The organism is Pseudomonas sp. 8AS (assembly GCF_902506505.1).
Classification (GTDB): Bacteria; Pseudomonadota; Gammaproteobacteria; order Pseudomonadales; family Pseudomonadaceae; genus Aquipseudomonas.
Genome location: NZ_LR733406.1, coordinates 2158581 through 2619953, shown reverse-complemented (window position 1 = coordinate 2619953; position 461373 = coordinate 2158581). Strand labels below are relative to the sequence as shown.

The following is a 461373-nucleotide window of genomic DNA, read 5'->3' as shown; positions in this document are numbered from 1 at the left end:
CAGAAGACCACTGATACGGCACTGCGTAGCGCTGGGCATTTTCAAAGGAAACCAGAGCAGCGAGCAGCTTGCTGTCCAGATTTGCGTAATTGGCCAGGCGACTCTTGTCGAGAATCTGGATACGACCTTCGCGAATCAGCCGTGGCAACTGGAAATGCGAGGGAACCAATACATCCCAGCCACTGCTGTCGAACAGGGCGGCGTCACGTTCTGCTGCGGTGGTGAAAGTCTGGTACTCGACTTTCACTCCACTCTCACGCTCAAATCCACGCAGGGTCTGCGGGTCGATGTACTGCGCCCAGTTATAGACCCGCAGCGTTTCTGCCGCCTGAACGTGGCTGCATAGCGCCAGAGACAGTAAAAGAGCCCTCAACATGCCAATGCTTCCTTGTTTGCTCTGCACGGGGCGTCTGTCGCCTCAGTGCAGGCTATGCGAGAAAAGATTCATCACCAACACGCCCGCCACGATCAGACCGATACCCGCCAGGGCCGCAGTGTCCAGACGCTGACCGAAGAACCACCAGGCTGAGAGCGTGATCAGCACCACGCCCAGCCCGGACCAGACGGCATAGGCAATGCCGACGGGGATCGAACGCAGCGTCAGTGACAGGCAGTAGAAGGCGATCGTGAAGCCGAGCACCATCAGCAGCGTCGGCCAGGGCCGGGTGAAGCCGTTGCTGGCCTTGAGCAGCGAAGTGGCAATGACCTCGGCGACGATGGCCAGCAGCAGAAAGCCCCAGTTGCTCATATGCGGCCCCCAATGCGCTCATGGCTGTGGCGCAGCATGTCCTGGATCTCCAGGGTGGCATCGCGGGTACGCCTGGCCAGTTGCTTGACCTCGTCGGCGACCACCGAGAACCCTCTCCCCTGCTCGCCGGCCCGCGCAGCCTCAATGGCCGCGTTCAGGGCCAGCAGGTTGGTCTGGTCGGCGATGCTCTTGATCACCCCGACCAGTTGGGCGATCTCACCGTAGGTCGACTGGATCGATTGCTGCTCGCGCTCACGCGCCGCCTCGGCCTGCTTCTCGTCAGCAATGCTGCGCACCGCGCCGACCACCCGCAACAGGGTGCCGCGCTCGTCGCGCAGGCATCGCGCCTGCTCGCGAAACCAGGTTTCACCCTGGGTCTTGTGGAACATACGGTACTCCACCACGTAGGAGGCATCCGCATCGCTGCTGCCGACCAGACCATGGAAGCGTTGCATGACGCTTGGCATGTCCTCCGGATGAGTGACCCTAGCGTAGCTCTCCCAGCCATCGGGCAACTCCCGGCGGCTGTAGCCGAGCAAGGTGCAGAACTGGTCGGACCAGCGCATTTCATTGCGCGGATGCTGCGGGTCACCATTGACCACCACCAGTTCCCAGCTGCCCTCGGTCAGGGTCGCCAGCATCGTGTCCCAGACCTGCTGGCTGAGCTGCCAGGCCGCCAGTTGCCGTTGCTGCTCGGCCGTCTGTAGCGCCAGCTCATGACAGTGCCGCTGCAACTCGACCACCTGCTGCTCGCAGGCAGACAGCTGCTCCGCCAGCTGCGGATCATTGTGCTCCACGACCTGCGTCGCAGCGGGCAACTCCTGCCCCGGCCAGTGCCCGGCCAACTTCCTGAGGCTCTCCAGCAACTGCGGATGGCGCGCCAGGCGTGCCGAGGCCGTGGGCTCACCACGCCCTCCCGCCAACAGCCCGACAATCCATTGGCTGACCTCCAGCCCCAGGTGATGTGCCTCTCGTTTGAACCACATAGCCATACCCCGCTAAACAACCGGGAGGCACTTGGCCTCCCGGAGATACTCAGAACGAGGTGCTGACGCCGACCACCACGGTGGCCGAGCAGACATCATCGAAGCCCATGTAGTTGGCGCACTCGACCTCGGACAGGTCGGTATCGACGTAGCTCAGCGACCAGTTCAGCGAGAACATCTCCTTGCTCAGCTTGGCCTCCCACTCGTCATAGCTGTCGCGGCTGTGGCCACTGGCGGAGATCCACAACGGGTCCTTGTAGTCGGCCTGGCCGTAGCGAAGGTCGAAAGCCACGTCGAATGGCAAGGCGAAGCCATAGCCGACGTAGCTGTAGAGCATGCTCTGGTCGCCACCGAGGTCGTCCGAGTAATAGCTCCCCACGCGTGCGCCATAGGCGCTCAGCTCGGCGTAGTACTCGCTGTAGTTGAGGCCGTTCTGGCGCGGGTAGGTGTAGTCGAAGTAGCCAACATCCAGGGCGATGTCGTCGTTGATCTGCCAGTAGTAACCGGCGAAGTAATCCAGCTCCTGGCGGGTATTGCTGCCATAACCGAAGTCGACATTGGAGCTCCACACGCCGGCATAGGCACCACTGCTGTGCAGCAGCGTGACCGAGCCCTGCAGCGCAGGGTCGCCCTGGGTCTGGGAGATGCCCCGCGAGCGGTAGTCGCTGAGCGCTGCGGCCTCCACGGCCAGGCTGAAATCGTCGTTGAGGGTAATGGCCTGAGCCAGGCTCCAGGGAGCCAGGACGGCGCTGACCAGGGTCAGGTTGAGCAACTGCTTCATTCGCTATCTCCGTTGTTATTGTGATGCTGGCTTGCACGTAAGGCGGCAGTAGCGGACTACCCACCGCAGGTCTCCTAGGGGAGCAGGGCTGACGCAGGCGCAACTGCGCCCAACCACCGGCACAGGCCGGCAGTGCGTCATAGAAAACAGGGTGAATCGGCGGGATCAGGGCGGCGCGGCCGCTCGCGCGTACTGCGTGTTCATAGCCAGCGCCCATCCCGGGTAAAGGCGATGGCCAGCCAACGGTTCGGCCCTTCGCGGCCAATCGCTGCGGCAATCTCGCTGCGCACGCCATCCAGTGCGCTCACCGACCAGTGATCCATCGTCGCCGGCAGCAGGATGTGCAACTCGACGAACAGGCCGCGACCGTTATGCACCGCACAGTGGGAAAAACGCTCGAAACCATAGCGCTGGGACATGCGTTGCATCAGTCCGACGATCTCCTCGTCCAACGCACCGGGCGTCATGCGCAGCACCTGGCGAATCGCCCGCACCACAGTGCGACACGGCAGCGGCATGAGCAGCAGGCTCAGCAGCGCCAGAACCAGCGGGTCGATATAGGGCGCCCACTGGGCGTGCTCACTGCCCTGCATCCACCAGCCGACAGTGAATGCCAGCAAAAGAGCCAGGCTGATGCTGCTGGACATCAACCAGCTGTGCAGGTCGAGCTGGATCAGGTCGGAGTCAATGCGCCGGTTGCAGCGCCGCAGGTAGGCGTAACTGACCATCGACACCAGGCCGCTGAGCAGCGCATAGACAATCGCACCATCGAACGCCAGCGCCCTGCCCCCGTGCATCAGACCCGCCAGCGAGTCGACCAGGGCGTAGGCGCAGAGCATCACCAATACGCTGCCGTAGAGCGCCAGCACCAGAGGTTCGATATGCCAGTAGCCCTGCTGAAATCGCCGTCCCGGCTGGCGCACCACCAACCTGGCGACCAACAGCGCCAACGCCGCCATGCTTGCATCGATGGCGTTGAACAGGCCGTCGAAGACAATCGACTGCGAGCCGGCGTACAGGCCGAAGCCGATACCCGCGCCGGCCAGCAACAAGGTGAGCAAGATCGACAGCTTGAGCAGCCGTTGCTCACTACCCGACCGTTGCGCCAGTGTCTGTGCGCTGCTGATGTTCACGCCAGGCTCCTTACAGATCCAGAGTCAGAGTTGGCGTGAGCGCGCGCGACACGCAGAGCATCATCACATTGCCCTTGGCCCGCTCGCTTTCGGTGAGCAACGAGTCGCGGTGATCCGGCACGCCGTCGAGCACCCGCGTCTCGCACATGCCGCAGACACCCTGCTCGCACGACGAGGCCACCGCATGCCCGGCCGCGCGCAGGGCGGCCATGATGGTGCAGCCGGGTAGCACCTCGACCTCGCCGCCGCTGCGCGCCAGGATCACCCGCAGGCTGTCGCCCGCAGCGCCTGCGACGGGCGCCGCCGGGGCAAAACGCTCCAGATGCAAGCGCTCGTCCAATCCCGCCTCGCTGAAGCGCGCCGTCAGGGCATCGAGCAGTGGCGCCGGGCCACAGCTGTACACCTGCTTGCCGGCAGCGGCAGACGCGACAACGGCATCGAGGTCGAGCAGACCGACTTCGTCGGCCGGCAGGATCTCCACGCGCCCGCCGCCAAGCGCCTGCAACTCGTCGATGAAAGCCATGGAACGGCGCGAACGGCCGCCATACAGCAGCGTCCACTCGGCACCCCGACGGCTGGCTTCGCGGGCCATGGCCATGATCGGCGTGATGCCGATGCCGCCAGCGACGAACAGGTAAGGCCCTTCCGCCCCCAGTGCAAAGGCATTGCGCGGCCCACGGATACTCAGTGTCTGCCCCAGGCGCAGCGCCCCATGCACCTCGCGCGAGCCACCACGGCCATTGGCCTCCAGCAGCACGCCGATACGAAGGCGGCGACGATCCTCGGGATCGCCGCACAGCGAATACTGGCGCACCAGACCGGATGGCAACAGCAGGTCGATGTGTGCGCCGGCCGTCCAGGCCGGCAGTGGTTGGCGGTCGGGAGCCTGCAGCTCCAAGCTGATCACCCCTTCGGCTTCCAGCCGCAGGCCAGTGATCTGTACCTCGAACGCTTCAGCCAGGGCGCTCACGGCATCGTCCTCGGCTCATCGACCAGGCGCACCGGCTGTACCTGTCCGCGCTCAATGAACTCGCGGAAGGCGCGACGGTAGTTCAGGGTGTAGAGGTCGGCGGCGGTCGAGTGCTCGACGAAGGTGCCATCCCAGTCGATCTCCGGCGGGGTGATGGTGGCGGCCACCGGCAGGTCTTCGAGGTACAGCAACTCTTCCAGGCGCAGGCATTCCTGCAGGTTCTCGCCCTTGTACTCACGGTCGTTGGCGACGCCCCAGAAGATCTTCACGTGCTCGTAGGACTCCGGGCAGGGGAAGCCGGCGACGATGCGCTTGCCGAGGCGCTCGTAGTCGTAGGTGATGGCCACCAGGCCCGGGGCGACGATGTGGTAGTTCATCATGCAATCGCCGTCGTTGGCCCATTCGCCCTCGCAGGACTGCAGCGGCCGATCCATCCACACATCGAGGCCTTCACGGCGCACGTTGAGCGGTTCGATCTGCGGATTGGTTTTGCCCATCATGCCGCGGTGGATATAGGCGAAGTGCGCCACGTCGCCGAAGTTCTCGATGGCTACGGCCACGCCGGTGGGCGAGTCGAGCGGCTCGGCGGCGGCCCATTCGAGGTCCAGTTCGCGCCATTCTTCCAAGTCGTAGAGGTCGAACAGCGGCTCTTCCAGCGCGGTCCAGACGTGGCCATAGCGCTCCTGGCAGACGTGGGTACGGATCGCCGCGCCCGGTGGGATCTTGCACTGATCCTCAAGCGCCGGAATGTGGCTGCACTTGCCGCTGTCACCGGCGAACTGCCAGCCGTGATAGGGGCAGGCAATGTTCTCGCCATGCACCTCGCCGAGCGACAGGTCGGCGCCACGGTGCGGACAGCGCGCGGCCTGCACCACGGCCTGGCCAGACTCGGTGCGGTACACCACCAGTTTCTCGCCGAGCAGAGTGGCGGATTGCGGCTTGTCCAGGTCGATCGAACGGGCCACCGGGAACCACTGGCGGCGCATGGCCTGCTCGGCACGTTGGCGCTGACTGATTGGAGTCGTCATTGGAATTACCTCTCAGGTTGTCTTTCTTGTTGTCTGTTCAGATGCCGACCAGCAGCGCCCCGCCGTTGACGGGAATCGCCTGACCGGCAATGAAGGCGGCTTCGTCGGAGGCCAGGAAGGCCACGGCGGCGGCGATTTCCTCGGGGTGTACCAGGCGGCCGAGGGGGATGTTGGCCTTCTCCGGCTCGATATATTCGTCAGGCACCATGCGCGTGAGAATCGCGCCCGGGGTGATGGCGTTGACCAGAATCCCCTCGCTGACGAACTCCTTGGCCATGGTCTTCATCAGGCCCAGCTGGCCGGCCTTGGAGACCATGTAGGCGTAGGAATGACCGTCCGGCACCTGGCCCCACTGCGAGTTGATGAAGATCACCCGTGGTGCGCGGCTCTTGCGCAACCAGGGCAGTGCCGCTCGGGAGAGGAACAGCGGCGCATGGATGTTGATCGCCAGCAGGCGGTCGAAGTTGGCGTCGTCGGTATCTTCCAGGCCGGTCATCGAGTAGATCAGCCCGGCGTTGTGCACCAGGATGTCGAGCCCGCCGAGGCATTCGGCGACCTCGGCCACGCAACGCTCGGCGAGGTCGCGGCGGGTGATGTCGCAAGCGATGGCGATGGCACGGCCACCGGCGGCCTCGATTTCCGCCGCTGTGGCCTGGGCCACGTCGGCGTCGATATCGACGATGGCTACGGCCGCGCCACGCGCGGCCAGCAGGCGCGCATGGGCGCGTCCGGCGCCGCGACCGGCGCCGGTGATCAGCGCGACACGGCCAGCCAGGCGGTTGGCGTCCGGCGCCAGGGCGAGCACCGCCTCGGGCGCCTGGGTGGCCAGGGTCCCTTGGGTTACAGCAGTCATGGGAGTTCTCCGGTTACGGTCGGATCAGACGGTCTTGTGCGGTTCGGTGACGTAGAACATGTTGCCGTCCGGGTCAAACATTGGGCGGTAGCGGTAGTGGGTCCCGTTCGGGTGCTGCCATTCGATGGGTTCGGCGGTGACCCACTCGACCTTGCCGTCCAGGTAGGCGATGGCCTCGTCGAGGATTTCCACCTCGAAGGCGAAGGAGTCGAAGCCCGGCTTGTCTTCCAGGTTCACCGCGGTGCGGCGCTCGACCGGGGCCGGGTTGGTGGTGTGGAAGATGTACAGGGTGACGTTCCCCATTTCGATGGCTGCCCACTTCTCTTCGGCCACATAGGGCAGGAAGAAGCCGAGGCCGAGGGTGCCGTGGTAGAAGTCGACCAGACGCTGCACGTCGTTGGTCAAGATGTCCATGTTGTCGAGGCGTTTGAGCTTGAGCATGGAATTGGCTCCGTTCTTGTTGGTGGTGGATTAGAGGTGACGGCAGGGGCCGCCAGGCAGCGCCCGCAGCGTGCAGCCCGGTACGTCGAGGAGAATGGTTGCCAGCGTCGCGTACTGCCCCGCTTCGGGCAGGTCCGCTGCGGGGTGGCAGCACAGCGCGCCTGTGCTACCCAGGTGGCTGTTCAGCGCACAGAGCAGGTCCATCGCCTTCAGCCCGGTGCGCCCAGTCAGGCGGCGGCGCAGCAGGTCGTAGCGCACCAGGGTGTCCGGGTAGGCAGCCGGTTCGGTGTCGAATGGGCGCACCGCCTCGGCCAGAAAATGGTTGGTGTGCACCAGCAGGCCGTTGTCGTCCGGGAACACCAGCGCAGGTCCACCCGGATGCAGCTCCACCGACACCGCCGCACTGGCACCGTCAACGGCGGCAACCAGGGTCAGTACGCTGGAGGCTGATACCGGGGCGCGGTGGCATAGTTGAATGGCCTGGTTGATGTCGCTGCAGCTATCGAGGAGCCAGCGCGCCAACACATGCACCGGTACGCCAATGCGCTGACCGTCGTGCTGGTGATGGAGGATGTTGAAGTGAGTGGCCAGCCCGCGGTTATTAACCCCTGGCTTGCCGACGATGCCGTACTCAGTAACGGTGGTGGTCAGGCGCCCATCGGCATGCGGAATTTCCCAGGTCAGCCAGGTGTCGGCGAACTCGGCATACCAGTCCCAGGTCTGCGCCGTGACCGGTGCCCCGAATGGGTTGGCCTGGACCAGCGTGGAACATTCGCCCCGCAGCTGCGCACCGAGGTAGGCGAGGATTTCCGTGCGCGCATTGATCGCGCCAATGTACTCGGGCTCGATACCAGCGCCTTCGGCAATGCCGAGAATTTCCTCATGCAATGGCGCGGCAAAGTCGGCAATGCTGCATAGCGCCTCGGCGCCGAGGGCTTTCAGATCGAAGGGCCGTGTCGCGACACGATCAAACAGCGCCCGGTAGTTTTCCACCGTGGTTTGGATCTGCCGTGCGTGCACGCCACCAAACTCTCGCCCACGCGCATGAGGCTCACAGACCGAGGAGCGAAATACCTTGCTCATGCCTTCACCTGCAACTGCGGAGCGACCTGAGCGGCCACGGCATCCAGACGGGAAAACCAAACATCGCCATCGCTGACCATGCGCTCGACCAGGCGCTCCAGCTGCTCGAAGCGCGCGGCTCGCCCGATCACCTCCGGGTGCATGGTGAAGCTGGTATGGCGACCGTCACGACGTGCCGACTCGTACTCGGCCAGCCAGCTGTCAAACAGCACGCGCGGCGCGGTGTAGTTGCCACCGTTGTCGATGCTCCAGCCGAACATCGGCCAGTCATCCAGCGACCAGTGCACCGGAATTTCCAGGATCGACTCGCCATTCCACTGTTCGAAGTAAGGACGGTCGTCGCCCATGCAGCTGGAGTCGTAAGTGAAGCCGTTGCTGTGCACCAGCTTGAAAGTCTCCGGAGTCAGCTCCCAGGACGACGAGCGATAACCCGCGGGCTTCGGCGCTCCGGCCTTGGCCAGCGCCTCAAGACCCAGCTGCATCTCGTCGATCTGTTGCTGAGCACTGACCTTATCGCTGCGCAGGTGCATATGGCCGTGATGACCAATCTCATGCCCCTCCTTGAGCAGCATCTCGATCAGATGCGGATGCTGCTCGGCGGTGTATCCCGGCACGAAGAAGGTGGCGGGAATGTGGTGGCGGCGCAGCAGTTCGAGAATGCGCGGCACACCTCGGGTGACGCCGAAACGCCCCTCGGACAGGCTGGTCAGGCGCCGGGCAAAGGTCGGGCTGTCGCCGAGCAGGCCGGCCTCGGCATCGACATCGAAGGTCAGGGAAATGGCGACCGGAGCCTTGTTCGGCCACAGCAGCCGGGTGTTGGTCTCTGCACGCATCAGACGGATTCCTCTTCGGGATTTGTTGTTGGCTTAAGGGGCTTTGTGCAGCGGGCCGGCCGCAGCAGTGCTGCGATCCTGCAGGCGGCGCAGCCAGTAGAGAGCCTGCGAAATCGCCAGTACCGCGACGGCAATCAGTACCTCCTTAAGGCCGCCATAGCCGGTGATAGCCGCGCTGGTCATGCCGACAATCAGGATCAGCGCATCGAACAGGGCCAGAGCTATCGCGATGCCGATCCAGGAGCGCGCCAGGCGAATCGGGCGCGGTGCATCCGGGCGGTCCCAGCGCAGTGCCACGTAGCCGGACACCGCCAGCAGATGGGCGAGAACGTAGCCGACGTTGCCGGCGACGATCACCGCCAGCGGATTACCGACGAATAGCACCAGCAGCACGTTGATCAATAGCTGCACGGTCACCGCACGAGCGGGTACACCGGCACGATTGAGAGTGCCGAACTGGCGCACGGTGAGGCCGTCCAGCGAGCTCTGGTACAGCGCCCGGCCGGCATCGGCGGTGCCCATCACCGAAAGAACTAGGATGCCGGCGATCAGCACCAGAGTGATCAGCGTGGCACCGCCGCCCAGCAGCACGTCGGCAGCCGCCTGGAGGAAGCCATAAGGCTTGTCGGACAGTACTTGCTCACCGAGCAGGCCGGCCAGGCCCAGCGGGGTCAGGGTGAACACCAGCAACAGAATCAGCGCAGAGATACGCAACGCCTTGCGGGTATCGCCCACCGTGTCGCGGAACTCAGGAATAAAGGAAGCGGCCGCCTCCACTGCGTAGGCCGACCAGGCCATGATGAACAGCCAGGCGATGATGGTGCGCAGCCCCGTGACGCCCTCACCGGTGCGCCAGGTGAAGCTAGCGCTGGTCCAGGCCTCAGCACTGATGAAGCTGGTGCCAAAGATCAGCACCGGCACCATCAGCAGAACGCCAGCGACAGTCAGGATGACCATGGTGAAGCGCAGCTGGATCATGCTCAGCGCCCAGGACAGCAACGCCACGCCAAGAGCGATGAACTGCGGCAGGCCAAGCTGCACGAACCCGAGGTCGTAGCTGAAGGCAACATCCGGCCAGAACTGCTCGGAAAGAATCTGCGCTACCGCCAACCCCCAGATCGCCGGAGCAGTGGCCCAGGCAAACCAGTAGGCGTAGGTCGCCAGTGGGCCGAGACTGGGGCAACGCTTGCTCCATGCCTCACTGGCGTACAGCGCGATGCCGCCGGACTTCTCGGCAAACATCGCCCCCATCTCCGAGTACAGCCAGTTGTGCAGCACCGCCACGGCGGCGATCACGGCCCACAGAACAATGGCGGCCCAGGCGCCGATGGCACCGATCGAATAACCGAGCCCAACGAACAGTGCAGCTGGCAGGCTCAGGGTGATGGCCACCCCATCCCACCAACGAATGGTCTTTGCGAGTACTGCGTGCGGCTCTGCGCCGGAGGAAGCCTGGTGCATCTTCATCGCCCTCATCTTTTGGTTTGTTATGGGTTTCGATGAGCAAATCCTAAGGCAGTTTTTTGCGCATGTGTGAATTTTTATTTTCTATTGATGCGCATTGCGCAATCTAAAAGACATAAAAATACGCAAAGATCGAATATGGTGCGAGCACTGCACCAAACCAGCCACACCCCTGCGAGCCAACTATCGTGCGGCCTCGTGGACATTTCCCACGTTCAGCAAGGCGACGGAAATCCCACGAACGCCCCTTCATGGAACGCAATGCGCAATATGAAAATATTTTTTATGCGCATTGCGCAAAAATCCCTACCGAATGGCAGGGCGCCTGAGGATGTGAACCGGGGGGGGTACTGCGGGAGGGGGATCAGGCGCTGATCAGTCGTCGGTTTCGAGCGGCGGGATGGTGAAGCGGATCTTGTGCACTTTCACTTCTTGCAGGGTACGCACGTCGCGGATACCCGGCAGGCTACGGACGCGCTGCTGCAGGCTCCACAGCGTCTCGTCGTCCCGGCAAAGCACCTGCACGCATATATCGGCGGTCCCCATGGTCGTGGACAGGTAACTGACCTCTGGCCAGCGCCCAAGGGTATCGACAGTGCGGTCATGGTCCTGCGGCGCCACATTGACGAACAGCAGAGCCAGCTTGGCGTGCCCCAGCTTGGACGGGTTGGTGAAGGCCAGAATCTGCAGAATGCCTTGATCCTGCAGACGCTTGACCCGAGTGCGCACGGTCGCTTCCGGCACAGACAGGTTGCGCGCGACCTCGCGAAAGGCGCGACGCCCGTCCTCCTGGAGCTCGCGAACGATTTCAAAATCCAGAGGATCAAGTGTCGAAATGGACATGCTAATGGCTTCCATGAAGTAACTCGGGTCTTGTCGGCCCGACGAGAAGTGCCTCGGCAAAACAGCCCGCAGGCTAACAGATTGCCCCATCTTTCAGGGGGCTTCAGGCGGGCGACAGTAGAGCACAGATACCGACCATTGCTGGATACGCAGCCACTTCGGTACAGCCCTGAAGAACCACCCCACCCGCCAACAAATACATTGCGCAGATATTTTAGTCATAAATTGTTGATTGCGCAGAAATACAGCCCTATATTTTGCGCAAACAACAATCAAGCCAGCACATGAACACCAGCCACCACCACCATCGCCCCGCACTTGCAGCGCCTTTACGAGCGCCGCTACGTGCCGCCTGGCAGCAACACCTGCCCGCTATACAACAGGCATTCTGGGCGTTGTGGCACTGTCGTCACGCCCGCCCTCCCCACGCTCAGTCCTACTGATCCCAGCCCCCTATTCAGCTCTCAGGCCGACCATGCCACCTGAGGGCTGGTCAACGCTCGCCCTGAAGAAACAGGGCCGAAGAGATCTGTATGCCTTTCGCTAGCCCAACCGAAGCCCAGGAATTCCTGGCCAATAACCCCGATATCGAAGCCATCGAGCTATTCATTCTCGACGCCAACGGCGTGCCACGCGGCAAACTTCTGCACCGTGACGAACTGCTCAGCCTCCACCAGCACGGACGACCGCTCCCCAGCACCATTCTTGGCCTGACGCTGCGCGGCGAGGATGTAGAGAACTCCGGACTGGTGTGGGATGTGGGCGACGTAGACTGCACGGCCTACCCACTGGCCGGAAGCCTGACCCGCCTGCCCTGGCGCAAACACCCAACCGCCGCCGTGCAGGTCAGTATGCATCCGCAGTCGGGCATGCCCGCTGCCGTGGCCGACCCCCGTCACCTGCTGAGCCGGATCATCGCCGCGCTGCAGGCTGACGGTTTCCATCCGGTGATGGCCTGCGAGCTGGAGTTCTACCTGCTGGATGCCAGGCGCGATGCGCTCGGTCGCCCGCAGCCGGCGCTGGACGCCGATGGCGGCCGACCGCACAGCACGCAGGTCTATGGCCTGCGTGAACTGGAGCAGCTCGAACCCTTTCTTGCCGACCTCTACGCCGCCTGCAAGGCGCAGGGCATTCCGGCCCGCACAGCCATCTCCGAATATGCTCCGGGCCAGGTGGAGATCACCCTCGAACATGGTGAGGCGCTGACGGCCATGGATCAGGCCGTGCGCTACAAGCGCCTGGTCAAGGGCGTAGCCCATGCTCACGGCATGCAGGCCTGCTTCATGGCTAAACCCTTTGCCGAGCATGCCGGCACCGGCATGCACATGCACGTCAGCCTGGCCGACGATACCGGCCGCAATCTGTTCGCCAGCGCCGACCCGGCGGGGACGCCGCTGCTGCGTCAGGCCGTCGGCGGCATGCTGGCCTGCCTGCTCGACTCGCTGTTGCTGTTCTGCCCCAACGCCAACTCCTACCGGCGCTTCCGCGCCAACAGCTACGCCCCGCTGGCGCGTATCTGGGGCGTGGATAACCGCACGGTCTCGCTGCGCGTGCCTGGCGGGCCGGCCAGCAGCCGCCACATCGAACACCGCATCTGCGGCTCCGACGCCAACCCCTATCTGGCCGCCGCCGCAATGCTGGCAGCCATCCACCACGGCATCCGTGAACAGATTGATCCTGGCGTTCCTGTGCAAGGCAACGGTTATTCCCAGGTCAAGGACTTCATTCCCACCGACTGGCTGAGTGCCCTCAACGCCCTGGAGCAATCCACTTGGGCGCATCAGGCCTTCGGCGCGGATTTCATCCGCGTCTACTTGGCCATCAAGCAAGCCGAATACCGCCAGTTCATGGGCGAGGTCGGCGAACAGGACTGGCGCTGGTACCTAAGTAATGCCTGATGCCGCCCCCCACACCTCCCACTACAGGAAACCGACAATGCCCCTACAACTGCATGACTGGATCAGCCGCAGCGCAGCTCTGCAACCTGAGACCCGCGCCTTCATCGGCGGCCGCTACCGCGACGCCCTGTCCGGAGCCACCAGCGAACGCATCAGCCCCCTCGATGGCCGCCTGCTCGGCCTGGTCGCCAGCTGCGACGCCAGTGACGCGGAGGTCGCAGTCACAGCCGCGCGCCGCGCTTTCGAGTCCGGTTGCTGGTCACGCCGAGCACCGGTGGAGCGCAAGCAAGTCATGCTCAGATTCGCCGAGCTGATCGAGCAGCACCGCGAAGAACTGGCCCTGCTGGAAACCCTGGATATGGGCAAGCCCATCGGCGACTCACTGAGCGTCGACGTGCCTGGCGCCGCCCGCGCCATTCGCTGGAACGGCGAGGCCATCGACAAGATCTACGACGAGATTGCCAACACTGCCCATGACGAACTAGGCCTGATCACCCGCGAGCCAATCGGCGTGGTCGCCGCCATCGTGCCGTGGAACTTCCCACTGATCATGAGCTGCTGGAAGCTCGGCCCAGCCCTGGCCAGCGGCAACTCGGTGATTCTCAAACCGTCGGACAAGTCGCCGCTGAGCGCCATCCGCCTGGCCCAACTGGCCTTCGAGGCGGGCATCCCAGCCGGCGTGTTCAACGTCCTGCCAGGCCGCGGCCAGGTGGTCGGCAAAGCTCTGGCCACTCACATGGACATCGACGCGCTGGTATTCACCGGCTCGACTGGCGTGGCCAAACAGCTGATGGTGTTTGCCGGCGAGTCGAACATGAAGCGTGTCTGGCTCGAAGCGGGTGGCAAGAGCCCGAACATTGTGTTTGCCGATGCGCCGGACCTGGAAGTCGCCGCGCAGGCAGCCGCCAGCGCCATCGCCTTCAACCAGGGCGAAGTCTGCACCGCCGGCTCGCGGCTGCTGGTGGAGGAATCGATCAAGGAACGTTTTCTGCAGCTGGTCGTGGACGCCCTGCAGCAGTGGCAGCCCGGCAACCCGCTGGATCCACAGACCAAGGTGGGCGCGCTGGTCGACACCCAGCACATGCGCAGCGTGCTCAACTACATCCACATCGCCCAGCACGAAGGCGCCCGCCTGGTCTGCGGCGGCCGACAGGTGCTGGAAGAAACCGGTGGCTGCTTCGTCGAACCCACGGTGTTCGCCGAGGTGAGCAACGATATGCGCATCGCCCAGGAGGAAGTGTTCGGCCCGGTGCTGGCGGTGATCGGTTTCAAGGACGCCGAAGAAGCCATACACATCGCCAATGACACGCCCTACGGTCTGGCGGCCGGCATCTGGACCCGCGACATCTCCAAGGCCCATCTCACCGCCAAGGCGCTGCGCGCCGGCAGCGTCTGGGTCAACCAGTACGACGGTGGCGATATGACCGCGCCCTTCGGCGGCTTCAAGCAGTCCGGCAATGGCCGCGACAAGTCCCTACACGCCTTCGACAAATACACCGAACTCAAATCAACCTGGATCAAACTCTGATCCACCCGAGGTACATGCAGCATGAAACGCATCAAGGACATCGTCGACCTTAGCCAAGACGTGCCGGCGCACAGCTACCTGCCCAAGCCGGAGCGCATCATCAACGGCCATCCACAACAATCGATCCGCAACCACTTCTCCAGTGCCCACGGCGACTTCAGCGTCGGGCTCTGGGAAGGCGCGCCTGGTCGCTGGCACGTGGTCTACACGGAGGATGAGTACTGCGAGATTCTCAGCGGCGAGTCGCTGATCTATGACGCCAGTGGCAATGTCAAAGTGGTCGGCACCGGCGACCGTTTCGTGATCCCGGCGGGCTTCAATGGAATCTGGGAGGTCGTTGCAGACTGCAAGAAGGTCTACGTCACCTTCCAAGCCTAAACAGAAGGCTCTTCGGCCGTGCAGTGACTACAGCAGTTCAGTCACGACCGGAGGCCTCCAATCCAACCATGTTATGAGCAGCGGGGTATTGCGAAGTTATTGCTACTCCGTAGTAACGACTGCTATTGGCCGATTCTGTTGAACAAGTGGCTGCTTCCCCATGCCTTCGGCAGAATTGCCCTGTCAGCGAGCGCGGGGCGAACAGCATGATGGGGCAGTTACCGGGAGGACAGCAGCGCCTGTTCTACTCGTTCAATCTGGAAGATCACGTCCCGGCCCACCACCTCCTGCGCAGCATCGACCAGTGCTTGGATCTCCGTGATCTGCGCGCCTACCTGGCAGATTTCTATAGCCCCATCGGGCGCCCCTCGATTTATCCGGAGTTAATGGTGCGCATGCTGGTCGTCGGCTACTGCTATGGCATCCGTTCCGAGCGGCGATTGTGCGAAGAGGTGCACCTAAACCTGGCCTATCGCTGGTTCTGCCGACTGGGCCTGGAGGATGAAGTACCCAATCACTCGACCTTCTCAAAGAATCGCCACGGCCGTTTCCGTGACAGCGATCTGTTCCGCTGGTTGTTCAATGAGGTACTGCGGCGCTGCATGGCGGCCGGCCTGGTAAAGGGGGCAGGTTTCGCTGTCGACGCCAGCATCATCAAGGCTGATGCCAGCCGACAACGTGGAGTGGCTGGAGATGAAGTCGATTGGCGTGATCCTGCGCTGAGCAGCCGCGCCGTACGCGAGTACCTCGAAGCCCTTGATGAGGAGGCGTTGGCTGAAACCCTCCCCAAGAAGATTTCACTCACCGATCCGCTGTCTCGTTGGACAGCAGCGCCAGGCGGCCCGGCTTACTTTGCCTACTCCACCAACTACCTGATCGACACCGAGCACGGCGTGATCATGGATGGCCAAGCTGCTGCCTCACGGGCCACCGCTCACGGGATAGGTGCGCCTGCGGCGAGCAGAAACCCTCGAATTAACCCTCAGACCTGGGCAAGGAAGCTCAGTGAAACGCCGGAAGGAAACTTGAAGTGGATTGCAGCCACTTCGACACCAGGCACATCCGACCGACCGGCCGGCTGCCGCTGAACCTACTTTTTCAACAGAATCGGCCGGTTCCTGCCTGATGCGACAGGCTCAAAGCGGTCAGAAGCGGACGTTTCCCTAGGCTCGATTTTGAGATTTTTGAGGCCTCTACGAAACCCGGGGCGATTCAGACCTGAACGAGATAAGCACTTCAAACCTGCAGAGTCGCATCCAGGCAACCCGCATCCTCAGCGAAGAGGCAGCTGCCCTCTACACGGGGCCTGGTAAGCGCTGCAGAGCGAGCACCACTAGCCTTGCGCAAAAGGAGCACGCATCAGTCGCCTGCTCCTTTTGACGATGCCAGCTCCGTTTCAAATCGTTGCACAAACTCAATAAGGCCAATGTTCAATGCCAGGCAGATATCACGCAGTTGAACGAGATCCAGGCGACGTAGACCGCGCTCAATATCGCTAGCAAAAGACTGCGGGCGATCCAATGCCTGGGCGAATTGCGTCTGTGTCAGGCCCGCCTCGACACGGCACTGCTTTAGCAGCCTCAGCAGAATCAGATTCTCATCTCGATAGACCGACTTTTCCACGTAACGCACCTGACTCCTTGACAAGCCACAAAGGTATATCTAATCTTCGGTTATCCGATTTACAGATATTCGGATATTTGATTTACAGGAGCCTGCTATGAAAAGCCCAAATCACCCCTCTCCGCCCGGCAAAGATCTGCAGTTCCAACTGGACCTGGAGACACAGGAAGTACTGATTGAACTGAACGCCCTACTGCGCTCGTTTGGCTTACCTCCCGCCCAAGGCCAGACAGCCATCGCCATGTGGGAGGGCAAAATTCTGATCGAAGAAAATCCTGACACCAAGCTCCCGCTCCACTACCTGCCCGTTTCACTGATTCCCACGTTCATTGATCAAATCCTTGATCAGTTGAGCGCTGAAAGCAGGGTTCAAGCAATCCAGTTTAGGGACGGAAGTCACGCCATGGCGCTAGTAGTCAGCCTCGCGGCCATGCTGAAGCTATCCAAGAAGCATGGAGATGGCGGTATTGACCCAAGCCACGTGCTTCATAACGTCGTCGCCCTAAAGCCTTCGCATGGAATTGCTTCTGCCCACACCACTCAGGGAGCCATGTAGTTCAATGCGCACGTCTAAAATCAAAGTCCAGGCGATGACTATTCCTTTTCTGACAGACAGTAACGGGGAGCGCTACTGGCCTATGCGCCCACTGTGCGAAGCCATCGAACTAAACTGGCACAGCCAGGCTGCAAAGCTACATCCCCCTCGATATGCTCCTTGCGAGCACGATGTGTGTTTGCCAGGTCAGCCCCCGATGAAGCGGGCACTTTGTTTGTCGCAGGCAGAATTCGAGTTCTGGCTCAAAGGACTGAACTCGCGCAAAGTGAATCACACTGCCCGGCTGCGCGTGGATCAGTTGCGCGCATATTTCTTCGGAGATGCTTCAGCCGATAAGGAACATCAATTAGGGCAGACAGCTGCTGCGCCTAAGATTCTGAGCCGCATTCTGAAGTGGCGCCTGCAGCAAACAGAGCCCTCTGACCGCCCGGGCTTGTCCAAGCAGATCACTGGCCAGTTTCGCGAAAAAAACGGTTTTGAAATCCGCGATGCCCAGGAGCATCAGTTGCGCGGAGCCGTTGCGTCACTGAGCACGATCATCTATCAGCATGATCGAGCGAAGACACCAAGTCATACGCCGGTATCGCAGCGTGTCGATACGATTATCAAATCCATCGTCGATGCTCGGCCTCAACGCATCCACTTGCTCGAATCGGACTTCGCAGCCTTGTTGTGCGGCATTGAGCTTGAAGAGCAGTACCACCTTGCCGCTCAGCACCAACCGCCTAGCCTATGACGACACTTAGGGAAGTGATGGACGTTCTGTACTCGACAGGGGAGCCCATGTCCGGCAGTGGCATGGGCGACGATGAAGCCCTGGCCTACGCCAAGCAGTATTTTCCTGACCGGAATTACTGCCTGGTGCGGGACTGGCGTTGGCTTGATCTGGAGGTCACTGAAAGGCAGCGTTTACAGCTGGCACAGACCGGACGACAACCTGCCCTGATCTATGCACACACGGTCATCTATGACAGCGAGAGAAGGTGGGACGTAGGGGATTTCGTACGCACCTCCCTCTTGCACCAGCATGAGGGTTTCCACTTCAAGACGCTCAACAGCGTCTATCTGCTGCTAGGCCCAGGCACGCGCATCCAAACCAGCTCAGATGTCGTTGCGAGCATTTTCTGATCGAACCACACATTTGTCGGCATAGCTATGTATACACATCCCATCTTGCAGAAGCTGCTTGAGCAGGTCGACGACCTCCCCTTTAGCAGACCTGTCACTGGATTCCTTACTGATGCCTATGTTCGTGGCTCTAGCGGTTTCGGGATCACTTACCGGCATGTGAAATCAGACCGTTTTAGCGACGGTGATTTCATTCATACATCAGCCATCACCGACATCCAGAGGGAGGGACCATTTTGGGTTTTACATACCTTGAGCGGCAGCTTCTACGTGATCCTCAGCTTCAACATTTTGAGGGGGACACAATCGCTGGATGACTACCTGCAACGGCTGCTGACTATGTCTCACCCAGAATCATGGCAGCTGCACTGAACAGTGATGTGATCACCCGGCTGCGACAGAGCATGTGTATCGCAGAAAGCGCTACGACACTCAGTGAGTGTCGCGGAACCACCTTTACTATACAGGCGGGCTGTCGCACACGTCTGCTGCGACACACCAGTCATATCGCTGCGATACACCGCGCATGTCGCACCACGGCTCTGCGACACCCGAATCGTGCCGCTAGCGGCAGTTTGAGTGTCCAAAACGGCGCTGAAAGAAGCCAGAACCGACACCGAACCTGCCACTTGTGGCACTGATGGCGCCCAAACTGGCACTGCTTTTTTCGGTTATAAAATCACGTAAGTCATTGAAATATATGAAATCAATAGCTTTTTCCATAACCAAATCGTCGCCTCATGGCTAGCATTTTTGAATGTACCAATTTCAGCGTGCTAGCTATACGCCGCATCGTACCACCGAGCTCGCCCCTTCGGCGCCCTGGCGCTGGCTACGTTTTGATTTTGATGACAAAAGGCTTGCGCGCGCTTTTGCTCACAGCGCACGCTGAATTTAGATGAAGCAGTGTCGCGTGAGTGAGAGCGCGCACCTCTTACTCGCGGCGCGAGTAAGAGGGCGTTGTGGCAGTTCGGACGGAATGAGAAAAAACGAAGCGAAGGCGTAGTGCATTTCAGTGTAGGCCGGACTGCCCCAACGCCATTCGCGAAGCGGCTTAGCTTTGTCATCAAAACAACAAGAAGAGAGGTGACAGCGATGCAACCCACAACCTTGAAGCGGTATCAGACCAGAGCACAAAATTTTTATCGGACTCACTGCAGTGAGGACGATCCTTCTTCGGCGCAGATCTGCGCGGCTTTGCAGACCTGCGCCAGCGAGTACCGCCCCAACTCGTTCAGCACGCTCAAAAATTCGCTGATGAACGATCAGCTCGCTCGTGGCAACAGCAGCACAGCGGCTGCAATCAGAAAGCTGATCAATCCGGTCACAGCGCCTGATAGCAAGATGACCAGAAAACCCAAGCTGAATCAGATTCGTAAAGTCCCCTTCGAGGACTTCAAAGCGCTGTACAAGCACCTTCATGCCGGGGGTAATCTCGATGAAGCAGCTTCGCTTGTCCTGGCGAACTGCATAGGCGTACGTCCTTGTGAGATGCGCACGATCTCTGTCACAGGGAACCTTGTGCAAATCATCGGTGGCAAAAAATCCGCCGAGTTGCATCGCGGAGCTGACCGAACCCTGGTGATCGACAAACCCAACATTCTGAAATTGATTGAATGGGCTGCAGATCGGATGTCGAAGTGCCCGCGCACCAGCACGGCTATTCGAGATCGATTTCGCCGGGAGTCACGAGCTCTATGGTCGAGGCGCAAACAGGTTCCGACACTGAAGAGCTTCCGGCATCAGATGGGCTCAATCCTTAAGGCTTCTGGCGAAAGTCCAGAAACCCAGGCGTACGTCATGGGGCATCAGTGCATCAGTTCCCTGAGCGTTTACGGGGATAGCCGACTGGGAACAGGCATGAAGGCTCACATTCGCCCCGCCGATAGTGCTGACCTGACGAGCATTCGCCAGCCACAGAAGCCCCCTAGATACGGGCAAGGACGCAGTCTGGGGATGATCGAATCTCCTGCCGCGACCAGGGGGCACTGGTATACCGAGATGAAAAGTCGACGTGACGAAAGGACCCAACGTACGCCGTAGCCTCATCGTGGAGATAGGTTTAGCGGCGAAGGATGAACCACTGGCCTCCTCCCTAATCTAGGTAAGCAAGATGACCAATAGCTTCACCCCTAGAAGCTCAAGCAGGTCTCAAAACTTCATCCAGCTATTGGATGCGTAATTGAGCCGTGAGATTTTGCTGCATAAAGTCCAGAAATCTGCGCTGGAACAGCATCGTGTGCTCATGAGCAGCGCGCTCTGCAGTGTCGGCATCGCGCGATGCAATTGCCTCTACTATTTCCTCGTGATCGCGTCCTAGCCCGGTGGAGCTGGCAGCACTCATGATGAAGTCGAAGTGCAGATGAAGTAGGCGCTGTCCCTCGCCCAGTAGCCTCTCGTAGAAGCTCGTCAGGTAAGGGTTCTTGCCGGCCCTGGCAATTTCCAGATGAAGCACCTTGTTCAGCTCGGTCATGGCCTGAAAGTCGCCCTTGGAAATGGATGCCATGTAAGCATCTTCCGCAGCACGGATTCGTAGCATCTCTTCGTCAGTACGTTGCAGCGCCGCAAGCCGGGTGACAGCACGCTGAATCAGGTCCAGCGCTGCCACATAGTTGGGGAACTCTTCGATCTCGAAAGGTGTAACCAGTGTGGTCCGGTTCGGTAACATGGTCACCAGCCCTTCAGTTATCAGGCGAGCCAGTGCATCACGCACAGGTGAGCGGGATAGTCCGAACTGGGCAGCCAGCGACACTTCATCCAACGGAGAGCCTGGCTTGAGTTTAAGGGTGAGTATCTGCTTGCGCAGTTCTTCATAGATGTAACGTCCGCCATGTCGACGGCCGCTGCTTTCCGGCTCTGCTGTATCGTTAGTCATCAGCCAATCTCTGCATATAGCCCAATCCCAGCTGCGGGCCAGGTTTATGCTGGCAAGAGTAACTCAGCACCTGTAAGAGCACCCCATAGAACTGGGTTACAGATCCGCAGGCGGCTCACTCCTCGCGACGATAGGCCAGCATCACGATAGCGGCGACCACTATTGCAGCTCCGGCGAGCTGCAAAGGGCCGAGTTGCTGATCAAGGATCAGCCAACCGAATAACAATCCCGCAACCGGTTCGATGTTCATCACCGGCGCATTGCGTGTGAGATCCAGTCTTGGCATGCAGATGAACAGGATGGAAAAAGCCGTCCCGTAGAGCAAAACCAATATGGCCAGGGCGATCCAACCAACCATCGCCCCAGGCATCAAAAGGCCACCCGGCATGACCCCACTGGCACCTGCAAGCGAGGCGCCCAGGAAGACTATTGCCACCGTCAGCATGCTGCGAACGGCTCCGGCCATCTGGGCCAGACGGCGGTCAGAAACCCACATCGCTACGGCAAATACGCCGGCGGCAACCAAGCTGTACAACACGCCCTCAAACCAGAGGTCATCCGGTGCGCCCTGATCAACGAGAAGGGTTGGGATATCCAGCACGACCAACAGACCGAACAGGATAAGCCCCATAAGCATCGCAGCTCGGCGAGTGGGCGCTGGCCCGCCAAGAGCCCAGCTCAGCAAGGCCAACAAAACGGGGGCCAGGTTGACCAGCAACAGCGTAAGTCCAACGGGTATGCGGGCAACTGCCGAGTAGATGCAAAAGCTTTGCACGCCAATCAATAGCCCCACCAACACTTGCCAGCCCCAAACGCCAGAACCCAGCCGCAGTGACTCACGCCGCCAAAACACAACGGCCGCCAGTGCCACCAGGGTGACGCCAGACCGACACAAGATCGCGAGGAGCAGCCCTGCCCCGCCGTCAAAAGCGATGCGTGCCGCGATATGGTTACCCGCGAATGAGCACGCAAGGCCAGCCAGGATCAGAACTGAGAGTTGCCTTGAAAAGTGGCTGACTTGCATCGCCGAGACGCAACCTCACTAGCGGTACTTGGCACGGCTCATCAGTACCAGTACAGGCCGGCACATAACGACTCTCAGCCATCGTTTATCGAGAAAAAGTTTTAGCAACGCACCGAATAGGCGGGCCGATCCAGCCGCCGCCCTTGGCTACAGGATCGAAATATTCTTCGTCAGGTTCTGCTGCATAAACTCCAGGAAGCGGTCACGGAACAAGATGGTGTGCTCATGGGAGGCCTTCTCGGCCGCATCGGCCTGACGATTGAAGATGGTCTCGATAATCTCGTCGTGATCCTGCTCAGGGCTGGTCAAGCGCTCAGAGCTGACAATGAAGTCAAAGTGCAGGTGCAGTAGGCGCTGTCCCTCACCCAGCAGTTTTTCGTAGTAACTTATCAGGTAGGGATTCTTCCCGGCCCTGGCGATTTCCATATGAAATGCCTTGTTGCACTCGGACATTTCCTGGAAGTCATCACTCCTGATTGCAGCGATGTAGGCCGTATTGGCCTGGCGAATGCGTTCGAGGTCCTGCTCGCTGCGGTTGATCGCGGCGAGTCGCGTCACGGCGCGCTGAGTCAGATCCAAGGCCGCGATGTAATTGGGAAACTCCTCGATCTCGAACGGGGTCACCAGCATGGTGCGGTTGGGCAGGATGGTCACCAGCCCTTGGCTGATCAGCCGCGCCAGAGCATCGCGCACCGGTGAACGGGAAACACCGAACTGCCCCGCCAGGGACACCTCGTCCAGTTGCGCGCCGGGCTTGAGCTTCAGCGTCAGGATCTGCTTGCGCAGCTCCTCGTAGATGAAGCGACCACCATGTCGCCGCACGTTGCTTTGCGCTTCGATTGTCACTACGTCCATGGCCCTGATCTCGCTAGTTAGGGCGGGCCGACAGGTCCGCCCTGGTTTGCCACGTTCACTGGGGGAAAGCCGGTCCCCAGGTGTCGCTCAACATGAAGCCCGCTGCCAGTGGGTCGTCCGGATCTACACCCAGTTGTTGGATGCCATAGATCCAGGCACGTCCGGTTACTCGCGGCAACACGGCAGGCCGGCCCGCGACTTCGCTGCGCCCCAGCAACTGAATCTGGAACTCGCCGCCTATGGTGGAGCGGGACACCAGCTGGTCGCCAACCTCCACCAAGCCACGCGCCGCCAGGGTGGCCAGGTTAGCCGAGCTGCCGGTGCCACAGGGCGAGCGATCGACCCGCCCCGGCGGCAACGTGGTGCAGGTCTGGTAAGTGCTGCCGTCCAGGCGATTGCGGAACATCACATAGGCGACGTCGTTGAGCGCCTCGAACAGCGGGTGCTGGACGCTGACCTGGTGGTTGATCACCTCCTTCAGCGCCACGCCCGCAGCGGCCAGCTCACGGGCATTCTCCGGTGCAATGCTCAGCCCAACCTGGTCCACATCCACCAGGGCGTAGTACACGCCGCCAAAGGCGATGTCGGCCTTGATGGTGCCAAACGCCTCGGTGTCGATGACCACGTCCAGGTGTTCGACGAAAGACGGCACCATGTCCAGCGACACGCTCAGGCAACGGCCATCCTCGCAGCGTGCCCGGGCAGTCACCAGACCAGCCGGGGTATCCAGCACCACGGTAGTTTCCGGCTCCTGCATCGGTAGCATGCCCAACTCCAGCAGCGCGGTGACCACACAGATGCAGTTGCTGCCGGACATTGGGTGCGCCTTGTCGGCCTGCAGCACGATAAAGCCGGCCTGGGCCTCCGGCCGGGTCGGCGGCAACAGCAGGTTTACCGACATCTGCAGGCAACCTCGCGGTTCCAGCATCACCAGGCGGCGTAGGCTGTCGTCCACCTCGTTGATGTGGTTCATCTTGTCCAGCATGGTGTCGCCGGGGATGCCAAGCACCCCGCCGGTAATGACCTTGCCGATCTCACCCTCGCAGTGCACGTCCACCAGTTGCAGCGTTTTCTTCCAGCGCATGGCGGTTACCTCACTTGATGTACCAGCCCCAAGGCTGTTCGCTGTCGTAGCGGGTGATCTGCTTGGTTTCCAAATAGTTATTCAGGCCCCATTCGCCCAGCTCTCGACCGATGCCACTCTGCTTGTAGCCACCCCAGGGCGCTTCGGTGAAGGTCGGCTGCGAGCAGTTGATCCAGACGATACCGGCGCGCAGCTTGCGGGCAATCCGTTCGGCGCGTGGCAGATCCTTGGACATCACCGCGGCAGCCAGGCCGAAGCGCGAGTTGTTGGCCGAACGCAGCGCCTCAGCTTCGTCATCGAAAGGGCGGATGCACACAACCGGGCCGAAGATCTCTTCGTTCCAGATCCAGCTGTCTTCCGGTACGTCGGCAAAGATTGTCGGCTGCAGGTAAAAGCCCTTGTCGAAACCGGCAGGGCGCTCGCCGCCGTAGACCCGCTTGGCGCCCTCCTTGCTACCGCGCGCGATGGCTTCGCGCACCTTGTCGTACTGACCCTGGCTGACCAGCGGGCCGAGCAGAACGCCCTCCTCCAGGCCATTGCCAATGCTGATCTTCTCGGCTTCCTGCTTCAGGCGCTGAATCAGCGGCTCGTACAGATCGCGCTGAACCAGCACACGGGAGGTGGCGGAGCAAACCTGACCTTGGTTCCAGAAGATTCCGAACATGATCCACTCAACAGCAGCCTCGACATCGCTGTCGGCGAAGACGATGAACGGCGACTTGCCGCCCAGCTCCAGGCTGATGTTTTTGATGTCCTTGGCGGCGGCCTGCATGATCCGGCTACCGGTCGGCACGCTGCCGGTGAATGCCAGCTTATCGATACCGGGATGCTCGGCCAGCGGCGCGCCGGCATCCGGGCCAAGCCCGGTGACCACGTTGAGCACGCCAGCGGGCAACCCAGCCTTGTCGGCAATGCGTGCCAGCTCTAGGGCGGTGAGCGGAGTCAACTCAGACGGCTTGAGCACCATGCAGCAGCCGGCGGCCAATGCCGGAGCGACCTTCCAGGCAGCCATCAGCATGGGGAAGTTCCACGGAATGATGGCACCGGCAACGCCCACCGGCTCTTTGCGCGCCACCGAGCTGAAGCGCTCGTCGGCCAGAGCTACGGGCTGCTCGCTATGGCCGTCTAGGTCTTCGGCAAGGTCGGCGTAGAAGTCGAAACAACCGGCGGTATCACCGATATCCCACAACGCTTCGGGCAATGGCTTGCCGTTGTCGCGGACCTCAAGTTCAGCCAGCTCCTGCTGACGATCACGGATGCCCTGTGCGATCCGACGCAGCACCACGGCGCGCGCCGCACCGCTCATCAGCGGCCAGGGGCCGTCATCAAAAGCCTGACGAGCAGCCTTTACCGCCAAGTCGACATCCTCAGCCGTGGCGGCAGCGACCGGAGCCAGCAGCTCTTCGCTGCTTGGATCGAGTGTCTCGAAGATGCCGCCTTTTACCGGCGCCACCCACTGGCCGTTAATATACAGCTGGTCGTACGTGTTCATGCGAATCCTCCAGTAAGGGCGAAGCGTTTTGCGCTAAAAGGGGTCAGGTCCTGAGCGGTGAAGCGTCTCGCCGCCAGGTCGGCAATCAGCCGCCCGGTAGTGGCGCCCAGGGTCAGGCCCAGCTGGCCGTGACCGAAGGCCATCAATACGTTGGGCAGGCGAGCCGAGCGGTCGATAACCGGCTTGGTATCCGGCAGGAACGGGCGATAACCCACACCGTATTCAAGGTTGGCGGTTTGTAGCTGCGGCAGGATGCGCTTGGCCTTTTCCAGGATGATCTCGGCCCGCTTGAAGTTAGGCTCGGCGTTCGGCCCAGCGAACTCGATGGTGCCGCCGATCTGCAAGCCACGCGTCATCGGGCTGAAGCAGAAGCCGCCGTCGGCATAGATCACCGAGTGACGAATTTCTACGCCGGGATTAGGCAGCACCACCTGATAACCGGCGATACCGGCCAGTGGAATGTCCACACCCAGCTGCGCAAAAAACTCCCGCGAGCCGGTGCCGGCGGCGACCACCACATGTTGTGCTGCAAGACGACTGCCCCCCCTGAGGGTCACACCCGTAGCCAACCCTTCCATTTCGTCGATGCGTTTGACCTGATCACGGACGCGCACACCGCCCTGGTCAATAAAGCTCTGGGTCAGGGCGGCGATAAAGCCTTCCGTATCGCTGACCGCACGCCAGTCAGGGAACAGCAAGCCATGCTTGAACTTGCCGGCCAGGCTTGGCTCCAGATCCGCGATATCCGCTTCATTCAGTTCCTCGGAGGCAAAACCTAAGGACTTGCGCAGCTCCAAGTGCGGCCGCTCGTGGATCATGCCAGCCGGCGAATCAAACACCTCAACGATGGGGCGCTGGCCCAGCAGGGACTTGTCCGCACAGGCATCGAGCAACGGCGCATAGTCCTCGTAGACCTTCTCGGTCAGGGTAGTCATGGCCTCGGCGATCTCGACGATCTTCGAGTGACGGGCGTTGGCCACAAAACGCAGGAACCACGGCAAAATCCCCGGCAGCGCACTCGGACGCAGCGCCAAGGGCCCCTTCTGATCCAGCAGCCAGGACGGAATTTTTTTCAGGATGCCGGGTTTGGACAGCGGAATGACTTCGCTGATGGCCATCTGCCCGCAGCTCCACTTGGCCGTACTGTCGCCAGGCGCGGCCGGGTCGACCAGGGTCACCTGATAACCTTCGCGCTGCAGATACAACGCGCAACAAACGCCGACAATACCGCCACCGATGACTACAGCCTGTTCCGGGGTTGAAGCGGTTAAAGAATTCATATGACGCTCACTTGATGTAGTCGATTGGTGACGAATTCATCGAGGGTAAACCGTTCTAACTGAGTCGTTTATCTTCAAACGCCTGCCAACCCCGAAGGGCTGGCAGACTTGTACCTCAGCGTTGCGATGCCTCGAATACCTTGCGGAATTCGGCCTTTTCGTCGTCGGTCAGCGGCAGCAACGGCGCGCGCGCGTTGCCGGCCTGGAAGCCCGCCAGCTCAGTGCCGTACTTCACTTTCTGTACGAACTTACCGCTTTCCAGGTTGGCCATGATCGGGAACAAATTACGCATGACATTCTGGGCCCCGGCCAGGTCACCTGCGCTGAACTTGTTATAGAAGTCGACTACCTTCTCCGGGAAGATATTGGCCGGGCCACAAATCCAGCTAGTGGCACCCCAGATAAAGAAATCCAATGCTTGGTCGTCTGAGCCGCAAGACAGTTGGATCTTGCCCTTGTAGTTCTCGCCGATCTCGATGGCACGCAGCAGATTGCCGCTGCTTTCCTTGATACCGATAACCTGAGGATGATCCTTGAGCGCCTCAATCACACCCATGCCAACTTCAACGTTAGTGCGCACCGGGTAGTTGTAGAGCACCACATTGATCTGCGGAAAGGCGTCGAGGATGGCGTGATAGTGGCTGAGCAGCTCTTCCTGGGACGGCAGCGCATAGTACGGCGGAGCGATCAGCAGGTTGGTATAACCGGCGTCGACCGTCTGCTGCACCTGCTCCAGCACCTCACGGGTGCAGGAGCCGTTGGCGCCGGCGATCAGGGTGCCGCGGTCGCCGACCACTTCCTTGACGGTCGCCAGCACCTGACGGCGTTCTTCGTTGGTCAGCGCGTAGTATTCGCCGGTCGAGCCCAGCGGAACGAAGCCGCTGACACCGGCCTTGAGCTGGTGTTCGATAATGGAAGCCAACATTGCATGATCTACAGCGCCTGACTTATCGAAGGGCGTGACGAGGGCTGGCAGGATGCCTTTCAGTTGCATGGGGATATCTCCACTTAGAGCTTGGGGGTTAGTAGGCGTAGCGCCGTAGCATCCGGGCTTCGACCACACCGACTAGACGAGTCAGCGGGAAAGCCACGAGGAAGTAGATGACGGCGACGGCAGTGAGAAACTCGACCGGCCTGGCCGTGCTGTTGGAAATGCTCTGGCCGACGAACATCAGATCAGCGATGCCCACCGAGGAGATCAGTGCGCTCTCCTTGAACAGGCTGACCACGTTCGACAACAGCGGTGGCGTGGCTCGCAGCAACGCCTGCGGAAAGATCACGTAAAGCACCTTGACCCTGGAGGTCAGGCCGAGCGCCGTGCAGGCGTCATGCTGCTCGCTGGCGATAGACTTGAGCGCGCCACGGAAGGTCTCGCTGGTGATAGCGGCCATGTACATGGTGAGTGCCAGCATCACCGATATGTAAGGCGAGATAGACAGGCCGAACACCACCGGAAAGCAGAAGAACACCCAGAACAGCTGGATCAACAAAGGTGTGCCGCGGAAAAACTCGACATATAGCGTGGTCGGCAGTTTGATCAGCGGGTTGCGTACGCCGCGCAGCAGGCTGATCAGGAAGCCGACCAGGCTGCCCACCAGCGCACAAACCAGGGTGATGGCAATCGTCAGTGCCAAGCCCTTGAGCAGAATGTGCCAGAAGGGGAAAACGACGGAAAAATCGATGGTCATAACGTTCTCCTCAGCGCGTGCCCGTAGCTTCCTGACGCCGCTCGAAGTACTGCACCAGCTGCGCAATCGGCAGCGACAGGGCGAAGTAGATCAGGGCGATCAGGGTGTAGGTTTCCAGAGGGCGGTAGGCCTCGGTGGCCAGGCTCTTGCCCACATACATCAGGTCGGCAACCGCGACGATGGCCACCAGTGCACTCTGCTGCAGGCTGCCTATGCCGTTGGTCATCAGCACTGGCAGGGCACTGCGCACGGCCTGCGGCAACACCACATAAAAGGTACGCTGCCAGGAGCGCAGTCCAAGAGCGATGGAGGCGTCCAGGTGCTCCCTCGGCACTGCCTGCACACCGGCGCGATAGGCTTCAGAGTTGAATGCCGCCAGATTCAAACCCAGCGCCAGAAAGCCCATCGCCACGGGGTCGATAAAGACGTTGAACAGCATGGGAACGCAGTAGAAGAACCAGACGATCTGCAGCAGTGCCGGGGTGCAGCGGAAGAACTCGATAAATAGCTGAGCCGGCCAGCGCAGGAAGAACCAGCGACTCAGGGTTAGCAGGCAAAGACCGAAACCGAGTACCAAACCAATAAGGTTGGAAACCAGCGCCAGCTCAAGGGTTACTTTCAAGCCATCCCAAAGTGCACCAAAGCTGCCACTCAAGAAGTGAAAATCAAATTCATAGCTCATGGCATCAGCCCTCAGTCCAGGTGCAGGACTTTTTCAAGGAACTCGCGGGTACGGGCTTCTTTCGGCTGAGTGAATATCTGCTCCGGCGGGCCCTGTTCGACCACCTTGCCGTTGGCGCAGAACACCACGCGAGTCGCGATATGCCGGGCGAAATGCATGTCGTGGGTAACAATGATCATGGCCATCTTCTGCTCGGCCAGTTGCATCATCACGTTCTGCACCTCGATGACCATTTCCGGATCAAGCGCTGAGGTCACTTCATCAAACAGCATCAGCTTGGGCTCAAGCATCAGCGCACGAGCAATGGCCACGCGCTGTTTCTGGCCACCGGAAAGCTGGCTGGGGTATGCATTAAGCTTGCTCTCCAGGCCGAGGCGGGCGAGATAGGTTCGAGCTTTCTCGGTGGCCTCTGCTTTGGACAGGCCATGTACCTTGACTGGCGCCAGAATCAGGTTGCCCAGTACCGAGAGGTGCGGGAACAGGGTGTAGTGCTGGAACACCATGCCGATCTGAGTGCGCAGGGACTCATCAAGCGGCTTGCCGCACCCCTTACCACCAGCGATGTAAGGCTTGCCCTGAAAACTGATGGTGCCACCCTGAGTACCCTCCAGCCCCATCAGCACCCGCAGCAGGGAACTCTTGCCACTGCCGCTCGGGCCGATGATCACCAGTCGGTCGTCGGCACGCATATCAAGACTGAGGTCGTCCATCACCACCAGTTGCTCGCCATACGACTTGCAGACGCCGCGCAACTGGATGAAATCGCCACCTGACACCGAACCGGAGGCGTGCACGGACTGTGGCTTGGCAGCCACCAAACGAGGAGTATTCATGGAAGGTTCTCCGGGAGACCTACCCACTACAGGTAGGCCTCGGGCCTATGCGGTGGTTACTGGGCGGGTTTTGCGGCGGCGTTGACTTCGGCAGAAGCCTTGTCGACGAGCGCTTCAATCTCGCCAGTCTCGCGGCGCTGGGTCAGGTAGATATTCAGTACCTCAAGGTCAGCGGCAGAGATATCGCGGCGCAGACCGAAAGAGACGCCCTGCTTGGCCAGGGCTGGCTCGGGCAGAACTTCTTTGGTCCAATCGGGGTTGGCCAGGGCGAACAGGTGGTTGGTGTCGTTGGCGTCTACCAGTACGTCGGCACGGCGCGACATGACCGCCAAGCGAGTCTCATCCATGCCAGGCAGACGCATGATCTTGCCGTTCTTCACCGCTGCAGAAATCAATTTATCCCCAGCAGTACCGGACATCACGGCAAAGGTCACACCCTCCTTGTCATAATCAGCGACGCTGTTACCGGCACCGGCAAATTTGGGGTTGTCCTTGTTGACCAACAGGGAGACCTGGTAGTCGGTGGCTGGCACCGAGAAAGCTACTGCCAGCGCGCGCTCTGGGGTCTGATTGAGGGCCATGGCCAGATCCCACTTGCTGCTCTGCAGGCCGGCGACGAGGTTATCCCAGCTGGTGTCAACGAAGTCGACCTTGACCTTCAGCACCTTCTCGCCGAAGTCGCGGCAGAGATCCACGAAGTAACCACTGTATTGACCGCTAGCTGCGTCACGCATGACGTAGGGAGCCGCCACCGCTGCGCCGCAGCGCAGTACGCCAGCCGCTTGAATATCTTTCCAGACTTGTGTCTCGGCCGCCTGAACTGGGGCCTGAGCGAGCAATGCGCCGACTGCAGCAGCGCTGGCGATCACATTGCGGATGGAGCGTGGGAAAAACCGAGCCATGTTGCACCTCACCGATAACGTTGTTTTTGTTGGCAGAAGTAAGAGCGAACGATTTAGCGCTGTTTCTGTGTACCGATCTGAATGCCATAATGTGTGCAGCGCTGCATGCAGATTAGGGCTGGCCAAAACTCGCTGTCAACACGGCGCATAGTTTTTTTTCAAATTAATGACCAACAAGTCGAGCCGAAATGGAATCAGCTCAACTTGCAGAATGAGGGGGATTTAGGGGTGGGCAGGGTTTAGCGGGTGAGTTCAAGCGCCGCAAGAAAGCGCTCTAGAATGATGTTTTGACGGCGCCCCTTGCGGACTGCGACAGCCAACTTGGAATCAAAGAACAGACGATCTGGGTTCAAAGGGGCCATCAGCCCTTTCTCCACCCAAGACGCTGCGTAGTGGTCCGGCAGAAAGCCAATGTAGCTGCCAGTCAGGATGAGAAAGGCGATTCCCTCTCGGTCGGTGGCGGTAGCGGCGAAATTGAGGGACTGGTGAAGACCAATGGCCTCCGCGCCCATCCGGTAACTCGGCACCACAGCGTCCGCACTTCTCAGATCTTCATGGCTAACCTCGGCCGCACGCGGGAAGAGCGGGTGCTCATGACTGCAGTAGAGGTTCGAGCGCTCCTCGTAGAGCAGGCTGTACTCAAGACCCGAGAGCGGCGTGATCAGCGGCACAGCGCCCACGTGTAAGCGCCCATCAAGAAGGCCGCGCTCAATCTCGCCGGGGGTACTCATGCTGAGGTTGATTTTGACTCCAGGGCCCTGAGCACGCACGGCCTTGAGAGCCCGAGTGATGCGCATCTTGGGCTGGGTCACCAGGTTATTGACGATGCCGACATTGAGGTCGCCGCGCAGCTGCTGATGCATCTGATTGACCTCACTGCGAAAGCCTTCGATAGCTACCAGCACGGCCTCGCCAGCACGTAGTACCTCCCGCCCTTCGTCAGTCAACGCAAACCCTGCACGCCCACGCTGGCAGAGGCGCATACCCAAGCGTTTTTCCAGATCGCTCATGTGCAGGCTGATAGCCGAGCGACTGATACCCAGTGCTCCTTCGGCCGCGGCAAAGCTGCCGCATTCGGCCACCGTTTTGAAAAGCCTGAGCAAGCGCAGCTCGAAATCGCTGACTTGGCTCAAGGGGGATTTCTTGGGCATAGGTGAGTTTTCCAAAATATAAGCATCAACAAATATAGATTTAACTCACCTATTAATTCGATACAAGCTGATTGCACCAACCACTCTCAGGATGCGCACCATGAATCAGGCCCTGCAGATTCCCTCCCCACTGGCCAGCCAGCTGAAGCTGGATGCCCACTGGATGCCGTTTTCCGCCAACCGCAACTTCAAGCGTGACCCGCGCCTGATCGTCGGTGCCGACGGCAACTACTTCATCGACGACAAGGGCCGCCGCGTGTTCGACAGCCTGTCCGGCCTGTGGACCTGTGGCGCCGGGCACAACCGTAAGGAAATCCAGGAAGCCGTGGCCAAGCAGCTCGGCACCCTCGACTACGCCCCGGGCTTCCAGTACGGCCACCCGCTGTCCTACCAGCTGGCCGAGAAGATCACCGAGCTGACCCCGGCCGGCCTCGACCACGTGTTCTACACCGACTCTGGCTCCGAGTGCGCCGACACTGCGGTGAAGATGGCCCGTGCCTACTGGCGCCTGAAAGGCCAGCCGAGCAAGACCAAGTTCATCGGCCGTGCCCGTGGCTACCACGGCGTCAACATCGCCGGTACCAGCCTCGGCGGCATCGGTGGCAACCGCAAGATGTTCGGCCAGATGATGGACGCCGACCACCTGCCGCACACCCTGCAGTCGCACCTGGCCTTCACCAAAGGCATGGCCGCCACCGGCGGCGTGGAGCTGGCCAACGAGCTGCTCAAGCTGATCGAACTGCACGACGCCTCGAACATCGCCGCGGTGATCGTCGAGCCGATGTCCGGTTCCGCCGGCGTCATCGTGCCGCCCACCGGCTACCTGCAGCGCCTGCGCGAGATCTGCACCCAGCACAACATCCTGCTGATCTTCGACGAAGTGATCACCGCCTACGGCCGCATGGGCAAGTGGACCGGCTCCGAGTACTTCGGCGTGGTGCCGGACATCATGAACACCGCCAAGCAGGTCACCAACGGTGCCATCCCGCTGGGCGCGGTGATCGCCTCCAGCGAGATCTACAACACCTTCATGCAGCAGGCGATTCCCGAGCACCTGGTCGAGTTCGGCCACGGCTACACCTACTCCGGCCACCCGGTAGCCTGCGCCGCCGGCCTGGCGACCCTGGAGCTGCTGCAGCGCGACCACCTGATCGAGCAGTCGGCCGCCCTGGCGCCGGTATTCGAAGAGAAGCTGCATGGCCTCAAGGGCAGCAAGAATGTTATCGACATCCGCAACTGCGGCCTGGCCGGCGCGATCCAGATCGCCCCGCGTGACGGCGACGGCGTGATTCGCCCGTTCGAGGCCGGCATCAAGCTGTGGAACGCCGGTTTCTACGTGCGCTTCGGTGGCGACACCCTGCAGTTCGGGCCGACCTTCAACACCCAACCCGAGCAGCTGGACACCCTGTTCAACGCCGTCGGCGATGTACTGAACAGCCTGGATTGATGCGCGCGCCCTCTCCTGTTCCCGGGAGAGGAGAGCCTCTTAAGCGGATACGAAACCTTGTGAACCAGCCCAAGCTCGTTCACCCAACGAACGACCAACGAGGAACACTCCATGACCATCGTTAACCACCTGATCCATGGCGAACTGACTCCCGGCACTGGCCGCAGCGCCGATGTATTCAACCCGTCCACCGGCGCCATCACCAAGAAAGTCGCCCTAGCTGACCGCGCAACCATGCAGCTGGCCATCGACTCCGCCAAGAGCGCCTTCCCGACCTGGCGCAACACCCCGCCGGCCAAGCGCGCCCAGGTAATGTTTCGCTTCAAGCAACTACTGGAGCAGCACGAAGCGACCATCGCCAAGCTGATCAGCGAAGAACACGGCAAGACACTGGAAGACGCCGCCGGTGAACTCAAGCGCGGTATCGAAAACGTCGAGTTCGCCTGTGCCGCCCCGGAAATCCTCAAGGGCGAATACAGTCGTAATGCCGGTCCGAGTATCGACGCGTGGAGCGACATGCAACCTATCGGCGTGGTTGCCGGTATTACTCCATTTAACTTCCCAGCCATGGTGCCGCTGTGGATGTATCCGCTGGCAATCGTCTGCGGCAACTGCTTCATTTTGAAGCCGTCCGAGCGTGACCCAAGCTCTACTCTTTATATCGCCCAACTGCTGCAAGAAGCTGGTCTGCCTAAGGGCGTGCTGAACGTGGTGCACGGTGACAAAGTCGCGGTGGATGCGCTGATCGAAGCGCCGGAAGTCAAAGCCCTGAGCTTTGTCGGCTCCACGCCGATTGCCGAGTACATCTACAGCGAAGGCACCAAGCGCGGTAAGCGCGTACAGGCCCTGGGCGGCGCAAAGAACCACGCGGTGCTGATGCCCGACGCCGACTTGGACAACGCCGTCAGCGCACTGATGGGCGCAGCCTACGGCTCCTGCGGCGAGCGCTGCATGGCCATCTCGGTAGCCGTGTGCGTGGGTGATCAGATCGCCGATGCGCTGGTCGAGAAAATCGTGCCGCAAATCAAGGCGCTGAAAATCGGCGCCGGCACCAATTGTGGTCTGGACATGGGCCCACTGGTTACCGCGGCTGCGCGTGACAAGGTCAAAGGCTATATCGATGCCGGTGTCGCCCAAGGCGCCAGCCTGGTGGTCGACGGACGTGACCTGGTCGTAGCAGGCCATGAGAATGGCTACTTCGTCGGCGGCACCCTGTTCGACAAGGTGACCCCGGAGATGACCATCTACACCGACGAAATCTTCGGCCCAGTGCTGTGCATCGTCCGCGTCGGCAGCCTGGAAGAAGCCATGCAACTGATCAACGACCACGAGTACGGCAACGGCACCTGCATCTTCACCCGCGACGGTGAAGCGGCGCGCCTGTTCTGCGACGAGATCGAAGTCGGCATGGTCGGCGTCAACGTACCGCTGCCGGTGCCGGTGGCCTACCACAGCTTCGGCGGCTGGAAGCGCTCGCTGTTCGGCGACCTGCACGCCTACGGCCCAGACGGTGTGCGCTTCTACACCCGCAAAAAAGCCATCACCCAGCGCTGGCCCAAGCGTGCTTCTCATGAAGCCGCGCAGTTCGCCTTCCCCAGCAATGGCTAAGCCTCAGCCGCAAATCTGAGTAACGAGTACGAGCATCAGCGAGACAAATTGTGTCGGGCTTTTTAGTTTCGTTGCCGCTCGCACCCACAGGGCCACTTCGGTGGCCCTGTGGCTTCTTAAAGTGAAGACAGACCGCCCCGATACGATTACGAAGCAAAGACCGTTCAATCGGTGGCAGAGCCGTTGATCTGATGGTTATTTCTGCAACGACCGAACGCGATAACGCTACGTTGGCCTCCGCTACCCTGAAAGAAACGGCCACCAGGACACCACGACGTGGACCCCATCATTGGCTGGTAGTTGAGATGACAGCCGCCTGTTCCTTGTATGGTCCTGTCGAGCAAAACGAAAAAACAAATATAAGAGGCGTATGAAATGGAAGAAGTGGTAGGCAGGCTTAATGGCTATGTCTGGAGTTCCGCGCTGGTTTATTCCTTCCTCGGGCTTGGCTTGCTTTACTCCGCGGTGACGCGCTTTGTACAAGTCCGGTTGTTCAAGGACATGGTGAAACTGGCTTTCCAAGGTGGCGACTCCCGGGCCGGTGTCAGCTCATTTGCGGCATTCTCCATGTCCCTAGGTAGCCGTGTCGGCACCGGCAATGTAGCGGGGGTGGCCACCGCTATCGCACTGGGCGGCCCTGGCGCAGTGTTCTGGATGTGGGTAGCCGCGTTCCTCGGCAGTGCAACTTCATTTATTGAAATCACCCTGACCCAGACCTACAAAACCAAAGTCAACGGCCAATACCGTGGCGGTACGCCGTACTACATTGCCAAAGGCTTGAAGATGAAGTGGCTGGCGATAATTTCCGCCGCCCTGACTCTTGTCGTCATGAGTTGTCTGTGGCCTGGCGTGCAGGCCAACACTGTCGCGCTGTCAGTGGAGAAAGCCTTCGGTATCGAACCTTCTGTTACGGGCATTGCTATCGCCTGCCTGCTCGCGCTGATCATACTTGGCGGCACCAAGCGAATCGCCAAAGCCGCCGAGATCATGGTTCCGTTTATGGCCATCGGCTATATCCTGGCCTGCGTCTTTATCCTGGTTTTCAACCTTGGTCAGGTGCCGGAAGCTTTCTCACTTATCTTCAGCAGCGCCTTCGGCCTGGACGCCACATTCGGCGGCCTGATTGGCTCAGCCATTGCGATGGGGGTACAGCGCGGCGTCTACTCCAATGGTGCGGGTATCGGCAGCGAAACGTTCGAGTCCGGTGCGGCCGAGGTCTCCCACCCCGTAAAACAAGGCCTGGTGCAGGCATTCTCGGTCTACATCGACACCCTGCTGATCTGCACGGCCACAGCCTTGATGATCCTGGTGACCGGCATGTATGACGTGAAGCCGGTCGGCATGGCACCGATCATCGAAAACATTGGCACGCAGCCCTCGCTTTACACGCAGATGGCGATTGAGTCTGCACTGCCGGGACTTGGCGAGATCTTCCTGGCCGCCGCCTTGTTTTTCTTCTGTTTCACCACGCTGCTCTCCTACTACTACAAAGCCGAAACCTGCCTGGCGTTTCTGGTGGGCAACTCACGCACGACCTATCTGCTGGCCAGCAGTGCATTAAAGCTGTTCCTGCTGCTTGCCATCGTCCATGGCAGCATCAAGACAGCCGCAGCGGTATGGGCCCTCGGTGACCTTGGCATGGGCTTGATGGCCTGGGTCAACCTGACGGTCATCTTCTTCCTGACCCGTCCGGCACTCAAAGCCCTGAAGGATTATGAGCAACAGAAAAAAGCCGGCAAGAACCCGACCTTCACCCCCAACAGCATTGGCCTGAAAGGCGCAGACTTCTGGGAGCATGAGTACCAGAGCAATGACAGCGCCCCCCTGCAGCGCTGCTGAGCGCACGCGCAATGGGCAACAGATGAAAATTACTGCAAACAAAGGACGGTAACCCGCTGCCCTATTGGTAACGGCTATGCGCTCCATACCCGTTACCGCCATACCACTCGGACAACCCTTCAGATCAGGAGAACTCCAAATGCCAGCAGACAAAGTCGCCATTATCACTGCCGGTGGCAGTGGAATGGGTGCTGCCGCCGCCCGCAAACTTGCAGAGGACGGCTGTCGCGTGGCGATTCTGTCGTCATCGGGCAAGGGCGAAGCACTTGCCAAAGAGCTGGGTGGCATCGGCGTGACAGGCTCGAACCAATCCAACGAGGACCTCAAGCATCTGGTCGATCAAGTAGTCGAGCAATGGGGGCGCATCGATGTGCTGGTCAATAGCGCTGGCCATGGCCCGCGCGGGCCGATCCTTGAGATATCTGATGAGGACTGGATACGCGGCATGGACACCTACCTGATGAACGTTATTCGCCCCACCCGGCTGGTTGCGCCCATCATGCAGCAGCAGAAAAACGGCGTGATTATCAACATCTCAACCGCCTGGGCGTTCGAGCCGAGCGAGATGTTCCCGACCTCGGCAGTTTTCCGCGCTGGCCTGGCCTCGTTCACCAAGATTTTTGCCGACACCTATGCAGCAGACAATGTGCGCATGAACAACGTGCTGCCAGGCTGGATCGACAGCCTGCCCGAAACTGAGGTGCGAAGAGAAAGCGTGCCTATGAAGCGCTATGGAAGCAGCGAGGAAATCGCCGCTACCATAAGTTTTTTGGCTTCTGCCGGAGCTGGCTATATCACAGGGCAAAATCTCCGCGTGGATGGCGGCCTGACCCGCGCCGTCTGATATCCGCCTGCAGCGCATCGCGGCGCACCAGTATCGACAGAGGCAATTTCGAACATGGCGCAGCTAAACTCGCTGCGCCATGGTTCAGGCTCAACGCCCCTGCAGCCACACCAGTTGCCGCGCCAGCACCGACTGGGCCGACTCGCCCACCAGCGCGCGATAGACGCCCGGCGCAGTAGCACCTTCGGTGTTGATAACCAGGATGCGAGATCCGCTATTCAACCCTACCTGCTCTGCCAGCTGTGGATCGTTGTCCAGGCCGATCAGCCCCGCGAGCCCGGCCACGCCCGACTCACCAGATACAACCGGAATATCGCTGGCGCTGCCGACGGCGATGCGGCGCATGGCGCTGACCGCCTGTTCATCCTCGATGGTCATAAAAAAATCGACGCAGGGCTGCAGGAACTTCCATGCCAGCGGCGAGGTTTCACCACAGGCCAAGCCCGCCATCACCGAATCCACGGAGCCGGTGGCCTTGGCTGCCTGGCCTGCTATGGCACTCTGGTACAAGCAGTCGGCCTGCACCGGTTCGACCACGACGAAGGTCGGCCGTTCGGCGCCATATAGCTCCCAAAGGTAGCTTGCGATACCTGCCGCCATGCCGCCGACGCCACCCTGCAGGAACACATGAGTAATGCGTTGGGACAACACCTCGACGATCTCGGCCGAGATGGTGCCGTAGCCCTGCATCACGTCACGAGGAATTTCCTCGTAACCGTCGTAAGAAGTGTCGGAAACCACCAGCCAGTCGTTCTTAACGGCAAGCGCGGCCGCCTCTTCCACCGACTCATCGTAGTTGCCGCTGATGCGCACGATCTCAGCGCCGTAGGTGGCAATCGCCTCCTCACGTTCGATGCTGACATTCGCATGCAGCACAATCACGCACCGGCAACCGACGCTCTGCGCGGCGGCGGCCAGGGCGCGACCGTGGTTGCCGTCGGTAGCGCTGATCACGGTGAAGTCGGCCAGCGCGTCGCGGTACTCACCCGCCAGCAGGCCCCGGGCCTCGTAGCGCTGCTCGGGGAACTGGCGCAGAATCAGGCGCACCAGGGCAATTGGCGCACCTAGAGCCTTGAAGCTGCCCAATACCGAGCGTTCCGACTCGTCCTTGACCAGGATGTCGGCCACGCCCAGCTCGGCGGCCATATCGGGTAACGAGTAGAGCGGCGTGCCGCCGCTGTTGAGCCGCGACCAGTCGGCCAGCCAGGCGCGGCTTTCGTTGGCCTTGCGGATACTCATGATGTTCTGCAGCGCTTTAGGGTAGCTTTCCTGGGTTGCATTGGGATTGACGATCAGCATGGGGGACTCCATCGACAGGCAAGACTTGTCCCGTACCGCCAGCGATTGCGGGCGGTTTCGGGTACTGGCGTATGGGCTCAGGTGCGGTTCAGACGTTGCAGGACTACGTCCAGCAGCACCTCGGCACCCTTGAGCAGTTGCTCCTCGTCCGTATGTTCACGAGGGTTGTGGCTGATACCGCCGCGGCTGGGCACGAAGATCATGGCCGCCGGAGCGATGCGCGCGATCATCTGCGCGTCGTGCCCAGCACCGGAGGTCATACGTCTGTGACTGAAACCGAAGCGTTTGGCCGAAGCCTCGATCTCTTCGGCCAGCCCGACATCGAAGGTCACCGGCTGGAACCGCACCAAAAGCTCGGTGCCGATCTGCACCCCCTCCTCCTTGGCGATAGTCGCGAGGAACTGGCTTAGGCGCTGTTCCGCCGCCACCAGCCGCGCCTCGTCGGGGTCGCGCAGATCCACGGTGAAAGTGGCCCGACGCGCGATCACGTTGATCAAATTAGGCTCGAAGCTCATGCAGCCGGCAGTGGCCAACGTGGTGCCGCCGGATTCGCGGGCGATGGCGCGCAACTCGGCGACCACCGCGCCGGCGACGTAACCGGCGTCATGACGCAAACGGGTCGGGGTAGTGCCCGCATGGTTGGCGTTACCCTGCACCACCACCTGTTGCCAGGAAATGCCCTGCAGGTTTTCGACCACGCCGATCAGGGTGTCTTCCGCCTCAAGGATCGGCCCCTGCTCGATATGTAGCTCCAGGTATTCGTGGGGAATCACGGCACCCGGTTGAAGGTCGCCCGCGAAGCCGATACGCCTCAGCTCCTCACCCAGACGCGTGCCATCGGTGCCGACGGTGGCAAGAGCCTCCTCAACACTAAGCCCACCGGCATACACCAGCGAACCCATCATGTCCGGCTGATAGCGCACACCTTCTTCATTGGTAAAGGCACCAACGGTTATGGAGCGCGCAGGCAACATACCGGCATCGCGAAAGGCCCGCAGCACGGCGAGCCCGGCGAGCACGCCATAACAGCCATCCAGGGCGCCGGCATTGGTCACCGTGTCGATATGCGAGCCCATCATCAAGGGCGCCTGATCGCCCTGATTGGAAGCCGAGCGCAGCGTGCCGAAGATATTGCCGATGCGGTCGATACATACGTCCAGATCGAGCTCATGCATCCAGGCCACCAGTTGGTCGCGCCCGGCCTTCTCTGCGTCGGTCAGAGCGATACGCGTGCGGCCACCGTTGACCGAGTCAGCGCCGATCTCACCAAGGACGCGGATTTGCTCAAGTAGAAGTACACCATTCAGACGCGGTGCAGCACTCTTGTTCATTGGACTCTCCGACGGCAAGGGATGGGGCTCGGTCGATGAGTTAATACTATTCGCCTACGGAGAACTTAATTCTTGATTTACGGGCAATAGATGAACTTTTATTACGCCTTTGCGGCGATTTGCACGATTACATTCGGAGGCACTGCGGATTCCACGCTGACTCGGACACCCATTCCACGCACATCCGGACAGTGATTCCACGCTGATCCGGACACTCATTCCACGAGCATCCGGACACCGATTCCACGGCCATCCGGACACTTTCCAGGCACGCCGGGCACCTCAGACTAACAATGCCACTCCTGCGTCGCTGCGCTCCGACTGCCTGTCCGAATGATCGTGGAACAGGTGTCCGGATCAGCGTGGGCTGAGTGTCCGAATGGCGTGGAATCCGCACTGCAGGGGAATGTCGCGAAGGTCCCCCGTGAAACCCCGGAACATTTCCGCACGCCGAACCTGTCGTTCGATCCGCGCAGAACTCAGCGCCTCGACCAACGTATTCCAATCGGCATCCTCCGCATAGAGCCTCGCCAATGAGCGGTCTACGTCATCCACACCAGTGTTGGCGATTACTGTTGCATCGCCGAGCCTCGGATCCTGTCGCGTGAACCGACCCACGAACTGAATAGTGACCGCAACGCTTTTATGTGGGTCGTGCAGGCCGGCGATCTTGAGCTCCGGCAAATCGAAACCCTCTCCCAGCATGTCAACGCACACGATAATCCGGCTGTCGAAACGACGCAGCGCCGCAAGGCTTGCACGCCTTTCCCGTGCGGACTGGTTGCTGTGAACCAGGGCAGGATTATGTTGTGGGAACCGCCGGCTATAGAGCTGATGAAGCTCCTTGGCGCGCTCAATTGTGGAGCACCGCGCCATAGCCAAGTGGTTCAGACCAAGGCTGAGATCGTCTTGCAGAATCTCACCGAGCTTTTCGGCAATCGCGTCATCGGCCTCGGATTGATCCAGGCCAAAGATCGCCTCAAAGCGGATCGGCTTGAAGTAGCCTTCTACCTGCGCTTTCTTGAGCGGATAGGTATAGATGAACTCGCCATCGACTCGTCGCCCATCTTCTCGAAACGGAGTGGCAGTGAATTGGAAAATAGGTAATGGCAGTTCACGATCGACGAAGAGGCTGCGGAATCGCGCCCAGGTCGGAGCCGCAATGTGGTGGGCCTCATCGATGAAGAGAGCGGATGCGTGATCAGCCATACGCTCCTGGATCTGGGCGTCGGCGCGACCAGCAATCTGCATGGTCGTCACCACCACATTGGCGCTGCCGAAGATCTGATCCACTTCACCCACCGCGGTGGGAATGTGGCAAAGGCGCATTACTACTGGGTAGTCAGCTCTTGAACTGAGGCACTCCTGACGCCTGAGCACACCAAAGGTTTCAAACTTCCCGGCGATTTGCTCACGTAACGCGTCGTTCGGTACTACAACCAACAATCGCTCGAAACGCTGGTGAGCATTCAGAGCGAGCATAGTTTCCGTCTTGCCGGTACCTGTTGGCATGACAATAGTGGCAGGTGAACCTGATCGCGTGAGGTGGGCGAGCGAGGCATGCAGCGCTCCAATTTGGGGGCGGCGTAACCCTGCTGTAGCGGGCCTGTCCCCCTTAGCTGGGCGGCTTTCACGGAGTTGGAAGGCGTCGTCCCAAGAGGCCGTAATTGCTTCGAGTCTTGATTTCCGAGCAGCTGCATCGAGTGTGCTTAAGTCGATCGTGGTGTTGCCAACCCAACGGCCTTCACCTCGCTCAAGTGCCAGAGAAATTTCTGCAGGATCTGAAGCCCCAGCCACCAATAGAACCAAATCTGCATTGAGTTGAGTTGCAGTCTTAGCGCTGATAATCCTCAGAATCTCGCCGGTTTGTAAGGTCGCTTCATAGCCCGCAATTTGACGAACTGAGAACGGCCGTAACCGGCAGAGCTCACGCTTTTCTGGACTTTCAAGTTGTCGAACGGGGTTATCGAGTACCTTGCAGTTGATTGCAAAGCGCTCTGGAAGCAACAGCGATACCTCCTCGTGGAAGAGATCATCCTGAGTAGAGATAAGGGGGGCATGCGCTGTCATTAACAGTCTCCGTAATCAACTCAGGGCACGATCCCTGGCCCTATAACGCAGGCTGTGGCACGCCACAGAGCCTTGGAACAACAATCTCCCAGCGCTCGCACCTCTGCAGAGACCGATACTGCTCTTCGCTGTCCTCCAGGAAGCGGACCACGACACCAGCAACCTCACATCGCTCGACCTCAAGGTCCAGCTTAAAGGACTGAGAAGTCCGCCCGACAACTCGCCCCTGACCGTCCCGTACCAGGTAGCGCTCGCCTCGCTGTTCAAGCTTCAACTCCGCTCCAGGCTCCAAGCACCTCAGTGCTTCATGGATTGGGTCTGTTACAGGACTACGTCCAGCAAAGCCAATGTCGATGTCCTTCAAACTGAGCTGCAGATAACGCCGCTCCAAAGCTGGGTTGTAATCGCCGGTGAAGGTCTGCTGCACGATGTCAGCCGACAGACTCCCACTGAAAGGATTCGCTGCACTGAACTCACACAGAGTCAGCGTCTGCTCTGCGCGCGTCATGCCCACGTAGTACAACCGGCGCTCATCGTTAAGTCCCTCAGTCTGTACATTCCATCCACCATCAAGCAGAACGACATGCCTGAACTCTAGGCCTTTCGCTGAATGCACAGTACCTAGATACAGGCCACTCTTGGACTGCTGGCGCATCTCCCGAGCGTAGTCATAGAGCCAGTCCACGATTGCAGCACTGTTGAGCTGGCACTCACCCAGATCGAGCTGCAATTGGGTGAAAGCCTCCTGGAAAAAACTACGCCAGCTCTCACCCACCCCCGCAGACACCTGCTGCCATGCCATAGCAGCCGACAGCGCCTCATTGGTTTCTCGAAGCCGATCAACAACCGCCACGAAATCACGCTGCCGAGTGATGGGCAGCGCACTATCTTTATCCGAGGCCAGAAAGTAGGGAACTCCGGCAAGCTCGCAAAGCGCTTGAACTGGCCAGAGGTACTGATGAGTACGGGCAAGAATGGCGCATCCACTCCAGCTACCCTCTTCCAGTGCCAGCATTCGCTTGAGTTCGCCTATAGCAGCCTGCGCCTGAAGGTTGCCAACAGCTCTATCGCTGGGATCAATTGCCAATCGTGCAACCCGTCCAGAGCGACCTGGATCAAGCGCCTGCCACTGTCCCCCGAGAGGATCTGACTGGCGCTCGCGGTTGATTCGGATCGGATAGGACGCTTTCAAGCGCCCGGGGCTGTTGCCCACCAGGTGATTTGCAGCCGCAATGATGCTCTGAGTCGAACGATAGTTCTCGACGAGGTAACTGGTAGCAGCAGAGTAATCCTCGCGAAAGCGCTCGATGTAGCGGTTGTTGGTATCGCGCCAGGCGTAGATGTTCTGATCATCATCGCCTACCGCCAGAATGCACAAACGCCCTTCCTCACTGGACTGCCTACCGGCAAGCGCACTCACCAAACGGTATTGCAGAGCATCGATGTCTTGGTATTCATCAACCAGGATGTAGCGGTAGCCACGCAACAACTGCTCTCGCAGGTCGTCCTCTCCATCGGCTGTTCCCTTGCCCTCCAACAGCTCAACAGCGTCCTCCAGTACCTGTTTAAGAGCCCCCTCGTCGACAACATCCCTACGCTCAAAACGAGTGCCGGTCAGCCGCATGGCCATGCTGTGGTAAGTCATGACGCTGACGCCGTAGGCATCAGCTCCAACCAGGCTCAAGAGGCGCCTTCGTATTTCATTGGCCGCATGCCGATTGAAGGTCAACGCCACAATTGCATTGGCAGGAACCCGTCGAACACGCAGCAGGTACGCAATACGGTGAACGATTACGCGAGTTTTGCCAGACCCTGGCCCTGCCAACACCAAGCGATTAACGTCGTCGTCATCGACCACAATGAGTCGCTGTTGAGTACTCAGATCCTCAACGATGGATCTCCAGGACTCTTCACTGGTGGCATGCTTAAGCACCTCTTCGCGACCAGCGAAATAGCGCTGCAAGAAGGCATCTTTTGAGTCTGTGAAATAGTGCAGCACCAGCTCCAGCGCACTCGCCATAGCGCCGAGCGCGACCTCGGCATACTCACGCATCACATGGACCTGGATACGCTTTTCGCTGTAATGCTCATCGAGACGCAGGTAATCGTCTTTGAGGTAGCTGCCCTTCTTGTCTGCGTTTACCTCAATGGTCATTGCTCGACGCATCACAGTCATCCCGTGGTTGAGCGTCAGCACCTCCTGCTTGTGCAGGTACAACAGCACATGCTCAATTGCTCGCTGACGCTGGTTGGGGGGGATGACCTGTGAGAGCTCCAGATCCGACTCGATCACACCCACTAGCTCACCAAAGGTGGACTGCACCATCAGATCTTTGCCCTTGGAGGCCGGAGCCAGCTTTCCGATCAAGAATTGAAGTAGCTTGCTGGCAATGACTCGGCGCTTTTCACCAAAACGTTCTATCTGCGACCAGCTGTACTTACCTTGAACTTTCAGTTTGATGTAGTCGTGATTGACCTGCTTTAGCTCAAAACTGCTGCGCGGCTGACTGTTGCTTTCACGATCTTGAGAGAGGCTGCGCAGCAGGCGAAGCACTTGCAACGGGATGACATCCTCGTGTTCTAGTCTGGCTTTGAGCCCCGCCGTCAGTGCCGCGAGATTGAGATCCTGCCAACTACCATCCTCAGCATCTGGCGCCAGCTCGCTGAGTACCTCGAATAGCGTTCCCTCTAATGCCAGGGTCTGCTCCAGGCGCTGAATGGAGGCGTCCACCACCCCGTGACGCAGCAATACGGTCAGTTGGGTGTCGTTGACGAGTAGGCCCAGCTCCTCCATCTGCTTGAGGGTGCTAACAACTTCCTCAGAAGTCAGGCTGGTGAGCGACATCAGGTTGTCCGTATTCACCCGCTCATCGGCGTCGGCCTGGTAGAGGTATTTCAGAATTGCGCCGAACTCTTCACGGCGCCGCTCCGACAGATTGGCCTTGAGCAAACGCTGCTCGGCGTCCGCTTCGCTCAGACTCAGGCGCGCCGGAAAAATCTGTGTACTGTTTTCCTCTCGCTTGAGGTATTGCCCCCGCTCCAGCCAGGCAACCGCGGTTACCACTTTGGTTTCAGCATCACTGTCGTCAGCGTCGAACGAGGTCTCGACGGTCTCATCCATGAGAATCTCGCCGGCGGTGATGACCAGCTCGCCGCCCTTACGCCTGGCATACTCGAAGCGCAGCTTGCGGAGAATTTGTTGGATGTCACGGAGGCTGAGCTTGGAGCGCTCGCACAATCCAAATTGGGTCTCAATATCCTGCGAGTCATAAAGCAGCACACAGCGTGCTGCATCCTGGTCACGCCCTGCCCTGCCGGCCTCTTGAAGGTAGTTCTCCAGCGAACCAGGAATGTCTGCGTGAACTACCAGGCGGATATCGGACTTGTCGACGCCCATGCCAAAGGCATTGGTGGCGACGATGATGCGGAGCCGCCCAGCCTTGAAGTCGTCCTGGATATCCTTCTTGTCATTGGGTTCAATCCCAGCGTGGAAATGGCGGCACGGCCATCCCTGCCGGACTAGAAACTCTGAAAGCTCTTCAGCGCCCTTGCGACTTGCAACGAAAACGACCGCACCACCGTCATGGCTGCCGAGGTGATCCTCAAGCAATTGATGGGTTCTTGGCCATTTCTCGCCTCGACTACAGGGCAGCACTTCAAAGCTAAGATTCGTCCGCTCATGAGTCCCCAGGAACTGATCAAACTCAATCCCGAGACCTTCCTTGAAATGCGCACGGATATCAGCCAACACATCCGGCTTAGCCGTTGCAGTGAAGCAGCCAATGGGGGCCAGGGGTTGATTGCCTGTGTGCTCGCGAATGAAGCGCGAGGCGTACATGTAATCCGGACGGAAATCGTTGCCCCACTTCGACAAGCAGTGGGCCTCATCGAAAATCCAAGCGCCGATCTGGCGCTGGCGTATCGCACGCCGGAAAGCCTTGTTTCGGAACTGCTCAGGAGATACCAGCATAATGCCGACATCGCCCATCTGGACCTTCTCCAGCACATCCGCACGCTCAGGCATGGTCAGCAGGCCATTGAGCGTCGCAGCACACTGCACATTTCGCTCAAGAAGCCCGTCAACCTGATCCTTCATCAGCGACTGCAGAGGCGAAATGATGATGGTCAGGCTGCCGTTGCGATGAAAACGATTCAGCGCCGGCAGTTGGTAACACAGCGATTTACCACCACCGGTTGCCAGGATCGCGAGCACATGTCTGCCCTGCATGCCTGCGAGAACCACATCGTGTTGCAGGCTTTGGCCGGGGCGTTCGTAGCGGAAATCAGCAAAGCCGAAGTAGCGCTTCAGCTCATGGCGCGGGTCGTGGGTCGTGCAGCAGTAGCGGCAGTCTGAACGGCCGCAGGGAACGTCCCGGAGCTCAGTAATCAATCGCCCAACAGCAGGGAACTGATGCCGCACCCAAGGCGCAAGGACAGAGTTGCCCCCCGACACTCTCAACCACGCAAGGGCATAGGCCAAGGGCAGATGCAAATCCGTATGCTCAAGGTCCTCAGCCAGGAGAGCTTCCAGTCGAGCTCTACATACCTTCAGATCACGATCCAATGATGGATCGGTTTCCGCCAACAGACTCGGAATGAGCCGCTGCAGATCCGAAATCGGAACTGCAGTCTGCCCAGTTAGCGAAGCAAAGAATGATCCCAGATCGCTTTTTATGCTTGGGGCAAGCAATGCCTGATAGCAGAGCAGCTCAGCACGATTGGTCTCATTTAACTGCGCAAATGCATCCCGCTGATCTCTAAACAGAATCAGCGTTGAACGACAGTCTGCAAGCGGCGAGTTGAGGCTGTCCCGGATGAGTTTGTAATCCTTGACCAGCCGGTGATACGGGTTCTGCGGAAAGGCCAGGGGGGATAGTCTTAAGGTATCGATGACTGGCAGAGAATGTAGAGCAAGCGCAGGTGCCTGCTGCTTGAGGATGGGCAAGTCATGTTCGATGACGTTATGCCCCAGAAGAAAGCCAGCACCATCGGACAGCGCATCGACTTCAGCAAGAGTCTCGGGGAGATTTTTCGAGACCTTACGATCAAGCTCGACACCGAGGTCAGGCCGCGCTGCCCCGACCTTAAAGATACGATCTGGATACCCCTCCTTTCCGGGAGCGACCTCCAGATCGATGACCAAGCTCTTGGGTTGGGGAACTGATGACATCCCTGACGCGATCCCTGCTACTGCAAATGCTTGGTTGCACTTTACAACAAAAGCATGGCACGGCGTTCACAAAGCGCGGCAGTCACTGACAGCAAAGAGCGGACCATCAACACCACTACAAATTCCTGCCCAGATCTGCCAAGCCGCCCAAGTACCTTGGCTTATTCTCAAAGCTGTACTCATCAAGAACAGACCTAACTAGCCCCTCAATACTCCTCACGCGAGCTGGGTCTTCAGTAATAAATCCAAACGGAATTGGTACAGGGTAACGGTCAGGCACCACAAGATGATAGATAACAACTGCAAAACAGCCGCTCAGCATAAAGACCTCTAGAGGCGCCAAGGTTTCAGACTCGACAAAACCGTGCAAATACTCTTTCGCTTCTGCGCAATCGTTATTTGCAGCCTTTTTCGACTGCCAATCCTTGCTAGACGACAGTGGAATCAGAATCTCTGCCTCAAAAGCATGCCGGTCATTTCGTTTGCTCTTTAAACCCGCATACTCAACGAACTTACTTAAAGCTTGACCATGGCGAGAGCTTTTACCCCACAATCCATGGGAGCACGGAGCGAGCCAGGTAAGTCTGGTAGCAACTTCACGCTCAGAATCAGAAATTTTATCATGGTGCTTTTTCAATAACGAACACACCTGATCCCAATTTCTATTCAGCTGTAGGGATCCATAAATTCTTACGTCACCACGGCGATCATCTAAGCCAAACGACAAAGCACGTTGAGCAACTCCTCTGAAATCCATCACTCCACTCGAAAGAGCATCAATCGTTTCTGGATCGCCTAACTTATCTGCCAGTCGAACAACATCATCGAAATTTTCATGTCCATTTAGGCTATGCAGCATAGATGCACGACGACCAATATATTCCTCCTCCTCGGCTATTCCTTTTTTCACCTCGAAACTCAAATCGAGACTATCAACATCAAGGCACAACGCTTCCTCAACAAGAAAGCACACGTCTGAGCTTTTCCTCACGTCGCTTATTTTGTACAACTCCGGAACAGAGTCTTGCTGATCCTTCCCTGTCAAATCCCCGCGACGAAATATCTCATGCAAATTATTCTGAAATGCACCGACCGCCCTTTGCTGTGAAACAGCCCTAACTTCAACACCGGCATCTAGAAGAACTGCTCGCCTTGTACTTGCCGATGGAATTTTCCCCCCAAGATAGGAGAACGTTAGCAAGTCAAAAGTGAATGATCGCCGATAGTCCTGCCTAGACCTGACACTGGGAGAGTCTTCATTTCCTGAAAAGAGTCGAAGTCCTTTTTCTGAAAGACTAATCCGCCCATCTGGCTGGACAGAAACCTCTCCCTTCTGGAAAAAGGGTGTCAGTGCCGCACTCAACTCTTTCGAAGTGAAACCGAAGTATCTAGCTATATCAGCCGACATCAAAGGGGAGACTTTCAACAAACGCAGCAAGAACTCAGAAACGAATGGAAGCCCCCCCTTCTCAATCAGAGAATACTCAATTCTGAACTGCTGCGCTGGCACACAGACATCAACTTCAAACAAAACCAAAGCTTCACCAGCCATCATGCAGCTCCTTTTGCATTTACTACCGACGTAATCCTGTAGCGCTCACCATCCTGACGCTCTTGAATATAAGTGGCAACTTTACCCAACGGCAGATCCGCGTTCCGTCCTGCCCACATACTCATGTCACCGACAATAACCAAACGATCCATGGCTCGGGACATTGCCACATTTATTCGATTCGGCAACCGCAAGAAGCCTGGAGAAAGGTCTGCAGAGGATCGCGTCAGAGAAACAATGACAATGCGGTTTTCTTTTCCTTGGTAACTATCAACAGTGTCAATCTTGACCAATTTCTTGAAATCTTCCGACCATGTTTTCTCGGCAAACTTTTTACGAACCAACTTCTTCTGCTCAGAATACATGCAGATGATCCCAATAGGAGGCTCCATGGTTTCCGTCATTTCCTCAACTAATGCCGAGCTGAATTCCATGTCACTTTCAATATCTTTGAGCATCCTAATAATTGAGTTTGCCTCAGCATGGTTTACCAAGCTGGTACTACCTTGCTGCTCCAAGTGATTAGCTTGTTTCCCGAGAACGCCCGTATCCAACCAAGTTACGATTGAACCGATAACATCTGGGGCATTCGAAAAGCATTCCGGCACAGGCCGCGCACCAGTCATTAGTTCACCACCGTAGAAAACCTCCGAAACCAGATCCCCGATCGGTGGCTGCATACGGTACTGAACCTTAAGTGTGGCACTGACACCTCGGCCATAAGCAGACTCAAAAGCGCGCTCGAAATCGCTCCGCATGATCCGCCGAAACTCGTCTGACTGACTATGCAGTCCCAAATCACGGGCGATGGCCTTGAGATGCTCGTCTGCATAGGTTGGAGGAAGCTGCCGATGATCCCCTACCAACAGAATTCGGCTTCCCACCTGCATGGCAATCGCCAGCTCGCTAGGTGAAGAACGTGCAGCCTCATCGATAATGACCCAGTCAAACCGGTTTTCAGCAAGTTTCAAGTGCGGTAGACCGACGCCTACACAGGTACCGCAGACCAGTGTTCTGGCGCGCATCAGAAACTCATCGTAATTAGCGCCATCAGTGGCAATACGTTGCAGCAACTCCTCAGACAGCTTGATCAGATCCATGCAACGCTTAAATTCATGCGGCCTGACACCGTGGCTGGCGGTAACACTGGCATAGGCCTGCTCAAGCATATTCCGAGCAGTAGACTCTGGGGCTGCAGAGATACCATAGTCATTGGCAAGCGCCTCAAGCAGATCCTCTTGCATTCGACTCAGGCTTGCGGTCAATTTTTTAGACTCGAGAGTGCCCTCACCAGCATCTTGCAGATCCTTATCCAGGCGCTCAATGCTTTTGACCAGTCCATGAATCCTCGACTCAAGCTCAACCAGGCTCGCGATAAACCCGGCGCTAACCCCAAGCGAGGGGGCCATCAGAGACAAACGCCTTTTTAGTTCAGCGCTAAAGCTCGATTGTTGCTGGGTGACAATCGACTTGGAATAGACATCCTGCAACTCATCTGAGACTACCTGTTCGCGATTGCTGAAACGCACAACATCGAGATCGGTATTCAATCTGCGGCAGTGGGCACGAATGCGCTCTGCCGCAGTATTTACAGCCTCATGCGACTGGCTAACAAGAAGGATATTCCTAGCACCCTCTTCACTTATCAGGTAGTGGCAGAATGCGGCAATAAACTCAGTCTTACCGGTACCGGGTGGCCCCTGCAAAAAACCCACTGGCCCGTTTGTTATCAACTTTGAAAAAGCATCCTTCTGTGCATCGTTGAGACCAATAGTCTGCCCGCTTGAAGTCTCTCGCTGGTAGACTGCGAAACCTTCCTCAGTTGGCGGCACAGAAAATCGCTCAGGAACTATACTGCAGCCTTCGTCAAAATAATCAACCAGCCCTGTTACAACTGATTGGCGACCCAATATACGCTCTATCGCGCGCTTACGACGGGTCAGCGAGGACCTGTTCTTATTGCTTTGAAGATAGAGCACATCATCAGCTTTAATAACAGCTCTGGTTTTTCCTGAGTACACCAAACACAGAGCAGACTTTGTACTCTTACGAAGATCTATCTCACCAAGATTGATTTGCTTTTCACCATCCTTCTTAATGAGATTAATTTTATCATCAGTCTCGAACGACTCTAAAATCTCACCACTGGCTGTATATGGAATCATGAGCCCAGTTTTGTCTTTATTAAAGACAGGCTCACCCGACACCTCTAGCGTTGGCAGCCCCTCGACTTCTGTATCCATAATAGCCTTCCAGACTTTACTTGTCTGAATAGACCTCGTTTTTATCTCTGGGACATGCTCTTCATTGATATCATTGTCAGCAGCCAAATCGGTGGAGTTATGCGCACATCCGGCCTCCTGGTTTACTGAGGAAGCACAGACAGCATCCATAATACTGGCAACAAGCTCGTCGAACGCCAGATTATTCCCCATAAAGTCCGACAGCTCTTTGAGGTTACTAATATTTGCAATAACAACATTAATTTCGACATCAATTTCAAAATCTGCATTACGCTCAACCCAGTGCGGAACAGCCTCCTGCTGACTGGGCTTGAATCCCCTCACAAAGGTTTTCGAGGACTTCTCATATGCAGCTGAAAAGCTTCCGCCCACACCGCTGAACGTAACGACAGCCTGATGGGCATCCTTTACATCTGGCTTGATGCTGACAAAAAGGCGTCCATTGTCAGGATAAATTGCGAAATCTAGAGAGTCATTTCCGCGCACGGTGACTGTAATAACTTTTCTAGCTTGCTTCGGACGAAATTCACGATTAAGAGCATCACTAAATCGGTCTAGCGCAACGAAGCCTGAATCGCTCTGTAATTCCTCATTAATTGCCTTACGCAGCTCAGTCAGATCATGTTCATCTGGCTGATCCCAGTCCATTCCGAGCAACTCTACAGCCATACGCATGACAGCAAAGTTATCACGCTCGAAAGGTGTGCAGCTTTCGGCTAGAGGGCTATATCGATTATTGAAAGGTTCGCTTCCTGAAACTGTAAGGTCCGGAAGATCTAGCAGGTAAAGCTGTACGGACTGCCCGTCATCAACTGGCACTACGACTTTGATATTTCCAGGATGGAGATCTCCGTGAGTCAACTGCTGCTCATGCATACACTCAACTGCAGAAATCAAATTACGAATCAGCTCTTCGGCTCGTCGCGAGCTCAGCTGTGATAATTCGCGCCAGTGTTGGCCATCGATAAATTGTTGAACTAAAAAAGGAGTACCGCTCCTGTCATACCCAAACTGATCAATCCTAGGCAAAAATTCATAGCCACTTTTATTCAGCAGTTCTATTTTTTCAAAAAAGCTGAGCAACAACGGACCTTGCCCTGCCTGCGGAGCATCTGCATGGATCGTAGGCCATAGTTTTACAATGCAGTCACCCGACCGATAGACCTCTTTCTCAGGGGTATCAATGATTTCCTCATCCACCGGGTAAATTTTGTAAATTCTAGCGCTTGAAGCGGAAAAACGTTCAAGTTGTGACTGATCGAAAGCAAACTGCGCTGTATCTTCTGGCGTTACCTGGTTCAACTCGTCCAGCAACTCACCGGCGTTGGCGTAGCGAGAGCTTGGATTGTGCTCCACCGCCTTGGCGAGAACGCCTGAGTACCATGTATCCGAATCCAGGATGTCATCCCGAACGCTATCGATGTAATCGGCATTCAGCTTGAGAGGTAAAGACTTGGCTTGAGCCAAGTGCCAGCAAAGGAGTCCAAGCGCGAAAACGTCGCGGTGGAACGGCGTACCACCGTGACCTTCATCAGTACGATCTTCTGGAAGAGCAATAGAGCCAATACTCAGCTGATCACGACGTGGGCCAACCGTACCTGCTGGCTGATGATAGGCTGCAATGAAGTTGGACAAAGCAATGGCGCTAGATGGCGAGAACCATACGCTATGGTCCCCCAAATCACGGTGAGCGACCTTAAATCCGTGCATGGCGGCGAACTGCGCGACCAAGATCTTGGCCAACTTTACCCGTTCACTCTCCTCATAGTTCTGCGCATATCGATTGATGAATTCGTTGAGCCGGTAGTGACTTGCCGGAAGCTCGCACAGCTCAGAATATTCTTGAGTAACGGACTGCACGGAGGGGTTTCTGATAGGACGCAGACAACGTTTTGCCAACTCATGATCCCGCTGTCCCAGATAAACCAGAACATCCCGCTCCCTGGAAAGAATCTTGAAGCGCCCCTCTGGGGTTTTAGCATCTACATCATCGAGCTTATTGAAGTCCCACAATCGTAAAAGAGCACGATCGGACTTGTTATTCTCGTTTGCAGCCTCATACTCAACATAAACCTCGCCGGGATGCTTGAAAATCGGCTCCCCCTGCGCTCGGAACCCATCAACCATGAGTTCCTTCGGTTTGACACTTCCCTGATTGAGCAGCTGATCAAACACATCAAAATACTGATTCAGACCTGCCGCCTCGGGATGCGGGCGAAACCTATTATTAAATTGACGCTCGTTGGCCAGCTTCAAGAAGTCATCGAGATGCATTACATGCTCGCGCTCATTGTCGGGTAGCTGATCAAACGTACACTTACCGCTCAAGACCACGCAAAATTTGATATTTGGCACAATGCCCTTCGGGAATTGCTGCCTAACTGCATTGAGCTTTTTCTTTAGTAGAAAGACTTTATTCTGAGTAACCGATATTGGTGAGCGATCACGCTCATCACCATTCTGGTACCACTTGCCACCATGACTGGTGATAACACCATTCCAATGCTTCAGCTCGACTATGATGACGTTCTTATGGGTTACAATGACAAGATCGAACTCGCCTTCTTTACCGCGCGAGTCTGCAAAACGAAACCCTGCATACCCCTTCCAAGGCCACATACCAGAAGGTTGATCTGCCCCCTTGCCTTTCAGAGACAGATTACTGAGCTGCTGAGCTAGAGACTTACCAGCCGTTGGCGAGGCTGCATCTGATTTTTCAGGTTGAGACACATCCTTGAATGCCTTACGCATGCTCTCGATAGCTTCGACCTCATGCCGCAGCAGGCCTCCCTCCCAGTAACGTACTTCCATTTCTAATCTCCATAACTGCCCCACCGCAGCTCATTTGGGCAGAGCAAAACTTCTGTGTAGAGCGCAGCTCTCGGATATAAAAAGACGGGACTCAGCTCGAAGGGTAAAACAATCTATCGCAAGATCGCCGCTGGCTGAATGCTAACGGCAAAATGCAAACGACCTCGCCAGCATCCAGTTACCGACGGGAATTAAGCTCTCGCAGGGCAATCCTGCCTTTGATCCACTCCTGAACCTCGGCCTCTATCCAACCGACGCGGCGGCCCACTAATGGGACAGGCTTTGGAAATTCACCCGAGCCAATCAACTTATAAATTGTGGATCTAGCGAGCCCCGTAGCCTCAATAACCGCACCTAACCGCATGATTTTCAAAGTGCGCTCCCTTCGCTATAGACAAGACAAAGAAGCATACAGAGTTAGCTTCTTCGCCATGTGGATCACCAGTCTGTTGAGCAGACTCACCTCTCAGTGCGCTAGGCATTCAAAAACTCAAATCAGAAATCGAATACCACTCTGTGGATTTTGCCAGTCTCGCAAGAAGCGCACCGGCACAAAGGATGATTACTTCGTCGTCCGTGGCCGCTACAAGGCGTATAGCAGAGTTTCCCTCGAACCTATAAGGGCGTCGGGGGTCGCCGGTTGTTGTAAAAATGGTTATAGAGAATGGATGCATGAGCCCGACTCCTCGATTCAGTTATTTACTCAGCTCTTTTGCGATCCATAGGCTTGAATTTCAGGATCGCGGAGAAGTGCCAATACTTCCTTTATTACCGAAAATTCGTCGGGCCCTGAAATTTTTTTCCTGAACCCTGGAATCACTTCACGAGATATCCCTAGGATCGTATGAACCTCAACTTCACAGGGCCTATCTAGATCATAACGAAGTGTGAAATCGATACCTTTCGGCACAAGTCTGGTAAGCGAGCGCATAAGCAAATAATTGGCGGCATCGTCTAGATAGGGCTGCCAAGGGATTACGCTGCTACGCTTCAGCTCTAAGAATATAACTCCGCTTGGCGCTGTAACTAAGACATCCACGTCATTGATGCTGAATTGCCAAGAAACAAGACTTCTCGTAAATATCTGAAAAACATCATTAAATGACTTATTGATGGCTTTCCGCTCTTCGGGCTCATCTTCTAACCTGCCTGCCCGTAATCTATTTATTTGATTCGCAAAATCCGATGGACTCTGCAGTTCTGAAAAATTATTCGGAGAGGTGGTATGGAAGGCTCCCGTTAGATTCAGATTATCTCTGCTATAGGCGACAAGATAGGTGGGTAGACCAAGAATGTAGCTCAAGTAATCTCGGATTTTCAGCACAGAAGAAGGATTAAAGGAGTCCACAGCATCCTGGCGCTCCATTTCACAGGTCAATATTACAAATGGAATTTTGTAATGCGAGGGCAACCACATCCTTCGTTCTGCCGGATCGTTTGGTGGTGTTTCATTGATCGGATGATGTCCAAATATTCGCAGCGTTAACTGACCAGTCGCACCTATTCTTTTTGAGAAGGCATCAGATCCACTCACGAAAACTTTGTCTTCCGCAGATAGCCCTTCGGTTAACCAATCTTTTCTTTTTGTTGTTGTTGATTCGCGCATTAATAGTTTCCTTTGCTGATTGACTGCTGGACCTAAAAGCAGAAGAAAGCGTCGAAGCTAGTCGACGCACGACTTTGCATTGAGGCGTTGGGGGCTACTTGACCAGCTCCATCAGCCGTCCGAAACTATTTACAACGTCATATCTAACGTTCTCCTGCGCAAAACGACGATTTATTGCGTCGAAGAACTTGCGGGCGCATTTGATCTTCGTTTTCTCTATCTCGCGCAGATCCATCGAGGACATCGATCCCTTTGTCTCTGCGACGAAGTAGATATGCTTTACTACGCCTTCCTTGAACGAGATGGCCCAGTCCGGGTTGTAATCGCCGACCGGTGTCGGGATCAGAAAACCGCGCGGCAACTTGGCGTATACAACGACTTCAGAGCTGGCCTCCAATGCTTCAGCAAAATCGCGCTCCGGTTTCGATCCGGAGTCAGGCAGCACGAAGTCATAGATGTGGTGTTTGGGCGTCTTGACTGCATTGCTGAAGTCCTGCCTGGTCTGCCCGGCAGTGAAGATGTCCAGATCGAACTTGTCCTCGACGGGGTCATAGGCCAAGTGTTCGATAATGACAGTGGCTTTCTGCTCGTTGATAAGGCGTATCGTCTCGGCAATGAAGCTCTCCGGGTTGATCTTGAACTGCGCGAATACAACGGCATTGAGCCCTTTGAGGATCTCGGTCACAGTGCGCCGTGTCAGCTGGGTGCCTTCGGCAAGCTTACCGATCAGGTCATATTTAACCGCCGAATGGATCGAGGTGCGGTTAGTTTCCGTCTCCGTAGCCTTCAACTCGAACGCATTGCCGCCCTTGATTCCTTCGTAAGTCACGGCGGCTGCTTGTTCGCCTTGCTGGATGGTGTACTGCAACGGAGTCACACGAAGCCCGGTATCTTTGTCGTTGAGAATCTTGACCGCTTTCTGCACCAGTTCGTCGGAGTCGAAGTCGACGCTGTATGCCGCCTTGCGATTGATCCGATTCCAGAGCTCCTTGAACTCCTGCTTCTCGAAGTTGGCGTTGAGAGGGTTCTTCTTGGGCTTGCGGTCGTCGCCAATTTCGGGCAACTGGCTCTCGCTGAAAACGCTGTCGATGAGCTTGAAGACCTGCTCGGCGTGCTGTGCCAACTCAGAGGGTAACGCAGCCAGCGAACCGTCTTTCTTGGCCTCGTGGTAGGCACTGGTGATGCGATCAGCGCCGTCGGTGTAGTCGTGCTTGAGCAGGTATTTGTAAATCTGCTTGGCGAGCAGCGGAGTGATCTCAACATCGCCAGACTCAGTTTTCAGCACCTTGCCGGTGAAGTAGGCCTCGTCTGCCAAGCGCGGACGCGCCGACAGCGACTCGCTGATGTCCTTCTGCAGCGCTGCAACAAAGTCCTTGTAGCTCTCGCTGGCTACCACAGTCAGTACGTTCACATCGTGTACCGTGGCTGGGTGATCCATCCGGTCACCGCTTTGGTTGACGGATAGCCGCAAGCCACGTCCCACCTCCTGACGGCGAGATATCGTGTTATCACTGTGCTTAAGAGCGCAGATCACGAACACGTTCGGGTTGTCCCAACCCTCTCGCAGAGCCGAATGGGAGAAGATGAAGCGCACCGGCTCGGCGAACGACAGCAGCCGCTCCTTGTCCTTCAGGATCAGGTCGTAGGCGTCCACGTCGTCGGAGAGCCCCGCGTTCTCGCCACGCGCCGCGACAGCGGGGTCGGCCAGCCGTTTGCTCTTCTTGTCGATGGAGAAATAGCCACTGTGAGTCTTTTCGGCAGAAATGCCTTTTAGGTACTTGATGTACGGCGTCTCATCCAGATCCAGCACCTCGTTGATGTAAAGCTGGTACTCCTCTTCGAATATACGGGCGTACTCACCTTTCTCGTCTGGTGCGCTGTAGTCGCGGTACTTAACCACTTCGTCGATGAAATAGAGCGTGAGCACCTTCACGCCCTGTTGGAACAGCGCCTGTTCCTTGTCGAAGTGCGCCTTGATGGCCTCTCGGATTTGGATACGGCGCAGAGCGGCTTCAGTGACATCACCGGCCGCATCCCCAACGGTTAGCTCAACGCCATTCGTGAAGCTCAGGGTGTCGGAGTTGGCGTTGATATCGGCCACGACAAAGCCATCTCGATACTGATCGAGCTCGTTCGAAAGATCGAACACGTTGTCGCCTTTGGAGAGCTTCCTGACCACACGCTTAATACTTCCGCTCGCCAGTTTCTGCTCGAACTCAACACGGGCCACAGGCGCCTTGCTCGAAATCTCGATGGACTGCAGGTACAGATAGGCATTGGTTCCCGCCAGCCCCTTCACCGCGATGCCGCGCACGGCAATCTTCTTCACCAACTTCTGGTTGTAGGCATCCAGCGCGTCTAGTCGGTGGACCTTGTTGTGCGTTGTCTTATGGGTGGCCGAGTAGCGCAGCACCATCAGCGCCTTGAATTCCTCCAAGGACTTCAGCGTCGCTGCACCTTCCATCTTCTGCGGCTCGTCCAGGATCAGGATCGGCCGGTTGGCGCTGATCACATCAATCGGTCGGCGAGACTGGAAGTCGTCCAACACGTCATAGATGCGCCGGTTATCTGCGCCACGGGCAGCAAACGCCTGCACGTTGATCACCATCACGTTGATGCCCGCGTCCGACGAGAAACTCTCCAGATGATGCAACTGCTTAGAGTTGTAGATGAAGAAGCGCGCCTTCTTGTGGTACGTCTCCAGAAAGTGCTCGGCGGTGATCTCCAGCGACTTGGCCACGCCTTCACGGATGGCAATGCTGGGCACCACGATGATGAACTTGCTCCAGCCATACTGCTTGTTAAGTTCAAAGATCGTCTTGATGTAGCAATACGTCTTGCCTGTGCCGGTTTCCATCTCGATATCGAGATTGAGCCGGCTGACCTTGGTCTTCACCAGTTCGGTCGACTGTGGCAAATTCTGTTGAAGCTGAACCTCAGTGATGTTCTCCAGCAGCGCAATATCGTTCAGCTTCAGGTCGGCGTTCTTGAACCCGCTGTCGGCAAACAGATCTTCGACGCCTTTTTTGGCCTTACCCGGATCTATGCGATAGCTGATGGCTTCCGCCGTTGCGGGCGGTTGTCCTTTGAAGCAGTCGATCACGGCTTGCACCGCCGCTGTCTGATAAGCCTGCGTTTTGAATTTGAGTTTCATCACGCGCCCCTCAGATGCATTTCACTTCGGTGGTGGGCGACAAGAGCTTGAAAATCTGCTCGACGTTAATCTTTACCGAGCTGTCTTTGTAGCCTGCGTCGCGGAACACCACACGCAGCGGTTGATGCTTGGCCAGCTCCTTCACGAAGGCTTCGTCGATGCTACCACTGGCGTCGAAACATGCCGCCAGCGCATTGCTATCGACGAAGAACACGTCCTTGCCTTGAATAGACTGCTTGCTAATGGGCAGTGCCAGGTCGACCCCCCAATCCAGCATCACCTGAAACAGCAGATCCTCAGGCGTGCGGTCGGGTTTGATGTTGTCGACGAACAGGTCGAGCTTGGCCTTATCGAGCGCATCAGGCACGTAGTAAACGTCGGCCATATTCGAAGTGTCGATCTTGAGAACGCGGAAACCAATATCCTTCTTCCACTCCTCGTGTGAGTCTTCCTTCAATGTGACTTCGCCGGCCCTACGAATGCGCTCTTTTGTTACCTCCGAGAGCAACAACGGGCGAGTATTTTTTTTAAGGAGATTGATTGCTGCCTGAACGGTCTTCTTCGCTGTGCCTGTTGTTGATGCCAGGGCGTCTTCAAGGCTTTCCGGCAGTTGCACGAGAATGAAACGGTGATTAGTTCCATAGACAGCATTAGCCTTCATCACTGCTTCTGCGGTAGTTCCCGAGCCTGCGAAGAAATCCATAATGATGGCTTCGCGGTCGCGCGGCGTCACATATTCAATCAGACGAGCAAGCTCGTCATGATCTTTAGGGTTGCTGAATACTTTTGCCCCCATTAGCTTACGCAGGTACTTCACGGCCACCTGGGACTGCTTGTAGAAATACGAACCGCGCACTTGCGTCGCGAGCTCCGCATCGGCCTCTTCATCGCCGCTTTCATCATCGCCATCAACTTGATCTTCAACCGCCGCATCAGGAATCGGGCGAATGTGCGCCTTACGAAATGGCGGCTCTGTGTGATCCTTTCGAAACTCGACAAGCCCTAGCTTTATCTGGCGTTGCATCTCATCAGAAGATGAATATCTCCAGCCGGCCTCAGGCACAACACACGGTTGCTTGGTTTCTGGGTGAATAACGTCATACCGCGGGCCATCTCCACCCGGCCAGGAAATGTCACGGTCACGCCACGGGCCGTTCTTATCCACGCGCTTATAACGCGCCCATTTCTTTGACGGGTGGCCTTTGGGCAGGTCCGAATACCACTTACTTATTGCTGCTTCCATCGCGACATAGTCTTCGCCATGAATGCTCTGCAGTCGCAGGAATTCAGCCCAAATTTCCCGCGCGCCAGGCTTTTCTTCCCGCCAGACCTCACCTCGCTCACGCAGAAACACCAAGTCCTTGGCGTAGATGAGCATGTATTCATGCCCAACGGAAAAATACTTTGCGTCGTTTTTTCGACCCTTTTCCCACACAAGCTGGGAAACAAAGTTCTGCTCGCCGAATACCTGATCGCAGACGCGGCGCAATGACGCCTGCTCAGCGTCATCAATGCTGATCAGAATAAGCCCATCGTCGCTTAACAGCCGCTTGGCCAGCGTCAAGCGCGGATAGATCATATTCAGCCAGTCAGTATGAAACCGACCACGTGTTTCCGGGTTGCTGACGAGTCGACCACCTTCTTCGTTACGCTCGCCGCTAAATATCTCAAACGCTTCTTTGGATGCCGTAAAGTTGTCGCGGTAGATAAAGTCTTTCCCTGTGTTGTAGGGAGGGTCGATGTAGATCAGTTTGACTTGCCCGAGGTAGTTTTCCTGCAGCAACTTTAACGCTTCAAGGTTATCGCCTTCGATGAACAGGTTTTTCGTGATGTCGAAGTCCACGCTTTCGTTACGACAGGGGCGCAGCGTCTTAGCTATTGGTGCGTTCGCCGTCAGCAATGCCTCGCGCTTGCCCGGCCAGTTCAGGTGGTAGCGTTCCTGCGGTCCTTCGACAATTGATTCAGCCAACTCTTGCCGCAGCTGGTCGAAATCCACCGCCAGCTTCACACTGCCGTCCTCGCCCTTGGCTTCGGTGACGCAACCCGGGAACAGATCACGAATACGGGCGATGTTGTCCTGTGTGAGATTGGGTGAATGCATTTTTAGTTTTTCCATCGTGTGTTCCCTTGGCGCAAGGTGCTTTACGCGCGAGTGGTTCTATTAGGTGGCTGCAAGAGGCTGCTTGCCTTATTCGACGTCAGGCTTGCCTTGATGCCTGAGCTCGGCAAATTTAGCTGCCATCGTCGGATTACTCCGCGTCAGCTTCTTAACCGTGAGGTCCTCAGCCTTATCGTTGGCGAGTCGCAGATTGTTGGCCGACTTATGCAGCGCGTCTTTCGTTTTTTCTAGGTCTTTGATGGCTTCGTCGATGCGCTTGACTGCTTCCTCGAAGCCTTCAGAGGCGAGGCGCCAGTTACGCCCGAATGCGCTCTTGAAGTCGTCGAGCTGGGTCTCGAAGTTGGTGATGTCGATATTTTGCGCCTTCACCAACGCCAGTTCTGATTTGTACTGGAGAGACTTCATCGCCGCATTGCGCAGCAGGGTGATGATGGGGATGAAGAACTGCGGGCGCACAACATACATTTTCGGGTAGCGATGGAATACGTCAACGATTCCTCCGTTGTAGAGCTCGTTCTCTGGCTCAAGTAGGGAGACCAACACAGCGTATTCGCAGCCCTTTTCGGTACGGTCCTTGTCGAGCTCTTTGAGAAAATCCTCATTCTTCTTCTTGGTGGCGGTTTCGTCACTCTCGTTCTTCATCTCGAACATGATCGAGACGATTTCAGTGCCTGCTTCATCCAGGTCGCGGAAGATGTAGTCACCCTTGCTACCGCTCCGCGCGTCGTTGTCCTTCTCGAAGTAGGCCCTCGGAAATGCAGTGGCACGGAGGCGGTTGAACTCGATTTCGCAATGCTGTTCAAGGGACTCACCAATCATCTTGGTTGATAGACGCACCTTCATGTCCCGCAGGCGCTCAATGGCCTCATCGCGATCCTTGAGCTGAGTTTCGTATTTGTCCTTCAATGCCGTTTCAGCAAGCTGCTTCTCGAGCGAGGCCCGGTCAAGTCCAACTTTCAGCTCGTCGCGCTCCCTCTCAACCACACCGAGGGCCTCAGCGAGTGCAAGCCTTTGTTCCAGGGCACCCGCGTCAAGCTTGGCCTGCAGGCTCAGAATCTCCGCATCCTTGATGGCAACAGCTTTCTGCAAGTCGCTCAGGCGCTTAGCCTCGGCAAGCTTGGATGCAGTTTCCTGCTCGTACTTTGCCTGTTCCAGAGCATTCGCTAGAGCATCACGATCCTTTTCCACAGCACTCAGCGCCTCGCTTACGGCGAGTTTCTGCGCTACCTCAACGGCGTCGAGCTTAGCCTTCAACTGCTGAATCTCAGCTTCCTTAGCTGAAGCAGTCCTCTGCAGCTCACTCGCAGCCTTGGCTTGAGCGAGTTCGACGGCATTGCGCTTTTCCTGTTCAGCCAGCTCCAGCCGCTCATGCAACTGAGCTTCGAATTCACTGTCACGGACTTGTTTTAAGATGTCCGCATACCCGGCCTCGTCGACCTTAAATGCCTTTTTACAGTGCGGACAGATGATCTCATTCATGATTACACCTCCGCGGCCTTGACCAGAATTTGCTTAAGCATCTCAGGCACAGCTCCCTCCGCTTCGATCGTGGCAGTTCGGTAGGCATACTGGTTTTTAGCGAGATCGATTCCAGCGAAAGCCTCTATTTTCGCGCACGACATGCCCCACTCAGGCCAATTGACCTCAAGATAACTTTCAAGGTGGTCACTCAATGTGGCAACTCGACCACCAATTTTTTCCGCAGGGAAGTCAAGCTCTTGCTCGCCAAAGTATTTCAACAATCGGCGGTTCTCAGTAGAGAATTTTGTCCGCTCGGCATCAATAACAGACTGCTTCTTGCCTACAGCCAGAGCACGTGCCTCAAATCCGCTATCAGCATCAAAGAGCGTATAAGTTGGGATCCCCAAGCAGCTGAGGATCGCATGAGCCAACGGAATGCCCCCCTTGCCACCAGCAGAAACGATTGACAATCCTTTCGACTCCAGATGCCCTACTGCATCCCGATCACCAACCCCATAAAACACTGCAACCTCTGTATCCCCTTCGACCAAAAGCACACGAGATGCGAATAACGCAACTGAGAGCCGGCCTGTTACGATGCCATCGAGTTGACGCTCAATCTGGCCAGCATCTACGGTGCCTTCTAGCAGCGCCTGCACATCCTCGACTTTGGCAAAGTGGACGGTCACAACCGGAGCCTCATCCGAAGACCTCGTTAGCCTCCTGATTTGGTCGAAATACCGTGCTTCAAGAAAGTAAGGACTGTGCGTCGCATAGGTCACTTGAATGCGCTTACCTGCATCTTCGGCGAGAGACCTGAGCACCTTTGCAAAGGCTTGCGCTTGGATGGGGTGCTGAAAGAGCTCTGGCTCCTCGATCGCTAAACAAATGACTCCTTCGGCTGAAGCGGCACCCGACTGCGCCAAAAGCTGGAGCGCCGAAATTAGAATTGTGCGCTGGAAGCCATGCCCCTGGCGCTCTACAGCGGTCTCAGTTGCCCCATCCTTAACTGCAACGTCAAACGTTGTCCGAGGTGCTTTGAGCTCTACCTCTGCCGGGAAAACAGTGACCATCCGACCTGGCGCATAGGACGCAACAACATCGTTAAGCTGCGCAGTTATTGAGTCCAATTGCCCCTTAAACTTCTCTTCGTAGATCGCCTGCTGTTTTGCACGTGCATCCTCGACAATTTTCGCGATTTCCTCGTCTGCCGCGGCGCGATCAACTGAACGCTCAAGGATTCGGCCAATGATGCTCGACTTACCGTCGATCGACTCCTCGCTTGCGCGAAGGTCAGCAGTCACCAGAACGAAGTCGAAGAGGCCGCTCATCTTGCCGCCACTGTTGAAGCCGAAAAAATTAGTCTGCAGCGACTCTGGAGATTCAATCAGAAGATCTGAATGGGACGCCTCCCAAGTAGTCATTGCCTGCTCTATGGCTGTACCCGTGCTTGCCGCCGGGAGCTCGAGATCTTGTCGGCTACCCCTTAGGTTGGCGTAAAGCTCTTTTTTTGCCGCGACTCCACTAGCTGCCTTAATTGGGTTGAACTCTGGAAAACCCTTCGCATTGGCAGATAGCACTTCAGCACCGTCAGGTGTACGAAGCTTCCAGGCAGTGAAGGTCGAAACGCCTTCTGGCGCGTACTTACCAAGCGCCTCCCGATCCCTAGCGGTCAGATCAGAGAAAGTAACCTGTACTTCGATGCTCTCGTCGATTGCACCAAAAGAACAGTCCTTCTCAGTGAGTGATCCCGGCTTGCCGTTAAAGAACCAATCGAGCGCTCGCAGCACAGTCGACTTGCCTGCTCCATTGGGCCCGATGAAGGTTGTAATGGAATCGAAGGGGATCGATACATCTTTGAGCGCCCTAAAGTTCTTAATGCGAACGGATTGAATCTTCATCTTAGCTCCTCCCTGACCCTATGCTGTCTATCCAAATTTGAGCTCGTCCAGCTCAGTTTTCAGCTTCCGTAGTTCCGCATTGAGCTCCACCTTGCGGTTAAATTGCTTTTCTTTCGCTAGTTTGCTGGCAGCCTTCTCGACCTCACGCTGCTTGGCCGATACCGACTCGACACGGGCGACAAAATCGGTGAGGGTTTCTTGCGGGCGCGCGGGCATAGGAATCAGGCGCTGAAGTACCTGTTCGTACAAACCACCTAAGTCGAGCACCATGGGCATCGCCGCGCGCTCGATGTCGCTCGGCAGCCATGCCGACGCAAAGTAATTACTCAACACCCAACGACTGGCGTCTGACTCGTTCGGGCGCTTGTAGGCGGCAATCACCTGAGTTCGGCCATCAAAGCTCAGCTCGAAGATGATTGGAAACTGCACCGCGCCATCGATGCAACGCAAAACGTCCAGATGCAGCTCCGACGTCTTGAGCTGGATTGAGAAAATCTGAAGCTCTGGCACTCCCGGCTTGGCGGGCAGGTTGATCGTTTCCGGTGCCAACTTGTATTGCCAGACGATCTGCTCCACCTGCTCAACGAACAAGTCCTTCAACCTTGTGTTGGCACCGCTGTGTTCGTAGATTTTGCTCTTTGGCAGGGTGCGGCCAAAGGCGGCCTGCTTCGGGTAGTTGATGAACGCGGCATTCGACTCGAATCGGGTAGGCAGACTCATACGGCCTCCTGAATCACGAGGAAGGTGATCAATTCGAAGTCGTCCAGCCCCGCGATGGTATTGACCAGCGCGGAGGTCTTGCCACCGCTGAACAGGCTGTCCAGGTCCTTCTCTTCTTTCACCTCGATCATGGAGCGTATGGTCTGGCCAAGCAGGTCCGAATACACCTGCATCTTGCGACCATCGGCCGTTTCCTTATTGAACAGGCGGCAGGCATCCTGAATAGGTTGGGCTTGCCCCTTGCAGCAACTGCGCACCAGATCCAGCAAACGCTTGACCTCGGTATGGTCGTGAATGACTTCACCCTCGCGGTTGATATAGACGAGGTAGTAAGGGTGTAGCCGGTTGTGCTGGCTAACATTGACGCTCGGATTGCGGTTGCGCAGCGTGAAGATTACACCAGGGCGCAGGCCCATCTCCGGCTTGGCAGGCACCACCGCGTGCATCCCGCTTGGCACCTTGCTCATTTCACCATTGGCCTTAACGTAGTTGAGCAAGTCCATGCGGAAGTCATTGAGCCCGAGGTCGGTAATCGACACGCCAGTCTTCAGGTCTTCCAGCTCGATCACTTCTTCTTGCAGACGACGCAGTTGTTCCTTGCGATAAGACACGTCGTTGGCTTGGGCGCTCAGCACGTTGTCGTCACCGGTGGCCGTGACGTCGGCAATCATCATCCGGCTCTCAACCCGCTCCTTGAGGTTGATGTACTCGTCGAGCGAGATATCTGGCCAGTAATTGACCAGCTGGATACTGCTGTTGGGCGAGCCGATGCGATCCACACGGCCAAAGCGCTGGATGATGCGCACGGGGTTCCAGTGGATGTCGTAGTTGATGAGGTAGTCGCAGTCCTGCAGGTTCTGGCCTTCAGAGATGCAATCAGTCCCGATCAGCAAGTCAATCTCTGCTGGTTCGTTCGGCAGCACGATGACTTTCTCCTTCGAACGCGGCGAGAAGAGGGTGAGCAGTTCCTGGAAGTCGTAGCTCTTCTTGAGCGTGGACTTCGGCGCACCTTTGCCGGTGACTTTCGCGCTGTGCAGGGTCTGTGTGGCTAGCAACTCCGGAGCCAAATTGGCATACAGATAGTCAGCGGTGTCGGCGAAGGCGGTGAAGATCAGCACCTTCTTATTGCCGGGATTGATCGGTGCTGCAATTTTCTCCAGCACCAGTGCCTTCAGGTGCTGCAGCTTGGCGTCATCGTCAGGCGTGATCTTGTTCATCGACGCCAGCAAGGCATCAATGATTTCCAGATCGACCTTTAGCTCGTGCTCCCAAGAAGGCAAGTCCATATCGGCGAGGCTGATCTTGACCTTGCCGCCGATCTCGCTGTCCCCAATGGCGGGCAGGTCGTCGTCGTCCGCGTCGAGATTTTCCAGCTGGTCGGTCAGGTCATCAATGCTGGCGACGTTGCCGGTCTGATTGAACGTGCTGATCTTGGCCAGCGTATTCGTGTGGTTCGCACGCAGGGACTGGAGCGTCAAGCGGAAAGACTCAATCGAGCTTTCGAGGCGTTTGAGCAGATTGGTCGTCATCAACGCCTGCAGGCTCTTTTCGCGATCGACCTGTCTGAGTTTTCCTTTGCCGCCGGCTACCTGTGTATCGTACATCTCCTCGTACTTCTTGAGCCGACTCGGCAGGATGTAGCTGATCGGGGCGTACACGGCGAGTTTGAGCAGGGACAGTTGTTCAAATATCTCGTTGAAGCTCATCACGTCCGCACGTTGCGTAAGCGGGCAATGGAAGGACAAGGGTTTACGGCGCTCGGGGAAATGGCCGATATCCTTGGTGTCGTAGAAGGTCTGGATGTGCTTGCGCGAGCGTGCGATGGTGACGCTGTCGAGCAATTCAAAGAAGTCGAAGTCCAACGAGTCCAGGATGGCCCGCGCGGTGCGCTCTTCCGGTGGAAGCTTTGCCCATGCATTGAAGCTGGCCTGCGCACCTCGGAAAATGTCTTCTACCGTCTTGCCGGTGCGCAGCTTCTTGCTGAGGTTCTCGGAGTCGCCCTCGTAGGCCAGTGCCAGTTGGTTGCGCAGGTCATTGAAGCGGTTGTTCACCGGGGTGGCTGAAAGCATCAGCACCTTGGTTTTCACGCCCTCCTTGATGACCTTGTTCATCAGCTTCTGGTAGCGGGTTTCCTTGTCCTTGTAGGCGTCGTTGTTGCGGAAGTTGTGCGACTCGTCGATGACGACGAGGTCGTAATTGCCCCAGTTGATGCGGTTCAGGGGGGTACCAAACGACTCGCCGCTGGTACGGCTGAGGTCGGTATGACAAAGCACGTCGTAGTTAAACCGGTCGCGGGCAAAGATGTTGGTCTTGAGGTTGCGATTGTAGTTCAGCCAGTTGTCCGCCAGCTTCTTGGGGCACAACACCAGGACTGACTTGTTACGCAGCTCGTAATACTTTACGACCGCCAGGGCCGTGAAGGTTTTGCCCAAGCCAACGCTGTCAGCCAGGATGCAGCCGCTGTAGGTTTCCAGCTTATTGATGAGGCCAGTGGCCGCATCTTTCTGGTAGTTGAAGAGCTTGTTCCAGATGAGCGTGTCTTGGTATCCCGTGCGGTCGTTTGGTAGGACATCCTCGTTGATGTCGTCCAGGAACTCATTGAAGATGTTGTAGAGCATCAGGAAATAGATGCTCTCGGGCGAATTTTCCTGGTAAACGGACGCAATGTGGTCGCAAATCTGCGCAGTCACATCTTCCAGCTTCTCGGGGTCTTGCCAGATCTGGTTAAACAGACTGAGGTAGGTCGCCGTAAAGGTCGACTCGTCCATCTTGTTGACGAGGTTGGAGACAGCATTGCCCTGCTGGTAGCCTAGGTCGACGGCGGTAAAACCGTGCAATGGCATGTAGGCAGTCTCTGTGGCGGCAGCCTGAACGCAGGCAAACTGCTGCATGGGGGCCTTGCTGCGATTGGACTTGAACGTCGCCTTGCGCCGCATCCAGTCCGCGCACTCTTTTGCAATCGCGCGCTGGGTCAGTTTGTTGCGCAGCTGAATCTCGAACTCACTTCCATACAGACTTCGCTCGCGGTCAACCTTCGGGATGTGGAATTCTTTGCGTTCCTTGCGAATCTTGTCGGCGACCTCATTGGCGGTGAACGTCGGCGAGGTAAAGATGAATTGAAGCTCGTCGATTTTTTCCAGTTCTGCTTTGAGCGCTTCAAACGCGTACATCGAAAAGCAGGAGGCCGCGATCTTCAGGCGGGCACCTGGTTTGAGCGTCTGCTTGAGATCATCGCCGAGCAGGTGATTGATGTTGTCGATCAGTTCCATGATGCCGTCGCCCCTAATAAGGTAGTCAGAGCCGACATCCGCCCTCCCCCTAGGCTCGCGAATACCACTCCGTTGTCAGGGTTGATCCTAATCTCCCCAGGACTGAGAAGCCAATCTCAATTGGCAACCAATTGGCAACCAGAACAGCCAAAGTCCTATTAGCAACGAAAAACTGCGCCCATAAAAAAATCCAGCCACCGTTAAGTGGCTGGATTTTCTAGGGTTTTTTGGTCGGGACGGAGTGATTCGAACACTCGACCCCTTGCACCCCATGCAAGTGCGCTACCGGGCTGCGCTACGCCCCGACGATGCTTCCGTGTTAGCGAAAGCGAGGTGGACTTTACAATAAGCTGCTGAATTGTGGAAGTTTTTTTTGCTACTGCTAGGTTATTTTCGCAGCACTAGCAGAACATCCTCAAGTTCGGCAATCATCTGCCGGATCAGCTGCTTGTACTGGGTCGTATCATCCTTGGCTTCATCGCCCGACAGACGCTGGCGCGCCCCGCCGATGGTAAAGCCTTGGTCGTACAGAAGCGCTCGAATCTGGCGGATCATCAGCACATCCTGGCGCTGATAGTAGCGGCGATTGCCTCGCCGTTTCACCGGATTAAGCTGGGGAAACTCCTGCTCCCAGTAACGTAAAACATGAGGCTTGACGGCACAGAGGTCACTCACTTCACCGATGGTGAAGTAGCGCTTGCCAGGGATAGGCGGCAGCTCGTCGTTATGACTTGGTTCCAGCATATGCCTCTACTCTGGCCTTCAATTTCTGGCCCGGACGAAAGGTGACAACACGGCGAGCCGTGATTGGGATTTCTTCGCCTGTTTTCGGATTACGACCCGGACGCTGGCGCTTGTCGCGCAGGTCAAAGTTGCCGAAACCGGACAGCTTGACCTGCTCGTTATCCTCCAGCGCGTGGCGGATCTCTTCAAAAAACAGTTCGACCAGTTCCTTGGCTTCCCGTTTATTCAGGCCAAGCTCTTCATACAGACGTTCCGCCATCTCAGCTTTCGTCAGAGCCCCCATACGCTACTTCCTTAACGTGGCGTTGAACCTTTCTTCCAGCGAGGTGAGGATATTTTGCGTTGTGGTATTCACCTCATCGTCATTAAGAGTGCGCGATGGATGCTGCCAGGTCAAGCCGACGGCCAGGCTTTTTCTATGCGGATCAATACCTTTACCGTGATACACGTCAAACAGCCTGAGATCCGTCAGGTACTCGCCTGCCGCCTCACGAATGCACGCCAGTACCGACTCGGCCGGTAGCTCACGATCGGCCAGCAAAGCCAGGTCACGACGCACCTCTGGGAAGCGCGACAGTTCGCTGAACTTCGGCATGCGCCCCTGGGCCACTTCGGCCAATACCAATTCGAACAGGTAGACCGGTTGATCGATACCCAAGGTCTTGGCCAGCTCCGGATGCAGCGCACCAATGAAGCCGACCAGGCGACCATCGCGCTCGATACGCGCGGTTTGCCCTGGATGCAGTGCAGCATGCTCGCCAGGAGCGAAGCTGAACTCCAGGGACGAACCTGCGGAACCCAGCTGCGCCTCGACATCGGCCTTCAGATCATAGAAATCGACATCGTCACGACCATGCGCCCAACCTTCCGGCAAGCGGCTGCCGGTGAGTACACCAGCCAGCATGGCCTCTTGCTTCAGGCCCTCAAGCTGACCGACGAAGCGCAAACCGCTTTCAAACAGCCGCACGCGCGATTGCTGACGATTGAGGTTGTGCTGCAGCACCTTGACCAGGCCCGGCCACAGCGAGGAACGCATCGCTGCCATATCTGCGGAGATAGGATTGGCCAGCTGTAGCGGCTCGACACCAGGGTTGAACAGGGCGAACAGCTTGGGATCGATGAAGCTGTAAGTGATCGCTTCCTGATAACCGCGTGCCACCAGCAGACGACGCAGGGTCGCCAGCTCGGCACGCGCTTCGCTCTTGGCCTGCGGCGCCAGGCGTGCTTGCGGGTAGCGCACTGGCAGACGGTTGTAGCCATACAGGCGACCCAGCTCTTCGATCAGGTCGACTTCCAGGCTGATATCGAAGCGATGGCTCGGCACACCGACCTGCCAGACGCCAGCGCCTTGCGCCGATACGCTCAGCCCCAGAGCAGTAAGCAGGCGCTCCACTTCCGCGGCATCCATCTGCATGCCCAGCATCTGGTCGATGCGCTCGGCACGCAGGGTGATTGGCGCGATCTGTGGCAGATCGGTCTGGCTCACGGCTTCGATGACCGGACCGGCTTCGCCGCCAACGATCTCCAGCAACAGCGCCGTAGCGCGCTCCATGGCCTGACGCGCCAGCTGCGAATCCACGCCACGCTCGAAGCGGTGCGAGGAGTCGGTGTGCAGGCCATAGGAACGGGCCTTGCCGGCCAGGGCGATGGTGTCGAAGAACGCGCTTTCGAGGAACAGATCGCGGGTCTTGCTGCTCACGCCGCTGTGCTCGCCACCCATCACGCCAGCAATAGCCAGGGCGCGCTGATGGTCGGCGATCACCAGGGTGTCGGTACGCAGGCTGACTTCCTGGCCATCCAGCAGAACCAGCTTCTCGCCCTCTTCCGCCATGCGTACGCGGATGCCGCCGCTGATCTCGGCAAGATCGAAGGCATGCATGGGCTGGCCGAGCTCGAGCATCACGTAGTTGGTGATGTCGACGGCCGCATCGATGCTGCGGATGTCGGAACGGCGCAAACGCTCGACCATCCACAGCGGGGTCGGCTTGGACAGGTCGACATTGCGAATGACGCGGCCCAGGTAACGCGGGCAGGCCTTGGACGCCAGCACTTCGACCGGACGCACTTCGTCATGCACCGGAGCAACCGGGGCAATCGCTAGCGGAGTGACCTGAGCGGCGTAGATGGCACCCACTTCACGGGCCAGACCGGCCAGGGACAGGCAGTCGCCACGGTTGGGAGTCAGACCCAGTTCGATGCTGGCATCATCCAGACCGAGATAGTCACGGATATTGCCGCCCACCGGCGCATCGGCTGCCAGCTCCATCAGGCCGCTGTTGTCGTCACTGATCTGCAGCTCGGAAGCCGAGCAGAGCATGCCGTTGGACTCGACGCCACGCAGCTTGGCCTTCTTGATCTTGAAGTCGCCCGGCAGTTCGGCACCGATCATGGCGAATGGAATCTTGATGCCCGGGCGCGCATTCGGCGCGCCGCAGACCACCTGGAAGCTCTCGCTGCCATTGCTGACCTGGCACACGCGCAGCTTGTCGGCATCCGGATGCTGTTCGGCACTGAGGATCTCGCCGATCACGATGCCGCTGAACTCGCCGGCAGCCGGAGTAACGCTGTCTACTTCGAGGCCAACCATGGACAGGCGGGCCACCAGCTCGTCACGCGAGACCGGCGGATTGACCCAGCTGCGCAGCCACTGTTCACTGAATTTCATACTGTCTGTTCTCCTAAACGCATTCGATACGGGTCATGTGGCCTAGCGGAATTGCGCCAGGAACCTCAGGTCGTTATCGAAGAACAGGCGCAAATCATTGACGCCGTAACGCAACATGGCCAGGCGCTCGACACCCATGCCGAAGGCGAAACCCTGGTACTTCTCCGGGTCGATGCCGGACATGCGCAGCACGTTCGGATGCACCATGCCGCAACCCATGACTTCCAGCCAGCCGGTCTGCTTGCACACGCGGCAACCGTTGCCGCTGCACATCACGCACTGCATGTCGACCTCGGCCGACGGCTCGGTGAACGGGAAGAAGGACGGGCGGAAACGCACACCCAGCGGCTTCTCGAAGAACACCCGGAGGAACTCCTCGATGGTGCCCTTGAGGTCGGCGAAGCTGATGCCCTCGTCGATCAACAGGCCTTCGACCTGATGGAACATCGGCGAGTGGGTGATATCGGAGTCGCAGCGATAGACGCGGCCGGGGCAAACGATGCGGATCGGCGGTTGCTGCGATTCCATGGTGCGCACCTGAACCGGAGAGGTGTGAGTGCGCAGCAGCATGTTCGCGTTGAAATAGAAGGTGTCATGCATCGCCCGCGCCGGGTGGTGGCCAGGGATGTTGAGCGCTTCGAAGTTGTGGTAGTCGTCTTCGACTTCCGGCCCCTCAGCCACGTTGTAGCCGATATGGGTGAAGAACTGTTCGACACGCTCCAGCGTGCGAGTCACCGGATGCAGGCCGCCAGAAGCTTGACCACGGCCCGGCAGGGTCACGTCGATGCGCTCGGACGCCAGTTTCTCGGCGAGCATAGCCTGCTCAAGCACGGATTTGCGGGCGTTGAGGGCGTCCTGAACCTGGTTCTTGGCGGCATTGATCAGAGCACCGGCCTGTGGACGCTCTTCGGCGGAAAGCTTGCCGAGGGTCTGCATCAGGGCGGTCAGCTCGCCTTTCTTGCCAAGATAGTGAACCCGGAGCTGCTCCAGGGCGTTGACGTCTTCGGTGTGTTGCACGGCCTCAAGCGCTTGCGAGACCAATGCATCCAGGTTTTCCATGTACGGACTCCAGATACAAAATAGGGGAAGAGCTTTAAGGCTCTTCCCCTATTGGTGACGTTGGCACCGGGCGAACCCGGTGATTGTCGGGGACTTAAGCCAGAACGGCCTTAGCTTTCTCGACAATCGCAGCAAACGCCGCTTTTTCGTTCACTGCCAGATCGGCCAGAACCTTGCGGTCGATCTCGATGGACGCTTTTTTCAGGCCAGCGATGAAACGGCTGTAGGACAGACCGTTAACACGAGCACCGGCGTTGATACGAGCGATCCACAGAGCGCGGAACTGACGCTTGCGCTGACGGCGGTCGCGGTAGGCGTATTGGCCTGCCTTGATCACAGCCTGCTTGGCAACACGGAACACGCGCGAACGAGCGCCGTAGTAGCCTTTAGCGAGTTTCAGGATTTTTTTGTGACGAGCACGAGCGATAACGCCACGCTTAACACGAGCCATGAGTAATTTCCTCTATCTTGACCGATTAACGAACGCGCAGCATGCGCGCCACTTTTGCAACGTCGGACGGATGCACCATGGTGCTACCGCGCAGGTGACGCTTACGCTTAGTGGACATCTTGGTCAGGATGTGACTCTTGAAAGCGTGCTTGTGCTTGAAGCCAGTAGCGGTTTTGAGAAAACGCTTGGCTGCACCACTTTTGGTTTTCATCTTTGGCATGTTCGGATACTCCGCATTCAGTTGATAAACATAACCGCAAGGCCTGCCGTGCCCTGGTGGTTACTTCTTCTTTTTGGGGGCGATGACCATGATCAGTTGGCGTCCTTCCATCTTTGGATGCTGCTCAACGGCGCCGTATTCAAGCAGGTCATTTTCAACCCGCTTCAACAGCTCCATGCCCAGCTCCTGGTGGGCCATCTCTCGGCCGCGGAATCGAAGCGATACCTTGGCCTTATCCCCATCACTAAGGAAACGTACCAGGTTGCGTAGTTTTACCTGGTAATCCCCTTCCTCCGTCCCTGGACGAAACTTGATTTCTTTAACCTGAATCTGCTTCTGGTTTTTCTTCGCCGCGGCAATCTGCTTCTTCTTCTCGAAGATCGACTTGCCGTAGTCCATCACTCGGCAAACCGGCGGAACCGCGTCGGCAGAAATTTCAACCAGATCGAGCTTGGCCTCGTCGGCCACTCGCAACGCTTCATCAATCGAGACGATGCCAATCTGCTCGCCATCAGCACCAATTAACCGAACCTCGCGGGCCGAGATATTCTCGTTGATCGGTGCTTTAGGTGCAGCTCGTTTATCTTGTCTCATTTCACGCTTAATAATGATTACTCCGAATCTTGGCGACCACGCCGGGAAACCGCTTGCTTGAGCTGATCGGCGAACTGCTCGAGGGGCATGGAGCCCAGATCGACGCCTTCGCGGGTGCGCACAGCAACGGATCGTGTCTCAACCTCCCGGTCTCCAATAACCAGGAGATAGGGAACCTTGAGCAAAGTATGCTCGCGGATTTTAAAGCCGATCTTCTCGTTTCTCAAGTCGGACTTGGCACGAAATCCGCTTTGATTGAGCGTTTTTTCGACTTCGAGGGCAAAATCGGCCTGCTTGTCGGTGATATTCATCACCACTGCCTGGGCCGGCGCCAACCAGGCCGGGAAGGCACCGGCATAATGCTCGATCAGCATGCCGACGAAGCGCTCGAAGGAGCCGAGGATCGCGCGATGCAGCATCACCGGACGCTTGCGGTTGTTATCTTCGGCGATATAGCTGGCATCCAGGCGCTCCGGCAGGTTCGGATCGTACTGCAGGGTACCGCACTGCCAGTTACGACCGAGGCAATCCTTGAGGGTGAACTCGATCTTCGGACCATAGAAAGCCCCCTCACCCGGCTGGTATTCCCACGCCAGGCCGGATTCGTTCAGCGCATCGGCCAACGCAGTTTCGGCGCGATCCCACAGCTCGTCGGAACCTACGCGCTTGGCCGGGCGAGTCGACAGCTTCATGGCGATATCGGAGAAGCCGAAGTCGGCATAGACCTGCAGGGTCAGTTTGATGAAGTCGGCTGCCTCCTTCTTCACCTGATCTTCGGTGCAGAAGATGTGCGCGTCGTCCTGGGTGAAGCCACGTACGCGCATGATGCCGTGCAGCGCGCCGGACGGCTCGTTGCGGTGGCAGGCACCGAACTCGGCCAGGCGCAGCGGCAGGTCGCGGTAGGACTTCAGGCCCTGGTTGAAGATTTGCACGTGGCACGGGCAGTTCATCGGTTTAACCGCGTAATCGCGGTTTTCCGAGTTGGTGGTGAACATGTTCTCGGCGTAGTTGGACCAGTGGCCCGAACGCTCCCAGAGAATGCGATCGACTACCTGCGGCGTGCGCACCTCGACGTAGCCGTGTTCGCGCTGCACCTGGCGCATGTACTGCTCCAGCACCTGGTACAGGGTCCAGCCGTTCGGGTGCCAGAACACCATGCCCGGCGCCTCTTCCTGCAGGTGGAACAGGTCCAGCTGCTTGCCGATGCGGCGGTGGTCGCGTTTCTCGGCTTCCTCGATGCGCTGGATGTAGGCCGCCAGCTGCTTCTTGTCCGCCCAGGCCGTGCCATACACACGCTGCAGCTGCTCGTTCTTCGAGTCGCCGCGCCAGTAGGCGCCGGAAATCTTGGTCAGTTTGAAGGACTTGAGGAAGCGCGTGTTCGGCACGTGCGGGCCGCGGCACATGTCGACGTATTCTTCGTGGAAGTACAGGCCCATGGCCTGCTCATCCGGCATGTCGTCGATCAGGCGCAGCTTGTATTCCTCGCCACGGGCCTGGAACAGCTCGATGACTTCGGCGCGCGGGGTCATCTTCTTGATGACGTCGTAGTCCTTGTCGATCAGCTCGGCCATGCGCTTCTCGATCGCCGCCATGTCTTCCGGCGTGAAAGGCCGACCGATGGCGATGTCGTAATAGAAGCCTTCTTCAATGACCGGCCCGATGACCATCTTGGCCTCCGGGTACAACTGCTTGACCGCGTGGCCGACCAGGTGCGCACAGGAGTGGCGGATGATCTCCAGCCCCTCTTCGTCTTTGGGCGTGATGATTTGCAGGGTTGCATCGCTGTCGATCACATCACAGGCATCCACCTGCTTGCCATTGACCTTGCCGGCCAGGGTGGCCTTGGCCAGGCCTGCACCGATGGACTGAGCGACCTCAAGCACGGACACGGGATGATCGAATGAACGCTGACTGCCGTCGGGAAGAGTAATGATGGGCATGGCGCCTCCTCTCCTAGTGGTGACCCCTACCAAAGGTCACGTGGGTTGGGATGAGCCAGGAAGCGATCCGGCGGTATACCTGCCTAACAGTGGCAGGAGCCTTGCGGGCCAACCTGAACCGAACCAGAGTCACTGGAAGTAAGAACGCGGATGCTTTCAGAAAGCCGGAGCTCTGACAAGCAAGCAATTCAGCCGCCGCGCGCGCTCAGGAGCGCACAAGATGCATCTAAGCCACTGATAAACAAGGACAAACCATAAGCCTCACCGATCAAGGCGGGCGAAGTCTAGCATGAATAATCAGTTACTTAGCGCTGTACTTCGGCAAGAACCGCACTCCCTGGCGGGTCCCGCAGGCAATCGAGGAGACAAAGGCTGCGAGGCTGACGCAGCAGACCGCAACAGGCCTGAACAACATGATCCGGCTGCGGAACCGCCGCACCAGACGCACCCTGCGGATGCGGCATGGTGCGTCGCAAGAGCCTCAGGCGCGCAGGAAATCCAGCACGCGACGGCCGAACCGCTCACCGGCCTCGACATTGGACAGGTGCGCGGCGTGAAACTCGACCAGCTCGGCGCCGCGAATGCACTCCTGCAGGAAACGACCATGCTCCGGGGTGGTCACCGCATCGGCCGTGCCGCAGACGATCAGGGTCGGCGCCGTGATCGCGGCGACCTGCTCGCGGAAATCGCCATCGCGCACTGCCGCGCAGTTGGCGGCATAGCCCTGGGGCGAGGTGGCGGCCAGCATGCCGACCACCGGCTCCACCCGCGCCGGCTCGGCCGCAGCGAACTCCGGAGTGAACCAGCGGGCGATGGAGGCATCACGCAGCGCCTGCATGGCCGCCTGGCCATCACGCAGCACGGTGTCGATGCGCGGGTTCCATACTTCCGGACTGCCGATCTTCGCCGCGGTGTTGCACAGCACCAGGCGCTGGATGCGCTGCGGTGCGTTGATCGCCAGCCACTGGCCGATCAGCCCGCCCATGGACAGACCACAGAAGCTGAACGCCTGGATATTCAGGGCATCGGTCAGGGCCAGCACATCGCGGCCCAGCTGTTCGATGCTGTAGGGGCCGTTCGTGACCAGCGAGCCGCCATGGCCGCGAGTGTCGTAGCGCAGCACGCGCAAGTGTTGGCTCCACAGCGGGATCTGCGCATCCCACATATGCAGGTCGGTGCCCAGGGAGTTGGACAGCACCAGCACCGGCGCATCCGCCGGGCCATCCAGGCGGTAGTTCAGGTCGCCGTCGGCGAGAGCAATCACAGGCACAGCGGTTTCCTCTTCAAACACGTTGAATGGCCAGGGCCAGGCCCTGGCCGACGCCGACGCACATGGTCGCCAGGCCCAGACGGCCGCCGGACTTCTCCAGCTGATGCAAGGCAGTCTGCACCAGGCGCGCGCCGCTGGCACCCAGCGGGTGACCGAGGGCGATGGCGCCGCCATTCGGATTGACCCGGGCATCATCGTCGGCCAGGCCCAGTTCGCGGGTGACGGCCAGGCCCTGGGCGGCGAAGGCTTCGTTGAGTTCGATCACGTCGAAGTCATGGATGCCGATCTTCAAGCGCTCGAGCAGCTTGCGCACCGCCGGCACCGGGCCGATGCCCATCACCCGCGGCGCCACGCCGGCGCTGGCCATGCCCAGCACCTTGGCGCGGGCGGTCAGGCCATATTTCTGTACCGCCTCGCGCGAGGCCAGGATCAGCGCCACGGCGCCGTCGTTGACGCCCGAGGCATTGCCGGCGGTGACAGTCTTGCCCTCGCCATTGATCGGCTTGAGCCTGGCCAGCGCCTCGGCGGTGGTGTCCGGACGCAAATGTTCGTCCGCCTCGATCAGCGTATCGCCCTTCTTGCCCTTGATCCGCACCGGGACGATTTCCTCGGCGAAGAAGCCCTCGGCCTGGGCGCGCCCGGCACGCTGCTGGCTGCGCAGGGCGAAGGCGTCCTGGTCGGCGCGCGACACCGCGTAATCATCGGCCACGTTGTCGGCGGTCTGCGGCATGGCGTCCACGCCGTACTGTTCTTTCATCAGCGGGTTGATGAAGCGCCAGCCGATGGTGGTGTCTTCAATTTTTTGCCCACGAGCGAAGGCACTATCGGCCTTGCCCATTACATAGGGCGCGCGGGACATCGACTCGACGCCACCGGCCAGGGCCAGTTCCATTTCGCCACTGGCGATGGCGCGGAAGGCGGTGCCCACCGCATCCATGCCCGAGGCGCACAGGCGATTGAGGGTCACCCCCGGGATAGTCTCCGGCAGACCGGCCAGCAACAGGGCCATGCGCGCCACGTTGCGGTTGTCCTCGCCGGCCTGGTTGGCGCAGCCCATGAAGACTTCGTCGATGGCCGCCGGGTCGAGCTGCGGATTACGCTCGAGCAGAGCCCTGAGCGGAATGGCTGCCAGGTCGTCGGCGCGCACCGCTGCCAGGCCACCGCCGAAGCGGCCGATCGGCGTGCGGATGGCGTCGCAGATGAATACGTCGCGGCTCATTCCTCACCCCCGGCCTGGCCGTGGGCCGCGGCGGTGCGAGCTTCCAGGGCGCGCAGGGCTTCCAGTTCATGAGCCTCGGGCGCCGCAGTTTCGGCCACCTGCTCGGCGAAACGGATCGGCCAGCCGGTGGCGGCGATGATCTGCTCGCGGCTCACGCCCGGATGGATCGAGGTGACCACGAACTCCTTGCTGCCGGCCTCCGGCTCCATGATGCACAGGTCGGTGATGATCGCCACCGGGCCGGCGCCGGGCAGGCCCAGCTGCTGGCGATGCTCGCCGCCCTCGCCGTGGCCGACCGAGGTGATAAAGGCCAGCTTGTCGACGAAGGTGCGGTGACCCTGCTTGAGGATGATGAACACCTTCTTCGCCGAACCGGCGATCTCCGGCGCGCCGCCGGCACCCGGCAGGCGCACTTTCGGCTTGTGGTAGTCGCCGATCACGGTGGTGTTGATGTTGCCGAACCTGTCGACCTGGGCCGCACCGAGGAAGCCGACGTCGATGCGCCCGCCCTGCAGCCAGTAGCGGAAGATCTCGCCGGTGGGCACCACAGTGTCGGCGGTCTCGGCCAGTTCGCCGTCGCCGATGGACAGCGGCAGCACGCTGGGCTTGGCGCCGATCGGGCCGGATTCGTAGATCAGGGTCACGTCCGGGGCGTGGGTCAGGCGCGCCAGGTTGGCGGCCTTGGACGGCAGGCCGATACCGACGAAGGTCACATCGCTGTTGCCGAGGCGGCGCGAGGCGGCCACGGTCATCATTTCATTGGTGCTGTAGGCGCTCATTAGTTGGCCTCCTGAAGCTTGGCCTGATAGGCGGCGAAATCGGCGGTGCCGCGGATGTAGGTGTCGATCCAGGCGGTGAAGGTTTCGCGGTCGCGGGCGATCGGGTCCCAGGCCTGGTAGAAACGGTTGTCGCGCTCGTAGTAGCCGTGGGCGTAGGACGGATGGGCGCCGCCCGGCACCAGGCACACGGCAGTCAGCGCCCAGCCCGGCAGCACGCAGGCGTTCATCGGCGCCTGCAAGTCGTCGACGATTTCCTCGACTGTGACGATGCAGCGCTTGGCGGCCAGGGCCGCTTCCTTCTGCACGCCGAGGATGCCCTGGATCAGCACGTTGCCCTTGCGGTCGGCCTTCTGCGCGTGGATCACGGTGACGTCCGGGCGCACGCTGGGCACGGCGGCCAGCACTTCGCCGGTGAACGGGCAGGTGACGCTCTTGATCAGCGGGTTGACCTTGGGCAGGTCGGAGCCGGCGTAGGCGCGCAGCACCGCGAACGGCAGGCCGGAGGCGCCGGCCACGTAGGAGTTGGCCAGGTCGGCGTGGCTGTGTTCCTCGATCTCCAGGGCCTGCGGCCAGCCCTTCTCCACCGCGTCGCGCAGACGGTGCAGCGAGCCCACGCCGGGGTTGCCGCCCCAGGAGAAGATCAGCTTCTTGGCGCAACCGGCACCGATCAGCAGGTCGTAGACCAGGTCCGGAGTCATGCGGATCAGGGTCAGGTCCTTGCGCCCCTGGCGGATGATTTCATGGGCCGCGGCGGTCGGGATCAGGTGGGTGAAGCCTTCGAGGGCGATGCTGTCGCCGTCGTGGACGAAGCGCTGGATGGCTTCGCGCAGGGAGAGGATTTCAGCCATGGGGGTTCTCGTCTGGTTTTCCGTGGCGCACGGTAGTCGCCGGTGAACAGACGTTAGCGCCAGCCTTCTGGCCAAACAATCCGATAATCGACTATAGGTGCGATTATCGAACACAGTCTTGAGCGACATTCCTCAGAAACGACAGCGCCCCGGCACTGGCCGGGGCGTTACCCAGCTAGCTCTCAGCACTGTTGGGCGACAGGTTGGACGCCGAGGGTGCGCCGTGTGCACCGGAATGCTCGCATGGGGTCGCGGTGCGCACGGCGCACCCCACGGGAAATTGCCGGCAGACTCTCAGTGAAACAGGCGCGTACTCAGCTCGCGGCTGGCCTCCAGCAGCACCGGCAGGTAGCGCGACTCCAGCTCCTGGCGCGATACGCGGCTGACATGGGTGCCGACGTTGAGGGCGGCCAGCACCTGGCCGGCGGAATCCTTCAGCGGCACGGCGACCGAGCGCAGGCCGATCTCCAGCTCCTGGTCGATGATCACCCAGCCCTGCCGGCGGATCTCCTCGATATTGGCGCGCAGGCCTTCGACCGTATGGATGGTGCGGCTGGTCTTCACCTGTAGATCGGCGTGTTCCAGGTAATCGTCCAGAGCCTGGTCATCCAGACCGGCGAGGAGGATGCGGCCCATGGACGTGCAGTAGGCCGGCAGCCGGCTGCCGACGCTGAGGTCGACCGAAATCAGGCGCTGCGGGGTGGCCGAACGGGCGATGTAGAGAATCTCGTCACCCTCCAGGGTGGCCATGGAGCAGGCCTCGTGCAGCTGCTCGCTGAGGCGGTCGAGGATCGGCTGGGCGGTGACCGCCAGTGGCGTCGACGACAGGTAGGCATGGCCGAGGGTGAGCACCTTGGGCAGCAGCGAATAGGTACGCCCGTCGGTGGTGGCATAGCCCAGCTTCATCAGGGTATGCAGGCAACGGCGCACGGCGGCGCGGGGAATCTCGGTGCGGTGGCTGATCTGGGCAATGGTCAGGTGGCGCTTGCGCTCCTGGAAGGCGTGGATCACCGCCAGGCCACGGGCCAGCGAGGTCATGAAGTTGGGGTCGCCGGTCAGCGCCTCGATGCGCTTGGCCGGCGAGGCGACTATGGGCGGTGCCAGGGTCGGCAGCGGCAGACGGGATTCTTCGCTCATGGGTGTCGTCCTGTGCGTGGGGCGCGGAGTTTGCGCGATTATCGAACCATGGTTCGATAATCGCAATCGGTCGCCTCAGGCCGTACGCCCAGCGCCACCCTGCCCGCCCTGCTCCGTCCCTGGGGCCAGGCTCCCTACAGCACCCCGATATTCAGCGGCCCGCCAGCTCGTTCTCCCGGATGAGCTTCTTGTTGATCTTGCCGACGCTGGTCTTGGGGATGTCGGCGACGAACTTGATCTGCTTGGGGATCGCCCACTTGTTGATCTGCCCGCTGTCGACGAACTGCAGCAGGTGCTGCTCCAGCGCTGCCTGGTCGAGCGCGGCGCCGGGAGCGCAGACCACCATCGCCATGGGTCGCTCGCCCCACTGGTCATCGGGAATTCCGACCACAGCGACCGATGTGACCGCCGGGTGCTCGCTGATCATGCTCTCCAGATCCAGGGAGCTGATCCACTCGCCACCGGTCTTGATCACGTCCTTGATCCGGTCCTTGATTTCCAGGCCGCCGCGCTCATCGATGGAGCCGATGTCGCCGGTATGCAGCCAGCCGCCTTCCCACAGCTCGGCGCCCTTTTCCGGCTCGTGCAGGTAGCCCTGGGTCAGCCACGGCGCGCGCACCACGATCTCGCCCACTGCCTCGCCGTCGTGCGGCACGTCCTGGCCATTGGCATCGATGATCCGCATGTCAACCATGGCGACCGGCACCCCGGCCTTGATCCGCAGGGGCAGTTGCGCATCCATCGGCTGCGCCAGTTCGGCGGCGCGCAGGTAGGTGGTGCACAGCAGCGGGCAGGTTTCCGACATGCCGTAGCCGGCGTGTACCAGCATGCCGCGATTGGCGGCCTGGCTGGCGATGCCGAGGGCCAGGGCGCTGCCGCCGATGAGGATCTTCCAGCCGCTGAAGTCGGTCTGCGCCGCTTCCGGGCAGCTGAGGAGCATCTGCAGGATGGTCGGCACGCAATGGGAGAAGCTGACCTTTTCCTCACGGAACAGGCGAACCAGGGTGTTGGGCTCGTAACGGCCCGGATAGACCTGCTTGATGCCCATCAGGGTGGCCACGTAGGGCACCCCCCAGGCATGCACGTGGAACATCGGCGTGATGGGCATGTACACGTCATCGGAGCGCAGCAGCGGCAGGCCGCGATAGGCGCCCAGGGTGCCGACGGCATTGAGGGTATGCAGCACCAGTTGACGGTGGCTGAAGTACACCCCTTTCGGGTTGCCGGTGGTGCCGGTGGTGTAGAAGGTGGTGGCCACCGAATTCTCGTCGAAATCGGGGAAGTCATACTGCTTCGAGGCGTCGGCCAGCAGGGCCTCGTACTCGCCCCACACCGGCAGGCTGGTGGCCTTGGCGCAGTCGTCGGTGAGCTGGACATAGCCCTTGACGGTGGTCAGCTCGTCCTGGATCTGCTCCAGTAGCGGCAGGAAGTCGTCATGTACCAGGACCAGATCGTCCTCGGCATGGTTCATGGTGTAAAGCACCTGCTCCGGCGACATGCGGATGTTCACCGTGTGCAGCACGGCGCCGATCATCGGCACGGCGAAGAAGCATTCCAGGTAGCGGTGGCTGTCCCAGTCCAGCACGGCCACCGTATCGCCGGCCTTGACCCCGGCCGCGGTCAGGGCGTTGGCCAGCTGGCGGATGCGCTCGTTGAGGGTGCGATAGTTGTAACGCAGCTTGTCGGCGTAGACGATCTCCTGCTCGGCTTCGTAGCGCTGCCCCGAGAGCAGCAGGCTCTTGATCAGCAAGGGGTAGCTGTAGGCGCCTTGTGCGCAGGGCATTATTTTTGTTTTGAGCATGGTGCAGCTCCCAAGGGGTTGCATTGAATTGCATCTAGGGTTCGATCGGCGCGGGGGCACCGATCTGCAATGACCGTGCCCCGGCGGCGCTTGCCGGCCAGGGCGCGGAGCGATCAGAACTGCGCGGCGTCGAGCAGGTACAGCGATTCGCTGCCGGCCTTGACCGCAGCGATCAGCGAGTGGATACGCGGCAGCAGGCGGGCGAAGTAGAAGCGCGCGGTGCCCAGTTTGCTGGCGTAGAACTCGTCGTCACCCTCCTTGCCCAGGGCGGCGCGCGCCATCAACGCCCACATGTAGGCGTAGGCGGTGTAGCCGAACACCTGCAGGTACTCGACGGAGGCGGCGCCCACTTCGTTGGGATTGGCCTTGGCCTGCTCGATGACCCACAGGGTCAGGGCGTCGAGGTTCTCCACGGCGGCCTTGAGCGGGCCGGTGAACTCGGCCAGCGAGGCATCGGCGCTGCCGATAAAGGCTTTCACTTCATCGCTGAAGTGCTGGTAGAAGCTGCCGCCATTGCCGACCACCTTGCGCGCCATCAGGTCGAGCGACTGGATGCCGTTGGTACCTTCGTAGATCTGGGTGATGCGGCAGTCGCGGATCAGCTGCTCCTGGCCCCACTCCCGCACGTAACCGTGGCCGCCAAAGACCTGCTGGCCGTGGATGGTGGTTTCCAGGCCCATGTCGGTAAGGAAAGCCTTGGCCACCGGAGTCAGCAGGGCCACCAGCTCTTCGGCGCGCTTGCGGGTGTCCGGATCGATGCTGTACTTGGCGGTGTCCAGCTGCATGGCGACGTAGCTGGAGAAGGTACGACCGCCTTCGTTCAGCGCCTTCATGGTCAGCAGCATGCGGCGCACGTCCGGATGCACGATGATCGGGTCGGCAGCCTTGTCCTTGGCCTGCGGGCCGCTCGGTGCGCGGCTCTGGATGCGGTCACGGGCGTACTCGACGGCGCTCTGGTAGGAACGCTCGCCCAGGGCCAGACCCTGGATGCCGACACCCAGGCGCTCGTAGTTCATCATGGTGAACATGGCGTTGAGACCCTTGTTCGGCGCATCGACTATCCAGCCGGTGGCGCCGTCGAAGTTCATCACGCAGGTAGCGGAGGCCTTGATGCCCATCTTGTGCTCGATGGAGCCGCAGTTCACTGCATTGCGCTCGCCCAGGGAGCCGTCGGCACCCACCATCACCTTGGGCACCAGGAACAGCGAGATGCCTTTCGGCCCGGCCGGGGCGTCCGGCAGCTTGGCCAGCACCAGGTGGACGATGTTCTCGGAGAGATCCTGCTCGCCGCCGGTGATGAAGATCTTGGTGCCGGTGATTTTGTAGCTGCCGTCGGCCTGGGGCTCGGCGCGGGTTCTGATGATGCCCAGGTCGGTGCCCGCATGCGGCTCGGTCAGGCACATGGAACCGGCCCAGCGGCCTTCGTACATCGGCGGCAGGTACTGCTGCTTCAGCTCCTCGCTGGCGTGGTTGAGGATCGACAGGCAGGCGCCGGCGGTCAGCATCGGGTACAGGCCGAACGACAGGTTGGCCGAGTTGACCATCTCCTCGACCTGGGCGCCGATCACCTTGGGCATGCCCATGCCGCCGAACTCCGGCGCGCCGACCACTCCGACCCAGCCGCCTTCGGCATAGGTGCGCCAGGCCTCGGGGAAGCCGGCCGGGGTTGTCACCACGCCGCCTTCCCAGGAGCAGCCTTCCTCGTCGCCGCTGCGGTTCAGCGGGGCGATCACCCCGGCACTGACCTTGCCGGCTTCTTCGAGGATGGCGGCGGCGGTGTCTTCATCCACCACCTCGGCCAGGCCCGGCAACTGGGCCCAGAGTTTGGACACCTCGAAGACTTCATTGAGCACGAAGCGCATGTCGCGCAGGGGAGCTTTGTAGTCAGCCATGCTGGAATTACCCACAACAGAGTGCCGGGGCGACGAATCGCCCCCGGCCATATAAGGAAGGCGCTGGCGCAGCGCCTGTAAGAGTCAAGGCCGCGAGTGCGGGTCAGACGCGCTCGAAAATGGCGGCAATGCCCTGGCCGCCGCCGATGCACATGGTCACCAGGGCATAGCGGCCCTGGATGCGCTGCAGCTCGTGAATGGCCTTGGTAACGATTATCGCCCCGGTCGCACCGACCGGATGACCGAGGGAAATGCCCGAACCGTTGGGGTTGAGCTTGGCCGGGTCGAAGTCCAGCTCGCGGGCCACGGCACAGGCCTGGGCGGCAAAGGCTTCGTTGGACTCGATCACATCCAGATCGGCCACCGAGAGGCCGGCGCGCTGCAGCGCCAGGCGGGTGGCCGGGATCGGCCCCAGCCCCATCAGGTGCGGCTCGACGCCGGCATGGGCATAGCTGACCAGGCGGGCCAGCGGACGCAGGTTGTCGCTCTTGACCGCCGCGCCGCTGGCCATCAGCACGGCCGCCGCGCCGTCGTTGAGACCCGAGGCGTTGCCGGCGGTGACCGTGCCGCCCTGCTTGAAGGCGGTCTTCATCGCCGCCAGCTGCTCCAGGGACACATCGCCGCGCACATGCTCATCGACCTCGAACAGCTGCACGCCCTTGCGGGTCTTCAGCTCGACCGGGACGATCTGCCCGGCGAAGCGCCCTTCGGCAATCGCCCGGGCCGCGCGGCGCTGGCTCTCCAGGGCCAGCTCATCCTGCGCCTCGCGGCTGATGCCCTGCTGCTCGGCCACATTCTCGGCGGTGATGCCCATGTGGATGCGCTGGAAGGGGTCGTGCAGGATACCGAGCATGTAGTCCTGGGCCTGCATGTCGCCAAGGCGGCCACCCCAGCGCGCGCCGGGCAGCAGGTAGGCACCGCGGCTCATGGATTCGGCACCGCCGGCAATCGCCACCTCGGTTTCGCCGAGCAGCAGGCCCTGCGCCGCCGAGATGATGGCCTGCAGGCCGGAACCGCACAGGCGGTTGACGTTGAATGCCGGGGTTTCCTTTGGAATGCCGGCGTCCATCGCCGCCACCCGCGACAGGTAGGCGTCACGGGCCTCGGTCGGAATGACGTTGCCCAGCACCACATGGCCCACCCGCTCGGCCGCACAACCGCTGCGCTGCAGGGCCGCGCTCACCGCCGTGGTGGCCAGTTGCGCCAGCGGCGTGTCCTTGAGCGCACCACCGAAGGAGCCAATTGCAGTTCGTGCGGCGCTGACGATAAACACTTCCGGGGTAGACATGGGGGAGCTCCGTTTAGATTCAGTTGCAGCGCCCGGTCCGGTGAGATTCCCGCAACCGATTGCGCAAAACGGCCTCAATCTAGGGGCATCCCGCTCCAACGTCTTTTCATTTAATGACAAACATCAGCCATTTCATGACACGCAGGCTTCGACCACAGGCTTTAGGCGCCTACAGCTCCATAAATCACCACAACGCCCGCCCCGAGAGCGCGCGGGCAGCGACAAATTGTCGACAATACCGCCAGCCACCTTGCGCGCCCCATGCGCGCCATCCACCAACCCAACCAGCAATGCCCGCCAGCCGCAGTGCTCACGCGGCTCGCAGGACCTGCAACCGTAGCTGGCTGGCAGGCGGCCGCATGCCGCCCATCAACATTGTCGACAATTTTCAACATTTCCATTGACCAACCGGTTCTGGCTGGGTACTTTTCGAGCAAATCCAAGAATGTGTCGACACGACGCCGTGGGCGCCGGGTCTTCAACAACAGACAACCGAACCCAGAGGTGAGTCATGAGCTTGAACACTCCCGGCCAGCGCTTTCGCGATGCGGTCGCCAGCGAACATCCCCTGCAAGTGATCGGCGCGATCAACGCCAACCATGCCCTGCTGGCCAAGCGCGCCGGCTTCAAGGCCATCTACCTGTCCGGCGGCGGAGTGGCCGCCGGCTCCCTGGGCCTGCCGGACCTGGGCATCACCGGCCTGGATGACGTGCTCACCGACGTGCGCCGCATTACCGACGTGTGCGACCTGCCGCTGCTGGTGGATGTCGACACCGGCTTCGGCGCCTCGGCGTTCAACGTGGCGCGCACCGTCAAGTCGATGATCAAGTTCGGCGCCGCCGCCATCCATATCGAGGACCAGGTCGGCGCCAAGCGCTGCGGCCACCGTCCGAACAAGGAAATCGTCTCCCAGCAGGAGATGGTCGACCGCATCAAGGCAGCCGTGGATGCCCGTACCGACGACAGCTTCGTGATCATGGCGCGCACCGACGCCCTAGCCGTGGAAGGCCTGAACTCGGCGCTGGACCGTGCGGCCGCCTGCATCGAGGCCGGCGCCGACATGATCTTCCCGGAGGCGATCACCGAGCTGGCGATGTACAAGACCTTCGCCGACCGGGTGAAGGCGCCGATCCTGGCCAACATCACCGAATTCGGCGCCACGCCGCTGTACACCACCGAGGAACTGGCCGCGGTCGACGTGTCCCTGGTGCTGTACCCGCTGTCGGCCTTCCGCGCCATGAACAAGGCGGCGGAGAACGTCTACATGGCCGTGCGCCGCGACGGCACCCAGAAGAACGTGGTCGACACCATGCAGACCCGCATGGAGCTGTACGAGCGCATCAACTACCACGCCTTCGAGCAGAGCCTCGACGCGCTGTTCGCCGCCAAGAAGTAACTGCCCGCCGCTCTCCCTTCCGAGAGCGGGTTAGGGTGGATCACTGTCTCGGAAAGGCGGCCCCTCCCCAGCCCTCTCTCTGAAGGGAGAGCAGCACCGAGCGCCCGGCACACCCAGCCGGCGCGCCGACTCATCGACCGGCCCCGAGAACTCACCACAGGGGCCTTCCGACCCGAGGAACCACACCGTGCTTGAAGCCTATCGCAACCATGTAGCCGAGCGCGCCGCGCTGGGCCTGCCGCCCCTGGCGCTGAGCGCCGAACAGACCGCCGCCCTGGTCGAGCTGCTGCAAAATCCAACGGCTGGCGAAGAAGCCACCCTGCTCGACCTGATCAGCAACCGCGTCCCCGCCGGCGTGGACGAAGCCGCCTACGTCAAGGCCGGTTTCCTCTCCGCCCTGGCCAAGGGCGAAGCCAGCTCGCCGCTGCTGTCCAAGAGCCGCGCCGTCGAGCTGCTGGGCACCATGCAGGGCGGCTACAACATCACCACCCTGGTCGAGCTGCTGGACGACGCCGAGCTGGCCGATGTGGCTGCCGAACAGCTCAAGCACACCCTGCTGATGTTCGACGCCTTCCACGACGTCGCCGAACGCGCCAAGCAGGGCAACGCCGCGGCCAAGGCCGTGCTGGCCTCCTGGGCCGAGGGCGAGTGGTTCCAGAACCGCCCGCTGCTGGCCGAGAAGATCACCCTGACCGTATTCAAGGTGCCCGGCGAAACCAACACCGACGACCTGTCGCCGGCCACCGAAGCCTGGTCGCGCCCGGATATCCCGCAGCACGCCCTGGCCATGCTGAAGATGGCCCGCGACGGCATCGAGCCGCAGCAACCCGGCGCCATCGGCCCGCTGGCGCAGATCGCCGCGGTCAAGGCCAAGGGCTACCCGGTGGCCTATGTCGGCGACGTGGTCGGCACCGGCTCCTCGCGCAAGTCCGCCACCAACTCGGTGCAGTGGTTCTTCGGCGACGACATCCCCAACGTGCCTAACAAGCGCGCCGGCGGCTTCTGCTTCGGCAACAAGATCGCGCCGATCTTCTACAACACCATGGAAGACGCCGGCGCCCTGCCGATCGAGTTCGACGTGGCCAACCTGCACATGGGCGACGTGATCGACCTCTACCCCTACGCCGGCAAGGTCTGCAAGCATGGCAGCGAAGAACTGCTGGCCAGCTTCGAACTGAAAACCGAGGTCTTGCTCGACGAAGTGCGCGCCGGCGGCCGCATTCCGCTGATCATCGGCCGCGGCCTGACCGAGAAGGCCCGCGCCGAGCTGGGCCTGGCGCCGTCCACCCTGTTCAAGAAGCCGCAAGCCCCGGCCGACAGCGGCAAGGGCTTCACCCTGGCGCAGAAGATGGTCGGCCGCGCCTGCGGCGTCGAAGGCATCCGCCCCGGCACCTACTGCGAACCGAAGATGACCACCGTCGGCTCGCAGGACACCACCGGCCCGATGACCCGCGACGAGCTGAAGGACCTGGCGTGCCTGGGCTTCTCCGCCGACCTGGTGATGCAGTCCTTCTGCCACACCGCCGCCTACCCCAAGCCGGTGGATGTGAAGACCCACCACAGCCTGCCCGACTTCATGCGCAATCGCGGCGGCGTCTCCCTCAAGCCCGGCGACGGCATCATCCACAGCTGGCTGAACCGCATGCTGCTGCCGGATACCGTCGGTACCGGTGGCGACTCGCACACCCGCTTCCCGCTGGGTATCTCCTTCCCGGCCGGTTCCGGCCTGGTCGCCTTCGCCGCCGCCACCGGCGTCATGCCGCTGGACATGCCGGAGTCGGTGCTGGTGCGTTTCAAGGGCAAGCTGCAGCCGGGCATCACCCTGCGTGACCTGGTACACGCCATCCCTTACTACGCGATCAAGCAGGGCCTGCTGACCGTCGAGAAGAAGGGCAAGATCAACGCCTTCTCCGGCCGCATCCTGGAGATCGAAGGTCTGGACGAGCTGACCGTCGAGCAGGCTTTCGAGCTGTCCGACGCCTCCGCCGAACGTTCCGCCGCCGGTTGCACCATCAAGCTGCCGGAAAAGGCCATCGCCGAGTACCTGCGCTCCAACATCACCATGCTGCGCTGGATGATCGGCGAAGGCTACGGCGATGCCCGCACCCTGGAGCGTCGCGCCCAGGCCATGGAAGCCTGGCTGGCCAACCCGCAACTGCTGGAAGCCGACAAGGATGCCGAATACGCCGAGATCATCGAGATCGACCTGGCCGAGGTCAAAGAGCCGGTACTCTGCGCGCCGAACGACCCGGACGACGCCCGCCTGCTGTCCAGCGTGGCCGGGCAGAAGATCGACGAAGTGTTCATCGGTTCGTGCATGACCAACATCGGTCACTTCCGCGCTGCCGGTAAGCTGCTGGACAAGGTCAAGGGCGGCATTCCGACCCGTCTGTGGCTGGCGCCGCCGACCAAGATGGACGTCCACCAGCTGACCGAGGAAGGCTACTACGGCATCTTCGGCCGCTCCGGCGCGCGCCTGGAAATGCCGGGCTGCTCGCTGTGCATGGGTAACCAGGCGCGGGTACAGACCGGTTCGACCGTGGTCTCCACCTCGACCCGTAACTTCCCGAACCGTCTGGGCGACGCCACCAACGTGTACCTGGCCTCTGCCGAACTGGCAGCGGTCGCCTCGATCACCGGTAAGCTGCCGACCGTCGAGGAGTACATGGAGTACGCGAAAGACATCGACAGCATGGCTGCCGACGTTTACCGCTACCTCTCCTTCGACCAGATCGCCGAGTTCCGCGAAGCCGCGGCCAACGCCAAGATCCCTGCCGTTCAGGTCTAAGCGTTAGCTGCAATGCAGAAGCCCCGCCTGGTGCGGGGCTTTTGCATTTTCATGTGGCGCTTGCCGCGCTTTCGTGGGCGGGACTTTAGCGTCGCAGATTGGGTTGAGGCGCAGCGCGACGAAGCCCAAAGACCCTGCCCCGGTTGTTGGGCTTCGTTGCGCTCAACGCCAACCTACCCATGCGCGCCGCGAAATACCGGGCAAACCATGCTCGCCGTTGTTCAGCGCGGACGATGAACCCCTGGTGACGGCGGGCCGTTCATGGGTAGCGCGGCAGCGATATCGTTCCAGATGGCTTCGACGGTCTGGCTGTGGCTCTCGTACACCTGCCGGCCCACGGCCAGGTAGATGGCTCCTTCGGCCAGGGGGGCCGGCAGGACCTCCAGGCGACCGCGAAACTCCGGCATGGCGAGCAGCCGCTCGACCTGGTGCTCATGGTCGATCGCCAGGCTGCCACGCTCCTTCTGCAGCATGAGCGCCAGCTGTCTGGAGTTGCGCGCGGTATCGACCGTGGGGACAGCCATGCCCTCCAGCAGCACCTTGAGCGTCGTGCGTCCGGAGAGATACAGCAGCGGCTTGTCGAGCCCGCGAAATCGCCGGCCATTCCAGTCGGCATGGCTGCCGCGGGTGCGAAATACCACGATCCGCGTCGTACCCAGCGCGCGCCGCGGATCCGGCTCCCCGGCCAGCAGCGGAAAAGCCATGAACTGCCGATATTCCGTGGTGGCGGCCGCGCCAGCCACGGCGCTGTACAGATCGCGCCGCACCCCGGCCAGGCAGCGCCGCCAGGGCTGGGCGACGAAGGTCACCCGCAGACCCTGGCGTTCGGCTGCCCGCCTGATCAGCTGCTGGCTCTGGCTTTCGTGGCGCGGATGGGTGAAGGGTGGAAATTCCTCGTCGCTGACGCAGACCGAGAAATCCGCCGCCAGGGCCGAACCGCCCAGGCACAACAGCAACCCGGCAAGCCAGGGCAGGCCAAGCCGGCCAGGCAGGCGGCCGGCCTGGTGCAGTTCGGCGAGGGGCATGGACAGGTTCAGCACAGGCACGCTCACAGGCGCAGGGCGTGGTGCCAGGAAAGCGCCCGCAGGGGGCGCTCACCCGGTTGACTCACGCCTTGCTCTTGAGCAGGAAGTGCGACAGCGCCGGGATCAGGATCAGCGCACCGAGCATGTTCCACAGGAACATGAAGGTCAGCAGGATGCCCATGTCGGCCTGGAACTTGATCGGCGACCAGGCCCAGCACACCACGCCGGCGGCCAGGGTGATGCCGACCAGGCCGACCACCCGGCCGGTGAAGGCGATGGCGTTCTGGTAGGCGTCGGACAGCGACATGCCCTGGCGCTGGTAGTGCAGCTGCACGCTGAGCAGGTACAGCGCATAGTCCACACCGATACCCACGCCCAGGGCGATCACCGGCAGGGTGGCGACCTTCACGCCGATGCCCATCCACACCATCAGCGCCTCGCAGAGGATCGAGGTCAGCACCAGCGGCAGCAGCGCCACCAGCATGGCGCGCCAGCTGCGGAAGGTGAACAGGCAGAACAGCGCCACCGCCAGGTACACGTACAGCAGCATGGTGCGGTTGGCCTCGCGCACCACGATGTTGGTCGCCGCCTCGATCCCGGCGCTACCGGCAGCCAGCAGGAACTGGCGCTCCGGCGTGCTGTTGTCGCGGGCGAACTGGTCGGCGATGGCCACCACCTGGTCGAGGGTCTCGGCCTTGTGGTCCTTGAGGTAGGCGATCACCGGCATCAGCGAGCAGTCGGTGTTGAACAGCTCGGGGGCGTTGACCGAGGCCTGCTGCGCCGCGTAGTTGAGCATGTCCTGGTTGCGCTGGATGCTGGCCATCTTCGGGTTGCCCTCGAAGGAGCCGGCGGTGATCTGGCGCACCGCGTTGACCAGCGACACCGTGGTCTGCACCCCCGGATGCTGCTGCAGCTCCCAGGCCAGGCGGTCGGCCAGGATCAGGGTGTCGTAGTTCAGGCAGCCTTCGGGAGCGGTCTTGATCATCACCGCGAACAGATCGCTGGACAGCGCGTAGTGGCTGGTGATGTAGGCGTTGTCGCGGTTGTAGCGCGAGTCGGCGCGCAGCTCCGGAGCGCCGCTGTCCAGATCGCCGATCTTCAGCTGCAGGCTGACCATGAAGCCGCCGATGCCCATCAGCAGGCCGATCAGCACCGCGCCGGTGGCCCACTTGCGGGTGGTGAAGCGGTCGAGCAGGTCCCACAGCTTGCCGAAGCCGCGATGCTGGGCGGCGCGGTTGTCGATCTTCAGCGCCCGCTCGGCGGCCTTGCGGCCGACACCGACGTAGGACAGCGCCACCGGCATCATCAGCAGCGAGGTGAAGATCAGTACGGCCACGCCGATGCTGGCGGTGATGGCCAGGTCCTGGATCACCGGGATGTCGATCAGCATCAGCACGGCGAAGCCCACGGCGTCGGCCAGCAGCGCGGTGACCCCGGCGATGAACAGGCGGCGGAAGGTGTAGCGCGCCGCCACCAGCTTGTGGGTGCCGCGGCCGATGTCCTGCATGATGCCGTTCATCTTCTGCGCCGCGTGGGACACGCCGATGGCGAAGATCAGGAAGGGCACCAGGATCGAGTAGGGGTCGATGGCGTAGCCCAGCCAGGCGACCAGGCCCAGCTGCCAGACCACCGCCATCAGCGAGCAGCCGATCACCAGCAGGGTGCTGCGGATGCAGCGGGTGTAGAGGTAGATGATGGCGATCGAGGTGACCACCGCCAGGGCGAAAAACAGCATCACCTGGATCAGGCCGTCGATCAGGTCGCCGACCAGCTTGGCGAAGCCGATCACGCGGATCTTGTACTTGCCGCCGCCCTCCTCGCCCGAGGCCCGCGCATCGCTGTCGCCGGCGAACTCGACCTGGTCACGCAGCTGCTCCTCGAGCATGCGCGAGAACTGGTGGTAGTCGATGCCCTTGCCGGTGGCGGTGTCGCGGTCCAGCAGCGGCACGATCAGCATGGTCGACTTGAAATCGCTGGCCACCAGGCTGCCGACTATGCCGGCGCGGGTGATGTTCTGCCGCAGCTGCTCGATGTCCTCGGGCTTGCCACTGTAGCTGTCGGGCATCACCGGGCCGCCCTGGAAGCCTTCCTCGGTGACCTCGGTCCAGCGCACCGCAGGCGTCCACAGCGACTTCATCCAGGCGCGGTCCACGCCCGGGGCGAGGAACAGCTTGTCGTTGACCTGTTTGAGGGTCTCCAGGTACTCGGGGTCGAAGATGTCGCCCTGGGTGTTCTCCACCACCACCCGCACCGAGTTGCCCAGGCCGCGCAGCGAGGCGCGGTTGTCCAGGTAGTTGCGGATGTAGGGCTGGCTCTGCGGGATCATCTTCTCGAAGCTGGGACGCAGCTCCAGACGGGTCGCGGCCATATAGCCCAGCACCAGGGTGGTCAGCACCATGAGCAGGACGAACAGCCCGCGGTGGTTGAACACCAGGCGCTCGAGACGGTTGCCGCTGCGCGTATCGAAATCGCGCAGATCGCGGATCACCGGCCAGGTGTCTTGTTGGATTTTGCCCATGACGGGTACTCGCTCCGATTCTTGTCGTTATTCGCCAGGCAGGCTGCGTACACCGCGACCGCCCACCAGCACCAGCTCGCCCTTGGCCGACAGCGCGGCGCCGGCAACCGGCGCCTGGCCCTGCTGCGGCATCAGGCGCAGGCTGAGATCGTCTTCCACCTGCAGGCGGTGGCCGGCCTGGGTGAACAGCTGGTAGCGCCCGCCACGGTCCTTGGTGGCGGCAGTGATGCTGACCTGCAGGCCGCTATCGAGCTGCTGCCAGTTCTGCCCGCCGTCGCGGCTGTGGAACACATGGCCGCGCAGGCCGTAGACCAGCACCTCGCCGGGTTTGCCGACGACGCCGAAGTAGCTGCCCTCGTAGGGGCTGGGTACGGCGGCGAAGCGCTTGGCCTCGCTGTCCCAGCGGCGCAGCAGGCCCTGCTCGCCGACCAGGTAGAGCGCATCGCCGGTGCTGTTGAGTGCGGTCAGGTGCAGGCCCATGGGGTTGTCGGTGCGGTCCTGCAGCGGGTCCCAGGTCTGGCCGCCGTCGCGGGTGGCCAGGATCAGGTTGAACACGCCCACGGCAAAGCCGGTCTGGGCATCGGCGAACCACACATCGAGGAACGGCTTGTCGGCGCCCTCGGTCTTCAGCCGCTCGCCCTCGGCGGCCAGCAGGGCCCACTGTTCGTTGTCCGGCTCCAGCTGGGCCAGGGCGCTGTAGTGCTCGATCAGCAGGGTGCCGATCTGCCGGCCGTCCAGCTGCTTGCGCCAGTGGCGGCCACCATCGTCGCTGTGCAGGATCACCCCGTCGTTGCCCACCGCCCAGCCCAGGCTGGGATTGGCGAAGTGCACCGCGTTGAGATCGACGCTGACCGGTACTTCGGCCTGCTGCCAGCTCTGCCCGGCGTCGTCGGAATAGACAATGTGACCACGCTGGCCGACCGCCACCAGGCGGTTACCGGCCAGGTCCAGGTCCAGCAGCGGGCTGCGCACGGCCAGCGCGCTGGGTTTGGCCGGCAGGTCCAGCACATCGACATAGCCATTGGCCCAGGCACCACCTGCCAGCAGCGCCAACAAGGCACCCAGAGCGAGCCGCACGTACCCTCGCAAAGCACACATACCGCGTCCTCATCTGAAAAAAAAGCCCCGCACGGGTGTTGCGCCGGTCACGCACCGGCAACCTACGTGCAGGGTCAGGAAAACCTTCCCGCGCCATCGGGCGGCGGGTATCCGGCGCCGGGCGAACCCGGCGCCGGTGGCACTCAGCGGATGCCGGCGCCGGCCAGGGCCTCGGGCGACCACTGGGCCTTGGACAGCGGCTCGATGTACTTGATGCCGCCGTACGGGCCGACCACGCCGTTGATGTTGTAGCTGCCACCCACCAGATCATAGATCACGTGCGGAGCGGTGTTGGGGGTGTCCACGTCGTAGCTCTGGGTCAGGAAGCTGTAGGAGCCGCGGTACAGCTTGCCGCCGGCGTCATACTGGTCCGAGGCCAGGGCGTTCCAGGTGTCCTCGTCGAGGTAGAAGCGACGCTTGGCATACACGTGGCGCATGCCGGACTTCAGGCTGCCTTCCACTACCCACACGCGGTGCTTCTCCCAGCGCACGAATTCCGGCGCCAGGTGGTTCGGCGTGGTCAGCGGCTTGGGATCCTTGATGTAGGTGAGCTTGTAGGTGTTGTAGGGCACGAACACTTCCTGCTTGCCGACCAGTTTCCAGTCGTAGCGATCCAGCGCGCCGTTGAACACGTAGATGTCGTCGTAGGTGCCGGAGCCTGCGGTGCCCGGGTTCGGGGTGTCGTAGGCCAGGTTCGGCGCCAGCTTCACCCGACGCACGCCAGGCAGGTACTGCCAGGCGCGGCGCGGCTGCGTCAGCGGGTTGGCGGCGTCCTTGAGCATCAGCGACTCGCCGGCACGGCGGGCCGGGCCGCTGTAGTACAGCTTGGTCTGGAAGTAGATGTCCTTGGCGTCGATCACCTTGTTGGCGTCTTCATAGATCGGGAAGGCGTTGAACGCGGTGCCGGTGGTGGCCAGGGTGGCGACGCCGGCGGAGTCGACGTTCCAGGAATCGTACTTGGTGGTGTAGCCGGCACCCTGGAAGCGCAGCAGGTGGTTCCACATGGCCTCGGCGCCGGACTGCGGGATCGGGAAGGGAATGCCCGGCAGCACGTTCTCGATGGCGTTGCCGCCTTCCAGCGACTTGGCGCCGGTGGCGTTCTTCAGGGTGTTGTCCAGCAGCGCCTGGGGCATGGTGGCGGTGCGGTGGGTCGGGTAGACGTCGACGCGAAAGCTGGGGAAACGCTTGGCCAGCTCGTAGGTCACGGCGGTCAGCTGGTCCTTGTGCTGGTCGGCATTCTTGCCGTCGATCACCAGCAGCGGCTGCTCGCCGGCGAAGGGATCGGGACGCACGGTGTCACCGGCCTTGAAGTCGGCCGGGGCGGTCTTCAGGCCGCCGCTGAAGGCCGGGATGGAGCCATCGGCGCTGGCGGCCATCTCGGCGCCGACCGGAGTCAGCGACTGACCTAGCTTGGCCGCCTCGCTGGCGGATACGGCGGCCTGGGCCTGGGCTGCGGCCAGGGCAAGGGATGCAGCCAGTAGGGTTTGCACGAATTTCATCTTGTTGTTCTCCTGCTCAGAGGCTAGCAATTCGTGGATCAGAAAGTGGTTTTGAAGGTCAGGTACATGGCGCCGCGGTCCTCGGTGGCACCGGAGCCCGAGAAGGACGAGTAGCCGCCTGGATAGCATGTGTAGCGCTCACCAACATCCAGAGCCGTAGGGGTCGCTCCATCGGCGAGACCGTTATCGCACTTGGTCGCTTCACCGAAGGCATCCACATACTTGAGGTCGACGTAGTACTGGTTGTAGATGGCCGCGCCGACACCCACGGAATAGGTGCCAGTGTCTTCCGCGCCACCGCCCTGCACCGGCGAGTTGCCATCGATGCCCAGGTTGACCGACATTGGGGCGGTGAAGTCCACGCCCGGGAACACCTGGTACCAGGTCGGGGTAAAGTTGACGGCGATGCCCCAGTTGTCGCGAGTGGCCTTATCCGCACCACGATAAGTATCCTTGCCCTTGTACAGCGCTTCGTTCTTGCTATCGAGGCTCAGCAGGTTGCTGTAGTACAGCTCGCCCAGCAGGCTGGCGGAGTCGAAGAAGGGCGTCTCGGCAATAGCTACCAGACCGTTGATGGTCCAGTGCAGGGTATCGCCGGTAGCGGCCATACTGTCGCCGTCCTCCGGCGCGTAATTAACAACGCCTGTACCTCCGCTACGTGGCCTACCAGCAAACGCGCCAGCAAAGCCCGTTCCCGCAGCCAAGGCCGGGCTGTAAATGGCAGGAATACTGGCAAGCGGCATGTTCTTGCGGATGTTCAGATCGCTACCGACGCTGACGCCACCGAAATCCTTGGACAGGCTGAGACCATAGATATCGATCTCATCGCCATATGCGAATTTATAATCGAGAGTAGCGACAGTGGCGCCACCAACGAAACTACGTGCATCCACCACAGCCTGCGGCAACACATCGGAAGTATTGCGGTAGTAGAGGCCCAGAGTGCCATCGAGCCACTCCGGAGACCACTTGGCCATAACGCCCCAGTCACCACGATCATCCGGGGTGTAATCTTCACCACGACGCACTGTATTCAGGGCGGTAGGGCCAACAAATGTTCCCCCTGCATAGCCATTACCCAGCAGGAAGCTTTGCGCACCTACGCCCACCAGATCCGAGCCACCGTAATAGGTGCCTGCCTCGGACAGTCGAGCCGGATCCCACTTGAAGAAGTACTGGGCACCCAAGGTCAGTTCGGAGTTGACGGTAAAGCTAGTAGAAATCTGGTTGCGCGGCAGGAACAGCTCCTTGGCCTCGGTACCCGGAGAGGCGGCGGCCTTGGCCAGGTCCAGACCTGCTTGACCGTAACTCAGCGAGTGCACCGCGCTGAGCACGGTCTCTCCCCAGAACACGTTGTGCTGGCCGGCCTTGACGCTGAACATTGACTCATCACCGACCTCGGTGCTGTAGAACAGGAAGGCATCGAGAATCTCGCCGGACGGACCACTGTAGTAGCGCTGGGCATAGCGGCTCAGATGCGGGCTGCCAAAGGGGGTATACAAGGGAGATGTAGGACTGGTAGGCCCTGTAGCCGCGTCATTGCCATTGACCAACGGATTGGAGTTCGACCCGGTATTGTCATAGGCCTTGTCGTACCAGGAAGCCGCGCTGACGCGAAAGCCCATGCTGTTCTGGTAGACCACATCCAACTCTGTCAGCAGGTCGACGCGGTTGGTGATGTTGGTACCGGCCTTGCGGAAGTTGTAGTCGCCGTCGTTGTTGTTCGGCGTGGCCAGCATGCGCTTGTCGGCGCTCTCGGTGCGCACACCGTAGTTGTACTTGACGGTGTTGTCGAAGCGGACGTTCCAGTCCTCGCTGCCGGTTTCCAGTTCCAGCGCCTGGGCTGTGCCGAGGCCGAGGCCCATCAGGATGGCCGAGGCCAGCAGGCTCTTTGGCAGGCAGGCAAGGTGATGCTTGTTGTTATTGTGCATCTAGCTTTCTCCACGCTTGGACGGTGGTGGTTGGTGAGACTGCAGCCCGCGTCGACTACCGGATTCCTCCGGCGCCCGGCGCGGGCGGCAAAGGTATTCAGTTGTCGAGCCGGCGGATCAGTTCCTCGGCCTGCGGCCACTCGCCGAAGCCGGCGGCCGGGTTCAGGTGGCCGACCTCCCCCAGGTTCAGCAGCTCGCTGCCCCAGGTGTCGGCCATGGCGGCTGCGGCCTCGATGCTGGCCAGGTAATCGTTGGTGCTGGCAGCCAGGATACTGGGAAAGGGTAGACGACTCTGGGGCAGTGGCTCCCAGCCGTTGGCACGCAGGGCGTCAGGAGTCGGGTAGTTGTCCGGCCAGGTGGCGGCCATGTCCGGCGGCGCGGCCAGCAGCGCGCCCTTGATCGGGCGGGCGTAGCGGGCAGCCCAATGCACCACCATCAGCACACCGGCGCTGTGAGCGACCAGGATCACCGGGCCGTCGATCTGCTCCAACTCGTGCTGGATGGCCTCGACGCGTGCATCCAGGCTCAGCTTGTTCTCTTCCAGCGGCGGCACCGAGCGCACCTTGCCCAGCTTGGCCTCGAGCAGGGTTTGCCAGTGTTGCGGCACATGCTCGCGCAGGCCGGGAACGATCAGCACAGTGGCATGGGTTTGCAGCTTATCCACATCGACACCTTTTCGGTTGGGGCCGGCCCTGCGGGCAGCCGGAAAGTCGTTGAGAACAACAGTAAGGTTCTCCCCCCTTAGCCCGCTTCACATTTCACGTCAGCCATTTTTCATTTGGTGACACGCGACCAATACGACCAGCACACCCATTAGTGTCACGCGACGGCACGTCACTACGCCCGCCATTCAAAGCCTGCGGACAGCACACAGCGGCTGCGATTTCGTTCGGCAGCCGCACGACTACCAGCCCTGTTGCAGCCACGGCCTCCCCAGCAATGCTTGCCGAAACAGCTTAGTTCGGAGTTTGCGCCGCCAGCCTGACCAGCAGCAGCGCCCGCAATTGCTTGAGCGGCATCGGCCTGGCCAGCCAGTAGCCCTGACCATGGTCGCAGCCATTGGCACGCAGGCAGGCAAGCTGCTCCGGAGTTTCGATACCCTCGGCCACTACCGTGATGCCCAGGCTGGCAGCCACCTGCACGGCGGCACAGACAATGGCCTGGTCGACGGCATCCGCTGGCAGACCGGCGATGAAGCTGCGATCGATCTTCAAGCGGTCGAAGGGCAGTTGCTTGAGCGCCCCGAGTGACGAATAGCCGGTACCGAAGTCATCCATGCTCACCACCACGCCACTGGCGCGCAGGCTGTTGATGATCTGCAGCGCCTCCTCGATATTGCTTACCGCCACCCGCTCGGTGATCTCCAGCTCCAGGCGCTCGCTGGGCAGGCCGGTACGCGCCAGGCACTCGCCAATCAGGGCGAGGAAGTCCTCGCGCAGGAAGGTCGAGCCACAGATGTTCACGGCCACCGGCACATCGAGCAGGCCGCTGCGAATCAGCGCCAGGTTGTCGCGACAGGCACGTTCCAGCACCCAGTGGGTGATGGCGCCAATCAGCCCGTACTCCTCGGCCAGGCCAATGAATTCTGCCGGCGGCACCTGGCCATACTCGGCATCGTGCCAGCGCAGCAGGGCTTCGATGCCCACCGGGCGCGGCGGCTCCTCGAGGCTGTACTGCAGCTGGTAATGCAGCTGCAGGCGCTCCTCCTTCAAGGCCTCGCGCAGGCGATCGAGCATCTGCAGGCGCGCCTCCGTACGGCTGCGCAACTCGCGCCGGAACATGCGCAGGCAATTGCCTCCCGCTGCCTTGGCCTGGTACATGGCCAGGTCGGCATCGTTGAGCAACTGGTCGACGCCCTGGCTGTCGCCGGGATAGAGGCTGATGCCCAGGCTCGCACCCACGCTCAGGCTGAGACCATTGACTCGAAAGCGCGGCAGCATGCACTCAATCAGGCGTTCGCCCAGGCGCAGCGGCTCATTGTGCTGCACGCCCATCGGCGCAATCACCACAAACTCGTCGCCGCCGACCCGCGCCAGCTGGTCACCCTGGCGCAGGGCGCCGCGCAGGCGCTGGGCGACATCGGCGAGCAGGCGGTCACCGACCTGGTGATCGTGGCGGTCGTTGATCTGCTTGAAGCCGTCGAGGTCGATAAACAGCACGGCCAGGCTGCGCCCGCTCTCGTCACTGGCATTCATCGCCTGCTGCAGGCACTCGCGCAGCTGGTGGCGATTGAGGCAGCCGGTCAGCACATCGTAGTTGGCCAGATGGGTCAGGCGCTCATGCAGGGCACGCCGCTCGCTGATGTCATGGCAGATGCCGACAAACAGGCGCTGCCCACCCAGCTCCAGCTCGCCGACGCTCAGGTGCAGGGGAAAGCAGCTGCCATCCTTGCGCCGCCCCATGACTTCGCGGCCCTTGCCGATGATCCTGGGCCGGCCGCTGTGCTGGTAGTTGGCCAGATAGCTATCGTGCTGGCTGTGATAGGGCTCGGGCATCAGCACATTGATATTCAGCCCGAGCAGCTCCTCACGGGCATAGCCGAAGGTGCGCACCGCGGCCGGATTGAGCTCGCGCACCCGGCCGCGCGCATCGATCACGACCATGCTATCGACCGCCGTATCGAACACCGCACTGGCCAGCTCACCCAGACCGAAACCCGCCTCTTCGTGGCTCACTCGCATATCCATGTTCGCCATCCACTCAGGTATTGAAGCGCGCAACCAGGGCATGCAGGGAATGCGCGGTGGCCTCCAGCTCGCCGCCCAGCTGGGCGGAACGCGCGGTGACTTCGGCATTCTGTTCGGCGGCCATGGAGATGGTACTGATCTGCCGCGAAACGTCCTCGGCCACCAGGTTCTGCTGCTCCGCTGCGCTGGCCATCTGCTCGGCCATTTGGTGGATGCGCTCGACCGCGGCGGTGATGCCATCGAGCGCCTGCTCGGTCTCGACCACCCGCGCCACCCCGGCACGCGCCTCTTCGCTGCCCTGACGGGCGATCTGCACCGCCTGACCGGCCACAGCCTGCAGACTGGCGATGATGCCCTGGATGGCCTCGGTGGACTCCTGGGTCTTCGAAGCCAGGGCGCGCACCTCGTCGGCCACTACGGCGAACCCACGACCCTGCTCGCCGGCCCGGGCCGCCTCGATGGCGGCATTCAGCGCCAGCAGATTGGTCTGCTCGGCAATCGCGCGAATCATGTTGGCCGCCTGCTGGATCGACTGCGCCTCGCTGGCCAGCCCCGCCACCGAGGCGCTGATGCCATCCACCGTGCGTGCCAGTTTCTCCACCACCGCGCGGCTTTGCTGGGCCTGGCGGCTGCCGTCGAGCGACAGCTGATTGACCTGGCGCGCCTCCTCGGCCGTCTGCTGCACATGCACGGCGACCTGGCTGATCGAGGCGGCCATCTGGTTCATCGCGGTGGCCGCCATGTCGGCCTCGATACGCTGCGCCTGCAACGCCTGTTCGGCCTGCTGCACCAGCTGGCCATTTTGTGAGGCCTGGCTGGCGGTGCGCGTGGCATAGTCGCCGAGTATGCCGAGGGCGGTGCGAATCCGCGTACCCTCGCTGATCAGCACCAACTGCAGGCGCGCCACGGCGCCGGTGTCGTCGGTATAGGTGTGCGCCACCAGCTCGCTGTCGAAGGCCTTGGGCGCGGTCTGGGCCACCCGCAGCAGGGCACGCTTGACGAAGCCCATGGTGGCGATGGTCTGCCCCAGCGACGCCAGCACCAACAGCGCAATACCGAGGCCGCCATGGCCGGCCATGAACAGCCATGGCCCCAGCGCCGCGCCAAGCAGCGGCAGCAACAGGAAGCGCGCCGCCACCCCCAGACGCTCGCCCAGCGAAGCCGCCGCACGACCCTGGTTCAGGCGCGCATACAGGGCACTGGCGCGGCGTACCTGATCGGCATCGGGCTTGACCCGCACCGACTCGTAGCCCACCACCCGGCCCTGTTCGAGAATGGGCGTGACATAGGCATTGACCCAGTAGTGATCACCGTTGCTGCAGCGGTTCTTGACGATGCCCATCCAGCTCTTGCCGGCCTTGAGGTACTCCCACATCTGCTGGAATACCCGGGACGGCATTTCCGGGTGACGCACCAGGTTGTGCGGGCTGCCGATCAGCTGCTCGCGGCTGAAGCCACTAACGGCGACGAACTCGTCATTGCAGTAGGTGATCCGGCCCTGGGTATCGGTGACGGAAATCAGACGTTGGTCGGCCGGGTAGGTACATTCACGACCACTGAGCGGCATGTTGATTCGCATCGTTACTCCTGCGCGTGATACCGCGCGACTGCCAACCGGGATCGCACTCCGCCGCCACGCTCACGCAGTGGATGCGCGAAGGCAGAGACAGGCGCTCGCTTACGCCCCGCAGCCGTGGGCCTAGGGGAAGTTGCCATGCCGGGTGGATTAACCCAGCCGAGGGGTCAGGATTGTAGAAACGCGGCGTGCCGGTCGCTTAGCTTTAGCTGCCAGGCACTTTTCATTTCATGACTAAAGTCTTGTAAGCTATCGGCCTGCCAAGCCACGCGGCCAACCAAGAGCCGCCCCGAGAGCGAGCCCCACCATGACTGCCCAAGCCCGTTCCGCCGTATTGACCAACTACCTGGAAGTTGCCCGCCAGTACGGTCTGAACAGCCACACCCTGATGTCCAACGCCGGTCTGAGCCAGTCCGTGCTCAACGACCCCGAGCAGCGCATCCCGGTGGAGGCGGCCATCCGCCTGATGGAAGAATCGGCCCGCGAGAGCGGCTGCGAGACCTTCGGTCTGCGCATGGCCGAACTGCGCCAGCTTTCCGACTTCGGCGAGGTCAGCCTGCTGCTCAGCCACCAGCGTAGCCTGCGCGATGCCTTGCAGGTGATCGTGCAATATCGCCACCTGATGAATGACTCGCTGGCGATCTATATCGAGGAAGCCGGCAAGACGGTGATCATTCGCGAGGAAGTGGTCAGCCACTACCCCACCCACAGCCGCCAGGCCATCGAGCTGGCCATCGGCGTGATGTACCGCTTCTGCGCCGCCCTGCTCGGCGCGCACTGGCACCCGATCAGCGTCAACTTCACCCACGAGGCCCCGGCCGATCTTTCGGTGCATCGGCGCATGTTTGCCTGCCCGCTGGAGTTCGGCAGCGAGTTCAACGGCATCGTCTGCCCCTCGGCCAACCTGGATACCGCCAACCCGCTGGCCAATGCCGCCATGGCACGCCACGCCCAGCGCTATCTGGACTCCCTGCAGAATGCCGGCGAACACTCCCTGGCGCTGGACGTGCGCAAGGCCATCTACCTGCTGTTGCCGATGGGCCGGGCCACCATCGAGCAGATCGCCCAGGCCCAGGGCATGAACGTGCGCACCCTGCAGCGACGCCTGGAGGATGAAGGCGGCACCACCTTCAGCGAGCTGATCAACAGCGTGCGTCGCGACCTGGTGATTCGCTACATGGAAAACCCCGGCTACTCCCTGGCACGCATCGCCGACATGCTCGGCTACTCGCTGCCCAGCTCCTTCACCCGCTGGTTCATCTCCCAGTTCGGCATGCCGCCGGCCGCCTGGCGCAGCGAGCACAACATCGTCCCGCGCAAGAACAGCTGAGCCGACTCAGGCCGGCCGCCTGAGGGCCAGGCGAGTGGCCAGCAGGCGATCGAGCAGGCGAGTCGGCAAGCAGCGCGCCAGGTACCACATCGGGTGTAGCGGATAGCGGGCTCGCGGCCGCCTGGCCTGCAGCGCACGCAGCACCGCCTGGCTGACCCGCCCGACCGGCGCGCCCTGCTCGGCGTTGCGCGCCACCAGGGCCTGCAGGGCGTCCATGGCCTGCGCATAGTCGCCGGCGGCGTAGCGCGGATCGGGCTGGGCCTTGCTCCAGATCGGCGTGCGCACGGGCCCCGGCTCGATCAGCACCACCTCGATGCCCTGGGCACTCAGCTCGACGCGCAGCGCATCGCTGACCGCCTCCAGGGCATGCTTGGTCGCCGCGTAGCAGCCGGTCATGGGGGTTGCCACGCGGCCCGATACCGAGCCGATATTGATCACCCGCGCGGCCCGCCCGGGACCTGCCCCCAGCAGCGGGGCAAAGGCCTGGGTCAAGGCCAGCAGGCCAAACAGGTTGACCTCGAACATGCCGCGCATCTCCTCCAGCGGCTGCAGCAGCAGCGGACCGTTGGGCGAGGCAATGCCGGCATTGTTGATCAGCGCGAAGAGCGGCTCATCGCCCAGCCAGTGGCGCACCCGCGCGACCGCTGCCGGTAGCGCGGCCTGGTCGGTGACATCCAGCAGCAACGGCACAAAGGCCGGGCCGAAGGTCAGGCGCAGGCGCTCGGCCTCCTCCATCCGGCGCAGGGTGCCGATCACCCGGTACCCCCTGTCGATCAACAGCTGAGCACAATCCAGGCCGATACCGGAGGAAACCCCGGTGATCAGTACGGTATCCGTCATCTCGAACTCCTTGGCAGACATGTATTCAGAGCTGGCTGGCGGCCAGTTCGTCCAGGTCCAGCACCGCCCGGCTCAGGTAGAACTCGGCGCCGCCCCCGGCGCTCTGGCTGGCGCTGTGCAGCTGCTTGCGCACGAACTGGTAATGGCGGCGGATCGCCTTGAGGGCATCAGCCTGCTCCGGCTGCGCCTGTTCCAGCTGGATGAAACGCTGGCCGATGGCCTGGTCGAGCTGCTCGCGCTGCTCGACCGCCAGCAGGTCGGCACGGGGCTGCGGCCAGTGGTAGTGGCGCATCTGGTAGTCGAGCAGCAGCTCAGCCAGATCGCGGCTCTGCAGCTGCAGCGGATGGCTGCCCTGCCCCGCTGCGGCTGCTTCGGCCGCCGCCTGCAGCTGGCGTTGCTGGCTCAGCAACTGGTCGAGCAACTCGGGATAGCGTTGCCGCTCGGCGGGCGGCAACCGGTCGAGGCGGCTAAAGGTTGCCTTCAGCGCCGTCAGCGGCGCCTGCAGTGCCGCCGGCTGGCCCAGCTGCACAACCAGGGTGTCCAAAGTGTTGAGGTGGTAATAAACGGCGGTCAGGCCGCGCGGATCGAGGTTGCGCTGCAGCGGATCGAAGTACAGCAGCGCGCTGGCGCACAGCAGCCGGCTGCGGCTGATCAGCTCGCTCAACTGCTGGTTGCTGCGCGCATCGGCTAGCACTGCGGGGGACGACAGGCAGATCAGGCTCAACAGTACATAGAGGGTGAAACGGCGCATCGGATTCTCCTTGTTCTTGTTGTGATGGAACTCCGTCAGGCGCTGCTGGCCAGGCGCTGTCGGGCTCGCCCCGCCAGCGCCAGGGTGAAGGCCAGCAGGCCGAGCAGCTGCAACCCGGCCATGCCAAGCGCCAGGTGCAGGGTGCTGCCCAGCAGCAGGGGCACCAGCAGCGCAGCGGACAGCGCATTGCCGAACTGCTGCAGGGTGACGAATGCGCTGGAAGCCAGGCCGCGGCGCTGCGGGAAGCAGTCCATGGCCAGCACCTGCAGGCCCGGCTGGGTCAGCATCAGCCCCACGCCGAACAGCGGCAGGGCCAGCACCGCCCAGGGCAGCGCCACCGGCAGCCAGAGGGCCAGGGCTATATTGAGCAAGCCGGCGATCAACATCACGCCATGCCCCAGCAGCACCCCGCTGTTGGTTGCCAACCGCCCGACCAGGCGGTGCGCGGCCAGCGCGCCGATCAGCAGCCCGGCCACCAGCGGCAGGAACAGCCAGGCGAAGGACTGCTCACCCAGGCCCAGGTGACGCACGACGAATACCGGCGCACTCAGCACATAGAGGTAGATGGCCACGTTGACCCCGGCATTGGCCAGGCAGATCAGCAGGAAGCGACCATCGCGCAGCAACTCGGCATAACCGCCGATGAGCGCGCGCGGGCGCAGTGATTGGCGGCGCTCCTGCGGCAGGGTCTCCGCCAGGTGGCGCCAGCTGCCAAACAGCAACGCGGCGCCCAGCAGCGCGAGAAAGACGAACACCCCGCGCCAGCCCGCCAGCGGCAACAGCCAGCCGCCGCACAGGGGGGCCAGCGCCGGCGCCAGGCAGAACAGGATGGCCACCAGCGCCAGCTGACGCTGGGCCTGTACGCCGTCAAAACGGTCGCGCAACATGGCCCGCCCGACCACCAGGCCGATGCCGGCAGCCAGCCCCTGGATCGCCCGCCCCAGGTAGAGCCCGTGGATGTTCTGCGCCAGGGCGCACAGCAGCGAGCCGAGCACGAACAGCGCCAGCCCCAGCAGCACATAGCGGCGCCGGCCAAAGGCATCGGCAATGGCGCCGTGGCCCAGCAGCGCCAGGGCAAAAGGCAGCAGGTAGGCAGTCAGGCTCTGCTGCACCTGCACGGCAGTCGCGCCGAGATCGGCGGCAATGGCGGCAAAGGCCGGCAGATAAGTGGCGATGGCGAACTGGCCGAGAGACACCAGGCAAGCCACCAGCGCCACGAAGCGGGTCGACTCAGCCATGGCTGCCGGCGACCGCGCGAGGAATAAAAAGCGGCAGGCTGCCTGGGCAGCCGCCGAAAGCGAACCGATAGCGCGGGGACGCTAGCGGCCCAGATTGGGCCCCGCCATGGAGTAAGCGAGGCCGTCCGTTCATCGCAGGATGGCGCAACCGGTGGCCGCCTGCAGGCTGTCGAAGTCCACGCCCGGGGCCATCTCCACCAGGCGCAGGCCCTGCTCGGTGATGTCCAGCACGGCCAGGTCGGTGATGATGCGGTCGACCACGCCGACGCCGGTCAGCGGCAGGTCGCAGCGTTCGAGGATCTTGTGCGCGCCGCCCTTGGCGGTGTGCTCCATGATCACCACCACGCGCTTGACGCCGGCCACCAGGTCCATGGCGCCGCCCATACCCTTGACCATCTTGCCGGGGATCATCCAGTTGGCCAGGTCGCCGTTCTCGGCCACCTGCATGGCGCCGAGCAGGGCCAGGTTGATGTGGCCGCCACGGATCATGGCGAAGCTCTCGGCGCTGTCGAAGAAGCTGCTGCCGGGCAGCGTGGTGATGGTCTGCTTGCCGGCGTTGATCAGGTCGGCGTCGATCTCGTCCTCGCCGGGGAAGGGGCCGATGCCGAGCAGGCCGTTCTCGCTCTGCAGCCAGACGTCCATGCCGTCGGGAATGTAGTTGGCCACCAGGGTCGGCAGGCCGATGCCGAGGTTGACGTAGAAGCCGTCCTGCAGCTCAAGGGCGGCGCGCTGCGCCATTTCTTCGCGGGTCCAGGCCATGATCAGTTCCTCACCGTGCGGACTTCGATACGTTTTTCCGGGCTGCGATTGAGCACCAGGCGCTGCACATAGATGCCCGGCAGGTGGATCTCGTCCGGGTCCAGCTCGCCGATCTCGACGATTTCCTCCACCTCGGCCACGCACACCCGGCCGGCCTTGGCCGCCAGCGGATTGAAGTTGCGCGCGGTCTTGTTGAACATCAGGTTGCCGGCCTTGTCGGCCTTGGCGCCCTTGATCAGCGCCACGTCGGCGGTAAGGGACGGCTCCATCACGTACCAGTGACCGTCGAACTGGCGGGTCTCCTTGCCTTCGGCGATCAGCGTGCCGTAGCCGGTGCGGGTGTAGAACGCCGGAATGCCGGCACCGCCAGCGCGCAGCTTCTCGGCCAGGGTGCCCTGGGGGGTGAATTCCAGCTCCAGCTCGCCGGCCAGGTACTGGCGCTCGAACTCCTTGTTGCCGCCCACGTAGGAGGAAATCATCTTCTTGATCTGGCGGCTGTAGAGCAGCGGGCCGAGGCCGAAGTCGTCGACCCCGCAGTTGTTGCTGATGATGGTGAAGCCGGTCTTGCCGGTTTCGCCCAGCGCCTCGATCAGCGCCTCGGGAATGCCGCACAGGCCAAAACCGCCGGAGGCGATGGTGATGCCGTCGTGGACGATATCGGCCAGCGCGGCGTGGGCATCGGGATAGATCTTGTTCATGGATGACCTCGGGGTTGGGGGCTACTGTCTCAGCGTTCCAGTACGTAGGTGCCGGGCGCGGCGCACAGCGTCGGGTATTTCTTCGAACCGAGCGATTTAGGGGCGCTACGGCTGGCGCCGGAGCGCTCGCCGATCCACTGCCGCCAGTGCGGCCACCAGCTGCCTTCCTGGCGCTCGCCGGCGGACTTGAGCCAGTCCTCGGCATCGGCCTGGGCGGCCGGGGCGGCATGGAAATGGGCCTTGGGGTTGCCCGGCGGGTTGACCAGGCTCTGCAGGTGGCCGGCATTGGACAGGACGAAGGTGCTGTCCTCGCCGAACAGCCGGGCGGTGCCGTAGCAGCCCTGCCAGGGGGTGATGTGGTCGGTGGTGCCGCCGATCACGTAGGCGCCGACCTTGACCTGGCTCATGTCGATCGGCAGGCCGCGCACCCACAGCTTGTTCGGGTTGCTGAAGGGGTTGTGCTGGATCAGGTCCAGGTAGTCGGCGTGCAACTGGGCAGGCAGGCGCGTGGTGTCGCTGTTCCAGGCCAGGATGTCGAACGCCGGCGGCTTGTTGCCCAGCAGGTAGTTGTTGACCCAGTAGTTCCAGATCAGGTCGTTGGGCCGCAGCCAGGCGAACATGCGCGCCATTTCCTGACCGCTGAGCACGCCCTTGCGCCGCGAGCTGGCCTTGGCCGCGGCCAGGGCCGCCGGGGTGGCGATCAGGCCGATGCTGGTGTCGTCCATCACCGCGGGCATGTCCAGTACGCACACCGCCCAGCAGGTGTTGGCCACCTTGGCGCTCTCGCCCACGGCCGCCAGCCAGCCCAGGTAGGCGGCCAGGGTGATGCCGCCGGAACAGGAGCCCCACATGTTCACGTCCGCGCTGCCGGTGATCTGCCGCGCCACGTCCACCGCCTGGTCCAGGCACTGCACGTAGTCGGAAAGGCCCCAGTCGCGCTGCTTGGCGGTGGGGTTGCGCCAGCTGATGACGAACAGCTGCACGCCGCTGTCCTGCGCCCACTTGATCAGGCTCTTTTCCGGCGACAGGTCCACCGCGTAGTACTTGTTGATCTGCGGCGGCGACATCACCAGCGGCCGCTCGAACACGCTCGGGGTGGTCGGCGCGTACTGCAGCAGCTCGAACATCTTGTTGCGAAACACCACTTCGCCCTTGGCGGTGGCGATGTTCTCGCCAAGCTTGAACGGCTCGCTGTCGACCTGGCTCGGCATGCCGCGGTTGTGCAACAGGTCGCTGCTCAGCTGGCGGGCGCCCTGCAGCAGACTGCGCCCGCCAGTATCGACCACCTTGCGCAGCGCCGTGGGATTGGTCAGCAGCAGGTTGCTGGGCGCCATGGCATCGACCAGCAACGAGGCGACGAAACGGGCGCGGCCCTTGTCGGCGCCTTCCAGATCAGCAGCCTCGATGAAGGCGTTGAGCTCGCGCTCGCCGGCCAGGTAGCTCTGTACCAGGGCGCGCAGGAAGGCGTTGCTCTGCCAGGCCGGATCGGCGAAGCGCTTGTCCTTCGGTGCCGGCGCCAGCTCCGAGGCGCCGGTGGCGATGCGGTACAGCTCGCGCAGGTAATTGCCGCTGTGCATGCCAGCCTTGAACGGGGTGCGGGCCACGGCCTTGAGCAAGCTGCCGGCGGCACCCAGCACGTCGCGCGGGCGCACGCCGATCAGCGGGGTCACCGCCAGGGTGTGGCGCTCGGCGGCAGCGGCCAGCTCGGGCGCCGGCACTTCGGCGACAGGCTTGGCGGCCTTGATCACGGCTTTTTTCGCCGGCGCCTTGGCGGGCGCTTTCCCAGCCGGTACGCCACGGCTGGCGGTGCTCTTGGCTCCCTCCCCTGCGCTCTTGGCGCGCGGGGTACGCGGCTTGCGCTTTGCCACGCTGGTCACGGGCGCAGCGGGCTGGTCGGCGGCGCTATCGGTCGACGGCAATTCGGGATTCTGGCTCATAACGGTTCTCGGAAAAATAAACTTGCAAGCCGTGGTTTTGCGGCCTTACCAGAACCAGCGCAGCAACAGCAGCACCAGCAACACCAGAAAGACGGTTTCACCGACCATCAGCAGGATCGGCTTGATCCCCACCGAGGCCAGTTCCTTGAGCTGTGTCTTCATGCCCAGGGCACTGATGGCCACCACCAGACACCAGCGCGACAGTTCGTTGACCCCGCCCTGCACCACCTGCGGCACCCAGCCGGTGCTGTTGACGCAGGCCAGCACCAGGAAGCCGACGGCGAACATGGGCAGCAACGGCGGGCGCTTGCCGGTCGGGTCGGCGCCCTGCATGCGGGTGATCATGGCCGCGGCGACGATCACCGGCAGCAGCATGGCCACGCGCATCAGCTTGACCACGGTGGCGGTATCGCCGGTCTCGGTGGACATGCTGTAGCCGGCACCGACCACCTGGGCCACGTCATGGATGGTGGCGCCGAGGAACACCCCGGCCAGCTGCGGCGACAGTTCGGCCCAGTTGGCAATCATCGGGTAGAGGATCATCGCCAGGGTGGACAAGGCCGACACGCCGATCACGGTAAACAGGGTGGCGCGTTCCTTCTGCGGATGGTTGGGCAGCGCGGCGGCCAGCGCCAGCGCCGCCGAGGCGCCACAGATGGCGGTGGCGCCGCCGGTGAGCATGCCGAACAGGCGCTGGAAGCCCAGGGCCTTGGCCGCCACCACCGAGACCAGGATGGTCACCACCACCAGGGTCACCACCAGCGCCACCGGTTTCCAGCCGAGCCCGGCGATCTGCTCCAGGGTGATGCGCATGCCCAGCAGGGCCACGCCGATGCGCAGCACGCTGCGCGCGGTGAACTCGATGCCGGCCTTGCACTGGCCGTCGGCCGCCAGGAAATTCAGCGACATGCCCAGCAGCAGGGCAAACAGCATCACCGGCGCGCCGTAATGCTCGGACAAAAAGGTGGCCGCGGCGGCGACGATCAGGCTGACGACGAAGCCCGGCGCCAGTTCACGCACGCGACTCTGGATGTTGGCAAGCGCAAGGCTGCTCATGGCCGGGACTCCTCGGGAACAATAACGATGAACGCCTGGCCATCGACCCACTCGACCGGATAGGTGACCACCTTGAGCCGGGTCGAGTTGAGCAGGTAACCGCTGGCCAGGTCGAAGCGCAGGCCATGGGCGCAGCACTGGATCGCCCGACCTTGCAGCTGGCCGCCGCACAGCGAGGCGCCCTGGTGCGGGCAACTGTCGTCGATGGCATACAGCTGGCCGTCGACGTTGAACAGCGCCAGGCTGTAGTCGGTAAATTCGAACAGGGCACGCTGGCCCGGTTCAGGCAGTTTTTCCGCCGGCACCGCGACACGGTGAGTCATGCCGATTGCCCTTGGACGGCGCTATGGGCCAGAGCCTCATGCATCGCCGCGAGCAACACCTCGGCCGGCTGCGCACCGGACACCGCCTTGCGTCGGTCGAAAATGAAGTGCGGCACCCCACCTGCCGCCGCGTTGACCGCGCCGACGAAGGGGCTGCCATCGCCACGCAGGCAGTCGGCCACGGCCGCGGCGTCAAGGCCGCAGGACTGGGCGATGGCCAGCAGCGTCGCGCGGTCGCCGAGGTCTTCGCCATTGTGGAAATAGGCGGCAAACAGACGCTCCAGCAGGACATCGCGCTGGGCGGGATCGCTCACCGCAGTGGCGCGTTGCAGCAGACGGTGGGCATCGGCGGTATTGGGCATGCTGGCGATGCTGGCCAGGCTGATCTCCAGCCCGGCAGCCGCAGCGGCCTGCTGCACCTGGGCCTGGCGCATGCGCACGGCCTCGGCGCTGCCCAGACGGTTGAGGTAGAACGCGGCGAAGGGTTCGCCCTGGGCCGGGATCTGCGGCAGCAGCTGCACGCCATGCCAGGCCAGTTCGACCTCGACCTGCGGATCACTGGCGCGCAGCTGCGCCAGGGCGCGCTCCAGCTGGCGCTTGCCGATCAGGCACCAGGGGCAGATGAAATCGAAGAACACATCGATGCGCAGGGAACGACTCACGACTGGACCTCCAGCGCCGCCTCGACGGACTTCTCCTCGACGCCCTGGCCTTTCAGGCGGGCCATGTCGTTGTGGTAATGACGCTTGGCGTAGAAGAACACCGCCGCCGCCGCGATACTGACCAGCGGCACCAGCTGGAAGGCGTTGTCCAGGCCGATCAGGTCCGACACCTTGCCGGTCAGCAGCGGCCCGGTGGCCAGGCCGAGCAGGTTGTTGGCCAGGGTCAGGGTGGCGAAGGCAGTGCCATGCACGCTGTAGTGGGTCAGGTTGGCGACCATGGCGCCAGCCGGTCCCGAGGTGCCGGCGGCGATCAGCATGCCCAGGCAGATCATCACCAGCTGCGGCATGCCAAACGGCAGGGCGAAGGCCAGCGACAGCAGCAGGCAGCTACCCAGGCAGTAACCGATGCACAGCAGGATCTTGCGATCCGGGCGGTTGCGGCACAGGCGGTCGCTGAGCATGCCGCAGAGGATCATCCCGGCGCCGCTGCACAGGACGATGATCGCCGCCACCGCACCGGCCTTGTCGGTGGTCATGCCGTAGAAGCGATTGAGGTAGCTGGGCATCCAGACGATCACGGTGCCGCCGACGAACAGCTGCAGGCCACTGCCGACGTAGGCGCTGATCACCGAACGACTGGAATACAGGGTGCGCAGCGGCCGGCTGATCTTGTCCGCCGCCTTGCGCGCTGCGTCGGCCGCAGCCTGCGGGGCGATACGCGAGGTCCTGACAATGATCGGATAGAGCACGGCCAGCAGCAGGCCGAACAGCGCCATGCCGGCAAAGGCCCAGCGCCAGCCGAAGTGCTGGGCCATCACCCCGCCGGCCGCCATGCCCAGCACCGAGCCGAACATGCCGCCGGAAATGAAGGCGCCGGAGAGCGTGGCGCGCATCTCGCGGGGGAACACCGAGACCACCACGGCGATGCCGACGCTGCCGTAGGCGGCCTCACCGACGCCGACCAGGAAGCGCGCGACGAACATCTGCTCATAGTTTTCCGCCAAGGCACAACCCAGGGTCGCCAGGCTCCACAGCACGGCCATGATGGTCAGGCTCTTGATCCGGCCGAAACGGTCGGCCAGGAGCGACAGCGGAAAAGTCAGCAGGCCGACCATCAGCGCGACGATGCCGCTGAGCAGGCCCAGCTGGCTGTCGGACAGCGCCCACTCGCTCTTCAGCAGCGGGAACACGGCATTGAGTACCTGCCGCGACATGTAGTCGGAGATCAGCAGGCCGAAAGTCAGGGCGAAGACGATCCAGGCATAGGTGCGCGGGATGCCGAGCGACGTATCGATACCGTCGTCGCTGATGTGATGTGCGGCCATGCTGCCTCCTGGGAGCTTGTTGTTGTAGTGCCTGGAACCAGTTGTGCAAAAGCTTCTGCTGGCCCTTCGTGGGAGCCGGCGCCCGGTGCGTAAGCTGGCCAATGTAATGGCAAGCAGGCAGCACCGATCTGACAGAAGCCTTTGCACAATCGGATCGAGGTCGGTCGAACACGGGCGGCCAGGCCTCCCGTGTCCTTCGCGGCCCCTGTGCCGCGGTGCAAGCCCGCGACTCAGTATCCGCCCCCTGACCTGACCAGCAGGGGACTGATTACCTGCCGCAGCGGCGCTGCGGCAAAACTGCAGGGTGGTTCAGGCACCAGGCCATAACCACCCCACCCTATTCCCGCGGACCGATCACTTGCGCAGGAAGCCCTGCTGACCGCCCTTGGGGTTCGGGGCAAAGCCGTTGGCGGCCAGGGTTTCTTCGACTGTGTTGTAGAACACGCCGATCTTGAGGATCTCGCGGGCTTCCTTGCCGTTGGCGACCGGACGGCCGATCTCTTTGGCGATGCGCACCAACTGCTCGATCTGCTCGACGGAGGTCATCTTGCGCGAACGGTCCTGGGTCCAGATGTTGTCCTCGATACCGCAGCGCACGTGCAGGCCCATCGCCATGCCCATCAGGTTGACCGGCAGGGTGTTGAGCATGGTGCTTTCCACCGTCAGCATGGTGCCGTCGGGGATGGCGCGCAGGAAGTTGGCCATGCTGTAGATATGCGGCTGGTCCATGCCACCGCCAATCGCCACCCAGTTGCACACCAGCGGGCCCTTGTAGACGCCGCGACGGATCAGGCGCTCCACCGACTCGTAGCTGTTAATGTTGTAGAACTGGAAGGCGCTCTGGATGCCAGCTTCGCTCAGGCGGCGCACATGCTCCTCGATAAAGCCGGGGCCGGACGGCACGATCATCTCGCGGTAGGCTTCGTAGGTATCGCTGCCCATGGAGGTGCCGGCATAGTCGCGCGCATCCATCTGCTCGATGACGTTCATCTGCGTGGTGTTGACCGTCACCGTGACCTGGTCGGGCTTGGGATCGAGCTCGGCGAGCATGTGGCGGGTGTCGTCATGCAGCCACTTCGCCGCCGCGCCGTCTTCCGGGGGCGCGAAGGAGATGGAGCCGCCGACCTGGATAACCATGTCCGGCACGGCCTTGCGCACGCCGGCAATCAGTTCGTTGAACTTGGACAGGCGCTTGGAGCCCTTGCCGTCTAGCTCGCGCACGTGCAGGTGCAATACGGAGGCGCCGGCCTCGTAGCAGTCGACGGCCTTCTGAATCTGCTCTTCCATGGTCACCGGAATATCTTCCGGATAGTCCGAGGGGAACCATTCGGGGCCATAAGGAGCCGCGGTGATGACGAGCTTGTCCTGGTTTTCAGGAAAGAGAGAACCGTCAAGGAAGTTCATGGATCTGTTGCCTCAAAAAATTGAAAGTGAGTGGCGCATCTGGGGTGTTCGACTCAGAAGGTCTTGTCGCCGATGATCCCGGCGCGCTCCATCTTGCGATGGCAGGGCGGGTAGTCCATGACGGCGTAATGCTGGGTGCTGCGGTTATCCCAGATCGCCACGCTGTTGGGCTTCCAGCGCCAGCGCACCTGGTACTCGGGGATGTAGGCCTGGCTGATCAGGTAGCGCAGCAGGTCGGATGCGCCGGGGTTGGCGTCCTGGCCGAAGCGCACGTTGGCCGGGGTGTGGTAGTTGCTGAAGTGGGTGGTGAAGGCGTTGACGAACAGCACCTTCTCGCCGGTTTCCGGATGGGTGCGCACCACCGGGTGCTCGGCGTCCGGGTACTGGGCCTTGAGCGCCAGGCGCTTCTCGATCGGCATCGCCGCGCCGAAGCTGGCCTCGATGCTGTGGCGGGCGCGCAGGCCCTCGATCTTCGCTTTCACCTCGGCCGGCAGGTTCTCGTAGGCCAGGGCCATGTTCGCCCACATGGTGTCGCCGCCGACCGGCGGGCACTCGATGCAGCGCAGCACGCAGCCCAGCGGCGGCGCCTCGCGCCAGGTGGCGTCGGTGTGCCAGGCGTTCTCGTAGCGGTCCATCGGCTGGTCCGGGCGCTTGTAGATCTGCACCAGGCCCGGATGCTCCGGATCGCTGCCGGCCACCGGGTGGTCTTCCAGCTCGCCGAAGCGGCGGGCGAAGGCCACGTGCTCGGCGCGGCTGAAGTTCTGCTCACGCAGGAACAGCACGCGGTGCTTGAGCAGCTGGGCGCGGATCTCGGCGAACAGACCGTCGTCGTGGATGGCGTCGGCCAGGTTCACGCCGACCAGTTCGGCGCCGATGCTGCAGGTCAGTTGTTCGACTTGCATGACAGCCTCCTTAGATGACGAAGATCGACGAGCCGGTGGTCTTGCGCGACTCCAGGTCGTGGTGGGCCTGCACCGCATCCTGCAGGGCGTAGTGCTGATTGATCTCGATCTTGATCCGGCCGCTGCCGACGTGGTCGAACAGCTCGCCGGCCAGTTCGGCCTTCTCGGCCGGGTCGGCGATGTAGTCGGCCAGGGCCGGGCGGGTGATGTAGAGCGAGCCTTTCATGGCCAGCAGCACCGGGTCGAACGGCGGGATCGGGCCGGAGGCGGTGCCCACGCAGACCAGCAGGCCGCGACGCTTGAGCGAGTCGAGCGAGGCGTTGAAGGTGTTCTTGCCGACGCTGTCGAACACCACGTTGACGCCGACGCCGTCGGTCAGCTCGCGCACGCGCTTGGCGACGTCTTCATGGCTGTAGTTGATCACGTGGTCGCAGCCGTGGGCGCGGGCCACTTCGGCCTTGGCGTCGCTGGAGACGGTGCCGATCACGTTGAGGCCCAGCAGCTTGGCCCACTGCGAGACGATCAGGCCGACGCCACCGGCGGCGGCGTGCAGCAGGATGGTGTCGCCAGCCTTGAAGTCGTGGATGCGACGCATCAGGTAGGCCGAGGTCAGGCCGCGCATGGTCATGGCCGCGGCAGTCTCGAAGGCGATGGTGTCGGGCAGCTTGATCAGCGGCGCGGCAGAAATCAGGCGCTCGGTGCTGTACGCGCCGAGGGTGTTGAGGAAGCCGGTGTAGGTGACTCGGTCGCCGACCGCCACGTTGCTCACGCCCTCGCCCACCGCCTGGACCACGCCGGCGGCTTCCACGCCCATGCCGTTGGGCAGGGGAATCGGGTAGGTGCCGTTGCGGAAATAAGTGTCGGCGTAGTTCAGGCCGACCGCGACATGGCGCAGCAGTACCTGACCCGGGCCGGGCTCGCCGACCTCGACCTCTTCAAAGCGAAGAACTTCGGGACCACCGGTTTCGTAGAAGCGAACGGCCTGTGCCATGCCTGGAATCTCCAATCTGCCGTGGGGACGCAATGCGTCGAAGGATGATGATTGGACTCTAGGCGCAGGACTGTCGTGCTGCTTCTCATCAGACGACAGGTACTTCTCATTTCATGACACAGGCGAAATTGCCTGTCAGGGACAAACGCCGACAGGGCGCGACGGCAGGGCCGCCGCGCCCTGTCGGCGCAGGTTTGAAGGCAGATTCAGGCGTGCTGGGTGAAGCCCACCTGCCCCGGCTTGCGATTCGGCGCGAAGCCATTCTTGGCCAGGGTCTCGTCGGCGTTCTCGTAGAAGGTGCCGACCTTGTAGATCTCGCGCGCCTCCTGGCCGTTGGCCACCTCGCGGCCGAACTCGCGGGAGATGCGCACCAGCTGCTCGATCTGCTCGATGCTGGTCATCTTGCCGGTCTGGCGCTGGTTCCAGATGTTGTCCTCGATGCCGCAACGCACGTGCAGGCCCAGGGCAATGGCCATCATGTTCAGCGGCAGTACGTTGCGCATGCTGGTTTCCAGGGTCAGCACCGAACCGTCCGGGCAGGCGCGCACGAAGTTGGCCAGGTCGTAGGGATTCGGCGAGTCGAAGCCGCCACCGATGGCCACCCAGGTGAGGATCAACGGCACATTGCACACACCGCGGCGCATCATGCGCTCGACGGTGTTGAGCTGGGTGATGTTGGCCAGCTGGAAGTGGGTCTGGATCTTGTTGGCGGACAGGCGGCGGATATGCTCCTCGACCCAGGCCGGCCCGGCCGGGATGGTCATTTCCTGGTAGGCGGCCAGCATCGCCGGATCGGCCAGCGAAGTGCCGCGGATGTCGGCGGCGGTCATCTGCTCGCAGACGTTCATCTGGTTGGTGTTGATGGCGATGGTCACCTGATCCGGGGTCGGCTTGAGCTCGGCCAGCATGTGGCGGGTGTCGTCGCTCAGCCACTTGGCGGTGTCGCCGTCGTTCTCGGGGGCGAAGGAGATGGAGCCGCCGACCTGCAGGATCATGCCCGGGCAGGCCTCGCGGATGCCGGCCAGCAGTTCGTTGAACTTGGACAGGCGCTTGGAGCCCTTGCCGTCCTCTTCACGCACATGCACGTGGAGTACGGTGGCGCCGGCGTTGTAGCAGTCGACCGCCTTCTGGATCTGCGCCTGCATGCTCACCGGGATGTCTTCGGGGAAGTCCGACGGCATCCACTCCGGGCCGTAGGGGGCGGCGGTGATGACCAGTTTCTGCATGTTTTCGACAAACAGGGAACCATCGATAAAGTTCATGGGGCAATCCTCACAAGTGACGTTGTTGTGTGCTGACAGTTCGGTGGATCAGAAGGGCTTGTCGCCGATGATGGCCGCGCGCTCCATCTTGCGATGGCAGGCCGGGTAGTCCATGACGGCGTAGTGCTGGGTACTGCGGTTGTCCCAGATGGCGATGCTGTTGGGCTGCCAGCGCCAGCGCACCTGGTACTCGGGAACGAAGGCCTGGCTCACCAGGTAGCGCAGCAGGTCGTTGGCGCCGGGGTTGGCGTCCTGGCCGAAGCGCACGCGGCCCGGGGTGTGGTAGTCGGTGAAATGGGTGGTGAAGGCGTTGACGTAGAGGATCTTCTCGCCGGTGACCGGGTGGGTACGCACCACCGGGTGCTCGGCGTCCGGGTACTGCGCCTTCATCGCCAGGCGCTTGTCGAGCGGCATGGCGGCGGCGAAGGACGACTCGAAGCTGTGGTTGGCGTGCAGCCCCTCGATCCGCTGCTTGATCTCGCGCGGCAGGTTCTCGTAGGCCAGCACCATGTTCGCCCACATGGTGTCGCCACCGACCGGCGGGCACTCCACGCAGCGCAGCACGCAGCCCATGGCCGGCGTCTCGCGCCAGGAGCCGTCGCTGTGCCAGGCGTTTTCGTAGCGGTCGATCGGCTGGTCGGGGCGCTTGTAGATCTGCACCAGCCCCGGCGCGTCCGGGTGGGTCGGCGCCATCGGATGATCCTCCAGCTCGCCGAGACGGCGGGCAAAGGCCACGTGGTCCGGGCGCGAGATGTCCTGGTCGCGCAGGAACAGCACCTTGTGCTGCAGCAGCAGGTCCTTGATCTCGCCGAACAGGCCGTCGTCGCGAACGGCATCGGCCAGGTTCACGCCGACCAGCTCGGCGCCGATACTGCAGGTGAGTTGTTCTACGCGCATCTTCTTATCCTCAGGGGGGTACGTAGTTCGTCGAACGGGGTATTGCGGCGACTACGCGAAGCGAGCCGGAGCGGGCTCCGCGAGACAGGCCGTGAGGGAGGAATTTAGGAGGGAGGGACCGCGCCGACCTTTCATTTGGCGACAGCCATTTCTCTTTTCATGACTAAATCGCCCGTTTGCCGAGCGATCACATCAGTCATTGATCCAGGTCAGTTTTTCCGCACGCACTGGCGACGCGTCCGGCAGGAACCAGAAGGCCATAGTGGCAGCGGATCTGCCTGCGGCAGGAGTTGGCATCCGGAATAGAGCGAGCACTCAACCGGACCCGAGCGGGGCTGAAGCCTTGAAGCGGGGCCCGGCCAGGGAAAGCCTGAAAACAAAAAAGGCGATCCTTGCGGATCGCCTTCCGAGTGCCGTACTGGACGGGTTTGGCATGGATTCCTCCCCTACAGAAATCAGGAGTATCTAAGCCAGCTAAAGGATCCATTTCAGGAATGCCCATTGCGTCCGGGCGGGTCGTGTTTTACAGAAAACCCTGCCGACACAACCGCTGGATGGCAGCGGCAACGCACTCCACCAGCATCAGACAATGGTGAGAATCTCCGGCAATGGCTTGCGTGGTTTCTGTGGCCAGTTGCCGCTCGCCGGATAGCCGACCGTCACAATGACAACGGGAATCTCGGCGCTATCGAAATGAAACGCCCGACTCACACCTTCGGCATCGAAGCCGGCCATGGCGCATGAGCCCAGCGCCATGCCCTGGGCGGCAAGCATCAATGTCATCGCCGCCAGTGATGCCGAACGAATGGCTTCATCGCGCTGCAAAACAGGATCGCCCTCATGCGCTGCACTGGCCAGCGCCACCCAGCCATCGACCATCTGCTGCTCCATGATGCCCGCGCTCACACTGGGCTGAAGCGCGGCGGCCAGTTGCGCATGTGCGGCAAGCCTGCCGCAGACGATGAAGGCGACCGATGCATCCACCACCTTCTGCTGGTCATAGGCGAGCGACCTCAGGCGGGCCTTGGCCTCGACCGAGCGCACGGCGACAAACCGCCAGTTCTGCATGTTGAAGGCAGAAGGCGCGCGCGTGGCCTGGGCGACCAGCGAAGCGATGATGTCGTCGGACAGGCTGCGGCCGGGTTGAAAATGATTGGTGGAAACACGGGACTCGATCGCGTGCTGAATCGGGTTTGTCACGGAGATACCTGCTGAAAGAGAAATGGTTGAATTAGAGGGGCTGGCGCCATCAGGTTCGTGCAGCACGACAGGTATTCGGCGCAGCCTTGCAATCAGGCCGCAGCGGCCCGCTGGCCCGGTCGAAAACCATGCACCCTGGCTGACCAGACCACCGCCAGCCCCAGCAGCGCCAGCGCCGCCAGTGCCCACGGCAATGCGGCTGGCCCGCCGTGCTGCAACAGGATCGCGCCCAGCACGCCGCCGCCGGCCACGGCCAGGTTGAAGACCGTCACCAGCATGGATTGCGCGACATCGGCCGCATCATTTGCCATATCCGCCAGCGCGGTTTGCAGCAGCGTCGGCGCGCCACCAAAGGTGAGCCCCCAGGTTGCGACTCCCAGCAGCACCAGGATGCCCGAACCACCCGCGAAGCCCAGCAACAGCGCCGCCGCAGCAAACACGCCCAGGCTGAGCAGGGTCAGCGTGCGCAGCCAGCGATCCACCAGCAGGCCGGTGATCCAGATCCCCGCGATGGCGGCCACACCGAACAACAGCAGCACGGCATCCAGGCAATGGCCCAGGCCCACCGATGCCAGGAACGGCGCGATGTAGGTGTAGAGAATGTTGTGCGCCAGTATCCAGGCGAACAGCGCCAGCAGCACCGGGCGGATGCCCGGCAGCAGGCAGATGCGTCGGATCGGCAGGCGCTGTCTGGCCGACTGCCCCGCGAAATCCGGCACCGCCAGACGCACCCAGACGAACAGCAGCAGCGACAGCAGCGACATGCTCCAGAACACACCGCGCCAATCGAACAGAGTGCCCAGCCAGGCTCCCAGGGGCACGCCGATGGCCAGCGCAATGGGTTGGCCGGCACCGGCCAGCGCCAGCGCGCGCCCCTGCAAACGCTGCGGCACCATGCGCCGCACATAGCCGGCCAGCAGGCCCCATACCACCCCGGCCGCCATACCCGCGGCGAAGCGAGCGGCGAGAATCAGCCCGTAATGGCTGGACAAGGCGGTGATGCTGTTGAACAGCAACAGACCGCCGATCGCCAGCAGAAACAGCGGCCGGCGGCGCCAACTGCGCGTGGCGGCAATGAGCGGAATGGCGGCCAGCACCGACCCAAGCGCATAGAGTGTTACCAACTGGCCGGCCAGGGCTGCAGAGATGCCCAGGCTCTGGCCGATCTGCGGCAACAGAGCGGCCGGCAGGGTCTCGGTCATGATGGCGAGAAAGCCCGCCAGGGTGAACGCCAGCAGCCTCCAGAGCGGCAGCCCTTCGGCATCTTTCGCCGGCGCGGCAGCGACCTTTCCATAATCGTGGTTGCTCATACGACAATCGCTCCAGTCAGCTCAGGCGAGGTAGGACGCCGCCATGTCCTTGTCCGCGTGCCCCGCCTCCAGCGCACGCTCGAAGCGGTGCAGGCCAGCCTGCGCCGCATCCACCTGCACACCGGCCTGGGCGGCGGCCTCGACCACCAGGCGGGCGTCCTTCAGCGCATTGGCGATGGAAAAACTGGCGCTGTAATTGTCGGCCAGAATGGCGGCGGCCTTGGCCTGGAAGTAGCCACTGTCCATCGGACCGGCCGTGACCACGTCCACCACCAGCGCCGGGTCGATACCCAGGCCCCTGGCCAGTGCCAGGCTCTCGGCCAGGCCATGGGTCAGCGCAAAGGCCCAGCTATTGAGCGCGAGCTTCAGGCGACTGCCGCTGCCCGGCTGTTCGCCGAGCCACAAGGTACGCTTGCCAATGGCATCAAAGATGGGCTGCACCAGCGCCTGCTGCACGACCGGGCCGGACGCCAGGATGACCAGCTGCGCCAGCTCGGCCGGCTGGCGGGAGCCCTGCACCGGGGCGTCATAGAACACCAGCCCAAGCTGTTCGGCCAGCGCCTCCAGGGTGGCAATGCCCTCGATGCCGACCGTGCCCAGTTGCAGCCAGATCGCCCCCTTGTTCAGCGCCGGTGTCGCAGCCTGTATGGCTGCCTGAGTGCTGGGGCCGTCCTTGAGCACGGTCAGGATGATGTCGCAATCGCGCACTGCATCGGCCGGGCTGTCGCATGCCTGGATGCCGGCTGCGGCCAGCGCTTGGGCCTTGGCGGCGGTGCGATTCCAGGCCCGCACGCGAAACCCGCGCGCGGCCAGATTGCGTGCAATGGGTGCACCGATCAGGCCTGTACCGAGGACTGCGACTATGGGCCTTGTAGCAATGTTCATGGGAACCCCTTGGTGTGTGGTGAAACAAGCATTAACGGAACGATCGTTCCCGATAAAGGCAAATAAAAACCCGTCATTCCGGCGCACAGCGCGCGCCAAGACGGCGGGTGGTTACAGCACTTCGAGCGCCACGTCGATCACGTCCAACAGACACTGACGACGCAGCTTGGGTGGGCTGCCTTTGCCCAGCACGCGCAGCCCCTGCATGGTGTTGACGAAGAAGCGGGCCAGCGCCCGCGGGTTCTTTCCGGCCGCCACCTCGCCCGATTGCTGCCCGCGCTCGATCAACCGCTCCAATGCCTGCTGCAGCCGCCGAAAGTTATGTGCTACCAACTCAGCTACCGCCTCGTCGTGGCCTGCCAGCTCCAGCGTGGCATTGGCGACCAGGCAGCCGCGTCGCTGTGGGTCATCCAGCTCATCCTCGGCGATGCGCAACAGCAGTTGCCGGATCAGCTCCTTGGGCGAACCCGGACCGGCCAGCAACTGCACATTGACCGTTGTCACCGCCTGGTAGCAGCGCAGTGCTTGCTGAAAGAGCCCCTGCTTGCTCGCGAAGGTGCCGTAGAGGCTACTGCGCGACAGCCCGGTGCCTTCGACCAGATCCTGAATCGAAGTCGCGGCATAACCGCGCTGCCAGAACACGCGCATGGCGGCAGCGGCAATCGCGTCAGGCTCGAATTCTTTTCTACGCATGGCAACCAAACAAATAGGAATGATCGTTCCAGAACTTACAGAGCAACCTCTGCTGCGTCAAGTGCAGCACAACCAGATCAGCCAATCTTTGATGAAATCAGGGCATCAGGTGCATGGCTGTACGAGCAGCAAGTCTACCCGCCGAAATATATCCGAACGCTGCTGGGCTACGACGTGAGGATGACCGAACACTATCAGGCCGGCCTGGGGAAGAACTCGTGGAATTGATACGGAGTGCCGACCTGGATGCGTGGGCCGCCACTTCGTTTTCCCAAATCACTCCCAAACAAAAAAGGCGATCCTCTCGGATCGCCTTCTAAGTACCGTGCTAGACGGATTTGTTTGGTAGGCACAATTGGACTCGAACCAACGACCCCACCATGTAACTGTGACGGCAAAATACGCCTAAGCCATTGATATAAAATAAGAAAACGTGACTCTTCAGCACCCAAAAAGCACGTATTTCACTACAAACGAATCAATATCTTAGTGCTGTATTTTCATACAGAAACCCCTTACTCCGCTGCCAATTTACAAACTGATCCATCCCGATCGGATCAGGAGCCGCTGTTCCAGCGGCATGCGTTATGGCCAAGGATTCAGCGGGGGAGAAAAGCAGCTATACACGGTGCAATAAGCGTGCGTGGCAACAGGATAGGGAGGTGCTTTCAGCAGCAGGCCGATGGACAGAAAGAACACGGCAAAAACGCAGGCTATCAGCAGCAATGTTGTTGTTTTCATGGCGATCCTCTCTGGCGACGGATGCGGAGAATGCTGGTGGAAATCAGGCTATTCCGGAGCGGCAGCCATTGCCTCGTCCATTCGGACTACCCCCGTCCAACGGCTATTGCGCATTGCGCGAGGAACAGCGCTGCCAGTGCCCGGGACTCGTTGAGCTCGCCCTTGGCCACCAGCCTCGGCAGCTCGCCCCAGGCAACCGGAACCAACTCAATCGGCTCGGGCTCGTCACCCAGGGCTAGGCAAGGCCTCAGCTGCTCGGCCAGTACAACCTGGCACTGGTGACAGAGATGCCCGGGAGCCAGGCTGAGCTGGCCGAGATCAGTGAGACGCTCGGCGCGCAAACCGACCTCTTCGGATAATTCGCGGTTGGCCGCCTGCAGGGCTGTTTCACCAAACTCGACACCGCCCTTGGGCAGACCGAGCACATGCTCCTCTACCCCCACGGCATACTCGCGCACCAGCAGGATGTGCTCGGGATCCGGCATGGCCACAATCAGCACCGACTGATAGTCGGAACCACGCAGGCGTTCGTAGATGCGCTGCTGGCCATTGCCGAAACACAGATGCAATTGCTCGATCTGGAAATAACGGCTGGCGGCGAGCAGTTCGGTCTTCAGGATGGTCGGGCGTGTACGCATGGGACAGGCCTCCCGGCGGGAGTGGGAGACCTGATGATGCGGCCGCCAGGGGCCAGCGGAATCGTCCGCTCGGACTAACCCCCGACTTCAGCCGAGGGTAGCGACGCTACGCAGGATCAGCCGCACCAGCATGGTCTGGCGGGTTACCCCGGTCTTGGAGAAGGTCGAGCGCAAGTGTGCGCGCGCGGTGTTGCGACTGATCCCCAACTCCTCCGAAGCCTCATCGAGGGTCAGGCCATTGGCCAGGAGCAGCGCCAGTTGGGTTTCCGCCGGAGTCAGGTCGAACAGCGCCCGGACAACCTCCTGGGGCGCACTGGACTCCTGCTCCGGATCGCTGATGAAGATGGCCACCGCGGGAAACTGTTTGCCCTCGCTCCACTCGCCAGGCGGTACCGAGCGTACCACCACGCCGAGATCGGCTCGCCCCGACGGACGCTGTACGCGCATGGCCTCGACCACCGAGGGATTGCCGCTCTTTTGTGACAGCAGGGCCTGCTTGACCAGCTGGCGGAACTGCTGACTATCGCGCGGGGTACCAACCTGCAGCCCCTCATTGACCAGGCGCACGCCGTCCTTTTCCTGCACCAGTTGCTCGGCTACCCGGTTCATCTGCAGCACCTTGCCATCGCTGTCGAGCAGGATGGTGCCCACCGCCATCTGATCGACTGCGCCGGCGTAGAGGTTGCGTTCGCTCTCCATGCGATTGAGGCGCATATGCAGGATCACCGCGCGCTCCAGATGTGGCAGGAACAGGGTCAGCAGGTCCTTTTCATCCTGGCTGAAGGGTGGATCGCTGCGACCACGACTGATGCGGATACGGCACTGGGCACCATCCTGGGTATTGATGTCTGCACCCAGCACATGGAACACGTCGGACGGTTCCATGAAGTTCTTGTAGAACTCCGAACTCAGCCAATCGTTAACGGAAACGAATTCGGTGAGGGATACCACCTGACGATTGGGCAGGTCGACAAAGGGATCCAGGCGGTAAAAGTGCTGGTGGTAAGAAGCGGTGACCTCCTGCGAAGAGCCGGCAGTGGAAATGGTCAAGCCATCCACGAGATGGCTCGGCGGGCGCAGGATGAAGGTCGCGTATTTGGAGGCCAGCAGGTCCTTCAGGCCATCGAGAAAGGTATTCCAAGGCACGGACTCAATCGGCCCCTGGTAGAGATGACCAAGAATTTCGCTGTAGTGTTCGAGCGTCAGTGAAACTGCCATGACTTGTGGGCTTTTATCATTGTTATGGACGAGTCTAAGCATAGTAAGGACTTTCACTAGGTGGGCAATGGCCATACAGGCCAAGAGATGGACGGCGCCGCAAGCGCCGTCCCTCAGGCGTCTCAGACGGGCTCGCGCGACAGCACGGTGTAGCTGCGTGGCTCGCGCAACTCCTGCCCCAGGCCGGCGACATCGGTGTAGAACTGCTCGTACCACTTGCGCAGCTGATAGACCGGACCGTCGCCGTCGCACAGCAGCGGGTTGTCCACCCGCACCTTGCTGTGCCAGATCGCCACGTCCTCGAAGAAGGCCGCTTGGGCCTGCGCCACATAGGCCTTGGCGATCGCCTGGTTGTCCTCGGCGGACAGCCCCGGCACCTTCCTCACCAGCACGCCATAGCGCAGGGTGAAGCTGTCGAGGTCGATCGGCACATGGCAATTGAGCAGGATCGATTCGATCGGCTGGCCGTTCATGGCGCCGGTCATCTCGGTGATCTGGTAGGCCGGGCCGAAATAGGTGGCCACCGTGCGCAGCTCGCTGTCGCCGGACAGCCGCGCGCTGCGCCCACGCATGTGCTGGATGGCGATATGACGATCGAAGACGTTGCTGAAGTGATCCAGCTCGGTGCCGTGCACCGTATCGAAGTGCGCCATGTCGGCGATGTTGTCGATCAGTTCGCGGCAGTTGGTCTCGATCTTCAGCTCGGCCACTTCCCAGTCCGACCACTGGCCATCGAAGCAGGCATCGATCCTCGGGATGCGCTGTTCCTCGATGGGCGGATTGCCCTCCGGGTCGTTCCAGACGAACAGCAGGTTGTTCTCCAGCAGGGTCGGCCAGCTCTTGATCCTGGCCCGGGGCGGAATGCGCTTGGCATAGGGGATGTCGTCGCAGACGCCGTCGGCGCCCCAGCGCCAGGCATGGAACGGGCAGCGCACGGCATTGCCCTCCACGCAGCCACCGCTGAGATCGGCCCCCATGTGCGGGCAGTAGCCGTCGAGGACATGCAGCCCGCCGTCCTCGCCCTGGAAGGCGACCAGGCGGGTGCCGAAGACATCCAGGGCGTGCGCCTTGCCGTCCTGGTACTGGGCGACCGGCCCCAGGCAGTGCCAGCCACGGGCGTAGCGGGGTTCGAGGATACGGGCTTCGATGCGGTGGAGTGTGCTCATTATTATTCTCCGGTAGCTGCAATGACCGCGGCGGGGATCAGGCATCGCCGCGGTGATACCCGCACGGATTCTCCTAGGCTGAGCCTGGCCGGCATCGTCTGAATGGACGACCCCCGGTAAAAACTGCGCGTTAGTCCGCTCGGACGATGCCCCGCTACGCCCCTCCTGAAATAACGACAGCCATTGGTCAGCACAGCGAGGAGCGCAGAACCATGACGGAACAACAACAGCAGGTTGCGGTGATCACCGGCGCCGCCAGCGGTATCGGCCGCGGCCTGGCCGAGCGGGCCGCCGCGCGGGGCTATGCCCTGGTGCTTGCCGACCGCGACAGTGCAGCCCTTGAGCGCCTGGCAGCGCAGTTGCGCACGGAGGGCGCAGCCGTGCTGGCCCAGGTCACTGATGTCGCCGAGCCGGGGCAATTGGAGGAGCTGCGCGATGCGGCGCTGGATCGTTTCGGCGCGGTCGACCTGCTGTTCAACAATGCCGGCGTGATGCAGACCGGCAGCTGCTGGGAGATTAGTGAGGCACAGTGGCAGCGCGCTCTGGCGGTCAACCTGGGAGGGGTGATCAACGGCGTGCGCGCCTTTCTGCCATTGCTGCTGGCCCAGGGCCGGCCGGCCCACGTGGTCAATACCGCCTCCCTCGCCGGCCTGCTCAACAGCCCATTCATGGCCGCCTACAACGTCAGCAAGCAGGCGGTAGTGGCCCTCTCCGAAAGCCTGCACTACGAGATGGCGGCCCTCAACCAGCCGATCGGCATCTCGGTGCTGTGCCCGGGCCCGGTGGTCAGCGAAATCATGACCTCCGACCAGGGCCAGGGTGCAGACAGCGAGTTCAACCGCCTGCTCGACGACCATATCCGCCAGGGCATGAGCCCGCCCGACGTGGCCGAGCTGGTGTTCGAAGCGATCGCCGAGAAACGCTTCTGGATCCTGCCGCACAAGGGCTTCAAGCCCGCCCTGCGCACCCGCCTGGAATCGGTGCTGAGTGAAAGCAACCCGCAGTTCACCCCCTTCGACCCGCAAGGAGACGCCCATGTCGCTTGACCCGCAGATCGCCGCCCTGCTGCAGCCAATGAACGCCCAGCCGGCGCCCGACTACTCCCGCATGGATGCCGCCAGCATGCGCCTGGCCTACACCATGCCGCCGCTCTGCCCGCCGACGCCGATGGCCGAAGTCCGCGAGATCAGCGTGAATGGCGCCGCCGGGCTGCTCGCCGCGCGGCTGTACCGGCCGCAAGCGCAGGATGGACTGCCGCTGTTGGTGTTCTTCCACGGCGGTGGCTTCGTGTTCGGTGACCTCGACAGCCACGACGAACTGTGCCGCCGCCTGGCCCTGCAGAGTAACGCCGTGGTGGTGTCCGTGGACTACCGTCGCGCTCCCGAGGCACGCTACCCGGCTGCCGCCCTGGACGCCTTTCATGCCCTGAGAGACCTGGCCGCCCGCGGCGCCGAACTGCAGGTCGACAGCCACCGCCTGGCCGTAGCCGGCGACAGCGCCGGCGCCAACCTGGCCATCGCCGCCTGCCGCCAGGCCCTGCGCCAGGGTGGTCCGCGCATCGCCTACCAGTGTCTGTTCTACCCGGTCACCGACTTGCGCTGCGCCAGCCCCTCGTATGAGGCCTTCGCCGACGGCTACCTGCTCAGCCGCACGATGATGCTCTGGTGCCGTGACCAGTATCTGAAAAACCTGGATCAGAGCCATGAGGCGCTGGCCTCGCCACTGCTTTCCAACGACCTCGAGGGCCTGCCGCCAACGACCCTGATCAGCGCCGAGTACGACCCGCTGCGCGACGAGGGCGAGGCCTTCGCCGAGCGCCTGCGCGACGCCGGCGTGGCGGTGCGACTGCAGCGCGCGACCGGCATGATCCATGGCTTCGTCAGTTTCGCGCCGCTGGTCGAGGGCGCCGCCACCGCGCTAGAACAGGCCGCCAGCGATCTGCGCCACGCACTCGCCTAGGAGCCCGCCATGCAACTGGACAGCATTCCCGAGCTGATCGCGGCCCTGGGCCGCGGCGAAATGGTCGTGCTCGGCGACGACGACAACCTCGCCGAAGGCAGCCTGCTGATGGCCGCCGAGCGGGTCGACGACCACGCCATCGCCTTCATGGCCGTACAGGCACGTGGGCTGATCTGCCTGGCGCTGACCGAAGAACGCTGCCGCCACCTCGGCCTGCCCCCATGGTCGCAGCGCAGAGCGCACAGAGTCAGCGATTCACCCTCTCGATCGAGGCCACGAGCGGGGTCAGTACCGGTATTTCCGCCGCCGACCGCGCACGCACCGTGCAGGTCGCGGTGGATCTGGCCAGCACTGCCGCCGACCTGGTGCAGCCGGGGCATATCTTCCCTATCCAGGCGCAGCCCGGCGGCGTACTCAACAGCGCCGGCGCCGCCGAGGCCGCCTGCGACCTAAGCCGCCTGGCCGGCCTGCAGCCGGCCGGCTGCCTGGTAACCATCCTCGACGAGAGCGGCGAACCAGCCCGCGGCGAGACCCTGCGCCAATTCGCCAGCCAGCACGGTTTGAAGATCGGCAGCATCGCCGAACTGATTCACTACCGCCTGCTGCACGAAGGCTGCCTGCAGCGCAGCGCCGAATACTCGCTGCAGACCCGCCACGGCCGCTTCCGCACCCTGGCTTACAGCGACCACTACCGCGGCCAGCTGCACCTGGCCCTGGTACGGGGCGAGATCAGCACCGCACAACCGACCCTGGTACGGGTGCAGGCCGCGGAGACCCTGCGCGATCTGCTCGACTGCCAGCCCAGCGAGGGCCCCCTGCAGTGGAACCTCGACCGCGCCCTCGCCCGCGTCGCTAGCGAGGGTTGCGGCGTGGTGGTACTACTGGCCCACCAGGAGACCCCACAACAGCTGTTGAACCAGTTGCAGCAGGGCGACTACCGGCCACGGCCACCGCAATTCCCTCAGCGTACACTGGGCATAGGTGCACAGATCCTGCACGACCTCAACGTAAGGCAGATGCGTCTGCTCAGCCAGCCGGTGGCCTACAAGGCGGTCTCGGGTTTCGACCTGGAAGTCTGCGAATTCGTCGTCTACCAAGCCCCAGACGCCCCGACACCCTCCAACCTCCCAGCGGAACCCCTCACATGAGCCCCGAGTTGCAGAAAGTCCTCTCCCCCACCCGCCTGGCCGGCCTCGAACTGCGCAACCGGGTGATCAAGACCGCCACCTTCGAAGGCATGTGCCCGGGCGGCATGCCCAGCGACGACCTGATCCGCCACCACGCCGGCATCGCCCGCGGCGGCGCCGGCCTGACCACGGTCGCCTACTGCGGAGTCTCGCCCGACGGCCTGACCTTTCCCGACCAGATGTGGCTGCATGAGGGCGTGCGTAACCAACTCGAACGCCTGAGCGCGGCGGTGCATGCCGAGGGCGGCGCACTCAGCGCCCAGCTCGCCCACTGCGGCGGCTTCAGCCGCAACCGGCCACGCCACATTCCGCGTCCGCGCGGCCCCAGCGTCGCCGTCAACCAGTACGGCCTGCTCAGCGGCATCCCCCTGACCGGTGCCATGGGCCCCGCCGACCTGCGCAAGACGGTGGCCGAATATGCCGCTGCTGCGACCTTCGCCAAGGAGGTCGGCTTCGATGCCCTGGAAATCCACATGGGCCACGGCTACCTGCTCAGCCAGTTCATCTCGCCGCTGATCAACCAGCGTCGCGACGACTATGGCGGCTCGCTGGAAAACCGCATGCGCCTGCCCCTGGAAGTGCTGGCGGCCGTGCGCCAGGCAGTCGGCAAGGACATGCCGATCCTGGCCAAGCTCAACCTCAGCGATGGTTGCGCCGGTGGCCTGGAAATCGGCGAGGCCTGCCAGGCCGCGCAGCTGCTCGAACGCGCCGGCCTCGACGCCATCGTCATGAGCGGCGGGCTGGTCAGCCGCAGCACCATGTTCCTGTTCCGTGGCGACAGCCCGCTGCCCTACATGCTGCCGCTGGAGAAAAACCCGCTGCAGCGCACCGCCATGAAGCTGTTCGGCCCGGCGACCATGCCGTCGCTGCCCTACCGCGAGCTGTACTTCCTCGAACTGGCCCGGCAGATGCGCCAGGCGGTCAAGCTGCCGCTGGTCTACCTGGGCGGTGTCAGCAGCGCCCAGGGCATGGCCCAGGCCATGGGCGAAGGCTTCGACTTCGTCGCCATGGGCCGCGCCCTGCTCAACGACAGCGCACTGCTGCAACGAGTCGCCGAACAGGGTGAGGCCTGGCAAAGCCCTTGCACCCACTGCAACCAGTGCGTGGCCAGCATGAACCTGCCCGGCGGCGTGCGCTGCACCCTGAACCAGCCCGACGCCTTCGCCCGCGTGGTGCACTAAACCCGCAACCCGTAGCCCGGCTGCAATGGGAGCGGCTTGGCCCCCAGGGGAGGTCGTGGATTACATCCGGGCTACAGACACTGCGCATAAAGCAGCACAAGCCAACAGGTCGGCAGGATCGCTGGGCTTATCGCGTGACAGCGACATAAAAAACCCCGGAACCATAGGTGCCGGGGTTTCTACTATTGCGCCTGAATCAGGGCGTCAGACCATCATCAGGGTGTCAGCCCCTCGAGCATCTGCTGGGTTTGCTTGTGCAGCGCAGCAGGGGCGGTCAGATTGCCGTCAATCACAGTGATCACCGCCTTGCCGGCAAACAACTGGTAAGCGTCAGCGCGCTGTTGCTCGGCAGTCGGTGTCGCCGGCGCCACCAGGTTGACCCGCACTACCCCATCGCCACCGCGCTGGGCCTGGAAGCCGACCATGCCCCAGTCGCCGATCGGTGCATAGCTGACGCCCGTCACCTCAGCCGCTTCGCGGGCCGGGTAGTTGATGTTCAGCCCCGTGGTACCAGGCAGCCCCAGCACGTTCAGCTCGCAGAACGGCTGCGACTTGTTCTGACTTCTGCTGCACTGCTGCTTGGCGGTGGCGCCTGCGGCGCTGGCCTTCTCGATCACCTTGGCGGTGAAATTGGCCGTGTCGTCCAGCGCATTGAGGGTCTTCAGATGACCGGCCTGCTGATCGCGCATGATCAGCTCGAGGTCGATGGCGGTGGACACCGCAATCGCCGGAATGCCCTTGAACATGGCACGTACGGCGGCATTCACCGTGCCGGACATCTGCGTCAATGGGCCGACGTTGTCGCCGAAGTTGCTGCCGGAAACCACCAGGTCCGGCGGGTTGTCCTTGAGCACCACATCAAGACCCACGTTGACCGCATCCACCGGGGTGCCGATGGCCATGTTCTTACCGGTCGGGGTGGTGAAGCCGGCGGGAGCGCCAACGCAGTATTTGCCGGCAGCCAGCTCGGTCATGGCCAGGGCCTGGCCGGGGCTGACCACGCTGGCTGCGCCGATGCCACTGTTGTCCTTGTCTGGCGCGACCAGGGTGACCTGGTGGCCGGCGCCTACCAGTGCCTGGTACAGCGCAGCGATGCCCGGGGCGCGGCAACCGTCGTCGTTGGTCAGCAGGATGTTCAAGGCATGAGCCGGTTGCGCCAGGGCCACGGCGGCCAGGGTCAGGGAAGTGGCAAGCAGATTTCTCATTGTTATTGTCTCCACGAGGTTTAGCCGAAGGGTAAGAAGGCCCACCAGGCTATCGAGCGGTATGACAGACGCAGGATCACCTTGGGCCCGGGTTGAATAACCAGCGCCTGTGCACAACCAGGCGCTGGCCGCTCAATTACGGATCTGTGGCTGGATGAGGGATGCGGCTAAGCCACTGCCTGGTCGCCCAGACGCAGACCACCGGTGCCATGCAAGTAGTGGTCAAGCCACTTGAGGTTGGTCTTGGCGAGGCAACCGGCGCGATCGCAGGCGTTGGCATTGGCGCCGCTGCTCATGGCCCTGTCGCGGGAGGCCAGCCCCAGGGGGCACAGGGCTAGGCCCGGGCGAGGGGCGGTGCGCAAGGCGAGTGAGGCGAGTCTTATTTCTATCATGTCGTCCTCTTACCTGGCCGGAGTCATCCTGACCGTCAGGGGGAATGGGAGGTACGGACGTGACTATGTGGTCATGCCTTGAGTGCCACATCGTCCAAGCGGACTAAGTGAAAAAATACCCATCGGGATGGCGGCAGCAGATCGGCCTCAGGGCGCCGCAAACAAGACAGCCTGTCAGGGTTGCCCCTGACAGGCTGTGCGGTGACACTCAGATTGCCCCCCTGTACTAGGAGAGAGCTCCGCTTCTTAGCGGATCAGCGACCCCAGCGAGCCGCCGCCTCGGCGCTGAACATGGCCGGCGTCCAGTTTTCCTTGGTCTCCAGAGTCGGCGCACCGATCTCGTTGGCGATGTTGTCCACCAGGTAGGCGCCGGAGATCAGGTCATGATGCGCGGCGATGCCCCAGTAGGGTGTCTGCGACTCGTAGGCCCACATCCAGTTGCCCAGCACGGTGCGCCACAGCTGGCCGCGGCCGTCGTACTGGTCGGACAGTGCCGAGCCCCAGGTGTCTTCCTGGATATAGAACACGCGCTTGGCGTACTGGTGACGGAAGCCGGGCTTGAGGGTCGCCTCCAGCACCCAGACGCGCTGCAGCTCGAAGCGCATGAGCTCGGTGTTGACATGGCCCTTGTGCTTGATCAGGTCGGCGATCTTCACGTCAGCCTGGTTGGTGCGGAAGGCGTTCCAGGGAATGTAGATTTCGCGCTTGCCGACGATCTTCCAGTCGTAACGCTCGGGCGAGCCGTTGAACATATGGTGCTCGTCGACGGTGCGGAAACCACCGGCACCCTGCGGCATGTCGAAGCCGAACGACGGCGCCTGGCGCACGCGGCGAGTACCGGGGTTGTAGATGTACACGTCACGCGGCAAGGTCTTGTAGTTGAAGGTCTCCCGCGTTGAATACACCGTGCCCTTGTCGCGCAGCGGCAGGTGGGTCTTCTGGATGGTCAGCGACTGGATACCGCCGTAAGGCGGGGTGAAGTCGGCGGTGTCGCGCAGCGCCCCCGGCTCGGAACGCACACCGAGGTACCTGTTCTCTATCTTGCCCCAGGCCTGGTTGCCGTCCGGGTAGACCACCACGTCCTGGGTGGTCAGCTCGGTCTTGTGCGGCTGCGGGCCAGTGTTGTTGATGTTCCACAGCAGCTCCAGGCCGGTCTGCGGAAGCGGGAACGGGTTGGAGCCGGTCACCGCCTTGAGGCCGAGGCCGTCGTCGACCAGCTCGGCGCTGGTGGCGTTCTTCTTGAAGGCCTCGCAGACCCAGTCCGGGAAACGGAAGTCGCGGTGGCTGGTGTACACCGGCATCTTGAAGGTATCCGGGTACTTCTTGAACAGCGCCTTCTGCCCCTCGCTGAGCTTGTCGGCGTACTGTTCCATGTTCTGCGCGGTGATGGTGAACAGCGGCTTCTCGCCGGCATAGGGGTCCGGCCAGAACTGGCCGGTGCCCTCATGCTTGATGTGCTCAGGGGCGCCCAGCCACTTGCCGGAGAACGCCGGGATGCTGCCGTCGGCATTACCCGCCTGCTCGGCGCCGGAGCAGGTCAGGTCCTGGCCCAGGCGGGCAGCCTCTTCGGGGGAAACCTTGGCCGATACGGCCTGGCTGAATGCGCAAAGGATGCCTGCACTGAGCAGGCTGGCACGGAAAAGAGTCGTCTTCATTTCTGTTGCTCCCGCTCTTACAGGTTGTACTTGAAGTTGATGGAAACGAAGTCACGATCGGCCAGCGGGCGCTCCAGCTGGTCGGCCGAACCGAGGTAGGCGTTATAGGTGGTACCCACTTCGAAGTTGTTCAGGTATTTGAACTTGGCGCCGAGGCTGGCGCGGGCGTCGCCATCGCCGCCGAAGCCGAAGGTGCCGACGGAGGACTGGTTGAAGGCATGGCCGTAGCTGAACGGCACGTCCAGGTCCCAGCCGTTGAACACGTTCGGGTAGGTCAGGGTCACCAGGAACTGGCCGAACTGGGCATTGCGGTCATTGGCGAGGGCGTCGACGCCGCCGTCGTCCACATCGTTGATGTGCAGGGCGCCAAATTCGCCGGCGAAGGAGGCCTGCGGCGCGATCCAGCTGTCGCCCCAGGTCTTCAGCAGCGACACCTGCGCCTGGGTCGCCTCGCCGCGCGACACGCCGGTCTTGGTATACAGCGACAGGCCGTCCTTGTAGCTGACCTCGCCGGACACCTGCCAGTCACCGATCCGGGTGGAGAGGCTGGCGCCGGTCAGGTCGACATCCTCGAAGTACTTGAGGCTGTAGGTACCCGTGAAGGTGGCAGGATCGAAGTTGGCCAGCAGGCTCGGCGTACGCTCGTGATAGCGCAACCGGTAGGCCCCCACCTCGGTATAGGCGGTGAGCTTGTAGCGTGCGCCGACGCCCCACTCGCCGCCGTCGCGGGCATTGTCGGTCTCGGTGCGGGTGAAGGCTGCACCCGGAATCCAAACCGGGGCGCCTGGGGCCAGAGGCCCTTCGCTGATGCGCAGGTACTGGCCACCCGGGCCGATCATGTCGGCGTAGGAGAAGTACTCGCCGGCCGGCGACAGCTCGTAGGGGTGGTTCTTGAACTGGTAGTAGCCGAGCAGAGTCCAGTCGCTGAACGAGAAGCGACCGGAAGCCTGCAGTTCGGGAAGGAGGATTTCCTTGATCTCGGTGCCGGGGATGTTGGCCTTGGTCGCGTCGACCGGCCCCTGCACCCCGGAAATGCCGGAGATGAACAGGCTCTCGCCCCAGGCGACGACCTGGTTGCCGAGACGCATATCGAGGAAACCACTGTCGCCAATGGTGGTGCCGCCATATGCATAGGCATCCAGCAGGCGGGTGCGGCTGCCAACGCGGTCTTCGGCCTCGGAGCTGAACTCGTTGACATCACCGAGTTTGTTGATGCTGTCCGGTGAGTGGTTGTCGTTCTTGCGGTTGTAGGCGAAGTCGTAGAACGAAGAACCACGCAACATCAGGCCATAGTCGCCCTTGTGAATGTCCATTTCCGCGAGGAGGCTGGCGCGGTTGTTGAAGAAGCTGCCGCGATCGAAGTTGCGGTTGCCGTCATCGCCGTTGATGTTGCTCAGCAGTTCATGCGATTGCTTTTCGGCACGCATGTTCAGGCCGTAGTTGAAGGTGGTGAGATAGTCGACTTCGATGCCGTCGCCGAACTCGAAGGAGCCGGCCTGGGCACCCGGCATCGCCAGCACGCTCACGGCGCAGCCCAGCAGGCTCAGTTTGAAATGATGCGGCAAGCAGGACACGCCACGTTTCTTGTATTTGTAATTCATCAGTTCAACCCCTCGGGGAGGATCTTGGTTGTTGTTGTCTGATACGCCATTTGCATCTCGGCAGACCGGTCTCTTGCAAGGCGCACGGTCGTTGGCTGCAGTCTCGACAAGCGCACGCTCAGGTCGAGTAACTGCATGATTACCTGCCCAAAAAACGCTCACATACCTAGTTCGGACTAGGCAGATCGAGCGCTTTACGCTTGAGCAAGAGCACCTTTTGCGCGCACGAAATCCCCCTCTGCGCCTCGTACTGGCGCGGACTCGGAGTGATTGGAAATGCCGAGGGCTGCCCGCCATGGGCAGCCCGGGCGGCACTCAGGCGGATGGCAGTACGGTGGGCAGCTTGCTCGCGTGGCGCTCGCCACCCACGTTCAGCCAACAGGCCAGGGCCGGCAGCAGCAGCACGGCGCCGAACACATTCACCAGGAACATGAAGGCCAGCAGGATGCCCATGTCGGCCTGGAACTTCAGCGGCGAGAATGCCCAGGTGGCCACCCCGATCGACATGGTCACCGCGGTGAATATCGCCGCCGTGCCGCGCTGGCGCATGGCCTCGTAGAACGCCATGCGCAGGTCCTGGCCCTCGTGCTCGATCTGGTGCTTGACCCGCTCGAACAGGTAGATGCCGTAGTCGACCCCCACCCCGACCCCCAGGGCCACCACCGGCAGGGTCGCCACCTTGAGACCGATGCCCAGCATGGCCATCAGCGCGTTGCACAGCACCGACACCACCGCCAGCGGCGCGATGATGCACAGCACGGCCTTCCAGGAGCGGAACATCAGGAAGCACATCAGGGTGATGGCGCCGAAGATCGCCACCAGCATCTCCACCTCGGCCTGCTCCACCGCCTCGTTGGTCGCCGCCATCACCCCGGCGTTGCCGCCGGCCAGGCGGAAGGCGTCCGCCACCTGGAACTCGACGGCGCGGCCGGCCTCATCGGTCTTCGGCTGCTCGGCGATGAAGCGCTTGATCTCCTCGGTCAGGTGATGGAGGGTCGCGCCTTCGTGGTCCTTGGTATAGATCAGCACCTGCATCGCCGTGCAGCCCTGGGTATTCATGCCCAAGTCCGGGTTGTAGGCCTCTGCGCCCTGCTGCAGGGCCTGGCTGCTGCGCGGCAGCGCCGCCCAGCGCGGGTTGCCTTCGTTGTTGGCGCTGATGCCCACCTTGGCGATGTCCGGCACGCTGACCACCGACTGTACCCCCTGCACGCCGCGCATGAAGGTGGCGAAGCGGTCGACCGCATTCATCACCGAGTAATGCAGGCAGGCGTCGCCTTCGAAGCCCTTGGCCTCGACCACCACGCTGAGCACGTCCACACCGATGGCGTAGCTGCCGACGATGCTGGCGTTATCCCGGTTGTAGCGCGAATCCTCGCGAAACTCGGGCGCGCCGCTGCCGATATCGCCGACCACCAGCTTGCGCGACTCGACAACCCCTACGCCGAGCAGGCCCAGACAGACCGCGGCAACCAGGAGCGCAGTGCCCGGCCGGGTCACGGCCGACAGCCGCCACCAGAAGGGGTTGCGCTTGCCGGCCAGGGTGCCGGTACGGTATGCGGAGCGCTCCAGGCGCATCCCGGATAGCAGGATCGGCAGCATCATCTTATTGGTGATGATCATCAGCAGAACGCCAAGGCAGGCGGTGATGCCCAGCTCGCGCACGCTGTCGATCTGGATGCGCATGATCACCGCAAAGCCCAGCGCGTTGGCCAACAGCGCCAGGGCACCCGGGACGAAGATGCGGCGGAACGAGCTGTGCGCCGCGGCCAGCGAGTCCGCCCCCTCCAGCACCTCCAGCTTCCAGGCGTTGGTCATCTGTACCGCATGGGAGACGCCGATGGAGAAGATCAGGAAGGGCACCAGAATCGACATCGGATCGATGCCGTAGCCCAAGAGAGGCAGCAGGCCGAGCAGCCAGATCACCGGCAGTACGGCCACCACCAGGGCCAGCAGGGTCATGCGCAGCGAGCGACAGTAGGCGAACAACAGCGCCGCCGTGATGGCGAAAGCCAGCAGGAAGAACACGAACACCCCGGACAGGCCGCTGACGACATCGCCGATCAGCACCGGAAAGCCGATGATGTTGACCTCGATCTGCTCGCTGGCGTACTTGGTGCGCACCGCTTCGAGCGCCTTGGCGATTTCCACGTAGTCGACCTTCGCGCCGGTCTCGGGGTTGATTTCCTGCAGGTCGGCGCGGATCAGCGCGCCACGCAGGTCACCCTGCACCAGGCGGCCGATGACCCCGGCACGCGCCACGTTGCGGCGCACCAGCGCCAGGTCCTGTGGCGTACCGGCGAAGCGCGCCGGCACCACCACGTCGCCGTAGAATCCCTGCTCGGTGACCTCGATGAAGCGGGTATCGGGGGTGAACAGGGAGGACACGCGGGTGCGATCGACACCGGGAATGAAGAAGACCTCGTCGGTCGCCTCGCGCAGGGCCTTGAGGAATTCGAGGTTGTAGATGTCGCCCTCGCCCTTCCAGCGCAGGTTTACCAGCACGCGGTTGGCCCCGGGGAAGGCCTTCTGGTATTCGGTGAAGGTCTGCATATACGGGTGCTGCAGTGGGATCATCTTGTAGAAGCCGGGGTCCAGCTTGATGCGCGTGGCAGTCGTGGCGAATACCCCGGTCAACAGGATGAACAGAAGCAGCAACCAGCGGCGATTAGCCATGAGCAGGTCGGCGCAGCGGTCAACCAACTGGACATTCTTGTTGTTCATGATCGAGTCCGCTCGTGTCAGTGGGTCTGGGGTTCGGCCGGTGCACCGGCCAGGCTGATGCCGGCCTGCCCGGTGAAGATCAGCCGGCCATCGGCCAGCTCGGCGACGCTGGAGAGGCTGCTGCCGCCCCCGTCGTTCAGGCGCTTGAAGGTCCGGCCCGCATCCCGGGACTCGGTGACCACGCCCCCTTCCCCGACCAGCACCACCCGGCCATCCTGGGTACGAGTGCCGCCGTACAGCGACAGGGCGGTATCGGCATCGACCTCGTGCCAGGTTGCACCGAAGTCCTGGGTCCGGAACGCCTTGCCGCGCATGCCGTACACCAACCAGTCACTGGCCGACAGCGCGATCAGCCCGAAGAAGCTGCCGTTGTAGAAGTCGGGGAGACGTTCCCAGCTCTTGCCGCCATCGGCGGAGCGGGCAACCAGGCCGGTCTCCCCCACCACCATCAGGCGCTGCCCGCCATCGCCGGCGATACCGTAGAGATGACGGTCGCCCAGGCCGGTGTCGAATTGCTGCCAGGTCTTGCCCTGGTCGCTCGACACCAGGAAGCGCCCGAAACTGCCGGTCGCGAACAGCGGGCCTTGCGCACGACCCCACACACTCATCAGTGCATCGCCGGTGTCTGCGTCGAAGTTGACCTCCTGCCAGCTCTGTCCGGCGTCTTCGCTGCGCAGGATCCAGCCGTCATGACCGACCGCCAGGCCCAGCGTTTGGCTCGCGAAAAACACCTGGGTCAGACTCGAACCGCGCTGGGGAGACACCGCCGCCTCACGCCACGGCTGCCCGGGGCTCTTGCTGGAGAACAGGTGCCCCAGCTCGCCGACGGCGATCAGGCGCTGGCCATCGAGTTGCGCCACACCATTGATCAGCATGAGTTGCGGCTGGGCGGTACTGGGCGAAAACGCCGGACTGGGGCGAGGCAGGAACGAAGTGACCGTGCCCATCGCCACCAATCCGACGATGAATAGCCCGAACCAGGTGCGCGAACGACTGGGCGAGTGCCGGACGTCGACCTTCACGGGCGCTGGCATGTGCAAGGTCGATTTTTTTTTGATTGTTGTGGCTGGCTGCATAATTCCTCCTCATCGACCCAGTCCCGCCCGTTCAGAGCGAACGGCGGCACCGGGGTTAGGTGGACTCTGACGAGGCGAAAGGGGGCGCACATCGTCCGATCAGACAAGGCCGGCATCACTCATCCATCGCCGGGACGCTGCCGGCGACAGGGGCAGGCGCAGCGCGGCCTTCTCGGGGCATCGAACCCGGTCCCTCGTGCATAGGGAGCAGCAGGAACGGCCTGCCTCGGGCCCCAAAAAACCGCCAGGACGCGGCGCCAGCGCTAGTCCCAACGGACGATGCCACCCCCCGTGCGCCCACCAACAATCGCTCGCATACCCCGGAGCGAGTCAGCTCGCCCGGTCCCTGACAGTTGCGTGAAGTCCACGAGGAGATGGCCCTTGAACGAATCCCCGAAGGTTGGCGAGGCAAGATGTGACGTACTGGTGGTCGGCTCCGGAGCGGGCGCCCTGTGCGCCGCGCTGCGGGCCCGCGACCACGGCCTGGACGTGCTGGTGATCGAGAAGAGCGAGCAGTACGGCGGCACCTCGGCGGTTTCCGGCGGCGGCATCTGGATTCCCAACAACCACCGCATCGCCACCCTCGGCGGTGAGGACAGCCCCGAGGACGCCCTGCGCTACCTGCGCAACGTGGTCGGCGCGGACTTCGACGAGCAGCGCCTGCGCGCCTATGTCGAGAACGGCCGGCGGATGGTCGAGTACCTGGCGCATAACACCCGCGTGCAGTTCGAAGCCCAGGCGCAGTACGCCGACTACTACCCGGAAACCGACGGCGGCAAACCCGGCTACCGCTCCATGGACCCCCTGCCCTTCGATGCCCGCGAGCTGGGTGAAGAGTTCCTGCGCATGCGCGCGCCCACCCCGGCCACGCTGATGATGGGGCGCATGTCGATGACCATGAAGGAGGCCAGGGTCATGCTCTGCCGCGGCCCCGGCTGGATCGGCATGACCGCCAAGGTGATGTGGCGCTACTGGAGCGACTGGCGCGGCCGCCGGCTGTCGCGCCGCGACCGCTTCCTGACCCTGGGCAATGCCCTGATCGGCGCCCTGCGCCGCTCGCTGATGGATCGCGACGTACCGCTGTGGCTGAACTGCGCGCTGGAAGAGCTGCTGGTGGAAGGTGATCGCGTGGTCGGCGTGCTGGCCAGTCGCGACGGCCAGAGCCTGCGCATCCGCGCGCGTCACGGGGTGATCCTGGCGGCCGGCGGCTTCGAGCGTGACCCGGCGATGCGCGCGCAGTACCTGCCCAAGCCGAGCCAGTGCGACTGGAGCGCCACCCCACCGCACAACAACACCGGCGACGCCATCCGCGCCGGCCAGGGCGTCGGCGCGGCCACCGCGCTGATGGCGCATGGCTGGTGGGCGCCGACCACCCGTGTCGAGGGCGAGGATCGCCAGCGCCCGATCTTCGTCGAGCGCGCCCTGCCCGGCTGCATCCTGGTGGATGCCGCCGGCCGGCGTTTCGTCAACGAGGCCGCACCCTACACCGACATCGTCTACGCCATGTACGGCAACGATGCTCCGGCCCACCGCAGCGTGCCCTGCTGGATGCTGTTCGACGCCGACTTCCGCCACAAGTACCCCTGCGGCGGCCTGTTGCCGGGCTACGCCATGCCCGATAGTCGCCTGTCCGAGAACCTGCGCCGCTCCATGCACAAGGCCGACAGCCTGGCCGAACTGGCCGGCTTGATCGGCGTCGATGGCGCCGGCCTGCAAGCCACGGTGGCGCGCTTCAACCCCATGGCCGAGGCCGGCGACGACCAGGACTTTGGCAAGGGCAAGTCGGCCTTCGACCGCTACTACGGCGACCCGGGCGTACTGCCCAACCCGTGCCTGGCGCCGCTGCACAAGGCGCCCTTCTATGCCATCCGCATCGATGCCGGCGATATCGGCACCAAGGGCGGCCTGTGCACCGATGCCCATGCCCGCGTGCTGCGCGCGGACGGCAGCGCCATCGCCGGGCTGTATGCCATCGGCAACTGCGCCGCCTCGCCGATGGGCAAAACCTATCCCGGCGCCGGCGCCACCCTGGGCCCGGCCATGGTGTTCGGCTACCAGGCCGCCAACCACCTGCACCAGGCCAGCCTGCAACCCACCGGCGCGCCTGCGCTGGCCAATGACTGAAGCGCGCACCAGGAGAATGCCCCAATGAATCCAACACAACCCCAGATCGCCCTGATCACCGGCGCCAGCCGTGGCGTCGGCAAGGGCATCGCCATCGCCCTCGGCGCTGCCGGCATGACGGTTTACCTGAGCGGCCGCTCGGCCGAGCGCAGCAACAGCCGGCTGCGCGGGCAGATCCTGCCCGGCAGCCTGGCGGAAACCGCCGAGGCGGTGACCCGCGCCGGCGGCCAGGGCATCGCCGTGCCCTGCGACCATGGCGACGACGAGCAGGTGCGCGCGCTGTTCGCGCGCATCGAGGCCGAGCAGGGCCGCCTCGACCTGCTGGTCAACAACGCCGCCTTTATCCACGAGAACCTGATCGACCCCGGTCCGTTCTGGGAGAAGTCGCTGCAGATGGTCGACATCCTCGATATCGGCCTGCGCTCGGCCTATGTGGCCAGCTATCACGCCGCGCCGCTACTGCTGCGCAACGGCCGCGGGCTGATCGCCTTCGTCTCTTCCTATGGCGCCGGCTGCTACATGCACGGCCCGGCCTATGGCGCGCAGAAGGCGGGAGTCGACAAGTTCGCCGCCGATATGGCGGTGGATCTGGAAGGCAGCAGCGTGAGCACCGCCTCGCTGTGGCTCGGCCCGCAGCGCACCGAGCGCACCGCCATCGCCGGCGCCGAACGGGCCGACCAGTACGAGGCGTTTCTGGCCAACGCCGAGACACCGGAGTTCAACGGCCGGGTGATCCACGCCCTGCTCAACGACCCCGAGCGCATGAGCCTGTCCGGGCAGACCCTGATCACCGCCGAGCTGGCGCTGCGTTATGGCATCAGCGAAGCCGAGGGGCGCCAGCCGCCGTCCTACCGCGAGATGCTCGGCGCGCCGCGCCAGCAGCATCCGGCGCGGGTGATCTGAACCCGCGCGCCGTCGCCTGCGGGCGACGGCGCACGAACTTCAGCCCCAGTAGGCCTGGCCGCCATCGAGTGGCAGGGTGGCGCCGGTCAGGTAGCCCGCCTGCTCGCCGACCAGGAAGACCACGGCCCGGCCGATGTCCTGCTCGCAGTCGCCGACCCGGCGCAGCGGGATGCTGGCGCAGAAGTCCCGGGCCTCCTCCGGGTTGTCCTCCATCCAGCCGCGCAAGCCCGGCGACAGCGCATGCGGGGCGATCACATTGACCCGGATGCCATCCACGCCCCACTCGCAGGCGGCGGCGCGGCTGAGGGCGCGAATCGCCTCCTTGGTCGCTGCGTAATGGCCGTAGCCGCTGGCATCCCAGCGCACCGCCGCCGAGGAGGCCAGGTTGACCACCGCACCGTCGCCCTTCAGATAGGGGTAGCAGGCGCGCATCAGGCGCAGCGTGGCCAGCGGCCCGGAGTCGAGGCCCTGCCTGAAGGCCTCGTCACTGACCTCCAGGATGCGCCCGAGCGGGACTATCTGCGCGTTGTTGACCAGGATCTGCAGGCTGCCATAGGCCGCCACCACCTTATCGACGCAGTGCAGGATGGCCGCACCGTCCGTCACGTCGCACGGCACCACCAGGGCCTCGCCGCCGCGCGCCTGGATCTGCGCCCGGGTGCCTTCCAGGGACGCGCGGGTACGGCCAACCAGCGCCACCCGGGCGCCGGCCTCGGCCAGCGCCAGGGCAATGCCCTGGCCGACCCCCTGACCGGCGCCGGTGACCAGCGCCGTCTTGCCATTGAGCAGGTTCTGCATGTTTCACTCCTTCTGTGGACACCGCATGACTATCCGCCCGCCCTTGGTCCGCAGCGTGCCGTCCACCAGCAGCAGGTCGAGGCGGCGCTGCATCCCGTAGGCATGCTGCAAGGCCAGGCGCAGCTGCGCAGGCTCGCGCGCATCGCCGACGCAGCACTCGACCCTCCCCGCAGGCGCCGCGGCGAGCAGTTCGGCGCGCAGCTGCTGCAATGCCGGTGCGCGCTGGCCCATCAGCAACAGGCTGGCGCCGCCCTGCAGCAGGCGCAGGGTGCAGGCACGCGAGCGGCTGGCGGTGGCATCGACGACCAGCACGGTGCGCCCGCGCAGGCGCGAGAAAGGCGAAGGAGAAAAGTCGCTGACAGAGGCTACTGCGTGGGACATGCTGCACTCGACGAAGGGCTAGGTAACGCCTGCAGACTCGCAGGCGCCACCTATCCCGCCATCGTCCACCCGGACGAGCCCTGCGCTCAGTCGACCAGCGGCGCCGCCAACCGGTACTGACTGGTCTGCAACACGTCGATCTTGTCGAAGTCGATAAAGCGCCGGCAGCTTTCCATCATCTGCGCCAGGTGGCGCTGGAACCTGCTCTCGTCGCCACGGGCATTGAAGAACGCCTGCGGGTCGCGCATGGCATCGGCCGGGAAACCTTCCTCGACTATCGCGTCGAGGCGCGGTGCGCCATGGGTCAGCGCCAGCACCACCAGGTTCTGCACATAGAGGAAGTTGTCCTGGGTGTCGATCGCCACCGCCGTGTGCTGGTTGCGCCAGATGTCCAGCCAGGCCTCGCGGGTCAGCCGCGGCGGGCAACTGAGCAGGGCCAGCTGGGCGAAGCCGGGGGTACGTTCGCCCGGCGCCACCGGAAATCGGCGGTTGCGGATCGGCACCGACTCGCACACCAGATAGGCCGCCAGGCGGCCGACGGCGGCAGCGATGACCTCATCGTAGGGTTTGCGACTGGCCGCATTGGCACTGTCCAGCCAGAGCGACAGGCTGGCGTCGGGCAACGGCCGGCTGTTTTCCTGGCGCAGGCCGGCGGCCGGTTCGACCTCGGCATCCACCAGATTCAGCTGCAGGCCGTGCACGCCGAGCGCCTGCAAGCGCGGAGCGATGTCCGCGCGCAGGCGGCGGTTGAAGGCATCCTGGCCAGTCTGGGCGTCGCGCCACAGCAGATAGATGATCTTTTCCATGCAACAACCCTCGCATATCAATGACAGGAGAAAGTGCGGCCCTAGACGCCCGCTTCCAGGCTACGACCAAGCACCGTGCAATGACCGCGAAAGCGCGTCTCGACTATGCGCCAGTGGCCGTCGATACAGCGGTAGCGGTCCTCGTAGCAGCCGCCGAGCTGGCGGGTGGCGCCGCTCACGGCGTCGAGGTTGAAGTAGTACAGCGCCCAGCGCCCCTCGGCCTGATCCGCCCCGCACAACTCGATCTCCGGGTTGGCGCCGTGGTGCAGGTCGATCACCCGTTCGTTGCAGGCCAGTTGCTGGTACAGCGCGACAAAGCTGTCACGCTCGCGGAAGCAGCCCAGCGGGCCGTAGTCGATAAGGATCTCGCCCTCGGCGAAGCAGGCGCGGATCGCCTCCACCTGCTTCAGGTCACAGGCGTTGAGGTAACGATGCTTGAGCTGGCGAATGGCCTCCAGCGCCTCCAGCCGGGCGACTCGCTCGGCCAGGCTCATGACGCGTCCCGGGCCACCAGGTTGGCCTCGCCCCAGTAGGCCTTCATCGATGTGATCAGGCCCTGCTCGTCGAACTCCATCAAGTCGATCACCTGGATCGAACTGGGCCGCCCGTCCAGCAGCAGGTCGACGCAGAAGGGCACGGCGCCGCTACCGGCATGGCTGGCCGACACCGGGCCGGTCTGCCGGGCACGGGCCTGGGCGCGGCCCAGGCCCTCGCGGTAGAAACGCTCGATGGCGGCGCGGCCGACATGCGGCGGCGTGCCTATGGGGTCCTCGACCCGGGCATCCTCGGCATACAACGCGACTATGCCGTCGATATCGCCGGCATCGACCAGCTCGATGTAGCGCGCCATGGTGGCCTGGATCTGTTGCGGACTGATCATGAGGCTCTCCTTAGGCCACTTCGAACAGAGCAGCGGCACCCATGCCACCGCCAATGCACATGCTCACCACCACGTAACGCACGCCGCGGCGCTTGCCCTCGATCAGCGCGTGGCCGACCATGCGCGCGCCAGACATGCCGAAGGGGTGGCCGATGGCGATGGCGCCGCCGTTGACGTTGAGGCGCTCGTCCGGGATGCCGAGCAGGTCGCGGCAATACAGCACCTGGCAGGCGAAGGCCTCGTTGAGCTCCCACAGGCCGATGTCGTCGACCTTCAGGCCGTGGCGCTTGAGCAGCTTGGGAATCGCATAGACCGGGCCGATGCCCATCTCGTCGGCGTTGCAACCGGCCACGGCCAGGCCGCGGTAGATCCCCAGCGGGGCGAGGCCGCGCTGCTCGGCCAGTTTGGCGCTCATCAGCAGGCTGGCACTGGCGCCGTCGGACAGCTGCGAGGCGTTGCCGGCGGTGATGAAGCGGCCCGGGCCGGTCCACTGCCCGCCCTGCCAAACCGGCTCCAGGGCCTGCAGGCTTTCCAGGGTGGTGGACGAGCGATTGCACTCATCCTGGCGCAGGGTCACTTCCTGATAACGGGTCTCGCCGCTGGCCTTGTCGAGGATCGCCTGGCGGCTGGCCAGCGGCGCCAGCTCAAGGTCGAACAGCCCGGCGCTCTGCGCCTGGGCGGTGCGCATCTGGCTCTGGTAGCTGTACGCGTCCTGCACCGCGCGGCTGATGCCGTAGCGCTCGGCGACTATCTCGGCGGTCTCGATCATCGGGATATAGGCCGTCGGGTCCAGTTCCAGCACCACCTGCGACTGGTTGCGGTAGGCGTTCTTGTGCTTGTTCTGCACCAGCGAGATGGACTCCAGGCCACCGGCCACGGCGATATCCAGCTCGTCGCAGATGATGCTCTTGGCGGCGATGGCGATGCTCATCAGGCCGGAGGAGCACTGGCGTTCCACCGCCATGCCCGGCACGCTGGCCGGCAGGCCGCCGGCCACCGCGCACAGGCGGCCGAGGTTGTAGGCCTGGGTGCCCTGCTGGGCGGCGGCGCCCATGATCACGTCCTCCACCTCGTGGGCCTCGACGCCGGCGCGGCGCACCGCCTCGCGTACCACATGGCCGCCCAGCGCGGGCGCCTCGGTGTCGTTGAAGGCGCCACGGAAAGCCTTGCCGATCGGCGTGCGGGCGGTGGATACGATTACGGCTTCTTTCATCTGGGATTCCTCAAGAGCTTGTGCTCGGTAGCCCGGATGCAATCCGGGGCACTCCCGACCTGACAACAAATCTTCCCCGGATCACATCCGGGCTACGGGACTGGCGCTCAGGCCGGGTAGTAGCGGCTGATGGTGTCCACCACGCAGCCCGGGCGCTGCTCACCCTCGATCTCGACCGTGACGCGGATGGTCGCCTGCACCCCGCCCTTCACTTCCTCGGCGGCCACCAGGCTGGCGCTGCCGCGCACCCGGCTGCCGACCCTGACCACATTGGGGAAGCGCACCTTGTCGCAGCCGTAGTTGACGCCCATGGCGATGCCACGCACCTCGACGATCTGCGGCAGGAACAGGTTGACCAGGGCCAGGCTCAGGTAGCCGTGGGCGATGCAGGCGCCGAACGGGCCGCTGGCGGCGCGCACGGGGTCGACATGGATCCACTGGTGGTCGCCGGTGGCCTCGGCGAACTGATCGATGCGCGCCTGCTCGATGACGATCCACTCGCTATGGCCCAGCTCGGCGCCGACGCTGCCCAGCAGCTCGGCGGGATGACTGAAAATCATCGCCATGCTCAGGCCCTCTGGCTGGAGACCGACAGCACTTCGCCGGTCATATAGGAGCTGTAGTCGCTGGCCAGGAACATCATCACGTTGGCCACCTCCCAGACTTCCGCAGCGCGGCCGAAGGCCTCGTTCGCCGCGAGCTTTTCCAGCACCTCCTGGGGTGCGGATTTGCGCAGGAAATCGTGCAGGGCGATGCTCGGGCTCACCGCGTTGATGCGGATGCCGTGCTCGGCCGCCTCCACCGCCGCGCAGCGGGTCAGTGCCATCACCCCGGCCTTGGCTGCGGCGTAGTGGCTCTGCTCCTTCTGCGCGCGCCAGCCGAGCACCGAGGCGTTGTTGACGATCACCCCGGCGCGGCGCTCGATCATGTGCGGCAGCATGGCGCGGGTCATGCGCATGGTGCCGGTCAGGGTCACGTCCAGCACCCGGTTCCACTCCTCGTCGGCCATCTCCACCAGCAGGCGCGAACCGCCCAGGCCGGCGTTGTTGATCAGCACGTCGACGCCACCCAGTTCGCGCTCGGCGGCAGCCACCAGGGCCTGCACCTGCTCTTCATTGGTGACGTTGCACACCTGGGTGAAGACCTGCGCCAGGCCCGTGGCCTCGCGGATCTTCGCTGCTGCCTCATTCAGGCGACCCTCGTGGATATCGCTGATCAGCAGGGCGCGACAGCCTTCCTCGGCGGCGCGCAGGGCGGCGGAGTAACCGATGCCGGCGCCGGCGGCGGCGGTGATCAGCACCGATTTGCCGCGCAGCAGGCCGTGGCCGGGTACGTAGTTAGGGATGTTCATGGCAAATCTCCGGTCAGGCGCGCACGCGCGGCTCGCGGGGCAGGCCCAGGGCGCGTTCGGCGATGATGTTGCGTTGGATTTCGTTGGTGCCGCCGTAGATGGTGTCGGAGCGGCTGAACAGGAACATCGCCTGCAGGCGGCCCAGTTCGTAGGGCGCGCCTTGCAGCAGTTCGGCGTCCGGGCCGAGCACGTCCATCGCCAGCTTGCCCAGCTCGACGTGCCAGTTGGCCCAGCACAGCTTGTAGATCATCGCCTCGCGGCGCAGCGTGCCGTCCTGGGCGCCGGAGAGCATGCGCAGCGAGTTGTAACGCAGGATGCGCAGCCCGCCCCAGGCCTGGGCGATGCGCTGGCGCAGCAGCGGGTCGCGGGCCGCACCGTTGCTCTTGGCGATACGGATGATTTCTTCCAGCTCATTGTGGAACAGCATCTGCTGGCCGAGGGTGGACACCCCGCGCTCGAAACCGAGCAGAGCCATGGCGATCTTCCAGCCGTCACCGGGGGCGCCGAGAATATTCGTCGCATCGGTCAGTGCGTCGTCGAAGAACACCTCGTTGAACTCGCTGGTGCCGGTCAGCTGCTCGATCGGGCGCACCGTGATGCCCGCCTGGTGCATCGGCACCAGCAGGAACGACAGGCCCTGGTGGCCGACGCTGCCGGGCTCGGTGCGGGCGATCACGAAGCACCACTCGGATTCATGGGCCAGCGAGGTCCACACCTTCTGCCCGGTGATCCGCCACTGGCCGTCCTGCAGCACCGCGCGGGTCTTGACGTTGGCCAGGTCGGAACCTGCGCCCGGCTCGGAATAGCCCTGGCACCAGAACTCGCGGCCGGCGACTATACCCGGCAGCAGGCGGCGCTTCTGCTCCTCCGTGCCGAAGGCGGCGATGGTCGGCCCGGCCAGGCCTTCGCCGATATGGCCCATGCGCCCGGGCCCGCCGGCACGGGCGTATTCCTCGTGGAAGATCACCTGCTGGGTGATCGACAGGCCACGCCCGCCATGCTCCGGCGCCCAGCCCACGCAGGTCCAGCCGCCCTCGGCCAGCTTGCGCTCCCAGGCCTTGCGCTCCTCGGGGAAGCTGTGTTCGTCGCCGGGACCACCGCGAAAACGCAGCGGCTCGAATTCGCCACACAGGTTGGCGACCATCCAGGCGGCCACTTCGGCGCGGAAGGCTTCGTCCGCGTCGCTGAAACTGATCTTCATGCCAGGTCTCCGAGAAGCGTGCAGGCGATGCGTTCGCGGTGCAGGGACGGCGCGCCGAGGAAGGCCTCGCCGGCTCGCGCGCGCTTGAAGTAGAGGTGCGGGTCGTACTCCCAGGTGAAGCCGACCCCGCCGTGCAACTGGATGGACTCGGCGGCGCAGTGGAAGAACGCCTCCGAGCAGCGCGCCTTGGCCAGCGCGGCGGCCTGCGGCAGCTCGGCGGCGATCTGCGCGTCGCCGCCCAGGGCCAGCGCCTCCTCGGCCACGCAGGCGGCGTAGTAGGCCGCCGAACGCGCGCACTCGACCTCCAGCATCATGTCCGCCATGCGGTGCTTGAGCGCCTGGAAGCTGCCGATAGGCCGGCCGAACTGCTGGCGCTCGCGGCTGTAGTCCAGGGTCAGGTCCAGGGCCTGCTGGGCGCCACCGGTCTGCTCGGCGGCCAGCGCCACGCAGGCCAGCTGCAGCACCCGCTCGAGCAGCGCAGCGCCCTGCCCGAACGTGCCGAGCAGGGCCTCGCCATCGAGGTACAGATGATTCAAGCGGACATCGGCCAGCCGCCGCGTCTGGTCCAGGGTCGGCACCGCCTCGCATTGCAGGCCGGCGCTGGCGGCCGGCACGGCGAACAGGCTGATGCCCTCCTCGCCCCCACTGCCGGGGGTGCGCGCAGCAACTATCAGCAGACCGGCGCTATGGCCGTCGACCACCTGGCGCAGCACGCCGTCGAGCACGAAGCCCTCGCCCTCGGCGCGCACCGTGGCGCCGAGGCTATCCAGGGCCCAGCCGCGGCCATCGCTGTAGGCCAGGGTCGCGCTCAGGCTGCCCGCGGCCAACTGCGGCAGCCAGCGCTGTTTCTGCGCCTCGTTGCCGGCCAGCAGCAGCGCCGGGGTAGCCAGGCAGGCCGTGGCGAAGAACGGCGAGCAGAACAGCCGCCGGCCCATCTGTTCGAGCAGGATGGCCAGCTCGACGAAGCCCAGGCCCAGGCCGCCGTATTGCTCGGGAATATGGATGGCCGGCCAGACCATTTCCTCGCACAGGCGGCGCCACACCGCCGGATCGTGGCCGAGGGCATCGGCCATGGCCGCGCGCACCGCGGCGGAATCGGAAACCTCGGCGAGGAAACCCTCGGCGGAGGTGCGGATCATCTCCTGCTCATCGCTGAACGCGAATTCCATAGCTGCGTATTCTCTCGCTGACAACGGGGCGGGCAGAAAGCCGCCCGGGATGGCGCAGAGTCTGGCGCCAGACCCTTCGCAAGGAATCGTCGGCAGCGCCTAGTCCGGGTGGACGACGCGCCACCTCATCACTGCGGCGCAGGGCCACGCCCCTGCAAGGCAATCGGCAACAGCGCCGCGGCGGCCAGGCCGGCACACAGCAACAGGGCCAGGGTATAGGTATGGGTAAGGTCGACCAGGTAGCCGACGATTTCCGGACTGAAGGCCGAGCCCAGGCCGGCGATCAGGTTGCCGATGCCGAGCAGGCTGGCGAAGTTGCGCGCGCCCGTGGCCTCCATCAGCAGCAAGGGGGCGAACTGGTTGACCAGGGTGAAGGTGCTGCCCCAGCCCAGGATGAAGAGCACGACGGCGGCCAGCCCCAGCCGCGGGTCGCCGGCGGCCAGCAGGCAGAGGATGCCCAGGGCGCAGACCAGCGTACTGCTCATCAGGATGGACTTGGCCGCCCAGCGCTGGCTGCACAGGCCGAAGACAAAGTTGCCGACCAGGGCCGCCGCCGCACTGGCGGCGAGCAGGCCGGCGGCCTGCTGCGCCGAATAGCCCACGGAGATCAGGTAGGGCACCAGGGCGATGAAGATGCCGAGGCTGCTCAGGGTCAGCAGCAGCTGCATGCCGATCCACAGCCAGTAGCGTGGCAGGCGCAGGGCCTGGCCGATGCCATGGCCGCTGGTCGTTTCCATCACCGGCTGGCCGGCCTGTTCCTGGCTGGATGGCTGGCGTGCCGTCCACAGCAGCAGGGGCACGCAGAACAGCAGGATCGCCCCGGCAATCCCCTGCATGGCGCCGCGCCAGCCGATGGCGGCAATCACCTCGGTGAGTAACACGGGGAAGATGATCGCACCTATGGAGCCCCCGGCCAGCAACAGGCCGAAGGCCAGCCCCTGGCGCTCGTAGGGAATCCAGCGGGTGACCAGGGTGATGGCCGGCACATAGGTGCAGGCGCCGACACCCAGGCCACTCAGGGCCACGGCCAGGGCGAGCTGATCGATGTCGGCACTCCAGCCGGCAAGCAGGTAACCCAGCGCGGTGATAAGTGCCCCGCCGGTCATCACCGGGCGCGGCGCAATGCGATCGAGCAGCCAGCCCGCCAGGGGCATGGCCAGGGTCATGCTGATCAGGAAGGCCGTGGCCACCCGCGCCACCTGTTCGTTGCTGCAGCGCAAGGCGCTGGTGATCGGTTGGGTGAACACGCTGAGCGAGTTGAGCGTGGTGCCGAAGATGATGCACAACACCACCGCCAGCCCCAGGGCGATGGCCCAGCCCTGACGTTGTTGTGCACCGGCCGAATGGCTCAGGCCCTGCGCCGCGACGACGGCAGCGCCTTGCCCTGCGCCCGTGTTCTGCATGGGTGGCATAGCGAAGCTCTCATCTGGTTCGCAGCTGATGACGGTAGCTCCGCCCCAGCCCTGGTGGGTTCACAGCCCTTGAGCACGCCGGGCATCACCCGCAAGTGATGCCCGGCGCAGCCCTCAGGAAGACGCGTCGACAGTGACTCGCTGCACCCGACCGTGGCGCGCATCGTCTTCGGCAATCGCGCAGCCATGCCCGGTTCCGGACCGCGCGGACGTCGCCCCCACCCCCAGCCAGACGGCCAGGGCCGGCAGCAGGAAGATCGCTCCCAGCACGTTGACCAGGAACATGAAGGCCAGCAGCACGCCCATGTCGGCCTGGAACTTGAGCGCGGAGAAGGCCCAGGTGCCGACGCCGATGGACATGGTCAGGGCGGTGAACACCGCGGCCGTGCCGCGCTGGCGCATGGCCTGGTAGAAGGCCTCGCGCAGGCCACGGCCGTGGCGCATCTCGTGTTGCAGGTGCTCGTAGAGGTAGACCCCGTAATCCACCCCTACCCCCACGCCGAGGGCGATCACCGGCAGGGTGGCGACCTTCAGGCCGATACCCAGCTGCGCCATCAGGGCGTTGCACAGGATGGTCACCAGCATCAGCGGCACCATCACGCAGAGCACCCCGCGCCAGGAGCGGAAGGTCAGCCAGCAGAGCAGACCGATGGCGATGAACAGCGCACCGATCATCTGCACCTCGGCCTGTTCCACCGCCTCATTGGTGGCGGCGGCCACCCCCGCATTGCCACCGGCCAGGCGGAAGCGGATGCCCGGGGTGTGCTCGCCGGCGATGAACTTCTCCACCTCGCGGGTGACATGGTTGAGGGTGGCACCCTGGTGATCATCCAGGTAGACCAGCAGGTTGAGCACCCGGCAACCCTCGCTGTTCAGGCCCAGCTCCGGGTTGGCCGCGCCGCCACCGATGCGCAGCGCAGACGGCGCGCGCTGCAGCGCCGCCCAGCGCGGATTGGCCTCGTTGTTGGCGGCGGTGTACAGCTTGATGCCGCCGGCCACGGTGCTCACCGACTGCACCCCGGCGATGCCGCGCACATACAGGTCGAAGCGCTCCACCGCGCTCATCAGCGGCCAGTCTAGGCAGGCCTCCTCCCCCGCCTCGGTCTCGGCGTAGACCGAGAGCACATCCATGCTAATCGAGTAGCTGGAGACGATGGCCGCGTTGTCGCGGTTGTAGCGCGAGTCGGCATGCAGTTCCGGGGCGCCGGCGCCGACATCGCCGGTCAGCAGAAAACGCGCCTGGTAGGTGCCGGCGACCAGCAACAGCAGCATCAACGCCAGGCTGGCCAGGGCCGGGCGCGGCAATGCCAGGGCCGACAGCCGCCACCACAGGCCGGCACGCTCCGGGCGCTTGCCACTCGGGCGGGCGGAGGCCTCCAGCTGCAGGTGCGACAGGATGATCGGCAGGCACAGCTTGTTAGTGGCGATCATCAGGGCCACGCCGAGGCAGGCGGTCACCCCCAGTTCATGCACGATCGGGATGTCGATCAGCATGATCACCAGAAAGCCCAGGGCATTGGCCAGCAGCGCCACGCTGCCCGGCACGGCGAGGGCGCGGAAAGCGCTCGCGGCGGCGCTGCTGGAGTCCTCGCCGGCCAGTACCGCGTGCTTCCAGGCATTGGTCATCTGTACCGCATGGGACACGCCGATGGAGAAGATCAGGAAGGGCACCAGCACCGACATGGGGTCGATCCCCAGGCCGAGCAACGGCAGCAGCCCCAGCAGCCAGACCACCGGCAGCAGGGCCACCAGCAGAGCCAGCACGGTCAGCTTGAGCGAGCGGCAGTACAGCCACAGCAACGCGGCGGTGATGACGAAGGCCACCGCGAAGAAGGCGATAACCCCGAACAGGCCATCCATCACCTCGCCCATGATCTTGGCGAAGCCGACGATCTGGATATCGATCAGCTCGCTGTTGTGCTTGGCGCGGATCGCCTCCAGGGCGCGGGCCACGGCGGCGTAGTCGAGCTTCTGCCCGGTCTGCGGATTGACCTCCAGCAGGTCGGCCTGAACCATCGCCGAACGCAGGTCATTGGCCAGCAACTGGCCGATCTCGCCGGACTTGGCCACGTTGGAGCGGATCTGCGCCAGGCCGTCGGCATCGGTGACGAAGCGCGAAGGCACCACCACGTCGCCGGTGAAGCCGGACTCGGTCACCTCGATGTAGCGCACGTTGGGGGTGAACAGCGAGCGCACCCGGCTGCGGTTGACCCCCGGGGTGAAGAACACCTCTTCGGTGACCTGGCGCAGGGCCTCGAGGAACTGCGGGTTGTACAGGTCGCCCTCACCCTTCCAGTGCAGGCTGACGAGAATTCGGTTGGCCCCGGAGAAGCTGTCGCCGTGCTCGCGGAAGGCGGCCATGTAGGGATGGCTGAGTGGAATCAGCTTGTTGAAACCGGGATCCAGGCGGGTGGCAAGGGCCGAATAGCCCAAGCCCAGGGTGAGCAACACGAATACAAGACCCAGCCAGCGCCGACTGGCGATCAGGCGACGCGCCAGGACATCGATCAGGGCTTCCAGGCGGGTCGCGGAATGCACGGCGTTCATTGGACAACCTCGTTGGGAATGGGCGCAGTGAAGCTGCGCAAACCGGCATCACTGGCCAGCAGCAAGGGGCCCTGGGCCGGCAACAGCAGGTCGGTGATGCTTTCCTGCCCCTCGCGCAGCAGGCTGAAGCTGTCCCCCTCATCCTGGCTCAACAGCAGTACGCCGCCCTGCCCGGCCAGCAGCAGCTGGCCCGCGGCGGTCAATTCGGCGCGATAGATCGAGAACTTCCCGGGCAGGCTCAGTGCCTGCCAGGTCTCGCCGTCGTCCAGGCTGCGGAACACCCGACCACGCATGCCGTAGGCCAGCCAGCGGCCCTCGCCCAGGCTCAGGGCGCCATACAGCGAACCATCGTAGAAGGCCGGCAATGCCTGCCAGCTGTTGCCGCCATCGCGCGAACGCAGCAGGCTGCCAGCCTCGCCGACGATCAGCCAGCGCTGGCCATCGGCCGAGCCGGCGATGCCATTGAGGTGCCAATCGCTCAGCCCCTCGATGGCCTCGTTTTTCCAGCTCTGGCCGCCATCGCGCGAGCGTAGGACGCGGCCGAAGGCGCCGACCACCAGCCAGTCGCCGGACGGCAGGCGCGCGGCATCCAGCAGCGGATCGCCGTCGCCCTCGCTGAACGCGCGCTCCTGCCAGCGCCGCCCGCCGTCGTTACTGAGCAGGATCAACCCCTCGTGACCGAGCGCCAGCCCCTGCTGCGGGTCGGCGAACACCACCCGGGTCAGCATGGCATGGCGCTGCGGCTGCACATCGGCGGCGTGCCAGCTCTGCCCGCCATCGGCGGACAGGCGGATATGGCCCAGCTCGCCGGCCACCAGCAGGCCGGCACTGGTCTGGCTGATGCCAAACAACTGCATGCGCGCCACCGGCACTGTGCTTTCCGGCTGTGGCGGCGTGCCACGCGGAGCGAAGGCCAGTACGCCGGCCAGCGCCACCGCAACCGAGACCGTCAGACCTAGCAGTCCACGCATGCATACCTCCCGCCGGCCACTCGGGCCGGCTCAGGCAAATCGAACATGACCCAGTCCTCAGAAGCTGTACTTGGCGCTGACCGACAGATAGTCGCGGTCGGCCAGCGGCCGCTCGGCCAGGTCGGCATCACCGAGGAAGGCGTTGTAGGTCATCCCCAGCTCCAGGTTGTTCAGGTACTTGGCGGTCAGCCCAAGGCTGGCGCGACGGTCACCCTCACCGATCAGGCCGCCGAAGGCGCCGGCCACCGCGGCGGTACCCTGCAGCTGCTGGGCGTAGGACATCGGCATGCTCAGGTCCCAGCCGTCGACCACGTTGTTCCACGAGGGCGTGACCATCAGCTGGTAGGCCCAGGCGCTGCGGTCGACGCTGAGGTCGTCGTAGGCCGAGCCGTCTGAGGTGTGGAAGTCATCGACCGAGTTGACCCGCAGGTAGGCCACCTCGCCGACGAAGGTGGTCTGGTCCGAGTACCAGCGCGGGCCGAGGATATAGAGGGTGGAAAGCTGCGCCTGGGTGGCCTTGGCGCGGGTCGCCGACGGGCCGACCACGGGGCCGTCGACCAGCACCGGCACGCCATCCTTGTAGCTGACCTCGCCGGCCACGTTGAAGTCGCCCAGGCGGGTGGAGAAGCTGGCGCCGGTCAACTCGATATCGTCGAAGTAGATCACCCGGTACTGGCTGAAGTCCTCGCTGAGCGCCACGTTGGGGTTCTTGTCGTGGTAGCGCAGATGGTAGAGGCCCAGCTCGGTATCCCCACCCACGGTGAAGCGTGCGCTCAGGCCCCACTGGCCACTGTCACGCGGCTTGTCGTCCTCCCCCTCGGGGATGGTGAAACCCGGGAAGGCATGGATGAACTCGGCACCCGGGCCGATCATGTCGGCGTAGGAGAAATAGCTGCCGACCGGGTCCAGCTCGGTGGCCTTGTACTCGTACTGGTAGTAGGCAGACAGGCCGAAGTTCTGGTTCAGCTGCCACTGACCGAAGACCTGGCCGACCGGCAGCAGGATGTCCTTGACCTCGACGCCCGGCACGTTGGCCTTGGTGGCATCGGCCGGCGACTGGGCCCCGGCGATGTTGGGGAAGAACAGGCTCTCGCCCCACTGCACCACCTGACGCCCCGCGCGCAGGTTGAGCATGGACTGCTCGCCGGTCTGGAAGCTGCCGTACAGATAGGCATCCAGGAAGCGGCTGCGGCTGCCGGCCACCTCACGTGCATCGCGGGTGAACTCGTTGGCCGGCCCGCTCTTGTTCACCGTGTCCGGCGAATCGTTGTCGTTGCGATGCTGCCAGACATCGTCGTAGAAGCTCGAGGCGCGGACGAAGGCGCCATAGTTGCGGTACTTCAGGTCGAGTTCGGCGAGCACCGACAGGCGATTGTTGATCAGGCTGCCGCGCTCGAAGTTGCGGTTGCCGTCGTCGCTGTTGACCGTGGTCGGCAGAAAAGTGGCCGGATCCATGGGCCCGTCGATCAGGGCATCGTCCTGATCCTCGGTACGCATGGCCGCGCCATAGGACAGGTTGACCAGGTAGTCGGCGCGGATTTCCTCGCCCAGCTCGAAGCTGCCGGCCAGGGCCGACGGGGCCAGCGGCAGGGCCAGCAGGCCCAGCAGCAGACGTGTCTGATGGCTTACCTCGATGTTCTTTTTATTGTGCATCTCGGATCTCTCCTGTTCGCCGCGGCCTTTTCAGGCACGCGGCTGTCCTGTGCGCCGGCGCTGGCCGGCACACGCAAGGGTGACTGGGGTTGGTGCTATCGGCGGGTTAACGGCCGCTCTGGCGCAGCATCTCGGTGGTGTACATGTAGGGCTGCAGGCGGTCGCCGTTGAGCCGTGGAGCGTCGATCTCCTGGGTCAGGCGGTCGGCCAGATAGGCGCCGGAAACCAGGTCGTGGTAGACGGTGACACCGGCATGGAAGATCTTGGCGCCGTAGGCGTAGAAGCTGTTCAGGAAGTTGGTGCGCCACAGCTGGCCATGGGCGTCGTAGTTGTCCGCCATCACCGCCTGCCAGCTGTCCTCGTCGATATACAGCACGCGCTTGGCGTACTGGTGGCGATAGCCCGGCTTCAGCGTGGCCTCCAGCACCCAGACACGGTGTGCCTCATAGCGCATCACGCCGGGATCGATGCTGCCGGTCTTGAGCAGGTTGGCGTACTTGATGCCCTCGGCCTCCAGGCGATAGCCGTTATAGGGGATGTACAGCTCGCGCTTGCCCACCAGTTTCCAGTCGTAGCGCTCGGGCGAGCCGTTGAACAGGCGGTCGTCGTCGATGGTGCGGAAGCCGCCGACACCCAGCGGCATGTCGAAGCCGAAGCCCGGCGACTGGCGCACCCGGCGCGTACCCGGGTTGTAGATCCAGGCGGTCTGCGGATTCTTCGCCTCGTTGAAGTAGGTGTGCGCCAGCATCACCTCGCCCTTCTGCCGCTCGGGCTTGAGGATGGTGGTCAGCGAGTAGGCGAAGATGCCGTGGGTCGGCCTGCCGATATCCTTCTCGCCGCTGGTCTGGTCGAGAATCTCCATGCGCAGCTGGCCCCAGGCGATCTGGCCGTCCGGATAGACCACGGCCTGGTCGTAGACCGCATCTTCCTCATGGGCGTAGCCCGGCAGCAGCATGTTGCGCAGCAGCTCGTCGCCGTTCTTTGGCAGCGGGAAAGGCGTACCGGCCTTGTAGGCGCGCACGCCCATGTTGCCGTCTTCCAGCTCGGCGAAGCCGACATTCTTGCGGGTCTGCTCGCAGCGATAATCCTCAAGGCGGAAATCGCGGTGGCTCGGGTACACCGGAATGCTGTAGCTGTCCGGGTACTTCTTCAGCAGCGCCTGCTGACCATCGGACAGGCGTGCCACATGCTCCTGCATGTTCTGCGCGGTAATGGTGAACAGCGGCTTCTCGCCGGCATAGGGATCGGCATGGCGGCTGCCCACGCCGCCGAACTGGACGCCCGGCGGGGTACCCAGCCAGGCCCCGCTGAAGGGCGGGATGGAGCCGTCGGCATTGCCGGCCTTCTCGGCGCCGATACAGGTCAGTTCGTTGCCGAGCTTGGCCTGTTCACTGGCGATTTCGCTCTCGCTCAGGTTGGCCCAGGTGCTCTGGGAAGCCAGCAGCAGCGCCGTGGCCAGGGGAAGTGTGCGACGTAAGGACAAGTGCATGATTTCCTCTTTTTATTGTGTCGAGGCCGCGCTGGCGACCTCTTGTTGAAAGGTCGGGATCAGGCGTGCAAGCCATCCTGCACGGTGGTTTCACTGGCGATGAATTGCGCGCCGGTCTCGCGCGAGAAGGCACGCACATAGGCCTCTGCCTCCAGGCACTGCTCCGGTGCAAGCAGGCCCTGGCCCTGGACGCGGCCTTCCAGCCAGGCCTCGATGGCCAGACGCGCACAGGTCGGGGTCGGGTCGGCGGTGCTGTCCTCGCTTTCCTCGACGGGCAACTGCAGGTGCTGTTCGAGCACACTGCACACCTGCGCGCCGCCGCGCAGGCCACGTACCTCGACGCGCATGGCCACCGCCCAGGGCTCATCGGACAGATCGATCTTCAGGCTCTCGCGCCCGGCCGGGCTGGACAGATGCTGGGTGAGGAACTTCAGCGGCGAGATGCCCAGGCTCTCGATGGTCTCGCCACGCCCCAGGCCCAGGTCGATCATCGCTTGCCAGAGCTTGGAGCCGGCCTCGGGGAAGAAGCCCAGGCGGTTGCTCACCTGCTTCAGGCCGGGGATGCAGTGCGGCAGGGTGACGGTCTCGCCATGGCCGATGAAGAACGCCGGGTAGTGCTTGAACGGCGCCGTGTAAGGCACTTCCAGACGACCACCCCAACCTTGCAGCTTGCGGTACTCGCCGTCGACGAACTGCACCACGTCGCCGCAGGTGATGTGCATCATGTGGTCGACCACGGCCGGCGACAGCAGGTCGGGGACGAAGGGCACGGCGGTGGCCAGGTGGATTTCCTCGACGCTGTCCAGACGATCGGCCAGCATCCGCGCGATGACGTTGGTCAGGCCCGGGGTGGAGCCGCAGCCGATGATCAGGCGCACGCCCGCCTCGAGCGCGCGCTGCTGCCAGCTGGGATCGAGGAACAGGGTCTCGGCCACGTCGTGGTCGTCGTTGATGTCCAGGTAGTCGACGCCCATGCGCAGGGCCGCCTCGATCACCGGCACGGCGCTGCGGTAGAACGGGCCGACGGCGTTGAACACCAGATCCGCACCGTCGAGCAGCGCGTCCAGGCAGGCGGCATCCAGCACATCGGCACGCACCGCGCTGACCCGCCCACCCAGCTTGGCGGCAAGCTTCTCGGCGGCGGCCAGGTTGAGGTCGCCGAGCACCAGGTCCAGCTCGGGATGACGAGCAGCCAGTTGGCGGGCGACGTTGGCACCCACGTTGCCGCAACCCAGTAACAGAATTCTCATGCGTTCCTCTTTAATCATTGTTGTTGGGAAAGAAGCGGTATCGCTAAACCAGGCCCAGTCGGTCGGCCAGCCTGGCGGCGGGAATCAGCACGCGGCGAATCTTGGTTTCGAATAGCCCGGCGCAGCGCACCGCGCGCGGCTCGCGCAGCGGCAGCAGGAGTTGGTCGGGGCGGTCGGCGAGCAGCACCTCGGCCAGGTGCAGCCCCAGCAGCGGGCCCATGACGTTGCCCCAGGAACCCAGGTTGAGCAGGGCCAGTACGCCCTCGTCGACCCGGTAGAACTGCGGGTAGGCGGCCTCGTAGGCCGACGAGGAATTGGCCGTCATGCCGGTCCAGTAGGACTCCAGTTCGATCGGCACCCCGGCCAGCGCCGGGAAGGTGCGCCGCAGGTAGCGCAGGAAATAGGCGAAGTAGCGCTGCGCGTCCTGGGCCTGGCCGCTGCCCGGGATGGTCGCGGTGATCAGCCGACCGCGGCCGTCGATCACCAGCGGGTAGAGCCCGGCCGGGTACTGCATCAGCGCGACCCGCGCCGGGTTGATCTGCGCCATCACTTCGGCCGGCAGTGGCCGGGTGGCCAGGCCGCAGGCCAACAGGGGGAACTGGGTGCGCGCCAGTTCCGGGAAGAACGGATTGCCGACATGACCATTGGTGCACAGCACCACCCGCGCCGCGCGCACGCTGCCGGTGGCGGTGCGCAGGCGCCACTGCGCGCCCTCGCGCTCGCAGGCCAGCACGCAGGAGTTGCCATGCACCCGCGCGCCCAGCCGGGTGGCGGCGGCCACCATGCCCTGGGTGAACAGGTAGGGATTGACCCGCCCGCCCTCCTGCCAGTGCAGGCCATAGTCATAGGCCGAGGTGCCGAGCAGCTCCTGCAGACGGGCGCCGCCGACCTCCTCCACCGCGTAGCCCAGGCCTTGCCACAGGCGTGCCTTGCGCCCCAGAGCGGCGTGCTTGCGATTGGCCGCATCAACCAGGCCGCAGCGTTCGGTGTCGGCCGCCAGGTCGTACTTCTGGTTGATGTCGAAGACGATATTGCGCCGCTCGACGAAGTAATCGATGAAGTCGCGGCCCTGGTTGGGCAGGTCCTGCAGCGCTTCGAGCGAACCCAGATAGGGCTGCACGTGACCAGCATTACGCCCGGAGGCGCCGCTGGCCGGCTGGTCGGCTTCGAGCAGCACCACGCTCACCCCGCGCTCGGCCAGGTGCAGGGTCAGCGAAGCACCGGCCAAGCCCGCGCCCACCACCACCACCACGTCGGCCTCGCAGTCGCCGCTCAACGCGGCGTAAACCGGGGCCGGAGCCGGCTGTGGCCAGCCACTGAAACGGATCGGCACCACCCCGGCCTCATAGGCATCCGCCGCCGGGTATACCGCCACCTGTCCTTGCTGCTGACTCGCGCTCACTGCCAATTCCTCATCGTGGGTTCGGCTCGCATCGCCGCAAAGCGGCGAACGACCAACCAGTCATTTCGATGCTAGGGACTGTCCCTCAAGGCGCTCCAGTACCAACTGGTACTGCGCCAGCGGATAAGTTCAGTGTCCTTCGCGGCGCAGCAGCACGCTGCTGCGGCACAGCATGCGCACCAGATCGGTCTGCCCCTTGAGACCGAGCTTGGCGTAGATGTTTTTGCTGTAGTTGCGCGCCGCCGTCACGGCGATGCCCATCTGCACCGCCGCCTCGCTGATGCTCTGCCCGTCGGCCAGGCAGGCGACCAGGCGCGCCTCCTGGCGGGTCAGGGCGAACAGCTGGGCAATCAGCTCCGGCGGATAGCCACTGCCCCGCCCCCCGGCGCCGTCCGGCTCGGACAACTCGACCAGGTAGAGACTCAGGCTGGGCACCTGGCGCCCCTGGAAATAATCCTGCCGCGGGGTTGGCACAACCAGCAGGCCAAGCAATGCACCGTTCGACGCCGGCACCCTGAGCAATTCGCCCAGCCCCCCTCCTGCGGGCTTCTGGCGCTGCACCAGGGCGCGGGAAATGGCCTGTTCGAACTGCCGCTGCAGGCTCTTGTCCCTGAGCTGCAAGCGCCCGTTGAGCAGCTCGACCCCGCCATGCCGGGCCAGCAGCGCCTCGGCCGTGCGATTGAGGGCCAGGCTGCGCGCCTCGCCATCGAGTAGCAGGCAGCCCAGCTGCAGGTGCTCCAGGCTGCCGGCATAGACCGCACGTTCGGCCTCCTGGCGCTGCAGACGTGCGTACAGGCCCAGGGCGTGAGCCAGGTGCGGGGCGAGGCTGTGCAACAAAGCCACCTCTTCCTCACCGAAGCGCGGCGACGGGCTATGGGGCCCGCGCAGCACATCGAGCCAGCAGCGCATGCCGCCAGGCTCGGCAAAGCAGCTGCGCAGGCACTGGCCCAGACCCAGCGCGGCGAAGAACTCGGCACAGGCCGGTTCGACATCCGCCGGACCGAACTCCACCACCTGCCCCGGCGCCACGGCCTCGGGTTGCAACTGCTCGATATGGGCGAAGCGTTCGCGCCAGATGCGCTCGGCCAGCTCCCAGTCGATCTCGTCACCGACCTCCTGGGACACCACATGGATGTCGCCATGCTGCTGTGCACGGTGCAGCAGGGTGATGACCACGTTGCGCGCGCCGAGCAGATGGCGCAGGCGCTCGGCCAGGGCAAACCAGGGCTGCGCCTCGCTGGCGCCCTGATAGGCCAGGCCGATGAGCTCGGGCAATATCTCGACGCCCCGCCAGGCCGGCGCCGGCCGCCATGGCAGCAGCGCTGCGCCGGCACCGCCGCGCTGCCGGGCCAGGGGCTCAGCTGCCATAGACCCTCTGCGCCGGCACAGCCTCGGCGATCAGTTGCTCGACCACCGCGCCCAGCTCCTCGGCCTGCCAGCGCCCGCCCTTGTCACGTTCGGGGCCGCGGCGCCAACCGTCGGCGATCGACAGCTTGCCACCCTCCACCTCGAACAACCTGCCGGTCACTTCCCGCGCCTGCTCGGAGCCGAGCCAGACCAGCAGCGGCGCGACGTTTTCCGGGGCGAAGTAGTCGAAGCCGTCCTCCGGCTTCCTCATGGTGTCGGCGAACACCTGCTCGGTCATGCCGGTGCGCGCGGCCGGGGCCAGGGCGTTGGCGGTGATGCCGTAACGCGCCAGCTCGGCGGCCTGGACCAGGGTCAGGGCGGCGATGCCGCCCTTGGCCGCGGCGTAGTTGGACTGGCCGATGGAACCCTGCAGGCCGGCGCCGGAGCTGGTGTTGATGATCCGCGCGTTGACCGTCATGCCGCCCTTGGCCTGCTCGCGCCAGTATTTGACCGCGTGGCTGGCCAGGCAGAAATGGCCCTTGAGGTGCACCGCCATCACCGCGTCCCAGTCGGCCTCGCTCAGGCTGGCGAACATGCGGTCGCGACAGATGCCGGCATTGTTGACCAGCACATGCAGGTCGCCGAAGGCTTCCAGCGCACGGCGGACGATCTCGCCGGCCGCGGCATAGTCGGTGATATCGCCACAGTCGGCCTGAGCCTGGCCACCGGCGGCGCGGATCTGGCCGACCACCGCCTCGGCAGCCGGCAGGTTGATGTCGTTGACCAGCACCTTGGCGCCAGCCTCGGCGAAGGCCAGGGCATAGGCGCGACCGAGGCCGCCGCCGGCTCCGGTGATAATGACGACGCGGTCTTGGCAGATGGGCATTGCTGTTCTCCTATAGCTATGGGCGGGCCTATCTGCCCTACCCGGCCCCTCTCCCACACGTGGGAAAGGGGCTGAAAACGTCCCTTACAGGCGCTCGATGATGGTCACGTTGGCCTGGCCGCCGCCTTCGCACATGGTCTGCAGGCCGTAGCGGCCGCCGCTGCGTTCCAGCTCATGCAGCAAGGTGCACATCAGGCGGGTGCCGGTGGCGCCCAGCGGGTGGCCGAGGGCGATGGCGCCGCCGTTGACGTTGGTGCGCTCGTGCGGGTAGCCGGTCTCCTTGAGCCAGGCCAGGGCCACCGAGGCGAAGGCCTCGTTGATCTCCACCCGGTCGATGTCGGCTAGGCGCATGCCGGCCTTTTTCAGCGCATAAGCGGTGGCCGGGATCGGCGCGGTAAGCATCCAGATCGGGTCGTCGGCACGCACGCTGAGGTGATGGATGCGCGCCCGCGGGGTCAGGTTGTAGCGCTTGAGCGCCCGTTCCGAGACGATCAGCATGGCGCTGGCGGCGTCGCAAGTCTGGCTGGACACCGCGGCGGTGACCCGGTCGCAGCCGAACAGGGCATCCAGCTCGGCCATCTGCGCCAGGCTGGTGTGGCGCGGCGTTTCGTCATGCAGCACACCCGCCAGCGGTACTATCTCGCGGGCGAAGCGGCCCTGCTCGATGGCCTGCAGGGCACGCCGGTGGGATTCCAGGGCATAGGCCTCGAGGTCCTCGCGCGACAGGCCCCACTTCTCGGCGATCATCTGCGCCGACTTGAACTGGGTCGGCGGCTGCTTGCCGTAACGCAACACCCAGCCGTCGGAGCCGCTGAACGGGTCCGTGAAACCCAGCGGTTCGGCGGCGGTCATGGCCGAGGAAATCGGGATTTGCGTCATGGTCTGCACGCCGCCGGCGATCACCACATCCTGGGTGCCGCTCATCACCGCCTGGGCGGCGAAGTGCACGGCCTGCTGCGAGGAGCCGCACTGGCGATCCACCGTGGTGCCGGGCACCGCCTGGTGCAGGCCGGCTGCCAGCCAGCAGGTACGGGCGATATCGCCGGCCAGCGGGCCGATGGTGTCGACGCAACCGAAGATGACGTCGTCGTAGTCCTCTTCGGGAATCGGATTGCGCTGCACCAGCTCGTGCAGCACATGGGCGCCGAGATCGGCGGCGTGGACCTTGGCCAGGCCGCCCTTGCGCCGCCCGGTGGGGGTGCGCAGGGCGTCGACTATGTAGGCTTCGGGCATGGAATACCTCGGATAACGGAAATCGGTTGATGGAGACGGGGCCCCGCCCCTCAGAAGGTCTGCCCGGCGCCCACCGGCAGGCCCTGCTCGAACAGCGCGGAGGCCAGGCGCGCCTTGTGCAGCGCGCGGTCGCCCCAGACCTTGTCCAGCGCCCAGGCGCGCTTCATGTACAGCTGCAGGTCGACCTCCCAGGTGTACCCCATGGCGCCGTGCGCCTGCATGGCGTGGCGCGCGGACAGCAATGCCGCCTCGGCGCAGGCCAGCTTGGCGTGGGAGACATGCAGGGCGCGCTGCGGGTGCCCGCTGTCCAGCGACTGGGCGGCGCGGTACAGCGGGCCCTTGGCGAACTCGATGAGCACCGCGCAGTCGGCCATCTGGTGCTTGACCGCCTGGAAGGAACCGACCGGCACGCCGAACTGCTTGCGCTCGAAGCTGTAGTCCACCGCCAGGTCGACCATGCGCTTGGCCAGGCCGAGCAACTGCGCCGCCGTGACCAGGGCGCCACGCTCGAAGGCCATGGCCCACAGCGCTCGACCTTCGGCGCCAGCGGCCAGGCAGGTGGCCGCGCTCGGCGTCCAGCTGACCTGGAACAGCTGGCGGCCGGGGTCTACCGACTCGTTGCGGGTCAGCTGCACGGCCGCGCGCGGCACGCCGTGCAGCTCATCGCCGTGGGCCAGCAGCAGCAGGTCGGCGACATGGGCGTCGGCCACCAGCAGGTTATGCGGATGACCCACCGCCAGGCGCGCAGCGCCGCTGGCCACGCGTTCCAGCCAATGCGCCTTGAACTCGGCATGACGCGGGTCCAGGCCGACCAGCAGTGGCACGCCGACCAGCACGGTATCCAGCAGCGGCTCGGGCAGCGCGGCATAGCCGCATTCCTGGGCCGGCAGCACGCAGTCGAGCATGCCCAGCTCCAGGCCACCCTGGGCCTCGGGCACGCTGAGGGCGGTCAGGCCGAGTTCGGCCAGTTGCGCCCAGAGCGCGTCGCTGCGCCCGGTCGGGCTGTTCCACAGCTCGCGCAGGCGCTCCGGCGGTACCTCGTTGATCAGAAAGGCGCGCACGCTGTCCTGAAACTGCAGTTGCTCGTCACTGAAGGTGAAGTCCATGGCGCGCTCCTCAAGCCCGGGGCATGCCGAGCATGCGCTCGGCGATGATGTTGCGTTGGATCTCGTTGGTGCCGGCATAAATCGGCCCGGCCTGGGCGAACAGGAAGCCGTCCAGCCAGCGGCCGACCTCGCCCGCCGCCGGCGCGTGGGCCAGCAACTCGGCGCGCGCGCCGAGGATGGAAAGCGCGGTGGCGTGCAGGCGCAGATCCAGCTCGGACCAGAAGATCTTGTTGGTCGACGACTCGGCGCCGATCTTGCCGCCGCCGATCAGTCGCGAGGCGGTCATGTAGGTGTTCAGGCAATAGGCCTCGGCATCCAGCCAGGCGCGCATCACCGCCTCGCCCACGCTCGGGTCGCGGTCGGCGCTTTCGCGGTTGGCCAGGTACAGCTGCACCAGGCGCCGCGCGGCTTCCTGGAAGCGCGCCGGCGAGCGCAGCATCAGGCCGCGCTCGAAGCCGGCGGTGGACATGGCCACCTGCCAGCCCTGGCCGATGCCGCCGAGGATGTTGTCCACCGGCACCCGCACGTCGTCGAAGAACACTTCGGCGAAGCCCGGCAGGCCGTCGAGCTGGGGGATCGGCCGCACGGTGATGCCCGGCGCGTCGAGCGGCACCAGGATGAAGGTCAGGCCGTGATGGCGGCTCGACTGCGGATCGGTGCGGAACATGCCGAATAGCCAGTCGGCCCACACGGCGCGGGTCGACCAGGTCTTCTGGCCATTGATCACGAACTCATCGCCCTCGCGCACCGCCTTGCAGCGGATCGCCGCCATGTCGGAACCGGCGCCCGGCTCGGACCAGCCCTGGGCCCAGACCTCTTCGCCGGTGGCCATCTTCGGCAGAAAGCGTGCCTGCTGCGCCGGCGTGCCGTACTCCATCAGGGTCGGGCCGAGCAGGAAGATGCCGTTCTGGTTGACCCGTGCCGGCGCTCCCGAGCGGTAGTACTCCTCCTCGAAGATCAGCCACTCGATCAGGTCGCAGCCGCGCCCGCCGAGCTCCTGCGGCCAGGTCACCATGCCCCAGCGGCCCTGGTTGAGCTTGGCTTCCCAGGCACGGTGCTGGGCGAAGCCCTGCTCGGTGTCGAACGAGGCCAGCGGCTCGGCCGGCACGTTGGCCTGCAGCCAGGCGCGCACCTCGGCGCGGAAGGCCTGTTGCTTGTCGCTGTAATTCAGGTCCATGACGGCACTCCTCAGCCGGCGAATTGCGCGGAACGCTTCTCGACGAAGGCGTCGCGCGCCTCCTGCGAATCCAGCGCGCGGTAGGCCTGCAGGGTGAAACCCTGCTCCCAGCGGTATTTGTCTTCCAGGTTGCCGTCCTCGATGCCGGTCAGCGCCTCCTTGGCCAGGGCGATCATCTCCGGGCTCTTGGCGGCGATGCGGCGGGCGATCTCCAGGGCCGCCTCGCGCAGCTCGCTGCGCAGCACCACGCGCTCCACCGCGCCCAGGCGATAGGCCTCCTCGGCGTCGATCATCTCGCCGGTGAAGTACATGTGGCGCACCTTCTGCACCGGGAACAGACGCTGCAGGTGGGCGCCGCCGCCCATGGCGCCGCGGTCCACCTCGGGCACGCCGAAGCGCGCACAGGTGCTGGCCACCAGGATGTCGGCGGCGCCGCACAGGCCGATGCCGCCACCGAGGACGAAGCCGTGCACGGCGACTATCACCGGCTTGGGATTGCGGTGTACGGCGCGGAAGCTGTCGTAGTTGCCCTTGTTCACCGTGACGATCAGATCCGGATTGGCTGCCAGCTCCTTGATGTCCACGCCGGCGCAGAAGCCGCGGCCCTCGGCGCGCAGGACGATGACCCGCACTTCGGGGTCGGCGCCGAGCTGGTCGAGGGCGGTGGCGATGGCCGTCCAGCCATTGCTGTCAAAGGCATTGACCGGCGGATGGTCGAGAACCAGTTCGGCGATGCCCTGGTCGATGTCGATACGAAATGGCTGCATGGTGTCCCCCTCAGGATGCCCGGCGGGCGAGTTCGGCGAGGCGCAGTTGCGCGTCGTCGGCGATGCGTTGAATAAGTTCGGCGCAGCTCGGCAGGTCGTCGATCAGCGCGGCGATTTGCCCGGACGGCAGCACGCCGCGCTCCGGATGGCCCTCGACCATGGCCTGCTGGATGATCATCGGTGCGTTGGCCGCCATCAGCGTCTGTGCGGCGCTCAGCTCGCCGGCGCTGCGCAGCTTGAATGCGGTGGCGAGCATCTGGCCCAGGCCCATGCCGCTGTGGCGGCGGTAGGCCAGCCCGTTCTTCAGCGCCAGCCACAGGCGGCGCGGCGCGCCGGCCTGCTCGAGATGAACCAGCAACTCGTTGTCGATCATCCGCTGCGGCATGCCGTCGATGGCGCGGCTGACGCGGATGGCGTCCGGCTCGCGGACCTGTAGGTAGCGCTGCAGGGTGGCCTGCGGCACCGGGCTCTCGCGCGTCATCAGGAAGCGCGTGCCCATGGCGATGCCGGCCGCGCCCATGGCCAGCGCGGCGGCCAGGCCACGACCGTCCTTGAAGCCGCCGGCGGCGATCACCGGCACCTGCACGCTGTCGAGCACCTGGCCGAGTAGCAGCGCGGTGGGCACGCTGCCGGTGTGGCCGCCGCCCTCGCCGCCCTGCACGGTGACCATGTCGGCGCCCATCTGCACCGCCTTGACCGCGTGCTTGAGCGCGCCGACCGTGGGCATGCAGACCACCCCGGCGTCCTTCAGGCGAGTGATCATCTGTTTGCCCGGCGAGCGGCTGTAGCTGACCGCACGCACGCCATGCCTGAGCACCAGCTCGACTATGTGTTCGGCGTTGGGCTGGTACATGTGGAAGTTGACCCCGAACGGCCGGTCGCTGAGGCGCTTGACCTCGACGATGGCCTCCTCCATGCGCGCCGGCTCGATGGTCGCCCCGGCGAGGAAGCCGAAACCGCCGGCATTGCCGGTGGCGGCCACCAGGCGCGGCTCGGCGACCCAGCCCATGGCAGTCTGCACGATGGGGTAGCGGCAGCCGAGGCGCTCGGTCAGCGCGGTGCCCAGATCGATCGCCATCTCAGGCCTCCGTCTTGCGCTGGGCGCCGGCCATGGCCTTGGCGTCGTAGCCGCCGAGCTTGTCGCCGGAGACCAGTTCGTTGTGCACATGGGCGAAGTGGTGCAGGCCGAACACCATGTCCATGGTGGCGCGCTTGCCCATCAGGTCCTCGGCGTTGTTCAGCGCCTGCTTGGTCAGGGCCAGACCCATGCGCGGCATCTGCGCGATGCGCCGGGCCATGTCCAGGGTCACGTCCTCCAGCACGTCGCGCGGCACCACCTTGTTGACCATGCCCATCTGCCAGGCGCGCTCGGCGCTCATGCGCTCGCCGAGGAAGAGGAATTCCTTGGCGATGCGCGGGTTGAGCTCATGGGCGTGGGCGAAGTACTCGACGCCGGGAATGCCCATGCGCACCACCGGGTCGGAGAAGAAGGCGTCGTCGCTGGCCACGATCAGGTCGCAGACCCAGGCCAGCATCAGGCCGCCGGCGATGCAGGCGCCCTGGACCATGGCGATGGTCGGCTTGGGAATCTCGCGCCAGCGCCGGCACATGCCCAGGTAGACCTCCTGCTCGCGGACGAACTGGAACTCGCCACCGGGCTTGCCGACATGGTCGGGCCACAGGCCGACGCGCTCGAAGCTCTGGTCCACGTCGCGCCCGGGGCTGCCGATGTCGTGGCCGGCGGAGAAGTGCTTGCCGGCACCGCGCAGGACTATGACCTTGACCGCATCGTCATCCACCGCCCGACGCAGGGCGGCGTCCAGCGCATAGGTCATCTGCGAGTTCTGCGCATTGTGGTATTCGGGGCGATGCAGGGTGATCAGGGCCAGTGGCCCTTGCACCTCGTACAGCACCACATCCTGGCTGGCGGCAGTCATGCGGGCGTCCTCGCATCCTGGGCGCGCACGCCTGGCGGGTTGTCCTTGAGCTGACTGGCGCGCAGCTGGTGCGGGTCGAGACGGCGGATCAGCGCCAGCTGCTCGGCCGTGGGCAGGGCGGTGACGGCAATCTGCTGCGGCAGGTGCAGGTTGAAGCCGGTGTTGTCCTGCACTTCGGCCAGGCTCACGCCCGGATGCAGCGAACGCAGGCGCATCTGCTTGCCCGGGCCCTGGAAGTCGAGCACGGCCAGGTCGCTGACGATCAGGCGGATGTCGATCTCGTCCAGCGACCAGCCACGCGCCAGGCGTGCCGGGTTGTAGCCCACCGAGCAGACCATATCGACTTCGTCCTCGACGAACACCCGGCGGTTGTGGCTGGGCACGAAGAAGGAGTTGGCGTGGCTGATCGAGTTGCCGGGGAAGCCGCGCACGCCGAGCATCTGCACCTTGGGCTGGCGGTAGTCGCCGCCGACGCAGGAGATGTTGGCCTGGCCGAAGCGGTCGATCTGGGTCGGCCCGACCAGCGCGTGGCGGCGCCCGCCCCAGACGTTGTCGAAGATGCGCGCGAAGCCCATCCAGCTGTCGAACTGCGCCACGTAATCGCCACGGGCGCCCAGCGGCACCGGTTCGGCGACCATAAAGGCCTCGGAGTCGGTCATCAGCAGGTCGCGGTTGCTGCTCAGCATGGCCAGCGATGCGGCCAGGCGCGGGATCACGCCGATGCCGGTGGCCAGCACTTCGCCGTCGTCGCGCCAGCACTCGCTGGCGGCGCAGATCAGCAACTCGGCCAGGCTGAAATCAGGAGTTTGTTCGGTCATCAAGGCTCTCCTCAGAACACCGGCAGGGGCAGGCGGTGGATCGCCTCGAGCCCGCCGACCTTCTTCAGGTAGGCGGCTTCGCCGGGGCGGACATAGGCATCGAAGTAGGCCTGCCAGCCATCCGGCTGATGGGCCGACTGGCAGTACAGGTCGAAGTGTTTCTTGTCGAAGCCATAGCTCGGCGCGCAGGAGCTGGGGTGGGCTCCACCCGGGGCATGGATCACCCCGTGGGTACGGTTGCGCTCCCAGAACACCAGGCGCGCGCCCGCCGGATCGGCATGCAGCTGCGCCGGCTCGACCAGCTCGTCGCAGCTGACGTAGGTCTTGTGCGCGGCGCGGGCGAACAGGTCGTCCATGTAGTGGTCGGGGCCGAGGATCTGGCACACCCCGCGCGCATCGGCGCGGTCGACGTGCAGCAGCGCGGCGTCGAGCTTGAGTGCCGGCATCGCCAGCCAGTCCTTGCCGTCGGCATAGGGCGAGGCGACCAGCTTGATCTCGGGGTTATGGGTCAGCACATCGGTGCCCAGACCCACGGCGGTGGGGATGAAGGGCACGCCCATGGCCGCGGCGCGCAGGCCGAGCAGCAGCATGCCCTCGTCGATCTCCATCACCTCGATGGCACCGTTCTGCCGGGCCTTGCGAAAGTGCGGCTCGAGCGGAATGAAATCCAGGGAGACGAAGGCGAACACCAGCTTCTTCACCTTGCCGGCGGCGCACAGCATGCCGACATCGGCGCCGCCATAGGCGACCACGGTGAGGTCCTTGAGGTCGGAACGCAGGATCTCGCGGATCAGCGCCATCGGCTTGCGCCGCGGGCCCCAGCCACCAATACCGATGGTCATGCCGTCGCGCAGCTCGGCGACCATCTCGGCACTCGTCATACGCTTGTCCATCACTGTCTCCCCACGCTGAAATCGTGGCCCCACTGGCTGACCACCGTGCTCTCGAAAGGCGTGTGGCGGCTCCAGTCGACCTGCTTGCCGTGGCAGCCGTACTCCAGGTCGAAACCGCCCGGGGTCTGCATGTAGAAGGACACCATCTCGTCGTTCAGATGCTGGCCAAGGGTCGCCGACAGCTTCACGCCATTGGCATGCATGCGGTCGAGGGCGCGGCCGACGTCGTCGAGGCGGGTCACCTCGACCATCAGGTGCACGCAGCCGGACGGCACCGGACACTCGAACAGCGCCAGCGAGTGGTGGCGGGCGTTGTTGCAATGGAGGAAGTGAATGCGCTTTTCCGGCTCGGCCGGATCACTGGTGAAGCGCACCTTCATCAGGTCGGACAGGCGCAGGCCCATGACCTCCTCGTAGAAGGCGCGGCAACGGTCGAAGCTGGGCGCCGGCAGCACGGCGTGGCCCATGCCCAGTTCGCCGGTGACGAAGCCCTGCACGCCGACCGGCGAGACGAAACGGGCGAAGTCCTGGCGCGGGCCCCAGAACAGCTCGTGGCGATTGCCGTCCGGGTCCTGGAAGCGTGCCAGCGCCTGCACCTGACGTGCCGCCGCCTCGGCAGTAGTGCCGCGCTGCACCGGCACATCGGTCTGCTCCAGCTCGGCCAGGGCCTGCTCGAAGGCCTCGACGCCGGCCAGCTCCCAACCGCAGGCGCCGAAGCCGTCGCGGTCGGCCTGCTCGATGCACAGACGGTAGGGACGCTCGTCCATCTTCAGCAGCAGGGCATCGCCTGCGGCCACCTCGACCACCATCATGCCCAGCACTTCGCCGGCATAGCGGCGCCACTGCTGCAGATCGCGCGATTGCACGGTCACGTAACCCAGGCCGCGGATATCCACGAATCTTCTCCTCATCTGTTTCGGACTGCGGTCCGCCCTGGCGGGCGAACCCTGGATGAGGCCGATTAAGCGCTGCCGGCGCGAGCCCAGCATCGTCCAATGGGACTAGCGCAACAGGGCGGGCGCGGGGCTCTGCGATGGGCAGGCGACGGGGTGCGCCTGGAGCCTGGGGCAGGCTCGGCTTACTCCTGAGAGGAAGATGCGGTTGATACCGGACTGGCAAGGTTGTGTTCTTGATTCAGTGTCCAGCCGCTTTCGGTGCAGGCTGATGGTTTTGGTTTCGCCCTCCTGGGCGAGTCACTTTCTCTTGTCTGGCCAAGAGAAAGTAACCAAAGAGAAGGCCACCCCGACATCCGGCCCCGCCTGCGGCGGGGTTCCCTCTTTCCGGTGCCGCTCCGGGGGCCGTCACGAAGGGACGTCCCTGTCCCTTCGTTCCTCGCTCGGCGTCCTGCCTCGCGTCCCCCTGCGCGGCACCTCCACTCGGCCTCCTGACGGGGATCCGGCTCCGAGTTGCCTGAATGTCATTCCCCTTTTCCTCGGTTCTTGGGCTCTTCTGTTTCACCCGCACGGACTTGCAGGCAACACCAAATCCCCTTGAGGAGGGCGAACGGAATCGTTGCGTAGAGGGACGAGCCGCAGGGATGCGGCGAGAGGCGTAAAGGTCCAGGGATGGACCTTGTACGCCGGCCCTCGGAGCGACGATGGAGTGAGCGAACCCTGCGCGAAGCGCAGGGCCGGATGAAGGGGTGTGTTTCTTTGCTTACTTTCTTTGCACAAGCAAAGAAAGTGAGTCGCCCGGGAAGGGCGAAACCAGAACCGTCAGCCTGATCAGAAGTCGGCTGAACACAGAACCGGGAACGCGCAATCTGGCCAGTCCGGTATCCCCACCCACAAACCCGCAACAGCGCCGCCCGAGCCAGCCCGGGCGGCACAAGGCCGGACTAGGCCGTGGCGCGCAGCGCGGCCTTGGTCACCTTGCCCGAGGCGGTCAGCGGCAGCTCACTGACGAACTCGACGCTACGCGGCACCTTGTAGTTGGCCATCTGCTCTCGGCACCAGGCGATCAGCTGCGCCTGCGCAAGCTCGGCGCCGGGACGCAGGATCACATAGGCCTTGCCCACCTCGCCGAGACGCTCGTCGGGCATGCCGACCACCGCCACCTGGGCGATGGCCGGGTGTTCCATCAGCAGGCGTTCAACCTCGGCCGGATAGCAGTTGAAGCCACCGACTATGTACATGTCCTTGAGCCGGTCGGTGACCCGCAGGTAGCCCTGCTCATCGAGCACGCCGATATCGCCGGTATGCAGCCAGCCGTCGCCGTCCAGGGCCTCGGCTGTGGCCTCCGGGTCGTCGAGGTAGCCGCGCATCAGGTTGTAGCCGCGGATCAGCACCTCGCCGGGCTCCCCACAAGGCACCTCGCGACCCTCGCCATCGACGCAGCGCAGCTCGATGCCGTCCAGCGCCCGCCCACTGGTGGTGGCGACCCGCTGCAGGTCGTCACCGGGACGGCAGATAGTGGCCAGGCCGCAGCATTCGGTGAGGCCATAGGCGGTCACCACATGGGCAAAGCCCAGCTCGTCCTGCATGCGCTGCACCAGCACCGGCGGCACCGAGGCAGCGCCGGTCACCGCCACCCGCAGCGAGGACAGATCAAAACGCTGCCGTCCCGGGTGGTCGAGCATCGAGGCGTAGAGCGCCGGCGGCCCGGGCAGGAAGTTCACCCGGTCATGCTCGATCCGCGCCAGCACCGCCTCGGCCTCGAAGGTGCGCTGCGGCAGGATGGTCGCGCCACGGAGCAGCGCCGCCAGCCAGCCGGCCTTGAAGCCGAAGGTGTGAAAGAACGGGTTGACGATCAGGTAGCGGTCGCCGGCTTCGAGACCGACTATCTGCCCCCAGTTGTCGAACAGCCGCACATTCTGCCCGTGGGCGCAGAGCACGCCCTTGGGATAGCCGGTGGTGCCCGAGGTGAAGATCAGGTCGCACAGGCTGTCGCCATCCAGGGCGGCGCTGCGTTGCTCCAGCTGCTGCGCGTTCACCTCGGCGGCGCAGACCAGGAAGCCTTCCCAGTCGGAATCGCCGGGACGCGCCTGCTCCAGCACCACGCATTGCTCAAGCTGCGGCAGCTCGTGTCCCTCGAGCAGCGCCGGGTAGTAGCTGCCGAGGAATTCGCCGACGCTGAACAGCAGGCGCGCGCCGCTGCGACGCAGGATATCGGCGGCCTCGGCGCCCTTCAGGCGGGTGCTCAGCGGCACCAGCACGGCGCCGGCCAGCAGGCAGCCGAGGGCCGCGACTATCCAGCGCTGGCCGTTGGGGGCCCAGATCGCCACCCGCTCGCCCGGCTGCACACCAAGGGCCAGCAGGGCGCACCCGGTCTCGCGGGCACGCTGCTGCAGCTCGGCATAGGTCAGCTGCAGACCGTCGTCGTCGATGGCGATGCGCTCGCCATAACGGCGCACGGACTCGGCCAGGGCGGCGGGAATGGTCTGCGCCATGGAAGGGATGACACTCATGACAGATCAACCTGCGGCTGGGCCTGGCGCAGCGGATAGTCGCTGTAGCCGCGCGGGCCGGTGGTGTAGAGGGTGGCGCGGTCGAACTGGGCCAGCTCGCTGTGCTCGCGCAGGCGCTCGACCAGATCGGGGTTGGCGATGTAGTGGCGGGCGAAAGACACCGCATCGCCCTGCCCTGCGGCCAGCGCCTGCTCGGCGCTGGGGCCGTCGAAGCCGTCGTTGATGATCACCCCACCACGAAAGTGCTGGCGCACCAGGGCAAAGGCATCCAGCCCGGCCTGCGGCGAGCGGCTGACCTGGACATAGGCCAGGCCGAGCGGATTCACCGCATCGAGCAGACCGCCATAAGTGGCGATCGGGTCGTCGTCCTGCATGTCGTTGAACGGGTTGCCGGGGATGATGCGCAGTCCCACCCGGCCGGCGCCTATGGCACCGGCCATGGCTTCCAGGCATTCCACGGCAAAGCGCCGGCGCCGGCTCAGGCTGCCGCCATAGCCGTCCTGGCGCTGGTTGCTGCCGGCAAGCAGGAACTGCATCGGCAGGTAGCCGCTGGAGCAATGCAGCTCCACCCCGTCGAAGCCGGCCGCGCGGGCGTTCAGCGCCGCCTGGCGGTAGGCCTCGATGGTCGCATCGATCTGCGCCAGGCTCATTTCTTGGGGCACTTCCAGCGGCGCCATGCCGTGGCTGTCGGTGAACAGGCTGCCACGCGCTGCGATCGCCGAAGGCGCCAGGGTCAGGGCCGTGACCGCCTTGTTGTGGCGGCTGGCCACCCGGCCGACGTGCATCAGCTGCAGCACCTGGCTGGCGCCGCCGTTGGCGCGCACGGCCGTGGTGACCGCACGCCAGGCCTCGATCTGACGCGGCGTGGCGATGCCCGGCGTGCGGCAGTAGCCCTTGCCGTCGGCGCAGGGATAGGTGCCCTCGGCGATGATCAGCCCGGCGCTGGCGCGCTGCCCGTAGTAGGCGACGTGCAGGGCATCGGGGGCGTCATCGGCGTCGGCGCGGCTGCGCGTCATCGGTGCCATGACGATGCGGTTGCTCAACTGCAGCTCGCCGAGCTGCAGCGGTTCAAACAGACGGGACACGGCAGCCATCAGCGCACCCTCACCCGCGGCGCGGCCGAGCCACGGCGCATGGTTTCCAGGAAGGCATCCAGCGGTGCCGGTTCGGCCACCTCGGGCAGCGCATCGTCCGGCTTGCTGGCCCAGAACGTCTGCCAGCTGGGCCAAAGCTGGTTCCAGCCGCCGTCGTACGGCTCGCGACCCGGCCAGCGCATCTTCTTGTCACCAATCGGCGGCTTGTTCAGGTCGGCCGCGTACATGTAGCACGGCAGGCGACGGCGGAAGTACCAGCGCCCGTCGATGCGCTGGTAGTCGTCCCAGTAGAGCATCTGCATGATCACCCACTCGGGGCCGGTCTCATGCTCGTTCTTCGAATAGACCACGCCACAGGCGTTGTCGGCATCCTTGAACTCGATGATATGGCCGCCGATATGGTGGCTGGTGGTGGTGAACTGGTTGCGCAGGGTGCTGTCGATCCAGCGCTTGAGATGGGCGCGACCAACCTGATCCTTGCCGACCTTGATGTCCTCGGGGAACAGCCCGACCCAGGCATCCAGGTCGCGCATGTCCAGGGCCAGGGCGTACTTGGCCGGCAGCATGCGGATCTGTTCCAGCGATTCCAGGCGATCCAGGCGGGCCTGCAGGCTCTGCTCGTTCATGGGCACTCCGCTTAGCGTTGCGAGGAGATATTGCCGCCGTCGACGACTATCTCGGCGGCGTTGATGTAGCTGGCCTCGTCCGACAGCAGGAAGCGCACCACCCGGCCCAGTTCTTCCGGCTGGCCGAGGCGGCCGAGCAGGATGCGTCGCTCGAACATGCCCGGATGGGCCGCGGCGATGGGCGCCACCATCGGCGTGAGGATCTGCCCCGGCGACACCGAGTTGACCCGGATGCCGTCGGCGCCGAGGGCGTCGGCCATGGAGCGCACCATCGACAGCATGCCGCCCTTGGAGGCGCTGTAGGACGGGATCAGGCCGTTACCCAGGGTGGCGTTGATCGAGGCGATGCCGACCACCGAGGAACCGGGGTTGGCGCGCAGGTCCGGCAGCATGGCCTGCACCAGCAGGGCCATGGCGCGCAGATTGACGTTCAGCACGGCGTCCCAGCGCTGCGCGGTGAGGCCCTCCAGGCCGCTCTGGTCGACCACCCCGGCGGCGTGCACCAGGCCGCCCGGGGCGCCCAGTTCGGCGCGGGTACGCGCCAGCGCCGGGGCTATGGCCTCGGCGTCGCACAGGTCGATGCCGATGCCCAGGCAGGCCACACCATACTGCTCGGCCAGGCGCGCGGCCACGGCCTGGGCCTTGTCTTCCTGCAGGTCCCAGATGATCACCGGGCGACCGACCGCGGCCAGAGCCTCGGCGCAGGCGGCGCCGATGCCGGATACGCCGCCGGTGACCAGCACCGGGCTGGCGGGAGTGTTCAGTAGACTTTGCATGGATTTATTCCCCTCTGAATTCGCTGGATGTCTGCGAGGTGTAGTCGGTGGCGCCGACGTTCAGCTCGCAGGTCTTGCCGCCGTCGACCACCAGGCTCTGGCCGGTGATATAGGACGATTCGTTACTGGCCAGGAACAGGATGGCATTGGCCACCTCTTCCGGCTCGCCGATACGACCCAACGGCACGGCGCGGGCGGTGGCCTTGATCATCTGCTCACTGCGCATGGCCTCTCGGGTGCCCTCGCTCCAGACGATGCCGGGGATCACCACGTTGACGCGGATCTTCTGCGGCGCGCCTTCCAGGGCCACGGCCCGGCTGAAGTTAAGCACCCCGGCCTTAGCCGCGCCGTAGGCGGACAGCCCCGGGCTGCCGAGCAGGCCGGCCACCGACCCCATGTTGATGATCGAGCCGCCACCGCCCTGCATGGCGCGAAACGCCGCGCGGGTGCCGAAGAAGGCCACGTCGAGGCTGCCGCGCAGGCTCTTGTGCCAGTCCTCCGTGCTGAGCTGGGCCAGCGGGCCCCAGGTGTAGTTGACGGCGTTGTTGACCATCACATTGAGCTGGCCGAAGCGCTCCAGGGTCTGCCCGACCGCGTGTTCTATGGATTGCTCGTCGGTGACGTCGGCCTGCACCCAGTCCGCCGTGCCGCCCTGCTGACGGATCAGCTTGACCATGTTCTCGATCGGCTCGCGGCGGCGGCCGCAGAGCATCACCCGGGCGCCCTCGGCGGCGAACAGTTGCGCCACCGCCGCACCGATGCCGGTGCCGGCGCCACTGACCAGCGCCACCTTGCCTTGCAGTCTTGCACTCATAAGTCGTTTCCTTTCAAAGCATCAACATGCCGCCACTGGCGGATAGGGTCTGGCCGGTAAAGGCACTGGATTCATCGCTGGCGAGAAACAGGCAGGTCTGGGCGATTTCCTCGGGCTCCAGCAGGTGGCCGAGCGGGATCGCCCGCTCCAACGCCTGCTGCCATTCGGCGGAGATTGACTGCATCAGTGGCGTGCGGGTCGGCCCCGGACACACCGAGTTGACCCGGATGCCGCGTGGGCCCAGGTCGCGCGCCAGGCACTTGGTCATGCCGAGCATGGCCGCCTTGGTCGCGCAGTAGGCCAGCGGGCCTTCGCCGCTGAGCGCCGAGAGGCTGGCGATATTGACGATCGAGCCGCGGCTGCCACAGGCGATCATCAGGCGCACGGCGGCGCGGCTGCAGTAGAAGGCACCATCCAGGTTGATCGCCAGCAGGCGGCGCCAGCCGGCGTCGGTCAGGTCGACGATCATGTCGGTGAACACCTCGGGTACCTGCCCGGCGGCCAGTTGCGCGCCGCGCTCGGCCAGACGCTGCTGGTAGTGCTCGAAGCCGTCGCCGGGCACCTGGCCCAGCCCCGCGTTGTTGACCAGCACATCGAGCCGGCCATAGCGCTGTTCGACGGCGGCGAACAGGCGCTCGACCGCGGCGCCATCGGCGATATCGCAACCGAGCGCCAGGCATTCGGCTGCATTCGGCAAGCCGTCCAGCACGCGCCCCGCCGCCGCTTCGTTAATATCCGCCAGCACCACGCGAGCGCCCTCGGCGGCGAACAGCTCGGCGGTGGCGCGACCGATGCCCGAGCCGGCGCCGGTGACCAGGGCCACCTTGTCAGCGAGTCTCATGGGTGACTCCTCAGATCAGGTGCAGCTGGCTGCGGGCCAGCTCGGGCACCGCGTCGAGGCTGCGCCAGCTGCCATCCTGGCTGCGCTCGAAGACCTTGAGGGTCGGCGCGGCCAGCTTGGCCACGTCGGTGTAGAACTGCTCGTACCACTCGCGCAGCTGGTACACCGGGCCATCGCCCTCGCACAGCACCGGCTTGTCGACGCGGATCTTGTTGTGCCAGATCTCCACGTCCTGGAAGAACGACTTGTGCGCCTGCTCGGCATAGCCCTCGGCGATCGCCTGGTTCTCCGCCTCGGACAGGCCCGGCACCCGACGTACCTTGATCGCGTAGCGCAGCTCGAAGCTGCTCTGGTCGATCGGCACATGGCAGTTGAGCAGGATGGTGTCGACCACCTGCCCGCCCGCCTCGGCGCGCATGCGGGTGATGTGGTAGGCCGGGCCGAAGTAGGCGCTGTCGGCGACCAGGCCCTGGCCGAGCAGCTCGCTGTCCTCGCCACGGAACATCTGGTAGCCGATATGGCCGTCGAAGGTGTTGCTGAAGTAGCTGGCCGGCGAGCCGTGCACCGGGCCGAAGTGGGCGAAGTCCGCCAGGTTGTCCACCAGCTCGCGGCAGTTGGTGTTGATCACCATCTTGCGCAGCATCCAGTCGGTCCACTCCTCGGAGAAGCAGGCCTCGATGCGCGGAATTTCCACCTCGGGGTCCGGCGCGTTGCCCTCGGGGTCGTGCCAGACGAACAGCAGCTTGTTCTGCTCCAGGGTCGGCCAGGCCTTGACCTTGGCACGCGGTGGAATGCGCTTGCAGTAGGGAATATCGACGCACTTGCCGTCCGGGCCGAAGCTCCAGTGGTGGAAGGGGCAGCGCAGGTCGTTGCCGCGCACCTCGCCCTGGCTCAGGTCGGCCCCCATGTGCGGGCAGTAGCTGTCGAGGATGCGCAGCACGCCATCCTCACCCTGGTAGACCGCCAGACGGGTACCGAACAGGTTGAGCTGATGGGGCTTGCCGTCGCGGTAGTCGGCCGCCAGGCCAAGGCAGTGCCAGCCACGGGCGAAGCGCGGCGCGATGACATCCGAGGCGATGAGTTGCGAACCTTGCATGGGAGGGACCTCTTGTTGGGGAGTATGGGTCTGCAGCTCGACTGTGCCGCCGCCGCGCCCGGCAAACATCGTCCGATGGGACTAACGGCGGCGGATTAGCAATCCGCCGCCCGCCGGGCAGGCGCGCAGCCGCCAGCGCCCCGCGCCCGCTTGAGCAGGACAGGTATCAGGGGTGGAAGGTTTTTCCGTAGGGTGCGCCGTGCGCACCAGCAACCCAGCACAGGTCCCTGGTGCGCGCGGCGCACCCTACGCAGGAGTCGCAGCTAGAGCTGGGGCGGAGCGAAACGGCGGCCGGCGGAGAAGCCGCCATCGACGCCGATCATCTGCCCGCTGACGAAGGACGCCTCGTCGCTGGCGAGGAACAGCGCGACATTGGCCACCTCCTCCGGCTGGCCGCTGCGGCAGAGCATGTGCTGGGAGACGAAGAAATCGTGGAAGGCCTGATTGTCACGCACCATGTGCGACATAGGCGTCTCGATCAGCCCCGGACACAGGCCGTTAACGCGAATGTTGGCATGGCCGTAGTCGATGGCCATGGAGCGGGTCAGCTGGCTGATGGCGCCCTTGGACACGTTGTAGGCGACGTTGTCGCCGCAGCCCTGCTCGCCGAAGATCGAGCCGAAATTGATGATCGAGCCACCACGCTGTTCCAGCATGGCCGGCAGTGCATATTTGCTGGTGAGCATGCTGCCGGTCAGGTTGATTTCCAGCACCCGCCGCCATTCCTCGGTGCTGGTGGCGGTGATGCTGCCCTGGCTGGCCACCCCGGCGGCATTCACCAGTACATCGATGCGCCCATGGCACTCGCGCACCTCGGCCATGCAGCGCTGCACCGCCGCCTCGTCGCGCACGTCGAGGGCGAAGAAGCTCGGCATCGGCCGCAGCGCCGCCAGCTCTTCGAGCAGCGCCGTTGGCGGCACACCGACATCCAGACCTATCACCTGGGCGCCCTCGGCGGCGAAGCGCCTGACGCAGGCCAGACCGATACCCGAAGCGGCGCCGGTGACCACCGCGACCTTGTTGTGCAGACGAGCCATGTTGCGACCTCTCTTGTTCTGGTTGGAAAGCGTCCTGGCAGTCTAGTCAGGGGCAGGCAGCGCTTGATCGTCCGTTGGGACTAGCCCCTGCCTGCAGGCAAAAAAAACCCGGCCGAAGCCGGGAAAAATGACAACCACAAGCAAGCAACAATTCAGTCGGGAAACTTCAGGCGCAGCCGCGCGCTCTGCGGCCGGCCCTGGCAGGCCAGGGTCCAGCCCTCGGCCAGCTCGGCGGGAGTGAGCACATCGTTGCGCAGCAGGCGCACCTCGCCCTCCTCCACCTTGCACATGCAGGCGCCGCAGAAACCCTCTTCGCAGGAAAAAGGCGCCTCCAGGCCGGCGGCCAGGCAGCTCTGCAGCAGAGTATCGCCGGGGCGATAGGTCAGGTTGTGCTGCTGGCCATCGAGCTGCACCTGCAGTTCGACCTGCTGCGGCGCATCCGCCGCTGCGCCCTCCCCTTCAGGCTCGACCGGGGCATCGGCCGGCGAAACGAAGCGCTCCAGATGGATGCGCCGTGGGTCCTCGCCGACGCCCAACAACGTCTTCTCCACCGTATCCATGAAGGGGCCCGGGCCGCAGATGAAGAACTCGGCGCCGCCATGGCCACGCACCAGCTGACGCACTTCGCCCTCGCTGAGAAAGCCCTGCAGCGAGTCGAGTACATGGATCACCTGCAGACGCTCGCTATGGGCCTTGGCCAGCCCGCGCAGCTCGTCGCGGAAGATCACCGAGGCCTCGTCGCGATTGGCGTAGATCAGGGTGATGCGCCGCGCACTGGTGAGCAGCGCCGACTTGAGGATGGAGAACACCGGCGTGATCCCCGAGCCGCCGCCAAACAGCACCAGCTCGTGCTCGCCGGGGCGCAGGTGGAACTGACCGGCCGGCGGCAGCACCTCCAGCCAGTCGCCCACCCGCACCTGTTCGTTGAACCAGTTGGACACCCGCCCGCCCGCCACCCGCTTGACCGTCACGCGCGGCTGCGCATCGCAATCGGGCGAGCTGGACATGGAGTAGCAGCGGGTCAGGCGCTGCCCGTCGAGGTTCACGCGAAAACCGAGGAACTGCCCAGGCAGGTAGGCAAAACGCGCCTCAAGCTCGGCCGGCACATCGAGCACCACGGAGCGGCTGTCGGCAGTTTCCTCGATCAGCGCCGCCACCTGCAGGCGGAAGGCGCCGCCCTGAGCCGGTGTGGCGGCCATCGTCAGCTGTTCTGCACTACCCATGATCGCCACGCCTCAGAGCAGGCCGCTGACCAGCTGGGCGTTGTCCACCCGCAGCTCGGCGCCATTGATGAAACGCGACTCGTCGCTGGCCAGGAACAGCACCAGGTTGGCGATATCGCGCGGATCGCACATGCGGTTCTTCGGGTTGCGCTCCAGCTCTTCCTGGGCGATCGGCGCGCCGCCGGCCAGGGCCTGGGTCATGGGCGTGTTGATGCCGTCCGGATGGATCGAGTTGCAGCGGATGCGGTAGCCCTGCTCGCGGCAGTGCACGGCGATCGAGCGGGTCATGGCGGTCACCGCGCCCTTCGACGAGGAATAGGCGCAGAACGCCGGCATGCCGCCCAGGGAGGAAATCGACGACATGTTGACGATGCTGCCGCCGCCGCTGTCCTTCATCGCCGCCACGGCGTACTTACAGCCGAGGAAGTAGCCGTCGCTGTTGATCCGCTGCACTTTCTGCCACAGCTCCAGGCTGGTGTCCTCGATGCTGCCGACGGCGAGGATGGCGGCGTTGTTGACCAGCACGTCGAGGCGGCCGAAGCGCTCCAGAGTCTGCTTGATCACGTTCTGCCAGTCCGCCTCGCTGGCGATGTCCTGGCGCACGAACAGCGCCTGCTCGCCGATCTCGGCGGCGACCTGGCGGCCGAGCTCCTCGTTGAGGTCGGTGAGCACCACCTTCGCGCCCTCGCGGGCCAGCAGCAGGGCATCCTCGCGGCCTACGCCACTGGCCGCTCCGGTGACGATGCAGACCTTGCCTTCGACTCGTTTCATCATGCTTCTCCTCGGGTGGCCTGTACGGCATTGACGAGACCTGCCACATGGGCACCGACGCGGCGTCCGGAATAGACGCAGTCGGCGATGGACAGGCCGGATACATAAAGGTTGGAGGCAACGCCCACGGCGTTGCGCCCGGCGCTGTAGAGCCCGGCGATCGGCCGCCCGGCGCTGTCCAGCACGCGGCCGCTGGCCTCGTCCAGGCGCAGGCCGCCGAGGGTGATGGTTGCGCAGGGGAACAGCGGGCTGTCGAACGACAGGTCCATGGCGTACCAGGGGCCCTGCTCCAGCGAGGCGAGGAAGGCCGGCGACTTGCCCAACGCATCGGCGCACTCGCCACGCGCCGCGGCGCTGTATTGGGCCAGGGTCTGTTCCAGGGCGGCGGCCGGCAGACCGCAGCGCTCGGCCAGCTCCGCCGGGGTTTTGCCGCGTTTGCAGTTGAACAGCATGCTGAGCAGCGCCGGTAGGCGCTGGAAGTTCCATACCTTGCCCGGGCCGATCTGGGCGAAAGCCTGGCGCATCAGCTGGCGGTTAAGAATCAGGATGGCCCGCCCGCCATTTTCCTCGACCATGGCGTGGCCCAGGGTGGCGCCGTACACCTCCTCGTTGCAGTAGCGCCGGCCGGCGGCGTTGACCACCACGCCACGGGCCCAGGCCAGCGGCGGATTGATAAAGCGCCAGGCGCTGACCTTGTCCATGCGTGCCGGCACCGCGCCGACGCTGCAACCCAGGCGGATGCCACTGCCGTCGCAGCCACCGGTACCCAGCGGCATGCCGGCCAGGTAATGGGGCGCGTGCTCGGCCAGCATCGCGCGGTTGAACACGAAGCCGCCGGTGCTCAGCTGCACGCCGTGGCGGGCGCGGATCAGGCGGCGCTCGCCATGGTTCAGTTCCAATTCGCGCAAACGACGGCGCAGGGCATTGGCCAGAGCCGGCAGATAGGGCTGCAGATCATCCGCCCAGCGCGCCAGGCGGGCATGTCGGCGAGCCTCGCGACTGCCTTCCGGCAGGCGCCAGGCCTCGACGCCCAGCACCCGGCCGCAGGCGTCCTGCACCAGGCGGCGCACCTCGCACTGCGTATGCAGGCGCACGCCCTGGCGCAGCGCGCTGGCCCTGAGCGCGGCGAACAGCACCCGCCCGGACTGCCCGGAGCTGACCGTGCGATGCCCGCGCGGTGCCGGCGGCGCAGCACCGGCATAGGCCGCCACCGCCTCGTTACCGGAGTAATAGAGGTAGTACTGGTCGCTCGGATAGGAGGTCTTCACCGGCGGCACGCTGCCTTCGTAGCGCGCGCCCTGGTGTTCCAGCCACTGGATCTGCTCGGCGCTGCGCTGACAGAAATCGCGCAGGGTCGACTCCGACACCGCATCGCCCACTTCGTGGCGCAGGTAGTCGAACATCGCCTCGGGCGTGTCCTGATAGCCGGCCGCCTGCTGTTGCGCGGTGCCGCCGCCGGCATACACCACGCCGCCGCTGCGCGCGGTGGCGCCGCCACCGGCGAAACGGTCCAGGGCCAGTACATCGAGGCCATGACCGCGCGCTTCGAGGGCGGCACAGGCACCGGCGCCACCGAAGCCGACCACCAACAGGTCGGCCTCGTCGTCCCAGCGCAGGCATTCACCATCGGCGACCCGTATGGGCGCCAGCGGATCGAGTTGCATCGCGGTCATGGCCGGCCCTCAGCTCGCCGCCGCCAACTGGGCGGTGGTGGTGTAGGCGCCATCCAGGTAGACCAGCGGGCTGATGCTGTCGCCGTTGTGGATCTGCTCGATGCGCCCGATGAAGATGGTATGGGTGCCGTAGTTGAACTTGCCGTCCTGGCGGCAGAGGATCGCCGACTGGGCGTCGCCCAGGTAGGGAATGCCGCCTGCGCTGGTCAACCAGTTGCCCTGCTGGAAGCGCGCTTCACCCTTGATCGGGCCGCTGCACAGGTGCGACAGATACTCCTGCTCCAGGCCGAGGATGTTCACACAGAAGTCCGCGCCGGCATCCAGCACCGCGTGCAACGAGGCGGTCTGGTTGACGCAAATCAGCAGCGACGGCGGTTCGGTAGACAGCGAGTCGACCGCGGTGGCCGACATGGCAAAACGCTCGCTGCCGTTACTGGTGGTGATGATGGTCACCGACTTGGCCAGGCGACGCATCGCCTGGAGCATCATGGATTTCAGATCGGTCTGGCTCATGGCATGGCCCTCTTGTTGAGCTGGAACCGATTCTTGCCGCGCCGCGCAATGCCAACATCGTCCAAGGGGACTAGGCCCTGTAGGCACCCGGGCGCGGCCTTGCGCGCGCAGCGGCATATGGTCCGTTTGAGGGATGTCGCGCCTGCCGGCGCCTGCTGCAATCGCCGGCGATGGCCTGCCAAAGCCCCGCACCGGGGCGCCCAGAGGAGAACCACAGATGCTTGATAAAGAGCTGATCCGCCAGCGTCTACTGCAACGCGCCCGCGAACTGGTGCCGGTGCTGCGCGAACGCGCGCCACAGGCCGCCCGCGCCGGACGCCTGGCCGAGGAGACCCTGCGCGACTTCCACGACGCCGGTTTCTTCCGCATCCTCCAGCCGGCCCGCTGGGACGGTTATGAACTGGAGCCACAGGACTTCTTCGAGGTGCAGATGACCCTCGCCGAAGGCTGCATGTCCTCGGCCTGGGTACTGGGCGTTGTGGCCATCCACAACTGGCAGCTGGCGCTGTTCGACGACCGCGCCGCCCAGGACGTGTGGGGCGAGGACTCCAGCGTGCTGATCTCCTCCTCCTATATGCCGGTGGGCAAGGTCACCCGCGTCGAAGACGGCTTCCGCCTGTCCGGGCGCTGGGGTTTCTCCTCCGGCAGCCAGCACTGCCAGTGGGCCTTCCTCGGCGCCATGGTACCGCCGGCCGAGCCGGGCGGCGCGCCGGACTACCGCACCTTCCTGGTGCCGCGCCACGACTACAGCGTGCTCGCCAACTGGGATGTGATGGGCCTGGAGGCCACCGGCTCGCATGACGTGCTGGTGGAGGACGCCTTTGTTCCCGAGTACCGCACGCACAGATCCATTGATGGTTTCATGCAGAACAGCCCGGGCAACGCGGTGAATACCGCGCCGCTGTTCCGCATCCCATTCGGGCAGATCTTCGTGCGCGCCGTGTCGTCCTCGACCATCGGTGCCCTGCAGGGCGCCATCGACCTGTTCGGCGAGGTCAACCGCCAGCGCGTGGGGGTCAACGACGGGCGCAAGATCGTCCAGGATCCGGGCGCGCAGACCGCCCTGGCCAACGCCATGGTCACGGTGGACGAATGCAAGACGGTGCTGCTGCGCAACTTCGCCCTGATGATGCAGCGCGCCCGCGACGGCCAGCCACTGACCATGGCCGAACGGGTGAAGATGCGCTACGACTCGGCGATAGTGCCGGACAAATGCGCCCAGGCGGTCGCCGCGCTGATGTACAACAGCGGCGCCGCCAGCATTTTCCGCGAGCACGGGCTGAACCGCGCCTTCCGCGACATCCACACCGGCCGTGCGCACGTGGCCAACTGCCCGGGCAAGTACGCACTCAACCTGGGCGCGGTGAGCATGGGCCAGGACAGCAGCGACTTCTTCCTCTAACGCTCACGCCAACGAGCTCATGCCTTGCAACCTGCCACGACGCCCGCCAATGCGGGCGTCGTGCTTTGTGCAGCACCGATCCGAGGTGGATAAGGCTCCTCTTATCCACCACCGGCAACCATCGCTGCCCGGCCGCAGCACCGAGCCGAGTAGTCTGTTTGGGGGATTCCGCCACGCCCTGCATCCCCGACCATGCGTTCAAGGCTGCGGCTTTGCCGGCCTGGATCCATAACCCAGAACAACAAGGGCTAGCGCATGAAATTCTCCCTGATCTATGAAGCACAGACTCTCGACAGCTCCCGCGAGGGCGACCGCCGCGTGTTCGACGAAACCGTCGAGCAGGCCGTGCTGGCCGACAAGCTCGGCTTCGATACCTTCTGGTGTGTGGAACACACCGCCCTGACCAACTACTCGCACATGTCCGCGCCGGAAACCATGCTGGCCTTCGTTGCCGGCAAGACCGAGCGCATCGGTATCGGTCACGGCGTGGTCTGCCTGCCGCCGGCGATGAACCATCCGGTCAAGGTGGCCGAGCGCATCGCCACCCTCGACCTGCTATCCAAGGGCCGCGTGCACTTCGGCGTGGGCAAGGGCGGCACCCAGCAGGAGGCCGGCACCTTCGGCTACGACCTGGCCACCCTGCAGCCGCAGATCGACGAAGCCATGTACCTGATCCCGAAGATGTTCGTGCAGGACGAGATCGAGCACCACGGCGACTTCGTGCAGATCCCCAAGCGCCCGATTCACCCCAAGCCCTACCAGGACCCGCACCCGCCGATGTACCTGGCCTGCACCAACACCGAATCGCTGAAGAACGCTGGCGGCCGCGGCATGGGCGCGCTGGTGCTGGGCTTCGGCGGCCCCGAGGAAATCGCCAAGAAGGTGGCCGTCTACCACGAGGCCTGGGACAACCGTAACGAGAAGAACCAGGTGGGCTTCCGCCCCAACCGCCACATCGCCGCGCTGTGCCCGGCCATCGTCCTCGACGATAACGAGAAAGCCCGCCACATCGGCATCCGTGGCCAGCGCTACTTCATGGAATCGCTGGCCTACTGGTACGCCGGCGGCGAACGTCCGGATCCGGAACAGTGGAAGGACGACACATTCGTCGATGGCAACGGCCAGGCGGTGATCAAGTCGCGCTTCGCCTCCGAAGAGGTGACCGTGGACTTCTCCGACCCGACCCAGGCGATGATGAACCCCAACCACGCCTATGGCACCGTGGCGGACTGCATCGGCTATGTGCAGCGCCTGATCGACGCCGGCGCCGACGAGATCCTGTTCATCTGCCAGATGGGCACCGTGCCGCAGTGGGCGCAACTGGAAACCCTGAAGAACATCGGCGAGAAGGTCATTCCCTACTTCCGCGAGCAGCAAGCCAAGGCCTGAAGCCAGCGCGATTGAACAACGGGCCTACGGGCCCGTTGTTCATTCTGTACTGGTACTGGGTGATGACCTCCGTTCGGCAAGCCACATGCGCCGCTCGGCGACGGCCTCGGCATCCTGCCCCGGCAGCAACCAGGCCGCAGTCTGGCCCTGGGTCAGCACGCCACCGACAGGCCCCGGCAGCAGGCAAGCCTGACGCCGCCGCAGTGGCGCAGACTGGATCTGCCCACTGCGGCACAAGGCTGCCAGACGCAGAGCCATACGCCGGACCCGCAAAGCCAGCAGCGGGCCGAGCAGGCACAGGCCGAGACGGCCCATGCGCGGGCGGAATAGCAGGGACAGTTGCAGGCGGCAGCCGCCAGCCTGGTCGCTCAGGCTGCAGCTCAGCCAGGCCGCGGGCAACAGCAGGCTGGGCGCCAGACGCAGGAGGTAGCCCTGCCCGGGCAGCCAGGCCTCCACTTGCTCGTCGCACCAACTGCCGCTACGCAGAAACAGCCGACGGCGAGTGCCGACACCTTCGCCGCCAGCGGGTAACACCAAGCAGCCAGTCAGTCCCGGCCGGCAGTGGGCACTGCGTTCGAGGTCGCGCAGATGTGTCCAGGCCTGCGCACGCGGCAAGCCCAGGGCCAATTCGTAGATGACTGCGGCGAGTGGCTGCGGGCCGGCCTCAGCCGGTTTGAGCGGCATCGAGAAAGGCCGGCCGCTCGCCACCGCCATGCACGCACAGCTCGGCGCCGCTGACATAGGAGGCCGCCGGTGAGGCGAGGAACACGCAGGCATCGCCGATGTCCTGCGGCTCGGCCATGCGCTGCAGCGGGATGCTGGCAGCGACCCGGGCCAGGCCCTGCTCATCGCCATAGTGCAGGTGCGACTGCTCGGTGCGTATCAGGCCGGCGACCAGTGCGTTGACCCGCACCTTGGGCGCCCACTCCACCGCCAGCGAGCGGCCCAGGTTGAGCAGTCCGGCCTTGGCCGCGCCGTAGGCGGCGGTGCCCGGCGACGGACGCTGGGCGCTGACGCTGCAGATGTTGAGGATCACCCCGCCCTCGTCCTGCGCCTGCATCACCCGGTTGGCCAGCTGGCTGAGGTTGAGCGGCGCCAGCAGGTTGAGGCGGATGATGGCCTCGGAGAAACGCGGCGAGGCGGTTGCCGCTTCGACATGGGGCGCGCCGCCGGCGTTGTTGACCAGCACATCGAGGCGCCCATGACGCTCGACCACGGCGTCGATCAGGCGCTGGCACTGCTCCAGTTCGCGCACGTCACACGGCACAAGCCAGGCCTGGCGGCCAGCGGCCTCGGGCAGCTCGGCGGGTGCCTCGCGGCCGCAGATGACCACCTCGGCACCCTGTTCGAGGAAACGCCGGCTGATGCCGCGGCCAACGCCCTTGCCGCCGCCGGTGACCAGCACCACGCGGCCTGTGAAATTCAGCGGATCGCCCATGGCGCCCTCCTGCGGTTGTCGATGCCGCCACCTTAGCCGGTGGCGCCGGCGCCGCGCGTAGTCCTGTTGGACGATGTTGCGCTCTGGGGGCCGCCGAATAATCCGGGCACCCCAATCCGCCAAGGAGAGTCCCATGGACACGCTACCGCAAGGGCACTTCGTGACCCTGCCCGATGGCTTGCGCCTGCACTACCGCGAGGCCGGCAGCGGGCTGCCGGTGGTGTTCATTCACGGCAGCGGCCCCGGCGCCAGCGGCCACAGCAACTTCAAGCAGAACTACCCGCAGTTCGCCGCCGCCGGCTACCGGGTGATAGTCCCCGACCTTCCCGGCTACGGCGCTTCCGACAAACCGGAAACCACCTACACGCTGGACTTCTTCGTCGGCGCCCTGCGTGACCTGCTGGATGCCCTGGATATCCAGCGCTGCGTGCTGGTGGGCAACTCCCTCGGCGGCGCCATCGCCCTGCAGATGGCCCTCGAGCAGCCACAGCGGGTATCCCGCCTGATCCTGATGGCGCCCGGCGCGCTGATGCCCAAGGAAGCCTACTACCAGCGCATGGAAGGCATCCAGCGGATGGGCGCGGCCTTCGCCGCCGGTGAACTCAACGACGCCGCCGGCATGCGCCGCCTGCTCACGCTGCAGCTGTTCGACGCCAGCCAGATCGACGACGAAACCATCCGCGAACGGGTCGCGGTGGTCGCCGAGCAGCCACGTTGCGTGCTGACCAGCATGCAGGTGCCGGACCTCAGCGCACGCCTGGGCGAGATCGCCTGCCCGGTACTGGCCTTCTGGGGCGCCGACGACAAGTTCTGCCCGGTGGACGGCGCGCTGACCCTGATGCAGGGCTGCCGTGATATCCGCTGCCTGCTGCTGAGCCGCTGCGGCCACTGGGTGATGGTCGAGCATCGCGAACGCTTCAACCAGGAATGCCTGGCCTTCCTCGCGGAGGCCGCCGCATGAGCCAGGAATTGCGTATCCGCCACGCCGACGAGCTGTACCAGGCACTGTGCCAGGGCCACACCCTGGCCCCACTGACCGAGCGCTGGCCGGGCATCGAGATCGACGACGCCTACCACATCTCCCTCGGCATCCTGCAGCGCCGCCTGGCCGCCGGCGATCGCCTGGTGGGCAAGAAGATCGGGGTCACCTCGGCCGCCGTGCAACGCATGCTCGACGTGCACCAGCCGGACTTCGGCTTCATCACCCAGCAGATGTGGTTCGCCAACGGCGCCGAGATCTCCCTGTCGGCCAACAAGTTGATCCAGCCACGCGCCGAGGGCGAGATCGCCTTCCGCCTCAAGCACGACCTGAGCGGCCCCGGGGTGACCGAGGGCGACGTGCTGGAAGCCACCGAATGCGTGCTGCCGTGCTTCGAGATCGTCGACTCGCGCATCCACGACTGGCGCATCCGCATCCAGGACACGGTGGCCGACAACGCCTCCTGCGGGGTGTTCGTGCTCGGCGGCGAGGAACGCGACCCGCGCGAGCTGGATCTGCCCAACCTGCGCATGCGGGTGAGCAAGAACGGCGCGCCGCTGAGCGAAGGCCTGGGCTCGGCGGTGCAGGGCAACCCGCTCACCGCCGTGGCCTGGCTGGCCAACACCCTGGGCCGTTACGACATCCCGTTCAAGGCCGGCGAGATCATCCTCTCCGGCTCCCTGGTACCGCTGGAGCCGGCACGCGCCGGTGACCGTTTCGAACTGAGCATCGATGGCCTGGGCAGCACCCGGGTGTCGTTCAAGGAGTAAGCATGAGCAAGAAACTTAGAGCCGCCATCATCGGACCAGGCAACATCGGTACCGACCTGCTGATGAAGATGTGCCGTTCGGACTGGATCGAACCGGTGTGGATGGTCGGCGTCGACCCCGAGTCGGATGGCCTCAAGCGCGCCCGCGAGCTGGGCCTGAAGACCACTGCCGAAGGTGTCGACGGCCTGCTGCCGCATGTGCTGGACGACGATATCCGCGTCGCCTTCGACGCCACCTCGGCCTATGTGCATGCCGAGAACAGCCGCAAGCTTAACGAGCTGGGCGTGCTGATGATCGACCTCACCCCGGCAGCGATCGGCCCCTTCTGCGTGCCGCCGGTCAACCTCAAGCAGCACGCCGCCAGCCTGGCGCTGAACGTCAATATGGTTACCTGCGGCGGCCAGGCCACCATTCCCATGGTCGCCGCCGTGTCGCGCGTGCAGCCGGTCGATTATGCCGAGATCGTCGCCACCGTATCCTCGCGCTCGGTCGGCCCCGGCACGCGCAAGAACATCGACGAATTCACCCGCACCACCGCCGGCGCCATCGAGCAGGTCGGCGGCGCCAGGCAGGGCAAGGCGATCATCGTGATCAACCCGGCCGAGCCGCCACTGATGATGCGCGACACCATCCACTGCCTGACCGCGGGCGAACCGGACCAGGCCGAGATCCGCGCCTCGGTCTTGCACATGGTCAAGGAAGTGCAGCGCTACGTGCCCGGCTACAAGCTGATCAACGGCCCGGTGTTCGACGGCAACCGCGTGTCCATCTTCGTCGAGGTCGAGGGCCTGGGCGACTACCTGCCGAAATCAGCCGGCAACCTCGACATCATGACCGCCGCCGCCCTGCGCACCGCGGAAATGTTCGCTGAACAGGCCCAGCTGGGCCACCTGACCCTGCCCGTCCGCTAAGGAGCAACAGCATGAATCTGCAAGGCAAACACGTCACCCTGCACGACATGAGCCTGCGCGACGGCATGCATGCCAAGCGCCATCAAATCAGCCTGGAGCAGATGGTCGCAGTGGCCAGCGGCCTCGACGCGGCCGGCGTGCCGCTGATCGAGATCACCCACGGCGACGGCCTGGGCGGCGCCTCGGTCAACTACGGCTTCCCCACCCACAGCGACGCCGAATACTTCGCCGCGGTAATCCCCAAGCTCAAGCAGGCCAAGGTTTCCGCCCTGCTGCTGCCGGGCATCGGCACGGTCGAGCACCTGCGCATGGCGGTCGACTGCGGCGTGTCCACCATCCGCGTGGCCACCCACTGCACCGAGGCCGATGTGTCGGAACAGCACATCGGCATGGCGGCGAAGATGGGCGTGGATACCGTCGGCTTCCTGATGATGGCGCACATGGTCAGCGCCGAGAAACTGCTGGAGCAGGCGCGCCTGATGCAGAGCTACGGCGCCAACTGCATCTACTGCACCGACTCGGCCGGCTACATGCTGCCCGACGAAGTCAGCCAGAAGATCGGCCTGCTGCGCGCCGAGCTGGACCCGCAGGTGCAGGTCGGCTTCCACGGCCACCACAACATGGGCATGGCCATCGCCAACTCGCTGGCGGCCATCGAGGCCGGCGCCGCGCGCATCGACGGCTCGGTGGCAGGCCTCGGTGCCGGCGCCGGCAACACCCCGCTGGAAGTGTTCGTCGCCGTGCTCAAGCGCATGGGCGTGGAAACCGGCATCGACCTGTACAAGATCATGGACGTCGCCGAGGACCTGGTGGTGCCCATGATGGACCATCCGATCCGCCTCGACCGCGATGCCCTGACCCTGGGCTATGCCGGCGTGTACAGCTCCTTCCTGCTATTCGCCAAGCGTGCCGAGCAGAAGTACGGTATCCCTGCCCGCGATCTGCTGGTCGAACTGGGTCGCCGTGGCACTGTGGGTGGTCAGGAAGACATGATCGAAGACCTGGCGCTGACGCTGGCCAGCCGCAAGGGGCCGCTGCCGACCTGATCGCCCCCCTAAGCGCCCTGTCCGTGGCGCTTAGGGGCTTCTGGTTTTGTATTCCTATGCACTTGGCGCCTGGCGCCAGGTGTATCGCCCCCATGACGATCTGCTCTTTCTCCATCTGCCGGCCAAAAGGAATGAATCATGCTGAGCACTCTTTCTCGCCAGTGTGCCGACCTGTCTGTTGCCAAAAAGCTGGCTGCAGGTTTCGCGACAGTGCTGGTCTTGACCATTGCGGTGGCCATAACCGGCTTTTATGCGATTAACTCGGTGATGAGCTTTCACAGCCAGACGGATCTGCTTTCGCAGATCAACAGCCACATTCAGCAAGCCCGTCAGGCCGAAAAAGAGCTGGAGCTAAAGGGCATTACACAGGCTGCGCAAGAAGTCCGTACGCAGCTGGGTCAGGTGTTGGAAAAGCTCGACCGGATGAGGACTACCACCCCTCTCGACGAGCAAGCACCCGTGCAGGCCATGGCGCAAGCCGCCACTGATTACCTACAGCAATTCGAAGACTTCACCCGGCAACAGGATAAGGCCCGCGTTGCTCGAACCACCATGAACGAAGCCGCGAGCCTGGCCACGGCGCAATTCGGCGATATCGAGATGGACATCTACAACGCCGCCCGCGACCCCGGCCTGGCGGCCAGGGTGTTGCGGGGTGGCGATCCGCTGGTCATCGCGCAGAGCATCTCGGGGGTGAGTAAACGCATGCTCGAACTGCGCGCCATCGAGCACAGTCCGCAGCTCTGGAACGGGGTTCATGAGGAGCTCAATACAGAGGCGCGGAATCTGCTGCACTGGCTGGACGAGTCCCTCAAGCAGGATGTGACCATGGCGCTGCAGGCGCTGGACCAGTATCAGCAGGCGTTTGCCCATTACCTGCAGGCCGGCGAAGCCAGCCAGGCCAGCGAGTCAGCCATGCTTGTGCATGCGGATCGGGCCGTGGAGCTGGCCAGCGAGGGCCAACAGCGTTCTGAGCTCGCCATGCTGCAAATCAGTGGGCGAGTGGTCACGGTGCTTGGCGTTACCAGCCTCATCGCCATTGCCGCAGGTATCGGTGCAGCGCTGCTGATTTCGCGCCTTATCGTTGGGCCATTGCGGCAAACCGTGTCTTTTGCGCAGCGCGTTGCCGCTGGAGATCTGAGCGAATCTACACAACTGGAACGGCATGACGAACTGGGCCAGCTGCTGAACTCCATGCACAGTATGCGGCTGAGCCTCAGTCAACTGGTCGGGCAAATCGGCAGCGGTGTCCGGCAAATTGCCAGCTCGGCCGAAGAGCTCAGCGCGATTACCGCCAGTACCTGTGCGGGCGTGCAAACCCAGCGCCTGCAAACCGAACAGGCCGCCTGCGCGATGCAGCAAATGAGCGCCACGGTGCAGGAGGTCGAGCGCAATGCGCAGCAGGCTTCAAGCGCGGCGCAACAAGCCGATCAACAGGCTCGCCAGGGTGACTCGATCGTGCGCCAGGCCGTGACGCAGATTGGCGGCCTGGCGAGCGAAGTGGAGCATTGCGCCAGCATCATCCAGCAGGTGGACCAGGACAGCAGTCATATCGGCAGCGTGCTGGAGGTCATTCGCAGCGTGGCCAATCAGACCAACCTGCTCGCCCTGAATGCGGCGATAGAAGCGGCGCGCGCCGGCGATCAGGGGCGCGGTTTTGCCGTGGTGGCCGACGAGGTGCGGGCGTTGGCCATGCGCACCGATGACTCCACCCAGGAAATCGAAACCCTGATCAGCAACCTGCAGCGTGGCGTGCAGCAGGCCGTGGCACAGATGAACAACAGCCGTGCCCTCACTCAGACGACCGTTGGCCTGGCCGAACAGGCCAGCGCCTCTCTGTCACGTATAACCCAAGCGGTGTCGACCATCGAACAGATGAATCAACAGATCGCCAGCGCGACCACCCAGCAGAGCCTAGTGGCTCAGACCATAGGCGAGAGCATCAGCCAGATCCGCGACATCGCCGAGCAAAGCGCCACCGCCAGTGAGCAAACCACGCTGTCCAGCGCCAACCTGGCGCGCCTGGGTGTCGCGCTGCAGGAACTTACCGGCCAGTTCCGTACCTGATACGCCGCTCTACTGATGCGAGCGGTGAAGACCGAAGAGCAGAAGAAGCGCCTGCGACACAGCAAGGAAGGTCTTGACGCCATCCTGAGTTATGAAGGAACGCCGGAGTGGCTTCGCCGGGCGATCCGTCTGACATTGGTCAGCCTGCAGCGACGCGAGGATATCGTGACGTGGGAAAAGAGCTCTGTAGACCTGGAGGCAAACACCATAAAAGTATCGCCAGGTAAAACCCAGAGCTACGACAAGCCGGTCCACCTAGAAATCGCGATGGGCAGCGCTCTCCATGAAGTGGTGAAAGAATGTTTGCCCTCGCCGGTCATCTGCCCATTCCTGATCGACTACACGCCGAAGGCCCGCAAACGCGAGCAACTGGAGGCCAAGCTGCACTGGTCGGCGGTGACGGACGACTACCTGACCAAGGAGTTCCGCAAGGCCCGCGACCTGGCCAAGGCCTATGACCACATCGAGAACCCCAAGGCCCGGCCGACCATCCACAAACTGCGCGCCTTGGGTTCCTGGCTGTATGAGCAGCAGGGTTTCTCGACCGAGTATGTGCAGGCGCTGATGGGGCATGCGACCCCGGAAATGACCGCCTATTATCAGGAAGGGCATGAGCAGAAGGAGGTGGTCTACCAGCACGTTGAGCCGGGGCTGAAGCTGTAGGCTGGTAGCGAGTTTTGCAAAAGTATTGAAAAAGTTTTGCAAAAACAAAAAAGGCGATCCTCTAGGATCGCCTTCTAAGTACCGTGCTAGACGGATTTGTTTGGTAGGCACAATTGGACTCGAACCAACGACCCCCACCATGTCAAGGTGGTGCTCTAACCAACTGAGCTATGTGCCTGCTATGGCCGCGCATTTTACGGATACGCGCGGAGCTGTCAACACCTATTTTCCCTAAGCCTCTGAAAAAGTGGAATTTTTGCCAAATGCACGCAAGCGTTAAAAATTTCGCACAGAGGCTAGCCGGGCATAAGCAACTCAAGTAGCATCGGCTGGTCCGTAAAAAATAAAGAACATAGGTTCCAAAATGACGCACACACCCTACCCTCAATCCTATTACGCCGCCTCCGCCAACCCGGTGCCTGCCCGCCCTGAGCTGCAAGGCGAGTGCGAGACCGATGTGTGCATCATCGGCGCCGGCTACACCGGATTGTCCACCGCCCTGTTCCTGCTGGAGAACGGTTTCAAGGTCACCGTGCTGGAAGCGGCCAAGGTCGGCTTCGGCGCCTCCGGGCGTAACGGCGGGCAGATCGTCAACAGTTACAGCCGCGACATCGACGTGATCGAGCGCAGCGTCGGCCCCAAGCAGGCACAGCTGCTCGGGCAGATGGCCTTCGAGGGCGGTCGCATCATTCGTGAGCGCATCGCCACCTACAACATCCAGTGCGACCTGAAGGACGGTGGCGTATTCGCCGCCAACACCCACAAGCACATGAAGCACCTGGAGTCGCAGAAGAAGCTGTGGGAGCGCTACGGCCACACCCAGCTGGAACTGATGGACGCCAAGCGCATCCGCGAAGTGGTCGCCAGCGACGCTTATGTGGGCGGCATGCTCGACATGAGCGGCGGCCATATCCACCCGCTCAACCTGGCCCTCGGCGAAGCGGCGGCGGTCGAGTCGCTGGGCGGCGTGATCCACGAGCAATCGCCGGCCATCCGCGTCGAGCGCGGCGCCAACCCGGTGGTGCACACCCCGAACGGCCGGGTCAAAGCCAAGTTCGTGGTGGTGGCCGGTAACGCCTACCTGGGCAACCTGCTGCCGGAACTGTCGGCCAAGTCGATGCCGTGCGGCACCCAGGTGATCACCACCGAGGTACTGTCCGACGAGCTGGCCAAGAGCCTGCTGCCGCAGGACTACTGCGTCGAGGACTGCAACTACCTGCTCGACTACTATCGCCTGTCCGGCGACAAGCGCCTGATCTTCGGTGGCGGCGTGGTCTACGGTGCCCGTGACCCGGCCAACATCGAGGCGATCATCCGGCCGAAGATGCTCAAGGCCTTCCCGCAGCTCAAGGACGTGAAGATCGACTACGCCTGGACCGGCAACTTCCTGCTGACCCTGTCGCGCCTGCCGCAGGTCGGCCGGATCGGCGACAACATCTACTACTCGCAGGGTTGCAGCGGTCACGGCGTGACCTACACCCACCTGGCCGGCAAGGTGCTGGCCGAGGCCCTGCGTGGCCAGGCCGAGCGCTTCGACGCCTTTGCCGACCTGCCGCACTACCCGTTCCCGGGTGGCCGCCTGTTCCAGGTGCCGTTCAGCGCCCTGGGCGCCTGGTACTACACCCTGCGCGACAAGCTCGGCGTCTGATAATCGCTGTGATCACGGCCCGAAACACCCTGTTTCGGGCCAGTTGCAGGGTGCGCCGTGCGCACCGCGAGCCCGCACAGGGCCTGCGGTACGCACGGCGCACCAAGCCCTGACCTCCCTTTCCCCTACCCCGCCAGCATCTGGCTGAGCACCGCGCGCAGCTTGCCCGGGCGCACCGGCTTGTTCAGCAGTGGCACCTTCAGCGCCTGCAAGTGCAGGCGGCATTCGTCCGAACGCTCCGCGGTGATCATCACCGCCGGGATATCGCGGGCGAAATGCGCACGCAGCGCCTGCACTACCTCGCTCCCGGTCACGCCCAGATCCAGGTGATAGTCGACCAGCAACAGGTCCGGCGCCCGCTCGTCCAGCACCTCCAGCGCCTGCACCTGATCCAGCGCGGTCAGCACCTCGCAGCCCCAGCCACCGAGCAGCTCGGCCATGCTGTGCAGGATGCTCGGTTCGTTATCCAGCACCAGCAGGCGCTTGCCCGGCAGCGGGTTGCCCACCTGTGCCTGCGCCGCCGGCCGGCTGCTTGGCAACGGCGCCTGAGCGGCCACCAGCGGCAACTGGATGCTGAAGCAGGAGCCGCGCCCCGGCCGCGAACGCACCTCGATCGGGTAGCCGAGCATGCGCGCGATGCGCTCGACGATGGCCAGGCCCAGGCCGACGCCCTTGCGTTCCATGGAGCGGCCGACATCCAGCTGGTGGAATTCGCGGAACACCGCCTGCAACTGGTCGGCGGGAATGCCGCGACCGCTGTCCCACACCTCGATGCGCAGCTGCTCGCCGCGCTTGCGCACACCCAGCAGCACGCCGCCATGTTCGGTATAGCGGCAGGCATTGCTGAGGAAGTTGCGCAGGATGCGGTTGAGCAGGCGCGCGTCGGTGCGCACGGTGCAGGCCGGAATCCGCGCGCGCAGGCGCAGCCCGGCCTGGGTCGCCAGCGGTTCGAACTCCGAGGCCAGCGGCGCCAGCAGCTCGTCCAGGCGGTAGACATCCAGGTCCGGCTTGATCGCCGCCTGGTCCAGCTTGGCGATGTCCAGCAGGTCGGAGAGCAGGTCCTCGGCGCCTTCCAGGGCCTGGTGCGCGCGCTCCACCAGGTTGTGCGCCGCCTCGCCCAGCTCGCGCTCGCGCAGGGTGGAGATCAGCAGGCGCGCCGCATTCAGCGGCTGCAACAGGTCATGGCTGGCCGCGGCCAGGTACTTGTCCTTGCTGCGGTTGGCCTCCTCGGCGGCATCGCGGGCCTTGCGCAGCTCCTGCTCGACCCGCACCCGCTCGCCGATCTGCTCGTGCAGGCTCTGGTTGGCGCCGAGCAGCGCGGTGGTGCGCTGCGCCACGCGCTGCTCCAGCTCCTCGTTGAGTTGCTGCAGGCGCTGCTGGGCCTGCTTGCGCTCGCTGATATCGGCGACGAAGCCCTCAAACAGCCCCGGCTCGTCGGGCTTGAGCAGGATGTTCATGAGCACGTCGATGACCCGGCCGTCCTTGCGCCGCAGGCGGGTCTCGTAGCCATACAGGCCCGGCTGGCTGGCCAGCACCTCGCGGATCGCCACCAGTTCGGCCTGGCCGCCGACGAACAGGTGCTCGGCCAGGTCGGTCAGCGACCACAGCACCTGCTGCGGGTTGTCGTAGCCGAGCATGCGCGCCAGGGCCGGGTTGGCCGCGCGCAGGCCCTCGTGCAGGCTGGCCTGGAAGATGCCGTGCACGGCGTTCTCGAACAGCCACTTGTAGCGATTGCGCTCGGTCTCCAGCTCTTCCAGGCGCGTCACCAGCTCGGCGTAATGGCTCTTGCGCGCCGACTGGCTGCCCAGGCCGAGCAGCCCGGCCAGGGCCTGTTGCTGTTGCTCAGAGCGCTTCTGCATAGACCACTTCGACGTCGCGCTGGCTCGACTCGCGCGGGTTGGTGAGGATGCACGGGTCGTGCATGGCGTGGCGCGAGAGGAACGGAATGTCCGAGCTGCTCACGCCATGCAGGCTGAGGGTTTCGTGGAAGCCCACGGCGCGCTTGAACTCGACCAGGTGCTCGATCAGGCGCTGGCGGATCTGCACATGGGTCATGCCGCGGCAGTCGATGCCCAGGGTTTCGGCGACCAGGCGAAAGCGATCCGGCGCGGCGTTGTAGTTGAACGCCACCACGTGCTCGACCAGCGCCGCGTTGCACAGCCCGTGCGGCAGGTCGAGGAAGCCGCCGAGGCTGTGGCTCATGGCGTGCACGGCGCCGAGGATCGCATTGGAGAAGGCCAGGCCGGCCTGCATGCTGCCGAGCATGATCTTCTCGCGCAGGGCGATGTCCTGAGGGGTGGCGATCATCTGCACCAGGTTGCCGCCGATCAGGCGCATGGCCTCCAGGGCGTGGGTGTCGGTGAGCGGGCCGCTGCCGGTGGAGACGAAGGCCTCGATGGCATGCACCAGGGCGTCGATGCCGGTACAGGCGGAGAGGAACGGGTCCATGCTCAGGGTGGTTTCCGGGTCGATCAGCGACACGTCCGGCACCACCGCCTTGCTGACGATGGAGAACTTCATGCGTTCCAGCGGGTTGGAGATGATCACGAACTGCGACACGTCGGCCGAGGTGCCGGCGGTGGTCGGGATCAGGATCAGCGGCGGGCTGGGCACGCGGATGGTGTCCACGCCCTCGAATTCGAGGATGCTGCGGCCGTGGGCGACCACGATGCCGATGCCCTTGGCGCAGTCCATCGGGCTGCCGCCGCCGACCGCCACTATCACGTTGCAGGCGTGCTCGCGGTACAGCTCGGCGCCGCGCATCACCTCCTCCACCCGCGGGTTGGGCGAGACCTCGGTGTACAGCACGTAGTCGATGCCCTGGCCCTGCAGGCTGGCCTCGACATCCGCCACCCAGCCGGCGGCGACCACGCCGGGGTCGGACACCAGCAGCACGCGGCGCGCGCCGAAGGTCATGGCGAAGTTGGCGACGTTGTGCCGGCAGCCGGCACCGAAGACGATTTCCGGGGAGACGAACTTGCGCAGCAGGCTCAGATTCTGGGTCATGGATGAGGCTGTTTCTTGTTATTGGAACGAAGAAATTCAGCCTACTGGAATCCTCGGGCATTGCAATCCAACCAAGGCCGCAGGCGATGAACGCTCTAGCGCAGGAGTTCCACATAGAAGGCCAGCTCGCGCTCCAGCACCTCGGCCAGGTGCGCGGCCTGGCGAAAGCCGTGGCGCTCGTCCGGGTACAGCCGGTATTCAACCGCCAGCCCATTGCGGCGCAGGGCGGCGACCATCGACTCGGTCTGCGCCGGCACCACCACCGCATCCAGCCCGCCCTGGAAGAAGATCACCGGCACGCGGATGCGCGCCGCCTGCAGCAGCGGCGTGCGCTCGCGGTAGCGCGCGGCGTCGCGCTCGGGGTCGCCGATCAGCCAGTCGAGGTAATCGGCCTCGAACTTGTGGGTGGCCCGGCGCAGCGCCAGCGGGTCGCTGACCCCGTACAGGCTGGCGCCGCCGCGCAGGCCGCTGGCGCAGGCCAGGGCACACAGGGCGCTGTAGCCGCCGGCGCTGGCGCCACGGACGAACACCCGCGTGGCGTCGACCAGGCCCTGGGCGGCCAGGTGCGCGGCGGCGGCCTGGATATCCTCGACCTCGATGCGCCCCCACTCGCCCTGCAGGCGCTGCCGGTAGGCGCGGCCGTAGCCGCTGCTGCCGCGGTAGTTGAGGTCGGCCACGGCAAAACCGCGCTGGGTCCAGAACGGGATGCGCGGGTCGAACACCGGGTAGCAAGCCGACGTCGGCCCGCCGTGCAGGAAGATCAGCAGCGGCGGCAGCGCCTCGCCGCCCTGGGCGGCATGGAAGAAGCCATGGGCGCGCTCGCCAGCGCCAGTTTCGTAGTCGAAGGCCTGCGGCCGGGAGATGGCGGCGGCCGGCAAGGGCTGCTCGCCGCCGGCCAGCAGCTGCACGGCGCCCGTCTGCCGCTCGATCGCCAGCACGGCCGGCAGTCGCGTCGGCGAGCCGGCGATGCAGTAGAAGTGCGTGGCATCCGCCGCCAGGCCGCGAAAGCGGCTGAACTCGCCGGCCAGGCGCCGCTCGCCGCCGGCAGCGCCCTGCTCGATCAGCACGCCGAAACCCTGCTCGAAACGGCTCAGCAACAGGCCGCCGCCCGCCAGCGGCAGATAAGTGCAGCCACCCAGCTGCCAGGGCGCCGGCGCATGGTCGTAGGGGGCGCCGTGCACAGCGGGGCCGGCATCCAGGCATAAGGGCTGCCACCAACCTTCGCCATCACTCAACACCCAGAGCCGGCCATCGGCGGCGAAGCGCGGCTGCTGCAGCGACTGGTCAGCGCCCGCCCCGGCCAGCACCTGCTCCGCGCCGTCGCCCCTGCGCCGGCACAGGCGCGTGGCAGTCCAGGGCTGCTGCGGGCGGTCCCATTCGATCCAGGCCAGCTGCGCGCCATCGCTGCTGGCCTGCGGCCCGGCATAGAAGTCGGCGCCCTCGACCAGCACCCGGCGCGCGCCATCCAGGCCGATGCGCACCAGGCGGTGGATCACCCCGGCCGGTTCGTGGCTTTCCTCGACGGCCAGCAGCGCCTGCCAGGCGGCGACATAGTGGAGGTCGCCGTAGCGGCAGTGCGGGCGCGCGGTCAGCGCCCGCGGGGCATCATCAACGTCGGGCCCGTAGGGTGCGCCATGCGCACCATTGACCGCGCACGCCGTCTCGGTGCGCACGGCGCACCCTACGAGGTAGAGCTGCTGGTCGGTTTCGTTGACGAAGGCGGCGCCGTCAGGAGTGGCGCAGCAGGCGCCGCCGCCGTATTCGTAGACCCGACTGCGCACCGAGAACGCCGGTGGGGTCAGCTCGCGCCGCACGCCGTCGCGCTGGAAGAACAGGCCGCAGCGTGCCTGTTGCGGATCGAATTCCACCCACAACAGGCCGCCGTGGGCCGCGTGCAGTTCAGCGAAATCCCGCGAGGCGGCCGCCGCCTGCGTTGCCGACCACAAGCCGGAGGGTGCGCCGTGCGCACCGGGGGCCACCGCGTCGCCCATGGTGCGCACGGCGCACCCTACAGGATCGTTCGTAGCGGTTACGGCCGCTTCAGACCTTGCAGATAAGCTTGGAGGCTTTTTCATTGCGGTAGGTCAGCTGTTCCAGGCCCAGCGGCGCGTGTTCGGCCTCCTCGCGGGCGGCGAGGATGATGCCGTGGTGCGCCGACTTGCTGCACACCGGGTCGGCGTTGTCTGCATCGCCGGTGAGCATGAAGGCCTGGCAGCGGCAGCCGCCGAAGTCGCGGTCCTTCTCGTCGCAGCTGCGGCACGGCTCGGGCATCCAGGCGTCGCCGCGGTAGCGGTTGAAGCCGAACGACTCGAACCAGATGTGCTGCAGGCTGTGCTCGCGCACGTTGGGGAACTGCACCGGCAGCTGCCGCGCGCTGTGGCACGGCAACGCGGTGCCGTCCGGGGTTATGTCGAGGAACAGCTTGCCCCAGCCGCTCATGCAGGCCTTCGGCCGCTCCTCGTAGTAGTCCGGGGTGACGAAGATCAGCTTGCACGGGTGGTTCTGCGCCGCCAGTTTCTCCCGCCACTCGTTGGTGATGCGCTCGGCGCGCTGCAGCTGCTCGCGGGTCGGCAGCAGGCCGACGCGGTTCAGCTCGGCCCAGCCGTAGAACTGGCAGGTGGCCAGCTCGACGTAGTCGGCCTCCAGCTCGATGCACAGCTCGATGATGCGGTCGATGCGGTCGATGTTGTGCCGGTGGGTGACGAAGTTGAGCACCATCGGGTAGCCGTGGGCCTTGACCGCGCGAGCCATCGCCAGCTTGTGGGCGAAGGCCTTGCTGGAGCCGGCCAGCAGGTTGTTCACCTCCTCGTCGGCGGCCTGGAAGCTGACCTGGATATGATCCAGTCCGGCCGCGCTGAACTCGGCGATGCGCTGCTCGGTGAGGCCGATGCCCGAGGTGATCAGGTTGGTGTAGAAGCCCAGGTCACGGGCGGCCTTGATCAGCTCGGCGAGATCCTGGCGCACCAGCGGCTCGCCGCCGGAAAAGCCCAGCTGCGCCGCGCCCAGTTCACGGGCCTGGCGGAACACGTCGATCCACTGTTCGGTGCTCAGCTCGCTGCCGTGCTTGGCGAAATCCAGCGGGTTGGAGCAGTACGGGCACTGCAGCGGGCAGCGGTAGGTCAGCTCGGCCAGCAGCCACAGCGGCGGGCCGACCTGCGGCTGCGCCGGGCTAGGCGAATTCGATCCAGAACTGGGCATGGGCCACCTCGATAAACGCCAGGATGTCTTCATCGATACCCGGCACGCCGGGGAACTGTTCGAGCAGCGAAGCGATGATGGTCGCCACATCACGGCAGCCATCGACGCACTGGAGAATCTGCGCGGCGCTGTCGTTGAGCTTGATCATGCCTTCCGGGTAGAGCAGCACATGGCACTGCTGCACCGGCTCGTACTGCAGACGGAAACCACGGCGGATGCGCGGCACGCAGGAGTGGATGGATTGGTTCACGCGGGATACTCCGTCGTAGGGTGCGCCGTACCGGGTCGCACCTGGGCTGTGCGCTGCATGGGGTGCGCCGTGCGCACCGGCAAGCGCCTGCGGGTCATGGGTGCGCGCGGCGCACCCTACGTCGCTCGAATCGGTGCTGTTCATAGCGCGATCCCCCGGTGCCAGACGCGTTCACTCGTCACCGTGTGATACGGCGGGCGCTCCAGCTCGTAGGCCATGCTCATGGCATCGAGCATGCTCCACAGCACGTCGAGCTTGAACTGCAGGATCTCCAGCATGCGCTGCTGGGCCGCGAAGGTGGTGTAGTGGCCGAGGGTGATGCGCAGGCCGTGCTCGACATCGCGGCGCGCCTCCTTCAGGCGCTTGCGGAAGTAGTCGTAGCCGCCGGCGTCGATCCACGGGTAGTGCTGCGGCCAGCTGTCCAGGCGCGACTGGTGGATCTGCGGGGCGAACAGCTCGGTCAGCGAGCTGCTGGCCGCCTCCTGCCAGCCGGCGCGGCGGGCGAAGTTGACGTAGGCATCCACGGCGAAACGCACGCCGGGCAGCACCAGCTCGGTGGACAGCACCTGCTCGCGGTCCAGGCCGACCGCCTCGGCCAGGCGCAGCCAGGCCTCGATGCCGCCCGGATCCCCTGGCGCGCCGTCGTGGTCGAGGATGCGCTGCACCCACTCGCGGCGCGTCTCGCGATCCGGGCAGTTGGCCATGATCGCGGCATCCTTGAGCGGGATGCACAGCTGGTAGTAGAAGCGGTTGGCCACCCAGCCCTGGATCTGCTCGCGGCTGGAGCGGCCTTCGTACATGGCCACCTGGAACGGGTGGTGGATGTGGTAATAGGCGCCCTTGGCGCGCAGCGCCTGCTCGAATTCGGCAGGGCTCATGGCTGGCTGACTCATCGCTGCTCCTTCTTGTTGTCGTGGGGTGCGCCGTGCGCCCGCGTTTTGTTTTCGTAGGGTGCGCCGTGCGCACCAGAGGCCAGTGCGGGGCTCGCGGTGCGCACGGCGCACCCTACGGGCCGCGCGGCGCCTCTCAGAGTTCGATACTCATGCCGTCCCAGGCCACTTCGATGGCGTGGGCGCTGAGGATGGCGCGCTCGGCCGAGTCGATGTCGAGGATCGGGTTGGTGTTGTTGATGTGGATCAGCACCTTGCGCGGCGCGTCCAGGCCGTCGAGCACTTCGATCATGCCACCGGGGCCGCTTTGCTGCAGGTGGCCCATCTCGCTGCCGAGCTTGGTGCCGACTTCGCACTGCAGCATCTCGTCGTCGCGCCACAGCGTGCCGTCGACCAGCAGGCAGTCGGCGCGGCGCATCCAGGCCAGCAGTTGCTCGTCGACCTGGCCCAGGCCCGGGGCGTAGAACAGCGTGCCGCCGGTGCGCAGGTCCTCGACGAACAGGCCGATGTTGTCGCCCGGATGCGGGTTGCCACGGTGCGGCGAATAGGGTGGCGCGCTGCTGCGCAGGGCGATGGCGGTGAAGCGCAGATCGGCGCAGGCCGGGATCACGAACGGCACGCCGTCCAAAGCGATCGGGTTCCACTGCAGGCCGCCGTTCCAGTGCTCGAGCATGTTGAACAGGGGAAAGCCGCTGGTGAGGTCCTGGTGGACCATCTCGGTGCACCAGACCTGGTGCGGGCAGCCCTCGCGCAGGGTCAGCAGGCCGGTGGTGTGGTCGATCTGGCTGTCCAGCAGGATGATGCCGTTGATCGCCGTATCGCGCAGGCGCCGCGCCGGCTGCAGGGCCGGAAAGTTTTCGATCTGCGCGCGGATATCCGGCGAGGCGTTGCACAGCACCCAGTGCACGCCATCGTCGCTCAGGGCGATGGACGACTGGGTACGCGGCTGGGCGCGCAGGCGACCGCTGCGGATACCGCTGCAATTGCGGCAGTTGCAGTTCCACTGGGGGAAACCGCCACCGGCTGCCGAGCCGAGAATCTGGATATGCATGAGGTCTGCCTTGGGACTGGAAGCCCCGGCGTACCGGGGCTCGGGTGATCAGCGGTTGGCGAAGTACAGGGTGACTTCGAAACCAAGGCGCATATCGGTGAAGTTGGGTTTAGTCCACATGGGTCGATCCTCTTGTTATCAACCGGAGGGTTCCGGCAGATGTAGTTATGCCCCCGGACGGCCAACGGCAGAATGGTACTTTGGGAGTAGATCGGGCTGACCTTGGTAGGGCCGCCTCAGTCATGGCCGCCTGGCGCGCAGGCATAAAAAAACGCGGCCTGGGCCGCGCATCGATAGGGATCTGCCACACCTGGGAGTAGGTAAGCAGTACGGGCAGAACGCACTCGCAAGCGCATCGATAAAACGGCGGGGGCGTACGCAGCACCACCCACCAAGACACACCAGCTGCCGACGGCGGAGCGTCCGCCGGCAGGTCACACTCACACGTAGGGTGCGCCGTGCGCACCACAGGCCCGCGCGGGGCACGCGGTGCGCACGGCGCACCCTACGAAGCCCCGGCAGCCCGGGGCTGGTTGCTTAGAAGAAGCCCAGCGGATTGATGTCATAGCTCACCAGCAGGTTCTTGGTCTGCTGGTAGTGGTCGAGCATCATCTTGTGGGTTTCGCGGCCGACGCCGGACTTCTTGTAGCCACCGAACGCGGCGTGCGCCGGGTACAGGTGGTAGCAGTTGGTCCATACGCGACCGGCCTTGATGCCGCGGCCCATGCGGTAGGCACGGTTGATGTCGCGGGTCCACAGGCCGGCGCCGAGGCCGAACTCGGTGTCGTTGGCAATCGCCAGGGCTTCGGCTTCGTCCTTGAAGGTGGTGACGCTGACCACCGGGCCGAAGATCTCTTCCTGGAACACGCGCATCTTGTTGTGGCCCTTGAGCAGGGTCGGCTGGATGTAATAGCCGGTGGCCAGGTTGCCTTCCAGGCGCTCGGCGCCGCCGCCGGTGAGGATCTGCGCGCCTTCCTGCTGGGCGATGTCCATGTAGCTCAAGATCTTGTCGAACTGCTGCTGCGAGGCCTGGGCGCCGACCATGGTCTCGGTGTCCAGCGGGTTGCCGCGCTTGATCTGCTTGATCTTCTTCATCACCTCGACCATGAAGGCGTCGTAGATCGACTCTTGCACCAGGGCGCGCGACGGGCAGGTGCACACCTCGCCCTGGTTGAAGAAGGCCAGCACCAGGCCTTCGGCGGCCTTCTCGATGAAGGACGGCTCGGCCTGCATGATGTCTTCGAAGAAGATGTTCGGGCTCTTGCCGCCCAGTTCCACGGTGCTCGGGATGATGTTCTCGGCGGCGCACTTGAGGATGTGCGAGCCGACCGGGGTCGAGCCGGTGAAGGCGATCTTGGCGATGCGCTTGCTGGTGGCCAGGGCCTCGCCGGCTTCGCGGCCGAAGCCTTGCACCACGTTGAGCACGCCCGGCGGCAGCAGGTCGCCGATGACTTCCAGCAGCACGGTGATCGACAGCGGGGTCTGCTCGGCCGGCTTGAGCACGATGCAGTTGCCGGCGGCCAGGGCCGGGGCCAGCTTCCAGGCGCCCATCAGCAGCGGGAAGTTCCACGGGATGATCTGCCCGACCACGCCCAGCGGCTCGTGGAAGTGGTAGGCAGCGGTGTGTTCGTTGATCTCGGCGGTGCTGCCTTCCTGGGCGCGGATGCAGCCGGCGTAGTAGCGGAAGTGGTCGGCGGACAGCGGCACGTCGGCGTTCAGGGTTTCGCGTACGGCCTTGCCGTTGTCCCAGGTTTCGGCGACGGCGAGCAGCTCCAGGTTGGCCTCGATGCGGTCGGCGATCTTCAGCAGGATCAGGGCACGGTCCTGCACCGAGGTCTTGCCCCAGGCGTCGGCGGCGGCATGGGCGGCGTCCAGGGCGCGCTCGATGTCTTCGGCACCGGAACGGGGGAACTCGGCGATCACTTCACCGGTGACCGGCGAGGTGTTGGTGAAATACTCGCCCTTGACCGGCGCCACGAACTCGCCGCCGATGTAATTACCGTAACGCGGCTTGAAGGTAACGATGGAGCCAGCGGAGCCAGGGTTTGCGTAGATCATGATCGAGGCCTCTGTTTTTGTCAGCGCCTGCGCCGGGACGTGGTGCAGGACATGGAATGATCATAGACACCCTGCGCAAACCCACGGTATGCGCCCATGGCATAGATGGGCTAGTTCCTTGGTAGTAGATGCAGCGCGAGGCTCTGGCATGGGCGCAAGGGGGCCATGCAGCGGAGCAATGGCGTGGGAGCGGCTTTAGCCGCGAAGACAGGCGGCACCGAGCGACCCCAAGGGCGTCGCGGCCAAGGCCCCTCCTACACCGGTATGTGCCAGCCCGGGCCATGCAGCGGCAGGCAAGCTCTTGTGGGAGGGGCTTTGGCCGCGAAGGCAGGCGACACCGCGCCGCCCCAGAAGCATCGCGGCCAAGGCCCCTGCCCCAGCAGCCCTCAGCGCCGCGCCGCCTCCGGCCGATAGCCCAGGCGCAAACCGCCCCAATGCCGGCCGCGGATCTGGATCGGCACCGACAGGTCGTGCATCAGCTCGCCGGTGTCGCGGGTGTAGGTCTGCAGCAGCAGCGGCTGCTGGTGGCTGCCGCAGCGGCGGCCGGTGCGGTCGTTGAACAGGCGCTTGCTGCGGCAATGCAGGCGGTCGTGCTGCGGGTCGCCGGTGGGCGCCTGGCTGAACGCCTGGTTGTGGGTCGGCACGTAGCCTTCCGGGGTGCAGGCGATGGCAAACACCAGGCCCTCGTGCTGGCTCAGCAGCGGTTCCTGGATGCCCGGCAGCACGCTGTCGGCATAGCGGTCGAAGGCCGTGCTGTAGCGCTGCGGGTCGCTGCCCGGCTGCGGCTTGTAGTGACGGTCGAACAGCGCGCCTTCGCTGATCTGGCCGTTGGCCAGGTCCGCCTCGAAGCGCTCGGCGATGCGTTGCGCACCTTCGCGGGCCAGGTTGTAGACGCGCTGGTGGTAATCATCCAGGCCGACCTCGGCCAGCCGCTCGCTGATCGCCTCGGCCTGGCCTTCCAGGGCGGTGGCCGCCACGCTCAGGCGCTCGGTCTGCTCGTCGCTGGCGGCCAGGTCCTCGCGCATCTGCTCGACGGCGTGGAACAGCTCGTCCAGCGCCAGGCGGTTGTCGCGCGCGCCGCTGGCGATGGTCTGCATCTGCCCTTCCACGCCCAGCGCCAGGCTGGCGATGCCGTCCAGCTGCTCGCCGGCCTGCACCACCAGCTGCACGCCGCCAGCGAGGTCGGCGGACAGCTGGCGGATCTGCTCGACCGCGGCCGAGGTGTCCTGCTGGATGTCGCGCACCATCAGGCCGACTTCCTCGGTGGCGCTGGCGGTACGCGCGGCCAGGCCGCGCACCTCGTCGGCGACCACGGCAAAGCCGCGGCCGTGCTCGCCGGCGCGCGCCGCCTCGATGGCGGCGTTGAGCGCCAGCAGGTTGGTCTGGCTGGCGATGGACTGGATCACCTGGGTGACCCGCTGGATTTCCTCGCTGCGCTGGTTGAGCCGCTCGATCAGCTCGCGGCTGGTGCTGGCGCGCTGGCTCAACTGGTGCATGCAGGCGATGGCCTGCTGCAGGCCGGCCCGCCCGCTGTCGCTGCTCTGGCGTACGGTGCTGGAAGCTTCCAGGCCCTGCTGGCTGAGTTCGGCGGTGGCGTTCTCGGTGACGATCATCTGCTCGGCGCTGCTGACGATGCGCGCGGCGGCATCCAGCATCGACTCCAGCTTCTGCGCCAGGCGCTGCACGGCAAAGCTGACCCCGGCGGCGGACAGCGCATTGTGGCTGGTGGCCTGGGACAGGTCGCGGGTCAGCCCGGCCAGGTCGGCCGGTTCGGCGACCGGCTCGGCCAGCGGCGCGCGGCGCAACAGCGGCAGCCAGAACAGCAGGCAGAGCAGCCCGAGCGCCAGCCACAGTGGCCAGCTGAACCACGCCCCCAGCAGCAGGGCGGCGCTCTGCAACAAGGGAATCAACCAGGGGCGAAACGACCGTGCGTGCATACCTGACCTCGTACTGACTGCAGACTGGAAGGAGGCACCGCAGTGGCTTTGCGACGCGCCCCGTCACTAGATGGCGAGACCTGCATTGGTGCACGGCAGCGGGCCGGGCACCATAGAACCTTGGTGGTAGAAGCTCGCCGGGCGGATTGGCCATTGGGAGGAGTACTCCAACAAGCGACGCCACTCTCCTCGTAGGAGGGGCCTTGGCCGCGATAGCAGGCAGCTCCGCGCCGCCCGCCAGGAGCATCGCGGCCAAGGCCCCTCCTACAGAGCCCCGGGCTGGCTGGCAGCCATCCGGCAGCACCACTGCTCCCACACTTGCCCCCACAACGCAAAAACCCGGAGCCGACACTGTCAGCTCCGGGTTGTGCTGTACCGCTTAACCCTCGCCCTGGCGGGTTCGGGTCAACTGCCGCGGCTTACTTCTTGGCGACCAGGTCCTTGGGCAGCTTGAAGGTCCAGATCATGCCGCCCTGGTCGAGGTTCTTGATGCGCTTGGCCACTTCGCCACCCCACAGCGGCACCGCACCACCCCAGCCGGACAGCACGGTGACGTACTGCTCGCCGTCCATTTCCCAGGTGATCGGCGAGGCGATCACGCCGGAACCGGTGTTGAACTCATAGAGTTTCTTGCCGGTCTTGGCGTCGAAGGCCATCAGGTAGCCTTCCGGGTTGCCGGTGAACACCAGGTTGCCCTTGGTCGCCAGCACACCGCCCCACAGCGGCGCGTAGTTCTTGTAGCGCCAGACTTCCTTGCCGGTCTTCGGGTCGATGGCGCGCAGCACGCCGATGTAGTCCTCGTTCAGCGGCTTGATGGTGAAGCCGGCGCCCAGGTAGGCCGCGCCCTTCTTGTAGGACACGCCCTCGTTCCACATGTCCATGCCCCACTCGTTGGATGGCACGTAGAACAGCCCGGTGTCCTGGCTGTAGGCCATCGGCATCCAGTTCTTGCCGCCGAGGAAGGACGGGGCGACGAACACCGAGCTGCCCTTCTTCGCGTCACCCGGCGCGCCCGGACGGTGGCTCTCGTCGTAGATCGGCCGGCCGGTCTTGTCCAGGCCCTTGGCCCAGGTGATCTTGTCGACGAACGGGAAGCCGCGGATGAAGTCGCCGTTGGTGCGGTCCAGCACGTAGAAGAAGCCGTTACGGTCGGCGGTAGCCGCCGCCTTCACGGTCTTGCCGCCGGCCTGGTAGTCGAACGACACCAGTTCGTTGACGCCGTCGTAGTCCCAGCCGTCGTGCGGGGTGGTCTGGAAGTGCCACTTGATCGAGCCGTCTTCCGGGTTCAGCGCCAGGCGCGAGGAGGAGAACAGGTTGTCGCCCGGGCGCAGGTGCGAGTTCCACGGCGACGGGTTGCCGGTGCCGAAGAACAGCGAGTCGGTGGTCGGGTCGTAGAAGCCGCCCAGCCACGGGGCCGCGCCGCCGGTCTTCCACAGGTCGCCCGGCCAGGTCTTGCCCGGCGCGCCGCCGGAGATGCCGTTCTCCACCGGCTTGCCGTCCTTGTAGACGAAGCCCATGTGGCCTTCCACGGTCGGCCGGGTCCACAGCAGCTCGCCGTTGCTCGGGTCGTAGGCCTCGATCTTGCCGACCACGCCGAACTCGCCACCGGCCACGCCGGTGATCAGCTTGCCCTTGGCGATCAGCGGCGCCGCGGAGATGGAGTAACCGGCCTTGTAGTCGGCCACGGTCTTCTTCCACACCACCTTGCCGGTGTCCTTGTTCAGGGCGACCAGCTTGGCGTCGAGGGTGCCGAAGATCACCAGGTCGCCGTACAGGGCCACACCGCGGTTGATCACGTCGCAGCACGGCATGATGCCGTCCGGCAGGCGCGCGTCGTATTGCCAGAGCTTCTTGCCGGTGCGCGCGTCGGCGGCGAACACCCGCGAGTAGGAGGCGGTGACGTACATCACGCCGTCCTTGATCAGCGGCTGGGCCTGCTGGCCGCGCTGCTTCTCGCCGCCGAAGGACAACGCCCAGACCGGCCGCAGTTCCTTGACGTTGTTGCTGTTCAAGGTATCCAGGGTGCTGTAGCGCTGGCCCTGCTGGTTGATGCCGTTGACCACCACCTGGTCGTTACGCTTGCCACTGGCGCTGATGTCTTCATCAGTCACGCCGGCCTGCGCCGTCAGGCTGGCCAGGGTGACCGCGGCAAACAGCGCCGTGCGGACGAAGGGTTGGGTGAGACCGTTGTGCTTCATTGCGGCTACCTCTGCGGGCTTGTTGTTGTGTCCGGGAAAGTTTCCCGGTCTGCGACGAATTCTTGGTTTGCCGCGCCTGCCCAACAATTGACCGCAGTGCCGAATTCCCTAGTTCCTTGGTAGCAATACCCGCCCGCACAAACCCCGTGGGAACGGCTTTAGCCGCGATCAACCAGCAACGTCGCGCCCGCCCCAAAACATCGCGCTCAAGCCCCCTGTAGGAGGGGCCTTGGCCGCGACCCCGGGCAACACCGCACGCCCCGGCAACGCATCGCGGCTAAAGCCTCTCCCACAAAAGCTCATCCCACCAAAGCCCATCCCATACGGCTCACCGCACACAGCCTGCCGCAGACAAGCGCACTGCCAGCAAACCCGCCCCCAACCTAAGTCGCACGCGCATGGGCACAAGGGCGCATGGCCGCGCCGCCGCCGGCGCCGTACAACAGCCGCTCCTGCCCACAAGGAGTGCCGCCATGCACCGCCTGCTCACCGGCCTGCTGCTCGCCGGCCTGTTCACCCTGCCCGCCTACGCTGCCGACAGCGTGAAGATCGGCCTCAACTACCCGCGCACCGGCAACTACAAGGACGAAGGCCTGGAACTGCGTCGCGGCGCCCTGCTCGCCGTCGACGCCATCAACCGCGAAGGCGGCGTGCTCGGCCGCCCACTGGAGCTGCTCAGCGAAAACACCGCCTCGCGCGCCGAACAGGCCCGCGCCAATGTCGACCGCTTCGCCAGCCAGGGCGCGCGCATGGTATTTGGCGGCGCCACCAGCGAAGAAGCCATCGCCGCCGGCCAGCGCGCCCGCGAGCACGGCCTGCTGTACTTCGCCACCCTGAGCTACGCCAACGAAGTCACCGGCCAGGCCGGCCACCGCTACCTGTTCCGCGAATCCAACAGCGCCCTGATGAGCGCCCGCGTGCTCGGTGAATACCTGTCCTGGCACATGCCGCGCCGCCGCTACCACTACGTGATCCTCGACGACGCCTGGGGCCGCAGCATGGAAAGCGCCCTGCGCCAGGCCACCGGCAGCACCGACCGCGCCCGCCACGGCCGTACCGCCCTGCCCACCGGCCTGGTGCGCCGCGAGCAATACCGTGATGCCCTGGCCAAGGCCGCCAAGAGCGAGGCCGACGTGCTGGTACTGGTGCTGCTCGGGGAAAACCTGCAGCGCAGCATGCGCCTGGTACACAACATGGGCCTGAAGAAACGCATGCAGGTGATAGTGCCCAACCTGACCAAGAGCGTGGTGCAACAGGCCGGCCCGCTGGTGATGGAAGACGTGATCGGCACCGAAGCCTGGACCTGGGACCTGCCCAAGCAGGACAACAACCCGCAAGGCCAGGCCTTCGTCGAACGCTACATCGCCGAATACCAGGAGTACCCCGGCAGCACCACCGCCTCCGCCTACTCCATCGTCCGCCAGTGGGCCGACGCAGTGCGGCGCAGCAACAGCCTGGACAGCGAAACCCTGATCAAGGCCCTCGAAGATCACCACTACAGCCTGCTCAAGGACCCGCAGCAATGGCGCGCCTTCGACCACCAGAACGTGCAGAGCATCCTCGCCGTGCGCGTGCGCAGCCGCGCCGACGTGATGGCCGACCCGTTCAAGCAGGACTACTTCGAAATCATCCACCGCATGGCCGGCGACCAGGCCGCTCCCAGCCTGGACGACTGGCAACAGGAACGCGGCGACAGCCTCACCCTGCAATAACCCCCGCCTCCCCGGCGCGGCCCACCACCGCGCCGCCGTAGGGTGCGCCGCGCGCACCACCACCCCCACCGAGCCGCCCCGGTGCGCACGGTGCACCCTACGCAAAGCCAGAGCGCCTGGGTCTGGACAGGCTGCTGGCAACTGGCTAGCGTGCGGCTCAACGCACTGTTCTCTTGTGCAAAGGGACTTGCCGTTATTGCTGTCGCCTAACGTCCTGTGTGCTGTCGCGTTTGTTGTGACAGCACCCTGGCAGGACAAGGGATTCGCAGACGACAAGGAAGATTATTCGACATAAATGGCGCAGACAATTACGTCATCTATGTCGCCTACTTATAGTTAGGCGTAAGTGCAATATTGGTTTCAGCACCGAGCCAGGAAACACAATCACCGCATCGTCGCGGTGCTCCTGGGTCGAATGGTCGCCTAGCAGTAGAGGCCGTTATTTGTGGCCAGCAAAGGAGTTGCTTTCAAAAAATGTGCACATCACAAATAACTTTCCGGGCCAAAACCGATACGCCGTGCGCCCCGCCGGTTAAGCTCAGCGCTGGCAGCAAGTCCTTCGTCCGGCTCGAAGTCCGCTGCCTAACAACTGGTATATGGACTCTCCCCACAAGCAGTGAGGAAAGCTTTTTTCGATCCTGTCGTCAGCGCGGTTGCATTCGTATATCCGGCCTTGTCACGGGCAGTGCCCTGGCCATTCTGTAGTTCGCGCAGCGGGGNGCCTCCATTACCCACTCGACAGGCTCCGATTGCTCCTGTACATATCGCCCGAATGCCTCCGGATCAAGCCGCCTGCGACGATCCACACGGCCGACATGGACACTCTCGGCAACCTGGTAAACGGACTTGGCCAAATCAATTGCTATGCGTTTCATCGAAGCTCTCCCAGCGAACAGGCACCTCGGTCTTATAGAAGAAACGTGGTGCAGGGAGAGTCCATTACAGCCTTGCACTCAAGCGTTATACACCTTTGCCATCCAGCACCGGCGTTGCCCATGAAAGTCATTTATAAGATCACGTACCCAAATGGCAAAATTTACGTCGGCAAAGACCTGACCGGAACGCTAAATTATTTTGGCAGCGCCAACAGCAAACTAATTGAGCGTGACTTTACCACTGAACAAATGCGTGACTTTACAGTTCGCAAGCAAATCCTCTGGGAGTCAGAAACGGCAACCGACAAGGAAGTAAATCTGAAAGAGGTGGAGCTTATCAAAGAGCTAGAGGCAAACGACCCAAGCATCGGTTATAACCAATGGCCAAAATTCAAGGCCACCGTGCAGGCAGGCGTATAACATATGGGGCAAGTCGCTCGCTTCGCTCACTCGGGACCGGCTAAAGCCGCCCCCTTAACCAAACGTTAGCCATGACAATAGACATCAGCGTCCGTACACAACAACTTGAAGAATTACAGAAGGCTCTCATGCCGCTGTGCGAACTTCTTCGACTAGACAAGCCAACTTACTGGCTGGCCCATTTTGAGCATTGCTTGCAAACCACCGATCAATTTTTGGCCCATGGTTTTGATCAAACCTCACTTAATGAGCTCTCTATATCAGTACGAAACGTTTTTGGCGGCATGGGGAGTTTTAATGATTACGTGCCACCTATGAAAACCAAAGAGTCCTCTGCCTGGTACCAGAAATATGACAACCCAGAAAATATAATTGGCCTTGTCTATAGCAATGCTTTAAATCTAATGGTTGTAGGTGTGTGTCACGGCTAACAATGCGTATATGGACTCTCCCCACAAGCAGTGAGGAAAGCTTTTTTTGATCCTGTCGTCAGCGCGGTTGCATTCGTATATCCGGCCTTGCAGTGGGCAGTGCCCTGGCCATTCTGTAGTTCGCGCAGCGGGGGCCAAGCGTTCAAGCGATCACACGGATCATGATTGTTATCGGCGAGGAGCAGCACGACGAAGCGCAACGATCTCCCCGGTTGTTGGGCTTCGCTGCGCTCAACGCCAACCTACCCGCGCGCCGCGAAATACAGGGCAATCCACGTTCGCTACCCCATACAACACAGCATTGATCAACCCGCTCGCCGTCAGGCGGGCGGCATGCTTTGCCGGTGGCCGCTGCAGCGTCGCGGGTGACGGCACACGGCCCAGCAAATCCTCGCCAGCTTGCTGGCCAACGCCGCCTAGTTGCTGCCGCGGGGCGCCAACGCGCTGCGGATAGCGCTGCGTTTCCCTCTCGCCTGGGCCGCAGCTACTGCTGCATCTGCAGCAACGGCGCGACCTTGACCCGCGCGTGCATCTGTTCGCCGCCACCGCCGCGGCGCATGCCGCGCACCGGGCAGGCATCCAGGTAGTCGAGACCCACGGCCAGCTTGAGGTGGCGCTCGGGGCGGGCCAGCTGGTTGGTCACATCGAAGCTGTACCAGGCGTCGTCCAGCCAGGCTTCGGCCCAGGCGTGGCTGGCCAGGTGGCCGCTGTCTTCGGTGAACAGATAGCCGGACACGTAGCGCGCCGGCACGCCCAGGCTGCGCGCGCAGGCGAGGAAGGCGTGGGTGTGGTCCTGGCAGACCCCGGCGCGGCCGGCGAAGGCCTCGGCGGCGGTGCTGTCGACCCGGGTGGCGCCCGGGGTGTAGGGCATCTGCGCGTGCAGGCCGTGCATCAGTTCGATGAGCCCGTCGCGGTCGCGGCGCCCGGCGCTGCCGAGCCGGGCGAACTCGCGCAGCGCCTCGTCGGGCTGGGTCAGACGGGTGAAGCGCAGGTAGGGCAAGGCCGAGCCGCTGCCGCTTTCCGACTCGCACTGCTCGTCGATCTCGACCTGGCCGCGGGCGCCGATCACCAGTGCCTCGTGGGGTTCGTCGAGGGTCAGCACATGCAGGATATTGCCGAACGGGTCGCGCTGGGCACGCACCTGGCGCGGCAGGTCGAGCTGCCAGCTGAGCACGTGCTGGCGCGCGCTTTCCTGCGGGGTCAGGCGCAGGTACTGGATGCTGGCGCGCACCTGGTCATCGTAGTTGTAGGTAGTGTCGTGACGGATCGAGAGTCTCATACGACCTCCAGATAGGACGTGTGGATGGCGCTGCCCAACTGCCGGACGAGCAGGATGAAATCGGTGAGCCAGACATGCAGCCCCTCGCCCAGCACCTCGTCGATGCTGGTGTAGCGCAGGCGCGCGTCCAGTTCGGCGGCCAGGCGCTGGGCCGGGCGGCCGTTGTCGCCGGGCAGGCCGGAGAGCATCAGGTTGAGCTCCTCCATGCACGAGCGCAGCGAGCGCGGCACCTCGGGGCGCAGCAGCAGCAGTTCGGCGATCTTGTAGGTGCGCGGCGAGCCGCGGTAGATCTCGGTGAAGGCCTCGAACGAGGACAGGGCGCGCAGCAGCGCGCTCCACTGGTAGTAGCCGCGCGCCGAGGTGTCGCTGACCGTGTCGGCCTCCTCGCCGAGCATCTCATAGCGCGCATCGAGCAGGCGCAGGGTGTTGTCGGCGCGTTCGATGAAGGTGCCCAGGCGGATGAAGCGGTAGGCCTCGCCGCGCATGATGGTGCCGAAGGTGGCGCCGCGGAACAGGTGCGAGCGCTCCTTGACCCATTCGCAGAAGCGGCTGATGCCGTAGCGCCCGAGGCCCTCGGCGGCGATGCCGCGCATCTCCAGCCAGGTGGCGTTGATGTTCTCCCACATGTCCGCGGTGATGCGCCCGCGCACCGCATGGGCATTGCTGCGCGCGGCCTGCAGGCAGCAGTAGATGCTCGCCGGGTTGTCCGCATCGAGGGCGAAGAAGTGCAGCATGCGCTCGGCGTGCATCTGCCCGTGGCGTTCCAGGTATTGGTCCAGGGTGCCGGTGATCAGCAGCGGCATGGCCAGTTCGTCGAGACCGTCGCCGCGGCCGTCCTGCGGCATCAGCGACAGCGAATAGCTGACGTCGAGCATGCGCGCGAGGTTCTCGGCGCGCTCCAGGTAGCGCGACATCCAGTACAGATCGGAGGCAGTTCTGCTCAGCATGATGCGGTTTCCTTAATCCTCGACCACCCAGGTGTCCTTGGTCCCGCCGCCCTGCGACGAGTTGACCACCAGCGAGCCCTCGCGCAGCGCCACGCGGGTCAGGCCGCCGGGCACCAGGCGGGTTTCGCGGCCGGACAGGACGAACGGGCGCAGGTCGATATGGCGCGGAGCGATACCGCTCTCGACGAAGGTCGGGCAGGTCGACAGGCACAGGGTGGGCTGGGCGATGTAGGCCGCCGGGTTGGCCTTGAGGCGGGTGCGGAAGGCCTCGATCTCGGCCTTGCTCGCCGCCGGGCCGACCAACATGCCGTAGCCGCCAGAGCCCTGGGTTTCCTTGACCACCAGCTCAGGCAAGTTGGCCAGCACGTGGGACAGGTCCTCAGGCTTGCGGCACTGCCAGGTCGGCACGTTTTTCAGGATCGGCTCCTCGTCCAGGTAGAAGCGGATCATGTCGGTGACATAGGGGTAGATCGACTTGTCGTCCGCCACCCCGGTGCCCACTGCGTTGGCCAGCACCACGTTGCCGCTGCGGTAGGACGAGAGCAGGCCGGGCACGCCGAGCATGGAGTCGGGGTTGAAGGCCAGCGGATCGAGGAAGGCGTCGTCCAGGCGCCGGTAGATCACGTCCACCGCCTGCGGGCCGGCCGTGGTGCGCATGAATACCTTGTCGTCACGGACGAACAGGTCGGCGCCCTCCACCAGCTCCACGCCCATCTCGCGGGCGAGGAACGCGTGCTCGAAGTAGGCGCTGTTGAAGCGTCCGGGCGTCAGTACCACCACGCTGGGGTTGTCCAAGGGGCTCGCGCTTTTCAGGGTGTCGAGCAGCAGGCTCGGGTAGTGGTCGATGGGGGCCACCCGCTGCATGGCGAACAGCTCGGGGAACAGGCGCATCATCATCTTGCGGTCTTCGAGCATGTAGCTGACGCCGCTGGGGGTGCGCAGGTTGTCTTCCAGTACGTAGTAGGTGCCGTCGCCATCGCGCACCAGGTCGACCCCGGCAATGTGCGCGTAGAGGTCGCGGTGCAGGTCGAGGCCCTGCATGGCCAGCTGGTAGCCCTCGTTGGCCAGCACCTGTTCGGCGGGGATGATGCCGGCCTTGATGATGCGTTGCTCGTGGTAGAGGTCGGCGAGGAACAGGTTCAGCGCCTGCACGCGCTGGATGCAGCCGGCCTCGACGATGCGCCATTCGCTGGCGGGGATGCTGCGCGGGATGATGTCGAAGGGGATCAGGCGCTCGGTGCCCTGCTCGTCGCCGTAGAGGGTGAAGGTGATGCCGGCGCGGTGGAACAGCAGGTCGGCTTCACGCCGGCGCTGGGCCAGCAGCTCTTGCGGGGTGTCGGCCAGCCAGCGGGCAAATTCCCGGTAGTGCGGGCGGACGCTGCCGCTCGCGTCGTACATCTCGTTAAAAAAGGTGCGGACCATGCCGTACTCCTTGCCACCTGGTCGTCAGTACCATCGCAAGGCCCGTGCCACAGAACTTTATTGTTTATTTTCAATGACTTGAATATTAGACCGGGCGGTCACGCACCAGTTGAGGGCGCTAATCCAGGCGCCAAAACGGGTCACGCCCCAATCGGTGGCAGGTGTTGGCTGGCCATGCCGGGCGCCGCGGGGCGGCAATGCGCTGGCGGCAGGTGGAGCTCGGCGCAAGAGCGGCTTTAGCCGCGATGGGAGGCTCGGCGCTGCTGGAAGGCATCGCGGCTGAAGCCGCTCCGGCAGGAAGCCAAGGGGGATTTATCGCAGGCAAAAAAAACCGGCCCACGCCGGGAGACGTGGGCCGGAAAGCACTATCGGGTCGTGCGTGGTGCCCCGCCGCAGGCACTGGGCCTGTGGCGGAGCTAAGGCAGCGGCTGGACGACCGGCCAGCCGCGCCTGGGGGTATCAGATGTGGGCGTCCTGGTATTCCTTCTCGGCTTCGTCGAAGCGCTTGAGCATGGTTTTCGACGGGCCGTTGCCGATGCGGCTGAACACCAGGATGGCCAGGGTGGCGAGGATGAAGCCCGGGATGATTTCGTACAGGCCCATGCCGATCCAGTTCTTCCACACCACCACGGTCACCGCACCGACCACCATGCCGGCCAGGGCGCCGTTGCGGGTCATGCCTTTCCACAGCAGCGAGAGGATCACCACCGGGCCGAAGGCGGCACCGAAGCCGGCCCAGGCGTAGGACACCAGGCCCAGTACGCGGTTATCCGGGTTGGAGGCCAGGACGATGGCGATCAGCGCCACCAGCAGCACCATGGCGCGGCCGACCCAGACCAGCTCGACCTGGCTGGCGTTCTTGCGCAGGAAGGCCTTGTAGAAGTCCTCGGTCAGGGCGCTGGAGCAGACCAGCAGCTGGCAGCTCAGGGTGGACATCACCGCGGCCAGGATGGCGGACAGCAGCACGCCGGCAACCCAGGGGTTGAACAGGATCTTGGCCAGCTCGATGAACACCCGCTCCGGGTTCTCGGTCACGGCGCCGGCCATGTCCGGATGCGCGGAGAAGTAGGCGATGCCGAAGAAGCCCACGGCCACGGCGCCGCCCAGGCAGAGGATCATCCAGGTCATGGAGATGCGACGGGCAGCCGGGATCGACTTGACCGAATCGGCGGCCATGAAGCGCGCCAGGATGTGCGGCTGGCCGAAGTAGCCCAGGCCCCAGGCCATCAGCGAGATCACGCCGACGAAGGTGGCGCCCTTGAGCATGTCGAAGTTGGTCGCGTCCTGCAGCTCGATGGCAGCGAAGGTGCTGTCCATGCCGCCGGTGGCCACCATCACCATCACCGGAGCGAGGATCAGGGCGAAGATCATCAGGGTGGCCTGCACGGTGTCGGTCCAGCTCACCGCCAGGAAGCCACCGATGAAGGTGTAGGCGATGGTTGCCGCGGCACCGGCCCACAGGGCGGTTTCGTAGCTCATGCCGAAGGTGCTTTCGAACAGGCGCGCACCGGCCACCACGCCCGAGGCGCAGTAGATGGTGAAGAACACCAGGATCACCAGGGCGGAGAAGATGCGCAGGATGCGGCTGCTGTCTTCGAAGCGGTTGGTGAAGTAGTCCGGCAGGGTCAGGGCGTTGCCGTTGTGCTCGGTCTGCACGCGCAGACGGCCGGCGACGAACAGCCAGTTGAGGTAGGCGCCGACGATCAGGCCGATGGCGATCCAGCCTTCGGACAGGCCGGACATGTACACCGCGCCCGGCAGGCCCATGAGCAGCCAGCCGCTCATGTCGGAGGCGCCGGCGGACAGCGCGGTGACGAAGCTGCCGAGGCTGCGGCCACCGAGGATGTAGTCGGAAAGGTTCTTGGTACGCAAGTAGGCGAAGAGGCCGATAAAGACCATCGCGGCGATGTACACCACGAAGGTGATCAGCATCGGAGTGCTAGCTGTCATGGGAGGAATACCCTCTGGATTGTTTTTATGACGCCGCGGCGGTTACTCCGCAGCGGGGTTGGCAAATCCGCCCGCTTGTGGCGGGCGTTGCAATGGCCGCCGCCACCACGGGCGACGGACCAAAAACATGGTTGGCCTGATCCACTTGCCTGCACGCCGCCTCCCTCCCGGAGACGGTTGGCTGCGGGTTGCTCCGCAGCACGACGCCGGCCCTTGTGGGGCCGGCGCCTGGTCCTGCCTGGTTACTCGGCGTCGCCCAGCGACAGCAGCGAGGCGTTGCCGCCCACCGCGGTGGTGTTGACCGAGGTGGTGCGTTCATTGGCGAAGCGCAGCAGGTAGCTCGGGCCACCGGCTTTCGGCCCGGTGCCGGACAGGCCGCAGCCGCCGAACGGCTGCACGCCGACCACCGCGCCGATCTGGTTGCGGTTGACGTACAGGTTGCCGACACGAGCCTGGGCCTCGATGCGCTTGGCGGTTTCCTCGTTGCGGCTGTGCACGCCGAGGGTCAGGCCGTAGCCGGTGGCGTTGATCGCCGCGACCACCTGATCCAGCTCGTTGGCCTGGAAGCGCACCACGTGCAGGATCGGACCGAAGTGTTCCTTGCTCAGCTCGTGGATGCCGCCGATCTCGAACGCCACCGGGGCGATGAAGTGGCCGTTCAGGCCGGCCGGCAGCTTGGCTTCGGCAATCAGCTTGCCGGCGTCCTTGAGCTGCTTGATGTGGGCCTCCAGACCGGCCTTGGCTTCGCCGTCGATCACCGGGCCGACGTCGCTGACGCGCAGGTGGGTCGGGCCGACGGTCAGTTCGGCCATGGCGCCCTTGAGCAGGTCGAGCACGCGCTCGGCGATATCGGCCTGCACGTACAGCACGCGCAGGGCCGAGCAACGCTGGCCGGCGCTGGTGAAGGCGGACTGCACGGCATCCTTGACCACCTGCTCGGGCAGCGCGGTGGAGTCGACGATCATCGCGTTCTGCCCGCCGGTTTCGGCGATCAGCGCGGCGATCGGGCCCGGCTTGTCGGCCAGCTGGCGGTTGATGATGCGCGCGGTGTCGGTGGAGCCGGTGAAGCACACGCCGGCTACGCGGGCATCGCGGCAGAACACGCCGCCCAGGGTGGCGCCGTCGCCCGGCAACAGGGCGAACACGTCCTTGGGCAGGCCGGCCTCGAACATCAGCTCGGTGGCGCGGGCGGCGATCAGGCTGGTCTGCTCGGCCGGCTTGGCCAGCACGCAGTTGCCGGCGACCAGCGCGGCGCTGATCTGGCCCAGGTAGATGGCCAGCGGGAAGTTCCACGGGCTGACGCAGGCGAACACGCCGCGGCCTTCGTGGAACAGCTCGTTGCGCTCGCCGGTCGGGCCCTGCAGCTCTTCGCGGCCCAGGCGCAGGCGGGCCTGCTGGGCGTAGTAGCGGCAGAAGTCGACCGCTTCGCGGACTTCGTCGATGCCGTCCTGCAGCGATTTGCCGGCTTCCAGGGTGCACAGCGCCATCAGTTCGGCGCGGTTGGCTTCCAGCAGGTCGGCCAGGCGGTCCAGCACGGCGGCGCGTTCGTCCACCGGGGTGGCGTTCCAGCGCGGCCAGGCGCCGCTGAGCACGTCGAGGGCCTTGGCGGCCTGCTCGGCGCTGGCCCACTGGGCCGTGCCGACCAGCTTGTTCAGGTCGTAGGGGCAGCGTACTTCCTGGGCGGTGCCGGCGAGTTTCTCGCCGTTGATCACCGGCGTGGCTTGCCAGGTCTTGTTCAGGTTGGCGTTGAAATCGGCCTCGAGGCCGGCCCACTGGCTCTGGATATTCATGTTGATGCCCTGCGAGTTTTTCCGCGCCGCGCCAAACAGCGCCAGCGGGTGGGGGATTCTGTCGTTACCGGGGGTTTTGAACTTGCGCAGTTGCGTCACCGGGTGATCGATCAGCGACTCGACCGGCACGCTGGGGTCGACCAGCTGGTGGACGAACGAGGAGTTGGCGCCGTTTTCCAGCAGGCGCCGCACCAGGTACGGCAGCAGGTCCTTGTGCGCGCCGACCGGGGCGTAGATGCGCACGTTCTTGCGGTGCTTCTCCAGCACCGTGTCGTACAGCGCATCGCCCATGCCGTGCAGGCGCTGGAACTCGAACTCGCGATCGCCGGCCATGGCCAGGATGCAGGTCACGGTGTGCGCGTTGTGGCTGGCGAACTGCGGGTAGATCACCCCGCGGGTGTGCTCGCTCAGCAGGTAGCGGGCGCAGGCCAGGTAGGAGGTGTCGGTGCCTTCCTTGCGGGTGAACACCGGGTAGCCGCTGGCACCCTGCACCTGGCACTGCTTGATCTCGCTGTCCCAGTAGGCGCCCTTGACCAGGCGCAGCGGCATCCTGGCGCCGAGTTCCTTGCCCAGCAGGGTCAGCCACACCAGCACCGGCAGGCAGCGCTTGGAGTAGGCCTGGACCACCAGGCCGAACTCGCCCCAGCCGGCAATGGCCGGGTCGCGCATCAGCTTCTCGTACAGCTCCAGGGACAGTTCGAGGCGGTCGGCCTCCTCCGCGTCCACGGAAATGCCGACATTCAGCTTGCGCGCGCGGATGGCCAGTTCGCGCACATTGGCGAACAGCTCGCTGAGCACGCGCTCGCGCTGCGCCACTTCATAGCGCGGATGCAGGGCGGACAGCTTGATCGAGATCGACGGGCGCGGGCCCGGACCGACCTGCGGCTCGGCGCCGACGGTGTCGATCGCCTTGCGGTAGTCGGCCATGTACTTCTCGGCGTCGTCGGCGGTCAGCGCCGCTTCACCGAGCATGTCGAAGGAATAGGTGTAGCCCTGTTCGCGGCACGGCCGGCCGTTCTTCAGCGCTTCGCTGATGCTGCGGCCGAGGACGAACTGCTTGCCCATCATCTTCATGGCCTGGTTCATCGCGGCGCGGATCACCGGCTCGCCGGAACGCTGGATCAGCTTGCCGAGTACGCTCTTCGGGCGGCCATCGGCGGTTTGCGGGTCGACCACCTTGCCGGTCATGACCAGGCCCCAGGCGGCGAAGTTGACCAGCACGCTGTCGCTCTGGCCGAGGTGGCGTTCCCACTCGGCGGCGTTGAGCTTGTCGCGGATCAGCGCGTCGGCGGTGGCGGCGTCCGGCACGCGCAGCAGCGCCTCGGCCAGGCACATGAGCATCAGCCCTTCCTGGGTGTCGAGGCTGTACTGGCGCAGGAGTGCGTCGAGGGTGTCGACGGCGTTGTCGCGGCTGCGCACGTCGTCGATCAGCCGGCGCGCGTTGCCGCGGATCAGGTCGATGCCCGGCTCGCCGGGATCGGCCAGCTGCAGCAGTTCCTGCAGGTAAGCGGCCTCGTCGACAGCGTAGTTGGCGCTGATGACGGGGAAGAATTCGGCGGCGGTCTTGTTGAGCGCATCGCCCTGCAAGACGTGACTGGCTTTGAACATCACGCCCCTCCTCTGTTGGAGACTGTTATTTTCGGTCTAGCCCATTGCCGCGACCGCACAGGAACGAATCGTTCTATGCGACCAATCTGGCGGGATGCAGGACTCTAGTGACAGGGGGGTGACAGCTTCTTGCAGAAAGCTCTGGAGTTTTTGCGGAAAACTCCGGCACCGGGAACTTTCTCGAAACGCTCGTTTGAATCCAGCCGCTCCGCCGCCGGCCGCCGCATCTGCGGCGGCTCAGGAGCTGTCCAGCCGGGGCAACGCCAGCGGCTGGCGCAGCCACTGCTCGAATGCCGCAGCCGCCAGCGGCGGGCTGATCAGGTCGCCCTGCACGCTGTCGCAGTGCCACAAGCGCAGCAGGTCCAGGACGGACGGGGACTCGATGCCCTCGGCCACCACCTTGAGGCCGAGGCTGTGGCACATGTCGATGGTCGAGCGGACGATCACCGCGTCGTCGCCATGCTCGCTCAGCTCGCGAATGAACGACTGGTCGATCTTCAGTTCCTGCACCGGCATGCGCTTGAGCTGGGCCAGCGAGGAATAGCCGGTGCCGAAGTCGTCCACCGCCAGGCGGATGCCGCAGGTGCGCAGGCGTTGCAACACGTCGAGGGCCCGCTCGGGGTTGTCCAGCATGGCGCTCTCGGTGATCTCGAACAGCAGCTGCCCGGCGTCCACCGCATGCCGCTCCAGCAGCGCCGCGACCCGCTCGGCCAGCGCCAGGCTGCGCAGATCCTCGGCGCAGATGTTCAGCGCGACCTGCAGGTGCAAGGCGCGCCCGTTCCACTCCTGCAGCTGGCGCAGCACCTCCGCGATCACCCAGGCGGTGAGGCTCTGGATGCTGCCGGTGCGCTCGGCCAGGGGGATGAACTCGCCCGGCGCCACCAGGCCGAACTGCGGATGGTTCCAGCGCAGCAGGGCCTCGGCCGCACTCACCCGGCCCTGGCGCAGATCCAGCTTGGGCTGGTAGTGCAGCAGCAGCTCGCCCCTTTCTGCGGCGTGCTGCAGGTCGCGCACCAGGCCGACCTGGCGCTGGTGCGCGGCATCGCGACCCTGCTGGTAGACCTGCAGGCGCTCCGGCTGCCGCGCGGCGTCCTGCATGGCGATGGCGGCCCGGCGCAGCAGATCGTCCGGGGTCAGGCCGTCGGCCGGGAAGGAGGCGATGCCGATGGCGCAATCCAGGCTGATTCGCTGCCTGCCGATATGCATCGGCTTGAGCAGCAGCTGCTGCAGGCGGTCCGCCGCGGCGACGGCGCTGTCGTTGTCGCAGTGCTCCAGCAACAGCAGCATCTCGTCGGAGACCAGCCGCGCCAGGCTGTCGCCGGGCCGCAGGGTCGCCTGCAGGCGCCGCGCCAGCTGCTGCAGGAGCAGGTCGATGGCCGCCGCGCCGAGGTTTTCGAGCAGGCTGCGCAAGTTGGCGATGCCCAGGTAGAGCAAGGCGGTCGGCCGCCCGGCGGTGATCGCGCTGCCCAGCCGCTCCAGGGCCAGGGCCCGGTTGGGCAGGCCGGTCAGCGGGTCGTGCAGGGCGTTGTGCACCAGTTGCCGCTCCCGTTCGGCGATGCCTGCCTGCATGCCCTGGAGGGCCTGCGCCAGCGGCCCCAGCGCGGCGCCGCGGAGACTGGCGATCGGCGTCTGGTAGTCGCCCTGACCGATGCGCTCGGCCACCCGCACCAGCTCACGCAGCGGCCGCGCCAGACTGCGCGCCAGCAGCAGCGCGCCGAGCAGTGCGACGCCCAGGGCCGCCAGGGCGATCAGCAGGAAGTTGCGGGTCAGGGGGGCGAAGGCCGCCTCGGCCGGTGCCAGCGGCTTGTGCAGCAGGGCCAGCACCTGATAGTCCGGCCCACTGGCCAGGCTGCGCCAGGTGCCGAGGTAACGCTGGCCGCCCTGCTCCAGCCAGCGGCTGCCACTGGCGAAATCGGCCGCCATGATGACACCGTGCAAGGCGCCGTGCAGGGCGCTCGGCAGGCTGCTGACCCAGCCATTCGGCGTGCCCTGCTCGACCGCCACCAGGGTCAGCTCCAGGTCGGTCAGTGCGCGCACCTGGCTGACGAAGGCGGCGTCGACGGCAAGCCCCGTCACCACCCAGGCGATCGGCTGCGGCGCCTTGGCCGGCGCCGCCGCCAGCAGGAACAGCTCGCCGTCGAGCGGCAGCAGCAGCCACGAGTCACCACTCGCCCGGCCCTGCAGCTGCCCGGCCAGGCGCGCGAGCGCCGCCTCGCCCATGCCCGGCAGGGTGCCGGCCAGCAGGTGGCCGTCGAGGCCCAGCAGCAGCACCTCGGCGTTGCTCCCCGCGCCGCGCCCGGCCAGCGGCAGGTGCAGGCTCGTGCGGTCGCCGCTGGCCAGCGCCGCCTGCACGCCGAAGTCGGCCGCCAGTTCCTGCGCCGCATCGTGCAGGCCGCGGCCGCGCGCATCGAGCAACTGCTCGACTACCCGAGCGCCGACGCCCAGCTCACGCTGCAACTGGTTCTGCACGGCGCCGCCGATGGCCACTTCGACCATCCCATACAGGGCAGCAAGCAGCGCCACCAGCAGCAGGAGCACCGGGCCGGCGATGCGCGCCTGCAAACTAGGAACGAAGTTCACGCCCGGCCTGCCTGGCTACGGGGCCCAAGGCGCCCGGGACGACGAGGAACGGCTTGATCATGTGCGCGCCCATGCCCCGAAGCGGATTCGGGGCGACAAGGAGGATGCCTGCCGTCCCTGACTGCCTTGAATCGCCATCCCTGCAGATTAGTCGAGGCACTGGCGAAGATCACGGGCAACACCGCTGGCCGCCAGGCATGGCGCCCCTCGACCTGCCGGGCGCCATGCGCTCTACCCTGCACTTTGCGCGCGGATCAACGTAAGCTTCGCCAGCGGCAGCAGCCTGACCGGCGACATTCCCGGGATCGAGCCCAAGAACTTCCACCTGAAACCTGTTTTTCGCGTCCGCGACGCCCAGTGAGGACTTTGAAATGAGCAACCGCCAAGCCGAAATCGCCGCCGCCCTCGCCGTGGTGCCGCCCTTCGCCGACGAGGCGGCACTGGTCGCGCAGATCGACAAGCGCAAGGCCTTCATCAAGCAGTGCCTGCGCAATTCCGGCCTCAAGGTGCTGGTGCTGGGCATCAGCGGCGGCGTCGATTCGACCACCGCCGGGCGCCTGGCGCAGCTGACGGTGGAAGAACTGCGCGCCGAGACCGGTGATTCGGCCTATCGCTTCATCGCCGTGCGCCTACCCCATGACACCCAGCACGACGAGGAAGACGCCCAGGCCTCGCTGCGCTTCATCCGCGCCGACGAGGAAGACACGGTGAACATCGCCGACAGCGTGCGCGGCCTCGGCGAGCAGGTCACCCACCTGCAAAAACTGACCGATGCCCGCCGCGACTTCGTGGTCGGCAACGTCAAGGCGCGCATCCGCATGGTCGCCCAGTTCGCCATCGCCAACGCCAACAACGGCCTGGTGATCGGCACCGACCACGCGGCCGAGGCGGTGATGGGCTTCTTCACCAAGTTCGGCGACGGCGCCTGCGACCTCGCACCGCTGTCCGGCCTGGTCAAGGGCCAGGTACGGGCCATCGCCCAGTACCTCGGCGCCCCGCACAGCCTGGTGTTCAAGGTGCCCACCGCCGACCTGGAGGAACTGCGCCCGGGCAAACCGGACGAGGAAGCCCACGGTGTCAGCTATGCGGAAATCGACGCCTTCCTGCATGGCCAGCCGGTCAGCGAGCACGCCTACGCCACCATCGTGCGCACCTACGACAACACCCGGCACAAGCGCGAACTGCCGCTGGTGCCCTGAGCGGGACGCTGGTGGCCGGGAGCGGCTATGCGCGATAGCCAGGCCACTCGGAGTAGGCCCTGAGCGCGAATGAATTCGCTCCCACGAAGAGCCGGCGCCAGCACCCAGGGACGAATTTGGCCGCGATCGCACAGGACAGCGCTGCGCAGCAGGGGATCAGAGCCAGAAAAAAAGCAGCGCCCGGCAGCCATTGCCTCGGTTTTCCCTGTGCGACAGGCTACTCTTTTTGGAAGTAACAGCCCGGTCGTTCAAGCCGGGTTGGCTTAAGAATCTGCTTGCGCTACAGGCCAGTGGCAACTGCGCCAGGAAACAGGTTCGGCCCCAGTCACTTCAGCAAAGGAAAGCCTTATGTCGCGCACCGCCCCTCCCGGAAGACAGCTGACTCGCACACTGCTCGACACCCTGATCCGCGCCGGCCTGATCGCCGCCCTGGTGATTGCCTGTTACGAGGTATTCAGCCCCTTCCTCAGCCTGATGATCTGGGCCCTGATCCTGGCCGTCACCCTCTACCCGCTGCACAACCTGCTCAAGGCGCGCACCGGCCACAGCGACAGCCGCGCCGCCACCTTGCTGATACTGCTCGCCATTGCCGTCCTGCTGATCCCCATCTACCTGCTCGGCACCTCGCTGACCGAGTCGGTGCAAGGGGTGATCGCCACGGTCAAGGAAGGCGGCGTGCATATCCCGCCGCCACCGGACGCGGTTGCCCAGTGGCCGCTGATCGGCAAGCCACTGCACGGCTTCTGGGCGCAGGTCGCGTCCGATCTGACCGGGGTGTTGCAGCGCCTGGCACCGCAGCTCAAGGAGATCACCCTGGACCTGCTCGGCAAGGCCGCCGGGATAGGCATCGGCATGCTGGTGTTCATCGCCGCGCTGATGATTGCCGGGATCATCATGGCCTTCGGCGAAACCGGCCATCAAAGCGCCCGGCGCATCGCGGCCCGGGTAATTGAAGCCGAACGTGGCGATCAACTGGTCGAGCTGTGCACCGCCACTATCCGCGCCGTGGCCCAGGGCGTGATCGGCATCGCCTTCATCCAGATGCTGCTGATCGGCGCCGGTTTCGTCTTCATGGGCATCCCCGGCGCCGGCCTGCTGGCCCTGGCCGTCTTGCTGCTGGGGATCATGCAGCTGCCGGCCACCCTGATCACCCTGCCGGTGATCGCCTTCGTGTTCTTCACCGAGGGCGCCTCGCTGGCCACCATCATCTTCTCCATCTATGTCTTCGTCGCCGGCCTGGCCGACAACGTGCTCAAGCCACTGCTGCTCGGCCGCGGCGTGGACGTGCCGATGCCGGTGGTGCTGATCGGTGCCCTGGGCGGCATGGTCACCGGCGGCATCATCGGCCTGTTCATCGGCCCGGTGCTGCTGGCGGTGGGCTACAAGCTGTTCTGGGAGTGGGTCGAAACCCCGCCGACCGGCCACCTGCCTGGCCCGCAGGATGGCGAATAAGCCAGGGCGCGCCTGGGCTTTGCTGGCCGCAGCCACCCTGGGTGGCTGCGTGCGCCTGGGCCCGGACTTCCAGTCGCCGCGCCAGGACTGGATCGACCACTGGGACAGCAGTGCCCTGGCCGCGGCCGGCCAGCAGCGCCCGCAGGCGGACTCACGGCAGTGGTGGGCACAGTTCGACGACCCGCTGCTCGAGCGCCTGATCGGCATTGCCGACGCGCAGAACCCCAATCTGCGCATCGCCGCCCTGCGCATCCTCGAAGCCCGCGCCCAGCTCGGCATCGCCCGCAGCGGGCGCTACCCGCAGGTGCAGCAGGCCAGCGCCGACGCCTTCTACCTGGACCGCAACCAGTACGACGGCGCCCCCGAGCTGGACAGCAGTGCCTGGCAGTACGGCGCCGGTTTCGACATCGGCTGGGAACTGGACTTCTGGGGCCGCTACAGCCGCGCCATCGAGTCCGCCGATGCCAGCTACTTCGCCGCCCAGGCCAACTACGAGGATGCCCTGGTGCTGCTGCGCGCCCAGGTGGCGCAGACCTACTTCACCCTGCGCACCGCCGAGGCGCGCCTGCGCATCGCCCGCGACAACGCCAGGCTGCAGCAGCGCAGCCTGGCCATCACCGAACGCCTGTTCCGCAGCGGCAACAGCGACGAACTCGACCTGCAACAGGCCAAGACCCAGTACCTGGGCACCCTCAGCACCGTGCCCGAACTGGAGGCCCAGGTGGCGCAGACGCGCAACGCCCTGGCGGTACTGATCGGCCAGCCACCCGGCAGCCTGCCCGAACTGGCCGCCGAAACCGGGCTGGTACCGCTGGTCGACCAGGCCCTGCTCGACGATGTGCCGGCCAACCTGCTGCTGCGCCGCCCGGACGTACGCGCCGCCGAATGGCAGGTGGCCGCCCAGAGCGCGCTGATCGGCGTGGCCGAGACCGACCTGTATCCCTCGATCAGCCTACTCGGCACTATCGGCTGGTCGGCCAGCAGCCTGGACGGCAGCCCGCAGACGGCCAGCCTCGGCGCCGGCCCCAGCCTGACCTGGAACCTGTTCGACCATGGCCGCCTGCGCAACAACGTGCGCGTGCAGGACGCCCGCCTGCAGCAGCTGATCGAGGCCTACCGCGACCGCGTGCGCCAGGCCGCGCGCGAGGCCGACGACGCCGCCACCGGCCTGAGCAAGGCCCTGGAGCGCGAACGCATCCTGCGCGAGGCGGCGTTTTCCGCGAAGCGCTCGCTGACCCTGGCCAGCGCCCAGTACCGCGAGGGGTATTCCGACTTCCAACGGGTGCTGGACGCCCAGCGCGCCCTGTTCGCCCAGCAGGACGGCTACCTGCTGGCACGCAGCGCCGCGCTGAGCAGCCTGATCGACCTCTACCGCGCCCTAGGTGGTGGCTGGTACAGCAGCCAGCCGCTGCTCGATGACGCCACCCGCGAACAGATGAGTCAACGTACCGACTGGGGCGAGCTGCTCAACGAGCCGCCCACCCAGGCCAACACACCCATGACCGAGCAGCCCGCGAATACCCCGGCAGCAGCCCAGGCAGAGACGCCATGACCGACAGCCCCGCGAACACCGCCAAGCCCGCCGCCAAACCCGCCGCCAAGGAACAGGACCCCAGCCGCCGCGGCGTGCGCATCGTCCTGGCCCTGATCGGCCTGACCCTGCTCTGGTACCTGCTGGCCGACCGCTTCACCCCCTACACCCAGCAGGCGCGGGTGCAGGCCTATGTGGTGGCGGTGGCGCCGGAAGTAGCCGGGCGCATCAAGCAGGTGCTGGTCGGCAACAACCAGATGGTCGAGGCCGGCCAGGTGCTGTTCGAGATCAACCCCGAGCCCTACCAGATCGCCCTGGCCAAGGCCCGCGCCGAGCTGGAGAACATGCGCGGCCAGGTTGGCGCCAGCACCGCCGCCATCGACGCGGCCCTGGCCTCGCAGCGCGCCGCCGAAGCCGGCGAGCTGGAGGCCCGCCAGGACCGCGAGCGCCTGGAGCGCCTGTATCGCGAAGACCCGGGGACCATCTCCCTGCGCCGCCTGGAAATCTCCCGGGCCAACCTGCAGCAGGCCAGCAGCCAGGTGGCGGCGGCCCGCGCCGAAGTGCAGCGCGCCCGCGAAACCGAGGGCGGCAGCGGCGCTGACAACGCCCGCCTGCGCAGCGCCACCGCGGCGGTGGAGCAGGCCGAGCTGGACCTGAGCAAGACCCGGGTGAAGGCCGCCTCCACCGGGCTGATCACCGACCTGCGCAGCGAGGTGGGCCAGTACGCCGCGGCCGGCAGCCCGCAGATGACCCTGATCGGCCTCAACGACCTGTGGATCAGCGCCGAGATGAGCGAGAACAACCTCGGCCACCTGCATCCCGGCACGCCGGTGGCCATCGTCCTCGACGCCCGCCCCGGGCACGTCTATCGCGGCCGCGTGCGCAGCATCGGCTACGGCGTCAGCGTCGGCCAGAGCAGCGCACCGGGCAGCCTGCCGACGGTGGAGAACAGCCGCGACTGGCTGCGCGCGGCGCAGCGCTTCCCGGTGATCGTCGAGTTCGAGGCCGGCGAGCTGGGCGACTACCATGGCCTGCGCGTCGGCGGCCAGGCCGAAGTGATGGCCTTCCCCAGCGAAGGCAACCCGCTGAACCTGCTCGGCCGCGCCTTTGTGCGGCTGATGAGCTGGCTGTCGTTCGCCTACTGATGCCCGCGCCCATGGCCGATCCCCGCCCGCAACGCGCCCTGCGCCTGGCCTGCGGCGTGGCCCTGGGCACCGCCCTGGGTTTCGGCCTGGCGCTGCCGTTGCCCTTTCTCACCCCGCTGCTGGTGTTGGTGTTGCTGGCGCTGAGCAACCAGCCGCTGGGGCTCCAGGGCGGCCTGCGCCTGCTCCTGGTGGTCGCCCTGACCTGTGGCAGCGGCCTGCTGCTCAGCCCGCTGCTGCGCCATTCGCCGGTCAGCGGCGTGCTGCTGGGGGCGCTCGGCCTGTTCTTCAGCTTCCGCTTCGCCCTGCGCGGCGGCAGCGGCCTGCTCTCGAACCTGCTGGTGATCGGCCTGACCATGGTTTCCGCTGCCGGCACCACGTCCCTGGCCCTCGGCCAGGAGGTGGTCGCGGCACTGTGCAAGGCGGTGCTGCTGACCACCCTGTGCGTGGCCGTCAGCCACTGGCTGTTTCCCGAGCCCGCAGGCCTGGCGCCAGCCGCCAAAGCCGCGGCCATGGGCCACGCCCGCGCCAGCTGGATCGCCCTGCGCGCCATGCTGGTGGTGCTGCCGGCCTGGCTGCTGGCCCTGATCGACCCGGCCAGCTACATGCCGCTGGTGATGAAATCGGCCAACCTCGGCCAGCAGGTGTGCGGCACCAGCGCCCGCGATGCCGGCCGCGAGCTGCTCGGCTCGACCCTGCTGGGTGGTGCGCTGGCCATCGCCTTCTGGGCGCTGCTGAGCATCCTGCCGCACCTGTGGCTGTTCTTCCTGCTGATGCTGCTGTTCGCCCTGCTGCTGGCGCGGCGGCTCTACCAGCTGGTGGCCAACCGGCTGAGCCCGGGCTTCTGGCTCAACACCTGCGTCACCCTGATCATCCTGCTCGGCCAGTCGGTGCAGGACAGCGCCTCCGGCAAGGATGTCTACACCGCCTTCGCCATCCGCATGGGCCTGTTCATCCTGGTCACCCTGTACGCCTGCGCCGCGGTCTACCTGATCGACCTGCGCGCCAACACCTCCAACGAGGAAAGCCCATGCTGAACAATCTGCTGATCGGTCTGCCCATGACCCTGCTGTGCCTGCTGCTGCAGGCCGTGGCGGTCGGTTACAGCCTGCGCCACTACGTGAACTATCGGCACCGCCTGGACAGGCCCTCGGCCGGCAGCACCATCCTGATCCTGAGCCTGGTGATGCTGCTGATGCTGCTCGGCAATCTCCTGCAGATGGCCATCTGGGCCTGGCTGTTCGTCGCACTCGGCGAATTCGAGAGCTTTGCCCGGGCCCTGTACTTCTCCGGGGTGACGTTCGCCACCCTGGGCTACGGCGACCTGGTGCTCTCCCCGCCGCGGCAACTGCTCAGCGCCCTGGAGGCGGCCAACGGCATCCTCATGTTCGGCGTGTCCACCGCTGTGATGACCGCCGCGCTCGGCGACGTGCTCAAACACTACGCCCAGCAGCTCAAAGCAGCGAAATCGAACTGAAGCGCCGCACAGGCTGACCAGGATCAGCCCGCTGCTCATCGCCTGCTGCAGGTGACCGGGTGAAAACGAAAAAGCCGAGCAATGGCTCGGCTTTTTCAGCAGCGGCGCTGATCAGGTCTTCGGCAGGGTCACGCCGGTCTGGCCCTGGTACTTGCCGCCGCGGTCGGCGTAGGACACTTCGCAGGCCTCGTCGGACTGCAGGAACAGCATCTGCGCCACGCCCTCGTTGGCGTAGATCTTCGCCGGCAGGGTGGTGGTGTTGGAGAATTCCAGGGTCACGTGGCCTTCCCACTCGGGTTCCAGCGGGGTGACGTTGACGATGATGCCGCAGCGCGCGTAGGTGCTCTTGCCCAGGCAGATGGTCAGCACGTCGCGCGGGATGCGGAAGTACTCGACGGTGCGGGCCAGGGCGAAGGAGTTCGGCGGGATGATGCACACCGGGCCTTTGACATCGACGAAGCTCTTCTCATCGAAGTTCTTCGGGTCGACGGTGGCCGAGTGGATGTTGGTGAACACCTTGAACTCGTCGGCGCAGCGCACGTCGTAGCCGTAGCTGGAAACCCCGTAGGAAATCAGGCGCTCGGCGCCTTCGGTGCGCACCTGGCGCTCGACGAAGGGTTCGATCATCCCGTGTTCCTGGGCCATGCGGCGAATCCACTTGTCCGATTTGATGCTCATGGCGGGCGTCCTGACTCAAGGTGTGGTGAAAAACTGAGCGCGCATCTTACCGGGAGGCAAGGCCCGGTTCAAAGGCCCCTCGTCCGTAGGAGCCAGCTTGCTGGCGATCAGTGCTCGGTAAGCCCTGAAATCGCCAGCAAGCTGGCTCCTACAAGAGCGGCATTAATCGTCGCTGATTTCGATATTGGGCATGACACTGGCACCCAAGCCGCTCTGGGCGATGCGCGCGCCGACACAACGGGCCATTTCCTGATAGATCATGGCGATCTGGCTTTCCGGGTCGGCGATGGTGGTCGGCTTGCCGCCGTCCGACTGCAGGCGGATGGCCATCGACAGCGGCAGCGAAGCCAGCAGGTCGACGCCGTACTGGCTGGCCAGCTTCTCGCCGCCGCCTTCGCCGAACAGGTGCTCGGCATGGCCGCAGTTGGAGCAGATGTGCACGGCCATGTTTTCCACCACGCCGAGTACCGGGATGTTGACCTTGCGGAACATCTCCACGCCCTTGCGCGCATCCAGCAGGGCCAGGTCCTGCGGGGTGGTGACGATCACCGCGCCGGCCACCGGCACCTTCTGCGCCAGGGTCAGCTGGATGTCGCCGGTGCCCGGCGGCATGTCTACCACCAGGTAGTCGAGGTTGTCCCAGGCGGTCTGGGTGATCAGCTGCAGCAGCGCGCCGGAAACCATCGGCCCGCGCCACACCACCGGGGTGCTGTCGTCGGTGAGGAAGGCCATCGACATGACCTGCACGCCATGGGCCTCCAGCGGCACGAAGAACTTCTCGTCGCGCACTTTCGGCCGGGTGCCTTCGGCGATGCCGAACATGATGCCCTGGCTGGGGCCGTAGATGTCCGCATCGAGAATGCCGACCCGCGCGCCTTCGCGGGCCAGGGCCAGGGCCAGGTTGGCCGCGGTGGTGGACTTGCCCACGCCGCCCTTGCCGGAAGCCACGGCGATGATGTTCTTCACGTTGGCCAGCGCCGGCACCTGGGCCTGGGCCTTGTGCGCCTCGATCACGCAATCGACCTCGACCTTGGCGCTGTCGATGCCGTCGACCCCTTCCAGGGCCATCTGCAGCATCTGCGCCCAGCCGTTCTTGAACAGCCCGGCGGCGTAGCCCAGCTGCAGGCGCACGCGAACCTTGCCGCCGTCGATAGCGACTTCACGCAGGCAGCCGGCGGACACGGGGTCCTGGTTGAGGTTGGGATCGGTGAACTGGCGCAGGGTCGCTTCGACCACTTGGCGGGTAACGGCGCTCATGGGGCAACTCCGAAAGGCTGAGCAAAACAGGCAGGCATCTTACCCCAGCAAGACTGTTGTAGGAGCCAGCTTGCTGGCGATGCTTCTGCACTGCCTGTGCTCGTCCCTACCGCTGACAGCCGCCACGGGTGAAAAAAAACCGCCGCGCCTATATAGTTGCCGGCTTCCCTCGTAACACCAGTGCAGCCGATCATCATGTCCGAAGCCCGCAAGATTCTCGTTACCAGCGCCCTGCCCTACGCCAACGGCTCGATTCACCTTGGCCACATGCTCGAATACATCCAGACCGACATGTGGGTGCGCTTCCAGAAGCTGCGCGGCAACCAGTGCATCTACGTCTGCGCCGACGATGCCCACGGCTCGGCGATCATGCTGCGCGCGGAAAAGGAAGGCATCACCCCGGAACAGCTGATCGCCAACGTGCAGGCCGAGCACAGCGCCGACTTCGCCGACTTTCTGGTCGACTTCGACAACTTCCACTCGACCCACGCCGAGGAAAACCGCGAGCTGGCCACCGGCATCTACCTCAAGCTGCGTGATGCCGGGCATATCGCCACCCGTTCGGTGACCCAGTACTTCGACCCCGAGAAGGGCATGTTCCTCGCCGACCGCTTCATCAAGGGCACCTGCCCGAAGTGCGCGGCCGAAGACCAGTACGGCGACAACTGCGAGAAATGCGGCGCCACCTACGAGCCCACCGAGCTGAAGAACCCGCGTTCGGCCATCTCCGGCGCCGTGCCGGTGCTGCGCGACTCCAAGCACTTCTTCTTCAAGCTGCCCGACTTCGAGGCCATGCTGAAGACCTGGACCCGCAGCGGCACGCTACAGGACGCCGTGGCCAACAAGATCGCCGAGTGGCTGGATGGCGGCCTGCAGGAGTGGGACATTTCCCGCGACGCGCCGTACTTCGGCTTCGAGATTCCCGACGAGCCGGGCAAGTACTTCTACGTCTGGCTGGACGCGCCGATCGGCTACATGGCCAGCTTCAAGAACCTGTGTTCGCGGCGCCCGGAGCTGGACTTCGACGCCTTCTGGAACAAGGATTCGAGCGCCGAGCTGTACCACTTCATCGGCAAGGACATCGTCAACTTCCACGCCCTGTTCTGGCCGGCCATGCTCGAAGGCGCCGGCTACCGCAAGCCGACCGGCGTCAACGTGCACGGCTACCTGACGGTGAACGGGCAGAAGATGTCCAAGTCGCGCGGCACCTTTATCAAGGCCAGGACTTATCTCGATCACCTGAACCCCGAGTACCTGCGCTACTACTACGCCAGCAAGCTGGGCCGCGGCGTGGATGATCTGGACCTGAACCTCGAGGACTTCGTGCAGAAGGTCAACTCGGATCTGGTCGGCAAGGTGGTCAACATCGCCAGCCGCTGCGCCGGTTTTATCCACAAGGGCAACAATGGGGTTCTTGTAGACGCCAACCCCGAGCCGGAACTGTGGGCCGCCTTCCAGGCCGCCGCGCCGAGCATCGCCGAGGCCTATGAAGCCCGCGACTTCTCCCGTGCCATGCGCGAAACCATGGCCCTGGCCGACCGCGCCAACGCCTGGATCGCCGACAAGGCGCCGTGGGCGCTGAACAAGGTCGAAGGCAAGCAGGCCGAGGTGCAGGAAATCTGTGCCCTGGGCGTCAACCTGTTCCGCCAGCTGGTGATCCTGCTCAAGCCGGTGCTGCCGAAACTGGCCGCCGACGCCGAGGCCTTCCTCAATGTCGCCCCGCTGAGCTGGACCGACCTGGCCACGCCGCTGGCCAACCACCAGCTGAACCCGTTCAACCCGCTGCTGACCCGCATCGAGCCGGCGAAGATCGAGGCCATGACTGCAGCCTCCAAGGAAGACCTGGCCGCCACCGACGCGCCGGCCGCCCCGGCTGGCAACGGCGAGCTGGTGAAAGACCCATTGGCCGCCGAGATCGCCTTCGACGCCTTCGCCGCCGTGGACCTGCGCATCGCCCTGATCGAGAAGTGCGAGTTCGTCGAGGGCGCCGACAAGCTGCTGCGCCTGACCCTGGATATCGGCGACGAGAAGCGCAACGTGTTCAGCGGCATCAAGAGCGCCTACCCGGACCCGAGCAAGCTGGAAGGCCGCCTGACCCTGTACGTGGCCAACCTGGCCGCGCGCAAGATGAAGTTCGGCGTATCCGAAGGCATGGTCCTGGCCGCCGGCCCCGGCGGCGAGGAAATCTACCTGCTCAGCCCGGACAGCGGCGCCAAGCCAGGGCAGCGGGTCAAGTAAGAGGGCAATCCCCCGCTCCACGGAGCGGGGTCATTGCATGGAAGGAATCAGCTGCTGACGCAGGTAGAGGTATTGGTCTTGCTGACCGAAGGTCGCCCGGTAGCACTTACTTCGATCACCCGCTCCTGGCTGCCGACGCTCGGTGTTGCCCGACACAGTTTGAAGGTGGCCACCGTCGCGCCCGTCCCACTGGGCTGGAAAGACACGCTGGCCACCGTCGCGATATTCAGATAACCGCTCGGCATCCCCGCGTGCCGTGAGATCACCTCATTGCCAGCACTAAGCACAATCCAACCGTTGCCCCAGGAGGTCGCTGTGCTGGCACAGGCAGCACCGTCATCCGAGGCACACAAGCGCACCACCTGATTGCGCTTGATCGCCTCGCTACGCGCCAGCACCACGCCCGCCGTCAGGGCATTGGCGTGCGCGCGCAACCTGCTGCTCAGCGTCATTTCCGAGAAGGCAGGGATGGCGATGGCAGCTAAGACCGCCAGAATCGCCAGGGCGACCATCAGCTCGACCAGGGTAAAGCCTCGTCCGCCGGCACCGTTCGAGACGCACTGCCCCCGCCGCCTCATTGCTCGATATTCCAGAAGACCCGGGCCTTGGGCTGTACGGCCGATGGCGGCAGGGGCGGCTCGGAACCTTCCAGCGGGCGGTCGCTGCAGCCGATGCAGAACGGTACCGTGGTGCCATCGTCGAGCGTCACCAGGCCGCCCACCGCGGAAGGCGGCAGACCATCACCGACCACATCGGTAAAGCGCTGGCCGTCATTGCCCTCGGCATTACGGAAGTTGACGCTATAAACCCGGGTTTCACCCAGCTTGGCCGAACAACTGCCAGTCAACAGTCCAGTGTCAGGCTGGTGAGTGCTGAAGTTGACCTGACCAAAGAAGGTCAGCGCCGAGGTCACCACCTGTTCGGTTGGCTCCAACTGCAGGTACCAGCCCTTCTTGGCCGCCAGCGACGTCGAGGTCGGCGTGGCATCGGTGATTGGCAGCAACGAGTCCAGACACAACACCGAAGCGCCAACGCAGTTGGTGGTGGCTTCCTCGGACAGCCAGCTGCTGTTGAGCGGCTGATCCCTCAGCGCGAAGAAGTAATTCTGCACGAGCGCGGCATTCGGGTAATCGCTAACCGGCTTCTCGCGATCACCGGAACCCAGCAGCAGGTAGTACCCAGAGGCGTCGGCGACCACATCCGGGCCGAACATAAACTTGCGGGCACTGGCACCCGTTCCGCCCAGGCTGGCGATTTTAGTGATGATCCAGGAGGCTGGCGCCACGCTACCTATCGGGGCATTTTCAGCACCGGAGATGCGATAGACGTTGCCGCGGGTATCGGCCGCATAGGCGAACTGCAGCAGGCCGGTGCTGTCCTTGACCGCCGAGATGTCGCCGATCACCGAACCATCGGTGGCCAGGGTGTTCAGGCGCGTACCTGTCTCGGCATCCAGCACATAGACCGCATGGCCCTTGCTGTCCGCCGTGCAGGTCGCCGGATCGGCATCCTCGCAGCGGTCATAGCCGCCCCCCATGAGCAGCAGAGGCTTGAGGGTCGAGCCTGTCAGGTGGCCGGCGGCCTTGACGACTTCCGGCACGCCCCAGGTCTGGCCGATGCCCTCGAGGCCCGCGGTGCAACCGGTATCGTTGTCCTGGTTCGGGCAACCGATCCGCCACTTCAAGCTCGGGTTCTGCGGCGAGGCGCTGGGCACGTCGAAGGCATAAAGCATGCGCCCGCCCCGGCGCATGGTGGCGAATACCCAGGCCGAGCTGGTGGCCTTGTAGGCGGTGATAGGCCCGTCGAAGCCATAGTCCTTGGGCGTGGCCGTGGCCGCCGTGACGTTGCTGAACTTGATGATCGGAGCATTGGCCTTAAGGCGCGTGAACAGGCCATAGGACTCCGGCGCAACGAAAGACCACAGCTCCTCGCCGGGGTTTTTGCCGCCAACCACCGCGCCATCTTCACGGTTGCCGTTTACCGCGCGCAACATGCCATCGTTGGCGCCGTAGAAGACCACCACCTTAGGCGGATCGCTGTCCGTGGCAGCGAAGTTGATCGCTACCGGGCGGGAGTGCACCACATCGCCGTGGGACGACGGTCGCATCTTGAGCTTGGCATCGGCCGTGGTCAGCGTACCGATCTGCTCACCGTCGCTGTTCAGGCCCCGCGCCCAGTCGATCAGGGTAACGCGCTCGGCGTCGGTCATCGCGGCATTGCCGAGTGCCGCCTTGCTGATACCCGCATTGCCACTGTTGAAGTCGGCCAGCGTTGTCGTGCAGGTGCTGCCGCAGGTCAGCACGTTGCGGGAGCTGGGCGTGAGTGCCCGCAGCTTGTAGCCCTGCCCGCCCTTTTCCACCATGTTGCCATCGGGTGTCTCGGCGGCGGCAGGAAACGCTGGGGGGCAGTTGGCCTCGGTCAGGCTGGTCCAGTACAGGTGGCTGCTGGCGTCGGCTTTCGCCGGCGTCCAGAAGCTGCGCCCGCATTCGGCGAGAAAGCCACTCTCGCCACTGGAGATTGCCGAAGCACCATCGGCATCGAGCAGTTTCAGCGAGCCATCGAGAAAGCCGAGCTTGTACTGCTTGAGATTGCCGTGCCAGCGCGGATTGCCCCCACCATCGGGGCGGAACATCCCGACGAAGACCTGGTTGAGGTAGGTACCCTGGGTATTGACGCTGACCGGCAGGCTGACCGAGGCGAATACGCTGTTGACCGACTGGATCTCGCTCAGGGCAGTGTTGAAGGCCGTCACCAGGGTGGAGAAGTCGGTGGTGGGGAAGTATTTGCCGCCGCCGTTCTTCTCGTCACCCATGCTTTTCATCAGGGCTTCGTATTCCTTCTTGCAGGCGTTGCTCAGCAGGCCGATGGAATAGGTGACGATATTCTGCGAATGCATGTAGCGCACCCATTCATCGGCATACCAGCCTTTGTTTTCCTGGTTGCTGCCACTGAAGGTGAAGGAGCCGCCGCCTTCGCAACTCACCGGCAACGGCCCGGTGAGGGTGGTTTTCTGCACCGTGGTGGCCGCGGGGAAGGCATTCATCGCCGCCGAGCTACCGCTCAGGATCCCTTCCAGCGCGGATTTCGGGCTGACATTGCCGCCCTCGCCCGGATTGCCCGAGTTGTTGTAGGAGTTGCCGACGAAGATCACATAGTTCTTGCCGCACGAGCCTTCGGGCCTCGACTCCGTGTAGTCGCGCCCCGACAGCCCCATACGCCCGGCAAACAGCGCCCAGGCCTCCTGCATCACCGCACCGTTCTTGTTGTTGTTGGATTTGATGTTGAGCGTGGTGGCGTCGGTGCTGCCGGAAGTCTTCCAGCTCTTGATCCAGGCCAGCATGGCGGTCTTGTTGGTCTCGGTCATCTCGGTGATCGGATAGACCAGGCAGCCACCGTCATCGCCCGGGCAATTGGCAAACATGCCGTTGGCGTTGAACACCATGACCCCCAGCTTGACCTTGCCGGCCTCAAGCCCCTCGACCACCTTGTACAGTGCGCATTGCTCGATGCCGCCGGTGGTATTGGCCATGGCCTCCATGCCCGTGACGCCCGGGCACGAGGGAAAGGTGGCGCTGGCGGAAAAATTCGCCCCGTTATCCAGCACCAGCAACACATTCGGTGCCTCGGTGGCACTGGCCGGATTGTCAACAAACAGGTCGATGTCTTCTGCGTGGGCCACGGCCCCGACCATGGTCAGCCAGGCGCCCAGCAAGGTGCTCAGGATGTTGCGTTTCATGTTGTCGAACTCCTCGAGCGAACCATCAATCATCGCAGTAAGTTTTCTTTTCGGCGTCAGTCAACAGCACCCGCACACCCGAACGCACCGTTACTCGCGTCTCACCGGCCGTATCGGTCGCGCGGCCTTCCAGCTGCCAAACGGTGTGCCAGGTGTCGCTCGACAAGGCCCCGAGCTTCTGGCTGCTCGGGTCTACCGCATCCGCGATGGCCACCCGCAGGCACACGGGTGTCGGCACCTCGACGTTGTAGTCGGGCGTGTCGTCATTGTTGATATCCACCGGAAAGCTTTGGCTGCCAGTACCCACGAAATCGGTACTGAGCACATCCTCGATTGTGCGGTTGGCCGCAGCCAGAGCACCCTCGCGCACCTCCATGTTGCCGACGGCCTTGAGGTTGAGAGTGCTCAGGCCGAAGGAGCCGGAGAGGATCAGGGTGAACAACAGCAACATGATCAGCGCCACAATCAGCGCTGCGCCGCCTTGCCTGATTTTCATGGCGTTTCCCTCCGCGCCGAGACGTTGTTCAAGCGCACCGCGGTGGTATAGGCATGACGCTTGATGCTGTCATTGAACGGCCCTAGCGCGACGGCACCGAGATTGTATGTTTTGCTGTCGGTGTAGCCCGGGCTGGGCTTGGTGGCCCGCACCAGGACGTGCAGTTTGGCGGCCACCACGTTGATCAACTGGTCGGCGCTACAACCGGCCGCCGGGCAACGCACGAAGCCGCCATCCGGCGCACCATCGCCGCGATTGGTTGGCGACACCTTGTTCAAGGGGTCGGCCCAGGTAATGGCGCTGGCGTAGTTCACCTCTGCACCGGAATCGCTGAGGTGATCGATGCCAAGCTCAACGACCAGCCCCTCGACCCCATCGACCAGCGGCTGCACATTCCACTCGCTAGCACCGCCGACGTATTCGGCGCGCATCAGGGTGTTGTCATTGCGCAGGTAGTAGATGTTCGCCACGTAGCGGCGCGTGGCCGCCGCGGTGCTGCAGTCGCGCCGGGTCATGCTGAACCCCTCCTTCGCCAGCACGTAGTCGTAGGTCGAGGCGGTATTGCAGTAGGACACCTGCAGGTAGACCTTGCTGCCATCCGGCGTGGCCGTCACCGCCGTATCGGCATGGCGGACGACCAAGATGTCGCTGTTGGCCTTGTGATCCTGGATCACCCCGGTGCAGCCGCTCGGTACGGCGGCGAAGCTCTGCACCGGCATGCGCAGCAGGTTGTCCCTGTACTGGGCCGTCCAGGATGCATAGGCCAGGCAGGGGTCCGGCGCAAGGAAGCTGGCGGGATAGCCAGTGGGGATATCCTTGGAAGCCAAGTCGTCATACTCCGGCACGTAGCCGTCCCAGAAACCAGCGTGTAGCAGACCCTGGCCTATGGCCTGGAAAGTGAAGCGGCCACTCTCGATCTGCGCATTGGTGCGTTCCATATCGTCATTGGTGCGCGTCACGTCGAGGAACAGTTGAAGGATGGCACCCATCATGAGCAGGGCAATGGCCATCGCCACCATCAGCTCGATCAGGCTCAGACCGGCCTGCCGCCGACCGCCATGCGACGGGGAAATCGTCAATGAGTGCTTCATAGATCGGCCACCCGCACTACAGTGGTCACCACCCGCCGGCAACGATCCGCCTGGCACTGGGCACCCGAGTCATAGCTATTGGCGCCACAAGACACCCCGGCGGGCGGCGGACTGAGCGGCACCAGGCCCTGCCAGGCCACGGTGATGAGATAACTGCCGTCCTCCAGAAGCTCAACGCAACCGCGACCACCAAGCATCGCTCCGACCTTGCTGCCCGAGGAGGTTTCACCGGCGCCTTGCAGCGCATCACACCATTCCTTGCGGTCGCGTTGCGTCTCGGTGGCACAGGTCATTCCTGTGCCCAGGCTGGAACCGTCGGTCAGGAAGGTGGCGGCCGTATTGCGGTTGGCGGCCAGCCGATTGGCCATATCATTGAGCAGCAGCAGCGCCTGGGAGCGCTGGTAAGCTTCCATTTCCGACTGTTGCAAGCGCGATTGCAGGCCGGCCATGCCAAGCAGGCCGACCATCAGGATCAGCACGGTGATAAGTACTTCGATGAGCGAAAGGCCGCTCTGTCTATCAGGAAGAGAGAATGTATCCATGTCGGATCACCACTTGCCTGCCGGGGTCTTGTCGCCCTGGTTGTTCAGGGTCAAGTCACCGTCGCTGGTCTGTGCACCCTTGGCGGCGAAGGTGATGGTGAAGGCCGGCGCGGGCGTACCGTCGGCGGCATTGTTGTCCACCGTGATGCTGTAGTCATAACGGGCGGCCAGATCGCTCGACAACGAGTAACCGGAACTTTCGATGTCGGTCTTGCTGGCATAAGCGCGGTTGGCCAGGAGGAACTGCTGCTGCCGGTTGGCCAGGTCCATCATTTGTGCCTGGGCCGCGGCCCGGTTGCTGCGCAGGATGTACTGCTGGTAACTGGGAATGGCGATGGCTGCCAGGATGCCGATGATGGCGACAACCGTCACCAACTCGATCAGGGTAAAGCCGCGCGACTGCTGTGCTTGCAATGTAGGTCACTCCTGCGAACTTCAAATGCGCAAGCGCATTAGCTGGAGACCTTCCTTGGCGGTGTTTTTTTGTACAGCTCGGCATTCCGTTGAGTTCGAGCTTAGTTATATCAACCGGGGCTGCACATTAACACGCAGACAAATGGTGCACTAATTAGAGGAGCGGACATTTTTCACGCCTGAGCGGTAGTTCTCGCCGCGCATTGCAGGCGCAGAGGCTCTTCCCGATAATAAGCGCCCTTTTCCTCCGGCCTTTCTGTCCACAACGGTAACCCGATGACCGAACTCGCCTTGATCATGGTCAGTGCCATCCTGGTCAACAACTTCGTGCTGGTGCAGTTCCTCGGCCTGTGTCCGTTCATGGGCGTGTCGAAGAAGATCGAGACCGCCATCGGCCTGTCGCTGGCCACCACCTTCGTCCTCACCCTGGCCGCCATGTGCAGCTATCTGGTGCAGGAATACGTGCTGCAACCGCTGGGCCTGGAGTTCTTGCGCACCATCAGCTTCATTCTGGTGATTGCCGTGGTGGTGCAGTTCACCGAGATGGTGGTGAACAAGACCAGCCCCCTGCTCTACCGCGTGCTGGGCATCTTCCTGCCGCTGATCACCACCAACTGCATCGTCCTCGGCGTGGCCCTGCTCAACGCCAACAAGGCCGAGTTCACCTTTATTACCGCCACCGCCAACGGTTTTGCCGCCGGCCTGGGGTTTTCCCTGGTGCTGGTGCTGTTCGCCGCCATGCGTGAGCGCATCGCCATCGCCGATGTGCCGCAGTCCTTCCAGGGCGCGGCCATCGGCCTGATCACCGCCGGGCTGATGTCGCTGGCGTTCATGGGCTTTGCCGGGCTGATCAAGCTATGAGCCTGGTACTGATTGCCGTCCTCGCCCTCCTCGCCCTGTGCCTACTGGCCGGCGCCATCCTCGGTTACGCAGCGGTACGTTTCCGGGTCGAAGGCGATCCGATCGCCGAGCAGATCAACGCCCTGCTCCCGCAGACCCAGTGCGGCCAGTGCGGCTACCCCGGCTGCAAGCCATACGCCGAGGCAATAGCCGGTGGCGACAAGATCAACAAGTGCCCACCCGGCGGCGAGGCGACTATCCAGGCCTTGGCCGACCTGCTGGATGTCGAGCCCGAGCCGTTGGACGCCGTCGAAGGCGAGAAGCCGCAGATGGTCGCCTATATCCGCGAAGCCGAGTGCATCGGTTGCACCAAGTGCATCCAGGCCTGCCCGGTGGATGCCATCGTCGGCGCCGCCAAGCAGATGCACACGGTGATCGTCAGCGAATGCACCGGCTGCGACCTGTGCGTCGAGCCCTGCCCGGTCGACTGCATCGACATGATCCCGCTCGACAGCACCGTGCAGACCTGGAAATGGCAGCTGCCGCTGGCCCCCGGCCAATTGATCGCCAGCGACCGGGAGCAGGCCGCATGACCGCGTTGATCGACCACGCCCAGCAGATCTGGGACATCCCCGGCGGCATCCACCCGGCGGAGCAGAAGACCCTCTCCAACCGCACGCCGATCCAGCCGGCGCCGCTGCCCAAGCGCCTGATCCTGCCGCTGGGCCAGCATATCGGCGCCGCCGCCGAGCCTTGCGTGGCGGTGGGCGACTATGTGCGCAAGGGCCAGAAGATTGCCGAGGCCAACGGCTTCGTCAGCGCGCCCGTGCACGCACCGACCTCCGGCACCATCAGCTTTATCGGCCCGCAGCCCTACCCCCATGTGTCCGGTATGCCGGCACCCGCCATCGTCATCGACAGCGACGGCCTGGAGCAGTGGACCGACCTGCAGCCGTGCCCGGACTATCGGCACATGGAGGCCGCCGAGCTGCTGGAGAAGATCCGCCAGGCCGGCATCAACGGCCTGGGTGGTGCCGGTTTCCCCACGGCGGTCAAGCTCACCGCGCGGCCGACGCAGAAGATCCATACGCTGATCATCAACGGTACCGAGTGCGAGCCGTACATCACCGCCGACGATATGCTGATGCGCGAACGCGCCGCCGAGCTGATCTCCGGCATCGACATCCTGGTGCAGCTGATCCAGCCGGAGCAGGTGCTGATCGGCATCGAGGACAACAAGCCCGAGGCCATCGCCGCCATGCGCGCCGCCCTGGTAGAGCGCAGCTATACCCTCAAGGTGTTCCCCACCAAGTACCCGTCCGGTGGCGAGAAGCAGCTGATCCAGATCCTCACCGGCGTGGAAGTACCCAGCGGCGGCCTGCCGGCCGATATCGGCATGCTCTGCCAGAACGTCGGCACCTGCGTGGCCATCCATGACGCCATCGTGCTGGGCAAGCCACTGATCTCGCGCATCACCACCCTGACCGGCGAAGCCCTGAGCCGCCCCGGCAACGTCGAAGCACTGATCGGCACACCCGTGGGCGAGCTGCTCGACTTCGCCGGGCTGGACACGGCCAAGCTCAATCGCCTGGTGATGGGCGGGCCGATGATGGGTTTCAGCCTGCCCGACCTCGGCGTGCCGCTGATCAAGACCAGTAACTGCCTGCTGGCATCGACTGCTGCAGAGCTGCCTGCCCCGCCGCCGGCCATGCCCTGCATCCGCTGTGGCGAGTGCGCCGAAGCCTGCCCGGCCAGCCTGCTGCCGCAACAGCTGCACTTCTTCGCCCTCGGCCAGCAGCACGAACAGCTCAAGGCGCACAACCTGTTCGACTGCATCGAGTGCGGCGCCTGCGCCTATGTCTGCCCGTCGAGCATCCCGCTGGTGCAGTACTACCGCGCCGCCAAGGCCGAGATCCGCGACCTGGAACAGAAGCAACAGAAAGCCGAGCACTCCAAGCAACGCTTCGAGCTGCGCCAAGAGCGCCTGCGCCGCGAGGAAGAACGCAAGGAAGCCGAGCGCCTGGCCCGTGCCGAGCGCGCCGCCAAGGCCAAGGCGGCCCAAGCCGAAGCCGCCAGCGCGGCGCCGGCTGCCGCCGCACCTGCCGCCGACGACCAGCTCAAGCGCCTGAAAATCGAAGCCAGCATGGCCCAGGTCGCCCTGAAGAAGGCCGAGAAGCAGCTGGCCAGCCACGACACTCCAGAACTGCAGGCCCAGGTCAGCAGCCTGCGTGCCGCCGCCGATGCCGCGCAGAAAACCCTGGAAGCCGTCCAGGCCAGCGCCCCGCCAGTGACCGCCACGCCACCGGCTGACGAAGCCCTGAAAAAAGCCAAGATCGAAGCCGCCATGCTCAAGGCCCAGCTGCGCAAGCTGGAGAAGCTGGAAAAACCGACTGCCGAGCAGCAGAGCGAGCTGGCACAGGCCCGCCAGCAGTTGGCCGCCGCCGAGCGGACCCTGGAAAGCCTGCAGAGCGCAGCGCCGGCTGCCGCCGCCAAACCGGCCGGCGACGAGGCGCTGAAGAAGGCCAAGATCGAAGCCGCCATGCTCAAGGCCCAGCTGCGCAAACTGGAGAAGCTGGAAAGCCCGACTGCCGAGCAGCAGACCGAGCTGGCACAGACCCGCCAGCAGCTGGCCGCCGCCGAGCAAGCCCTGGAAAGCCTGCAGAGCGCAGCGCCGGCTGCCGCCGCCAAGCCGGCCGGCGACGAAGCCCTGAAAAAAGCCAAGATCGAACTGGCGATGAAACGCGCCGAACTGAAAAAGGCGGAAAAGGCCGCAGCCGGCGAAGCCGAGCTGGCACCCCTGCGCGCGGCCCTGGCCGCCGCCGAACAGGCCCTGCATGCCGCCGAGGGGGCCTCGAACAAACCAGCCCCCGAGCTGGTACGTACCGACAAGGGCCCGGTGGATGAAGCCTTGCGTGCCCTGAAAACCGAACTCGCCTTCGCTCGCGCCGACCTGCGCAAGCTGGAACGCGATGAGCAGGCCGCCAGCGAGGCGCTGGATATCGCCCGAGCTCGTCTGGCCGCTGCCGAACAAGCCCTGGCCGCCCATCAAGGCTGACCCCCGGAGACCGCATGGCCCTGCCCCGCATCACCTCGCCCCACGCCAAGGGCAGCAATCGCACCCAGCGCGTCATGCTGCTGGTAGCCGCCGCCTGCGCGCCTGGCGCCCTGGCCCTGACCTGGCTGTTCGGCATCGGCACCCTGGTCAACCTGGTCTGGGCCGGCGTCGTCGCCCTGGCCGTGGAAGCGGCGATCCTTGGCGCGCGCCAGCGCCCGATCGCCTTCTTCCTCAAGGATGGCAGCGCCCTGGTCACCGCCGTGCTGCTGGCCCTGGCCCTGCCGCCCTACGCGCCCTGGTGGCTGACCCTGGTCGCGGTCGGCTTCGCCATCGTGTTCGGCAAGCAGCTGTATGGCGGCCTCGGGCAAAACCCGTTCAACCCGGCGATGGTCGGCTACGTGGTGGTGCTGATTTCCTTCCCGATCGAGATGACCAGCTGGCCCAAGCCGCACACAGTCGGCGCCTGGGACGGCATCCAGCAGATCTTCGGCCTCGCCGCCCTGCCCGACGGCTGGAGCCAGGCCACCGCCCTGGACAGCCTGAAAGTCAACAAGAGCCTGACCATGGACGAGCTGTGGGCGCAGAACCCGGCCTTCGGCGAGTTCGGCGGCAAGGCGGTGGAATGGGTCAACCTGGCCTTCCTGCTCGGCGGCCTGTTCCTCATCTACAAAAAGGTGATCAGCTGGCATGCGCCGCTGGGCATGCTCGGTGCACTATTCATCATCAGCCTGCTGTGCTGGAACGGTTCCGGCTCGGACTCCAACGGCTCGCCGCTGTTCCACCTGCTTACCGGCGCGACCATGCTCGGCGCCTTCTTCATCGTCACCGACCCGGTGTCCGGCGCCACCAGCAACCTGGGGCGAATCCTCTTCGGCGCAGGCGTCGGTGTGCTGGTCTATATCATCCGCACCTGGGGCGGCTACCCGGATGGCGTGGCCTTCGCCGTGCTGCTGATGAACCTGTGCGCCCCGACCATCGACTACTACACCCGCCCGCGCACCTACGGCCATCGCAAGCCGGAGCGCGGCTTCAAACTGGGGGAATGACATGGCCCTGCCGGAAATTTCCCGCTCGATGCTGAAGAACAGCCTGGTTCTCGGCCTGTTCGCCGTGGTCACCGTCGGCGTGGTGGCCATCACCCAGCAAGGCACCGCCACGCGCATCGCCGCTGCCGAGCGCGAAGCCAAGGCCCAGGCGCTGGCGCAGATCCTCCCCGCCGGCAGCTACGACAACCACCTGCTGGACCACCCACGCCAGGTATTCGACCCGCTGCTCGGCAACAAGACGCCCAGTCCCGCCTACCTGGCCACGCTCCAGGGCGAACCGGCGGCAGTGATCCTCCAGGCCACCGCGCCGGATGGCTACAGCGGCAGCATCTTCCTGTTGGTGGGCATCCATGCCGATGGCCGCCTGGCGGGCGTGCGCGTGGTCGGGCACAAGGAAACCCCCGGCCTGGGCGACAAGATCGAGCTGGCCAAGAGCCCGTGGATCAACAGCTTCGTCGGCCTGTCGCTGCAATCGCCGGATACCGCCGGCTGGGCGGTGAAGAAGGACGGCGGCCAGTTCGACCAGTTCGCCGGCGCCACCATCACCCCGCGCGCGGTGGTCAAGGCGGTGCACAAGGCGCTGCAATACTTCGACAAGCATCGGGACGAACTGCTGGCACCCGTGGAGAGCGACAATGGCTAGTTACCGCGAAATCGCCGTCAACGGCCTGTGGAAGAACAACCCGGGCCTGGTTCAGCTGCTCGGCCTGTGCCCGCTGCTGGGGGTCAGCAACTCGGTGGTCAACGCCCTCGGCATGGCCATCGCCACTGCCCTGGTGCTGGCCTGCTCGAACGCTGCGGTGGCCCTGATCCGCCGCCAGGTCACCGACGCCGTGCGCCTGCCGGCCTTCGTCATGATCATCGCCGCGCTGACCACCTGCATCGAACTGCTGATGCAGGCCTTCACCTACGAGCTGTACCAGATCCTCGGCATCTTCATCCCGCTGATCACCACCAACTGCATCATCCTCGGCCGCGCCGAAGCCTTTGCGGCGAAGAACAGCGTGGCCCACGCCAGCTTCGACGGCCTGATGATGGGCACCGGCTTTGGCCTGGTGCTGCTGGCCATCGGCGCGGTGCGCGAACTGCTCGGCACCGGCGCGCTGCTGGCCAACATGCACCTGCTGTTCGGCCCGCTGGCCGCCAACTGGCAGCTGGTGCTGTTCCCCGACTACCAGGGCTTCCTGCTGGCCATCCTGCCGCCGGGTGCGTTCCTCGTCCTCGGCCTGCTGATCGCCCTGAAGAACCGCATCGATGCCGTGGTCGCCGAGCGTGCCAAGGCTGCTCAGCCGGAAGCGGCGCCCGCCGCCAGCCGCCGCGTACGGGTCACTGGGGTGATCGAGTGAACGCGGCCAAGCGCTACGAGATCTTCCGCCGGCTGCACGAGGACAACCCCGAGCCGAAGACCGAGCTGGCCTACAGCACGCCCTTCGAGCTGCTGATTGCGGTGATTCTCTCCGCCCAGGCCACCGACGTCGGGGTGAACAAGGCCACGGCCAGGCTCTATCCGGTGGCCAATACCCCGGAAGCCATCTACGCCCTGGGCTATGACGGCCTGTGCGAGTACATCAAGACCATCGGCCTGTACCCGAGCAAGGCGAAGAACGTCATCGAGACCTGCCGCATCCTGGTGGAAAAGCACAACAGCCAGGTACCGGATAACCGTGAAGACCTCGAAGCCCTGCCCGGAGTCGGCCGCAAGACCGCCAACGTGGTGCTCAACACCGCCTTCCGCCAGCTGACCATGGCCGTGGACACGCACATCTTCCGCGTCAGCAACCGCACCGGAATCGCCCCGGGCAAGACCGTGCTGGAAGTGGAAAAGAAGCTGCTCAAGTTCGTGCCCACGGAATTCCTCCTCGATTCGCACCACTGGCTGATTCTGCACGGCCGCTACGTTTGCCAGGCGCGCAAGCCGCGCTGTGGCAGTTGCCGCATCGAGGACCTGTGCGAATACAAGGCGAAGACCTCTGACGATTGAGCGCTTATTGATTGAGCCAATAGCTCGATTGAAAAAATCTTTTTTACCCTCTCCCGCTTTGCCGCTATAAGGTCGCCAACATCGCCCCGTAAGTTGGAGTGAAGCTGATGAGCACTGACAAAGAAGAACTCGTACTCGACGATGACTTTGTCGCCGAAGAGGCCGAGGACCCCCCCGAGCGTCCGGTGGTGGAAGTTGCCAAGACCAACCTGGCCAAACGTCGGGTCATCGACAACTACCTGGAAGAGCGTCGCCTGCAGAAACAGCTCGGCGACTACGACTTCGACCTCTGAGGTCTTACAGATATGGAAAAGCCCCGCAACCGTCGGGGCTTTTTGTTGCACGCAGGTCTGGAAAGGCGCCCGCAGGTTGGCGTTGAGCGTAGCGAAGCCCAACAATGGGCATGCACCGTTGGGCTTCGTCGCGCTGCCCCTCAACCCAACCTGCGGCCTCTCAGCACTTAGCCATGCGCCAACGGGTCAGTCATTGCGACCCGACGACAGCAGCTCGATCTTGTAGCCGTCCGGGTCCTCGACGAAGGCCAGGATGCTGCTGCCGTGCTTCATCGGCCCCGGCTCGCGGGTGATCTTGCCGCCACGGGCGCGGATGTCCTCGCAGGCCTTGTACACATCGGCCACTTCCAGGGCGATATGGCCATAGCCGGTGCCCAGCTCGTAGCTGTCCACGCCCCAGTTGTAGGTCAGCTCGATCACGCTGTTGTGCGCCTCCTCGCCATAGCCGACGAAGGCCAGGGTGAACTGGCCGTCCGGGTAGTCCTTGCGGCGCAACAGGGTCATGCCCAGCACTTCGGTATAGAAGGCGATGGACTTGTCCAGGTCGCCGACGCGCAGCATGGTATGCAGCAGTCTCATCAGGTTTTCCTCTTCTAGAAAAGCAGAACCCCGGCTCGTGGCCGGGGTTCGTCTGGCACAAGGCATTCAGCTTATCAGAACAGCTTGCGACCCTTGCCGGCGGCGATGCGCATGCGCAGGGCGTTGAGCTTGATGAAGCCGGCCGCGTCGGCCTGGTTGTAGGCGCCGGCATCGTCCTCGAAGGTGGCGATGTTGGCGTCGAACAGCGAGTCGCCAAGAAAAAGGCTATGTACCCGTTAATTGTTGAAAGGCTAGTCTGTCAGTAGGCATCCCCTGTAGAGGTGTGCGATGGACACCCAAGCCTTTCAGCGCTGGCTGACCCAACTGAACCAGTTAACGCCCCGCCAAAGAAGCACGCCTCGTAACGCCCTTCTGGCGCCGGAGTCGCCTAGCCTACCTGCACTACGCCAATGCCCGCATTGCCAGGCGGCGGCAAGTCGGTTGGCCCCTTGGGGTTGGAGTCGCGGATTGCGTCGCTACCGCTGCCGGGAGCGCCTGCACACCTGCAACGCGCTGACGGGCACGGGTTTGGCCCGCTTGCGCAAGGCGGATCACTGGTCGAATTACTGTGACGCGTTGATCGAAGGACTGACCGTGCGTCGCGCGGCGAAAGCCTGTGGCCTCAGCAAGAACACGGCATTTCGTTGGCGACATCGCTTTCTGGCGCTGGCCGCAGGCCATGTAGCCCAGCACGAAAGCGGCATCATCGAAGCCGACGAAACGTTCTTTCTGGAGTCCTTCAAAGGTCAGCGACAGCTACCCCGGGTGCCCCGTCAACGAGGCGGGGTCAGCGTGACACGCGGCACGGGACCGGATCAGATACCGGTGTTGGTGGTGCGGGGTCGCAGTGGTCAGACGGCCGACTTCCAGCTGGATAAACTGGATGCCGCTCATGTGCAGAGGGCTCTGGGTCCTCTGATTGATACCGAAGCGGTGCTGTGTACGGATGGTGCGGCGGTCTATGCGGCATTTGCCAGAAGCACAGGTGTCACGCATCAGGTGGTTCAGGCACGCCCTGGGCGCAGGGTGCGCGAGGGGGCGTTTCACATCCAGAACGTCAATGCCTATCACAGCCGACTGAAGAGCTGGATGACTCGCTTTCATGGCGTGGCCACCCGTTATCTGCCGAATTACCTAGGCTGGCGCCGCATGTTGGAACGTTATCAGCAGGGGATTCGACCAGATCATTGCATCCAGGAGGCAGTCGGCCGCGCCATGCAACACGCTATTGGGACATAGCCAAGAAAAAGCCCCGCCTGTGGGTTTTTTCGTTCCGCCCGACGCCACCTGCTATCAGTCGGCACGCTTGCACGAGAGCAGTCAACCTGCACGGTGTTGGCGCTGATCATGCAATGCTACAATCGCGACCGAAAAATCGAACAAAAGCTATTGCTTGTGGAAGCCTGCCCCCCAATAGATAGCGTCAGCTCTGGACGGGCTTTGTCACGACCGAATCGCGTTCACACACCTACGGCGTTGCAACTCAGCAAAGGCCAACACTATGGCTATGAGCCTTCTACCTGGATGATCGTTTCTTGCTCCCACTAGTAATTGACCTCGACGGAACCTTGATCAATTCCGACATGCTGCACGAGTCGACGGTAGGCATGCTACGCCAGCAGCCGCTGGCAATACTGAAGATCCCTCTGTGGTTGGTTGCCGGCAAGGCCGCCCTCAAGCGCCAGCTATCACAACGCAGCGGTTTCGACGCGGCCACTCTACCCTACAACGAAAAGTTGATCTCCTGGTTGCGCCAACAGCACGCCGAGGGCCGGCGTCTGATTCTGTGTACTGCCTCCGATCAGACCGTGGCCGATGCCATTGCCCTGCACCTAGGCCTGTTTGACGAAGTGATTGCCAGTGACGGTAAGACCAATCTCGCCGGCAAGAAGAAGGCCGATGCACTGACAACGCGCTTTGGTGAAAAGGGGTTCGATTACGCGGGCAACTCGGTGGAGGACCTTGCAGTCTGGGAAAAGGCTCGGCGCGCCATCGTTGTCAACGCTTCACCAGCCTTGCAAAGCGAAGCGGAGGCCTTTGTCAAAATCGAGGAAATCTTCGAACCGCCGGTCAAGGGGCTGGGCATCTGGCGCAAGGCGCTGCGGGTGCATCAATGGATGAAAAACCTGTTGCTGTTCGTACCGCTGTTCGCGGCGCATCGCATGAGCGAAGCAGGAGCTTGGTTCGAGCTGGGTCTGGCCTTCGTGGCCTTCAGCCTATGCGCATCAGCCGTGTATGTGGCCAATGACCTACTCGACCTCGAAAGCGACCGCAAGCACCCACGCAAATCCACACGCCCCTTTGCCGCAGGCAGGTTACCCATCTGGCAAGGCGTTCTGGTTACACCTTTTTTATTGTTATCCAGCCTGGGGCTGGCGTCCCTGGTCACCGGTCACTTCCTGATATGGTTGCTGGGCTACTTCTTCCTGACCTGCCTGTACTCCTTCAAGTTGAAGCAGGTAGTACTGGTGGACTGTCTGATGCTGGCGGTGCTTTACACACTGCGCATCGTGGCCGGCGCCGCAGCAATGGAGATGACCCTGTCGTTCTGGCTGCTGGCCTTCTCCGGCTTCATCTTTCTCTCGCTGGCCTTCGTCAAACGCTTTGCCGAGCTGCAGGTGCAGCTGCTGCACGGCAAGCACAAGGCCCATGGCCGCGGCTACTTCACCGACGATGCACCGCTGATCCAGATACTGGGGGTGGTTGCCGGTTATTCGGCAGCGCTGGTACTGGCCTTGTACCTGAACAGTTCGGATGTGTTGCGCCTGTATACCGCGCCAGCATGGATATGGGGCTGCGTGCCGGTGATGCTGTTCTGGATCAGCTGGGTCTGGCTGCAGGCCCATCGCGGGCAAATGCACGATGACCCCCTGGTGTTTGCCTTCAAGGACAAGGCCAGCTTGCTGGCGGGCGCCGCCTTCGCGCTGTTCCTGATTCTGGGCACCGTGGGTTGGCTGCAGTGATCATGCAGTCCTGGGGGCGCCTGCTAGGGGCCGAGCAACAGGTCATTGCCCTGGATAGCCAGACCGCGGCGCTGCCGGCTTTCGACGCCCAGCGCAGGGGCCTCGCCCATGGTAACGGCCGTAGCTACGGCGATGTGTGCTTGAATCCCGGCGGCGGTCTATGGAGCACTCAACGCCTGGATCACCTCATCGCCTTCGACCCACAGAGCGGCATCATCGAATGCGAGGCAGGCGTGCTGCTGCGCGATATCCAGCGACTGATGACTCCCCGGGGCTGGATGCTGCCGGTGACGCCAGGCACGCAACTGGTGACCATCGGTGGCGCCATCGCCAACGACGTGCACGGCAAGAATCATCACCGCGTCGGCTCATTTGGTGATCATGTGCTGCGCCTGAGCCTGCTGCGTACCAGCGGCGAAACCATCCACTGCGGGCCCGCAGAAAATCCCCAGTGGTTTTCCGCCACCGTCGGCGGACTCGGCCTGACCGGGGTGATCATGCGGGCCAGCGTGCAACTGCGCCGAGTCCCCGGCCCCTGGCTGGATACCCGCACCCAGCCGTATCGGACAGCCGATGAGTTCTTTGCCCTGGCCGACCAGGCCGAGGTTGATTGGGAGCACACGGTGTCGTGGCTCGACTGCATCAACAGCAGTGGTCGCGGGGTGTTCATGTGCGCCAACCACGTGGTGCATGACGCCGAGCCGCCAGCGGTCGGCAAGGCACTAGCCGTCCCCTTCGTACCGCCGCTGTCGCTGGTCAATGCGCTCTCACTGCGGCCGTTCAACATGGCCTATTACCAACTGCAGGCAGCCAAGGCCGAGCGCCAGCTCGTCCACTACGAGAAGTACTCCTATCCGCTGGACAGCCTGCTGGACTGGAACCGTATCTACGGCCCCAAGGGTTTCTACCAATACCAAAGCGTGGTCCCCAAGGTGGTCGGCGGCGATGCGATACGCGCCATGCTGAAAGAAATAGCCCGCACGGGGGATGGCTCCTTTTTGTCGGTACTGAAGACCTTCGGCAATCGCCAGGCCGTCGGCATGCTCAGTTTCCCGACCCCTGGAGTGACCCTGGCGCTCGACTTCCCCAACCAGGGCGCGCGCACTCTGGCGTTGTTCGAGCGCCTGGATGCAATTGTGCGCGAGGCCGGCGGCCGACTTTATCCGGCCAAGGACGCGCGCATGCCACGTGATCTGTTCGAGTCGGGTTATCCACGCCTTGATGAATTCTTGCAATACCGCGATCCGGGCATCAGCTCAGCGATGTCTCGACGCCTAATGGGAAGTTAACCGTGCCAGCCAGACTGAAACGAATTGTGATCATCGGGGCGACCTCCGCCATTGCGGAACATTGCGCCCGTCTGTGGCTGGCAAACGCGCCAGCCGACATCACCCTGGTGGGACGTAACCGCGCCAGGACCGAGCGCGTTGCAACCGATTTGCGGGTACGCAGCAGCGACTCGTTGCTGCGTGTGCTCACAGCAGACTTCAACGACCCGCAAGCGATTCGCCAACTGGTCGACGGCATCGTCGCCGAGCAGACGGTGGACACCGTCCTGATCGCCCACGGCTCGCTGCCGGACCAGCAGAACTGCCAAAGCGACCTGCAAGCCTGCACCGAAGCCCTGATGGTGAACGGGGTCTCGCCGGTGCTGTTCGCCGAAGCCTTTGCCGGGCACATGGAGCAGGCCAACCACGGCACCCTGGCCATTATCGGCTCGGTCGCCGGAGACCGCGGCCGCAAGTCGAACTACGCCTATGGCGCGGCCAAAGGCCTGATCACGCGCTACGCCGAGGGGCTGCAGCATCGCCTGGTGAAAACCGCAGTCAAGGTGGTGCTGATCAAGCCCGGGCCGACCGACACGCCGATGACCGCTCACCTCAAGCAACAGGGCGGCAAGTTTTCCGATGTCGCCGATGTCGCCCGGGTCATTGTCGATGGCATCGCCAAAAACAAGGCGCTTGTCTACGCCCCGGGCAAATGGGCATTGATCATGCTCGTTATTCGGAGTCTACCGAACTTCGTATTTAACAAAATGGATATCTGAAGCCATGCAACGCGCACAAATAGACTCTGTCAGTCTTCTGTTTTTCATATTTGCGGCGGTGTTTGTAGGCTTCGCAATATCCGGCGGCTACCACGGTTACTCGCCCGTTCCATTCATGGATGAATGGGGTGGCTCGCTCGATTTCTATATCCGCAGCAGTTCGGGAGACCCGGCCATCTGGTGGGCTCAGCACAACGAGCACCGTGTGGTTCTATCGCGCCTGTTGTTCTGGATGGACTTCGCCTGGTTTGGCGGTAGTGTCTGGCTGCTGCTCGCCATCAACTATCTGCTGGTGGCACTTGGCTGTGTGGTTTTCTGGAACATCTGGCGCGAGCGGGAAATCCCTGGTTTTCGATTCGTTGGATTCTTTCTGGTCGCCTGGCTGTTTTCCTGGTCACAGAAAGAAAATCTGGTGTGGGCCTTCCAGAGCCAATTCATCCTGGCGCAGCTGTTGCCGCTGGTAGCTTTCTATTACCTGCACAAGTGTGTGGCAGAGGAGAGCAAAGCCAACAGATACTTTGCCCTGGCGATCCTGTTCGGCGTGTTGTCCGTTGGCAGCATGACCAACGGAGTGCTGGCTCTGCCCCTGATGGCGGTACTCGCAGCCCTGATGGGCCTAGGCTGGCGCCGCAGCGGTTTTCTACTGCTGTTGGCGGTATTGGCTGCCGGCGCCTACTTCTACGACTTTGTACGGCCGCCGAATCATGGCTCGCTGGCCAAAACCCTCAGTGAAGATCCATTGGGTCTGATCCAATACGTGCTGGTTTACGTGGGCGGACCGTTCTACCCCATCGCCAAGAAACTGGTTGGTCACGGCCTGGTGGCGCTGCATGCGACCCAGACAGCCGGATTGTTCCTAGTCTTGAGCGCACTGGCATTCCTCGTACAAGAGTTGCGTAAGCGCGAGCGCTCGACGCTGCAACTCGCCTTGTTGACGTTCATTCTGTATATCGGCGGGACCGCGCTAGGCACTGGTGGGGGGCGTCTGCTTTTTGGTATCAATCAGGCGCTTTCCAGCCGTTACATGACCCCGGCCCTGATGGCCTGGGCCGCACTCTTCATGCTGTACGCCCCGTTGCTATTGAAGAAGACCGAAGGCAAACGCTGGAAGCTATGGATTCCGGCCTTCGTGCTACTGGCAATGCTGGTTTCGAACCAGAAGAAGGGCTTGGAAAACAAGGACGAGGAATTGTTCGAGCGCCAGGTGGCGGCCTTGGCCATGGAGCTGAGGGTTAGAGACACGATGCTGCTTCCCCGGCTTTACCCGAATGCCGATGATGCCTTGATGTTTTCGGCGATCCCCGTCGAACGGGATCTTTCCGTATTTGGCCTGGCTCCGATTCGTAACGCACGCGAACACATCGGCACCCAACTAGCGAGCAGCACGCCTACCCTCGAATGCCAGGGCGAGCTGGAAGAGATCGATGAAATTGAAGGTAGCCAGACCGGCTACTTGCGCGTGCAAGGCTGGGTGTTCGACCCTTCTACCCAATCGGTTCCGGACAGCCTGAGCATCGTCGATACCCAGACGGCAAAAGTGATCGGCTTCGTTATTACCGGGCAGCCTCAAGATGCCAATTTGAAGGCAGCGCGTACTTCCGGCTTCAAAGGTTACCTGCAGGGTCAGCTGCTGACCGGCGCTCCAGATAGGAAAATAACCTTGGTCAACCAGGCCTCCGGCTGCCAGTTTTCCACGACGCTGTCCATGGCTGATTGAACATCAGTGAAACGCTCAATTTGTATGCCAGTGCCAACGAAGGAAAAACCGTGTCCCTAACGAAGTCGGAAAAAATCGTCCTGCCCGGTGGCGCAGGCCTGGTCGGGCAGAATCTGATCGCCCGCCTGAAGGCCAAGGGTTATCAGCACATCGTGGTGCTCGACAAGCATCGCGCCAATCTGGTGGTGCTCAAGCAGGTGCAGCCGGACATCACGGTCGAGTACGCCGACCTGGCCGAGCCCGGCGAGTGGCAGCGACATTTTCACCAGGCGGCGGTGGTGGTGATGCTGCAGGCGCAGATCGGCGGCAACCACTATGAAGAATTCGTCCGCAACAACCTGGACTCCACCCGCCTGATCCTCGAGGCGATCAAGGCCAATGACGTGCCTTGCCTCGTGCACATCAGTTCGTCGGTGGTCGAGTCGGTGGCTGACGATTTCTATACCCGGACCAAGACGGAACAGGAGCGAATGGTGCTGGAAAGCGGGATCAGATGCCCGATCCTGCGGCCGACTCTGATGTTCGGCTGGTTCGATCGCAAGCACCTGGGCTGGCTTTCGCGCTTCATGGCCAAGGTCCCGGTGTTCCCTATTCCGGGGCACGGCCGCTACATGCGCCAACCGCTGTATGTGGGCGACTTCTGCAACGTCATCATCAGCTGTATCGAAAAGCAGATCGCCGAGGGTATCTTCAATATCTCCGGCCATGAAAAGGTCGATTACATCGACATCATCCGCGAGATCAAGAAAGCGACAGGGGCCCGGGCGCTAATCACGCGGATTCCCTATGGTCTGTTCTACGCACTGCTGTGGACCTGGGCGCTGTTCGACAGGAACCCGCCCTTCACCACTCAGCAACTGGCGGCGCTGAGCGCCAAGGATGAATTCGAGGTGATCGACTGGCCCGGCATCTTCGGTGTGCCTTATACGCCGTTCTCCCGGGCGGTCGATGAAACCTTCAACGATCCCACCTACAGCAACGTGGTATTGGAGTTCTGATGCAGGGACAACGCATTGCCGTTCTCGGCGCCGGCCCCATGGGCCTGGCAGTGGCCTATCAGCTGGCACGCGATGGGCACCGGCCGGTGGTGTTCGAGGCCGATGATCGGGTCGGCGGCATGACCGCCACCTTTGACTTCTCGGGCCTGACCATCGAGCGCTATTACCATTTCCATTGCACCTCCGATCACGCCTTTCTCAGGGTGCTGGACGAGCTGGGCCTGGCCGGAAAAATGCGCTGGGTCGAGACCAAGATGGGCTACTGGTTCGAGCAGCGCCTGCAACCCTGGGGCAACCCGATCGCCCTGCTGAAGTTCAAGGGCCTCAGCCTGGTGGCCAAGTTCCGCTACGGCCTGCATGCCTTCCTGTCCACCAAGCGCAATGACTGGAAGCCACTGGACAATGTGGAGGCGGTCAGCTGGATCAAACGCTGGGTCGGCAACGAAGCCTACGAGGCACTGTGGCGTCGACTGTTCGACTACAAGTTCTACGACTACAGCAACAACCTTTCCGCCGCCTGGATCTGGAGCCGCATCCGCCGCATCGGTCGCTCACGCTACAGCCTGTTACGCGAAAAGCTGGGGTATCTGGAAGGAGGTTCGGACACCTTGCTGCAGGCCCTGAAGGCGGACATCGAAGCCCATGGCGGGGAAGTACGCCTGACGGCGCCGGTGAGCAAGGTAGTCATCGATGACGGGCGGGCCACCGGGGTGACAGTGAATGGCAGCCTCGAGCCCTTCGACAAGGTCATCAGCACCATCCCGCTGCCCTATGTGCCCCAGCTGATGCCCGATCTGCCCGCCGACGTGCTGCAGCGGTTCGACGCTATCGACAACATCGCCGTGGTCTGCGTCATCGCCAAACTGCGCAAGCCCCTCACGGAGAACTTCTGGCTCAACGTCAACGACCCGCAGATGGATATCCCGGGGTTGGTCGAATACAGCAACCTGCGACCGCTGGACCAGCATGTGGTTTACGTCCCGTTCTACATGCCGGGCGAGCACCCCAAGTTCGCCGAGCCCGACCAAGCCTTTCTCGACAAAGTGCGGGGCTACCTGAAGACCATCAATCCCGCGCTGAGCGATGACGACTTCATCGCCCTGCATGCCAGCCGTTACCGGCATGCCCAGCCGATCTGCCCGCCCGGCTATCTGGCGGACCTGCCGCCGGTGGCACTGCCGGTCAAAGGGCTGTGGGTGGCTGACACCTCCTACTACTACCCAGAGGACCGTGGCATCTCCGAAAGCATCGGCTTCGGTAGGAAACTGGCGACGACGGCAGCGGTGACAGATTGAACTGGCGCCAGCTGCTGTCTTCCGAGTTCCTGCGCTTCCTGTTCGCTGGCGGGATCGCCGCTGCAGCTAACTATGGTTCGAGATTCTTCTTCAGCCTGTTTTTCGAGTATAGCCTGGCGATTATCTGCGCCTACCTGGTGGGCATGCTGGTGGCGTTTCTGCTGATGCGAAGGCATGTGTTCGACGCAAAATCGGGCAGCCTGCTGCCCCAGGCGCTGAAGTTCATCGCGGTCAACCTGCTGGCGGCCCTGCAGACACTGGTGATCAGCCTGCTCCTGGCCCGCTGGGCATTGCCGTCGATGGACGTGGTCGAGCACAGCGAAGCGATCGCCCACTTGGTGGGCGTACTGGTTCCGGTGCTAACCAGCTACTTTGGCCACAAACACCTGACCTTTCACTGAACTCTGGCAGCTCGCTAGGCACTACTGGAAACCTGACGCAGCAGCCCGACCAAGCGCAACGCCCGACAAAAATCTGCCAAATCTCTCAACCACGACGCTCACAAATTGCAGACAGCAGGCCGGGCGGTAAGGTACGCTCCCCCCTCGCGTGGCGTCCGGCAAGCGGTTGCTCGCTCAGGAGAACAACCGCCAAAAGAAGGTCAAGGCTTGAGCTCATCGAACAGGGTCTGGGTCAACTGGCGGATGCGCTGGGCGGTCGTCGAAGTCGAGCGCGTCGGCCTGCACCAGGCGCATGAGCAGCATAGAGCTTCTGTGCGAATCCATCCGGCGTCATCCCGATTAATCCCCCTTCTTCCGACTTGAACCCACCTCTTTCCGAAAGAAATCTATCCGCTCATTCCGGATTAATTCCACCTATCCCACCAGTTGTAGGTCAGCTTGATCACGCTGTTGTGCGCCTCCTCGCCATAGCCGACGAAGGCCAGGGTGAACTGGCCGTCCGGGTAGTCCTTGCGGCGCAACAGGGTCATGCCCAGCACTTCGGTATAGAAGGCGATGGACTTGTCCAGGTCGCCGACGCGCAGCATGGTATGCAGCAGTCTCATCAGGTTTTCCTCTTCTAGAAAAGCAGAACCCCGGCTCGTGGCCGGGGTTCGTCTGGCACAAGGCATTCAGCTTATCAGAACAGCTTGCGACCCTTGCCGGCGGCGATGCGCATGCGCAGCGCGTTGAGCTTGATGAAGCCGGCCGCGTCGGCCTGGTTGTAGGCGCCGGCATCGTCCTCGAAGGTGGCGATGTTGGCGTCGAACAGCGAGTCGTCGGACTTGCGACCGGTGACGATGACGTTGCCCTTGTACAGCTTCAGGCGCACCACGCCGTTCACGTTGGCCTGCGAGGCATCGATCATCTGCTGCAGCATCAGACGCTCCGGGCTCCACCAGTAGCCGGTGTAGATCAGGCTGGCGTACTTGGGCATCAGTTCGTCTTTCAGGTGGGCCACTTCGCGGTCCAGGGTGATCGACTCGATGGCGCGGTGGGCGCGCAGCATGATGGTGCCGCCGGGGGTCTCGTAGCAGCCGCGGGACTTCATGCCGACGTAGCGGTTCTCGACGATGTCCAGGCGACCGATGCCGTTCGCGCCGCCGATGCGGTTCAGCTCGGCCAGCACCTGCGCCGGGGTCATTTCCTTGCCGTCGATGGCAACGATGTCGCCCTTACGGTAGGTCAGCTCGATATAGGTCGGAGCATCCGGGGCCTTCTCCGGGGAGACGGTCCATTTCCACATATCTTCTTCGTGCTCGGTCCAGGTGTCTTCCAGCACGCCGCCCTCATAGGAGATGTGCAGCAGGTTGGCGTCCATGGAGTACGGCGACTTCTTCTTGCCGTGGCGCTCGATCGGGATGGCATGCTTCTCGGCGTAGTCCATCAGCTTCTCGCGCGACAGCAGGTCCCACTCGCGCCACGGGGCGATGACCTTCACGCCCGGCTTCAGCGCATAGGCGCCCAGTTCGAAACGCACCTGGTCGTTGCCCTTGCCGGTGGCGCCGTGGGAGATGGCGTCGGCGCCGGTCTCGTTGGCGATCTCGATCAGGCGCTTGGCGATCAGCGGACGGGCGATGGAGGTACCCAGCAGGTACTCGCCTTCGTAGACGGTGTTGGCGCGGAACATCGGGTAGACGAAGTCGCGGACGAATTCTTCGCGCAGGTCGTCGATGTAGATTTCCTTGACGCCCATGGCCTGAGCCTTGGCGCGGGCCGGCTCGACTTCTTCGCCCTGGCCGAGGTCAGCGGTGAAGGTCACCACTTCGCATTCATAGGTGTCCTGCAGCCACTTGAGGATTACCGAGGTGTCCAGGCCACCGGAATAAGCCAGAACTACCTTCTTTACGTCCGCCATGCCAATCAACTCCACGGGGTTGTACGGAAAACCCGTGATTCTACCGGCCGCGCCGGGCGATTTACAGGGGCGCGACCGGCGCTGGCGACAAAGCGACAGATTTATTTATCCGAGCGACCTCAGGAGGTAGCTGCGGGATCGGCTGGCGACGTGGGCGCCGCCGGAGTCGGAGCCGCATCCTCGGCCGGCTCGACCAGCGGCTCGCGGGACAGGGTCATGGTCACCCGGCGGTTCTGCGCCCGACTGGCTTCGCCCTTGTTCGGCACCAGGGGGTAACGCTCGCCGTGGAAGCGCACGACAATCTGTTCGGCCGGCACGCCGTTGGCCTTGAGGTACTCCTCCACGGCGATCGCCCGGCGCCGCGACAGGTCGCGATTGCTCAGGCGGTTGCCACTGTTGTCGGAGTGGCCATCGAGCTCGATGCGGTTGACGCTCGGATCGGCCTTGAGGAAGGCCAGAATGATGTCCAGCTTGGCGCGGCCCACGTCATCCAGCACCACGCCGCTGGGAAAGCCGATCTGCGCCTTGCGAATCTGGTCGAAGTTGACCGGCAGCAGCCCGGCCGTGCATTTCAGGTAATCGTTGTAGGCCTGGGTGAACTTGATCGGCAGCAGGCGCACATCGAGGCTGTCGCCTCCCGTACTGGTGCGGTGCCGAACCAGCGGGCTGCGCCCCTCGAGCAGGCCGGTGAGCAGGCGCCCGGCCTGTTCCTGGGAACTGTTGAAGGGCACTTCGCCGGCCACCACGGTAACCGGGCCGAGGTTGATGTCACCGCGCCCCGGCTGCCAGGGCGCCGCCGCTGCCAGTAGGGTCGCCGAACCCGCACCCAGCCAGCGTTCGCGGGCCTTGAGACGGAAAGTCGCCTGCTCGCCGGCGCGGCGGACGAACTCGCCACTGCCGAAATCCGCCACCGGCTGCGTCAGGCGGCACTCGAACTGGTCGCCTTCGACCTTCCATTCGATCTTTTCCATGCGGGTCTGGAAGCTGATAGCCGCGACCTGGGCACTCAGGCACAGGCCGACAAACAAGCTGGACAGGGCGAAGTAAGGTTGGCGCACGACAGGCTCCACGGGGAGTAACGGCATTCCCTCGGGGTATCGGTCGCAGTCGGCAAAACTTGATAGCCCGTGCCGGCAAAGGCCAATTCCGGTAGCATGCGAGCACGTTTTACCCGCCTGGAACTCTCCATGTCAGACCGCATTACCCTGCTGCGCCCAGACGACTGGCACATCCACCTGCGCGACGGCGCCGTGCTGCCGCATACCGTGGCCGACGTGGCACGTACCTTCGCCCGCGCCATCATCATGCCCAACCTGGTGCCGCCGGTGCGCAACGCCGCCGAGGCCGACGGCTACCGCCAGCGCATCCTCGCCGCCCGCCCGGCCGGTAGCCAGTTCCAGCCGCTGATGGTGCTGTATCTCACCGACAACACTTCGGCCGAGGACGTGCGCACGGCCAAGGCCAGTGGCTTCGTGCATGCGGCCAAGCTCTACCCGGCCGGCGCCACCACCAACTCCGATTCCGGCGTGACCAGCATCGACAAGATCTTCCCGGCATTGGAAGCCATGGCCGAAGTCGGCCTGCCGCTGCTGGTGCACGGCGAAGTGACCCGCGCCGAAGTCGACGTATTCGACCGCGAGAAGCGCTTCATCGACGAACAGCTGAGCCGCGTGGTTGAGCGCTTCCCCAGCCTGAAAGTGGTGTTCGAGCACATCACCACCAGCGACGCCGTGCAGTTCGTCAACGCCGCGTCGAGCAACGTCGGTGCGACCATCACCGTCCACCACCTGCTGTACAACCGCAACCACATGCTGGTCGGCGGCATTCGCCCGCACTTCTATTGCCTGCCGATCCTCAAGCGCAACACCCACCAGGAAGCCCTGCTGGATGCGGCCACCAGCGGCAGCGCCAAGTTCTTCCTCGGCACCGACTCGGCGCCGCACGCCCAGCATGCCAAGGAAGCCGCCTGCGGTTGTGCCGGCTGCTACACCGCCTATGCCGCCATCGAGCTGTATGCCGAGGCCTTCGAGCAGCGCAACGCACTGGACAAGCTGGAAGCTTTCGCCAGCCACTTCGGCCCCGACTTCTACAGCCTGCCGCGCAACACCGACCGCATCACCCTGGTGCGCGAAGAGTGGACCGCCCCGGCCAGCCTGCCGCTGGGCGAGCACACCGTAATCCCCCTGCGCGCCGGTGAGAACCTGCGCTGGCGCCTGCTGGAGAACCCCGCGTGAGCGAAGAACATTTCGACGACGAACTCGACGGCAGCCTGCCCTCAGGCCCGCGCCACCCGATGGCCGCGCGCTTTCGCGGCTACCTGCCGGTGGTGGTGGATGTCGAGACCGGCGGCTTCAACTGCGCCACCGACGCCCTGCTGGAGATCGCCGCGACCACCATCGCCATGGACGAGGACGGCTTCGTCTACCCGGACCACACCCACTTCTTCCGCATCGAGCCGTTCGCCGGCGCCAATATCGAGCAGGCGGCGCTGGAGTTCACCGGGATCAAGCTGGATCACCCGCTGCGCATGGCGGTCAGCGAAGCGCACGCGCTGGGGGAAATCTTCAAGGGCCTGCGTAAGTCGATCAAGGCCAATGGCTGCAAGCGCGCCATCCTGGTCGGCCACAACAGCAGCTTCGACCTCGGCTTCCTGAATGCCGCCGTGGCCCGCTGCGACATCAAGCGCAACCCCTTCCACCCCTTCTCCAGCTTCGACACCGCCACCCTGGCCGGCCTCGCCTACGGCCAGACCGTGCTGGCCAAGGCCTGCCAGACCGCCGGCATCGCCTTCGACGGCAAGGAAGCGCACTCCGCGCGCTACGACACCGAGAAGACCGCCGAGCTGTTCTGCGGCATCGTCAACCGCTGGAAGGAAATGGGCGGCTGGGACGAGTTCGACCACTGAGTCGAGCCCACGCAACATTAAAAGCCCGGTACGAGACCGGGCGTCGAGGGGCCGGCAGGCCGGGAAACTAGGCGGCGGGGCGCTGCTGGCGCTGGTAGAGGAACTCCAGCACCGCCGTGCGGTACTCGTGGTACTGGCTGTCGTTGGCCAGGGCCAGGCGGTTGCGTGGGCGTTCCAGCTGCACTTTGACGATATCGCCGATGGTCGCCGCCGGGCCGTTGGTCATCATCACGATGCGGTCCGAGAGCAGCACGGCTTCGTCGACGTCATGGGTGACCATCACCACGGTGCTGTGGGTCTCGCCGACGATGCGCAGCAGCTCGTCCTGCAGGTGGGCGCGGGTCAGGGCGTCCAGCGCACCGAACGGCTCGTCCATCAGCAGTACCTTGGGTTCCATGGCCAGGGCGCGGGCGATGCCGACGCGCTGTTTCATGCCGCCGGAGATCTCGTTGGGGTGCTTGTGGCTGGCGTGGCTCAGGCCGACCATATGCAGCGCCGCTTCGGTGCGCGCCTTCAGCTGGACCTTGCTTTCCTTGCCGCCGAAGACCTTTTCCACCGCCAGATGGACGTTGCCGAAGCAGGTCATCCAGGGCAGCAGGCTGTGGTTCTGGAACACTACGGCGCGCTCCGGGCCGGGGCCGTCGATCTCGCGGCCGTTGCAGATCAGCCCGCCTTCGCTGGCCTCGAGCAGGCCGGCGATCAGGTTGAGCACGGTGGATTTGCCGCAGCCGGAGTGGCCGATCAGCGAAACGAACTCGCCCTTGGCGATGCTCAGGTTGACGTCACTGAGCGCCTGGAAGCGGCCTTTCTTGGTATCGAAGTGTTTGCTGACGTGGGTCAGCTCGACGAACTTGTCCATCGATATTCTCCTGTCTGGTGTAGGAGCCAGCTGGCTGGCGATCATTGGCTACTCGCTGCCGTGATGGATCGCCAGCAAGCTGGCTCCTACAGAAAAATGCTTAGCTGGCGTAATCGAAGCGCTTGGCCAGCAGGAGCAGGGCTTGCTCCAGGGCCAGGCCGACCAGGCCGACGATGATGATGGCGATGAGGATGTGTTCGACGTTGAGGTTGTTCCACTCGTCCCACACCCAGAAGCCCAGGCCGGTGCCACCGGTGAGCATTTCCGCGGCGACGATCACCAGCCAGGCCACGCCGATGGCCAGGCGGATGCCGGTCATCAGGTGCGGCAGCACGGCGGGGAAGAGGATGCGGGTGAGCACCTTGAACTCCGACAGCTTGAGCACGCGCGCCACGTTCAAATAGTCCTGCGGCACGCTGGCGACGCCGGCGGCCGTGTTGAGAATGATCGGCCAGATCGAGCTGATGAAGATCACCCAGATCGAGGCAGGTCCTGCCGCCTCGAACACCAGCAGGCCGATCGGCAGCCAGGCCAGCGGCGAAACCGGACGCAGCAGGCTGATGATTGGCGAGAGCATGTTGGCGAGGAAGGCGAAGCGGCCGATGGCGAAACCGAGCGGAATACCGATCAGCGCTGCCAGGCCGAAGCCCAGACCGACACGGCCAAGGGAATGCAGGATATTCCAGCCGATGCCCATGTCGTTCGGGCCGTTGTCATAGAACGGATCGGCGAACAGCTCCAGTGCCGAATACCAGGTCGACAAGGGGCCCGGCAGACCTTCGCTGCGGGTTGCGATCAGGGCCCAGACGCCGATGAACAGGGCAATGCCGAGCAGCGGCGGAATGACTGCCTTGATCAGGTTGGTGATGGCCTCCGCGCCGGGCAGGACCCGGCGCGGAGTGCTGCTGGGGGCAACCGGGGTGGCCATTGTCAGTGGTGTTTTCACTGGAGCGTTCATCTAGGTGCCTCCGAAAATCAGGCTTTAATCGCGAAGGAGTTGGCGTAGGCGGCCGGGTTGGAACCGTCCCACACCTTGCCGTCGATCAGGGTGCTGGAGCGCATCACACTGCTCGGCACGACCAGGCCCAGGGCGCTGGCGGCTTCGCTGTAGAGCTTGGTCTGGTTGATCTGCGCAGCCACGGCGGCGTAGTCCGGGTCGTCCTTGATCAGCCCCCAGCGCTTGAACTGGGTGAGGAACCACATGCCGTCGGAGTGGTAGGGGAAGTTCACGCTGCCTTCCTTGCAGAAGACCATCGGGTTCTTGTCCTGCCAGCTGTTGCCCAGGCCGTCCTCGTAGTTGCCAATAAAGCGCTGTTCGATGACTTCGGTCGGCGCGTTGACATAGGCCTTGCCGGAGATGAGCTTGGCGGTGGCCTTCTTGTTCGCCTCGCTGGCATCGATGAAGCGGCTGGCCTCCAGCAGGGCCATGACCAGGGCGCGGGCGGTGTTGGGGTTCTGCTCGACGAACTCGCGGGAGCAGCCGAGGACTTTCTCCGGGTGGTCGGCCCAGATCTGCTGGGTGGTGGCGGCGGTGAAGCCGATCTTGTCGAACACCGCACGGGCGCCCCAGGGCTCGCCGACGCAGAAACCATCCATGTTGCCGACGCGCATGTTGGCGACCATCTGCGGTGGCGGCACGGTGATGGTTTTCACGTCGGTGAAGGGGTTGATGCCGTAGTTGGCCAGCCAGTAGTACAGCCACATGGCGTGGGTGCCGGTGGGGAAGGTCTGGGCGAAGGTCAGCGGGTTGCCGCCTTTCTTGATGTGTGCGGCCAGTTGCTCGCCGGTGGTGACGCCGGCTTCCTTGAGCTGCTTGGACAGGGTGATGCCTTGGCCATTCTGGTTCAGGCCCATGAGCACGGCCATGTCCTTCTGCGGCCCGGCGACGCCCAGCTGCGAGCCGTACATCATGCCGTACAGCACGTGGGAGGCATCCAGCTCGCCGGTGTTCAGCTTGTCGCGCACGCCGGCCCAGGAGGCTTCCTTGCTCGGGTTGATGGTCAGGCCGTATTTGGCTGCGAAGCCCTGGGTGGCGGCGACCACCACCGAGGCGCAGTCGGTCAGCGGGATGAAGCCGATATTCAGCACGGCCTTTTCCGGTGCATCGGAGCCGGCGGCATAGGCCGCGCTGCGCAGGAAACCGGGGGCGGACAGGCCGAGGGCGGCAACCCCGCCGATGGTGCCGGCGACGGCGATGGAGTGCTTGAGGAAATTGCGGCGGCTGTTGTTAACCGGGTCTTTGGAATCACGATCACTCATGGAGTTTTCCTTTTTCATGGGCAAATAAAAACGGCGTACGCCAGAGGAGCCCGATGGGAGAGGGTGCTCTGGCGGACGCCGTTGTCCGTGATCCGCGGCCCACCGCCGTTGGTGTGCTGCGCAGGAATCTATTGAGGGTATTGCAAGGGGCTTGCCAGTTTTTATTCGATGCCCAGGCGGCAACGCCGCCAAGCGCTTCAGCAGGCGCGGAAGGTTCTTGAATAGTGCTGCTTAATCAAGCGGTTAGCTGTGCGGCGGGGATGTGCGAGAAGCTGTGAGTGGCGTGTCGGTAGATGGCTGTTGCGGGTGATTTTCGAGTCACGGCGGTGCTGCGGTGCGCTGTCGTGTGCGTTTTTGGTTCGGTGGGCGGGCTAGCTGCGCAAGGTCAGCAGTGGCTGGCTGGCGAGCGCTTCGACGTAATCGCGCAGCCAGCGCAGCACCTCCACCGCTTCCCAGCGCGCCGGATCGAACAGGGCATAGGCCTGGCCCTGGTAGCCGACCACATCCAGCTGGCGGTGATAGCCGGCGCGCTGCAACAAGGCCTCGATCTCGGCGAAGCAGGTGTTGAAGTGCACGCGCTGAAATGGCGTCTTGCTACCGGTCACCAGGCCTTCCAGATGCAGTTCCTCGACCATGGCGCGGACACTTTCCAGCGGCATCCGGTTCACTTTGTTCTTCAGCTGCAGTACGTCCTGCATGGTGGTGATCCTCTGCTATGCACCTGGACGCGGTGCTGGTTGTGCGGGTGGCGACAGGGTAATAGAAAGCACTGTACAAATAAACAGTATTGGATAATAGTTGGCTCACGCACTACCGATCAGCCCCGCAGGGGATCAACCGAGAGAGGAGCCGCTTATATGCACCACAAGCTGATGACACTTCTGCTATTGGCCCTGCTGGGTGGCTGCGCGCAGCCACAACTGGAACAGCCCAAGGCCAATGGCGCCTATCTGGTTATCGAGGACGGCGCCGCCTGGGCGGTGCTGGTATCCGATGGCAAGCGAGTCGAGGAAGCGGGGCGGGTGCTGGATGTGGTCAAGCTGCCTGGGCAGCACTCCAGCATTGCCGCCAGCTATGTGATCGAGACAGCCAACTGCGGCAAGTTGCAGTGGCTCACCGAGCGTGACGAGTTCGGCGAGATTACCCGCCTGGCGCCGAGCGGCAATCAGCAACTGGCACGCCCTGACTGCGTGATCGGCAATGGCCTCAGCCGCGCCTGGACCGCCCTGGATTACTCCAGCTGAAATGACAAGCCCCCGGCAGATGCGCTCTGTCGGGGGCTTGGTGTTTCTGGCTGCCGTAGGGTGCGCCGTGCGCACCAAGTAGCCCGTGCAAGGCTTCGGTGCGCGCGGCGCACCCTACGGTATAAGCGTCAGTCGGCGGCTTTACGCGACTTGGCCGCTGGCGCCTGCACCAGCCCATCGGCGCGGAACATCGCCTTGATCCCGCGAATCGCCTGGCGGGTACGGTCCTGGTTTTCGATCAGGGCAAAGCGCACATGGTCATCGCCGTAGTCGCCGAAGCCGATACCGGGTGAAACGCAGACCTTGGCTTCCAGCAGCAGCTTCTTGGCGAACTCCAGCGAGCCGAGGTGGGCATAGGGCTCGGGAATCTTGGCCCAGATGTACATAGAGGCCTTGGGCTTCTCCACCATCCAGCCGGCTTCATGCAGGCCCTTGACCAGCATGTTGCGGCGCTGGCGGTACTGCTCGGCGATATCGCGCACGCACTGCTGGTCGCCCTCCAGCGCGGCGATGGCGGCTACCTGCAGCGGGGTGAAGGTGCCGTAGTCATGGTAGCTCTTGATCCGCGCCAGGGCACTGACCAGTTCCGGGTTGCCGACCATGAAGCCGATGCGCCAGCCGGCCATGTTGTAGCTCTTGGACAGGGTGAAGAACTCGACGGCGATGTCCTTGGCGCCTTCCACCTGCATGATCGACGGGGCTTTCCAGCCGTCGTAGACGATGTCGGCATAGGCCAGGTCGTGGATCACCAGCACGTCGTACTGCTTGGCCAGGGCCACCACGCGCTCGAAGAAGTCCAGCTCCACGCACTGGGCGGTGGGGTTGGAGGGGAAGCCGAGGATCATCATCTTCGGCTTGGGGATCGACTCGCGAATCGCCCGCTCCAGCTCGGCGAAGAAATCCACGCCAGGCACCAGCGGCACCGAGCGCACCTGGGCACCGGCGATTACCGCGCCGTAGATGTGGATCGGGTAGCTGGGGTTGGGCACCAGCACGGTGTCGCCGTGATCCAGGGTGGCCAGCATCAGGTGCGCCAGGCCTTCCTTGGAGCCGATGGTGACGATGGCTTCGCTTTCCGGGTCGATCTCGACGTCGTAGCGATCCTTGTACCAGCGCGAGATGGCGCGGCGCAGGCGTGGAATGCCGCGCGAGGTGGAGTAGCCGTGGGTGTCGTCGCGCTGGGCGACCTGCACCAGCTTTTCGACTATGTGCGGCGGCGTGGCGCCATCGGGGTTGCCCATGCTGAAGTCGATGATGTCCTCGCCACGGCGGCGGGCGGCCATCTTCAGTTCGGCGGTGATGTTGAAAACGTAGGGGGGGAGACGATCGATGCGCGCAAAACGGCGCTTAGCTTGTTCAGCCATGCTTTCCTCGAGGTACGTAAGCGCCCGGAACCGTCCGAGCGACGTTGGCCAGTGTGCTGGCCAGGCGGCGAAGATAAGCGTTGGCAGTGGGGTTTGTCGAGCGGGGCGCGCGGCGCCCCGTGCCTTCTTCAGTTACCCAGCATGTCGTGCATGGCGATGATCTGCTCGGCCACCTGGATCAGCTTCTGCTGGCGGCTCATGGCCTGCCGGCGCATCAGAGTGTAGGCGTCCTCCTCGTTGCAGCTCTTCATCTTCATCAGCAGACCCTTGGCCAGCTCGATGCGCTTACGTTCAGCCAGCTGCTCGTCGCGTGCCTGCAACTGGGCACGCAGGGCCTGGTCGCTCTCGAAGCGGGCCATGGCCACGTCGAGGATCGGTTGCAGGCGCTGGGCATGAATGCCTTCGACTATGTAGGCGCTGACCCCGGACTGGATCGCCTGACGCATCACGCTGGGGTCGTGTTCGTCGGTGAACATGACGATCGGCCGTGGCTGGTCACGGGTCACCAGCACCACCTGCTCCATCACGTCGCGGCCCGGCGACTCGGTATCGATCAGGATCACGTCGGGGCGCACGGCCTCGACGCGCTCGGGCAGGTCGATGGTCAGCCCCGACTCGTCGATGACCTCGAAGCCCGCCTCGATCAGCGCGTTCTTCAGGCGTCCGACCTTCTTCGGGGTGTCGTTGATCAGCAGAATTCGTAGCATGTTGGCGTTCGTCTCGCAGTGTTACAGGGCGATGGGCGCGGCCAGGCCGCTGCGCGCATGAATGGCAAAACTGTTGGCGTAGAGCGCCGGGTCCTGGCCGTTCCAGACGGTGCCGTCGAGCAGGGTGCTGCTGCGCATGGGCGTGTCCGGCACGCTGATGCCCAGGGCTTCGGCGGCCTGCTGGTAGAGGTCGAGCTGGTGGATCTGCCGGGCGATAGCCAGGTAGTCCGGGTCGTCCTTGAGCAAGCCCCAGCGGCGGAACTGGGTCATGAACCAGATGCCGTCCGACAGCCAGGGCATGGTCACCTGGCCGTCGGCGAAGAAGCGCAGCGGATGGGCGTCCAGCCAAGCGTGACCGAGACCGTCTTGGTACTGGCCGAGGAAACGCGGCTCGATGCTCGATAGTGGTGCATCGACATACTCGCGACCGCTGATCAGTTGGGCCGTGCTGCGCTTGTTCTCTTCATTTTCGTCGATGAAGCGGCTGGCTTCCAGCACGGCCATGGTCAGGGCGCGCGCGGTGTTGGGGTACTGCTCGACGAACTCGCGGGTGACGCCTAGGACCTTTTCCGGGTGGTCGGCCCAGATCATCTGACTGGTGGCCAGAGTGAAGCCCTGATGCTCCTCGACCGCCAGCGCGCCCCAGGGGCCACCGGCGCAGAAGCCGTCGATGCGCGCGGCCTTGAGGTGGGCAACCATCTGCGAGGGCGGCACCACCACGGTATTGACGTCTTCCAGCGGATGGATGCCCTGGGCGGCCAGCCAGTAGTACAACCACATGGCGTGGGTGCCGGTGGGGAAAGTCTGGGCGAAGGTCAATTTTGCACCGCTTTGGCGCGCGCGATTGGCCAATGCTTCGGCACTGGTCACGCCGGCCTGCTTGAGCGGCTCGGACAGGTTGATCGCCTGGCCGTTCTGGCACAGGCCCATGAGGATGGCCATGTCGGTGGCCGGGCCACTGAGGCCCAGGTGAATGCCGTAGACCTGGCCGTAAAGGGCTTGTGCGGCGTCCAGCTCGCCAGATAGCAGCTTGTCGCGCAGGGTGGCCCAGGAGGCCTGGCGCTGCAGGTTGAGGGTCAGGCCGTAGGGCTGGGCAAAGCCCTGGGTGGCCGCGACGATCAGCGAGGCGGAATCGGTCAGGGCCATGAAGCCCAGGTCCAGCACGCTCTTTTCCGGTGCATCGGAGCCTGCAACCCAGGCCAGGGTGTCGCTACGGGTACTCTTGATTTCGCTCATTTGCTTTGTTCCGCCGTTGAACAAAAAGGCGCCGCCCCAGTTACCACGCGGTTGGTAACCAGAAGCGACGCCATTGTCTATGAACTGACTCCGCCGTTGGAGAGAGTTCTGCTGGTTTCGTTCTAGCAAGCGATATGCCAGCAGCTGTGCAACGGAAAAACAAAACCCCGCCGAAGCGGGGTTTGATGGAGCGGAAGAGGCTTAGCGCTCCATCATCTGCTTCACATTGGCTTGCGGGATCTGCTGCTTGCGGCCCTCGCTGTCTTCGAACTCGAGCATGCCGGTGTCGCGGTCCAGTTCCGGTTTGCCATCGCTGGTGAGCATCTGCCCGTCGGTGGTAGTGATGATGTATTCGCTGGAACAGCCAGCGAGGCCGACGGTGCAGAATAGGATCAGAAACCAGTGTTTCATCGGTGCCACTCCCTGATGATCAATGCATGGTCACGTATCAGTGACCTGTGATTACCACGCTACTGGTTGAGCGGCCCGGGCTGCAAGCCTGGCAAACAAAAAAGGATGCCGAAGCATCCTTTTTTGATCGAGAGCAACGCTTCAGGCCGCGACGAAGCTGGCCGGGTAGGCCAGGCCGACCTGGCTGCTCTGCAGTTCGCCGAGGGTGTCGCGCACCAGTTGCTTGGCCATGCACGCGCATTTGCCGCACTGGGTGGCCACACCGAGGCTTTCGCGCACGTCGCGGTAGCTGCAGCAGCCCTCATAGATGGCATCGCGGATTTGACCGTCAGTAACACCTTGGCAGAGGCAAACGTACATGGGCGGGCTCGGCTGGGAATGGGTTGCTAATGGCCAGGGATACTAATGTTAATGAGAATGCTTGTCAAAACTTAGTGCGAGCCTTTCCTGCTCCTTCCGTGCCGGACGATTCGACGGAGATGACATAAAAAGGCCAGTAGCGGTTCCCCACTACTGGCCTTCGCCGATAGGCCCGCCTACTGCTGACTGACCCAGAACACCGCAGTCGTCACGACCAAGGCTATCAGTACGAAAATCGCCCGGGCATCGACCCGGCTGTCCTGCTCTTGCATGTCGGAATGGTCGGTCATGGCTTACCCCTTTATTGTGGTTATGGGTGGTTCGCCCTGAGAGTTAAGACCAGGCCCCCGACAGCCTCAAGGTGAAAGGCCCTATTCGCCATTCTTCTTAGTACTTTTAGTTCAGGCCTTATACAAAAACATCACTTTTGCGCATAAACCTTAACTGGTATCTTCCCCCGGCTCTGCGTGGAGTGCGCAGCCGTGCGCGTAAAAAGCCTTGCTGTCTGATGAAGCAGTAGCCTGAATCACAGGATATATATGTACGTATACGACGAGTACGATCAACGGATCGTCGAGGACCGCGTCAAGCAGTTCCGCGACCAGACCCGCCGCTATCTGGCCGGCGAACTCTCCGGTGAGGAGTTCCGCCCCCTGCGCCTGCAGAATGGCCTGTATATCCAGCGCTACGCGCCGATGCTGCGCGTCGCCGTGCCCTACGGCCTGATGTCATCGGCCCAGGTGCGCATGATGGCCAAGATCGCTCGCGACTACGACAAGGGCTACGCGCACATCAGTACCCGGCAGAACGTGCAGTTCAACTGGCCGGAACTGGAAGACGTGCCGGACATCCTCGCCGAACTGGCCACTGTGCAGATGCACGCAATCCAGACCAGCGGCAACTGCATCCGCAACACCACTACCGACCAGTTCGCCGGCGTGGCCAAGGACGAGATCGTCGATCCGCGCCCCTGGTGCGAGATCATCCGCCAGTGGTCGACCTTCCACCCGGAATTCACCCACCTGCCGCGCAAGTTCAAGATCGCCGTCAACGGCGCCGTCAGCGACCGCGCCGCCATCGAAGTACATGACATCGGCCTGGAAGCGGTGAAGAATGCGGCCGGCGAGCTGGGCTTCCGCGTTTCCGTCGGTGGCGGCCTGGGCCGCACCCCGGTGGTCGGCAGCTTTATCAACGAATTCCTGCCGTGGCAGCACCTGCTGTCCTACCTCGACGCCATCCTGCGCGTGTACAACCGCTATGGCCGTCGCGACAACAAGTACAAGGCGCGCATCAAGATCCTGGTCAAGGCGCTGACGCCTGAGGTGTTCGCCGAGCGCGTGGACGCCGAATGGGTCCACCTCAAGGATGGCCCGACCACATTGACCTCCGCCGAAGTGGCCCGCGTCGCCGCGCACTTCGTCGACCCGGCCTACCAGGCCCTGGCCGACCAGGACGCCGCCCTCGCCCAGCTCGACGCCGAGCACCCGGGCTTCGCCCGCTGGCGCCAGCGCAACACCTTCGCCCACAAGCAGCCGGGCTACGTGGCCGTGACCCTGTCGCTGAAGCCCACCGGCACCGCGCCGGGCGACGTCACCGACAAGCAGCTGGATGCCATCGCCGAACTGGCCGAGCGCTACAGCTTCGGCGAAGTGCGCAACAGCCATAACCAGAACATCATCCTCGCCGACGTCGAACAGCAGCAGCTGTTCACCCTGTGGGGCGAGCTGCGCGAACTGGGCTTCGCCACGCCGAACGTGGGCCTGCTGACCGACATCATCTGCTGCCCGGGCGGCGACTTCTGCTCCCTGGCCAACGCCAAGTCGATCCCGATCGCCGAAGCCATCCAGCGCCGTTTCGACGACCTCGACTACCTGTTCGACATCGGCGAGATCGACCTGAACATCTCCGGCTGCATGAACGCCTGCGGCCACCACCACGTCGGCCACATCGGCATCCTCGGGGTGGACAAGAAAGGCCAGGAGTTCTACCAGGTGTCCCTCGGCGGCAGCGCCGGGCGCGACGCCAGCCTGGCGCAGATCCTCGGTCCGTCCTTCGCCCAGGAACAGATGGCCGACGTGATCGACAAGATCATCAAGGTCTATGTCGAACAGCGCACCGATGAAGAAAGCTTCCTCGATACCTTCCGCCGCGTCGGCGTCGACCCGTTCAAGGAGCGTGTATATGCAGCGAATCATTAAGAACGGCCAGATTCTCGACGAGACCTGGCACCTGCTGCCCAAGGACGCCACGCTCGATGGCATCTCCAACTGCGACGACCTGATCGTGCCGCTGGCCCTGTGGGTCGAGCATGCCCATGCGCTCAAGGCCCGCGACGGCGGCCTCGGTGTGTGGCTGGATGCCGGCGAAGAAATCGAGGAAATCGCCGACCAGCTGGACAACTTCCAGGTGATCGCCCTGAACTTCCCGGCCTTCACCGACGGCCGCCACTGCTCCAGCGCCTACCTGCTGCGCACCCGCTACGGCTACAAGGGCGAAGTGCGCGCCATCGGCGACGTGCTGCGCGACCAGCTCTTCTCCTACCTGCGCGTCGGCTTCGATGCCTTCGCCCTGCGCGCCGACAAGGACCCGGTCGATGCCCTGAAGGCCTTCGAGGACTTCTCCGAGGTCTACCAGGCGTCCGCCGACCAGCCGCAACCGCTGTTCCGCCGCCGCGCCTGACGGCCACCGCCAGACGAAAAAGCCCCGCAGTGCGGGGCTTTTTTCGTTTGCGGCCCGGCATGCACCGGGCCGGTGGCTCAGGCGAGATTGACCAGCACGCGGCCGACCTGCTTGCCGGCGAGGATCTGCTCGATCTCCTGCGGCAACGCCTCCAGCCCCACTTCCCGCGCCAGCCCCTCGAGATTGCCAAGCTTCCACTGCACGGACAGCTTGTCCCACATAGAGGCCTTGACCACCAGCGGCAGCTCCACCGAATCCACCCCCAGCAGGTTGACCCCGCGCAGGATGAAGGGCATGACATTGGCCTTGAAACCGACCCCGGCGGTCAGCCCGCAGCAGGCCACGCTAGCACCGTAGCGCAGCGACTTGACCACATTGAACAGGATCTCGCCGCCCACCGTGTCCACGGCGCCGGCCCAACGTTCCTTGAGCAGCGGCCGCTCGACGCCTTCCTGCAGCTCGCTGCGCGGCACGATCTGCTGCGCGCCGAGCTGGCGCATGAACTCGCCCTGCTCGGCCTTGCCGGTGGCGGCCGCCACGCTGTAGCCGAGGCGGGCCAGCAGCGCCACGGCGATGCTGCCGACCCCGCCGGTGGCGCCGGTCACCAGCACCGGCCCGGCTTCGGGCGTCAGCCCGGCCTGTTCCAGCTTGTCCACGCACAGGGCGGCGGTCAGGCCGGCGGTGCCCAGCAGCATGGCCTCGCGCAGGCTGAGCCCGGCCGGGCGCTTGATCACCCAGGCTGCCGGCACGCGGATGTACTGGCCGAAACCGCCGGCGGTGTTCATCCCCAGGTCGTAGCCGGTGACTATGACCTCGTCGCCGGCGGCGAACTCGGCCACCCGCGACTCGACCACCACCCCGGCGGCATCGATGCCCGGCGTATGCGGGTAATTGCGGGTCACCCCGCGGTTGCCGCTGGCCGACAGCGCATCCTTGTAGTTGAGCGAGGAATACTGCACGCGGATCAGCACGTCGCCGGCCGGCAGCTCGGCACTGTCGCGATCGACCACCCGGGCGTGGAACGCGCCCTCCTCTTCGCTGACCAGCAGCGCCTTGAACTGAGTCATGCAGCCTCCCTTACCAGAAACGTTGTTGATGGAGCCGGTTCCACCAGTTCAGCAGCACCCGGTCGAGCGCCACACTGGTCGCCAGGCCGAAACGCTCCGGCAGGCTCTTCTTCTCGGCGTAATGCAGCTGGAACAGATCGGCCTCGCGGGCCCGCTCGGCCAGGTACTCGTCGCTGGTCTTGAGCTCGTCGACCAGCTGCTTGTCCAGCGCGGAAAGCCCCAGCCAGACCTCGCCGGTGGCGATCTCGTCGATCACCAACTGCGGGCGGTAGCGGGCGACGAAGTTCTTGAACAGCACATGGGTGGTTTCCAGGTCTTCCTGGAACTTCTCCCGGCCCTTGTCGGTGTTCTCGCCGAACACGGTCAGGGTGCGCTTGTATTCGCCGGCGGTCAGCACTTCGAAATCGATATCGTGCTTCTTCAGCAGGCGATGCACGTTGGGCAGCTGCGCCACCACGCCGATGGAGCCGAGGATGGCGAAGGGCGCCGAGAGCACCTTGTCGCCGATGCAGGCCATCATGTAGCCGCCGCTGGCGGCCACCTTGTCCACGCACACGGTCAGCGGCACGCCGGCCTGGCGGATACGCGCCAGCTGCGAGGCGGCCAGGCCGTAGCCGTGGACCATGCCGCCGCCGCTTTCCAGGCGCAGCACCACTTCATCCTGGGCAGTGGCCATGCTCAGCAGCGCAGTGACTTCGTGGCGCAGGTGCTCGGTAGCCGAGGCCTTGATGTCGCCGTCGAAGTCGAGCACGAACACCCGTGGCTTGCTCTTGCCGGCCTTCTTCTCGGCCTTGGCCTGCTTGGCTTCGGCCTTGTGCCGGGCCTTGAGCTCGGCCTTGTCCAGCAGCGCATGCTCGAGCCGTTCGCGCAGGGCCTTGTAGAAATCGTTCAGCTTGTGCACATCGAGATGGCCGCTGCCCTTGCTGCGACCCTTGCTGCGCAGCACCGCGACAGCCGTCAGCACCACGATCACGGCGACCACCAGGGTCACGGTGCGGAGCAGGAACTCCGCATAATCCATCAGAAACTCCACAACTCCCCCTCGTTCGTAGCATGCAGGGCGGCCGTCAACGGCGCCTGTCGGCCCCAAGCATACCGACGCCGGCCGGCAGTGTCCCGTAGCGCAAATATCTATTTGAGCTTGCCGGCCGCCAGGCGCCGGAACCCGCCTGGCATTCGCCCGCGCCCCGCCAGTCGGACCACGACCGGAGATTCCTGCCCGGCATTTGCACAACCGCGCTACCCTGCCGCCAGGCCGTGGGTCACCGGCTCCGCACGAATTCAAACAAGCGTATGTTTTTTCGTTGACAGCGGCCCGGCTCTACCCATAACCTCGCGAAACTTCAACCCGCCGGGATCGACTGCAGCAGTGGGCAGCATCTACCTGATTCGACATGGCCAAGCCTCCTTCGGCGCCGACGACTACGACGTGCTGTCGCCTACCGGCGTGCGCCAGGCGGAAGTCCTCGGCGACCATCTGGCGCACCTCGGCCTGAGTTTCGACCGCTGCCTGAGCGGCACCCTGCGCCGCCAGCAACACACGGCCAGCGCCGCCCTGCAGCGCTGCGTCGCCGCCGGTCTGCCGGCGCCGGAACTGGAAGTCGATGCCGGCTTCAACGAATTCGATGCCGAGGCGGTGATCCGCGGCCTGCTGCCGGCCATGCTGCCGGACGAGCCGGACGCCCTCGCCATCCTGCGCAACCCGAAAGACAACCGCGCCGCCTTCCAGCGCCTGTTCGCCCGCATCATCCAGCGCTGGGTCAGCGGCGAGCACGACCAGCCCGGCCACGAGACCTGGCAAGGCTTCGTCGGCGCGGTGCAGGCTGGGCTCGAGCGCCTGCTCGCCCAGGCCGACAGCCGCCACAACATCGCCGTGTTCACCTCCGGCGGCACCATCACCGCCTTGCTCCATCTGCTGACCGGCGTACCCGCGCACAAGGCATTCGATCTCAACTGGCAAATCGTCAACACCTCGCTGTCGCGCCTGCAGTTCCGCGGCAACGAGGTGACCCTGGCTTCCTTCAACAGCCGTGTGCATTTGGAGCTGTTGAAGGCGCCGGAACTCATCACCTATCGCTGAGTCCCGGCCCCCTGCGGCCCGCAAGGCCGCCAGAAACCCTCGATAACAAAGGATAGAAACCATGAGCTCCGTTGCCGACACCATCAACACCATGAAGTCCAAGTTCAACGCCAGCGCTGCCGCCGGCCTGGACCTGGTATTCCAGTTCAACATCGAAGACGGTGAGAACTACGCGCTGATCGTCAAAGACGGCACCTGCGACGTGCAGCAAGGCGACAACGCCAACGCCAACGTCACCCTGATCATGGACAGCGCCACCCTGGCCGGCATCGCCAGCGGCGAAACCGACGGCATGCAGGCCTTCATGGGCGGCAAGCTGCGCGCCGAAGGCGACATGATGCTGGCCATGAAGCTGGCCGAGCTGTTCCCGGTCTAAGCGTCTAGACTGTTGCTGCAACAGGAAAACCGGAGTCCTCTGACTCCGGTTTTTTTTCGCCTGGCGCCGGCAATCAGAGCCCTTGATTGCAGGGCAACACCCACATCTATAACGCTGCGCCGTGCTTGTAGGAGCCAGGCGGCAACATTAGATTAGCCAATGATTAGTGCCACCCATCATAAGCAGAAGGGATAAGCATGACGCTTACTGACCAGTCCACCGGTATTCGCGATGGCGAAGAGCTCGACGCCGCCACCATCGACCCTTACCTCAAGGCGCACATCCCGGGACTGACCGGTGAGCCGCGCATCAGCCAGTTCCCCGGCGGCGCCTCGAACCTGACCTATCTGCTGGAATACCCGAATCAGGAATTCGTCCTGCGTCGTCCGCCCTTCGGCCACAAGGCCAAGTCGGCCCATGACATGGGCCGCGAGTACCGCATTCTCAACCAGCTCAACGCCGGCTTCCCCTACTGCCCCAAGGCCTATGTGCACTGCACCGACGAGTCGGTGATCGGCGCCGAGTTCTACGTGATGCAGCGGGTCAAGGGCATCATCCTGCGCAGCGACATGCCGGCCGAGCTGAACTTCAGCGCCGAGCAGACCCGCGCGCTGTGCCAGAGCTTCATCGACAAGCTGGTCGAGCTGCACAACGTCGACTACCAGGCCTGCGGGCTGGCCGACCTGGGCAAGCCGGAAGGCTACGTGAAGCGCCAGATCGAAGGCTGGAGCGATCGCTACGAGAAGGCCCTGACCCCCGACGCGCCGACCTGGGAGCCGGTCAAGGCCTGGCTGCGCGAGAAGATGCCGGCCGACCACGCCAAGCCGGGCATCGTGCACAACGACTACCGCTTCGACAACGTGATCCTCGACCCGGCCAACCCGATGCAGATCATCGGCGTGCTGGACTGGGAGCTGACCACCATCGGCGACCCGCTGATGGACCTGGGCAACACCCTCGCCTACTGGATCGAGGCGGCCGACCCCGCGCCGGTGCAGCTGATGCGCCGCCAGCCGAGCAACGCGCCGGGCATGCTGACCCGCCGCGAATTCGTCGACTACTACGCCGAGCGCGCCGGCATCCAGATCGACAACTTCGACTTCTACTACGTGTACGGCCTGTTCCGCCTGGCCGGCATCGTCCAGCAGATCTACTACCGCTTCTTCCACGGCCAGACCAAGGACAAGCGCTTCGCCCAGTTCGTCCAGATGAACAAGCTGCTGGAACAGATGGCCCTGCAGGTCATCGGCAAATCCACCCTCTAACCCGGCTCAGACAAGGTAACCAGAATGTCCAAGACTCACCTGTTCGACCTCGACGGCAAGATCGCTTTCGTTTCCGGCGCCAGCCGCGGCATCGGCGAAGCCATCGCCAAGCTGCTGGCCCAGCAAGGCGCCCACGTGATCGTCTCGAGCCGCAAGATCGACGACTGCCAGAAGGTCGCCGACGCCATCACTGCCGACGGCGGCAAGGCCACCGCCATCGCCTGCCACATCGGCGAGATGGAGCAGATCAGCAACGTGTTCGCCTTCATTCGCGAGCAGTTCGGCCGCCTCGACATCCTGGTCAACAACGCCGCCACCAACCCGCAGTTCTGCAACGTGCTGGACACCGATCTGGGCGCGTTCCAGAAGACCGTCGACGTCAACATCCGCGGCTACTACTTCATGTCCATCGAAGGCGGCAAGCTGATGAAGGCCGGAGGTGGCGGCAGCATCATCAACGTCGCGTCGATCAACGGCGTCTCGCCGGGCGAATTCCAGGGCATCTACTCGGTGACCAAGGCCGCCGTGATCAGCATGACCAAGGTCTTCGCCAAGGAATGCGCGCAGTTCGGCATCCGCTGCAACGCCCTGCTGCCGGGCCTGACCGACACCAAGTTCGCCTCCGCGCTGACCAAGAACGACGCCATCCTCAACCTCGCCCTGCAGCGCATCCCGCTCAAGCGCGTGGCCGCCCCCAGCGAAATGGCCGGCGCCGTGCTGTACCTGGCCAGCGACGCCTCCAGCTACACCACCGGCGTGGCGCTGAACGTGGACGGCGGCTTCCTCTCCTGATCCATGGCGTAAACGCAAGGGCCGCTCGGTGAGCGGCCCTTTTTCGTTGGCAAGCCCCAGCTACGCCTTCACTGCACCACGGCCTCCTGCTCGGCCTGGTAGGCGCGCAGCACCTGGCGCAGGGTCGGAAAACGCCTGACCTCCGCCGCAGCCTGCACGCCCGAACGCTCGTACCAGCGCTCCCATTCGGTCAGCCGCCCGGCCATCACCGGCGTGATGCCGCGCTCGACCATCTCAGCCACCAGCTCGCGCAGCACATAGAAGCCCGAGGCGTCGACCATGGTCACCGGCAGCATGTCGATGACGAACCAGCGCAACTGCGGACCGCCCCGCTCCATGGCCGCCCGCACCTCGCGGCGGAAATACTGGGCATTGAAGAACACGATCGGTGCGTTGAAACGGAACAGGTACAAGCCCGGGTAGCGCCGGGCATCGGCATGTCGGCCCAGCGAATGGACTCCGCGCATGCCCTCGACCTTGCCCAGTTCCTCCACCTGCGGGCGCGACATGGCCCGTACGAAGCGCAGCAGCGCGAGAATCACCACCAGCAGGATCGCCTGGATCGCCCCGACTGCAACCACCCCCAGGGTGGCCAGGATCGACAGGGCAAATTCGCTCCGGGAAATCCGGTAGAGCTCGCCGAGGAAGCTCAGGTTGACCAGGCTCATGGCGCCGAACACCAGCACCACGCCCAGGGCCGCCAGCGGCACGTAAGCCAGCGGCGCAGTGAAGAACAGCAAAACCAGAGCAATGGCCAGCGCCGCGATGACGCCGCACAGCTGGCTGCGCCCGCCACTGCTGTCGGCCACCGCGGTGCGCGAATCCGCACCACTGATGGCAAAGCCCTGGGAGGCCGACGAGGCTATATTGGCCAGGCCCAGGGCCATGAATTCGCGGTCGGCATCCACGCTGTAGCCGTTCTTCTCGGCAAAACTCTGCGCCGTCAGCATCATGCTGGAGAAACTCACCAGGGCCAGGCCGGCGGCATCGGCCAGCAGGGTCGGCAACAGCTCCAGCGGGAAGCTCGGCACATGCAGCTCGGGCAGACCGGCGGGAACCGCCCCGATACTGGCCACCCCCTGCGCTTCCAGCCCCAGCCCGGCGACGGCCAGCCCCGCCGCCAGCATGGCCAGCAGGGCCGCCGGCAACTTGGGCACAAAGCGCTGGGCCAGCAGCATGACCAGCAGCGCCAGGGCACTGACGGCGATGGTCGGCCAATGCCAGAGCTCGAACTTGGCAAACAGCTCGACGCTGCGCGGCAGGATGCCGCCCTCCTCCATGCTGAAGCCGAATATCTTGCCCAACTGGCCGAGCAGAATGCTCAACGCCACGCCATTGAGGAAGCCCACCAGGATCGGCCGCGAGAGGAACTCGGCCAGCGCGCCCAGACGCAGGAAGCTGGCGGCCATGCAGAATAGCCCGGTGAGAAAGGTCAGGGTCAGCGCCAGGGACAGGTAGAGACCGGGATCACCGCCCGCCAGCGGCATGACGGCCGCCGCCAGCAAGGCGCAGGTGGCCGCATCGGGGCCGACGATCAGCTGCCGCGAAGTACCGAACAGGGCATACACCAGCATCGGCAGGATGCAGGCATACAAGCCGGTGACCGGATGGAAGCCGGCCAGCTCGGCATAGGCCACCGCCACCGGCAAGGCCACAGCCGCCACGGAGACCCCGGCGCGCAGGTCATCCGTGAACCAGGCCGCCCGGTAGCCCAGCAGGCTTGCCAGCCCCGGGGCAATGCGCGCCAGCCGTGCCTTCCAGCCTCCTGCAACGACCTGCTGCGTCATACCCGCCCCCAAAAATCGAGATTCCCTTCCCAACCTTAGCCGGAAATCCGCAGAGTCAGCTGCGGCGGACGCTTATTGCCAATCCTGCAAGGCCTGGTTGGCGGCCTGGTTCATCGGCTGGGCGAGCAGGCCGGTCGGGCTCAGGCTGACGCTGAACATCGCGCCATCGGCGATCGGCAGGTAGGTGACCCGCGCCGCCTGCGGATCGAACAGGAACAGGTCGTGCTGGCCCAGCCGCAACCAGCGCCACAGGTCGATGCCGTAGGGGCTCTGCGCCAGACTGACCTGGGCATAGCGCGCGCTTTCCTGCTGCTCGATGGCGAGGAAGCGTCCGGAGAGTCTTTCCAGGCGATAGCCGGGCTGCAGGCCGATCAGCGCGGCCAGCCCCTTCCAGCGCAACAGACGGGCATCGAGCTGCCACAGGTCGCCCTCCAGGGTGACTGCGCGCTCCTCGCCGCCTTCCAGCAGGCTGACCCGATAGCGTTGCGGGCCATCGGCGGTGAAACTCAGGGTCAGCAGCGGCTTGCCTTCCGGCAGGGCGTCGTAGCTGAGCAGGTCATAGGCGACCACGCCGACCAGGGCGGCCAGGCCGAGAAAGGCCAGGCCCAGGGTGCCGCGCAACCAGCCGAGGAACCAGCTACGCGTCAGCAGGATGCGTGCGGCAATGAACAGCGCCAGCACCGCCAGCAGGCCGATGAACCAGGCCAGGCCGTCATACTGCATGAGTGCAATTCCTTATCCGTGAAATTGCCGGCATTATGCGCAGCAGCCAGGCAACCGGCCAGCCGCAGCCCCGCACAATTGAATCCACGTCGAGTTTTTTATGCCTTTTGTCTTTGAGTTGGGGGTCGACCCGCTCACCCTGGCCATTCTCGCCCTGGTCGCCTTCACCGCCGGCTTCATCGACGCCATCGCCGGCGGCGGCGGCCTGCTGACCATCCCCGCCCTGCTCACCGCCGGGCTGCCGCCACACCTGGTGCTGGGCACCAACAAGCTGTGCGCCACCTTCGGCTCGGCTACCGCCAGCTACACCTTCTACCGGCGCAAGCTGTTCTTCCCCGGCCAGTGGCGCAACGCCCTGCTGGCCACGGCCATCGGCGCCGCCCTCGGCGCGACCCTGGCCCACTGGCTGCCTGCCGCCTGGCTCAACCAGATGCTGCCTGCGGTGGTGTTCGGCTGCGGCCTGTACCTGCTGTTCGGCAAGACGCCGGCCACCCACGACCGGCAGGATGCACCCATCGCCAAGGGCCGCCAGTGGCCGCAGGGGCTCGGCCTGGGCTTCTACGACGGCGTGGCCGGCCCCGGCACCGGCGCGTTCTGGACGGTCAGCACCCTGCTGCTGTACCCGCTGGACCTGGTGCGCGCCAGCGGCGTGGCGCGCAGCATGAACTTCGTCAGCAACGCCATGGCCCTGACGGTATTCATCATCACCGGCCAGGTGGCCTGGCTGCTGGGCATCTGCATGGGGTTGGCGCTGATGGCCGGGGCCTTCCTCGGCGCGCGCACGGCGATTCGCGGCGGCTCCAAGTTCATCCGCCCGGTGTTCATTCTGGTGGTGTTGGCGCTGACCGCGCGCCTGGCCTGGCAGCACTGGTTCGGCCAGGCGTAGATCCCCTCAAGCGGCGCAGCTAGCGCGCCAGCAAAGGCTCCGGCTGGCCCAGCCGGCGGGCCACGTAGAGATCGATCAGGTAGCGGGCGATCGAGCGCGGCATCGGCAGCGGCGGCAGCTGCTCGATAGGGAACCAGCGCGCATCCTCGATCTCGTCAGCCTGGGGGACTATCTCGCCAGCGGCGTATTCGGCATGGAAACCGAGCATCAGCGAGTGCGGGAAGGGCCAGCCCTGGCTGCCGAGATACTGCAGGTTGCGCACCTCGATGCCGACTTCCTCGCGCACTTCGCGCGCCACGCACTCTTCCGCCGACTCGCCCGGCTCGACGAAACCGGCCAGGGTGCTGTAGACCCCGGGCACGAAGCGCGGCGAGCGGGCCAGGAGGATTTCGTCGCCCCGACTGACCAGCACGATCATGCTCGGCGAAATGCGCGCATAGCTGTCCAGGCCGCAGTCCGGGCAGCGCATGCAGCGCTCGCCGGGCACCTGGCGGGTCGGCGTGCCGCAACGCCCGCAAAAGCGGTGCTGGACGGCCCAGGTCGCCACCTGCTCGGCGAACGCCAGCATGCGGAACGTCGCCTGGTCGGTCTGCAGCATAAACTGGCGCAGGCCCTGCCAGTGGCAGCCCGGCAGCTCGACCGGCTGCTGCAGTTGCAACAGCCAGACCGGCTCGTCATCGAAGTAGCCCAGGCCCTGCTCGCCCTGCAGCGGCAGATCCTGGCGCTTGAGCCATTCGCGGGGGAACAGCACACCGTTGCCATCGGCCAGGAAGCCCTGGGCGCAGTGCAGCAGGGCCCAGCCACCGACTTGGGTGTTATCCAGCGGCGGCGTGGTCTGCCAGCCCGCGGGCATCAGGCCGCCACCGGCAGCCCCAGGGCGCGCACGCTTTCCTCGGCGAGGTCGAGCACGCTCGGGCTGGTTTCCGCACGCAGCACGCCACCACCCTCGAGGTAGTACTCCAGGCTGCTGAGGGCATCGGCCAGGGTTTCCAGCATCTGCTCGGAGGGCATCTGCTGGGTTTCGATCATGCGCGCCTGGATGTAGTCGGCGCAGGCGCCGATCAACCGGGCGGCACGCTCCTGGCCGAGGAACCACAGGCCGCCACGCACCGCCTGCAGGCTGAAGGGCACGTTGGCCAGGTGCAGTTTCTCGCCATTGGATTCCAGGTAGGCGGTGATCGCCCGCTTGGCCAGGGCCAGGCCGGCCTGAGCCTCGTCGACCACCACGATGCGCGCCTCGATCAGCTGGTGCGCGGCAAACGCCTCGCCCTCGTCGCCCGACTGGCTCGGCGCCGGACGCTGGTGGCGCTCGCCGCGCTCCAGGCTGGCCACCATACTTTCCACATAGAGCACGGCCTCGGCCAGCTTGTGCAGGTCGTGCATGGCGGCCGGGCTGTCTTCGGCCCAGCTCGCCACTGTCGGCAGCTGCACCTGCAGCGCATTGGCCGCCGAACTCAAGCCGACCATGCCGAGGGTCTTGGCCAGCTTGCCGAGCAGCACATGCAGGTTGCCGAAGCTGTCCGGCTGGGCGGTGCCGCGCTCGATCAGATCGAGCAAATCCTTGACGCTGGCCAGCTCCTCGCGGATCGCCGACGACAGCGAGCGCATCACGCCCTGACCCGGCCCGGACAGGCGCTGATATTCCTCGTCGAGCAGGTGGTCGGTGAACGGCAGCGCATTGAGGCCGAACACCTCGCGCACCGCACTGACCTGTTCGCCCTGAGTGTCGGCCAGAGCCACCAGGTACAGCAATTCCTTGAGCAGGCTGCGCGGCGCCTCGTAGGCGGCGCCGCCTAGAATCAGTTTGAGCTCGCGATCCAGGCGGGAGAACAGCTGCTTGCGCGACTTGCGCGGCAGCAGCTGGCCATCCAGCTGCGCCTCGACGGCTGCGGCGCCGATCCAGCACAGGCGCGCCCGCGCCTCGTAGGCGAACAGGCCGTCGAGACGAGCCAGGGCCCGCTGCATCAGCTTGAGCCCGGCGTGCGGATTGTCCTCGCGAATGAAGCCGAGCAGGCCGACCTGGTACATCTGGCGCAGGCGGCGGGCATCGGCCGCCGCCGCTTCGCCCGAGACCACCCGCGGCGGGCGCGGCTGGTCGAGGCGCACACTGAAGAAGAAGCTTTCCGGCAACGGCGGCTGGGCACCGGCCTGGCGCAATTCGTTGATCGCCGGCAGCAGCAGCTCGGGCATTTCCTGGCGATGGGCGTCGACGTTTTCCAGGTAGCGGCGCAGCACATAGAGCGCATTGCTCAGGGCAGTCAGCTGGGCGTCGCGCTCTTCGCCGGCGCCGGCGGGAATGTCGGTGGCCTGTTGCAGTACTTCCTGGGCCAGCAGCTCGGCCCCGGTCAGCTCGATCAGATTGAGCGTGCCGCGCACCTGCTGCAGGTTCTCCACCGCTTGCTGCAGCAGGCTGCCGTTGTGCCGCTCGGCAATGAAATGCTCGAGATTCTGTTCGGTCTCTTCCATGGTGGTGAACAGTTCGTCACGCACCAGGCTGAGGGACGTTGCTCCAGTGACCATAGGTCTACCGCACCTCGCTAGGCTGGTACTGCATCAGTCGGCAAATTCCGCTTTCTGCTTGCTCATGTGCGCGGCCATGGCCACGCGCAGGTCGGCAGATTGCAGCATCGCGGCATTCCAGTTGGCCACGTACTCCAGGCCGTCGTCGACGCGGTGATCGCGCATGTAGCGAATCATGTGCTTGCTGCCGCGGATGGCGATCGGCGATTTCTCGGCGATCTCGCGGGCAATGCCGAACACCCCGGCGAGCAGCTCTTCCTGGGTCGCGTAGGTGCGGTTGACCAGGCCGATGCGCAGCGCCTCGGCGCCGTCGATGGTGCGCCCGGTGTAGGCCAGCTCGCGCATCATGCCGTCACCGATGATGCGCGGCAGGCGCTGCAGGGTGCCGACGTCGGCGGCCATGCCCATGTCCACTTCCTTGATCGAGAACTGCGCGTCGTGCGTCGAATAGCGCATGTCGCAGGCGCTGACCAGATCGATGGCGCCGCCCAGGCAGTAACCCTGGATCGCCGCCAGCACCGGCTTGCGGCAATGGTCGACGGCATTGAAGGAGGCTTGCAAACGCAGAATGGTACGGCGCAGGGCCTCGGCGTTACGCCCGATATCCTTGCCCATCTGGCTGCCGGCCTGGGCCAGCAGCATCAGGTCGATGCCCGAGGAGAAGTGTTTGCCGGCGCCGGACAGCACCACCACGCGGGCCTCGTCGGTGTCGTCGATCCACTGGAAGATTTCGACGATCTCGCTCCAGAAGTCCGCGTTCATCGCGTTGACCTTCTCCGGGCGATTGATCTGTACGTGGGCGATCTTGTCGCTCAAATCGACACGAAAGGCTTTGTAGTCGGACACCCAGACATCCTCGAAAGCATGGCGCACACAGGCACGCATAGAAAATATTGTTATGGATCGAACCGCCCAACTATAACAAGCGTGCCATAAATGTCGATGCTGGCCACTGTGATGGAGGCCACGCTCCCAAAGCTCAAGGGATTTCTGCCTGTTCTCGTTAAGCATTTGATCTGGCTGGAGCTTGGCAGCAAAGCCAGGTGTGCCAAGCGGGCTTTTCAGGCCCTGGCGCGCAGCGCCCCGGCGGGCGCAAGGCAAAGCGCCCCGGACCGGGGCGCTTGTGGGGAGGGAGGGCAGCCGCTGTGCGGCTGACTGCTCAGAGCTTCAGGCAATCCAGCGCATATTGCCCGTCTTCCCGCTTCTGCAGGCCGTGCACATCGGCATCGAAGCCGGGGAACTGCTGGTCGAAGGCCCGGGCGAACTGCAGGTAGTCGATGATCGAGCGGGTCTCGGCGGTGAAGCGCTCGCCCGGCATGATCAGCGGAATGCCCGGCGGATAGGGCACCAGCATCACCGCGGCGATACGCCCTTCCAGCTGCTCGATCGGCACCGCTTCGACCTCGCCGCGCACCAGTTGGTTGTAGGCGTCGGCCGGCTTGATCGCCACCTGCGGCAGCACCGTGTACATGCGCTTGAGCGCCTTGGCCGTGGCGTTCTCCCGGTAGCAGGCATGCAGCTGCTCGCACAGGTCGCGCAGGCCCATGCCGGCGTAGCGTGCCGCCTGCTCGCGGGCGAGCGAGGGCAGCGCATCGACCAGCGCCACGTTGGCGTCGTACAGGCGCTTGAACTCCAGCAGTTCGGTGAGCAGGGTGCTCCACTTGCCCTTGGTGATGCCCATGGAGAACAGCACCAGGAAGGAATACAGGCCGGTCTTCTCCACCACCAGGCCGCGCTCCCAGAGGAACTTGCTGACCACTGCGGCGGGAATCCCCGACTCGGCCAGCACACCCTCGGCGGACAGCCCCGGCATCACCAGGGTGACCTTGATCGGGTCGAGCAGCACGTAGTCCTCGGCGATCTCGCCGAAACCATGCCAGGCCGCGCTCGGCTGCAACAGCCAGTCGCCGGTCTGCGCGCTCTCGGCCTGCGGCGGCTGCCAGATGCTGAACCACCAGTCATCGGCCTTGAAGTTCTGCCGCAGGTTGGCCAGGGCGCGACGGAAGCTCAGCGCCTCGTCGAAGGTTTCCTGGATCAGCGAGCGCCCGGCCGGGCCTTCCATCATCGCCGAGGCCACGTCCAGCGAGGCGATGATGCCGTACTGCGGCGAGGTGGAGATGTGCATCATGAAGGCTTCGTTGAAGCGTTCGCGGTCAAGCGCGCGCGCGCCGCCGTCCTGCACATGGATCATCGAGGCCTGGCTGAAGGCCGCCAGCAGCTTGTGGGTGGAGTGAGTGGTGAACACCAGCGGGGTCTTCTCGCCACACTCGGTGCCCATGCCGTAGCGCCCGGCATAGAACTCGTGGAACGCCGCGTAGGCGTACCAGGCCTCGTCGAAATGCAGCACCTCGACGCTGTCGGCCAGGGTGCGCTTGATCAGCTCGGCGTTGTAGCACAGGCCGTCGTAGGTGGAGTTGGTCACCACCGCCAGCTTGACCTTGGGCGCACGGCCACGGGCCAGCGGGCTGGCATCGATCTTGGCCTGGATCGATTCCTTGCTGAACTCGGAGAGCGGGATCGGCCCGATGATGCCCTGCTCGTTGCGCTCCGGGCACAGGTACAGCGGGATGGCGCCGGTCATGATGATCGAATGGAGGATCGACTTGTGGCAGTTGCGGTCGACCAGCACCAGGTCGTCGCGACCGACCATCGAGTGCCAGACGATCTTGTTCGCCGTCGAGGTGCCGTTGATCACGAAGAAGGTGTGGTCGGCGCCGAAGTTGCGCGCGGCGCGGGCCTCAGCCTCGGCCAGCGGGCCGGTGTGGTCGAGCAGCGAGCCCAGCTCCGGTACCGACACCGAGAGGTCGGAACGCAGGGTGTTCTCGCCGAAGAACTGGTGGAAGGCCTGCCCCACCGGGCTCTTGCGGTAGGCTACACCGCCGCCGTGGCCGGGCGTGTGCCAGGAGTAGTTGGACTGCTCGGTGTGCTGCACCAGCGCCTTGAAGAATGGCGGCAGCAGGCCGTCGAGGTAGTTGTGCGCCGCGCGCGCCACCTGGCGGGCGAGGAAGGACACGGTGTCTTCGTACAAATAGAGGATGCCGCGCAGGTGGTTGAGGTCGGCCATGGCCTCGGCCGGCGCGTTCTCGATGGTCACCTGCTCGCCCATGGCGAAGATCGGCAGCTGCGGCGCGCGCACCCTAGCGATGCGGATCAGCTCGACCATGTCCTGCAGCAGATGCTGGTTCTCCCCCGCGCCTTCGGCGGCGACCAGGATGCAGGCCAGGCCATGATGGGTGGAGGCGACGATGCGCCCCTCGGCGGAGCTGGCGGTGGAGAGGATGGTGAAGCCGTCCTTGCCCAGCTCTTCGGCAATGGCACGGACGCGCTCGCCGGCGACGGTGTCGGCCTTGATGTCGCGGTGAACGATGAGGACGGGAAATTTCAGGTCTTTGTACATTATGATTTCCTGAGGGGCCGGCAGCGGCCAGTCCCCCTCAGATTAGGAGTTCGCCCGGACGGGCGGAACCCCCTGTGCGGCAAGCTGTAAGAAAAGGTCGCTTAGGCAACCTTTAGCTTTCTTTCTGCGCTTCCAGCTGCGCCCACAGCGAGGGCGCGCCGGCGGATTTCTCGATCACTGCCAGGCGCGCGGCATGGGCGGCCAGTTCGGCCTCGCTGGCGCGGATGATGCGGGTTGGCGCCCGGCTGGCATCCAGACGCATGATCGGGCTGGGCAGCTGCCGGCCGCTGCCGTCGCCACCCTCGCCGGCCAGCGACAGGTGGGTCTGGCCGCCGGTCATGGTCAGATAGACGTCGGCCAGGATCTCGGCGTCGAGCAGGGCGCCGTGCAGGTCGCGACCGGAGTTGTCGACGCCATAGCGCTTGCACAGGGCATCGAGGTTGTTGCGCTGGCCCGGATGGCGCTCGCGGGCCATCAGCAGGGTGTCGAGGATGCCGCAGTAGTCGCTGACCTCGGCGCGCTCGCTCTGCCCGAGCAGGGCGAACTCGTTGTTGATGAAGCCGACGTCGAACGCCGCGTTGTGGATGATCAGCTGGGCGCCGTGGATGAACTCATAGAACTCGTCGGCCACTTCCCTGAAACGCGGCTTGTCGGCGACGAACTCGTTGGTGATGCCGTGTACGGCGATGGCGCCCTCGTCAATCTCGCGATCCGGGTTGAGATAGACGTGGTAGTGGCGCCCGGTCAGACGCCGGCCCATCAGCTCGACGCAACCGATCTCGATGATGCGGTGGCCATCAGTCACCGGCATGCCGGTGGTTTCGGTATCGAGTACCACGCTACGCATTTTTCATTGCCCTCACTTCGTCGACGCCGCGGTTGGCCAACTGGTCAGCCTTCTCGTTGCCGGGATGGCCGGTATGCCCACGCACCCAGCGCCACTCGACCCGGTGGCGACTGACCTGCTCGTCCAGCGCCTGCCACAGGTCGGCATTCTTCACCGGCTCCTTGCTGGCCGTCTTCCAGCCACGCTTCTTCCAGTTCGGCATCCACTCCTGGATACCCTTCATCACGTACTGCGAGTCGGTGACCAGGCGCACGGCACAGGGACGGGTCAGCGCGATCAGCGCGCAGATCGCTGCCATCAGCTCCATGCGGTTGTTGGTGGTGTTGGGCTCGCCGCCCCAGAGTTCCTTTTCGGCACCCTTGAAGACCAACAGCGCGCCCCAGCCGCCAGGGCCGGGATTGCCCTTGCAGGCGCCATCGGTGTAGATCTCGACTATGTCTTCGCTCATTGACTACTTATTAATCTATTGCTCGGAATCGCGGCGGCTGACTTTGGCCACCGGCATTGGCAGCAACTTGCCCATGGTGGCCCGTTGCACGGGTCGCAGCGGTCGCAAGCCGACCACCAGCTTGCGCGCTACCAACAGATAGAAGCCCGCCCCCGGCATCTGCCAGGCGCCGCCCCAGGTCTCCAGCCGGGCCAGGCGCGATTGCCAGGCCGTGGAGACAAGCGGCGGACGATAGCACCCGAAGCGGCGTTTCTCCAGCGCGAAGCCGAGCAGACTGAGCCAGTCGCTCATGCGCGCCGGCGAGATGCAGCGAGCCTGGCGGAAACCGTCGCGGGCGAAGTAATGGCGCAGGCCCCAGGCGCTCCAGGGGTTGACCCCGACCACCAGCAGGTGGCCGCCCGGGCGCACGCTGTGCGCCGCCTCGCGCAGCAGGCCGTGGGGCGACAGGCAGAAGTCCAGGCCGTGCTGCAGCACCACCACATCGGCGGCATGCTCACCGAGCGGCCAGGCCTGCTCCTCGCAGGCGATATCCACGCCGGCCAGCGGTGCCCCCAGGCGCACGTTGCAGCGGATCTGCGGCGCCCTGGCCGGCTGCGCCGCCGCCGGGCCGTAATGCACCAGGTAGCCACCGAAATAGCGCGTCAGCTCTTCGTCCAGCGCGCGGCGCTCCTCTTCCAGCAGCAGCTCGCCGAGGGGCGAGGCCAGCCACTCGCGGGCGGCCTGGGTCAGGTTCAGCCAGTCCGTATCGGCCTGGGCAAAGGGTTGCTCGCGCATCGGGCACCTCCAGTGACACAAGCGGGGCTTTGCCGCTTAAGATGCGCCATTGCCCCCCGATTGGCGACCCCGAAAAATGTTTCAGATCGACGCCCTGCCCGCCTTCAGCGACAACTACCTGTGGCTCCTGCAGGACCACGCCCGGCAACGCTGCGCCGTGGTCGATCCGGGCGACGCCGCCCCGGTGCTGGCCTGGCTCGCCGCCCACCCGGGCTGGCAGCTCAGCGACATCCTGGTCACCCATCACCATGCCGATCACGTCGGCGGCATCGCCCAACTCAAGGCCGCCACCGGCGCCCGCGTGTACGGCCCGGCGCAGGAGCGCATCCCGGAGCGCGACGTGGCCCTGGCCGAAGGCGATCGTATCCGCGTGCTCGACCGCGAGTTCGTCGTTTACGAAGTACCCGGCCACACCCTCGGCCATATCGCCTACTACCACGCCGCGCCCGACCAGCCCTGGCTGTTCTGCGGCGACACCCTGTTCGCCGCCGGCTGCGGGCGGCTGTTCGAAGGCAGCCCGGCGCAGATGCACGCCTCGCTGAACAGGCTGGCCGGCCTGCCGGACGCGACCCTGGTCTACTGCACCCACGAATACACCCTGAGCAACCTGCACTTCGCCCGCGCCGTGGAGCCGCACAACCCGGCCATCGCCGCACGTTTCGCGCAAGTCAGCGCCTGGCGTGCCCAGGGACGCAGCAGCCTGCCTTCCAGCCTGGCGCTGGAGAAGGCCACCAACCCCTTCCTGCGCTGCGGGGAAACATCCGTTAAAGAAATAATCGACGAGCGGGACGGCGCCCGGCAACGCTCGCCGGACGAGCTGTTCGCCTGCCTGCGCACCTGGAAGGACGGCTTTCGAATTGATTAAAAAACGATCAGCGGACTGGTGAAAACTTGACCACCCCCTGAGGCGTTCCTAGAATCGCCCGAACTTTTGCGCCGGACGATCCTAGCGACCAATGCCTCCATTACTCCCCAGATCCCTTGAATCAGCTGCATTGGCACGACGCGCAAGGGCTCTGGCGGTGATGCTGTGTGTGGTCCTGAGCGGTTGCCAAAGCATCGGCAACGGCCCGGACGAAGACGACCGCGACACCAATCGCGCGGTCGGCCTGCAACGGGAGCCGGAGTGGCTCAACGAGGTCGAGCAGGACGAGCCACCGCGCGATATCTGGGAACGCATGCGCGACGGTTTCGAGCTGCAGGGCGATATCGGCGTCAACCCGCGCATCGAGAACAAGCGCCTGTGGTTCGTCAGCAACCCGTCCTTCCTGGAAAACGCCAGCGAGCGCGGCAGCCTCTATATCCACTATGTGGTCGAGCGCCTGGAAGAGCGCAAGATGCCGATGGAACTGGCCCTGCTGCCGGCCATCGAAAGCTCCTACAACCCCTTCGCCTATTCGCGCAGCCATGCGGTCGGCCTCTGGCAGTTCATCCCCTCCACCGGCCGCCACTTCAACCTGCGCCAGACCAGCTGGTACGACGGCCGCCGCGACATCACCGCCTCCACGGATGCGGCGCTGAACTACCTGAGCCGCCTGCACGACATGTTCAACGGCGACTGGCTGCTGGCCCTGGCCGCCTACAACGCCGGCGAAGGCACGGTCAGCCGGGCCATCGAGCGCAACCAGAAGCTCGGCCTGCCGACCGACTACTGGAACCTGCCGCTGCCCAAGGAAACCCAGGATTACGTGCCCAAGCTGCTGGCCCTGTCGCAGATCGTCATGTCGCCGGAGGCCTACGGCGTCCGCCTCAGCCCGATCGCCAACGAGCCCTACTTCGAGCAGGTGGCGATCCGCCAGCGCCTCGACCTGTCGCGGGTGGCGCAGATGGCCGAGATCGACGAGGACGAGCTGTACAACCTCAACCCGGCCTTCAAGAAACGCATCACCATGGACGGCCCGCAGCACCTGCTGGTGCCGACCGAAAAGGCCGAGATGCTCAGCGCCAACCTGGCCCTGATGAAGCCCCAGCAGCTGGTGAACTGGCAGCAATACCGGGTGCGCCCGAGCGACAACCTGCACAGCATCGCCAATCGTTACCACCTAACGGTCAACACCCTGAAGGAGGTCAACAACCTGACCAGCAACAACCTGCGGGTCGGCCAGGTGCTCAGCATTCCCGCCGCCGGCGAGCGCGAGCCGGACCAGCCGCTGCACCAGCAGACCGCCAAGGCCGCCCCTGCCGCCGGGCCGAAGCGCTACAAGGTGAAGAGCGGCGACACCCTGTGGCAGATCGCCAATGCCCATCAGGTCTCGCTGCAGGACCTGCAACGCTGGAACAAGCTCAACAGCCGCAGCAAGCTCAGCCTCGGCCAGCAACTGCTGATCCATGGCGGCGCCAGCGGTGGCACCGGCAACTCGGTGGCCGCGGCCAAGCCGACGGCCAGCAAGGCGGCCGGCGAGCGCTCGGCGGTCACCTACTACCGGGTCAAGAGCGGCGACTCGCTGTACCTGATCGCCCAGCGCTTCAAGGTCGACATGAAAAGCCTGCAGCGCTGGAACCCGCGCAGCAACAGCCAGTCGCTGAAGCCCGGACAGACCCTGACGCTCTACCTCAACTGAGCCCCCTCAGAACCTGTCTACGATCTCGCGAGCTAGAGCCAAGCAAGGCAGAAACAGGCGAGGAAGCGCAGTTTACGAATGGTAAATGAGCATTCCGAGCCTGTTTCTAACGCAGCATGGCCGACGCGCAGCAGATCGTAGGCAGGTTCTCAGCGCTTGCTCAGGGCATCCAGGCAGCGCCCGGTCAGCTGGGTGAAGCGCTGGAAGGCGACAAACTGCTCGTGTTTAAGGGCCCGCCCGGATAAGCGGCAGTCGGCGTAAAGCACACCGATCTCGCGGGTACCGGCCAGCACCGGGGCGATGAAGAACATTCCCTGTCCCAGCAGCTGACGCATGGGCAGGGTCACCAGTTCGTTCAGGTTGTAGCTGGCCGGCACCCCCATCCACAGCGCCTCGCGATTGCGCAGCACGTAGCTGAACAGGTGCGGCTGCTCCGCCTGGCTGGCCGGCAGCTGGAAATCATTCAGCCAGCTCTGCGTGCCATCCCCCACCACCCGCTTGGCCCGGAAGCGCGTCTGCCCATCGGCCAGCACCGCCAGCATCACCCGCTCCAGCCCGGCACCATCGTGCAGCCCCTTGAGCAGGGTATCGAGGATCAGGCCGACATCGCCCTTCTGGCTGGCCAGCATGCCCAGGTCCTGCAGGGCCTGCTGCAGCACCAGCAGGTCGGGCTGCAACAGGCGCGCCTTGCGTTCCTGCTGCTGCAGCTTGATCTGCTCGGGGTCGGTATTGGGGATCAGGCTGCACAGCTTGCTGGCACCGAAGGTGGCGGCCACCTTGACCGTTTCCTCGGCGCTTTCCAGGATCTGCTTCAGCGCATCCTCGCTGCTGATCCCGGTGAATTCGGCGAGCTGCTTGACCAGCACCTCCATCGCCGGCGAATCCCAACCCTCCAGCGCCGCCTCGCTGATGCGCACGCCGAGGTTGACCGCGCGCACCGCCGGATCGGCCGGGTTGCTGCCATGCGCCAGGCTGGCGATCTCACCGAGGTTCCAGCTTTTCACCAGGCCCATGGTCAACTGGCGGAAGCTGGTGCCGAGCACCTGGCGCACCGCCTCCTCCTCGACCACGCCGGGCTGCTCCAAGGCATCGGCCAGCTCGTCGGCCTGCTCCCCGCCGCAACCCCAGAATGCCAACTCGCCGACCTGGTTCAGCAGGGCAGCGATGAACACCTCCTCCTGATGCTTGGTCAGCACATAGCCGGCGATGTTGCGCGCCTGCACCGCGGCGTGGAACGAGCGCGCCAGGAGCATCTGCAGCTGCTCACGCGGCACCTTGGTGAGCAGGCTGTCGATCAGGCTGACCGACATGCCGATCAGCCGCACATTATCGAAGCCGATCAGCACGATGGCCCGCGAAATGGTGCGAATGGTTTCCTGGGACGGGTTGTAATAGACGCTGTTACCGACCCGCAGCACCTTGGCGGTGAGCGACGCGTCGCGCAGCAGCACATCGGCCAATTGCTGCACCGAGGCCCTGTCGGCCTGGGAAAGTCGGTGCAAATCCTGCACGACCGCAGCTAAAGCGGGTAATTCGGCCTGATTCAAACGGTCTATCCATGCCTGCAAACCCACACTGCGTTCCGCCAAGATGCCGCCCCCATTTCAATTTGTTTCAGTGTAATCAAATTGACCGCATCCGTAGCGCAAAAGGCACTCTTTTTCCTGCGGATACAAGCTGTTACTGTACCGAACCAGAAGCCCAAAAGCCGCCATGGACTGGATCTTGCGCCCGATGCGTCCCCTGTTCCTGCTGATACTTGGCCTGGCCATGAGCTTTCCCGCCTTCGCAAGCATCAGCGAAAGCCATGGCTATGCCCAATTCGGCACCCTCAAATACCCCGCCAGCTTCACTCACTTTGACTGGGTGAACCCCGACGCGCCCAAGGGCGGCACCCTGCGGGTGATGGCCTACGGCACGTTCGACACGCTGAACGCCTACAGCTTCAAGGGCAGCAGCCCCTCCGCCGCACCCAACTTCCTGCAGTACGGGGTCAGCGAGCTGAACGAAACCCTGATGGCCGGCACCGGACAATACGACCCTTCGGGCGACGAACCGGCCTCCAGCTACGGCCTGATCGCCAAGAGCGTGGAGTACAGCGAGGACCGCAGCTGGGTGGTGTTCAACCTGCGCGAGGAAGCCCGCTTCCACGATGGCCAGCCGATCACCGCCTACGACGTGGCCTACTCCTACCGCCTGCTGATCAAGGACGGCCACCCGCAGTACCGCACCAACCTGCAGGAAGTGAAGCGCGTCGACATCCTCAACCGCCATCGCATCCGCTTCGTCTTCAAGCGAGCCGGCAACCCGCTGCTGATCCTGCGCCTGGGCGAACTGCCGGTGCTGGCCCAGCACTACTGGAAGGGTCGCGACTTCAAGGCCACCAGCTTCGAGGCGCCACTGGGCAGCGGCCCCTACCGCATCAGCCGGATCAATCCGGGCCGAGGCCTGGTATTCGAGCGGGTCAAGGACTGGTGGGGCGAGAAGCTGCCGGTCAACCGCGGCAAGTACAACTTCGACCGCGTCGAGGTGGAGTTCTACCGCGACAGCAACGTCGCCTTCGAGGCCTTCAAGGCCGACGAATTCGACTTCTACATCGAGCACCAGGCGAAGAACTGGGCCAACGGCTACCGCTTCCCCGCCATCGCCCGCGGCGAGGTGATCCGCGCCGAGATCCCGCACCAGATTCCCACCCAGACCCAGGCGCTGTTCATGAACAGCCGCCGCGCCACCTTCGCCGAGCGCAAGGTGCGCGAGGCCCTGGGCCTGATGTTCGACTTCGAGTGGACCAACCGCGCCCTGTTCAACAGCGCCTACCAGCGCACCAGCAGCTACTACCCGAACAGCGAGTTCGCCGCCAGCGGCAAGCCGGAAGGCGCCGAGTGGCTGCTGCTCTCGCCCTACCGCAAGCAGCTGCCGGCGCGCCTGTTCGGCGAAGCCTTCGCCCTGCCCCGTACCGATGGCGCCGGCGTGCCACGGGAAACCCTGCGCAAGGCGCTCGGCCTGCTCGCCGAAGCCGGCTGGAAACCTTCCGGGCAAACCCTGGTCAACGCCAAGGGCCAGCCGCTGCGTTTCGAGATCCTGCTGGTCAACCCGAACCTGGAGCGCATTCTCCAGCCCTACACCGAGAACCTCGCCAGCATCGGCATCCAGGCCAGCCTGCGTACCGTCGATCGCGCCCAGTACAAGCAGCGCCTCGACCACTTCGACTACGACATGATCCTGATGACCCTGCCGCAGAGCCTCAGCCCCGGCCTGGAACAATGGCAGTACTTCCACTCCAGCCAGGTCGACGTCAAGGGCGGCAAGAACTACGCCGGCGTCGCCCACCCGGTGATCGACAGCCTGCTGGAAAAGCTGCTGGCCGCGCAGAGCCGCGACGAGCAGGTCGCCGCCAGCCGCGCCATCGACCGCATCCTGCTCTGGCAGCACTACAGCATTCCCAACTGGTACATCAATCATCACCGCCTGGCGTACCGCAACCGGTTCGCCTTCGTCACCACCCCGCCCTATACCCTCGGGCTGCGGGCCTGGTGGCTGAAGCCCACGGAGACTGCTCGATGACGAATCCCCTGCGCACCCTAGCTGCCGGCCTGCTGCTGTACGCTGGCCTGGCCCAGGCGGCCCCGCAGCACGCGCTGACCCTGTATGGCGAGCCGGCCAAGTACCCGGCCGGCTTCCAGCACTTCGCCTACGTCAACCCGGACGCCCCCAAGGGCGGCACCCTGCGCCTGCCCGGCCTGGGCGGCTTCGACAGCCTCAACCCGTTCATCCCCAAGGGCAACGTCGCCGACCGCATCGGCCTGCTCTACGACAGCCTGACCTACCGCTCGCTGGACGAACCCTTCACCGAATACGGCCTGCTCGCCGAGAAGATCGAGAAAGCGCCGGACAACAGCTTCGTGCGCTTCTACCTGAACCCCAAGGCGCGCTTCCGCGACGGCGTGCCGGTCACCGCCGCGGACGTGGTGTTCACCTTCAATGCCCTGGTCAAGCACGGCCACCCGCAGTACCGCCACTATTACGCCGACGTGGCCCAGGTGGTGGCCGAAGACCCGCACCGCGTGCGCTTCGACTTCAAGCACACGGGCAACCGCGAGCTGCCGCTGATCCTCGGCCAGCTGGAAATCCTGCCCCAGCACTGGTGGAACGAACTGGACGCCAGCCAGGCCAACAGCGCCCAGCGCCTCGACCAGCTGGCCAGCCTCACCGCGCAGGCGGACGGCAAGCTGCTGATCAAGGCGCTGGATGGCACCCAGGCCCTGCCGCTCGACAGCATCCGCCGCAACTATGAGCAACTGGCCGCCGGCAATCCCGAGCTACCGCCGGCCGAACAGCTCAAGGCCCTCGACGAGTCCAGCCTGCAGCTGAGCTTCCCACGCCAGCCCGCCCAGGCCGTGCTCGACAGCCTGGCCCAGCTCAAGCTGCTGCCGGCCAAGCGCGACTTCGCCGAAACCAGCCTGGAGGCGCCGCTGGGCAGCGGCCCCTACCACATCAGCAAGATCGCCCCGGGCAGTTCGATCCGCTTCGAACGCAACCCGGACTGGTGGGCCAAAGACCTGCCGGTGGCGCGCGGCCTGTACAACTTCGCGCGCATCGACATGGACTACTACCGCGACACCTCGGTAGCGCTGGAGGCCTTCAAGGCCGGGCAGTTCGACGTCAACCTCGAGTACTCGGCCAAGGACTGGACCACCGGTTACGACTCCCCGGCCCTGCGCGCCGGCAAGTTCGTCCAGCAGGCAATTCCCAACCACAACCCGGTGGGCATGCAGGGTTACGTGTTCAACACCCGCCGGCCGATCTTCCAGGATCGCCGGGTGCGCGAGGCGATCGCCCTGCTGTTTGACTTCGAGTGGGCCAGCAAACAGCTGTTCCACAACGCCTACAAGCGCACCCACAGCTACTTCGAGAACTCGGAAATGGCCGCCCGCGGCCTGCCGGACAGCGAGGAACTGAAGCTGCTCGAACCGCTGCGCGGAAAAGTGCCGCCGGAGGTCTTCACCACCGAGTTCAAGCCGCCGGTCAGCGATGCCAGCGGTATCATCCGCGAGCAGAGCCGGCGCGCCTACCAGCTGCTCACCGAGGCCGGCTACCGCATCGAAGACGACAAGATGATCGATGCCCAGGGCAAGCAACTGGCCTTCGAGTTCCTCAACTACCAGGCCAACCTGGAGCGGGTGATCCTGCCGTTCAAGCGCAACCTGGCCGAACTGGGTATCGACCTGCAGATCCGCCGGGTCGATACCTCGCAGTTCATCAACCGCCTGCGCTCGCGCGACTTCGACATGACCTCGGCGATCTGGCCGCAATCCAGCTCGCCGGGCAACGAGCAGCTGGACTTCTGGCACTCCAGCAGCGCCGACAACCCCGGCAGCAGCAACCTGATCGGCCTGCGCGACCCGGCCATCGACCAACTGGTAGAAGGCCTGATCCGCGCCGACTCGCGCCAGGCACTGATCAACCATGCGCGCGCCCTCGACCGCGTACTGCTGTGGGGCCACTACGTGGTGCCCAACTACTACGTCGACACCTGGCGCGTAGCCTACTGGAAGCGCTTCGGCCGCCCGGCGGTGACCCCGCTGTACGACTACGGCCTGATGACCTGGTGGGAAGAGCACCCGGTCGGCGCCACAGAACCCAGCGCCACTGCGCCGGCCGAGGAAGTTCGCTGAATGCTCGCCTACATCCTGCGCCGCCTGCTGCTGATCATCCCGACCCTGTTCGGCATCCTGCTGATCAACTTCCTCATCGTCCAGGCCGCTCCCGGCGGGCCGGTGGAACAGATGATCGCCAAGCTGGAGGGCTTCGATGCCGCCGCCGGCGGCGCCACCGGGCGCATCTCCGGCGGTGGCGGCGAAGTCTCCGTGGCCGGCTCCACCTACCGCGGCGCCCAGGGCCTGGACCCCAAGCTGATCGAAGAAATCGAGAAGATGTACGGCTTCGACAAGTCGGCCCCCGAGCGCTTCTGGCTGATGCTGAAGAACTACGCCCAGCTGGACTTCGGCGAGAGCTTCTTCCGCGACGCCAGCGTGATCGACCTGGTGCTGGAGAAGATGCCGGTGTCGATCTCCCTGGGGCTGTGGAGCACCCTGATCATGTACCTGGTGTCGATCCCCCTCGGCATCGCCAAGGCCACCCGCCACGGCAGCGCCTTCGACGTATGGACCAGTACCGCGATCATCATCGGCTACGCCATCCCGGCGTTCCTCTTCGCCATCCTGCTGATTGTGCTGTTCGCCGGCGGCAGTTACTGGGACTGGTTCCCCCTGCGCGGGCTGACCTCGGGCAACTTCGACGAGCTGAGCCTGGGCGGCAAGCTGCTCGACTACTTCTGGCACCTGGCGCTGCCGGTGACGGCCCTGGTGATCGGCAACTTCGCCACCCTGACCCTACTGACCAAGAACAGCTTCCTCGACGAGATCGGCAAGCAGTACGTGGTTACCGCCCGCGCCAAGGGCCTGAGCAACACCAGCGTGCTCTACGGCCACGTGTTCCGTAACGCCATGCTGATCATCATCGCCGGCTTCCCCTCGGCCTTCATCGGCATTTTCTTCACCGGCTCCCTGCTGATCGAAGTGATCTTCTCCCTCGACGGCCTGGGCCTGATGAGCTTCGAGGCGGCGATCAACCGCGACTATCCGGTGGTGTTCGGCACCCTGTTCATCTTCACCTTGCTGGGACTGGTCGTGAAACTCATCGGCGACATCACCTACACCCTGGTCGATCCGCGCATCGACTTCGAAAGCCGGGAGCATTGAGATGAAACTCTCCCCGCTCAACCAACGGCGCTTCGCCCGGTTCAAAAGCAACAAGCGCGGCTGGTGGTCGCTGTGGCTGTTCCTCGGCCTGTTCATCCTCAGCCTGGGCGCCGAGCTGATCGCCAACGACAAGCCGCTGGCCGTGCGCTATGACGGCCAGTGGTTCTTCCCGGTGCTCAAGCGCTACCCGGAAACCACCTTCGGCGGCGAATTCCCCCTGCAGGCCAACTACAAGAGCCCCTACATCCGCGAGCTGATCGCCGCGAAGGACGGCTGGATGCTCTGGCCGCCGATCCCCTTCGACTACTCCAGCATCAACTACGAACTGCAGGTGCCGGCGCCCGCGCCACCCTCGGCGCAGAACTGGCTGGGCACCGACGACCAGGGCCGCGACGTGCTGGCACGGGTGATCTACGGCTTCCGCGTGTCGGTGCTGTTCGCCCTGGTGCTGACCCTGCTCAGCTCGCTGATCGGCGTGCTGGCCGGCGCCCTGCAGGGCTTCTATGGCGGCTGGGTCGACCTGGTCGGCCAGCGCTTCCTGGAAATCTGGTCGGGCCTGCCGGTGCTCTACCTGCTGATCATCCTGGCCAGCTTCGTGCAGCCCAACTTCTGGTGGCTGCTGGGCATCATGCTGCTGTTTTCCTGGATGAGCCTGGTCGACGTGGTGCGCGCCGAGTTCCTCCGCGGGCGCAACCTGGAGTACGTGCGCGCCGCGCGCGCCCTGGGCATGCAGAACGGCGCCATCATGTTCCGCCATATCCTGCCCAACGCCATGGTCTCGACCATGACCTTCATGCCGTTCATCCTCACCGGCGCGATCGGCACCCTGACCGCCCTGGACTTCCTCGGCTTCGGCCTGCCGCCCGGCGCGCCGTCGCTGGGCGAGCTGGTGGCCCAGGGCAAGTCCAACCTGCAGGCGCCCTGGCTGGGCATCAGCGCCTTCGCCGTGCTGGCGCTGATGCTCAGCCTGCTGGTGTTCATCGGCGAAGCCGCGCGCGATGCCTTCGACCCGAGGAAATGAGATGACCGACGCGAACAACCTGATCGAAGTCCGCGACCTGGCCGTCGAGTTCGTCACCGGCAGCCTCGTCCAGCGCGTGGTCGAAGGCGTCAGCTTCGACATCAGGCGCGGCGAGACCCTGGCCCTGGTCGGCGAAAGCGGCTCGGGCAAGTCGGTCACCGCCCACTCGATCCTGCGCCTGCTGCCCTACCCGCTCGCCCGCCACCCGAGCGGCAGCATCCACTATGGCGAGCAGGACCTGCTGCGCCTCGGTGAGGCCAAGCTGCGCGGCATCCGCGGCAACCGCATCGCCATGGTGTTCCAGGAGCCGATGACCTCGCTCAACCCGCTGCACACCATCGGCAAGCAGATCAACGAAGTCCTCGCCCTGCACAAGGGCCTCTCCGGCAAGGCCGCCACCGCGCGCACCCTGGAGCTGCTCGAACTGGTCGGCATCCCCGAACCGCACAAGCGTCTGCGCGCCTACCCCCATGAACTATCCGGCGGCCAGCGCCAGCGCGTGGTGATCGCCATGGCCCTGGCCAACGAGCCGGAGCTGCTGATCGCCGACGAGCCGACCACCGCGCTGGACGTCACCGTGCAGCTGAAGATCCTCGAACTGCTCAAGGATCTGCAGGCGCGCCTGGGCATGTCGCTGCTGCTGATCAGCCACGATCTCAACCTGGTGCGACGAATCGCTCACCGGGTATGTGTCATGCAGCGCGGTCGCATCGTCGAACAGGCGTCGTGTGACGAATTGTTCCATGCGCCGCAGCATCCCTATACCCAGGAATTGCTCGGCGCCGAGCCCAGCGGCGGGCCGGCAGCCAACCCTGCCGGGCCGCCGTTGTTGGAAGTGGACGACCTGCGGGTGTGGTTCCCGATCAAGAAAGGGCTGCTGCGCCGTACGGTCGACCATGTGAAGGCGGTGGACGGTATCAATTTCAGCCTGCCCCAGGGCCAGACCCTGGGCATAGTCGGTGAAAGCGGTTCCGGCAAGTCCACCCTCGGCCTGGCGATCCTGCGGCTGCTCGGCAGCCAGGGCGCCATCCGCTTCCAGGGCCAGGCGCTGGACGGGTTGTCGCAGCAGGCCGTAAGGCCATTGCGGCGGCAGATGCAGGTGGTGTTCCAGGACCCCTTCGGCAGCCTCAGCCCCCGTATGTCGGTCGGGCAGATCGTTGGCGAAGGCCTGGATATCCACCGCATGGGGACGCCGGCGGAGCAGGAACAGGCGGTCATCGACGCGCTCGTGGAAGTAGGTCTGGATCCGGAAACCCGGCATCGCTACCCCCACGAGTTTTCCGGCGGGCAACGGCAGCGGATTGCCATTGCCCGGGCACTGGTGCTGAAACCGGCGCTGATTCTGTTGGACGAGCCCACCTCGGCGCTCGACCGTACGGTGCAGCGCCAAGTGGTGGAGTTGTTGCGCTCGTTGCAGGCCAAGTACAACCTGACCTACCTGTTCATCAGCCACGACCTGGCGGTGGTCAGGGCCCTGAGCCACCAGCTGATGGTGGTCAAACAGGGCAAGGTGGTGGAACAAGGCCTGGCCGACACGATCTTCGCCGCCCCGCAGCACACCTATACCCGGCAGTTGCTGGAAGCCGCCTTCATGGCTCCCGGCAAGGCCGATTAATCAGAAGAGGAACAAAGCACATGGGTTTTCTCGCCGGTAAGCGCGTACTGATCGTTGGCGTGGCCAGCAAACTGTCGATTGCCTCGGGCATCGCCGCCGCCATGCATCGCGAGGGCGCCGAGCTCGCCTTCACCTACCAGAACGAAAAGCTGAAAGGCCGCGTCGAGGAATTCGCCGCCGGCTGGGGCTCGGGCCCCGAACTGTGCTTCCCCTGCGACGTGGCCAATGACGAGGAAATCGCCACGGTCTTCGCCGAGCTGGCCAAGAAATGGGACGGCCTGGACTGCATCGTCCACTCGGTGGGCTTCGCCCCGGGCGACCAGCTGGATGGCGACTTCACCGAAGTCACCACCCGCGAAGGCTTCAAGATCGCCCACGACATCAGCGCCTACAGCTTCGTCGCCCTGGCCAAGGCCGGCCGCGAGCTGATGAAGGGCCGCAACGGCAGCCTGCTGACCCTGTCCTACCTGGGCGCCGAACGCACCATGCCCAACTACAACGTGATGGGCATGGCCAAGGCCAGCCTGGAAGCCGGCGTGCGCTACCTGGCCGGCAGTCTCGGCCCGGAAGGCACCCGCGTCAACTGCATCTCCGCCGGCCCGATCCGCACCCTGGCAGCAAGCGGCATCAAGAGCTTCCGCAAGATGCTCGCCGCCAACGAGAAGCAGACCCCGCTGCGTCGCAACGTGACCATCGAGGAAGTCGGCAACGCCGGCGCCTTCCTCTGCTCCGACCTGGCCTCGGGCATCAGCGGCGAGATCATGTATGTCGACGGCGGCTTCAACACCACCGCCATGGGTAACATCGAAGACTGAGCCCGACTCAATCTTCACCCACAAAAAAGGCCGCAGCATGCGGCCTTTTTTGTGGCTGGCGATCCGCCCCGCGGGGCAGACCCAATCGATCAGTAACGCTCGATGTCAGCCTGTTCCTTCAGCTCGGCACGGTAGGCATTGAAGTCCTGCTGCCCCTGGCGCGAAGCCAGGGCGCGGCGGTACATGGTCTTCTCTTCCGCGCTCAGCTCGGCCTGCGGCTGGCCGACGCCATTCAGGCGCAGCAGCACATAGTCGCCATTGCTCAGGCTGACACCGGTGAAGGTCGGTGCGCCGCTGTCGGCCGGCTTGGGCATGCGGAACAGTGCCTGCAGCAGAACCGGATCGACGCCTTCCTGGTTGCGCGTCGCCGCCTCGATGACTTTCCAGCCCTGGCCCTGCTCGGCCTGCTCGACCGGGGTCTTGCCTTCGCGCAGACTGGCCAGCAGAGCCTCGCCCTTGGCCTTGACCGCCTCGTTGGCACGCTGCAGGGTCAGGCTTTCACGGATGCTGGCGGCAACCTGCTCGAACGACAGCAGTTGCGACTTCTTGTGCTCCTTGACCCGCACCACCACCACGGTATCCGGGTCCAGCTCGATGGCCCCGCTGTTGGCCGAAGCCTCCAGCAGATCCTCGCTGAATGCCGCCTGGATCACCTGACGGTTGGCGGCCACGCCTTCGCTGCCACCCTCGCGCCCGAAAGCGGCGGTGGTTTTCACCTCGAGCCCCTGCTCCTGGGCCGGCTGGGCCAGATCGGCAGCCTCGTAGGCGGCGTCTTCGAGGGCCTTGGAGGCCTCGACGAACAGCTGCTCGACACGCGGCGCCTTGAGATCGGCGACCAGCTTGTCTTTCAGGCTGTCGAAGCTCGGCACATCGGCCGCTTGCACGCCCAGCAGCTTGATCAGGTGCCAGCCGAACTCACTGCGCACCGGTGCGGAGACTTCGCCTTGTTTGAGCGCATACAGCGCCTCTTCGAAGGCCGGGTCGTAGACGCCCGGGCCGGCATAGCCCAGATCGCCGCCATTGGCTGCCGAACCCAGATCCTGGGACAGTTCCTTGGCCAGTGCGGCAAAGTCCTCACCCTGCTGCAGGCGCTTGCGCACGTCTTCGAGCTTGGCCTTGGCCTGCTCGTCGCTCAGCTTGTCGTTGACCTCGAGCAGGATGTGCGCGGCCTGGCGCTGTTCGGCCAGACCGGCGATTTCCTTCTGGTACTGTTCCTGCAGTTCATCATCCTTGACCTCCACGCGATCGAAGAAGGCGCTCTTCTTCAGCTCGACGTAGTCCAGCACCACCTGCTCGGGGCTCATGAACTGGTCGGCATGGCCATCGTAGTAGGCCTTCAGCTCCTCGTCCTTGAGCTGTACCGCCTTGGCGTCGGCGTGCAGGGTCAGAGTGGCGAAGTCACGGGTCTGCTTGTCCAGACGGATGAAGGCATCCAGCTCAGCATCGGTGAGGAAGCTGCTGCCGGCCAGACCGGCCTGAAGCTGGCTGATCAGGACATCCTGCTCCAGACGCTGGCGGAACTGCATCGGGGTGTACCCCTCCTGCCGGATGATCTGCAGGAAGCGGTCCTGGTTGTACTTACCATCCACCTGGAACAGCGGCATGCTCAGAATCAGCTGATCGATGGCCGCCTGGGAGAAGGCCAGGCCGGCATCCTTGCTGCCTTGCAGCAACAGGTTGCGGTCGATCAGAGCGTTGAGCGCCGACTCGCGCAGCACCTTGTCGTCCAGCATGGACACATCGAAGTCCTTGCCGAACTGCTGGATGTACTGGCGGCGTTGCATGTCGACGGCACTGCCGAGGGCGTCCTGACTGATCTTCTCGCCGTTGACGTCGGCAGCATTCTTACTGTTACTCGCGGAGTTGACGATGGCGTCGAATCCGGTGAGAGCCATCAGCGCGACGATGACGCCGACGATGGTCTTGGCAATCCACCCCTGTGAATTGTCCCTGATATTCTGCAGCATGCATCCCCCGAAACGGCTGCGCTGAACAAGCAGCCATGCAGCGTGGGTGAAATCCGGATAAAAGAAAGGCGCATCCTAGGATGCGCCTTCTCGGTAACTGATGGAGCGGCTTTGGCTCGTCTGAACCGCCGCTCCGACCAGGTCGGGGCCAGCCCGACCTGGAAGGGCAAGGCCAGAGAGACGCTTAGTTGACGGCGTCTTTCAGGGCTTTACCAGCTTTGAAACCTGGGATCTTGGCAGCGGCGATGCTGATCGGCTTGCCGGTCTGCGGGTTGCGGCCAGTGCGGGCAGCACGCTCTTTGACAGCGAAAGTACCGAAGCCAACCAGCACCACGGAATCACCAGCCTTCAGGGCGCCAGTGACGGATTCGATCACTGCGTCCAGCGCGCGGCCAGCAACAGCTTTCGGGATATCAGCAGATGCGGCGATGGCATCGATCAGTTCCGACTTGTTCAATCTAAGTCCCCTTATTTCTGTTGAGTTGTTTCTTAATTGTTTAGTGTAAGCAAAGCGGGTGCTGAAGGGCCTGGCTGACACATGAGAGCCGCTTTATAACAAGGGCTCGAAAAATGTGTCAAGGAAGCCCTGCGGCTAATGCGTGCTGATTCGCTCCTTGGAATCAGACTCGCGCTTGTCATCCTTTGCAACCATCTCGGGAGCCGCATCGGGCAAGGGCTCCGGGGCGTATTGCAGCGCAATTTGCAGGACCTCGTCAATCCATTTAACCGGCTTAATGGTCAGGTCTTGCTTAATATTCTCCGGAATTTCCTTCAGATCACGCACATTCTCTTCCGGGATGATAACGGTCTTGATTCCACCACGGTGTGCGGCCAGGAGTTTTTCCTTCAAGCCGCCAATTGCCAGTACCTGACCGCGCAGGGTGATCTCGCCGGTCATGGCCACATCGGCACGCACCGGAATCTGCGTCAGGGCCGAAACCAGTGCCGTGCACAGGCCGATACCGGCGCTCGGGCCATCCTTGGGCGTGGCGCCTTCCGGCATGTGGATGTGCACGTCGCGCTTCTCGTGGAAATCCGGCGCAATACCCAGGCTCTTGGCCCGGCTGCGCACCACGGTGAGCGCCGCCGTCATCGACTCGGCCATCACGTCGCCGAGCGAACCGGTCTTGATCAGCTGGCCCTTGCCCGGCACCACGGCGGTCTCGATGGTCAGCAGCTCGCCACCAACCTGGGTCCAGGCCAGGCCGGTCACCTGACCGATCTGGTCCTGCTGCTCGGCCAGGCCGTAGCGGTAACGCCGCACGCCGAGGAAGTGCTCCAGCAGATCGGCGGTCACCAACACGCTGAAACGCTTTTCCTTGGCATGTTCCTTCACCGCCTTGCGGCACACCTTGGCGATCTGCCGCTCCAGGCTGCGCACCCCGGCTTCGCGGGTGTAGTAGCGGATGATGTCGCGGATCGCGTCGGGCTCGAACTCGATCTCGCCCTTCTTCAGGCCATTGGCCTCGATCTGCTTGGGCGCCAGGTACTTGACCGCGATATTGATCTTCTCGTCCTCGGTGTAACCGGGCAGACGAATCACCTCCATGCGGTCCAGCAGCGGGCCGGGAATATTCATGGAGTTGGCGGTACAGATGAACATCACATCCGACAGGTCGTAATCGACCTCCAGGTAATGGTCGTTGAAGTTGTGGTTCTGTTCCGGATCGAGCACTTCCAGCAGCGCCGAGGCCGGGTCGCCGCGCATGTCCTGGCCCATCTTGTCGATCTCGTCGAGCAGGAACAGCGGGTTGCGCACGGCAACCTTGGTCATCTTCTGGATCAGTCGGCCCGGCATGGAACCGATGTAGGTCCGCCGATGCCCGCGAATCTCGGCCTCGTCACGCACGCCACCCAAGGCCATGCGCACGAACTTGCGATTGGTCGCGCGAGCGATGGATTCGGCCAGCGAGGTCTTGCCCACCCCGGGCGGGCCAACCAGGCACAGCACCGGTCCCTTGAGCTTCTTCACCCGCTTCTGCACGGCGAGATACTCGAGGATGCGTTCCTTGACCTCGTCCAGGCCATAGTGGTCGGCGTCGAGGATGTCTTCGGCCTTGGCCAGGTCCAGGCGCACCTTGCTCTCGGCCTTCCACGGCACGTTCACCAGCCAGTCGATATAGGAACGCACCACGGTGGCTTCGGCCGACATCGGCGACATCTGCTTGAGCTTGTTCAGCTCGGCATTGGCCTTGGTCAGCGCCTCCTTGGTCAGGCCGGCGTTGTCGATGCGTTTCTTCAGCTCATCGATCTCGTTGTGGCCTTCGTCGATGTCGCCCAGCTCCTTCTGAATGGCCTTCATCTGCTCATTCAGGTAGTACTCGCGCTGGCTGCGCTCCATCTGCTTCTTGACCCGACCGCGGATGCGCTTCTCGACCTGCAGCAGGTCGATTTCCGCATCCAGCAGCGCCAGCACGTGCTCGACACGGGCCGGTAGCTCGGTGATTTCGAGGATTTCCTGCTTCTGCTCGATCTTCAGCACCATGTGCGCGGCCATGGTGTCGACCAGGCGAGCGGGCTCATCGATGCTGTTCAGCGAGGACAGCACTTCGGCCGGGACCTTCTTGCCCAGCTGCACGTACTGCTCGAACTGACTGAGCAGGCTGCGAGCAAAGACTTCCGCCTCGCGCTCGGCGACTTCCGTCTCGTCGATCAGCTGCACATCGGCGCGGCAATGGCCGTCCACCTCGATGAAGCGCTCGATGCGGCCACGCTGCTCGCCCTCGACCAGCACCTTGACCGTGCCATCCGGCAGCTTCAGCAACTGCAGAACGGTCGCCACGGTACCCACGCGGTACAGGGCCTCTTCACCCGGATCGTCATCCGCCGGATTACGTTGCGCCAGCAGGAGGATCTGCTTGTCGCCGGTCATTGCCGCCTCGAGGGCTTCAATGGACTTCTCGCGCCCCACGAACAGCGGGATGACCATGTGTGGATAGACCACAACATCGCGCAGGGGCAGGAGAGGCAATTCGATGGTTGTCTTCATGATTTCAGCTCTACGGCGGCCATTTGGCCGTAAACGGACGGGAGACCCTTGAACCTAAGATGGGGCCAGCCCCCGGAAAAAACAAGCAAGGACACCGGAAAAACAAAGGGCCCCGCAGGGCCCTTGGTTTCGTCAGGTATCAGACATCATGCGTCAGGCGCAGCCTTGGCCGGCGGCTCGCTGTTTTCGTAGATCAGCAGCGGCTTGGAGCTGCCTTCGATCACGCTTTCGTCGATCACCACCTTGCTGACTTCACTCTGCGAGGGGATCTCGTACATGGTGTCGAGCAGCACGCCTTCGAGGATGGAACGCAGGCCACGGGCACCGGTCTTGCGCTCCAGCGCACGACGAGCCACGGCCTTGAGTGCATCCGGACGGAACTCCAGATCCACCCCTTCCATTTCAAACAGCTTGCCGTACTGCTTGGTCAGCGCGTTCTTCGGCTCGGTGAGGATCTGCATCAGCGCCGCCTCGTCGAGTTCATCGAGGGTGGCGATCACCGGCAGACGACCGACGAATTCCGGAATCAGGCCGAACTTGACCAGGTCGTCAGGCTCGACTTCACGCAGCGCCTCGCCGACCTTCTTGCCCAGCTCCTGGCTGCGCACTTCGGCATTGAAGCCGATGCCACCCTTGGTCGAGCGACCATGGATGACCTTCTCCAGGCCGGAGAACGCACCGCCACAGATGAACAGGATGTTGCGCGTGTCCACCTGCAGGAATTCCTGCTGCGGATGCTTGCGCCCGCCCTGTGGCGGAACCGAAGCCACGGTACCTTCGATCAGCTTCAACAGCGCCTGCTGCACGCCCTCACCCGATACGTCACGGGTGATTGACGGGTTGTCCGACTTGCGCGAGATCTTGTCGATTTCGTCGATGTAGACGATGCCCATCTGGGCCTTCTCGACATCGTAGTCGCACTTCTGCAGCAGCTTCTGGATGATGTTCTCGACGTCCTCACCGACATAACCGGCTTCGGTCAGGGTAGTGGCATCGGCGATGGTGAACGGTACGTTGAGCAGACGGGCCAGGGTCTCGGCCAGCAAGGTCTTGCCCGAACCGGTCGGACCGATCAGCAGGATGTTGCTCTTGCCCAGCTCGACATCGTCTTTCTTGTCGCGCTGATTCAAACGTTTGTAGTGGTTGTACACCGCGACGGAGAGCACCTTCTTGGCGCGCTCCTGACCGATGACGTACTGATCCAGGATGCCGCTGATTTCTTTCGGCGCGGGCAACTTGTGCGCACTGCTCTCGGCCTGGGCTTCCTGCACCTCCTCGCGGATGATGTCGTTGCACAGGTCGACGCACTCGTCGCAGATAAAGACCGAGGGGCCGGCAATCAATTTGCGCACTTCATGCTGGCTTTTGCCGCAGAAGGAGCAATAAAGCAGTTTGCCGTTGTCCTCGCCATTGCGGGTGTCAGTCATTCGATCAATCCAAATCCGGTAGGCATGGAACACAAGATGGAGGCAATTGCTGGCATTTTCAACCCTGCAGGACGGCCGGATGTGCGACCGCCCTGGAGATAAGCGGCTTAGCCGGCCAGCTGGCGCTTGTTCAGCACCTGGTCGATGAGGCCATACTTGACCGCTTCTTCGCCACTCATGAAATTGTCGCGATCGGTATCCTTGGCGATCACGTCGATCGGCTGACCGCAATGGTCGGCCAGAATCTTGTTCAGGCGCTCACGAATGGTGAGGATTTCCCGGGCATGGATCTCGATATCCGAGGCCTGGCCCTGGAAGCCGCCCAGCGGCTGGTGAATCATCATCCGCGAGTGCGGCAGGCAGTAACGCTTGTTGGCAGCGCCGCCAGCCAGCAGCAGCGCGCCCATGCTGCAGGCCTGGCCGATGCAGATGGTGGACACGTCGGGCTTGATAAACTGCATGGTGTCGTAGATCGACATGCCGGCAGTCACCGAACCGCCCGGGGAGTTGATGTAGAGATGGATGTCCTTGTCCGGATTTTCCGCCTCGAGGAACAGCAGCTGGGCCACCACCAGGTTGGCCATGTAGTCCTCGACCGGGCCGACCAGGAAGATCACCCGCTCCTTCAACAGGCGCGAGTAGATATCGTAGGCACGCTCGCCGCGGGCGGATTGCTCGACCACCATCGGCACCAGGCCGCCGGCAGCTTGGATATCAGGCATTTGCTGCATAAATTGATTACGCGACATGTCCAGCGATCTCTCCATAAATGTTCATATCCCAAAGACGCATAAGCCAGCTCGAAGGCTGGCTTATGGTGTGCTCTAACGAGGCGAGGGATCAGGCAGCTTGCGGAGCTTCCGCCGGCTTGACCGCTTCTTCGTAGGAGACCGCTTTATCGGTCACTTTGGCCTTCTGCAGAACAGTATCTACAACTTGTTCTTCCAGTACAACCGAACGCACCTCGTTCAGTTGCTGGTCGTTCTTGTAGTACCAGGCCAGAACCTGCTCGGGCTCCTGGTAGGCCGAAGCCATCTCTTCGATCACTTCGCGTACGCGGGCATCGTCCGGCTTCAGCTCGAACTGCTTGACCACTTCGGCGACCAGCAGACCGAGAGAAACGCGGCGCTTGGCCTGCTCTTCGAACAGCTCGGCCGGCAGTTGGTCCGGCTTGATGTTGCCGCCGAACTGCTGCACGGCCTGCACGCGCAGACGGTTCACTTCGTTGCCGATCAGCGCCTTCGGCACTTCAACCGGGTTGGCGGCCAGCAGACCTTCCATCACCTGGTTCTTCACCTTGGACTTGATGGCCTGGCGCAGTTCGCGCTCCATGTTCTTACGCACTTCGGCGCGGAAACCGTCGATGCCGCCTTCCTTGACGCCGAACTGGGCGAAGAACTCATCGTTCAGCTCCGGCAGTTGCGGGGCGGAAACGCTGTTGACGGTCACGCTGAACTCGGCGGTTTTGCCGGCCAGCTCGAGATTCTGGTAGTCAGCCGGGAAAGTCGGGGTGATCACGCGCTCTTCGCCGGCCTTGACGCCAACCAGGGCATCTTCGAAGCCCGGGATCATGCGACCGGAGCCGAGTACCAGCTGGGTACCCTTGGCGGAACCACCAGCGAAGACTTCGCCGTCAACCTTGCCGACGAAATCGATGTTCAGCTGGTCGCCATTCTCGGCGGCACGCTCGGCGGCCTCGAAACGGGTGTTCTGCTTGCGCAGGATTTCCAGCATGTTGTCGACGTCGGCATCACCGACTTCGGCCTGCAGACGCTCGACGGCGATGCCTTCGAGGCCGGCCACCTGGATTTCCGGGATGACTTCGAAGATGGCAACGTATTCCAGATCCTTGCCCTTCTCGAAGGACTTCGGCTCTACAGCCGGAGCGCCAGCCGGGTTCAGCTTCTGCTCGACGATGGCTTCGTAGAAGGTCGCCTGAATCAGATCACCCAGGGCTTCCTGACGAGCGGAGTCCTCGTAGCGCTGACGAATCACGCTCATCGGCACCTTGCCAGGACGGAAACCGGCGACCTTGGCACGACGGGCAGTCTGCTGCAGACGCTTGGTCACTTCGGTCTCGACGCGCTCGGCCGGGACACCGATGGTCATGCGGCGCTCAAGAGCGGAGGTGCTTTCAACAGAAACTTGCATGGATATTCCTCGTTGCACAGACGTAAGCCGGCCGTTCCGGCCCAGAATCAAGGGCATGCATTCTAGTGGGTCGAATAGCAGAAGTCACCTGCGGAGAAGGCGCAGGAACGGCAGAGCATATAAAGGAAGAGAAAGGATGGTGCGGACGGAGAGACTCGAACTCTCACACCTTGCGGCGCCAGAACCTAAATCTGGTGTGTCTACCAATTTCACCACGTCCGCGTGGTCAAGCGCTGAAACAAAAACGCCAGGCCCAGGGCCTGGCGTTTTCTCGAATATGGGGTGGACGAAGGGAATCGAACCCTCGACACCAGGAGCCACAATCCTGTGCTCTACCAACTGAGCTACGCCCACCATATTGCAATGCTTGTGCCTGGATGCCAGATGGCACGCCCGGCAGGACTCGAACCTGCGACCATCCGCTTAGAAGGCGGATGCTCTATCCAGCTGAGCTACGGGCGCTTGTTCATCTGCTAGCGCAGACTTGAAGCTTCGGCTTCGGCACGATCCTGAGACCCTGCTTTTGCCGTCTTACCCAGCGACTGGCTGTGCTCGACAAGCGGGGCGAATCTTATATAGGCGCCCCCACCCCGTCAACCCTAAAAGTTAAAAAAATTCAGCGAGATAAAGGAGTTACAGGAAATTCGCCGGGCTGCGCCTTTGCCCGACCGCCTCGCCGTGCGAGAATGCACGCCCTTTTTCAATCCTTTTCGATGGTTAACCACGCGTCATGACCGCACAACTGATCGATGGCAAAGCCATAGCCGCCAGCCTGCGCCAGCAGATTGCCCAACGCGTTGTCGAACGCCGCCAGCAAGGCCTACGCGCCCCCGGCCTGGCGGTGATCCTGGTCGGCAGCGACCCCGCCTCCCAGGTATATGTCTCGCACAAGCGCAAGGACTGCGAAGAAGTCGGTTTCGTCTCCGTGGCCCATGACCTGCCGGCCAGCACCAGCCAGGGCGAACTGCTGGCGCTGATCGATCAGCTCAATGGCGACAACGCCATCGACGGCATCCTGGTCCAGCTGCCGCTGCCGGCCCACCTGGACGCCTCGCAACTGCTCGAACGCATCCACCCGGACAAGGACGTCGACGGCTTCCATCCGTTCAACGTCGGCCGCCTGGCCCAGCGCATCCCGCTGCTGCGCCCGTGCACGCCGAAAGGCATCATGACCCTGCTGGAAAGCACCGGGGTCGACCCGCACGGCCTGAATGCCGTGATCGTCGGCGCCTCGAACATCGTCGGCCGGCCGATGGCCCTGGAGCTGCTGCTGGCCGGCTGCACCGTGACCGTCACCCACCGTTTCACCAAGGATCTGCCCGGCCACCTGGCCAATGCCGACCTGGTGGTGGTCGCGGCCGGCAAGCCGGGCCTGGTCAAGGGCGAATGGATCAAGCCGGGCGCCATCGTCATCGACGTGGGCATCAACCGCCAGGCCGACGGCAAGTTGGTCGGCGATGTCGAGTTCGACGCCGCCGCCGAGCGCGCCGGCTGGATCACCCCGGTTCCCGGCGGTGTCGGCCCGATGACCCGCGCCTGCCTGCTGGAAAACACCCTGTACGCGGCCGAGCACCTGCACGCCTGAGTGCAGGGCAACCCGGCAAAACGGCACCTGCGGGTGCCGTTTGCGTTTCTGCTCGGCAAAAACACGACACGCGCGCGCCCGGCGAAATGAATCCCTGTCATTCAATCCAACTACGCTGATAGCGGTTGGAGCACAATTCCACGGATCACCGGCAAACAGGAGCGCCCGACGATGGCCAAAGGCTGGATCAATCCGCTGTTCCTGGGATTGACACTGCTGGCTCTGCTGAGCGGATTTGTCGCGCGCGGCCTGGGCCATGGCGATTTCGCCGCACTCCTGTGGAGCGCCAGCGCACTGGTGGTCGCCGGCCTGCTCGCAATTGAAATCATCGTGCGCCTCTACCACCGCGAACTGGGTGTCGACCTCATCGCCCTGCTCTCGGTCGCCGGCGCCATCCTCCTCGATCAGGACCTGGTGGCCGCAGTGATCGCCCTGATGCTGGCCGGCGGGCGCACCCTGGAGTACTACACCTCACAGCGCGCCGAGCGCGAACTGCGCCGCCTGATCGACCGCGCACCCCGCATTGCCTGGCGCTACAGCGCCGACGGCAGCCTGGAGCAGATCCCCGCCACCGCCATCGGCCCCGGCGATCGCCTGCTGCTGCGCATGGGCGAAGTGATACCGGTCGACGGCGTCCTGCTGGAGACACCGGCGCTCCTCGACGAATCGGCCCTCACCGGCGAGCCGCTGCCGGTACGCTACCTGCCCGGCGCGACGATCCGCAGCGGCGGAGTGAATGCCGGCGCCCCCTTCATCCTGCAGGCTTCCCGCTCGGCCGCCCAGAGCACCTATGCCGGCATCGTGCGCCTGGTCGAGTCCGCGCGCCATTCGCGCGCGCCCTTTGTGCGCCTGGCTGACCGCTACGCCCTGGCACTAGTCCCCATCACCCTGCTGCTCGCCGGTGGCGCCTGGCTGTTCAGCGGCGATCCGCTGCGCGCCCTGGCGGTGCTGGTGGTCGCCACGCCCTGCCCGCTGATCCTTGCCGTGCCGGTGGCGATCATTGCCGGGGTCTCGCGTTGCGCCCACCGCGGCATCCTGGTCAAGGACGGCGCCACCCTCGAGGCGCTGGCCGCTGCGCAGATCCTGTTTCTCGACAAGACCGGCACCCTGACAGCGGGGCACGCCAGCGTGAATACGGTGGAAAGCGCCGGGGACTACAGCAAGCACCAGTTGCTGTTCTTTGCCGGCTCCCTGGCCCAGGCCTCGCCGCACCCGATCTCCGCGGCCATCGTCCAGGCCGCGAGCAACGCCGGGCTGTCGCTGGCCACCCCGCAGGACGTACAGGAACAGCCCGGTGCCGGCCTGTCGGGCATGGTCGACGGGCACCGAATCAGGCTCGGCGCGCATGCCTACGTGGCCGCACCGGGCGCCGACCGAAGCTGGAGCGATGCCTTGCTGCGACGCATGGACTACCAGGTGTCCGGCGGCAGCTTCATTGCCATCGACGGTACCGTGGCCGGAGCCGCCCTGTTTGCCGACCGCCTGCGCCTCGAGTCGCCGCACGCCCTGCGCCTGCTGCGCCAGGCCGGCATCCAGCGGATCATCATGCTCACCGGCGACCGCCTGGAGGCTGCGCAGATGATCGGCCTGGCCGCCGGCGTCGATGAAGTACAGGCCGGGCTGGACCCCGCGCAGAAGGTGGCTGCCGTGGCCCAGGGTCGTCAGCTCGGCAAAACCCTGATGGTCGGCGACGGAATCAATGACGCGCCGGCCCTGGCCGCGGCCGACGTGGGCATCGCGCTGGGCGCCAATGGCGCCACCGCCTCCTCCGAGGCGGCCGGGGTCGTGCTGCTGGTCGACCGCCTGGATCGGGTCGCCGAGGCCCTGCTGATCGCCCGGCGCTCGCAACGGATCGCCCTCGAAGGGGTGCTGGCCGGCATGGGGCTCTCGGCGCTGGCCATGCTGGTCGCCGCCTTCGGCTACCTGCCGGCGCTTGCCGGGGCCATCTTGCAGGAAGTGATCGACGTCGCCGTGATTGGCAACGCCCTGCGCGCACTCGGCGGCGGACTGGGGCACAGGGCCGCGAGCAAGCTCAGCGCCGCCAGTGTCGACGAACTGCACCGCGAGCATGAAGACCTGGCACAAGTCCTCGAGGAAGTCGGCACCCTGGCCAGGAACGTCGCCAGTCTGGCACCCGAGCAGGCTCGCAGCCGGCTCGAACAGCTGGTGATCCTGCTCCAGCAGCGCCTGATCCCGCATGAGGAGAACGACGAAACCGCGCTTTACCCATTGCTGGTCAAACACCTGCAAGGCGAAGACCCGCTGGCCGCCATGAGCCACACCCATCGCGAGATATTCCGCCTGGCCAAGCTGCTGGACCGCATGAGCAGCGATCTTGGCGCCGCCCACGGCACGGTATCGCTGGAAGAAATCCAGCTGCTGCTGGTGCGCCTGGACACCGTGCTGAGCCTGCACTTCGAGCAAGAAAACGAGCTGTACCACAACCTCGACGACCGCTGACCCCAGGCCGACGCCAAGCCTCGCGGCCACACCCCATGCGCGCCCGGAAAAGCCGCTGAGCGGCTCGGCGCCACCCAGCCGCCCCTGCAACCAAGCGCCCTAGCAGACCTGCCTTAACGAACCGTTAAGCCCCGGCACAAGCGCGTTCAGCTTGCATTCAGTTTCACTGAGTAGCCTCAAGCCATCCCCACTCACTGGACATTAGGCCGATGAAAACCCTCACCACCTCACTGTGTCTGGCCGGCGCCATGGTGGCACCCGGCCTGGCGCAGGCCCAGGCAATAACCCTGAACACCCAGTTGAAGGACTACCGCGGCAATGACGCCTACCTGGCGATCTATCTGACCGACGCCCAGGGCCAATACCAGCAGACCCTCTGGGTCGCCGGCAAGAAGCCCAAGTACTACAAGCACCTGCGCGACTGGGCACGCGGCAGCGGCCTGCAGCGCAGCGCGTTTGACGGCATCAGCGGCGCCAGCGTCGGCAGCGGCGACAACCTCAGCGTTGCGGTCGAGCTGGCCGACAGCCTGATCGATGCCGGCTACCAGATCCGCATCGACAGCGCCGTGGAGGACAAGCGCGACAACCGTGCCGAAGTCAGCGTGCCGCTGACCCGCGCAGGCGCGGGGCAGCCGGCCAATGGCACTGGCTACGTCGAGTCATTCAGCTACGACCTGTGATCGCAACCGCCCGCGGAGGGCACGCCATGCTGCGCCAGCTTCATTCACTACCGGGTCTGTTCGCCGCCGTGCTGGTCATGCTGCTGGCCCTCAGCGCACTGTTGCCGGCGACCCAGCCGGCCCTGGAAAGGCTCGACGCGACCCTTCCCGCTGCCGGCCAGGTCAACGTGGCCGACCTGGCCGAGCGGGTTGCCCGGCACTATCCGGGTGTCGAACGGATCGAGCGGACGCCGAACGGCGCGGTCATCGTGCACTTCGAGCAGGCCGGCGAACCCGGCTCCGTGCGGGTCGACCCGTTCAGCGGCCAAGGCATTGCCGCCCATGAGCCGAGCGACTGGGCGAGCTGGAGCAAGGAGCTGCATCGCTCGCTGCTGCTCGGCACGCCCGGCCGCGCCCTGGTCGCCGCGGCCGCCCTGTGCATGCTGCTGCTGAGCCTGTCCGGGGCGGCCCTGCTGGCCAAGCGCCAGGGCGGCTGGGGCAAGCTGCTGCGCCCGCTGCAGGGCAACCTGAGCCAGCGCTGGCATGCCGAAGTCGGCCGCCTGGCCATTGTCGGCCTGCTGCTGTCGGCACTGAGCGGGCTGTACCTGTCGGCGGTCAGCTTCGAGCTGCTGAGCGACGGCATGGACGTCGAAGCCGAATTCCCGCAGGCCCTCAGCACGGCCCCGGCCGCGCCGCTGCACAGCCTGGCGGCCCTGCGCGCCACCGACCTGAACGACCTGCGCGAGCTGGCCTTCCCCGCCCCCGGCGAGCCGAACGACGCCTACCGACTCAGCACTGCCCAGGGCGATGGCTATGTCGACCAGGCCAGCGGCGCACAGCTGTCCTTCACCCCGCACAACAGCGCCCGCCGCCTGTATGAGCTGATCTACCGGCTGCACACCGGCGAAGGCCTCTGGTGGCTCGGCCTGCTGCTGGGGCTCGGCGCCCTCAGCGTACCGCTGATGAGCCTTACCGGGGTCCGCCTGTGGTGGCGTCGGCGCCAGGCCATGCCGCGCCTGGCGAACAATGGCGCCGTACAGAGCGCCGACACGGTGATCCTGGTCGGCAGCGAGAACCACGCCACCTGGGGCTTCGCCAAGGCCCTGCATGCCGCCCTGAACCAGGCCGGACTGCGCGTGCACACAGCGCCGATGAACCAGTTGCGCGCCGACTACCCGCGCGCCGAGCGCCTGTTCATCCTCACCGCCACCTATGGCGATGGTGGCGCCCCGGCCTGCGCCAGCCAGTTCCTCGCGCGCCTGGGCCGCATCGCGGCCAATCCGCGCCTGCACTTTGCCGTGCTCGGCTTTGGCGACCGGCAGTTCCCGCGTTTCTGCCAGTTTGCCAGGGACTGCGACGCCGCCCTGGCCGAACACGGCTGGCCGCGGCTGCTGGCGCTCGAAACCATCGACCGGCAGTGCGCCCAGGCATTCGCCCGCTGGGGCAACACCCTGGGCCGCCGACTTGGCCGCGAGCTGAACCTGCACCATAGCCCTCAGCAGCCGCCGACCCGCACCTGGCAGCTGGTCGAGCGGGTGCAGTACGGCGAGCAGGTGCAGGCCCCGACCAGCGTGCTGCGCTTCACCGCAACCGCCCCGACGTCCGCCGGCAACCGGCTGCAGCGCTGGCTGGGCGGCAATCGCAGCCCCCGCTTCGAAGCCGGCGACCTGGTCGGCATCGTGCCGCCGGGCAGCCCGCTGCCGCGCTTCTACTCCCTGGCCAGCGCTTGCAGCGACGGCGTGCTGGAGATTTGCGTGCGCAAACACGCCAACGGGCTCTGCTCGGGCTTCCTGCATGACCTGCCGCTGGGCGGGCGGATCGAGGCCTTCATCCAGGCCAATCCGGACTTTCGCCCGGCATCCGGCAAACACCCGGTGGTGCTGATCGGCGCCGGCACCGGCATCGGCCCGCTGACCGGCTTCATCCGCCACAACAAGGCCAGGCACCCGATGCACCTGTACTGGGGCGGGCGCAGTCCGGACTCCGACTTCCTCTACCAGCCCGAACTGAACGACTACCTGGCCGACCAGCGCCTGACCCGCCTGCACACCGCCTTCTCGCGGGCCGGCGACTGCAGCCATGTGCAACAGCGCCTCAGCGAGGATGCCACGCAGCTGCGCCGACTGATCGACAAGGGCGCGCAGATCCTGGTCTGCGGCAGCCGCGAGATGGCCAAGGGCGTGATGCAGGCCCTGGATCAGGTGCTGGCCCCGCTCGACCTCGACGTACCGACCCTCAAAGCCCAGGGGCGCTACCGTGAAGATGTCTACTGAAACACCCAGCCTGCAGCGCTACAGCCTCAATGGCGCAACCATGGGCACACGCTACAGCGCGCTGTTCTATGCCGAGCCCGGGCTGGACGAGTCGGCCATCGGCGCCAGCCTGTTCGCCGCAGTCGACCGGGTGGACCGGCAGATGTCCAGCTGGCAAGCCGACTCGCAGCTAAACCGGCTCAATGCCCTTGCCACCGGGCAATGGCTGGATCTGCCGGCCGAACTGTACCAGGTGCTGGCGACGGCCCTGCGGGTCGGCCGGCAGTCCGCCGGCGCCTTCGATATCGGCGTCGGCGACCTGGTCAATGCCTGGGGCTTCGGCCCCGGGCGGCCCCAGCCGGACAGCGCGCAGATCGATGCCCTGCAGCGCCAGCCGCGTCGAGCCGCCGGCGCAGCCCTGGAGCTGGACCCGGCGCACGGGCGCGTACGCAAGCGCAGTGCGATCACCCTCGACCTGGCCGGCATCGCCAAAGGCTTCGGCGTCGACGAACTGGCGCGCTGCCTGGATGGCTGGGGGATTGGCCACTACCTGGTCGGCATCGACGGGGAAATGCGCGCCCGCGGCCACAAGGCCGATGGCCAGCCCTGGGTCATCGCCATCGAAAACCCCACCTACGGCCTACGCGAAGCCATGGGCGTGATGGAACTCAACGATGCCGCCATCGCCACCTCGGGCGACTATCGGCACTGGGTCGAGGTGGCCGACCAGCGCTTTGCCCACACCATGCACCCGGGCCTGGGGGCGCCCCTGCGCAACCGCCTGGCGGCCGTGACGGTAGTGGCCGCCAGTTGCATGCTGGCCGACGCCTGGGCCACGACACTGCTGGTGCTGGGCGAAGAGGCCGGGATGAAGCTGGCGGCCGAGCGCGGCATGGATGCCCTCTTCGTCCTGCGCACGGCGCAGGGGCTGGAGCAGCGCTGGCTGATCGACGGGCAAGCGCAGCCGCTGGACTGAGGGCAAAGCGCGCACCGCCTCAGTGCAGGTTCAAAAGTGCCGCTACGCCGGCACCTGCGTACCGACGACAAAGGCGCGCAGGTCATCGGCCGCCAGCGGCCGGGCGAACAGGTAGCCCTGGCCCTGGTCGCAGCCGAGCGCGGCCAACAACTGGCGGGTTTCCTCATCCTCGATGCCTTCGGCAGTGGTGAGCAGATTCAGGCTCCTGGCCATCTGGATAATTGCCGTGACGATGGCCTGCTCCTGCGGATTGCCCTGCAGCCTGCGCACGAACGACTGGTCGATCTTCAGCTTGTCCACGCGAAAGCGCTGCAGGTAGGACAGGTTGGAATAGCCGGTGCCGAAGTCGTCGATCGACAGCCGCACGCCCAGCGCCTTGAGGCGATGCAGCTGCTCGATGAAGCTCGGCGAATCCTGCAGCAGGATCGATTCGGTCAGCTCCAGTTCCAGGCAGCCCGGCGGCAGGCCGTAGCGATTCAGCGCCGCCGCCACCAGATCCTGCGGGTTGCCGCGGCGGAACTGCACCGCCGAGAGATTCACCGACACCACCAAGCGCGGCAGGCCGGTGGCCTGCCAGAGCATGGCCTGACGGCAGGCCTCGTCCAGCACCCACTCGCCGATCTCGACGATCAGCCCCGATTGCTCGGCGACCCGGATAAACAGATCGGGGCCGACCAGGCCGCGCTGCGGGTGCTGCCAGCGCAGCAGGGCCTCGGCGGCCAGCAACCGGCCGTCGTGCAGATCGACGATCGGCTGGTAGTGCAGGACGAACTCCCCGCGGCTCAGCGCCTGGCGCAGGTCCTGCTCCAGGCCGAGGCGCTCGCGGGTATCAGCATTCATCTGCTCGTCGAAGAAGCAGTAGGTGTTACGTCCGGCCGCCTTGGCCTGGTACATCGCGGTGTCGGCGTGCTTGAGCAGGGTCTCGAAGTCCTCGCCGTCGTCGGGGAACAGCGAGATGCCGATGGAACTGGAACTGACGATCTGCATGCCCTTGAGGCTGAAGGGGTCGGCCAGGCGCTGCTGCAGGCGGGCGGCCAGCGCGGAGACCGCCGCCAGCTCCTCCACGTCGGCCATCACCAGGAGGAACTCGTCGCCGCCCTGGCGGCTCACCGTGTCGATATCGCGCACGGCCTCCTGCAGGCGCCGCGCCACCTCCTGCAGCAATTCGTCGCCGGCATCATGGCCCAGGGAATCGTTGATGGTCTTGAAGTTGTCCAGGTCGAGGAACAGCAACGCCACCCGCTTGGCGTCGCGCCGCGCATGGCTGATGGCCTGCTCCATGCGGTCGCGCACCAGCAGGCGGTTGGGCAGGTTGGTCAGGGCATCGTGCTGCGCCAGGTGGGTGAAGCTGGCCTCCGAGTCCTTCACCCGCAGTATCTCCTGCTGCAGGCGCAGCTGGGTGCGGCGCAGGTCGTTGGCCAGCAGCCACACCGCCACCGCACACATCACCAGCACCGCGCTGACGTTGACCATGCGGCCGATGCCCAGGGGCAACGGCGTGAAAGTCTGCAGGCCGCTGAGTGCGGCGTAAGTGAGGAAGGCCACCACCGTCAGGATGCTCAGCAGCAGGCCGACGAACAGGCGCAGCGGCGCCACCATGCCGGCCACGATCAGGATGCCCGGGAAACACAGCACCGCCCCGCTGTAGAGGCCCTGGCTGAACCACAGCGACACCGAGACCAGCGCCGTGAAGCTGAACAGGATCATCGCCATGGCGATGTTCACCCGCCCGCGCCCGATCATCATCCGCCCGCCCAGCACGACCAGCAGCGCCAGCGTCACCAGGCCAACGTCCAGCCAGCGTCCGGAAACCACCCGCTCCACGCCGATGCACAGCAGCACCGCGCACTGCACATGGACGATCTGCATCAGGCGTCGCGCCTGCAGGCTGCGCTCCAGAGGATCGCCCGGTTCATCCTGGGCTTGTGAGTTCTGCGCATGCTTCATAACGAACTGCCATCCATGAGCGACTGCTGCGGTAGGGACTACCTGCACCCTAGCCAATAACCAGATGATCGTACAAGTGGACCAATGGGCGCAGACCGCCGAAACGAAACAGCCGCGCAAGGGCGCGGCTGCTCTGCTTCAGGCGACTCAGGCCGGGAAGTCGGTGGACAGCGACAAGCTGCGCCAGGCCTGCAACTCGACCTCGACCTGCGCATGCTTCTGCTCGATCCGTGCAACCGCGTCGCTACCCAGCGCTAGGCGCAGTGGCGGTTGCTCGGCGTTGGCCAGAACCAGCATGGCCTCGGCCAGCCTGGCCGGGTTGCCTGGCTGAGCGTGGTTGGCGACGTGAGCGAACTGGCGCATGGCGCCGACCGTCTCGTCGTAGTCGGCCAGTTCCAGGGCGGTCTTCACCAGCGACTGCTCGTCGAGGAAGTCGGTGCGGAAGAAACCCGGCTCGACCACGGTGACGTGGATGCCGAGCGGCGCGACTTCCTGCTGCAGCGCCTCGCTGATGCCTTCCACGGCGAACTTGGTGGAGCCGTACACACCCCAGCCCATATAGGCCTGGTAGCCGCCCAGCGAGGAGATGTTGATGACGTGACCGGAGCGCTGGCGGCGCATGTGCGGCAGCACGGCGCGGGTGACGTTGAGCACACCGAACACGTTGGTGGCGAACAGGCGCTCGGCCTCCACCATGCTGGTTTCCTCCACCGCCCCCAGCACGCCGAAGCCGGCATTGTTGACCAGCACATCGATGCGGCCGAAACGGGCGACACCGGCGGCGACGGCCTCGCGGGCCTCTTCCTCGCGGGTCACGTCCAGGCGTACGGCCAGCAGGTTGGGATGCTCGCCCAGACGAGCGGTGACGTCGGCGGGCTTGCGGGCGGTGGCAATGACCGCATCGCCGGCGTTCAGGGCCTGTTCGGCTATCAGTGCGCCAAAACCACGGGAAGCTCCAGTAATCAGCCAGGTACGCATAGCGAATTCCTCAGATTTCGGTCCCGCGCCATGCGGGCCGTTGACGACACTCTAGGGCTGGGATACTGATGTGATAATCCCAATAAAATTGCATGACTTGCTGAGAAATTTTCATCAATGAAAAACGTCTCTCCCACCGACCTGGCGATCTTCCTGGCCATCGCCCAACACCTCAGCTTCGCTCGCGCTGCGGTTGATCTAGGCCTCACGCCCTCGGCGCTGAGCCACGCCCTGCGCGGGCTGGAAGAGCGCCTGGGGATGCGCCTGTTCAACCGCACCACCCGCAGCGTGGCGCTGACCGAGGCCGGTGAGCACCTGCAGGCAAGGGTGCGCCCGGCATTCCGCGACATCGCCGACGCCCTGGAGGACCTCAACAGTTTCCGCGACAAGCCCTCCGGCAGCCTGCGCATCAATGCCGGTCGTGCGGCCATCCAGCTGGTCCTGCTGCCGCTGGTGGGGCGCTTCCTCGCCGCCTACCCGGACGTACGCCTGGAACTGGTGGCCGACGATGGCCTGGTGGACGTGGTCTCGGCCGGCTTCGATGCCGGCGTGCGCTTCGGCGAGCGCCTGGAGGCGGACATGGTCTCGCTGCCCATCGGCCCGCGCATGCGCTCGGTGGTGGTCGGCTCTCCCGCCCTGTTCGAGCGCCACCCAGCCCCACAGAAGCCCGAGGACCTGCACGGCCTGCCCTGCATCCGCCATCGCTTCCCCGGCGGCAACTTCTATCGCTGGGAATTCGAGCGCGGCGACATCGCCCTGGAGATCGAGGTGGAAGGCCCGCTAATCCTGGACGACGTGGCCCTGATGGTCGAGCCGGCCCGGCAGGGCGTCGGCCTCGCCTATGTGTTCGAGGAGATGGTCCGCGAGCAGATCGCCGACGGCCGTCTGGTGCAGGTGCTCAGCAACTGGTGCCCCTACTACGCCGGCCTGCACCTCTACTACCCGAGCCGCCGCCACGTGCCGGCCGCGCTGCGCGCCTTCATCGACTTCGCCCGCGCCGCACTTGCCAACGGCGCCAATCCCTGACAAAACGCCGCCAGCCCAACCACTGCGAGCAACGCCATGAGTGACCAACTGAAAATCGAAGACCTGCAACTCGGCAGCGGCAAGGCCGCCGTCAAGGGCGCGCTGATCACCACCCAGTACCGCGGCTGGCTGGAGGACGGCACCGAGTTCGACTCCTCCTACTCGCGCGGCAAACCGTTCCAGTGCGTGATCGGCACACGCCGGGTGATCCAGGGCTGGGACCAGGGCCTGATGGGCATGCAGGTCGGCGGCAAGCGCAAGCTGTGGGTGCCGGCGCACCTGGGTTATGGCGAGCGCCAGGTCGGCGCGATTCCGCCGAACTCCAACCTGGTGTTCGAGATCGAGTTGCTGGAAGTGCTGACCCGCGACGACTGATTTTTCCCTGCAAAACGACAACGCCCGTCGCGCAGGCGACGGGCGTTGTTGCATCGGCTGCGGCTATCTCAGGCGGAGAAGCCACCATCGATGGTCAGGTTGGCGCCGGTGATGTAGGCCGCCTCGGGGCCGGCCAGGTAGGCCACGAAGCTGGCGATCTCCTCCGCCTTGCCGTAGCGCGGCAGCGCCATGGTCTGCTTCAGCGCTTCGGCAAAGTCGCTGTTGTCCGGATTCATGTCGGTATCCACCGGGCCGGGCTGCACGTTGTTGACGGTGATGCCGCGCGGCCCCAGATCACGCGCCAGTCCCTTGGTGAAACCGGCCACCGCGGCCTTGCTTAGCGCATACACCGAGCCACCGGCGAAGGGCATGCGCTCGGCGTTGGTGCTGCCGATGGTGATGATGCGCCCGCCCTCGCCCATTACGCGGGCGGCTTCCTGGCTGGCGATCACCACACTGCGCACGTTCACATCCAGGGTGCGATCCAGGTCGTCGATGCTGAATTCCTCGATCGGCGCGATAGCCAGCACGCCGGCGTTGTTCACCAGGATGTCGAGGCGACCGAAGCTCTCTACGGTGTGGCGGATGGCGGCGCGGATGGCCTGCTCGTCACGGCTGTTGGCCTGGATGGCGATGGCGCGACCACCGGCGGCTTCGATGGCCTGCACTACGTCGAGGGCTCCGGCGGCGGAGGACACATAGGTCAGGGCGACGGCAGCGCCCTCCTTCGCCAGGCGCTGGGCGATGGCGGCGCCGATGCCGCGGGAACCACCCTGGATGAATGCGACTTTGCCTTCGAGGGTTTTGTGGGTGCTCATGTTGAATCTCCTGAAACTGGGGGTTGGTGTGGAAGACGGCCCCAGTATTCACCCAGCACTCACAACCGATAAGCTGGCAATCGCTATATTCAGTCGATACCAATGGTTTATGGAGCGCCCATGGAAACCCTCAGCAGCATCGAGTGCTTCGTCCGCGCGGCGGAGGCCGGCAGCTTCGCCGAGGCCGCGCGGCGCCTGGGCCTGACGCCCGCGGCGGTGGGCAAGAACGTGGCCCGCCTGGAGAGCAACCTCGGCGTGCGCCTGTTTCTGCGCAGCACCCGGCGCCTGACCCTGACCGAGGCCGGCGAGCGCTTTCTGGCGGAGGTGAGCAGCGGGCTGGCCAGCATCCAGGGCGCGGTGGCCAACCTGGCCAGCAGCCAGGGCCAGCCGGCGGGCACCCTCAAGGTCAGCATGGGCGTGGCCTTCGGCCGCGACTACATCATGCCGCACCTCTCCGATTTTCTGGCCCGCTACCCGGCGATAGTGCCCGACTGGCACTTCGACAACCGCGCCGTGGACCTGATCGGCGAAGGCTTCGACGCCGCCCTCGGCGGCGGCTTCGAGCTACCGCCCGGGGCGATTGCCCGGCAACTGGCACCGGCCCACCGGGTGCTGCTGGCCTCGCCGGACTATCTCGCCCACCACGCGCCCATCGAACAGCCGGAAGACCTGGCCCCGCATGCCGGCATCCTCCTGCGTTCGCCGCAGACCGGCCGCGTGCGCAGCTGGCCGTTACGCACCCGCGACGACCGCCAGACCACCTTCGAGCTGACCCGCCGGATGACCATGAACGACCCCGAGGCAGCCTGCCACGCGGCCCTGCAGGGCCTGGGCGTGACCCTGGTCAGCACGGTGCACGCGCTGCCCTATCTGCAGAGCGGCCGCCTGCAGCGGGTGCTGCCGGACTGGTATGTGGACACCGGCAGCCTGAGCCTCTACTTCAGCGCGCAGAAGCTGCTGCCGGCCAAGACGCGAGTGTTCATCGACTTCATCGTCGAACGTTTCCGCGAACACCAGTGGGCGGAACGTTTCGACGCCCGCCGGCGCGCCTAGCCAGCCGCCCTACTTCGCCTCGACGACCGGTAGGCGCCGGCGCAGGCTCCAGCCCTGCTGCATGCCGGCCGCCGCCAGCAGGATGGCCGCCACGCCCAGCCACTGCAGCGGGCTGAGGCGATGACCGAAGGCCAGCCAGTCGACGAAGATCGCCGCGATCGGATAGATGAACGACAGCGCCCCGGTCAGCGCCGTCGGCAGTTTCTGGATGGCGCTGTACAGCAGCATGTACATCACCCCGGTATGCAGGATGCCCAGGGCCGCCAGGCTGGCCCAGGCCTGCGGCTGCTCGGGCAGCCGGTAACTGGCCAGCGGCGCCAGCATGAGGATGCCGGTGAGCAGCTGGATCAGCGCGATCAGGTGCGGCGGCGTGCCGCTCAGGCGTTTGACGATCAGCGCCGCCAGCGCATAGAGCAGCGCCGCGCCCAGGGCCAGGGCGATGCCCAGCAGGTAGTTCTCGCCCGAGCTGCCGGTGTCGCCATGGGCGCTGACGATGGCCAGCATGCCGAGGAAGGCCACGCCCAGCCAGGCCAGCTTGGCCAGGGTGATGCGCTCGCCGAGTAACAGCGCGGCCAGGCCCACCAGCATGAACGGCTGCACGTTATAGACAGCAGTGCTGATGGCGATGGACGCCTTGGAATAGGAGGCAAACAGCAGCAGCCAGTTGCCGACTATGGTCACCCCGCTGACCAGCGCCAGGATCAGCACCCGACGACTCAGCAGCTCGCGACGCAGCAGGCCGAGTGCAACGCACACCAGCAGCAACATCGCGCCGCCGATCACGCAGCGCCAGAACACCACGTCGACCACGGACTGGCCGGACACCAGCACGAACCAGCCGATGGTGCCGGAAATCAGCATCGCCGCGATCATTTCCAGCGAGCCGCGCTTGAGGGTCTTGTCCATGGTTGGAGTCTCCGGTTGGGGTGCGCTCATTATTCGGCTACCCGCACCCACGCCTCCAGGGCTAATCTAAGGCGAAATCGAAACACCGCCTTTATTGCGAAGGCACTTTCCTGAAATTACCTTATGAGCACGCCATGACCGACGAAATCGACCAGCTTCTGCTCAACGCCCTGATGGAGGACTCGCGCCGCTCGCTCAAGGCCCTGGCGCAGATCAGTGGCCTGTCCTCGCCCAGCGTGGCCGAGCGCCTGCGTCGTCTGGAGGAACGCGGGGTGATCAGGGGCTACCGGGTGGAGGTGGACCCGCGCCACTTTGGCTACCAGCTGCAGGCCATCGTCCGCGTGCGCCCGTTGCCCGGCAAGCTGCACGAGGTGGAGCGGCAGATCCAGTCGATCCCCGAGTTCACCGAGTGCGACAAGATCACCGGCGAGGACTGCTTCGTCGCCCGCCTGCAGGTGCGCTCCATGGAGCAACTCGACGAGCTGCTGGACCGCATCAACGCCTACGCCGAGACCAACACCGCCATCGTCAAGAAGACCTCGGTGGCGCGCCGACTGCCACCAATGAGCTGAAGGAAACACCCATGCGACTCACCATCACCGCGCTGGCCCTGCTGCTGGTCGGCCAGGCGGCCATGGCCCAGACCAGCGTGGCCCAGTCCGAGCTGCGCACCGCCGTCGACGCCGCCGTGCAACCCGCTATCGATCAATACCAGATTCCCGGCCTGGCCGTGGCCATCGTCCGCAAGGGCGAGCGCCACTTCTTCAACTACGGGGTCGCCGACCGCGACAGCGGCCAGGCGGTAGACGAGCACACCCTGTTCGAGCTGGGCTCGGTGAGCAAGCTGTTCACCGCCACCCTCGGCGCCTACGCCCAGGCCGAAGGCAAGCTGAGCCTGGACGACCGGGCCAGCCAGCATCTACCGGCGCTGCGCGGCAGCGCCTTCGACCAAATCAGCCTGCTCGACCTGGCCACCTACACCCCCGGCGGCCTGCCGCTGCAGTTCCCGGATGCGGTGCAGAACGAGCGGCAGATGCTCGACTACTATCGCGCCTGGCAACCCGCCTACCCTGCCGGCAGCCAGCGCCTGTATTCCAACCCCAGCATCGGCCTGTTCGGATATCTGGCCGCCGCCAACCTGGGCCAGCCGTTCGACCAGTTGCTGGAGCGCCAACTGTTCCCGCAGCTGGGCATGCGCGAGAGCCATGTGCGTGTACCGCAGTCACAGATGGCGCGTTACGCCTGGGGTTACCGCGACGAGCAGGCGATCCGCGTGCAGCCGGGCCCGCTGGATGCCGAGGCCTACGGGGTGAAGTCCACGGCCGCCGACATGCTGCGCTTCGTCGAGGCCAACCTCGATCCCTCGCAGCTGCCGGCGCCGCTGCTCCAGGCCATCGCCACCACCCAGCAGGGCTACTACCGGGTCGGCGACATGAGCCAGGGCCTGGGCTGGGAACGCTACACCTACCCCATCAGCCTGCAGCGCTTGCAGGCCGGCAACTCGTCGCAGATGGCCCTGGAGCCACAAGCCGTCGAGCGCTTCGCCACCCCGCAAACGGCCGAGGGCGACCTGCTGCTGAACAAGACCGGCTCGACCAATGGTTTCGGCGCCTATGTGGTGCTGCTGCCGGCCCGCGACACCGGCCTGGTGCTTCTGGCCAACCGCAACTACCCGAACGCCGAGCGGGTGCGCATTGCCCTGGAGATACTCGAAGCCCTGGAGCACTGAGCCGCTGGCTCTTTGCCAGGCTCCAGCCCACGGCGGAAAGCCCGTATGATAGCCGGCCGCATCTGCTTTCCGAGTTGCCATGCTGTCCGCCGTCAAACGCTACCAGGCGCTGCTCTCCAGCACTCTGGCGCGCTACTTTCCCCGCACCACCGAGTACCTGCGCGCCGAACGCGAGGCCGCTGCCCGACTGCGCCAGCCGCAACCGCGCGCCAAGCGCCCCGCCAGCAGCGGCAAGGCCAAGGCGACCAGCCGCAAGAAGAAGGCCTGCGACGGCCCTGCCCCTGCAACAACCGGCATCTATTCCAGCGCCCGCCTGAAGGTCGACGAGGCCCAAGTCGCAGCCATGCGCGCCCGCGTCGCCGAGGCGGTGGCGGCCGGCCTGATCGGCGCGCCGTCCGACGAGCAGTGGGCGATGATCCTCTGCCGCGCCCCGCTGGCACGTATCTTCGCTGGCGCCGGTTCGGGCAAGTCCACCACCCTGCTGCTGCGCGTGGTGTTCATGCTCTGCCACCTGCGGATTCCCGCCGCCAGCCTCACGGTGATTTCCTTCACCAATGCCTCCTGCTCCGAGCTGCGTGGCCAGTTGCTGCACCTGCTGGCCTTCTGGCAACTCCCCTTCGACGAGGCCCAGGCACGCCAGTGCGTGCGCACCTTCCATTCGGCCATGGCGCAGCAGGCCAAGGCGCTGCTGGGCGCGCCGAACTGGTTCGAGCAGCTCGGTGGATCTGCTGGCGAGGAGCCGGACGCGCCTGCCGGCGGCCGCCTGCCCGCCGCCCAGCAGCGCCTGCTGCGCCAGGCCCATGACGAGCTCTACGCCAGCGATGCCAGGTTCCGCCAGCAGGTGCACGAACTGCTCGGCGTGGCCATGCCCGAGGCCATCGGCAAGCCGCCGCAGGAAGGCCTGCGCCTGGCCGGTGACTTGCGCGCGGCGCCGCTGTTCGAGGTGTTCTACCAGCAGGGCTGCTTCGCCGAGAGCCTCGGCCTGCGCCCGGATCAAATCGACGCTGCCACGCTGGACTGCGGGCCGCGCGAGCGCCTGTTCCTGCAGGCACTCGCCAGCTTCTGGACATGCTTCCAGGCGCTGTTGCAGGCCCAAGGCGTTACCACCTTCGATGCCGCCTTCCGCCAGCTCGGCGAGCGCCTGACCGGCGCCCAAGAGCTGCCGGCGGAGGCCATCGAGCCGCTGCGCCATCTGCTGATCGACGAGTTCCAGGACATCTCGCCGCAGATCGTCCACTGGCTGCAGGCCGTGCATCGCGCCCTGGCCGGCCGCGGCAGGGCGGTCAGCCTTATGGCCATCGGCGACGACTGGCAGTCGATCTACGGCTGGCGCGGCAGCTCGCCGGAGCTGTTCCTCGACTTCGACCGCCACTTCCCCAGCCGCGGCAAGGCCAAGAGCCAGGTGCTGATGCTGACCGCCAACTTCCGCAGCATCGCGCCGATCCTGCGCGATGCCGAGGCGCTGCTGGCGGGCGTCGCCTGCAAGCAGGCCAAGGGCAGCCAGGCGGTCAAGGCCGTGCAACCGGGCGACCACGGCGTGCGCCGCATCGAGGGCTTCGACCTAAAGCGCCAGCTGCCCGAGCTGCTGCAGGAAATCGCCGCGCAGTGCGCCCATGTCGCCCAGCGCGGCAGCCTCGAACGCAACCCGGTGTTGCTGCTGGGCCGGCGCAACGATGCGCTGAAGCAGGTGCAGGCCCAGCTGGACCCGAGCCTGCCGGTGCGTGCCTACAGCATCCACCGGGCCAAAGGCCTGCAGGGCGAGGTGGCGATCATCCTCGACGACGGTGGCAGCCCGGAGTCGCACCCATTGCGCAACGCGCTGTATGCCCGCTGCGGCCTGTTCCGCAACAGCTATGACCAGGCCATGCGCGACGAGAGCCTGCGCCTGGCCTACGTGGCCGTCACCCGCGGCGTCAGCCGGGTGATCTGGTACAGCGGCAAACGCTAAGGCTGCGGGAATGCAAAAGGCCGCCCGAGGGCGGCCTTTTGCATGGGGCGAAACGACTTACTCGGCCAGGCGCCAGGTGGTGCCACCCTTACTGTCTTCCAGCACCACGCCCATGGCAGTGAGCTGGTCGCGGATGCGGTCAGACTCGGCCCAGTTCTTGTCGGCGCGCGCCTGCAGGCGCGCGGCGATCAGCGCTTCGACCTCGGCGGCGTCGACCTTGCCGGCGGCGCCGGCCTGGAGGAAAGCATCCGGCTCCAGCTGCAGCACGCCGAGCACGCCGGCCAGGGCCTTGAGCTGGGCGGCCAGGCCGGCGGCGGACTGTTCGTCCGACTCACGCAGGCGGTTGACCTCGCGGATCATCTCGAACAGCACGGCGCAGGCTTCCGGCGAGTTGAAGTCGTCGTCCATAGCCACGCCGAAGCGCTCGACGTATTCCTCACCGCCAGCCGGCGCCACTTCCGGCAGACCTTTAAGGCCGTTGTAGAAGCGCTCCAGGGCGCCCTTGGCTTCCTTCAGGCTGTCTTCGGAGTAGTTGATCGGGCTGCGGTAGTGGCTGGACACCAGCAGGTAGCGCACCACTTCAGGGTGGTACTTCTCCAGCACCTCGCGGATGGTGAAGAAGTTGCCCAGGGACTTGGACATCTTCTCGCCGTCCACGCGCACCGCGCCGGCGTGCATCCAGGCCTTGGCGTAGAGCTTGCCGGTGGCCGCCTCGCTCTGCGCGATCTCGTTCTCGTGGTGCGGAAACACCAGGTCCGGGCCGCCGCCGTGGATGTCGAAGGTCTCGCCCAGGCAGCAGGTAGACATCACCGAGCACTCGATGTGCCAGCCCGGACGACCGGCGCCCCAGGGCGAATCCCAGCTCGGCTCGCCCGGCTTGGCGCCTTTCCACAGGACGAAGTCCAGCGGGTCTTCCTTGATCTCGTCGACCTCGATGCGCGCGCCGATCTTCAGCTCGTCGATCTTGCGCCGCGACAGCTTGCCGTAGCCTTCGAACTTGCCGACGCGGTAGTACACGTCGCCATTGCCCGGGGCGTAGGCGAAGCCCTTGTCGATCAGGGTCTGGATCATCTGGTGCATGCCGGCGATATGCCCGGTGGCACGCGGCTCGATATCCGGGCGCAGCACGGAGAGGCGCGCCTCGTCCTCGTGCATGGCGGCGATCATGCGTTCGACCAGGGCCTCGAACGGCTCGCCGTTTTCATTGGCGCGCTTGATGATCTTGTCGTCAATGTCGGTGATGTTGCGCACGTAGGTCACGTCATAGCCGCGCTGACGCAGCCAGCGGGTGACCACGTCGAAGGCGACCATCACCCGGGCGTGACCGATATGGCAGAAGTCGTACACGGTCATGCCGCACACGTACATGCGCACCTGGTTGGCCACCAGCGGTTTGAACGGCTCTTTGACCTTGCTCAGGGTGTTGTAGATGCTCAGTGTCATTTACGAACCCCAGGAGTCGCGCAGGGTGACGGTACGGTTGAACACCGGTTTACCCGGCTTGGAGTCCTTCAGGTCGGCGACGAAGTAGCCTTCGCGCTCGAACTGGAAGCGCTCTTCCGGCGCGGCGTTGCCCAGCGACGGCTCGGCGCGGCAGCCGGTGAGCACCACCAGCGAATCCGGGTTGATGTTGTCGAGGAAGCTGCCGCCCTCCTCGTCCTTCTCCGGGTTGGCGGAGCGGAACAGGCGGTCGTACAGGCGCACTTCGCACTCGACGCTTTCGGCGGCGGGCACCCAGTGGATCACGCCCTTGACCTTGCGGCCCTCGGGGTTCTTGCCCAGGGTGTTTTCGTCATAGGAGCAGCGCAGCTCGATGATGTTGCCGGCGGCATCCTTGATCGCCTCATCGGCACGGATCACGTAGCTGCCACGCAGGCGCACTTCGCCACCCGGGATCAGGCGCTTGAAGCCATCCGGCGGGGTTTCTTCGAAGTCGCTGGCGTCGATGTAGATCTCGCGGCTGAACGGCAGCACGCGCACCCCCATGTCCTGCTTGGGATGGCGCGGCAGTTCGAGGTTCTCGACCTGGCCTTCTGGATAGTTGCTGATCACCACCTTGAGCGGCTTGAGCACGCACATGGCGCGCGCAGCGTTGGCATCGAGGTCGTCACGGATGGCGAATTCCAGCATGCCCACATCGACCACGCCGCCGGCGCGGTTGACGCCGATCATGTCGCAGAAGTTGCGGATCGACGCCGGCGTGTAGCCGCGGCGACGGAAGCCGGACAGGGTCGACATGCGCGGATCGTCCCAGCCATTGACGTGGTTTTCATCGACCAGTTGCTTGAGCTTGCGCTTGCTGGTGATGGTGTAGTTCAGGTTGAGCCGGGCGAATTCGTACTGGCGCGGCTGCGCCGGCACCGGCAGTTGTTCGAGGAACCACTCGTACAGCGGGCGGTGGTCTTCGAACTCCAGGGTGCAGATGGAGTGGGTGATGCCCTCGATGGCGTCCGACTGGCCGTGGGTGAAGTCGTAGCTCGGGTAGATGCACCACTTGTCGCCGGTCTGGTGGTGATGGGCGTGGCGGATGCGGTAGAGGATCGGGTCGCGCAGGTTGATGTTCGGCGAGGCCATGTCGATCTTGGCGCGCAGCGAACGGGCACCATCGGCGAACTCGCCGGCCTTCATGCGGGCGAACAGATCGAGGTTCTCTTCCATCGAGCGCTCGCGGAACGGGCTGTTCTTGCCCGGTTCGGTCAGGCTGCCACGGTAGGCGCGCATTTCCTCGGCATTCAGGTCGCAGACGAAGGCCTTGCCGGCCTTGATCAGCTCGATGGCCCAGGCGTGCAGCTGGTCGAAATAGTTGGAGGCATAGCGCTCCTCGCCGGCCCATTTGAAACCCAGCCACTCGACATCGCTCTTGATCGCGTCGATGTATTCCTGGTCTTCCTTGGCCGGGTTGGTGTCGTCGAAACGCAGGTTGCACTCGCCGCCGAACGCCTGGGCCAGACCGAAGTTCAGGCAGATCGACTTGGCATGGCCGATATGCAGGTAGCCGTTGGGCTCCGGCGGGAAGCGCGTGATGATCTTGGCGTGCTTGCCGCTGTCCAGGTCGGCCTGGACGATGGGCAGCAGGAAGTTGGCGGCTTTTTCGACGATGGGCTTGCTCATGATGTCCTTGAGAGTCAGGTGCGCGGCCAGATGCGGCGAGACAGTAGGCCGGTCAAAACAAAGCCCGTATGATACCCAACCCGTCAACCCCCTGACAGCCGCAAAGCGACCGGGCGTGAGCATATGGCACGAAAACAGGCCCTGCCTGCCCCGCTGCCGCGCCACATCAGCCGCTTTGCCCGTAACTCGAGAGTGAATCCCATGATCAAGCTGCACACCAACCACGGCGTCATCACCCTGGAACTCTTCGAAGACAAGGCCCCGGAAACCGTGGCCAACTTCAAGGAATATGTGAAGAGCGGTCATTACGACGGCACCGTCTTCCACCGCGTGATCAGCAACTTCATGATCCAGGGCGGCGGTTTCGAGCCGGGCATGAAGCAGAAGCCGACCCGCGCACCGATCAAGAACGAAGCCAACAACGGCGTGGCCAACAAGGTCGGCACCGTGGCCATGGCCCGCACCATGGAGCCGCACTCGGCCTCCGCGCAGTTCTTCATCAACGTCGCCGACAACAGCTTCCTCAACCACAGCGCGCCGACCGTCCAGGGCTGGGGCTACGCCGTGTTTGGCGAAGTGGTCGAAGGCATGGACGTGGTCAACAAGATCAAAGGCGTGGCCACCACCATGAAGGCCGGCCACCAGGACGTGCCGGTGGACGACGTGATCATCGAGAAGGCCGAAATCGTCGAGTAAGTCGATGATCCTGCTGATCTCCGATCTGCACCTGGAAGAACAACGCCCGGACCTGAGCCGGGCGTTTCTACATTTCTTGCAGACCCGTGCCCGTGCGGCCGAAGCCCTGTACATCCTCGGCGACTTCTTCGAGGTATGGATCGGCGACGACGGCATGACACCCTTCCAGCACGAGATCGCCCGTGCTCTGCGCCAGCTGCGCGACAGCGGTACGCAAATTTTCCTCATGCATGGCAACCGCGACTTCCTGATCGGCAAGGCCTTTTGCCGCGAAGCCGGCTGTACCCTGCTGCAAGATCCCAGCGTGGTGCGTTTCAACGGCGAGCCGGTGCTGCTGATGCACGGCGACAGCCTATGCACCCAGGATGCGGCCTACATGAAGCTGCGCCGCTGGCTGCGCCACCCGCTGACGCTGTTCATCCTGCGCCACCTGCCGCTGGCCACCCGCCACAAGCTGGCACGCAAGCTGCGCAGCGAAAGCCGCGCGCAGACCAGCATGAAGGCCAGCGAGATCGTCGACGTGACCCCGGACGAAGTGCCACGGATCATGGCCGAGCATGGCGTGCGCACCCTGATCCACGGCCACACCCATCGCCCGGCCGTGCATGAACTGCAGGTCGATGGCCAGGCCGCCCGGCGCATCGTCCTCGGCGACTGGGACAAACAGGGCTGGGCCCTGCAGGTCGACACCAGCGGCTACCGGCAGGCGCCCTTCCCGCTCGCCTAGCAATCGGCGCGAGGCGCAGCACATAGCGGCCAGCCGCCACTTGACGGCCCCACGCCGGCTCAGCAGCATTCGCGCTCTTTTCCCGCAGTCAAGGACAGATCATGGAAATCTCCAACGGAGCCCCCTCGAAACTCTCCCTCATCAAGTACGTCGGCCTGCCTGTGCTGGTCGCCGCCATCGGCTTCGCCACCTTCAACGGGGTGTTCTTCTATAACGAGGCCGGCTTCGCCACCCACGTGCGGACCATCTTCGGCGAGGAAAAAGTGGTCGACGATGTCGGCTACGCGACCAAGTGGTTCGGCCGCGCCACCCCGTGGAAGAAGGCCCTCAGCGTGCAGTCGGTGCTCACCGAAGCGCTGGAGATCAACGACAACAGCGACAACGACTCGCTCGGCGCCACCATCGAAGCCTTCCCCATCGTCTTTCTCGGCAACGTCGACGCCAAGGTCGAGTCCTCGGCGCGCTTCCGCCTGCCGGCCGGCGAGCAGTTCCTGAAGATCGCCCAGGAATACCGCAACCCGGAAAACTTCATCAAGACCGCCCTGGTACCGGCCATCAAGGAAACCCTGCAGGCCACCGCCTCGCTGATGAGCGCCGACGACTTCTACGCCGGCGCGCGCAGCGAGTTCGCCGCCGAGTTCGAGAACCAGCTCAACGACGGCCTGTACCTGATCAAGCGCAAGGAAGTGCGCGGCCCGCGCGGCCACCAGCCGAGCCAGACCGCCATCCTCCAATCCGGCACCGAGCAGGGCAGCTTCGGCGACAACAACGCCAGCCAGTTCGTCACCGAGAAGGTCATGGACAACAAGGGCATCCCGGTACGCAAGCAGCAGCAGTTCCGCAAGTACGGGGTGGAAGTGGTCGAGGCGCGCATCACCAACGTCGACCCCAATCCGCAGTACAAGCAGCGCATGGTCAAGGTCCAGCAAGCCCTGGCCGAGCTGGCCGTGGCCCGGCAGAACCGCCTGAAGGAAGAAGAAGAGAAGCTGCTGGTCACCGCCCGCGGCGAGAAGGAAGTGGAAGCCCGCCGCCAGGAAACCCTGCGCGACCAGATCGAGCGCACCACTCAGGCCGAGACCGAGAAGCAACTGGCGCGGATCAACGCCGAGCGCGAGAAAGGCCGCGCCGAGATCGAGAAGCAGACCGCCGAGCTGCTGCGCGACAAGGCGGCGATTACCGCCGACGCCACCAAGATCACCGCCGACGCCGAAGCCTATGCCCGCAAGGCGGTGATCGAGGCGGACGGTGCCCTGCAGCCGAAGCTGGATGCGCTGATCTCGATCAACAAGGTGTGGGCCGAAGCGGCCGCCCAGGCGCCGGTACCCGGCGTGATGATGGGTGGCTCGGGCACTGGCGCCGGCGCCAGCCGCCAGGACGAGATCGGCCAGCTGATGGGCATCCTCGCCACCAAGGCCGCCCGCGACCTGTCGCTGGACATGAAGGTCAAGGAATAAGCTTCAGACAGAAATGAAAACGCCCCGCACTAAGCGGGGCGTTTTCGTTGGCCACACACCAATAGCGTGCAGCATGGTGCCCCCATCAGAGACTCTCATGTTTGTAGGATTTCTCCGCGAAATTCGCGGCTGAAACCGCCCATACAGAAACAAGCCCTGCTCAGAGGATGTTCGGCTCGATTTCCAGCTCTACGCCAAAGCGCGCCAGGATGTCCGCCTGAATACGCCGCGCCAGAGCCAGCAACTGCGCACCCGTGGCCGCGCCGTAGTTGACCAGCACCAGCGCCTGCAGACGATGCACGCCGGCGTCGCCCTCACGAAAACCCTTCCACCCCGCCCGCTCAATCAGCCAGCCGGCCGCCAGCTTGACCTGGCCATCAGCCGCCGGATAGCTGACCAGATCGGCCTGCTCGGCACGGATACGCTCGGCCAGTTCGGCCGGCACCAGCGGGTTCTTGAAGAAGCTGCCGGCATTGCCCAGCAGCGCCGGGTCCGGCAGTTTTTCGCTGCGAATGGCGCAGATGGCGCGACTGACATCGCTGGCCGTCGGCTGCTCGATGCCTTCGGCCTGCAGGCGCTGGCGCACCGGACCGTAATCCAGGTGCAGCGTGGTCTTGCGGCTGAGGGCGAAACGCACCCGCAGGATCAACCAGCGCCCCGGCTGCTGCTTGAACAGGCTGTCACGATAGGCGAAGGCGCACTCCTCCAAAGTGAATTCGCGCAGCTCGCCGCTCTGGCGATCCAGGGCGGTAAGGCCGGCGAACACATCCTTGATTTCCACGCCGTAGGCACCGATGTTCTGCATCGGCGCCGCACCGACCGTGCCGGGGATCAGGCTGAGGTTTTCCAGACCGGCCAGGCCCTGCGCCAGGCTCCACTGCACGAAGGGATGCCAGGGTTCACCGGCCTCGGCCTCGACCACCACACGCTCGCCGTCATCGCTGAGGATGCGCAGGCCGCGACTGGCCATGCGCAGCACCAGGGCGTCGACAGCGCCGGTCAGCAACAGGTTGCTGCCGCCGCCGATCACCAGCAGCGGCAGCTTGCGCTGCGCGGCCAGGGCCAGCGCCTCGCGCACCTGCTGGTCATCGCGGGCCTCGGCAAACAGGCGTGCCGGCACATCGACGCCGAAGGTGTTGAAGGGCTTGAGCGAGAGGTTTTCGTGCAGTTGCAGACTCACAAGCGCCCCCTGATTTCATCGAGCAGGGCATCGCTGGCCTGCTCGATCAGGTCGAGCACCTGTTCGAAGCCGTCGTCACCACCATAATAAGGGTCCGGCACTTCATCCAGGGCCAGCTGGTAGCGACGCAGGAACAGGTCCAGCTCAGCCGACGCAGCCCCGGGGCGCAGTGCCTGAAGATGCTGGAGGTTGCTGTGATCCATCGCCAGGATCAGGTCGAAGCGCTGGAAGTCCTCGAGCGCCACCTGGCGTGCGCGCAGCGGCGCCAGGTCATAGCCACGGCGCTGGGCGGCCAGGCGGGTGCGCTGGTCCGGTGCCTTGCCGACATGCCAGTCACCGGTGCCGGCGGAGTCCACCTGCACCCGCTCGGCCAAGCCGGCCGCCTGCAGGCGCTGGCGGAAAACGCCTTCGGCGGTCGGGGAACGGCAGATATTGCCCAGGCAGACGAACAGAACCTTCATCAGGCCCCCAGCAGACGGCGTACCCGCTCCAGGTCTTCCGGGGTATCGACCCCGGCCGGCGGCGCTTCCAGAGCATCGGCAACATGGATACGCACGCCGTGCCAGAGGGCGCGCAGCTGCTCCAGGCACTCGGTGTCTTCCAGCCAGCACGGGCCCCAGGCCACGAAGTCATGCAGGAAACCGGCGCGGTAGGCGTAGATGCCGATATGGCGCCGATAGGGCACGCCAGCCGGCAGCTGGTCACGGCTCTTGGCGAAGGCATCGCGGGCCCAGGCCAGCGGCGCGCGGCTGAAGGTCAGGGCCAGGCCGCTCTTGTCGGCGACCACCTTGACCACGTTGGGATTGAACAGCGCCTGCACATCCTCGATCGGCTCGGCCAGGGTGGCGATGCCCGCCTGCGGGTTGGCGGCCAGGTTGGCGGCCACCTGATCGATGATGCTCGGCGGGATCAGCGGCTCGTCGCCCTGCACGTTGACCACGATGGCATCAGAAGCCAGGCCCAGCTGGGTCGCCACTTCGGCCAGGCGGTCGGTGCCGGAGTTGTGCGCGGCATCGGTCATCAGCACCTCGGCGCCGAACCCCTGGCAGACCTCGAAGATGCGTGCATCGTCGGTGGCCACTACCACCCGCGCCGCGCTGCTCTTCTTCGCCTGTTCCCAGACATGCTGGACCATCGGCTTGCCGGCAATGTCCTGCAGCGGCTTGCCCGGCAGGCGACTGGAGGAAAATCGTGCAGGGATGACAACGATAAAGGCGGCAGTCATTTACTTGTCCAGGCGCTCGTCGACGTTGAGGGTACGGGCCTCGCTTTCCAGCATCACCGGGATGCCGTCGCGAATCGGGTAAGCCAGGCCGGCGCCCTTGCTGATCAGTTCGGTCTTGTCTTCGCTCAGTTGCAGCGGGCCCTTGCAGACCGGGCAGGCCAGGATATCGAGCAGTTTGGGGTCCATGGGAGGTGTCCTTGGAAAGAGTGAAAACAGCAGAAAGAGTCAGCGCTTGAGCGGCACCAGGCGGCTCAGCTCGTCATCCAGCCAGGCGACGAACGCCTCCGACGGTACGGCATCCACCGCCAGGTACCACCAGTCATCGGCGGCAAAGGCCCGGCATTTCACCGCATCCTTCTCGGTCATCAGCAGCGGCAGTGGCGGGCTGAAGCAGAGCAACTGCGGGCTGTAACTGGCGTGGTCGGCGAAGGCATGGGCGATTGGCCGCCAGTTTAACGCCTCGAGGGTGCTGAAGAAACGCTGCGGATTACCGATGCCGGCCACCGCATGCATGGCCTGGCCGGACGGGAAATGATCGAGCGCGACGCGCGCGCCGCTGCGAAGGTTGACCAGGGCAGTCGGCTGCAGACAGAAGGCATAACCCTGCTCGCTATCAGCGCTGGCGCCATTGAACAGCACGGCATCCACCCCGGCCAGGCGCTCGACCGGCTCGCGCAGCGGCCCGGCCGGCAAACAGCGGCGATTGCCCAGGCCCCGGGCGGCATCGATCAGCACCAGTTCCAGGTCACGGGCCAGGCGGTAGTGCTGCAGACCGTCGTCGCACAGGATCAGATCCAGCGCCTCCTGCTCCAGCAGCGCCTGCACGGCGCGCGAGCGCTGCGGGTCGATCACCAGCGGCACGCCGCTGCGCTGCACCAGCAGCAGCGGCTCGTCGCCCGCCTCGGCTGCCGATTGCTCCGCGCGCACCCGCCAGGGCAACTGCGGCGGCTGGGCGCCGTAGCCACGACTGACCACGCCGACGCGCAGACCGTGACGGCGGCAGTGCTCGATCAGCCAGAGAATCAAAGGAGTCTTGCCGGTGCCGCCGACGGTGATATTGCCGACCACGACGATCGGCACCGGCGCGCGATAGATCTCGCCACGGCCGGCGACGAACGCCTGGCGCTTGCCCTGCACCACCCGCCGGTACAGCCACTCCAGCGGGCGCAGCAGGGTCAGCAGCGGATGACCACGGTACCAGGCGTCGAGCAGGCGATCGGAAAGCGCCATCAGGGCTTTGCCGCTTCGGCCTCGACCGTGGTGATGCGCAGGTGGGCAAAGCCCAGCTTGCCGGCGGCATCCATGGCGGTGATCACCGCCTGGTGCGGCGTCTGCGCATCGGCGCTGATCACCAGCGGCAGGCTGTTGTCACCGGCGGATTCCTTGCCCAGGGCCGCCATCAGGCTTTCCAGGTCGCTTTTCAGCAGGGCCTGGCCATTCAGCGAGTAGCTGCCGTCGGCGCCGATCAGGACTTCCATCTGCTTCAGCGCGGTGTCTTCCGGCGGCGTGCCGCTGGCCGCTTCCGGCAGATCGACCTTGAGCTGGGTCTCGCGGGTGAAAGTGGTGGTGACCACGAAGAACAGCAGCAGGATGAACACCACGTCGATCAACGAGGCCAGGTTGATCTCGACGTTCTCCCGCGGTTTGCGCCGGAACTTCACGCCTTCCTGCCCTCTTTGCGGGTTTCCGCCTTGGCTACGGGAGCGGGCATATCGGCCAGATCGACATCACGATCGCCTTGCACCACTTCCACCAGCTTGATCGCTTCCTGCTCCATGCCCACCACCAGTTCGTCGACCCGGCGCTGCAGGAAACGGTGGAAGAACAGCGCCGGGATCGCCACCATCAGGCCGGCTGCGGTGGTGATCAGCGCCTTGGAGATACCGCCGGCGAGCACCGAGGCATTCGCCGTGCTGTTGCCGATGAAGGCACTGAAAATGTCGATCATGCCTAGTACGGTACCCAGCAGACCGAGCAGCGGAGCGATGCCGGCGATGGTGCCGAGGGCGTTCAGATAGCGTTCCAGCTCATGGATGACACGGGCGGCGGCTTCCTCGATGCACTCCTTCATGATCTCGCGACCATGCTTGGAGTTGGCCAGGCCGGCGGCGAGGATCTGCCCCAGCGGGGAGTTGGCGCGCAGTTCCTTGAGCTTCTCGTTGTTGAGCTTTTTTTCCTTGATCCAGCGCCACACCTGGCCCAGCAGATGGGGCGGAGTGATGCGGCTGGGCCGCAGGGTCCACAGGCGTTCGGCGATGATGCCTGCAGCTGCGATGGAACACAGAATGATCGGCAGCATCATCCAGCCGCCCGCTTTGACCAGTTCCCACACGGTAGTGCATCCCCCTCGGAAAAGTGGCGCCACTCTAGCATAGGGATGCCGCCGAACAGACCTCTCCGGTTCTCATTTTTCCCGCCAGAAAACCGCGCGCTCACGCCAGCCAAATACCGGCTGACGCGCGCCCAGCTCGATGCGCAGCGCGCCACTGGCGACGTTGTCATGGAGTGCGATGGAACGTGCCCGATAGCGCGCCACGACCTGCGCATGGGGATGGCCGAAGGGATTGCGCGGCCCCCGCGACAGCAGCGCGGCCGTCGGCGCAACCGCATCGAGAAAGGCAGCCGAGGACGAACTGCGGCTGCCGTGATGGGGAATCTGCAGCCAGTCGGCGCGCAGATCACGCCCCGCGCGGAGCAGTGCCTGTTCCGCCGCCTCATCGATATCGCCGGTGAGCAGCAGACTCTCACCGGCGGCCTCGACCTTGAGCACGCAGGACGCCGGATTGCCCTCGCCGGCCTGAGCCCAGCGCCAGGTGGTGAAACGCACCCCATCCCACTGCCAGGTCGCGCCGTCCACGCAGGACGCAGCGCCCAGTGCCACTGGCAGCGCGGCAGCTTCGCCACTCAACACCTGCACCACCGGCATGCGCTGACGCACGGCCAGGGCACCGCCGGCATGGTCGCTATCGGCATGGCTGAGCAGCAACACATCCAGGCGCTCCAGGCCCAGGTAACGCAGCGCCGGCAGCACCACCCGCTCGCCCAGATCGAAGTCGCCATAGCGCGGCCCGGCGTCATACAACAAGGAGTGCTGGCGAGTACGCACCAGCACCGCCAGGCCCTGCCCCACGTCCAGCTGCCAGACTTCCGCGCGCCCAGGCGCCGGCAGTTGCTGCGGCGGGAAGCCCAGCGGCAGCAACAGCACCAACCCCAGGGCCCGCAACGGCAGCCCAGCCGGCAGCAGAACCAGCCAGGCGCCCAGGCTGACCAGTAACCAGGCCCAGAGCGGCAGGTGCATGGGCAGCCAGGCCGGCAGCGCCGTGGCGAGCAGATCCAGCAGCTGGAACAGCACCTCGAGCAGGCCACCGGCCAGCCACAGCAGCCCCTCACCCACTCCAGGCAGGGGCAACAGCAGGGTTCCCAGCAAGGCCAGCGGCACCACCAGAAAACTCACCCAGGGCACCGCCAGCAGGTTGGCCAGCGGCCCGCTGGCACTGAGCGGCAGGCCGAGGGCAAGAAACAGCGGCAGCAGGCCGACGGCCAGGGTCCACTGCGCCCGCCACCACACCTGCCACCAGGACCAGCCACCCAGGCGGCCGCTGAAGACCAGCGCCAGCACCGCCACCGCGCCGAAGGACAGCCAGAACCCGGCCTGCAGCACCGCCAGCGGCTCGACCAGCAACAGCAGAATCCAGGCCAGCAGCAGCGGCGTCCACACCCCGAGATGGCGAAAGCGCAAGCGCCACAGCAGCACCACCGCGATCATCACGCAGGCCCGCCGCACCGGCACCTCGAAGCCGGCCAGCAGACCGTAAGCCAAGGCTCCGACGAAGGCCAGGGCACAGGCCGCGGGCAGCCAGGGCAACCGTTGCGGCCACCAGCCGAGCCGTGCCAGACCGGCGACCAGGCCATAGAGCAAGGCCGCCAGCAAGGCGACGTGCTGCCCGGAAATCACCAGCAGGTGCACCGTGCCGGTGTCCTGCAGCACCCGCCAGTCCGCCGGGCTCAGACCCGAGTCATCGCCCAGCACCAGCGCGGCCAGGGCGCCCTCGCGGTGCCAGGCATCGACAGCCAGCACGCGCCGGCGCAGCGTGTCGCGCCAGGCCGACAGGCCACCCGCCGCTTGCAGGCGTTCACCCTGTTTGACCGTGCCGCCGGCGCCGATGCGCTGCGCCAGCAGCCAGGCCTCGTAGTCGAAACCCTGCGGGTTGACCAGGCCCTGCGGGCGCTTGAGACGCACCGCCAGGCGCCAGCGCTCCCCGGCTTGCAGTGCCGGCCCGTCATACCAGGCCAGGCGCAGCAGCCCCGGCAAGGACGCCCGCCGCGCCTGCGCCTCGGCCAGCTGGAAACGCACCACGCCGCCGCGCCGCTCCGGCAGGCCGACCACCCGCCCCTCCAGCCACAGGGTCTGGCCATCCAGCGCAGGCGCCAGGCGCTCGTCCAGCGCCCACTGCGCCGACACGCTGGCCCAGCACAGGCCGAACAGGAACAGGGCCAGCGGATAGCTGCGATACGGCAGCAGCATCAGCGCCGCAGGCAACGCCAGCCACAGCAGCCAGGTCGGCGGCAATGCCGGTAACAGGCTGAGGCTGGCCAATCCGGCGGCCAGTGCCAGCATCCCTGCGCGCATCCCGTTCTCCTTTGCGGGCACAACCTTCCTGGTGCGCCATCGATCCGATGGTTGCCGGCCTGTCACAAGCCAGTCACCGCCAATCGGTGCATAATAGCTGCGCTTCCGTTACCCGAGAGTCTTATGCCGCGCCGCGTATTCAAGCGCTACATGCCCGACCCGGAGAGCATCCGAGCGAACAAATCGCTGCGCTTTCTGGGCAAGCTGCTCCATGACCCCAACCTCTGGCACCTCAACCGCCACTCGGTCGCCCGGGCCATGGCCGTGGGCCTGTTTGCCGCTTTCATTCCCCTGCCCATGCAGATGCTCCTGGCCGCCAGCCTGGCGGTGCCGGTGCGCGGCAACCTGCCGATTTCCGTGGGGCTGGTCTGGCTGACCAACCCGATCACCATGCCGCCGGTGTTTTACTGCACCTACAAGCTGGGCGCCTGGATCATGGGCGTGCCACCCATGCTGCTGCCGGACGAGCTGACCTGGGAATGGATCAGCGGCGAACTGGCCACCCTCTGGCAGCCCTTCCTGCTCGGCTCGCTGGTGGCCGGCCTGATCTTTTCCGTACTGGCCTACAACCTGACCATGCTCTACTGGCGCTGGTGGGTGCGCCACAACTGGCGCAAGCGCCAGGAACGACGCCAGCAACAGCCCGCCCAGAAATGAAAAACGCCGCTATCAAGCGGCGTTTTTCATTCGGCCCGGCGACCTCAGTCGTAGCGCAACGCTTCCGCCGGCTGGGTACGCGAGGCGCGCCAGGCCGGGTACAGGGTGGCGAGGAAACTCATCAGCAACGCGGCACCACAGATCAGCAGGACATCGGCGGCCTGCAGGTCGGATGGCAGGTTGTTGATGTAGTAGATATCCGAACTGAGGATATGCACCCCACTGGCCCGCTCCAGCCAGGCTACCCAGCTGCTCACGTTGAGCGCGACAACCACCCCCAGCACGCCGCCGACCAGGGTACCGATGCTGCCGATTACCGTGCCCTGAACCATGAAGGTGCTCATGATCTGCCCCGGCGTGGCGCCGAGGGTGCGCAGGATGGCGATATCGGAGCGCTTGTCGGCCACCACCATGACCAGGGTGGCGATGATGTTGAACGCGGCAACCGCGATGATCAGCAACAGGAGCAGGCCGATCATGGTCTTCTCCATCTTCATCGCGCTGAACAGGCTGCCCTGGGTATGGGTCCAGTCGTTGGCCTTGTAGCCGACCCCCAGACTGGCGGCGATGGCGGCGGAAACCTGCGGCGCCTGGTACAGATCCTTCAGCGCGATACGCACGCTCTGCACCTGCTGCGCAGCGAAACGCTGGATGCTCGAGGCATCGGCGATGCTGATCAGCGCCAGACTGCCATCCAGCTCGGCGCCCACCTTGAACACCCCGACCACGTTCAGGCGCTGCATGCGCGGGGTGATGCCGCTCGCGCTGCTGCTCACCTCGGGCACGATCAGGGTCAGCTTGTCGCCGACGTTGAGACGGAAACGCCGCGCGGTCGTCTCGCCGATCACCACGCCGAACTCACCCGGGCGCAAGTCATCCAGGCGCCCCTGGACCATATGCTGGCCGATGATCGAGACCTGCTGTTCCTGGGTCGGATCGATGCCGTTGACCAGGATCGGCTGCATGACGCCGCGGGAGGAAAACATCCCCTCCAGCTCGGCAAAAGGCGCCGCACCGGTCACCTGCGGATTGCGCCTGGCCACCTCGGCCACGGCATGCCAGTCGGCCAGCGGCTGCTCGGCGCTGAGGGTGGCGTGCGGCACCATGCCGAGGATGCGCGTGCTCATTTCCTTCTGGAAACCGTTCATTACCGAGAGCACCACGATCATCGCCAGCACGCCGAGACCGAGGCCGATCATCGAGGTCAGCGAAATGAAGGAGATGTAGTGGTTGCGCCGCTTGGCGCGGGTGTAACGGGTGCCGATGAAAAGCGCGATTGGCCGGAACATATCAGGCAGCCACCAGCCGGCCTTCTTCCAGGCGCAGCACCCGGTCCATCTGCTGGGCCAATTGCAGGTCGTGGGTCACCACCAGGAAGGCGGTCTGCGACGAGACGCTGAGCTCGCGCATCAGCTCCTGGATGCCGTGGGCGGTGTGCTGGTCGAGGTTGCCGGTGGGCTCGTCGAGCAGCACCAGCGCCGGCCGGTTGACCAGGGCACGGGCGATGGCCACGCGCTGGCGCTCGCCGCCGGACAGCTCGGCCGGCTTGTGGCTCAGGCGATGGCCCAGACCGACCCGCTCCAGCAGCGCGGTGGCACGTTGGCGCGCCTCGGCGATCGCGGTCTTGCCGATCAGCAGCGGCATGCACACGTTTTCCAGGGCGGTGAACTCCGGCAGCAGGTGATGGAACTGGTAGACGAAGCCCAGCGCCCGGTTGCGCAGCAGGCCGCGCGCCGTCTCGTTGAGGGCGGACAGTTCCTCGCCGGCCAGCCAGACGCTGCCCTGGCTCGGCGTATCCAGGCCGCCGAGCATGTTCAGCAGGGTGCTCTTGCCGGAACCGGAGGAGCCGACGATGGCCACCCGCTCGCCGGGCAGCAGTTCCAGCGCCACGTTGGTCAGCACGTCGACCGTCTGCGGGCCTTCCTCGTAGCTCTTGCCCAGGTTGCGGCAACTCAGGACTGCCTTATCACTCATAACGCAAAGCCTCCGCTGGCTGGGTGCGCGCCGCACGCCGAGCCGGGTAAAGGGTGGCAAAGAAACTCAGAAGCAACGCCGCGGCGCACACCAGCACCACGTCCTCGACCTGCACCTGCGAAGGCAGGTAGTCGATGAAATACACCTCGGCATTGAGGAACTGGATGCCCAGCACGCCCTCCAGCCACTTGATCGCGGCGCTGACATTGAGCGCGGCGAGCACGCCCAGCACGCCGCCGACCAGGGTACCGACCACGCCGATCACGGTGCCCTGGACCATGAAGGTCAGCATGATCTGCCGCGGCGTGGCACCGAGGGTGCGCAGGATGGCGATATCCGCCTGCTTGTCGGTCACCACCATGACCAGGGTGGAAACGATGTTGAACGCGGCGACCGCGACAATCAGCAACAGCAGCAGGCCGATCATGGCCTTCTCCATGCGGATCGCCTGGTACAGATTGCCGTGGGTCGAGGTCCAGTCGCGCGCATAGAAATCCTCGGCGCGCAGGGCCTGGGACAACTCCCAGGCCACCCGCGGCGCCTCGAACAGATCCTGCAGCTTGAGGCGGATGCCCTGCACCTCGCCCGGCTTCATGCGCAGCAGGCGCCCGGCATCCTGCACATGCACCATGGCCACATGGCCATCGATCTCGCCGGCACCGACATGGAAGATGCCGACCACGGTGAAACGCTTCATGCGTGGAAACATGCCGGCCGGGGTGACCGCCACCTCGGGCGCGACGAAGGTGACCTTGTCGCCGAGCGCCAGGCCGAGCTTCTTCGCCGCCAGATCGCCGATGGCGATGCCGAAGTCGCCAGGCTGCAGGCTTTCCAGCGCGCCCTGGTCTTTCAGGAAAAAGTTGCCAATGATCGAGACCTTGCGCTCTTCGGCCGGGTCGATGGCATTGATCAGAACCTTCTGCACCTGCCCCTGATTGGTCAGCAGGCCCTGCATCTGGGTGAAGGGGGCCGTCGCCACGACCTGCTGGTTTTCGCTCGCCCGGGCCGCGATACGCCGCCAGTCCGGCAGCGGCTGACCGCTCTCCAGCGAGGCATGCGGCACCATGCCCAGCACACGGTCGCGCATCTCGCGGTCGAAGCCGTTCATCACCGACAGCACGACGATCATCACCAGCACGCCCAGGGCGAGGCCGATGATCGAGGTGAGGGAAATGAAGGAGACGAAAAGGCTGCGACGTTTGGCCCGCGTGTAACGCAAGCCGATGAAGAACGGCAAGGGTCTGAACATGTATGGGGTTCGCTGGCGAAAGAAGAAACGTCCTTGTGGCGGGGCTAGGCGAGCAGCTTTACACTCAGACCACCACTGCTGCCATGGGTTCGCCATGTCGTATCGAGACGCTGATGATCGCCGCGAATACTACCGTATCGAGGATACGATCGCACTGGATTTCAGCCTGCTTTCCGGGCCCCAAGCGCTGGCCAGTGACGCGCTACACGATGCCTCGCCGCTGTTCAATCTGCTCAGCGACCTGCACCTGATGGACTTCGAGTCGCAGCATCTGCTGCGCCACATCAGCGAGCGCGACCGCACCCTGGCCAACTACCTGAAAGTGATGAACAAGCGCATCGACCTGCTCGGCCAGGCCCTGGCGCAGAACCTGCTGCGCGATATCGGCACGCCACGCCAGGTATCGCTGTCCGAGGGCGGCATCAGCTTCAACCACGCGCAGGCGATCGAACCCGGCAGCCACCTGGCGCTGAAGATGGTGCTGATGCCGCAAGCTCTCGGCCTGCTGCTGCGGGCCAGGGTCATGCACTGCCAGGAGCGCGAGGACGGCCAGTTCGACATCGGCACCGAGTTCGAGGCCCTGACCGATGCCCAGCGCCAGCTGCTGGCCCGGCATATCCTGCAGAAGCAGGCGCAACAGCGCCGCCTGGCCCGCGAGCAGCACCGGTGAGGCGGCGCGTGCGCCACCTGCTCGGCCTGCTGAGCCTCACCCTGATCCTGCCGGTTGCCGGCGAAACCCTGCACATCCCCCTCGGCCAGCAAGGCCAGCCCGGCCTCGCCCTGCCCCAGCGCGGCGAATCGCAGCGCTCGGTGCTGGAGCGCTTCGGCCTGGCCGACGAGGAGCACGCCGCGGTCGGCCAGCCGCCGATCACCCGCTGGGACTACCGCGAGTTCAGCGTGTATTTCGAGTACGATCACGTGGTCAACAGCGTGCTCCACCACCAGCCCCGTTACCCCACCCCCAAGGAACAACAGTGACCCTTATCTACGGCCACCGCGGCGCCAAGGGCGAAGCGCCGGAAAACACCCTCGCCAGCTTCCAGCAATGCCTCAAACACGGCGTCACCCGCTGCGAACTGGACCTGCACCTGTCGCGCGACGGCGAGCTGATGGTGATCCATGACACGACCCTCAAGCGCACCACCGGACGGCGCGGCAAGGTGGTCGAGCACGCGGCCGCCGAACTGGTGGGCTACGACGCCCGCCATGGCGGCCCCGAGTGGAAGACGCCCTGCCCGATCCCGACCCTGGCCAGCCTGTTCGAGCAGTGCCCGTTCGAGCACTGGCAGCTGGAGGTGAAAAGCGCCTCGCGGGTGCGCGCCGCCCGCACCGTACTGGCGATCCAGGCCCTGGCCGAACGCTTCGCCATCAGCGAACGCATCACCGTGACCAGCAGTTCGCGCGAAGTGCTGCGCGCCCTCAAGCGCCTGGCCCCGGAACTGTCGCGCGGCCTGGTAGCCGAGTACGACTGGCTCGACCCTCTGAAGGTCGCCGCCCACCACGGCTGCTCGATGCTCGCCCTGAACTGGACCCTGTGCACCCCGGAACGCCTGGCCAAGGCGCAGAAGGCCGGGCTGCACGTGTCGGTGTGGACGGTCAACGATGCCGCACTGATGCGCCGCCTGGCCGATTTCGGCGTGGACAGCATCATCACCGACTTCCCTGGGCTGGCGGTCGATACGCTGGAGCAGTGATTCCAGCGTGGGAGCGGCTTTAGCCGCGAAAGAGACTAAGGAGTCGACCGCTTATCGCGGATCAATCCGCTCCCACTCGAGCGCCAGCGCCACTGCAACCACGATGGGCACGTGGCCTTCCCTCCGGCGGCGAGGTCAGCCGTGCAAGGCCGGCTGCGATGCATTGATCGGAATGCGCTTGGCCTTGGCCTCCTCCGGCACCACGCGCAGCAGGTCGATGTGCAGCAGGCCGTTGCGCAGGCTGGCGGCCTGCACCTCGATATGGTCGGCCAGGCGGAACGACAGCTTGAAGCCGCGCTGGGCGATGCCCTGGTGCAGATAGGTCACGTCTTCCGCGCCACGCTCGCGCTTGCCGCCGCTCACGGTCAGCACCCCGCGTTCGACCTGTAGTTCCAGGTCTTCTTCGTGAAACCCGGCCGCCGCCACCACGATGCGGTAGTGATCGTCGCCATGCTTCTCGACGTTGTAGGGCGGATAGGAACTGCCGGTCTCGTTACTGCGCAGGGCCGATTCGAACAGGTCGTTGAAACGGTCGAAACCGACCGATTGACGCAGCAGCGGGGCCATGGAAAAAGCAGTGCTCATGACATGTCTCCTGAATCTCAGCGAGTGGATTGACCGGGGCCCGACTTCGGCGCCCCTCAAGCTCCCAGATGTGGACGCAGGGAAAAAATTCAAGGGATAGTCGTCGCGCCCATCCGGCGGGCAGAGCGCCCTCTGCGCCGCGCATGCCAGCAGATCCCACCCTCCACTCAGGACAGCCGGGCATCCGCCTCGTCGGCCATTCGCTCGCCGCCAGCCGCAGCGGCCAGCAGCAGATCCAGCCGCTCACAGTCGTTCTCGCGGCGCATGGCGGCGAACAGCGCGACCGCCTCCGGGTAGCTGCGGGTGAGCATGGCCAGCCACTGTTTGAGGCGCCCCGGGGCATAGCGCGGGGCGATCTTGCGCCGGGCCTGCAGCCAGAAATCGCGCAGTAGCGGCAGCAGCTCGCCCCAGTTCATCGGCACCACGTGGCGCCCGGCCCGTGCCGCGGCGATCTGCCGGGCCAGGTCCGGGCGGGCCACCAGGCCGCGGCCGAGCATGATGTCCTCGACGCCGCTGACCTCGCGGCAACGCCGCCAGTCATCGAGGCTCCACACCTCGCCATTGGCATACACCGGCACGCGCACTGCGTCCTGCACCCGCGCCACCCACTCCCAGTGGGCCGGCGGCTTGTAGCCGTCGGCCTTGGTCCGCGCATGCACCACCAGCTGCCCCGCCCCGCCATCGGCCAGCGCCCGCGCGCAGTCGAGGGCGCCATCGGGGCTGTCGAAGCCCAGGCGCATCTTCGCCGTCACCGGGATCTCGCGCGGCACCGCCCGACGCACTTCGCAGAGGATGGCGTGGAGCAGCTCCGGCTCCTTGAGCAGCACCGCGCCGCCGCGCGACTTGTTCACCGTCTTGGCCGGGCAGCCGAAGTTGAGGTCGATCACCGGCGCGCCCAGCTCGCAGGCATAGGCGGCGTTTTCCGCCAGACAGACCGGGTCGGAGCCGAGCAGCTGCACACGCAGCGGCGTGCCGGCGGCGGTGCGCGCGCCCGTGCGCAGCTCCGGCGCCAGCTTGCGGAAGTGCGAGGCCGGCAACAGGCGGTCGCTGACCCGGATGAACTCGGTCACGCACCAGTCGATGCCGCCGACCCGGGTCAGCACATCACGCAGGATCTCGTCGACCAGGCCCTCCATGGGCGCCAGGGCAATTTGCACGGCAGGATTCTCGGGGAAAACGGGGCGGCGATTGTAGCGGCAGGCGCCGGGGCTTTATAGCGCCGCGGATGACCGCCCGGCGCCTGCTGCCGCGATCGGCTAGGGCGCCACGAGCTCCAGCAGCGCCCGGCCATAGCCCTCGACGAACTCCACCGGCATGCGCTTGGGCTTGCCGCTGGACAGCTCGATGCAGACGAAGGTGGTCTGCGCGCGCAGCAGGGTGCTGGCGTCGGCTGGGCGCCACAGCTGAAAGCGGCGGGTCATCTTCAGGCGCTGGTCGGACTCGACGATCCAGGTGGCCATCTGCAGTTCCTCGCCCTCGTAGGCACTGGCCAGGTAGTCGATCTCGTGGCGCAGCACGGCCATGGCCCGGTCCAGCCGGCGGTACTCGCTCAGGTCCAGACCCAGGCTCTGCGAGTGGCGCCAGGCGCAGCGCTCCAGCCAGCTGACGTAGACCGCGTTGTTGGCGTGGCCGAGGCCGTCGATGTCCTCGGCGGCCACCTGCAGGTCGATGACGAAAGGCGTCGGCAGGTCCCAGTTCATGCCTTGACCTCCACGCTGGCGGCCAGGGCACAGGCTTCGCTGGCCAGCTGGGTGATCTGGTCCCAGGCGCGCGCGCGGATCAGGTTGTCCGGAGCGATCCAGGTGCCGCCGACGCAGGCCACGTTGGGCAGGCGCAGGAAGCTCAGCAGGTTGTCGGCGGTGATGCCGCCGGTGGGGCAGAAACGGATGCCGGTGAACGGCCCCTTGAAGCTCTTCAGCATCTTCACACTGGCCGCTCCGTTGGCCGGGAACAGCTTGAGCGAGCGATAACCGTATTCCAGGGCCAGCAGCACTTCGGACGGCGTCATCACCGCCGGCAGGTACGGCAGGCCGGAATCCTCGGCGGCCGCCGCCAGGCGCTCGGTGCAGCCAGGGCTGACGGTGAACAGGGCGCCGGCATCGCGGGCCTCCTGAAACTGCTCGGCATGGATCACCGTGCCGGCTCCCACCAGCAGCTCCGGCAGGGCCTGGCGGATCGCCGCCAAGGCATCCAGGGCGCGCGGGGTGCGCAGGGTCACCTCGAGCACGCTGATGCCGCCGGCGTGCAGGGCCCGGGCCAGGTCCACGGCCAGTTCGACATCCTCGATCACCAGCACCGGCAACACCGGGCGCGCCTGCTGCAGCACCTTGTCCATCGTCAGACTCATGTCAGTCCCCCTCATCGAAAATACTTGCGCCGCGGTCGGCCGCACCGACCAGGCGGCGCTGCGCGGCAAACAGCTCGAGACCGTAGCCGGCCGCCAGCCCGGGCGGCGCCTCGGCCAATGGGCGCGTTGCCAGCTCTGACGGCGCCAACTCGACGCGCAGCACACCGGCCAACGCATCCACTTCGAGCAGGTCGCCGTCCCGCAGGCGGGCCAGGGCGCCGCCCGCCGCCGCTTCCGGGGTCACATGCAGCGCCGCCGGCACCTGCCCGGAAGCGCCGGACAGGCGCCCGTCGGTGACCAGCGCAACCTTCTGCCCGGCCGCCTGCAGGTTGGCCAGCAGCGGCATCAGCTTGTGCAGTTCGGGCATGCCGTTGGCCCGCGGCCCCTGGAAGCGCACCACCAGCACCAGATCGCCGCTCAGCTCGCCGGCCTGATAGGCGGCCTGCACCGCGGCCTCGCTGGCAAATACCCGCGCCGGGGCGCGCACCTGCCAGTGCGCCGGATCGACCGCGGAAGTCTTGAGCATGGCGCGACCCAGGTTGCCTTCGAGCAGGCTGAAGCCCCCTTCGCGACTGAACGGCTCGGCCACCGGCCGGACGATCTCCGGCGCCGGGCTCTGCGCCGGCAGCTCGCGCCAGGCCAGGCGCCCCTGATCCAGCCAGGGCTCGCGGGCGTAGTCGGCCAGCTCGGCGCCGGCCGCGGTGGCCACATCGCCGTGCATCAGCCCGGCACCGAGCAGTTCGCGGATGATCCAGGCCGGCCCGCCGGCGGCCTGGAACTGGTTCACGTCGGCCGCACCATTGGGATAGACCCGCGCCAGCAACGGCACCACCCTGGACAGCGCGGCGAAGTCTTCCCAGAGCAGCTCATAACCGGCGGCCCGGGCGATGGCCGGCAGGTGCAGGCCATGATTGGTCGAGCCGCCGCTGGCCAGCAGGGCCACCACGGCGTTGATCAGCGCTCGCCCATCGATCTGCTCGCCGACCGGCAAATAGCGCTCGCCCTTCGAACTGTTGCGCGCCACCAGGCGCGCCGCCTCGTCGGTCAGCGCATCGCGCAATGGCGTATAGGGGTGGACGAAGGCTGAGCCCGGCACGTGCAGGCCCATGGCCTCCATCAGCAACTGGTTGGTGTTGGCGGTGCCGTAGAAAGTGCAGGTGCCGGCCTCATGGTAGGCGGCCAGTTCGGCGGCGAGCAGCTCGTCGCGGCCGACCTCGCCGCGCACATAGCGCTGGCGCACGGCGGCCTTGTCCTTGTTGGCCAGGCCGCTGTGCATCGGCCCGGCCGGGACGAACAGCGCCGGCAGATGGCCGAACTGCAGGGCGCCGATCAGCAGGCCCGGCACTATCTTGTCGCACACCCCGAGATAGAGGGCGCCGTCGAAGATGCCGTGGGTCAGGCCGATGGCCGTGGCCTGGGCGATCAGGTCGCGGGAAAACAGCGACAGCTGCATGCCCGCCTCGCCCTGGGTGATGCCGTCGCACATGGCCGGCACGCCGGCGGCGAACTGCGCGGTGGCGCCATGGCGGGCCAGGGCCTGCTTGAGCCGCTCGGGATAGTCGCGCAGCGGTGCATGGGCCGAGAGCAGATCGTTGTAGCTGGAGACGATGGCGATATGGGCCGCGCCGCCCTGCTTCATGATCAGCCGCGCATCGCTGTCCTGCGCGGCCAGCGCATGGGCCAGGTTGGAGCAGCCCAGATGCTGGCGCGGAGCGCGCTGCGCGGCCTCCTGCAGGCGCGCCAGGTAGCGCGCGCGGCGCGCGGCGGAGCGCTGCTCCAGCGCGGCGGTAACCTGTTCGACAACGGCATTGAGCATCAGGGTATTCGCTTTTTACTCAGGTAAGCCCTGAGTGTAACGGCTTAGAACCTGCTCGGGGTCACCAGGACAGCGGTTGCCGTAGGGTGCGCCGCGCGCACCGGGACAATCTGCGGGTTTTGCGGTGCGCACAACGCCACCTCAACGACTCAAGGCGCCCAGTAGATGCGCAAGGGGTTCAGGCCGTTGTGGTACAGCGCATGCAGCGGCAGCTCGCGGCTCGCCACCTCACCACGGGCGACCCGTTCGATCAGCTCGCGCTTGGCCGCACCAAAGGCGAGCAGGCCCAACCACCCTGTCTGGCAGAGCATGCTCAGATTCAGCGACAGACGCTGGCACGGCTCGCTCGGCGCCCAGGCCGGCAGCGCGGCGGGCTCGGCCGCCTGGTCGAGGGCCGCGGCCAAACCCGCCATGCCCGGAAACAGCGAGGCAAAATGACCGTCTTCGCCCATCCCCAGCAGCACCGCGGCAAACGGCAACCAGCCGAGCAGATGCGCCTGCCATTGACTGGCCGCACGTTGCGGGCTGTCTCCCTGGCGCGGGTCGAGGCAGTTCGCCCGGGCCAGGGCCGCATGCAACAAGCGATGGTTGCTGCGTGGATCATCGGCCGCCACCCAGCGCTCATCGGTGGGCGACAGGTCGATGCGCGCCCAGTCCAGAGGCTGCGCGGCCAACTGCGGCAACAGCACCTGCGGGCTACTGCCGCCGGGCAACAGCAACGCGGCACGCGCCTGCTGCGTGAGAACCCGATTCAGCACCTGCGCCAGGTCGCTGGCCAACTGCTCGGCACAGCGCTGGCGATCGGCGAATTCGAGGAAAACGGCTGGTTTCATGGTGCACTGCAAGGCTGCGGAAGAGCCGGCATCATGCGCCAAGTTGGCCACGCACCCAAGCACCGCAACCTGGCGACGGACAGCATTCGCCGCCAGGCTTAATGCCACTCAAGAAGCCAGTGCCGGCCGGTGTACCACACCGGCGACCGCGCGAGGTGATGCAGCGGCTGACGGATCGGCGCTGCCAAGCAGTTCCAGCACCGCCTCGGCCAGTTGCGGGTCGGCCAGCAGCTTGCTGTGGCCACCACTGGGCAGATGCAGCAGGCGGCTGTCGGGCCAGGCGGCATGAATACTCTGCGCCTCGCTACTGGGTACCATCTGGTCATCCGCGGCATGCACCACCAAGCCGGGGAAGTCCAGTTGGTAGCGCGCCGCATCCAGTTGCGCCGCCGGCATGCCGGCACTGCTCTCGACCATGCGTACGAACTGCGCCCGCGCCTGCCTGGGCAGGCCGACGAAGTGGGCAAAGCGACGCAGGGCACCGATGATCCGCGCCGGAGCCGAGATGGTCACCAAGGCCTCGGTGCGCAGTCCCAACTGAGTCGCCAGCAGCGCACTGGCGCCGCCCATGGAGTGGCCGATCACCGCCCTCAGCGGCGGCAACTCGCTGGACGCCTCCAGCAGGGCGCGGGCAAACAGCACCACGTTGGCCTCATGCCCGGGCGAACGGCCGTGAGCCGGTGCATCCAGCGCGACCACGCCATAGCCGGCGCGCACCAGCGCCTGGATCAGGTAGGCGAACTGGGTCGGCCGCCCTTCCCAGCCATGCAGCAACAGCACGGCCGGCCCCTGCCCCCAGCGCAAGGCGGACAGGCCGAAGCGCAAGGTGATGCGCTCGGCCGAGGCCAGCAGCGGCAACTCCCAGTCGCGCGGCGGCAAATCGCGTGGGGTGAGGAACGCCCGGTGCATCTTGCTGGCTGCCAACTCGGGAGCCAAACGACCCACAGTGGCATTGAAGCCACGAACCCAGCTCAGGCTGCTCATTTCGCTTCTCCTCACTCTCAAGCCCGGTGGTGCCGGGCACACTTTCAGACGACCGCCGACTTGGCGGCCCGCAGAACTCGATCAGACAACTCGCCCGCGCCCAACGCCCGGGCGATCGCCAGACCGCCAACCATCAGCGCCAGATCGGCCAGCGCCTTGTCGGCCTCTTCCGGGCTGCCAGCCAGCTCGGCGACCATCAGCTCAAGATGCTCGGCCAGGCTGGAGCGAAAACTCTCCGGCAAACGCGTCAGCTCGCCCAGCGAGCTGGGCAGCGGACAGCCATCGTCCTGGCTGTCACGGTGCTTGCGCGACAGGTAGAAGGCCGCCACCAGGGCGCGCCGCTCCTGGGCAGGAAGATCGGCATCCAGCTGCTTGAGCAGGCTGCGACGACGGCCGAGCAGCTGGCGGAAAGCCTCAAGCATCAGCGCATCCTTGCTCTCGAAGTGGGCATAGAAGCCCCCCACCGTCAGCCCCGCCGCCCCCATCACCTCACCCACGCGGGGCTCCGCCGGACCACGCTGGATCAACGCGGCAGTGGCGGCGGCAAGGATGCGTTCGCGGGTCCGGGCCTTCTTTTCGCTCATGGCTGCCTCCAAAAATATTATGATCGAAATATTATGCGCATAATAAATTTACGCAAGCACCAGGCGCGACCATTGGTCGGCGGGCTATTTACGAGGAAGAAGATTTGCGGTGGCGGAAAAACAAAAGGGCCACTCCGTAAGAGTGACCCTTGAAGCCCGCAAAACGCGGAAAGAAAATGGCGTCCCCTAGGGGACTCGAACCCCTGTTACCGCCGTGAAAGGGCGGTGTCCTAGGCCACTAGACGAAGGGGACGTAACCTTCGAAGAACAAGGCCAGCCCTTAGGCTGGCCTTGTCAGTGATTGGTGGAGCTAGACGGGATCGAACCGTCGACCTCTTGCATGCCATGCAAGCGCTCTCCCAGCTGAGCTATAGCCCCGGATTTTGCGTCTCTCGACGTGCAGTGCAAGCACTGCGCAAAGTGGCGTCCCCTAGGGGACTCGAACCCCTGTTACCGCCGTGAAAGGGCGGTGTCCTAGGCCACTAGACGAAGGGGACGAAACCTTCATTCACTCGAACGGCTGGAATTCGTTCGGTGGCAATTTGGTGGAGCTAGACGGGATCGAACCGTCGACCTCTTGCATGCCATGCAAGCGCTCTCCCAGCTGAGCTATAGCCCCGTCGCGTTGGACGGGGCGCATATTAGGGGCGAGGGCATGGGCTGTCAACACTATTTTTCATTCGACCCTAATATTTTTTGCCGAAAGAACAACCACTTACCCTCACCCACCGCTCAGCGGAAAGATTCCAGCAGCTTCTTCCACTCTTTGCTCTCACCGTTGCTGACGCCGCCGAGCAGCTCGATGGCCTGGCGCAGACGGAAGCGCGACAGGTCGGCACCGAGGATTTCCATGGCGTCCAGCACCGACACCGAGCTGGCCTTTCCGGTGATGGCCGGGAAGATCAGCGGCATCAGGTCGCGCAGCTTGAGGCCTAGGCCCGCGCAGACGAACTGAATGCTCTCGGTGATCTTCTCCTTGTCCCACTGGCGCAGCGCTTCCAGCTCCCACAGCAGCAGCTGCAGGGCCTGGCGCACCTGATCCGGGGTCAGCTTCTTGTGTACCAGCAGGGCGGGATCGAGCTGCACGCCGCCGCTGAAGAAGAAGCTGGCCAGCGGCGCGATGTCGCTGAAGGTTTCGACCCGCTGCTGCACATGGGGGGCGATCTGCATCAGGTACCGGGAATTGAACGCCCAGTCCTGCACGCGCTTGGCGAAGTCTTCCACCGGCAGCTCGCGCAGCCACTGGCCGTTGAGCCAGGACAGCTTCTCCACGTCGAAGATCGGCCCGCCGAGAGACACGCGCGACAGGTCGAAGTGTTCGATCATCTCATTGAGCGAGAACTTCTCGCGTTCGTCCGGCATCGACCAACCCATGCGCCCCAGGTAGTTGAGCAGCGCCTCGGGCATGAAGCCCATGCGCTCGTAGAAGGTGATGCAGGTGGGGTTCTTGCGCTTGGACAGCTTGGACTTGTCCGGATTGCGCAGCAGCGGCATGTAGCACAGCTTGGGCTGCTCCCAGCCGAAGTACTCGTACAGCTTGATCAGCTTGGGCGCCGACGGCAGCCACTCCTCGCCGCGCAGAACGTGGGTGATTTCCATCAGGTGATCGTCGACCACGTTGGCCAGGAAGTAGGTGGGCAGGCCGTCGGCCTTCATCAGCACCTGCATGTCCATGCGGTCCCACGGGATCTCCACGTCGCCGCGCAGCATGTCCGGCACCACGCAGACGCCTTCGCTCGGCACCTTCATGCGCACCACGTGAGACTCGCCGGCGGCAATGCGCTTTTGCGCCTCTTCCGGCACCAGATGCATGCAGTGACCGTCGTAGCGCGGGGTTTCCTTCTTCGCCATCTGCTCGGCGCGCACCTGGTCCAGGCGCTCGGCGGAGCAGAAACAGGGGAAGGCGTGGCCCTTGGCGACCAACTCGTCCGAGTACTTCTTGTAGATCGCGCCACGCTCGCTCTGCCGGTACGGGCCATGCGGGCCGCCGACGTCCGGGCCTTCGTTCCACTCGATACCCAGCCAGCGCAGGGCGTCGAATATCTGCTGCTCGGACTCGCGGGTCGAACGCAGCTGATCGGTGTCCTCGATGCGCAGGATGAACTCGCCGCCATGCTGGCGGGCGAAGCACAGGTTGAACAGGGCGATGTAGGCGGTACCGACGTGCGGATCACCGGTGGGCGACGGCGCGATACGAGTGCGGACTTTGGTCATGACGATTCTCGGAACAATGAGGCGAAACGGATGGAAACAGCTCAGGGGCGCGATGTTAACAGGCCCGCCCCTGGCGGCTCCAGCAGACTGCTGCGCGGCAGGCTGGCCATGAGGAAGTCGAGGAAGGCCTTGACCTTCATCGCCTGGAAACGCCGCGATGGATAGACCGCATACAGCTCGCTTACCGGCAACCGGGCATCAGGCAGTAACGGCACCAGACGACCGTCCTGCACCGCCTCCTCGGTGATCATCAGCGGCAATCCGGCGACTCCCGCACCCGCCACTGCCGCCTCGCGGGCCAGGGTGATGTTGTTGCACGACAGCACGCGCTGGCAGGCCACCTGCTCGCCGAGCAGCGGCCAGTAGCGCGGCGAATCCTGCGGCAGCAGGATGGCGCGGTGCCCGCTGAGCCCCGCGATGCTCTGCGGAGTACCGTGCAGGGCCAGGTAATCCGGGCTGGCGCACAGACGCCGGCCACTCTCGAACAGCTTGCGCGCGATCAGCGTGGAGTCGTGTGGCTGGCCGACCTGGATGGCGATATCCACCCCCTCCTCCACCGGGTCGACATCGCGCGAGGTCAGCTCAACCTCGGCACTGATCTGCGGGTACTGGCGCATGAACCGCCCGAGCACGCCGCCGAGGAACAATTGGCCGAACTCGATGGGCGCGGTGATGCGCAGCAGCCCGGACGGCTCCTGCTGCAACTGCATCACCGCCTGCTCGGCCTCGGCGAAGTCGAGCATGATCTGCCGACAACGCTCGTAGTAAGCCTGGCCCACTTCCGTCAGGCGCAGCTTGCGCGTGGTGCGGTTGAGCAGGCGCACGCCCAGGCGCTCCTCGAGCAGGGCGATGCGCCGGCTGACCGTGGACTTCTGCATGCCCAGGCTCTGCGCTGCCTGGGTGAAACTGTGGCACTCCACCACGCGAGTGAAGATCAAGGCATCATCGAGGCCCATTATTGTTCCCTATAAACAACAAAGCATGCCAATTCTAGCGGCTATAACACTGGCAGCAACACTGTTAGATTTGCTTACACTTACGCCAGCCGTTTGAGCCCCTGCCATGCCTGCAAAACTGCAACGCCGCCTGTCCGTGTTCCTCGCCCTCGTCGCTCTGCTCGCCCTGGCCCTGTTCGGCCACTGGCTGCTGGTCGGACGTTTTCACGAGAGCACCGACAACGCCTATGTGCAGGGCGAGATCACCCGCATCTCCAGCCAGCTCGGCGCCCGTATCGAGCAGGTGCTGGTGCAGGACAACCAGCACGTGGAACAAGGCCAGCTGCTCGCCACCCTGGAAAGTGCCGACTTCCAACTGGCCCTCGACCGCGCCCGCGCCACCCTGGCCACCCGCGAGGCCGAACTGGCCCAGGCGCAAAGCCGCCTGAGCCAGCAGGCCAGTCTGATTGCCGCCAGCCGCGCCGACGTCGGTGCCAGCCAGGCCACCCTCAGCCGCACGCAGATCGACCTGTCCCGCGCGCAGACCCTGCGCAAGCCCGGCTATGTCTCCGAGGAGCGGGTCACCACCCTGGCCGCCGACAGCCGCGTGGCCCTCTCCCAGGTCGCCAAGGCCGAGGCGGATCTGAGCGCCCAGCGCCAGCAGGTCGACGCCCTGAACGCCGAGGTCAAGCGCCTCGAGGCGCAGATCGCCAACGCCCGCGCAGATATCGCCCAGGCCGAGTTGAACCTGGCCCGCACGCAGATCCACGCCCCACTCAGCGGTATCGTCGGCCAGCGTTCGGCGCGCAATGGCCAGGTGGTGCAGGCCGGCGCCTACCTGCTGTCGATCGTGCCCAATGACGACATCTGGGTGCAGGCCAACTTCAAGGAAACCCAGATCGGCCGCATGCAACCGGGGCAGACGGCCGAGCTGACCTTCGATGCCTACCCCGACACGCCAATAGAGGCGCGCATCGACAGCCTGTTCGCCGCCTCCGGCGCGCAGTTCAGCCTGCTGCCGCCGGACAACGCCACCGGCAACTTCACCAAGGTGGTGCAGCGCATCCCGGTGAAGCTGACCTTCGCCGCGGACAACCCGCTCAAGGGCAGGATCCGTCCGGGCATGTCGGTCGAGGTCAAGGTCGACATCCGCGGCGACCAACGCCATGGCGGCTGATGAACTGATCCGCCCCGTCGGCGAACCCAGCCGGCGCGACTGGATCGCAGTGATGAGCGCCATGCTCGGCGCCTTCATGGCGGTGTTGGATATCCAGATCACCAACTCCTCGCTGAAGGACATCCAGGGCGCGTTGTCGGCCACCCTGGAGGAAGGCTCATGGATTTCCACCTCCTACCTGGTGGCGGAGATCATCATGATCCCGCTCACCGCCTGGCTGGTGCAGCTGCTCTCGGCGCGGCGCCTGGCAGTGTGGGTGTCGCTGGGCTTTCTCGCCTCCTCCCTGCTCTGCTCGATGGCCTGGAACCTGGAGAGCATGATCGTGTTCCGCGCCCTGCAGGGCTTCACCGGCGGCGCGCTGATTCCACTGGCCTTCACCCTGACCCTGATCAAGCTGCCGGAACACCACCGGGCCAAGGGCATGGCGCTGTTTGCCATCACAGCCACCTTCGCCCCCTCCATCGGCCCGACCCTGGGCGGCTGGCTGACGGAAAACTGGGGCTGGGAATACATTTTCTACATCAACGTGCCGCCAGGCCTGATGATGATCGCCGGGCTGATGTACGGTCTGGAGAAGAAGGCGCCCCACTGGGAACTGCTGAAAAGCACCGACTACGGCGGCATTCTCACCCTGGGCCTGGGTCTGGGCTGCCTGCAGGTGTTTCTCGAGGAAGGCCATCGCAAGGACTGGCTGGAGTCCAGCCTGATCGTGGGCCTCGGCTCGATCGCGCTGATCAGCCTGTGCCTGTTCGTCATCCTGCAGTTCTCCCGCGACAACCCGCTGATCAACCTGCGCATCCTGCGCGAGCGCAACTTCGGCCTGACCAGCATCGCCAGCCTGGGCATGGGCCTGGGCCTGTACGGCTCGATCTACCTGCTGCCGCTGTACCTGGCGCAGATCCAGAACTACAGCGCCCTGCAGATCGGCGAAGTGATCATGTGGATGGGCCTGCCGCAGCTGTTCATCATCCCGCTGGTGCCGCTGCTGATGAAGGTGGTTCCGCCCAAGCTGCTGTGCGCCCTGGGTTTCGGCCTGTTCGGCTTCTCCAGCTTCGCCTCCGGGGTGCTCAACCCGGACTTCGCCGGCGAGCAGTTCAACCATATCCAGATCATCCGCGCCCTCGGCCAGCCGATGATCATGGTCACCGTGTCGCTGATCGCCACCGCCTATATCCAGGCCCAGGACGCCGGCTCCGCCTCCAGCCTGTTCAACATCCTGCGCAACCTCGGTGGCGCCATCGGCATCGCCCTGCTCGCCACCCTGCTCGACAGCCGCAGCAAGGCCTACTTCGACTACCTGCGCGAAGCCCTGGTACCCGGCAACCCACAGGTGGACGAGCGCCTGGCCCTGCTCACCGAGCAGCTCGGCAGCCAGCAGGCCGCACTGGGCAAACTGAGCCAGATCGTGCACCAGCAGGCCAGCATCATGGCCTACAATGACGCTTTCCATTTCGTCGGCCTGGCGCTGGGCATCAGCATGATCGCCGTGCTCCTGACCCGCGCACTGCCACCGGGCACCACCGGCGGCGCTGCCCACTGACCCACCCACGATCCGGCCGACGCGGCGGATCGTGGCGAGGTTCCAGCCCGCACGCGCCCCAAGTGGCGCGTCGTCGTTCAAGGTTTCGCAATGCCCGCTTCCGCCACGCGCACCCGCTCCCTGCTGCTGATCGCGGCCTTCCTGGTCATCTATGTCGGCTGGGGCACCACCTACCTGGCCAACCACTTCCTCCTGCGCGAGCTGCCGCCCTTCGTCATCGGTACCCTGCGCTTCCTGTGCGCCGGCGTGCTGGCCCTGCTCTGGGCGCTGAGCCGTGGCGACACGCAGATGCAGCAGGGCAACTGGGGCAGTGCCCTGATCGGCGGCCTGCTGCTGATCGCCTTCGGCCAGGGTGCGCTGATCTACGCCAACCAGCACCTGCCCACCGGCCTGCTGGCGATGCTCTACACCAGCCTGCCGCTGTGGAGCGTGGCCCTGGAGTGGCTGCTCGGCGAACGCCCGCCGTTCTGGGTGCTGCTGGGCCTGGCCCTGGCCAGCGGCGGCATCGTGCTGCTGATGGGTAACGGCCTGGGTGCCGAAAGCGGCGCGCTGCAATGGTTTTCCGGCGGCCTGACCCTGCTCGCCACCCTGCTCTGGGCCATCGGCGCCTGGTGGATGCGCCAGCGCCCGCCGTTCCGCTCCAGCTGGCTGGGGCTGAGCCTGCAGATGCTGATCGGCGCAGCGATGCTCGCCGGCCTGGCCCTGGTCGAGGGCGACTGGCAGGCGCTGCACCTCGGCGGGCTGTCCCGGGATGGCTGGCTGTGGCTGGCCTATCTGGTACTGCCGGTCAGCCTGGGCGTGTACCCGGCATATTTCTGGCTGCTGCGCGAGGTACGCCCGAGCCTGGTGTCGACCTTCGCCTTCGTCAATCCGGTGGTCGCCCTGCTGCTGGGTTACCTGATCCTCGGCGAACAGCTCAGCCTCAGCGCCGGCCTGGCCTGCCTGGCGACCCTGACCGGGGTGTCGCTGATCATCCTGGGCCGGCGCTGATCGCCCCGCCCCGCTTCTCCTGAAACCCGGATTGCATCCGGGCTAGACCTGCAACAAGCGCTCGCGCAGCTTGTGGATTTCGTCGCGCAGCTGCGCGGCGGCCTCGAATTCCAGGTCGCGGGCCAGCTGGTACATCTTCTCTTCCAGCTGGCGGATGCGCTTGCCGATCTCGCTGGGCGAACGCAGCTCGGCTTCGTAGCGCGCACTCTCCTCGGCGGCCTTAGCCATGCCCTTGCGCTTGTTGCTGCGCGAGCCAGGCACGGTGGCGCCTTCGAGGATGTCCTGGATGTCCTTCTTCACCCCCTTGGGCACGATGCCGTTGGCTTCGTTGAAGGCGATCTGCTTGTTGCGCCGCCGCTCGGTCTCGCCGATGGCGCGCTCCATAGAGCCGGTCATGCGGTCGGCATAGAGGATCGCTTTGCCGTTGAGGTTGCGCGCGGCGCGGCCGATGGTCTGGATCAGCGAGCGCTCGCTGCGCAGGAAGCCTTCCTTGTCCGCATCGAGAATCGCCACCAGCGACACCTCGGGCATGTCCAGGCCCTCGCGCAGCAGGTTGATCCCCACCAGCACGTCGAAGGCACCAGTGCGCAGGTCGCGGATGATCTCGACCCGCTCTACCGTGTCAATGTCCGAGTGCAGGTAGCGCACCTTGACCCCGTGGTCGCCCAGGTAGTCGGTAAGGTCCTCGGCCATGCGTTTGGTCAGGGTAGTGACCAGCACCCGCTCCTCCACTGCCACGCGCTTGGTGATTTCCGACAGCAGGTCGTCAACCTGGGTACGCGCCGGGCGTACCTCGATCTGCGGGTCGACCAGACCGGTCGGGCGCACCACCTGCTCAACCACCCGCCCGGCATGCTCGGCCTCGTAGGGTCCGGGCGTGGCGGAAACGAAGATGGTCTGCGGGCTGGCCGCCTCCCACTCCTCGAAGCGCATGGGCCGGTTATCCAGCGCCGAGGGCAGACGGAAGCCGTACTCGACCAGGGTTTCCTTGCGCGAACGGTCACCCTTGTACATGGCGCCGACCTGCGGCACCGACACGTGGGACTCGTCGATCACCAGCAGCGCCTGATCCGGCAGATAGTCATAGAGAGTCGGTGGCGGCTCACCCGGGCCGCGCCCGGAGAGGTAGCGCGAGTAGTTTTCGATGCCGTTGCAGTAGCCCAGTTCGAGGATCATCTCCAGGTCGAAGCGGGTGCGCTGCTCCAGGCGCTGCGCCTCGACCAGCTTGTTGTTGGCGCGCAGGTAGTCCAGGCGCTCCTTAAGCTCAACCTTGATCTTCTCCACCGCCTCCAGCAGCACTTCACGCGGGGTGACGTAGTGGCTCTTGGGGTAGAAGGTGAAGCGCGGCAGCCGGCGTATCACTTCGCCGGTCAACGGGTCGAAGGCCGAGATGCTTTCCACCTCGTCGTCGAACAGCTCGATGCGGATCGCCTCCAGGTCCGATTCGGCCGGGAAGATATCGATCACATCGCCGCGCACGCGGAAGGTGGCGCGAGCGAAGTCCATGTCGTTGCGGGTGTATTGCAGATCGGCCAGGCGCCGCAGCAGCGCGCGCTGGTCCAGCTTGTCGCCACGATCGACGTGCAACACCATCTTCAGGTAGCTCTCGGGGCTACCCAGGCCGTAGATGCACGACACGGTGGTGACGATGATCGCGTCGGGGCGTTCGAGCAGGGCCTTGGTCGCCGACAGGCGCATCTGCTCGATATGGTCGTTGATCGAGGCATCCTTCTCGATGAAGGTATCGGAGGACGGGACGTAGGCCTCGGGCTGGTAGTAATCGTAATAGGAAACGAAATACTCCACCGCGTTGTTCGGGAAGAAGCTCTTGAACTCGCCGTAGAGCTGCGCGGCCAGGGTCTTGTTCGGCGCCAGCACCAGGGTCGGGCGCTGGATCTGGGCAATCACGTTGGCGATGCTGAAGGTCTTGCCCGAGCCGGTCACCCCGAGCAGGGTCTGGTGCGACAGACCGGCCTGCAACCCCTCGACCAGCTGGCGAATGGCCTCCGGCTGGTCGCCAGCCGGCTTGAAGCGGGTGACGAGCTGAAATTCCGACATCGACGAACCTCGGCAAACAACTGTGACGCGGCGCGATTGCGGGCGTCATAGCTAACGCAATAAAGCATGCGAGCGATATCGCCCCATGCAACCTTGGCCGCTATAATACCGGCCCGTCCAGGCAACCCCTAGCCTCAGTCGTCGCAGGGTTTTGCCGCCCCCCCTACCTTCCTCTCCGAGCTGCCGCATCATGAGTCTGTTCTCTGCCGTCGAAATGGCACCGCGCGACCCGATTCTGGGCCTGAATGAAGCCTTCAACGCCGACCCCCGCGCCACCAAGGTCAACCTTGGCGTGGGCGTCTACTTCACCGAGGAAGGACGGATTCCCCTTCTGCGTGCCGTTGCCGAAGCCGAAAAAGCCCGCATCGAAGCCCACGCTCCGCGCGGCTATCTGCCGATCGAAGGCATCGCCGCCTATGACAGCGCCGTACAGAAGCTGCTGTTCGGCGCGGATTCCGCCCTACTGGCCGAAGGCCGCGTGGTCACCACCCAGGCCGTCGGCGGTACCGGCGCACTGAAGACCGGCGCCGACTTCCTCAAGCGCCTGCTGCCAAACGCCGTGGTTGCCATCAGCGACCCGAGCTGGGAAAACCACCGCGCCCTGTTCGAATCCGCCGGTTTCCCGGTGCAGAACTACCGCTACTATGACGCCGCCACCCACGGCGTGAACCGCGCCGGCCTGCTGGAAGACCTGCAGAACCTGCCAGCCCGCTCGGTGGTCGTGCTGCACGCCTGCTGCCACAACCCGACCGGCGTCGACCTGTCGCTGGACGACTGGAAAGCCGTGCTGGAAGTGCTGCGCGAGCGCGAGCACGTACCCTTCCTCGACATCGCCTACCAGGGCTTCGGTGACGGCATCGAACAGGATGCCTTCGCCGTGCGCCTGTTCGCCGAGTCCGGCCTGCCGTTCTTCGTCTCCAGCTCCTTCTCCAAGTCCTTCTCGCTGTACGGCGAGCGCGTCGGTGCCCTGTCCATCGTCACCGCCAGCAAGGAAGAAGCCGGCCGTGTGCTGTCGCAGGCCAAGCGCGTGATCCGCACCAACTACTCCAACCCGCCGACCCACGGCGCCACCGTGGTCGCCAGCGTGCTCAACAGCCCCGAGCTGCGCGCACTGTGGGAAGATGAACTGGGCGAGATGCGCCAGCGCATTCGCGACATGCGCCTGGCCATGGTCGAGCAACTGGCCGCCCTCGGCGCCAAGCGCGACTTCAGCTTCGTCGCGCGCCAGCGCGGCATGTTCTCCTACTCCGGCCTGACCGCCGAGCAGGTCGAGCGCCTGAAGAACGAGTTCGCCATCTACGCGGTCGGCACCGGACGCATCTGCGTCGCCGCACTCAACCGCAGCAACCTGGATGCCGTGACCAAGGCCATCGTTCAGGTTCTCTGAAAAAATCCGGGAAGTCCCCACAGGGTGTTGACTTCCCCTTTTTAATCAGTAGGATACGCACCGCAGTTCCGCGATAGCTCAGTCGGTAGAGCAAATGACTGTTAATCATTGGGTCCCTGGTTCGAGTCCAGGTCGCGGAGCCAAATTCAAAAGCCCCTGGTGAAAGCCTGGGGCTTTTTTTATGGCTATGTACCAATAGCGTGTTGAATGGGCGCATACCATCCGTGGGCGCGAGCCCTGCATTGTAGGGTGCTCCATGCGCACCTGATGGCCTCAGGGCACCCTGCTGAGCTGATTGCCGAGCGGCTGATAGTTTGGGTTTCGCCCACCCGGGCGAGTCACTTTCTCTTGCTCGCACAAGAGAAAGTAACCAAAGAGAAGTGCGCCCCGACATCCGGCCCTGCGCTTCGCTCCGGGTGCCCTCCCTCCGGCGCCGCTCCGGGGGCCGGCTTACAAGGGCCATCCCTGGCCCTTTAAGCCTCTCACCGCATCCCTGCGGCTCGTCCCCCTGCGCAACACCTCCACTCGGCCTCCTGACGGGGACTCGGGCTCCGAGCTGCTTGATGGCTCGTTCTTGCCGCTACGCGGATTTGCTTTCCACCTATGCAAACCATGGAGCTGCATACAACACGCTATTGGGACATAGCCAACAAAAAACCGGCCCTCGGGCCGGTTTTTTGTTGCTGCGTCGTGCCTGGTCAGAAGCTCTCCCGGTTCGGCCAGCGCCACTCGCGGGAATCGCTGAAGGGATCCACCCCGACCGGCTCAGGCCACCGGTCGGAGCCGCTCAAAAAAGCCGGTTGAGACCGTCGAACGCCGCCACCCGATAGGCCTCGGCCATGGTCGGGTAGTTGAAGGTGGTGTTGACGAAGTACTTGATGCTGTTCGCCTCGCCCTTCTGGTTCATGATCGCCTGGCCGATGTGGACGATCTCCGAGGCCTGGTAGCCGAAGCAGTGCACGCCGAGGATTTCCAGGGTGTCGCGGTGGAACAGGATCTTCAGCATGCCCACCGGCTCGTGGGAGATCTGCGCCCGCGCCATGCCCTTGAAGAAGGCCTTGCCCACCTCGTAGGGGATCTTGGCCTGGGTCAGCTCCTTCTCGTTCTTGCCGATCGAGCTGATCTCCGGAATGGTGTAGATGCCGGTCGGCACGTCGTCGACGAAGCGCCAAGTGTCGTTCTCCACCGCACTGCCGGCGGCCGAACGACCCTGGTCGTAGGCGGCGCTGGCCAGGCTCGGCCAGCCGATCACGTCACCGGCGGCGAAGATATTGCCGATCTCGGTGCGGTAGGACTGATCCACCTCGATCTGCCCGCGGCCGTTGACCTTGATGCCGATGTTTTCCAGGCCCAGCTTGTCGGTGTTGCCGGTACGCCCGTTGCACCAGAGGAAGGCGTCGGCCTTGATCTTCTTGCCGGACTTGAGGTGCAGGATCACCCCGTGCTCCACGCCCTCGACGCGCTCGTACTCCTCGTTGTGACGGATCAGCACGTTGTTGTTGCGCAGGTGGTAGCTCAGCGCATCGGAGATCTCGTCGTCGAGGAAGCTGAGCAGCTGATCGCGGTTGTCGATCAGGTCGACCAGCACGCCCAGGCCGCTGAAGATCGAGGCGTACTCGGAGCCGATCACCCCGGCACCGTAGATGATGATCCGGCGCGGCGTGTGGGTCAGACTGAGGATGGTGTCGCTGTCGTAGATGCGCGGGTGGTGGAAGTCCACGTCGGCCGGGCGGTAGGGGCGCGAGCCGGTGGCGATGACGATCTGCTTGGCCACCAGTTTTTCCACCACGCCGCTGGGGCAGACCACTTCCACGGTCTGCTCGTCGGCGAAGCTGGCGGTGCCGAAGAACACGTCGATGCGGTTGCGCGCGTAGTAGCCGGTGCGCGAGGCGACCTGCTTGGCGATCACCCGCTCGGCGCTCTTCAGCACGTCGGGGAAGGAGAACCAGCGCGGCTCGCCGATCTGGCGGAACAGCGGGTTGGTGTTGTACTGCATGATCTGCCGCACCGAGTGGCGCAGGGCCTTGGACGGGATGGTGCCGAGGTGGGTGCAGTTGCCGCCGACCTGCGGGCGGTTGTCGACCACCGCCACCTTGCGCCCGGCCTTGGCCGCGTTCATTGCCGCGCCTTCACCCGCCGGGCCCGAGCCCAACACCACCACGTCGTAGTTGTAGACCGCCATGCTTACTCCTCATCACGCACCGGGCTTCGCGTCAGGAACCCGGACAGGGCTGCGGCACCCCATGGCCACAGCACTAGAATCGTCGGCACAGCTTAACCATGCCGGTTCGCGCCGCACATTAGCGCTTGGTCGCGTCGTAGGCGAGCTTTGTCTTCACTACATCCTGGTCGCGATTCACTTCCTCGCACTTCTCGCGGTTGCCGCCACAGATCGAACATTCCTTCTCGATGCCCAGATTGGCGATGCCGCCGCAGGAGCCGGCAATCGGCTTGCGCCCGAAGATCACACCGACGGCCATGCCCAATACCACCAGCAGCATGAGTCCGAATACCAGCAGCCAGGTCATGGTGTTTCTCCTGCGCCGAAATGGCGCTCGAAAGCGGGCGTCGCGCGGGTGGCGAAACCCTGGTCGGTACGGGTGACGAAGAAAGCGGCCACCTGCGCCTGCTCAGCGAAGGCATAGCCGCGTTCCGGCCCCAGCACCATCAATAGAGTAGACAGCCCGTCGGCGCGCAAAGTCGAGGGATCGACCACCGTCACCGCCGCCAGGCGATGACTGATAGGTGCGCCCGTTTGCGGATCGAGGGTATGCGAGTAACGCTTGCCGTCGCGCTCGAAGTAGTTGCGGTAGTCGCCGGAGGTGGAGACCCCCAGGCCATCCAGCACCAGGACCTTCTGCGCCACCTGGCGGTCATCGCGCGGCGCCTCGATGGCGATGCGCCAGGCGCTGCCGTCCGGCTTGCGCCCAAGCGCCTTGAGCTCACCGGTGACATCCAGCAGGTAGCTTTTCACACCCAGCTCGGCCAGGCGCGCGGCGATGCGATCGACCGTAGCGCCGGCGGCGATGCTGTTGAGATCCAGCTGCACGGCGGCGTCCTTGCACAGCTGCTCGCCGTCGATGCGCAGATGCTCATGGCCGACATTGGCCCGCACCATGGCAATCTCCTCGGCCGTCGGCACCCGCTCGCCGCGCGACTGCGGGCCGAAGCCCCAGAGATCCAGCAAAGGCTCCAGGGTCAGATCGAAGGCGCCGTCGCTGTCGGCGGCCAGCCGCTCGCCGAAACGCACCAATTCCAGCACGGCGGCCGGCATGGCGCGGCAGCTGCCGGCCGGCAGGCGATTGAATTCGGAAAGTTCGGAATCACTGCGCCAGGTGGACATCTGCTGGTCGACTTGCGCCAGCAGGCCCTCGACCTCGACCTTGAGGGCGGCGGGCTCGGGCGTACCCTCGCCTGCCAGGTACTTCAGCGAGTAGTGGCTGCCCATGGTCGGGCCGCCGAACTCCTCGATCTTTTCGCCGCAACCGGCCAGCAGGACGCTAGCCAGCAGCAGGCATATCGCGGGGCAAACTTGGCTTGAGTGGCGTAGCGAGCGCAGCGTATTGGGTCTCAGCCAGCGCGCCGGAACCGCAGTGTACGAGCAGTACATGAGGATTCCGAGCACTGCCTGAGGCACAAGACGCAAGCGCAGTAGCCAATCAGGCCGAGTTTTAGCCACCGAAGTCGTCCAGCAGAATATTCTCCCGCTCGACGCCCAGATCCAGCAGCATCTTGATCACGGCGGCGTTCATCATGGGCGGGCCGCACATGTAGAACTCGCAATCCTCGGGGGCCGGGTGGTCCTTGAGGTACTGCTCGAACAATACGTTGTGGATGAAGCCCTTGAGGCCGGTCCAGTTGTCTTCCGGCTGCGGATCGGACAGCGCCAGGTGCCACTGGAAGTTCGGGTTCTCCGCGGCGAGCTGGTCGTATTCCTCGACGTAGAAGGCCTCGCGCAGCGAGCGCGCACCGTACCAGAAGCTGATCTTGCGCTTGGAACCCAGGCGCTTGAGCTGGTCGAAGATGTGCGAGCGCATCGGCGCCATGCCGGCACCGCCGCCGATGAAGATCATCTCGGCGTCGGTGTCCTTGGCGAAGAACTCGCCGAACGGGCCATACACCGTGACCTTGTCACCCGGCTTGAGGTTGAACACCCAGGACGACATCTGGCCCGGCGGCAAGTGGTCCTTGCCCGGTGGCGGCGAGGCGATGCGGATGTTGAATTTGACGATGCCCTTCTCGTCCGGGTAGTTGGCCATGGAGTAGGCGCGGATCACCGGCTCCTCGACCTTGGACACGTACTTCCACTGGTTGAACTTGTCCCAGTCGCCACGGTACTCGGGCTGGATATCGAAGTCCTTGTAGTTGACCACGTGCGGCGGGCACTCCAGCTGCACGTAGCCGCCAGCGCGGAAGTCCACGCTCTCGCCTTCTGGCAGGCGCAGGGTCAGCTCCTTGATGAAGGTGGCGACGTTGGGGTTGGACTCCACCGTGCATTCCCACTTCTTCACGCCGAACACCGACTCTTCCACCTCGATGTGCATGTCCTGCTTGACCGGGGTCTGGCAGGACAGGCGCCAGCCGGCCTTGGCTTCGCGCTTGGTGAAGTGCGATTCCTCGGTCGGCAGCATCTCGCCGCCGCCGCTTTCGACGATGCACTTGCACTGCGCACAAGTGCCACCGCCGCCGCAGGCCGAGGACAGGAACACGTTGTTCGCCGCCAAGGTCTGCAGCAGCTTGCCGCCGGCCGGTACGGTCAGGGTGCGTTCGCCGTTGATGACGATGTTGACGTCGCCGCTGGAAACCAGCTTGGCGCGCGCCGCCAGGATGACCACCACCAGCGCCAGGACGATGGCGGTGAACATGCCGATGGCCAATGCGATTTCGAAACCCATCAGACGCTCCTTACAGCTGAATGCCGCCGAAGGACATGAAGCCCAACGACATCAGACCGATGGTGATGAAGGTGATGCCCAGGCCCTGCAGGCCTTCGGGAACATCGCTGTACTTGAGCTTCTCGCGGATGCCGGCCAGCAGGGCGATGGCCAGGGCCCAGGAGAAACCGGAACCCAGGCCGTAGGTCACGCTCTCGGCCAGGTTGTAGTCGCGCTCCACCATGAACAGCGAGCCGGCCATGATGGCGCAGTTCACCGTGATCAGCGGCAGGAATACGCCGAGGGCGTTGTACAGCGAGGGCACGTATTTATCGAGCAGCATCTCGAGGATCTGCACGATGGCGGCGATCACCCCGATGTAGCTGAGCAGGCCGAGGAAGGACAGGTCCACTTCCGGCAACCCGGCCCAGGCCAGCGCGCCTTCCTTGAGCAGGTAGGTGTACAGCAGGTTGTTGGCTGGCACCGTAATGGCCTGCACCACGACCACGGCGATGCCGAGGCCGATGGCGGTTTCCACCTTCTTGGAGATGGCGATGAAGGTGCACATGCCGAGGAAGAAGGCCAGTGCCATGTTCTCGATGAACACGGCCTTCACGAACAGGCTGAGGTAATGCTCCATCAGTAGGCCTCCTTATCCGAAACCTGCGGGGCCATGCGCAAGGCCGGCGCCTCTTTCTGTGCCGGCTTCCAGCTGCGCAGCGCCCAGATGATCAGACCGATCAGGAAGAATGCCGAAGGCGGCAGCAGCAGCATGCCGTTGGGCTGGTACCAGCCGCCGTCGTTGACGGTGGGCAGCACGCTATAGCCGAGCAGCTTGCCGGCGCCGAACAGCTCGCGGATCACGCCGAGGACGATCAGCATGGCGCTATAGCCCAGGCCGTTGCCGATGCCGTCGAAGAACGACAGCAACGGCGGGTTCTGCATGGCGAAGGCCTCGGCGCGGCCCATGACGATGCAGTTGGTGATGATCAGACCGACGAATACCGACAGCTGCTTGGCCAGGCTGAAGGCGAAGGCCTTGAGGATCTGGTCCACCACGATCACCAGCGAAGCGATGATCACCATCTGCACGATCATGCGGATCGAGCTGGGGATCTGGCTGCGGATCAGCGAGATGAACAGGTTGGAGAAGCCGGTCACCAGGGTCAGGGCAATCGACATCACCAGCGCGGTCTTCAGGTTGGAGGTCACCGCCAGGGCCGAGCAGATGCCGAGGATCTGCAGGCCGATGGGGTTGTTGTGCACGATCGGGTCGAGCAGCACGCTCTTGATGGTGGGTTGCGACATGCTCAGGCCTCCCCTGCTTTCTGGGTAAGGAGCTTCAGGTTGGCCAGCAGCGGGCCGAAGCCGTTCTCGCCGAGCCAGAAATGCAGCAGGTTGTTGACGCCCTTGCTGGTCAGGGTCGCACCGGCCAGGCCGTCGACCTGGTGGCTGGCCTTGGCCGACTGCGGATCAACGCTGCCCTTGATGATTTCCACGGCAAGCTGGCCCTGCTCGTCGAACAGGGTCTTGCCGGACCACAGGGCCTTCCATTTCGGATTGTCCACCTCGCCACCGAGACCCGGGGTTTCGCCATGCTGGTAGAAGCCGAAGCCGACCACGGTATTGAGATCGCCCTTGACGGCAATGAAGCCGTACAGGGTCGACCACAGGCCGTAGCCACGCACCGGCAGGATCAGGGTGTCCAGCGCGCCGTCCTGCTCCACCATATAGACGGTGGTGAGGTTCTCGCGGCGCTTGATCGAGGCGATGTCCCGCTCGGCAGGCAGGGCCTGGGACAGCTTGGGGTCCTTGGCCGCCTTGAGCGGGTCGAAGCTGGCGGCATCCTGGGTGTCGCTGAAGGCGCCTTTGTCCAGGTCCACCACGCGGGCCTGGATGCGTTCGGCGAACAGCGCCTTCACCTGCTTGGCGGACATGCCCGCCTCGCCCAGGCCGGCGATGGCCAGGATGCTGCGCTGCTTGTCCAGCTGGCGGTTCTCCGCCTGGGTCGGCTTGAGCGCCACGGCCGCGCCGGCGACGAACACCGAGCAGACCAGGCACACCAGCACCGCCACGGTCAGGGTACGGACGGTCGATTCTTTATTAGCCACGGGCGAGCCTCCGCTTGATGTTGGCCTGCACCACGAAATGGTCGATCAGCGGGGCACAGAGGTTGGCGAACAGGATCGCCAGCATCATGCCTTCCGGGAAGGCCGGGTTGACCACACGAATCAGCACCACCATGACGCCGATCAGCGCGCCGAAGATCCACTTGCCGGTGTTGGTCATGGACGCCGACACCGGGTCGGTGGCCATGAAGATCATGCCGAAGGCGAAGCCGCCGACCACCAAGTGCCAGTACCAGGGCATGGCGAACATGGGGTTGCTGTCGGAGCCGATGGCATTGAACAGGTAGCTCATAGCGACCATGCCCAGCATCACGCCGGCGACGATGCGCCAGGAAGCGATCTTGGTCAGCAGCAGGAAGGCACCGCCGATGAAGATGGCCAGGGTGCTGGTCTCGCCCATGGAGCCCTGCTCCAGGCCGACGAAGGCATTCCACCAGGTCAGGCCGTTGGCCACGACCTGCTCCATGCCGCTGGCGGCAGCCATGGACAGCGCGGTGGCGCCGGCAAAGCCGTCCACCGAGGTCCACACCGCATCGCCGGACATCTGCGCCGGATAGGCGAAGAACAGGAAGGCGCGGCCGACCAGGGCCGGGTTGAGGAAGTTCTTGCCGGTGCCGCCGAACACTTCCTTGCCGATCACCACGCCGAAGCTGATACCCAGGGCCACCTGCCACAGCGGGATATCCGGCGGCAGGGTCAGGGCGAACAGCACGGAGGTGACGAAGAAGCCTTCGTTGACCTCGTGGCGGCGGATGGAGGCAAACAGCACTTCCCAGAAACCGCCGACGATGAAGGTGGTCAGGTACACCGGCAGGAAGAAGGCCGCGCCCTGGATGAAGTTGTCCCACACACTGCTCGGATCGAAGCCCGCCAACGCGCCGACCAGGCCGAAGCGCCAGCCATCCTGGGCCGCCAGCAGCTCGGCGTTGCCGGCGAAGATGCTGTTGGCCTGGTAGCCGATGTTCCACATGCCGAACAGCATGGCCGGGAAGGTGCACAGCCAGACGGTGATCATCATGCGCTTGAGGTCGATGCCGTCGCGCACGTGGGCGGTGCTCTTGGTCACGCTGCCCGGGCGGTAGAAGAAGGTGTCGACCGCTTCGTACAGGGCGTACCACTTCTCGTACTTGCCACCCTGCTCGAAGTTATGCTCGATCTTGTCGAGGAATTTACGCAGTGCCATGGGTCAGCCCTCCTTCTCGATGCGAGTCAGGTTGTCCCGCAGGATCGGGCCGTACTCGTACTTGCCGGCGCACACGTAGGTGCACAGGGCCAGGTCTTCTTCGTCCAGCTCCAGGCAGCCGAGCTTCTGCGCCATCTCGGTGTCGCCGACGATCAGGTAGCGCAGCAGCTGGGTGGGCAGAATATCCAGCGGCATCACCGCCTCGTAGTTGCCCACCGGCACCATGGCGCGCGGGCTGCCATTGGTGCTGGTGTCCATGGCCAGCTTGCGGCCACCCATCAGCTTGGACACGAAGATGTTCAGCACCGAGTGCTTGTTCACTCCGGCGCGCAGGTAGTGCAGCAGCTCGCGCTCGCGGCCCTCGTGCAGGCAGGAGACCTGCACGTGGTAGCGGCCCAGGTAGGCGAAGGCGCCACGCGAAGTACGGCCGCCCAGCACCGAACCGGAAATCACCCGATTGTGCCCGGCCTGCAGCTCGCCGGCAGTGAGTTCTTCCAGGCTGGCGCCCAGGCGTGTACGCAGCAGACGCGGCTTGTCCACCACCGGGCCGCCCAGGGCAACCACGCGCTCGGGATCGATGCGACCGCTGGTGAACAGCGCGCCGACGGCGATCACGTCCTGATAGCCGATCTGCCAGACGCTCTTGCCGGCGGAAACCGGATCGAGGAAATGGATGTGAGTACCCGGCAGGCCGGCCGGATGCGGGCCGGCGAAGGCCTCGGCCTGCACCCCGGCGGTGCCCTCGCCGGCCAGGTTGACACCCTCGGCCTTGCACAGGAACACCTTGGCCAGACGCGCCAGCACCTTGAGACCGTTCTCGAAGTCGGCCGCACGTTCGGCGATCACCACGGCCGGATCGGCGGCCAGCGGGTGGCTGTCGATGGCGGTGACGAAGATCGAGCTGGGTACGGCGTCGATGGCCGGCACCTTGCTGAACGGACGACTGCGCAGCGCGGCCCACAGGCCGGATTGCTGCAGGGTGTCGCGCACCGCCTGGGGTTCCAGGCTGGCGAGCTGGGCGGCGTCATGGCGGGCGAACTCGACGGCATCATCGCCTTCCAGGTCGATCACCACCGACTGCAGCACGCGCTGCTCGCCGCGATGGATGGCGCTGACCACGCCGGCACCCGGCGCGGTGAAATGCACGCCCGGGTTCTTCTTGTCGGAAAACAGCAGCTGACCGAGCTTGACCCGGTCGCCGACCTGCACGGCCATGGTCGGCTTCATGCCGTGATAGTCGCAGCCCAGCACGGCCACGCTGCGCACCGCCCGAGCCGCCTCGATACGCTGCTCGGGAGCGCCGGTGATGGGCAGATCCAGCCCAGATTTTATTTTGATCATTGAGCGATCCAAACACTGAAACCAGTGTTTCTGCAGAGTCGGAACACAGCCGGAAAGCCTAAACAAGCACCAGACAGCCGCTCTGCAGCGGCCGCCAAATGCCAGGCCCCGGGGTGAAAAGGCTTGGGATTATAAGAAGATAAAACGGAACTGCCCACCCGCCAGTGCCAATCCAGACCAATCAGTCGTAACACCAAGCAACAGCCGCCACCTTGACGCCGACTGCAGCTCTGGCAAAAAGAGCCATCACCCCGACGAATCACTGCCATGCACCGAATGCTGCTCATCCTCCTGCTGCTGACCAGCAGCCAACTGCAGGCCAACAGCGAGCGCCTCGACGAGGCCGCCTTCAGTGAACGCTACCAACAGGCCGGCATCAGCCTGGTGCGCAAGAATCAGGCTCTGCTCACCTACCTGTGGGCCGATGTCTATGCCGCGGCCTTTTACGCCGAAGCCACGATCACGCCTTCTCAAGCCGCCAGCCAGCCGGCCAGACAGCGCCTGGAGCTGTACTACTACCGCGACATCGCCAAGGAAGATGTGATCAAGGCCGCCTGGGTCACCCTGGAGCGCCAGCACAGCTCCGCCCAGCTGGCAAAACTGAAAAACGAGCTGGACGCCCTGCACGCCACCTTCCGCGACATCCAGCCTGGCGACCGCTACGCCCTGAACTACAGCCCCGACGCCGGCCTGACCCTGGAGCGCAATGGCAACGAAGTATTCCGCAGCAGCAATACCGAACTGGCCCGCACCTACCTGGGCATCTGGCTGGCTCCCGAAGGCCTGTCGGACAGCCTGCGCGAACAACTGCTGACCGAGCGCTGAGCGTACCAGGCACTGAAATGCAAAACGGGAGCCGAGGCTCCCGTTTTGCTTGACGCTGTCGCGGCTTAGCGCGGGAAGGCAGGCGGGTTGACCCCGGCCATTTCTTCCATCACGCGGACCACCTGGCAGCTGTAGCCGAACTCGTTGTCGTACCACACGTACAGCACGACACGGTTGTCGTTGACGATGGTGGCTTCGGCGTCGACCACACCGGCGTGGCGCGAGCCGACGAAGTCGGTGGACACCACTTCCTGCGACTGGACGAAGTCGATCTGCTTCTGCAGATCCGAATGCATGGCCATCTGGCGCAGGTATTCGTTGATCTCTTCGCGGCTGGTGGCCTTTTCCAGGTTCAGGTTGAGGATGGCCATGGACACGTTCGGCGTCGGTACGCGAATGGCGTTGCCGGTCAGCTTGCCTTTCAGTACCGGCAGGGCCTTGGCAGCGGCAGTGGCGGCACCGGTCTCGGTGATCACCATGTTCAGCGGCGCGCTGCGACCACGGCGATCGCCCTTGTGGAAGTTGTCGATCAGGTTCTGGTCGTTGGTGTACGAGTGCACGGTTTCAACGTGGCCGTTGACGATGCCGTACTGGTCGTTCACTGCCTTGAGCACCGGCACGATGGCGTTGGTGGTGCAGGAAGCGGCCGAGATGATCTTGTCGTCGGCGGTGATTTCGCCATGGTTGATGCCATGCACGATGTTTTTCAGCGCGCCCTTGCCCGGCGCGGTCAGCACCACGCGATCGACACCCGGACAGGCCAGGTGCTGGCCCAGGCCGTCGGCATCGCGCCAGACACCGGTGTTGTCGACCAGCAGGGCGTTCTTGATGCCGTACTGGGTGTAGTCGACTTCCTTCGGGTCCTTGGCGTAGATCACCTGGATCAGGTTGCCGTTGGCAGTCAGGGTGTTGTTGGCTTCATCGATGGTGATGGTGCCGTTGAACTTGCCATGCACCGAGTCGCGGCGCAGCAGGCTGGCGCGCTTGACCAGGTCATTGGTCGCGCCCTTGCGCACAACGATGGCACGCAGGCGCAGGCCGTCGCCACCACCGGTCTTCTCGATCAGGATGCGCGCCAGCAGGCGGCCGATGCGACCGAAGCCGTACAGCACCACGTCGGTGCCTTCGCGGCCGGAACCGTTCTGCTTGCCCACCACGTCGGCCAACTCGTCCTTGACGAACTGCTCGACGCTGCGGCCAGCGCCTTCGACCTTGAACTTGCTGGCCATCTTGCCCAGGTCCACGGAAGCGGCGCCCAGCTTGAGCTCGCCCATGGCCTTGAGGATCGGGAAGGTATCGTGCACCGACAGTTCGCCCTGATCAGCCAGGCGGTGACGGGCGAAGCGGTGGGCTTTGAGAATGTCGATCACCGAACGGTTGATCAGACCACGGCCGTAGATCGAGGTCACCACACTGTTGTTGCGGTAGAGCTGGCCAATCATCGGAATCATCGCTTCTGCGAGGGCTTCGCGATCGATCCACTCACCGAGACACTGGTCGGGCTTCTGAGTCACGGGCAATACCTTCCACATGTAGGGGCTGAAAAAAGGGGCTACATTATGACGGCGCACGCGCGCCTGAGCAATGCGCGCCTGTCGCCACCCCAGCGCCCGCCTCCCGCCCTTAAGCGCCCGAGGCGTTCTGGGCCGGCAAAAGCCCGGACAGCCGGCAAGTACGCCCCCCCGAACCGGCAGGCACCGAATTGGCCCGCCGCCCCCGGACATCGGCTCAGGCAGATGCCGCGCGGCGGTCGGCGCGGTCGTTGCGCCATTTGATCCAGACATGGACCGGGATGCCGGCAAGCAGCAACAGGGTGCCCAGGTAGACCGTCTCGGCACCGGCACCGTAGATTGCCCAGCAGCTGTAGAAAAAACCCAGCCCACCGAGCAGAGCGACCTTGAACAGGGCCGCCCCCTGCAACCCCTCCCGGCCCTTGAGGCGGATCATCAGCTCAGCCAGCGCACAGAAGGCGTAAGGCACCAGGCTGGCCATGACGGCCAGCAGGATGATCGCGTTGAACGCGCCGACCAGGCCGTGGGCGAAGTTCATCGCCACCAGGATCGAGGCCAGCAGATTGGAAAACACCAGCGCATTGGCCGGCGTGCCGAAGCGCGACAGACGCCCCATACTGCGCGGAAATACCCGATCCAGCGCGGCGCCATAGGGCACCTGGCCGGTCAGCAGGGTAAAACCGTTGAGGGTGCCGAAGGTGGCGATCACCGCCCCGACAGCCACCAGCACGCCGCCGACCTCACCCCACATCGAACGCGCCACATCGGCCAGCGGCGCGCTGGAGGCCGCCAGCTGATCGGCTGGCAGCACCCCCATGGCCACCGCCGACACGGCCATGTACACGCTGGCCGCCAGCAGCACGCCGAACAGGGTGGCGCGCGGAATGGTCTTCGCTGGCTCGACGACCTCGCCGGCCGGTACCGTGGCCGACTCCAGCCCGAGGAAAGCCCACAGCGTCACCGCCGCCGCCGCGGAAATCGCCGCCAGGTCGGACTGTTCGCTGCGATTGAGCACGGCGAAGTGGGCAGGCTCCACCCACCACCAGCCCAGTACGCCGATCAGCAGCAGCGGCACCAGCTTGAGCACGGTGGTCAGCACCTGCACGGCCCCCGCCTCCTTCACCCCGCGCACGTTGATCAGCGTCAGCAACCAGATCGCCGCCAATGCCGTCAACAGGCTGTAGCCCGAAGACTCACCGATCACCGGGAACAGGTAGCCGACATAGCCGGCCAGCGCCACCGCCACCGCGGCATTGCCGGTCCAGAGGGTGATCCAGTAGCCCCAGGCGATGAGGAATCCGGCGAATTCGCCATAGCCCGCCTCGGTATAGGCGTAGGGGCCGCCGGTCTTCTGCACCAGCTGCGACAACCGGCCGAAAAGGATCGCCAGCACCAGCGCGCCACAGGAGGTCAGCAGCCAGCCGGCCAGGGAGATCGGGCCGTAGGGTGCCAGCGAGGCCGGCAGCAGGAAAATCCCCGAGCCGATCATGTTGCCCACCACCAATGCGGTGCAGGCCATCAGGCCAAGCCCCTTGGCGGCAGAAGCAGACGACTGTTGTTCAACCATGGACGCACTCCTTGAGTCGGTTGGCTGCAGTGTAGGCCGCCCCATGCAGGGCAATGCAACAGCGCAAGAGCACCAGCGGGCGCAGCGCCCAGCCAAGCCCCGCCGGATGCCTGGCGGCACGCCAACCGGCCACCCGGCAGGCTCCGGCGCCTGCATGCCCAGCCGCGCAGCTGGCTCGCCCGCCACCCTGCACTTGGTTACAATCGCGACCCTGTTCCCCAGCCGTAGTGCCACCCGTGTCCGTACTGCACCTGCCGAAACTACCCGCCGCCAGCGGCAAGCAGCATTGGGGCAACCTGCCCGGCGCCGCGCTGAGCCTGGCGATTGCCGAAGCCGCCAGCGCCGCCAAGCGCTTCACCCTGCTGCTGACCGCCGACAGCCAGAGCGCCGAACGGCTGCAGGAAGAACTCGCCTTCTTCGCCCCGGAACTGCCGGTGCTGCACTTTCCCGACTGGGAAACCCTGCCCTACGACCTGTTTTCGCCGCACCAGGACATCATTTCCCAGCGCATCGCCGCGCTTTATCGCCTGCCGCAGCTCAAGCACGGCGTGCTGGTGGTGCCGATCAGCACCGCCCTGCACCGCCTGGCGCCAACGCGCTTCCTGCTCGGTTCCGGGCTGGTGCTGGATGTCGGCCAGAAGCTGGATGTCGACGAAATGCGCGCGCGCCTGGAAGCCGCCGGCTACCGCTGCGTGGATACCGTCTACGAACACGGCGAGTTCGCCGTGCGCGGCGCGCTGATCGACCTGTTCCCGATGGGCAGCGAGACGCCGTTTCGCATCGACCTGTTCGACGACGAGATCGAGACCCTGCGCACCTTCGACCCGGAAACCCAGCGTTCGGTGGACAAGGTCGAGTCGATCCGCCTGCTGCCGGCCCGCGAGTTCCCGCTGGACAAGAAGTCCGTCACCGATTTCCGCGGCCGCTTCCGCGAGCGTTTCGACGTGGATTTCCGCCGCTGCCCGATCTACCAGGACCTCTCCACCGGCATCACCCCGGCCGGCATCGAGTACTACCTGCCGCTGTTCTTCGAAGAAAGCGCCACCCTGTTCGACTACCTGCCGGCCGACACCCAGGTGTTTTCCCTGCCCGGCATCGAGAAGGCCGCCGAACACTTCTGGGTTGATGCGCGCAGCCGCTATGAAGAGCGCAAGGTCGACCCCGAACGCCCGCTGCTGCCGCCGGCTGACCTGTTCCTGCCGGTGGAAGACTGCTTCGCCCGCCTGAAGCACTGGCCACGGGTGGTCGCCGACCCGGCCGATATCGAGACCGGCGTCGGCCGCGAACGCTTCGACGCCCGCGCCCTGCCCGACCTGGCGATCCAGGCCAAGGCCAGCGAGCCGCTGGCGGCGCTGCGTCGCTTCATCGAGGAATACCCCGGCCGCGTGCTGTTCTGCGCCGAATCGGCGGGCCGCCGCGAGGTGCTGCTGGAACTGCTCGCCCGCCTCAAGCTGAAACCGCTGGAAGTCAGCGGCTGGCCGGAGTTCGCCGAGAGCAAGTCGCGCCTGGGCATCTGCATCGCGCCGCTGGATGAAGGCCTGCTGCTCGACGACATCGCCCTGATCGCCGAGAGCCCGCTGTTCGGCCAGCGCGTGATGCAGCGCCGTCGCCGCGAGAAGTCGCGCGATGGCGGCGACAACGTGATCAAGAACCTCACCGAGCTGCGCGAAGGCTCGCCGGTGGTGCATATCGACCACGGCGTCGGCCGCTACCTGGGCCTGGTCACCCTGGAAATCGACGGCCAGGCCGCCGAATTCCTCGCCCTGATGTACGCCGAGGAAGCCAAGCTCTACGTGCCGGTGGCTAGCCTGCACCTGATCGCCCGCTACACCGGCAGCGACGACGCCCTCGCCCCGCTGCACCGGCTCGGCTCGGAAACCTGGCAGAAGGCCAAGCGCAAGGCCGCCGAACAGGTACGCGACGTCGCCGCCGAGCTGCTCGACATCTATGCCCGCCGCGCCGCCCGCGAAGGCCATGCGTTCAAGGACCCGGCCGCCGACTACGCCACCTTCAGTGCCGGCTTCCCCTTCGAGGAAACCCCGGACCAGCAGAACGCCATCGACGCGGTGGTGGCCGACATGCTCGCGGCCAAGCCGATGGATCGCCTGGTGTGCGGCGACGTCGGCTTCGGCAAGACCGAAGTGGCCATGCGCGCCGCCTTCGTCGCCGTGCACAGCGGCCGGCAGGTGGCGGTGCTGGTGCCCACCACCCTGCTCGCCCAGCAGCACTACAACAGCTTCCGCGACCGCTTCGCCGACTGGCCGGTGACGGTCGAGGTGATGAGCCGCTTCAAGTCGGCCAAGGAAGTCAACGAGGCCGTGGCCAAGCTGGGCGAAGGCAAGATCGACATCGTCATCGGCACCCACAAGCTGCTGCAGGACGATGTGCGCTTCAAGGACCTGGGCCTGTGCATCATCGACGAGGAACACCGTTTCGGCGTGCGCCAGAAGGAGCAGCTCAAGGCGCTGCGCAGCGAGGTGGATATCCTCACCCTGACCGCCACGCCGATCCCGCGCACGCTGAATATGGCGGTCTCGGGCATGCGCGACCTGTCGATCATCGCCACCCCGCCGGCACGTCGGCTGTCGGTGCGCACCTTCGTCATGGAGCAGAACAACCCGACGATCAAGGAAGCCCTGCTGCGTGAACTGCTGCGCGGCGGCCAGGTGTACTACCTGCACAACGACGTGAAGACCATCGAGAAGTGCGCCGCCGACCTGGCCGAACTGGTCCCGGAGGCGCGCATCGGCATCGGCCACGGGCAGATGCGCGAGCGCGAGCTGGAACAGGTGATGAGCGACTTCTACCACAAGCGCTTCAACGTGCTGATCGCCTCGACCATCATCGAGACCGGCATCGACGTACCGAGCGCCAACACCATCATCATCGAGCGTGCCGACAAGTTCGGCCTGGCCCAGCTGCACCAGCTGCGCGGCCGCGTCGGCCGCAGCCACCACCAGGCCTACGCCTACCTGCTGACCCCGCCGCGCAAGCAGATGACCGAGGACGCGCAGAAGCGCCTGGAGGCCATCAGCAACGCCCAGGACCTCGGCGCCGGCTTCGTCCTGGCCACCCACGACCTGGAAATCCGCGGCGCCGGCGAGCTGCTCGGCGACGGCCAGAGCGGGCAGATCCAGGCGGTCGGCTTCACCCTCTACATGGAAATGCTCGAACGCGCGGTCAAAGCCATCCGCAAGGGCGAGCAGCCCAACCTCGACCAGCCGCTCGGTGGCGGCCCGGAGATCAACCTGCGCGTACCGGCGCTGATCCCCGAGGACTACCTGCCGGACGTGCACGCCCGCCTGATTCTCTACAAGCGCATCGCCAACGCCGCCGACGAGGAGGGCTTGAAAGAGCTGCAGGTGGAGATGATCGACCGCTTCGGCCTGCTGCCGGACCCGACCAAGAACCTGGTGCGCATCACCCTGCTCAAGCTGCAGGCAGAGAAGCTGGGGATCAGGAAGATCGATGCCGGCCCGCAAGGCGGACGCATCGAGTTTGCCGCCACCACCTGCGTCGACCCGCTGACCCTGATCAAGCTGATCCAGAGCCAACCCAAGCGCTACAAGTTCGAAGGCGCCACCATGTTCAAGTTCCAGGTGCCGATGGAGCGCCCGGAAGAACGTTTCAATACCCTTGAGGCTCTGCTCGAGCGTCTACTCTCGCAATCTGTTTAAAGGACTGACCCCATGCGCGCGTTCCGCCACTTCACCCTGCTGCTCTGCCTGCTGGCACCGTCGGCCTTCGCCGATGCGCTGTACCAGATCGAGGTCATCGTGTTCCGCCAGGCCGGCCAGCCGGTAGTCGCCAGCCAGCCGGCGCCGGACGACTGGGCCCTGGGCGCCCAACCGATCAGCGCCAGCGAACGCCCGGTGGCGCTGACCGAAGTCGCCGCCAAGCTCAACCCCGGCAGCGGCTACCAGGTGCTGCTGCACAAGGGCTGGACCCAGAGCCTGGGCGCGGTGCCGAGCAAGGCGGCGCTGAGCATCGGCAACGAACAGTTCGGCCACTACCCGGTGGAAGGCGCCATCGCCCTCACCCAGCTGGAACGCCTGGTCGATATCGACGCCAATATCTGGGTCAACCAGTTCGACGCCGACGGCCTGCTCACCGGCAGCGAGCACATGAAGCAGCGCAGCCGCCTGAAGAACGGCGAACTGACCTACCTGGACCACGGCAGCCTGGGCATGCTGGTGAAGATCCAGCCGCTCTGAGACCCGATCACGATTTCTTTGTAGGCTGCGCCAGAGTCGCCACCGCGGAAATCAGCAGGCTGTAGTGGCTGGAATGAACCGGTTCTGCGGCATAGCACTTTGCAGAAGCCCCGCCATGCGGGGCTTTTTCATGACTATGTCCCAATAGCATGTTGTATGCAGCTCCATGGTTTGCAGGAGTGGAAAGCAAATCCGCGTAGCGGCAAGAAAGAGCCATCAAGCAGCTCGGAGCCCGAGTCCCCGTCAGGAGGCCGAGTGGAGGTGTTGTGTAGGGGGACGAGCCGCAGGGATGCGGCAAGAGGCTTAAAGGGCCAGGGATGGCCCTTTAAGCCGGCCCCCGGAGCGACACCGGAGGGAGGGAACCCGGAGCGAAGCGTAGGGCCGGATGCCGGGGCGCACTTCTCTTTGGTTACTTTCTCTTGTGCGAGCAAGAGAAAGTGACTCGCCCGGGTGGGCGAAACCCAAACCATCAGCCCCCTCGGCAATCAGCTCAGCAGGGTGCCCCGAGGCCATCGGGTGCGCACGGCACACCCTACAATGCAGAGCTCGCGCCCATCGCATGCGTCTATTCAACACGCTATTGGGACATAGCCTTTTTCATGCAGCGCAGCGCGGCCGGACTAGGACTAGGAAAGCGCCACGGCCGGCTGGTCGAGCGGCCGTATCAGGCGGCCATCGGCGTCCCGCAGGGGCAGGCGATGCGGGGCCGCCAGACGCTGGCGCAGGCGTTCGACGAACTGGCTGGCCGCCTCTTGCGAACTGAACGGCACGGCGCAGTGGCCGAACTCGACCAGCCAGCCGCGCTCGGCGACCGGGTTCATGCGAATGTCCATGCGAATACTCCTTGTCGATGAGCAGAAGCCCGCGGTTCAGGCGCTGAGCCGTTCGCGCAGGCGGCCGAGCATGCCCAGCAGGCTGCCAACCCGCTCGCGCTCGGGCTGCTCACGCGGCACCTCGGCCAGGCGGGTAACCAGCTGCTGCGGCTGTGCGCGATAGATCAGCGCCTGTTCGGCCGCGGCGCGCAGGCCCTTGTCGAACAGACCGCGGCGGACCGGCTTGGGCAGGTAGCGGAAGATCTGCGCCTGGTTGATCAGCTTGAGCAGCGCCTGGGTATCGCAGAACGGCGTCACCACCAGGCTGAGCAGGCGCGGATGGGCCTGGGCCAGGCTCTTCAGCAGTGGCGCGGTGTCCTCGCCGGCCAGGCGCAGGTCGCTGACCAGCAGGTCGACCCGCTCGCTGTTGAGCACCCGCAGCGCCTCGCCCAGGCTGGCGGCACGCAGCAGGCGGTGGCCGCCGGTCATGCAGAAGGCGCCCACGCAGTCGAAGGTTTCCTCGTCGTCATCCAGCAGCAGCACATTCAACGTCTGCGGCACGGCCGGCAGCGCGCCAGGCGCCGGCAGCTGCTGCTGGCTCTGGGCGATCTGCGCCGCCTGGCGCAGGGTGAAGGCCATTTCCTGCGGGTCCCAGGGCTTGGTCAGGTAGCGGAAGATGCCGCCGCCGTTCAGCGCCTCGATCGCTGCCTCCAGGTCGGAATAGCCGGTCAGCAGGATGCGCATGGCCTGCGGCTGCAGCTCGCGGGCCTGGGCCAGCAGCTCGGCACCGCTCATCTGCGGCATGCGCTGGTCGCTGACGATCACCTGCACCGGCTCATGGCGCAGGCGCTCCAGGGCGCGGCGCGGGTCGCTCTCGGTAAGCACCTCGTAGTCACGGCGAAACTGCAGGGCGAGGCTGCGCAGGATGCGCTCCTCGTCGTCGACGAAGAGGATGCGGATCGGTGGGTTCATGGGTCAGGCGCTCCGTTGCAGGGCGGCAGCCTGGCCATGCGGCAGGCTGATCAGGAAGCGCGTGCCGCGCCCCGGTTCAGACACCACGCGGATGCTGCCGCCGTGGTCCTGGATGATCTTGAAGCTGATCGACAGGCCCAGGCCGGTGCCCTGGCCCACCGGCTTGGTGGTGAAGAACGGATCGAAGATGCGCTTGAGCACCTCCGGCGGCATGCCGCGGCCGTTGTCCTGCACGGAAATCAGCACCTGCTGCGCGTCCGCCCAGCTCTTCAGCTGGATGCGGCCGAAGCCGTCCATGGCCTGGGCCGCGTTGTTCAGCAGGTTGAGCAGCACCTGGTTGATCTGCGAGGGCGCGCAGGCGATGCGCGGCAGCTCACCGAGCTGCTGCTGCACCTCGGCCTTGTCCTTGATGTGGTTGCGGGCGATCAGCAGGGCGCTGCGGATGCAGTCGTTGAGGTCGACCTCCTCGCTCATGGCGCGATCCAGGCGGGCGAAATCCTTGAGGCCGACCACCAGTTCGCCGATCTGCTGCAGGCCGTAGCGGGTGTCGTCGAACAGTTGCGTCAGGTCGTCGCCCAGCAGCTCGGGAGCGGCCAGCGCGCGGGCCCGGGCCGCGCTGTCGAAGGCCTGCGCCAGATCGTCTTCGCTGCAGGCCGGATCGGCCAGGCAATCGCCCAGCCGGGCCTGGGCCTCGGCCAGGTCGAGCAGCGGCGTGGTCAGTTCGCGCAGCAGCTGCAGGTTGTTCGTCACATAGCCCAGCGGGGTGTTCAGCTCGTGGGCCACGCCGGCGACCATCTGCCCCAGCGAGGCCATCTTCTCCGACTGCACCAGCTGCGCCTGGGATTCCTTGAGCTCGACCAGCGCCTGGCGCAGCACCCGGTTGCGCTGGGTCACCCGGCTTTCCATGGCCTTGAGCAGGTCGAGCACGGTGCCCAGGCCGCGATACAGGCCGTGTTCGTCGATCAGGATGAAGTCGTCACGGATCGGCGACTGCAGTTGCGCGGTGATCTGCCGCGCCGCCTCTTCCAGGCTGGTGTGCTGGCTGACCACCAGCGGCGCCGGGTTCATCACCTCGCGTACCGGCTTGCGCCCCCACAGGTCGCGGCCGAAGCGCTGCATGAAGATGTCCTGCAGGGTCGAGCGGCTGACCAGGCCCAGCGGCCGGCCGTGCTCGTCCACCACCGGCAGCGAGAGGAAGGCCTGGTGCTCGGGGCGCAACAACTGGTCGGCCACGTCGCTGATGCTGAGCGTGGCGGGCAAGGGCGAAATCGGCCGCAGCAAATGGGTCAGGGCGGGAACAACATCCATGGAACCAATCCCGAACAGTGCGAATGGCCGGCATTGAAGCAGCACCAGGTTGCCGGCGTGTGACAGCCGTCACGCCGCCGCGGCAGGCGCGCCCGCGCTTCGCCGTGTAGCGAAACGCATCGCGCCGCCCCCGCCGCGCACCACTCTGCAGCAGCCAAGTCCCCCTGGAGCCGGGCAAAGCGCCGGCCGGCGCGGCTTGCGCCGACCTGGCACAGGCAGTGCACTGCCTCGCCCATCTCAGGTTGAATGCACAGGGGAACAGCGCATGACCACACAACTCAAAGCCAGCCTCGGCACCCTGCACCTGTGGGGGATCGCCGTCGGCCTGGTGATTTCCGGGGAATATTTCGGCTGGAGCTACGGCTGGGGCGTGGCGGGCACCCTCGGGTTCCTGATCACCGCGCTGATGGTCGCGGCCATGTACACCTGCTTCATCTTCAGTTTCACCGAGCTGACCACCGCCATCCCCCATGCCGGCGGCCCGTTCGCCTACAGCCGCCGCGCTTTCGGCGAGAAAGGCGGGCTGATCGCCGGCCTGGCCACCCTGATCGAGTTCGTCTTCGCCCCGCCGGCCATCGCCATGGCCATCGGCGCCTACCTCAACGTGCAGTTTCCCGGGCTCGATCCGAAGCACGCGGCGGTCGGCGCCTACCTCATCTTCATGGGCCTGAATATCGTCGGGGTGAGCATCGCCGCCACCTTCGAGCTGGTGGTGACCGTGCTGGCCGTGGCCGAACTGCTGGTGTTCATGGGCGTGGTCGCGCCGGGCTTCAGCTTCAGCAACTTCGTGCTCAATGGCTGGGCCGGCAGCAACGAGTTCGGCCTGCCGGCGATCTCCGGCATCTTCGCCGCCATTCCCTTCGCCATCTGGTTCTTCCTCGCCATCGAGGGCGCGGCGATGGCCGCCGAGGAAGCCAAGGACCCCAAGCGCACCATTCCCAAGGCCTACCTGAGCGGCATCCTGACCCTGGTGGCGCTGGCCCTCGGGGTGATGATCATGGCCGGCGGCGTCGGCGACTGGAGCACCCTAGCCAATATCAACGACCCGCTGCCGCAGGCGATGAAGACCGTGGTGGGCGAAGATTCGGGCTGGCTGCATATGCTGGTGTGGATCGGCCTGTTCGGCCTGGTGGCCAGCTTCCACGGCATCATCCTCGGCTACTCGCGGCAGTTCTTCGCCCTCGCCCGCGCCGGCTACCTGCCCAAGGGCCTGGCCAAGCTGTCGCGTTTCCACACCCCGCACCGGGCCATCCTCGCCGGCGGCGTGGTCGGCATCGCTGCGATCTACAGCGACGGCCTGATCAACCCGCAGGGCATGAGCCTGACTGCGGCGATGATCACCATGAGCGTGTTCGGCGCCATCGTCATGTACATCATGAGCATGCTCAGCCTGTTCAAGCTGCGCAAAACCGAGCCGAACCTGGAGCGCAGCTTCATGGCCCCGGGCTACCCACTGATACCCGGCATCGCCCTGGCCCTGGCGCTGGTCTGCCTGGTCGCCATGGCCTGGTTCAACACCACCATCGGCCTGATCTTCCTCGGCTTCATGGCGGTCGGCTTCGCCTACTTCCAGCTCACCGCCCAGCAACGCGCCGACGCACCGAGCGATGTGCTGCTCAGCGGTGAAGCCGCCTGATAAAAGCTCTATGCTGCAACGCGAGCCCCGGCATGCCGGGGCTCGTTTTTTCACTCGCGCACTCGGCTGGAGCCCGCCATGCCCTTCCAGACCACCGTCGGCAACCAGCTGTACCGCTTCGCCGACCTCAAGACCCTGCTGGCCAAGGCCAGCCCGGCGCGCTCCGGCGACTACCTGGCCGGCCTCGCCGCCGCCACCTACGAAGAGCGCATGGCGGCCAAGCTGGCCCTGGCCGACGTGCCGCTCAAGGCCTTTCTCAACGAGGCGCTGATTCCCTACGAGCAGGATGAGGTCAGCCGCCTGATCATCGACCGCCACGACGCGCACGCCTTCGCCCCGATCAGCCACCTGACGGTGGGCGACCTGCGCGACTGGCTGCTGCTCGACAGCAGCGACAGTGCCACCCTGAGTGCCGTGGCCATGGGCCTGACCCCGGAGATGGTGGCCGCGGTGAGCAAGCTGATGCGCAACCAGGACCTGATCCTGGTGGCCAAGAAGTGCCGGGTAATCACCCGCTTTCGCAACACCATCGGCCTGCCCGGCCACCTCTCGGTGCGCCTGCAGCCCAACCACCCGACCGACGACGTGCGCGGCATCGCCGCCAGCCTGCTCGACGGCCTGCTGTATGGCGCGGGCGACGCCACGGTGGGGATCAACCCGGCCAGCGACTCGCTGCCGACCCTGATGCGCCTGTGGCAGATGATGGATGAGGTGCGCCAGCAGTTCGACATCCCCATGCAGAGCTGCGTGCTCACCCACGTCACCACGCAGATCCAGGCCATCGAGGCCGGCGCGCCGATCGACCTGGTGTTCCAGTCCATCGCCGGCAGCGAGAAGACCAATGCCAGCTTCGGCGTGTCCCTGGCCATCCTCAGGGAGGCCCACGAGGCGGCGCTGAGCCTCAGGCGCGGCACAGTCGGCGACAACCTGATGTACTTCGAGACCGGCCAGGGCAGCGCGCTGTCGGCCGGCGGCCACCATGGCGTCGACCAGCAGACCTGCGAGGCCCGCGCCTATGCGGTGGCGCGCGAATTCAAGCCGCTGCTGGTGAATACCGTGGTCGGTTTCATCGGCCCGGAGTACCTGTACGACGGCAAGCAGATCATCCGCGCGGGGCTGGAAGACCACTTCTGCGCCAAGCTGCTGGGCCTGCCGATGGGCTGCGACGTGTGCTACACCAACCATGCCGAAGCCGACCAGGACGACATGGACAGCCTGCTGACCCTGCTCGGCGCGGCCGGCATCAACTTCATCATGGGCATCCCCGGCGCCGACGACATCATGCTCAACTACCAGAGCACCTCGTTCCACGACGCGCTGTACCTGCGTTCGCTGCTGGGCCTCAGGCGTGCCCCGGAGTTCGACGCCTGGCTGACCCGCATGGCGATCACCGAGCCTTCCGGCGCGCTGCGCGAGATCGGACGCGGCCACCACCTGCTCAAGCAACTGCCCTTCATTTCGGGAGCCGCCTGATGAACGATAAGGACCTGACGCAACACAACCCCTGGGACGAACTGCGCGCACACACCTCGGCGCGCATCGCCCTGGGCCGGGTCGGTGCGAGCCTGCCGACCCGCGAAGTGCTCAAGTTCGGCCTGGCCCACGCCCAGGCCCGCGATGCCGTGCACCGCCCGCTGGATTTCGCCGAACTCAAGCAGCAGCTGCGTCACGCCGGCTTCCGTACCCTGCAGGTGCACAGCAACGCCAGCGACCGGCAGACCTACCTGCTGCGCCCGGATTACGGCCGCCACCTCAGCGAGGAGTGCCGCGCCCGCCTGCTGCACGAACTGGCCGCACCGGAACTGGCCATCGTCCTCGCCGATGGCCTGTCGTCGGTGGCCATCCAGCGCCATGCCCTGCCCCTGCTGGAACTGCTGCGTGAACGCTTCGACACCGACTGGGCCAACACCCCGGTGGTGCTGGCCGAGCAGGGCCGCGTGGCGATTGGCGACGGCATCGGCGAGGCCCTGCGCGCGCGCCTGGTCATCGTGCTGATCGGCGAGCGGCCGGGGCTCAGCTCGCCGGACAGCCTGGGCATCTACCTGACCTACCAGCCGCGGCCGGGCATGATGGACAGCCAGCGCAACTGCATCTCCAACGTGCGCCCCGAGGGCCTGGCCTATGCCCTGGCCGCGCACAAGCTGGAGTTCCTCGCCCGCCAGGCCCTGCGCCTGCAACTGTCCGGGGTCGAGCTGAAGGACGACAGCGGCCTGCAGAGTGTGCCGGGCAACTGACAGCGCGGGCGTACGGGGTTATGGTGGAGTTCTTAACCGAAGGAGAATCCCATGCCCTGGTACGCCTGGCTGATCATCATCCTGGTCCTCGGCTCGATCCTCGCCAGCCTGATGCTGCTGCACGACAGCGCGCGCAAGCTGCCGCTGAGCGAGGAACAGCTCAAGCGCATCCATGCGCGCAATGCCGAGCAGGATGCCAAGGACGCCAAAGACCGCTAAGCACGGTCCACCTGCCTCCGAAAATCCGCTACTCGTCCTGCCCCGGATGACCTCCGGACTCCGCCACAAGGATGTCGAATGCCGCTGCACCTGCGCCTGCTGCTACCGCTGATTGCCCTCGGCCTGGGTCTGGGCCTGGGCTTTATCCAGCCGCCAGGCCTGCTGTTTGCCGTTCTGCTGATCGGCTGGCTGCTGTTCGCCGGCCCCTACCTGCCGCACTGGCTGTGGTGGTCCGGCGGTCTGCTCGCCGGCATCGTTCTGGCCGCCCACCTGCTGCCCGGCTTCCTGCCCGTCGAGCTGTGGCCGCCACGACAAATCAGTCCGGATGCCCTGCCCTACGCGCTGCGCCTGTCCTGGGACAAGCTGCTGCTCGGCCTGACCCTGCTGGCCTGGTGGCTGGGCCAGCCGTCGCGGCGCCAGCCCCTGGGAAAAACCCTGTGGCTGGTCATGGGCCTGACCTTGCTGCTGGTGCCGCTGCTGGCACTGCTGCTGGGCGTGGTGAGCTGGCAGCCGAAATGGCCACAGGGCCTGTGGCTATGGCTGGCGGTGAACCTGGGGGTGGCCGTGCTGGCCGAGGAGCTGCTGTTCCGCGCCTGGCTGCAGACGCAATTGATCAAGACGCTGGGCCTGTGGCCGGGGCTGCTGCTGACCGCCGCGCTGTTCGGCGCCGCGCATATCCCGTTCAGCCCGCTATTTGCCCTGGTCGCCACCCTGGCCGGCCTCGGCTACGGCCTGGTGTTCCACTGCAGCGGGCGCCTGAGCCTGGCCATCGCCCTGCACGGGGCGGTCAATCTGCTGCATCTGCTGTTGCTGAGCTACCCGCTACGCGTGGCCTGACCTCGATGCCGTAGGGCGCGAACACCCGGGTCAGCTGGCCATTGGCGCGCAGCTGCTGCATCAGCTGGCGAAAGCGTTCGGCGCTGATCGGCGCCTGCGGCCGCAGGATCGCGTAATGCCGGTAGACCTGGTCGACCCACTCGGAAACCAGCAGCTGCTCACGCAACTCGGGCTTTTCGCGCAGGTGGGCACCCAGCCAGGAACGGGTGATCGGCGCCAAATCGACGCGCCCGCGCAGCACCATGTTCAGGTTGCTTTCATGGGAATAGGTCAGCTTGGCCTGGAAGTTCTCCTCCAGCCAGAGCGGATCGTTGTTGAAGCCGGCAAAACCGTAGTGGTAGCCGTTGAACAAGGCCATGCGCTTGTCCATCAGGTTTTCAAAGTAGCGCTGGTCGCGCCCCGGCTGCACCCGGGCGATGAAGATCTCGGCATCCTCCAGGCCCAGGTCGATGCGCGCCCCGGGGATGCCCTGCCAGCCCCAGTCCGGGTTCTCGAAGATGGCCATGTCGATGCGGCCCTGCTGCAAATCGCCGAAGCGCCGGTTCAGCGAAGTAGCCCGCAGGACGAACTGGTAGTCGTCCTGGATCTGGTTGAGCGCCGCGGCCAGCTCGCTCAGCAGGCCCTGCTGCACGCCCTGCTCCGGCTTGATCACGTAGGGAGGAAAATGCACGGCCGCGATCTGCACGGTTTGCGCGGCCATGGCCGTGCCACCGCCCATGCCGAGCAGTGCCAGCAGACAGGCCTGCCAGCGCCCGCGCCCCCAAAGTTCCATACTGACCCCACCGACAACTTTCCTTCGCCAAGCCTAGCCCAGCCCGTCACAGCTGCATAGGGTCGGCCTGCTCCAGCACTGCGTCCGAGGTGGCATGCAGTTGGTAGCGTTCGAGCAACTGTGCCAGCCGACCACTGGCCTGCAGGCGAGCCAGCAGCTCGGCCAGCGCCTGCGCCCCGAGCGGGCCGTTGCGACGCAGCAGGGCATGGTGGTGATAGACCTGATCGGTGCGCGCGGACACCAGCAGCCGCTCGCGCTCCAGCGGGTTGCTCTGCTGGTACAGGTGCAGGTAGGAGCGCGGCACCACGCTGAGTTCGGCGCGGCCATGCAGCAACATGCGCAGGTTGCTGTCGTGGGAATAGGTGAGCACCGCGCGGAAGGTGCGGCGGAGGTATTCCTGGTCCGCGTTGAAGCCGGCAAAACCGTAGTGGTAGCCGCTGTACAGGGCCATGCGCTTGCCCCTGAGGCTGGCGAAATAATCCTGGCCACGGCCGGGCTCGGCCCGGGCGACATACACCTCGGCATCGCTGATCTGCAGGTCGAGCTTGTCCAGCTCGACGCCCTGCCAGCCCCAGCTCGGCGACTCGAACAGGATCAGGTCATAGCGCCCCTGGGTGAAATCCCGGTAACGCCGGGTGACCGAGGTCGGCAGCAGCTCGAAGCGGTAGTCGTCCTGGGCCGCGTTCAGCGCCGCCAGCAGCTCGGGCAGCAGGCCAGCGGGCGCCGGGCTCTCCGGCTTGGTCACATAGGGTGGGAAATGGTAGGCGCCGACCCGCACCAACTGCGCGGCCATGGCGGGCGGCAGCAGACACAAGGTCAGCGTGAGCAGCAGGAGGCGGGCAAGCACAGACAACGCGAACACCTCGAACAGGAGCAGGCACCATGGGGAACAACGCTACAGCCAACCACGTCCCTGTTCCCGCAACGCTCGCGGGGTCTCCCCTGCAGCTTAGCCCATCTGCCTCAACCTTCCTTGATCACCAGCGCCAGGGCTTCTTCGGCCAGCTGGTCGAGGCTCATCTTGCCGTCCTGGCGGAACCAGGTGGTGGTCCAGCTCAGCGCGCCGGTGAGGAAGCGCCGCAGGATGAACGGGTCGCCCTTGACGTAGCCGGCGGCGCGCGCCTCGCCGAGCACGTCCAGCCAGATCTGCTCGTAGGTGTCGCGCAGGGCGAGAATGTGCGCGCGGCCCTCGTCGGACAGCGAACGCCACTCATACACCAGCACCGCCATGGCCTCGCCGGTGCCGCCCATGATCGACTGCAGCTCGCAGCGGATCAGCGCCAGCACCCGCCCGCGCAGATCGCTGGCATCGGCCAGGGCCGCATGCATCAGCGCGGTGTTGTAGCGCACCGTCTCCTCCATCACCGAACGGAGGATTTCGTCCTTGCTCTTGAAGTGGTGAAAGATGCTGCCGGACTGGATGCCCACCGCACCGGCCAGATCGCGCACCGTGGTGCGCTCGTAGCCCTTGCTGCGGAACAGGTGGGCGGCGGTCTGCAGCAGCTTGCCACGGGCGCTTTCCGGGTCGGTCACCTGGCCACTGGCCACCAATTGCTGCATCACGGCGCGAGCCTTGTGATCGTCCAAACGCGTTTCTCCGGCTAAAACAGGAAGGCAGGGTTGTGACGACCTGCCGGGGATAAGGGTGATATGGACGAAATTTACGGCTCCCCGGCCACCCAAGCAAGCGCTTGGCCGAAAAGTTGCTCGCAATGCTTTTCAACCAAGCGCTTGCTTGGTAATGTCTCCCCCATCTTCTGGCGTCGATGGAACCCCCATAAATGAGCAAGACCATCCGCATTGGCTGCGCCTCCGCCTTCTGGGGCGACACCTCCACCGCAGCCGCCCAGCTGGTGCGCGGCACTGAGCTGGACTATCTGGTGTTCGATTACCTGGCCGAAGTGACCATGTCGATCATGGCCGGGGCGCGGATGAAGAAGCCGGACGAAGGCTATGCCACCGACTTCGTCGAAGTGCTGGCCCCGCTGCTCGGCGAGATCGCCGCAAAAAACATCCGCGTCATCAGCAACGCCGGCGGGGTCAACCCCAGCGCCTGCGCCGCGGCCCTGAGCGCCGCCTGCGCCAAGGCCGGAGTCGAGCTGAAGATTGCCGTGCTGCATGGCGACAACCTGCAACCCAAGCTGGGCGAACTGGCCAAGGCCGGCACCGTGGAAATGTTCACGGGCGCCGCACTGCCGCCCATGTGCGTATCGGTCAACGCCTACCTCGGCGCACCGGGCATAGTCGCAGCCCTGCAAGCCGGTGCCGATATCGTCATCACCGGCCGGGTGGTCGACAGCGCGGTGGTCAGCGCCGCACTGGTGCATGAATTCAACTGGGCCTGGAACGATTACGACAAGCTCGCGCAAGCAGCGCTGGCCGGTCATATCATCGAATGCGGCGCGCAGTGCACCGGCGGCAACTTCACCGACTGGCGCGAGGTGCCGGACTACGAACATATCGGCTTCCCGGTGGTGGAAGTCGCCGCCGACGGCAGTTTCGTGGTCAGCAAGCCCGAAGGCACCGGCGGCCTGATCTCCACCCTGTCGGTCGGCGAGCAGATGCTCTACGAGATCGGCGACCCGCGCGCCTACTACCTGCCCGACGTGATCTGCGACTTCACCCAGGTGCAACTGCAGCAGGTCGGCAGCAATCGCGTCGAACTAAAAGGCGCTCGCGGCCTGCCGCCGACCTCTCAGTACAAGGTCAGTGCCACCCATCCAGATGGCTTCCGCTGCACCGCCAGCTGCCTGCTGGCCGGCATCGACGCCGTGGCCAAGGCCGAACGGGTCAGCCAGGCGATCATCGCCAAGACCGAAGAGATGTTCGCCGCCCGCGGCTGGGGCCCCTACAAGGAGGTCTGCATCGAGCTGCTCGGTTCCGAAGCCACTTATGGTTCGCGCGGCCAACGGCAGGACACCCGCGAAGTGGTGGTCAAGATCGGCGTGCGCCACGCGAAGAAGGAAGCGCTGATCCTGTTTTCCCGCGAGATCGCCCAGGCCGCAACCGGCATGGCGCCGGGCCTGACCGGCATCGTCGGCGGGCGCCCCACCGTGTACCCGGTGATCCGCCTGTTCAGTTTCCTGGTCGACAAGAGCGCCTGCAACCTGGAAGTGGAACTCAATGGCCAGCGCAGCCCGCTCGCCCTGCCCCAGCTGGATGGCTTCGACCCGGCACAGATCGCCGCCGACGTCGCCGCGCCGGCTGCCAGCGGCCAGGCCGATACCACGGTGCCGCTGATCAAGCTGGCCGTGGCCCGCTCCGGCGACAAGGGCAACCACAGCAATATCGGCGTGATGGCCAGAAAGCCCGAATATCTGGCCTGGATCGCGGCTGCGCTCTCCGAGGGCGCCGTGGCCGAATGGATGCAACACGTACTCGATGGCCAGACCGGCAAGGTCAGCCGCTGGTACCTGCCGGGCAGCCACAGCCTCAACTTCCTGCTGGAGAACGCCCTGGGCGGCGGCGGCGTGGCCAGCCTGCGCATCGATCCGCAGGGCAAGGCCTTCGCCCAGCAGCTGCTGGAATTCCCGATTCCGGTGCCGCACGCACTGGCTGACAGCCTGTAACAAGGACAATAACAATGGCATACGACTCAGTCTTCAAACCCGGCCTGTTCAGCGGCCAGACCATCCTGGTCACCGGCGGCGGCAGCGGCATCGGTCGCTGCGTGGCCCACGAGCTGGCCCACCTCGGCGCTCATGTGGTGCTGGTCGGACGCAAGCTGGAGAAGCTGGAAAAGACCGCCGGCGAGATCGCCGAGGACGGTGGCAGCGCCAGCTTTGCCGTGTGCGATATTCGTGAGGAAGAAGCGGTCAAGGCCATGGTCAAGGCCGTCGTCGCCGAGCGCGGGCCGATCCATCACCTGGTCAACAACGCCGGCGGCCAGTTCCCTGCGCCGCTGGTGTCGATCAACCAGAAGGGCTTCGAGACTGTGGTCAGAACCAACCTCGTGGGCGGCTTCCTGATCGCCCGCGAAGTCTTCACCCAGAGCATGAGCAAGACCGGTGGCAGCATCGTCAACATGCTCGCCGACATGTGGGGCGGCATGCCCGGCATGGGCCACTCCGGCGCCGCCCGTGCCGGCATGGAAAACTTCACCAAGACCGCCGCCTACGAGTGGGGCCACGCCGGTGTGCGGGTCAACGCCGTGGCGCCGGGGTGGATCGCCTCCAGCGGCATGGACACCTACCCCGAGTCGATGAAGAACATGATCCGCAACCTCAAGGACCACGTACCGCTGCAGCGCATCGGCACCGAGTCGGAGGTGGCCGCGGCCATCGTCTTCCTGCTCTCCCCTGGCGCCAACTTCATCAGCGGCAACACCATCCGCATCGATGGCGCCGCCAGCCAGGGCACCCGCGCCTGGACCCTGGGCAAGGCGAAAAACAGCGAGTCCTACAACGGCTTCCACCGGGCCTATCTGCCCGATGTACTGAAGGATCAGGAGTAACCCGATGCCCGTCATTCAGTCTGAAATCGATAGCCACGGCGAAGCCTTCGCACAGAACCGCGATGCCATGCTGGCCGCCATCGCCAGCTTCCGCGACGTCGAACAGAAGGTGCTGGACAAGGCCGCCGAGGCCAAGCCCAAGTTCATCAAGCGCGGCCAGCTGCTGCCGCGCGAGCGCATCAACCTGCTGCTCGATTCCGGCGCGCCGTTCCTCGAACTGGCCTCGCTGGCCGGCTACAAGCTGCACGACGACAAGGATGGGACTCAAGCGGGGGGCGGCCTTATCGCCGGCATCGGCTACGTGGCCGGCGTGCGCTGCCTGGTGATCGCCAACAACAGCGCGATCAAGGGCGGCACCATCTCGCCCACCGGGCTGAAGAAATCCCTGCGCCTGCAGCAGATCGCCGTGGAAAACAAACTGCCGGTGATCACCCTGGCCGAGAGCGGCGGCGCCAACCTCAACTACGCCGCCGACATCTTCGTCGAAGGCGCGCGCGGCTTCGCCAACCAGGCGCGCATGTCGGCCATGGGCCTGCCGCAGATCACGGTGGTGCACGGCTCCAGCACCGCCGGCGGGGCCTATCAGCCAGGCCTGTCCGACTACGTGGTGGTGGTGCGCGGCAAGGCCAAGCTGTTCCTCGCCGGCCCGCCCCTGCTGAAGGCCGCCACCGGTGAAGTGGCCACCGACGAGGAGCTGGGCGGCGCCGAGATGCACGCCCAGGTCGCCGGCACCGCCGAGTACCTGGCCGAGAACGATGCCGACGGCGTGCGCCTGGCCCGCGAGATCACCGGCCTGCTGCCGTGGAATGCGCAACTGCCGACACGTCCGGCCAAGACGTATAGCGAGCCACTGTACCCGGCCGAAGAGCTGCTCGGCATCGTCCCGGCCGACGCCAAGAAACCCTACGACGTGCGCGAAATTATCGCCCGTATCGCCGACGGCTCGGCCTTCCTCGACTTCAAGAACGAGTTCGACAGCCAGACCGTCTGCGGTCACCTGGCCATCGAAGGCCAGCCCTGCGGCTTCATCGGCAACAATGGGCCGATCACCCCGAGAGGGGCTGCGAAAGCGGCGCAATTTATCCAGCTGTGCGAGCAGAGCAACACGCCGATCCTGTTCTTCCACAACACCACCGGCTTTATGGTCGGGACGGAATCGGAACAGAACGGCGTGATCAAGCACGGCTCCAAGCTGATCCAGGCCGTGGCCAACTGCACGGTGCCGAAGCTGACCATCGTGGTTGGCGGCTCCTACGGCGCCGGCAACTACGCCATGTGCGGTAGAGGTCTTGATCCACGCTTTATCTTCGCCTGGCCCAACAGCAAGACCGCCGTGATGGGCGGCGCCCAGGCCGGCAAGGTGCTGCGCATCGTCACCGAGGACAAGCACCGCAAGGCAGGCAACCCAGCCGACCCGAAGATGCTCGACATGCTGGAAATGGCCACCGCGCAGAAGCTCGACAGCCAGTCCACCGCGCTGTACGGCACCGCCAACCTGTGGGACGACGGCCTGATCGACCCGCGTGACACGCGCAAGCTGCTCGGCTTTTTGCTGGATATCTGCGCCGAGGCCAGCGTCCGCCCCCTCAAATCCAACTCGTTCGGCGTTGCCCGCCTGTAACCCTTCGGAGCACAACAAAAATGATCTTCACCCAGGAACACGAAGAACTCCGCCGCACCGTGCGCAACTTCGTCGACAAGGAAATCAACCCGCACGTCGACGAGTGGGAAAAGGCCGGCAAATTCCCCATCCACGAAATCTTCAAAATGGCCGGCGACCTCGGCCTGCTGGGCATCTCCAAGCCGGAGAAATTCGGCGGCATGGGCCTGGACTACAGCTACTCGATCGTCGCGGCCGAAGAGTTCGGCACCATTCGCTGCGGCGGCATCCCGATGTCCATCGGCGTGCAGACCGACATGTGCACCCCGGCCCTGGCCCGTTTCGGCTCCGACGAACTGCGCGAGGAATTCCTCAAACCGGCGATTGCCGGCGACATGGTCGGCTGCATCGGTGTCTCCGAAGTGGGTGCCGGTTCCGACGTGGCGGGCCTGAAGACCACCGCGCGCAAGGACGGCGACGACTACGTGATCAACGGTAGCAAGATGTGGATCACCAACTCGCCCAGCGCCGACTTCATGTGCCTGCTGGCCAACACCAGCGACGACAAACCCCACGTCAACAAGTCGCTGATCGTGGTGCCGATGAATACCCCGGGCATCAGCGTCAGCCCGCACCTGGACAAGCTCGGCATGCGCAGCTCGGAAACCGCCCAGGTGTTCTTCGACAACGTGCGCGTACCGCAGCGCAACCGCATCGGCCACGAAGGCGCCGGCTTCATGATGCAGATGCTGCAGTTCCAGGAAGAGCGCCTGTTCGGCGCGGCCAACATGATCAAGGGCCTGGAATACTGCGTCGACAGCACCATCGAGTACTGCAAGGAACGCCAGACCTTCGGCCAACCGCTGATCGACAATCAGGTCATCCACTTCCGCCTGGCCGAGCTGCAGACCGAGATCGAGTGCCTGCGCGCCCTGGTCTATCAGGCCACCGAGATGTACGTGAAGGGCCGCGACGTGACCAAGCTGGCCTCCATGGCCAAACTCAAGGCCGGCCGCCTGGGCCGTGAAGTGTCCGACGCCTGCCTGCAGTACTGGGGCGGCATGGGCTTCATGTGGGACAACCCGGTCTCGCGCGCCTACCGCGACGTGCGCCTGGTCTCCATCGGCGGCGGCGCCGACGAAATCATGCTCGGCATCATCTGCAAGCTGATGGGCATTCTGCCCGGCAAGAAAAAATAGCCTGGGGCTACCAATGGTTCCCACGCTCTGCGTGGGAACCCATGACGGGACGCTCCGTGCCCCAGCAATGCAAATTCCGTAGGATGGGTTGAGCGCAGCGATACCCATGACCAGACCGATGGGTATCGGCGCTACGCGCCTCCACCCATCCTACGTATATCGAGGATGCCGGCATGAGCGAATTGCCGAACTGCGAAACCCTGCTACTGGAACTGGTCGAGGGCGTGCTCTACGTCACCCTCAACCGCCCGGACAGCCGCAATGCCATGAGCCTGGCGATGGTCGAGGAACTGCGCGCCGTGCTGCGTGCCGTGCGCCATGACCAGGGCGTGCGCGCCCTGGTGCTGCGCGGCGCCGGTGGCCACTTCTGCGCCGGCGGCGATATCAAGGATATGGCCGGTGCGCGGGCACGCTCTCAAGGTGAAGGGCGCGGCGACGCCTACCGCGAGCTGAACCGCGCCTTCGGCAGCCTGCTGGAGGAAGCCCAGTACGCGCCGCAAGTGCTGGTCGCCGTGCTGGAAGGCGCGGTGCTTGGCGGCGGCTTCGGCCTGGCCTGCGTCTCCGATATCGCCATCGCCCACCAGGGCGCCAAGTTCGGCCTGCCGGAAACCAGCCTGGGGATTCTGCCGGCGCAAATCGCGCCGTTCGTGGTCAAGCGCATCGGCCTGACCCAGGCTCGCCGCCTGGCGCTGACCGCCGCCCGCTTCGACGGGGCCGAAGCCCTGCGCCTGGGCCTGGTGCACTTCAGCGAAGCCGACGACCAGGCCGTGGTCGACCGCCTCGCCGAATGCCTGGCCCAGGTACGCCAGTGCGCCCCCGGCGCCAACGCGGCGACCAAGGCGCTGCTGCTGGCCACCGAGACGGAAAACCTCGGCAGCCTGCTCGACCACGCCGCCGGCCAGTTCGCCGAGGCGGTGCTGGGCAGCGAAGGCGCGGAAGGCACCCTGGCCTTCGTGCAGAAGCGCAAGCCCTCCTGGGCTCAATAACAACAGCAGGAGCACGACGATGCCCGCCTTCAACAAGATCCTCATCGCCAACCGTGGCGAGATCGCCTGCCGGGTGATGCGCACCGCGCAGGCCCTGGGCTACCGCACCGTGGCGGTGTACTCCGCCGCCGACGCCGGCGCCCGCCATGTGCAGCTGGCCGACGAAGCCGTGTGCATCGGCCCGGCCCAGGTCAACCAGTCCTACCTGGTGATCGACAACATCATCGCCGCCGCGCGCAAGACCGGCGCCGATGCCATCCACCCGGGCTACGGCTTCCTCTCCGAGAACGCCGACTTTGCCCGTGCTTGTGAAGCTACCGGCATCGTGTTTATCGGCCCGACCGTGGAAGCCATCCACCTGATGGGCAGCAAGCGCCTGTCGAAGATCGCCATGCTCGAAGCCGGCGTGCCGTGCATTCCCGGCTACGAGGGCGCAGCCCAGGACGACGACACCCTGAGCCGCGAGGCCGAGCGCATCGGCTACCCGCTGATGATCAAGGCCAGCGCCGGTGGCGGTGGCCGTGGCATGCGGCAGGTAGCAGATTCCGGCGAGCTGCTGGCACAGATCCGCACCGCCCGCTCCGAGGCGCAGAACGCCTTCGGCTCCGGCGAGCTGATTCTCGAGCGCGCGGTGATCCGCCCGCGCCATGTGGAAATCCAGGTATTCGGCGACCAGCACGGCAACATCGTTTATCTGGGCGAGCGCGACTGCTCGGTGCAGCGCCGCCACCAGAAAGTGGTCGAGGAAGCGCCCTGCCCGGTGATGACGCCGGAGCTGCGCCAGGCCATGGGCGAAGCGGCGGTGAAGGCGGCGGCCTCGGTCAACTACGTCGGCGCCGGCACCGTGGAATTCCTCCTCGACCAGAGCGGCGAATTCTTCTTCCTGGAAATGAACACCCGCCTGCAGGTCGAGCACCCGGTCACCGAACTGATCACCGGGCAAGACCTGGTCGCCTGGCAGATCCGCGCCGCCGAAGGCCAGCCGCTGCCACTGAAGCAGGACGAGATACGCCTCACCGGCCACGCCATGGAAGTGCGCCTGTACGCCGAGGACTCGGCGCACAACTTCCTGCCGCAGACCGGCCAGGTGCTGCGCTGGGAACCGGCGCTGCTCGACGGCATTCGCATCGACCACGGCCTGGTCGAAGGCCAGTCCGTCACCCCGTTCTACGACCCGATGCTGGCCAAGGTCATCGCCTACGGTGCCACCCGCGACGAGGCCCGGCGCAAGCTGGCCCGAGCGGTCGAGGACTGCGTGCTGCTCGGCGTCAATGGCAACCAGCGCTTCCTCGCCAACCTGCTCAAGCACCCGGAGTTCGCGGCCGGCCACGCCACCACCGCCTTTATCGGCGAGCATTTCGCCAATGACCCGAGCCTGAGCCCGCAAGCGCCGGCTACCGCCGAATTGGCCACTGCCGCTGCCCTGCTCTACCAGGCCTCGGCCAATGCCCGCGCGCACCAAGGCGGCCTGGCCGGCTGGCGCAACGCCGGCGGCGCACCCTGGCACTTCGTGCTCAAGCAGGGCGAGCAGAAGCATGTAGTCGAACTGGAGGTGCTGCAGTCCGGCGCACAGCCGCTGCTGCGCGCCCAGGTCGGCGAACAATCCGTTGAGCTGCGCCTGCTGGCCAGCGACGGCCGCTGGGCCAGCCTGGAGCTGGACGGCATCCGCCAGCGCCGCGCCTATCACCTGGCCGGCGAGCAGCTGTGGCTGTACGGCCATGCCGGCAACCTGGAGCTCACCGACGCCACCCACGAACCGGCCGGCGGCCAGAACGCCGCCAGCTCCGGCACGGTCAAGGCGCCGATGGATGGCGCGATCGTCGAAGTGCTGGTCAGCGAGGGTGAGCAAGTCAGCAAGGGCCAGCTACTGGTGGTGCTGGAAGCGATGAAGATGGAGCACCCGCTCAAGGCCGGCATCGACGGCGTCATCCGCCGCGTGCAGGTCAGCCAGGGCGACCAGGTGAAGAACCGCCAGCTGCTGGTGGAAGTCGAAGCCGCAGAAGCCTAAAACCCTAGGGTGCGCCGTGCGCACCGGAGCCCCTGTGGTGCGCGCGGCGCACCCCACGCAATGCACAAGGAGTCGCCCCATGTCCCTGCAAGGCAAAACCCTGTTCATCACCGGCGCCAGCCGTGGCATCGGCCGCGAGATCGCCCTCAAGGCCGCCGCCCAGGGCGCCAATATCGTCATCGCCGCCAAGAGCGCCGAAGCCCATCCCAAGCTGCCGGGCACCATCCACTCGGTGGCCGCCGAGGTCGAGGCCGCTGGCGGCAAGGCCCTGGCCCTGCAACTGGACGTGCGTGACGAAGAGGCGGTGAAGGCCGCCATGGCCCAGGCTGCCGCGCACTTCGGCGGCATCGACGCACTGATCAACAACGCTGGCGCCATCCGCCTCAAGGGTGTCGAGCACCTGGAGCCCAAGCGCTACGACCTGATGTTCCAGATCAACAGCCGCGCGGTGATGGTTTGCAGCCAGGCCGCCCTGCCCTACCTCAAGGTAAGCCGCGGCCATATCCTCAGCCTGTCGCCACCGCTCAACCTCGACCCCAAGTGGTTCGCCAGCTACGGCCCCTACACCACCACCAAGTACGGCATGAGCATGCTGACCTTAGGGATGCATGAGGAATTCAGGAAGTACGGCATCAGCGTCAACTCACTATGGCCGAAGACGGTGATCGCCACCGCCGCCATCGAGTTCGAGGCCGGCGGCCCGGCGGTGATGAAGGCTGCACGCCTGCCGGCGATCATGGCCGACGCCGCCTGCGCCATCCTCGCCAGCAGCGAACGCAGCATCAGCGGCCGCCTGCTGATCGATGAGGAGATTCTGCGCGAACAGGGCCAGGAAGACTTCGAGCAGTACCGCTATGACCCGGCCGGCAAGCTGATGACCGACCTGTTCGTCGACTGACCCGTCCTGCTGTGGGAGCGAATGCATTCGCCCCCACAGCACAGTCCTGCGCTAGTTGCGGAACTCGAACTGCAGTTCGGCGCCTTCCACCGAATCCCAGTAGTCCTCGCTCTCATCGTTGGTGATCAACCGGCCATTGAGCTGGAACGGCCCCGGCTTGGCTGGCTTTTCCACGAACAGCGGAGGCAGCAGAGGCTCGCTCGGCAACTCCGCCAGCGGCTCGCCCAGCTCCATCTGCTCGACCAGTTCGGCCGGCAGACGCAGATCGAGCTTGACCGGAGGCAAACGCTTGGGAAGTTGCGCCGCCGCCTTCGCGACAGGCGGCGGCTTGGCCTCCTGGCGAACCGGGGTGCGGGGCTCGGGTTTGTCCTGCGGCGCCGCCGGCTGGGCCTGCGCTGGACTAACCACCGGCTCCACGGTGGCGCGGGCCAGCGGCTCGCCGGGGCTAGCAGGCGGCGCTTCGATTCTCGGCGGAGTCGGCACCGGGGCAGGCGGCTTGGGCGGCTCGTCGCAGGCCGCAAGCAGGCCCAGCGCCAGTAGCAGGGCAGTCAAACGAAAAGCGGTCATGGCAGGCAGGATCGAAACAGGACGCCTTATGCTCGCCCCTGCCCGTCGTTCTGACAAGCAGAGCGCCTTGCCATGATATTTCCAGCCCCTTTAGCCAGAGCGCCAGGGTTGCAGATGGCTGCTCTCCAGGCGCTGCCACTGGCCGGCCCGCACCAGCTCCTCCGCTGGCAGCCACAACGAACCGCGGGCCTCGAACTCGACCGTGCACAGCGCCAGCAGCTGGCTCAGCTCGATGCGCCGCACCTGCCATTCGCCGGCCGAGTCTTCATGCTCCCAGTCGCTGGGCAGCACCCGCAGCTCGATGCAGCAGGCGTCGAAGCGCAGAAACTGCGGCATGCAGCCGATATGGCTGGCCGTATCGCGCAGGGTGCGCTGCTGCACATCGAGCAGCAGCTGCCATTGATCGGTACCGACCCGCTCGCGGGCCTCCATGCGCCGGATATGGCGGGTCAGCGCCAGGTAGCGGCCATCCTCCGACCAGATCAGCGACGGCCCCAGGTTGGCCAGGGCCAGGCCGGAAGCCGTGAGTAAACAGCCGCCGCCGCGCGGATGACGCTCGCGCAGGTAATGGTCGGCAAACTCGCTCTGCGCACCGAACAACCAGGCCGCATCTCGGCCGCCCGGGGCCGGCAGGACGAAGTCGCCATCGGCATTGGCCACCTGCGCTCGCTCGACCAGGCGCCAGTTCGGCAGCGCCTGCAGATCCCGCTCGCCGACGCGCAGAGCGAGTGGCTGGTAATAAGGCCGCGTGTCGTCGTCACCTTCGACAAAGCGCGCGGCGCGCTCGGCGGCCGGAGCGGCCTGGTCGAAACGGCGCAGCGGCGTATCGCGCTCGTCGCGGCCAAAGCGCCCGAGCACCTCGGCCAGGCGCAGCACGCCGCCGCGAAAATCCAGCAGGCGAGCCACCAGCGGTTGCCCGGCGTAAGGCAGCAGGCGGCGCTGCTGCAGAACGGCCACACAGACCCGATGCGGCACCGCCGGCGCCTCGGCAAAGGCCACCAGGGCCAGGTAGCGGCCACAGTCGGAAACCCGGTGATCGAGCAGCCAATCGCCTTCCAGCTGCCAGTCACCGATGCGACAGGCATAGGCGCCCAGGCGGCCGTCGTGGCTGTCGCGGCGCCAGTCGAAGCGCGCAACTACATCGCCGAGCAGCGCTTGGCTCAGCAGCGCGCTTTCCCCGCGCGCGCCCTGCCCGGCCAGTGGCTGCAGCAGGGTCAGGCGGCTGCGGCGGTACTCGCCGAGCAGGATGCGCCCTTCGCCATCGTGGCCGATGGCTGTCTCGATGTCGCTGCAGGTGCTGTGCAGCCAGTAGCCGAAATGCAGGTGGTCGAGATAAGGCGCGTTGAAGGAGCCGGCCAGTTGCAGCTGATCCTGCTCCAGGCTAATCAGCCCATCCCAGGACAGATCCGGCTCGTCTTCGGCCTGAACCCAGCCGGCGGGCAGTTGCCGCCAGCCCTGGCCGGCCTGCCACAACCACAGCTGGCGCGGCCAGCGCCGGGTAGCGGCCAGGGTGATGGCATGGCAGACCAGGGCCTGGCCATCGGCACGCCACAGCGGTTGCTCGTCGGCATCGATCAGCAGTTCGCTCAGCGTGCCATCGATCTCCAGGCGCAGCGCCGGGTAACGCAGCAGTTCGGTGGGGTCGTCCAGCTCGCGCAGGTTGTCCGGCAGGTGGCTGATGCCACGCAGGCGATGCTCCCCGGCGGGCGCGGGGAACGTCTTGTCCGCCGACGCCTGGTGCCAGCCCGGCTCCAGCCACAGGTCGCGCACCGCCACCAGATCGACGCCCTCGCTCTGCGCCAGCAGGTCGGCCAGCGGCATGCGATAGCCCTGGTTGCCCACCAGTGGGCTGTGCCGGCCGCTGATGGCCTGGTCGGTGAACTCGTCGATTTCCCAGAACTGGCCGATCTCGGTGTTGCGGTACACGCGCTTTTCCTGGCGATCGAGGATCAGCAGGCCCCAGCGTTCGCGGCTCGGCAAGGGCGCGGCGAAGTAGCGGCCGCTGCTGGAAAAGCGCAGCGAGGAGCCGAGGCCATCGAGCAGCACGCCATCGGGAAACAGGTAGGTGCCATAGGTCGGCCCGCCCATGGCGATCTCGCCCATGGACAGGCAACGCACCGGCTCGCCCTCGGGCGTCAGCAGGTCCTCGCCATGCCAGGCACTGGCCCCGCGCTGCGCAGGCGCCTCGATCGGCTGCGGCTTGGCCTTGGCCAGCCCCAGATAGCGCTCGTAACTGCTCACACAGGCCATGCCGACCAGCAGCAGAATCACGCAGAGCGGGATACCCCACCAACTGGCCATCCAGCTGAACACGGCAAAGCACAGGCCGATAACCGCGGCAGTCAGCAACCAGCTCAGCGCCTTGGCGGTTTTCGGCCACTTGAGCAACGCAAATAGGCCAGTCAGCAGGCTGAACGACAGCACCACCGCCAGCGCCGCCAGAGGCTGCAGCAGGGCCACGGCGGCAATCGGCACGACCAGCCTGGCCAGTTCCCAGAGCAGCATCGGGACGATCTTGCCCAGCGGTTCCCTGGCCTCTTCCGGGGTTTCTTGGTACGACACGGCGCGGCTCCTTGCGCGGGAAGGAGCCGCATTCTAGCCGGGGGGCCCGCCGCTAGCGGGAACTGGCCGGCTTTTCCAACTCGGCCTGCAGGCGCTTGAGCTCGCTGTCCAGGTCCCGCTGCGGATGCTCCCGCTTGAGCATTGCCAGCAGCCGATCGGCGTCGGCGTGCTGCCCGGCCTGGCGCATGCGCAACACATTGTGCAGTTGCAGCTCCAGCGGCGGTGCCTCGTCCACCTCGGAATGGCCCAGACCCGCCGACTGCTCCTCGTCCCACGCCCCGGTTGCGGTCTGCGCCTGCTGCCTGGCCTTGGCGAGCGCCTGGGCCTCGTCGCGGGCCGGAGCCGCAGCGAAATCGGCCAGAGCCTCTACCGGCGGTGCGGCGGGCTTGGCCGGTGCCGCCTGAGGCTGCAGGACAGTGGTCGACGGGGCGGCCCTGTAGGCCACTTTTGGGGCGACCGCTCCGGCAACGGACTCGGCCACCTCGGCCTTACTGCTCGCCGCCTGGACTTTTTTCTGCTCCACCTCGGCAGACAGCGGGTGAGCCTCGGGAGCCACCTGCGGCGCCATTTCCCGCAGGACCGGCGCCGCGGCTGGCGCTTCAGCAGCAACTGGTGCCGGCATATCGTAGGCCGTGGGCGCCTGTTCCTGGGTGCGCCAGGTCAGGCTCAGGCCGATGCCCAGAGTGGCCAGGCCAGCAAACGCCACGGACCAGCGGGTACGACTGCCGCGGCCGAACAGCCAGCCATGCAGGCGCTGGGCGGCGCTGGGCGTGGCCGGCGCGACGGCCTGGCGGGCGGCGGCAAGGATCAGCGCATCCACGGCGGCAGATGGCTCGCCCTGGCTGTGCTGGCGGTAATGCTGCAGCAGTTGCTGCTCCTGCTGCAGGTCTTTGTGCTGCAGGTCTTTGTCTTGGGGGCTCATGCGGATACCTCCTCGGCCGCAGCCGGATCGGCCAGCAGCCGACGCAACTTGTTCAACGCGTAACGCAGACGACTCTTCACGGTTTCCGCCGGGGTCTGGGTAAGGTCGGCGATCTCGTGCAGTTCCAGATCACCATGGGCGCGCAACAGGAACACCTCGCGCTGCTCCTCGGGCAGGTCGGCCAGGGCCGCCTGCAGGCGCTCCTGGTCACGACTGAGCAGCAGTTGCTGCTCGGGGCCGGGGCCCGGATCAGCGCTGGCGTGCTGCTGCTCGTCGTACTCATCGAGCTTTCCCTGGTGGCGACCGGACTTGCGCCAGTGGTCGATCAGGCGGTTGCGCGCGATCTGGTACAGCCAGGTCTTGAACAGCACCGCCTCGCGTTGCTCGCTGGCGCTGCGGATCAGGCTCATCCAGGTGTCCTGGAACACCTCCTCGGCCAGGGCGTGGTCGCCACACAGGCCCAGCAGGAAACGAAACAGGCCGAGGCGATGGCGCTCGTACAGCTGCGCAAAGGCCCCGGCATCGCCTTGGCGATAACGCCGCAGCAGCGCGGCGTCATCGTCTTGCAGTGGAAGGTTCAATTAGTCGGCCCTGACTTGAACGTTTTGCGGAGTTTGCAGGCTTTGCGCCAGTTCGACCAGCTGGACGAACTCGGCGCGCAGGCCATAGCGATCCTCGCCCTTGGCGCCACGTGCCAGCTTGGCGCTATCCGCCAGGCCGAACTCGCCGGTGTATTTGCCCTCCTTGAGTTGCTGAGCGAAGGCGGCTACGGCGGCGGCGAAGCGCAGGTCCTCGCTGGCCTGGGCGATCGGGGTCACGCCCTCGCCCTTGGCGATCGGCACCTCGACCAGCTTGCTGCTGCCACCCTCCGGCGCCTTGTAGCGCAGGCGCAGCCAGGCGATCTCGCCGGGCTTGCCCGCGCCCTTGCCGGCCTCGGCGTAGCGCAGCGGCTCCAGCCAGCCCTTGGCGCCGACCGGGACGATTTCATACAGCGCGGTGACCGTGTGCCCGGCACCGATCTCACCGGCGTCGACCTTGTCGTTGCTGAAGTCCTCGCGCTTCAGCGCGCGGTTCTCGTAGCCCAGCAGGCGGTACTCGCTGACCTCGGCCGGGTTGAACTCGACCTGGATCTTCACGTCCTTGGCCACCACGGCCAGGGTCGAGCTGAGCTGGTCGACCAGCACCTTGCGCGCCTCGCGCAGGTTGTCGATGTAGGCGTAGTTGCCGTCGCCGGCATCGGCCAGCTGCTCCATCAGCTGCTCGTTGTAGTTGTCGGTGCCGAAGCCCAGGGTGGTCAGCGACACGCCGGTCTTGCGCTTGTCGGCGGCCAGCTGCTTGAGGGTCTCGAAGTCGCTGATGCCGACGTTGAAGTCACCGTCGGTGGCCAGCAGGATGCGGTTGATCCCGTCCTTGAGTAGGCCCTTCTGCGCTTCCTGGTAGGCCAGCTGGATGCCCGACTCGCCGGCGGTGGAGCCGCCAGCGCTGAGCCGGTCGATGGCCGCGCGGATCTTGGCTTTCTCGCTGCCGGCAGTGGATTCCAGCACCACGCTGGCATCGCCGGCATAGGTGACCAGGGCCACGCGATCCTGCGGGCGCAGCTGGTCGACCAGCAGTTTGAGCGTGCTCTGCACCATCGGCAGGCCTTCGCGGCGGTCCATGGAGCCGGATACGTCGACCAGGAACACCAGGTTGGCCGGCGGCAACTCGGCGGCGCTCAGGTCGGAGGCCTTGATCGCCACTCGCAGCAGGCGGGTCTGCGGATTCCACGGTGAGCTGGCCAGCTCGGTGCCGACGCCGAACGGGGTGTCGCCAGTCGGTTGCGGATAGGCATAGGGGAAGTAGTTGACCAGCTCCTCCAGGCGCACCGCATCCCTGGGCGGCAGGCTGCCGTCATTGAGGAAACGGCGCACGTTGGCGTAGCTGCCAGTATCGACGTCGATGCTGAAGGTCGACACCGGTTGCTCGGCCACGGCCTGCACCGGGTTGTCTTCGACCTTCTGGTACTGCTCGCGGTACACATCCTGATAGCCGAACTGGGCGCTGTCGGCCATGGGCGCCGGCGCGATCATCGGCAGGCTCTGCGGCAGCATCTTGCTGGTTTCCATGGCGCCGGCGACGCTGGCCGCTTCGGCCTTGATCCTGGCCGGCGCGCGATAGGCCGCATTGGCATCCACTTCCTCATGCAGCACCTGCTGCTGCACGACCGGCTCGGCTGGTTTGGCCGCGGCTTTCTTCTCGGTGTCGCTAGGGGCGTCGTTATTGGCGGCGCTGCAGGCGGCCAGCGCCAGGGCCAGGCCGGCGCTGAAACCGGCGAGCAGGGGTTGGCGGATCAGGGTGGTGATGTCGGACATGCTGGCGGTCTCCTGGGGCGAAAGGTTCATTCGCTCAGGTAGACGACGCCAGCAAATCATTCGGGTTAAGCCGGGTGAACAATCAGTGGTTCGCCGCGGCCTCCTGGCACAACTGCCCGGCGAGCCTGCCGAGGGTCATCATCGCCCGCTCGGCCTCGCGATTCCACGGCACGCCGCAGGTCAGGCGCAGGCAGTTGTTGAACTGCTCGGTGTTGCTGAAGATCAGCCCCGGCGCCACGCTGATGCCCTGCTGCAAGGCCCGCACATGCAGCTCCTTGGCGCTGACCCGACCCGGCAGGCTGACCCAGAGGATGAAGCCACCATGCGGGCGGGTCATCTGCGTGCCTTCCGGGAAGTACTGCTGCACCGCCAACTGGTAGGCGGTCATGTTCTTGCGGTACTCCTGACGGATATGGCGCAGATGACGATCGTAACCGCCATTCTCCAGGTAGGCGGCCACGCCCATCTGGGTGACGCTGCAGGCCGAGTGGGTACTGAAGGTCTGCAGCCGCTCGATCTCGTCCTGATGGCGCCCGGCGATGATCCAGCCGATGCGCACACCCGGCGAGATGGTCTTGGAGAAGCTCGAGCAGTACACCACCTGATCCTCGCGATCGTAGGCCTTGAGCGCCTTGATCCGGCCCGGCTCGAACAGCAGTTCGCCGTAGATATCGTCTTCGACCACCTGGATGCCGTAGTCGGCGGTGAACTTCAGCAGTTGCTTCTGTCGCTCATCGGGCATGCTGCCGCCCATGGGGTTGCTCAGCCGCGACGTCAGCACCAGGGCCTTGATCGGCCACTGGTTGGCCGCCAGCTGCAGGGCTTCCAGGCTCATCCCGGTGGTCGGGTCGCAGGGAATCTCGATGACCTTGAGACCGAGCAGCTCGGCCAGCTGCAGCAGGCCGTAGTAGGTCGGCGACTCGGCGGCAATCAGATCACCGGGCTTGGTCAGCACGCGCAGGGCCATGTGGATGGCATCCACGCAACCATGGGTGATCACCACTTCCGACTGATCGACCACCACCCCGGCATCGCGCATGCGGATCGCCACCTGACGACGCAGCGGCTCGAAGCCGGGGCTGAACATGTAGCTGAAGGCGCGCGGGCTGTGGAAACGGGTGACCTTGGCCAACTGCTGGTGCAACGCCCGCGCCGGCAGGTAATCGACGTGCGGCACGGCGGCGCCCAGGGGGAACACGCCCTCCTGGCGCGAATCGGTGAGCACCTGGCTGATGATGCTGCTGCGGGTGACCAGGCCCGGCAGCTCGACCCGGGCGATATCCGGGGTCGGCGCGGTCAGCGAGGCGCTCTGGTGTACATAGAAACCGGATTGCGGGCGGGCACGGATCAGCCCCTGGTCTTCCAGGTTGGCATAGGCCTGCAGCACGGTGGCATGGCTGACGCTGAGCTGCGAACTCATCTTGCGCACCGAGGGCACCCGCTCGCCGGGCTGGTAGACGCCGCGGCGGATATCCTCGGCCAATTGCTGGGCGATGCGTTGGTAAAGCAACAAGCTGGTCATTACGACGAATCCTTGGACATCTGTGCCACTGAACCAGAACAGTAGCCCATCAGACCCAGGCAACAACAGTACAGTTCCACGCTATCTCGCCAATACAGTGTGATCCGTAGCCGCTCTGGCAGCCCGCTGTACCCATACACTCGCCTGCCGGGCACAAAAAACCCCGGGGCGGGCAGCGACCGGGGTTGCTTGTACGGGGCGCGATCAGCGAGCGGGCTGCAGCTTGCCCTTGTCGTCGGAAAACACGATCTCGACCCGACGATTCTGCGCCCGTCCGCGGCTGGAGGCGTTCTCCGCCACCGGATGGGCTTCGCCGTAGCCTTCGACGCTGATGCGCTGGCTGTCGATGCCCAGGTCAACCAGCACATCGGCCACCGTCTGCGCCCGGGCGCGGGACAGTTCGAGGTTCTCCCGGGCGTCGCCGCGGCCGTCGGTATAGCCCTCGATGCGCACGATGCGCCGCGGATTGAGCTGGAGGAACTGCACCAGCTTGAGCAGCGTGCGGTTGGCCGCGGTCTTCAGTTCGGCACGGCCGGCATCGAACAGCACATCGCCCAGGGTCATCACCAGGCCACGCTCGGTTTCGCTGGCGGCCAGGCTGACCATCTGTTCTTCCAGCCACTGCCCCTGCTGCTGCACGCTGAGCAGCTTGGCCTCGCGCAGGGCCAGTTGCAGGCGCTGGCGCTCCAGTTCGAGCTTGGCGGCCCGCTCCTGGTTCAGGCTCAGCTCGCTATGCTGGCTGGCGATCTCGCTGTAGCGCTGGCTGAGGTAGGCGTAGTGCAGCACGTCCGCGTCGCTGCCCCAGTAGTTGGACAGGCGTTGCGCCCGGGCCAGCGACTCGCCGGCGCGAATCACATCCTTCGGCGCGCTGCGCAGCACATCCGCGTTTTCCTTGACCTTCTGGAAGTGGCCCTCGGCCTCGACCAGGGCCTGCTGGCTGTCCTGGCTGGCGCAGCCACCAAGTGTGCTCAGGGCTAGCAGCAGAACGCTCGCCAGGTAGTTGCTGCGGCTCACTGCTGATCCCCCAGTTGCTTGCGCAGGCGCGTGATGCGGGTATTGAGATCGAGCAATTGCATCTGGCTCTTCTGCGTCAGCACCTTGGCCTCGGCCAGGCGCGCATCCAACTCGGCCTGTTCGGCGAATACCCGGGCACGCTTGTAGTCTTCCTCACCCATGTTCTTTTCCGCGCGGGCGAGCTTGCGCTCGGCCATCTGCATTTCCTGGATCTGCTCGTCGGCACCCACGGCGCGGGCCTGCTCCACCGCCTTGGCGGCCAGGCTCATCTGCGCGGTCGGCGCCGGGTCGTTGGCGCAACCGGCCAACGCCAGCATGGCCAGAGCGACGCATGCAATTCGCTTGTTCACTGAACGGTTCCTACTCACTAGGCGGGGGACTGACGGCCTGCAGCTGTTGCGCTTTCCAGCGTTGCAGATTGCTCTGCAAGAGCGTCTCGGGCAGGCCGGAGGCGGTCAATTCTGTCATCTTTTTCGCCAGCTGTCCGCGCAACCAGGGATCGTTGCAGGCCGAGTTGTGCGACAGGGTGAGAAACAGCCCCTCGCTGGAGATCGGCGGCTCCAGCGCCTGCAGGTCTTCCTGCAGGCCCAGGCTATCGGCCAGCGCCACCCCGGGATAGCGCTCGTACAGCACGTATTCGGTGCGCCCGAGCAGCAGTTTCTGGAACGCCTGGGTCAGGCTGGGTACGTTTTCCAGGGTCAGGTTGGCCTTGGCAAAGGCGTCGAACTGCTGGCCGAAACTGTTACCGACCAGGGTGCCGCCGAGCTTGCCGCGCAGGTCGTCCCAGCCGAGGTAGGGAAACTCCTTGCCCTTGCGCACCCAGACCACACTGGGGGTGACGTAGAAGGCCGGGTGCACATAGTCCATGCTTTCCAGGCGCGGCAAGGTGAGGAAGGCGCCGGCCAGCAGATCGACGCGGCCGGTGCGCACCTCGTCCTGGGCGCGCGACCAGGGGCCGCTGTGGATCACCTCGATTTCCACGCCGATGTCCTGGCCAATGCGCTGCAACAGCTCGGCATTGGCACCGATCAGCTTCTGCGGGTTCTGCGGGTCACGCCACAGATAGGGCGGATATTCCGGGTTGCCGGTGGCGACCAGGCGTTCGCACTTGCCAGCGGCCAGCGCCAGCCCGGGGGCCAGCAGCGCCAGCAGCAAGAGCGAAGACTTGAGGAATGGCTGAGCGCGCATAGAGTGTCCCGACTTGATGTTCGACTGGGCATGGGCCATATCTGACCGCCCGCAATCGCATTAATGCTAGCTTAAAAGCAGCCCTAAATAATTATTAGCGATAAGGAATCGCCATGAAAAAACTTCTCTTCGCGCTGGTCCTGCTGCTGGCCGGTGCTGCCGGGGCACTGTACCTGTCCCCTGCAGCCCTGATCGGCGGCGTGCAATGGGTCGAACGCGGCATGGCCGGCCTGTCGAACGAGCAGGTGCAAGTCGGCGAACTGCAGATCCACTACTACGAAGGCGGCCCGGCGGACGGCGAAACCATCCTGATGATCCATGGTTTCGGCGCCAACCGCGACAACTGGTTGCGCTTCGCCCGTCACTTCACCGAACGCTACCATGTCATCGCCCTCGACCTCCCCGGCTTCGGCGAAAGCAGCAAACCCGATGCCAGCTATGACGTGGCCACGCAAACCGAACGCGTGCAGGCGTTCAGCCAGGCGCTGGGCCTCGACAAGCTACACCTGATCGGCAACTCCATGGGCGGACATATTGCCGCACTCTACGCCGCCCGCTACCCGCAGCAGGTATTGAGCCTGGCCCTGCTGGACAATGCCGGCGTCACCGCGCCGAAGCAGAGCGAGCTGTTCCAGCGCCTCGAGCGTGGCGAGAGCAACCCGCTGGTGGTGCGCAACGCCGCGGACTTCGAGAACCTGATGAACTTCGTCTTCGTGGCCCCGCCGCCCCTGCCGGACGCACTGAAACAGCACTTCGCCGAACAGGCCATGGCCAATAGCGCGCATTACGACAAGATCTTCGCGCAACTGCGCGAGCGCTATGTGCCACTGGAGCCGGAGCTGCCGAAGATCACGGCGCCGACCCTACTGCTGTGGGGTGACCGCGATCGCGTGCTGGACGTATCCAGCATCGCGGTGATGCAGCCGCTGCTGCAGAAATCCAGCGTGGTGATCATGAAGGATTGCGGTCATGCACCGATGATCGAACGGCCCGAGGAAACCGCTGCCCACTACCAGAGCTTTCTCGACGCGCCACGCTGAACCGGGATCAGCCCCGGGGTTCGCGGCCGAAGCCGCGCCTACCGGAGTCATAGGGGAAACGCAGGCAACAAAAAACCCGCTCGATGAGCGGGTTTCTTGTTTGGCGCAGGAAGCTGGCTTACACCAGTTTTTCCAGTTCCGGTACGGCTTCGAACAGGTCAGCCACCAGGCCGTAGTCAGCCACCTGGAAGATCGGGGCTTCTTCGTCCTTGTTGATGGCGACGATGACCTTGGAGTCCTTCATGCCTGCCAGGTGCTGGATGGCACCGGAGATGCCGACCGCGATGTACAGCTGCGGAGCGACGATCTTGCCGGTCTGGCCAACCTGCATGTCGTTCGGTACGAAACCGGCGTCGACAGCGGCGCGCGAGGCACCCACGGCAGCGCCCAGCTTGTCGGCCAGGGCGTACAGGTGCTTGAAGTTGTCACCGTTCTGCATGCCACGGCCGCCGGAAACGACGATCTTGGCAGCGGTCAGTTCCGGACGGTCGGACTTGGCCAGCTCTTCGCCGACGAAAGCCGATTTGCCAGCATCAGCCGAACCGCTCACTGCTTCAACAGCAGCGGAACCGCCTTCGGCGGCAACCGGGTCGAAACCGGTGGAGCGCACGGTGATCACTTTCACGGCAGCCGAAGACTGCACGGTAGCGATGGCGTTACCGGCATAGATCGGGCGCTTGAAGGTGTCGGCGCTTTCAACGGCGATGATCTCGGAGATCTGATCGACGTCCAGCTGGGCAGCAACGCGCGGCAGCACGTTCTTGCCGTTGCTGGTGGCGGCAGCCAGGATGTGGCTGTAGCCCTTGCCCAGATCGGCAACCAGCGGTGCAACGTTTTCCGGCAGCTGATGCGCATAGGCAGCGTTGTCGGCAACCAGAACCTTGGCTACGCCAGCGATCTTGGCAGCGGCTTCGGCAGCGGCGGCGCAACCGGCACCGGCAACCAGAACGTGGATGTCGCCACCGATTTTCGCGGCAGCGGCAACGGTGTTCAGCGTGGCAGCGGCCAGGGCAGCGTTGGTGTGTTCAGCGATAACCAGGATAGTCATTTAGATTACCTTCGCCTCGTTCTTCAGTTTCTCGACCAGTTCAGCCACGGACTTGACCTTGATGCCGGCGCTGCGGGCAGCAGGCGCTTCGACTTTCAGGGTCTTGACGGTGGAAGTGGTGGAAACACCCAGGGCGTCCGGGGTAACCACGTCCAGCGGCTTCTTCTTGGCCTTCATGATGTTCGGCAGCGACGCGTAGCGCGGTTCGTTCAGGCGCAGGTCGGTGGTGACGATGGCCGGCAGATTCAGCGCAACGGTCTGCAGACCGCCGTCGATTTCGCGAGTGACATTGACCTTGTCGCCAGCCACTTCGACTTTCGAAGCGAAGGTGCCTTGGCCGTAACCGGTCAGGGCGCCCAGCATCTGGCCGGTCTGGTTGTTGTCGCTGTCGATGGCCTGCTTGCCCAGGATGACCAGCTGCGGCTGCTCTTTATCAACCACGGCTTTCAGCAGTTTGGCCACGGCCAGAGAGTTCAGCTCGTCGTTGGACTCGACCAGGATGGCACGGTCAGCACCCAGAGCCAGAGCGGTACGCAGCTGCTCCTGAGCGGTGTTCGGGCCGATGGTGACGACGACGATTTCGCTCGCAACGCCCTTTTCCTTCAGGCGTACGGCTTCTTCCACGGCGATTTCGCAGAAGGGGTTCATCGACATCTTGACGTTGGCGAGGTCGACGCCGGAGTTGTCCGCTTTGACGCGAACTTTGACGTTGTAGTCGACCACTCGTTTGACAGCTACAAGAACCTTCATGGATTCCTCGTTACTCTCCGGTGAATAAGAATGTCGCCAAGTCGAGCCTGGCCGGTGATGCAGGTCGGCCGGAACCGACGGTCAGCCCATACGGCGAACGCAAAACCGCCCGTATCTTGACCGTAACGCCTTTTTCGGTCAACACGAAAAACCGCCTTCCATCCGCCGCCAAGCCTTGTCCTGTCGGGCTTTAACAAAATTCAAACAAACGTTTGTATTGGACGTACGCGGGCGCGTAGATATAATGCGCACGCGCAGGCCAGAGAAAGCCTAGCCCCAAAGCAAAATCAACAACACCGAAGAAGCCTTGAGTTAGGAGATTCTCTGTGGAACGCGAATTTATGGAATTCGACGTCGTCATCGTCGGTGCCGGCCCGTCCGGTCTGTCCGCCGCCTGCCGACTGAAGCAGAAGGCCGCTGACGCCGGCAAAGAGATCAGCGTCTGCGTGGTCGAGAAGGGTTCCGAAGTCGGCGCTCACATCCTCTCCGGCGCGGTGTTCGAGCCGCGCGCGCTGAACGAGCTGTTCCCCAACTGGCAGGAGCTCGGCGCCCCGCTGAACACGCCGGTCAAGCGCGACGACATCTACATGCTGAAAAGCGCCGAAGGCGCCATCAAAGTTCCCGACCTGTTCGTGCCCAAGACCATGCACAACGAGGGTAACTACATCATCTCCCTGGGCAACCTGTGCCGCTGGCTGGCCCAGCAGGCCGAAGCCCTGGGCGTCGAGATCTACCCGGGCTTTGCCGCCCAGGAAGCGCTGATCGACGAGAATGGCGTGGTGCGCGGCATCGTCACCGGTGACCTGGGTGTCGACCGCGAAGGCCATCCGAAGGAAGGCTACTACACCCCCGGCATGGAACTGCGTGGCAAGTACACCCTGTTCGCCGAAGGCTGCCGCGGCCACATCGGCAAGCAGCTGATCCAGAAATTCAACCTGGATAGCGAAGCCGACGCCCAGCACTACGGCATCGGCATCAAGGAAATCTGGGACATCGACCCGGCCAAGCACGAGCAGGGCCTGGTGGTACACACCGCCGGCTGGCCGCTAAACGTGGTCGGCACCGAGAACACCGGTGGCTCCTTCCTCTATCACCTGGAAAACAACCAGGTGGTGGTCGGCCTGATCGTCGACCTGTCCTACGCCAACCCGTACCTGTCGCCGTTCGACGAGTTCCAGCGCTACAAGCACCACCCGGTGATCAAGCAGTACCTGGAAGGCGGCAAGCGCGTGGCCTATGGCGCTCGCGCCATCTGCAAGGGCGGCCTGAACTCGCTGCCGAAGATGGTCTTCCCCGGCGGCGCACTGATCGGTTGCGACCTCGGCACCCTGAACTTCGCCAAGATCAAGGGCAGCCACACCGCCATGAAGTCCGGCATGCTGGCCGCCGACGCGGTCGCCGAGGTGCTGCTGGCCGACGGCCAGGGCGGCGACCTGCTCAATGGCTACGTCGATGGCTTCAAGGCCAGCTGGCTGTACGACGAACTGTTCCGCAGCCGCAACTTCGGCCCGGCCCTGCACAAGTTCGGCCCGCTGGTCGGTGGCGGCATCAACTGGCTGGACCAGAACATCTTCGGTGGCAAGATCCCCTTCACCCTGCACGACACCAAGCCGGACTACGCCTGCCTGAAGCCCGCTGCAGAATCGAAGCGTATCGACTACCCGAAGCCGGACGGCAAACTCAGCTTCGACAAACTGTCCTCGGTGTTCTTGTCCAACACCAACCACGAGGAAGAGCAGCCTTGCCACCTGAAACTGGCCGACGCCAGCATTCCGCTGAGCAAGAACCTGCCGCTGTACGACGAACCAGCACAGCGTTACTGCCCGGCTGGCGTGTACGAAATCGTCACCCAGGAAGACGGCGAGAAGAAGTTCCAGATCAACGCGCAGAACTGCGTGCACTGCAAGACCTGTGACATCAAGGACCCGGCCCAGAACATCACCTGGATCGCTCCGGAAGGCACCGGCGGCCCGAACTACCCCAACATGTAAGTCGAGTCGCATCGAAGAAGCCGCCGCAAGGCGGCTTTTTCTTGCCTGCGATTTCATGCGCACAGATATGCCCCTCGCCCGCCACCCGACAGCGGCAACCAAGACCGCCATCACCTGCCCCCACATTTCTGCTACCACGGCCGGCACATCTCCGGCGCCACGCCCATTACCCGCAACTGCGGCGGAGCGGTGAAGCTTGCAGCTAAGCCGCCCCTGCGCAAAACAGCGCAGCAGCAAACAACGGGCAACAAAAAGGGCTCCCGAAGGAGCCCTCTTGCACAGCGCTACAAGATCAGTGCGCGAACAGCGAACCGCCCACCTTGCCGGCCAGCTTCTCCGGCTTGATCAGGAAACGGGCCAGGGCTGGCAGCAGCCACAGGGCACCGAACATGTTCCACAGCAGCATGAAGGTCAGCATCAGGCCCATGTCGGCCTGGAACTTGATCGCCGAGAAGATCCAGGTCGCCACGCCGATGGCCAGGCACAGGCCGGTGAACAGTACGGCCTTACCGGTGGACTTCAGGGTCTGGTAGTAGGCCTCCTGCAGGGTCATGCCGGCGCGCAGGAAGCTTTCCAGGCGGCTGTAGATGTAGATGCCGTAGTCGACACCGATACCCACGCCCAGTGCGATCACCGGCAGGGTCGCCACCTTCACGCCGATGCCCAGCCAGGCCATCAGGGCGTTGCCGAGGATGGAGGTGAGGATCAGCGGCAGGATGATGCACAACATGGCGCCGAACGAGCGGAAGGTGATCAGACACATCACCGCCACGCAGATGTACACCAGCACCAGGATGATCAGCTCGGACTTGGCGATGACCTCGTTGGTCGCCGCCTCGATGCCGGCGTTACCGGCAGCCAGGAGGAACTCCAGGCCATCCTTGTTGTGCTCCTTGGCGAACTCCTGCACCACACCGACGGCGCGCTTGAGGGTCGCGGCCTTGTGGTCGTTGAGGAACACCAGCACCGGCGCCAGCGAACAGTCGGCGTTGTACAGGCCGTCCGCACGGGCGATGGAGTTGTTCAGCACGTCCGGGTTGCGCGACAGGGTTTCCCATTTCAGGTTGCCCTCGTTCATGCCCTTGATCACCTGCTTGGACACACTGACCATGGAAATGGCCGACTGCACGCCCTCGGTGTTCTCCATGCGCCACATCAGCTCGTCCATCGGCGCCAGGGTCTCGTGGGTCGAGCAGCCCTCGTTGGCCGTCTTGACCATCACCACCAGCACGTCGGAACTGGTCGAATAGTTGCTGATGATGAAGTTGTTGTCCTGGTTGTAGCGCGACTCCGGACGCAGCTCCGGCGCACCCTGATCGAGGTCGCCGATCTGCAGGTTGGCCTTCTGGTACCAGAAGCCGCCGACGCCGGCCGTCAGGGCGATCACCACCGAGATCGGCGCCACCACCGGATGGGCGAAGTTGGACAGCAGACGCCAGAACGGATGGTCACGCACCGCGTCCTTCTTGCTGCGCTCGACCGCCTTGTTGCTGATGCCGATATAGGAAATCGCCACCGGCAGCAGGATCAGGTTGGTGAACACGATCACCGCCACGCCGATGGAGGCGCCGATGGCCAGCTCGCGGATCACGCCGATGTCGATCACCAGCAGGGTGATGAAGCCGACGGCGTCCACCAGAATGGCGATCATCCCCGGCAGGAACAGCTGGCGGAAGGTGCGCCGCGCCGCGGTCAGGGCGTTGTCGGCGTCGCTCGACTGCAGGGCGATACCGTTGATCTTCTGCACGCCGTGGGAAATACCGATGGCGAAGATCAGGAACGGCACCAGCATCGAGTAGGGGTCGAGGCCGAAGCCGACCAGGTGCATCAGGCCCAGCTGCCAGACCACCGCGATCAGCGTGGTCGACACCACCGAGATGGTGGAACGGATGCACCAGCTGAACCAGTACAGCAGGACCAGGGTGATCGCCAGGGCGATACCGAAGAAGGCCACGACCATGATCAGGCCATCGATCAGGTCACCGACCTTCTTGGCGAAACCGACAATGTGGATCTGCACATTGGGGTTCTGCGCCTGGAACTTGTCGCGAACCTTCTCTTCCAGCTCGTGGGAGAACTGGCGATAGTCGAGCTTGAGCAGCTCGCTCTGGTTTTCCGGGTTCGGGTAGGACTCCAGCAGCGGCACGTCGACGATGCTCGACTTGAAGTTGTTCGCCACCAGACGCCCGACCTGGCCGGACTTGAGCACGTTGCCGCGCAGCTCTTCGAGGCTCTGCGGCGAGCCGTCGTAGGTCTGCGGGATCACCTCGCCGCCATCGAAGCCTTCCTCGGTCACTTCGGTCCAGCGCACGCTGGGGCTCCACAGCGACTTCAGGCCGGAACGGTCGACGCCGGAGATGTAGAACACCTCGTCATGGATCTGCTTGAGCGTCTCCATGTACTCCTTGCTGAAGATGTCGCCGTCCTTGGCTTCCACGGAAATACGCACGGTATTGCCGAGGTTGGCCAGGTCGTTGCGGTGCTCCATCATCTTCTGGATGAAGGGATGGTCGAGCGGAATCATCTTCTCGAAACTGGTCGAGGGGCGAATCATCGACGCCTGCCACAGCAGCACAGCGGTGACCAGCAGACAGAGAGTGATCACTATCGGCCGGTTGTTGAAAATCAGGCGCTCGAGAAAGGTCGCCTTGTCCTGGTGATGGCTACTCATCGTACTCATACCCTAAAAAGCCCGGCTTATTGTTGTTGGCCCGGTGCGGCGCCATTCGCGTCTGCTGCCAGCACGCCGCCCTGTCCGACCAGAATCAGCTTGCCCGCGGCATCTTCGGTCACGGCCGCCAGCGAAGCACGGTCGGCACGGTTGATCACCGTGAAGCTGCGCCCGGAGTCGCTGCTGGTCAGCACGCTGCCGCCATGCCCGACGATGACCACGGAGCCATCCTTGAGCAGGCTGCCACCGGACAGGCCGAACTCCAGCGTGCCGGTATCGGAGCGCAGCTGCAGGGCTTGCCAGGTGTTGCCGAAATCGGTCGAACGGAACAGGTTGCCGCGCAGGCCGTAGACCAGCAGGGTCTTCGAGCTGGCAGTGCCCAGCGCACCGAACAGCGAACCCTCGTAAGGGCCGCTCACGCGCTCCCAGGTCTGCCCCCAGTCGGCGGAACGGAACATGCTGCCCTGCTCGCCCACCACGAACAGGCCGGCATCCTTGACGGCGGTGATGGCGTTGAGGTGGTAGCCGTCTTCGTTGTCCAGGCGATCACTGACATCGGTCCAGGCCTTGCCGCCATCGCTGGTTTCCAGCAGGGCACCGTAGGCACCGACGGCATAGCCGTGGTTGGCGTCCTGGAACCAGATATCCAGCAGCGGCGCCTCGCGCCCGAGGTCTTCGTGCTGCAGGGTCCAGTTGGCGCCGCCATCGACGGTGGCGAGGATCTGTGCATCGTGGCCGACGGCCCAGCCCTTCTTGTCGTCGATGAAGAACACGCCGGTCAGCATCTGCCGCGACGGTACGCGCGCCTGCACCCAGTTGCGCCCGGCATCGTCGGAAAACAGGATGTGCCCGCGATCCCCCACCGCGACCAGACGCTTGCCGGCATGGGCAATGTCCAGCAGCAGGCTGGTGACCGCTTTCGGCGACTCGATGGAAAACACGGCAGGCGCATCCGCGGCAGCGGCCTGCACGGGAGCAGACAAGGCAAGGACGGAAACGGCGCCGAGCAGTGACAGCGCTTTCGCCAGCGGCGACAGGAAACGGGTGGAAACCTGAACGGAGTGCAGGCTGCCGGAGCGGGTGGGCCGCAGAGCGGGCTCACGCATAAAACTTCCCCCTTTATTCTTATAGGTGGGTGTGTGCCTTATTGGCAGACCCCGCATGCTATACAGCTTTGGAAAAACCTGACAATCGACATGACGTTATGTTTTGTTAAGCGCCCTGGCCCGCCCCTTTGCGCCCGCTTGCCCGGCAGCGGGCCGAGGTCGCAACAAGGCGTGCGGCCTCGTCCACTGTAGCCGGTTCTCAGCGGGTGCCGAGGCGGCGCAGAGTCGCCACCGAGAAGTGGTTGGCTTCCGGAACCGGCTGACTGAAGTCGCTGGTGCCCCGCTCTTCGTTGTCCAGGTTCTGCACGTAGTAGCGCCCGGATTGCAGGTCATGGAACACATCCAGCGCGGACCAGGTGGTCGGCAGCTCGTAGTAGTTCTTCAGGTAGGCCAGCGAGACGCGCCACAGTTCGCCGCGGCTGTCGTACTGGTCGACCGCGGCCACCTGCCAGCTGTCCTCGTCGAGGTACAGGGTGCGCTTGGCATAGATATGCCGGGCACCGGGCTTGAGCTTGCCCTCTACCACCCAGACCCGATGCAGCTCGTAGCGGGTGAACTGCGGGTCGAGATGCCCCGGCTTGATCAGCTGCTGGTACTTCACGTCCGGGCTGGACAGCCGGTAGTTGTTGTAGGGGATGTAGATCTCGCGCTTGCCCAGCAGCTGCCAGTCGTAGCGATCCGGCGCGCCGTTGAACATGTCCTTGTCGTCCGCGGTCATCAGGTTGTCCGCGGTGGTCAGGGGCGTGTCATAGGCCACGTTCGGCGCCCGCCGCACACGACGCTGGCCGGCGGCATAGGCCCAGGCCTGGCGCGCCTGTTCGACCTGATCGAGAGTCTCGTGCACCAGCAGCGCACCACCGGCCAGACGCGCCGGCGCCTTGGTCTGCGCCATGTAATAGAACAGCAGGTTATCCAGATCGGCAGCCGAGCCATTCTGCTGGTAGTAGTTGAACAGCGCTTCCTGGCGTACGGTCACCAGGCCATAGCTGCCGTTGCGCTGCACGCTGGCATCCGAGGACTGGCGTACCGCATAGGTGCCGCGGTAGCGCACGATGTGGTTCCACAGCGCTTCGACGCCATCCTTTGCGATCGGGAAGGGAATGCCGCCATAGGCCCCTGAGAAACCGTTGCCATCCTTCAGCAGCTTGGCCTCTGTCGCGTTCTTGCGGGTGTTGTCGTACACCCACTGCGGCGCCGATGCGCTGCGCCGGGTCGGGTAGACCGGGATCTGGAAGCTCTCCGGATAGGCCTCGAACAGGGCGATCTGGCCCGCGGTCAGGTTGCCCCGGTACTGCTCCAGGTTGGCCTTGGTGATGCTGAACAGCGGCTTGTCGTCCGGGAACGGATCGACATGGTGGCGCCCCGCCCCGGCGTAGCCCGCCGGAGGCTGGGTGATGCCGCCGCTCCAGGCCGGAATGCTGCCCGCGGCATTCGCCGCCTTGTCGCCACCCAGCGGGGTCAGGCTGCTCCCCAGTTTTTCCGCTTCCTGCGGCGACACGGCCGCCATGGCATTCGACAGGCACACCAGCAGGCCCGCCGCCAAAACTCCTTTCAACATTCCATTGTTCCCTTCGTTCAGGCCAGCTGAGCCGGCCGCGTCTATACATCACCGCCAGGCTGCGTCGAAAAACCGCATGCGTTGCGCAAGACCTGCCGCGCCACCTGGCATACCAGGCGCGCATGGTACAAGGCATTGTCGGTGATAACCCAGTGGCGAGCTGGCAACCTGCCAGCTCGACCGCGGCGCAGTTAAGCAGATTGGCAGCGGCAAAAGCGCCGAGCAGCGCACGCGCGAAGGCGGCGACCAGGAAGTCCGAAACAGGCCGATAGGTCAGGCGAAAAAATGTCGGCACGGTCACAGACCGTGCCGCAAAGGACCGCTCGAGCGAGCGGCCGGAGTAGCACGTGGGTGCGACGCGGGCTAGGCCTGCGCCGGGATGCAGGAAGAACTCAGCGGGTGCCGCGACGACGCAGGGCGGAAGGCGTGAACTGGCTGTCCTCGGGCATTTTCTGGAAGAAATCGACGGTGCCCGGCTCCTCGCTGTCGAGGTTCTGCACGTGATAACGCCGCCCTTGCAGGTCGTGGTAGGCCTCCATCGCCGACCAGGTGGTGGGCAGATCGTAGTAGTTCTTCAGGTAGGCGATCGACACGCGCCACAGCTCGTTGCGCCCGTCGTACTGATCGACCACCGCGGCCTGCCAACTGTCCTCGTCGAGGTACAGGGTGCGCTTGGAATAGATGTGCCGCGCACCGGACTTCAGGGTGCCCTCGACCACCCACACCCGGTGCAGCTCGTTGCGGGTCAGCGCCGGGTTGAGGTGGCCGACCTGCAGCAAATCCTCGTACTTCACCTGCGGGCCGGAGATCCTGTAGTTGTTGTAAGGGATGTAGATTTCCTTCTTGCCCAGCAGCTTCCAGTCGTAACGATCCGGGGCACCGTTGAACATGTCGGTGTCGTCGGCGGTACGCAGGCCTTCGGAGGCGGCGATCGGCGTGTCGTAGGCCAGATTCGGCGCCCGCCGCACGCGGCGCTGGCCGGCGCTGTAGGCCCAGGCCTGACGCTGTTCCCGGACCTGGTCGAGGGTCTCGTGGACCAGCGCGGCACCACCGGCCAGACGCGCCGGGCTCTTGGTGAAGGACAGGTAGTAGAACAGGATGTTGTCCAGGTCGGCGTAGGCGCCTTGCGGGTCGTAGTAGCGGAACAGCGCTTCCTGCTCCGAGACCACCGGCGAATAGGCGCCATTGCGCTGCACCGCCACTTCCGCCGAGCGCCGCACGATGTAGCTGCCGCGATAGCGCACGATATGGTTCCACAGCGCCTCGACGCCACTCTGCGGGATCGGGAAGGGAATGCCGCCGTAGGCATCGGCGAAACCGTTGCCGCCCTCGACCAGTTTGGCCGTGGCGGCATTCTTGATGCTGTTGTCGTACACCCACTGCGGCGCCGAGCCGGAACGCCGGGTCGGGTAGATCGGCATCTGGAAGCTGTCCGGGTAGCTGTTGAACAGGGCGACCTGCCCCGCCGTCAGCCGGTCCTTGTACTGCTCCAGATTGGCCTTGGTGATGGTGAACAGCGGCTTGTCGTCGGGGAACGGATCGACGTGGTGGTGCCCCTTGCCCTGGTAGCCGGCCGGGGCCTGGGTGATGCCGCCGGTCCAGGCGGGAATGCTGCCGTCGGCATTGCCGGCCTTTTCCGCGCCGAAGGGAGTCAGGCTGGAACCCAGCCTGGCGATGTCCTGGGGCGCCACCGCCGCCAGTACGCTGCTGGCGCAGAGCGCGAGAGTGAGCGCCGCGCCGATCCGCATGGGTTTGTTGAGCATGGTGTTTCTCCGTGATCAGTCGGGCCCGGCCGCAATGCGCCGAGCCGCGCAGGGGATTAGAAGGAGTACTTGACGTTGAGCCCGAGGTTGTCGCGGTCGCGGCCGCTGTTGTTCTGCCCGCCACCGTAGAACTCGGTGTACTGCAACTCGGCTTCCAGGCTGTTCAGGTAGCTGGCGCGCAACCCGAGCGAATAGGCCATGGCGCCCTCGACGAAGTTGCCGGTCTGGTGCGAGTTGCCCTGGAAGTTGTGCTTGAACACGCCGAAGGGCGACAGGTTGACCCCGGCATAGACATCGTTCCAGGTGCCGGACAGGGCCAGGGTGTAGCCGTAGGCATCCCGATCGAGCTGGTCTTCGTCGTCGTAGCCGGACACATAGGCGCCGTTGGGGCGGCCGGCGAAGCCGCGCTCGGAGCCGTCATAGGCGGTGTAGGTCAGGCTGCTGGCACGGGCATGCTCGGAGGCCAGCTCGGCCACGCCCATCAGCGAATCGAAGCCGATGGCCGGGCCGAAGTTGTAGATGGTGCCGAGCGACAGGTTGAACGCCTCGACCCGCTCGTAGTTGTGGATCTGCCCATCCATCGCCGTATCTCGCCCGGCGATATTGGCCAGGCCACCCCCCCCCAGAAGCAGAGACTGGCCAAGCAGGTCGCCCAGCAGATCGTTGGTCGCACTGATGCCCACCGGCAGGTTGGGCCGGTACGCCAGCTCGCCGAACACCGAAGCCTCGCCGATGGTGGTGTTGAAACTGAAGCCATAGACGCGGATATCTTCCACATACTCGCGTCGCGCGACGACCTGATTGGCGATATCGATGGCGGCCAGCCCATTGGCGCCCGCCAGCGCCTCGGCGGCGCCAGGCACACCCAGCGAAGCGGCCAGCTGCAAGTTGGCGCAGGTCGCCCCGCCGAGGGTGTTACACAGCACATCGGGATTGAGCCCGGCGTAGGAGTCGTTGACGCTGGCAGAGATCTGCGGCTCCTTCGCATGGTAATTGATGAAGTACAGGCCGAACTCCGTAGAGCCCAGCTCTTCGGCCATATAGCGCAGGGCAAAGCCGTACTGCCCGTCATTCTTGGCATTCAGGTCGCTCGATATATCGGCGACCTTGATCGTGCCCGTCGAGGCATCGTAATACTCGGTACCACTCAGCTGTCCAATGCCAACCAGATTGTTGTAGGCACCCGCGAGCAACGGGTTGGCGAAGGCATCGTTCTCCGTGTAGGCCGTGTTGCCACCGTCGGCGAACAGGTCGGTCTCGGAAAAGAAGGTGCCGGCCGGGTCGATGGCCGACTCCTTCCAGTTCCACTGGTAGAAGCTTTCCAGGGACAGGTTGTCGGTCAGGCCGATGTTGAAGTTGAAGGCCTCCACCGGCACCAGCACCTCCTTCAGCTCCGAGCCCGGCAGACGGAACTTGGCCGCATCGATCGGGTTGGTGGTGTTGATGCCGCCGCGATAGAAGATGCCCTCGCCCCAGTTGAACACCTGGCGACCGACCTTGACGCTCAGCGGCATCGTACCCACGTCCCAGTTGCCATAGACGTAGGCGTCGAGGATCTCTGCGCTGTGGCCGGCGCTATCGCGGGTTTCGTCGGTGAAATGGTCGTTGTGCGGGTAACCCTGGCTCGGACGGTAATCGTCGTTGTCGTTGCGCTTGTCCATGATCTGGGTGTCGTAGAACGCGGTGCCACGCACGAACAGGCCGTAGTTCTGGTAGTTGGCCTCCAGGTCGGAAGTGACCTTGAACACCTCGGAAACCAGGCCGGTATCAAAGTTACGATTACCGTCGTTGCCGTTGGTGTCGTCGTTGGTCTTGTCCCTCCCCTGCACACGGTACAGCTGACCGTAGGACAGAGTGGTATCCAGCGAACCGGTGACTTCACCGTCGACGAAACTGAAATCAGCGGCACCGGCCGGCACCGCCAGCAGCAGCGGCAGGAGTCCGGCAAGGGCAAAACCCGCCTTGGCGGGGGCGAGGCACAGGAACGACTTGCGCAAAGGGACGGGCATCGGCAACTCCAATGGATCGATTGTTCTTGTTATGAGCTCTCGGCTAACCATCACGGGACGTCAGGTGACGACTCGTGATCGAGAACGGGCTATTCAAGATCGATACCAACAGAGCGACTGCGCGAGTGCTTTTTCCCTCGAAGGAGTGGCAGTGTCAAAAAACGCGGATGGCGCTTGAAGACGTCCCAATTTGTCTATCGACTGGCGCGCTTTAGCCTTGAGGATCAAGCACTTGCGCAGTGCAGAAAAACCAGGGCAGATGGCGGGGAAAGCTGATCAGGCAGAAAGGAAACAACGCGTAACAGATGGCGTTACCAAGCAAGCGCTCGGTAACGCCATCACCGGTCAGGCGAGGCTCTTGCTGACCACCTCGAACACGTCGCTGGACAGCTCGCCGGAGGCCAGGATGCGCTCCAGTTCGCCACGCATCAGCGCCTGGCGCGAAGCGTCGTACTTGCGCCAACGGGTCAGCGGGCCCAGCTGGCGCGAGGCGATCTGCGGGTTGGAGGCGTTCAGGCTGATCACCTGGTCGGCCAGGAAGCGATAGCCGCTGCCATCGGCCGCATGGAAGTTGACCAGGTTCTGCCCGGCGAAGGCGCCGATCAGCGCGCGCACCTTGTTCGGGTTCTTCATGGTGAAGGCCGGATGCTGCATCAGCGCCTGCACCCGCGCCAGGCCGCCCGGCAGGGTGCTGGCAGCCTGCACGCTGAACCACTGATCCATGACCAGGGCGTTGTCCTTGAAGTGCTCGGCGAAGGTCTTGAGCGCCTCACCCTTCTCCGCCTCGAACGGTGAATTGACCAGCACCGCCAGGGCGGTCAGGCGCTCGGTCATGTTGTCGCAGACCTCGTACTGCTCCAGGGTGGCGGCCAGCACCTGCGGCTTGCCGGTGAGCATCAGGTAGGACAGCGCGATGTTCTGCAGGCTGCGCCGCGCGAAATGCGCCGACTCGGCGACATAGGCGGTAGCGCGCGACAGCTCGCGATTGGCCTGGTAGCGCGCCCACAGCGGCTCGAACAGCGCCTCGGCCAGCTGCGCGCGGGCGAACTCGCGGGCGACGTGGATGGCGTCGACATCGGCCACCTCGGCGATCTCGGTCAGATAACCCTCGCCCGGCAGCGACAGCATCTCGGCGACCATGGCCGGGTCCAGCGCCTCGTTCTCCAGCACGCTGCGCAGCGCCGTGACCAGGCGCTGATCCAGCACCAACGCCTCGCCGCGCTGCTGCTGGCCGATCAGCTCCTGCAGCACCTGCACGGCCAGCTGCTGGCCGGCTTCCCAGCGATTAAACCCATCTGAGTCGTGCTGCATCAGGAACATCAGCTGGTCGCGGCTGTAGGGGAAGCTCAGCTTGACCGGCGCGCTGAAGCCGCGCAGCAGCGAGGGCAGCGGCTTGGCTTCGAGATTGACGAAGGTGAAGGCCTGCTCGGCCTGGGTCACCTGCAGCACGCGCGAACGGCCGACCGGCTGGTCCTCGCCGACCAGCTGCAGCGGCAGTTCGCGGCCCTCGGCATCGAGCAGCGCCAGCTCGACCGGGATGACGAACGGCTGCTTGTCATTCTGCCCCGGCGTGGCCGGGCAGCTCTGACGGAACTGCAGGCGGTAGCTGTTGGCGGCCGCATCGTAGCTCTCGCTGACTTCCAGGCGCGGCGTGCCGGCCTGGGTGTACCAGCGCTTGAACTGGGAGAGGTCCTGGCCGCTGGCATCCTCCATGGCCTTGACGAAGTCGTCGCAGGTCACGGCCTGGCCGTCATGGCGGGCGAAGTACAGGTCCGAGCCTTTGCGGAAGGTCTCGGCGCCGAGCAGGGTGTGGATCATGCGCAGCACTTCGGAACCCTTCTCGTAGATGGTCAGGGTGTAGAAGTTGGAGATTTCCATGTACGCGTCCGGGCGCACCGGGTGGGCCATCGGGCCGGCGTCCTCGGCGAACTGGTGGGTGCGCAGGTAGGCCACGTCCTCGATGCGCTTGACCGTGCGCGAGTTCATGTCGGCCGAGAACTCGGCATCGCGGAACACGGTGAAGCCTTCCTTGAGCGACAGCTGGAACCAGTCGCGGCAGGTCACCCGGTTGCCCGACCAGTTGTGGAAGTATTCGTGGGCCACCACCGCCTCGACGCGCTGGTGGGCGGCGTCGGTGGCGGTCTCGGCGCGGGCCAGCACGCAGCTGGAGTTGAAGATGTTGAGGCCCTTGTTCTCCATGGCGCCCATGTTGAAGTCATTGACCGCGACGATCATGAAGATGTCGAGATCATATTCCCTGCCGTACACCTGCTCGTCCCACTGCATCGACTTCTTCAGGCTGTCCATGGCGTGCTGCACCTTGTCGATGTTCTCCGGCTCGACGTAGATGCGCAGGGTCACTTCGCGGCTGCTCATGGTGGTGAAACGGTCTTCCACGCACCAGAGGTCGCCGGCGACCAGGGCGAACAGGTAGGCCGGCTTCATGAACGGGTCTTCCCAGGTCGCCCAGTGGCGGCCGTCGCCTTCGCTGCCGCTGGCAATCGGGTTGCCGTTGGACAGCAGCACCGGGTAGCTGTGCTGCTCGGCGCTGAGGGTCGTGGTGAACTTGCTCATCACGTCCGGGCGGTCGAGGTAATAGGTGATCTTGCGGAAACCCTCGGCCTCGCACTGGGTGCAGAACATGCCGCTGGACTTGTACAGGCCTTCCAGCGCGGTGTTGCTTTCCGGGTGGATGCGCACGCTGCTGTCGATGACGAAGCGTTCCTGGGTCGGCTGCAGGGTCAGGTGGCTGTCGCTTAGCTGATAGTCGGCGGCCGTCAGCTCGCGGTCGTCCAGTTTGAGCTCCAGCAGCTCCAGCTGCTGGCCGTCCAGCACCAGCGGCGGCAGGCCGGCGCCACACGCCGGGTTGCGCCGCATCAGCAGTTGCGCGTGGACCAGGGTATGGTCCTCGTACAGCTCGAAAGTCAGGTGGGTCTCGTCGATCAGGTAGTCGGGGGCCTGATAGTCCTTGAGGTAGATCATCTTCGGCTGTTCGGTACGCATCGGCTTGTGGCCTCTTATTCGGTGAGTACGGCGACCTGGTAGGCCGTGTATTTGCGCAGGTTGATCACGCCCGTGTCGAGGATCAGGTACTGGCCCTTGATACCCTTGAGGATGCCTTCCACCACCGGGGTCTTGTCCAGGTCGTGGCTGGCCACCTTGGTCGGATAGGCCTCGACCGGGTAGCGGATTTCCACCACTTCGACATCGCCGACCGGCTGAATCGCCTGCAGGCCGAAGCGCTGCTGCAGCGCGGTGATGCCTTCGGCGCAGCTGCTCATCAGCTGCTCGCGCACCGCCGGCAGGTCGACGGGCTCGGCATCGCCCTTGAGCAGCGCGCGCCAGTTGGTCTTGTCCGCCACCTGGCTGCGCAGCAGGTCTTCGACGAAGCCGGACTGCTGGCGGGTGGCCACGCGGAAGATCGGCAGCGCCTGGCTGGCACCCTGGTCCAGCCAGCGGGTGGGAATCTGGCTGGCGCGGGTGATGCCGACCTTGATCCCGGAGGAGTTGGCCAGGTAGACCACGTGGTCGGTCATGCAGAACTGCTCGCCCCACTGCGGCTCGCGGCAGGTGCCGGCGTCGTAGTGGCAGCGCTCCGGGCTCATGATGCAGCTGTCGCACTGCGCCAGCTTGGTGAAGCAGGGGTAGCAGTAGCCCTGGGCAAAGCTCTTCTTGGTCTTGCGCCCGCAGTGGCTGCAATGGATGGCGCCGAGGAACTCCAGGCGGATGCGCTGGCCCAGCAGCGGATTGACCGGTATTTCCCGCTCGTCCAGGCGAAAGCTGTACTGTACCGGCGCCTCCAGGCGCGCCGCCATCTTGCTCAGCGCACCGCGCCCTAACTCATTCATCAAGCGTTCTCAGTGCAGCGTGTCGTTGGACTTAAACAGCAGGTTCGGGATCGGCTCGGCATGCGACTCGCAGGCCTGCTCGCCCATGTAGCCGGTGCGTTCTTCCTCGGGCAGGTTCTGCGCCTCCCAGGCAATCATCGCCTGCAGCGACAGCTCCTTCTGCTCCTGGCTGAGCTTGCGGCCATCCGGCCACTTGCCGATTTCCACCGCCAGTTTCAGGTTCTGGTAGATCTCGGGGGTGATGTTTTCGATCATTTCGGCAAAGGACGACATCGGCAACTCCAACAGCAAATCACGGAAACAGGCGGCCAGTTTACCGGCGCGCACGCGCCAGCGCACCGCCCAAGAGGCCAGCGGCACATCCGGCCAGCAGGCCGCCGACATGCGCGGCGTTGGCGATGGCGCCGAAACCGAGCAGGTCGATGGCGCCGCTCAGGCACACCAGCAACCAGATCAGCATCATCGCCAGCACCCCGCGCGGCAGGGCGTAGGCCGGGGTCGGCGCCAGCAGCTGGAAGATCCAGCAGTAGCCGAGCAGGCCATAGAGCACCCCGGACAGGCCACCGAACAGGCCGGCGCCGCCGAAGCCGAACTGCGCCAGGTTGGACAGCAGGCTGAACACCAGGGTCAGGCCGAACAGCAACAGGCCGCCCTGGCGCGCCTCGATGCGCCGCCCCAGCTCCCAGTACCACATGCCATTCATGGCCAGGTGCAGCCAGCCGAAGTGGATCAGCATCGGCGTGACCAGGCGCCACCACTGCCCGGCCTGCAGGCTGTCCTGCCATGGCGTGAAGTAGGCGTACTGGCCGGCGATCCGGTAGTCCTGGAAGGTCAGCCAGTGCATGGTGGCGTGGTTGCCGCCCAGCCCGGTCAGCGCAGCGACGATCAGGGTGAGCAACAGCATCAGCGCGGTCAGCGGGCTGGCGCGCAGCTGGCTGAGGATGCCCGGGCGCGACGAGCGCTGCTCGCCTGCGGGTAACGTCCCTCCCCCGTCGCCCTGCGGGTAGCGCTGAAACAGCCCGCGCACGCCTTCGGCCTGGGCTTCGTCGGCCACCCACAGCACCTGCTCGCCGGACTCCTCGCTGACCCGGTGCGGCACCCGCAGCTGGCGCAACAGGGCGATAAAGCCGCTCAGGTCCTCGCCCAGCGGCCGGCGCAGGGCCGCCACGGCGCTCATCGCGGCGCCTCCGGCGGATCGACCTCGACCCAGACGAACTTGTCCGCATCGATCTGCTGTTCCTCGTCGAGGCGATAGGCCACCAGCTTGCCGGCCATCACCGCGCTGTAGTCCAGGCAGGCCAGGTTGGCGCGAATCGGCGCCGGGCGACCGCGGCGCCAGTAGTGGCCGACGAACAGCATCGGCTGGTCCGGGCCGTATTGCAGCAGGCGGCCCTTGTCGGTCGGGGTCAGCGGCAGGCTGGCCACGTCCTCGGGCAGCGCATCGGGCTGGAACACCACATCGCCGTAGGTCTGCGGGTTGTCTTCCCAGAACTTGGTGCGGAAGAAGGCGCGGCTGAAGCCCTCCTCGCTGGTCAGGGTCAGGCCCTGGGGCAGGCGCATGTCGGTGCCGCGCAGCAGGCGCTCGAACACCCGGTTGGCGAAACTGCCGGGCACCGCCGAGGCCTGGACGAAGGCCGGGTCGATGCGCCCGTCCGGGTACTGCTTGCGCAGCCCCTCGATCAGCCCGCCGTCCCAGCAGGCATGCACCAGGCGGAAGCGCCCGGCGTCGATGAACAGCGGCAACTGGTAGAACCAGGCGAGGAAGTCGTGCCAGTCGCCGGGATGGCCCTCGAACTGCTCCAGAGTCTGCTGCAGCAGGCGCTTGTGCCGCGGCGTGTGCTCGCGCACGAACTGCCGGCGGCTGCCCTCCGGCGCCGGGGTGACCCAGCCGAGGGCGTTGTACTCGTGGTTGCCCATGATGCACAGCGCCTGGCCGGCAGCGACCATGTCGTGAACCAGGTGCAGCGCCTCGCGGATGTGCGGGCCGCGGTCGATGATGTCGCCGAGAAACAGCGCCATGCGCCGCGGGTGGCGCCAGACGCCGGCCTGGCGCTGGTAGCCCAGCTGGGCCAGCAGACGCTCCAGGCTATGCGCACAGCCGTGCACATCGCCGATCAGGTCGTAGCCGCGGGCCGGGTCGAGGTACATGTCAGTCCTGCCCACCGAGGCGGCTGCCCCAGCCGAGCTTGGTGCGGCAGGCCTCGTAGTAGTTGTGGTCGAGCGGGTGGATCAGGCGCAGTTTCTGCGGCTTCTTGGCCACCGTGATGGTGTCGCCGGGCGCGCAGGTGAAGTGGTTCTGGCCATCGCAGGAGACCAGCGGGTAGATCGGCAGGTCGGCGGCCACCACCACCTTCAGCTCGCTGTTGCCGTCGACCACGATCGGCCGGCTGGACAGGGTGTGCGGGTACATCGGCACGATGACCATGGCGTCCAGCTTGGGGTGCATGATCGGCCCGCCGGCGGACAGCGAATAGGCGGTGGAGCCGGTCGGCGTGGCGATGATCAGGCCGTCGGCCTTCTGGCTGCAGACGAACTGGCCGTCGATGTACAGCTCGAATTCGATCATCTTGGTCGACTTGCCCGGGTGCAGCACCACGTCGTTGAGCGCATCGCCCTGGCCGATGGCTTCGCCGTGGCGGCGCACTTCGGCCTCCAGCAGGAAGCGGCTCTCTTCGAGAAAGTTGCCTTCGAGCACCCCGGCGACCTTCACTTCCAGCTCGTCCGGACGAATGTCGGTGAGAAAGCCCAGGCTGCCGCGGTTGATGCCCAGCACCGGGATCTGGTGGCGGGCCAGGGCGCGCGCGGCGCCAAGCATACTGCCGTCGCCGCCGACCACTATCACCAGGTCGCAGACTTCGCCCAGCAGCTTGCGCGAGCTGGTCTGCAGGCCGTGGCCGGGCAAGGCCTCGGCGATGGTGTCTTCGAGGATCACGTGCAGATGACGTTCGAGCAGGAAGTTTTTCAGGCGGCGGATGGTATCCAGCGCCTGGGAGCTGCCCAGACGACCGATGATGCCGATATTGCGAAATTGCTCCATGGGGCGCTCTGCAACGGGAGGAATGCCCGGATTATGGGCGAAAGGCCGGCACAGCGGCAAACCGGCCTCGGCTATGCTCGGCAAATGAACAGCCTGCCCCTACTCGACGAATTGCTCGGCCAGCTGCGCCAGCCCCAGGTACGCGACCTGGCCTGGAGCCTGCTCGCCCCGCCGCTGCTGCACGCCGACGCGCAGCTGCCGCTGCGCCACCCGCTGGCCGCCAGCCTCTGGCTGGCCGAGCCGCGGCTGCTGAGCGACTGGCTGCTGCGCCAGGAACGGGATAGCAGCGCCCTGCTGCACTTTCTCGCCGGCGGTTCCAGCCGCCTGGGGCGCTACTACGAACGCCTCTGGCAATTCGCCCTGCAGGCGGCGCCGGATGTGCAGCTGCTGGGCGCCAACCTGCCAATCCGCGCCCAGGGCAAGACCCTCGGCGAACTGGATCTGCTGCTGCGCGATGCTGACGGCGTGCATCACCTGGAACTGGCGATCAAGTTCTACCTCGGGCCACGCCGCCACCCCGGCGAAGATCCCGGTCACTGGCTGGGTCCGGCCAGCGAGGACCGCCTGGGGCTCAAGCTGCAGCACATGGCCGGGCACCAGCTGCCGCTATCGGCAACGGCCCAGGCGCACAGCGCCTTGGCCGGCATCTGCCAGGAACCGCCGCGCCCCGGCATGTGGCTGAGCGGCTACCTGTTCTACCCCTGGGCAAGCGCCTGCCATGCGCCTGCCGGCGCCGATTCGCGGCATCTGCGCGGACGCTGGCTGCATCGACGGGAATGGGCTGACTTCACCGAGCAGGATAAAACTGCACACTGGCAGCTTCTGCCGCGCCAGGCCTGGCTGGCGCCGGCACGCCTGGAGGCGGATCAGCTGTGGAGCGCCGAGCAGCTGGCCGACTGGCTGCGGCAGCTGCCCGCCGACGCCCCCGCGCAACTGCTGGTGCGCCTGCAGCCGGGAATCGAGGGTGACTGGCGGGAAGCCGAGCGGGCCTTCCTGGTCAGTGACGACTGGCCGAGCCGCGCCTCCCTATAGACAAGCGCGACCTATCGCCGCAATGGCGAAGAAGCCCGGCGTGATCCACCCGGCACAGCCTGAACGTCCACCGCAGCCGCCGTCAGCCCTGTGGCTCAGTGACTGCGTTCGGTGCGCCCGCCGGAGCGCGCCAGGTAGCCGGGGCCGCTCTCGCACAACAGCGCATCGCGCTGGACCGGCGGCAAGGCATCCAGGCCGTCGCGCAGGGCGTAGGCGCTGAAGCCCAGCTGCGAGAGGAGAAATACCGCGCTGGCACTGCGCTTGCCGCTGTCGCAGTAGCACAGGTAGGTCCTGGCCTTGTCCAGCAGGCGCGCCTTCAGGCGCAGCAGGTGCAGGGGCATGTTCAGGCTGTGCTGGGCATGGGAGCGCTCGTACTCCTCCTGCAGGCGCACATCCAGCCACTGCGCGCCGCTGCCGAGCAACCGCGCGGCCTCGCCGAAGGACACCTCGTCGACCACCGGCGCCTTGAGCAAGGCGAAGAAATCCTGGCGATCCAGGCGCAGCACCACGCCGGGTTCCAGCAGGGTCACGCTGGCATTGCGCGGCAGGTCGGAGAGTAGCGCCTCCTCGCCGAAGCAGGCGCCGATATCCAGCTCGGCCAGCACCTGGCGGGCACTGTCGGCACCGCGAATCACCTCGGCGCGCCCGCTCTTGAGGAAGTAGCAGCAGTCGCCGGTCTCGCCCTCGACCAGCACCCGGCTACCGGCCGGCAGGTCGATCGGGTGCAGGCGTTCGAGCATCTCGCGCACGTTGGCCGGCGGCACCTTGGCGAATAGCGGGCTCTCCAGCAGGCGCTCCAGCCATTCGCTGTCTTCGCCATTGCCGGACAGTTCCAGCAGCAGGTCCTGGTAGGCCAGGCGCCAGGTCAGCAGCCGTCCCAGGGTGGCACTGTCCAGCGCCAGCACGCTGGCATCGCTCAGCGCCCGCGCCTCATGCAGACGCGGCAGGCTCGGCGACAGCGGGTGGCAACTGGCGGCCGTGCCGGCCTGCAGACGCTCTTCCTGGCCATCCGCCGCGCGCAGCAGCAGCTCGCCGGAAAGCAGGTAATAGGTGGTGCGGGCCTGGTCACCCTGACGGAACAGCAGCTGCCCGGCCAGCACATGCTGCGGCACCAGCTGGCTGCGCAACTCCCGCCACTGCTGCTCGGACAGCACATTGAGCGGAGTGAAACTGCGCAACTGCTCGGGGTTCAGGGGCTCGCTCATCAGAACCTATCCTTCAATTATGCTTGCCGGCACCACGTTTCAGCGCCCAGCCAGTTCCTGCAGGCGCTGCACCACGGGCCGGCGCCCTTGCAGCCCACCCGTGTGCAGGAACAACAGACGGGTGCCTGGCGCAAAGTAACCGGCCTCAACCTCGCGGCGCAATGCCAGCAGCGCTTTCGCCGTGTAGACCGGCTCCAGCGGCACGCCGGCCTCGGCTTCCGTGGCCAGCAGGAAGCCCAGCAACTCATCGTCGATCCGGGCGAAGCCGCCCCGACTGGCATCCAGCAGACGATAGCCGGCGGCGGCCTGACCGGCCTCACCCAGCAACCTGGCCACGGTGCTTTCCACACCGTGCCCGGCGGGTACGGCCATGGCGCCGTGCACCGGGCGGCGACCGCCCTCGGCCAGCACCAGCCCGGCCAGGGTGGTGCCCGTGCCGGCCGCCAGCCACCAGCCCTGGTAGTCGGCCCAGCCCAGCTGCGCCAACTGCTGACGGGCCAGCTCGACGATGGCGGCACAGGACTGCGCCGCCGCCAGCCCGGCGCCGCCCTCGGGCACCGGCTGCAGCTGCGGATAACGCGCAAGCCAGGGCGCCCAGAAGTCCGCTCGATGGCGCGCGCGATAACCGCCGTAGCCCAGCCAGTGCAGGTGCATGCCCAGGGCCTGCAGATCGCGGCTGGTCGGGGTGTCCTGCGGCTCGCCGCGCAGCAGCCCCACCGTGGTGAAGCCGAAACGCCGGCCGGCGGCGGCCAGGGCATGCAGATGATTGGAGTGGGCCCCGCCCAGACTGATCAGCCCCTCAGCCCCGGCGGCTGAGGCGGCGTGCAGGTGCGGCTGCAGCTTGAACCACTTGTTGCCGGAAACCAGCGGATCGAGCAGGTCGAGGCGCAGCACCGCGACCTCGACGGCGGCGGCACTCAGCCAGTGCAGGGATAACGGCTGCAGGGGCGCGCCGGGCGCCCAGTGCGGGACACGCAGCGGCACTAGCCGACGGTACGCAGACGGCTGCCAGCCTTGTGCCGGGCACAGCAGTTGGAGTCGCCGATGATGAAGCGGCTGGGGGTTTCCACCCGGTCGATCGGTATGGCGCAGCGGGCACCGGAAGGCAGGCTGGCCTCGCAGGTCGGCTGCTGGTAGTGGCTCAGCCACTGGCGGTACTGCGCCTCGGAAACGAAGCACTTGGCCGCGGCATAGCTCATCGGGTTGTCCTGGTAACGGGCAATGTCCTGCAGCGGGATGGTCAGGTGGCCGGCGCCCGGGTGATAGACCACGAACACCACGCCGAGCTTGGCCAGACGCTCGAGAATCTGCTCGCCGCCCTGGCTGGCGAACTCGTCGCGCTCGCGCTTGAGGCGCTCCAGCTCCTGCTGCAATTGCGCATCCTGCTCGCCGCGGTAGGCCAGCTCGACGTCGCGCACGGCCACCTGTTCCTTGTATTCGGCCACCGCCGCGGCGACCTTGGCCTGCAGCTCGCTCTCGAACTGCGAGCGCAGGATGTCCACCTCGGTACGCCCGTGGCGCTCCAGGGCGCGCAGCTGCTGGGTCATTTCCTCGCGATTTTTCTGCAGGATATCGCCCTGGCCGTTCAGCTGCTCCTTCAGGCTGGCATTCAGCTCTTCCTGCTGGCGCAGCGCCTGGTGCAGGTTGTGCACTTCGGTCTGCAGGGCGCGCTGCTGTTCCTCGCCGGCCAGCCTGAGGCGCGCCAGCTCCTCTTCGTGTTGCTTGCCCAGGGTGCTGATGCGCAGGCGCTGCTGCTTGATCAGTTGGGCGGTCTTCAGGCGATGCTCCTGGTCCTTGTGCTCGGCCTGCTGCAGCGCCAGCTGCTGGGCCGCATCGCGTCCGGGATCGGGCGCCTGCCACTTGTCCTCGGCGACCATGTGCAGGCGCTCGGGCAGCACCACGGCGGCCGAGTCGTCCTCCACCAGGATGCCCAGGGCATTGCGCTTGACCGCGTCGCGCAGCAGCACCAAGTCGTTCTTGCCGGGAGCCAGGCTCGGGTCCCACAGGTGCATCTGGTGCCAGGACACCGGGCACTGGCTGCGACAGGCCAGGCGAATCGGCCCGGCGCCCAGGTCCGGGCCGCGTCCGGCATTGTCGGCGAGATGGCGCAACGGCAGGTTCCAGCCCTTGTCGGCGCCCCCCTTGTCGTCGAAGTCCAGATAGAAGAACACCACGGCGCGAATCATCAGGCGCGGGTTGATCAGCAGGTAGGCCATGCGTACCTGCTCGTCGGCGAACTCGGGCAGGTTCACCACGCCATCGAGCAGGGCCTCGAACTCGGGGAAAAACATCTCCTTGCAGACACCGCGCTGTTCGGTGAAGAACATCACGGCTTCGACCATCTGCGGCTTGTTCTGCATGCTCATGACGTTCCTCGCGGCACCAGGCTGATACTTACTGTCTTGCGGGCCTTCTTCCTGGGCACGCGAAAGCGGTAAAACAGGCACTGCTCCCTGCCTCGGGCAAGTCTAGGGGAAAATGCAAAGCGGGCAATGTGATTGGGTTGGCAGTCACCCCGCCAGGCGGCCGCGAACGGCCATCGGCAGGGCGAAACTGTGATGCGGTCGGGAACAATCAGGCCGGTTTTCCCGCCAGGAAAGGCGCCAGACGCCGGCCCATCTCCTCGCCGAGGGCGGCCAGGCCGCTCATCGGCCGGACCATCACCTCGAACTCGACGATCTTGCCGGCCTCGTCGAAGCGGATCATGTCGATGCCCTTGAGCTCGCGCTCACCCACCTTGGCGCTGAACTCCAGCACCACGCTCAAGCCATCGACGCTGGCCAGCTCGCGGTGGTAGACGAAGTCCTCGAACACCTGCAGCACGGTATTGAGGATCAGATTGACCATCGGCGCGCCGGGATAAGGGGTGTGCGCCATGGGCGAGCGGAACACCGCCTGGGGGTGCAGCAGTTCGGGCAGCTGGCGCAGATCCTTGGCGGCGATGAACTGATGCCAGCGCTGCAGGGCGGCGCTGGCCGCCGGTTGCAAGTGAAGATCGGTGGACATGGGTTTCTCCTTGTTATTGTCGGCCACATAGCAAACGCCCCGCACTGGGCGGGGCGTTGCTGCTTACAGCTCGGCGGCGAGGCGCGAGCCCTGGTTGATCGCCCGCTTGGCGTCCAGCTCGGCGGCCACATCGGCACCGCCGATCAGGTGCACGTTCTGCCCGGCGGCAACCAGGCCGTCGTGCAGCTCGCGCAGCGGGTCCTGGCCGGCACAGACGACCACCGTATCCACCGGCAGCACCTGTGGCTCGCCTTCGCCGATGCGGATGTGCAGGCCGGCGTCATCGACCTTGAGGTACTCGACCGAGTTGAGCATCTGCACGTTCTTGTTCTTCAGCCCGGTGCGGTGGATCCAACCGGTGGTCTTGCCCAGGCCGTCGCCGACCTTGCTCTTCTTGCGCTGCAGCAGGAACACCTCACGGGCCGCCGGGTGCGGGTGGGCCTGCACGCCCGCCACGCCACCGCGGGCGTCCAGCGCGGTGTCGATGCCCCACTCCTTCCAGAACGCCTCGCGGTTCTGGCTGGTGGCCTCGCCCTGGTGGGTGATGAACTCGGAGACGTCGAAGCCGATGCCGCCGGCGCCGATTACCGCGACCTTCTGGCCGACCGGCTTGCGCTGCAGGATGGCGTCCAGGTAGCTGATCACCTTGGCGTTGTCGATGCCTTCGATGGCCGGGGTGCGCGGGGCGATGCCGGTGGCCAGGATGATTTCGTCGAAGCCGCCCTTGGCCAGGTCATCGACCGAGACACGGGTATTCAGGCGCAGGTCGACGCCGGTGGTCTCGACCTTCTTCTTGAAGTAGCGCAGGGTTTCGAAGAACTCTTCCTTGCCCGGCACGCGCTTGGCCACGTTGAACTGGCCGCCGATCTCGCCGGCCGCGTCGAACAGGGTCACGCTATGGCCGCGCTCGGCAGCCACGGTGGCGGCGGACAGGCCGGCCGGGCCGGCACCGACCACGGCGATCTTCTTCACGCTGGTGGTCGGGATGTAGTTCAGCTCGGTCTCGTGGCAGGCGCGCGGGTTGACCAGGCAGCTGGTCAGCTTGCCGCCGAAGGTGTGGTCCAGGCAGGCCTGGTTGCAGCCAATGCAGGTGTTGATCTCGTCGCCGCGGCCTTCAGCGGCCTTGTTGACGAAGTCCGGGTCGGCGAGGAACGGACGGGCCATGGATACCATGTCGGCGTCGCCTTCGGCCAGCACCTGCTCGGCCACTTCCGGGGTGTTGATGCGATTGGTGGTGATAAGCGGGATCGACACTTCGCCCTTGAGCTTGGCGGTGACCTTGGTGAAGGCCGCGCGCGGCACCTTGGTGGCGATGGTCGGGATACGCGCCTCGTGCCAGCCGATGCCGGTGTTGATCAGGGTGGCGCCGGCCTGCTCGATGGCCTTGGCCAGCAGGACGATCTCGTCCCAGGTGCTGCCGCCCTCGACCAGGTCGAGCATGGACAGGCGATAGATGATGATGAAGTTCGGGCCTACGGCCTCACGCACGCGGCGGACGATCTCCACCGGCAGACGCATGCGGTTCTCGTAGCTGCCACCCCAACGGTCGGTACGCTGGTTGGTGTGGGCGGCGAGGAACTGGTTGATGAAGTAGCCTTCCGAACCCATGATCTCGACGCCGTCGTACTCGGCCTGCTGGGCCAGCAGCGAGCAGGTGACGAAGTCCTGGATCTGCTTCTCGATGCCTTCCTCGTCCAGCTCGCGCGGCTTGAACGGGTTGATCGGCGCCTGGATGGCGCTCGGTGCTACCGACTTCGGGCTGTAGGCGTAGCGGCCGGCATGCAGGATCTGCATGGCGATCTTGCCGCCCGCCTCATGCACGGCGCGGGTGACGATCTTGTGCTTCTCGGTTTCCTCGGCGGTGGTCAGCTTGGCCGCGCCGGAGTACACGCCGCCTTCCTCGTTCGGGCCGATGCCACCGGTGACCATCAGGCCGACGCCGCCACGGGCGCGCTCGGCGAAGTAGGCCGCCATGCGCTCGAAGCCACCTGGCTTTTCTTCCAGGCCGGTGTGCATCGAGCCCATCAGGGTACGGTTCTTCAGGGTGGTGAAGCCGAGATCGAGCGGCGCCAGCAGGTGCGGGTAGTGAGCGGTCATGGAGTTCTCCAGAGCAGGCTTGAACAGTTCACGGGGTGCCGCGGTCTCAACAGGACTGCGGTCGGTTATGCAGCAGAAGATAAAGAGCGGCAGGCAGGCACTCAATGATCGAAACTGACAACTTATTGATCAAAAAGAGCAGCCCGACTTGGCTTTGCCGACCCACTCCCCTACCCTGAGCGACGAACCCATCATCATCACTGCCATGCGTACTTCGCTCTCCCTGCTGCTCGCCGCCCTCCTGCTCGGCCTCGCCGGCGCCTACGCCTTCTGGCTGCGCGACAGCCCGCCCAGCCACTACCTCACCGACTTGCGCAGCGATATCGAGCAACTGGGCGGGCCGGCCGGCTGGCACGGCAACCTGCTGAGCCTCAACCCCGCCCTGTTCCCCAGCGACTACAGCAGCCCCGCACGGCTTGCCCACAAGCTCGACAGAGCCCTGCTGCATGCCCGCGACAACGGCCTGCTGACCCCGCAAACCGTGGTGGTGCTGCCTGCCCAGATCGGCACCTGGCTGTTGCTGAGCGACGAGAAGCCGCAGGTCTACGCTGCGCGCAGCCTGCGCGAAGCCCGCCCGCTGCTGGCGCTGAACAATCCCCTGAAGCTGCTGCGCAGTTGGTGGTTCAGCGAAGCGGCCTCGCTCGACGAACTGCTGCTGCGCATGAAAGCCCAGCAGGCGGCGGACGACTATCTCGAGCTGTTCGCCCAGCTGGCGCGCAAGCACGCACTGACCCTGCACGCCGGCAGCATCACCTTGCCGGAACCGCGCCTGATCGACGGGCGCATCGTCACCGGCCACGGCGAACTGCACGATTTCGGCCTGAGTTTTGCCGCCGACGGTCGCATCCTCGGCCCGGCGCGCAGCCAGACCCTGCTCGCCAGTAGCGCCGCCCCGCAAACCTTCGAGCAGGTCCTGGGCGACGACCGGCTCAGCACCCGCGGCAACGGCGGCAGCGGCCCGCTGATCGAGACGGTCAGCCTGCGGCGCCAGCAGGGCACCGCGACCGGCGTGACCGTCCTGCGCGGCCGCCTGTGGCCACTGCAAACCGACCACCTGCGGCTGCAACTCACCGCCGCCTCGCCGGACAGCCACAGCAAGCTGCTGAATTTCTGGATCGCCCCATGAAAAACCAGCGCGTGCGCCTGGGCGACCTGTCCGTGGGTTTCATCCACGGCCTGATCGCCGCCGTGCGCGAAGCAGGCCAGGACCCGCAGCCCCTGCTCGCCCAGTTCGGCCTGGACGCCGCCCGCATGGCCGAACCCCAGGGGCGCCTGTCGATCCCGCGCTACATGCGCCTGGGCCACGCCGCCATGCAGCTGTGCGACGACCCGGCGCTGGGCCTGGCCATGGGCCGCCTGAGCCAGCTCGGCCAACTCGGCCTGGCCGGTATCACGGCGGCCCAGGCCCCGACCCTGCGCGAAGCGGCACGCACCCTGACCCGCTTCGAGCCGCTGTACGCGCACAACTACCGCGGCCAGTCGAGCTTCCACGAGGACAGCCGCGGCGCCTGGCTGCGCTTCTACTCGATCAGCCCGTACAACGCCTACAACCGCTTCGTGGTCGACTCGGTACTGGCCGGCTGGTACAGCCACCTGAGCCAGCTCGGCGGCGCCGCCCTGAAAGTGGAAAGGGTCGAGATCGAATTCCCCGCACCCAGCTACGCCGAGCGCTACAGCGAGCTGTTCGGCTGCCCGGTGGAGTTCGCTGCCGGCGCCAACCAGCTGCGTCTGGAGCAACCGACCCTTGCCGGGCGCGGCCTGGCGCACTGCCCGAGCACCTGGCAGCAACTGCTGGCGCTGTGCGAACGGGAACTGGACCAGCTGACCCGCACGCGCAGCCTGAGCGAACGCATCGCCCGCCTGCTCGGACCGCTGCTGCACGGTCGGGAACCGGATCTACAGGAAGTGGCCACGCGCCTGCAATTGCCCGTATGGACCTTGCGCCGCAAGCTGGCGGAAGAAGGCACGCAGTACCGGGCGATTCTCAACGACACCCGCCGCGATCTGGCGATGGCCTATATCAGGGATACCGAACTGGCGTTCGGCGAAATTGCATACTTGCTGGGGTTTGCCTCGGCAGAGGCCTTTCAACGCGCCTTCAAGCGCTGGAGCGGGCAGACTCCGGGAGAGTTCCGCCGCAGCCAGCGCCTGCAGGCCTAAACAGCCCGAACCTTTTTACGATTTCGCGAGCTAGAGCCAGACAAGGCAAAAATGGCCGAGGGAGCGGAGTTTACGAGCTGTAAATGAGCATCCCGAGGTCATTTTTAACGCCGTATGGCCGACGCGCAGCAGATCGTAAACAGGTTCTCACAGCTCGGTGGCGTCTTCGGCTGGCTCTGCCGGATCACGCTCATCGGCGTGGCAATCGAGCAGTTCTTCTACGTAATCATCCATTGGGCTATCTCCTGTCGTTACGCCATGGTTGAAACAAAGACCATGCCAACAGCCTGAAGATTCCCGATGACAATGCGATGACGGCGAAAAGTTTTTCGCCAGATGCGAAAAGCCCCCAGCTCTTGCGAGCTGAGGGCTTCCCTGATATGGCGCAGCGGACGGGACTCGAACCCGCGACCCCCGGCGTGACAGGCCGGTATTCTAACCGACTGAACTACCGCTGCGCGTCGGTTCTCGCAAGAGACTGGTGGGTGATGACGGGATCGAACCGCCGACCCTCTGCTTGTAAGGCAGATGCTCTCCCGGCTGAGCTAATCACCCGAGTAGCCTTGCGAGGTGGCGAAATTTACGCACCTGCCCGAGCTAAGTCAACACCCTGCTTGAAGTTTTTTTCTGCGGAGTGGTTTTCTCGCCGGTTCGCCGGGCCATTCGTCGGCTGTCGCACGGCGCCATTTTGGTGCCGGCACGCGCCGCCATGCCCGCCATGGGTGAGGCTCAGCTACCGCTGCGCAGCAGGAGGCGGCTGCTGACCAGTTCCTTGTCGCCCCGCTCCAACCCCGCCTCCTCGACGCGGATACCCTGCTCGTCCAGGCTCACCAGCCAACGCAGCAAACGGCCGAACTCGGCCGGCTGCAGGCTGACCTGCACCGCGCCATCGCCCTGGCTGTCCAGCCGCTCGATATTCAGTCCCTGGCTGCTGGCGCTGGCGGTGACCAGCCCCTGCAGCTGCGCCGGCTCGACGCTGACCTGCGGCTTGCCGCTCTGCGCCCGCAACTGTGGCGCATGCGCCTGCAGGTACTGGTGCAGCGTGCGCTGCTGCTGCAGGTAATTGCGCGCCTGCACCACCTGCTGCGCCGCCGGGCGCCAGAGCAGCAGATAGAGCAGCGTCAGCAGCAGGAACAGGCCGAGCAGGCCCAGGGCCAGCCGATCCCGAGCCGGCAGGCCACGCCAGTAAGGCAGCCAGCCCAGCTGCTGCAGGCGCGCCTGCAGCGGCGCGGTCAGAGCATTGAAGCGGTTCATCCATTACCCCCGATCACCAGGCGTGCGCTGACGCCACTGTCCTCGCGGCTGGCCGAGCCCATCTCGACCGCCAGCCCGGCCTCCTGCAGACGCGTGCGCAGGCGCTCCAGCGCGGCGAAATCACGCGCTTGCAGATTCAGCGCCAGATCGCCGCGCTGGGCATTGAAATCCAGCTGTTCGACGCGCACCTGGGCCCCTTCGGCGTTGATCACCCGGGCCGCCTGATCGAGCAGGCCGAGCAGCAGGTTCTGCCCGCCGCCTTCGGCCTCGGCCAGGTGCTGGTCGAACTGCGCACGCAGGTTGATCAGCTTGCGGTCATCCGGGAACAACTCGCGATAGAGCGCCTCGCTGGCGCTGGCGTAGCCCTCGGCCTCGCGCTGCAGCTGCCAGCCCTGGACCAGGTTAAAACCCCACTGCAGCACCAGCCACAAGCCGAGCAGCCCCAGCAACGGCCGCCAGCGCCCCAGCCCGGTGGACGGCTCGCGCCGGGCGAAGGCGCCCTGGGCCAGGTTGCCCGCGGCCTTCTGCCGGGCCAGCCAGACATAGGGCTGGACCAGTTCGTGGCATTCGTCGACCTGCGCTGGCGCGGCCTGGCCGGCGGCCACATGGGCCACCCGCGGCGACGGGCAGAGCGCCTGCAACTGTGGCCAGTCCGCCGCCTGCAAGGCCAGGCGCGCCTCGGCGCTGCCGCCGAGCAGCCAGCGCTGGCCCAGGCAGAGCAACTGGCTGCCTTCGCCGTCGATCAGGTCGGCATCCACCTCGATACGCTGGGGCTGGCACTCGCCGCACAGCGCCAGCCAGCCGGCCAGCCAGTCGCGGCGCACGGCATACACGCGCCGGCGGCCATCGGCCAGGGGCTCGCCGACGCACAGGTGGAACAGCTCCACGTCCTCGGCCAGCAGCTCCTCGACGGCGAACGGCAGCGCCTTGTGCAGCCAGCGCGCCTTGGTGGTCGGCAGCTGCACGACACAGACGGTCACCGCCTCCACCGGCAGGATCAGGCGCCAGGCCTGGTTCGCCGGCGGCACGGCGGCGGCGAACGGCAGCTGCTCGACGGCATCGCCCTGCACGCGCCGCACCGGCAGCTCGGGATCGACCGCGGCACAGGCTGCCGGCGGCAGAAACAGACAAAGTGCACTCATTGCTTGGACTCCTTGGAGGGCTCGAGCGGCGCGATGCCGCTCTGCCCCAGATCGCGCGCCAGGACGCGGACGCGCCCATCATTGCCGCGCTGCAGATAACTGACCAGCACCTGGCGGCGCTCGCCCAGGCTGGCCTCGCTGCTCACCTGGAAATACTGGCTGCCGACCGCCAGCCCTTGGGCCGACGCGTCCACCCCGAGCTGTTGCAGGGCCTCGCCGGGGTCGCGATAGCCACCCTGGCGCTGCATGGCCAGCACCGCCTCCACCGCCTGCGGCGCAATGCCGTCGTCCAGGCTGGCCAGCACCGGCGCGCTGGCGGTGTTGACGTTCAGCTCGGCCGCGAGCGGCAAGGCGCTGACAAAAGGCAGCAAGCGCCGGTATTCGGCCTCTTTCATACCCAGCAGCAGGCGCAGCTCGGAGACCTCGCGAATCAGCCCCGGCCCGGTGCGATAGGGCGGCTGCAGCAGCAGGTACTGGCCATCCTCGGCGCCGCCGGCACCCTGGCTGTCCTGATCCTGGTCGAGCCAGTCCTGCAGGCGCTCGGCATAGTCGAGGGGCAATTGCAGCTGCTGCAGCAGGCGGCGCAGGCGCTGCCGGGCGATCTCGGCGGCCTCGCCACCGGCCGCCAGGCTGTTGATATTGAAACGCCCGGAGAGGTCGACGATGCGCAGGTGCAACTCGCCGCCTTCGTCCAGGGGGAAATGCAGTTTCGGCTTGGCCCAGGGCTCGCCCAGGTGATCCAGCGGCTGGCGCGGGTCGCCCTCGCGCAGGTCGCGCTGCAGGATGGCCTTGGCCAGCAGCTCGCCGCCCTCGGCGTAGTACTGCGCCTGGCGCACCAGCAACTGGTTGCCGGTGCTGCGGATGGCCAGCTGCTGACGCAGCACCAGGCCGGTGCAGACCACGCTGACCAGGGCCACCACCAGCAGCACGGTGATCAGCGCCACCCCGCGCTGACGGCTCATGCCGACGGCTCCACGGCCGCTTCCTCGGGTAGCAGCTCGCCACCATCCGCCCCGCCGTTTCCATCGGGCAGCGCCTGCGGGCCCGCCGCGGCGCTTTCCGGCAGGCGCCAGAGACGCCGCAACTCGCCATAGTGGCGGTGCTCGATGACCAGTTCGAGCGCCTTGGGCAGCTGGCTCAACGCCTCCTCGGCGCTGCTGTTGGCCGGCGGCCAGCTCTGCAGCCAGCGCCCCTCCTCATCGAGAAAACGCAGCTCGAAGCGCTGCACCCCGGACAGGGCCTGCTGCACCCGCGGCTGGCTGTCCTGGGCCTGATCCAGCACAGCCCAGTAGCTGCGTTGCCACTGCTCGCCCTGCAGCTGCCAGCGCACCCGCTGCAAGGTGGCGCGATTCAGGCCCAGCGGGTTGCGCCAGCCATTGCGGGTGAACTCCAGGCTGCTGCTCTTGCCGCTGTCGCCCAGCAGCGCCGGCTGCGCATCGCCCAGCGGATCGCGCACCGGCCGTGGCCAGACCTGCAGCAGATCGCGCTCGAAGGCGGCCATGGCGCGGGTCAGCTCGCGCAGACGCTGCTCCTGGGCGCGCTGGGCGCGGTCGGCCTGCATCACGCTGTCAAACATGCGGTAGGTGGCCAGGCCGAGCAAGGCGAAGATGGCGATGGCGATCAGCAGTTCGAGCAGGGTGAAGCCACGGTTGCGCCTCATGGCTCGCTCCCGAGGAAGCCACTGAGGGTCACCAATGCCTGCTCCTCGACCTTGCCGCGCAGGCCGCTCTCGGGGCGCAGAGCGACCCAGACGGTGGCGCGGCGCATGCCCGGCTCGCTGGTCGCCTGCACCTGGCTCTGCCACAGCCAGCGCCGCCCGGCGTAGCTTTCTTCGCCCTGTTCGCTGCCGTCGTCCGGCGGCGTCTCGGCCAGTTGCAGCTCCTGCAGGCGGTTGTCCGCCAGCCACAGGGCGAAGGTCTTGTCTTCCAGGCGCGCGGCGGTCTGCAATGAACGCGCGGTGGCGGTCAGCACGCTGGCCGCGACCAGGGCGAAGATGCCCAGGGCCACCAGCACTTCCAGCAGGGTGAAGCCGCGCGCACGCCTCATGGCTGCTGTCCCGGCGTGTTTTCCGCCTCGATCAGCGGCTCGCTGAAACCGTCGCTGGAAATCAGCAGCGCCGGGGCGCCGCGCTCGCGTCCGGACAGGCGCAGGCGAAACGGACTGAGCTCGCCGCTGGAGAGGATCAGCAGCTGCGGCACCGGCATTTTCGCCGCGCCCTTGCCGGTGCGGCTGGGCAGGGTCAGGGCCTGCTCGTCCAGCTCGATGCTCAGCTCCACCCAGTCGGGCAGGCCATGCACCCTGGCGTCGTCGTCCAGCGCCTGCCACTGGCCACGCTGCGGTTCGTAGCGCAGCACCTGATAGGACTGACGCTCGAAGCGCACACCGTATTCGCGGTTATCCAGCACGGCTTCGTCGAGCAGCACGCGCAGCAGGCCGGCCAGACGCTCGGCCTCGTCGTGCAGCTGGCGCACCGGGCTGGCGGCCATGCCGCTGCCGAGCACGGCCATGCCGGTCAGGGCACCGAGTATCACCAGCACCACCAGCAACTCGACCAGGGTGAAGCCGCGCGCGGCTCTCATCGGGAATCAGAGATCCCAGTTGCCGATGTCGGCGTCACCGCCCTCGCCGCCTTCCTGGCCGTCGGCGCCCAGGGAGTAGAGGTCGATCTTGCCGTGGGTGCCCGGCGCCAGGTACAGGTAGGTGTTGCCCCAGGGATCGACCGGCAGCTTCTTCAGGTAGCCCTCGGCGTTCCAGTTCTTCGCCGGCGGGTTGCCGCTGGGCTTCTTCACCAATGCCTCGAGGCCCTGCTGGGTGCTCGGGTAGCTCTGGTTGTCCAGCTTGTACATGTCCAGCGCGGCGCCGATGGCGCGGATGTCGTTCTGCGCGACTGTGACCTTGGCCTGGTCCGGGCGGCCCATCACTTGCGGCACCACCAGGGCGGCGAGGATGCCGAGGATCACCACCACCACCATGATCTCGATCAGGGTGAAGCCACTTTGTTTGCCCAGCTTGTTCATCGTTATCAACCCACCAGTTGGTTCAAAGACAGAATCGGCAGGAGGATGGCCAGCACGATCACCAGCACTACCGCCCCCATGAAGACCAGCATGAACGGCTCGAACAGCCCCACCAGCAGGCCGATGGTGGCCGCCAGGTCGTTTTCCTGATTGCGCGCCGTGCGCGCCAGCATCTGGTCCAGCTCGCCGGAACGTTCGCCGCTGGCGATCATGTGCAGCATCATCGGCGGGAACTGCCGGCTGGCCTCCAGCGCCCGCGACAGGCTGCCGCCCTCGCGCACGCGCTGGGTGGCCTGGATCACGTCGCCGCGGATCACCCGGTTGACCACCACTTCGCTGCCGATCGCCAGCGCCTCGACCAGCGGCACGCCGCTGCGTACCAGGATCGCCAGGGTCGAGGCGAAGCGCGCGGTCTCGGTGGCGCGGACCAGCCCGCCGAGCAGCGGCACGCGCAGGACGAAGCCGTGCCAGCGCTGGCGCATGCCCTCCTCGCGCAGCGCCCGGCGAAAACCCAGCACGCCGAGCACGATGAGGATCAGCGCCAGAGCGCCCCAGCCCTTGACCAGCTCGCTGACCAGGATCAGGCCGCGGGTCAGCGCCGGCAGGGTCTGCCCGGAGTCGATGAACACCCGCACCACATCCGGTACCACGTAGCCGAGCAGGAAGCCGACGATGATCAGCGAGGTGATCATCAGGATCAGTGGATAGAGCAGCGCCAGCTGCACCTTCTGCCGCGACTGCTGGCGTTGCTCGGTGTAGTCGGCCAGCTGCTCCAGCACCGGGCCCAGGTGCCCGGCATGCTCGCCGGCGGCCACGGTGGCGCGGTACAGCTCGGGAAACGCCGCCGGAAACGCCGCCAGGCTGGCGGCCAGGCCGTGGCCTTCCAGCACCCGGGCGCGCACGGCCAGCAGCATCGACTGGATCCGCGGCTGGCGCGACTGCGCGGCGGCGGCGCGCAAGGCTTCCTCGATCGGCAGCGCGGCGCCGATCAGGGTCGCCAGCTGGCGGGTGACCAGGGCCAGGTCACGCGCAGCCAGGCCGCGACGCAGACTGAAACCACTGCCCTGCGGCGCCTCGCGGCTGCGCATGGCCTCCACCTGCAAGGGCGCCAGTTGCTTCTCGCGCAGCAGTTGGCGCACCTGACGGGCGCTGTCGGCTTCCAGTACGCCTTTCTGCTGGCGGCCCTTGGCGTCGAGGGCGAGGTATTCGAAGGCGGCCATCAGTCTTCTCGGGTCACGCGCAGCACTTCTTCCAGGGTGGTCACCCCTTCCAGCACCTTGCGCCGGCCGTCTTCGCGGATGCCGGGGCCGAGGCTGCGTGCGTGGCGGGTCAGTTCCTGTTCGCCGGCGCCGTTGTGCACCAGGCTGCGCATTTGCTCGTCGAAGATCACCAGCTCATAGATGCCGGTGCGCCCGCGGTAGCCCTGCTGGTGGCATTCGCTGCAGCCCTGGGCGTGGTAGATGGTCGGTGCGGCCTGCGGATCGAGGCCGAGCAGCGTGCACTCGGCCTCGTCGGCCGGACGCGCTTCGCGGCAATGCACGCACAGCACGCGCACCAGGCGCTGGGCCAGCACGCCGAGCAGGGAGGAAGACAGCAGGAATGGCTCGACGCCCATGTCGACCAGGCGGGTGACGGCCCCCACCGCGCTGTTGGTGTGCAAGGTGGAGAGCACCAGGTGGCCGGTAAGAGATGCTTGGACTGCGATATCGGCGGTTTCCTGGTCGCGGATCTCGCCGACCATCACCACGTCCGGGTCCTGGCGCAGGATGGCGCGCAGGCCGCGGGCGAAGGTCATGTCGACGCGCGGGTTGACCTGGGTCTGGCCGATGCCTTCGAGGTAGTACTCGATCGGGTCTTCGACGGTGAGAATGTTGCGCGTGCGGTCATTCAGGGTGACCAGGCCGGCGTACAGCGTGGTGGTCTTGCCCGAGCCGGTGGGGCCGGTGACCAGCAGGATGCCGTGGGGCTTGCGCAGGTTTTCGTCGAGCAGGCGGCGGTCGCGCTCGCTCATGCCCAGGTGGGTGAGCGACAGACGCCCGGCCTGTTTGTCCAGCAGGCGCAGCACCACCCGCTCGCCGTTGGCCGAGGGCAAGGTGGAGACGCGGATGTCGACTTCACGGCCACCGACCTTGAGTGAGATGCGCCCGTCCTGCGGCACGCGCTTCTCGGCGATGTCCAGCCGCGCCATGACCTTGACCCGCGAGACCAGCAATGCCGCCAGCTCGCGGCGCGGCTCGATCACTTCACGGAGGATGCCGTCGACGCGAAAGCGCACCACCAGGCGTTTCTCAAAGGTTTCCAGGTGGATGTCGGAGGCGCCGGCCTTGATCGCCTCGCCGAGGATGGCGTTGATCAGGCGGATGATCGGTGCGTCGTCTTCCTGCTCCAGTAGGTCGCCGGATTCCGGAGTCATTTCCGCCAGGCTGGCCAGGTCCAGTTCGGCGCCCAGGCCTTCGGCCATCAGGCGCACTTCAGAGGAGTCGCGCTGGTAGGCGGTGGTCAGTGCCTGCTCGAATTCGGCCGGGGTCAGCCAGTGCAGCGCCAGCACCTGGCGGGCGAAGCGCTGGGCTTCCTGCAGGGCGGCCAGGCTCGCGCCTTCGCGCAGGCACAGGCTGACCTGGCCGGCGTCTTCGCGCAGCAGCACGCCGTGGCGCTTGGCAAAGGCGAAGGGCAGCGGGCGCAGCGGCACCACTGCCGGAGCCGCTAGTGCGGCGTGAATATCGCTGGACATGCGCGGACCCGTTCCTGAGTAAGGGATTCCATCTGTTCTTATTGTTATGTGGCGCAGCAGAGCGGCCAAGTTAACGGATTCGCCGGAAAAATAAAGGCCCGCAGCGGCGCTTTGTCGCCACAGTGCGGGCAGTCACAGAACGGCGCCGGATAAAAAAGGCCCCGGCATGAGCCGGGGCCTGGTGCTACTGGGCGGGTTGCACCGCCGCTTTACTTGTCTTCGTGGCGCTGGTGCTTGAAGAACACCCCGCTGTCACCGAACGCCGAGGCGATCAGCGGCGAGGTCAGCTCCAGCTCGCCGACCTTCACCGCACTGCTGCGACGCTGCTGGGCGTAGCTGCGGCTGATGGACGGGATGATCGAGGTCTTGATCTCCATCGAGGTGGCGTACACGTCGTACAGCTTGGTGCCGCTGGTCAGCGTGGCCAAATCCGTGCGGAAGTCATGGGCAGCCGTGGAGAACAGGCTGCGCAGCTCGCTTTTCGGCACGAAGTAGAGCTGTGTCGGCGCCTTGGGCGTGGCCACGGCCTGACCGTTCTGGGTGACCTTGGCGAAGTCGTCGACCCGCAGCAGGGTCGGTTTCAGGCTCACCGCCGAGAACAGGATGGTGGTACCCAGGGTGTCGTTGACTTCCGGCACCACGTACTGCGACAGCTCGTTGGCGAAGAAGTTGTAGTTGCTGCCCTGGCCGCTGAGGCTGACCAGCGCGGAGACGTTCTGCGACGGCTTGCCGTTGACGAAGGCCTTCCACGCCAGCCCCGGCTGGAAGCCGTTCTGTGCCGGGTCACCGGCCACCGACAGGCGCAGCAGGCCGCTGTCGGCACCCTGGAACAGGCCGGTGTAGGGGTTGCCGGCGACCGGGATGAACTTGACCTTGGCCATCACGCCATTGGGGTGCATGGCCTTCTGATGGCCGACCGGGGCGACGTCGGTGCGTTCCTGCACCTTCTTCCACAGCACCGAGCCGATCAGGCCACCGACGTCCACCGGCGGGATCACCGGCAACTGGCCTTCGGCGTACTGGGTGCGCAGCGCACCGTTGACCCACAGGTTGTCCTGCTTGGCCTGGGCCGGCCAGTTCTCGTAGTCGGCCGGGATGTTCAGGCCCCAGGGTTTGAAGGCGTTTTCCACGCCGATCAGGCTGCTGTCGAGCTGCGGGTTGTGGCGCTTGAGCACGTCGACCATGGTGGTGTTTTCCACCCAGGCCAGGCCCTCGGCGGTGTAGATCTCCGGGCGGTAATCCTTGGTGTAGAAACGGTCGGTCATCAGGCGGCGCGAGGCGTTCATGATGAAGATCTGGAAGGCCGTCTCGCCGAAGGCGAAGCCGTCCGGACGTACGGTTTCGGCAAGCATGCCGACCAGGGTGTCGATCTTCTCGATGTCGTTGCCGTAGATGCGCTTGAGGTTGGCCAGGGTGGCCGCGTCACTGGTCAGGTCCTCGAACTTGGTGATCGGGTTGAGGCCGATCTCGCGGCGGAACTCGTTGTAGCGCGGTACGCCACGCTCACGGTCGCGCAGCACATCGATGGTCGCCAGGTCGATGTTGCCCACCAGCGGCACAGACAGGTTGCGCAGGAAGTTCGGGTAGTTGTTGAGGGTCAGCGAACCCGGGTTGGTAATGCCGAAGGAGTACCACAGGCGCTCCGGGCTTTCGCTGGACAGCAGGTTCTCGGCGTCGCGGTCACGGGTGTCCGGCAGCGGGATCGAGTGGGCGATCTGGTTCGAGCCGATGTCGTAGACATCCACCTTGTCGCGCATCAGCGGGTGCATGCGGTAGACGGCGACGAACTCCTCGGTGAGGGTGTAGGGCACGCCATAGTTGTTCGGGTTGGCCGAGCCGACGATGCCGGCCAGGGCATGGTCGATGCTGGAGCTGCCGGCCTGGCTGCCGTCGATGCCGAGGATGCGCAGGACGAAGGAGTTGGAGCTGGCCAGGTCCTCCTGCAGCATGCGCGCCTCTTCCTGGTACTTGTCGCGGTTCGGCCCGGAGCCCAGCAGGCCCCACCAGTTGGCGTACATGGCCCGTTCGGTGACCGGGTTGGCGATCACCGCCGGGGTCCATTCCACGGTGTGGATCTTGGCCATTAGCGCCGAGTTGACCAAGCGCGCATGGTCGTACAGCCACTGGTCGCTCTGGCTCGGGTACTTCTGCTTGAGCATGCTGGCGATGGCGTTGTGTTCCTTGGTGAACAGCTGGTGCAGCATGCTCAGACCGACCCACCAGTTCTCGTTGAACCCGGTGATCGGCTTGCCGCTGAACAGGTCGCGCGGCAGGGTGCCGTCGGCATTGATCTTCAGCTTGCCGTCGACGAAGGAACGCACTTCGTCGTTGGCTTCCTTGCTGCTGCCGTACAGCTGCGAACCATCCCACCAGTGGGTGTTGTGGTTGCGGTAGGTCTGCGGCTTGCCGGCCTCGGCGGCGGTACGGGTCGGGTCGGCCTGGGTGCGGCGCACCGACAGGCTGCCCGAGCCGAAGGCGTCGCCGGCCGGCAGCGGAATCTGGATCGGGTTGTCTGCGGCGTTTTCGCCGTGGTCGACCCAGTCATGCACCATGAACTGGATCCACGAGGCGGCGATGAAGTTGAGGCTCGGCGCCGGCTTGAACTCGCCGCGGGCCATCAGCAGGTTACTGACTTCGCGCGGGTTGGGGCTGAGCAGGGTGTCCGCCTCGGTCTCACCGTGGGTGACGGTGGGGTCGACGTTGCGCCCGAAACGGCGGTAGACCGAGCCTTCGGCGGGGTTGGCGAGGATGTTACAGGTGCCGTCCTCGGTACGTGCGGTCTGGCTGCGCGCGTCACAGGTGATGCTGGCATTGGCCGCCGGCAGGTTGTCGACGTCGAACAGGTTGTTCTTGAACAGCACATCGCGCTCCAGCGCGAGCGTGATCAGGCCGGCATAAATGCCCAGGGTGCCGAGCTTGACCAGGCTCGGCCATGTGACCCAAACAGACATGGCAATATCTCCCGATTGTTCTTGTACTAGTTACGGATGGGGGCCGGATTTTCCGGCAGCCGGGAGAGTAGGGATTTGCGCCGCCCCCTCCCCCCCTCCCGGGGAGGGGAAAGTGGCGATTCGACTGCCGCTGGTCGCGGCGATCAGCTGCGCGGATGCTGGCTGAGAATGGCCTCGGTGCGGTTAGCGAGGTTGAGCTTCGAGTAGATGTTCTTCAGGTGCCACTTGGTGGTGGACAGGGCGATGCCCATGCGCGCGCTGATCTGCGTGTTGGACAGGCCGCTGCGCAGGCAGTCGAAGATTTCCACCTCCTTGCCGGTCAGCAGGCTGGCCAGGTCCGGCGCCGGCGCCAGCGCACTGCTTTCCGCCTGGAGGAACTCGGCGTAAGTCTCGCGGTACTTCTCCGGCACCGCCAGCAGGCCCGACTGCAGCAGGCCGAGCACCGCCTCGGCGAAGCCGGGCGCCTCGTCGAACACCGAACGGTTGATGTTGACGATGCCGTAGCGCTCCACCAGCTGCAGCAGTGCGCGCAGCTGCTCGTCCTTGCCCAGTTGCGGCGCACTGAGCACCAGCAGGTTGGCCTCGACCACCAGCGCGCGGGCCTTCATCTCGCTGTGACGCAGCGACTCGGCGAGCACCTTGAGCAGGCGGCAGGCGCGCGGCTGGGCGCCGCGCTGCACCAGCCAGTACACGGCGGCCAGGCCATAGCGCTCCCAGCATTCGTCGTAGGGCCGCGCCCGCTCCCACTCCCCCGCCGCCAGCCGTGCCTCGATGCCCAGGCGCTGGGCCAGGGCGTCCAGCGCCGCCGGGCGGCCGGCAAGGAAGGCCTGGCGCATGCTTTCCTGCGCCACCTGGCTGGCGAAACGCGCGTAGTTGCCCAGCTGCAGGATGCGCGACAGCTGCTCCAGCAGGCGCCCGGCGCGGCCGTCGGACTGGCGCCGATAGAGCAGGCGCGACAGGGTGATGTGCACGGTGGCGATGGTCTCGGTGGCCGAAGACGAGGTCACCACCGCCATCAGGTCCTCGCACAGCTGCTGGGCCGCGGCCAGCTGGTTCTGTTCGTAGAGCGCCACCACCATGGCCGTGGCCCGGTTGACCCAGGCCGGCGACGAGCGCTCGGTGCGC

General features: G+C 64.7%; 388 protein-coding genes, 12 tRNA genes and 6 pseudogenes (2 of these 406 running past the window's edge). 121 read left to right on the top strand and 285 right to left on the bottom strand.

What is annotated here, in order from left to right; translation table 11 throughout:
* The 13 genes from GV001_RS12120 to GV001_RS12065 form a co-directional block, all read right to left on the bottom strand.
* Window positions 1-403: the 5' portion of an extracellular solute-binding protein gene (locus GV001_RS12120; RefSeq protein WP_256664909.1), read on the bottom strand. Its footprint begins 692 nt before the window's first position; the window shows 403 of its 1095 coding nt (coding positions 1-403); its start codon is at window positions 401-403; its stop codon lies beyond the left edge, outside the window.
* Window positions 404-418: 15 nt separating this feature from the next.
* Complete coding sequence (locus GV001_RS12115) at window positions 419-748, bottom strand: multidrug efflux SMR transporter (protein ID WP_160080113.1); 330 nt, start codon at window positions 746-748, stop codon at window positions 419-421.
* On the bottom strand, window positions 745-1734 hold the full coding sequence (locus GV001_RS20260) for a PAS domain-containing methyl-accepting chemotaxis protein (RefSeq protein ID WP_160080111.1): 990 nt from the start codon (window positions 1732-1734) through the stop codon (window positions 745-747). The genes GV001_RS12115 and GV001_RS20260 overlap by 4 nt, the downstream gene beginning before the upstream one ends.
* 49 nt (window positions 1735-1783) lie before the next feature.
* Window positions 1784-2515, bottom strand: coding sequence for a TorF family putative porin (locus GV001_RS12105; RefSeq protein WP_160080109.1), 732 nt, complete (start codon window positions 2513-2515; stop codon window positions 1784-1786).
* A 200-nt stretch (window positions 2516-2715) separates the two neighbouring features.
* Entirely contained in the window at window positions 2716-3648 is a 933-nt protein-coding gene (locus tag GV001_RS12100; RefSeq protein ID WP_160080107.1) for a cation diffusion facilitator family transporter, read from the bottom strand.
* A 10-nt stretch (window positions 3649-3658) separates the two neighbouring features.
* Complete coding sequence (locus GV001_RS12095) at window positions 3659-4618, bottom strand: PDR/VanB family oxidoreductase (RefSeq protein ID WP_218583018.1); 960 nt, start codon at window positions 4616-4618, stop codon at window positions 3659-3661.
* Window positions 4615-5646: an aromatic ring-hydroxylating dioxygenase subunit alpha gene (locus tag GV001_RS12090; RefSeq protein ID WP_160080105.1), complete on the bottom strand. Its 1032-nt coding sequence runs from the start codon at window positions 5644-5646 to the stop codon at window positions 4615-4617. Before GV001_RS12090 ends, GV001_RS12095 begins: the two co-directional genes overlap by 4 nt.
* A gap of 37 nt (window positions 5647-5683) precedes the next feature.
* Window positions 5684-6499 carry an SDR family NAD(P)-dependent oxidoreductase gene (locus GV001_RS12085; protein ID WP_160080104.1) on the bottom strand — a complete coding sequence of 272 codons (816 nt, stop codon included), beginning with the start codon at window positions 6497-6499 and terminating at the stop codon, window positions 5684-5686.
* 24 nt (window positions 6500-6523) lie between these two features.
* On the bottom strand, window positions 6524-6940 hold the full coding sequence (locus GV001_RS20055; protein WP_218583017.1) for a VOC family protein: 417 nt from the start codon (window positions 6938-6940) through the stop codon (window positions 6524-6526).
* A 30-nt stretch (window positions 6941-6970) separates the two neighbouring features.
* The gene (locus GV001_RS12080; protein WP_218583015.1) at window positions 6971-8023 is read right to left on the bottom strand and encodes a C45 family peptidase; all 1053 of its coding nucleotides are present in this window, start codon (window positions 8021-8023) and stop codon (window positions 6971-6973) included.
* Window positions 8020-8856 carry a polysaccharide deacetylase gene (locus GV001_RS12075; RefSeq protein ID WP_160080103.1) on the bottom strand — a complete coding sequence of 279 codons (837 nt, stop codon included), beginning with the start codon at window positions 8854-8856 and terminating at the stop codon, window positions 8020-8022. The genes GV001_RS12080 and GV001_RS12075 overlap by 4 nt, the downstream gene beginning before the upstream one ends.
* Before the next feature lie 33 nt (window positions 8857-8889).
* Window positions 8890-10323, bottom strand: a complete 1434-nt coding sequence (locus GV001_RS12070) for an APC family permease (RefSeq protein ID WP_160080102.1) — start codon at window positions 10321-10323, stop codon at window positions 8890-8892.
* A 372-nt stretch (window positions 10324-10695) separates the two neighbouring features.
* Window positions 10696-11178 (bottom strand): Lrp/AsnC family transcriptional regulator, encoded by a 483-nt coding sequence (locus tag GV001_RS12065; protein WP_256664908.1) that lies wholly within the window; start codon window positions 11176-11178, stop codon window positions 10696-10698.
* 518 nt (window positions 11179-11696) lie between these two features.
* Between GV001_RS12065 and GV001_RS12060 the strand changes: the two genes are divergently transcribed.
* The 4 genes and pseudogenes from GV001_RS12060 to GV001_RS12045 form a co-directional block, all read left to right on the top strand.
* A complete protein-coding gene (locus GV001_RS12060; RefSeq protein ID WP_160080101.1) occupies window positions 11697-13061 on the top strand; it encodes a glutamine synthetase family protein in 1365 nt (454 codons plus the stop codon).
* 37 nt (window positions 13062-13098) lie between these two features.
* A complete protein-coding gene (locus GV001_RS12055; RefSeq protein WP_160080100.1) occupies window positions 13099-14589 on the top strand; it encodes an aldehyde dehydrogenase in 1491 nt (496 codons plus the stop codon).
* 21 nt (window positions 14590-14610) lie between these two features.
* Window positions 14611-14967, top strand: a complete 357-nt coding sequence (locus GV001_RS12050) for a cupin domain-containing protein (RefSeq protein WP_160080099.1) — start codon at window positions 14611-14613, stop codon at window positions 14965-14967.
* A 206-nt stretch (window positions 14968-15173) separates the two neighbouring features.
* Window positions 15174-15902: pseudogene (locus GV001_RS12045) on the top strand (transposase); the annotation flags it as partial.
* A gap of 424 nt (window positions 15903-16326) precedes the next feature.
* Here the strand turns inward: GV001_RS12045 and GV001_RS12040 are convergent.
* Entirely contained in the window at window positions 16327-16590 is a 264-nt protein-coding gene (locus tag GV001_RS12040) for a helix-turn-helix domain-containing protein (protein ID WP_160080098.1), read from the bottom strand.
* Window positions 16591-16687: 97 nt separating this feature from the next.
* Here GV001_RS12040 and GV001_RS12035 point away from each other — a divergent pair, with 97 nt between their 5' ends.
* The 5 genes from GV001_RS12035 (at window position 16688) to GV001_RS12015 (ending at window position 20317) form a co-directional block, all read left to right on the top strand.
* Window positions 16688-17146 carry a hypothetical protein gene (locus GV001_RS12035; RefSeq protein WP_160080097.1) on the top strand — a complete coding sequence of 153 codons (459 nt, stop codon included), beginning with the start codon at window positions 16688-16690 and terminating at the stop codon, window positions 17144-17146.
* Window positions 17106-17882, top strand: a complete 777-nt coding sequence (locus tag GV001_RS12030; RefSeq protein ID WP_306108815.1) for a phage antirepressor N-terminal domain-containing protein — start codon at window positions 17106-17108, stop codon at window positions 17880-17882. The genes GV001_RS12035 and GV001_RS12030 overlap by 41 nt, the downstream gene beginning before the upstream one ends.
* Before the next feature lie 47 nt (window positions 17883-17929).
* On the top strand, window positions 17930-18274 hold the full coding sequence (locus GV001_RS12025) for a hypothetical protein (protein WP_160080095.1): 345 nt from the start codon (window positions 17930-17932) through the stop codon (window positions 18272-18274).
* Window positions 18275-18319: 45 nt separating this feature from the next.
* Window positions 18320-18646 carry a hypothetical protein gene (locus GV001_RS12020; RefSeq protein WP_256664907.1) on the top strand — a complete coding sequence of 109 codons (327 nt, stop codon included), beginning with the start codon at window positions 18320-18322 and terminating at the stop codon, window positions 18644-18646.
* 723 nt (window positions 18647-19369) lie between these two features.
* Complete coding sequence (locus GV001_RS12015; RefSeq protein WP_256664906.1) at window positions 19370-20317, top strand: site-specific integrase; 948 nt, start codon at window positions 19370-19372, stop codon at window positions 20315-20317.
* Window positions 20318-20441: 124 nt separating this feature from the next.
* Here GV001_RS12015 and GV001_RS12010 read toward each other — a convergent pair whose 3' ends face one another.
* The 12 genes from GV001_RS12010 to GV001_RS11955 form a co-directional block, all read right to left on the bottom strand.
* Entirely contained in the window at window positions 20442-21149 is a 708-nt protein-coding gene (locus GV001_RS12010; RefSeq protein WP_160080089.1) for a GntR family transcriptional regulator, read from the bottom strand.
* A 115-nt stretch (window positions 21150-21264) separates the two neighbouring features.
* Complete coding sequence (locus tag GV001_RS12005) at window positions 21265-22173, bottom strand: DMT family transporter (protein WP_160080087.1); 909 nt, start codon at window positions 22171-22173, stop codon at window positions 21265-21267.
* 147 nt (window positions 22174-22320) lie between these two features.
* Entirely contained in the window at window positions 22321-23028 is a 708-nt protein-coding gene (locus GV001_RS12000; protein ID WP_160080085.1) for a GntR family transcriptional regulator, read from the bottom strand.
* A gap of 55 nt (window positions 23029-23083) precedes the next feature.
* Window positions 23084-24112 (bottom strand): proline racemase family protein, encoded by a 1029-nt coding sequence (locus GV001_RS11995; RefSeq protein ID WP_160080083.1) that lies wholly within the window; start codon window positions 24110-24112, stop codon window positions 23084-23086.
* A 10-nt stretch (window positions 24113-24122) separates the two neighbouring features.
* Window positions 24123-25604: an aldehyde dehydrogenase family protein gene (locus GV001_RS11990; protein WP_160080081.1), complete on the bottom strand. Its 1482-nt coding sequence runs from the start codon at window positions 25602-25604 to the stop codon at window positions 24123-24125.
* Entirely contained in the window at window positions 25601-26884 is a 1284-nt protein-coding gene (locus GV001_RS11985; protein WP_160080079.1) for an FAD-binding oxidoreductase, read from the bottom strand. The genes GV001_RS11990 and GV001_RS11985 overlap by 4 nt, the downstream gene beginning before the upstream one ends.
* A gap of 115 nt (window positions 26885-26999) precedes the next feature.
* Window positions 27000-27878 carry a 4-hydroxy-tetrahydrodipicolinate synthase gene (gene dapA, locus GV001_RS11980; protein ID WP_160080077.1) on the bottom strand — a complete coding sequence of 293 codons (879 nt, stop codon included), beginning with the start codon at window positions 27876-27878 and terminating at the stop codon, window positions 27000-27002.
* A 28-nt stretch (window positions 27879-27906) separates the two neighbouring features.
* Complete coding sequence (locus GV001_RS11975) at window positions 27907-28572, bottom strand: amino acid ABC transporter permease (RefSeq protein WP_160080075.1); 666 nt, start codon at window positions 28570-28572, stop codon at window positions 27907-27909.
* Between the two features lie 10 nt (window positions 28573-28582).
* Window positions 28583-29254 (bottom strand): amino acid ABC transporter permease, encoded by a 672-nt coding sequence (locus tag GV001_RS11970; protein ID WP_160080073.1) that lies wholly within the window; start codon window positions 29252-29254, stop codon window positions 28583-28585.
* Between the two features lie 11 nt (window positions 29255-29265).
* Window positions 29266-30087, bottom strand: coding sequence for an amino acid ABC transporter ATP-binding protein (locus GV001_RS11965; protein WP_160080071.1), 822 nt, complete (start codon window positions 30085-30087; stop codon window positions 29266-29268).
* Between the two features lie 56 nt (window positions 30088-30143).
* On the bottom strand, window positions 30144-30989 hold the full coding sequence (locus GV001_RS11960; RefSeq protein ID WP_160080069.1) for an ABC transporter substrate-binding protein: 846 nt from the start codon (window positions 30987-30989) through the stop codon (window positions 30144-30146).
* 239 nt (window positions 30990-31228) lie between these two features.
* Window positions 31229-32140 (bottom strand): LysR family transcriptional regulator, encoded by a 912-nt coding sequence (locus GV001_RS11955; RefSeq protein ID WP_160080067.1) that lies wholly within the window; start codon window positions 32138-32140, stop codon window positions 31229-31231.
* Between the two features lie 100 nt (window positions 32141-32240).
* Between GV001_RS11955 and GV001_RS11950 the strand changes: the two genes are divergently transcribed.
* From GV001_RS11950 to GV001_RS11935, 4 genes are all read left to right on the top strand, one after another.
* Entirely contained in the window at window positions 32241-33587 is a 1347-nt protein-coding gene (locus tag GV001_RS11950) for an aspartate aminotransferase family protein (protein WP_160080065.1), read from the top strand.
* A gap of 111 nt (window positions 33588-33698) precedes the next feature.
* Entirely contained in the window at window positions 33699-35195 is a 1497-nt protein-coding gene (locus GV001_RS11945; protein WP_160080063.1) for a CoA-acylating methylmalonate-semialdehyde dehydrogenase, read from the top strand.
* A 375-nt stretch (window positions 35196-35570) separates the two neighbouring features.
* Window positions 35571-37034, top strand: a complete 1464-nt coding sequence (locus GV001_RS11940; RefSeq protein WP_160080054.1) for a sodium:alanine symporter family protein — start codon at window positions 35571-35573, stop codon at window positions 37032-37034.
* A gap of 139 nt (window positions 37035-37173) precedes the next feature.
* Complete coding sequence (locus GV001_RS11935) at window positions 37174-37878, top strand: SDR family oxidoreductase (protein ID WP_160080052.1); 705 nt, start codon at window positions 37174-37176, stop codon at window positions 37876-37878.
* Between the two features lie 90 nt (window positions 37879-37968).
* On the opposite strand, the gene GV001_RS11930 is transcribed toward GV001_RS11935, so the two are convergent.
* The 31 genes from GV001_RS11930 to GV001_RS11780 form a co-directional block, all read right to left on the bottom strand.
* Window positions 37969-39177: a diaminopropionate ammonia-lyase gene (locus GV001_RS11930; RefSeq protein WP_160080050.1), complete on the bottom strand. Its 1209-nt coding sequence runs from the start codon at window positions 39175-39177 to the stop codon at window positions 37969-37971.
* A gap of 77 nt (window positions 39178-39254) precedes the next feature.
* Window positions 39255-40508: a Zn-dependent hydrolase gene (locus tag GV001_RS11925; protein ID WP_160080048.1), complete on the bottom strand. Its 1254-nt coding sequence runs from the start codon at window positions 40506-40508 to the stop codon at window positions 39255-39257.
* Between the two features lie 357 nt (window positions 40509-40865).
* Entirely contained in the window at window positions 40866-42578 is a 1713-nt protein-coding gene (locus GV001_RS11920) for a DEAD/DEAH box helicase (protein WP_160080046.1), read from the bottom strand.
* A 40-nt stretch (window positions 42579-42618) separates the two neighbouring features.
* Window positions 42619-47748, bottom strand: a complete 5130-nt coding sequence (locus GV001_RS11915; protein ID WP_160080044.1) for a RecQ family ATP-dependent DNA helicase — start codon at window positions 47746-47748, stop codon at window positions 42619-42621.
* A gap of 115 nt (window positions 47749-47863) precedes the next feature.
* Window positions 47864-49303, bottom strand: coding sequence for a hypothetical protein (locus GV001_RS11910; RefSeq protein ID WP_160080042.1), 1440 nt, complete (start codon window positions 49301-49303; stop codon window positions 47864-47866).
* Entirely contained in the window at window positions 49300-54354 is a 5055-nt protein-coding gene (locus GV001_RS11905; protein WP_160080040.1) for an AAA domain-containing protein, read from the bottom strand. Before GV001_RS11905 ends, GV001_RS11910 begins: the two co-directional genes overlap by 4 nt.
* A 178-nt stretch (window positions 54355-54532) precedes the next feature.
* On the bottom strand, window positions 54533-54718 hold the full coding sequence (locus GV001_RS11900; RefSeq protein ID WP_178091858.1) for an AlpA family phage regulatory protein: 186 nt from the start codon (window positions 54716-54718) through the stop codon (window positions 54533-54535).
* A gap of 339 nt (window positions 54719-55057) precedes the next feature.
* Window positions 55058-55960: a hypothetical protein gene (locus GV001_RS11895; protein ID WP_160080036.1), complete on the bottom strand. Its 903-nt coding sequence runs from the start codon at window positions 55958-55960 to the stop codon at window positions 55058-55060.
* Between the two features lie 94 nt (window positions 55961-56054).
* Window positions 56055-59114 (bottom strand): type III restriction-modification system endonuclease, encoded by a 3060-nt coding sequence (locus tag GV001_RS11890; protein WP_160080034.1) that lies wholly within the window; start codon window positions 59112-59114, stop codon window positions 56055-56057.
* A 10-nt stretch (window positions 59115-59124) separates the two neighbouring features.
* A complete protein-coding gene (locus GV001_RS11885; protein WP_160080032.1) occupies window positions 59125-61230 on the bottom strand; it encodes a site-specific DNA-methyltransferase in 2106 nt (701 codons plus the stop codon).
* A 72-nt stretch (window positions 61231-61302) separates the two neighbouring features.
* Window positions 61303-62712: a DUF2130 domain-containing protein gene (locus tag GV001_RS11880; RefSeq protein ID WP_160080030.1), complete on the bottom strand. Its 1410-nt coding sequence runs from the start codon at window positions 62710-62712 to the stop codon at window positions 61303-61305.
* A gap of 2 nt (window positions 62713-62714) precedes the next feature.
* Window positions 62715-64595, bottom strand: coding sequence for an ATP-dependent endonuclease (locus tag GV001_RS11875; protein WP_160080028.1), 1881 nt, complete (start codon window positions 64593-64595; stop codon window positions 62715-62717).
* A gap of 27 nt (window positions 64596-64622) precedes the next feature.
* A complete protein-coding gene (locus GV001_RS11870) occupies window positions 64623-65315 on the bottom strand; it encodes a DUF4391 domain-containing protein (protein ID WP_160080026.1) in 693 nt (230 codons plus the stop codon).
* Window positions 65312-68584: a helicase-related protein gene (locus GV001_RS11865; RefSeq protein WP_160080024.1), complete on the bottom strand. Its 3273-nt coding sequence runs from the start codon at window positions 68582-68584 to the stop codon at window positions 65312-65314. The genes GV001_RS11870 and GV001_RS11865 overlap by 4 nt, the downstream gene beginning before the upstream one ends.
* A gap of 228 nt (window positions 68585-68812) precedes the next feature.
* Window positions 68813-68889 (bottom strand) — tRNA-Pro (locus tag GV001_RS11860).
* An 82-nt stretch (window positions 68890-68971) separates the two neighbouring features.
* The gene (locus tag GV001_RS11855; protein WP_043310659.1) at window positions 68972-69328 is read right to left on the bottom strand and encodes a MerR family transcriptional regulator; all 357 of its coding nucleotides are present in this window, start codon (window positions 69326-69328) and stop codon (window positions 68972-68974) included.
* Window positions 69309-69611 (bottom strand): integration host factor subunit alpha, encoded by a 303-nt coding sequence (ihfA, locus tag GV001_RS11850; RefSeq protein ID WP_002553164.1) that lies wholly within the window; start codon window positions 69609-69611, stop codon window positions 69309-69311. The genes GV001_RS11855 and ihfA overlap by 20 nt, the downstream gene beginning before the upstream one ends.
* A gap of 3 nt (window positions 69612-69614) precedes the next feature.
* Window positions 69615-71993, bottom strand: a complete 2379-nt coding sequence (pheT, locus tag GV001_RS11845) for a phenylalanine--tRNA ligase subunit beta (RefSeq protein ID WP_160080022.1) — start codon at window positions 71991-71993, stop codon at window positions 69615-69617.
* Window positions 71994-72035: 42 nt separating this feature from the next.
* Window positions 72036-73052, bottom strand: coding sequence for a phenylalanine--tRNA ligase subunit alpha (pheS, locus tag GV001_RS11840; RefSeq protein ID WP_160080020.1), 1017 nt, complete (start codon window positions 73050-73052; stop codon window positions 72036-72038).
* A gap of 94 nt (window positions 73053-73146) precedes the next feature.
* Window positions 73147-73503, bottom strand: coding sequence for a 50S ribosomal protein L20 (rplT, locus tag GV001_RS11835; RefSeq protein ID WP_160080018.1), 357 nt, complete (start codon window positions 73501-73503; stop codon window positions 73147-73149).
* Window positions 73504-73528: 25 nt separating this feature from the next.
* On the bottom strand, window positions 73529-73723 hold the full coding sequence (gene rpmI / locus GV001_RS11830) for a 50S ribosomal protein L35 (protein ID WP_042552869.1): 195 nt from the start codon (window positions 73721-73723) through the stop codon (window positions 73529-73531).
* Window positions 73724-73783: 60 nt separating this feature from the next.
* Complete coding sequence (infC, locus tag GV001_RS11825; protein WP_178091857.1) at window positions 73784-74335, bottom strand: translation initiation factor IF-3; 552 nt, start codon at window positions 74333-74335, stop codon at window positions 73784-73786.
* Complete coding sequence (gene thrS, locus GV001_RS11820; RefSeq protein WP_160080014.1) at window positions 74335-76257, bottom strand: threonine--tRNA ligase; 1923 nt, start codon at window positions 76255-76257, stop codon at window positions 74335-74337. Before thrS ends, infC begins: the two co-directional genes overlap by 1 nt.
* Window positions 76258-76738: 481 nt before the next feature.
* Window positions 76739-77527: a 3-oxoadipate enol-lactonase gene (gene pcaD / locus GV001_RS11815; RefSeq protein ID WP_160080012.1), complete on the bottom strand. Its 789-nt coding sequence runs from the start codon at window positions 77525-77527 to the stop codon at window positions 76739-76741.
* 13 nt (window positions 77528-77540) lie between these two features.
* The gene (pcaF, locus tag GV001_RS11810; protein WP_160080010.1) at window positions 77541-78746 is read right to left on the bottom strand and encodes a 3-oxoadipyl-CoA thiolase; all 1206 of its coding nucleotides are present in this window, start codon (window positions 78744-78746) and stop codon (window positions 77541-77543) included.
* The gene (locus GV001_RS11805; protein WP_160080008.1) at window positions 78743-79525 is read right to left on the bottom strand and encodes a CoA-transferase subunit beta; all 783 of its coding nucleotides are present in this window, start codon (window positions 79523-79525) and stop codon (window positions 78743-78745) included. Before GV001_RS11805 ends, pcaF begins: the two co-directional genes overlap by 4 nt.
* Complete coding sequence (locus GV001_RS11800; RefSeq protein ID WP_160080006.1) at window positions 79525-80373, bottom strand: CoA transferase subunit A; 849 nt, start codon at window positions 80371-80373, stop codon at window positions 79525-79527. Before GV001_RS11800 ends, GV001_RS11805 begins: the two co-directional genes overlap by 1 nt.
* A gap of 294 nt (window positions 80374-80667) precedes the next feature.
* The gene (locus tag GV001_RS11795; RefSeq protein ID WP_160080004.1) at window positions 80668-81510 is read right to left on the bottom strand and encodes an IclR family transcriptional regulator; all 843 of its coding nucleotides are present in this window, start codon (window positions 81508-81510) and stop codon (window positions 80668-80670) included.
* Between the two features lie 151 nt (window positions 81511-81661).
* Window positions 81662-83311: a fatty acid--CoA ligase gene (locus GV001_RS11790; protein ID WP_160080002.1), complete on the bottom strand. Its 1650-nt coding sequence runs from the start codon at window positions 83309-83311 to the stop codon at window positions 81662-81664.
* A 113-nt stretch (window positions 83312-83424) separates the two neighbouring features.
* A complete protein-coding gene (locus GV001_RS11785) occupies window positions 83425-85203 on the bottom strand; it encodes an acyl-CoA dehydrogenase C-terminal domain-containing protein (protein WP_160080000.1) in 1779 nt (592 codons plus the stop codon).
* 103 nt (window positions 85204-85306) lie between these two features.
* Entirely contained in the window at window positions 85307-86491 is a 1185-nt protein-coding gene (locus tag GV001_RS11780; protein ID WP_160079998.1) for an acetyl-CoA C-acyltransferase family protein, read from the bottom strand.
* Window positions 86492-87002: 511 nt separating this feature from the next.
* Here GV001_RS11780 and prpB point away from each other — a divergent pair.
* Entirely contained in the window at window positions 87003-87887 is an 885-nt protein-coding gene (gene prpB, locus GV001_RS11775; RefSeq protein WP_160079996.1) for a methylisocitrate lyase, read from the top strand.
* A gap of 187 nt (window positions 87888-88074) precedes the next feature.
* Entirely contained in the window at window positions 88075-90675 is a 2601-nt protein-coding gene (gene acnB, locus GV001_RS11770) for a bifunctional aconitate hydratase 2/2-methylisocitrate dehydratase (protein ID WP_160079994.1), read from the top strand.
* Window positions 90676-90896: 221 nt separating this feature from the next.
* Here the strand turns inward: acnB and GV001_RS11765 are convergent, their stop codons facing one another.
* The 8 genes from GV001_RS11765 to GV001_RS11730 all read right to left on the bottom strand — a co-directional run bounded on the left by GV001_RS11765 (window position 90897) and on the right by GV001_RS11730 (window position 103012).
* On the bottom strand, window positions 90897-91715 hold the full coding sequence (locus GV001_RS11765) for a hypothetical protein (protein ID WP_160079992.1): 819 nt from the start codon (window positions 91713-91715) through the stop codon (window positions 90897-90899).
* Between the two features lie 67 nt (window positions 91716-91782).
* Window positions 91783-94218 carry an RND family transporter gene (locus tag GV001_RS11760; RefSeq protein WP_160079990.1) on the bottom strand — a complete coding sequence of 812 codons (2436 nt, stop codon included), beginning with the start codon at window positions 94216-94218 and terminating at the stop codon, window positions 91783-91785.
* A 27-nt stretch (window positions 94219-94245) separates the two neighbouring features.
* Window positions 94246-95316 (bottom strand): YCF48-related protein, encoded by a 1071-nt coding sequence (locus tag GV001_RS11755; protein WP_160079988.1) that lies wholly within the window; start codon window positions 95314-95316, stop codon window positions 94246-94248.
* A 143-nt stretch (window positions 95317-95459) separates the two neighbouring features.
* Window positions 95460-96815 carry a DUF1329 domain-containing protein gene (locus GV001_RS11750; protein WP_160079986.1) on the bottom strand — a complete coding sequence of 452 codons (1356 nt, stop codon included), beginning with the start codon at window positions 96813-96815 and terminating at the stop codon, window positions 95460-95462.
* Between the two features lie 38 nt (window positions 96816-96853).
* Window positions 96854-98746 carry a DUF1302 domain-containing protein gene (locus GV001_RS11745; RefSeq protein WP_160079984.1) on the bottom strand — a complete coding sequence of 631 codons (1893 nt, stop codon included), beginning with the start codon at window positions 98744-98746 and terminating at the stop codon, window positions 96854-96856.
* Between the two features lie 97 nt (window positions 98747-98843).
* Window positions 98844-99410 carry an alpha/beta hydrolase gene (locus GV001_RS11740; RefSeq protein ID WP_160079982.1) on the bottom strand — a complete coding sequence of 189 codons (567 nt, stop codon included), beginning with the start codon at window positions 99408-99410 and terminating at the stop codon, window positions 98844-98846.
* Between the two features lie 292 nt (window positions 99411-99702).
* The gene (locus GV001_RS11735; protein ID WP_160079980.1) at window positions 99703-101433 is read right to left on the bottom strand and encodes a bifunctional diguanylate cyclase/phosphodiesterase; all 1731 of its coding nucleotides are present in this window, start codon (window positions 101431-101433) and stop codon (window positions 99703-99705) included.
* A gap of 13 nt (window positions 101434-101446) precedes the next feature.
* Complete coding sequence (locus GV001_RS11730; RefSeq protein WP_160079978.1) at window positions 101447-103012, bottom strand: PAS domain-containing methyl-accepting chemotaxis protein; 1566 nt, start codon at window positions 103010-103012, stop codon at window positions 101447-101449.
* Between the two features lie 304 nt (window positions 103013-103316).
* Here GV001_RS11730 and GV001_RS11725 point away from each other — a divergent pair, with 304 nt between their 5' ends.
* Window positions 103317-104339 (top strand): AraC family transcriptional regulator, encoded by a 1023-nt coding sequence (locus GV001_RS11725; RefSeq protein ID WP_160079976.1) that lies wholly within the window; start codon window positions 103317-103319, stop codon window positions 104337-104339.
* Between the two features lie 6 nt (window positions 104340-104345).
* Here GV001_RS11725 and GV001_RS11720 read toward each other — a convergent pair whose 3' ends face one another.
* The 22 genes from GV001_RS11720 to GV001_RS11615 all read right to left on the bottom strand — a co-directional run bounded on the left by GV001_RS11720 (window position 104346) and on the right by GV001_RS11615 (window position 127235).
* On the bottom strand, window positions 104346-105179 hold the full coding sequence (locus tag GV001_RS11720; RefSeq protein ID WP_160079974.1) for an SDR family oxidoreductase: 834 nt from the start codon (window positions 105177-105179) through the stop codon (window positions 104346-104348).
* A gap of 25 nt (window positions 105180-105204) precedes the next feature.
* The gene (locus tag GV001_RS11715) at window positions 105205-105930 is read right to left on the bottom strand and encodes a hypothetical protein (RefSeq protein WP_160079972.1); all 726 of its coding nucleotides are present in this window, start codon (window positions 105928-105930) and stop codon (window positions 105205-105207) included.
* Between the two features lie 35 nt (window positions 105931-105965).
* Entirely contained in the window at window positions 105966-107168 is a 1203-nt protein-coding gene (locus GV001_RS11710) for a multidrug effflux MFS transporter (protein ID WP_160079970.1), read from the bottom strand.
* Between the two features lie 129 nt (window positions 107169-107297).
* The gene (locus GV001_RS11705) at window positions 107298-107927 is read right to left on the bottom strand and encodes a CoA transferase subunit B (RefSeq protein ID WP_160079968.1); all 630 of its coding nucleotides are present in this window, start codon (window positions 107925-107927) and stop codon (window positions 107298-107300) included.
* Window positions 107928-107929: 2 nt separating this feature from the next.
* A complete protein-coding gene (locus GV001_RS11700; protein WP_160079966.1) occupies window positions 107930-108625 on the bottom strand; it encodes a CoA transferase subunit A in 696 nt (231 codons plus the stop codon).
* A gap of 29 nt (window positions 108626-108654) precedes the next feature.
* A complete protein-coding gene (locus GV001_RS11695) occupies window positions 108655-110562 on the bottom strand; it encodes an alpha/beta fold hydrolase (RefSeq protein WP_160079964.1) in 1908 nt (635 codons plus the stop codon).
* 45 nt (window positions 110563-110607) lie between these two features.
* Window positions 110608-111618, bottom strand: a complete 1011-nt coding sequence (locus GV001_RS11690) for a YeiH family protein (RefSeq protein ID WP_160079962.1) — start codon at window positions 111616-111618, stop codon at window positions 110608-110610.
* The gene (locus GV001_RS11685) at window positions 111615-111941 is read right to left on the bottom strand and encodes a Rieske 2Fe-2S domain-containing protein (protein ID WP_160079960.1); all 327 of its coding nucleotides are present in this window, start codon (window positions 111939-111941) and stop codon (window positions 111615-111617) included. The genes GV001_RS11690 and GV001_RS11685 overlap by 4 nt, the downstream gene beginning before the upstream one ends.
* The gene (locus GV001_RS11680) at window positions 111938-112603 is read right to left on the bottom strand and encodes a DsbA family oxidoreductase (RefSeq protein ID WP_160079958.1); all 666 of its coding nucleotides are present in this window, start codon (window positions 112601-112603) and stop codon (window positions 111938-111940) included. The genes GV001_RS11685 and GV001_RS11680 overlap by 4 nt, the downstream gene beginning before the upstream one ends.
* Window positions 112600-113928: an MFS transporter gene (locus GV001_RS11675; RefSeq protein ID WP_160079956.1), complete on the bottom strand. Its 1329-nt coding sequence runs from the start codon at window positions 113926-113928 to the stop codon at window positions 112600-112602. Before GV001_RS11675 ends, GV001_RS11680 begins: the two co-directional genes overlap by 4 nt.
* A gap of 354 nt (window positions 113929-114282) precedes the next feature.
* On the bottom strand, window positions 114283-115332 hold the full coding sequence (locus GV001_RS11670) for a 3-keto-5-aminohexanoate cleavage protein (protein WP_160079954.1): 1050 nt from the start codon (window positions 115330-115332) through the stop codon (window positions 114283-114285).
* A 53-nt stretch (window positions 115333-115385) separates the two neighbouring features.
* Window positions 115386-116234 (bottom strand): TauD/TfdA family dioxygenase, encoded by an 849-nt coding sequence (locus GV001_RS11665; protein WP_160079952.1) that lies wholly within the window; start codon window positions 116232-116234, stop codon window positions 115386-115388.
* Window positions 116235-116244: 10 nt separating this feature from the next.
* Entirely contained in the window at window positions 116245-117225 is a 981-nt protein-coding gene (locus tag GV001_RS11660) for a quinone oxidoreductase (RefSeq protein ID WP_160079950.1), read from the bottom strand.
* A 206-nt stretch (window positions 117226-117431) separates the two neighbouring features.
* A complete protein-coding gene (locus GV001_RS11655) occupies window positions 117432-118487 on the bottom strand; it encodes a 3-keto-5-aminohexanoate cleavage protein (RefSeq protein WP_160079948.1) in 1056 nt (351 codons plus the stop codon).
* A 48-nt stretch (window positions 118488-118535) separates the two neighbouring features.
* Window positions 118536-119384, bottom strand: a complete 849-nt coding sequence (locus tag GV001_RS11650) for a TauD/TfdA family dioxygenase (protein ID WP_160079946.1) — start codon at window positions 119382-119384, stop codon at window positions 118536-118538.
* Between the two features lie 582 nt (window positions 119385-119966).
* Complete coding sequence (locus tag GV001_RS11645; protein WP_256664996.1) at window positions 119967-120572, bottom strand: nitroreductase family protein; 606 nt, start codon at window positions 120570-120572, stop codon at window positions 119967-119969.
* 104 nt (window positions 120573-120676) lie between these two features.
* Window positions 120677-121894 (bottom strand): MFS transporter, encoded by a 1218-nt coding sequence (locus tag GV001_RS11640; protein ID WP_160079944.1) that lies wholly within the window; start codon window positions 121892-121894, stop codon window positions 120677-120679.
* Window positions 121895-121915: 21 nt separating this feature from the next.
* The gene (locus tag GV001_RS11635; protein WP_160079942.1) at window positions 121916-122779 is read right to left on the bottom strand and encodes an NAD(P)-dependent oxidoreductase; all 864 of its coding nucleotides are present in this window, start codon (window positions 122777-122779) and stop codon (window positions 121916-121918) included.
* 111 nt (window positions 122780-122890) lie between these two features.
* Entirely contained in the window at window positions 122891-123472 is a 582-nt protein-coding gene (locus GV001_RS11630; protein WP_160079940.1) for a TetR/AcrR family transcriptional regulator, read from the bottom strand.
* Between the two features lie 827 nt (window positions 123473-124299).
* Window positions 124300-124851, bottom strand: a complete 552-nt coding sequence (gene nudE, locus GV001_RS11625) for an ADP compounds hydrolase NudE (RefSeq protein WP_160079938.1) — start codon at window positions 124849-124851, stop codon at window positions 124300-124302.
* Between the two features lie 87 nt (window positions 124852-124938).
* On the bottom strand, window positions 124939-126069 hold the full coding sequence (locus GV001_RS11620; protein ID WP_160079936.1) for a helix-turn-helix transcriptional regulator: 1131 nt from the start codon (window positions 126067-126069) through the stop codon (window positions 124939-124941).
* 122 nt (window positions 126070-126191) lie between these two features.
* Entirely contained in the window at window positions 126192-127235 is a 1044-nt protein-coding gene (locus GV001_RS11615) for a Rieske 2Fe-2S domain-containing protein (protein ID WP_160079934.1), read from the bottom strand.
* A 212-nt stretch (window positions 127236-127447) separates the two neighbouring features.
* On the opposite strand from GV001_RS11615, the gene GV001_RS11610 reads away from it, so the two are divergent.
* From GV001_RS11610 to GV001_RS11595, 5 genes and pseudogenes are all read left to right on the top strand, one after another.
* Complete coding sequence (locus tag GV001_RS11610) at window positions 127448-128281, top strand: SDR family NAD(P)-dependent oxidoreductase (protein WP_160079932.1); 834 nt, start codon at window positions 127448-127450, stop codon at window positions 128279-128281.
* The gene (locus tag GV001_RS11605) at window positions 128271-129194 is read left to right on the top strand and encodes an alpha/beta hydrolase (RefSeq protein WP_160079930.1); all 924 of its coding nucleotides are present in this window, start codon (window positions 128271-128273) and stop codon (window positions 129192-129194) included. The genes GV001_RS11610 and GV001_RS11605 overlap by 11 nt, the downstream gene beginning before the upstream one ends.
* A gap of 9 nt (window positions 129195-129203) precedes the next feature.
* Window positions 129204-129730, top strand: a pseudogene (locus GV001_RS20375) (3,4-dihydroxy-2-butanone-4-phosphate synthase); the annotation flags it as partial.
* A 24-nt stretch (window positions 129731-129754) separates the two neighbouring features.
* The gene (locus GV001_RS20370; RefSeq protein WP_372238587.1) at window positions 129755-130342 is read left to right on the top strand and encodes a hypothetical protein; all 588 of its coding nucleotides are present in this window, start codon (window positions 129755-129757) and stop codon (window positions 130340-130342) included.
* Window positions 130339-131562 carry an NADH:flavin oxidoreductase gene (locus GV001_RS11595; protein ID WP_160079928.1) on the top strand — a complete coding sequence of 408 codons (1224 nt, stop codon included), beginning with the start codon at window positions 130339-130341 and terminating at the stop codon, window positions 131560-131562. The genes GV001_RS20370 and GV001_RS11595 overlap by 4 nt, the downstream gene beginning before the upstream one ends.
* 215 nt (window positions 131563-131777) lie before the next feature.
* Here the strand turns inward: GV001_RS11595 and surE are convergent, their stop codons facing one another.
* The 5 genes from surE to GV001_RS11570 form a co-directional block, all read right to left on the bottom strand.
* Window positions 131778-132767, bottom strand: a complete 990-nt coding sequence (gene surE / locus GV001_RS11590) for a 5'/3'-nucleotidase SurE (RefSeq protein ID WP_160079926.1) — start codon at window positions 132765-132767, stop codon at window positions 131778-131780.
* A gap of 646 nt (window positions 132768-133413) precedes the next feature.
* Window positions 133414-134814 carry a DUF1329 domain-containing protein gene (locus GV001_RS11585; protein ID WP_160079924.1) on the bottom strand — a complete coding sequence of 467 codons (1401 nt, stop codon included), beginning with the start codon at window positions 134812-134814 and terminating at the stop codon, window positions 133414-133416.
* Window positions 134815-134831: 17 nt separating this feature from the next.
* A complete protein-coding gene (locus tag GV001_RS11580; protein WP_160079922.1) occupies window positions 134832-136415 on the bottom strand; it encodes a DUF1302 domain-containing protein in 1584 nt (527 codons plus the stop codon).
* Between the two features lie 315 nt (window positions 136416-136730).
* The gene (locus GV001_RS11575) at window positions 136731-139136 is read right to left on the bottom strand and encodes an RND family transporter (RefSeq protein ID WP_218583012.1); all 2406 of its coding nucleotides are present in this window, start codon (window positions 139134-139136) and stop codon (window positions 136731-136733) included.
* A 17-nt stretch (window positions 139137-139153) separates the two neighbouring features.
* A complete protein-coding gene (locus GV001_RS11570) occupies window positions 139154-140212 on the bottom strand; it encodes a YCF48-related protein (protein WP_160079920.1) in 1059 nt (352 codons plus the stop codon).
* Window positions 140213-140593: 381 nt separating this feature from the next.
* Between GV001_RS11570 and GV001_RS11565 the strand changes: the two genes are divergently transcribed.
* Entirely contained in the window at window positions 140594-142336 is a 1743-nt protein-coding gene (locus tag GV001_RS11565) for an FAD-dependent oxidoreductase (RefSeq protein WP_256664905.1), read from the top strand.
* Between the two features lie 24 nt (window positions 142337-142360).
* A complete protein-coding gene (locus GV001_RS11560) occupies window positions 142361-143239 on the top strand; it encodes an SDR family NAD(P)-dependent oxidoreductase (protein WP_160079916.1) in 879 nt (292 codons plus the stop codon).
* Between the two features lie 39 nt (window positions 143240-143278).
* Here GV001_RS11560 and GV001_RS11555 read toward each other — a convergent pair whose 3' ends face one another.
* From GV001_RS11555 to GV001_RS11360, 40 genes are all read right to left on the bottom strand, one after another.
* Window positions 143279-144037 (bottom strand): SDR family NAD(P)-dependent oxidoreductase, encoded by a 759-nt coding sequence (locus GV001_RS11555; protein ID WP_160079914.1) that lies wholly within the window; start codon window positions 144035-144037, stop codon window positions 143279-143281.
* Window positions 144038-144040: 3 nt separating this feature from the next.
* Window positions 144041-144418: a hypothetical protein gene (locus tag GV001_RS11550; protein ID WP_160079912.1), complete on the bottom strand. Its 378-nt coding sequence runs from the start codon at window positions 144416-144418 to the stop codon at window positions 144041-144043.
* A gap of 86 nt (window positions 144419-144504) precedes the next feature.
* A complete protein-coding gene (locus GV001_RS11545) occupies window positions 144505-145224 on the bottom strand; it encodes an EthD domain-containing protein (protein ID WP_160079910.1) in 720 nt (239 codons plus the stop codon).
* Between the two features lie 41 nt (window positions 145225-145265).
* Complete coding sequence (locus tag GV001_RS11540; protein WP_160079908.1) at window positions 145266-145718, bottom strand: nuclear transport factor 2 family protein; 453 nt, start codon at window positions 145716-145718, stop codon at window positions 145266-145268.
* Window positions 145715-146104, bottom strand: coding sequence for a nuclear transport factor 2 family protein (locus GV001_RS11535; protein ID WP_160079906.1), 390 nt, complete (start codon window positions 146102-146104; stop codon window positions 145715-145717). Before GV001_RS11535 ends, GV001_RS11540 begins: the two co-directional genes overlap by 4 nt.
* A 10-nt stretch (window positions 146105-146114) precedes the next feature.
* Entirely contained in the window at window positions 146115-147317 is a 1203-nt protein-coding gene (locus GV001_RS11530; protein WP_160079904.1) for an acetyl-CoA C-acyltransferase, read from the bottom strand.
* A gap of 107 nt (window positions 147318-147424) precedes the next feature.
* Window positions 147425-147883, bottom strand: coding sequence for a MaoC family dehydratase (locus GV001_RS11525; protein WP_160079902.1), 459 nt, complete (start codon window positions 147881-147883; stop codon window positions 147425-147427).
* Window positions 147884-147885: 2 nt separating this feature from the next.
* Entirely contained in the window at window positions 147886-148668 is a 783-nt protein-coding gene (locus GV001_RS11520) for an SDR family oxidoreductase (protein ID WP_160079900.1), read from the bottom strand.
* Window positions 148669-148681: 13 nt separating this feature from the next.
* Window positions 148682-149869 (bottom strand): acyl-CoA dehydrogenase family protein, encoded by a 1188-nt coding sequence (locus GV001_RS11515; protein WP_160079898.1) that lies wholly within the window; start codon window positions 149867-149869, stop codon window positions 148682-148684.
* A complete protein-coding gene (locus tag GV001_RS11510) occupies window positions 149866-151038 on the bottom strand; it encodes an acyl-CoA dehydrogenase family protein (RefSeq protein ID WP_160079896.1) in 1173 nt (390 codons plus the stop codon). The genes GV001_RS11515 and GV001_RS11510 overlap by 4 nt, the downstream gene beginning before the upstream one ends.
* Window positions 151039-151166: 128 nt before the next feature.
* Window positions 151167-152450, bottom strand: a complete 1284-nt coding sequence (locus GV001_RS11505; RefSeq protein WP_218583010.1) for an MFS transporter — start codon at window positions 152448-152450, stop codon at window positions 151167-151169.
* A gap of 114 nt (window positions 152451-152564) precedes the next feature.
* The gene (locus tag GV001_RS11500; RefSeq protein WP_160079894.1) at window positions 152565-154997 is read right to left on the bottom strand and encodes an RND family transporter; all 2433 of its coding nucleotides are present in this window, start codon (window positions 154995-154997) and stop codon (window positions 152565-152567) included.
* Window positions 154994-155968: a YCF48-related protein gene (locus tag GV001_RS11495; RefSeq protein ID WP_160079892.1), complete on the bottom strand. Its 975-nt coding sequence runs from the start codon at window positions 155966-155968 to the stop codon at window positions 154994-154996. Before GV001_RS11495 ends, GV001_RS11500 begins: the two co-directional genes overlap by 4 nt.
* A gap of 57 nt (window positions 155969-156025) precedes the next feature.
* Window positions 156026-157621 (bottom strand): DUF1302 domain-containing protein, encoded by a 1596-nt coding sequence (locus GV001_RS11490; RefSeq protein ID WP_160079890.1) that lies wholly within the window; start codon window positions 157619-157621, stop codon window positions 156026-156028.
* 106 nt (window positions 157622-157727) lie between these two features.
* Window positions 157728-159110 carry a DUF1329 domain-containing protein gene (locus GV001_RS11485; RefSeq protein WP_160079888.1) on the bottom strand — a complete coding sequence of 461 codons (1383 nt, stop codon included), beginning with the start codon at window positions 159108-159110 and terminating at the stop codon, window positions 157728-157730.
* A 59-nt stretch (window positions 159111-159169) separates the two neighbouring features.
* Window positions 159170-160360: a saccharopine dehydrogenase family protein gene (locus GV001_RS11480; protein ID WP_160079886.1), complete on the bottom strand. Its 1191-nt coding sequence runs from the start codon at window positions 160358-160360 to the stop codon at window positions 159170-159172.
* Between the two features lie 43 nt (window positions 160361-160403).
* The gene (locus GV001_RS11475) at window positions 160404-161762 is read right to left on the bottom strand and encodes an FAD-binding oxidoreductase (RefSeq protein WP_218583008.1); all 1359 of its coding nucleotides are present in this window, start codon (window positions 161760-161762) and stop codon (window positions 160404-160406) included.
* 129 nt (window positions 161763-161891) lie between these two features.
* Complete coding sequence (locus tag GV001_RS11470; RefSeq protein WP_160079884.1) at window positions 161892-163130, bottom strand: helix-turn-helix transcriptional regulator; 1239 nt, start codon at window positions 163128-163130, stop codon at window positions 161892-161894.
* Window positions 163120-163995, bottom strand: coding sequence for an SDR family oxidoreductase (locus GV001_RS11465; protein WP_160079882.1), 876 nt, complete (start codon window positions 163993-163995; stop codon window positions 163120-163122). Before GV001_RS11465 ends, GV001_RS11470 begins: the two co-directional genes overlap by 11 nt.
* An 84-nt stretch (window positions 163996-164079) precedes the next feature.
* On the bottom strand, window positions 164080-165228 hold the full coding sequence (locus GV001_RS11460; RefSeq protein WP_160079880.1) for an acetyl-CoA C-acetyltransferase: 1149 nt from the start codon (window positions 165226-165228) through the stop codon (window positions 164080-164082).
* A gap of 50 nt (window positions 165229-165278) precedes the next feature.
* Window positions 165279-166334: an acyl-CoA dehydrogenase family protein gene (locus tag GV001_RS11455; RefSeq protein ID WP_160079878.1), complete on the bottom strand. Its 1056-nt coding sequence runs from the start codon at window positions 166332-166334 to the stop codon at window positions 165279-165281.
* Between the two features lie 10 nt (window positions 166335-166344).
* Window positions 166345-167511: an acyl-CoA dehydrogenase family protein gene (locus tag GV001_RS11450; protein WP_160079876.1), complete on the bottom strand. Its 1167-nt coding sequence runs from the start codon at window positions 167509-167511 to the stop codon at window positions 166345-166347.
* Window positions 167512-167522: 11 nt separating this feature from the next.
* Window positions 167523-168278 (bottom strand): enoyl-CoA hydratase family protein, encoded by a 756-nt coding sequence (locus tag GV001_RS11445; RefSeq protein ID WP_160079874.1) that lies wholly within the window; start codon window positions 168276-168278, stop codon window positions 167523-167525.
* 10 nt (window positions 168279-168288) lie between these two features.
* Complete coding sequence (locus tag GV001_RS11440; RefSeq protein WP_160079872.1) at window positions 168289-169356, bottom strand: nitronate monooxygenase family protein; 1068 nt, start codon at window positions 169354-169356, stop codon at window positions 168289-168291.
* A 1-nt stretch (window position 169357) separates the two neighbouring features.
* A complete protein-coding gene (locus tag GV001_RS11435; RefSeq protein WP_160079870.1) occupies window positions 169358-170215 on the bottom strand; it encodes an enoyl-CoA hydratase in 858 nt (285 codons plus the stop codon).
* On the bottom strand, window positions 170212-171033 hold the full coding sequence (locus GV001_RS11430) for a CoA-transferase subunit beta (RefSeq protein ID WP_160079868.1): 822 nt from the start codon (window positions 171031-171033) through the stop codon (window positions 170212-170214). Before GV001_RS11430 ends, GV001_RS11435 begins: the two co-directional genes overlap by 4 nt.
* An 11-nt stretch (window positions 171034-171044) precedes the next feature.
* Complete coding sequence (locus GV001_RS11425) at window positions 171045-171926, bottom strand: CoA transferase subunit A (protein WP_160079866.1); 882 nt, start codon at window positions 171924-171926, stop codon at window positions 171045-171047.
* Window positions 171926-172822, bottom strand: coding sequence for a VOC family protein (locus GV001_RS11420; protein WP_160079864.1), 897 nt, complete (start codon window positions 172820-172822; stop codon window positions 171926-171928). The genes GV001_RS11425 and GV001_RS11420 overlap by 1 nt, the downstream gene beginning before the upstream one ends.
* Before the next feature lie 941 nt (window positions 172823-173763).
* Window positions 173764-175332, bottom strand: a complete 1569-nt coding sequence (locus tag GV001_RS11415) for a FadD3 family acyl-CoA ligase (protein WP_160079862.1) — start codon at window positions 175330-175332, stop codon at window positions 173764-173766.
* Window positions 175329-176417 (bottom strand): alkene reductase, encoded by a 1089-nt coding sequence (locus GV001_RS11410; protein WP_178091856.1) that lies wholly within the window; start codon window positions 176415-176417, stop codon window positions 175329-175331. Before GV001_RS11410 ends, GV001_RS11415 begins: the two co-directional genes overlap by 4 nt.
* A gap of 8 nt (window positions 176418-176425) precedes the next feature.
* Window positions 176426-177052, bottom strand: coding sequence for a nuclear transport factor 2 family protein (locus GV001_RS11405; RefSeq protein WP_160079860.1), 627 nt, complete (start codon window positions 177050-177052; stop codon window positions 176426-176428).
* Window positions 177053-177063: 11 nt separating this feature from the next.
* Complete coding sequence (locus tag GV001_RS11400; RefSeq protein WP_160079858.1) at window positions 177064-177828, bottom strand: SDR family NAD(P)-dependent oxidoreductase; 765 nt, start codon at window positions 177826-177828, stop codon at window positions 177064-177066.
* Window positions 177829-177832: 4 nt separating this feature from the next.
* Window positions 177833-178642, bottom strand: coding sequence for an SDR family NAD(P)-dependent oxidoreductase (locus GV001_RS11395; protein WP_160079856.1), 810 nt, complete (start codon window positions 178640-178642; stop codon window positions 177833-177835).
* A 13-nt stretch (window positions 178643-178655) separates the two neighbouring features.
* Complete coding sequence (locus GV001_RS11390) at window positions 178656-179483, bottom strand: SDR family NAD(P)-dependent oxidoreductase (protein ID WP_160079854.1); 828 nt, start codon at window positions 179481-179483, stop codon at window positions 178656-178658.
* Window positions 179484-179493: 10 nt separating this feature from the next.
* A complete protein-coding gene (locus GV001_RS11385) occupies window positions 179494-180579 on the bottom strand; it encodes a Rieske 2Fe-2S domain-containing protein (protein ID WP_160079852.1) in 1086 nt (361 codons plus the stop codon).
* A 263-nt stretch (window positions 180580-180842) separates the two neighbouring features.
* Complete coding sequence (locus tag GV001_RS11380) at window positions 180843-181616, bottom strand: SDR family NAD(P)-dependent oxidoreductase (RefSeq protein ID WP_160079850.1); 774 nt, start codon at window positions 181614-181616, stop codon at window positions 180843-180845.
* A gap of 152 nt (window positions 181617-181768) precedes the next feature.
* Entirely contained in the window at window positions 181769-182839 is a 1071-nt protein-coding gene (locus tag GV001_RS11375) for a ferredoxin--NADP reductase (RefSeq protein WP_160079848.1), read from the bottom strand.
* Between the two features lie 12 nt (window positions 182840-182851).
* Window positions 182852-183610 carry a glucose 1-dehydrogenase gene (locus GV001_RS11370; RefSeq protein WP_160079846.1) on the bottom strand — a complete coding sequence of 253 codons (759 nt, stop codon included), beginning with the start codon at window positions 183608-183610 and terminating at the stop codon, window positions 182852-182854.
* Entirely contained in the window at window positions 183610-185283 is a 1674-nt protein-coding gene (locus tag GV001_RS11365) for an FAD-binding protein (RefSeq protein ID WP_160079844.1), read from the bottom strand. Before GV001_RS11365 ends, GV001_RS11370 begins: the two co-directional genes overlap by 1 nt.
* A 9-nt stretch (window positions 185284-185292) precedes the next feature.
* Window positions 185293-185796, bottom strand: a complete 504-nt coding sequence (locus tag GV001_RS11360; RefSeq protein ID WP_160079842.1) for a flavin reductase family protein — start codon at window positions 185794-185796, stop codon at window positions 185293-185295.
* A gap of 217 nt (window positions 185797-186013) precedes the next feature.
* Between GV001_RS11360 and GV001_RS11355 the strand changes: the two genes are divergently transcribed.
* Window positions 186014-187198: a flavin-dependent monooxygenase gene (locus GV001_RS11355; protein WP_160079840.1), complete on the top strand. Its 1185-nt coding sequence runs from the start codon at window positions 186014-186016 to the stop codon at window positions 187196-187198.
* Between the two features lie 255 nt (window positions 187199-187453).
* A complete protein-coding gene (locus tag GV001_RS11350; RefSeq protein ID WP_160079838.1) occupies window positions 187454-188587 on the top strand; it encodes an LLM class flavin-dependent oxidoreductase in 1134 nt (377 codons plus the stop codon).
* 39 nt (window positions 188588-188626) lie between these two features.
* Here the strand turns inward: GV001_RS11350 and GV001_RS11345 are convergent, their stop codons facing one another.
* Complete coding sequence (locus tag GV001_RS11345; RefSeq protein WP_160079836.1) at window positions 188627-189271, bottom strand: hypothetical protein; 645 nt, start codon at window positions 189269-189271, stop codon at window positions 188627-188629.
* Window positions 189252-190025, bottom strand: a complete 774-nt coding sequence (locus GV001_RS11340; protein ID WP_160079834.1) for an SDR family oxidoreductase — start codon at window positions 190023-190025, stop codon at window positions 189252-189254. The genes GV001_RS11345 and GV001_RS11340 overlap by 20 nt, the downstream gene beginning before the upstream one ends.
* 133 nt (window positions 190026-190158) lie before the next feature.
* Here GV001_RS11340 and GV001_RS11335 point away from each other — a divergent pair, with 133 nt between their 5' ends.
* The 7 genes and pseudogenes from GV001_RS11335 to GV001_RS11310 all read left to right on the top strand — a co-directional run bounded on the left by GV001_RS11335 (window position 190159) and on the right by GV001_RS11310 (window position 196461).
* Window positions 190159-190986 carry an alpha/beta fold hydrolase gene (locus tag GV001_RS11335; protein ID WP_160079832.1) on the top strand — a complete coding sequence of 276 codons (828 nt, stop codon included), beginning with the start codon at window positions 190159-190161 and terminating at the stop codon, window positions 190984-190986.
* Complete coding sequence (locus GV001_RS11330; RefSeq protein WP_160079830.1) at window positions 190983-191774, top strand: fumarylacetoacetate hydrolase family protein; 792 nt, start codon at window positions 190983-190985, stop codon at window positions 191772-191774. Before GV001_RS11335 ends, GV001_RS11330 begins: the two co-directional genes overlap by 4 nt.
* A 2-nt stretch (window positions 191775-191776) precedes the next feature.
* Complete coding sequence (locus GV001_RS11325) at window positions 191777-192685, top strand: acetaldehyde dehydrogenase (acetylating) (protein WP_160079828.1); 909 nt, start codon at window positions 191777-191779, stop codon at window positions 192683-192685.
* 11 nt (window positions 192686-192696) lie between these two features.
* Complete coding sequence (gene dmpG / locus GV001_RS11320) at window positions 192697-193731, top strand: 4-hydroxy-2-oxovalerate aldolase (RefSeq protein WP_160079826.1); 1035 nt, start codon at window positions 192697-192699, stop codon at window positions 193729-193731.
* Between the two features lie 138 nt (window positions 193732-193869).
* Window positions 193870-194940, top strand: a pseudogene (locus GV001_RS20365) (HAMP domain-containing protein); the annotation flags it as partial.
* The gene (locus GV001_RS20360; RefSeq protein WP_372238586.1) at window positions 194926-195798 is read left to right on the top strand and encodes a methyl-accepting chemotaxis protein; all 873 of its coding nucleotides are present in this window, start codon (window positions 194926-194928) and stop codon (window positions 195796-195798) included. The pseudogene GV001_RS20365 and the gene GV001_RS20360, both read left to right, overlap by 15 nt.
* A gap of 24 nt (window positions 195799-195822) precedes the next feature.
* The gene (locus GV001_RS11310) at window positions 195823-196461 is read left to right on the top strand and encodes a tyrosine-type recombinase/integrase (RefSeq protein ID WP_256664904.1); all 639 of its coding nucleotides are present in this window, start codon (window positions 195823-195825) and stop codon (window positions 196459-196461) included.
* A 101-nt stretch (window positions 196462-196562) separates the two neighbouring features.
* On the opposite strand, the gene GV001_RS11305 is transcribed toward GV001_RS11310, so the two are convergent.
* Window positions 196563-196639: transfer RNA gene (locus GV001_RS11305), tRNA-Val, on the bottom strand.
* A 186-nt stretch (window positions 196640-196825) separates the two neighbouring features.
* Here GV001_RS11305 and GV001_RS11300 point away from each other — a divergent pair.
* On the top strand, window positions 196826-198109 hold the full coding sequence (locus tag GV001_RS11300; protein WP_160079820.1) for an FAD-binding oxidoreductase: 1284 nt from the start codon (window positions 196826-196828) through the stop codon (window positions 198107-198109).
* 125 nt (window positions 198110-198234) lie between these two features.
* Here GV001_RS11300 and GV001_RS11295 read toward each other — a convergent pair whose 3' ends face one another.
* From GV001_RS11295 to GV001_RS11245, 11 genes are all read right to left on the bottom strand, one after another.
* A complete protein-coding gene (locus tag GV001_RS11295; RefSeq protein WP_160079818.1) occupies window positions 198235-199968 on the bottom strand; it encodes a NahK/ErcS family hybrid sensor histidine kinase/response regulator in 1734 nt (577 codons plus the stop codon).
* On the bottom strand, window positions 199952-201115 hold the full coding sequence (ercA, locus tag GV001_RS11290; RefSeq protein ID WP_160079816.1) for an alcohol dehydrogenase-like regulatory protein ErcA: 1164 nt from the start codon (window positions 201113-201115) through the stop codon (window positions 199952-199954). Before ercA ends, GV001_RS11295 begins: the two co-directional genes overlap by 17 nt.
* Window positions 201116-201210: 95 nt before the next feature.
* Window positions 201211-203106, bottom strand: coding sequence for a S9 family peptidase (locus GV001_RS11285; RefSeq protein WP_160083304.1), 1896 nt, complete (start codon window positions 203104-203106; stop codon window positions 201211-201213).
* A gap of 49 nt (window positions 203107-203155) precedes the next feature.
* Window positions 203156-204313, bottom strand: coding sequence for a pyrroloquinoline quinone biosynthesis protein PqqE (pqqE, locus tag GV001_RS11280; protein WP_160079814.1), 1158 nt, complete (start codon window positions 204311-204313; stop codon window positions 203156-203158).
* A complete protein-coding gene (gene pqqD, locus GV001_RS11275) occupies window positions 204285-204563 on the bottom strand; it encodes a pyrroloquinoline quinone biosynthesis peptide chaperone PqqD (protein ID WP_256664903.1) in 279 nt (92 codons plus the stop codon). Before pqqD ends, pqqE begins: the two co-directional genes overlap by 29 nt.
* 140 nt (window positions 204564-204703) lie before the next feature.
* Entirely contained in the window at window positions 204704-205456 is a 753-nt protein-coding gene (pqqC, locus tag GV001_RS11270; RefSeq protein WP_160079810.1) for a pyrroloquinoline-quinone synthase PqqC, read from the bottom strand.
* A gap of 133 nt (window positions 205457-205589) precedes the next feature.
* A complete protein-coding gene (pqqB, locus tag GV001_RS11265) occupies window positions 205590-206504 on the bottom strand; it encodes a pyrroloquinoline quinone biosynthesis protein PqqB (RefSeq protein WP_160079808.1) in 915 nt (304 codons plus the stop codon).
* Window positions 206505-206552: 48 nt separating this feature from the next.
* Window positions 206553-206624, bottom strand: coding sequence for a pyrroloquinoline quinone precursor peptide PqqA (gene pqqA / locus GV001_RS11260; protein WP_080725296.1), 72 nt, complete (start codon window positions 206622-206624; stop codon window positions 206553-206555).
* 417 nt (window positions 206625-207041) lie between these two features.
* Window positions 207042-208562 (bottom strand): aldehyde dehydrogenase family protein, encoded by a 1521-nt coding sequence (locus GV001_RS11255; protein WP_160079806.1) that lies wholly within the window; start codon window positions 208560-208562, stop codon window positions 207042-207044.
* Window positions 208563-208948: 386 nt separating this feature from the next.
* A complete protein-coding gene (locus GV001_RS11250; protein WP_372238585.1) occupies window positions 208949-210175 on the bottom strand; it encodes a methyl-accepting chemotaxis protein in 1227 nt (408 codons plus the stop codon).
* 743 nt (window positions 210176-210918) lie between these two features.
* Window positions 210919-212697: a PQQ-dependent methanol/ethanol family dehydrogenase gene (locus GV001_RS11245; RefSeq protein WP_160079802.1), complete on the bottom strand. Its 1779-nt coding sequence runs from the start codon at window positions 212695-212697 to the stop codon at window positions 210919-210921.
* A gap of 473 nt (window positions 212698-213170) precedes the next feature.
* Between GV001_RS11245 and GV001_RS11240 the strand changes: the two genes are divergently transcribed.
* On the top strand, window positions 213171-214409 hold the full coding sequence (locus GV001_RS11240) for an ABC transporter substrate-binding protein (RefSeq protein ID WP_160079800.1): 1239 nt from the start codon (window positions 213171-213173) through the stop codon (window positions 214407-214409).
* Window positions 214410-215129: 720 nt separating this feature from the next.
* Here GV001_RS11240 and GV001_RS11235 read toward each other — a convergent pair.
* Window positions 215130-215284, bottom strand: a pseudogene (locus GV001_RS11235) (IS110 family transposase); the annotation flags it as partial.
* A gap of 120 nt (window positions 215285-215404) precedes the next feature.
* On the opposite strand from GV001_RS11235, the gene GV001_RS11230 reads away from it, so the two are divergent.
* Together GV001_RS11230 and GV001_RS11225 are read left to right on the top strand one after the other, a co-directional pair.
* Entirely contained in the window at window positions 215405-215704 is a 300-nt protein-coding gene (locus tag GV001_RS11230) for a GIY-YIG nuclease family protein (protein WP_160079798.1), read from the top strand.
* A 71-nt stretch (window positions 215705-215775) separates the two neighbouring features.
* Window positions 215776-216135, top strand: a complete 360-nt coding sequence (locus GV001_RS11225; protein WP_160079796.1) for a hypothetical protein — start codon at window positions 215776-215778, stop codon at window positions 216133-216135.
* Window positions 216136-216619: 484 nt separating this feature from the next.
* Here the strand turns inward: GV001_RS11225 and GV001_RS11220 are convergent, their stop codons facing one another.
* The 6 genes from GV001_RS11220 to GV001_RS11195 all read right to left on the bottom strand — a co-directional run bounded on the left by GV001_RS11220 (window position 216620) and on the right by GV001_RS11195 (window position 227711).
* Window positions 216620-217414, bottom strand: a complete 795-nt coding sequence (locus GV001_RS11220; protein ID WP_160079794.1) for a transglutaminase family protein — start codon at window positions 217412-217414, stop codon at window positions 216620-216622.
* Window positions 217411-218361, bottom strand: a complete 951-nt coding sequence (locus GV001_RS11215) for an alpha-E domain-containing protein (protein ID WP_160079792.1) — start codon at window positions 218359-218361, stop codon at window positions 217411-217413. Before GV001_RS11215 ends, GV001_RS11220 begins: the two co-directional genes overlap by 4 nt.
* Window positions 218362-218373: 12 nt before the next feature.
* Window positions 218374-219783: a circularly permuted type 2 ATP-grasp protein gene (locus tag GV001_RS11210; protein WP_160079790.1), complete on the bottom strand. Its 1410-nt coding sequence runs from the start codon at window positions 219781-219783 to the stop codon at window positions 218374-218376.
* Between the two features lie 459 nt (window positions 219784-220242).
* Entirely contained in the window at window positions 220243-221733 is a 1491-nt protein-coding gene (gene putP, locus GV001_RS11205; RefSeq protein WP_160079788.1) for a sodium/proline symporter PutP, read from the bottom strand.
* Window positions 221734-221975: 242 nt separating this feature from the next.
* Window positions 221976-225131 (bottom strand): bifunctional proline dehydrogenase/L-glutamate gamma-semialdehyde dehydrogenase PutA, encoded by a 3156-nt coding sequence (gene putA, locus GV001_RS11200; RefSeq protein ID WP_160079786.1) that lies wholly within the window; start codon window positions 225129-225131, stop codon window positions 221976-221978.
* Window positions 225132-225368: 237 nt separating this feature from the next.
* A complete protein-coding gene (locus GV001_RS11195) occupies window positions 225369-227711 on the bottom strand; it encodes an EAL domain-containing protein (RefSeq protein ID WP_178091821.1) in 2343 nt (780 codons plus the stop codon).
* A gap of 371 nt (window positions 227712-228082) precedes the next feature.
* On the opposite strand from GV001_RS11195, the gene nadE reads away from it, so the two are divergent.
* From nadE to GV001_RS11165, 6 genes are all read left to right on the top strand, one after another.
* Entirely contained in the window at window positions 228083-228910 is an 828-nt protein-coding gene (gene nadE / locus GV001_RS11190; protein WP_160079784.1) for an ammonia-dependent NAD(+) synthetase, read from the top strand.
* Between the two features lie 348 nt (window positions 228911-229258).
* Entirely contained in the window at window positions 229259-230362 is a 1104-nt protein-coding gene (locus tag GV001_RS11185) for an AI-2E family transporter (protein ID WP_160079776.1), read from the top strand.
* Window positions 230352-231914, top strand: a complete 1563-nt coding sequence (locus GV001_RS11180) for an efflux transporter outer membrane subunit (protein ID WP_160079774.1) — start codon at window positions 230352-230354, stop codon at window positions 231912-231914. Before GV001_RS11185 ends, GV001_RS11180 begins: the two co-directional genes overlap by 11 nt.
* On the top strand, window positions 231911-233038 hold the full coding sequence (locus tag GV001_RS11175) for an HlyD family secretion protein (protein ID WP_160079772.1): 1128 nt from the start codon (window positions 231911-231913) through the stop codon (window positions 233036-233038). The genes GV001_RS11180 and GV001_RS11175 overlap by 4 nt, the downstream gene beginning before the upstream one ends.
* Window positions 233039-233049: 11 nt before the next feature.
* Window positions 233050-234072, top strand: a complete 1023-nt coding sequence (locus GV001_RS11170) for a DUF2955 domain-containing protein (RefSeq protein WP_256664902.1) — start codon at window positions 233050-233052, stop codon at window positions 234070-234072.
* Window positions 234066-234512, top strand: a complete 447-nt coding sequence (locus GV001_RS11165) for a potassium channel family protein (RefSeq protein ID WP_160079768.1) — start codon at window positions 234066-234068, stop codon at window positions 234510-234512. Before GV001_RS11170 ends, GV001_RS11165 begins: the two co-directional genes overlap by 7 nt.
* Before the next feature lie 111 nt (window positions 234513-234623).
* On the opposite strand, the gene dcd is transcribed toward GV001_RS11165, so the two are convergent.
* Window positions 234624-235190, bottom strand: coding sequence for a dCTP deaminase (dcd, locus tag GV001_RS11160; RefSeq protein ID WP_160079766.1), 567 nt, complete (start codon window positions 235188-235190; stop codon window positions 234624-234626).
* 162 nt (window positions 235191-235352) lie between these two features.
* A complete protein-coding gene (gene apbC / locus GV001_RS11155; protein WP_160079764.1) occupies window positions 235353-236447 on the bottom strand; it encodes an iron-sulfur cluster carrier protein ApbC in 1095 nt (364 codons plus the stop codon).
* Window positions 236448-236642: 195 nt separating this feature from the next.
* Between apbC and metG the strand changes: the two genes are divergently transcribed.
* Window positions 236643-238685, top strand: a complete 2043-nt coding sequence (metG, locus tag GV001_RS11150) for a methionine--tRNA ligase (protein WP_160079762.1) — start codon at window positions 236643-236645, stop codon at window positions 238683-238685.
* 47 nt (window positions 238686-238732) lie between these two features.
* Here metG and GV001_RS11145 read toward each other — a convergent pair whose 3' ends face one another.
* From GV001_RS11145 to GV001_RS11120, 6 genes are read right to left on the bottom strand one after another with little or no spacing between them, the layout of a single operon-like run.
* Window positions 238733-239263, bottom strand: a complete 531-nt coding sequence (locus tag GV001_RS11145; RefSeq protein ID WP_160079759.1) for a GspH/FimT family pseudopilin — start codon at window positions 239261-239263, stop codon at window positions 238733-238735.
* Complete coding sequence (locus GV001_RS11140) at window positions 239260-242421, bottom strand: pilus assembly protein (protein WP_160079757.1); 3162 nt, start codon at window positions 242419-242421, stop codon at window positions 239260-239262. The genes GV001_RS11145 and GV001_RS11140 overlap by 4 nt, the downstream gene beginning before the upstream one ends.
* A 25-nt stretch (window positions 242422-242446) precedes the next feature.
* A complete protein-coding gene (locus GV001_RS11135; RefSeq protein WP_160079755.1) occupies window positions 242447-242917 on the bottom strand; it encodes a hypothetical protein in 471 nt (156 codons plus the stop codon).
* Window positions 242914-244008 (bottom strand): PilW family protein, encoded by a 1095-nt coding sequence (locus tag GV001_RS11130; protein WP_160079753.1) that lies wholly within the window; start codon window positions 244006-244008, stop codon window positions 242914-242916. The genes GV001_RS11135 and GV001_RS11130 overlap by 4 nt, the downstream gene beginning before the upstream one ends.
* Window positions 244005-244550, bottom strand: a complete 546-nt coding sequence (gene pilV / locus GV001_RS11125) for a type IV pilus modification protein PilV (RefSeq protein WP_160079751.1) — start codon at window positions 244548-244550, stop codon at window positions 244005-244007. Before pilV ends, GV001_RS11130 begins: the two co-directional genes overlap by 4 nt.
* A gap of 6 nt (window positions 244551-244556) precedes the next feature.
* On the bottom strand, window positions 244557-244964 hold the full coding sequence (locus tag GV001_RS11120; RefSeq protein WP_160079749.1) for a type IV pilin protein: 408 nt from the start codon (window positions 244962-244964) through the stop codon (window positions 244557-244559).
* 276 nt (window positions 244965-245240) lie between these two features.
* Here GV001_RS11120 and rsxA point away from each other — a divergent pair, with 276 nt between their 5' ends.
* The 8 genes from rsxA to GV001_RS11080 all read left to right on the top strand — a co-directional run bounded on the left by rsxA (window position 245241) and on the right by GV001_RS11080 (window position 252179).
* A complete protein-coding gene (gene rsxA / locus GV001_RS11115) occupies window positions 245241-245825 on the top strand; it encodes an electron transport complex subunit RsxA (protein ID WP_160079747.1) in 585 nt (194 codons plus the stop codon).
* Complete coding sequence (rsxB, locus tag GV001_RS11110; protein ID WP_160079745.1) at window positions 245822-246397, top strand: electron transport complex subunit RsxB; 576 nt, start codon at window positions 245822-245824, stop codon at window positions 246395-246397. Before rsxA ends, rsxB begins: the two co-directional genes overlap by 4 nt.
* Window positions 246394-248859, top strand: coding sequence for an electron transport complex subunit RsxC (rsxC, locus tag GV001_RS11105; protein ID WP_160079743.1), 2466 nt, complete (start codon window positions 246394-246396; stop codon window positions 248857-248859). The genes rsxB and rsxC overlap by 4 nt, the downstream gene beginning before the upstream one ends.
* Window positions 248860-248873: 14 nt before the next feature.
* The gene (locus GV001_RS11100; RefSeq protein WP_160079741.1) at window positions 248874-249905 is read left to right on the top strand and encodes an RnfABCDGE type electron transport complex subunit D; all 1032 of its coding nucleotides are present in this window, start codon (window positions 248874-248876) and stop codon (window positions 249903-249905) included.
* Between the two features lies 1 nt (window position 249906).
* Window positions 249907-250548, top strand: a complete 642-nt coding sequence (gene rsxG, locus GV001_RS11095; RefSeq protein WP_160079739.1) for an electron transport complex subunit RsxG — start codon at window positions 249907-249909, stop codon at window positions 250546-250548.
* A complete protein-coding gene (locus GV001_RS11090) occupies window positions 250541-251251 on the top strand; it encodes an electron transport complex subunit E (RefSeq protein ID WP_160079737.1) in 711 nt (236 codons plus the stop codon). The genes rsxG and GV001_RS11090 overlap by 8 nt, the downstream gene beginning before the upstream one ends.
* Window positions 251248-251886 carry an endonuclease III gene (gene nth / locus GV001_RS11085; protein WP_160079735.1) on the top strand — a complete coding sequence of 213 codons (639 nt, stop codon included), beginning with the start codon at window positions 251248-251250 and terminating at the stop codon, window positions 251884-251886. The genes GV001_RS11090 and nth overlap by 4 nt, the downstream gene beginning before the upstream one ends.
* Window positions 251887-251993: 107 nt before the next feature.
* Window positions 251994-252179: a PA3496 family putative envelope integrity protein gene (locus GV001_RS11080; RefSeq protein WP_160079733.1), complete on the top strand. Its 186-nt coding sequence runs from the start codon at window positions 251994-251996 to the stop codon at window positions 252177-252179.
* Window positions 252180-252365: 186 nt separating this feature from the next.
* Here GV001_RS11080 and gloA read toward each other — a convergent pair whose 3' ends face one another.
* Together gloA and GV001_RS11070 are read right to left on the bottom strand one after the other, a co-directional pair.
* Complete coding sequence (gene gloA / locus GV001_RS11075; RefSeq protein ID WP_160079731.1) at window positions 252366-252758, bottom strand: lactoylglutathione lyase; 393 nt, start codon at window positions 252756-252758, stop codon at window positions 252366-252368.
* Window positions 252759-252832: 74 nt separating this feature from the next.
* Window positions 252833-252970: pseudogene (locus GV001_RS11070) on the bottom strand (argininosuccinate synthase); the annotation flags it as partial.
* A 76-nt stretch (window positions 252971-253046) separates the two neighbouring features.
* Between GV001_RS11070 and GV001_RS11065 the strand changes: the two are divergent.
* From GV001_RS11065 to GV001_RS11030, 8 genes are all read left to right on the top strand, one after another.
* Entirely contained in the window at window positions 253047-253997 is a 951-nt protein-coding gene (locus GV001_RS11065) for an IS1595 family transposase (protein ID WP_160079729.1), read from the top strand.
* 296 nt (window positions 253998-254293) lie between these two features.
* Window positions 254294-255721: a UbiA family prenyltransferase gene (locus GV001_RS11060; protein ID WP_256664900.1), complete on the top strand. Its 1428-nt coding sequence runs from the start codon at window positions 254294-254296 to the stop codon at window positions 255719-255721.
* 2 nt (window positions 255722-255723) lie between these two features.
* Entirely contained in the window at window positions 255724-257010 is a 1287-nt protein-coding gene (locus GV001_RS11055; protein WP_160083302.1) for an FAD-binding oxidoreductase, read from the top strand.
* 2 nt (window positions 257011-257012) lie between these two features.
* Window positions 257013-257768, top strand: coding sequence for an SDR family NAD(P)-dependent oxidoreductase (locus GV001_RS11050; protein ID WP_160079727.1), 756 nt, complete (start codon window positions 257013-257015; stop codon window positions 257766-257768).
* A gap of 4 nt (window positions 257769-257772) precedes the next feature.
* On the top strand, window positions 257773-259485 hold the full coding sequence (locus tag GV001_RS11045; RefSeq protein ID WP_160079725.1) for a hypothetical protein: 1713 nt from the start codon (window positions 257773-257775) through the stop codon (window positions 259483-259485).
* Complete coding sequence (locus GV001_RS11040) at window positions 259482-260483, top strand: NAD(P)-dependent oxidoreductase (protein WP_256664899.1); 1002 nt, start codon at window positions 259482-259484, stop codon at window positions 260481-260483. The genes GV001_RS11045 and GV001_RS11040 overlap by 4 nt, the downstream gene beginning before the upstream one ends.
* A complete protein-coding gene (locus GV001_RS11035) occupies window positions 260483-261778 on the top strand; it encodes an NAD(P)/FAD-dependent oxidoreductase (protein WP_160079723.1) in 1296 nt (431 codons plus the stop codon). The genes GV001_RS11040 and GV001_RS11035 overlap by 1 nt, the downstream gene beginning before the upstream one ends.
* Entirely contained in the window at window positions 261775-262179 is a 405-nt protein-coding gene (locus GV001_RS11030; protein ID WP_218583006.1) for a GtrA family protein, read from the top strand. The genes GV001_RS11035 and GV001_RS11030 overlap by 4 nt, the downstream gene beginning before the upstream one ends.
* 422 nt (window positions 262180-262601) lie before the next feature.
* Here GV001_RS11030 and GV001_RS11025 read toward each other — a convergent pair.
* The 3 genes and pseudogenes from GV001_RS11025 to GV001_RS11015 all read right to left on the bottom strand — a co-directional run.
* A pseudogene (locus GV001_RS11025) lies at window positions 262602-262784 on the bottom strand (VOC family protein); the annotation flags it as partial.
* A 74-nt stretch (window positions 262785-262858) separates the two neighbouring features.
* Complete coding sequence (locus tag GV001_RS11020) at window positions 262859-264076, bottom strand: argininosuccinate synthase (protein ID WP_160079721.1); 1218 nt, start codon at window positions 264074-264076, stop codon at window positions 262859-262861.
* A 119-nt stretch (window positions 264077-264195) separates the two neighbouring features.
* On the bottom strand, window positions 264196-265134 hold the full coding sequence (locus tag GV001_RS11015) for an OmpA family protein (RefSeq protein ID WP_372238529.1): 939 nt from the start codon (window positions 265132-265134) through the stop codon (window positions 264196-264198).
* 129 nt (window positions 265135-265263) lie between these two features.
* On the opposite strand from GV001_RS11015, the gene pyrC reads away from it, so the two are divergent.
* Entirely contained in the window at window positions 265264-266310 is a 1047-nt protein-coding gene (gene pyrC / locus GV001_RS11010; protein ID WP_160079717.1) for a dihydroorotase, read from the top strand.
* Window positions 266307-266981, top strand: a complete 675-nt coding sequence (gene rnt / locus GV001_RS11005; RefSeq protein ID WP_160079715.1) for a ribonuclease T — start codon at window positions 266307-266309, stop codon at window positions 266979-266981. Before pyrC ends, rnt begins: the two co-directional genes overlap by 4 nt.
* A 67-nt stretch (window positions 266982-267048) precedes the next feature.
* On the opposite strand, the gene GV001_RS11000 is transcribed toward rnt, so the two are convergent.
* The 4 genes from GV001_RS11000 to GV001_RS10985 form a co-directional block, all read right to left on the bottom strand.
* The gene (locus GV001_RS11000; RefSeq protein WP_160079713.1) at window positions 267049-267840 is read right to left on the bottom strand and encodes an ABC transporter ATP-binding protein; all 792 of its coding nucleotides are present in this window, start codon (window positions 267838-267840) and stop codon (window positions 267049-267051) included.
* 100 nt (window positions 267841-267940) lie between these two features.
* Window positions 267941-268798, bottom strand: coding sequence for a nitrate ABC transporter permease (gene ntrB / locus GV001_RS10995; protein ID WP_160079711.1), 858 nt, complete (start codon window positions 268796-268798; stop codon window positions 267941-267943).
* A 17-nt stretch (window positions 268799-268815) separates the two neighbouring features.
* The gene (locus GV001_RS10990) at window positions 268816-270099 is read right to left on the bottom strand and encodes a CmpA/NrtA family ABC transporter substrate-binding protein (protein ID WP_160079709.1); all 1284 of its coding nucleotides are present in this window, start codon (window positions 270097-270099) and stop codon (window positions 268816-268818) included.
* A 371-nt stretch (window positions 270100-270470) separates the two neighbouring features.
* Entirely contained in the window at window positions 270471-270797 is a 327-nt protein-coding gene (locus GV001_RS10985; protein WP_160079707.1) for a transcriptional regulator, read from the bottom strand.
* A 159-nt stretch (window positions 270798-270956) separates the two neighbouring features.
* On the opposite strand from GV001_RS10985, the gene GV001_RS10980 reads away from it, so the two are divergent.
* Window positions 270957-271343, top strand: coding sequence for a hypothetical protein (locus GV001_RS10980; protein ID WP_160079705.1), 387 nt, complete (start codon window positions 270957-270959; stop codon window positions 271341-271343).
* Between the two features lie 128 nt (window positions 271344-271471).
* Here GV001_RS10980 and alaC read toward each other — a convergent pair whose 3' ends face one another.
* From alaC to GV001_RS10955, 5 genes are all read right to left on the bottom strand, one after another.
* The gene (alaC, locus tag GV001_RS10975; protein ID WP_160079703.1) at window positions 271472-272707 is read right to left on the bottom strand and encodes an alanine transaminase; all 1236 of its coding nucleotides are present in this window, start codon (window positions 272705-272707) and stop codon (window positions 271472-271474) included.
* A 128-nt stretch (window positions 272708-272835) separates the two neighbouring features.
* A complete protein-coding gene (locus tag GV001_RS10970) occupies window positions 272836-273414 on the bottom strand; it encodes an ANTAR domain-containing response regulator (RefSeq protein WP_160079701.1) in 579 nt (192 codons plus the stop codon).
* A 21-nt stretch (window positions 273415-273435) separates the two neighbouring features.
* On the bottom strand, window positions 273436-274650 hold the full coding sequence (locus tag GV001_RS10965; protein WP_160079699.1) for a CmpA/NrtA family ABC transporter substrate-binding protein: 1215 nt from the start codon (window positions 274648-274650) through the stop codon (window positions 273436-273438).
* Between the two features lie 201 nt (window positions 274651-274851).
* On the bottom strand, window positions 274852-275061 hold the full coding sequence (locus tag GV001_RS10960) for a YgdI/YgdR family lipoprotein (protein WP_160079697.1): 210 nt from the start codon (window positions 275059-275061) through the stop codon (window positions 274852-274854).
* Between the two features lie 141 nt (window positions 275062-275202).
* A complete protein-coding gene (locus tag GV001_RS10955) occupies window positions 275203-275421 on the bottom strand; it encodes a bacterioferritin-associated ferredoxin (protein ID WP_160079695.1) in 219 nt (72 codons plus the stop codon).
* A 539-nt stretch (window positions 275422-275960) separates the two neighbouring features.
* Between GV001_RS10955 and GV001_RS10950 the strand changes: the two genes are divergently transcribed.
* Window positions 275961-277619: a nitrite/sulfite reductase gene (locus GV001_RS10950; protein ID WP_160079693.1), complete on the top strand. Its 1659-nt coding sequence runs from the start codon at window positions 275961-275963 to the stop codon at window positions 277617-277619.
* The gene (locus tag GV001_RS10945) at window positions 277603-278100 is read left to right on the top strand and encodes a DUF934 domain-containing protein (protein WP_160079691.1); all 498 of its coding nucleotides are present in this window, start codon (window positions 277603-277605) and stop codon (window positions 278098-278100) included. Before GV001_RS10950 ends, GV001_RS10945 begins: the two co-directional genes overlap by 17 nt.
* Before the next feature lie 77 nt (window positions 278101-278177).
* On the opposite strand, the gene GV001_RS10940 is transcribed toward GV001_RS10945, so the two are convergent.
* Window positions 278178-279167, bottom strand: coding sequence for a YhdH/YhfP family quinone oxidoreductase (locus GV001_RS10940; RefSeq protein WP_160079689.1), 990 nt, complete (start codon window positions 279165-279167; stop codon window positions 278178-278180).
* Between the two features lie 10 nt (window positions 279168-279177).
* Entirely contained in the window at window positions 279178-280200 is a 1023-nt protein-coding gene (sohB, locus tag GV001_RS10935) for a protease SohB (protein ID WP_160079687.1), read from the bottom strand.
* Window positions 280201-280536: 336 nt separating this feature from the next.
* On the opposite strand from sohB, the gene GV001_RS10930 reads away from it, so the two are divergent.
* From GV001_RS10930 to GV001_RS10915, 4 genes are all read left to right on the top strand, one after another.
* The gene (locus GV001_RS10930; protein WP_160079685.1) at window positions 280537-281247 is read left to right on the top strand and encodes a histidine phosphatase family protein; all 711 of its coding nucleotides are present in this window, start codon (window positions 280537-280539) and stop codon (window positions 281245-281247) included.
* 61 nt (window positions 281248-281308) lie between these two features.
* Window positions 281309-281623: an SCP2 sterol-binding domain-containing protein gene (locus GV001_RS10925; protein WP_137972692.1), complete on the top strand. Its 315-nt coding sequence runs from the start codon at window positions 281309-281311 to the stop codon at window positions 281621-281623.
* Window positions 281624-281820: 197 nt separating this feature from the next.
* On the top strand, window positions 281821-282888 hold the full coding sequence (locus GV001_RS10920; RefSeq protein WP_160079683.1) for a phosphotransferase family protein: 1068 nt from the start codon (window positions 281821-281823) through the stop codon (window positions 282886-282888).
* 24 nt (window positions 282889-282912) lie between these two features.
* On the top strand, window positions 282913-283680 hold the full coding sequence (locus GV001_RS10915; protein WP_160079681.1) for an SDR family oxidoreductase: 768 nt from the start codon (window positions 282913-282915) through the stop codon (window positions 283678-283680).
* Between the two features lie 68 nt (window positions 283681-283748).
* Here GV001_RS10915 and GV001_RS10910 read toward each other — a convergent pair whose 3' ends face one another.
* Both GV001_RS10910 and GV001_RS10905 read right to left on the bottom strand, forming a co-directional pair.
* On the bottom strand, window positions 283749-285467 hold the full coding sequence (locus GV001_RS10910) for a SulP family inorganic anion transporter (RefSeq protein WP_160079679.1): 1719 nt from the start codon (window positions 285465-285467) through the stop codon (window positions 283749-283751).
* Between the two features lie 72 nt (window positions 285468-285539).
* Window positions 285540-286190: a hypothetical protein gene (locus GV001_RS10905; protein WP_160079677.1), complete on the bottom strand. Its 651-nt coding sequence runs from the start codon at window positions 286188-286190 to the stop codon at window positions 285540-285542.
* A 100-nt stretch (window positions 286191-286290) separates the two neighbouring features.
* Here GV001_RS10905 and GV001_RS10900 point away from each other — a divergent pair, with 100 nt between their 5' ends.
* Complete coding sequence (locus GV001_RS10900; RefSeq protein WP_160079675.1) at window positions 286291-287076, top strand: TSUP family transporter; 786 nt, start codon at window positions 286291-286293, stop codon at window positions 287074-287076.
* A 19-nt stretch (window positions 287077-287095) separates the two neighbouring features.
* Here the strand turns inward: GV001_RS10900 and nudC are convergent, their stop codons facing one another.
* From nudC to GV001_RS10865, 7 genes are all read right to left on the bottom strand, one after another.
* Entirely contained in the window at window positions 287096-287929 is an 834-nt protein-coding gene (gene nudC / locus GV001_RS10895; protein ID WP_160079673.1) for an NAD(+) diphosphatase, read from the bottom strand.
* Window positions 287929-289596 carry a ferrous iron transporter B gene (locus GV001_RS10890; protein ID WP_160079671.1) on the bottom strand — a complete coding sequence of 556 codons (1668 nt, stop codon included), beginning with the start codon at window positions 289594-289596 and terminating at the stop codon, window positions 287929-287931. The genes nudC and GV001_RS10890 overlap by 1 nt, the downstream gene beginning before the upstream one ends.
* A 33-nt stretch (window positions 289597-289629) precedes the next feature.
* Window positions 289630-290442: a crotonase/enoyl-CoA hydratase family protein gene (locus GV001_RS10885; protein WP_160079669.1), complete on the bottom strand. Its 813-nt coding sequence runs from the start codon at window positions 290440-290442 to the stop codon at window positions 289630-289632.
* Window positions 290443-290755: 313 nt separating this feature from the next.
* Window positions 290756-292993, bottom strand: a complete 2238-nt coding sequence (locus GV001_RS10880) for an Orn/Lys/Arg decarboxylase N-terminal domain-containing protein (protein WP_160079667.1) — start codon at window positions 292991-292993, stop codon at window positions 290756-290758.
* 112 nt (window positions 292994-293105) lie between these two features.
* On the bottom strand, window positions 293106-293840 hold the full coding sequence (gene dnaQ / locus GV001_RS10875) for a DNA polymerase III subunit epsilon (RefSeq protein ID WP_160079665.1): 735 nt from the start codon (window positions 293838-293840) through the stop codon (window positions 293106-293108).
* On the bottom strand, window positions 293833-294288 hold the full coding sequence (gene rnhA / locus GV001_RS10870; protein WP_160079663.1) for a ribonuclease HI: 456 nt from the start codon (window positions 294286-294288) through the stop codon (window positions 293833-293835). Before rnhA ends, dnaQ begins: the two co-directional genes overlap by 8 nt.
* A gap of 15 nt (window positions 294289-294303) precedes the next feature.
* Window positions 294304-295062, bottom strand: coding sequence for a class I SAM-dependent methyltransferase (locus GV001_RS10865; RefSeq protein ID WP_160079661.1), 759 nt, complete (start codon window positions 295060-295062; stop codon window positions 294304-294306).
* A gap of 76 nt (window positions 295063-295138) precedes the next feature.
* Here GV001_RS10865 and gloB point away from each other — a divergent pair, with 76 nt between their 5' ends.
* Window positions 295139-295927, top strand: coding sequence for a hydroxyacylglutathione hydrolase (gene gloB / locus GV001_RS10860; RefSeq protein ID WP_160079659.1), 789 nt, complete (start codon window positions 295139-295141; stop codon window positions 295925-295927).
* Window positions 295928-296018: 91 nt separating this feature from the next.
* Window positions 296019-297623, top strand: coding sequence for a LysM peptidoglycan-binding domain-containing protein (locus GV001_RS10855; protein WP_160079657.1), 1605 nt, complete (start codon window positions 296019-296021; stop codon window positions 297621-297623).
* A gap of 149 nt (window positions 297624-297772) precedes the next feature.
* Here the strand turns inward: GV001_RS10855 and GV001_RS10850 are convergent, their stop codons facing one another.
* Entirely contained in the window at window positions 297773-299212 is a 1440-nt protein-coding gene (locus GV001_RS10850) for an HDOD domain-containing protein (protein WP_160079655.1), read from the bottom strand.
* A 145-nt stretch (window positions 299213-299357) separates the two neighbouring features.
* Here GV001_RS10850 and GV001_RS10845 point away from each other — a divergent pair, with 145 nt between their 5' ends.
* The 6 genes from GV001_RS10845 to fabI are packed head-to-tail and all read left to right on the top strand — an operon-like array spanning window position 299358 to window position 307835.
* Window positions 299358-301187 carry an extracellular solute-binding protein gene (locus GV001_RS10845; RefSeq protein WP_160083294.1) on the top strand — a complete coding sequence of 610 codons (1830 nt, stop codon included), beginning with the start codon at window positions 299358-299360 and terminating at the stop codon, window positions 301185-301187.
* Window positions 301184-303298 carry an extracellular solute-binding protein gene (locus GV001_RS20140; RefSeq protein WP_256664898.1) on the top strand — a complete coding sequence of 705 codons (2115 nt, stop codon included), beginning with the start codon at window positions 301184-301186 and terminating at the stop codon, window positions 303296-303298. The genes GV001_RS10845 and GV001_RS20140 overlap by 4 nt, the downstream gene beginning before the upstream one ends.
* Window positions 303299-304384, top strand: coding sequence for a microcin C ABC transporter permease YejB (locus GV001_RS10830; protein WP_160079653.1), 1086 nt, complete (start codon window positions 303299-303301; stop codon window positions 304382-304384).
* Window position 304385: 1 nt separating this feature from the next.
* Window positions 304386-305405 (top strand): ABC transporter permease, encoded by a 1020-nt coding sequence (locus tag GV001_RS10825; RefSeq protein ID WP_160079651.1) that lies wholly within the window; start codon window positions 304386-304388, stop codon window positions 305403-305405.
* Window position 305406: 1 nt separating this feature from the next.
* The gene (locus GV001_RS10820; protein WP_160079649.1) at window positions 305407-307020 is read left to right on the top strand and encodes an ABC transporter ATP-binding protein; all 1614 of its coding nucleotides are present in this window, start codon (window positions 305407-305409) and stop codon (window positions 307018-307020) included.
* Window positions 307021-307040: 20 nt separating this feature from the next.
* Complete coding sequence (fabI, locus tag GV001_RS10815) at window positions 307041-307835, top strand: enoyl-ACP reductase FabI (RefSeq protein WP_160079647.1); 795 nt, start codon at window positions 307041-307043, stop codon at window positions 307833-307835.
* An 89-nt stretch (window positions 307836-307924) separates the two neighbouring features.
* Here fabI and GV001_RS10810 read toward each other — a convergent pair whose 3' ends face one another.
* The 9 genes from GV001_RS10810 to GV001_RS10770 form a co-directional block, all read right to left on the bottom strand.
* The gene (locus tag GV001_RS10810; protein WP_160079645.1) at window positions 307925-309802 is read right to left on the bottom strand and encodes a SurA N-terminal domain-containing protein; all 1878 of its coding nucleotides are present in this window, start codon (window positions 309800-309802) and stop codon (window positions 307925-307927) included.
* 184 nt (window positions 309803-309986) lie between these two features.
* On the bottom strand, window positions 309987-310259 hold the full coding sequence (gene hupB / locus GV001_RS10805; protein ID WP_003239952.1) for a nucleoid-associated protein HU-beta: 273 nt from the start codon (window positions 310257-310259) through the stop codon (window positions 309987-309989).
* 135 nt (window positions 310260-310394) lie between these two features.
* Complete coding sequence (gene lon, locus GV001_RS10800; protein ID WP_160079643.1) at window positions 310395-312791, bottom strand: endopeptidase La; 2397 nt, start codon at window positions 312789-312791, stop codon at window positions 310395-310397.
* 146 nt (window positions 312792-312937) lie between these two features.
* Window positions 312938-314218 (bottom strand): ATP-dependent Clp protease ATP-binding subunit ClpX, encoded by a 1281-nt coding sequence (gene clpX / locus GV001_RS10795; RefSeq protein ID WP_160079641.1) that lies wholly within the window; start codon window positions 314216-314218, stop codon window positions 312938-312940.
* 107 nt (window positions 314219-314325) lie between these two features.
* Window positions 314326-314967 carry an ATP-dependent Clp endopeptidase proteolytic subunit ClpP gene (gene clpP / locus GV001_RS10790; RefSeq protein WP_160079639.1) on the bottom strand — a complete coding sequence of 214 codons (642 nt, stop codon included), beginning with the start codon at window positions 314965-314967 and terminating at the stop codon, window positions 314326-314328.
* A 91-nt stretch (window positions 314968-315058) separates the two neighbouring features.
* The gene (gene tig / locus GV001_RS10785; protein WP_160079637.1) at window positions 315059-316369 is read right to left on the bottom strand and encodes a trigger factor; all 1311 of its coding nucleotides are present in this window, start codon (window positions 316367-316369) and stop codon (window positions 315059-315061) included.
* Window positions 316370-316506: 137 nt separating this feature from the next.
* Window positions 316507-316591: transfer RNA gene (locus GV001_RS10780), tRNA-Leu, on the bottom strand.
* Between the two features lie 56 nt (window positions 316592-316647).
* Window positions 316648-316723: transfer RNA gene (locus tag GV001_RS10775), tRNA-His, on the bottom strand.
* Window positions 316724-316754: 31 nt separating this feature from the next.
* Window positions 316755-316831: transfer RNA gene (locus tag GV001_RS10770), tRNA-Arg, on the bottom strand.
* Window positions 316832-317099: 268 nt separating this feature from the next.
* On the opposite strand from GV001_RS10770, the gene folD reads away from it, so the two are divergent.
* The 5 genes from folD (at window position 317100) to GV001_RS10745 (ending at window position 324301) form a co-directional block, all read left to right on the top strand.
* Window positions 317100-317954 carry a bifunctional methylenetetrahydrofolate dehydrogenase/methenyltetrahydrofolate cyclohydrolase FolD gene (folD, locus tag GV001_RS10765; RefSeq protein WP_160079635.1) on the top strand — a complete coding sequence of 285 codons (855 nt, stop codon included), beginning with the start codon at window positions 317100-317102 and terminating at the stop codon, window positions 317952-317954.
* 171 nt (window positions 317955-318125) lie between these two features.
* Window positions 318126-320414: a heavy metal translocating P-type ATPase gene (locus GV001_RS10760; RefSeq protein ID WP_160079633.1), complete on the top strand. Its 2289-nt coding sequence runs from the start codon at window positions 318126-318128 to the stop codon at window positions 320412-320414.
* Window positions 320415-320623: 209 nt separating this feature from the next.
* Window positions 320624-321094 (top strand): DUF2271 domain-containing protein, encoded by a 471-nt coding sequence (locus GV001_RS10755; protein ID WP_160079631.1) that lies wholly within the window; start codon window positions 320624-320626, stop codon window positions 321092-321094.
* 26 nt (window positions 321095-321120) lie between these two features.
* Window positions 321121-323346, top strand: a complete 2226-nt coding sequence (locus tag GV001_RS10750; protein ID WP_160079629.1) for a PepSY domain-containing protein — start codon at window positions 321121-321123, stop codon at window positions 323344-323346.
* The gene (locus GV001_RS10745; RefSeq protein ID WP_160083292.1) at window positions 323336-324301 is read left to right on the top strand and encodes an FAD:protein FMN transferase; all 966 of its coding nucleotides are present in this window, start codon (window positions 323336-323338) and stop codon (window positions 324299-324301) included. Before GV001_RS10750 ends, GV001_RS10745 begins: the two co-directional genes overlap by 11 nt.
* A 42-nt stretch (window positions 324302-324343) precedes the next feature.
* On the opposite strand, the gene GV001_RS10740 is transcribed toward GV001_RS10745, so the two are convergent.
* Both GV001_RS10740 and GV001_RS10735 read right to left on the bottom strand, forming a co-directional pair.
* Window positions 324344-326248, bottom strand: coding sequence for a bifunctional diguanylate cyclase/phosphodiesterase (locus GV001_RS10740; protein WP_160079627.1), 1905 nt, complete (start codon window positions 326246-326248; stop codon window positions 324344-324346).
* Window positions 326249-326395: 147 nt separating this feature from the next.
* Window positions 326396-327226, bottom strand: a complete 831-nt coding sequence (locus GV001_RS10735; RefSeq protein WP_160079625.1) for an oxidoreductase — start codon at window positions 327224-327226, stop codon at window positions 326396-326398.
* A gap of 117 nt (window positions 327227-327343) precedes the next feature.
* Here GV001_RS10735 and GV001_RS10730 point away from each other — a divergent pair, with 117 nt between their 5' ends.
* On the top strand, window positions 327344-328252 hold the full coding sequence (locus GV001_RS10730; RefSeq protein WP_160079623.1) for a LysR family transcriptional regulator: 909 nt from the start codon (window positions 327344-327346) through the stop codon (window positions 328250-328252).
* A gap of 36 nt (window positions 328253-328288) precedes the next feature.
* A complete protein-coding gene (locus GV001_RS10725) occupies window positions 328289-328627 on the top strand; it encodes an FKBP-type peptidyl-prolyl cis-trans isomerase (RefSeq protein ID WP_160079621.1) in 339 nt (112 codons plus the stop codon).
* A 68-nt stretch (window positions 328628-328695) separates the two neighbouring features.
* Here the strand turns inward: GV001_RS10725 and GV001_RS10720 are convergent, their stop codons facing one another.
* Window positions 328696-329445 carry a 3-oxoacyl-ACP reductase family protein gene (locus GV001_RS10720; protein WP_160079619.1) on the bottom strand — a complete coding sequence of 250 codons (750 nt, stop codon included), beginning with the start codon at window positions 329443-329445 and terminating at the stop codon, window positions 328696-328698.
* 120 nt (window positions 329446-329565) lie between these two features.
* Here GV001_RS10720 and GV001_RS10715 point away from each other — a divergent pair, with 120 nt between their 5' ends.
* Window positions 329566-330498, top strand: coding sequence for a LysR family transcriptional regulator (locus GV001_RS10715; RefSeq protein WP_160079617.1), 933 nt, complete (start codon window positions 329566-329568; stop codon window positions 330496-330498).
* A gap of 9 nt (window positions 330499-330507) precedes the next feature.
* On the opposite strand, the gene GV001_RS10710 is transcribed toward GV001_RS10715, so the two are convergent.
* Window positions 330508-331404 carry a DMT family transporter gene (locus tag GV001_RS10710; RefSeq protein ID WP_160083290.1) on the bottom strand — a complete coding sequence of 299 codons (897 nt, stop codon included), beginning with the start codon at window positions 331402-331404 and terminating at the stop codon, window positions 330508-330510.
* 134 nt (window positions 331405-331538) lie between these two features.
* Between GV001_RS10710 and GV001_RS10705 the strand changes: the two genes are divergently transcribed.
* From GV001_RS10705 to GV001_RS10695, 3 genes are all read left to right on the top strand, one after another.
* A complete protein-coding gene (locus GV001_RS10705) occupies window positions 331539-331976 on the top strand; it encodes an Lrp/AsnC family transcriptional regulator (protein WP_160079615.1) in 438 nt (145 codons plus the stop codon).
* An 11-nt stretch (window positions 331977-331987) separates the two neighbouring features.
* On the top strand, window positions 331988-333133 hold the full coding sequence (gene ampC / locus GV001_RS10700; RefSeq protein WP_160079613.1) for a class C beta-lactamase: 1146 nt from the start codon (window positions 331988-331990) through the stop codon (window positions 333131-333133).
* A gap of 79 nt (window positions 333134-333212) precedes the next feature.
* Window positions 333213-335081, top strand: a complete 1869-nt coding sequence (locus tag GV001_RS10695) for a DEAD/DEAH box helicase (RefSeq protein ID WP_160079611.1) — start codon at window positions 333213-333215, stop codon at window positions 335079-335081.
* Between the two features lie 57 nt (window positions 335082-335138).
* Here the strand turns inward: GV001_RS10695 and cysS are convergent, their stop codons facing one another.
* Both cysS and GV001_RS10685 read right to left on the bottom strand, forming a co-directional pair.
* A complete protein-coding gene (gene cysS, locus GV001_RS10690) occupies window positions 335139-336524 on the bottom strand; it encodes a cysteine--tRNA ligase (protein WP_160079609.1) in 1386 nt (461 codons plus the stop codon).
* Window positions 336525-338192 (bottom strand): glutamine--tRNA ligase/YqeY domain fusion protein, encoded by a 1668-nt coding sequence (locus GV001_RS10685; protein ID WP_160079607.1) that lies wholly within the window; start codon window positions 338190-338192, stop codon window positions 336525-336527.
* A gap of 201 nt (window positions 338193-338393) precedes the next feature.
* Between GV001_RS10685 and GV001_RS10680 the strand changes: the two genes are divergently transcribed.
* From GV001_RS10680 to GV001_RS10670, 3 genes are all read left to right on the top strand, one after another.
* Window positions 338394-338888 carry a peptidylprolyl isomerase gene (locus GV001_RS10680; protein ID WP_160079605.1) on the top strand — a complete coding sequence of 165 codons (495 nt, stop codon included), beginning with the start codon at window positions 338394-338396 and terminating at the stop codon, window positions 338886-338888.
* Window positions 338889-338892: 4 nt separating this feature from the next.
* The gene (lpxH, locus tag GV001_RS10675; RefSeq protein WP_160079603.1) at window positions 338893-339615 is read left to right on the top strand and encodes a UDP-2,3-diacylglucosamine diphosphatase; all 723 of its coding nucleotides are present in this window, start codon (window positions 338893-338895) and stop codon (window positions 339613-339615) included.
* A gap of 101 nt (window positions 339616-339716) precedes the next feature.
* Complete coding sequence (locus GV001_RS10670; RefSeq protein ID WP_160079601.1) at window positions 339717-341069, top strand: SPFH domain-containing protein; 1353 nt, start codon at window positions 339717-339719, stop codon at window positions 341067-341069.
* 160 nt (window positions 341070-341229) lie between these two features.
* On the opposite strand, the gene murB is transcribed toward GV001_RS10670, so the two are convergent.
* The 8 genes from murB to GV001_RS10630 form a co-directional block, all read right to left on the bottom strand.
* Complete coding sequence (gene murB / locus GV001_RS10665; protein WP_160079599.1) at window positions 341230-342249, bottom strand: UDP-N-acetylmuramate dehydrogenase; 1020 nt, start codon at window positions 342247-342249, stop codon at window positions 341230-341232.
* Window positions 342246-342710, bottom strand: coding sequence for a low molecular weight protein-tyrosine-phosphatase (locus GV001_RS10660; RefSeq protein ID WP_160079597.1), 465 nt, complete (start codon window positions 342708-342710; stop codon window positions 342246-342248). Before GV001_RS10660 ends, murB begins: the two co-directional genes overlap by 4 nt.
* A complete protein-coding gene (kdsB, locus tag GV001_RS10655) occupies window positions 342710-343474 on the bottom strand; it encodes a 3-deoxy-manno-octulosonate cytidylyltransferase (RefSeq protein ID WP_160079595.1) in 765 nt (254 codons plus the stop codon). Before kdsB ends, GV001_RS10660 begins: the two co-directional genes overlap by 1 nt.
* Window positions 343475-343660: a Trm112 family protein gene (locus GV001_RS10650; protein ID WP_160079593.1), complete on the bottom strand. Its 186-nt coding sequence runs from the start codon at window positions 343658-343660 to the stop codon at window positions 343475-343477.
* Window positions 343661-343699: 39 nt separating this feature from the next.
* Window positions 343700-344704: a tetraacyldisaccharide 4'-kinase gene (lpxK, locus tag GV001_RS10645; protein ID WP_160079591.1), complete on the bottom strand. Its 1005-nt coding sequence runs from the start codon at window positions 344702-344704 to the stop codon at window positions 343700-343702.
* The gene (locus GV001_RS10640; RefSeq protein WP_160079589.1) at window positions 344704-345135 is read right to left on the bottom strand and encodes a biopolymer transporter ExbD; all 432 of its coding nucleotides are present in this window, start codon (window positions 345133-345135) and stop codon (window positions 344704-344706) included. Before GV001_RS10640 ends, lpxK begins: the two co-directional genes overlap by 1 nt.
* Window positions 345132-345806, bottom strand: a complete 675-nt coding sequence (locus GV001_RS10635; protein WP_160079587.1) for a MotA/TolQ/ExbB proton channel family protein — start codon at window positions 345804-345806, stop codon at window positions 345132-345134. The genes GV001_RS10640 and GV001_RS10635 overlap by 4 nt, the downstream gene beginning before the upstream one ends.
* 72 nt (window positions 345807-345878) lie before the next feature.
* Window positions 345879-348104 carry a DNA internalization-related competence protein ComEC/Rec2 gene (locus GV001_RS10630; protein WP_256664897.1) on the bottom strand — a complete coding sequence of 742 codons (2226 nt, stop codon included), beginning with the start codon at window positions 348102-348104 and terminating at the stop codon, window positions 345879-345881.
* Between the two features lie 123 nt (window positions 348105-348227).
* Between GV001_RS10630 and GV001_RS10625 the strand changes: the two genes are divergently transcribed.
* Window positions 348228-348761, top strand: coding sequence for a DUF2062 domain-containing protein (locus GV001_RS10625; protein ID WP_160079586.1), 534 nt, complete (start codon window positions 348228-348230; stop codon window positions 348759-348761).
* Window positions 348762-348805: 44 nt separating this feature from the next.
* Here the strand turns inward: GV001_RS10625 and GV001_RS10620 are convergent, their stop codons facing one another.
* Genes GV001_RS10620 through GV001_RS10610 form a run of 3 tightly spaced genes read right to left on the bottom strand, consistent with a single transcriptional unit; the run spans window position 348806 to window position 351984 of the window.
* Entirely contained in the window at window positions 348806-350050 is a 1245-nt protein-coding gene (locus GV001_RS10620) for a lipoprotein-releasing ABC transporter permease subunit (RefSeq protein ID WP_160079585.1), read from the bottom strand.
* Between the two features lies 1 nt (window position 350051).
* The gene (lolD, locus tag GV001_RS10615) at window positions 350052-350735 is read right to left on the bottom strand and encodes a lipoprotein-releasing ABC transporter ATP-binding protein LolD (protein ID WP_160079584.1); all 684 of its coding nucleotides are present in this window, start codon (window positions 350733-350735) and stop codon (window positions 350052-350054) included.
* A complete protein-coding gene (locus GV001_RS10610) occupies window positions 350728-351984 on the bottom strand; it encodes a lipoprotein-releasing ABC transporter permease subunit (RefSeq protein ID WP_160079583.1) in 1257 nt (418 codons plus the stop codon). Before GV001_RS10610 ends, lolD begins: the two co-directional genes overlap by 8 nt.
* Before the next feature lie 94 nt (window positions 351985-352078).
* Between GV001_RS10610 and GV001_RS10605 the strand changes: the two genes are divergently transcribed.
* Genes GV001_RS10605 through GV001_RS10595 form a run of 3 tightly spaced genes read left to right on the top strand, consistent with a single transcriptional unit; the run spans window position 352079 to window position 353678 of the window.
* On the top strand, window positions 352079-352654 hold the full coding sequence (locus GV001_RS10605) for a PilZ domain-containing protein (protein ID WP_160079582.1): 576 nt from the start codon (window positions 352079-352081) through the stop codon (window positions 352652-352654).
* A gap of 8 nt (window positions 352655-352662) precedes the next feature.
* The gene (locus GV001_RS10600) at window positions 352663-352962 is read left to right on the top strand and encodes a phosphodiesterase (RefSeq protein ID WP_160079581.1); all 300 of its coding nucleotides are present in this window, start codon (window positions 352663-352665) and stop codon (window positions 352960-352962) included.
* Entirely contained in the window at window positions 352959-353678 is a 720-nt protein-coding gene (locus GV001_RS10595) for a glycerophosphodiester phosphodiesterase (protein WP_160079580.1), read from the top strand. Before GV001_RS10600 ends, GV001_RS10595 begins: the two co-directional genes overlap by 4 nt.
* 135 nt (window positions 353679-353813) lie before the next feature.
* Here GV001_RS10595 and GV001_RS10590 read toward each other — a convergent pair whose 3' ends face one another.
* The 14 genes from GV001_RS10590 to GV001_RS10525 form a co-directional block, all read right to left on the bottom strand.
* Window positions 353814-354263 carry an Hsp20 family protein gene (locus GV001_RS10590; protein ID WP_160079579.1) on the bottom strand — a complete coding sequence of 150 codons (450 nt, stop codon included), beginning with the start codon at window positions 354261-354263 and terminating at the stop codon, window positions 353814-353816.
* A gap of 167 nt (window positions 354264-354430) precedes the next feature.
* Window positions 354431-355420, bottom strand: coding sequence for a tRNA-dihydrouridine synthase (locus tag GV001_RS10585; protein WP_160079578.1), 990 nt, complete (start codon window positions 355418-355420; stop codon window positions 354431-354433).
* A 99-nt stretch (window positions 355421-355519) separates the two neighbouring features.
* Window positions 355520-355963 carry a thioesterase family protein gene (locus GV001_RS10580; protein ID WP_160079577.1) on the bottom strand — a complete coding sequence of 148 codons (444 nt, stop codon included), beginning with the start codon at window positions 355961-355963 and terminating at the stop codon, window positions 355520-355522.
* Window positions 355960-356610 carry a bifunctional 4-hydroxy-2-oxoglutarate aldolase/2-dehydro-3-deoxy-phosphogluconate aldolase gene (locus GV001_RS10575; protein ID WP_160079576.1) on the bottom strand — a complete coding sequence of 217 codons (651 nt, stop codon included), beginning with the start codon at window positions 356608-356610 and terminating at the stop codon, window positions 355960-355962. The genes GV001_RS10580 and GV001_RS10575 overlap by 4 nt, the downstream gene beginning before the upstream one ends.
* A 1-nt stretch (window position 356611) precedes the next feature.
* Window positions 356612-358426, bottom strand: coding sequence for a phosphogluconate dehydratase (edd, locus tag GV001_RS10570; protein WP_160079575.1), 1815 nt, complete (start codon window positions 358424-358426; stop codon window positions 356612-356614).
* A gap of 149 nt (window positions 358427-358575) precedes the next feature.
* Window positions 358576-359259, bottom strand: coding sequence for a 6-phosphogluconolactonase (pgl, locus tag GV001_RS10565; RefSeq protein WP_160079574.1), 684 nt, complete (start codon window positions 359257-359259; stop codon window positions 358576-358578).
* A gap of 108 nt (window positions 359260-359367) precedes the next feature.
* Window positions 359368-360243, bottom strand: a complete 876-nt coding sequence (locus tag GV001_RS10560) for an alpha/beta fold hydrolase (RefSeq protein WP_160079573.1) — start codon at window positions 360241-360243, stop codon at window positions 359368-359370.
* Between the two features lie 44 nt (window positions 360244-360287).
* A complete protein-coding gene (locus GV001_RS10555; RefSeq protein WP_160079572.1) occupies window positions 360288-360827 on the bottom strand; it encodes a TetR/AcrR family transcriptional regulator in 540 nt (179 codons plus the stop codon).
* 177 nt (window positions 360828-361004) lie between these two features.
* A tRNA-Glu gene (locus GV001_RS10550) sits at window positions 361005-361080 on the bottom strand.
* 49 nt (window positions 361081-361129) lie between these two features.
* Window positions 361130-361205, bottom strand: a tRNA-Ala gene (locus GV001_RS10545).
* Between the two features lie 43 nt (window positions 361206-361248).
* A tRNA-Glu gene (locus GV001_RS10540) sits at window positions 361249-361324 on the bottom strand.
* Window positions 361325-361370: 46 nt separating this feature from the next.
* Window positions 361371-361446, bottom strand: a tRNA-Ala gene (locus tag GV001_RS10535).
* Window positions 361447-361559: 113 nt separating this feature from the next.
* The gene (gene gltX, locus GV001_RS10530; RefSeq protein WP_160079571.1) at window positions 361560-363041 is read right to left on the bottom strand and encodes a glutamate--tRNA ligase; all 1482 of its coding nucleotides are present in this window, start codon (window positions 363039-363041) and stop codon (window positions 361560-361562) included.
* Between the two features lie 41 nt (window positions 363042-363082).
* Window positions 363083-363997, bottom strand: a complete 915-nt coding sequence (locus GV001_RS10525) for a LysR family transcriptional regulator (RefSeq protein WP_160079570.1) — start codon at window positions 363995-363997, stop codon at window positions 363083-363085.
* A 106-nt stretch (window positions 363998-364103) separates the two neighbouring features.
* On the opposite strand from GV001_RS10525, the gene GV001_RS10520 reads away from it, so the two are divergent.
* The 3 genes from GV001_RS10520 to GV001_RS10510 all read left to right on the top strand — a co-directional run bounded on the left by GV001_RS10520 (window position 364104) and on the right by GV001_RS10510 (window position 367683).
* Window positions 364104-365153 (top strand): HlyD family secretion protein, encoded by a 1050-nt coding sequence (locus GV001_RS10520; protein WP_160079569.1) that lies wholly within the window; start codon window positions 364104-364106, stop codon window positions 365151-365153.
* Between the two features lie 49 nt (window positions 365154-365202).
* A complete protein-coding gene (locus GV001_RS10515) occupies window positions 365203-366693 on the top strand; it encodes an MDR family MFS transporter (RefSeq protein ID WP_178091855.1) in 1491 nt (496 codons plus the stop codon).
* 90 nt (window positions 366694-366783) lie between these two features.
* Complete coding sequence (locus tag GV001_RS10510) at window positions 366784-367683, top strand: EamA family transporter (protein WP_160079567.1); 900 nt, start codon at window positions 366784-366786, stop codon at window positions 367681-367683.
* A 42-nt stretch (window positions 367684-367725) separates the two neighbouring features.
* On the opposite strand, the gene uvrB is transcribed toward GV001_RS10510, so the two are convergent.
* Entirely contained in the window at window positions 367726-369741 is a 2016-nt protein-coding gene (gene uvrB, locus GV001_RS10505) for an excinuclease ABC subunit UvrB (RefSeq protein ID WP_160079566.1), read from the bottom strand.
* Window positions 369742-369931: 190 nt separating this feature from the next.
* Between uvrB and GV001_RS10500 the strand changes: the two genes are divergently transcribed.
* Entirely contained in the window at window positions 369932-371128 is a 1197-nt protein-coding gene (locus GV001_RS10500; RefSeq protein ID WP_160079565.1) for an amino acid aminotransferase, read from the top strand.
* A 67-nt stretch (window positions 371129-371195) separates the two neighbouring features.
* A tRNA-Asn gene (locus tag GV001_RS10495) sits at window positions 371196-371271 on the top strand.
* A 644-nt stretch (window positions 371272-371915) separates the two neighbouring features.
* On the opposite strand, the gene sthA is transcribed toward GV001_RS10495, so the two are convergent.
* The 9 genes from sthA to GV001_RS10450 form a co-directional block, all read right to left on the bottom strand.
* Complete coding sequence (gene sthA / locus GV001_RS10490) at window positions 371916-373310, bottom strand: Si-specific NAD(P)(+) transhydrogenase (RefSeq protein WP_160079564.1); 1395 nt, start codon at window positions 373308-373310, stop codon at window positions 371916-371918.
* Window positions 373311-373428: 118 nt separating this feature from the next.
* Entirely contained in the window at window positions 373429-373656 is a 228-nt protein-coding gene (gene nqrM / locus GV001_RS10485; RefSeq protein ID WP_160079563.1) for a (Na+)-NQR maturation NqrM, read from the bottom strand.
* Entirely contained in the window at window positions 373653-374576 is a 924-nt protein-coding gene (locus GV001_RS10480; RefSeq protein WP_256664896.1) for an FAD:protein FMN transferase, read from the bottom strand. Before GV001_RS10480 ends, nqrM begins: the two co-directional genes overlap by 4 nt.
* A 223-nt stretch (window positions 374577-374799) precedes the next feature.
* Entirely contained in the window at window positions 374800-376026 is a 1227-nt protein-coding gene (nqrF, locus tag GV001_RS10475) for an NADH:ubiquinone reductase (Na(+)-transporting) subunit F (protein WP_178091854.1), read from the bottom strand.
* A gap of 7 nt (window positions 376027-376033) precedes the next feature.
* On the bottom strand, window positions 376034-376642 hold the full coding sequence (gene nqrE / locus GV001_RS10470) for an NADH:ubiquinone reductase (Na(+)-transporting) subunit E (RefSeq protein ID WP_160079560.1): 609 nt from the start codon (window positions 376640-376642) through the stop codon (window positions 376034-376036).
* On the bottom strand, window positions 376642-377316 hold the full coding sequence (locus tag GV001_RS10465) for an NADH:ubiquinone reductase (Na(+)-transporting) subunit D (protein ID WP_178091853.1): 675 nt from the start codon (window positions 377314-377316) through the stop codon (window positions 376642-376644). The genes nqrE and GV001_RS10465 overlap by 1 nt, the downstream gene beginning before the upstream one ends.
* Window positions 377313-378113 (bottom strand): Na(+)-translocating NADH-quinone reductase subunit C, encoded by an 801-nt coding sequence (locus tag GV001_RS10460; RefSeq protein ID WP_160079558.1) that lies wholly within the window; start codon window positions 378111-378113, stop codon window positions 377313-377315. Before GV001_RS10460 ends, GV001_RS10465 begins: the two co-directional genes overlap by 4 nt.
* Window positions 378106-379314 (bottom strand): NADH:ubiquinone reductase (Na(+)-transporting) subunit B, encoded by a 1209-nt coding sequence (locus GV001_RS10455; protein ID WP_160079557.1) that lies wholly within the window; start codon window positions 379312-379314, stop codon window positions 378106-378108. Before GV001_RS10455 ends, GV001_RS10460 begins: the two co-directional genes overlap by 8 nt.
* A gap of 3 nt (window positions 379315-379317) precedes the next feature.
* Window positions 379318-380655, bottom strand: coding sequence for a Na(+)-translocating NADH-quinone reductase subunit A (locus GV001_RS10450; RefSeq protein ID WP_160079556.1), 1338 nt, complete (start codon window positions 380653-380655; stop codon window positions 379318-379320).
* A 267-nt stretch (window positions 380656-380922) separates the two neighbouring features.
* Here GV001_RS10450 and GV001_RS10445 point away from each other — a divergent pair, with 267 nt between their 5' ends.
* Complete coding sequence (locus GV001_RS10445; RefSeq protein ID WP_160079555.1) at window positions 380923-381480, top strand: chalcone isomerase family protein; 558 nt, start codon at window positions 380923-380925, stop codon at window positions 381478-381480.
* Window positions 381481-381545: 65 nt separating this feature from the next.
* On the opposite strand, the gene GV001_RS10440 is transcribed toward GV001_RS10445, so the two are convergent.
* Window positions 381546-383012, bottom strand: coding sequence for a glyceraldehyde-3-phosphate dehydrogenase (locus GV001_RS10440; protein ID WP_160079554.1), 1467 nt, complete (start codon window positions 383010-383012; stop codon window positions 381546-381548).
* 196 nt (window positions 383013-383208) lie between these two features.
* Window positions 383209-384558 carry an amino acid permease gene (locus tag GV001_RS10435; RefSeq protein WP_160079553.1) on the bottom strand — a complete coding sequence of 450 codons (1350 nt, stop codon included), beginning with the start codon at window positions 384556-384558 and terminating at the stop codon, window positions 383209-383211.
* Window positions 384559-384794: 236 nt separating this feature from the next.
* Between GV001_RS10435 and mfd the strand changes: the two genes are divergently transcribed.
* A complete protein-coding gene (mfd, locus tag GV001_RS10430; protein ID WP_160079552.1) occupies window positions 384795-388235 on the top strand; it encodes a transcription-repair coupling factor in 3441 nt (1146 codons plus the stop codon).
* A gap of 12 nt (window positions 388236-388247) precedes the next feature.
* Entirely contained in the window at window positions 388248-388772 is a 525-nt protein-coding gene (locus GV001_RS10425; protein ID WP_160079551.1) for a CsiV family protein, read from the top strand.
* A gap of 626 nt (window positions 388773-389398) precedes the next feature.
* On the opposite strand, the gene GV001_RS10420 is transcribed toward GV001_RS10425, so the two are convergent.
* The 3 genes from GV001_RS10420 to GV001_RS10410 are packed head-to-tail and all read right to left on the bottom strand — an operon-like array spanning window position 389399 to window position 391864.
* On the bottom strand, window positions 389399-389605 hold the full coding sequence (locus GV001_RS10420; RefSeq protein ID WP_160079550.1) for a hypothetical protein: 207 nt from the start codon (window positions 389603-389605) through the stop codon (window positions 389399-389401).
* 36 nt (window positions 389606-389641) lie between these two features.
* Window positions 389642-390556, bottom strand: coding sequence for a response regulator (locus GV001_RS10415; RefSeq protein WP_160079549.1), 915 nt, complete (start codon window positions 390554-390556; stop codon window positions 389642-389644).
* Window positions 390557-390559: 3 nt separating this feature from the next.
* Window positions 390560-391864 (bottom strand): ATP-binding protein, encoded by a 1305-nt coding sequence (locus GV001_RS10410; protein WP_160079548.1) that lies wholly within the window; start codon window positions 391862-391864, stop codon window positions 390560-390562.
* A 265-nt stretch (window positions 391865-392129) separates the two neighbouring features.
* On the opposite strand from GV001_RS10410, the gene eat reads away from it, so the two are divergent.
* From eat to GV001_RS10385, 5 genes are all read left to right on the top strand, one after another.
* The gene (gene eat, locus GV001_RS10405; protein ID WP_160079547.1) at window positions 392130-393500 is read left to right on the top strand and encodes an ethanolamine permease; all 1371 of its coding nucleotides are present in this window, start codon (window positions 392130-392132) and stop codon (window positions 393498-393500) included.
* A gap of 78 nt (window positions 393501-393578) precedes the next feature.
* Window positions 393579-394973 carry an ethanolamine ammonia-lyase subunit EutB gene (locus GV001_RS10400; RefSeq protein WP_160079546.1) on the top strand — a complete coding sequence of 465 codons (1395 nt, stop codon included), beginning with the start codon at window positions 393579-393581 and terminating at the stop codon, window positions 394971-394973.
* Window positions 394973-395734, top strand: coding sequence for an ethanolamine ammonia-lyase subunit EutC (gene eutC / locus GV001_RS10395; protein ID WP_160079545.1), 762 nt, complete (start codon window positions 394973-394975; stop codon window positions 395732-395734). Before GV001_RS10400 ends, eutC begins: the two co-directional genes overlap by 1 nt.
* A gap of 51 nt (window positions 395735-395785) precedes the next feature.
* Complete coding sequence (locus GV001_RS10390) at window positions 395786-395953, top strand: DUF2897 family protein (protein WP_160079544.1); 168 nt, start codon at window positions 395786-395788, stop codon at window positions 395951-395953.
* A gap of 78 nt (window positions 395954-396031) precedes the next feature.
* Window positions 396032-396790, top strand: a complete 759-nt coding sequence (locus GV001_RS10385) for a CPBP family intramembrane glutamic endopeptidase (RefSeq protein WP_160079543.1) — start codon at window positions 396032-396034, stop codon at window positions 396788-396790.
* Here the strand turns inward: GV001_RS10385 and GV001_RS10380 are convergent.
* The 3 genes from GV001_RS10380 to GV001_RS10370 all read right to left on the bottom strand — a co-directional run bounded on the left by GV001_RS10380 (window position 396741) and on the right by GV001_RS10370 (window position 399149).
* On the bottom strand, window positions 396741-397562 hold the full coding sequence (locus tag GV001_RS10380; protein WP_372238528.1) for a substrate-binding periplasmic protein: 822 nt from the start codon (window positions 397560-397562) through the stop codon (window positions 396741-396743). The two genes, GV001_RS10385 and GV001_RS10380, sit on opposite strands and share 50 nt — an antisense overlap.
* 46 nt (window positions 397563-397608) lie before the next feature.
* Entirely contained in the window at window positions 397609-398355 is a 747-nt protein-coding gene (locus tag GV001_RS10375) for an ABC transporter substrate-binding protein (protein WP_160083284.1), read from the bottom strand.
* Between the two features lie 170 nt (window positions 398356-398525).
* Window positions 398526-399149, bottom strand: a complete 624-nt coding sequence (locus GV001_RS10370; protein ID WP_160079542.1) for a TetR/AcrR family transcriptional regulator — start codon at window positions 399147-399149, stop codon at window positions 398526-398528.
* 194 nt (window positions 399150-399343) lie between these two features.
* Between GV001_RS10370 and GV001_RS10365 the strand changes: the two genes are divergently transcribed.
* The 7 genes from GV001_RS10365 (at window position 399344) to GV001_RS10335 (ending at window position 408706) form a co-directional block, all read left to right on the top strand.
* Window positions 399344-401131 (top strand): acyclic terpene utilization AtuA family protein, encoded by a 1788-nt coding sequence (locus GV001_RS10365; protein WP_160079541.1) that lies wholly within the window; start codon window positions 399344-399346, stop codon window positions 401129-401131.
* 14 nt (window positions 401132-401145) lie between these two features.
* Window positions 401146-402015 (top strand): SDR family oxidoreductase, encoded by an 870-nt coding sequence (locus tag GV001_RS10360; RefSeq protein WP_160079540.1) that lies wholly within the window; start codon window positions 401146-401148, stop codon window positions 402013-402015.
* A 4-nt stretch (window positions 402016-402019) separates the two neighbouring features.
* Window positions 402020-403636 carry a geranyl-CoA carboxylase subunit beta gene (gene atuC / locus GV001_RS10355; protein ID WP_160079539.1) on the top strand — a complete coding sequence of 539 codons (1617 nt, stop codon included), beginning with the start codon at window positions 402020-402022 and terminating at the stop codon, window positions 403634-403636.
* Between the two features lie 20 nt (window positions 403637-403656).
* Window positions 403657-404814: a citronellyl-CoA dehydrogenase gene (gene atuD / locus GV001_RS10350; RefSeq protein WP_160079538.1), complete on the top strand. Its 1158-nt coding sequence runs from the start codon at window positions 403657-403659 to the stop codon at window positions 404812-404814.
* Between the two features lie 173 nt (window positions 404815-404987).
* The gene (locus tag GV001_RS10345) at window positions 404988-405800 is read left to right on the top strand and encodes an enoyl-CoA hydratase/isomerase family protein (RefSeq protein WP_160079537.1); all 813 of its coding nucleotides are present in this window, start codon (window positions 404988-404990) and stop codon (window positions 405798-405800) included.
* A gap of 19 nt (window positions 405801-405819) precedes the next feature.
* Window positions 405820-407808 (top strand): geranyl-CoA carboxylase subunit apha, encoded by a 1989-nt coding sequence (gene atuF, locus GV001_RS10340; RefSeq protein ID WP_160079536.1) that lies wholly within the window; start codon window positions 405820-405822, stop codon window positions 407806-407808.
* A 79-nt stretch (window positions 407809-407887) separates the two neighbouring features.
* A complete protein-coding gene (locus GV001_RS10335) occupies window positions 407888-408706 on the top strand; it encodes an NAD(P)-dependent oxidoreductase (RefSeq protein ID WP_160079535.1) in 819 nt (272 codons plus the stop codon).
* A gap of 51 nt (window positions 408707-408757) precedes the next feature.
* Here GV001_RS10335 and GV001_RS10330 read toward each other — a convergent pair whose 3' ends face one another.
* The 9 genes from GV001_RS10330 to GV001_RS10290 all read right to left on the bottom strand — a co-directional run bounded on the left by GV001_RS10330 (window position 408758) and on the right by GV001_RS10290 (window position 418832).
* The gene (locus GV001_RS10330; protein WP_160079534.1) at window positions 408758-409273 is read right to left on the bottom strand and encodes a hypothetical protein; all 516 of its coding nucleotides are present in this window, start codon (window positions 409271-409273) and stop codon (window positions 408758-408760) included.
* A gap of 90 nt (window positions 409274-409363) precedes the next feature.
* Window positions 409364-411835, bottom strand: a complete 2472-nt coding sequence (locus GV001_RS10325; protein WP_160079533.1) for a hypothetical protein — start codon at window positions 411833-411835, stop codon at window positions 409364-409366.
* 52 nt (window positions 411836-411887) lie between these two features.
* Window positions 411888-412757 (bottom strand): hypothetical protein, encoded by an 870-nt coding sequence (locus GV001_RS10320; protein ID WP_160079532.1) that lies wholly within the window; start codon window positions 412755-412757, stop codon window positions 411888-411890.
* A complete protein-coding gene (locus GV001_RS10315; RefSeq protein WP_160079531.1) occupies window positions 412754-413338 on the bottom strand; it encodes an RNA polymerase sigma factor in 585 nt (194 codons plus the stop codon). Before GV001_RS10315 ends, GV001_RS10320 begins: the two co-directional genes overlap by 4 nt.
* Entirely contained in the window at window positions 413339-415108 is a 1770-nt protein-coding gene (locus GV001_RS10310; RefSeq protein WP_160079530.1) for a VWA domain-containing protein, read from the bottom strand.
* A gap of 82 nt (window positions 415109-415190) precedes the next feature.
* Window positions 415191-416630: a PLP-dependent aminotransferase family protein gene (locus tag GV001_RS10305; protein WP_160079529.1), complete on the bottom strand. Its 1440-nt coding sequence runs from the start codon at window positions 416628-416630 to the stop codon at window positions 415191-415193.
* A 204-nt stretch (window positions 416631-416834) separates the two neighbouring features.
* Window positions 416835-417644, bottom strand: a complete 810-nt coding sequence (locus GV001_RS10300; protein ID WP_160079528.1) for an OmpA family protein — start codon at window positions 417642-417644, stop codon at window positions 416835-416837.
* The gene (locus GV001_RS10295) at window positions 417641-417961 is read right to left on the bottom strand and encodes a DUF4398 domain-containing protein (protein ID WP_160083282.1); all 321 of its coding nucleotides are present in this window, start codon (window positions 417959-417961) and stop codon (window positions 417641-417643) included. The genes GV001_RS10300 and GV001_RS10295 overlap by 4 nt, the downstream gene beginning before the upstream one ends.
* 43 nt (window positions 417962-418004) lie before the next feature.
* The gene (locus GV001_RS10290; protein ID WP_160079527.1) at window positions 418005-418832 is read right to left on the bottom strand and encodes an ABC transporter substrate-binding protein; all 828 of its coding nucleotides are present in this window, start codon (window positions 418830-418832) and stop codon (window positions 418005-418007) included.
* Window positions 418833-418945: 113 nt separating this feature from the next.
* Between GV001_RS10290 and GV001_RS10285 the strand changes: the two genes are divergently transcribed.
* Window positions 418946-419872, top strand: a complete 927-nt coding sequence (locus GV001_RS10285) for an alpha/beta fold hydrolase (protein WP_160079526.1) — start codon at window positions 418946-418948, stop codon at window positions 419870-419872.
* A 118-nt stretch (window positions 419873-419990) separates the two neighbouring features.
* On the opposite strand, the gene GV001_RS10280 is transcribed toward GV001_RS10285, so the two are convergent.
* On the bottom strand, window positions 419991-420920 hold the full coding sequence (locus tag GV001_RS10280) for an electron transfer flavoprotein subunit alpha/FixB family protein (RefSeq protein ID WP_160079525.1): 930 nt from the start codon (window positions 420918-420920) through the stop codon (window positions 419991-419993).
* Complete coding sequence (locus GV001_RS10275) at window positions 420921-421670, bottom strand: electron transfer flavoprotein subunit beta/FixA family protein (RefSeq protein ID WP_160079524.1); 750 nt, start codon at window positions 421668-421670, stop codon at window positions 420921-420923.
* Between the two features lie 326 nt (window positions 421671-421996).
* Here GV001_RS10275 and GV001_RS10270 point away from each other — a divergent pair, with 326 nt between their 5' ends.
* Window positions 421997-423661 (top strand): electron transfer flavoprotein-ubiquinone oxidoreductase, encoded by a 1665-nt coding sequence (locus GV001_RS10270; RefSeq protein ID WP_160079523.1) that lies wholly within the window; start codon window positions 421997-421999, stop codon window positions 423659-423661.
* A gap of 292 nt (window positions 423662-423953) precedes the next feature.
* Here GV001_RS10270 and GV001_RS10265 read toward each other — a convergent pair whose 3' ends face one another.
* From GV001_RS10265 to GV001_RS10215, 11 genes are all read right to left on the bottom strand, one after another.
* On the bottom strand, window positions 423954-426341 hold the full coding sequence (locus tag GV001_RS10265; protein WP_178091820.1) for an RND family transporter: 2388 nt from the start codon (window positions 426339-426341) through the stop codon (window positions 423954-423956).
* A gap of 17 nt (window positions 426342-426358) precedes the next feature.
* Window positions 426359-427438, bottom strand: a complete 1080-nt coding sequence (locus tag GV001_RS10260; RefSeq protein WP_160079521.1) for a YCF48-related protein — start codon at window positions 427436-427438, stop codon at window positions 426359-426361.
* A 199-nt stretch (window positions 427439-427637) separates the two neighbouring features.
* Window positions 427638-428996 (bottom strand): DUF1329 domain-containing protein, encoded by a 1359-nt coding sequence (locus GV001_RS10255; RefSeq protein ID WP_160079520.1) that lies wholly within the window; start codon window positions 428994-428996, stop codon window positions 427638-427640.
* Between the two features lie 392 nt (window positions 428997-429388).
* Window positions 429389-430759 (bottom strand): DUF1329 domain-containing protein, encoded by a 1371-nt coding sequence (locus GV001_RS10250; RefSeq protein ID WP_160079519.1) that lies wholly within the window; start codon window positions 430757-430759, stop codon window positions 429389-429391.
* A gap of 56 nt (window positions 430760-430815) precedes the next feature.
* A complete protein-coding gene (locus GV001_RS10245; RefSeq protein WP_160079518.1) occupies window positions 430816-432768 on the bottom strand; it encodes a DUF1302 domain-containing protein in 1953 nt (650 codons plus the stop codon).
* Between the two features lie 345 nt (window positions 432769-433113).
* Window positions 433114-435771 carry an aminopeptidase N gene (gene pepN, locus GV001_RS10240; RefSeq protein WP_160079517.1) on the bottom strand — a complete coding sequence of 886 codons (2658 nt, stop codon included), beginning with the start codon at window positions 435769-435771 and terminating at the stop codon, window positions 433114-433116.
* A gap of 14 nt (window positions 435772-435785) precedes the next feature.
* A complete protein-coding gene (locus GV001_RS10235; protein WP_160079516.1) occupies window positions 435786-436616 on the bottom strand; it encodes a DUF2797 domain-containing protein in 831 nt (276 codons plus the stop codon).
* 9 nt (window positions 436617-436625) lie between these two features.
* Window positions 436626-436889: a YeaC family protein gene (locus tag GV001_RS10230; protein WP_160079515.1), complete on the bottom strand. Its 264-nt coding sequence runs from the start codon at window positions 436887-436889 to the stop codon at window positions 436626-436628.
* 40 nt (window positions 436890-436929) lie between these two features.
* On the bottom strand, window positions 436930-437793 hold the full coding sequence (locus GV001_RS10225) for a rhomboid family intramembrane serine protease (RefSeq protein WP_160079514.1): 864 nt from the start codon (window positions 437791-437793) through the stop codon (window positions 436930-436932).
* Window positions 437790-438764 carry a metallophosphoesterase gene (locus tag GV001_RS10220; RefSeq protein WP_160079513.1) on the bottom strand — a complete coding sequence of 325 codons (975 nt, stop codon included), beginning with the start codon at window positions 438762-438764 and terminating at the stop codon, window positions 437790-437792. Before GV001_RS10220 ends, GV001_RS10225 begins: the two co-directional genes overlap by 4 nt.
* Window position 438765: 1 nt before the next feature.
* A complete protein-coding gene (locus GV001_RS10215; RefSeq protein WP_160079512.1) occupies window positions 438766-439653 on the bottom strand; it encodes an NAD(+) kinase in 888 nt (295 codons plus the stop codon).
* Window positions 439654-439737: 84 nt separating this feature from the next.
* Here GV001_RS10215 and GV001_RS10210 point away from each other — a divergent pair, with 84 nt between their 5' ends.
* Window positions 439738-440685, top strand: a complete 948-nt coding sequence (locus GV001_RS10210; protein WP_160079511.1) for a DUF1853 family protein — start codon at window positions 439738-439740, stop codon at window positions 440683-440685.
* A gap of 95 nt (window positions 440686-440780) precedes the next feature.
* Here GV001_RS10210 and GV001_RS10205 read toward each other — a convergent pair whose 3' ends face one another.
* From GV001_RS10205 to GV001_RS10185, 5 genes are all read right to left on the bottom strand, one after another.
* Window positions 440781-441890, bottom strand: coding sequence for a cyclic nucleotide-binding domain-containing protein (locus tag GV001_RS10205; protein WP_160079510.1), 1110 nt, complete (start codon window positions 441888-441890; stop codon window positions 440781-440783).
* 39 nt (window positions 441891-441929) lie between these two features.
* The gene (locus GV001_RS10200; RefSeq protein ID WP_160079509.1) at window positions 441930-442874 is read right to left on the bottom strand and encodes a 1-aminocyclopropane-1-carboxylate deaminase/D-cysteine desulfhydrase; all 945 of its coding nucleotides are present in this window, start codon (window positions 442872-442874) and stop codon (window positions 441930-441932) included.
* Window positions 442874-444256: a chromosome partitioning protein ParA gene (locus GV001_RS10195; RefSeq protein WP_160079508.1), complete on the bottom strand. Its 1383-nt coding sequence runs from the start codon at window positions 444254-444256 to the stop codon at window positions 442874-442876. The genes GV001_RS10200 and GV001_RS10195 overlap by 1 nt, the downstream gene beginning before the upstream one ends.
* A gap of 208 nt (window positions 444257-444464) precedes the next feature.
* Window positions 444465-444896, bottom strand: coding sequence for a nuclear transport factor 2 family protein (locus GV001_RS10190; RefSeq protein WP_160079507.1), 432 nt, complete (start codon window positions 444894-444896; stop codon window positions 444465-444467).
* Window positions 444897-444959: 63 nt separating this feature from the next.
* Window positions 444960-446993: an NADPH-dependent 2,4-dienoyl-CoA reductase gene (locus tag GV001_RS10185; protein ID WP_160079506.1), complete on the bottom strand. Its 2034-nt coding sequence runs from the start codon at window positions 446991-446993 to the stop codon at window positions 444960-444962.
* Between the two features lie 148 nt (window positions 446994-447141).
* Here GV001_RS10185 and GV001_RS10180 point away from each other — a divergent pair, with 148 nt between their 5' ends.
* From GV001_RS10180 to GV001_RS10170, 3 genes are all read left to right on the top strand, one after another.
* Window positions 447142-448119: a hydrolase gene (locus GV001_RS10180; protein ID WP_160079505.1), complete on the top strand. Its 978-nt coding sequence runs from the start codon at window positions 447142-447144 to the stop codon at window positions 448117-448119.
* The gene (locus GV001_RS10175; RefSeq protein WP_160079504.1) at window positions 448116-449153 is read left to right on the top strand and encodes an AraC family transcriptional regulator; all 1038 of its coding nucleotides are present in this window, start codon (window positions 448116-448118) and stop codon (window positions 449151-449153) included. Before GV001_RS10180 ends, GV001_RS10175 begins: the two co-directional genes overlap by 4 nt.
* Window positions 449154-449267: 114 nt before the next feature.
* A complete protein-coding gene (locus tag GV001_RS10170) occupies window positions 449268-449444 on the top strand; it encodes a hypothetical protein (protein ID WP_160079503.1) in 177 nt (58 codons plus the stop codon).
* Window positions 449445-449534: 90 nt separating this feature from the next.
* Here the strand turns inward: GV001_RS10170 and GV001_RS10165 are convergent.
* The 13 genes from GV001_RS10165 to GV001_RS10105 form a co-directional block, all read right to left on the bottom strand.
* Window positions 449535-449611, bottom strand: a tRNA-Asp gene (locus tag GV001_RS10165).
* Window positions 449612-449632: 21 nt separating this feature from the next.
* A tRNA-Val gene (locus GV001_RS10160) sits at window positions 449633-449708 on the bottom strand.
* Between the two features lie 174 nt (window positions 449709-449882).
* On the bottom strand, window positions 449883-450407 hold the full coding sequence (locus tag GV001_RS10155) for a type II secretion system protein M (RefSeq protein WP_160079502.1): 525 nt from the start codon (window positions 450405-450407) through the stop codon (window positions 449883-449885).
* Window positions 450404-451549: a type II secretion system protein GspL gene (gspL, locus tag GV001_RS10150; protein WP_160079501.1), complete on the bottom strand. Its 1146-nt coding sequence runs from the start codon at window positions 451547-451549 to the stop codon at window positions 450404-450406. The genes GV001_RS10155 and gspL overlap by 4 nt, the downstream gene beginning before the upstream one ends.
* Window positions 451546-452511: a type II secretion system minor pseudopilin GspK gene (gene gspK, locus GV001_RS10145; RefSeq protein ID WP_160079500.1), complete on the bottom strand. Its 966-nt coding sequence runs from the start codon at window positions 452509-452511 to the stop codon at window positions 451546-451548. Before gspK ends, gspL begins: the two co-directional genes overlap by 4 nt.
* Window positions 452508-453209, bottom strand: coding sequence for a type II secretion system minor pseudopilin GspJ (gene gspJ / locus GV001_RS10140; protein WP_160079499.1), 702 nt, complete (start codon window positions 453207-453209; stop codon window positions 452508-452510). Before gspJ ends, gspK begins: the two co-directional genes overlap by 4 nt.
* Window positions 453206-453595, bottom strand: a complete 390-nt coding sequence (gene gspI, locus GV001_RS10135; protein WP_160079498.1) for a type II secretion system minor pseudopilin GspI — start codon at window positions 453593-453595, stop codon at window positions 453206-453208. The genes gspJ and gspI overlap by 4 nt, the downstream gene beginning before the upstream one ends.
* Window positions 453592-454128, bottom strand: a complete 537-nt coding sequence (gene gspH / locus GV001_RS10130) for a type II secretion system minor pseudopilin GspH (RefSeq protein WP_160079497.1) — start codon at window positions 454126-454128, stop codon at window positions 453592-453594. The genes gspI and gspH overlap by 4 nt, the downstream gene beginning before the upstream one ends.
* A gap of 6 nt (window positions 454129-454134) precedes the next feature.
* Window positions 454135-454566, bottom strand: a complete 432-nt coding sequence (gspG, locus tag GV001_RS10125) for a type II secretion system major pseudopilin GspG (protein ID WP_160079496.1) — start codon at window positions 454564-454566, stop codon at window positions 454135-454137.
* Between the two features lie 5 nt (window positions 454567-454571).
* Complete coding sequence (gene xcpS / locus GV001_RS10120; protein WP_160079495.1) at window positions 454572-455786, bottom strand: GspF family T2SS innner membrane protein variant XcpS; 1215 nt, start codon at window positions 455784-455786, stop codon at window positions 454572-454574.
* Window positions 455786-457297 carry a type II secretion system ATPase GspE gene (gene gspE / locus GV001_RS10115; RefSeq protein WP_160079494.1) on the bottom strand — a complete coding sequence of 504 codons (1512 nt, stop codon included), beginning with the start codon at window positions 457295-457297 and terminating at the stop codon, window positions 455786-455788. The genes xcpS and gspE overlap by 1 nt, the downstream gene beginning before the upstream one ends.
* 209 nt (window positions 457298-457506) lie before the next feature.
* Window positions 457507-460248: a peroxidase family protein gene (locus tag GV001_RS10110; protein ID WP_160079493.1), complete on the bottom strand. Its 2742-nt coding sequence runs from the start codon at window positions 460246-460248 to the stop codon at window positions 457507-457509.
* A gap of 143 nt (window positions 460249-460391) precedes the next feature.
* A protein-coding gene (locus GV001_RS10105) for a LuxR C-terminal-related transcriptional regulator (RefSeq protein ID WP_160079492.1) crosses the window boundary here: on the bottom strand, window positions 460392-461373 show its end. It continues 1646 nt past the right edge of the window; only the last 982 of its 2628 coding nucleotides appear in the window; the start codon falls outside the window, past its right edge; the stop codon is at window positions 460392-460394.

Excerpts from the sequence above, each read along its gene's own strand:
- GV001_RS12115 (WP_160080113.1), bottom strand. The coding sequence starts at position 748 with ATGAGCAACTGGGGCTTTCTGCTGCTGGCCATCGTCGCCGAGGTCATT.
- GV001_RS20260 (WP_160080111.1), bottom strand. The coding sequence starts at position 1,734 with ATGTGGTTCAAACGAGAGGCACATCACCTGGGGCTGGAGGTCAGCCAA.
- GV001_RS12105 (WP_160080109.1), bottom strand. The coding sequence starts at position 2,515 with ATGAAGCAGTTGCTCAACCTGACCCTGGTCAGCGCCGTCCTGGCTCCC.
- GV001_RS12090 (WP_160080105.1), bottom strand. The coding sequence starts at position 5,646 with ATGACGACTCCAATCAGTCAGCGCCAACGTGCCGAGCAGGCCATGCGC.
- GV001_RS12085 (WP_160080104.1), bottom strand. The coding sequence starts at position 6,499 with ATGACTGCTGTAACCCAAGGGACCCTGGCCACCCAGGCGCCCGAGGCG.
- GV001_RS20055 (WP_218583017.1), bottom strand. The coding sequence starts at position 6,940 with ATGCTCAAGCTCAAACGCCTCGACAACATGGACATCTTGACCAACGAC.
- GV001_RS12080 (WP_218583015.1), bottom strand. The coding sequence starts at position 8,023 with ATGAGCAAGGTATTTCGCTCCTCGGTCTGTGAGCCTCATGCGCGTGGG.
- GV001_RS12075 (WP_160080103.1), bottom strand. The coding sequence starts at position 8,856 with ATGCGTGCAGAGACCAACACCCGGCTGCTGTGGCCGAACAAGGCTCCG.
- GV001_RS12070 (WP_160080102.1), bottom strand. The coding sequence starts at position 10,323 with ATGAAGATGCACCAGGCTTCCTCCGGCGCAGAGCCGCACGCAGTACTC.
- GV001_RS12065 (WP_256664908.1), bottom strand. The coding sequence starts at position 11,178 with ATGGAAGCCATTAGCATGTCCATTTCGACACTTGATCCTCTGGATTTT.
- GV001_RS12060 (WP_160080101.1), top strand. The coding sequence starts at position 11,697 with ATGCCTTTCGCTAGCCCAACCGAAGCCCAGGAATTCCTGGCCAATAAC.
- GV001_RS12055 (WP_160080100.1), top strand. The coding sequence starts at position 13,099 with ATGCCCCTACAACTGCATGACTGGATCAGCCGCAGCGCAGCTCTGCAA.
- GV001_RS12050 (WP_160080099.1), top strand. The coding sequence starts at position 14,611 with ATGAAACGCATCAAGGACATCGTCGACCTTAGCCAAGACGTGCCGGCG.
- GV001_RS12035 (WP_160080097.1), top strand. The coding sequence starts at position 16,688 with ATGAAAAGCCCAAATCACCCCTCTCCGCCCGGCAAAGATCTGCAGTTC.
- GV001_RS12030 (WP_306108815.1), top strand. The coding sequence starts at position 17,106 with ATGGAATTGCTTCTGCCCACACCACTCAGGGAGCCATGTAGTTCAATG.
- GV001_RS12025 (WP_160080095.1), top strand. The coding sequence starts at position 17,930 with ATGTCCGGCAGTGGCATGGGCGACGATGAAGCCCTGGCCTACGCCAAG.
- GV001_RS12015 (WP_256664906.1), top strand. The coding sequence starts at position 19,370 with ATGCAACCCACAACCTTGAAGCGGTATCAGACCAGAGCACAAAATTTT.
- GV001_RS12010 (WP_160080089.1), bottom strand. The coding sequence starts at position 21,149 with ATGACTAACGATACAGCAGAGCCGGAAAGCAGCGGCCGTCGACATGGC.
- GV001_RS12005 (WP_160080087.1), bottom strand. The coding sequence starts at position 22,173 with ATGCAAGTCAGCCACTTTTCAAGGCAACTCTCAGTTCTGATCCTGGCT.
- GV001_RS12000 (WP_160080085.1), bottom strand. The coding sequence starts at position 23,028 with ATGGACGTAGTGACAATCGAAGCGCAAAGCAACGTGCGGCGACATGGT.
- GV001_RS11995 (WP_160080083.1), bottom strand. The coding sequence starts at position 24,112 with ATGCGCTGGAAGAAAACGCTGCAACTGGTGGACGTGCACTGCGAGGGT.
- GV001_RS11990 (WP_160080081.1), bottom strand. The coding sequence starts at position 25,604 with ATGAACACGTACGACCAGCTGTATATTAACGGCCAGTGGGTGGCGCCG.
- GV001_RS11985 (WP_160080079.1), bottom strand. The coding sequence starts at position 26,884 with ATGAATTCTTTAACCGCTTCAACCCCGGAACAGGCTGTAGTCATCGGT.
- dapA (WP_160080077.1), bottom strand. The coding sequence starts at position 27,878 with ATGCAACTGAAAGGCATCCTGCCAGCCCTCGTCACGCCCTTCGATAAG.
- GV001_RS11975 (WP_160080075.1), bottom strand. The coding sequence starts at position 28,572 with ATGACCATCGATTTTTCCGTCGTTTTCCCCTTCTGGCACATTCTGCTC.
- GV001_RS11970 (WP_160080073.1), bottom strand. The coding sequence starts at position 29,254 with ATGAGCTATGAATTTGATTTTCACTTCTTGAGTGGCAGCTTTGGTGCA.
- GV001_RS11965 (WP_160080071.1), bottom strand. The coding sequence starts at position 30,087 with ATGAATACTCCTCGTTTGGTGGCTGCCAAGCCACAGTCCGTGCACGCC.
- GV001_RS11960 (WP_160080069.1), bottom strand. The coding sequence starts at position 30,989 with ATGGCTCGGTTTTTCCCACGCTCCATCCGCAATGTGATCGCCAGCGCT.
- GV001_RS11955 (WP_160080067.1), bottom strand. The coding sequence starts at position 32,140 with ATGCCCAAGAAATCCCCCTTGAGCCAAGTCAGCGATTTCGAGCTGCGC.
- GV001_RS11950 (WP_160080065.1), top strand. The coding sequence starts at position 32,241 with ATGAATCAGGCCCTGCAGATTCCCTCCCCACTGGCCAGCCAGCTGAAG.
- GV001_RS11945 (WP_160080063.1), top strand. The coding sequence starts at position 33,699 with ATGACCATCGTTAACCACCTGATCCATGGCGAACTGACTCCCGGCACT.
- GV001_RS11940 (WP_160080054.1), top strand. The coding sequence starts at position 35,571 with ATGGAAGAAGTGGTAGGCAGGCTTAATGGCTATGTCTGGAGTTCCGCG.
- GV001_RS11935 (WP_160080052.1), top strand. The coding sequence starts at position 37,174 with ATGCCAGCAGACAAAGTCGCCATTATCACTGCCGGTGGCAGTGGAATG.
- GV001_RS11930 (WP_160080050.1), bottom strand. The coding sequence starts at position 39,177 with ATGCTGATCGTCAATCCCAATGCAACCCAGGAAAGCTACCCTAAAGCG.
- GV001_RS11925 (WP_160080048.1), bottom strand. The coding sequence starts at position 40,508 with ATGAACAAGAGTGCTGCACCGCGTCTGAATGGTGTACTTCTACTTGAG.
- GV001_RS11920 (WP_160080046.1), bottom strand. The coding sequence starts at position 42,578 with ATGACAGCGCATGCCCCCCTTATCTCTACTCAGGATGATCTCTTCCAC.
- GV001_RS11915 (WP_160080044.1), bottom strand. The coding sequence starts at position 47,748 with ATGTCATCAGTTCCCCAACCCAAGAGCTTGGTCATCGATCTGGAGGTC.
- GV001_RS11910 (WP_160080042.1), bottom strand. The coding sequence starts at position 49,303 with ATGATGGCTGGTGAAGCTTTGGTTTTGTTTGAAGTTGATGTCTGTGTG.
- GV001_RS11905 (WP_160080040.1), bottom strand. The coding sequence starts at position 54,354 with ATGGAAGTACGTTACTGGGAGGGAGGCCTGCTGCGGCATGAGGTCGAA.
- GV001_RS11900 (WP_178091858.1), bottom strand. The coding sequence starts at position 54,718 with ATGCGGTTAGGTGCGGTTATTGAGGCTACGGGGCTCGCTAGATCCACA.
- GV001_RS11895 (WP_160080036.1), bottom strand. The coding sequence starts at position 55,960 with ATGCGCGAATCAACAACAACAAAAAGAAAAGATTGGTTAACCGAAGGG.
- GV001_RS11890 (WP_160080034.1), bottom strand. The coding sequence starts at position 59,114 with ATGAAACTCAAATTCAAAACGCAGGCTTATCAGACAGCGGCGGTGCAA.
- GV001_RS11885 (WP_160080032.1), bottom strand. The coding sequence starts at position 61,230 with ATGGAAAAACTAAAAATGCATTCACCCAATCTCACACAGGACAACATC.
- GV001_RS11880 (WP_160080030.1), bottom strand. The coding sequence starts at position 62,712 with ATGAATGAGATCATCTGTCCGCACTGTAAAAAGGCATTTAAGGTCGAC.
- GV001_RS11875 (WP_160080028.1), bottom strand. The coding sequence starts at position 64,595 with ATGAAGATTCAATCCGTTCGCATTAAGAACTTTAGGGCGCTCAAAGAT.
- GV001_RS11870 (WP_160080026.1), bottom strand. The coding sequence starts at position 65,315 with ATGAGTCTGCCTACCCGATTCGAGTCGAATGCCGCGTTCATCAACTAC.
- GV001_RS11865 (WP_160080024.1), bottom strand. The coding sequence starts at position 68,584 with ATGGAACTGATCGACAACATCAATCACCTGCTCGGCGATGATCTCAAG.
- GV001_RS11855 (WP_043310659.1), bottom strand. The coding sequence starts at position 69,328 with ATGCTGGAACCAAGTCATAACGACGAGCTGCCGCCTATCCCTGGCAAG.
- ihfA (WP_002553164.1), bottom strand. The coding sequence starts at position 69,611 with ATGGGGGCTCTGACGAAAGCTGAGATGGCGGAACGTCTGTATGAAGAG.
- pheT (WP_160080022.1), bottom strand. The coding sequence starts at position 71,993 with ATGAAATTCAGTGAACAGTGGCTGCGCAGCTGGGTCAATCCGCCGGTC.
- pheS (WP_160080020.1), bottom strand. The coding sequence starts at position 73,052 with ATGGAAAACCTGGATGCATTGGTCTCGCAAGCGCTTGAGGCCGTGCAA.
- rplT (WP_160080018.1), bottom strand. The coding sequence starts at position 73,503 with ATGGCTCGTGTTAAGCGTGGCGTTATCGCTCGTGCTCGTCACAAAAAA.
- rpmI (WP_042552869.1), bottom strand. The coding sequence starts at position 73,723 with ATGCCAAAGATGAAAACCAAAAGTGGTGCAGCCAAGCGTTTTCTCAAA.
- thrS (WP_160080014.1), bottom strand. The coding sequence starts at position 76,257 with ATGCCCATCATTACTCTTCCCGACGGCAGTCAGCGTTCATTCGATCAT.
- pcaF (WP_160080010.1), bottom strand. The coding sequence starts at position 78,746 with ATGAGCCGCGACGTATTCATCTGCGACGCCATCCGCACGCCGATCGGC.
- GV001_RS11805 (WP_160080008.1), bottom strand. The coding sequence starts at position 79,525 with ATGAGCGCCTACAGCACCAATGAAATGATGACCGTGGCCGCCTCGCGC.
- GV001_RS11800 (WP_160080006.1), bottom strand. The coding sequence starts at position 80,373 with ATGGCTGAAATCCTCTCCCTGCGCGAAGCCATCCAGCGCTTCGTCCAC.
- GV001_RS11795 (WP_160080004.1), bottom strand. The coding sequence starts at position 81,510 with ATGAGCGAAGAATCCCGTCTGCCGCTGCCGACCCTGGCACCGCCCATA.
- GV001_RS11790 (WP_160080002.1), bottom strand. The coding sequence starts at position 83,311 with ATGCTCAAAACAAAAATAATGCCCTGCGCACAAGGCGCCTACAGCTAC.
- GV001_RS11785 (WP_160080000.1), bottom strand. The coding sequence starts at position 85,203 with ATGGCTGACTACAAAGCTCCCCTGCGCGACATGCGCTTCGTGCTCAAT.
- GV001_RS11780 (WP_160079998.1), bottom strand. The coding sequence starts at position 86,491 with ATGTCTACCCCGGAAGTGTTTATCGTCAGCGCCGCACGAACTGCAATT.
- prpB (WP_160079996.1), top strand. The coding sequence starts at position 87,003 with ATGAGCTTGAACACTCCCGGCCAGCGCTTTCGCGATGCGGTCGCCAGC.
- GV001_RS11760 (WP_160079990.1), bottom strand. The coding sequence starts at position 94,218 with ATGGGCAAAATCCAACAAGACACCTGGCCGGTGATCCGCGATCTGCGC.
- GV001_RS11755 (WP_160079988.1), bottom strand. The coding sequence starts at position 95,316 with ATGTGTGCTTTGCGAGGGTACGTGCGGCTCGCTCTGGGTGCCTTGTTG.
- GV001_RS11750 (WP_160079986.1), bottom strand. The coding sequence starts at position 96,815 with ATGAAATTCGTGCAAACCCTACTGGCTGCATCCCTTGCCCTGGCCGCA.
- GV001_RS11745 (WP_160079984.1), bottom strand. The coding sequence starts at position 98,746 with ATGCACAATAACAACAAGCATCACCTTGCCTGCCTGCCAAAGAGCCTG.
- GV001_RS11735 (WP_160079980.1), bottom strand. The coding sequence starts at position 101,433 with ATGGATATGCGAGTGAGCCACGAAGAGGCGGGTTTCGGTCTGGGTGAG.
- GV001_RS11730 (WP_160079978.1), bottom strand. The coding sequence starts at position 103,012 with ATGCGAATCAACATGCCGCTCAGTGGTCGTGAATGTACCTACCCGGCC.
- GV001_RS11725 (WP_160079976.1), top strand. The coding sequence starts at position 103,317 with ATGACTGCCCAAGCCCGTTCCGCCGTATTGACCAACTACCTGGAAGTT.
- GV001_RS11720 (WP_160079974.1), bottom strand. The coding sequence starts at position 105,179 with ATGACGGATACCGTACTGATCACCGGGGTTTCCTCCGGTATCGGCCTG.
- GV001_RS11715 (WP_160079972.1), bottom strand. The coding sequence starts at position 105,930 with ATGCGCCGTTTCACCCTCTATGTACTGTTGAGCCTGATCTGCCTGTCG.
- GV001_RS11710 (WP_160079970.1), bottom strand. The coding sequence starts at position 107,168 with ATGGCTGAGTCGACCCGCTTCGTGGCGCTGGTGGCTTGCCTGGTGTCT.
- GV001_RS11705 (WP_160079968.1), bottom strand. The coding sequence starts at position 107,927 with ATGGCCTGGACCCGCGAAGAAATGGCGCAGCGCGCCGCCCTTGAGCTG.
- GV001_RS11700 (WP_160079966.1), bottom strand. The coding sequence starts at position 108,625 with ATGAACAAGATCTATCCCGATGCCCACGCCGCGCTGGCCGATATCGTC.
- GV001_RS11695 (WP_160079964.1), bottom strand. The coding sequence starts at position 110,562 with ATGAGCCAGAATCCCGAATTGCCGTCGACCGATAGCGCCGCCGACCAG.
- GV001_RS11690 (WP_160079962.1), bottom strand. The coding sequence starts at position 111,618 with ATGAGCAGCCTTGCGCTTGCCAACATCCAGAGTCGCGTGCGTGAACTG.
- GV001_RS11685 (WP_160079960.1), bottom strand. The coding sequence starts at position 111,941 with ATGACTCACCGTGTCGCGGTGCCGGCGGAAAAACTGCCTGAACCGGGC.
- GV001_RS11675 (WP_160079956.1), bottom strand. The coding sequence starts at position 113,928 with ATGGCCGCACATCACATCAGCGACGACGGTATCGATACGTCGCTCGGC.
- GV001_RS11670 (WP_160079954.1), bottom strand. The coding sequence starts at position 115,332 with ATGAACTTCCTTGACGGTTCTCTCTTTCCTGAAAACCAGGACAAGCTC.
- GV001_RS11665 (WP_160079952.1), bottom strand. The coding sequence starts at position 116,234 with ATGCAAGTCGAACAACTGACCTGCAGCATCGGCGCCGAACTGGTCGGC.
- GV001_RS11660 (WP_160079950.1), bottom strand. The coding sequence starts at position 117,225 with ATGGCACAGGCCGTTCGCTTCTACGAAACCGGTGGTCCCGAAGTTCTT.
- GV001_RS11655 (WP_160079948.1), bottom strand. The coding sequence starts at position 118,487 with ATGAACTTTATCGATGGTTCCCTGTTTGTCGAAAACATGCAGAAACTG.
- GV001_RS11650 (WP_160079946.1), bottom strand. The coding sequence starts at position 119,384 with ATGCGCGTAGAACAACTCACCTGCAGTATCGGCGCCGAGCTGGTCGGC.
- GV001_RS11640 (WP_160079944.1), bottom strand. The coding sequence starts at position 121,894 with ATGAGCAACCACGATTATGGAAAGGTCGCTGCCGCGCCGGCGAAAGAT.
- GV001_RS11635 (WP_160079942.1), bottom strand. The coding sequence starts at position 122,779 with ATGAACATTGCTACAAGGCCCATAGTCGCAGTCCTCGGTACAGGCCTG.
- GV001_RS11630 (WP_160079940.1), bottom strand. The coding sequence starts at position 123,472 with ATGCGTAGAAAAGAATTCGAGCCTGACGCGATTGCCGCTGCCGCCATG.
- nudE (WP_160079938.1), bottom strand. The coding sequence starts at position 124,851 with ATGCGTACACGCCCGACCATCCTGAAGACCGAACTGCTCGCCGCCAGC.
- GV001_RS11620 (WP_160079936.1), bottom strand. The coding sequence starts at position 126,069 with ATGGCAGTTTCACTGACGCTCGAACACTACAGCGAAATTCTTGGTCAT.
- GV001_RS11615 (WP_160079934.1), bottom strand. The coding sequence starts at position 127,235 with ATGAGCACACTCCACCGCATCGAAGCCCGTATCCTCGAACCCCGCTAC.
- GV001_RS11610 (WP_160079932.1), top strand. The coding sequence starts at position 127,448 with ATGACGGAACAACAACAGCAGGTTGCGGTGATCACCGGCGCCGCCAGC.
- GV001_RS11605 (WP_160079930.1), top strand. The coding sequence starts at position 128,271 with ATGTCGCTTGACCCGCAGATCGCCGCCCTGCTGCAGCCAATGAACGCC.
- GV001_RS11595 (WP_160079928.1), top strand. The coding sequence starts at position 130,339 with ATGAGCCCCGAGTTGCAGAAAGTCCTCTCCCCCACCCGCCTGGCCGGC.
- surE (WP_160079926.1), bottom strand. The coding sequence starts at position 132,767 with ATGAGAAATCTGCTTGCCACTTCCCTGACCCTGGCCGCCGTGGCCCTG.
- GV001_RS11585 (WP_160079924.1), bottom strand. The coding sequence starts at position 134,814 with ATGAAGACGACTCTTTTCCGTGCCAGCCTGCTCAGTGCAGGCATCCTT.
- GV001_RS11580 (WP_160079922.1), bottom strand. The coding sequence starts at position 136,415 with ATGAATTACAAATACAAGAAACGTGGCGTGTCCTGCTTGCCGCATCAT.
- GV001_RS11575 (WP_218583012.1), bottom strand. The coding sequence starts at position 139,136 with ATGAACAACAAGAATGTCCAGTTGGTTGACCGCTGCGCCGACCTGCTC.
- GV001_RS11570 (WP_160079920.1), bottom strand. The coding sequence starts at position 140,212 with ATGCAGCCAGCCACAACAATCAAAAAAAAATCGACCTTGCACATGCCA.
- GV001_RS11560 (WP_160079916.1), top strand. The coding sequence starts at position 142,361 with ATGAATCCAACACAACCCCAGATCGCCCTGATCACCGGCGCCAGCCGT.
- GV001_RS11555 (WP_160079914.1), bottom strand. The coding sequence starts at position 144,037 with ATGCAGAACCTGCTCAATGGCAAGACGGCGCTGGTCACCGGCGCCGGT.
- GV001_RS11550 (WP_160079912.1), bottom strand. The coding sequence starts at position 144,418 with ATGTCCCACGCAGTAGCCTCTGTCAGCGACTTTTCTCCTTCGCCTTTC.
- GV001_RS11545 (WP_160079910.1), bottom strand. The coding sequence starts at position 145,224 with ATGGAAAAGATCATCTATCTGCTGTGGCGCGACGCCCAGACTGGCCAG.
- GV001_RS11540 (WP_160079908.1), bottom strand. The coding sequence starts at position 145,718 with ATGAGCCTGGCCGAGCGAGTCGCCCGGCTGGAGGCGCTGGAGGCCATT.
- GV001_RS11535 (WP_160079906.1), bottom strand. The coding sequence starts at position 146,104 with ATGATCAGTCCGCAACAGATCCAGGCCACCATGGCGCGCTACATCGAG.
- GV001_RS11530 (WP_160079904.1), bottom strand. The coding sequence starts at position 147,317 with ATGAAAGAAGCCGTAATCGTATCCACCGCCCGCACGCCGATCGGCAAG.
- GV001_RS11525 (WP_160079902.1), bottom strand. The coding sequence starts at position 147,883 with ATGGCGATGATTTTCAGTCATCCCGCCGAGCTGCTGGGCAGCGTCGGC.
- GV001_RS11520 (WP_160079900.1), bottom strand. The coding sequence starts at position 148,668 with ATGAACATCCCTAACTACGTACCCGGCCACGGCCTGCTGCGCGGCAAA.
- GV001_RS11515 (WP_160079898.1), bottom strand. The coding sequence starts at position 149,869 with ATGAAGATCAGTTTCAGCGACGCGGACGAAGCCTTCCGCGCCGAAGTG.
- GV001_RS11510 (WP_160079896.1), bottom strand. The coding sequence starts at position 151,038 with ATGGAATTCGCGTTCAGCGATGAGCAGGAGATGATCCGCACCTCCGCC.
- GV001_RS11505 (WP_218583010.1), bottom strand. The coding sequence starts at position 152,450 with ATGCCACCCATGCAGAACACGGGCGCAGGGCAAGGCGCTGCCGTCGTC.
- GV001_RS11500 (WP_160079894.1), bottom strand. The coding sequence starts at position 154,997 with ATGAACGCCGTGCATTCCGCGACCCGCCTGGAAGCCCTGATCGATGTC.
- GV001_RS11495 (WP_160079892.1), bottom strand. The coding sequence starts at position 155,968 with ATGCGTGGACTGCTAGGTCTGACGGTCTCGGTTGCGGTGGCGCTGGCC.
- GV001_RS11490 (WP_160079890.1), bottom strand. The coding sequence starts at position 157,621 with ATGCACAATAAAAAGAACATCGAGGTAAGCCATCAGACACGTCTGCTG.
- GV001_RS11485 (WP_160079888.1), bottom strand. The coding sequence starts at position 159,110 with ATGCACTTGTCCTTACGTCGCACACTTCCCCTGGCCACGGCGCTGCTG.
- GV001_RS11480 (WP_160079886.1), bottom strand. The coding sequence starts at position 160,360 with ATGAGAATTCTGTTACTGGGTTGCGGCAACGTGGGTGCCAACGTCGCC.
- GV001_RS11470 (WP_160079884.1), bottom strand. The coding sequence starts at position 163,130 with ATGGCAGCTGAGCCCCTGGCCCGGCAGCGCGGCGGTGCCGGCGCAGCG.
- GV001_RS11465 (WP_160079882.1), bottom strand. The coding sequence starts at position 163,995 with ATGCCCATCTGCCAAGACCGCGTCGTCATTATCACCGGAGCCGGCGGC.
- GV001_RS11460 (WP_160079880.1), bottom strand. The coding sequence starts at position 165,228 with ATGCCCGAAGCCTACATAGTCGACGCCCTGCGCACCCCCACCGGGCGG.
- GV001_RS11455 (WP_160079878.1), bottom strand. The coding sequence starts at position 166,334 with ATGGACTTCACCTTCAGTGACGAGCAACTGCAGTTTCAGGACAGCGTG.
- GV001_RS11450 (WP_160079876.1), bottom strand. The coding sequence starts at position 167,511 with ATGGACCTGAATTACAGCGACAAGCAACAGGCCTTCCGCGCCGAGGTG.
- GV001_RS11445 (WP_160079874.1), bottom strand. The coding sequence starts at position 168,278 with ATGCAGCCATTTCGTATCGACATCGACCAGGGCATCGCCGAACTGGTT.
- GV001_RS11440 (WP_160079872.1), bottom strand. The coding sequence starts at position 169,356 with ATGGCGATCGATCTGGGCACCGCGCTGACCGAGCGCCTCGGCTGCCGC.
- GV001_RS11435 (WP_160079870.1), bottom strand. The coding sequence starts at position 170,215 with ATGACTGCCGCCAGCCAGGATGTGGTGCTGTACGAGGTGCAAGGGCCA.
- GV001_RS11430 (WP_160079868.1), bottom strand. The coding sequence starts at position 171,033 with ATGACCGAACAAACTCCTGATTTCAGCCTGGCCGAGTTGCTGATCTGC.
- GV001_RS11425 (WP_160079866.1), bottom strand. The coding sequence starts at position 171,926 with ATGGACAAGCGTATGACGAGTGCCGAGATGGTCGCCGAGCTGCGCGAC.
- GV001_RS11415 (WP_160079862.1), bottom strand. The coding sequence starts at position 175,332 with ATGAGTGTCATCCCTTCCATGGCGCAGACCATTCCCGCCGCCCTGGCC.
- GV001_RS11405 (WP_160079860.1), bottom strand. The coding sequence starts at position 177,052 with ATGAACGAGCAGAGCCTGCAGGCCCGCCTGGATCGCCTGGAATCGCTG.
- GV001_RS11400 (WP_160079858.1), bottom strand. The coding sequence starts at position 177,828 with ATGCAAAGTCTACTGAACACTCCCGCCAGCCCGGTGCTGGTCACCGGC.
- GV001_RS11395 (WP_160079856.1), bottom strand. The coding sequence starts at position 178,642 with ATGAGTGCAAGACTGCAAGGCAAGGTGGCGCTGGTCAGTGGCGCCGGC.
- GV001_RS11390 (WP_160079854.1), bottom strand. The coding sequence starts at position 179,483 with ATGAGACTCGCTGACAAGGTGGCCCTGGTCACCGGCGCCGGCTCGGGC.
- GV001_RS11385 (WP_160079852.1), bottom strand. The coding sequence starts at position 180,579 with ATGCAAGGTTCGCAACTCATCGCCTCGGATGTCATCGCGCCGCGCTTC.
- GV001_RS11380 (WP_160079850.1), bottom strand. The coding sequence starts at position 181,616 with ATGGCTCGTCTGCACAACAAGGTCGCGGTGGTCACCGGCGCCGCTTCG.
- GV001_RS11375 (WP_160079848.1), bottom strand. The coding sequence starts at position 182,839 with ATGGGTAGTGCAGAACAGCTGACGATGGCCGCCACACCGGCTCAGGGC.
- GV001_RS11370 (WP_160079846.1), bottom strand. The coding sequence starts at position 183,610 with ATGAAACGAGTCGAAGGCAAGGTCTGCATCGTCACCGGAGCGGCCAGT.
- GV001_RS11365 (WP_160079844.1), bottom strand. The coding sequence starts at position 185,283 with ATGACCGCGATGCAACTCGATCCGCTGGCGCCCATACGGGTCGCCGAT.
- GV001_RS11360 (WP_160079842.1), bottom strand. The coding sequence starts at position 185,796 with ATGAGCCAGACCGATCTGAAATCCATGATGCTCCAGGCGATGCGTCGC.
- GV001_RS11355 (WP_160079840.1), top strand. The coding sequence starts at position 186,014 with ATGCTTGATAAAGAGCTGATCCGCCAGCGTCTACTGCAACGCGCCCGC.
- GV001_RS11350 (WP_160079838.1), top strand. The coding sequence starts at position 187,454 with ATGAAATTCTCCCTGATCTATGAAGCACAGACTCTCGACAGCTCCCGC.
- GV001_RS11345 (WP_160079836.1), bottom strand. The coding sequence starts at position 189,271 with ATGCCGCTCAAACCGGCTGAGGCCGGCCCGCAGCCACTCGCCGCAGTC.
- GV001_RS11340 (WP_160079834.1), bottom strand. The coding sequence starts at position 190,025 with ATGGGCGATCCGCTGAATTTCACAGGCCGCGTGGTGCTGGTCACCGGC.
- GV001_RS11335 (WP_160079832.1), top strand. The coding sequence starts at position 190,159 with ATGGACACGCTACCGCAAGGGCACTTCGTGACCCTGCCCGATGGCTTG.
- GV001_RS11330 (WP_160079830.1), top strand. The coding sequence starts at position 190,983 with ATGAGCCAGGAATTGCGTATCCGCCACGCCGACGAGCTGTACCAGGCA.
- GV001_RS11325 (WP_160079828.1), top strand. The coding sequence starts at position 191,777 with ATGAGCAAGAAACTTAGAGCCGCCATCATCGGACCAGGCAACATCGGT.
- dmpG (WP_160079826.1), top strand. The coding sequence starts at position 192,697 with ATGAATCTGCAAGGCAAACACGTCACCCTGCACGACATGAGCCTGCGC.
- GV001_RS20360 (WP_372238586.1), top strand. The coding sequence starts at position 194,926 with ATGCACAGTATGCGGCTGAGCCTCAGTCAACTGGTCGGGCAAATCGGC.
- GV001_RS11300 (WP_160079820.1), top strand. The coding sequence starts at position 196,826 with ATGACGCACACACCCTACCCTCAATCCTATTACGCCGCCTCCGCCAAC.
- GV001_RS11295 (WP_160079818.1), bottom strand. The coding sequence starts at position 199,968 with ATGCAGAAGCGCTCTGAGCAACAGCAACAGGCCCTGGCCGGGCTGCTC.
- ercA (WP_160079816.1), bottom strand. The coding sequence starts at position 201,115 with ATGACCCAGAATCTGAGCCTGCTGCGCAAGTTCGTCTCCCCGGAAATC.
- GV001_RS11285 (WP_160083304.1), bottom strand. The coding sequence starts at position 203,106 with ATGGGCGACGCGGTGGCCCCCGGTGCGCACGGCGCACCCTCCGGCTTG.
- pqqE (WP_160079814.1), bottom strand. The coding sequence starts at position 204,313 with ATGCCCAGTTCTGGATCGAATTCGCCTAGCCCGGCGCAGCCGCAGGTC.
- pqqC (WP_160079810.1), bottom strand. The coding sequence starts at position 205,456 with ATGAGTCAGCCAGCCATGAGCCCTGCCGAATTCGAGCAGGCGCTGCGC.
- pqqB (WP_160079808.1), bottom strand. The coding sequence starts at position 206,504 with ATGCATATCCAGATTCTCGGCTCGGCAGCCGGTGGCGGTTTCCCCCAG.
- GV001_RS11255 (WP_160079806.1), bottom strand. The coding sequence starts at position 208,562 with ATGATCTACGCAAACCCTGGCTCCGCTGGCTCCATCGTTACCTTCAAG.
- GV001_RS11250 (WP_372238585.1), bottom strand. The coding sequence starts at position 210,175 with ATGATCGTCACCGAGAACGCCACCGCCGAACTCAGCCAGCAGGGCCTG.
- GV001_RS11245 (WP_160079802.1), bottom strand. The coding sequence starts at position 212,697 with ATGAAGCACAACGGTCTCACCCAACCCTTCGTCCGCACGGCGCTGTTT.
- GV001_RS11240 (WP_160079800.1), top strand. The coding sequence starts at position 213,171 with ATGCACCGCCTGCTCACCGGCCTGCTGCTCGCCGGCCTGTTCACCCTG.
- GV001_RS11230 (WP_160079798.1), top strand. The coding sequence starts at position 215,405 with ATGAAAGTCATTTATAAGATCACGTACCCAAATGGCAAAATTTACGTC.
- GV001_RS11225 (WP_160079796.1), top strand. The coding sequence starts at position 215,776 with ATGACAATAGACATCAGCGTCCGTACACAACAACTTGAAGAATTACAG.
- GV001_RS11220 (WP_160079794.1), bottom strand. The coding sequence starts at position 217,414 with ATGAGACTCTCGATCCGTCACGACACTACCTACAACTACGATGACCAG.
- GV001_RS11215 (WP_160079792.1), bottom strand. The coding sequence starts at position 218,361 with ATGCTGAGCAGAACTGCCTCCGATCTGTACTGGATGTCGCGCTACCTG.
- GV001_RS11210 (WP_160079790.1), bottom strand. The coding sequence starts at position 219,783 with ATGGTCCGCACCTTTTTTAACGAGATGTACGACGCGAGCGGCAGCGTC.
- putP (WP_160079788.1), bottom strand. The coding sequence starts at position 221,733 with ATGACAGCTAGCACTCCGATGCTGATCACCTTCGTGGTGTACATCGCC.
- putA (WP_160079786.1), bottom strand. The coding sequence starts at position 225,131 with ATGTTCAAAGCCAGTCACGTCTTGCAGGGCGATGCGCTCAACAAGACC.
- nadE (WP_160079784.1), top strand. The coding sequence starts at position 228,083 with ATGAGCAACCGCCAAGCCGAAATCGCCGCCGCCCTCGCCGTGGTGCCG.
- GV001_RS11185 (WP_160079776.1), top strand. The coding sequence starts at position 229,259 with ATGTCGCGCACCGCCCCTCCCGGAAGACAGCTGACTCGCACACTGCTC.
- GV001_RS11180 (WP_160079774.1), top strand. The coding sequence starts at position 230,352 with ATGGCGAATAAGCCAGGGCGCGCCTGGGCTTTGCTGGCCGCAGCCACC.
- GV001_RS11175 (WP_160079772.1), top strand. The coding sequence starts at position 231,911 with ATGACCGACAGCCCCGCGAACACCGCCAAGCCCGCCGCCAAACCCGCC.
- GV001_RS11170 (WP_256664902.1), top strand. The coding sequence starts at position 233,050 with ATGGCCGATCCCCGCCCGCAACGCGCCCTGCGCCTGGCCTGCGGCGTG.
- GV001_RS11165 (WP_160079768.1), top strand. The coding sequence starts at position 234,066 with ATGCTGAACAATCTGCTGATCGGTCTGCCCATGACCCTGCTGTGCCTG.
- dcd (WP_160079766.1), bottom strand. The coding sequence starts at position 235,190 with ATGAGCATCAAATCGGACAAGTGGATTCGCCGCATGGCCCAGGAACAC.
- apbC (WP_160079764.1), bottom strand. The coding sequence starts at position 236,447 with ATGAGCGCCGTTACCCGCCAAGTGGTCGAAGCGACCCTGCGCCAGTTC.
- metG (WP_160079762.1), top strand. The coding sequence starts at position 236,643 with ATGTCCGAAGCCCGCAAGATTCTCGTTACCAGCGCCCTGCCCTACGCC.
- GV001_RS11145 (WP_160079759.1), bottom strand. The coding sequence starts at position 239,263 with ATGAGGCGGCGGGGGCAGTGCGTCTCGAACGGTGCCGGCGGACGAGGC.
- GV001_RS11140 (WP_160079757.1), bottom strand. The coding sequence starts at position 242,421 with ATGAAACGCAACATCCTGAGCACCTTGCTGGGCGCCTGGCTGACCATG.
- GV001_RS11135 (WP_160079755.1), bottom strand. The coding sequence starts at position 242,917 with ATGAAAATCAGGCAAGGCGGCGCAGCGCTGATTGTGGCGCTGATCATG.
- GV001_RS11130 (WP_160079753.1), bottom strand. The coding sequence starts at position 244,008 with ATGAAGCACTCATTGACGATTTCCCCGTCGCATGGCGGTCGGCGGCAG.
- pilV (WP_160079751.1), bottom strand. The coding sequence starts at position 244,550 with ATGGATACATTCTCTCTTCCTGATAGACAGAGCGGCCTTTCGCTCATC.
- rsxA (WP_160079747.1), top strand. The coding sequence starts at position 245,241 with ATGACCGAACTCGCCTTGATCATGGTCAGTGCCATCCTGGTCAACAAC.
- rsxB (WP_160079745.1), top strand. The coding sequence starts at position 245,822 with ATGAGCCTGGTACTGATTGCCGTCCTCGCCCTCCTCGCCCTGTGCCTA.
- rsxC (WP_160079743.1), top strand. The coding sequence starts at position 246,394 with ATGACCGCGTTGATCGACCACGCCCAGCAGATCTGGGACATCCCCGGC.
- GV001_RS11100 (WP_160079741.1), top strand. The coding sequence starts at position 248,874 with ATGGCCCTGCCCCGCATCACCTCGCCCCACGCCAAGGGCAGCAATCGC.
- rsxG (WP_160079739.1), top strand. The coding sequence starts at position 249,907 with ATGGCCCTGCCGGAAATTTCCCGCTCGATGCTGAAGAACAGCCTGGTT.
- GV001_RS11090 (WP_160079737.1), top strand. The coding sequence starts at position 250,541 with ATGGCTAGTTACCGCGAAATCGCCGTCAACGGCCTGTGGAAGAACAAC.
- GV001_RS11080 (WP_160079733.1), top strand. The coding sequence starts at position 251,994 with ATGAGCACTGACAAAGAAGAACTCGTACTCGACGATGACTTTGTCGCC.
- gloA (WP_160079731.1), bottom strand. The coding sequence starts at position 252,758 with ATGAGACTGCTGCATACCATGCTGCGCGTCGGCGACCTGGACAAGTCC.
- GV001_RS11065 (WP_160079729.1), top strand. The coding sequence starts at position 253,047 with ATGGACACCCAAGCCTTTCAGCGCTGGCTGACCCAACTGAACCAGTTA.
- GV001_RS11055 (WP_160083302.1), top strand. The coding sequence starts at position 255,724 with ATGCAGTCCTGGGGGCGCCTGCTAGGGGCCGAGCAACAGGTCATTGCC.
- GV001_RS11045 (WP_160079725.1), top strand. The coding sequence starts at position 257,773 with ATGCAACGCGCACAAATAGACTCTGTCAGTCTTCTGTTTTTCATATTT.
- GV001_RS11035 (WP_160079723.1), top strand. The coding sequence starts at position 260,483 with ATGCAGGGACAACGCATTGCCGTTCTCGGCGCCGGCCCCATGGGCCTG.
- GV001_RS11020 (WP_160079721.1), bottom strand. The coding sequence starts at position 264,076 with ATGGCGGACGTAAAGAAGGTAGTTCTGGCTTATTCCGGTGGCCTGGAC.
- pyrC (WP_160079717.1), top strand. The coding sequence starts at position 265,264 with ATGTCAGACCGCATTACCCTGCTGCGCCCAGACGACTGGCACATCCAC.
- GV001_RS11000 (WP_160079713.1), bottom strand. The coding sequence starts at position 267,840 with ATGGACAAGTTCGTCGAGCTGACCCACGTCAGCAAACACTTCGATACC.
- ntrB (WP_160079711.1), bottom strand. The coding sequence starts at position 268,798 with ATGAACGCTCCAGTGAAAACACCACTGACAATGGCCACCCCGGTTGCC.
- GV001_RS10990 (WP_160079709.1), bottom strand. The coding sequence starts at position 270,099 with ATGAGTGATCGTGATTCCAAAGACCCGGTTAACAACAGCCGCCGCAAT.
- GV001_RS10985 (WP_160079707.1), bottom strand. The coding sequence starts at position 270,797 with ATGCAGGACGTACTGCAGCTGAAGAACAAAGTGAACCGGATGCCGCTG.
- GV001_RS10980 (WP_160079705.1), top strand. The coding sequence starts at position 270,957 with ATGCACCACAAGCTGATGACACTTCTGCTATTGGCCCTGCTGGGTGGC.
- alaC (WP_160079703.1), bottom strand. The coding sequence starts at position 272,707 with ATGGCTGAACAAGCTAAGCGCCGTTTTGCGCGCATCGATCGTCTCCCC.
- GV001_RS10970 (WP_160079701.1), bottom strand. The coding sequence starts at position 273,414 with ATGCTACGAATTCTGCTGATCAACGACACCCCGAAGAAGGTCGGACGC.
- GV001_RS10965 (WP_160079699.1), bottom strand. The coding sequence starts at position 274,650 with ATGAGCGAAATCAAGAGTACCCGTAGCGACACCCTGGCCTGGGTTGCA.
- GV001_RS10960 (WP_160079697.1), bottom strand. The coding sequence starts at position 275,061 with ATGAAACACTGGTTTCTGATCCTATTCTGCACCGTCGGCCTCGCTGGC.
- GV001_RS10955 (WP_160079695.1), bottom strand. The coding sequence starts at position 275,421 with ATGTACGTTTGCCTCTGCCAAGGTGTTACTGACGGTCAAATCCGCGAT.
- GV001_RS10950 (WP_160079693.1), top strand. The coding sequence starts at position 275,961 with ATGTACGTATACGACGAGTACGATCAACGGATCGTCGAGGACCGCGTC.
- GV001_RS10945 (WP_160079691.1), top strand. The coding sequence starts at position 277,603 with ATGCAGCGAATCATTAAGAACGGCCAGATTCTCGACGAGACCTGGCAC.
- GV001_RS10940 (WP_160079689.1), bottom strand. The coding sequence starts at position 279,167 with ATGACTCAGTTCAAGGCGCTGCTGGTCAGCGAAGAGGAGGGCGCGTTC.
- GV001_RS10925 (WP_137972692.1), top strand. The coding sequence starts at position 281,309 with ATGAGCTCCGTTGCCGACACCATCAACACCATGAAGTCCAAGTTCAAC.
- GV001_RS10920 (WP_160079683.1), top strand. The coding sequence starts at position 281,821 with ATGACGCTTACTGACCAGTCCACCGGTATTCGCGATGGCGAAGAGCTC.
- GV001_RS10915 (WP_160079681.1), top strand. The coding sequence starts at position 282,913 with ATGTCCAAGACTCACCTGTTCGACCTCGACGGCAAGATCGCTTTCGTT.
- GV001_RS10910 (WP_160079679.1), bottom strand. The coding sequence starts at position 285,467 with ATGACGCAGCAGGTCGTTGCAGGAGGCTGGAAGGCACGGCTGGCGCGC.
- GV001_RS10905 (WP_160079677.1), bottom strand. The coding sequence starts at position 286,190 with ATGCAGTATGACGGCCTGGCCTGGTTCATCGGCCTGCTGGCGGTGCTG.
- GV001_RS10900 (WP_160079675.1), top strand. The coding sequence starts at position 286,291 with ATGCCTTTTGTCTTTGAGTTGGGGGTCGACCCGCTCACCCTGGCCATT.
- nudC (WP_160079673.1), bottom strand. The coding sequence starts at position 287,929 with ATGCCCGCGGGCTGGCAGACCACGCCGCCGCTGGATAACACCCAAGTC.
- GV001_RS10890 (WP_160079671.1), bottom strand. The coding sequence starts at position 289,596 with ATGGTCACTGGAGCAACGTCCCTCAGCCTGGTGCGTGACGAACTGTTC.
- GV001_RS10880 (WP_160079667.1), bottom strand. The coding sequence starts at position 292,993 with ATGTACAAAGACCTGAAATTTCCCGTCCTCATCGTTCACCGCGACATC.
- dnaQ (WP_160079665.1), bottom strand. The coding sequence starts at position 293,840 with ATGCGTAGCGTGGTACTCGATACCGAAACCACCGGCATGCCGGTGACT.
- rnhA (WP_160079663.1), bottom strand. The coding sequence starts at position 294,288 with ATGAGCGAAGACATAGTCGAGATCTACACCGATGGCGCCTGCAAGGGC.
- GV001_RS10865 (WP_160079661.1), bottom strand. The coding sequence starts at position 295,062 with ATGCGCGAGCAACCCTTTGCCCAGGCCGATACGGACTGGCTGAACCTG.
- gloB (WP_160079659.1), top strand. The coding sequence starts at position 295,139 with ATGTTTCAGATCGACGCCCTGCCCGCCTTCAGCGACAACTACCTGTGG.
- GV001_RS10855 (WP_160079657.1), top strand. The coding sequence starts at position 296,019 with ATGCCTCCATTACTCCCCAGATCCCTTGAATCAGCTGCATTGGCACGA.
- GV001_RS10845 (WP_160083294.1), top strand. The coding sequence starts at position 299,358 with ATGCGTCCCCTGTTCCTGCTGATACTTGGCCTGGCCATGAGCTTTCCC.
- GV001_RS20140 (WP_256664898.1), top strand. The coding sequence starts at position 301,184 with ATGACGAATCCCCTGCGCACCCTAGCTGCCGGCCTGCTGCTGTACGCT.
- GV001_RS10830 (WP_160079653.1), top strand. The coding sequence starts at position 303,299 with ATGCTCGCCTACATCCTGCGCCGCCTGCTGCTGATCATCCCGACCCTG.
- GV001_RS10825 (WP_160079651.1), top strand. The coding sequence starts at position 304,386 with ATGAAACTCTCCCCGCTCAACCAACGGCGCTTCGCCCGGTTCAAAAGC.
- GV001_RS10820 (WP_160079649.1), top strand. The coding sequence starts at position 305,407 with ATGACCGACGCGAACAACCTGATCGAAGTCCGCGACCTGGCCGTCGAG.
- fabI (WP_160079647.1), top strand. The coding sequence starts at position 307,041 with ATGGGTTTTCTCGCCGGTAAGCGCGTACTGATCGTTGGCGTGGCCAGC.
- GV001_RS10810 (WP_160079645.1), bottom strand. The coding sequence starts at position 309,802 with ATGCTGCAGAATATCAGGGACAATTCACAGGGGTGGATTGCCAAGACC.
- lon (WP_160079643.1), bottom strand. The coding sequence starts at position 312,791 with ATGAAGACAACCATCGAATTGCCTCTCCTGCCCCTGCGCGATGTTGTG.
- clpX (WP_160079641.1), bottom strand. The coding sequence starts at position 314,218 with ATGACTGACACCCGCAATGGCGAGGACAACGGCAAACTGCTTTATTGC.
- clpP (WP_160079639.1), bottom strand. The coding sequence starts at position 314,967 with ATGTCGCGTAATCAATTTATGCAGCAAATGCCTGATATCCAAGCTGCC.
- tig (WP_160079637.1), bottom strand. The coding sequence starts at position 316,369 with ATGCAAGTTTCTGTTGAAAGCACCTCCGCTCTTGAGCGCCGCATGACC.
- folD (WP_160079635.1), top strand. The coding sequence starts at position 317,100 with ATGACCGCACAACTGATCGATGGCAAAGCCATAGCCGCCAGCCTGCGC.
- GV001_RS10760 (WP_160079633.1), top strand. The coding sequence starts at position 318,126 with ATGGCCAAAGGCTGGATCAATCCGCTGTTCCTGGGATTGACACTGCTG.
- GV001_RS10755 (WP_160079631.1), top strand. The coding sequence starts at position 320,624 with ATGAAAACCCTCACCACCTCACTGTGTCTGGCCGGCGCCATGGTGGCA.
- GV001_RS10750 (WP_160079629.1), top strand. The coding sequence starts at position 321,121 with ATGCTGCGCCAGCTTCATTCACTACCGGGTCTGTTCGCCGCCGTGCTG.
- GV001_RS10745 (WP_160083292.1), top strand. The coding sequence starts at position 323,336 with ATGTCTACTGAAACACCCAGCCTGCAGCGCTACAGCCTCAATGGCGCA.
- GV001_RS10740 (WP_160079627.1), bottom strand. The coding sequence starts at position 326,248 with ATGAAGCATGCGCAGAACTCACAAGCCCAGGATGAACCGGGCGATCCT.
- GV001_RS10735 (WP_160079625.1), bottom strand. The coding sequence starts at position 327,226 with ATGCGTACCTGGCTGATTACTGGAGCTTCCCGTGGTTTTGGCGCACTG.
- GV001_RS10730 (WP_160079623.1), top strand. The coding sequence starts at position 327,344 with ATGAAAAACGTCTCTCCCACCGACCTGGCGATCTTCCTGGCCATCGCC.
- GV001_RS10725 (WP_160079621.1), top strand. The coding sequence starts at position 328,289 with ATGAGTGACCAACTGAAAATCGAAGACCTGCAACTCGGCAGCGGCAAG.
- GV001_RS10720 (WP_160079619.1), bottom strand. The coding sequence starts at position 329,445 with ATGAGCACCCACAAAACCCTCGAAGGCAAAGTCGCATTCATCCAGGGT.
- GV001_RS10715 (WP_160079617.1), top strand. The coding sequence starts at position 329,566 with ATGGAAACCCTCAGCAGCATCGAGTGCTTCGTCCGCGCGGCGGAGGCC.
- GV001_RS10710 (WP_160083290.1), bottom strand. The coding sequence starts at position 331,404 with ATGGACAAGACCCTCAAGCGCGGCTCGCTGGAAATGATCGCGGCGATG.
- GV001_RS10705 (WP_160079615.1), top strand. The coding sequence starts at position 331,539 with ATGACCGACGAAATCGACCAGCTTCTGCTCAACGCCCTGATGGAGGAC.
- ampC (WP_160079613.1), top strand. The coding sequence starts at position 331,988 with ATGCGACTCACCATCACCGCGCTGGCCCTGCTGCTGGTCGGCCAGGCG.
- GV001_RS10695 (WP_160079611.1), top strand. The coding sequence starts at position 333,213 with ATGCTGTCCGCCGTCAAACGCTACCAGGCGCTGCTCTCCAGCACTCTG.
- cysS (WP_160079609.1), bottom strand. The coding sequence starts at position 336,524 with ATGACACTGAGCATCTACAACACCCTGAGCAAGGTCAAAGAGCCGTTC.
- GV001_RS10685 (WP_160079607.1), bottom strand. The coding sequence starts at position 338,192 with ATGAGCAAGCCCATCGTCGAAAAAGCCGCCAACTTCCTGCTGCCCATC.
- GV001_RS10680 (WP_160079605.1), top strand. The coding sequence starts at position 338,394 with ATGATCAAGCTGCACACCAACCACGGCGTCATCACCCTGGAACTCTTC.
- lpxH (WP_160079603.1), top strand. The coding sequence starts at position 338,893 with ATGATCCTGCTGATCTCCGATCTGCACCTGGAAGAACAACGCCCGGAC.
- GV001_RS10670 (WP_160079601.1), top strand. The coding sequence starts at position 339,717 with ATGGAAATCTCCAACGGAGCCCCCTCGAAACTCTCCCTCATCAAGTAC.
- GV001_RS10660 (WP_160079597.1), bottom strand. The coding sequence starts at position 342,710 with ATGAAGGTTCTGTTCGTCTGCCTGGGCAATATCTGCCGTTCCCCGACC.
- kdsB (WP_160079595.1), bottom strand. The coding sequence starts at position 343,474 with ATGACTGCCGCCTTTATCGTTGTCATCCCTGCACGATTTTCCTCCAGT.
- GV001_RS10650 (WP_160079593.1), bottom strand. The coding sequence starts at position 343,660 with ATGGACCCCAAACTGCTCGATATCCTGGCCTGCCCGGTCTGCAAGGGC.
- lpxK (WP_160079591.1), bottom strand. The coding sequence starts at position 344,704 with ATGGCGCTTTCCGATCGCCTGCTCGACGCCTGGTACCGTGGTCATCCG.
- GV001_RS10630 (WP_256664897.1), bottom strand. The coding sequence starts at position 348,104 with ATGCGCGCAGGGATGCTGGCACTGGCCGCCGGATTGGCCAGCCTCAGC.
- GV001_RS10625 (WP_160079586.1), top strand. The coding sequence starts at position 348,228 with ATGCCGCGCCGCGTATTCAAGCGCTACATGCCCGACCCGGAGAGCATC.
- GV001_RS10620 (WP_160079585.1), bottom strand. The coding sequence starts at position 350,050 with ATGTTCCGGCCAATCGCGCTTTTCATCGGCACCCGTTACACCCGCGCC.
- lolD (WP_160079584.1), bottom strand. The coding sequence starts at position 350,735 with ATGAGTGATAAGGCAGTCCTGAGTTGCCGCAACCTGGGCAAGAGCTAC.
- GV001_RS10610 (WP_160079583.1), bottom strand. The coding sequence starts at position 351,984 with ATGTTCAGACCCTTGCCGTTCTTCATCGGCTTGCGTTACACGCGGGCC.
- GV001_RS10605 (WP_160079582.1), top strand. The coding sequence starts at position 352,079 with ATGTCGTATCGAGACGCTGATGATCGCCGCGAATACTACCGTATCGAG.
- GV001_RS10590 (WP_160079579.1), bottom strand. The coding sequence starts at position 354,263 with ATGAGCACTGCTTTTTCCATGGCCCCGCTGCTGCGTCAATCGGTCGGT.
- GV001_RS10580 (WP_160079577.1), bottom strand. The coding sequence starts at position 355,963 with ATGAACTGGGACCTGCCGACGCCTTTCGTCATCGACCTGCAGGTGGCC.
- GV001_RS10575 (WP_160079576.1), bottom strand. The coding sequence starts at position 356,610 with ATGAGTCTGACGATGGACAAGGTGCTGCAGCAGGCGCGCCCGGTGTTG.
- edd (WP_160079575.1), bottom strand. The coding sequence starts at position 358,426 with ATGCTCAATGCCGTTGTCGAACAGGTTACCGCCGCGCTGGAGCAGCGC.
- pgl (WP_160079574.1), bottom strand. The coding sequence starts at position 359,259 with ATGAAACCAGCCGTTTTCCTCGAATTCGCCGATCGCCAGCGCTGTGCC.
- GV001_RS10560 (WP_160079573.1), bottom strand. The coding sequence starts at position 360,243 with ATGAGCAGCCTGAGCTGGGTTCGTGGCTTCAATGCCACTGTGGGTCGT.
- GV001_RS10555 (WP_160079572.1), bottom strand. The coding sequence starts at position 360,827 with ATGAGCGAAAAGAAGGCCCGGACCCGCGAACGCATCCTTGCCGCCGCC.
- gltX (WP_160079571.1), bottom strand. The coding sequence starts at position 363,041 with ATGACCAAAGTCCGCACTCGTATCGCGCCGTCGCCCACCGGTGATCCG.
- GV001_RS10525 (WP_160079570.1), bottom strand. The coding sequence starts at position 363,997 with ATGGGCCTCGATGATGCCTTGATCTTCACTCGCGTGGTGGAGTGCCAC.
- GV001_RS10520 (WP_160079569.1), top strand. The coding sequence starts at position 364,104 with ATGCCTGCAAAACTGCAACGCCGCCTGTCCGTGTTCCTCGCCCTCGTC.
- GV001_RS10510 (WP_160079567.1), top strand. The coding sequence starts at position 366,784 with ATGCCCGCTTCCGCCACGCGCACCCGCTCCCTGCTGCTGATCGCGGCC.
- uvrB (WP_160079566.1), bottom strand. The coding sequence starts at position 369,741 with ATGTCGGAATTTCAGCTCGTCACCCGCTTCAAGCCGGCTGGCGACCAG.
- GV001_RS10500 (WP_160079565.1), top strand. The coding sequence starts at position 369,932 with ATGAGTCTGTTCTCTGCCGTCGAAATGGCACCGCGCGACCCGATTCTG.
- sthA (WP_160079564.1), bottom strand. The coding sequence starts at position 373,310 with ATGGCGGTCTACAACTACGACGTGGTGGTGTTGGGCTCGGGCCCGGCG.
- nqrM (WP_160079563.1), bottom strand. The coding sequence starts at position 373,656 with ATGACCTGGCTGCTGGTATTCGGACTCATGCTGCTGGTGGTATTGGGC.
- GV001_RS10480 (WP_256664896.1), bottom strand. The coding sequence starts at position 374,576 with ATGGGCAGCCACTACTCGCTGAAGTACCTGGCAGGCGAGGGTACGCCC.
- nqrE (WP_160079560.1), bottom strand. The coding sequence starts at position 376,642 with ATGGAGCATTACCTCAGCCTGTTCGTGAAGGCCGTGTTCATCGAGAAC.
- GV001_RS10455 (WP_160079557.1), bottom strand. The coding sequence starts at position 379,314 with ATGGCACTGCGTAAATTCCTCGACAAGATCGAGCATAACTTCGAGCAG.
- GV001_RS10450 (WP_160079556.1), bottom strand. The coding sequence starts at position 380,655 with ATGATCAAAATAAAATCTGGGCTGGATCTGCCCATCACCGGCGCTCCC.
- GV001_RS10445 (WP_160079555.1), top strand. The coding sequence starts at position 380,923 with ATGCACCGAATGCTGCTCATCCTCCTGCTGCTGACCAGCAGCCAACTG.
- GV001_RS10440 (WP_160079554.1), bottom strand. The coding sequence starts at position 383,012 with ATGTGGAAGGTATTGCCCGTGACTCAGAAGCCCGACCAGTGTCTCGGT.
- GV001_RS10435 (WP_160079553.1), bottom strand. The coding sequence starts at position 384,558 with ATGGTTGAACAACAGTCGTCTGCTTCTGCCGCCAAGGGGCTTGGCCTG.
- GV001_RS10425 (WP_160079551.1), top strand. The coding sequence starts at position 388,248 with ATGCGCGCGTTCCGCCACTTCACCCTGCTGCTCTGCCTGCTGGCACCG.
- GV001_RS10420 (WP_160079550.1), bottom strand. The coding sequence starts at position 389,605 with ATGGACATTCGCATGAACCCGGTCGCCGAGCGCGGCTGGCTGGTCGAG.
- GV001_RS10415 (WP_160079549.1), bottom strand. The coding sequence starts at position 390,556 with ATGAACCCACCGATCCGCATCCTCTTCGTCGACGACGAGGAGCGCATC.
- GV001_RS10410 (WP_160079548.1), bottom strand. The coding sequence starts at position 391,864 with ATGGATGTTGTTCCCGCCCTGACCCATTTGCTGCGGCCGATTTCGCCC.
- eat (WP_160079547.1), top strand. The coding sequence starts at position 392,130 with ATGACCACACAACTCAAAGCCAGCCTCGGCACCCTGCACCTGTGGGGG.
- GV001_RS10400 (WP_160079546.1), top strand. The coding sequence starts at position 393,579 with ATGCCCTTCCAGACCACCGTCGGCAACCAGCTGTACCGCTTCGCCGAC.
- eutC (WP_160079545.1), top strand. The coding sequence starts at position 394,973 with ATGAACGATAAGGACCTGACGCAACACAACCCCTGGGACGAACTGCGC.
- GV001_RS10390 (WP_160079544.1), top strand. The coding sequence starts at position 395,786 with ATGCCCTGGTACGCCTGGCTGATCATCATCCTGGTCCTCGGCTCGATC.
- GV001_RS10385 (WP_160079543.1), top strand. The coding sequence starts at position 396,032 with ATGCCGCTGCACCTGCGCCTGCTGCTACCGCTGATTGCCCTCGGCCTG.
- GV001_RS10380 (WP_372238528.1), bottom strand. The coding sequence starts at position 397,562 with ATGGAACTTTGGGGGCGCGGGCGCTGGCAGGCCTGTCTGCTGGCACTG.
- GV001_RS10375 (WP_160083284.1), bottom strand. The coding sequence starts at position 398,355 with ATGGCCGCGCAGTTGGTGCGGGTCGGCGCCTACCATTTCCCACCCTAT.
- GV001_RS10365 (WP_160079541.1), top strand. The coding sequence starts at position 399,344 with ATGAGCAAGACCATCCGCATTGGCTGCGCCTCCGCCTTCTGGGGCGAC.
- GV001_RS10360 (WP_160079540.1), top strand. The coding sequence starts at position 401,146 with ATGGCATACGACTCAGTCTTCAAACCCGGCCTGTTCAGCGGCCAGACC.
- atuC (WP_160079539.1), top strand. The coding sequence starts at position 402,020 with ATGCCCGTCATTCAGTCTGAAATCGATAGCCACGGCGAAGCCTTCGCA.
- atuD (WP_160079538.1), top strand. The coding sequence starts at position 403,657 with ATGATCTTCACCCAGGAACACGAAGAACTCCGCCGCACCGTGCGCAAC.
- GV001_RS10345 (WP_160079537.1), top strand. The coding sequence starts at position 404,988 with ATGAGCGAATTGCCGAACTGCGAAACCCTGCTACTGGAACTGGTCGAG.
- atuF (WP_160079536.1), top strand. The coding sequence starts at position 405,820 with ATGCCCGCCTTCAACAAGATCCTCATCGCCAACCGTGGCGAGATCGCC.
- GV001_RS10335 (WP_160079535.1), top strand. The coding sequence starts at position 407,888 with ATGTCCCTGCAAGGCAAAACCCTGTTCATCACCGGCGCCAGCCGTGGC.
- GV001_RS10330 (WP_160079534.1), bottom strand. The coding sequence starts at position 409,273 with ATGACCGCTTTTCGTTTGACTGCCCTGCTACTGGCGCTGGGCCTGCTT.
- GV001_RS10320 (WP_160079532.1), bottom strand. The coding sequence starts at position 412,757 with ATGAGCCCCCAAGACAAAGACCTGCAGCACAAAGACCTGCAGCAGGAG.
- GV001_RS10310 (WP_160079530.1), bottom strand. The coding sequence starts at position 415,108 with ATGTCCGACATCACCACCCTGATCCGCCAACCCCTGCTCGCCGGTTTC.
- GV001_RS10305 (WP_160079529.1), bottom strand. The coding sequence starts at position 416,630 with ATGACCAGCTTGTTGCTTTACCAACGCATCGCCCAGCAATTGGCCGAG.
- GV001_RS10295 (WP_160083282.1), bottom strand. The coding sequence starts at position 417,961 with ATGCTGGCGTTGGCCGGTTGCGCCAACGACCCGGCGCCGACCGCGCAG.
- GV001_RS10290 (WP_160079527.1), bottom strand. The coding sequence starts at position 418,832 with ATGCGCGCTCAGCCATTCCTCAAGTCTTCGCTCTTGCTGCTGGCGCTG.
- GV001_RS10285 (WP_160079526.1), top strand. The coding sequence starts at position 418,946 with ATGAAAAAACTTCTCTTCGCGCTGGTCCTGCTGCTGGCCGGTGCTGCC.
- GV001_RS10280 (WP_160079525.1), bottom strand. The coding sequence starts at position 420,920 with ATGACTATCCTGGTTATCGCTGAACACACCAACGCTGCCCTGGCCGCT.
- GV001_RS10275 (WP_160079524.1), bottom strand. The coding sequence starts at position 421,670 with ATGAAGGTTCTTGTAGCTGTCAAACGAGTGGTCGACTACAACGTCAAA.
- GV001_RS10265 (WP_178091820.1), bottom strand. The coding sequence starts at position 426,341 with ATGAGTACGATGAGTAGCCATCACCAGGACAAGGCGACCTTTCTCGAG.
- GV001_RS10260 (WP_160079521.1), bottom strand. The coding sequence starts at position 427,438 with ATGCGTGAGCCCGCTCTGCGGCCCACCCGCTCCGGCAGCCTGCACTCC.
- GV001_RS10255 (WP_160079520.1), bottom strand. The coding sequence starts at position 428,996 with ATGTTGAAAGGAGTTTTGGCGGCGGGCCTGCTGGTGTGCCTGTCGAAT.
- GV001_RS10250 (WP_160079519.1), bottom strand. The coding sequence starts at position 430,759 with ATGCTCAACAAACCCATGCGGATCGGCGCGGCGCTCACTCTCGCGCTC.
- GV001_RS10245 (WP_160079518.1), bottom strand. The coding sequence starts at position 432,768 with ATGCCCGTCCCTTTGCGCAAGTCGTTCCTGTGCCTCGCCCCCGCCAAG.
- pepN (WP_160079517.1), bottom strand. The coding sequence starts at position 435,771 with ATGCGTACCGAACAGCCGAAGATGATCTACCTCAAGGACTATCAGGCC.
- GV001_RS10235 (WP_160079516.1), bottom strand. The coding sequence starts at position 436,616 with ATGAATGAGTTAGGGCGCGGTGCGCTGAGCAAGATGGCGGCGCGCCTG.
- GV001_RS10230 (WP_160079515.1), bottom strand. The coding sequence starts at position 436,889 with ATGTCGTCCTTTGCCGAAATGATCGAAAACATCACCCCCGAGATCTAC.
- GV001_RS10225 (WP_160079514.1), bottom strand. The coding sequence starts at position 437,793 with ATGAGCGCCGTGGCGGCCCTGCGCCGGCCGCTGGGCGAGGACCTGAGC.
- GV001_RS10220 (WP_160079513.1), bottom strand. The coding sequence starts at position 438,764 with ATGTACCTCGACCCGGCCCGCGGCTACGACCTGATCGGCGATGTGCAC.
- GV001_RS10215 (WP_160079512.1), bottom strand. The coding sequence starts at position 439,653 with ATGGAGCAATTTCGCAATATCGGCATCATCGGTCGTCTGGGCAGCTCC.
- GV001_RS10210 (WP_160079511.1), top strand. The coding sequence starts at position 439,738 with ATGAACAGCCTGCCCCTACTCGACGAATTGCTCGGCCAGCTGCGCCAG.
- GV001_RS10205 (WP_160079510.1), bottom strand. The coding sequence starts at position 441,890 with ATGAGCGAGCCCCTGAACCCCGAGCAGTTGCGCAGTTTCACTCCGCTC.
- GV001_RS10195 (WP_160079508.1), bottom strand. The coding sequence starts at position 444,256 with ATGAGCATGCAGAACAAGCCGCAGATGGTCGAAGCCGTGATGTTCTTC.
- GV001_RS10190 (WP_160079507.1), bottom strand. The coding sequence starts at position 444,896 with ATGTCCACCGATCTTCACTTGCAACCGGCGGCCAGCGCCGCCCTGCAG.
- GV001_RS10185 (WP_160079506.1), bottom strand. The coding sequence starts at position 446,993 with ATGACCGCTCACTACCCGCACCTGCTGGCGCCGCTCGATCTCGGCTTC.
- GV001_RS10175 (WP_160079504.1), top strand. The coding sequence starts at position 448,116 with ATGAAAAACCAGCGCGTGCGCCTGGGCGACCTGTCCGTGGGTTTCATC.
- GV001_RS10170 (WP_160079503.1), top strand. The coding sequence starts at position 449,268 with ATGGCCGACGCGCAGCAGATCGTAAACAGGTTCTCACAGCTCGGTGGC.
- GV001_RS10155 (WP_160079502.1), bottom strand. The coding sequence starts at position 450,407 with ATGAACCGCTTCAATGCTCTGACCGCGCCGCTGCAGGCGCGCCTGCAG.
- gspL (WP_160079501.1), bottom strand. The coding sequence starts at position 451,549 with ATGAGTGCACTTTGTCTGTTTCTGCCGCCGGCAGCCTGTGCCGCGGTC.
- gspK (WP_160079500.1), bottom strand. The coding sequence starts at position 452,511 with ATGAGCCGTCAGCGCGGGGTGGCGCTGATCACCGTGCTGCTGGTGGTG.
- gspJ (WP_160079499.1), bottom strand. The coding sequence starts at position 453,209 with ATGAGGCGCAACCGTGGCTTCACCCTGCTCGAACTGCTGATCGCCATC.
- gspI (WP_160079498.1), bottom strand. The coding sequence starts at position 453,595 with ATGAGGCGTGCGCGCGGCTTCACCCTGCTGGAAGTGCTGGTGGCCCTG.
- gspH (WP_160079497.1), bottom strand. The coding sequence starts at position 454,128 with ATGAGAGCCGCGCGCGGCTTCACCCTGGTCGAGTTGCTGGTGGTGCTG.
- gspG (WP_160079496.1), bottom strand. The coding sequence starts at position 454,566 with ATGAACAAGCTGGGCAAACAAAGTGGCTTCACCCTGATCGAGATCATG.
- xcpS (WP_160079495.1), bottom strand. The coding sequence starts at position 455,786 with ATGGCCGCCTTCGAATACCTCGCCCTCGACGCCAAGGGCCGCCAGCAG.
- gspE (WP_160079494.1), bottom strand. The coding sequence starts at position 457,297 with ATGTCCAGCGATATTCACGCCGCACTAGCGGCTCCGGCAGTGGTGCCG.
- GV001_RS10110 (WP_160079493.1), bottom strand. The coding sequence starts at position 460,248 with ATGTCTGTTTGGGTCACATGGCCGAGCCTGGTCAAGCTCGGCACCCTG.